Consider the following 448,718-nt stretch of genomic DNA (forward strand, 5'->3'; position numbering starts at 1 on the left):
GCCGGTCGAGATCATGGTGAATGGCCGCCGTATTGCGCGCGGTGAAATAACGGTTCTGGAAGACGACGATACGCGCTTCGGCGTAAAATTGATTGAAGTACTGAGTACGCGAAAAGCCTGATCCCTGTGGGGACGGAGAGGAAAGACCATGATGGACTTCGAGGATTTCGGTAACCCCCTTGCGGGCAAGCCGTTGTCTCAGGCCGACAAGGCGGCCGCGGTGCTTCTTGCCATGGGCAAGGGCGTCGCCGGCAAGCTGCTGAAGTTTTTCACCCAGCACGAACTGCAGATGATCATTTCCTCGGCCCAGACCCTGCGCGTCATTCCTCCCGATGAGCTTGCACAGATCGTAGCCGAGTTCGAGGACCTGTTCACCGAAGGAACGGGTCTGATGGACAATGCCAAGGCGATCGAGAGCATTCTCGAAGAGGGCCTGACCCCTGAAGAGGTGGACAGCCTTCTCGGCCGCCGCGCGGCTTTCCAGGCCTATGAAGCATCGATCTGGGACCGCCTGCAGGAAGCCGAGCCGGAATTCGTCGGCAAATTCCTGCTGCGCGAACATCCGCAGACCATCGCTTATATTCTCTCCATGCTGCCTTCCTCCTTCGGCGCCAAGGTTCTCCTCACCATTCCGGAAGAGCAGCGCGCCGATATCATGAACCGTACCGTCAACATGAAGGAAGTCAGCCCGACGGCTGCCCAGATCATCGAGAAGCGTGTGGTCAATCTCATCAATGAAATCGAGGCCGAGCGCAATGCGGGCGGTTCCACGAAGGTTGCGGATCTGATGAACGAACTGGACAAGCCGCAGGTCGATACGCTGCTCAGCTCTCTCGAGACGCTCAGCAAGGAAGCCGCAAACAAGGTCAAGCCGAAGATCTTCCTCTTCGACGATCTCATGTTCATGCCACAGCGCAGCCGCGTCCTGCTGCTCAACGATGTTTCGGCCGATGTCATGACGATGGCGCTGCGCGGCGCCACGATGGAAATCAAGGAATGTGTGCTCTCCAGCATCAGCCCGCGCCAGCGCCGCATGATCGAATCGGACCTCGCGGTGCCGCAGGCCTCGATCAACACCCGCGAAGTGGCGATTGCCCGCCGCGCGGTGGCGCAGGAGGCGATCCGGCTGGCCAATTCCGGCCAGATCCAGCTGAAGGAAGCCTCTGCGGAGGAGCAACCAGCCGCCGCTTAAGCGGAAGCCGGTTGATAACCCGCCCTTACGGCGGAACCGGCCATTGCGATGGCCGGTCACGGACGCTAGTTTCGGGATGACGGCCTGCCGGGATCGGCGGGCCCTTTTTTTTGATCCCGGGAACGTGCCTTGGCAGACGATCAGGACAAGGACAGTAAAACAGAAGCCCCGACGGAGAAAAAACTCCGCGATGCGGCGGAAAAGGGCAATCTTCCCTTTTCCCGTGAAGTGCCGATCTTTGCCTCCTCACTTGCTTTTTATTGTTACCTGGTCTTCTTCCTGCCCGATGGCGCCGGTCGCCTTGGCGTCACATTGAAGGACCTGTTCGGCCAGCCCGAACAGTGGGACCTCAGCACCCGGCCGGATGCCCTGTCGCTGTTGTATTTTCTCGGCACGTCGATCGCCTATCTGCTCATGCCGGCGATGATCATGTTCATGGTTTTCGGGCTTGCTTCGTCGTTTTTCCAGAACCTGCCGTCGCCGGTGCTTGAGCGGGTGCGTCCGCAATGGTCACGCGTCTCACCGGCGAAGGGCTTCACGCGCATCTACAGCAAGCAGGGTTTTGTGGAATTCGGCAAATCCGTATTCAAGATCATGATCGTCTCGGTCATCATGTTCTTTGCTTTGCGTGGCGATTTTTACAGCCTCATCGATCTGATGTTCTCCGATCCGCAGGTCATTTTCGTCCGGGTGGTCGAGATCGTCAAAAAAATGATGGTCGTTATTCTGCTTTCCACCGCGCTGCTTGCTGCCGTCGACGTTCTGTGGACGCGCCATCACTGGTTCAGCCAGTTGAAAATGACGAAGCATGAGGTGAAGGAAGAATACAAGCAGTCGCAGGGCGACCCCGTGGTCAAATCCCGCCAGCGTTCCATCGCCCGCGACCGTGCCCGCCGCCGGATGATCAACAATGTGCCGCGCGCAACGCTTGTCATCGCCAACCCCACACACTTTGCGGTGGCGCTGCGTTATGTTCGCGAAGAAGGCGACGCACCTGTTGTCGTGGCCAAGGGCCAGGACCTTATCGCATTGAAAATCCGCGAGATTGCGGAAGAAAACAATATCCCCGTTTTTGAGGACCCTCCGCTTGCACGCTCCATGTTTGCGCAAGTCTCGGTAGATAGTGTGATTCCACCAGTCTTTTACAAGGCTGTGGCTGAGCTCGTTCATCGGGTTTACGCCATGAAGTCATCGAAAATACGGGTTCAATAAAACCAATGAAAAAATCCGCCTATTCCGAACAGCGGGAAATGATCGTCGCAGAGGCGATCAACCCGATCGCCACCGAACTTCGATTGTTAGACCCGGCCGACCTGATTTCGCTGCTCAGATTTGAGTGCTACAGCAGTATCGCCGACCTCGTTTCGTCGGCGGCTGAGCTTTATTATCATCCCGGTACGATCAATTTCGGCGCCGGCGGCGAATACAAGCTCGAATGGGAAGGCGCGCCGGAGATCGTCCTCGATCTCGAGCTCAAGCCAAAGGGCGCCACGGTCTATGCGCGATTGACGCTCGCCAACGAACATGCGGCGGTTGAGATCAATCACGTCTCGTTTCAGAACCCTTCCGAAAACCCGGACGAAAACACCGAGTTTCTTCGGAAAAGCCTGACGGCTGCCCGATTCGTGCCAACCCGTCAGGGCGAAGCGGCTTAACCGGATCATCCCTGAATATTGCCGTCATGTCCGTTGCGCCCGCCGAAATCGCGGGCGCAACGGCCTCGTTCCGGTGCGTTTTAACCAGAGCTTGCCTGAAGCCTGCCGGTTTATGCGAAACCCGGCTGTGAAAGGCAGGAACGCCTTGCAAATCAGTCCTGTTGTTTGTTACCTATCGCATTAACGATTTGTTAACGAACAGCAGGTCGCGGTGGTCGGTCCAGGCCATTGCCGATTCGCATGATGCTTCTGCTCGTTGTCGGCACAGCGCCGGATTTTTTCTTAAATTTTGAGTTGGGTGGACCCCATGACCAGCATTTTGACCAATGCGGCGGCGATGGCCGCGCTGCAAACCCTGCGCATGATCGACAAGAGCCTCGAGACAACACAGGCGCGCGTGTCTTCCGGCTACCGTGTCGAGACTGCGGCGGATAACGCGGCCTACTGGTCCATTGCAACGACGATGCGCTCCGACAATAACGCGCTTTCGGCCGTGCAGGACGCTTTGGGTCTGGGAGCCGCCAAGGTCGACACCGCCTACGACGCGCTTGAAAGCACGATCGAGGTCGTCAAGCAGATCAAGGCCAAGCTCGTCGCCGCCTACGGCGTTGGCGCCGACCGCGGCAAGATCCAGGATGAAATCAAGCAGCTTCAGGAACAGCTGAAGAGCATCTCCGAATCGGCCTCCTTCTCGGGCGAAAACTGGCTGCAGGCCAGCATCAGCAACGGTGGCACGCCGCCGGTTGAAGAATCGATCACGAAAAAGGTCGTTGCATCCTTCACCCGCACGGGCGCAGGCAATGTCGGCGTTACCACCGTTGATTATGTGCTCGATGGCAGTACGGTGCTTTTCGACCTCAGTGGTGGAAAGCTCGGGATTCTCGACAAGAACGCCGTTTTCGTCAGCAAGACGGAATATGAAGTCACTCAGACCTCGACGACTGCGGGTAAGGCGACGAACGCCGGTCATGTCGTCGAGAAGCTCAGTGACGCGCAGATCGGCGCGCTGAATGCCGCGACTGCGGATACGAATACGGATCCGAATATCTATAGTGACGGGACCGCCAATTATCTCCGCCTTGCCGAAAACGTATGGGTGAAGGTGACGGCGACAGATCCGTCGAGCGGTGGCACCACTGTTTCTCCCGCCTATCGCGACACCAGCAGCAACGACTGGTTTTACGACCTCAGCGGCGGGACGGCTTCCGCCGATCGTTCCCTCGGGTTTTCCGTATCCACCCTTAATCTCGGCAATCTCGATGTTGTCGCCGCAGCCATGGGCGGTTTTGCCGGTGGCGGCACGACCTATACCGATGCCGACGCCATCGACATGATGATGTCCTTCGTCGACGGGCAGCTTGAGGCGATGACCAGCACGGCTTCCAGCCTGGGTTCGCTGCAGAGCCGCATCAGCATGCAGGATAACTTCGTTTCCAGCCTTATGGATGTTATCGACAAGGGCATCGGCCGTCTTGTCGATGCCGACATGAACGAGGAATCGACCAGGCTCAAAGCGCTGCAGACGCAGCAGCAGCTCGGTATCCAGGCTCTCTCCATCGCCAATGCCAACGCGGAAAATATCCTCCAGCTCTTCAAGTAACGGGTTCGACCGGCGTGGGCGCGCGGGGATGGATGGGCGCAGGCTTGCCGATCATGCCCGCCTTCATCCTCGCACAAGTTTGAACACCTAACGTCGGGTCAGTATGGGGCGGATCGCATGGCGTGATCCGGCCGGGAAACGTGGAAGAGACGGGCAGGGTAGCAAGGATGACGGTGGTGCCGCCAAACGGCTTAGAGCATTTCCAGGAAAAGTGGACCCCGGTTTTCCGTCTGGAAATGCGGCGAGGCTTTTGCGATTCGCGCGGGCAACAAAACATGTCTGGCCCCTTTCTCCTGTTTTGCCGGAGGCAGGCATGAGCGCGTCCATTGCACGGTTTCTCAAGGACTTCGGTGAAGCGCAACCGCAATCGGCGGCGCCGGCCTTCGGCGACCCGTTGGCCGACAACGATTTCCTGTCCGGTTTTGCCGATGGCGCTTCCGCTTTCGACGAATTTGCCCCCGTTGACGTGGAGAGCGAGAAACAGGCGGCCTATGACCGCGGCCGCGAAGACGCCGCCCGCGAGATCACCGAGAAGATGCAGGCGGAGCGGGAAGAACTGATCGCCGCCCATGCGGCCGAGCTGGAGACCCTGCGTTCGGGCCATCTTGAAGAAATTGCGGCGTCCCTGTCCCGTGGTCTGCGCGAGGGTATCGACGCGATCGCGGCCAATCTCAGCGAACAGACAGCCAATATCCTTGCCCCCCTCCTGACGGAAAAGCTGTCGCTCAAGGCGGTTACGGCGCTGGCGGATGTGGTGCGCGCCGCCATGCCGGATGGCGAAGGGGTCACGCTTGTCGTGAAAGGCCCGAAAGATTTGTTCGAGCGACTGAAGACGCAGCCGGGCTTTGAAGAAGAAACGATGAAATTTACCGAGACCACCGATATCGATCTTTCCGTCGAGTTGGGTGAAAGCGTGTTCGTGACGCGCATGTCCGCCTGGGCGTCCAGTCTTCGCAAGGTGATGAAATGAGTGAAGGCGAGAACCACCACCACGGCAAAAACGAGATCATCATCGTCAAGCGCCACAAGGGCGGGCACGATGGCGCCCATGGCGGTGCGTGGAAAATCGCCTATGCCGACTTCATGACGGCGATGATGGCGTTCTTCCTCGTCATGTGGCTGGTCAATGCCGCCAACGAGGAAACCAAGGCCTCGGTCGCCAGCTATTTCAATCCCATCAAGCTGTCAGATGAGAAACCCTCGTCCAAGGGGCTGGAAAAGCCTGTCGATAAGGAAGAGGGCGTCCAGAAGAAAGACCAGTCCAACATCCAGGCGGAAAAGGTCACCAAAGGTTCCGCCGCGGCGACGGGCGAAGACCTGACCTCCCAGACCGGTGAGCAGTCAAATTTCTCTGAAGCGGACTTTTTCGAAAATCCCTATTCCGTGCTGGCCGAAATTGCCCAGCAGGTGGGGCAGCAGGCCAATGTCAGCGCCAAGGGCGAGGGCGGCGCTGCCGATTCCGGCCCGGCGACGGGCGCAAGCGGCGGCGAAGCCTATCGCGATCCCTTCGATCCCGATTTCTGGACCCAGCAGGTGAAAATCACCCGCGCCGATCAGCCGCAGAAACCGGTTGAACAGCAGCAACTCGCCGAGAACAAACAGGAGGATGCGGCCGAAAACGCTCAGGCGGTCGCGCTTAAGTCGTCCGAGACACCGGCCGAAAAGGCGGAAGACGGCAAGCCGATGGAAGTCGCCGCCGTGGTGCCGCAGCAGCGTCCGGATGCCGCAGAGCAGGCAGCGCTTTCTCAGCCCAAGCCGGAGCAGCAAAAGGCCAGCGATGCCGAGTGGGAAAAGGCCGATACCCTGCGCGAGGAAATCGAGAAGCAGATCTCAGGCATTACCGGCAAGCTTTCCGAAGGTCTGGTGGTGACGCCGGCCGAAGGCGGGTTGCTGCTCACCATTTCCGACCAGACGGAAACGCCGATGTTCAATATCGGATCGGCTGTTCCCCGCCGCGAAATGGTTCTGGCCATGGAAAAAATCGGCAAACTGCTTCAGGAGCGGGGCGGCAGCGTGGTGATCCGCGGCCATACCGACGGACGGCAGTTCAAGGGCGAGGCCAATGACAACTGGCGGCTCTCCATGGACCGTGCGCACAGCGCCTATTACATGCTGGTGCGCGGCGGCCTGTCGGAAGAGCGGGTAAAGCAGGTCTCGGGTTTCGCGGACCGCAGATTGCAGGTGCCGGCGGACCCTCTGGCAGATGCCAACCGCCGCATCGAAATTCTGCTTGAGGCCGATCGGGGGTGAGTGTGACGAAAACCTCGAAACGCTGGCTCCTTCTTGCGGCGACGCTTTGCGGTCTCGGCTCCGAGCCGAGCAAGGCGTTTTCGCAGTCGCAAGACAATCTGATGCCCTATGCCATGCTGCGCTCCCTGCAGTTCGTGCAGGATTCGGTGGCCATGGGCGACCATTCCGCCGCTGAAATGCAGCGGTTTCTGCTGCAGACGATCGATGAGCGGCTGAAGAGCGCGCCCTCGGCGATCTTCAAGGATCCGCGCAATGTCGATGCGGCGCTCATCTATGCGATGAGCGGCGGCAACCCGGCGACGCTGGAATTGCTGGTCGCGCGTGATGTGGATGGCAATTTCGATAGCCGCGTTGCCGATATCCTGCGCAAATACCTGTCCGGCAAGGGAACGCTGGTCGCACAGAGCATCGCGGCCATGGTGCCTGAATATCGCGGCAAGCGGATTGGCGCCTATCTGGCGCTGATCGGCGGCAATGTGACGATACCGCGCGATCCGCTGGCTGCACTCGGCTTTTACGACATAGCCCGGCTCGAAGCGCCCGGCACAATCGTTGAGGAGGCGGCACTGCGCCGCTCGCTCGCTATCGCGGTTGAAGACGGCGATGCTGCGCGCGGCGTCGACTATGCGCAGCGTTATGCGCGGCGCTTCCTGCATTCGCCCTATGCCAGCCAGTTTGCCGACCTTCTGGTCTCGCTGGTGGTCAAACGCGCCGATTCCATCGGTGAGGAGGCGATACAGGAAACCTTCGCCATGATGGATACCGAGAGGCAGAAGGAAGCCTATCTGCGCCTTTCTCGCCTCGCGGCGATCAGCGGCAAGGATTCGCTGGCGCGTATGGCGGCGTTGAAGGCGAAGGCGCTGTCTCCGTCGCTGCCGGGTGAGCCCGAAGTCCAGGCAAATCTCTATGAAAGCCTTTCCAACATCGGCACACCAGATGTGGTGAGCGCGATCGAGACAATCGGGCAAATCCCCGAAGCGCAGCTTTCGGATAGGGACAGGGCCCTGCGGGAGGCGGCAAGGGCGATCGCAGAGCAGGTGGTTCGTCCTCCTTCCCTGCAGTCCGGTGTCGGTGCAGACACTGCGGCCACGAAGGATACCGGGCGGAATACGCCCGAAAACGAGGCGACCGGTGCTGATGCAAAGAGCATATGGCGGGTCGAAACCCAGAAGGCTGACGATGAGGGCGATAACGTCCGGCAACTCGTGACGAGCGGCCGTAGCAAGCTCGATGAAATCGACAGCCTGTTGAAGAAAGGCGAGGGGGCACCATGATCGACGCAACCATCAACGCGATAATGAATGCGCCACCATCCGATCCGCGCGCCGGCAGCGCCAGCGTCAGGGACGACGCCAAGGGCGGCAGTTTCGGCGATGCCCTTTCCACGGTCCGGGACGAGCGGCCGCCGCAGGCGCTGCATTCGCGGCATCAGCAGGACAAGAACCCGGCTGAAGAACAGCAGGCACAGGCTGATAGCGAGGCGGAAAAGATGGATGTCCCGGTCAAGCGGCCCGCAACCTTTCTGAATGCGATCGTCAACGAGCATGCCGGCGAAGGTCGTGCCCATGAGACCTTGGCCGAGTTTCAGAACGCCGTGAAAACGGCCCGCACACCCGAGAACGGCAAAACCGGCAAGAAGCTCAAGGACGACACCGACAAGGACGCCGAGACGGTAGCCGATGTGATCGATCCAAAGCTGGCGGAACTGCAGCTGGTTGTGGCCAACGCCGCCGATGTGGCGACAGCCAAGACGCCGCTTGAGGAAATTGCACAGGCGATTGCCGGCAAGACCGACACGGTGAAATCAGACCGGGCTGAACCTGTCCGGGGCAAGGCCGAGCATCTGGTCAAGGACACGCCGACAGGCATTGCACCTGCCGGTAACGAGGCGGGTTCGGCTTCCGAAAACGAAGGCGATGCCTCGGCATTCCGTTTCTCGTCTCCGCGTTCGGGCGCGGCCCGGGCTCTCGATATGAGCACGGTGCAGCGTGAGAGCCGTGTCGAGTTCGATGCACGGGAAAGCACCGGCAAAGCGGCAGATACCATCACGGTCCTCGATTCGCGGCGTTTCATCGGTCTGGCGCCTTCGACCAACGCTTCGGCCCTGACCGGCCTGATCGTCAATGATCCGGAATGGGTGAGCGCCATGCAGCCCGGCTCGTCGCTTTCCAATGCGGCGGCCCAGAGCAGCACCGGCAAGGTCGTGCATACGCTGAAGCTGCACATGACGCCGATCGAGCTCGGATCGGTGACGATGTCGCTGCGTCTTGCCGGTGACGAGCTTGCCGTTCACATGACGGTGGAGAGCGTTGCAGCCTATAAAAAGCTTCAGGACGACAGCAAGAACATCCTTGAGGGTCTCAAGGCGCAGGGTCTGACGGTCGATAACATCACCATCAGCATCGCTTCTTCCGACAAGAGTGACCAAACGGGCACACAGGGCAACAATCAGCAAAATCAGCAGGCGCAGCAGCAGGGCCAGCAGGCCGCCGCCGGGCGCAACCGTGACGAGTCCGGAGCACGGGGCAGTCGGCAAGGCAATGGCGATAATTTGGGGGTGCATAATGAAGGCATGGATGGCGCTCCTGGCTCTGCCCGTTCTTCTGCTGACAATGGCGTCTACCTCTGAAAACGCGTCGGCCTCGGCGACATCAGGCGTCTGTGAAAGAGAGATCCAGTCGGCGGCACGCAAATATGGCGTGCCGGAGGGAATTCTCTATTCGGTGGGCCTGACCGAGACGGGCCGCAAGGGGCGGCTCGACCCCAATGCCATGAATATCGAGGGAAAACCGGTATTTGCGACCTCCACCGAGGAAGCCCTGATGACTTTCGAGGCGGCGAAGCGCAACGGCGCCAAGCTGATCGACCTCGGCTGCATGCAGATAAATCATTATTTCCATGGCGAAAACTTCTCATCCCCGCGGGAAATGTTCGATCCGCGTCGCAATGTGGAATATGCCGCCATGTTCCTTCGCAACCTTCACAACAGGCATGAAACCTGGACCATGGCGGTGGCCCGTTATCATGCCGGCCCGAACAATGATCCGGCGCAGAAGAAATATGTCTGCCGCGTCATCGCCAATCTGGTGGCGACGGGCTACGGGAAATGGACTCCCAACGCGAAAAATTTCTGCGACGGATAACAACCTGAAATTGCTTTCAGGCGCCGCAGGACTCGTATTTTGAAATGTGGCGATAGATTGATCGAAAAAAGGCATTTCAAGCGGTTTTTTCGGAATTTTGAAATTTCTACACAAAAATTTTGTGCCATATATGGTTAATACCCACTATATATAGATCAAATCGGCACAAAATGGTTAATCAATTATTAATAACTATCGATGATTTCCTACAGTTGTCGCTGAATCCCCCGATTCGTACCAATGCCTCATTGGAAAACACCACACTGATTCGGAGGCGGACGAATGATCGTAGTGGTTGATGAGCGCGAGCTCGTTAAAGACGGCTATACATCTCTATTTGGGCGTGAGGGCATTCCCTCGACCGGGTTCGATCCGGTCGAATTCGGGGAATGGGTCTCGACGGCGGCGGAAAGCGATCTGGCGGCTGTGGAAGCCTTCCTGATTGGCCAGGGCGACCGGAGCTTTGCTTTGCCGAAGGCGATCAGGGATCGCACGACGGCGCCTGTCATCGCGGTCAGCGACCAGCCCTCGCTGGAATCGACGCTGGCGCTGTTCGACAGCGGCGTCGACGACGTCGTGCGCAAGCCGGTTCATCCCCGTGAAATCCTTGCACGTGCGGCGGCTATCCGCCGCCGGCTGCAGGTCATCTCGAACTTCACAGATGCGGGGCCGATTCGGGTTTTCTCCGACGGCCGCGACCCCGAAGTGGGTGGCGAGGTATTTCCCTTGCCGCGCCGCGAGCGTCGTATCCTCGAATATTTGATCGCCAATCGTGGACGCCGCGTTTCCAAGGCGCAGATTTTCAATGCCATCTACGGCATCTTTGATGATGACGTCGAAGAAAACGTTGTCGAAAGCCACATCAGCAAGCTGCGCAAGAAGCTGCGCAAGAAGCTTGGCTACGATCCGGTCGATTCCAAGCGGTTCCTCGGCTACAGCATTGATTGGCAATGATTTTCATTGACCCGCGTGGTCTTTTTCAAACGCGGTATTTCCGACAGCTTCACGCAAGCCAAACGCTTTACCTTCTCCCTGAAAGATGACCACGAGGGTTTTTGAATGAGTATTTTCGGCACTATGCGAACCGGTGTGTCCGGCATGAATGCGCAGGCGAACAAGCTGGGGACCGTGGGCGACAACATCGCCAACGCAAGCACCACCGGTTACAAGCGTGCATCCACGTCGTTCTCCTCGCTCGTTCTGCCCTCCTCATCGGGCAGCTACGCCTCGGGCGGCGTACAGTCCAATGTTCGCTACAGCATTTCGGAGCAGGGAAACCTCTCCTACACCACCTCGAGCACCGACCTTGCCATTCAGGGCAACGGCTTCTTCGTGGTTCAGGATGGATCGGGCACGCCTTACCTGACGCGCGCCGGTTCGTTCCAGAAGAATTCGGAAGGGTACCTGGAAAACGCGGCCGGCTTCCAACTGATGGGTTACCCCTATGGTTCCAACCCGCCGGCGGCCGTCGTCAATGGCTTCACGGGTCTTGAAGCCATCAATGTCAATAATTTCGGCCTGACGGCATCGCCCTCCACGCAGGGCAGCTTCCCGGCCAATCTTAACCGTGGCGATACGGCTGTGGCCGCGGCATCGCTTCCGGGCACCAACTCCGCAACTGCGACGTTCGGCAACAAGACCTCGTTGACGGCATTCGATAGCGGCGGTGCGAAGGTACTTTACGATTTCTACTACACCAAGACTGACGACAATACGTGGGAAGTGGCGGTTTACCGCCAGGACCAGTCGACGAATGGCGGATTCCCCTACACGGCAACGCCAATAACTGACCTTGTTCAGGAGAAAGTCGAGCTGACATTCGATCCTGCTACCAACAAGCTCACCCCCACCTCGGATAAATCGATTACGATCAATGACCAGGTCAGCGGCGTGGCGCAGGCGATCAACATCGACCTGTCTGAAATGACGCAGTTCTCGACCAAGTTTACGCCCGGTACTGCAGTTCTCGATGGCAACGGTCCGAGCCAGATCAAGGACGTCGAAATTGGCAAGGACGGCCTGGTAACGGCGGTCTATCAGGATGGCGGTCGCCGCAATATCTACCAGCTGGCATTGGCCACGGTGCCGAGCGTCGACAACCTCAGCCCGCAGAACGGTAACGTCTATCTGCCGAGCAACGAGTCGGGTGTTGTCACCATCGGCTTCGCGCAGACGGGTAGCTTCGGTTACATCCAGAAGGGTGCGCTGGAAGGGTCGAACGTCGATATCGCCAGCGAACTCACCGACATGATTGAATCCCAGCGTATCTATACAGCGAATTCGAAAGTCTTCCAGACTGGATCGGATTTGATGGACGTCCTGATCAATCTGAAGAGATAATACTTCTCACGAGGACAGATGAATGTCGCTCACGTCAGCAATGAATACTGCGCAGTCGATTTTCAATAATACAGGTAAGCAGACGGACGTTACCTCGAAAAACATTGCCAATGTCGGCAATGCGAACTACGTCAAGCGAACCGCCATTCTCGGCACGACCATGGCTGGAGCGAGTATCGTCTCCAACGGTCGTGCCCAGAATGAAAGTCTTCTCAGGCAGACAATCTCCAGCTCTTCTCTTGCTTCCGGCCAGAGCACCGTGCTCAATGGCCTTCAGGAAATGAAGAGCGTTTTCGGCGGCAACGATTACGAGAGTTCGCCGGCCACCTATATGAAGGAACTGCTGAAAAGCCTGGACGCTTACGCGGCCAAGCCGAGCGATGCCGCTCTGGCGGCGACGGCCGTCACCTCGGCCACGGATGTCGCCAGTTCCCTGAACAAGGCTTCGAGCGAATTGCAGGCGATGCGTCTGCGCGCCGACAAGGAAATCTCCCTCCAGGTCGACAAGCTGAACGGGCTGCTCGCGAAGTTCGAGGAAGCCAATAACGAGGTCAAGGCGCAGACGGCGATCGGCGGCGATCCGAGCGACGCTCTCGATCAGCGCGAAGCGCTTCTGAAGGACATTTCCTCCATCATCGGCATCAATGTCGTCAATCGCCCCAACAACGATGTGGCGCTTTATACGACTGACGGTGCGACGCTGTTCGAGATCGTGCCGCGCAGCGTGACCTTCAAGACGCAGCCGGGCTACGATGCGACGACCACGGGCAACGCCATTTATGTCGATGGCGTAGCGCTGAAGGCGGGCAGCGGCAGCAACACAACGGCGGAAGGATCGCTTCAGGGCCTGATGCAGGTTCGTGATGATCTGGCGCCGACGATGCAGAGCCAGCTCGACGAAATCGCGCGCGGCCTCATCACCATGTTTGCGGAAAAGCCCGCGGACCCGACCAGCGGTCTGCCAGACATGCCTGGCCTCTTCACCTATGGTTCGCCGTTGGCGACGACAATTCCGCCGGACGGAACTGTCTCTCCGGGGCTCGCGGCCAGCATTACCGTCAACCCGGCGTTAATTATTTCCAAAGGTGGCAATCCGGAATTGTTGCGTGACGGCGGTATCAACGGTACCGATTACGTGATCAATACCGCAACATCGGGTGGAACCGGTTTCTCCGCCCTGATCCGCAGCTATGTCACTGCTTTTGACGCGCCCATGAATTTTGCCGCGTCGACACGTATCGATACGAATACCAGCATCCTGAAATACGGCACCAACTCGATGGGGTGGCTCGAACAGGAACGTTCCGGCGCGACTTCGGCAAACGAAGCGAAAAGCGCGCTTTATGAGCGCTCCGCCACTTCCTATTCGAACAGCACGGCGGTCAGCCTGGACGAGGAACTGTCACTGCTCATGGATATCGAGCAATCTTACAAGGCCGCGACCAAACTGGTGACGACCGTTGATGAAATGCTCAAGTCCTTGATGGACATGGTGAGGTAAACGATGAAAACGTCATTCATTTCATCGCTGGCGATGCAGAACAGCATGCGCAGCACCATCCTCAAGGCTCAGCTTGAGATGACCAATCTCAATACCGAGCTGACGACGGGCAAGCATGCCGATCTCGGCGTGACGCTGGGCGCCAATACCGCCCGCAGCCTCGATCTCAATCGCGATATCGACCGCATTACCTCGCTGGTCAGCGTCAATTCGATTGCAACGCAACGCCTCAAATCCTCGCAGACGGCGCTGGACGGCATGGCGAAGGCCGCGCAGGAGATTCAGAAGGTTCTGGTCCCCAATACCAGCAGTGAAGCACCGACGCTGTCGACGGTCGCCCAGACCATCTCGAATGCGTTCAACAACTTCACGAGCTTCGCCAATACAGCGGTCAATGGCGAGTATCTGTTCTCCGGCATCAATACGGATGTGAAGCCTGTCGATGACTATTTCGCGGATGGATCTCCGCTGAAGGAAGCCTATGAGACGGAGCTGAACGCATTCATGGCGGCGCAGACGCCGCCGGTGGGTGATTTCGCCAGCCTGTCGAAACCGCAGGTCGAAGCGTTCATGACCCATATCGAAGGCGTGTTCAACGGCACGACCACGGTCACGAACCCGCCGCATAGCAGCCTGACGGCCGGCCAGAACTATGATTTCTGGACGACCTTCGGTTCGAAGGCGAGCGACACCAACATGACGAGCCGCATCAGCCAGAACGAGGTTGTCGAAACGTCGAGCAACAGCAATTCGCAGGGCATGCGTTATTTCGCATTGACCGCGATGACGTCCATGACCTTCCTCGACGCGAAGGTGGACAGCGGCATCCGCGAAATGGTGGCGATGAAGTCGGTGACCAATATCGGCACCGCCATCAACGGTCTGAACCAGCAGCAAAGCCAGCTCGGTCTTTCCGAAAGCCGTGTCTCGAAAGCCAATGATTCGCTGGAGGCCCAGAAGAAGATCATCGAAACGCATCTGCTGGATATTGAGGGGATCGATACCTACGAGGCGAAGACCCGTCTCGATCTGCTGCAGCAGCAGATTGAAATCGCATACAGCCTCACGTCGCGTCTGCAAAAAATGAGTCTGGTAAACTACCTCTGATGAACAGAGGTGGCGGCAGATAAAGGATACATGAATGTACCAGTTTTCCTACGCCGAAATCATGGAGGATGGTGTCGCCAACGCGAAAGATCGCGAGCGGCAGGCGTTGACCAAATCGATCGACCTTCTGGTGGAGGCAAGGGACTCCTCCTCGCAGCGGCCCACGATCGAAGCACTTTTTTACACTCGACGGGTCTGGATCCGCTTCATTGAGGATCTCAAGCAACCCGACAACCAGCTGGCCATGGAACTCAGAGCCAATCTGATCTCCATCGCGATCTGGATTTTGAAAGAGTGCGAACTGATCCGGAAACGTCAGTCGACGAATTTCCAGGGCATAATTGACGTGACAACCATCATCAGGGATGGACTGAAATGAAAAGTACACTTCGAATTTCGCTGAAATCGGGCGAAAAGATTTTCATCAACGGCGCGGTTCTGCGTGTGGATCGCAAGGTGGCGCTTGAATTCCTGAACGATGTCACGTTCCTGCTTGAAAACCACGTTCTGCAGCCCGACCAGGCGACGACGCCGCTCAGACAGCTTTATTTCATCGCGCAGATGATCCTCATCAACCCGGAAGGGCGCGATCAGTCGACCAACATGTTCCGCAAGTCGGTCAGCATGCTGCTGAATTGCTTCCAGCATGACGAGGTTCTGGCGGAACTCAAGCGGATCGACGGGCTGGTTGCGTCAGGCAAGGCTTTCGAAGCGCTCAAGGCTATTCGCGGTCTTTATCCGATCGAGGAAAAAATCCTCAACAATCAGGAAATGACCCCGGCAACGATCGAACAGATTCGCAAGGAGATCGCACCATGGCGGTAGATGCAGTCAATGCGGCAGCGGCAAACCCCTGGGCGAATGCCGGGGCGAGCAGCAGTGACAAGAACGCGGCCTCGCTGAACTATGACAGCTTCCTGAAACTCCTCATCGCCCAGATGAAGAACCAGGATCCGACCAGCCCGATGGATGCGGGTCAGCAGATGTCGCAGCTGGCAAGCTTCTCGCAGGTCGAGCAGACCATCAAGACCAACACCCACCTGAAGAGCATGCTGCAGGCGGAAGCCCTGACGCGCGCGTCCGATCTCGTCGGCAAGACCGTCATGAGCTCCGACGACAAGGTCACCGGCGTGGTCAAGGAAGTGCAGGTCTATTCGGACGGCGTTGTCGCCATCACCGAAGCTGGTGACAAGGTACTGCTGCAGGCCGGCGTGACCTTCTCGAATGGTCCAATCAAGAGTACAGCTGATGGTGGGACCGATTCGAATAAGCCGGCTGGTTCCTGATATTGAAGAGGCGGCATGACGCCGCCTTTCCGGAATAAGGATGCGACGATGAACGAGGCCGATGCGCTTGATATCATGCAGGCGGCAGTCTGGACGGTTCTCGTCGCGGCCGGTCCGGCGGTTCTCGCCGCCATGATCGTCGGTGTCGTCATTGCCTTCATTCAGGCCCTGACCCAGGTTCAGGAAATGACGCTGACCTTCGTTCCCAAGATCGTCACGATCATGCTTGTCCTCGGTGTCGCCGCCCCCTTCGTGGGCGCGCAGATATCGCTCTTTTCCAATCTCGTCTTTTCCCGCATTCAATCTGGCTTCTGACGCCCGTCCGCTATGGATGCCACCTTCGCGCAAGCTTCGGCGGCTAGGGATAGGTTGAAGCATCGGGCCGAATTGCGTTCGCTTTTCGAAAACCGGTGCCGCGGAACCGTGCGGCGGCTTTTCCGTCGCCCTTCTCATGAAGAGACAGGACGATTTTATGGCGCAACCACCAGTCATCTCCTTGCCCAAGGTAAGTCCGAGCATGCGAGACATCGGTTTCGCATTGGGCATTGTGGCGATCCTCTGCGTTCTCTTCCTGCCCATTCCGGTCATTCTGGTGGATATTGGCCTGGCGTTTTCGATTGCGCTTTCGGTGCTCATCCTCATGGTGGCGCTCTGGATTCAGCGGCCGCTGGATTTCTCGTCTTTCCCGACCGTGCTGCTGATCGCGACCATGATCCGCCTGTCGCTGAACATTGCGACGACGCGTGTCATCCTGTCCCACGGCAATGAGGGGCCGACGGCGGCCGGCGGCGTGATTGCGGGCTTCTCCAGCCTCGTCATGTCCGGCGACTTCGTCATCGGTCTCATCGTCTTTCTGATCCTGATCACCGTCAACTTCATCGTCATCACCAAGGGCGCAACGCGTATCGCCGAAGTCGGCGCCCGCTTCACGCTGGACGCCATCCCCGGCAAGCAGATGTCGATCGATGCGGATCTGTCCGCCGGCATCATCGACGAAAAGGAAGCGCAGCGCCGCCGCCGCGAACTGGAGGAGGAAAGCTCCTTCTTCGGTTCGATGGACGGTGCCTCGAAATTCGTGCGCGGCGACGCGATCGCCGGTCTCATCATCACCGCGATCAATATTTTCGGCGGCATCATCATCGGTTATTTCCGCCACGGCATGCCGATCGGCGAAGCGGCCGACGTCTTCGTCAAGCTTTCGGTCGGTGATGGTATCGTCTCGCAGATCCCTGCCCTGATCGTATCGCTCGCCGCCGGCCTTCTGGTATCACGCGGCGGCACCGCCGGCTCGACGGATCAGGCGGTCGTCAATCAGCTGAGCGGTTATCCGCGCGCGCTGATGGTCTCGGCCATGTTGATGGGACTGCTCGCCGTCATTCCGGGCCTTCCCTTCCTGCCCTTCATCTTCCTCGGCGGCATCATGGCCTTCGGCAGCTGGTATATTCCACGCCAGGCGGAAGCCGAAAGCGCGCTGCGGCGTCAGGAAGAGGAGAACAAGGTTCTCCAGACCACCGAGGCGGAAAAGGATTCAGTCAAGCAGGTGCTGAAGACGGCCGAGATCGAATTGGCGCTCGGCAAGCAGGTTTCCACCCGTCTTCTCGGCGCGCATCAGGAGCTGGCTTTCCGCGTCGGCAAGATGCGCAAGAAATTCGCGAGCCAATACGGTTTCGTGGTGCCCGAGATCAAGGTCGCCGACGACATCATGATCCCGGAAAAGGCCTATCAGATCCGCGTCCACGGCACGACCATCGCCTCCAGCAGCCTGCGCGTCGGCGATGTTCTTGTCGTGACGGGTGCAGGGCGCAAGCCGAGCATTCCGGGCGACGAAATCCGCGAACCCGCTTTCGGCATGCCCGCCGTCTCCATCCTCGAAACCTTCACCGAGGATCTGAAGCGCGAAGGTTTCCACCCGATCGACAACGTCTCGGTGGTGCTGACGCATCTGAGCGAAGTCATCCGCAACAACCTGCCGCAGCTCCTGTCCTATAAGGACGTCAAAATCCTCATCGACAGGCTTGATCCCGAATACAAGAAGCTGGCCGACGAGATTTGCTCGTCGCATATGTCCTATTCCGGCCTGCAGGCGGTGCTAAAGCTGCTGCTCGCCGAGCGCGTGTCGATCCGCAACCTGCATCTCATTCTCGAAGCCGTCGCCGAACTCGCGCCGCATGTGCGCAAGACCGAGCAGATCGTCGAACATGTGCGGGTGCGCATGTCGCAGCAGCTCTGCGGCGATCTTGCCGACAATGGCGTGTTGCGTGTCCTGCGTCTCGGCAACAAGTGGGACATGGTTTTCCATCAGGCGCTCAAGCGTGACCAGAAGGGCGAAATCGTCGAATTCGACATCGATCCCCGCCATCTCGAGGAGTTTTCGGAGCAGGCCTCGAAAGTTATCCGTGAATTCATGGATCGCGGCCTGCCCTTTGTCCTTGTAACCTCACCGGAAACGCGGTCCTATGTGCGCATGATTATCGAGCGACTCTTTGCGACCCTGCCGGTTCTCTCGCACGTGGAACTTGCCAAGGGTCTCGAGATCAAGATTCTGGGCGCCATTTCATGATAACCGACCCGCAAGGGACAATTATCGCATTGTTCCTTGCTATTTGCCGTATCGGCGCCTGTTTCATGACCATGCCGGGCTTTTCCAGTTCGCGCATCTCGCCGCAGATTCGCATGCTTCTGTGCGTCGCGGTATCCATGGCGCTTCTGCCGGTGCTATGGGACACGATCTATCCGAAAGTCTCCGGCGCAAGCCAGGGTACGGTCGTCGGCCTCATCTTCACCGAGGTCGTCATCGGTTCGATGTATGGCCTGATCGCGCGGTTCTACACGCTGGGTTTTCAGTTTACCGGCGCGCTCATCGGCGCTTCCATTGGCCTCAGTGCGCCTGGCGGTGCCGATGTCATCGAAGACGTGCAGGAAAACCAGATATCCAACTTCATCACTTTGGGCGGCCTGCTGGTGCTGTTCATATTCGATTTCCATCACATCGTTCTCAAGGCGCTGGTGGATTCCTACACCGCCACACCGGTCGGCGCGCTCATCAGCGGCCAGAAGATGCTGATTACGCTGACCGATACGCTGAGAGCCTCCTTCTCGATCATGCTGCGGCTCGCCAGCCCCTTCGTGATTTACGGCCTGATGTTCAACGTCGCGGTTGGCCTCATCAACAAGCTTGCGCCGCAGATCCCGGTCTTCTTCATATCGACGCCCTTCATTCTCGCGGGCGGCATTTTCATGCTTTATCTGTCGGTCGCGGCCCTCATCCGGCAATTCGTGGATGGTTTCGGCCCGGTCTTCATCGGCTTTTGATCGGGAGAAAACGCCATGGCTTCGGACAAGCGCTCGGCCAAACTCAAACGTCTGGTAACGGTACAGCGGCACATGGAGAAAATGGCCGAGGTGGAGCTGGCCGACACCACCCGCACCCGCACCGAAGTGGCGCAATCCATGGAGAACGTGCTGGAGGCGATGAGTTCCATGGAGCCGGTGCATCAGACATTCTCCAAGCATTATTCGGACCGCTACGGCCGTCTCGTTGTCCAGGACCGCCAGCTTGAAGGCGTCCAGCAATTTCAGGAAAACAAGGTCCTGAAGGAAAAGACCAAGGCCGACAGGCTCGAGGACAGGATGCATATTGCCCGCGATCTAGAAGATCGCGAGGCCGATGATAATGCAATCTATGATTTGTTAGAAATTACGAATGTTTCCCACACACCAGCCTCCAGCAAGGTTGGCGATCCATAATCTGTCCCATTGTTGCATCGCGGGCGTTTTTGAGGATGCCTCCGGCGATGTTTCTTGATTGAGCGGATGTGCCGGCTTTCTGTGCCGCCCATTCGTCAGCTCGGGAGATCTGGACGTGGCGATATCGGTGATAAGTGATCTGGTGATGGATGTGGTTCGCGCTGCGGATCCCCAGGAAGTTCAGGTTGCCCAGGAGAAACTCAAGGCGAACAAGGCGGCTTTTGCCGCGACCAGCCTTGCCGATGCCGGCAAGGGTTTTGGCGCCGCGGTCGACATGCTGGATGGCGCTTCCTCGAAGGCTGGCCTCGGCGACACCAATATCCGCGCGGCCCGCACCGAAATCCCGGAAACCTATCGCAAATATGAAGCCTCGGTACTCCAGACCTTCGTGGCCAACATGCTGCCGAAAGACAGCGAGGAAGTTTACGGCAAGGGTAATGCCGGCGAGATCTGGAAAAGCATGATGGCCGAACAGTTTGCCGACACGATCTCCAGAAATGGCGGCGTCGGCATTGCGGAACAAGCTTACAAGGATGCGCTGCGGAAGGCCGAAAGCAAAGGTATTACCGACGTATCGATGAATGAAAAAGACCATAATGCTGCAATTCGGATGGTGGCGGAGTTCGAGCGGCAGGTCCTCGGTGTTTCCAATGAGAAAACAGACGAGGCTTGAGAATGAAAAACCTTAACGAGGAGACAAGCATGGACCTTATGTCGAACGACCACCGTATCCAATCCGTTCTCGGCCGCCTTGAGATGATCATCGACAATGAGAACGACAATATCGGTAAGGACCCACAGTTCGACTTCAAGGTCTCCAATGCCCACAAGAGCCGTTGCCTTTATGAGCTGACGATGCTGTTCCGCGATACGCCGCGCGAGGAAATCGCCGCTGGCTATATGGAACAGGTCAAGGGCATCAAGTCCAAGCTTGCGACCAATGCCAGCCGCGTCGAGGCGCATCTGAACGCGGTTCGCGCCGTTGCGGACCTCTTGAAGAGCGCGATCCAGGAGGCCGATACGGACGGCACCTATTCGCAGGAACAGTTCATGTACGGCGCTGCCTCCTGATGTTGAAGCTTCTTCTCACCGGCGTCTGGGTTTGCGCCGTCACGCTCGGCGCGGTGTATTTCTCCGTCCAGTTGGCGACGGCGCCCGCGCCGGATGAGGCGGGGGCGAAAAAAGCCAGTCTGCAACTGGTCAAGGGCGAAAGCATCACGATCCCCGTCATCAATGACGGCGGGGTGAACGGCTATTTCCTTAGCCGTATTTCCTTGCGCGTCGACAAGACCAAGATGGCGAAGATCGAGCTGCCGGCAACGCAGCTGATGACCGATGAATTGTTCACGCTGCTCGCGGGTTCTTCCATGGTCAACATTGCCAACATCTCCACCTTCGATCCCGAAGCCTTCAAGCAGCGCATCCGCGAGGGGCTGAACAAGAGGCTCGATGACGAGGTGGTCGAGGATGTGCTGATCGAACAGCTCGATTATCTGTCGAAGGCCGATATTCGCGAGCAGAACGGTAACGGTACGCCCCGCTCGGTCAAGCTCGTCGAGGGCGAGAAGGCCGAAGTCGGAAAAGAAGCGGCTGCGGCGCCAAGTCATTGATGGCCAAGGGGCGAGGGGCTTCGGCCTGCTGCAGGATGCGGAGCATCTTTCTGGTTAATTGTCTCTTGCCGTATCCCCAAGCATTCGAGAGATTGCTTTCAAGCTAAATTCAACCTGCACCTGTATAAACAGACCCATGAACCACCATCCCGCAGGCCATGCTTCGGATCGGTGGCGATGGGTTTGGTATTGGGGGTTGGCAATGAATTTCGCGTCAGGTTTCGCGCGGCCGGGATCGCAACGGAATATCCACGGACTGCGCGTCTGTGATCTCGATTGGAATGGGGCGCTGGAATTGGTCAGCGGCAGGGCTTCAGCCTGTGAAGGGCACACGATGCTGTCCTTTCTTACTCTCGAAAAAGCCAAGCTTTCGCTCAAGGACAATGCCTACCGACAGATTCTGGAAAGCTGCCTGCTTCTGCCGCAGGGCAAGGCAATGAGGGCCGCCGCGCGCAACGAGAATGGCGAGCCTCTGCCTGCCGCCATCGACGGCGTCGCCTTCACCATGGCGCTTCTGACCTATATGGCGGTGCCGAAGCGGATCGGTGTGGCGGGAGATGATGCGGCGCAGATCGGCGAGGTTCTCGCCAAGTTGCGGGCGCACGCGCCCTGGCACGATTTCGTCATGCTGAACCGCGATGCATCGGGCGTTAAGGTGGATGTTCTGCTGGCGGGAATGTTGAAGGAAAACCAGGAGACATGGCTGCACCGCACCGTCAGTCGCGAGAATGCGCGGGTCACCATCGCGGTTGGGCCCCTGTTCAAGGTCCTGTCATCGGAAGTGGCCGGCATGCCGGAAATTTTCCGCAAGCTTCACATGAGCTGGCTCTACAGCCTCTGCGCCGAACCCTGGCACATCGCGCTCGGCAAGAGCTGAGACAACGTCCGCAAGCGCCGCGTTAACCATTTGTTTGCCACGATCCTTTAACCTCTCGTAAGGTTTTGACAGTCGCCCGTGGCGGGCGGCACCGAGGGCGGCAGACGGCTTCAGATGGTTGATGACAATCCGGACATGATGGCGATCCGCCCTGACGAGGATGATGTCGCCGCGCCCGTATCGCAATGGCGCAGACATTGGCTGCGGCTCCTGACGTCTGGGTGCATCGCCGCCGCCACCGTTGCCGGGGCGGCCCTTCCGCTTCTGCTCATCGATTCCGGCTTTCGCGGTTATGTTTCGCAGGCCCGGATCGAGGTCTCCCAGACCGCTTACGATGCCCCCGACGCGGCCCGTTTTCTGGCGATGGCACGCCGCACCCTGCTTTCACCCTCCGGGCTCGACCGTATAACCGCCGATCTCAAGCTGAAGTCCGCCGATATGGTCGGCGTTCGCAATCAGGGTGAGCTTGGCCTGCTTTTCGATCTTCTGACCGGCGCGGATGCGCGTCCGCTGTCCGCGCGTGAGGCGTTGAACGGTGCGGTGGGCCAGGCGATCCGGCTGGAACTGACACCGGATGAAAATACGCTGATCGTGACCGGCAGGGCCGCGACGCCGGAAACCGCCATGCGGCTGACCGACTATCTTTCGATGCGCGTGATCGCGGATGGCAAGGCCGGCACGATGACACCAGCCATGCGCGAGACGGAGAGGGCGCGGACAAGGCTCGATGAGGCGGAAGCCGCACTGAACGGTTTCCAGATGCGTCACGGTGATGCCGTGATGTCCGAGGTGCAGCAACTTGAGCAGCAGCTGCGCGATGTAAACGACAGGCTTGCCGGAATTACCCCGCAGCAACAGTCCATCCAGGCTGATTTGACGGCGGCTTCGGGCCTGAAACCGAATGATGTCTTTGTGAAGCCTCTGCCGGCCGGCGTGGCTTTTTCGGCGCTTGAGGATGTCAGGCAGAAGCATGCGAGCGCCAGCATGGCGCTTGCTGCCGTTTCGGTCGATTATGGCCCGAAACATCCCCGCAGCATCGCCGCCCAGAATGCCGTGGACGCGGCACAGGCACTTGCCGCCCCAGCATTGCGACAGTTGCTCGAAGGCCTGCGGGCGGATGAAAAGCGCATCGTTCAGGAGGTCGCGACCGCCAATGGCGAGCAAAGGAAATACCTAGACCGCCTGAGCGAGCTCGGTGTCGCCTCCGGCGAATTCTCGAGATTACAGGGTGAAGTGGAAACAGCGCGAAATGCCTATCTGGAGGCAAGCGAACGCCGTGACCTGTCCGCATCCGCCACGCCTGCGGTCGAAACACGTTTGACCAAGAAGGCAACACCGGGAGAATTGACCCGCGACCTGACTCAGGCCGCCATGCTGACGGGCGGCGGCGCATTAATTGGCCTGTTGGGCAGTCTCTATCTCCTGAGCTACCGTCGCCATGACGAAGAAGAAGAGGGCGCATTGATCGTCGAAGACGGCGCGCAACTTCCATCCTCCGTCGAGCCGCCGGTCCAGTCTCTGCAGGTTTCGGAATTCGAACCGATCGAGCCGGCTGTGTTTGAAGATCTGCCGGATCTTGCCGCAGAGGGTAACATCGAGCCGGAGGAAGACAGCTTTGCCGATTATTATGGCGAGGCCTTCAATGACGACGACGATATGCCGCTGGACGAGCGTGTGCGGCAGGTCCTGATGGGCAGCCGCACGGTCAGGGCTGCTGATCCGGTATCCTCCGGGCTTCCTCCGCTCCTGGCGGAAGCCCTTGCCGGGCGCTTCGATCATGCTCAGGCCGAAGCCGAGGAACTGATGGAATTGCGACGTCAATTGGCGTTCCTGAGAGAGCGTCTTACCGATTACGCCGATCACCGCGAAGACTACCGCAAAACAGCCTGAAAACGCCGCATTTTAGCTTGCATTCCTGCGAAGGGGGCACCATACGGAGCCTACGTAACCCAGCAGGAGCAGGACGCATGGCAGTTGTGATTGACGGGAAGGCGAAGGCGGCTTCGGTAACGGAGGCGGTCCGCAAATCGGCAGAAGCGCTTGAGGCGGAAAAGGGCGTAAAGCCCGGTCTCGCGGTTGTCATCGTCGGAAATGATCCGGCCAGCCATGCTTACGTGAACTCCAAAAGCAAGATGGCCAAGCAATGCGGTTTCAACTCCATCCAGCACACGCTGCCTGAAGAAACCACGCAGGGTGACCTCCTGAAGCTGGTCGGAGAACTGAACGCCGATGCCTCCATTCACGGCATTCTGGTGCAGCTGCCGCTGCCGAAACACTTTAATTCCGATGAGATCATCCAGTCGATCCTGCCCGAAAAGGATGTCGATGGCCTGAGCGTGTTGAACGCTGGCAAGCTGGCGACGGGCGATCTCGCCACCGGCCTCATCTCCTGCACGCCCGCCGGCGCCATGCTTCTGGTGCGCGGCATTCACGGTGATGATCTCTCCGGCCTCAACGCCGTGGTCATCGGCCGCTCCAACCTGTTCGGCAAGCCCATGGGCCAGCTGCTGCTGAATGCCAACGCTACGGTGACGATGGCGCATTCGCGCACCAAGGATCTCGCCACCGTCTGCAAGACGGCCGATATTCTCGTCGCGGCGGTCGGCCGGGCGGCGATGGTGAAGGGCGACTGGGTGAAATCAGGCGCGACCGTCATCGATGTCGGCATCAACCGCATCCCCGCACCGGAAAAAGGTGAAGGCAAGTCGAAGCTGGTGGGCGATGTCGCCTATGATGAAGCAAGCGCCGTTGCCGCGGCCATCACGCCCGTTCCCGGCGGTGTCGGCCCGATGACAATCGCCATGCTGATGGCCAACACCGTCATCGCCGCCCATCGCGCAGAGGGTTTGACCGCACCGAAGTTCTAAGCGGTTTAAAATGGCCAGCTACGCTTTCGGAGCCGGCCCCGTCGACGCGCGGACCACCAGTTCCGCCTTCCAGAGTTCCTGATGAGGTTCCGTCTGGTTGAGCTTGATCCGGTTGATCAGGCGCTGGCCCACACGCACCCCCGCAGCCCTCAGCGACGAGCGGGTGGTGGTGAGCGGCACAGAAAAATTATCGGGTTTCAGCAGCGGCAGCACGTCGTCATGGGCGATCAGCGAAATATCCTTGCCGGGTTTTAAGCCCCGCTGATTGAGCGAGCGGATCGCGCCGAGCGCGAGCGCGGTACTGGCGCAGAGGATGGCGGTCGGTTTTTCCGGGCGTGACAGCAGCGCCTCCATGCCGAGATAACCTTCCTCGTCGGTCATGCTGCCGTGCCTTACATTTTCCGCATGCAATGCCAGACCATTTGCCGCCATCGCCTTTTCCACCCCGAGACAGCGGCGGAAGGTGAAATCATAACCCGCCGGGCCGTTCAGCAGCCCGATGCGCGTATGGCCGAGTTGGAGGAGAAGCTGGGTCGCATCGCGGAAGGCGCCCTCATTGTCCACGTCGAGATAGGGATAGTCCTCCTCCACGCCGATGGAGCGGCCATGCACGAGGAAGGGCAGGGAGAGCGACTGCATCATGGCGATGCGTGGATCATTGTTCTTCATATAGGCGAGATAGATGCCGTCGACGCTGCCGCTGGCCGCCAGACCCCGCAGCGCTTCGCGCTCCTTTTCCGGCTCCGTCGGCATGATGACGAGATGAAAGCCGCTGCGCGACGCTTCCTCACCGAGGCCGCTCAGGAATTCGCCGAAATGCACATCCGAACGATGATGCTCGCCAATCGGCATCACAAGTCCGATGGAGCCAACCTTGCCTGTCGCCAGCCGTTGCGCCGCTGCATTCGGGCGATATCCCGTCTTTTCGGCAGCCTCCATCACGCGGCGGCGCGTTTCGGCGCTGACTTCCGGATAGCCGTTGAGCGCCCTGCTGATGGTCGTCTGCGAAATGCCCAGCAGTTGCGACAACTGTTTCAGGTTCATGTCTGTCATTCCTCCATGCGCGCGCCCGAGAATACGGCAAAGCCGCTCCTCAATTCCCAAAGCGCTTTAGATTTTTACCAGCCTCCACCGCATTTCTCAATCGAAAAGGATAGCCGCCTTCCTAATTAAATATGACTATTCATAAGGTGCTGCAACGTTTCCGAATAAAGAGCCTCTTGACTCTGTCTTAATGACAATGAGATGAATAGGCAGCCAAAGCGCTTTGATTAGAGAGGACGCTTTGAGCCTTTTATGTGATGGGAGGTAAATCACATGCGGAAGACTCTTTTGGCGACGGCTGCTGTCATGGCATTGCTGTCCGGTGCGGCCTTTGCCGCCGACCTGAAATTTGCACCCGGCGGGGACGCCAAGTTCAACTGGAAAAGCTACGAAGACTTCAAGGCGGCCCATGCCGACCTGAAGGGCCAGACGCTGACGATTTTCGGCCCGTGGCGTGGTGAGGACGAGGCCCTGTTCCAGTCGGTGCTCGCCTATTTCGCTGACGCGACCGGCGTGAATGTCCGTTATTCCTCGTCGGAAAACTACGAGCAGCAGATCGTCATCGATACGCAGGCAGGTTCGCCGCCCAATATCGCCATTTTGCCGCAGCCCGGCCTTCTGGCCGATCTCGCCGCCAAGGGCTTCCTCGTGCCGCTCGGCGATGTGACCGCCAGCTGGGTCAAGGAAAATTACGGTGCGGGCCAGTCCTGGGTCGACCTCGGCAGCTACAAGGGCAAGGACGGCAACAAGGCCTATTTCGCTTTCCCCTTCAAGGCGGATGTTAAGTCGCTCGTCTGGTATGTGCCTGAGAACTTCGAGGAAGCGGGCTATAAGGTGCCCGAGAGCATGGAAGACCTGCTCAAGCTCACGGACCAGATCGTTGCCGATGGCGGCACGCCCTGGTGTATCGGTCTCGGTTCTGGCGGCGCGACCGGCTGGCCGGCAACCGACTGGGTGGAAGACCTGATGCTGCGCACGCAGCCGCTCGATGTCTACCAGAAATGGACGACGAACGAGGTCAAATTCACCGATCCGGCCGTGGTCGAGGCGATCAACGAGTTCGGCAAATTCGCCAAGAACGAAAAATATGTGAGCGGCGGTGTTGCGGCCGTGGCCTCCACCGACTTCCGCGACAGCCCGAAGGGCCTCTTCGACATTCCGCCGAAGTGCTACCTGCACCATCAGGCGTCGTTCATTCCGTCCTTCTTCCCTGAGGGCACCAAGGTGGGGACGGATGCGGATTTCTTCTACATGCCGACCTACGCGTCCAAGCCTGAACTCGGCAAGCCGGTTCTCGGCGCCGGCACGCTCGTCACCATCACCAAGGAAGCACCGGCCGCCAAGGCGTTCGTCGAATTCCTGCAGACCCCGATCGCGCACGAAGTGTGGATGGCGCAGTCCAGCTTCCTGACGCCGTATAAGGGCGTGAATGTCGAGACTTATGCCAACGAGCAGATGAAGCGCCAGGGCGAAATCCTGACGACCGCGACAAGCTTCGGTTTCGACGGTTCCGACCTGATGCCCGGCAAGATCGGCGCCGGCGCATTCTGGACCGGCATGATCGATTTCGTCGGCGGCAAGTCCGCCGATCAGGTCGCTTCCGATATCCAGAAGGCCTGGGACGGCCTGAAGTAACAATCGGCCGAACAGATTCCGGAAAAGTGTTCTGCGGTTTTCCGATCAGGATCTGCGGTAAAAAGGCCCGGCGGCTCGCTGCCGGGCCTTACCAACGGAACGGCCCGACGACCGTATAAATCAGCGCGGCGCGGAGAGGATCAAGGGAGGGAACATGGCTCAACAACTCGTGTCTGCCATCGGCGTCATGGTAGCAGGTGTTTTCGCCTGCGCTGCCTATTACTGGCTATCCGACAAGGCGCTGCAGGCAATCTTTCCCGTCCGCTCGGGAGACGTCATTCATGCCTCCCGCAACCTCAACCGCCGCGCCGCCGTCCGGCCGTGGCTGTTCATCGGCCCGGCGCTGATCCTTCTGCTCGTTTATCTGGTCTATCCCGTTATCGCGACGCTGATCCTGTCCTTTTATGACCGCACAGGCAGCGAATTCGTCGGTCTCGCCAATTATCGCTGGGCGTTTTTTGACGCCGGTTTCCGCCAGTCGATCTTCAACAATATTCTCTGGCTGGCCGTCGTGCCGGCCGCCTGCACCTTCTTCGGCCTCGTCATCGCCGTCATGACCGACCGCATCTGGTGGGGCAATATCGCCAAATCCATCGTCTTCATGCCGATGGCGATCTCTTTCGTCGGTGCCTCCGTCATCTGGAAGTTCATCTATGAATATCGCGCCGAAGGTCAGGTGCAGATCGGCCTTTTGAACGCGGTCGTCGAGTTCTTTGGCGGTAGCCCGGAGGTGTGGATTTCCATGCCGTTCTGGAACAACTTCTTCCTGATGGTCATCCTCATCTGGATTCAGACTGGTTTCGCCATGGTCATCCTGTCGGCGGCGCTGCGGGGCATTCCCGAGGAGACCATTGAGGCGGCGGTCATCGATGGCGCCAATGGCTGGCAGATTTTCTGGAAGATCATGGTTCCGCAAATCTGGGGCACCATCGCCGTTGTCTGGACCACGATCACCATTCTCGTGCTCAAGGTTTTCGACATCGTGCTGACCATGACCAACGGCCAGTGGAACACCATGGTTCTCGCCAATCTCATGTTCGACTGGATGTTCCGTGGTGGCGGCGACAGTGGCCGAAGTGCGGTCATAGCACTCATCATCATGGCGGCCGTGACCCCGATCATGGTCTGGAACATCCGCCAGGCCAACCGCGAGATGGAGGGCCGCTGAGATGAATATCGTAAAACGCCTTCGCCGCGTCGGCCTGCCGCGCCTCATCGTCCACGCCAGCGTCCTCGTCGTCGTGCTTCTCTGGCTTTTGCCCACGCTCGGCATTCTCGTCAGCTCGCTGCGCGACAAGGACCAGATCACCGTATCCGGCTGGTGGACGGCCTTCTCCAGTTCCGAACAGACGGCGGCCGTGCGTCTCGCTGATGCTTCCGTACAGAAGCAGGACGGCAGCCGCTATGTCATATCAGGCAATGTCTTCGAAAACGGCGCCGGCGGAAAGGTCTCCGCCTTCGGCGTGCGCGTGCAGGAGCCGAGAGCCTTCAAAGCTGGCGAGGCGGCCGATATCGGCGATGGCGAGACGCTTCTCGTCAATGCTGATGGCTCCTATGAATACAGCAAGGCTTCGAGCTTCGAGGGTTCCCGTGGCAAGCGTGTCTATATTTCCGTTGGAACGCCGCCGGTCTTCACGCTCGATAATTATCGAACGGTCCTGACCTCGGAAGGCATCGGCCAGTCCTTTGTCAACTCGTTGACGGTGGCCGTGCCTGCGACCGTTATCCCCATTCTCATCGCTGCCTTTGCCGCCTATGGGCTGTCATGGATGAGCTTTTCCGGCCGCAATTTTCTGATTGCGATGGTGGTGGGCCTGATCGTCGTACCATTGCAGATGTCGCTGATACCGCTCCTGAAACTCTACAACGAAATCGGCAATATCTTCGGCGTACCGTCCAAGACCTATGCCGGCATCTGGCTGGCGCACACCGCCTTCGGTCTGCCGCTCGCCATCTACCTGTTGCGCAACTACATTTCCGGCCTGCCGAAAGAGATCATCGAAAGCGCGCGTGTTGATGGCGCGAGCGACTTCGAAATCTTCGTCAAGATCATCCTGCCGCTGTCATTTCCCGCACTCGCCTCCTTCGCCATCTTCCAGTTCCTGTGGACCTGGAACGACCTTCTCGTCGCCATGGTTTTCCTCGGTACGCAGAAGGACGAGCTGGTGCTGACCGGTGCCTTGAACGCGCTGCTCGGTTCGCGCGGCGGCAACTGGGAAATCCTTACTGCCTCGGCCTTCGTCACCATCGTTGTGCCGCTTGGCGTCTTCTTCGCCCTTCAACGTTATCTCGTGCGTGGCCTGCTCGCCGGCTCCGTTAAGGGAGGCTGATAATTCCATGAACGCCCATACCAAACAGGATGAGACTATGACCGCTCCGGTGACTTCCGCTTTGACGCCCAACAAGGATTGGTGGCGCGGCGCTGTGATCTACCAGATTTATCCGCGCTCCTATCAGGATTCCAATGGCGATGGCATCGGCGATCTCAAGGGCATCACCGACCGGCTGGCGCATATTGCCGGTCTCGGTGCCGATGCCATCTGGATTTCGCCCTTCTTTACCTCGCCGATGAAGGACTTCGGTTACGACGTCTCGAACTATGTCGATGTCGATCCGATGTTCGGCACACTGGCCGATTTCGACGGGCTGATCGCGGAAGCCCACCGTCTCGGCGTCCGCGTGATGATCGATCTCGTCATGTCGCATACCTCGGACCAGCATCCATGGTTCGTGGAAAGCCGCGCCAGCCGCAACAATCCGAAATCGGACTGGTATGTCTGGTCGGACAGCAAGCCGGATGGCACGCCGCCCAACAACTGGCTGTCGATCTTCGGCGGCTCCGGCTGGCAGTGGGATCCGACCCGCATGCAATATTACATGCACAACTTCCTGACCTCGCAGCCCGACCTCAACCTGCATAATCCGGAAGTGCAGGAAGAACTGCTGAATGCCACCCGCTTCTGGCTGAAGCGCGGCGTCGATGGTTTCCGCCTCGACACGATCAACTTCTATTTCCATGATCTGGAATTGCGCGACAACCCGGCGCTGGCGCCGGAGCGCCGCAACGCCTCCACGGCACCTGCGGTCAATCCCTACAACTTCCAGGAACACCTCTACGACAAGAACCGCCCCGAAAATATCGCCTTCCTGAAACGCTTCCGTGCCGTGCTGGACGAGTTTCCGGATATCGCCGCTGTCGGCGAAGTGGGCGACAGCCAGCGCGGGCTCGAAATCGTCGGTGAATACACCTCCGGCGACGACAAGATGCAGATGTGCTACGCCTTCGAATTCCTGGCGCCGGATGCGCTCACGCCACAGCGTGTCGCCGATGTGCAGGCGGATTTTGCCAGGGCTGCACCGGAAGGCTGGGCCTGCTGGGCTTTCTCCAATCACGATGTCGTTCGCCATGTCAGCCGCTGGGGCGAGCATGTCGAGGATAAGGATGCTTTCGCCAAGGTGCTCTCGGCGTTGTTGATGACGCAGCGCGGCTCCGTCTGCATCTATGAGGGTGAAGAGCTGGGCCTTACTGAAGCCGATATTGCTTTTGAGGATTTGCAGGACCCCTACGGCATCCAGTTCTGGCCGGAATTTAAGGGCCGCGACGGTTGTCGCACGCCGATGGTATGGGATGCGGGCCATGCGCAGGCCGGCTTCTCGACCTCGGACAAGACCTGGCTGCCCATTCCGGCCGAACACAAGCAGCGCGCCGTCAGCGCCCAGCAGGGCAATGAGGCATCCGTGCTGGAGCACTACCGCCGCTTCCTTTCTTTCCGCAAAAAGCATCCCGCTTTTGCCAAGGGCGGCATCGAATTCCAGCCAGTGGAGGGCGATGTGCTGAGCTACACCCGCACGCTCGGCAACGAAACCGTTCTGTGCCTCTTCAATCTGTCCGCGACGTCAGCAAAGGCGACGTTGCCGGAAGGGAACTGGGAGGTTCTCGAAGGCCACGGCTTTGCAAGCGGTGTGGACGGCAGAAGCGTAGAACTTCCGGCATGGGGCGCTTTCTTCGCCCGTTACGCCTGATAGAGCAGGGAGGAACAACCCATGACAAGTCTCGTTCTCAAGGATATCCGCAAATCATACGGGCAGGTAAAAGTCCTGCACGGCATCGATCTGGAGATCGAACAGGGCGAATTCATCGTTTTCGTCGGGCCGTCCGGCTGCGGGAAATCGACGTTGCTGCGCATGATTGCGGGTCTGGAGGAAATCACCGGCGGCGAAATGTTCATCGACGGCCAGCTGGTCAATGAAATCCCGCCCTCGCGTCGCGGCATTGCCATGGTGTTCCAGTCCTATGCGCTTTATCCGCATATGACTGTTTACGACAACATGGCCTTCGGCATGAAGATCGCCAAGGAAAACAAGCAGGAGATCGACCGCCGCGTCCGCGCCGCTGCCGAAATCCTGCAGCTGACGCAATATCTGGAGCGTTTGCCCAAGGCTCTTTCTGGCGGCCAGCGCCAGCGCGTCGCCATCGGCCGTGCCATTTGCCGCAATCCCAAGGTGTTCCTGTTCGACGAACCCCTGTCGAACCTCGATGCCGCACTTCGCGTTGCAACCCGCATCGAGATCGCCAAGCTCAATGAGCAGATGGCAGACACGACGATGATCTACGTCACCCACGATCAGGTGGAGGCGATGACGCTGGCCGACCGTATCGTCGTTTTGAATGCGGGTCGTGTGGAACAGGTCGGCCCGCCGCTCGAACTTTATGAAAACCCGGCCAACCTTTTCGTGGCGCGCTTCATCGGCTCGCCCGCCATGAACATCATCGCTGGGAAGATTGTCGGGACCGGGGAGCGGACGTCGATCGAACTGGCGGGTGGCAAGACGCTCGCCGTCAATGTTCCGACCCCCGCCACCGAGCGGGGCAAGTCCGCCAGCTTTGGCGTGCGGCCGGAAGATCTGAGCATCGTCACCGGCGATGATTATCTTTTCGAAGGGAAAGTATCGATCGTCGAGGCTCTCGGTGAAGTGACCCTGCTTTATCTCGAAGCACCCAAGGGTCAGGAGCCCATCATCGTCAAGGCGCCGGGCATTGTCTCGGTCGCCAAGGGGCAAACCCTGCGTTTCGCCGCTCCGCAGGAAAAGCTTCACCTCTTTAATGCCGAGGGCAAGACCTACCGCGTCTAATTGCCATCGACCTCAAAAACATCCCCCGGAACGTCCTCGTTCCGGGTTTTTTTGAGCTTTTTACGGCTGTGGAAAAATGTCGGAAATGTCCCGCTTCCGGTCTGTTTAAGCCTGCGCTGATATGAATTGTTAAAGACTATGGCCTAGTCTCGGTCCATTGACTGAGCATGGGAGTCTGGGCGTGCAGAGCGGTACGGGTGTCATCAGGAACCATTACCTGAGCAAGGAAGAATCCTTCATGTATGACCGCGAAAACCGGTTCCGCATGGAAGATACCATGAACGCCGCACGCATCGAATATACCGAAAAGGCCGTGATGCACATGGCGGCGCGCCGTTGCGATGTCATCCGCATCTCCCAGACGGAAGCGGTGCTGGCGCTGCTGACGAAATATAACCTGCCGAACCAGTTCTATCTCGATATTCCCGACGCCCGCATCACCAAGATCGGCTGCGTGATGTTGCGTGTCAACGCCAACAACACGATCCATGTCCGCTTCCTGCGCATGCTGACGCAGAAGGAACTGGACCGCATTTTCGTGTTCAGCACACATCCGGCACACAGGGACCGGAAGCTCGATATCAGGTCGTTCTGAGACCTGATGATCTGCGGCCTTAAGAAAGCCCGCCCAGAGCCGTCTGCTTCAGCTTCACATCGGGCACCTCGGTGAAGGTAAGGTCACCGCGCCCGAAATAGGATTTCTGGTTGGTCGCGGACCAGTCGTTGCAGACCAGCTTGTAGCGCTCTTTCTTCCCGGGCTTTTCCGGCATGGCGTAGAGATAGTCGCCGGTACGTGCGGCGAGCGGAATGTCGCCATCCTGGTTGCATCGTTTGAGGATTTGCTCAAGCGCCTCGCCATCCACTTCCGTCACCATCAGCTTGCCGTCGAAACGCAGCGAAGCGTTGAAATCATAACGGCGAATATCGCCCTCAGGTAGGCCCGCGCCGAAGGAGGTGTGGCCGACGAAACCGACATCTGCGCCGGTTTTTGCGGCGATAAGCTGCGCCACATGGCGGCCCGCCTCGTCGACGGTCATCGCCTTCGCCGATTTGCCGACAACTTCCCGTTCTTCCGCCGTCAGGTGCTTTTCAAGCGTCTGCTCGATCAGGGCCTTGAGGGCAGGGGATGCGAGAGCGCCGCGATCGATGGCGATCGTCTCGATGGCCGCAGCCTTGCCGGGAGCCGCAAAGGTCGCCACCGTCATGGAGGTGCACCATGAGCCGGTGTGGACATAGCGGGTAGCACCCTGTTCATGCACGAAGTTCAGATGGTCATGGCCGCCGACAAGCAGGGTGCTATCCGGCAGCAGCGGCAGGATATCGCGGTCTGCGACGACGCCGGCATGGCTGAGAACGATGTTGATCGCGTCCGGTTTGACGATACCGGGAAGATTGGCCTTGGCCCACTCGACAGGCTGCGGAATGTCGAGCATTTCGCGCGTGGCCTTCGGGTAGGTGTTGATCGCATTGGTGGCGAGACCCGTGAGGATGACCTTCCGCTCGCCAACGCTCATCTCGGCACTTTCGGGCGCATAGGGTTTGCCGCTGCGCTTGTCGATGATGTTGGAAAGCACGGTGATGCCGAGCGCACGGGCGCGGCTGACGAAATTGGCAAGGTCATTGTCGATATCGGGCTCATGATTGCCGATATTGATGACCGTGGGAGCGAGCTTGGCGAGCGCCGTGAGGAAGGTCCATTCGATTTCGCCGGCCGAACGTGTGGCTACCGCGTTGCCGAGCTCAAAAAGGTCGCCATTCAGCAGGATGATGTGGGGCGCCTTGTCGGCAGCGATGCGCATTTCGATGGCCGCAAGAAGCTGGCCGATGCGCTCATAGGCCGAATGCAGGTCGGAGATGACGATTGCACGCAGGGCCACGTCCTGCGCCATGACAGACGTTGCCGCCACCATCAGCGGCAGCATGGCGGTGCCGGCCATAAGCTTCAGCACATCGCGGCGTTTGCTTGAGAAAATCGTCATGTCAGGCCCCATCATCCGAAACTGCGCCGTCGTCCCACGGCTGGCTGGAGAAGGCCCTATAGGGCGATCATCACAGTCGCATGACAAGTCTGACGTTTAAGATGTGGGAAATAAAGTGGTTTCTGGCGGCATCCCGGTGACACCGTAAAGTAGGGTTGAAAGGCGAAAGCCGCATCCGGCCTTCGCCTCCCCGAAATCAATGGAAGAGGACGCTGGCGCCCTGATCGGCCGGGCCGGCATTGCGGCGGAAGGGGGCGAAAAGTTCGCGGCCCATGCCCCATTCATTGCCGGAGAGGTCGGCGCGCGCCGGTTCGCGTTTTGCCAGCTCGGCGGCGGAAACCAGCACCTCGAGCGAGCCGGAAATGGCGTCGAGACGGATGATGTCGCCGTCGCGGATGAGCGAGATCGGCCCGCAATCGGAAGCCTCAGGCGTAACGTGGATGGCCGCCGGCACCTTGCCGGAGGCGCCGGACATGCGCCCATCGGTCACCAGCGCCACCTTGAAGCCGCGATCCTGCAGCACGCCAAGCGGCGGCGTCAGGCGGTGCAGTTCCGGCATGCCGTTGGCCTTCGGGCCCTGGAAGCGGACGACCGCAATGAAGTCGCGGTTGAGCTTGCCATCCTTGAACGCGTCCTGAAGCTCCTGCTGATCGTTAAAGACGATCGCCGGTGCCTCGATGATGTGGCGCTCCGGTTTGACGGCGGAAATCTTGATGACCGATTTGCCGAGATTGCCAGTCAGCATCTTCAGGCCGCCCGTCGGCTGGAACGGTGTTTCGACGCTGGAGAGAACCTTCGGATCATGGCTCTGCTCGGGGGAGGGCTGGCGGACAACTGCGCCCTTCTCATCAAGCATGGCATCCACGGTGTAAGCCTCGAGCCCCTGTCCGAAGACGGTGCGCACATCGTCATGCACGAAGCCCTGTTTCAGAAGCTGCTTGATGAGGAAACCCATGCCGCCGGCGGCGTGGAAATGGTTCACATCGGCAAGACCGTTGGGGTAAACGCGGGCGAGCAGCGGCACGATGTCCGAGAGATCGGAAATATCCTGCCAGGTAAGGATGATGCCGGCGGCGCGCGCCATGGCGATCAGGTGCATGGTGTGGTTGGTGGAACCACCCGTCGCATGCAGGCCAACGACGCCGTTGACGACCGATCTTTCATCGATCATTTCGCCGGCCGGGGTAAATTCATTGCCCTGCGCGGTAATCGCCAGCGCGCGCTTCGTGGCCTCACGCGTCAGCGCATCACGCAGCGGCGTGCCGGGATTGACGAAGGAAGAGCCGGGCATATGGAAACCCATGATCTCCATCAGCATCTGGTTGGAGTTGGCGGTGCCGTAGAAGGTGCAGGTGCCGGGACCGTGATAGGATTTGGATTCCGCTTCCAGCAGCTCGGCGCGGCCGACCTTGCCTTCGGCATAAAGCTGGCGAATGCGCGACTTCTCGTCATTCGGCAGGCCCGATGTCATCGGGCCGGCAGGAACGAAGACGGCGGGCAGGTGACCGAAGGCGAGTGCGGCAATGACGAGGCCGGGCACGATCTTGTCGCAGACGCCGAGATAGACGGCGGCGTCGAACATGTTGTGCGACAGGCCGATGCCGGCCGCCATGGCGATAGCGTCGCGGGAAAACAGCGAAAGCTCCATGCCGGGCTGGCCCTGGGTTACACCGTCGCACATGGCGGGAACCGCGCCCGCCACCTGTGCTATGCCGCCCGCTTCTTTTGCCGCATCGCGGATGATCGCCGGGAAGGTCTCATAGGGCTGATGCGCCGAAAGCATGTCGTTATAGGCGGTGATGATGCCGAGATTGGGAACCCGGTCGCCGGCAAGGATGTCCTTGTCGGCGGGGGAACAGACGGCAAATCCATGCGCGAGATTGCCGCAGGACAGAACGGAACGGTGAACGCCTTTTGAAACCTGCAGCCGCAGCCGCTCGAGATAGGTCTCGCGGTAGGGCTTGGAACGTTCGACGATGCGGGCGGTGATGGCCTGAATGCGGGAATCGGCGGACATGGGCGTTCATCCTGTTCGTTGGTCGACAACCGGCGTTCCGGGAGGTGAGCGGCCGGTTGTCGTGTTTCAGTCTTCATGTCTTCGGGCGCTTGTCGCGGGGCCGCAGAGGCGGCAACCGCGTTGGCTCATGGCGCCCAGTATATATCCACAGGCGTCTCGGCCCGGTTCAGCACGGCGCGGATCGGCATTTCATCCTCATCCTCGCCAGACTGCGCCTTCTCCAGCGTCGCCTTCTTGGCCGCACCTTCGATATGCAGCACGAGGAAATCGGCATCGTGCAGGCTGGAGAAGTTGAAGGTCAACCGCTCCTCTCCCGCATTCTCCGCCGCCATGGTCAGGACGCCGCGCGGTTCATCAAGGTCGAGCGCTTCGTAGAGATTGTCTCCACCGGGGAAGAACGATGCCGTATGGCCATCCGTTCCCATGCCGAGAATGACGACATCGAAGGGATCGCAGATCGCCTCGGTCTTGACGGTCGCAAGCGTCGCCGCATCCTCGGGCGAGGCCGCCGGCTGGAACAGCGGCACGAAATAGGCCGACTTCGCCTTGTCCTGCAGCAGGTTCTCCGCAACGAGACGGTGGTTCGAACGGTCGCTTTCCGGTGGCACGAAACGTTCGTCCACCAGCGTCACGCTGATATTCGGCCAGTCGAGATCGTGTTTGGAAAGCGCCTGAAAGAACAGCTTGGGCGTCGAACCGCCGGATACGGCGATGCTCGCCGTACCGCGATCCTTCGTTGCCGCATCAAGGCGTTTGGCAACCTCCGCCGCAAGCGCGGTTGCCAGTTCGGCGGCGGTGTCGAAGACGTGGATCGTTTCGCTCATCGGTGCGCCCTCAATCGGCATCGTGCCAGGTGCGACCGTCACGCTCGATCAGTGCGATCGAGCCGCTCGGGCCCCAGGTTCCGGCGGTATAACCCTGCACGCCCTGTCCCAGATCTTCCCAGCTCTTGAGAATGGGGTCGATCCAGTCCCACGCGGCCTCGACCTCGTCGCGGCGCATGAACAGCGTCTGGTTGGAGCGGATGGTGTCCATCAACAGCCGCTCATAGGCATCGGGGCTGCGTACGTTGAAGGCTTCGGCAAAGCTCATGTCCAGCGAAACCTGACGCAGGCGCATGCCGCCCGGGCCGGGGTCCTTGATGAGGAGCGACTGCTTGACGCCTTCATCCGGCTGCAGGCGAATGACCAGCTTGTTGGCCTCGATCTTGCCGGCCGCATCGTCGAAGATCGAATGCGGGATCTGCTTGAAGGTGACGACGATTTCCGAAACGCGGGTCGCAAGTCGCTTGCCGGTGCGGATGTAGAAGGGAACGCCGGCCCAGCGCCAGTTGGCGATTTCAGCTTTGATGGCGACAAAGGTTTCGGTGTTGGAAACACCGCCTTCCAGTTCTTCCAGATAACCCTTGACCGGGCCGCCTGCGGAAGCGCCGGCGCGGTACTGTCCGCGCACAGTCAGCTTTTCGACATTGCTGGTGTCGATCGGCTTCAGCGAGCGCAGGACCTTCAGCTTCTCGTCGCGCACCGCCTCCGATTTCATGGAAGCGGGCGGCTCCATGGCGACGAGGCAAAGCAATTGCAGAATGTGGTTCTGCACCATGTCGCGCAACGCGCCGGCCTTGTCGTAATAACCGGCGCGGCCTTCGAGGCCCACCGCTTCGGCAACGGTGATCTGGACGTGGTCGATATGGGCGGAATTCCACAGCGGCTCGTAAAGCGCGTTGGCGAAACGCAGCGCCATCAGGTTCTGCACCGTCTCCTTGCCGAGATAGTGGTCGATACGGAAGATCTGCTCTTCCTTGAAGACGTGGCCGATCGTGTCGTTGAGTTCCTGGGCAGAGGCCAGATCGCGGCCGATCGGCTTTTCAACGACGATGCGGGTCGAGCGGGTGATCAGCTTGTGTTCGCGGATCTTGTCGGCGATGTCGCCGAAAATGCCCGGTGCGACAGCCAGATAGAAGGCGCGCACGCGCTCCTTGCCTTCGTCCAGCAGCTTCTTCAGAACGTCCCAGCCGTTGTTGCCCTTGGCATCAACAGGCACGTAGAAAAGTCTGTTCAGGAACACGGCAACCTGTGCGTCGTCATATTCGCCGGCCTTCAGGTGCTCTTTCAGAGCGTCCTGCGCGAATTTGCGATATTCCTCATGGGTCATGACCGAACGCGACGCACCGATGATGCGGGTCGGCTCCGTGAACTGGCCTTCGACCTGCCGGTGATAAAGCGCCGGCAGAAGCTTGCGCTCGGCAAGATCGCCCGTGCCGCCGAAAACGACACAATCAAAAGGTTCAACAGGAATGATCTGACTGCTCATATCGATTCTCTCGATCTTCAAGGGTTGGGGGCATCAATAATCTAATCGATTTAAAAATGCCAGACTCAGTTATGTGAAATTATGAATTTTGCTTTTGCCGAGGTTTGAAACACTCATGCGATGATCTCGGTCATTCTGCCATGCGCGGGCAGAGCACTGTTTCTAAAGATACCTTTGGCAGGCGGTGGAACCGAAAAGAAGAAAAACACAAGGATAGCGGCAATCCCTCGCCAGAGTTGAAGGCTCTTTCTGGCATCCGTGGTTTCACTGCTTTGCTCGATGCTGTCCAGCAGCATCTGCGCTTCTTCGAGCTGCCGTGCGGCAACGCGAATCTCTATGCCACCAAAAGCCACGGTGTAGTGCCAGAATATCGAGGCGCATTGGGAGGGAATGGCGATCGTCGGAATTCCATAGGCCTGCAGAAACGAGGATGTCACCGCCGTATCAACGAGACCATAGCCCGTCGCGATCGTAACAAGCCTGTCATCCGGTTTTTCCATCGAAACCCCCTATGCATCCTGAAGGATTAAAACCTGTCTCGCAGCGCGTACCAGGAGAGCGCCAGGAAAAGCAGCGGCTCACGCAGCGATGCCCCACCGGGGAAAGACGGCACCTTCAGCCGGGCGAAGGGCTCCAGCATGTCCTTTTTGCCGAGAACCAGATCGGCATAGAGCTTGCCGCAATAATTCGACAGCATCACGCCGTGCCCGGAATAACCGCCGATGGAGGTGACGCCGGGCATGACGTCGCGCACGAAGACCTTGCGCGGCAGGGTAATGCCGACGGAGCCGCCCCAGGAATGGGTGATTTCGACAGCCTTCAGCTCGGGATAAATCTCGGCGATCTGCCGGCGGATATGGCTGGAAATATCGCGTGGCGCATCGGCCGTATAGGCCTCGCGCCCGCCGAACAGCAGCCGGTTGTCGGCCGTCTTGCGGAAATAACGCACCACGAAGCGGGAATCGGCGACGGCTTCCTTGCCGGGGATGATATCAGGATAGGCGTCGAGCGGTGCGGTGGCGCCGATGAAGGAGCGGATCGGCATGATGTGGGCGGCCGTTACCGGTTCCAGATTGCCAATATAGGCATTGGTGGCGATCAGTACCCGCGGCGCGGTGATCGTGCCGAAGGGCGTCTCGATGATGGTCTTGCCGCCCGCCTGCCGGATGGACTTGGCGGGGGTCATCTCATAAATGGCGGCACCTGCCGCTTGCGCCGCCTTCGCCAGCCCGACCAGCAGCTTCAGCGGGTGAATGTGGCCGGTGCCGGTGTCGCGCGTGCCGCCGAAATAATGGGTGGAGCCGACGCGTTTGCGCGCTTCACCACGCTCCATATAGGAAATATGCGGATAGCCGTAGCGATTGTTCATCGCGTCCACGCTTCTGCGATAATCGTCCTCGTAAGCCGCCTTGTGCGCCACATAGAGCTGCCCCGGCAGATATTCCATGTCGATGCCGCGGCTGCTTGCGAAATCGCGCACGTAATTCTTGGCGTCCTCGGCAATGTCGAACAGCAGCTTCGATTGCTCGAAGCCGATCTCGGCCTCCATTTCGTCCGGAAAGGAGCGCTGGCCGGTGCCGAACTGGCCGCCGTTGCGGCCGGAAGCGCCATCGCCAAAACGATGCGCCTCGATGAGGGCGACGGAGACGCCGTTTTCGGCGAGGTTACAGGCGGCCTGAAGGCCGGTATAACCGCCGCCGATGATCGCGACATCAACTTGCTTCGATCCATCGAGGGCAGGATAGTCCGGCCGCTCGCCGACGGTTGCCTGATACCAGGAAATTCCCGGCGCAATCGGGCTTTGCCATGTCATGCTCGTGGTTCCTCACACGTTGAGAAGCAGGAACTCGCGCTCCCAGGGGCTGATGACCTGCATGAAGGTCTCGAACTCCCCGCGTTTCAGGCCCGCATAAAGGCCCACGAATTCATGGCCAAACACCCGCTCGAACTGTTCTTCGCCTTCCAGCAGCGCCACGGCCTCCAGAAGCCCGCGCGGCAGGTCGATGGAGCCTTCATTGGCCGTCTCGGCGGTCGGTTCGGTCGGTTCGATATTGTTGACGATGCCGAGCCAGCCGCAGCCGAGCGAGGCGGCAAGCGCGAGGTAGGGATTGGCGTCCGAACTCGGCAGGCGGTTTTCGACGCGCCGCGCCTGCGGGCCGGAAATCGGCACGCGGAAGGCGGTCGTGCGGTTGTCGTAACCCCAGGCATTGTTGACCGGGCAGGCCATATCAGGCGTCAGGCGGCGATAGGAATTCACATAGGGCGCGAGCATGACAAGCGCGTTCGGAACGTAACGCTGCATGCCGCCGACGAAGGAGAAGAACTCCTTGGAAGGGCCGCCATCCTTGTTCGAGAAAATATTGCGGCCGCTGTCGATTTCCACCACCGACTGGTGAATATGCATGGCCGAACCCGGCTGGCCCTGCATCGGCTTGGCCATGAAGGTAGCGTAGATGCCGTGCTTCAGCGCCGCCTCACGGATGGTGCGCTTGAACAGGAAGACCTGATCGGCAAGCTCGATGGGGTCGCCGTGGCGCAGGTTGATCTCCAGCTGCGCCGGACCTTCCTCGTGGATCAGCGTATCGATCTCGAGGCCCTGCTTTTCCGAGAAGTGATAGATATCGTCGATCAGCTCGTCGAACTCGTTGATGCCGGCGATGGAATAGCTCTGCCCGCCGACAATGGAGCGGCCGGACCGGCCCTTCGGCGGATGCAGCGGATAATCCGGGTCGTCATTCATGGCGACGAGGTAGAATTCGATTTCCGGCGCGACGACCGGCTTCCAGCCCTTTTCCGTATAAAGCGACAGCACGTTCTTCAGCACGTTGCGCGGCGTGTAGGGGACGAAATTGCCTTCCGCATCCACGACGTCGCAGATCACCTGCGCGGTCGGGTCGCTCTCCCACGGCACGACGGAGAGCGTGGAAAGATCAGGCACCAGCTTCAGGTCGCTGTCGCGCGGCTCGTAACGGAAATTCGCGGTCTCATCAGGATATTCGCCTGATATCGTATGGCGGTAGAGCGCGGAGGGCAGGGCAAGCGAGGTGTCGCCCGTGAACTTTGCCGTCGGCATCATCTTGCCGCGCGCAACGCCGGCAAGATCGGGGGTGATGCATTCTATGTCTTCGATACCGCGCGCCCTCAGCCATTGCGCGGCTTCGCGCCAGGAGGAAACGCCACGGGTGGAGGAGAGGTCGAGGGGAGGTGTCTTTGCCATGGTTGCCTGTTTCTTCGGGCGGAGCATGGTTTTCTTCGGGGGCATGTATCACCGGGTCTGTGTTTCGACTGGCGCCATCATAACCGTAGTTTGGCAATTGGCGAGGGGGAAAGCGCCATTGACAAGCGGCGGCACTTCGAAAAGAGGAAAGGAAACGGATCGGATGGAATGATGACAGAGAAATGTGACGTGCTGATTTTGGGGGCGGGCGCCGCCGGCATGATGTGCGCCATCCGCGCCGGCCAGCGCGGCCGCTCCGTCATAATTCTCGACCATGCGAAGGCGCCGGGCGAAAAGATCCGCATCTCCGGCGGCGGCCGCTGCAACTTCACCAATATCCATGCCGGGCCGAAGAATTATCTCTCCGCCAATCCGCATTTCGCCAAATCCGCTCTCGCCCGTTATACGCCGCGCGATTTCATTGCCCTTGTCGAAAAACACCGCATCGCCTGGCATGAAAAGACGCTCGGCCAGCTTTTCTGTGACGACAGCGCCAAGGATATCATCCGCATGCTGCTTGGCGAAATGCAGGCGGTCAATGCGAAGCTGCGGCTCGAAACGTCAGTCTCGGCCGTCACCCATGACGGTGGGCGGTTTCGCGTCACGACATCAGGCGGCGTCATCGAGGCGGAAAGCGTCGTTGTGGCGACGGGCGGTAAGTCGATCCCGAAAATGGGCGCGACCGGTTTCGCCTACCAGATCGCCGAGCAATTCGGCCTCAAGCTCATCGAGACGCGCCCCGGTCTCGTGCCGCTGACGCTCGATCCCGCTTTGCTGGAAAAGCTGAGCCCGCTTGCCGGCGTCGCGGTTCCGGCTGAGGTTTCCCATGGCAAGACCTCGTTTGAGGAAGCGCTGCTCTTCACCCATCGCGGTTTGAGCGGGCCCTCGATCCTGCAAATCTCATCCTACTGGCGCGAGGGTGATGTGGTCAGCCTGAAGCTTGAGCCGCATCGCGATATAGCCGCGCTTCTGAAGCAGGCGAAACAGAAGAACGGTCGGCAGTCACCCCAGACCGCTTTGTCGGAAATCCTGCCGAAGCGTCTTGCCCAGCATGTCGTCGAACAATCCGGCCTCACCGGCCATCTGGCCGATATGTCCGACAAGGTGCTGGCGAAGCTTGCGGGCGAGGTGCAGGACTGGCAGATCAAGCCCGCCGGTTCCGAAGGTTATCGCACGGCGGAAGTCACACTCGGCGGGGTGGATACGACCGGCCTCGATTCCCGCAGCATGGCGGCGAAATCCGTGGCCGGGCTTTATTTCATTGGCGAATGTGTTGATGTGACCGGTTGGCTCGGCGGTTATAATTTCCAGTGGGCCTGGGCCTCTGGTCAGGCGGCAGGCGAATTCGCTTGAGATAGTCTCGGGTTTTTCAAGTGCGGCACTTCTCTCCTCCGTCATACCGGCCTTGAGCCGGTATCCAGTCAGCTCAAGTCCTTGGGCTGAAAAGACTCTCTTGCCGCACAGACGTGCGTCGGCTAGACCCCGGATCTAGTCCGGGGTGACGGTGTGCGGATGCCACCTGTTTGCCAAAATCACTGGCTGAGTTTGTTATCAGCCTTTGCCCTTTTAATAATCTGTTAACGGGCGTGGAGTCATCCTGACCAGATGCCAGCAAAGCCGGATCGCCCTATGATCCCGCTGCACATGAAGTCATGCTGGAGGCTCTTAACAGGGCATGGGTCGGTTGAGTTTTTCGTCAGGAACCCGCGCATGAACAGAACAGCACATCGCCGCCCTCGCGCCATTGCCATCGCCCGCGCCGAAAGCGAGAACCGGCAGCTGGCCTTTCGCTTGAGCCTTATCGCAGCCGGTGCTATGGCAGCCCTGATCGCCCTCTTTTATTGATCGGCGGCTCGTCGTCTTCATCAAGCCGATGACTGTGCGGAAAAACCGCCACGGCCGAGATGCCTCGGCCATATCGGCATAAAATTTCTCTTCCTGCAGAATGGCTTCGCGCCGCGTGCGCGGCTGCTGGTTTTCGATGATGGCCCGTGCTGCAAAAATCGCATGCATGTCGCTCTCCTTCTAATGCGGAGGGGCCATGATGCGCGCCGTTTTTTGATTTATCTGCGCAAGAAAATGCGCTACGTTTTTCATCCATGAAAAACGTCACCTGGGATTCCTACCAGCTTTTCCTCGATGTGTCACGCAGCGGCGGCCTGACCGGGGCCGCGGTGATAACGGGTTTGAGCCCCGCGACCATCGGACGGCGCATGATCGAACTGGAGGAGCGTATCGGCAAGGCTCTGTTTCTGCGCAGCCAGACGGGATACGCCCTGACGGCGGATGGCCGTGCGCTGTTCGACCGGCTTATGGCAATGGAGAATGCAGCCAGGGATATCGAGGGATGGCAGAAGGCGTCGTCCGCCTCATCCGTGGTGCGCATCGCCGTCGGCACCTGGAACGCCTGGCTGCTGACCGGCAACTTCTCCGCCATCTGCACCGACCGCGACGATTTCCGCATCGATCTTTTCATTGCCGAACAGAGGGCGTCTCTGGCGCATCGCGAGAATGACATCGGCATTCGCGCTTTCGAGCCGCAGGAAAAGAACCTCGCCGCCATCAAGACGGGAGAGGTGGCTTATGCGCCCTACAGGCTGCGCAACGCCGCCACTGCCGTCGCCGACCGCTGGCTGGCGGTGGCGGAGGAAAACGCCATTTCAACCTATCTGCGCTGGCCGCATGAGAACCGCCGCAATGATATCGCGGTAACGGTGAACCGGCCGACGGCGCTTCTCGATCTTGTGCTGGCCGGGGCAGGCGTCGCCGTGCTTCCATGCTTCGTGGGCGATGCGGATGCGCGGCTTGCCCGGGAAGGTGACGAGATGGAAACCCTTCGCCACAATCAATGGATCGTCATGAACAATGACGATCGCCACCGCCGCGATATCAGGACGGTGGCGGATCGGATGACCCGTCTGATCAAGGGGCATTCCGATCTTTATGCCGGGCGCAAGAGCCGCCCGGCATAAAAGAAAGGCTGTCGCTTCAGGCGGCGTCACGCCCTTGCGCGACGATGACGGGAATCAGAAGATCTCCCCAGTTGCCGCCGCCGCCATGGTGGCGGGCCGAGCGGACCAGCTCGACGGAAACACCGGCCTCGACGGCTTTCATGACGGCCTGGTTGAGGCGGTGCAGATCATTGGCCAGCATGCGGATGGCGGCCTGCTGATCCTGCGTCATGGCGGAGGACTGCTCCTCGGCGCGTTCCTTGACGTGGGTCTTGATGGGGTTGTGGGCATTCATGGCATTTCTCCTCTCTTTATTGGTTGGGGTTCTTGATCCGGTTTGCAAGCCCTTCCCGTCACCGGGAAGGGCGTTTTTTGAGGTTTATTCGGCCGCGGGGCGGAACTGGTCGTGCTCGGTGGATTCCTTCATGGCTGTCGTCGAAGACGTGCCGCCGGAGATTGCGAGCGACACGGCGTCGAAATAGCCGGTGCCGACTTCGCGCTGGTGTTTGGTGGCGGTGTAACCATTGGCCTCTGCTGCGAATTCCGCTTCCTGAAGCTCGGAATAAGCCGCCATCTGCCGGTCCTTGTAACCGCGCGCCAGTTCGAACATGCCGAAATTCAGCTGGTGGAAACCGGCGAGCGTAATGAACTGGAACTTGTAGCCCATTGCCCCGAGTTCCCGCTGGAACTTGGCAATCGTCGCGTCGTCGAGGTTCTTTTTCCAGTTGAACGACGGCGAGCAATTGTAGGCGAGCTTCTTGCCGGGATGCACCTTGTGCACGCCTTCCGCAAACCTGCGCGCCTGCTCGAGATCCGGCTTTGATGTCTCGCACCAGATCAGGTCGCAATAGGGTGCATAGGCCACCGCGCGGGCAACACAGGGCTCAAGACCGTTCTTGACCTGATAAAAGCCCTCGACGGTGCGGCCGGCATCGTAATCCACGAAGGGACGGTCGCGCTCATCGATATCGGAGGTCAGAAGCTTGGCGGCCTCCGCATCCGTGCGGGCGATGACCAGCGTTGGCACACCCATGACGTCAGCCGCAAGCCGCGCCGCCGTGAGGTTGCGGATATGCGCCGCCGTCGGGATCAGGACCTTGCCGCCGAGATGGCCGCACTTCTTTTCCGATGCCAGCTGGTCTTCATAGTGAACACCCGCCGCACCCGCCTCGATGAAGGCCTTCATGATTTCGAAAGCGTTGAGCGGCCCGCCGAAACCGGCCTCCGCATCGGCAACGATCGGCGCGAACCAGGTATCGACCGAAAGGCCCTTGCCCTCCGCCGTCTCGATCTGGTCGGCGCGCTGCAGGGTGCGGTTGATGCGCTTGGCCAGCTCCGGCGCCGCATTGGCGGGATAAAGCGACTGGTCCGGATACATGGCCGACGCCGTATTGGCATCCGCCGCAACCTGCCAGCCCGAGAGATAGATCGCCTTCAGCCCGGCGCGAACCATCTGCATGGCCTGGTTGCCGGAAAGCGCGCCGAGCGCATTGACGAAATTTTCCTCGTTGATCAGCTTCCACAGCCGGTTCGCGCCCATTTCGGCCAGCGAATGGCGGATTTCGACGGAGCCGCGCAGCCGCTCCACATCCGCGGCGGTGTAAGTGCGCTCGATGCCGTCGAAGCGTCCCTGCGGTGCACCCGGAACAAGTTTGTAAAAATCCGTCATACTTCTCTCTCCCTTGACAAATGCCGTTTCGGAAACGCGCTGCCTTCAACTTTGTGAAGCGCAGTTCGATGTGACTACATTTACATTTTTGGAGATTTGAGCGCCAGAAAAAACATAAAAACAGTGACTTGAAAGAGGTTATCCTGTAGGATGCATGACAGGGTGGAGCTGTAAAATTGTAAATTTTGTAAAAGCTATTCACCCCGAGAGTTTGTAACAGGCTTGTATGAGTCGTCGGGATGGAGAGGCAAGACGGTGTCGGAAAACAAGATTTTTGCAGGCCCGCGCGTGCGCCGCATTCGCAATGGTCTGGGGCTGACGCAGACGGCCATGGCCGAGGCGCTGGCGATTTCGCCGTCCTATCTCAATCTCATCGAGCGCAACCAGCGACCGCTGACCGTGCAGCTGCTTTTGAAGCTCGCCTCTGTCTATAAGGTCGATCTTGATGATCTGCAGGGCGAGAGCGCCGGTTCCGCCGGACAATTGCGTGAAGTCTTCGCCGATCCGCTGCTGGTGGGTGAGGTGCCGTCGCCGCAGGAGCTGATCGAGGTCGCAGATGCGGCGCCCAATGCGGCAAGCGGTGTCCTCAAGCTTTACCGGGCCTACCGGGAACAGGCGCAGCGCCTTTCCGACCTTTCCGATCTTCTGGCGCGGGAAGGGCACGAAACGGCGCTCTCCTCCACCCGCCTGCCGATCGACGAGGTGCGGCATGTCTTTGAAAACCGGTCGGCCTATTTCCACGCCATCGATGCGGCGGCGGAAGAGCTCCATAAACAATTGGCGGCGGGCGATGATCTCGCCTCCGGGCTGAGGGCATGGCTGCAGAAAAACCACGGTATCGTGGTCAGAACCTTGCCTGTACACGCCATGCCGAACCTCAGGAGGCGTTATGACCGCCATTCGATGCGGCTGTTTTTATCCGAGCGCCTGTCGCAGCCGGATCAGCTGAGGGAAATGGCCATGGAGACCTGTCTTCTGGCCCTTCGCGAAGAGATAGGCGCGGAGCTTGACGGGCTTGGTTTGAAAGGGGAGGAGGCAAAGCGCATCGCCCGCTTCGAGCTGGCGCGTTATGCCGCCCATGCCCTGATGATGCCTTATGGCGCATTCCTTGCTGCCGCCCAGCGCGCGAAATACGATCTTGATGTTTTGCGGTCGCGCTTCAACGTGTCGTTCGAGCAGGCCGCCAATCGCCTCGTCAGCCTGCAACGGCCAACGGCTGCGGCAATACCGTTTTTCCTGATGGAGATCGACAATGCCGGCAACCGGTTCCGCCTCGCAGGGGCCGGTGGTTTTCCGAGGGCGCGGTTCGGCGGCCTCTGTCCGCGGCTTAATATCCATGCCGCCTTCGCCCAGCCGGGGCAGGTGCTGGTGGAGGCGGTGGAGATGCCTGACGGTGATGCCTTCCTCACGGTTTCGCGCACACTGGAAGGCCCGCAGGCGGGTTTCGGCGAGAGGGTGCGGCGAACGGCCGTGCTTGTCGGTTGCGATCTCGCTCAGGCGGGAGAGACGGTCTATGGCCCAGCCGCCTCGGGTGCCTCGCCTGTTGCCGTCGGCCCCTCGTGCCGGCTGTGCGAAAGACAGGGCTGTCTGTCGCGCGCCGAAGCGCCACTGACACGGCCGCTGGGGCTGGATGAAATGGTGACCGGCCTTAGTGTTTTCGACTTCCAGTAGGTGTTTCCATCCGCTTTTTTGCGGCCGGAACACATTTGGTTGAAAATGCTGTGCTGCACATTTCCCGCTTGCTCCCTTTTGTTTTCCTTTCTAGTCTCTCCAAAAAAAGGGGATCACGCTTCCACCGTGAGGATGCGTTAACAGGAGACATCATGAAAAACCGTTCTCTCCGTCTGACCTTGGCTCTCACCACCGCGCTCGTTGCAGCAGGCTCGGCAATGGCCCAGGAGAAGGTCGTCCACGTCTATAACTGGTCGGATTATATCGACGAATCGATCCTTACCGATTTCACCAAGGAAACCGGTATCAAGGTCGTCTATGACGTGTTCGACAGCAACGAACTTGTGGAAACCAAGCTTCTGGCCGGCAGCTCCGGTTATGATGTCGTGGTGCCGACCGGCCCCTTCCTTGCCCGCCAGATCAATGCCGGCGTGTTCCAGAAACTCGACAAGTCCAAGTTGCCGAATCTGAAGAACCTGTGGCCCGAGGTCTCCGAGCGTCTGGCGAAATACGACCCCGGCAACGAATATGCCGTGAACTACATGTGGGGCACCACCGGCATCGGTTATAACGTCGCGAAGGTGAAGGCAGCGCTTGGCGATGTTCCCGTCGATAGCTGGGATATTCTCTTCAAGCCGGAAAATGCCGAAAAGTTGAAATCCTGCGGTATCAATATTCTCGATGCGTCGGACGAAACCTTCGCCATCGCCATGAATTATCTCGGCAAGAATCCCGACAGCAAGGAAACGGCCGACCTGGAAGCCGGCGGCGAGGTCTATTCGAAGATCCGTCCTTTCGTGAAGACCTTCAACTCCTCCGCCTATATCGACGAACTCGCGAATGGCGACAGCTGCATCACCATCGGCTGGTCGGGCGACATCCTGCAGGCGAAGAGCCGTGCCGAGGAAGCCAAGAACGGCGTCGAGGTGAACTACATCATCCCGAAGGAAGGCACCTATATGTGGTTCGACAACCTTGCCATCCCCGCGGATGCCAAGAATGTCGAGGAAGCCCACACCTTCATCAACTATCTGATGCGGCCGGAAGTCATCGCCAAGGCGTCCAACTACGTTCAGTACGCCAATGGCAACCTCGCTTCGCAGGCGCTGATGGATGAGTCCGTCGCCAAGAACCCGGCGGTCTATCCCAATGCGGAGACGATGAAGAAGCTCTTCACCATCTCGCCCTACGGACCGAAGGAACAGCGTGTGCTGAACCGCGTCTGGACGCAGATCAAGACCGGCAGCTAAGACCTCCGCTCGCTGGTTGAGGAACGGCCGGCGGGCCTGTTTCTCAAATCCTTTGCCGGCAGGTCCCACGACCTGCCGGTGTCGCCCGCCCCGAAGCATCGTTCGAAAGACCAACGGGATTTGAGGGTGGGTGAATGGCGAAAACTCTGGGGCCGGTCAAACGCAAATTTAGCCCTTGGGACAGTCCCGATGCGGTGCCCTTCATCCGCTTTGAAAACGTCACCAAACGTTTTGGCGATTTCGTCGCCGTCAATAATCTGACGCTCGATATTTACGAGCGCGAGTTCTTCTCGCTGCTTGGTCCCTCCGGCTGCGGCAAGACCACGCTGATGCGCATGCTGGCCGGCTTCGAGGAGCCGACGGAAGGACGCATCCTGCTTCAGGGCAAGGATATTTCCGGCGTGCCGCCCTACAAGCGTCCCACCAACATGATGTTCCAGTCCTATGCGCTTTTCCCGCATATGTCGGTGGAAAAGAACGTCGCTTTCGGTCTGGAGCAGGATGGTCTGCCCAAGGCGGACGTCGCCGCCCGCGTCGAGGAAATGCTGCGCCTCGTCAAGCTCACGGAATTCGCCAAGCGCAAGCCCAGCCAGCTTTCCGGCGGCCAGCGGCAGCGTGTGGCGCTCGCGCGTTCGCTTGCCAAGCGGCCGAAGGTGCTTCTTCTCGATGAGCCTCTCGGCGCGCTCGACAAGAAGCTGCGCGAAGAAACGCAGTTCGAGCTGATGGATATCCAGACCAATCTCGGCCTCACCTTCCTCATCGTCACCCATGACCAGGAAGAGGCGATGACGGTTTCGGACCGGATCGCTGTCATGGACAAAGGCAACGTCGTGCAGGTGGCGACACCGGCCGAGATTTACGAGGCACCGAACAGCCGTTACGTGGCCGACTTCATCGGCGACATCAATATTTTCGACGCGAAGGTCGTCGCCAATGCCTCGGATATCGGCAAGCCCGGCCTGGTGACGCTGGATTGCGAAGGGCTGAAAGTGGCGGTGGAGCAGGAATGTGCTGCCGCGACCGGCAGTGAGGTCGCTTACGCCATCCGCCCGGAAAAGGTTCGCATCTCGCTAGACCAGCCCGCCGACAGCAGCGTCAACTCCGCCTATGGCGAGGTCTGGGATATCGGTTATCTCGGCGACTTCTCGGTCTTCATCGTCAAGCTTGTCGATGGCCGCGTCATCCGTGCAGCGCAGGCGAACGTCTCGCGTCTCGTGGATCGCCCGATCACTTTCGGCGACATGGTGTGGCTGAACTGGAGGCCGGATTCCGGCCTTGTCCTGACGCGCTGAGGGAGGCTTTCATGGCGATCACCACTCCCGAAAACCGGCAAAGCCCCTGGCGCTGGCTGGTTGTCGCGGTTCCCTATTTCTGGCTGCTGCTGTTTTTCGCAGCACCCTTCTTAATCATCTTCAAGATCTCGCTGTCGGATACGGCGATCTCCATGCCGCCCTATACGCCGGTCTTCGAAGGGTTTTCGAAGCTCGGCGAATTCTTTTCGCAGCTGGATTTCGAAAATTACCTGTTCCTGACGGAAGACCCGCTCTACATCGACGCCTATCTGTCGTCGCTGCGCATCGCCTTCATCTCCACCTTCCTGCTGCTGCTGATCGGTTATCCCATGGCGCTGGCGATGGCGCGCGCACCGTCATCCATTCGCCCGACGCTGGTGATGCTGGTGATCCTGCCGTTCTGGACTTCGTTCCTGATCCGCGTTTACGCCTGGATCGGCATTCTGAAGCCCGAAGGCCTGCTGACGGTGCTGTTCCAGTCGATCGGCCTTCTGGGGCCCGACCAGCAGGTCAATATCTTCCGCACCGAGACGGCGATCTTCATCGGCATTGTTTATTCCTATCTGCCCTTCATGGTGCTGCCGCTTTATTCGGCGCTGGAAAAGCTCGACAATACGCTCCTCGAAGCTGCTGCCGATCTTGGTTGCCCGCCATGGAAGGCCTTCTGGAAGATCACGTTTCCGCTCTCCCTGCCGGGCGTCGTAGCCGGGTCGATGATCTGCTTCATCCCGATAACGGGCGAGTTCGTTATCCCCGATCTCCTGGGCGGCGCGCAGACGCTGATGATCGGCAAGACGCTGTGGACGGAATTCTTCGGCAACCGCGACTGGCCTTTGGCATCCGCCGTCGCCGTGCTGCTTCTGCTGTTGCTGGTGGTGCCCATCGCCATCTTCCAGAACCAGCAGAAGAAGGTGGGGTGAGGCCATGAAGCGCGGAAAATTCGACATCACCGTCCTCACCCTCGGTTTTGCCTTTCTTTATATCCCGATCATCATCCTGATCGTTTATTCCTTCAACGCCTCCAAGCTGGTCACCGTCTGGGGCGGCTTTTCGCTGCAATGGTATCGCTCCATGTGGTCGAACCAGGGGCTGATGGATGCTGCCTGGGTGACGCTGCGCGTCGGTATCCTCAGCGCCACCATCGGCACCATCCTCGGCACTCTGGCGGCGCTGTCGCTCACCCGCTTTGCCCGCTTCCCGGGTCGGGTACTGTTTTCCGGCATGATCTATGCGCCGCTCGTCATGCCGGAGGTGATTACCGGCCTGTCGCTGCTGCTGCTCTTCGTGGCGGTCGGGGTGGATCGCGGTTTCTGGACCGTGGTCATTGCGCACACCACCTTCACCATGTGTTACGTGGCGATCGTCGTGCAGTCGCGCCTTTTGACCTTCGACCGCAGTCTGGAGGAGGCGGCGCTCGATCTCGGTTGCCCGCCGGTCAAGACCTTCTTCCGCATCACCCTGCCGCTGATCTTCCCCGCCGTTATCGCCGGCTGGATGCTGGCCTTTACCCTGTCGCTTGATGATCTTGTCATCGCCAGCTTCGCCACCGGCCCCGGTGCGACGACGCTGCCGATCAAGATCTACTCGCAGGTCCGCCTTGGCGTGACACCGGAAATCAACGCCATCTGCACGATCCTCATCGGGCTTGTGACCATCGGCGTTATCGTTGCCTCCATCGCATCCAAACGCACGGAGTTGCAGCGGATGCGGGATGAACACGCCGCCGCTCGACACTGATCAAACGGACCTCTTCGATTTTCTCGCGTTACTGTTGAAATCGCGATTAATTCAGGAACTTTTAATTTAGTTTCGGCGCTTTACGGTCTCAGAATAGGAATTTTCGTCGGTAATTGCTCGATTTTGGTTTTAACCGCTTGTTAATAGGAGTTGGCGGAAAGTAAACCCAACGCAGGGCTGTCAAATTTCTGATGGCCGGGATTGATAATTTCCATATCGCGAGGTTGTCCCCCTTTCTCTCGTTGAAAAAAAGCACAACTAATACAGGCGGTCGCAAGGCCGCCTTTCTTTTTGCCGCGACGGCCGATGCCATTCAGCGATTTTCCGGATGATCCATCGATTTCGAGACCAGCAGCACAGGAACAAGCCCGGCGATAATGATGATGATCGCCGGTACGGCAGCATCCTGCACCTTTGAGCGGGATGCATCCTCATAGACCAGCGTTGCCAGCGTGTTGAAACCGAAAGGCCGGAGCAGGATGGTGGCCGGCAATTCCTTCATGGATTCGATCAGCACCAGAAGAAAAGCAGTCAGCGCGGCCGGCCGCATGTTCGGCAACAGCACCTTGAACAGCGTCTGTGCCCGGTTGCGCCCAAGCGTTCGCGAGGCCATGTCGATATGCGGCGAGAGCTTCTGGAAACCGGCATCGAGCGTGCCTTCCGCCATGGTCATGAAGCGCACGGCATGGGCATAGATGATGGCGAAGGCGGTGCCTGATAGCAGCAAGCCGCTGGAAAAGCCGAAATGGGAACGGATGAACCCGTCGACGCCGTTATCGAGGCTGGCCAGCGGAATGAGCACGCCAATGGCGAGCACGGTTCCCGGCACGCCATATCCCATTGAGCCGAAGCGGGCGGCGACCTTGGAGGTACGCGAGCGCTCGGTGCGGATGGCATAGGAAAACACAAAAGCGGCAATCAGCGTCACGAAGGCGGCGGAAAGCGAGACTTCGAGACTGTGTCCGAGCGCTTTCAGAAGCTTCGGGGAGAACAGCGCATCGAGCCTCTTTGCTGCGTAACCGCCGAGCACGATCACCGGAATGAAGAATCCGCTCGCCACGGGTACGAAGCAGAACAGGCCGGCGCACCAGCGCCGCCAGCCGGTCAGCGCCTTCAGCCGATGGCGCTGCGCCATGCTTGTCGCCTTCGGCGCGCCGAAGCGCTGTTTTTCGCGGGCGTTGCGTTCGATGACGATCAGTGCACCGACGATGATGAGGATGACGGCGGCGATCTGGGTCGCATTGGCAAGATTGCCGCGATTGAGCCAGGTCTCGTAAATGGTGAAGGTCAGCGTCTGGACGCCGAGATATTCGACCGCGCCGATATCGTTCAGCGTCTCCATCAAGACCAGCGACAGGCCGATGGCAATCGCCGGCCGCGCCATCGGCAATTGCACGGAGAAGAACACGTTCAGAGGCTTTGCGCCAAGTGTGCGGGCCGCATCAGCCGCAAAACGTCCCTGCATGGAAAAGGCGGCGCGCGCCGAGAGATAGACATAGGGATAGAGTACCGAGCTCAGAACGATGACAGCACCGCCGAGCGAGCGTATATCCGGAAACCAGTAATCGCGGATGCTGTGATAACCGAAGGCCGCGCGAAGGGCGCTCTGCACCGGGCCGGTAAAGTCGAGAAACTCACCGAACGCATAGGCTGCCAGGTAGGACGGAATGGCAAGCGGCAGGACAAGTGCTGCCGACAATAGCCGCCGCAGCGGAAACTCGAATGTAGTGACGAGCCAGGCGCAGGCAATGCCGAAAAATGCCGTCGTCGCGGCCGTCATCCCCAGCAGCATGAAGGTGCGAAAGCCGGCGCGCGGCAGAACATTGGCGAGAAGATGCTGCCACCCCTCCGTGCTGCCGGTCAGCGCCAGCCAGAAGATCGCCAGAATGGGCATGGCGGCAATGGCTGCGACAATGATGGCCGCAATCGGCAATAGCGAAACGCGTTTTGTCGCGGGAAGGGGAGCCGTCATGGGCATGCGAGCCTGCTGTCTTGCAAAAAGCCTTAACCGGCTGATCCTTCAGCCGGCGGCTTTCGCATTGCTACGCCCGCATGACCTCAGTTGGCAAGAACCCGCTGTGACGGAAAGCTGATTTCCACCAGCGTGCCCTCATTCGGCGTTGAGGTGATGGAGAAATTCGCACGGTTGGCGTCCACCATGGCCTTGGTCAGCGGCAGGCCGAGTCCGGTGCCGTCGCCCCGCACACGTTTGCCGGAAGAGGCCACCTGCCGGAACGGCTTCATGGCCTGCTCCAGTTCTGCGCGCGTCATGCCGATGCCGGTATCGCGGATACGCAGCGACACGCTGCCATTGGCTTCATAGGCTGTGGAAACGACGATCTGGCCGCCTGATGGCGTGAAACGGATGGCGTTCGACAGGATGTTCAGCACGATCTGCTTGATCGAGCGCAGGTCGGCGACGATCTGCGGCACAGATTGCGCAAGGGCCGTGCGGATAATGACACGCTGGTTATTGGCTTGCGGCTGCACCAGCGACACCGCCTCGGCCACCGTCTCGTTCAGCGGCACGGCGATGAAATCCACATCCATCTGCCCGGCCTCGATCTTCGAAATATCGAGGAGATCATTGACGATATCGAGCACATGCCGGCCGGAGCGGCCGATATCATTGGAATATTCCACATAGCGCGAATGGCCGATAGGCCCGAAGCGTTCAGTCGCCATCATGTCGGCAAAGCCGATGATGGCGTTGAGCGGCGTGCGGATTTCATGGCTGACGCGCGCGAGGAAATCGGTCTTGTGGGCATTGGCGGTTTCCGCCGCGCGCTTGGCGTTGCGCAGTTCCTCTTCCGTGCGCTTCCACTGGGTGATGTCACGGATGACAACGCAATAGCCATGCGAGGATTTAAGCCGGCCGATGGTCATGAACAGCGGCAGGAAGCCGCCGGATGCCTCGCGGCCGATCACTTCGCGGCCATCATTCAGCACGCTCGCGACACCGTTATTGGCAAGGCCGGAAAGATAGTCCAGCACGGCGCGCTGGCTCTCATGGGCAAAGAGGGTGACGAAAGGTTTGCCGGCGATTTCGCCATTATCATAATTGAACAGCGCGCTGGCGGAACGGTTGAGCGAGCGGATTTCGCCTTCGTCTCCCAGAAGCACCACGCCATCGGTGGCGGTTTCCAGAATGGAGTGCAGTTCCTCCACTTCGCCCTGCAGGAGGGAGAGGCTGCCTGCTTCCGCATTTTCGATGTCGCCGGCCGCTATGTTTTCGTTGGCGGCCGCAACCGGCGCCTGCTTTTCCTCAAGCGGCACCAGCGACAGCATCAGCGCCTTGGTTTCTTCCCAGCGGATGGATTGTAGCCGCGCCTTGACCGGAATGATGTCGTTTTCGGCGCTGACGACGACCATGCCGCCCTCATTGTCAGGCATCTGTTCCAGATCCTGCCGCTGCAGCAACGCTTCCAGCCCGCCAACATCTTGCAGTTCGGCGAGAGACCCATAGCCCGTCAAGCGCAGGAAATCCGGATTGGCGTGGATCAGCCTGTCGCCGGCATGCACCAGAAGCGCAACCGGCATCTGGTCCAGCGTTTCGGCCGTCAACGCATTTGCGGGGCGAACGGACGGGCTGACCATGGAGGCGGCAATATCGGCAGTCGGCTGCTCGTCAATTGCAGTCTCCTGCTTTTCTTCAGAGCCGCTTTCACCCGCCGCTGCGCGAATAGCCGCGGGCTGCTCGCCACGAACGTAGTCCGCAAAAAGATCGTCTTCATCAGGCGGTTCGGTCGTCTTTTCGTCGGTTTCCGTGTCTGAGGGTGCGCTTTCCGGCGCATCCGCAACGATATCCTGCTGGATATCCTGTCCTGCCGGTTCGGCGGAAATGATCCCCGCATCCGCGTCCGAATTTTCCTCCGAAGCAGAATCCGCAGGCGCCAGGGCCCGGCCGATTTCGCGGAAGGCGGCCTGCTCGCCTGCGGTCAGGCCCTCGCGGGAGCGGGAACGGCGCTCCTCCAGATGGACGACCTTGTCGGAATAGGTTGGCTCCAGCGCCGGCGCTATGACAGGCGCTTCGAATTCCGGCGGGGTATAATCAAGGTGCGGTTCTTCGACAGGGACCGCATCCGATGCGCCGTCTGCCGCATCGAGGTCCGTTGCCGGGGCCTCATCCTCACCGGAATCGCCGCCTTCGTCGTCATCCTCATCGATAAAGGCCAGCAATTCGTGGCTTTCATCCTCGATAGACGGCTGCGGTAGTGCTTCTGCCGGATCGGCCTCTTCGCCATCAAGGAAGGTAAGGCCCGTGGCATGCGGGTCTTCGGTGGCATCGGCAAGCCGCACGATACCGAAACCGCGGAAACCGTCGAATTCGCGTGAGCGCGTATAGGTGGGCAGGGCGGCGAGATCGATCGGCACCATCAGCGATGTGCCTTCCACCGGCCAATAGATCGTCTTGCCCGACCAGGTGTCGCGACGGCCGAGAAGCTCGCGGATCTTGCCGTCGGGATCGAGATTGAACAGGGCCGCGACATCGGCAAAGCCCATGCCTTCCACGGCAGCAGCCTTCGCGCCCACGGCTTCCGCAAACTCATGCGAGATCGAGCTGAAGCGTCCTTCGGCGTCGATTTTCCAGACGAAACGGGAGGCGCGCGCCCCGGCATTGAAAACAAAAGGTTGCGCTTCTGCGCCAGCGCCGAAGTCCGTCTCCTCGGTCTCCGTTGTTATCTCCTCATCCGCCGCAGGAGCAGCTTCTGACGGCGCGGTTTCGACGATTTCATCGTCCGCGGCTGCATTGTCTTCGGCCCGGGCCTCTTCGGCAGGGACGTCGGCGGCGGCGATTGCTCGCTCCGTTAAGGGAGCCTCTGCTTCATCCTCATCAAGTTCGAAAAGATCGGCGATGTCGTCAGTCATCGCCATATCAGCAGCGGCGTCGGCCTCCTGCGCGGAAAGCTCCGCCGGGGTCTCCGCTCCGATTTCCGGCAACGTCAGAAGGCTGTTCTCATCCTGCTGTGCTGCCACTTCCTCTTCGGGATCGGCCGGCAGTTCCTGCACCTCTTCCACATCTTCGATGCCAGCGACGGCATCGAGCACGGAATCGAAGGAGGCGGCTGTTGCGACAGCAGGCGCGGCCTCCGCAACCGGCAAGGCGGGTTCGGTGGCGGTGGGCGTTTCCTGTGGCTTGTCTTCCGCAAAACCATTAACGGGGTCGAGTGTGCCCAGCGCGGTTTCGACCACGAACATCAGGTTCAGTTCGGGCGACGCGGCGATCTGGCCGGTGGCGGCGGGCAGATAGCCCTTGCCGGTTGGCACCGGCCGCTTGACGAGATGGCCGGACTGGCCGGCTGCCATTTTAACCAGCGTCCGCGCCGTGTGCGGCGTAATACCGAGCGACGAAAAGCCGGGCGAGGCGGCGATAATCTCGTTCTCGCCGTTCAGAACCGCCATATGGATATCAGGGTCGTCAAAACCTTCGATCATGCGCTGGGCGCATTCTGCCGTGTCGGGTGCGGCCTGATCGGTAAGGGCCGAAAACAGGATGGCCGGCTGGCCGGGCTCGGCCTCGATGATTTCCGCGCGCGCGGTGACGGCAAGGCTGCGGAAACCCGATGTGATGCGAATGGTAAACGGCAGGCTGTCGCCCGCTTTGGAAAGCCGCGCCGCCGTGGCCGCCAATTGCCGGAAGGTCACGTCCTGTGGCTTCGGGCCCTGTTCCAGAAAATCATAGACCATCGGCGTGCCGAACAGCGCCGCACCCCGGCCATTGGCCCAAAGGGCATTTTTAAGGTCCAGCGAGAACAGCGCCATGGCCGCGCCACGTCCGAAACCTTCACGCACCCGTTCATGTACTGCGATATCGATAAAGGGATACTGGACGGCGGGCATGTCGAAACCTATTCTGGCACTACCGGACCTTGCGGGCTTTCGGCTTCCTCATGAAGCCCAAAACGTAAACCCGCCGAGGCATCACGTTAACAGAATTTTAAATAACTTCACAGCGCTGCCGGGTCCACCATCTGCGGGATGAATCGCCAAATAGAGTTAACATCAACAGGCCGCTGCGGCTTCTCCATGTCAGCCCGGCCCATTGAAAAGAACTTGCCTTTCGACGCCTTTTTTCGCAAAATTCGAAGAGGCACTTGCAAATGGGGGAAACACCTTTTATGTCACCCCCCGTGACGCCGCTTCGGCGTTTCATGTGCGGTTGTAGCTCAGTTGGTTAGAGCGCAGGTTTGTGGCACCTGAGGTCGGTGGTTCGACCCCACTCAACCGTACCATTCCCCTCTCCCGATAAGTCTATATGTCACAGTGACTTACCGGGAGAGGGGAGTATTCTCTTCCGTCGATGCTGTTCATGCCTGCGGATCCCTGCTGAAGCCCTGACGCCGCGCAGGCTGCTTCCGATTTCCGAAAATCCCCAAAACCATTGCGTGACTGTGTCGTTCCCATGCAGCATGGGTAACGCATGAACCCTGGGCCACATGCAGCCCGGCAAAAACCATTTGGCTAAAATCTCTTGCGCTGGTATTGTCCGCCCAACGAAACCTTATGAAAGCCAGCAGCATAGCGTCTACGCTTGTGCGCGGCGAAATGGACAAGACAGTGATCGACCCCGGAAACGGCCCAAAGCCGTCGGAACAAGGGGCGTCGGTGGCGAACAAAGGGAAAGCGAAGCGATCCCGTCGTGGCAAGAAACACAAGCGTGACGGTCAGCCCCGTGACGCTGTTGTGCTGTCGCATGATGTTGCCGCGGATGTTCCGGCCGGTTCCTCCTACGTATCGGCTCTCGAGCCGGATGCCGAGCCGCGCAAGAGAAAGCGCCGCAGGCGCTCCCGCGGCAAGGGTACGTCTCAACAGGCTGCCCCAGCTTCCAGCGCGCAGACGCAGGCTCCAGCCGCAACAGATGCGGCCAATCCATCCTCCGTGCCGCCGGGCGGCGGGCGAAAGTCGCGCCACCGCAAGCGTGGGCATCGCGATCCGCGCGGACGCGATCCACAGGGTCGTCCGCTGGTTCCCACCCATGCGCCGAAACATGTCGGCAAGCAGAATGGCCGGGCCAACGGGGCTGGACAGGAACCGCATCGGCAATCCGAAATATCCGCCCGCCACGCAGGCCGCCAGCACGAGCATGGCCAGGAGCCGCCGGCGGATATGTATGCCGCGCTCGATCTCGGCACCAATAATTGCCGCCTCCTGATTGCGCAGCCGACGCGGCCCGGTCAGTTCCGGGTCGTCGATGCCTTTTCGCGTATCGTCCGGCTGGGTGAGGGGCTGGTGTCGAGTGGGCGGCTGTCCGACGATGCCATGGATCGTGCTGTCGAGGCGCTGAAAGTCTGCTCCGCGAAACTCTCGGGCCGCCCGATCAGGCGCATGCGTCTCATCGCCACCGAGGCCTGCCGCGCTGCGTCGAATGGAGAAGAGTTTCTGGCGCGTGTCACGCGGGAAACGGGACTGAAGCTTGAAATCATCAGCCGCGAGACGGAAGCCCGCCTTGCGGTGTCTGGCTGCGCCTCGCTCGTCGGGCGTGAAGCACGCTCCGTCGTGCTGTTCGATATCGGTGGCGGATCCTCGGAAATCGCCGTTATCAAGGTCGGGGAAAATCGCTCGAACCGGCTCGCCAATCACATCACCCACTGGACCTCGCTGCCGGTTGGCGTCGTCACGCTTTCGGAACGTCACGGCGGTCGCGATGTGACGCCGGATGTCTTTGCCGCCATGGTGCGGGAAGTCGAAGGGTTGCTCGATGCCTTCCATTGCCCGCCTCTGGCACCGCAGATGCATCACGAGGATTTTCACCTGATCGGAACGTCGGGCACGGTGACGACGCTTGCTGGCGTCCATCTCGATCTGCCACGATACGATCGCCGCAAGGTGGATGGCCTCTGGCTTTCCGATGCCGAGGTGACGGCGATGCAGGACAAGCTGCTGGCCTGGGATTTTGCCGGCCGCGCCGCCAATGCCTGCATCGGGCCTGACAGGGCCGATCTGGTTCTGGCCGGCTGCGCCATTCTCGAGGCCATTCGCCGCCGCTGGCCGGCACGGCGTATGCGAGTGGCCGATCGCGGTCTGCGCGAGGGCCTCTTGACGGATATGATGGCGGATGACGGCGCATGGCGGCGTAACCGCATAAGGCGCATGCAGATGACACGGCAGGACAGGACGGAAGGTTTGACATGAGCAAGGCGCCGACAAGCACCAATCGCACCGGCCGAAAGATCGGCCAGAAGGTCAAGAAGACCAAGCTCAAGGCCTCATCGCGCCGTTGGCTTGAACGTCATATCAATGACCCCTATGTGCAGCGCGCCAAGCTTGAAGGCTATCGCGCCCGCGCCGCCTTCAAGCTGCTGGAAATCAACGACAAGCATCAGATATTGAAGGGCGCGACCCGCATCATCGACCTTGGTGCGGCACCAGGAAGCTGGTCGCAGATCGCTTCGAAGGTGACGGATTCCACCGAGGACGATATCCGCGTCGCGGCGATCGATTTTCTCGAAATCGATCCCATTCCCGGCGTGAAGATCCTGCAGCTCGACTTCCTTGATCCGACAGCACCCGAAAAGCTGATGGAGGCCGTTGGCGGCACGCCTGATCTGGTATTGTCGGATATGGCGGCGCCCACCACCGGGCACCAGAAGACCGACCATATCCGTACCATGCATCTGTGTGAAGTCGCTGCCGATTTCGCCGTTCAGGTGCTGGCGGAAGGCGGCCATTTCCTTGCCAAGACCTTCCAGGGCGGCACGGAAAAGCAGCTGCTCGACATGCTGAAGAGGAACTTCAAGCAGGTGTTGCACGTCAAGCCGGCGTCCTCACGCTCGGAATCGGTGGAAATGTTCCTGCTTGCCAAGCACTTCAAGGGCCGCAAGAGCGAGCCGGTTGACGCATCCGAAGCCGACGAGGCGGCGGAAGACTGATTACTCCGCCGGTTGCGAGACCTTGCCGCGGTGGCCGGAGACGGCCGCCCCGGCATTGCCGTCCATGCGGATGATCGGCACGATGGCGAACAGCGATACCAGCGCCACGATGGTGAAGGCGATGTGGAAATCGGCAAGTTGCAGATGCGAGCCTGATATCATGCTGCTGACTTCCAGAATGGAGGCGGCGAAAGCCACGCCCAGCGCCAGGCTGATCTGCTGCAGTACTGACGCCATCGAGGTCGCCTGACTGGCCTGGCTGTCCTCGATATCGGAATAGCTGAGCGCGTTTGACCCCGTGAAAAAGAAGGAACGGGCAAACCCCGCCGTGACAAGGAAGATCATGATCAGCGGATAGGGCGTTTCCGGCGTGAAGAAGCTGTTGGCGAGCGTTGTGAAGGCGCCGACGATGCCGGCCCCAATCAGCGTTGATCGGAAGCCTGTCGCCGCAAAGACCCGCTTGGCCATGAATTTCGTGGTGATCGCACCGATCGCGCCTGCAAAGGTGATCATGCCTGACTGGAACGGGTTCAACCCGAAACCGATCTGCAGCATCAGTGGCATCAGGAAGGGAATGGCGCCCGTGGAAATGCGGAAAACGGTGCCGCCGACGGAAGCCGCCCGGAAGGTCGCGTTCTGGAATATGCGGAAATCCAGAATGGGGGCAGGGTGGCGTGCGGCGTGGCGCATGTAAAGAAAACCGCAGATGAAACCGATGATCGTCGAGGCGATGCCGATGGCGGGCGGCAGGGCCGGAAGGCTGACGACCGACAGACCGAATACGACGCCGGAGGCGGCGATGCCTGAGAGCACGAACCCTTTGCCGTCCATCGGCGGTGGGTTGGTGGTTTCGATTTCCGGCAGGAAGATCGTCGAGAGCCAGATGCCGATGACGCCGATGGGGACGTTGATGAGGAAAATCCAGTGCCATGAAAAATAGGTGGTGATGAAGCCGCCGATGGGCGGGCCGGTCAGCGGTCCCACAAGTCCAGGTATCGTCAGCAGCGCCATGGCGGAGACGAGCTCGCTGCGCTTGGTCGTGCGCAGCAGCACGAGGCGGCCGACGGGCGTCATCATCGCACCGCCCATGCCCTGCAGGAAACGCGAAAGCACGAATTCGAACACCGACGAGGACACCGCGCAGCAGATCGACCCCACGACAAAGACGCCGATGGCGAAACGAAAGATTTTCTTCGCACCGTATTTGTCGGCCATCCAGCCGCTGATGGGAATGAAGATCGCCAGCGCCACCATATAGGCGGTCAGCGCGAGCTTGAGCGTGATCGGCCCAACATTAAGGTCGGCTGCAATCGCCGGAAGCGAGGTGGCGATGACGGTGGAGTCCATCTGCTCCATGAAGAGAGCGACTGCCAGGATGAGGGGAATGATGCGGTTCATGAGGCTGCCTGCGGCTTTCCGCTGCGACAAAGGATATCGCCGTTCCTCCTACGCCTGATGAGCGGGCTTGCCAACACGTTAGTTATCAATTTCTCAAGTTCTGATCAAACCTGCGTGAGGCCGGTTTTCTTGCAACTTTCTCGCTCTATTGTCCGTTGGGTGAGTTCAGTTGGCGATCACGGCCAGTTGGCGATATCGGGAGAAAGATGATGACCCAATCCTTGAGCATGAGCAGACGCGGCCTCATCGGTGCGGCCGGTGCAAGCGTTCTCGGCGCGCCGCTTTTGATGGCGCGCAGCGCAAATGCCCAGACCAACCAGCCGCAGACTTCCATGGAGATCAAACACGCCATGCCGCCGGAAACCAACCGCTTCAAGCTCGGCAATTTCGAAGTGCTCGTGGTGAAGGACGGCTCGCGCGCCGCACCCAATCCCGGCGAGACCTTCGGCACGGATCAGTCTGCGGAAACGGTCGGCAAATTGCTGGAAGACAATTTTCTGCCGAAGGAGCAATTCGTCAATTCCTTCTCGCCGGTTCTCATCAATACAGGCACGGACCTCGTGCTGTTCGACACCGGTTTTGGTGAGGCCGGTCGCGGCGCCGGCAATGGCCGCCTGACCGAGGGCATGGCGGCGGCCGGTTATTCGCCTGAAGATGTAACCGTGGTGGTGCTGACCCATATGCATGGCGACCACATAGGCGGGCTGATGGAAAAGGGGGCGCCTGCGTTCTCCAAGGCGCGTTATGTTTTCGGACAGGCGGAATATGATTTCTGGGCGGACGAGAAGCGTGTCGGCACACCTGCCGAGGGCGGCCATAAGGGTGTTCTGGCCAGCGTCAAGCCGCTGGCGGAAAAGGCGACCTTCATCGGTGATGGTGGCAATGTCGTGTCCGGCATCACCGGCATTGCAGCTTTCGGTCATTCGCCTGGCCATATGATCTTCCGTGTCGAATCGGAAGGCAAGCAGCTGATCCTGACGGCGGACACGGCCAATCATTTCGTCCTGTCACTGCAAAGGCCGGACTGGGAGGTCAAGTTCGACATGGACAAGGCGGCGGCGGCCGCGACCCGCAAGAAAGTCTATGACATGATCGCTACCGACCGGCTGCCCTTCCTTGGGTATCACATGCCTTTTCCGGCTGTCGGTTACGCGGAAAAGCTGGATACGGGTTACCGTTTCGTGCCGAAATCCTATCAGTTCGATATCTGATATCTGCTGCAATGCAGCAACAGAGGGGACCCGGAAGGCAATTCCGGGTTTTTTCTATTCCCTTCCTGTCATGAACGTGTTACCAGCCCTCGCCAACTTCCAAGCAATCCTTGCAGGGCGCCGGGGTGAACTTTTCGTTCCGGAACGGCCACGCATTTTCATTATGAAGGAATTTGGTCATGGCACGCATCATTCAAACACCCACTGGTTTGGACGCTCTCACATTTGACGATGTGTTGCTGCAACCCGGACATTCCGAGGTTATGCCGGGACAGACGAATATCGCCACCCGCATCGCCCGCGATATCGATCTCAACCTTCCAATCCTCTCTTCCGCCATGGACACGGTGACCGAAGGCCGTCTCGCTATCGCCATGGCCCAGGCCGGCGGCATCGGCGTTATCCACCGCAACCTCACCCCCATCGAACAGGCTGAAGAAGTTCGGCAGGTGAAGAAGTTCGAAAGCGGCATGGTCGTCAACCCGGTCACGATAGGCCCGGATGCGACGCTTGCAGAAGCGCAGGCGCTGATGAAGGCGCATGGCATTTCCGGTATTCCGGTGGTTGAAAATGGCGGCTCCGGCGGCCACAAGAACGGCCGCCTCGTCGGCATTCTGACGAATCGCGACGTGCGCTTCGCTTCCGATCCGCAGCAGAAAATCTATGAACTGATGACCCGCGAAAATCTGGTCACGGTCAAGGAAAGCAGCGTCGATCAGCAGGAAGCGCGCCGCCTGCTGCACAAGCATCGCATTGAAAAACTGCTGGTGGTGGATGGAAAAGGCAATTGCGTCGGCCTCATCACCGTCAAGGATATCGAGAAATCGCAGCTTAATCCCAATGCCACCAAGGATGCGCAGGGCCGTCTTCGCGCCGCCGCCGCCATCAGCGTTGGTGCCGATGCCATCGAGCGCGCCGAGCGCCTCATCGATGCTGGTGTCGACCTTCTGGTCGTCGATACCGCACACGGCCATTCGCAGCGCGTGCTCGATGCCGTTTCGGTGGTCAAGAAGATGTCGAACTCGGTTCGCATCATCGCCGGCAATGTCGCGACCGCTGACGGCACCAAGGCGCTGATCGATGCCGGCGCCGATGGCGTCAAGGTCGGTATCGGCCCCGGTTCCATCTGCACCACCCGCATCGTCGCCGGCGTCGGCGTTCCGCAGCTTGCCGCGATCATGTCGTCGGTCGAGGTGGCCAATGCGGCTGACATTCCTGTCATCGCCGATGGCGGCATCAAGTTCTCGGGCGATCTGGCCAAGGCAATCGCCGCCGGCGCTTCCGCCGTCATGATCGGCTCGCTGCTGGCAGGTACGGATGAAAGCCCGGGCGAGGTGTTCCTCTACCAGGGCCGTTCCTTCAAGGCCTATCGCGGCATGGGTTCCGTTGGCGCCATGGCGCGCGGCTCGGCAGACCGTTATTTCCAGGCGGAAGTGCGCGATACGCTGAAGCTCGTTCCCGAGGGCATCGAAGGCCAGGTTCCCTATAAGGGTCCGGTTTCCGGCGTGCTGCACCAGCTGGCTGGTGGCCTCAAGGCCGCCATGGGTTATGTCGGCGGCAGCAACATCAAGGAATTCCAGGAGCGCGCCACCTTCGTTCGCATCTCCAGCGCGGGCCTGCGCGAAAGCCATGCTCATGACGTGACGATCACCCGCGAAAGCCCGAACTATCCCGGCGCGGTTTGATCTTTCGAGCCGAATCCGTAAAAAGATAGGCTAGTTATTTGGCGCTCCCCGATCTCAAGCCGGATCGGGGAGCGTTTTCACGATTGGGGGAGAAAGCATGTCACCAACGACCGCAATGTTCTGGCCGATGATCGCCCATGTCTTTCTCGTCTTCTTGCTTTACGGCCTGCTGATCATCCGGCGCAACAAATACACCTTCAAGGATCGCGAATCGGCGATCAAGCTGCGTGATCACGGCGAGGAGGCGCACGAAAGCCGTTTGGTGAACCGCAATATCGCCAACCAGTTCGAGCTGCCGGTCCTGTTCCACATCGCCTGCCTGCTGCTTTACATCACGGATGCGGATAATGTCGTCACCGTTGTTCTGGCATGGCTGTTCGTGCTCTCGCGCTACGTCCATTCCTATGTCCACGTCACCAGCAATCGCCTTCGTCAGCGCGGGGCATTGTTCGGCATCGGCTTTGCACTGGTCGTCTGCCTGTGGGCGTGGCTCGCCATATGGTTGGCGCTGGAATAAATCAGCACCGTGAGGTTGCCTCATAAGTGAGACAATCCCGCCTGGCAAAATACTCCGATTTGCGATGGGTCAATTCCATGACGCCGCATCCCCGTTAATCTCTGCCTGCCGTCGAGGATTTCAGGCGAGCAGAGATTAGGGAGTATGTCATGGCTAAGACAATGAAGGCGGCGGTTGTCCGCGCATTTGGAAAACCGCTGACCATCGAGGAAGTGGCGATACCGGATCCCGGTCCCGGTGAAATTCTCATCAACTACAAGGCGACGGGCATTTGCCACACCGACCTGCACGCAGCAACGGGCGACTGGCCGGTCAAGCCCAACCCGCCCTTCATTCCCGGCCATGAAGGTGTCGGTTATGTCGCCAAGATCGGCGCAGGCGTCACCGGTATCAAGGAAGGCGACCGCGCCGGCACGCCGTGGCTCTACACCGCCTGCGGATGCTGCATTCCCTGCCGTACTGGCTGGGAGACTCTTTGCCCAAGCCAGAAGAATTCGGGTTATTCTGTCAACGGCAGCTTTGCCGAATATGGCCTTGCCGATCCGAAATTCGTCGGCCGCCTGCCGGACAATCTAGAATTCGGTCCCGCCGCACCCGTGCTCTGCGCCGGTGTCACCGTCTACAAGGGTCTGAAGGAAACCGAAGTCAGGCCCGGTGAGTGGGTGGTCATTTCAGGCATTGGCGGGCTTGGCCACATGGCCGTGCAATATGCGAAGGCGATGGGCATGCATGTCGTTGCTGCCGATATTTTCGACGAAAAGCTGGCGCTTGCGAAAAAACTCGGAGCCGATGTCGTCGTCAATGGCCGTGCGCCTGACGCAGTTGAGCAGGTGCAGAAGGCAACCGGCGGTGTCCACGGCGCGCTGGTGACGGCGGTTTCGCCCAAGGCCATGGAGCAGGCCTACGGTTTCCTGCGCTCAAAGGGCACCATGGCGCTTGTCGGACTGCCGCCGGGCTTTATCTCCATTCCGGTTTTCGACACGGTGCTGAAGCGCATCACGGTGCGCGGCTCCATCGTCGGCACAAGGCAGGATCTGGAGGAGGCGCTGACCTTTGCTGGAGAAGGCAAGGTCGCCGCCCACTTCTCGTGGGACAAGCTCGAAAACATCAACGATATCTTCCACCGCATGGAAGAGGGCAAGATCGACGGCCGTATTGTCGTGGACCTCGCCGCCTGATGTGAAAATGCGGCCGCGGCGCTCACGCAAATGTGTGACGCCGCTTCCGCCCGCATCGTTCCCCGCAGGGCGATCTGCGCTATCCTTCCGCATCCGTGCGTTCAAGGAGGATAGAGCGATGGACAAGCCCAAGATTACGCAGGCCATGATCGACGCTTATGATGAATATACCCATCTCAGCCTCGACCGCCGCAAATTCATGGAAAAGCTCACCGTGCTGGCCGGCTCCGGTGCGGCCGCCGCGGCAATCGCCCCGCTGCTTTCCGCCAACAGCGCCCGTGCGGCAATCGTAGCACCCGATGATGCGGGGATCGTCGCGGAAGAGGTGACATATCCCGGCCCCGCCGGCGAGATGAAGGGTTACCTCGTTACACCGAAATCGGCATCCGGCCCCATCGGCTCGGTCATCGTCATCCATGAGAACCGCGGTCTGAACGACCATATCCGTGACGTGGCCAGACGGGTGGCGCTCGCTGGTTTCCGGGCGCTTGCGGTCGATTTCCTCTCTCCGCAGGGCGGCACGCCCGCTGACGAGGAAAAGGCACGGCAGATGTTCAGCGGCCTCGACATGGATGCGACCGTCGCCAACGCCGAAGCGGGCCGGGTGTGGCTTGCGGCAAGGCAGGGGGCGAATGGCAAGGTCGGCGCGGTCGGTTTCTGCTGGGGCGGCGGGCTGGTCAATCGTTTGGCCACCAAGTCGGCAGGTTTGAATGCCGGCGTCGCCTATTACGGCCAGCAGGCGCCGGCGGCCGATGTGCCTGCCATCAAGGCGCCGCTGCTTTTGCACTATGCGGGTCTCGACGAGCGCATCAATGCCGGCATCGACGCCTACAGGAAGGCGCTGGAGGAAAACGGCAAGACCTTCGAAATCTTCGTTTATGACGGCGTCAACCACGCCTTCAACAATGACACTTCCTCGGCGCGTTACGACAAGGCGGCTGCCGATCTTGCCTGGGGCCGGACGACGGATTTCTTCAAGAAATATCTGGTGTGATGGGGTTTCGAGGTTGCCACTCGGTTCTTATCACCGTTGGCGAAAGGCTCTGGATGTTGTCAATTGACAGTGGATCGAAGGCCTATGCGGCTTCACCCCCTCTGCCCTGCCGGGCATCTCCCCCTCAAGGGGGGAGATCAATCTGCGGCGATGTTTCGTCCATCTTGAAGCTTGAGAATGAAGCGACAAGAGGGCTTCTTGCCGATCTCCCCCCTTGAGGGGGAGATGCCCGGCAGGGCAGAGGGGGGTAAAGCCCGATACCCTCGATCCGCTGATCTAAACGCCACCAGCCCCGCGCTTCAAATGCTCGTCAAGCCTTGGCATTATCTCCACGAAATTGCAGGGCAGGTGGCGATAATCGAGCTGAGCCTTGAGGATGCCGTCCCACGCATCCTTGCACGCCCCCGGAGAGCCGGGCAGCACAAAGATGAAGGTCGCGTTCGCCACGCCGCCGGTCGCGCGTGACTGGATGGTGGCGGTGCCGATCTTGTCATAGGAGATACGGTGAAAGAGGGCGGAAAACCCGTCCATGCGCTTTTCGAACAGCGGTTCCAGCGCTTCTGGCGTCACATCGCGGCCGGTAAAGCCGGTGCCGCCCGTCGTGATGACCACATCCACGCCTTCAGAGAGCGTCCACTCGCGCACGGTGCCGGCAATCGCTTCCTTGTCATCAGGCACGATGGCGCGGGCGGCAAGCCTGTGGCCCGCATCTTCCAGCCTTGCGACGAGCGTATCGCCGGATTTGTCATTCTCCAGCGTGCGGCTGTCCGAAACGGTCAAAACCGCAATGCCCAAGGGGATGAAGGGTCGTTCGCCTGCCATAGCCTAATCCTCAAATGGTCCGAGTCGCCTGAAAGTACCAGCCGGGGCGTTTCTTTCGAAGCGATGTTTGCGCTATCAGGGCCGCTTCAAGGGAATGAAAAATCCCGAAACAGGTTGCACCCGAACCAGACATGCGGACAAGCGCAGCACCTTCCTGCGAGAGTAACCCGGCAATCTCCCCAATTTCCGGAAGCAGCGCCTGTGCTGGTGGTTGCAGATCGTTACGGCTCCGGGCGAGAAAATCCATCCAGCCAATTGTCGCATGGGCGGGCAGGGGCGGATTGGCCTTGTTCCGCAATCGCCGGAAAATCTCCGGTGTAGAGACGGCCTTCAGCGGATTGGCCAGAACCAGGAACAGTTCCGGCAAATTGGTGACCGGTTCAATGTCCTCGCCAATGCCGCGCGCGATCAGGGGTCGGCTCTCAAGGCACATCGGCACATCCGCTCCAAGCTTCAGGGCCATGGAGGAAAGCGCATCCGGTGCCACCCCGGCGCGCCAGTGCCGCAAAAGCCCTCGCAGCGTCGCCGCCGCGTCCGCCGAACCGCCGCCGATGCCCGATGCCACCGGCAGGTTCTTTTCAAGGTGAATGGCGACCGGGCGTGCTGGCTGACCCGTCGACGCAAGTCTATCGCGCAACAAATCTCTGGCGCGGGTGACGAGATTGTCGCCGCCATCCCCGGCGCGCAGAAGATCGCCGAAGGGGCCTGAGATGGAGAAACTATCGGCATCGGCATCGGCGTCGCGGATGCGGATCGTATCGCCGGCTTCGGTGAAGGTCACCAGCGTTTCAAGCAGATGATAACCATCCGCTCTCTGGCCGGTCACATGCAGCGCCAGATTGATCTTGGCCGGGGCCGCCTCGATTGTCTCAGCCGCCCCGGTGATGCCCTGCGTCGGCATATGGCGTCAGGATTTCTTGTCCGGAGCAGGGGCCGCCGGGGCAGGAGGAGCCGGCGGTTGCGGCGCTGCATCCTTCTTGGCGGTATTTTCGGCGTCCTTCTCCACCGGCGGCAGGCCGTTGGCGATCTTTTCCTTCACCTTGGCCTTGTCCACATCATCATTGTCGCCGATCAGCGCGCGGTTCCATTGATAGACCGCCTCGATCTTGCGACCCACGCGCCAATAGGCGTCGCCAAGGTGGTCGTTAATGGTCGGATCGCCGGCCTTGAGCTCGATTGCCCGTTCCAGCTCGGTTACCGCCTCATCGAAAGCGCCGAGGCGATAATGCGCCCAGCCGAGCGAATCGACGATATAGCCGTCATTCGGCCGAAGCTCGACCGCGCGGCTGATCATCTTCATGGCTTCATCGAGATTGATGCCCTTGTCCACCCAGGAATACCCCAGATAGTTCAGAACCTGCGGCTGCTCGGGGTTCAGCTCCAGCGCCCGCTTGAAATTCGGTTCGGCCTTGTCCCATTCCTTCAGCCGCTCATAGGCGATGCCGCGCTGGAAGAAGACCGTCCAGTCGGATTTCTGCGGCACGGAGCCGATCACCTCGATGGCCTTGTCGTAGTTTTCGGCCATTGCCCTGTAGTCCTTGGCATCGGAAAGCACGCTGCCATAGGCGAGATAGGAACGGATGTCCTTCGGATCGGATTCGAGGAGGGATTTGAGATGCTTGCGCGCCTCATCCACCTTGCCCGTCTGCGCAAGCGTCAATCCGAGCTGCAGCTCGGAGATGCGATACATCGGGGAATCTTTCGGCACCTCGCGGTAGAACGCAATGGCGCGGTCAGGCTGTTTCAGGGCTTCAGAAAGGCCGCCGAGAAGGATGAGCGTATCCGGGCTCTTGGGATCGAGCGCGCGCGACGTCTGCAGATAAAGCGTCACTATCTCTTCGGCGCCTTCGCGGTTCAACGCGCCGGCGATGGAGAACATGACGCTGGCCGCACCTTCCACGGCATTGGTGATCTGCTGCTCCGGCTTTTCACCATTTTCGATGGACTGGCGAAGTGCTTTCAGCGGCGCGTAGTTCGGCGCGAAAGTGTCGCCGACCGCAATCGCGTCCAGCGCCTTCTGCTTGTTGCCGGCGGAAGCTTCGAGCCGGGCAAGCGCCATGACCGCCCGCATATAGGTGTCGGAGGCGGTTGCCCCGCCTTCGCGGTCCGTCACCGCTTCGTTCAGGCTCTTGCGGGCGGCTTCAGTATTGCCGGAAACAAGGGCGATGGCCGCCGCATTGTATTTCTGGAAGATCGAAATCCAGCCCGGGCCCTTCATATTGTTGACGAGCGCCAGCGCTTCCTTCGGCTTGCCGGAACCGGCACGCGCCCAGGCGGTCAAAAGCGTATTGACCATGCGGTCGAGATCGTTCGGACCGGTATATTTCAGGATCTTCTCGGCCTTGGCGAATTCCTTGTCCTTGATGGCGTCCAGACCGCGCACGATGGTCGTGACACGCTCCACCGAGGTATCGTCCTTCATCGAATCGGCGATCTTGGCGCCGGCTTCGAAATTGCCGCTCAGAAGTTCGGCGATCATCAGCCGCTGGCGGATTTCCGTATTGGCCGGATCGAATTCAAGCGCCTTCTTGTAGAGCGAAATCGCGGTCGGATAGTCCTGATCGACATCGGCATTGCGCCCGGCGAGGAAGGCGCCGGAGAAGGTATTTACCTTGCCGGGATCGAACGTAACGGCTTTGTCTTCCGGTTTCGCCTTCGTCTCCGCAAAGCCGGGGCTTGCACCCGCGCCGATTGCGAGAGCAGCGGCGAGAGCCGCGCTGCAGAGAAGACGGAGTGCTGGTTTACGCCGCATGAGGGAACCTTTGCCTTTGTGCAGAAGCACGGAAAAATCAGTTTCCATTGTTGGTCACGATAGAATGGCTTTTTTGAAGCAACGCCGCAAGAAATTATGGCCCCGGCCACAATCACACCTTGCGGAGAAGCTGGCCCGGAACCTCGGGCGGATGGTCTTTTCCATCCGCCGTTCGCCCGGCCTCTAGCGTCAGTTCAGACGCTCGATGCAGAAGTCGATCACTTCCAGAAGCGCGTCTTTCCACGGGCTCTGCGGCAGCGGCGCGAGCGCGTCACGGGCAATGGTGCCATAATGCGTGGCGCGGCCGATCGTATCGCCAAGACCGTTATATTTGGTGATCAGGCCAAGCGCCTTTTCGAGGTTCTCGTCGCTGCTTTCGCCTTTTTCAATGGCGGTGCGCCAGAAGGCGCGCTCATCCTGCGTGCCGCGGCGATAGGACAGTATGACCGGCAGCGTGATCTTGCCTTCGCGGAAATCGTCGCCGGTATTCTTGCCGAGATCGGCGGACTTTCCACCGTAATCCAGCACATCGTCGACAAGCTGGAAGGCGAGGCCGAGATTCATGCCGTAGGATTTCAGCGCGCTGCGGGTCGCCTTGTCGGTTTTGGCGACGATGGGGCCGACTTCCGCCGCCGCCGCGAAAAGGGCGGCCGTCTTGGCGCGAATCACCTGCAGATAATCGTCTTCGGTCGTTTCCATGTTCTTGGCGACCGAAAGCTGCAGCACTTCGCCCTCGGCGATGACGGAGGCGGCGGTGGACAGCACGTCGAGCGCATCGAGAGAGCCGACATCCACCATCATGCGAAACGCCTGGCCGAGCAGGAAGTCGCCGACGAGAACGCTCGCCTGGTTGCCCCAGATGGTGCGGGCTGTGGATTTGCCGCGGCGCAGATCGCTCTCATCGACCACATCGTCATGCAGAAGCGTCGCCGTATGCATGAATTCCACGCTGGTGGCGAGCTTGATGTGGTTGTCGCCCTCGTAACCGAACATCGAGGCCGAGGCGAGCGTCAGCATCGGCCTCAGGCGCTTGCCGCCGGAGGAGATGAGATGATTGGCCACTTCGGGTATCATCTGGACATCGGAACCGGCCTTGGAAAGGATAAGCTGGTTCACCCGTTCCATGTCGGGGCGGGTCAGGTCGACAAGCGGCTTGACGGATGCGAGTTTGTTTTTGCTTTCTTCAAGCGGTATGACGACGCCCAAGGGACAGGACTCCAGTTCGAATTTGAATTCGACAATAAAAACTGACGCCTTGCGCGGCAAGGGGCGAATTGCCGCTAGCCATTCAAAAAGATGGGAATTTAGGGCTTATCCATGCGTGAACTGATCCGTACCAACGATGCAGTGCTTCTGTCCTTCGCGGAAAGCCTGATGAAGGATGCCGGCATCCACTGCCTCATTGCCGATCAGGCGATGAGTATTCTGGAGGGATCGCTCGGCCTTTTGCCCCGTCGGTTTCTGGTGGAGGAAGATCGGGCGGACCAGGCCCGCCGCATTCTCATCGATGCCGGGCTGGGCGACGAGTTGCGCAACGAAGAGGCTTGAACGGCGGTGGGCGGCGGCATTTCCGAAACGATCGATGCCTTTCACCGGGGCCGGTTTCACATCATCCAGCCGAAGGGCAGGGGGCACCGGGCCGGAATGGACGCCATGCTTCTGGCGTCACTGGTGGCGGACGATCGCGCCTGCCGGATCGCCGATCTCGGCGCGGGTGCGGGAGCTGCCGGCATGGCAGTTGCGGCGCGGCTCGAAAAGGCCGAGGTGACGCTCTACGAACGCGCGCCGGAAATGGTGCAATTTGCCCATCGCAGTCTCGAATTGCCCGAAAACGCTGCTTTTTCCGCCCGTGTCAGCGTGCGCGAGGCCGATGTGACCCTGCGAGCGAAAGCACGCATTGAGGCGGGATTGCCCGATGACTATTTCCATCACGTCATCATGAACCCGCCCTATAATGACGCAGGCGACCGCCGCACGCCGGATGCCCTGAAGGCCGAGGCCCACGCCATGACGGAGGGTCTGTTTGAAGACTGGATCAGGACCGCGGGTGCGATCATGGTTTCGGGCGGGCAGCTTTCCCTGATTTCAAGGCCGCAATCGGTGGCGGAGATCATCGCCGCCTGCGGCAGCCGTTTCGGCGGCATCGAAATCACCCTCATCCATCCGCGTGCCCGTGAGGACGCGGTGCGCATGCTCGTCACCGCCATCAAGGGTTCGCGTGCGCGGCTGTCCTTCCGCGCACCGCTCATCATGCATGAAAACGGCAGTCACGCCTTCACCCCCTTCGTGGATGACCTGAACAATGGCCGCGCCGCCTATTCGCGTAATGTAAGGGCAATCCGGCCGGCGCCATAAATATCGGGGTTCCGCCAGCCGCAAACCATTGTGTTTTGCGGGGCGATACATACATCCGTGACGAACGGATAAATGCTGCGAGGATTGAATAGTGGGTTTTTTGAAGTATCTGGTGCCGAAACGCTTTCGTAAAAAAGAGCTCGTCATCCCGGTGGTGCGCATGCATGGCGCGATCATGGCCGGCGGCAACCAGTTCCGCCCCGCGCTCAATCTCGCCTCCTACGCCCCCCTTCTGGAGAAGGCCTTCGCCGTCAAGGATGCGCCGGCCGTCGCCATTTCTCTCAACTCGCCCGGCGGTTCGCCGGTGCAGGCAAGGATGATCTATAACCGCATCCGCCAGCTTGCCGAGGAGAAGGAAAAGAAGGTTCTGATCTTCGTGGAGGACGTTGCAGCCTCCGGCGGTTACATGATCGCGCTTGCCGGCGACGAGATCATCGCCGATCCCACCTCCATCGTCGGTTCGATCGGTGTCGTTTCCGGTGGTTTCGGTTTTCCGGAAATGCTGAAGAAGCTCGGCGTGGAGCGCCGTGTCTATACGGCCGGAGAGAACAAGGTCATCCTTGATCCCTTCCAGCCGGAAAAGGAAGGCGATATCGACTACCTGAAGTCGCTTCAGGTCGAAATCCACAATGTTTTCATCGACATGGTCAAGATGCGCCGCGGCTCGAAGCTGAAGGACGATGAGGCGATCTTCTCCGGCCTGTTCTGGACCGGCATGCGTGGTCTCGACCTCGGCCTGATCGACGGGCTGGGCGACATGCGCGAGATTCTGCGCCGCCGTTACGGTGAAAAGGTCAAGCTCCAGCTCGTTAGCGGCGGGCGCTCGCTGTTCGGCAAAAAAGTGCCGGGCGTGAATACGGCCCTCGGCCTCAATGCCGAAAGGCTCGCGGCAGGCGCCGTCTCGGGGCTTGCGGAAGTTGCCGAAGAAAAGGCATTGTGGTCGCGTTTCGGTCTATGATGTCGCGGGAATAGAGCCTTATGGCGCAGATTATTACAATCATTCTTCTGGTGGTGGGATCCGTCATCCTTTACCGCCGCTTCGTCCGCGATGCGGAAAAGCTTTCCGCGAAATCGAAACAGCGCGAGAAGGAACGAGAAACCGGCGCCATTGGCACGCTGATCAAGGACCCGGAAACCGGCGAATACCGCGTGAAGCGCGAGGATGAGACGTAAGGCGGCGTCTCCACGCATAAAACCTTGACCCTTACGCCATGCCGTGGCACCAGTCCGCATCCGAAGTAAGTCAAATGCTTACTTGTCCTCCTAACGCCGCGATGACTGCAATGACCGATGTTCCCGACCACATGAACCCGAAGCGTTCCTTTCAGGCGCTGATCCTGACGCTGCACAATTACTGGGCCGACAAGGGCTGCGCGGTGCTGCAGCCCTACGACATGGAAGTGGGCGCGGGCACGTTTCATCCGGCGACGACCCTGCGTGCGCTTGGGCCCAAGCCGTGGAAGGCCGCTTATGTGCAGCCTTCGCGCCGCCCGTCCGACGGCCGTTACGGCGAAAACCCCAACCGCCTGCAGCACTATTACCAGTATCAGGTCATCCTGAAGCCCAACCCGTCCAATCTGCAGGAACTCTATCTCGGTTCGCTGAAGGCGATCGGCCTCGATCCGCTGCTGCATGACGTGCGCTTTGTCGAAGACGACTGGGAAAGCCCGACGCTCGGCGCCTGGGGTCTCGGTTGGGAATGCTGGTGCGACGGCATGGAAGTGTCGCAGTTCACCTACTTCCAGCAGGTCTGCGGCATCGAATGCTCGCCGGTTGCGGGCGAGCTGACCTATGGTCTGGAACGCCTCGCCATGTATGTTCAGGGCGTCGACAATGTCTACGATCTGAATTTTAACGGCCGCGAGGGTGAAGAGAAGATTTCATATGGCGATGTCTTCCTGCAGGCCGAGCAGGAATATTCCCGCCATAATTTCGAATTTGCCGATACGGCCATGCTGCATCGCCATTTCATCGACGCCGAAAAGGAGTGCCTGGCGCTTCTCGCCGCCGGTGCGCCCGGTGATAACGACAATCAGCGCCTGCATAAATGCGTGTTCCCGGCCTATGACCAGTGCATCAAGGCAAGCCATGTCTTCAACCTTCTGGATGCGCGCGGCGTAATTTCGGTCACGGAACGCCAGAGCTATATCCTGCGCGTGCGCACGCTGGCGAAATCCTGCGGCGAGGCCTTCCTGCTGACGGATGCGGGCGGGCTGAACTGGAACCGGGCTGCCTGATTTTTGGTGGTAAGCTGTTGTCCAAAGTTTTGATGAATTTGAAAGGCCGTTCTTGACGGCCTTTTATTTTGTGTGGATTGGTATGCTGAATATAACGATGGGTTTAACCGTGAATAATATTAGAAATTTCTGTTTTTTATTTGTGCTTACACTCGGATCCATTCTCGGCAACAGCGCGGCTGCGGAAACGACGGACTGGATGAGCGGCAACGATGCCTTTGCCCGCGCCGACAAGCTTCGCTCTTTCGGAATGATCGTCACCCGCATGGATTGCAAGGACAGCGGTCAGCGCTCTCTCGATGTGGGCAGCGCTCTCGTCCGCATGCACTACACGCGCAATACGAAAATGCTCGACTGGGTCATAGACGGCTGGAATCATCTGGAGGGAAACAAGGAGTATTGGGCCGAGCGAGGCTACAGGCTTGCCTCCTATACTCTTTTTGTACGCAAGGTATCCGGTCTGAAATTATATTGTACCGTCTTTTATAAATAACGGGTGCCTGCTTACCGCAGCGTGTCCGTCCCGGCAAAAACGGACAGAATGAGCGAAGCCCCATGACTTTGCGGTAATGAGCGGCTATCGTGCGCGCAACGAAGCTGGGAATCGCAATTCATGTTCATCACGCTGGCAATCATCGCGGCAATCGCGCTTTATGTCGTCTTCATCTATAACGGGCTGGTCAAGGCGCGGCAGATGAAGGAAGAGGCGTGGTCGGGCATCGACGTGCAGCTGAAGCGCCGCGCCGATCTCATCCCCAACCTCATCGAGACCGTGAAGGGTTACGCCGCGCATGAAAAAAGCACCTTCGAGGAGGTGATTGCCATGCGCAACCGGGCGCAGGTCGTGCCGGCTGGCGATGTCGAAGGCCGCGCCCAAGCGGAAGGTATGCTGTCGCAGGCGCTCGGCAAACTCTTTGCGCTCGCCGAAGCCTATCCCGATCTGAAAGCCAACACGAACTTTCTGGAATTGCAGCGCTCGCTGGAAACCATCGAAGGCGAACTTCAGATGTCGCGTCGTTATTACAATGGCGCCGCGCGCGATCTGAACGTCAAGGTGGAAAGCTTCCCGTCCAATCTGGTTGCAGGCCAGTTCGGTTTTGCCAAGGCGCCCTATTTCGAGATCGACAATCCGGCCGACCGCGCCGTGCCGACCGTGAAATTCTGATACGGCCGTTGCCGAAGTTCAGAACCCTCCCGCTCAAATTCCGATAGTCCGGCTCACCGCCGCATTCTTTGACAAGACGACAACCATGATCGAACTGACCATTACACCGCCCGGCCACCCGCTTTCCGGCAAGGTCGAGCCGCCCGGCTCCAAATCCATCACCAACCGCGCGCTTCTGCTGGCTGGCCTCGCCAAGGGCAAAAGCCGCCTGACCGGTGCGCTGAAAAGCGATGACACGCTTTATATGGCCGAAGCCCTGCGCGAGATGGGCGTCAAGGTAACCGAACCGGATGCCACGACCTTTGTGGTGGAAGGCACCGGTGTTTTGCAGCAGCCGGAAAAGCCGCTTTTCCTCGGCAATGCCGGCACCGCCACGCGGTTCCTCACTGCGGCGGCAGCACTTGTGGATGGCGCCGTCATCATCGATGGCGACGAGCACATGCGTAAACGCCCGATCATGCCGCTGGTGGAAGCCCTGCGCTCCCTCGGCGTCGAAGCGGAAGCGCCGACCGGCTGCCCGCCCGTCACCGTCTGCGGCAAGGGCACAGGGTTCCCGAAAGGCAGCGTCACCATCGACGCCAACCTCTCCAGCCAGTATGTGTCGGCACTTCTGATGGCGGCCGCCTGCGGCGACAAGCCTGTCGATATCATCCTCAAGGGTGAGGAAATCGGCGCCAAGGGCTATATCGACCTCACCACATCAGCCATGGAAGCTTTCGGTGCGAAGATTGAGCGGGTCAGCAACGCCATCTGGCGCGTGCATCCGACGGGTTACACGGCAACCGATTTCCACATCGAGCCGGATGCCTCGGCCGCCACCTATCTCTGGGGCGCGGAACTTCTGACCGGCGGTGCCATCGATATCGGCACGCCCGCCGACAAATTCACCCAGCCGGATGCCAAGGCCTATGAGGTCATGGCAAAGTTCCCGCATCTGCCCGCCGAAATCGACGGCTCGCAGATGCAGGACGCTATTCCCACCATCGCGGTTCTGGCCGCCTTCAACGAGACGCCAGTGCGTTTCGTCGGCATCGCCAATCTGCGCGTCAAGGAATGCGACCGCATCCGCGCTGTCTCGCTCGGCCTCAATGAAATCCGCGACGGTCTGGCGCATGAAGAAGGCGACGACCTGATCGTGCATTCCGATCCGGCTCTCGCGGGCCAGACGGTCGATGCTTCCATCGATACCTTTGCCGACCACCGCATCGCCATGAGCTTTGCGCTTGCGGCGCTGAAGATCGGTGGTATCGCCATCCAGAACCCCGCCTGCGTGGGCAAAACCTATCCCGCCTACTGGAAAGCGCTCGCCTCGCTGGGCGTCGACTATACCGAAAAGGAAAGCGCTGCCGAGCCGCAGCACTGAAGCCATTGAGGAGGGACCGCCCGTGAAGACCATCGCCGCAAGACTTCTCGCGCTGCTCGTCTTCCTGGGCGCGGCCTTCCCGGCTTTTGCGGAGGAATTCATCCGCTCCTACCATTCCGTCATCGAGGTGGCGGCGGATGGCAAGCTGGCGGTGACGGAAACCATCACCGCCCGCGCCGAGGGCCGGAACATCAAGCGCGGCATCTTCCGCGATTTCCCGCTTTATGCGTTGGATGCGAACAACCGCCGCACCAAGGTGGATTTCAACGTCGTTTCGGTGGAGCGCGATGGCGCGCCGGAAAACTGGCGCACCGAAAATATCGATGGCGGCATCCGCATCTATACCGGCAGCGCCGACCGCTTTCTGCCGACTGGTGAGCATATCTTCCAGATCACCTATACCACCGCCCGGCAGATCCGTTATTTCAGCGATTATGACGAGCTGACCTGGAACGTCACCGGTAATGGCTGGCAATTCCCCATGGGCGAGATTTCCGCGACCATCACTCTGCCGCAGGGGGTCAAGGCCACGGATACCGCCGTCTTCACCGGCCCGCTTGGCGCCAAGGGCAAGGATGCGCGGATTCTGAACGAAGGCAACGAGGTGTTCTTCGCCTCCACCCGCCCGTTTTCGGTGGGCGAGGGCATGACGGTTGCCGTCAAGCTGCCCAAGGGCGCCATCGCCGCACCTGATACCTCGCAGGAGGCAGGCTGGTGGCTGCGGGATAATCTCGCCATTCTGCTTTCGGGCGGCGGGCTTTTCGCCGTGCTCCTCTATTATCTGAGGGCCTGGTTCGCCGTCGGCCGTGATCCCGCAAAAGGCGTAGTCGTGCCGCGCTGGGATGCGCCGGAGGGGCTTTCCCCGGCTCTGGTCAACTATGTCGATAACCGCGGTTTTTCCGGCGCGGGCTGGACGGCGCTCTCCGCCTCGGCCCTTGATCTTGCGGTGAAGGGTTTTGTCGTTCTGGAAGACCTGAAGAACGCCATCGTCATCAGGCGCACGGAAAAGGCAACCGCTGCCGATCTGCCGACCGGGCAGAAGACGCTGCTTGCCTCCATCGGCGGTGCGGGGGAGACGCTGACCATCGACAAGGCCCATGGTGCGGAGGTCGAAAAGGTCGGAACGCAGTTCCGCGCGGCGATAGAGAAAGAACATCGCGGCAAATATTACCGCAGCAACGCCGGTTACACCGTGTTCGGCATCTTCTTCAGCATCGCCATCATCGTTGCGACGCTGGTGTTCGGCGATCTCGATGAAAGCGCCATTGCCGCCGTTCTGGTCTTCGGCTTTTTCGCATTCTTCTTCAGCATCCTGTCGATCGGCATCGGCCGGCAGTTCTCGCGTGGCGCACCGCTGCGCAAACGCATCGGCGGCATCGTCATGCTGGCCTTTGCCGGTTTTGTGGCCTTTTCCGCCATTGGCGGCATCGCCACGCAAATCCTGCTGGATGTGACACATGACACCAAGTCGCTGGCGCTGGCCGCCATCGGCGGCATCGTACTCACAAATGCGCTTTTCCTGTTCCTGATGGGTGCGCCGACGCCGCTTGGCCGCAAGCTGATGGATGGCATCGAAGGTCTCCGAACCTATCTGACGCTGGCGGAAAAGGACCGGATGAACACCGCTGGCGCCCCCGCCATGTCGCCGCAGCATTTCGAGAAATTGCTGCCCTATGCGGTGGCGCTCGGCGTCGAAAAACCGTGGAGCCGCACTTTCGAGACCTGGCTTGCGACAGCCGCTGCCGGTGCCGTTGCTGCAAGTTATGCGCCCGGCTGGTATTTGGGCGGCAATTACGGCAGCTTTGGCGACAGGATCGGCGGCTTCTCCACCTCCATGGCAAATACCATCGCCTCCACCATTCCCCAGCCCGTCAGTTCCTCCGGTTCCAGCTTTTCCGGCGGTGGCGGTGGTGGTTTCTCCGGCTCGGGCGGCGGCGGCGGTGGCGGCGGCGGCTGGTAACGCCCGCCGGCGGTAATTTAACCGAATGCCTTGGTGACTTTTGCCGCGTTGCTTGCTAAGCCGACCGCAATCGTCCGACAACAGATAAAGTCCTGATCCCATGCCTGATCTTCTGCTTGAACTCCGCTCCGAGGAAATCCCCGCCCGCATGCAGCGCAAGGCGGCTGGCGATCTGAAGAAACTCGTCACCGACGCGCTTGTGGAGAGAGGGCTGACCTATGAGGGTGCGCGCGAATATTGGACGCCGCGCCGTCTGACACTGGATATTCGCGGCCTCAACGCCCGCTCCGCCGATGTGCGCGAGGAAAAGAAGGGGCCGCGCACCGATGCCAATGAAAAGGCCATCGAGGGCTTTCTGCGCGGCGCTGGCCTCAACGATATCTCGGAAGCGCAGGTCGTTTCCGATCCGAAGAAGGGCGATTTCTATATCGCCATCATCAACAAACCCGGCCGCCCGGCGGAAGAGATCATCGCCGAGGTGATGCCCGGCATCATCCGCTCTTTCCCCTGGCCGAAATCCATGCGCTCCGGCCCGGCCTCCATGCCGAAGGGCTCGAGCTATGCTGGCATTGAAGGCAAGGGCTCGGAGAGCCTGCGCTGGGTGCGCCCGCTGCAATCCATCGTCTGCCTGTTCGGCCCCGAACATGACGAAACGCAGGTCATTCCCTTTGTGATCGACGGCATCGTTGCCGGCAACGTCACCTATGGCCACCGTTTCCATGCGCCCGGCCCGATCACCGTGCGCCGTTTCGAGGACTATGTCTCGAGCCTTGAAAAGGCGAAGGTCATTCTCGATGCCGAGCGCCGCAAGGATATCATCCTGCACGACGCCAAGGACCTTGCTTTCGCCAATGGTCTCGACCTGGTGGAAGACGAAGGCCTGCTGGAAGAAGTTTCCGGCCTCGTCGAATGGCCACAGGTGCTGATGGGCACCTTCGAGGAAGACTATCTGCAAATCCCGGCGGAAATCATCCGGCTTACCATCAAGACCAACCAGAAGTGTTTCGTCACCCGCGCGCAGGGTGCGGAAGAGGGGCTTTCCAACCGCTTCATCCTGATCTCGAATATCGAGGCAAGCGATGGCGGTAAGGAAATCATCCATGGCAATGGCAAGGTCGTGCGCGCCCGCCTTTCGGATGCCCGCCATTTCTGGAACCGCGACCAGGGCGATCTGCCCGATCTGGAAACGCTGAAGGAATCGGCTGCGAAGTTCGGCCTCGATCTCAAAAAGCCGCTCGACCAGCGTATGGCCAAGCTCGATGCGCTGAACGTTACCTTCCATGCCAAGCTCGGCACGCAGGGAGAGCGCGTGACGCGTATTCGCGAACTGGCGAAGGCGCTGGCCCCCGTCGTTGGTGCCGATGCTGCTCTGGTGGATCGCGCCGTGGTGCTCGCGAAAGCCGACCTGCGCACCGAAGCCGTCGGCGAATTCCCCGAGCTTCAGGGCCTGATGGGTCGCAAATATGCGGCTTTGCAGGGCGAAAATGAGAGCGTCGCGGCGGCCATCGAAGATCACTACAAGCCGCAGGGTCCCTCCGACCGCCTGCCTGCTGACAAGGTCGCGATCACCGTCGCTCTGGCTGATAAGCTCGACACGCTTGTCGGCTTCTGGGCCATCGATGAAAAACCGACCGGTTCGAAGGACCCCTTTGCGCTGCGCCGTGCGGCGCTCGGCGTCGTGCGCATTCTGCTCGAGAAAAACGTGCGCCTTTCGCTGCTGAGCGTTGCGAAGGATGCGGACCTTCTCTCCTTCTTCCACGACCGCCTGAAAGTCTACCTCCGCGACCTCGGCGCCCGTTACGATCTGATCGACGCGGTGCTGACGCCGGAGTCGGACGATCTGCTGATGATCGCTCGCCGTGTCGAGGCGCTCACCGCCTTCATCACCGGCGAGGACGGCCGCAACCTTCTGGCAGGCGCCAAGCGGGCCACCCAGCTTCTGGCCGCCGAGGAAAAGAAGGGCACCGTGGTGGCCGATGGCGTTTCGGAAGAATTGTTGAAACTCGATGCCGAAAAGGCGCTCTATGCGGCGATCAGGACCGCGTCTGCAGATGCTGCGAAGGCTGTTGCGGGCGAAGATTTCCGCTCGGCCATGCAGGCGCTTTCGACGTTGCGCGCGCCCGTGGACAAGTTCTTCGAGGATGTGCTCGTCAATGACGAGGATGCGGCCATCCGTGCAAACCGTCTGGCGTTGCTGAAGGCCATCCGCGAAGCCACCGGAACGGTTGCGGATTTTTCGAAGATCACGGGGTGAGGGAGCTTGGGGTAGCCGTACATGTCAGTGTGCGCGGCTCACCCCCCTCTGTCCTGCCGGACATCTCCGCCACAAGGGGGAGATCGAATCGTGGCGACCTCTCGACTATCTTTATGTTACGGCTTTGGCGGGGAGTGTCCCACTTGCCGATCTCCCCCCTTGTGGGGGAGATGTCCGGCAGGACAGAGGGGGGTACTTTGAGGCTTGCGCTTTCGCAGGATGACCTACCATTGACCCACACGCCTCCCAAGATTCTCATCAGTGCCTGCCTCCTCGGCCAACCCGTACGCTATGACGGCAAAGGCAAACCCTTCTCTCACCCGGCAATCGAGCGCTGGCAGAGCGAGGGCAGGCTGGTGACAATCTGTCCGGAAATGGCGGGCGGCATGCCCGTGCCGCGCCCGCCGGCGGAAATCGAGAAAGGGGCCTCCGGTCTCGATGTGCTGGAAGGCCGCGCCCGTGTGCTGGAAGTAACCGGCGGCGATGTCACGGCTGAGTTCATCGCCGGTGCGGAAAAGGCGCTCGCCTTCGCCAGGGCCAATGGTTGCACCCACGCGCTTCTGATCGACGGCAGCCCGTCATGCGGGTCGCTTGCGATTTACGATGGTTCGTTTTCTGGCGTTAAACATGCGGGCAATGGTGTGACGGCGGCGCTGCTCGAAAAGGCCGGTATTGCCGTATTTTCACCTGCCGATATTGACCGGCTGGATGCGCTTTCTCGTTGAGACGAGGCCACGCAGACACGGCATGGCTCATTTCCGAACGTGCTGATACTCTCCTCCGTCATTCTCGCCCTTGAGGCGAGATCCATTCCCCGCTGAAGATGTGGGTGGGTCGAGCCCGAGGATGACGCCGAATGTGTGGGGAACATGTTGGAGAGCACGCAAAAATGCCGGGTCTGTGCCCGGCATTTTTGTTTCAATCGCATGAGACCGTTCGTGGTCACCCCGCCATGCGCATCTCGTGCGCCATGCCATGAAGCTGATGGCCGGAGGAGACGCGGAAGCCGCGGATGAGGTTCAGCAGCTCTTCGGTATCCACCGCCAGCGCTTCCGCCGAAGCCGTGGTTTCTTCCGCCATGGCGGCATTGTGCTGGGTGGCAACATCGAGCTGGTTGAGCGAGGAAGAGATCGATCGCAGCGTCGTATCCTGTTCGGCAGCCGAATGGGCAATCTTGCTGACGATCTCGTTGGCGGATTTGATCTGGTCCGAGATGCGCTTCAGGGCATCGCCGGCCTCGCCGACAAGCCGCACGCCATTTTCCACCTGGGCGGAAGAGCGGGCGATCTGGTCCTTGATCTCCTTGGCGGCGGCGGCGGATTTTTGCGCCAGTTCGCGCACTTCCTGCGCCACCACGGCAAAGCCCTTGCCAGCCTCACCGGCACGCGCCGCTTCAACACCGGCATTCAGCGCCAGAAGGTTGGTCTGGAAGGCGATGTCGTCGATCACGCCGATGATGTTCGAAATCTGGTCGGAGGACTGCTCGATACCGCTCATCGCGGTAATCGCTTCTTCCACCACCCGGTCGCTGCGCATGGCTTCGGAGCTGACGGTGGTGACGCGCTTGGCAGCGTCGGCCGCCCCTTCCGCCGTCTGGCGCACCGCAACGGTCAGCTCGTCGAGCGCTGCGGAGGTTTCTTCCAGATTGGCGGCCTGCCGTTCGGTACGCTGTGAAAGCTCGTTTGAAGCCTTGCGGATTTCTTCCTTGGAGCCGCCAATATCGATGCTCTTGGAGTTCACCTTGGCCATGGCGGCATCGAGATGGGTCAGCGCCTCGTTGAAATTGTCGCGCAGCGCCGCGTAACGGCTGCCAAGATCGCCGCAACGCACGGTCAGATCGCCGCCAGCGAGCTTCTCCAGGGACTCGCCGATGGTGGCGACGACGCGTGCCTGCAATTCGGCCTCGTCACGCTGCATGTCGAGATTGTTCTGGCGCTCGGCATTGAGCTGCCGCTGCTGTTCTTCCTCACGGCGCTGCATGGCGTGGCGCTCGCGCACCTTGTCCTGAAGCGAGGCGGTGGCCTTCGCCATCATGCCCACTTCGTTGGTGAGGCCGGTATGGGGAATGGCAAGCGAGACGTTCTCATTGGCCACTTCGCCAAGCGCGCGGTGGATGTCGCCGAGCGGCTTCGAAATGCCACGGATGACGTAGAAAGCGGCGGCAAGCGCCAGCACGAAGATCAGCGCGCCGATCGACAGCGCCTTCATCACATCGCCGCGAACCTGCGCGTTCAGATCATCGATGTAAACGCCGGTCACGACCACCACCTGCCAGGGCTCAAAGGCAAGGGCATAGGAGCTCTTGGCGTAATCATTGCCTTCCATACCGGGCTTCGGGCCGTAGAAATCCGTTTGGCCGCCGCCATTGCGGCCAAGCCGCACCAATTCGTCACGATAGGCGAAACCCTTGCTGTCAGGCTTGCCCTTGAAGCTTTCGCCGACGCGCTTGGCATCGGGGTGGAACTTCATCGTCACGTCGTAGTCGTAACCGAAGAGATAGCCGTCGGGAGTGAAGCGCATGGCGCTGACAGTCGCGTAAGCCTGCTTCATGGCCTCGTCGCGCGAAAGCGTTCCGGCCTTTTCCTTGTCGTGGAAGGATTGCAGGATGGAGATCGCCGATTGCACCTGCGTCCGCAGCATGCCGTAGCGTTCCTCATAGATAGCATCGGTGGCGGATTTCAGCTGGTAAAACGTCGCCACGGCGAAGGCGGCCATCAGGGCCACCACGAGAACGATCAGTTGACGGGAAATGGAAAGGTTCTTCATGGGCGCTCACAAGCGTTTGGAATCGCGCGCCTGAAAATGCCGCGCGGTACCGATGTTTCAGAGAAGGGAGAGGCGCATGATGCGCGATAAAAGGCCAGAAAAGCGCGTGTCCCCGCCGTGGCCTCATCCTGTGCTGCATCGCACTATAAACCCACTTAGCGGCTAAAAATTTGAATAAATATTTAATTAGCGAAGGCTTTATCAGGCCTTATAGGCAGAATACGCGGCGGAGAAAGCAACATTCCCCGCATGGTTGCAGCGTCATTTCGGGAATACAGCGATGACGCGATTATTTGACGTTCGTCATCAAAAACGTCTTCGGCCGGTCAGTTGCCGCGCAATTTGAAATCCGGGAACTGGGGCGCGCCGATCACCGAGGCGCTGGCAGGCTCGGCTGCATTTTCGGTGGAAAGTTCCTTGACGGCTGCCGTGGTCGTCGTCACGTCGATGCCGGCCGGTGTCGAAACCGTCTCAACCGGATGTGCCGCGGGTTCCGACTCGTCATAGGTCGCGATGGCGGTGCTGGAGGTTTCCGTCATCCATGCGGGATTGGTGCTGACGAAGGTGACGGGCGCACCGCCAAGCCAGGCTTCGGTGCGCACCAGGGTGCGCTTGCCGTCGACTTCGCGCATTTCCGTGTGCTGCGTGCCAGGCTCAATGGAGGGAACCGCATAACCCTGCGTTACGGCTTTGCCCTTCACGGGCTGGCAACCCGCGCAATCGCGGCGAACGAAGCTGCCATTGGCCACGTGCACGCCGTTTATATATTCGATCGAAGATGCCATCGCCGACCCGCCGGTCAGCGCGATAACAGCTGTCAGAAAAAGACGATGCATCGAAAACCCCCGAAATGACGGCGCGGCCTCGTGATCGAGGCACAGTGCGCCATTCAATATTCCGGCAAGTATTACCGATGTTTCGTTTCCATCGGGTCAGCAAACTTGGTAAAAATTGAACGAAATATTCGCTCCCAACCCCGTTTTCCTTAAGGATCAGGCCTTTTCGCGCGCGACAGCCTGCCAGCCGATATCGCGGCGGCAAAAGCCGTTTTCCCATTCCACCTTGTCCGCCAGCGCATAGGCTCGGGCCTGCGCTTCCGTCACCGTCTTTCCAAGGGCGGTGACGTTCAGCACGCGTCCACCCGTCGCCACCAGACCGCCGTCCTTCAGTGCGGTTCCGGCGTGGAAGACCTTCGCCTCTTCGCTCGCCTCGGGAATATGGGCGATCGGCGTATTCTTGTCGTAAGCGCCGGGATAACCCTTCGAGGCAAGAACGACAGTCAGCGCTGCGTCGTCGCGCCATTCCGCCTCAACCTTGTCCAGCGTGCCGGTGGCGGTGGCGTAGAGGATCGGCAGCAGATCGCTTTTCAGGCGCATCATCAGCACCTGGCATTCGGGATCGCCGAAACGGACGTTATATTCGATGAGTTCCGGGCCCTTGGCGGTAATCATCAGGCCGGCGAAGAACACGCCGGAGAAGGGATTACCATCCTTGGCCATGCCCGAGATCGTCGGCTCGATGATTTCCTTCATAGTGCGCTCCACCATGGCCGGTGTCATGACGGGGGCGGGAGAATAGGCGCCCATGCCGCCGGTATTCGGGCCGGTATCGCCATCGCCGACACGCTTGTGATCCTGCGCGGTGGCGAGCGCCAGCGCGGTCTTGCCGTCGGAAAGGCAGAAGAAGCTGGCTTCTTCGCCGTCGAGGAAGGCCTCCACCACCACTTCGGCGCCAGCTGCACCGAAAGCGCCGTCGAAACAGTCGTCGATCGCGGTAAGCGCTTCCGCTTCCGTCATAGCCACGGTTACGCCCTTGCCGGCGGCAAGTCCGTCCGCCTTGATGACGATCGGCGCACCCTGTGCACGAACATAGTCCTTGGCCGGTTCGGCGGTCTTGAAACGCTGGTAAGCGCCGGTCGGAATATCGTAGCGCGCACAGAGATCCTTGGTGAAGCCCTTGGAGCCTTCAAGCTGGGCCGCCGCTTTCGACGGTCCGAAGGTGGCGATGCCGGCGGCACGCAGATCATCCGCCAGACCCGCAACCAGCGGCGCTTCCGGGCCGACGACAACGAAGTCGATTGCCTTTTCTTTCGTAAAGGCGATGACGGCCGCATGGTCTTCCACATCAAGCGAAACGAGTGTCGCGTGGTCGGCGATGCCGGGATTGCCGGGGGCGGCATAAAATTCTTCAAGCAAGGGAGACTGGGCGATTTTCCACGCCAGCGCATGTTCGCGTCCGCCGGAACCGATCAACAGAACTTTCATGGTCAATACCCCTGCAAATTCGCCAGTAACCTTGTGTCAGGGGCGTTAAGGGCAGGGGGGCGAAAGGTCAAGGAGAAAGCGCCGCAAATGCCCGTCTTTCCCTTGAAGTCAGCCTTTCCTGTGGAATCGTTCCCGCCTCTTGTTGTCACGCCACAATCAGACATTATGTTCGCCGCTCCAGATGTGACATCAGAGAACCTCATGACCGCAGATAATGCCCGCCTCACCACGCTCATCGCCTCCGAAATCAACGCCCGCCCCGATCAGGTGAAGGCGGCGGTGGCCTTGCTGGACGAGGGCGCGACCGTTCCCTTCATCGCCCGTTACCGCAAGGAAGTGACCGGAGGGCTTGATGACACCCAACTGCGCACGCTTTCGGAACGTCTCGTCTATCTGCGCGAACTCAATGCGCGCCGCGCCTCCATCGTCGATTCCATCACCGGTCAGGGCAAGATGACCGACGAGCTGATGGTCAAGATCATGCAGGCCGGGACCAAGGCGGAGCTGGAAGACCTCTACCTGCCCTATAAGCCGAAGCGCCGCACCCGCGCGGAAATCGCCCGTGAACGCGGTCTCGGCCCGCTTGCGGAAGCCATCTGGGAAAACCGCGCTGCCGATCCGGCGAAATTGGCGGAAGCTTATGTGCAGGGCGAAGTGGCCGATGTGAAGGCGGCGCTTGAGGGCGCGCGCGACATCGTGGCTGAAACCATGACGGAAAATGCCGATCTGCTCGGCCGCCTGCGTGATTACATGCGCCAGAACGCCACCTTCCGCGCCAAGGTCGTGGACGGCAAACAGGCGACGGGCGAAAAATTCTCCGATTATTTCGATCATTTCGAGCGCTGGGCGACGGTGCCCGGCCACCGCGCGCTGGCCATGCTGCGCGGCTGGAACGAAGAAATTCTGACGCTGACGATCGATGTCGATGCGGATGATCCCTCACCGGTAAAGCCCGCGCAGCGCTCCATCGCCGCCGCCTTCGATATCCGCAATGCGGGGCCTGCCGATCAATGGCTGATGGAGGTCGCTGGCTGGACCTGGCGGGTGAAGCTTTCCATGTCGCTGTCGCTCGATCTGATGCGCGAGTTGCGCGAGCGGGCGGAAGAAGAGGCGATCAATGTCTTCGCCCGCAATCTGAAGGACCTGCTGCTGGCAGCCCCCGCCGGCTCCCGCGCCACCATGGGGCTTGATCCCGGCATCCGTACCGGCGTGAAGGTTGCGATCGTGGATGGTACCGGCAAGCTGCTCGACACCACGACGGTCTATCCCTTTCCGCCGAAGAACGATGTGCGCGGTACGCAGGCGGAACTCGCTTTGCTCATTCGCAAACACAATGTCGAGCTGATCGCCATCGGCAACGGCACGGGCAGCCGCGAGACGGAAAAGCTGGTGGCCGATCTTCTGGCGCAGATGCCGGCTTCCGCTTCCGGTGCAAAGCCCACCAAGGTCATCGTCTCGGAAGCGGGCGCATCCGTTTATTCCGCGTCGGAACGTGCGGCAGCGGAGTTCCCCAATCTCGACGTTTCGTTGCGCGGCGCCGTTTCCATCGCCCGCCGTCTTCAGGATCCGCTGGCGGAACTGGTGAAGATCGAGCCAAAATCCATCGGTGTCGGCCAGTACCAGCATGATGTCGATCAGGGCCGTCTCAGCCGCTCACTCGATGCTGTGGTGGAAGATGCGGTGAACGCCGTCGGCGTCGATCTCAACACGGCCTCGTCGCCGCTTCTGGCACGGGTCTCCGGTCTCGGCAGTTCGATTGCCGATGCCATCGTCGCCCATCGCGACCAGACCGGGCCGTTTGCCAGCCGCAAGGAATTGCTGAAGGTGCCGCGCCTCGGCCAGCGCACCTTCGAGCAATGCGCGGGCTTCCTGCGCATCCCGAACGGCAAGGAGCCGCTGGATGCTTCCTCGGTTCACCCGGAGGCCTATGGCGTGGCGAAAAAGATCGTTGCCGCCTGCGGCCGCGATCTGCGTTCGCTGATGGGCGACAGCGCCGCGCTGAAGGCGCTTGATCCGAAGACGTTCATCGACGAGCAATTCGGTCTGCCCACCGTAAAAGACATCATCGCCGAACTGGAAAAGCCCGGCCGCGACCCGCGCCCGAGCTTCAAGACCGCGACCTTTGCCGAAGGTGTGGACGAGATCACCGATCTGAAGCCGGGCATGTTGCTGGAGGGTACGGTCACCAATGTCGCCGCCTTTGGCGCCTTCGTGGATATCGGCGTGCATCAGGACGGACTGGTGCATGTCTCGCAGCTTGCCGATCGTTTCGTGAAAGACCCGCATGAGGTCGTCAAGGCGGGCGACGTCGTCAAGGTGCGAGTCGTGGAAGTGGATGTGAAGCGCAAGCGCATCGGCCTCACCATGCGTAAGGATGGCGGCGAGGCAGCGCCGCAGCCGATGCGTGAAAAGGGCAACGCCAGCGCCATGCGCCACGCGACATCAAAACCGAAAGAGCGCAACGAGGGGTCGCAAACTGGTGGTGCGCTTGCCGCCGCGCTGGCTGAAGCCATGAAGCGGCGCTGACCCTGGGTTGAAATGATTTTTTACCAAAAAGCCTCGCCGTATACCCCGGCGGGGCTTTTTCCTTGATGAAATCGTTCAATTTTTTTGAAATAAGACTATCTTGAAACTTGTGCCGAAAGGAATACGGTCTGCAAAATTGATAAGTGAGACTTAGCAATTGGGGGTGCCATGGCGTCGTCTCTGCATGTTCTTCTCGAAAAGATAATCAAGATCGGTGATCTCACCGTCAACAGCCCGGGCGGCAGCCGCACTTTCGGCAACGGCACGGGAAAAAAGGTGGTTCTGAACTTCACCGATGAAGCCGCCATGCAGGAGATAGCCGCCGATCCGGCGCTGAAGCTCGCTGAAATGTACATGGAGGGCCGGGCGAAGGTCGCAGAAGGCGACATCTACGATTTCCTCGCACTGGTCAAAGGCAACACGCTGAGCGAGGCGCTGTCCTTCGGCATGGTCTGGCGCGGCATGGCGCGCATCATCGCCGCCCGCATCAAGATGCATCTGCCGGTCAATCACAACAAGAGCAATGTCGCCCATCATTATGACCTGAGCGCCAAGCTGTTCGATCTCTTCCTTGATGAGGACTGGCAATATTCCTGCGCCTATTTCAATCCGCCCGGCATCAGCCTTTATGAGGCGCAGGTCGCCAAGAAACGGCATATAGCGGCCAAGCTGATGACCGAGCCGGGCCAGAGCGTGCTGGAAATCGGCTCCGGCTGGGGCGGCATGGCGATGTATATCGCGGAAAGCGCCGGTGCCGACGTGACCGGCATCACGCTCAGCGAGGAACAGCTGCGCGTTTCCCGCGATCGTGCGGCAAAACGGGGCCTTGCCGGTAATGTCCGCTTCGAATTGCAGGATTACCGCTATCTGCCGGCCTCGAAGAAATATGACCGCATCGTTTCCGTCGGCATGTTCGAACATGTCGGGCCGACGCATTATCGCGATTATTTCGACAAGGTGGCGGAGGTGCTGGACGACAGGGGCGTGATGGTGCTGCATTCCATCGGCCAGCCCAGCCCTGCACTGGCGACCAATCCCTTCATCGAAAAATATATTTTCCCCGGTGGGTACATACCCTCGCTTGCCGAGGTGCTGCCGTCGATCCAGAAATCCGGGCTGCTGGTGAAGGATATCGAAATCCTGCCCATGCATTATGCGCATACGCTCAGGCATTGGCGTGAGCGTTTCGTGGCGCGCAAGGCGGAAGCGATAGCGCTTTACGACGAACGTTTCTTCCGCATGTGGGAATTTTATCTGGCGGGGTCGGAAATGGCCTTTACCCACGAAAATTTCCATATCTTCCAGATCCAGCTCGCCAAGGACCGCGATGCCGTTCCGCATAATCGCGACTACATTGCGCAGAACGAGGCGAAGCTGCTGGAGTTCGAGAAGACCCGTGCGCCACTCGAGAAGGTGACGTTCTAAGGTATTTCTCCGTCATGCCGGACCTGATCCGGCATCCAGCCAGCCCAAATCCTTGGGCTGAAAAGAGTCCTCCCGCCGCGCAGACGCGCGTCGGCTGGATTCCGGCTCAGGGCCGGAATGACGGGAAGTAGCCGCCGGTTTGCTTTCCCGCTCTGGTTAATGAAATGGAAAGACAATCCCTCTAATTCTACGGGCACCTTGTCTGTATTGCGTTTCTGGGGTTCTTTCATGTTCAAGCCATCAGCGGCCGCCGCCGCCTGTGTCCTGTCGCTTTTTGCCGTGGGCAATGCCCATGCGGAAGGCTGGTTTTCGGGCGACTGGTATCTGAAGCTCGGTGGTGCGGGTTTCACCGCGCCGAAATATCAGGGCGACAACAAGAATGAATTCGGCTTTTCGCCCATCATTTCGCTTGGCCGTCAGGGGCAGGGCGCGCGTTTTACCTCGCGCAACGACAGCGCCTCGATTTCGCTTCTGGACAATGGCCCGATCAGCATGGGTCTGGCCGGCAAGCTGGTTTCCCCGCGTGACGAGGGCGATTCCGCCGATCTCAAGGGCATGACCCGCATCAAGCGCGGCGGCGAGCTTGGTGGTTTCGCCGAGGCTTATCCGACCGACTGGCTGCGCGTTCGCGGCGAAGTCCGTCAGGGTATCCGCAGCCATAGCGGCGTGGTCGGCGATGTTGCCGTCGATGCCTTCACCGATATCGCCCCCGGTATCCAGATTTCCGCCGGCCCGCGCGCCACGTGGGTGAGCAGCAAGTACAATGAGCGTTATTACGGCGTCAGTGCCGCACAGACGGCCGCCGGTGCGCCATCGCCCTATAGCCCGGGCGGCGGCCTGCATTCCGCCGGCATCGGCGCCGCCATCACCTGGAAGGTCACCGAGAACGCCGAAGTCGGGTCGTTTGCGGAATATCGCCGCCTGACCGGTGATGCCGCCGATAGCTCGCTGGTGCGCGAGCGCGGCTCGAAAAACCAGTTCATCGTCGGTGTTCAGGCAAGCTATAAATTCAATTTTTCGCTGCCCTGAGACAAGAAACCGAATGTCTGAGGTTGATGGCCCGCAGGAAACCGTTGCGGGCCTTGATGTTTCTGCCAATCCGCGTTCGACGCCATCCTCGGGCTTGACCCGAGGATCCATTGATTTCAACGGGTTGTGGATTCTCGGGTCAAGCCCGAGGATGACGTCGGTGAGGTTTTCGCTTTGCCGGTGGCGTGTTGCAATCCGCCAAGAACCGCGCATCTTTGCACTTTGAAATCCATTCCGATTTTCCCGCCGATGCTGTAGAACCATCCCTATGGTTCACCACAGCGATTTGTCAGACCGCGTTTCCGACGCGCCATCCAACAACTGGGTCTATCGGATTTTGCCGAGGTCCCTCTGGCCCTATGCGCAGCTTGCACGATGGGATCGCCCCATCGGCTGGCAATTGTTGATGTGGCCGTGTTTCTGGTCCGCGGCCCTTGCGGCCAATGTGGCGGTGGCAAGCGGCGGCTTTTCCTGGGCGACACTGATCTGGCATCTGGCGCTGTTCTTCATCGGGTCGGTGGCGATGCGCGGTGCGGGCTGCACCTATAATGATCTGGCCGACCACAAGATCGACATGGCTGTGGCGCGCACCCGTTCGCGGCCGCTGCCTTCCGGCCGCGTGAGCCGGATGCAGGCCAAGATCTTCATCGTCCTGCAGGCACTTGCCGGGCTCGTCGTGCTTTTGCAGTTCAACAGTTTCGCAATCGCGACCGGCATATTCTCGCTGGTCTTCGTGGCGATCTATCCCTTCGCCAAGCGTTTCACCAACTGGCCGCAATTTTTCCTCGGCCTTGCCTTTTCCTGGGGCGCGCTGATGGGCTGGGCGGGACAGTTCGGATCGCTCGCCTGGCCGGCTGTCCTGCTTTATGTCGGCTCCATCGCCTGGACGATCGGTTATGATACAATCTACGCCCATCAGGATAAGGAAGATGACACCGCGGTGGGCATCGGTTCGACCGCCCTGCTGTTTGGCGAGAACACACATCGCTGGCTGGTTTTCCTTTATGGCACAGCCCTTGCCATGATGTTCCTGTCGTTCTGGATGGCGGGCGTTAACATCATTGCCTATAGCGGCCTTGCCGCTGCCGCGCTCATGCTGTTCCGCCAGGTCTGGGTGCTCGATATCGATGACGTGGACCAGTGCCTCGTGCTGTTCAAATCCAACAACCGCGTCGGCGTGCTGATTTTCGCAGGCCTGATCCTGCCGCTCCTGCTGGCGTAAGCCGTGAAAATACGGAATGGAAAAAGCCCGGTCGCGTCATCCGCGCCGGGCTTTTTGATTTGTCTGGCTGAAGATTATCAGCTGCGGGCGATGATTTCCTTGCCCTCGATCTTCATGCTCATGCCGAGCGAACCGGTGGAGCGGCGAACGAGGAAGCGGGGACGGCGTTCCGCGAAATAGGAATGGCGGCGGCGCGGACGGGTATTCTGGGTGCGCACCTTGCCGAGATGTTCTTCCAGCGGACGGGCAACGCCATCGGCTTCCACCATCAGCATGGGAATGCGGTAGGCTTCAGACCAGCTGCGCCAGTCGGCGGCGATATCGCAGAGATCGTGAGCGACGAGAAGCGGAACGCAGAGATCCGGATCGTCATGGTGCAGTTCCAGGGTCACCGTCACCTGTCCGTCGCCATGGTCGATGGCGCGGGCGGCAACACCCTTGAAAGCGCGGGCAGGCAGGGCGAAGGACAGAGGCAGGCCGGAAGAGGACAGAACCTTTCGCAGAACGGCGCCCCGTTCATCGAGAGTGACGGCGACATCGGTCGCGCCATTGCCTTTTCCATAGGTGACCTGTTGCGGAAAACGTGCCGGGTCGAGTCTGAGAGTGGCGACGGCCCAGTCGGGCTTCAGAACGGTCTTGGTCATGTTTATTCTACCCTTGTTTTACCTGAGAGCCGGTTTCCGGTCTTCTCATCGGGACTTTTCGTCCTCTGATGTCGGGAGAATATCCGCCGCATGTTCGAGACTGCTTAAAAATCGCGGTTAAGAAAACTTTGCATTCCCAAATGGTTAGCAAAACACACTGTGGCATGGTTTCGCTTAGGTAAAGCAGATCGAGACAATGCGGTTTTTATCCCGATCGGAATTGTGCTCTTTCAAGCTACGGGCAAGGCGCGTCATGCATAGTCATGCCAAGGCTTGCCGTGCGTCCGGATGGGCGCGCGATGGGTGGTTCAAAACCGGAGCTTTTGGTGTCCCCGAGGGGATGCGCTGTGCTCCAGGGGGCATACGGATGGTATCGACTTATCTCAGCTACGACCTCATCAACCGCGATATGAAGGCAAGCATCTCGCGCGTGTCGCAGCAGGGGCTCGTGGAGCGGCAGACGAAATATTACAAGGAAAACATCGGCAATGTGAAAAGCGTCGATGAATTCCTCGATAACTACCAGCTTTATTCCTATGCCATGGATGCCTTCGGTCTGGGCGAGATGACCTATGCCAAGGCCTTCATGAAAAAGGTGCTCGACAGCGACCTGAACGACCAGAACAGCTTCGCCAACAAGCTGACCGACGAGCGTTATCGGGAATTTGCCGCCGCCTTTAATTTCAGCTCTTCGACAAAGACCGTGCAGACAGACGCACAGCTCGACAAGATGATCGGGCTTTATGATACGTCGATCACCAATCTGAACAGCAGCCTTGCGGAAGAGACACGTTATTACAAGGCAATCATCGGCACGGTGACGAATGCCGACCAGCTGCTGCGCAACGACCGCACCCGCGCCTATATCTTCCAGGTCTTCGGCGTCGATGAGAAGACCTATTCTTATGCCCATATCAAGGGATTGATGACGAGCGACGTCAACGATCCCAATAGCTACATCAACCAGAAATACGGCGCGGCCTATAATGACGCGGTCGAAAAACTGACGATGAAGGGTAATATCGAACTGCATGCGCAGGTCACCACCCGGATTACGGCCATCGATACCGAACTTGCGGGCACGGGTCTGACAAACGAAGAGCGCACGAAGCTCGAGTCGGAAAAGGTGACCCGCCAGGACCAGCTGACCCAGCTTGAGGCCGTTTTGCCACCGAAGGATGAGTGGGAGGCGAAGCTTGCGGCGATCAAGGCGGAACAGACGACGCTGTCGAACACCGTCACCCAATATAACAAGATGGCGCAGATCGCTAACGCCTTCGAGTTCAAGAATGACGGCACGGTAACTGCTGGCGGGGCACAGACGGCGGACAATCTGAAAGCCATCACGGACTCCTATATCGGCAGCGCAGCGCGTGTGACGCCGACCGTCGCGACGCTGAACCGCGATTACTTCGAATCGAAGATTGGTTCCATCACGACAGTAGAGGAACTGATGTCGGATGCGCGGCTTGTCAATTACATCAGAACGGCCTTCGACCTGAACGACCTGACCATCGTGCCGGCAACGATCAAGAACATCCTCACAAGCGATCTCAGCGATCCGAACAATTACATCGCGACCATGGGCAAGAACGACAAGCGTTACCTCGCCCTGAAAAACGCGTTCAATTTCCTGCCCGACGGTACGCTCGCGGCCGGCACGACGCCGCAGACGACGACACAGACCGCGACGACCACCAGCGGTTACATGACCCATTACAATGATGCGGACGAGGCAGCTGACGAAAAGGCGCTCACGCTGTTCAAGAGCAGCATTGGCAAGGTCACAAGCGTCAATGATTTCCTCGGAACCAATGCGGTCTATACCTATGCGCTGAAGGCTGTCGGCCTCGATCCCGCCAAGGTGAACATCTCCGATATCCAGAGGGTGCTGACCAGCGACCTGCAGGACAAGAAGAGCTACGTTTATACGCTGAAGGATGATCGGTATGTGAAGCTTGCCGAACTCTTCAACTTCACCAAGGACGGTTCGGTCGGTGCACCCATTCTCGCGCAGTCGGAAATCGAGCTGCAGACCATGTCGGCCGACTACATCAAGAAGAAATCGGCTTTCGGTACAGCTAAGGACAAGGAGGCCGCCACGGCCGAGGCGAAATATTTCTCGGGCGAAATGCAGAAGATCAAGACGCTCAGTGAATTCCTGGCCAATGACCGCCTGACCAAATTCGCGATGGAATCGCTCGGCATTGACCCCACGAGCGTGACGAAAGAACAGCTGCAGAAGATATTCACGTCAAATCTTGATGACAAGGACAGCTACGTCAACAAGGAGATGGATCCGGTCTTCCGCCGCCTCGTCACCGCCTTCAATTTCGACACGGACGGCAAGCTCCTTCATGAAGACCGCAGCCTGATCCAGACCCGGCGCGGACTTTATGAAACGCTCGACAATTATCTGACCCAGACGCTGGAAACGCAGGCGGGCGAAGAAAACGCCGGCGTGCGACTGGCGCTCTATTTCAAGCGCATGGCGGCCGGGACGACATCCTATTATTCGATCCTTGCCGATACCGCGATCCAGAACTTCATCAAGACTACCTTTGGCATTCCCGATGAACTCGGTAATGCCGGCGTCGATACCCAGGTGGCGATGATGAAGAAATATTTCGACATCAAGGATTTTCAGGACCCGGATAAGGTCAAGAAGCTGATCGCCCGTTTCACCATCATGTACGACAATCAGCAGAACGTCGCCGATCCCATCATGACCCTGTTCAATGGCAGCGGCTCGGTGGGTATCAGCGGCGATACGTTGCTGGCGGTCGCGACGCTACGGGCACGATAGCTCGAAAAGAGGAAGGCCGGACATGTCCGGCCTTTGCCATACCCACTATCCCCTCACCACCCCGGCAGCATATGCCCGGCGCGCAGGCGCGGCATCTTGGGGTAGGTCTTCACATCATTGTCCATCTCGTCGGCAACGCTCATCGGCGAGATATTGTCGAGGCAGGCGGTGATGTGGTCGGTAATGGCATTCACCAGCGAAGGCGAGAGACCGGGGCGTTTCATCAGGCCGATCTGCACCGGCGGCAGCGGCGGGAAACCATCGGCGGCGGTCAGAACCTTCATGCCGGTGCGCAGCGCCGATTCCGGCAGTACCGAGACGGCCATGCCCGCCAGCACGGCGGCGGCGACCACGGTGGAAGACCAGCTGGTAAACAGTACCTGATAATCCCGCCCATCGGCATCGAGGGCCGAACAGGCGAGCTGACGCCAGTGGCAGTCGCGCCGGCCCACGGCGAGCGGCACCGGCGCGTCATCCTTCAGCGGATGGTTGGCGGAGGCCACCCAGCAGAGCGGTTCAGTGCGCACCACATCCGAAGAGCGCGCGCGTGGATTATGGGTGACGAGGGCAATATCCAGTTCCCCGCGCGCCATTTTTTCGGCCAGGCTGACCGAGGGTTCGCAGACGATATAGAGCTCGACATTGGGGTGAGTCTTGGCAAAACGCCCGATGATCTCAGGCATGTAGCGGTCGGCATAGTCATCAGGTGTGCCGATGCGCAGCGTCCCTTCCAGCCTGTTGTCGTCGAAGGCGGCGATTGCCTCGTTATTAAGGCGGATGATGCGGCGGGCGTAATTCATCAGCTTTTCGCCCTCCGCCGTCAGGCGGTTGCCGCGCCCGTCCTTGGCGAAAAGCTGTTTGCCGATGCGTTCCTCAAGCCGGCGCATCTGCATGGAGACGGCGGATTGCGTCTTGAAGACGCGATCTGCGGCCTTGGTGAAGCTGCCCGTATCAACGATGGCGATGAAGGTGTGCAGCTGGTCTATGTCGAGAGGTGCGGACATGGATGGTCATCCATCAGAATGATTGATGTCTCACATTAGAAACATTCGTTGGACTGATCAATAGTCTTGCGACATTTTGACACCAAGCAAATCAATATCAACCCCGGGCCGACGAGATGTCGAGCCCTTAACCCGAGGCAGCTTCTCGCGCGTGGTGCGCCGGGAGCGGTGCCGCATCGTGCCGTTACGGAAGGATAAGTGTCATGCGCACGGCAGAACGGAGAATGGAACTGGAACTCGCAACCGGCAGGGAAAGCGATGCGCTTCGTCGCCTCGTTGTCGGTGTTGCTTCGACCGTGAAAACCTTTCTGCAGCGCATCTATAACCGTATCTGCGCCAATGAGCTGACGGAACTCGACGACCGCCTGCTTGCGGATGTCGGTCTGGTGCGATCGGATGTGACGAATGCGCTCAATACCGGCCTTTTCGAGGACCCGACCGCCCATCTGACCCGGGCCGCACAGCTACGCTCGGTCACGCGGTTTGAGGCGCTCTAAGTTTTGTTCGCGCAACTCCGGCAGACCTCCAGCTGCCGGAGTTGCTCCGAGCTGAAAAGTTTTCCCCGCAGGGTGATTTGCCAATAGCCCTGCCTTTGCCCGGTGTCAGGCCCCTCGGCCGCGCCGGGCTTTTTTAATGGCGGTGCAGCTTTAGTGCCAATGCCTCAATATTGATATTCCTCGAAGACCGGCAGCACCGAACCGCCCCAGCGGCCATTATAAAGCGCAAGCAGGTCTTCGGCGAGGGTGGTCTTCTTGGCCAGAACCTCATCCAGCGAGGACAGGAACACGGTCTCATCCTGGCCTTCGCCATTCAGGCGTTTGCGGTTTTTCAGGCCGGTGCGGGAAATGTCGAGCACCTCACGGGCGATGCCGAGGAGTGGCTTGCCGGCGATCTCTGCGGCCAGACCCTTAGCCGGTACGGCGTCGCGTAGCGCAATGACCTCATCGAAACTCCAGCCGGCCGTCAGTGCATCGGCAGCATCAAGCGCTTCCTGATCATAGAGAAGTCCGACCCAGAACGCCGGCAGGGCGCAGATGCGCCTCCACGGGCCGCCATCCGCACCGCGCATTTCGAGGAAGCGCTTCAGGCGCACATCCGGGAACAGGGTGGAAAGATGGTTCGTCCAGTCGCCCATTGTCGGCTGCCACTCGGCGATTTCGCCCTTTAGCGCGCCATTCATGAACTGACGGAAGGTGACATGGGTGCAATCGTGATATTTGCCGTCGCGCACGATGAAATACATCGGCACATCAAGCGCCCATTCCACATAGTCCTTGAAGCCGAAGTCATCTTTGAAGGTGAAGGGCAGCACGCCCGAGCGGCGATTGTCGGTGTCGCGCCAGATATCGCCGCGCCAGGAGAGCAGACCGTTCGGCTTGCCTTCGGTGAAGGGCGAAGAGGCAAAGAGCGCGGTTGCCAGCGACTGCAGCTTCATGGAAACACGCATCTTCTGGCGCATGTCAGCTTCGGAGGAGAAATCGAGATTAACCTGAATGGTGCAGGTGCGGTACATCATGTCGAGACCCTTGGTCCCGACCTTCGGCATATAGCGCGTCATAATCGCGTAACGCGATTTCGGCATATGCGGGGTTTCGTCATAGCTCCACAACGGGCTGCCGCCGATGCCGAGGAAACGAATGCCCATCGGCTCGGCCACTTCGCGCACGGTCGCCAGATGCTGGTTGGATTCCTTGCAGGTCTGATGCAGGTTCTCGAGCGGCGCGCCTGACAGTTCGAACTGGCCGCCCGGCTCGATGGAGATGGCCCCCATGCCGTGCTGTTCGCCAAGGCCGATGATGTTCTCGCCGTCCATGATCGGCTCCCAGCCGAGCTTTTCCTGCATGCCCTTCAAAAGGGCCGAAATGCTGGCTTCGCCGAAATAGGGAACGGGACTGTTATCCTTGCGGAAAAACGCGAATTTTTCGTGTTCGGTGCCGATGCGGAAATCGGCTTCAGCTTTGCAACCGCCTGCCAGATAATCTGTAAGCTCCGTGACGGAGGAGAGGGGTGTCTGGTCGGTCGTGTCGCGTGCCATGGCTTACCTTGTTATGACGTCTCTGTTGCGGCGAGGCATATGATTGGCAGATAGGGCCGGATCGTATCCGGAGGCAAATGAATTTCTTTTAAAGATGCATGAAGCGCAATGGTGCCTCTCAGTTCCAGTCGCCGATAACAGCCTGAATGACTGCAAGTGCGGCGACGGCGGCCGTATCGGCCCTCAGGATTCGCGGCCCGAGCGGAATGGGGGTAACGAAGGAAAGGCCGCGCAGAAGCTCCCGCTCCTCTTCGGAAAATCCGCCTTCCGGGCCGACCAGCAGGGCAATTTTGCGTTCCGTGACGGATTGCAGGATGGGCAACGGATTTTGCCCCGCATCGCCTTCGTCGCAATAGATGATGCGCCGGTCGTGAGGCCAGGACTCGAGCATGTCCTTCAGTTTCACAGGTTCGGCCACGTCGGGCAGGGACAGTATGCCGCACTGCTCGGCGGCCTCGATGGCGTTGGCGCGCAGTTTTTCGGTGTTGTGAATCTTGCCCTGAACATGCTGCGTCATCACCGGTTGCAACAGGCCGGCGCCCATTTCCACCGCCTTCTGCACCACATAATCCATGCGCCCGACTTTCAGCGGTGCGAAAAGATAATGCAGGTCAGGTGCATCCGGCTGCGGACGTGTCTGCTCGAGGGGCACGAGAACGATCTTCTTGCGGCTCGGAAAGGAAAGTCTCGTTTTCCATTCGCCGTCACGCCCGTTGAACAGCAGGATTTCCGCACCGTCGGTCATGCGCAGCACATTGGCGAGATAGTTGAACTGTTCGGTTGTTGCCTCCTGCGCGACGCCTTCGGCAAGATTGGCTTCGATATACAGGCGTTGCATCCGGAAATTAGCGCGCATGGGATTTTTCGGTTTTAGAGAAAGAGGAAGGACATGAGCCAATAGAGCAGCGCTGCAAGCGTTGCACTTAAGGGAACGGTGACCAGCCAGGCGGCGATGATCGTCATGAAGTGGGAGCGCCGGACAAGATAACGGCGGCGCACCTCGGAGGGATTGTCGGCATATTTTTGGGCGCGGCGGATTGTCTGGCCGGCTCCCGCCTGAACGAGCTCCTGCCGCCGCCGTGACGATTGCGTATACCATTCACGGAAGAAGCCAACGCCGAACACCGCGCCGATGGCGGTGTGGGTGGTGCTGACCGGCAGGCCGAAGCGCGAGGCAACGAGGACGGTGAGCGCCGTGGCCACGGAAACGCAAAACGCGCGCATCGGATTGAGCTTGGTGATCTGTTCACCGACGAGGCGGATGAGACGCGGGCCATAAAGAAGAATACCGCAGGAAAGCCCGAAGGCGCCGACCAGCATCACCCACAGCGGTGCGCGGGCGGAGGTGCTCACCGCCTCATCATGCAGGGCGCGCACGATGGCCACGACAGGGCCGATGGCGTTCGAAACGTCATTTGCCCCATGCGCGAAGGACATCAAGGCGGCGGCGAGAACGAGCGGCCATTGGAACAGGATTCGAAGCGACTGGTTGCGGTTCTCCAGCCCTTCCGATTGTTTGTGGATGATCGGCACACAAAGCCGCCACGCCACAAGCCCGGTCACCAGCCCTATGAGGCTGGCATGGCCAAGCGACACATGCATGAGCTGCCGCAATCCGACCCAGATGAGATAGGCCATGAAGACGCCCGCCATCAGGCCGATGAGAACCGGAACCCACAGCCGGGCCGAGCCGATCTTGTCTTCGCGGTAAATGATGAATTCCTTGATGAAAGCAAGGATGGCGACGGCGATGAAGGCGCTGATGAAGGGTGCGAGTACCCATGCGAAGGCGATGCTGCCGAGCGAAAGCCAGTCGACCGCTTTCGCCCCATAGGCGGCCATTCCGGCGCCCGCAACCCCGCCGACCACCGTATGGGTGGTGGAGATCGGCGCTCTTGTCCAGGTCGAGATATTGACGAGAAGGCCGGCGGCGAGAAGCGCCGACAGCATCGCCCAGGAAAAGGCGGTCCTGTCGGGGATGGTCTCGACGTTGATGATGCCGCTGGAAATGGTCTCCACGACATTGCCGCCGGTGATCAATGCCCCGGCGATCTCACAGATGGCGGCGACGATGAGCGCAACGGCAAGCGGCATGGCCTTGGCGCCGACCGCCGGGCCGACATTGTTCGTCACGTCATTCGCGCCGATATTGATGGCCATATAAGCGCCGATGGCGACGGCGGCGATGATGATGACGGCACCCGCAGTGCCCGTGACGAAAGCGCCCGCGAAGACCGCCGCGAGGACAACGAACATGAACCCCGCGCCAAGGCCGGCAAGCTGCTGCGTGACGTGCAGCGTCGCCTCTTCGACACGGGTGAACTTGTCGAGATCCTTGTCGAGCGTCGGCTTCATGTTTGATGGCGGCTTCGTTGCCATTCACACCTCGTTTGCCAGCATTCCCTTTCGTCCGGCAGCGTCGCAGGTTGAAGGCAATTTACAGAAAGACTGTTACATCTCGCACATCTTTCCAAAAGGAAAGACGATAAAAGCCATGTTGGAAAAACAAACTGCACATTGCCACATCAGGGGCGGGCGCGCTATTTCGAATGCGCCATCCGCTTGTCGAAAGCGAGCATAAGCGCCTTCAGTTCCGGCTCGTTGACGCGCTTGCCAGCTTCTTGCGGACTGACCCATTCCAAACGTCTCGATTCCTTCTCGGGAAAGCTTTCCTGCATTTCCGAAACTTCGAGCAGATGCACCTGCACCCTGCATGGCACGTTGACGCCGCTGTTCAGCTTTTTCTCGTAGTCGTAATAACCGAAGGGCGCCTTTTCCACCGTGCCTTTGACACCGGCTTCCTCATAGGCTTCCTGCTCGGCCACCGCATGGGCCTTCTTGTTGGCCATCGGCCAGCCCTTGGGAATGACCCATCGGCCCGTATCCCTGCTGGTCAGCAGCAAGACTTCCGGCCCCGGATTTTTTTTCGACAATCGATAGCACAGCGCCGCATATTGCTGTCGCGGCGGTCTGCGCAACATCAAGCCAACATCTGTCGCCAATCGATTCAAAATCTTCAATCCGAATAAATCCTCTTTGCCGGGTAGTGATAATTGCTAATATAGAGATGCCGCAGATTCCGCCAATCCCCCTTTACCCATAACCCACTACTGTCTTCATGCTGATGAAGCCTTTGGGCGCAGGGGATGTGGTAGATTTGCGAACAAAGTTCTGACCGGGCGGTTCCCCGACCGTACAGCCGATGCGGTAATACTCTCTCTGCCTGCCTTCAAGCCATTCAGAATGCAAAGCCGCTATGAATTGTGGCCGGGGCTGCTTTAATCCGGGGCCATCCCCCAGTGCCGGAGGCCCTCGACCACACCGTCCGCTTCTCTCGCAGCCGCGTGAAAAAAGCGCGTATCCTGATGCGCCAGCGAGACAAGCTCCGGCAGGGCATTGCCGACGATCACGCCGCGAATATTCTTCAACTCGAACATCGCCCGATCATTGCCAGTATCGCCCGCAACCGCTGATTCGTCGAGGCCGATGCGTAATTGTCCACATAACCATGTGAGCGCTGCGCCCTTGTCCGCGGCTTTCGGCAAGATGTCGAGGTCGCGATCGCTGGAGTAGACGAGACGGGCGTCGATATCAGCCGCTACAAGCGCTGCTTCGATCTCCCCGAGCGCGGCGTCATCGGCGTCATGCAGGAACCAGCTCGATTTCAAGCCGTGCTGGTAACGCTCCTCCTGCATCGTCACACCGGGAATTCCGGCCATGACCTCGGTAATCTTCCGCGGGTCGAAACCGGTGCCGAGGGACTGTGTGTAGGCGCTTTCCAGTTCGCTTCGCTTTTTGGCGTGCAGCATCGTGCCGACGCCGCCGATGATGTAGTCCGGCTGCGGCAGCGGCACCTCTTCCAGGAGGGCAAGCTGGTCGTCGATCAGCCTGCCGCTGTTGAAAACGAGGAGGGGACGTTGCGCCTCCGGCAATGAGTGCCAGAAATCGCGAAACCGCCGAGTGGCGTCATTGTCGCCGACAACGGTTCCGTCGAGATCGGTGGAAAAAAGACGAAGCGGTTTCAATCGCCGTCATTCCATGGTTCGGCCCAGTCGGCTTCTTCCAGAACCGGCATCATGGTCCTGCCTTCCACAAGGGCGAGCAACTGCTGGGCAATGCCGGTCCAGGTGAACAGGCTGCGCGCCTTGTGTGCCCCCATGCGGGAAAGCCGCCCGTAAAGCCGCTCGTGCTTGAACGGTTTCATCATGGTGATGCCGAGGTCTTCCTTGTCGAAAGGATCGGCAAACAGCGCATGGCGGCCATAGCTCACGGCCCGGAACAACCCGCCATGGATGGTGACGACAGTTGGCGTGCCGCTCGCCATCGCCTCGATCGCGGTCATGCCGAACGGCTCATAGCGACTGGAAAGCACGAAAAGATCGGCAGCGCGATAGATATCCGGCAGGTCTTCATCCGCGACATAACCGGAAAAGGCCACCTTGTCTTCCAGACCGAGCGCTTTCACCCGCTCCTTCAGCTGGTTGAGGATCGTGGTTTCCTGTTCGTCCATATTCTCACCGCCAACGGCGAGATGCAGACGGGCTTCCGGTTCGCGCTCCGCAAGAACGGAGAAGCCGTCGATCAGCAGATCATAACCCTTGTTGGTGGCAAGCCGCCCAAGGGCCAGAACCGTCTTTCCCTCGAAGCCGAAACGCTGCCGGATCATCTGCCGTGTCGCATCCGAAACCGGGAAGAAACGGTTGTCGTCATAACCCGGCGGGATCATGTGGATGTGCTTGCGTTTTTGCCCGTAATCCTCAATCAGCACGTCGAGCTGCACCGGCGTCGTGGCGATCACCATGTCGCAGCTGCGATAGATGATAAGCTCGTGCTGAATGCGTTCCCTGAAGTTGAATTCCAGTTCGAACGTATCGGCCTTTTCCGGATAGTCGGTCTCCATCTGGCGCTTCTTCCAGATGCCGAGCGAATGCGGCGTGTGCAGATGCGGGACTTTCAGCGCTTCGGAGAGCCGCTGCCCGGCCACGCCGGCATCCCAGTAATGGCTGTTGATGAAAGAATAATTCAGGTCGTTCTTCTTGATGAAACGCAACGCGTTTTCGCACCATTCCATCAGGTGCCGGTGCAGATATTCCTTGGGAATGAAATCGCGTCCGCCGCAGGGAATGCGCACCACACGGACGCGCTCGTCAACCTCGTCGAATTCCGGCTGGTCTTCGAAGCGGCGGGTATAAAGATCGACGGTGTAACCGAGCTGGCCGAGTTTGCGTGCAAGCTCAAGCACATAAACCACCTGCCCCCCGGTATCGGCCGCGCCCAGTGGCGGATGCGCGGCGACATAGCCATGCGTCGATATGAGAGCTATCCGCGGATAGCGTTCAGTTTCGCTCGTGGTTGTCATGGGTCCCATCTTGGTAAATTTTTCCAATTAACCCGATAAAAAGACCGAAGAGCACAAAAGGTTCCATCAAAAATCGAATAAAATGGATGGCGCATTTCGCAAGATGGTGTTTTCAGCCGCTGCGCTGCTGCTGTCGCAAACGGGAAATCCGGTCCCATTCCTGCGCCTGATGCGCCTTGGATGTCGTCTCGACGATGAAGTCGATATGGGCCTCCGCCGCCGCTCTTGCCGCTGCCGGATCGCCGGCGGCGATGGCGTCGTGGATGGCGATATGCTGCCTCAACACCTCGTCATGGGCGCCTGCGACGGTGAAGATGAGATGGCGATTGTAAAAAATGTCGTCGCTCAGAAGCCGGTAGCAGGAGCGTAGCGTGTGCATCAGCACGATATTATGCGCTGCCTCACCAATGGCATTGTGAAACTCCACATCGCCCGAAAGCTCCTCTTCGAAGCGGCCCGCCTCATGCGCCTCACGCATCCTGTCGACGATGGCGGCAAGGTTGCGCCGGTCCGGCTCTGTCGCCCGCTGTGCGGCAAGTTCGGCGGTCATGCCTTCGATATAACGGCGATATTCGAGGAAATCCCGCGTCGCCCGGCTGTGGCGGGTAATCAGTGCGCTCAACGGGTCTGAAAAGACCGCGCCGACGATATCGGCGACATAGGTGCCGCCGCCATGCCTGCTCACGAGAAGGCCGCGGGTCTCAAGCTCTTTCAGTGCTTCCCGCAGGATCGGGCGCGAGACATCGAGCTTCTGCGCCAGTTCCCGTTCGCCCGGCAGCCGGTCGCCATCCCGCAAGATGCCGTCGAGGATCAGTTCCTCGAACCGCAGCACGACCTCCTGCGATGTGCGGCTGTGCTCGATGCGCGCAAAAAGCGTTTCGTCCATCGCAGAAGTCTCCGGCGAGATGCCGCCCCGTATTTGATGCCGGGCAAAGTACCAGCGAAGCGTCGCACTGGTCAAATATTCTATCCAGTTCTCCGCCTGGCCGTGTCATGCCTGCGGCAACACGGCATCTGCCTTTTGAAACTGGCTTTTGTTAAAGCAGCAGCTGGACAGGGTGATGATGGCGGATTTTTCCGCCAGATGGATCAAAACAATTACATCGGCTTCGATTGCGGTGTTTTCATTGTGATCGATGGCTTAGAAATCCGGGACAAGAAGCGGGGACGATATCGCAATGGCCAAGGGTAGATTTGCATTCGCAAGCGCGCCGGAAAGGTCGCTGGCTCTGGGTGAGGTGCATGCGCGGCCGACCGTGCTGCTTGCCCCATCGCGCATCATCATCCAGCTCGCCTTCATGATGGATGGCGGCTCGGCCGTGCATCACTCGGTCATCGCGGAAATGTCGCGCAGCCGTGGTGTCGCACCACCGGAACGAGATGCCCGCCACCATGCAATGCCCTGGGGGCAGGGGACGCTTCGCTGGGAGCGGCATACCGAGTTCTCGACCTGGTTCTGGGATGGCCCCGCACCGGAAAAATTTGGCGGCGAAATCGCGGGCGATCCCTTCGGCGACGGCTTTTCGCCACCCGGCTCGCTAATCTCGGGCGTGCGGCTGGAAATCCGTCCTGAGAACGGTGTCACCTCCCAGGCGGAAGCGATGTTCGAACCGACCAGCCTCTGTCACAGCGATGTGCGCGACGGGCAGGCCGCTATCCTCACCGATTTCCGCCAGGATCGCGATGGGCTGACGCAGATATTGGTGATCGACCGGGGCCTCACCGATTACAGCCGCGGCGCGCTGGTGCAGCGGCTGCTGGATATCGAGACCTACCGCACGCTCGCCATGCTGGGCCTGCCGATGGCGCAGACGCTGTCGCCGGAAATCCGCCGCATCGAGGATGGTCTGACCGGCATCACCCAGCGCATGAAAAACGGTGCGCGCGACGAGGCCGATGCGCTGCTGGCGGAGATGACCCGGCTTGCGGCGGAACTCGAAGCCAATGCCGCGCTCAGCCTCTATCGTTTCGGCGCCAGCCGCGCCTATGACGGCATCGTGCGCGAACGCATCCGGGCGCTGGCGGAAACGCCGGTGCAGGGCCATGAGACCATGGGCAGCTTTCTGGAACGGCGCATGGCGCCCGCCATGCGCACCTGCCAGTCGGTGGAGGAGCGGCAGGCCAACCTGTCGCGCAAGCTCTATCGCGCCACGGCTCTGGTTCGAAGCTGGATCGATGTGGAACTGGAGCGGCAGAACACGGTGTTGCTCAACACCATGAACAAGCGCGCCGCCATGCAGCTTCGCCTGCAGCAGACGGTCGAAGGCCTCTCGGTCGCTGCCATCTCCTATTATGTCGTCGGCCTCATCGGTTATCTCACCAAGGCGATCAGCCATGATGTGCTTCCGGTTGATCCGGCCGTGGTCACCGGTATCTCCGTTCCCTTCGCCGTGCTTGGCGTGTGGTGGGTCGTGCGCCGCATCCGCCGGTCCCATGCAGAGGGCGGGCATTAAGGGGCAACCCAGTCTCCCTCATTACTGTGCCCGTCACAGGAATCCAGCCAACGCGCGTCTGCGCGGCGGAGAGAATCCTTTCAGCCCAAGGACTTGGGCTGGGTGGATCCCTGTGACGAGCACAGGCGTGAGGGAGGAGAGGTGGTGCTGATACGGCCTCGCCGCCTTAGCCTTGTTCCCAGTAGGGTGAAGGCCCATAAAGCCCGGCCAGATAATCGATGAACAGCCGCACCTTCGCGGGTAGGAACTGCCGGCTCGGATAAACCGCCGACAGCGTGACATTGCGCGATCCCTCATAACCGGGCAGCACTTGTACCAGCTTCCCGCTGCGCAATTCATGGCCGATATCCCAGGTGGAACGCAGCGCAATGCCAAGTCCTGATATCACCGCCTCGCGGATCACTTCGCTCGAATTGGTGACCAGCATTCCCTCCGGCCGGATGCTGAGCGCACCGCCCGGCCCCTCCAGTCGCCACACGTCGTTATTGTGCGCCGGCAGGCAGCGGTGTTTCTTCAGATCCTCGATTGTCGCCGGCATGCCGTGGGCCGCCACATAGTCCGCCGAGGCGCAGAGCACGCGGCGCACCGGCGCCAGACGGCGGGCGACGAGGCTGGAGGAGTTGAGATCGGCAATACGGATAGCCAGGTCGTAACCACCCTCGATGATATCGATGAACTCGTCGCTGAGCACCAGATGGACCGAGAGGTCCGGATGCCGCTCCATGAATGTCTTCAGATGCGGCGCGATATGCATGCGCCCGAAGGAGGTGGGTGCGGAAACCTTCAGTGTGCCGTTGACGGTGTTGGCGCGGCCGGAGACGAAATCCTCCGCTTCCTCCAGCCCTTCCAGTACGGCCAGCACTCGCTCGTAAAAGCCCTGTCCCGCTTCGGTCAAAGAAATCTGCCGCGTGGTGCGCTGGAAAAGTCGTGCGCCGAGCTTTTCTTCCAGCCGCTTGATGCGCTTGGAAATGACGGCGGGCGAATAGCCAAGCTCCTTGGCGGCGAGCGACATGCTGCCGGAGGCGGCAACGCTTGCGAAGACTTCCAGATCGCCCAGATTTGTCATAGTTGCCCTTGATTATTTCCAGAATGGAAAAAATCCATATCATTTGATTGCGCCGTTTCAAAGTGGTAAAGAAACAATACCAGTTGGTGAAATGGCATGGAGGAGGGGCGGTGACACAGCCGATAAAGTTTCTGGAGCCGCGCGCGAAGGTGGTCGCAGATCGCGACCGCATCATAGCTGATCTCAAGGATATTCTGCCGGCGGACTGTCTTGTGCACGAGCCGCGCGAACTCGTGCCTTTCGAAACCGATGCCTTTGTCTCTTATCGCCGCCTGCCGCTTGCCGTGGCGCTGCCGAAGACGACCGAGGACGTGGCGGCGGTGATGAAATATTGTCATCGCTACGGCATTCCGGTCGTGCCGCGCGGCGCCGGCACCTCGCTCTCCGGCGGGGCGATCCCGCAGGAGGATGCGGTGGTGATCGGCCTTTCGAAGATGAGCGCGATCCTTGAGCTTGATTTTTACAATCGCACGGCGCGGGTGCAGGCGGGAGTTACCAATCTCTCCATTTCCGATGCGGCCGGCGCTGAAGGCTTCTTTTATGCGCCTGATCCCAGTTCGCAGCTGGCCTGCACCATCGGCGGCAATATCGGCATGAATTCCGGCGGCGCGCATTGCCTGAAATATGGCGTCACCACCAATAATCTGCTCGGCGTGAAAATGGTGCTGGTGGATGGCACTGTTCTCGAATTGGGTGGCAAATATCTCGATGCCAGCGGTTACGACCTGCTCGCCCTCGTCTGCGGCTCGGAAGGCCAGCTCGGCATCGTCACCGAGGCGACGGTACGGCTGATCGCCAAGCCGGAAGGCGCGCGCCCGGTGCTGTTCGGTTTCGAAACCTCGGAAGAAGCGGGTTCATGCGTGGCCGATATCATCGGTGCGGGCATCATCCCTGTTGCCATTGAGTTCATGGACAAGCCGGCCATCGAGATCTGCGAGGCCTTCGCCAAAGCGGGATATCCGCTGGATGTCGGCGCGCTTCTGATCGTGGAGGTCGAAGGCTCCGAGGCGGAAATGGACGCCATGCTTGCCGATATCGTCACCATTGCCCGAAAACATGGCGTGAAGACGGTGAAGGAATGCCAGTCGGCCATGGAGGCTGCGGCGATCTGGAAAGGCCGCAAATCCGCCTTCGGCGCAACGGGCCGCATCGCGGATTATATCTGCATGGATGGCACGGTGCCGCTTTCCCAGCTTTCTTATGTGCTGAAAAAGACGAGCGAGATCACCGACCGTCTCGGCCTGCGCGTCGCAAACGTTTTCCATGCCGGTGATGGCAACATGCATCCGCTCATCCTGTTCAATGCCAATGATCCTGAAGACGCGGCCCGCGCGGAAGAGGCAGGCAATGAAATATTGAAGCTCTGTGTGGATGCGGGTGGCTGTTTGACCGGCGAGCATGGTGTGGGCATCGAAAAACGCGATCTGATGCGCCACCAATATGGTGAGGCCGATCTTGCCCAGCAGATGGCGGTGCGGGCGGCTTTTGACGAGGGTTGGTTGATGAACCCTTCCAAGGTGTTTCCGCTGGAGGGGAGGGGATGATGGGTTTGAGTTTTATGGTCTCTGTGGGTACGGCTCACCCTCCTCTGCCCTGCCGGGCATCTCCCCCTCAAGGGGGGAGATCGGCAAGACGCCCGCGCATCGCTTCATTCGCAGCGTTCGAGAGTGGAGTGAGAGATCGCCTCGATTCGATCTCCCCCCTTGAGGGGGAGATACCCGGCAGGGCAGAGGGGGGTATCCCTTGCGCAAACTTCGCTGTCCCATGCCCGGAGCCCGCAACCCGATGCTGACGCCGTACGCAGAAACCCAGGTCGCCGATATCATCCGCGACCACGCGACCCGAAGAATCCCGTTGAAAATCTTCGGCGGCAATACCCGCTCCGGTTTCGGCAATGCCGTGGCGGCGGAAACCGGGCTGAGCTCCCGCGCAATGGCTGGCATCGTTTCCTACGTCCCCGCCGAAATGGTCATGACCGTCAGGGCCGGCACGCCACTTGCCACCATCGAAGCCGCCCTTGCACAAAACCGGCAGATGATGGCCTTCGAGCCGATGGACCACCGCCCGATCATGGGCACAGAAGGTGAGCCGACCATCGGCGGCGTCTTTGCCGCAAATGTTTCCGGCCCGCGCCGTTATGTGGCGGGTGCCGCCCGCGACAGCCTGCTCGGCATCCGTTTCGTCAATGGCAGCGGCGAGATCATCAAGGCCGGCGGCCGGGTGATGAAGAATGTCACCGGGCTCGACCTGTCGAAGTTCCTTGCCGGATCTTTCGGCACGCTCGGTTTTCTCACGGAGGTGACTTTCCGCGTATTGCCGAAACCGCCTGCGGAAAAAACCGTGGTCGTTTCCGGTCTCGACGATGAGGCGGCGACACGCATCATGGCCGCGGCGATGGCGCTGAGCGTCGAGGTCTCCGGAGCGGCGCATCTGCCGGAAAGCGTGCGTTCCCGCTTCATCGATGGCAACCTGCCGGAAGGTCCGGCGACAATTCTGCGGCTGGAAGGGCTGCCCGCCTCGGTGGAAGCGCGCGCCCGCAAGCTCCTCTCCGTCATGGACCGGGTCGGGCCATGGGCGCTGCTGGAGGGCGAAGAGAGCGGGCTTTTATGGCGGCAGGTGCGTGATGTCGCGCCCTATGCCGGTCAGAATACCAAGCCGCTGTGGAAAGTCTCCGTTGCACCTGCCGCCGGCCACCGACTCGTCGCTGCGCTGCGCATGGAAGCGGGCATCGATGCCTTTTATGACTGGCAGGGTGGTCTTGTCTGGATGCAGATGGAGGCGGACCCGGAGGCCGCTTTGCTGCGCGGCGCTATCAAGGCGCTGGGCGGCGGCCATGCCACGCTGGTGAGGGCAAGCGATGCCGTGCGCGCCACTGTGGCGGCCTTCGAACCGCGCCCGGCGGAGGAGGCCATCCTGTCTGCACGTATCAGGGAAAAACTCGATCCGGCGGGCATCTTTAATCCCGGCAAGATGGCCGTAACGATGCAAAGGGCGGTCTGAACCATGCAAACATCCTTCACGCCGCAGCAACTGGCCGATCCGCATGTGGCGGAATCCGAAAAAATCCTGCGCAAATGCGTGCATTGCGGTTTCTGCACTGCCACCTGTCCCACCTATGTGACACTCGGCAACGAGCTGGACAGCCCGCGCGGCCGCATTTACCTCATCAAGGACATGCTGGAAAACAGCCGCCCGGCCGACCGTGAGGTCGTCACCCATATCGACCGCTGTCTTTCCTGTCTTGCCTGCACCACCACCTGTCCCTCCGGCGTGGATTACATGCATCTGGTTGATCATGCCCGCGCCCATATCGAACAGACGTACAAGCGCCCCTTCATGGATCGGCTGATCCGCAATCTTCTGGTCGCGGTTCTGCCCCATCCCACCCGTTTCCGGCTGGCCTTGCAGCTGGCAAGGCTGGCGCGGCCTTTCGCGGGCCTGCTTGCCAAAGCCCCGGCGCTGAAACCGCTGCAATCCATGCTCGCACTCGCCCCCGCTGCTGTTCCTGCGGCCTCCGCCTCCACCCGTCCGGGAGAAAGACCGGCGGAGGGCGAAAAGCGCGGGCGCGTCGCCATCCTCACCGGTTGCGCCCAGCCGGTGCTCGACCCCGGTATCAATGAGGCAACGCTGCGGCTTCTCGCGCGGCTCGGCATTGAGGTTGTGGTGCCGAAGGGCGAGGGCTGCTGCGGCTCGCTGGTGCATCATATGGGCCGGGAGGAAGAGGCGCTCGCTCAAGCAAGGCGTAATGTCGATGTCTGGACCCGGGAGATGGAAAATGGCGGCCTTGACGCTATCATCATCACCGCGTCGGGTTGCGGCACCACCATCAAGGATTACGGCCACATGCTGCGGCTTGATCCCGCCTATGCGGAAAAAGCCGCGCGGGTTTCGGCGCTGGCGAAGGACATCACCGAATATCTCGCCCGTCTCGATCTGCCGCAAAGGCAGAGCCAGGGCCTGACGGTTGCCTATCATTCCGCCTGCTCCATGCAGCACGGCCAGAAGATAACGCTCGCACCGAAACAGCTGCTGAAGGCGGCGGGTTTCATAGTGCGTGATCCGGCGGAGGGGCATCTGTGCTGCGGCTCAGCAGGGACCTACAACATCCTGCAGCCGGAGATTTCCGGCAAGCTGAAGGCCCGCAAGGTGAAGAACATCGAGGCCACACGGGCGGATGTCATCGCCACCGGCAATATCGGCTGCATCACGCAGATCGGAACCGGCACTGATATGCCGATCCTGCATACGGTGGAACTGCTGGACTGGGCTTATGGCGGGCCGAAACCGGCGAGGCTTTCGGTTTAGTGCGCCGTTTGCCGATAAGGCAGCGATCCGGAATGACGGCGCGTGACGACAGGTCGGGGCCGGTGCGCCTTTCGGAGGCTTCTCCTCATCCCTGTGCTTGTCACAGGGATCCAGCCAGCCCAAGGACTTGGGCTGAAAGGACTCTCCCCGCCGCGCAGACGCGCGCGACGGCTGGATTCCTGTGGCGAGCACAGGAATGAGGGAAGAGGGTGGTTACTCCGATACTAGAACTTATACGCCACGCCGAAATTCACCGCATTGGTGATGATGTCGGTCTTCAACGAGCCGCCATTGTCGATATCGACGTCGACGAAGGAATAGGTGCCCTTATATTCCACGAAGGTCGACCAATTGTCGGTGATGCGGTAGCTGAGGCCGGCCTGCGCCTGCAGGGTTGCGCCGCCGAACTGGTATTCGAAGGTCTTGCCCGAGGGACGATATACTTCCACATGCGGCACGTTGATGCCGACGCCGGCGCCGACGTAAGGGGTGATCGGCAGGGATTCCAGCGGAAAGCGGTAGAGCGCGTTCAGCGTCAAAAGGTTCAGGCCGTCGGTGAATTCGAAATGCGACCAGCCGGAACGGGCAAGCGTCTGGTCGTCGGCATAGACCTTGTCATGGGTGAAATCGAGCGAAATACCGAAATTCCGGAGCTGGCCTTCATCAAACCAGTAGGTGCCGCGCACGCCCCAATAGGGCGGGTTGGAAAAGGACTTGCCTTCCCATCCGGCCCGGAAATCCGGCCCGTCGGAAACCTTCACATCGCTGTGCGGCGCGCTTTGCCAGCCGCCGTAACCGGAAATTTCAAATTCGCCCGCTATTGCGGCAGAGAAGGAAACGCCGCTGCAGAGCAGGGCGCAAACAAATAAAGTATGGCGCGACATGAAGTGAATCCAGATTGATATCAGTAATTCACCAAAGCGTTTTTTGATAACATTTGAATGACAGAAACGAAAAACGGGCGGTCTATTGACCACCCGTTTTAAGGCCGTTCCGTCATCCCCCTGAGAGAGGTCCGGCGCCTGGCGTCCCCCGCCAAGTTTCAATTTCATTGAAGTGAGCCGGATTGTACCGCTGCAAGGCGGCAATTCAAGCGGATACGCCGCCATTCCGGCCCTGCAGCGGCCGGAATGACTGAACCGTTGCCATCATATCACTATGACCCTGGTTCCCACATTCACGCGCTCGTAAAGATCGGTGACATCCTCGTTGCGCATGCGGATGCAGCCGGAGGAATTGTTGCTGCCGATCGTCCAGGGCTGGTTGGTGCCGTGAATGCGGTAAAGAGTCGAGCCGAGATACATGGCGCGCGCGCCCATCGGGTTGGCCGGGCCGCCTTCCATGAAGGCCGGCAGGTAATGTCCCTTGGCCGCCTCGCGGGTGATCATTTCCTTCGGCGGGGTCCAGCTCGGCCACTCCGCTTTGCGGGTCACCTTGTGGGTTCCGGCCCATTCGAAACCGGGCTTGCCGACGCCGACGCCGTAACGCCGGGCCTTGCCATCGGCGAGCACGAGATAGAGGAAGCGGTTCGGCGTATCGATGACGATGGTGCCGGGCTTCTCAGCGGTGTCATAGTTCACGATCTGCGGCAGGAATTGCGGCGCGATCTGGGTGCGCACCGGTGCGTTCGGGCGGACGGCGGCATTCTGCACCCGTGCCGGGCGCTGCGATGTGACGCCGGAGCTGGGTCGCTGCGGCATGGCGGCCGCCTGGCGCTGCTGGAACAGCGGCTGGCGTGCGGCAGGTGCGCGCGGATAGACCACGGGTCGAACATTGCCGCGGCCACCGAGCTGGGTTACCCAAGGGGCAGAAAGGTCCGGGCTGACGACGACGGGCGGACGCTCGCGATAACGCTCATTGGCCATGGCGGCCGGGACGGCGAGGGTGGAAACGAGGCTCAGCGCCAGAAAAACGGACTTCATCGGCATCGGGTGGACTCTCTCTGCGGGATGTCGCAACTATGAATTTGCGGGACTGTTCGTCCGCTTTGCCGGACACGTTCGCACCTCGACGCAAGCGAATCGTAAATGGCTGTTCATTAAAAAGCGCTTGATTAGGGAAAGCTGGATTTAAGGTTAGCGCCCGGTTTTGAAACGTGGTGAATGAGTGGTAAGCGCGCAGGTTCACACCGCTTGCGAGCGGTAGCGAAAGGGATTGTCGGCACAATGAGCGAAGCGGGACTTGAAACGGGCGCGGATGGCCTTGTGCGGTGTTTCTGGCAGCAGGGGCTGGAGGATTACAGCCGTTATCACGACGAGGAATGGGGTTATCCCGTCACCGATGATCGCCGCCTGTTCGAGAAGATCTGTCTGGAAGGTTTTCAGTCCGGCCTTTCCTGGCTGACGGTTCTGCGCAAGCGCGAGGCTTTCCGTCTTGCCTTCGCCAATTTCGAATTCGAAAAGGTGGCTGAGTTCGGCGAGGCCGATATTGAGCGCTGCCTTGCCGACAAGGGCATCATCCGCCATCGCGGCAAGATCGTTTCGACCATCAACAATGCCCGCCGCGCCGTGGCGCTGCGCGACGAATTCGGTTCGCTCGCGCGTTATTTCTGGGGTTTCGAACCCGCCGCCGCAGAAAGGCCGCAAAGGCTCGACTATGCGACGTTAAGGGCCAACCCCACCAGCGCCGCCTCCACTCGTCTTTCCAGGGATCTGAAGAAGCGGGGCTGGACTTTCGTCGGCCCGACGACCGTCTATGCATTCATGCAGGCCATGGGTATGGTCAACGATCATATCGAAGGCTGTCATTGCCGCCAGCCGATAGAGGTCATGCGGCGGGAGTTTGTACGTCCATGAAGGTAACCTCCCTTCTCCTGGCTCTCACCATGGTCGTGACCGCCGTGCCGCATTCCTCCTTCGCCGAAGAAGGCCGCAATGTCGACGGCATCTGGCTGGATGACGGCGAAAGGCTGAAGGAAGTGGCGCTGCCGCCAGCCGGCCCGCTGAAGCTTGACGGCTGGACGCGGCGCGGGCGCGGCGATGTCTATCGCCTGAAAGTAAAGGCCGGGCAGACGGTGAAGATCGAGCTTGCCGCCTCCAGCGAATTCGTCCTGATGGCGGTCTTCGATTTTTCGACGCCGGATGAGGATGCGATCTTCTTCAGCGATTCCGAAGGCAAGGTCGCGACGCTGACGCCGAAGGCGGATACGGAATGGCTGATCCGCCCGACGCTTATTCTGGGATCACCGCGCCGTGGGCTGGGCGCGCACTACACGTTGACCGTCAGCACCGGAAAATAACGGCCCGCCTTTTGCTCAGGCCGCCTGGGTCAGCACAATCAGTCCGAAACTCAGAACACAAAGCAGCACGAGCGACAGGCTGGCGGCGATGATGACCTTGCCGCCGGCATGGCGCAGGCTGCGGATATCGACCGAAAGGCCCAAAGCCGCCATCGACATGATGGTGAGGATGTTGGAGAGCGAGGCAACGGGGCCGATAAGAGCCTCGGGAATAAGGCCGAAGGACCGGGCCATGATCATCAGCACGAAGCCGATGATGAACCATGGAACCATCTGCTGCAGTTTCAGGCGTCCCTTGTCGGACCGGCCGTGGATGACTGACAGGGCGGCGATCACGGGCCCCAGCATCAAAACGCGGATGAGCTTGACGATGGTGCCGGTCTGCACGGCGATCGCGCCGAGCGGGGCGGTGGCCGCCAGCACCTGCGGCACGGCATAGACCGTCAGGCCGGCGAAAATGCCGTATTGGGTGGCATCGAGACCCAAAAGCTGCGGCAGGAACGGCATCAGCAGAACGGCGGCGACACCGAGAACCGCGGTAAAGGCAATCGAGGCGGCAACATCTTCCGGTTTGGCGCCAATGGCGGGTGCTGCGGCAGCAATGGCGGAATTGCCGCAGATGGAGTTGCCGCAGGCAATCAGCGTCGCGAGCTTGGGTGGCAGGCCCAGCATTCGTCCGGCCGCGTAGCTCACGACCAGCGACAGCGCGACGATCAGCGCAATGCCGCCGATCAGCAAGCCGCCCGCGCCTTTGAGGATGGAAAGGCTCAGGGATGCGCCAAGAAGCGCCACCGCGATTTCGAGCAGCGTCTTGGCGCTGAACTTTATACCGGCCGAAGCGACGGCAGGCAGAGACACCAGCGAACGCAGCAGCGTGCCGATCAGAATGGCGAGCACAAGATCGCCAAGCCATGCGTGGCCCGCAAGCCGCACCTGAAAGCGCTCCGCCAGAATGGCGGCGCAGCTGACCGCCGCGCAGATGAGAATTCCCGGCAGAAGCGGGGTAAGCCAGCGAAGCGAAAACTGAAAGGGGTGAGCGAGGGTGCGATGTTGTGCCATGGCCAGACAATGCCGCAGCCGCCTGTTTTATTCTATCAAATAATATGGCATATATTATTCGATAAAATCGAATGAATGATCATGACCTTTGAACAGCTCCGCATCTTCATCGCCGTTGCCGAACGCGAACACCTCACAAGGGCCGCAGAAGCTATCGGTTTGACGGCCTCCGCTGTCAGCTCCGCTATCAAGAATCTCGAAGCTTTTTATAATGTCGAGCTGTTCCATCGCGTCGGCCGCAACATTGAATTGACCGAAAGCGGTCGGGTTTTTCTGGGTGAAGCCAAGGCGACGCTGGCGCGTGTGCGCAATGCGGAATTGATTCTCTCCGAAATGGGCGGGCTGACACGCGGGGAAATCACCGTCTGCGCCAGCCAGACCATTGCAAGCTACTGGCTGCCGCCGATCCTGATGCAGTTCAAGAAACTCTATCCCGGCGTGACCGTGCGGCTCGATATCGGCAATACCAAGACGGTGACACAGGCGGTGCTTGATGGTCTGGCGGAGGTCGGTTTCATCGAAGGCAGGATTGATGAGCCGGCTTTGATGGTGCAGCCCGTCGTCTCCGACAAGCTGCTGGTCGTCACCGGTTCGGCCCACCCCTTTGCCGATGGTCGTTACCTCACCGCGCTCGATATGCTCTATGGCACCTCCTGGGTGCTGCGCGAACAGGGCTCCGGCACCCGCTCCGCCTTCGAGGCGGCCGTGCGGCAGATGGGGGTGGATCCCGCTGAATTGTCCGTCATGCTGGAACTGCCGTCCAATGAGGCGGTGGTGATGGCGGCGCGTTCCGGGGGCGCCGCCACGGCGGTGTCCGCCTCAGTGGCATCCCTGTTCCTGCGGCAAGGGTTGCTCGTCCGCGCCGGCATCGATCTGCCTGCCCGCAACTTCGCTTTGCTGCGTCACAAGGAACGTCACACCAGCCGGGCCGCGATGGAACTGGAGCGCCTCAGCCGGGCGGCGTCGGAGGATTACAAGGCCGGCCTTGCGGGATTGTAGCAGAGTGGCGAGTGGCACCGTTGGCATGGGAAGGCCGCCGCCTGCTTCTTCTCCCCGCCGGGGAGAAGTCCGCGGCAGCGGGATGAGGGGGCGACGGTCGAAATATTCGGAGAGCTTGCCCCCTCATCCGACCCTTCGGGCCACCTTCTCCCCGGCGGGGAGAAGAAAAGGGGAGCGCCGCAACCGGCGTTCCCCATTCGTCAGCATCAATCACTTGCCTTTGGACTCCAGCCAGGCCTTCATCATGGCGATCTCGCCTTCCTGCGCCTTGATCACCTCTTCAGCCAGCTTGCGGATTTCCGGATTCTTGCCGTATTCTAGCTGGACCTTGGCCATATCGATCGCGCCCTGATGATGCGGGATCATGCCGCGAACGAAATCGACATCGGCATCGCCGCTGTAATCGATGGCCATATCGCCATGCATTTTCTTGCTGGCTTCCATGAAGGCCTTGGTGGAAGCGCTGTCGCTCGCGGTGCCTTTTGACATGCTGTGCCCGGCATGGCCGCCCGCCTCCTGTGCAAAAACGGGCATGGCGAGAGAGGCTGCGAAAGCGACGGCGAGCGTCATGGTCTTGATAGACATGGATTATCCTTCCTGTGTCTGACGGATTTTTCGATGGTGGTCTGAAAAAATCTGCGGTCAGGCGCGGGGAGGCGGCAGCGGCGGGGCGAAAGCCTTGCCGTCGAAGGCAATGCCGCGTTGCGGCTTCGGATAGGCAAACGTCATGCGTCCGCTATCGGCGAAGATGGTTCGTGGAACCACGATCAGGCACGCGGCGCAGGAACCGGGATGGGCGGCATTGTCACCATGCGGACAGCAACCGCCCGTTTCCGCTTTATGGGCCGCATTCTCCGCGTGTTTTTGAGAGCCGTGGTCCCGATCATCTGCATGATGCGAATGGGCATCGTCGTGTTTCATCGGCGATTGTGAGGAAGCCGCCATGCCCGTCGGCATGCTCATCGCCATCTGCGCCGGCATTGCGCCGTAATGCAGGCAGGCAAGGAAAATCAATGTGCGGACCACCTGGGACATGGCGTGAATTTACCGCGGAAATTATGGAATAAGCATGACGATCAGGTGAGTTCGCGCGCAATGACGTGATGCACGATGCGGTAATCCCTGCTTTCCTCGCCAAACGGGGCAAGCGGCCATTCCCATGCGGCGGCGGGCGCAGGAAGCTCGATGCCATGCAGCAGGTCTTCGTGCTGGTGCAGATTACCATCCTTGCCGATGACGTCGAAGGAGGTGTCGGTTATCAGGCAGGCCTTGCAGGGCAGGCCAGCCAGCGCTTCCAGATGGGTGTGAATGAGCTTCGGCAGAAGATCGTCCGGGGCATCTGCGATCTTTTCCCGCTCCAGCCGGTGGCGCGCACCGGTGCCGATCTGTGACAGGAGATTGGCCGATACCACGAGATCGAGATAGGGCACCCGCCGCAGGAAATCGAGCGGTTCGGCCGGCCGGCCGGCGAGAACATCGTCAAAACCGGAAAGATCGCGACTGGCGATGCGGACATTCTTTTTGGCATTGAGGCGCAGCTTTGCCTGCACGCTGGCGAGATGCACCAGATCGACCAGCACGACGGTATCGAACATCGCCACCAGCGCATCATAGGGCACATCGCGCAACAGGCCCGAGCCCAGCACCACCGCCGTTCGCCGCTGCTTCAGCTTTCCGGCCGATTGCAGCACGAATTGCCGGCTGTTGTTTTCATGCTCTGCCCAGGCGTTGGCGCAGCGGTTGGCGCGCGCCCAGAGGTTGACGGAATAGCGTATATGCGGCCGGAATTCTTTCGGCGTGACCGCGCGTGTGGCGGCATATTGCAGGGCTTCGAGGATCATGAATGCCTATCGGTAGATTTCACGGCGATGGCCGATTTCGACCACCAGCACGACGAGCTTGTGATCCTGTATATCGCAGATGATGCGGTAATCGCCCACCCGGTAGCGCCAGAAATTTCCGAGTTCGGAGCCTTGAAGGGCGGCGCCGGTCCTTCGAGGGTTGCCATCTCTGGCAATGCGGTCCGTCAGAAAAGAAACGATGCGATTGGCATCGCTTTTCGTCAAAGCGCCCAGTTGCTTGACGGCAGCGCGCTGAAACTCAATTTTCCAGATCAAGATCACGCATCACTTCTTCCAGAGTATAGGTGCGTTCTTTATTGGCGATGCGCTGCCGCGTCGCCTCCTCCGCAAGATAAAGATCTTCCATATCCTCGATATGTTTCTCGATCGCCTCGCGGATGTAATAGGCGGATGTGCGGCCGGTGCGCTCGGAAAGCGCCTTCAGCCGCTCATAGGTCTCATCAGGCAGGCGGATGGCCGTCTGTTTGCTCATGGGTCGCGTCCTTCCCGATCCGAATTGGGATACATGTATCCCATATAGCACCGCCTGGCTGCGTGAGCCAGCAAAACCGGAGCCTTTGCGGCTTGCCGCACCGGGCTTCATCCTCTAATACACCGGCATAATTTCAGGAAAATATCGGATCGGCCCCATGAGCGAAAAAGCAAAAAAGCCTCAGAAACTGAAAGCCCGCCTGCCGCGCGGCTTCGTGGATCGAACGGCTGCCGATATTCATGCCGTGAATGAGATGATCGAGAAGATCCGCAAGGTCTATGAGCTCTACGGCTTCGATCCGGTGGAAACCCCGCTGTTCGAATATACCGATGCGCTCGGCAAATTCCTGCCCGATAGCGACCGTCCGAACGAAGGCGTGTTTTCGCTGCAGGATGACGACGATCAGTGGATGAGCCTGCGCTACGATCTGACCGCGCCGCTCGCCCGTCATGTCGCGGAAAACTTCAACGAAATCCAGCTGCCATACCGCACCTATCGCGCTGGCTACGTGTTCCGCAATGAAAAGCCCGGCCCCGGCCGCTTCCGGCAGTTCATGCAGTTCGATGCCGATACGGTGGGCGCCGCCGGCGTGCAGGCCGATGCCGAAATGTGCATGATGATGGCCGATACGCTGGAAGCGCTCGGAATCAAGCGCGGCGATTACGTCATTCGCGTCAACAACCGCAAGGTGCTTGATGGCGTCATGGAAGCCATCGGCCTCGGCGGCGAGGAAAATGCCGGCCGTCGTCTGAATGTGCTGCGCGCCATCGACAAGCTCGACAAGTTCGGTCCTGAAGGGGTGAGGTTGCTGCTCGGTCCCGGTCGCAAGGACGAGTCCGGTGATTTCACCAAGGGCGCGGGCCTTGGCGAGGAGCAGATCGAAAAGGTCCTGTTTTTCGTCGGCATCAAGGACTATACGGCAAGCGCCGATGATCTGGCGAAACTGGTTGCGGGCACCTCGAAAGGCGCGGAAGGCGTTGATGAACTGAACATCATCGGCGCTCTGGTCTCCGGTGTCGGTTACGATGCGACGCGCATCAAGATCGACCCCTCCGTCGTTCGCGGCCTCGAATATTATACCGGCCCGGTCTATGAGGCCGAGCTGTCCTTCGATGTCACCAATGAAAAGGGCGAAAAGGTCGTGTTCGGCTCGGTCGGCGGCGGCGGGCGTTATGACGGTCTCGTCTCGCGCTTCATGGGCCAGCCGGTTCCGGCCACGGGCTTCTCCATCGGTGTTTCGCGCCTGATGACGGCGTTGAAGAACCTCGGCAAGCTCGGCCAGGTCAAGCCGCTCGCACCGGTTCTGATCACCGTCATGGATGGCGATGTGGAAAGCATGGGCCGTTACCAGCGCTTCACGCAGGCGCTGCGCTCCGAGGGCATCCGTGCTGAAATGTACCAGGGCAACTGGAAGAAATTCGGCAACCAGCTGAAATATGCCGACCGTCTCGGCTCCCCCATCGCCATCATCCAGGGCGGTGACGAGCGTGCCGAAGGCGTGGTCCAGATCAAGGATCTGATCGAAGGCAAGCGCCTCTCCGGCGAAATCGAGGACAATGCCAGCTGGCGCGAGGCGCGCGTGGCGCAGGTCAGCGTGCCGGAGGCCGAACTGGTGGCGAAGGTCCGCGAGATTCTGGAGCATCAGGCAGAGGACGTTCGCCGCGCCGCCGAAGGGCGCTGAAGCCATGGCGATCCTTGCGCTCGACCATGTTCAGCTGGCGATGCCGGCGGGCCGCGAAGATGAGGCGCGTGCCTTTTATGGCGGCCTGCTTGGCTTTGCGGAGCAGGTCAAACCCGCTAATCTGGCCGCGCGTGGCGGATGCTGGTTTACCTGCGGCCCGATAAAGCTGCATCTTGGCGTTGAGCAGGATTTCCGGCCGGCGCGGAAAGCCCATCCGGCCTTTCTGGTCGATGATCTGGTGATCTTGCGAAAAACACTTGAAACTGCGGGCTGCCATGTGATTGAGGATGAGCCGTTTGAAGGATATCACCGGTTTTATGTCCATGATCCCTTCGGAAACCGTATCGAATTGATGCAACCGCTCGAACCGTGACGAAAAGTACCGTTTCATGCCCCTGATCGACATGCCGGAATTTTCCGGAGAGCTACTGGAAGAATTCGCCGCGCGCCGCACGAGCCGGGTGAACACGCCCGTCATCCAGCCCGCCGAACCGTTTCTGGATATGGCCGGCGAGGATTTGCGCCGCCGTATCTTCATGACGGAGAGCGAGACGGGGACGAGTCTTTGCCTTCGCCCCGAATTTACCATCCCGGTTTGCCTGCGCCATATCGAGACGGCGACCGGCACGCCGAAGCGTTATTCCTATCTCGGCGAGGTCTTCCGCCAGCGCCGTGAGGGTGCGAACGAGTTTTATCAGGCCGGTATCGAAGACCTTGGCGATACCGATATTGCCGCTGCCGATGCCCGTGCCGTCATCGATGCGACCGGTATTCTGCAGCGCCTGCTGCCGGGCCGGGCGCTTGCCGTCACGCTGGGTGATCAGCAGGTGTTCGAGGCGGTGGTTGCCGCCCTTGGACTGCCGCTCGGTTGGCAGAAGCGGCTGGTGCAGGCCTTTGGCGATATGGCGCAGCTCGACGCGCTGCTGGAAAGCCTCGTGCATCCCAAGCCGATGACCGGTCTTGATGCCCGGGTCGCGGGCCTGCTGGCGACTGGCGACGAGGCGGTGCTGGTCGATTATCTCGATACGGTGATGCAAGAGACCGGCTATTCCACCAATGCCAGCCGTTCGCCGCAGGAAATCGCCCGCCGTCTGCGGGAGAAACTGGCGCTTGCGGCCACCCGCCTGCCGGATGATAGCTTCGCGCTGCTCAAGCAGTTTCTGGCCCTGAAAGCGCCCCTGCCGCAGGCTTCGCAGGTTCTGGCTGATTTTGCCGCAAAGGCGAAGCTGAAACTTGACGGCGCGCTTTCCGCTTTCGACAAACGTGTCGCAGCCCTTGCCAATGCCGGTGTCGATCTTGAGACCGTCACCTATGGCGCGGCCTTCGGCCGTCCGCTCGATTATTATACCGGCCTTGTTTTCGAGGTGGTGGAAGCGGGTGGAGACAGCGTTCTGGCCGGTGGCGGCCGTTTCGACCGGCTGCTGACGCTGCTCGGCGCACAGGAAAAAATACCGGCTGTGGGTTTTTCGCTCTGGCTGGATCGCATCGAAGCGGTGCGGGGGAGCGACAAGCCATGATCACCATCGCATTGCCCTCCAAGGGCCGTATGAAGGAAGACGCTTCCGCCGTTCTGGAACGCGCCGGATTGAAGGTCGCGGCAGTCGGCAACGACCGCTCCTATCGCGGCCGTATCGAAGGACGGGACGATATCGAGATCGCCTATCTGTCGGCCTCCGAGATCGCCCGCGAGATCGGCGCGGGCACGGTGGATTTCGGCGTGACGGGTGAGGACCTTGTGCGCGAGGGACTGACCAATGCCGATGCGCAGGTGGAATTCTGCGCCCGCCTCGGTTTCGGTCATGCCGACGTCGTGGTCGCCGTGCCGGAAATCTGGCTGGATGTGGACAGCATGGCCGATCTCGGCGATGTCGCTTCGGAATTCCGCGCCCGTCATGGCCGCAGGCTGGCGATCGCCACCAAATACTGGCGGCTGACGCAGCAGTTCTTTTCGCGCCAGCACGGCATCCAGCTTTACCGTATCGTTGAAAGCCTTGGCGCGACCGAGGGTGCGCCGGCGGCGGGGCAGGCGGATATCATCGTCGATATCACCTCAACCGGTTCGACGCTGAAAGCCAATCATCTGAAAATCCTCTCCGACGGCATCATTGTCCGTTCGGAGGCCTGTTTTGTCCGCGCCCGTAAGCCGGAGCACGATGGCGATGCAAGGGTTGAGGAGATCGCGTCGCGCATAAGAGCGGCGGTCTGACGCCAGACAAAAAAAGCCGCCGGAGCGATCCGGCGGCTTTTTTGTTGGTCGATCTATCTGGCTCAGGCGTGGGCCACAGCCGCGCCGCGCTTTGCGTCGACGGAGTAGGCGCCAGCGCCGAAGGCGGCAAGCAGGATGTAAGCGCCGGCAAGCGTGATGTTCTTCACCATCATGATGCCGTTCAGCGTGTTGATCCAGCCAAGAGCCGGCTCAGGCCAGCCGGGAACGGCAACGGTGCCGCTGTGGAAAACCAGACCGGTGAAGACGCAGAAGACGGCAAGCGCCCAGGCGGCGATTTTGGTCTGGAAGCCGGCGAGAATGGCAAGACCGGCAACGAGTTCGAACAGGCCTGCGACATAGGCAAGCGCGGTTGCGGCGGGCAGGCCGGCGCCGGTGATCATGCCGGCCGTGCCAGCCGGATCGACGAGCTTGCTGAAGCCCGAAGTGATGAAGATGAAGGAAAGCAGAATGCGGGCGATAAGAACGAGAACGTTCTGGCTGCTGGACATGGATATCTCCGGTAATTGATCGGCGTGTTGCCGGTTGATCTGCAGGGCAATGTCTGGAGACATCAATGTCGGAAAATCACTCATCCATAAAGATGAACAACAGAAGACAAATTGTCTTCATTTTGTGAACGGTGGATGGCATCGCTGCAAAAAGCCTTAGGCGGCGAAGCGAATATCCTCAAGACGCGGAAACAGGAAAAGCCCTGATATGCGCCCTTGCTGGCCGTCTTCGAAGCCGGAAGATTCACCCATGCAGATGACCGGCTGCCGCATTGCCGGCAAGATGGAGAGGCCGGTTGAAAAACAGAAACGTGAGGGCGCCGTGGAAACCTGCTCGAAAAGTTCCAGCACGCGGGCGTGGTCAGCGCGGTCGTAACAGCGGACAAGGCTCAGCAACCCGCACTCGCCCGGCGGCAGGCCGTGCATGAATGATGCGTGTTCGCCGAGCCGGATGACGCCGCTCGAAAGATCGCTGCTCCACTCCTCCGAAATGAAGAAATGCGACATGGTCCGGGGATCGGGCGTGGTCGTCACCGCCGTTGGCAGAGCATCGTTGCGTCTTGATATTTCAAACAAATCGCGCCCCCGCATGAACACGTGCCAGCGCCGCCATTTCTAGCGCCACTGCCAGGTTGAACCTTTACCGCCACCCGCAGTCGAACGTGTTTGCCAAGCATCGAAACCCCTTCAATGCTCGCCGCCCAGTCGCGGAACCCTTACGGGGGCTGACTTATAGTTTATTTTCCCCTACCTACAACAACCAGTCAGTGAGAAAATCAAAAATATTATGTATTTCTTCTTCAAAATCGCGAGATTTGCGAAAAAGCACAACTAAATAGCGCACTTATAAGCCGGTCCGAGTGGAAATCAGGCCCGTATGGGGTGGTGATTCGCTCATGGCGCTGCCGCATTATTGCATGGGATGGCAAAAAATAGCCGGATAAAATCACGGCTGTTCCAAAACGGGACAATATTTGAGCGCTTCCGCTTTCGGCCTTCAGAATTATGCAACCGGTTGATTTTATGAGGCATCTCTCGCAAGAGAGACGACGTCCTCCTCGGCCTCGTGCCGAGGATCTAATCACGTCGCGGGAAATCAATCGGTTGCAGATCCCCGGGACAGGCCCAAAGATGACGCCCCTTTCGTCAAACGTGCAGGGACGGCAAAGAAAAAGGGCGGTCCGAAGACCGCCCTTTCTTATTCCAGTGACAGGACTGATTAGAAGTCCATGCCGCCCATGCCGCCGCCGGGCATCTGCGGCATTGCCGATTCCTTCTTCGGAAGCTCGGCGATCATGGCTTCGGTGGTGATCAGCAGCGAAGCAACCGAAGCTGCGTTCTGCAGAGCCGTACGTACAACCTTGACCGGGTCGACGATGCCGAGCTGGATCAGGTCGCCATATTCGCCGGTCTGGGCGTTGTAGCCGTAGTTGTCTTCGTTCTTGTCGAGGATCTTGCCGACAACGATGGAAGCTTCGTCACCTGCGTTTTCTGCGATCTGGCGAACCAGAGACTGCAGAGCCTTACGCACGATGTTGATGCCGGCTTCCTGGTCGTCGTTTGCACCCTTGACGGTGATCTTCGTGGAAGAACGCAGCAGGGCAACGCCGCCGCCCGGTACGATACCTTCCTGAACAGCAGCGCGCGTCGCGTTGAGAGCGTCGTCGATGCGGTCCTTCTTTTCCTTCACTTCAACTTCCGTCGAACCGCCAACGCGGATCACGGCAACGCCGCCAGCGAGCTTGGCAAGACGTTCCTGCAGCTTTTCGCGGTCGTAGTCGGAAGTGGTTTCTTCGATCTGCGCCTTGATCTGGGCAACGCGGCCTTCGATGTCGGACTTCTGGCCTGCGCCGTCAACGATCGTGGTGTTTTCCTTGGAGATCGAAACCTTCTTCGACTTGCCGAGCATGTCGAGGGTAACGCTTTCGAGCTTGATGCCGAGGTCTTCGGAAATGACGGTGCCACCGGTCAGGATGGCGATGTCTTCCAGCATGGCCTTGCGGCGGTCGCCGAAGCCCGGAGCCTTGACGGCAGCGATCTTGAGGCCGCCACGCAGCTTGTTGACGACGAGCGTTGCAAGAGCTTCGCCTTCTACGTCTTCAGCGATGATGACGAGCGGCTTGCCGGTCTGAACGACAGCTTCGAGAACCGGCAGCATAGCCTGGAGGTTCGAAAGCTTCTTTTCGTGCAGAAGGATGTATGCGTCTTCGAGGTCAGCAACCATCTTTTCCGGGTTGGTCACGAAGTAAGGCGACAGGTAGCCGCGGTCGAACTGCATGCCTTCGACGACTTCGAGTTCGGTTTCAGCGGTCTTGGCTTCTTCAACGGTGATGACGCCTTCGTTGCCGACGCGCTGCATTGCTTCAGCAATGTCGAGACCGATCTGACGCTCGCCGTTTGCAGAGATCGTGCCGACCTGTGCAACTTCTTCCGAAGTGTTGATCTTCTTGGCCTTGGCCTGAAGGTCCTTGACGACTTCAGCAACGGCCAGATCGATACCGCGCTTGAGGTCCATCGGGTTCATGCCGGCAGCAACTGCCTTTGCACCTTCGCGAACGATGGCCTGGGCCAGAACCGTTGCGGTGGTGGTGCCGTCACCGGCGATGTCGTTGGTCTTGGAGGCAACTTCGCGAACGAGCTGTGCGCCCATGTTCTCGAACTTGTCTTCGAGTTCGATTTCCTTGGCGACCGAAACGCCGTCCTTGGTGATGCGCGGAGCGCCGAAGGACTTGTCGATAACGACGTTACGACCCTTCGGGCCGAGGGTTACCTTCACTGCATCAGCGAGAATGTCGACGCCCTTGAGCATCTTTTCGCGCGCTGAGCGGCCGAATTTGACTTCTTTGGCTGCCATTTTCAAAACTCCTGGTTTCGAACGGCCGGAATGGATCCGGCTTGAAATTTAAGGAAACGATGGGTTCGGCGAAATCAGCCGATGATACCCATGATGTCGGCTTCCTTCATGATCAGAAGGTCTTCGCCGTCGAGCTTGACTTCGGTGCCCGACCACTTGCCGAACAGGACGCGATCGCCAACCTTGACGTCGAGAGCGACGACCTTGCCGGCCTCATCGCGAGCGCCGGAACCGACGGCGACGATTTCGCCTTCCTGCGGCTTTTCCTTGGCGGTATCGGGAATGATGATGCCGCCCTTGGTCTTTGCTTCGGATTCAACGCGACGAACCACGACGCGATCGTGAAGCGGGCGGAAATTGGTGCTTGTCATTGCCTAATCCCTCGATCAAATGACTGCGCGAGCTTTTGGAGCTCGCCTGATGGGTGTTAGCACTCTCCTTTATCGAGTGCCAGCGGAACCGAGATAAGGAGGGCGTCTGCCGGAGTCAAGAACGCCCTGTCTGAAAAATTTCATGGCTTATGGTTATCAGCGTTCCATGACAGAAATTTCCCATGTGCGGATGCGCGCCATGACGACATTCTTTTCGCGCGATGCGCGTCGCATCCATCTACGGGACATTTGTGTTCATGCTGCGTCAGGCGGGGCCGAAGACCGGTCACTCACCGCTTTTTTCCTTGCCATCGGCGTCCCGCTTTGCGATGTGACGCACACCCTCTTCTCGCATCCGGAAAGCATCTCATGGCCCACCGCATTCTCACTCTCGGCGAAATCACTGATGGGTTCGACGTTATTCTTTCGGATGTCTGGGGTGTGCTGCACAATGGGGTCAGCGCCTTTCCGGATGCGGCGGTTGCGCTGCGGGAAGCGCGCAAGGCTGGCAAGACGGTGGTGCTCATCACCAATTCGCCGCGTCCCGCCCCCGGCGTCATCGCCCAGCTTCGCGTTCTCGGCGTGCCTGATGAGGCCTATGACCGTATCATCACCTCGGGCGACGTTACCCGTGGTCTGATCGCGGAAGGCCCAAAAAAGGTCTTCCTGCTCGGCCCGGAGCGGGACATGCCGCTGCTGGAAGGTCTCGATGTCGAATGTGTCGGCGAGGCGGAAACGGAATCCGTGGTCTGCACCGGCTTCTTCGACGACGAGACGGAGACGCCCGAAGACTATACCGAAATGCTCAAGGGCTTCATTGCCCGCAAGGTGCCGATGATCTGCGCCAACCCCGATCTGGTGGTGGAACGCGGCGAGCGCATCATTCCCTGCGCCGGCGCCATGGCCGCCTATTACGAACAGCTCGGCGGCGAAGTCCGCATTGCCGGCAAGCCGCATGCGCCGATCTATGAAGCCTGCTTAGCTGCGGCCAGGGAAGTGCGCGGCGCCTTCGCCAAGGATCGCGTGCTCGCCATCGGTGACGGCATGCCGACGGATGTGAAGGGCGCGATTGCGAGCGGTCTCAACCTTCTCTATATCAGCGGCGGCATTCACGCTGCCGAATATACGCTGAACGGCCAGACGGACGAGGCGCTTCTCAACGCCTATCTCAAGGGGCAGGGTGCTGCTCCCGGCTGGTGGATGCCCCGTCTCGCCTGAGGATATCTCGCCTGAGGAATAGCTGGCGCAGGAATGGATCGATTGCCATGACCGTCTTTCACCGCAATGAAAAAAAGGAGCCGCTGCCGGAAGCTCTTCGTGGCGGCGTCATCGCCATCGGCAATTTCGACGGCGTGCATCGCGGCCACCGGGCTGTGCTGGATCGTGCTCTGGAACTGGCGGAAGCCCGTGGCGTTCCCGCGCTGGTGCTGACCTTCGAGCCGCATCCCCGTTCCGTCTTCCGTCCCGACACGCCGGTGTTTCGCCTCACGCCCGCGCCTTTGAAGGCGCGTATCCTTGAGGCCATCGGTTTCCGCTCCGTCATCGAATATCCCTTCGACCGGGAATTTTCGCAGCGCTCGGCGGAGGAATTCGTTCAATCCATCCTGGTCGACTGGCTTCATGCCAGCGCCGTCGTCACCGGCTTCGATTTCCATTTCGGCAAGGGCCGGGAAGGTGGCCCGGCATTCCTGATGGAGGCCGGCAAACGCCATGGTTTTGACGTGACGCTGGTGGATGCCTTCCGCGACGAGGGTGCGGATGTCGTCTCCTCCAGCCGTATCCGCTCGCTTCTGTGCGAGGGTGATGTGGCGGGCGCCGCAGGCCTGCTCGGATACCGCTTCACGGTGGAAAGCGAGGTCATTGGCGGCCAGAAGCTGGGGCGCACGCTGGGTTATCCTACCGCCAACATGGCGCTCGCCCCGGAAACGGAACTGAAGGCCGGCATCTATGCCGTGCGGTTCCGTCGCCCCGATGGTTCTATCCACGATGGCGTGGCAAGCTTCGGTTATCGTCCGACCGTCACAGAAAACGGCGCGGCGCTGCTCGAAACATTCGTCTTCGATTTCTCCGGCGATCTCTACGGCGAGGTCTGTTCGGTCTCCTTCTTCGGGCACCTGCGCGATGAACTGAAATTCGATGGCCTCGATCCGCTCGTCGCCCAGATCAGGCGCGATGAAGAAGAGGCGAGAGCGATGTTATCGGGCGTGCGCCCGCTCAGCGCGTTGGATGCGAAGATTGCGTTTTGATCTGATGAGACCTGTCAGCCCATATTCCGGGCTATATTGCCGTCGCTTTTCTCTTCCTTTTTGCCGGAAAACCGCATAAACAACCGGCCATGTCCCAATACCGGTTGAAGTTTACAGTTCAGATTGGCCGAATTATTGGCCCGGCCTTCCGCCCGCTCTGACGAGCCGGAAGGTCCGGGATTTTGGCGCTTGTCATGGCATTTGTCATGGCGCTTTCCGTATTTGCCCCTCTTTGAAATTGAGACGGCGCGACCGACACGGCGCGCAACAACGGTACGATTATGAGCGACACCGCAGAAAAACTGGACTACTCCTCCACCCTCTATCTGCCGCAGACGGATTTTCCGATGCGCGCTGGCCTGCCGCAGAAGGAACCGGAAACGGTGAAGCGCTGGCAGGAGATGGGCCTCTACAAGCGCCTGCGCGCCTCCGCCGCCGGCCGCGAGAAATTCGTGCTGCATGACGGCCCGCCCTATGCCAACGGCAACATCCACATCGGCCATGCACTGAACAAGATCCTGAAGGACGTCATCACCCGCTCGTTCCAGATGCGCGGCTACGACGCCAATTACGTTCCGGGCTGGGATTGCCACGGCCTGCCGATCGAATGGAAGATCGAGGAAGCCTATCGCGCCAGGGGCAAGAACAAGGACGAGGTTCCGGTCAACGAATTCCGTAAGGAATGCCGTGACTTCGCGGCCGGCTGGATCAAGGTCCAGTCGGAAGAGTTCAAGCGTCTCGGCATCGAGGGTGACTTCGAAAACCCCTACACGACGATGAACTTCCACGCCGAAGCCCGCATCGCCGGCGAACTCCTGAAGATCGCCAAGAGCGGCCAGCTCTATCGCGGCTCCAAGCCGATCATGTGGTCGGTCGTCGAGCGCACGGCGCTGGCGGAAGCCGAAGTCGAATATGCCGATGTCGAGAGCGACATGATCTGGGTGAAATTCCCGGTGAAGGACGCTGCGCCCGCTCTTTCCGGCGTCTCCGTCGTCATCTGGACGACCACGCCGTGGACCATCCCCGGCAACCGCGCCATCGCGTTTTCTTCGCGGGTCGAATATGGCCTTTTCGAAGTCGAAAGCGCACAGAATGATTTCGGCCCGCAGCCGGGTGAAAAGCTGATCTTCGCCAAGAAGCTGGCCGATGAGGCCGCCGCCAAGGCGAAGCTGACCTTCAAGCTCGTTCGCGACGTGACAACCGAAGAACTGGCCGCCATCACCTGCGCCCATCCTTTGGCGGCGCTCGGTTACGATTTCCCGGTTCCGCTTCTCGAAGGTGATCACGTCACCGACGATGCCGGTACGGGCTTCGTGCACACCGCGCCGAGCCACGGTCGTGAGGACTTTGACGTCTGGACCGCGCATCAGCGCGAGCTGGAAGCGCGCGGCGTCTCGTCGGCCATCCCATTCCCGGTCGGTGACGATGGTTTCTACACCGAAGACGCTCCCGGTTTCGGCCCGTCCGCCGAAGGCGGCGCTGCCCGCGTCATGGACGATAACGGCAAGAAGGGCGACGCCAACGACCGCGTCATCAAGGCGCTGATCGCTGCCAATAACCTCTTTGCCCGTGGCCGTCTGAAGCACAGCTATCCGCATAGCTGGCGCTCCAAGAAGCCGGTCATCTTCCGCAACACGCCGCAATGGTTCGTCTATATGGACAAGGAACTGGGCGACGGCACGACGCTGCGTTCGCGCTCCTTGAACGCCATCGATCAGACCCGCTTCGTTCCGGCCTCCGGCCAGAACCGCCTGCGCGCCATGATCGAAGGCCGTCCCGACTGGGTTCTGTCGCGCCAGCGCAGCTGGGGCGTGCCGATCGCCGTTTTCGCAGACGAGCATGGTGAGGTTCTGGTCGACGAGGCCGTCAACGCCCGTATCATCGAGGCTTTCGAAGCTGAAGGTGCGGATGCCTGGTTTGCCAAAGGCGCCAAGGAACGTTTCCTCGGCAATGACCACGACCACGCCAAATGGCAGCAGGTCATGGACATCCTCGATGTGTGGTTCGACAGCGGTTGCACCCACACCTTCACGCTTGAAGACCGCCCGGACATGAAGTGGCCGGCGGATGTCTATCTCGAAGGTTCCGACCAGCATCGCGGCTGGTTCCATTCGTCGCTGCTCGAAAGCTGCGCGACGCGCGGCCGCGCGCCCTATAACGCCGTTGTCACCCATGGTTTCACCATGGATGAGAAGGGCGAGAAGATGTCCAAGTCCAAGGGCAACGTCGTCTCGCCGCAGGAAGTCATGAAGGACGCCGGCGCCGATATCCTGCGCCTGTGGGTCATGACGACGGATTACTGGGAAGACCAGCGTCTCGGCAAGGCCATCATCCAGACCAATGTCGATGCCTATCGCAAGCTGCGCAACACCATCCGCTGGATGCTCGGTACGCTCGCCCATTATAAGGGCGAAGAGATCGCCTATGACGATCTGCCGGAGCTGGAAAAGCTGGTGCTGCATCGCCTGTCCGATCTGGATAAGGTCGTGCGCGAGGGTTATGACGGCTTCGAGTTCAAGAAGATCGCCCGCGCGCTGGTGGATTTCGCCAATGTCGAGCTTTCGGCCTTCTATTTCGATATCCGCAAGGACACGCTTTATTGCGACGCGCCGTCGTCGCTGAAGCGCCGGGCATCGCTGTCGGTCATCGCCAAGCTGTTCGATTGCCTTGTTTCCTGGCTCGCGCCCATGCTGCCCTTCACCACCGAAGAAGCGTGGCTATCGCGTTATCCGGATGCGGAATCGGTGCATCTTGCCCAATTCCCGGAAATCCCGGCGGAATGGAAGAACGACGCGCTGGAAGCGAAGTGGGAGAAAATCCGCAAGGTCCGCACGGTCGTGACAGGCGCGCTGGAAGTCGAACGCCGCGAAAAGCGTATCGGCTCCTCGCTCGAAGCCGCGCCCGTCGTGCACATTGCCGACGCCGATCTTCTGGCGGCGCTGAAGGGGCAGGATTTCGCCGAAATCTGCATCACCTCGGCCATCTCGGTGGTTGGTGACGAAGGCCCCGCCGATGGCTTCCGCCTGCCGGAAGTGGCAAAGGTTGTGGTCGAGCAGAAGCTGGCGGAGGGCGTAAAATGCGCTCGCTCCTGGCGCATCACCACCGATGTCGGTTCCGATCCGGACTATCCGGAGGTTTCCGCCCGCGATGCGGCCGCGCTGCGCGAGCTTGCAGCCCTGGCATAATGAAAATGGCCGGATGAATTGCGCTTTGCCTCTTCATCCGGTACACCTGCCTGAAAATGGCCGGATTTGCACGGCAATGCGGGCTGCCGCCTGCCGAAAGACGATGTCTGGCGCAGTGGGACGGACGGCTGGAAGGGTTTCGATGAAGACGATGCAGGGTAATGCGCAGGGTTTGGGCATGTTTCGCACGGTTGTTGGCATCACGGCGATAGGCGTGTTGCTCGGCGCCTGCACGAGCCCGACCTACGGTACGGGCAAGACGGCGGCTGAACAGCTTGTCGACGATCTTGGCAACGCGACCTCGATCACCGGTGACCAGAGCAAGCGCAACCTGAAATACAGCCCCCGCCCGGGTCTCGTCGTTCCCGCCCAGACCCGTGCCGAACAGCTGGCCACGCCGCAGCAGAACATGGCAAGCCGCGAAAACAACCCGCAATGGGTGGAATCGCCGGAAGAAACCCGCGAACGTCTGCGCGACGAGGCGGATGCCAACAAGAACAACCCGCATTACCGCTCGCCGTTGCTCGCCGGTAACGGCACTGCCGGCCAGATGACCGAAAGCCAGAAATGGGAAGCCTTCCGCAAGGCGAAGGCCGAAGCCCAGGGCGGCTCGGTCGTCAACGCCCAGCGCAAGTTCCTCACCGACCCGCCGGCGGAATATCGCAGCGTCCCGCAGGATCAGTTGACCGATCTCGGCGAGCCTGAGCAGAAGAAAGAAAAGCGCCGCAAGAAAGAAGCGGCAGTCGCCGGCACCGGCAAGAGCTGGTGGAACCCCTTCCAGTAAAAACGAATGGCTGATGGCCTGCGGGAAAGCATGAGCCTCCCGCCGGCCGCTCAATCGTCGAGGCGTTTCTCGCGAAAGAATTGCCGCAGGATGTCGGCACTTTCGCTTTCCGCCAGCCCGGAATAGACATCCGGCGCGTGGTGGCAGGTCGGCTGGCTGAAGAAGCGCACGCCATTATGCACCGCGCCGCCCTTCGGGTCTTCCGCACCGTAATAGAGCCGGCGGATACGGGCGAATGAAATCGCCGCAGCACACATGGTGCAGGGCTCCAGTGTCACGTAGAGATCAGCGCCGGGCAGGCGTTCCTGCTCCAGCGCTTCGCAGGCCATGCGGATCACGGCGATTTCGGCGTGCGCCGTCACATCATTCAATTCACGGGTGCGGTTGCCGGAACGGGCGATGACGCGGCCGTCCAGAACCAGTACGGCGCCGATCGGAACCTCCTGCCGCTCGCCGGCGGCACGGGCTTCCGCCAGCGCCAGTTCCATGAAATGCGTCCTTTCGGCCATTGCGTTTCAATTTCCTCTTAACCCTTGTGCTTGGACCTGATAGGACAGCCCAAACAACAGGCAAACAGCAAATGACTTTTAAAGACAAGCCGAAGCGTGACGGCGGCAAGACAATTAGCCGCGACAAGAAGCCGAAAGGCCCCGGCAAGCCCGCCGCAGAGCGCGAAAAGAAACCGACCGAGGCAAAGGCCGCCCCGGCGCCGGAAACCGTTGGCGGCTCCAAGCCCGAGCGCATTTCCAAGATCATGGCGCGCGCAGGTGTGGCCTCGCGCCGCGATGTCGAACGCATGATCATGGAAGGCCGCGTGTCGCTGAACGGCGTCAAGCTGGATACACCGGTGGTCAACGCCACGCTGTCGGACAAGATCGAAGTCGACGGCATGCCGATTCGCGGTGCCGAGCGCACGCGCCTGTGGCTCTATCACAAGCCCGCCGGTCTGGTGACGACCAACTCCGACCCGGAAGGCCGCCCGACCGTTTTCGACAATCTGCCGAGCGAACTGCCGCGCGTTCTGTCCATCGGCCGCCTCGATATCAATACCGAAGGCCTGCTGCTGCTCACCAATGATGGCGGTCTTTCCCGCGTGCTGGAACTGCCGACCACCGGCTGGCTGCGCCGTTACCGCGTGCGCGCCCATGGCGAGGTCGATCAGGCAGCGCTCGACAAGCTGAAGGAAGGCATTGCCGTCGATGGCGTGCTTTATGGCGCAATCGACGCGACGCTCGACCGTACCCAGGGTCACAACGTCTGGATCAGCATGGGCCTGCGTGAAGGCAAGAACCGCGAGATCAAGAACGTGCTCGGCGCACTCGGCCTCGAGGTCAACCGCCTGATCCGCGTTTCCTACGGTCCGTTCCAGCTCGGCGATCTCGCCGAAGGCAAGGTGCTGGAAGTGCGCGGCCGCATGCTGCGCGACCAGCTCGGACCGCGTCTGATCGAACAGGCCGGCGCCAATTTTGACGCGCCGATCTATAATGCGCCCGTTGAAGACGAGGAAGACAACACGCCGAAGCGGGCGGTGAAGTCCGAATGGGCAAAGAGCGATGCGCCGGAAGGCAAGCCGCGTTTCGACAAGGCTGCCGGCAAGCCGGAAGACCGTCGCGAAAAGGCGCTCGGACGGCTGGATACCAAGCGCGGCGACAAGCCGGCTGGCAAGTTCGGCTCCAAGCCCGCCGGGAAATTTGGCGCAAAGGGCCGCAGCGAGGATGATGGCGACTACCGCCGCCCACGCCAGCCCGCCGGCACCAGCCGCACGGCCAATGTCTGGATGGCACCCGGTGCAAGGCCCACCCGTGATGGCAAGGAGCGCAAGTCTTCCGCCCGCGCGGAAGCCGAAAACCTCTTCAAGAAGCCTTCCGCCCAGGACGAGGCGCGCCGCAACGTTGTGCGGCATGCGGATGCCGAGGGCGAGTGGATCCGCTCAGATTCCCCCCGCGAAGAAGAAGGTGGCCGCGGACGCGGCGACCGTCCGCGCGGCGAAAAGAGCTTCGGTGACCGCCCGGCGCGCGGCGGCAAACCTTTCGGCGACCGGCCGTTCCGTGACAAGCCGCGTGAAGAGGGTGATCGTCCGCGCAGTGACCGTCCACGCGGCGAAAAGAGTTTCGGTGATCGCACCGCCCGCGGTGAAAAACCTTTCGGTGACCGTCCGTTCCGCGACAGGCCCCGTGAAGACGGTGAGCGCCCACGCGGCGAGCGCCCGGCGGGAGACAAGCCTCGTGGCGGCAAGCCGGGCGGTAAACCCGGATTCGGCAAACCGTCCTTCGGAAAATCGGGCGAGCGTGGCGAACGTTCGGGTTTCTCAGGCAAGAGCAAAGGCCCCGGTGGTCCCGGCGGCGGCAAGCCGGGCGGCAAAGGCCCGGGTGGCAAACCTTCTGGAGGCAGGGGAATGACACGTAATGCGGATCGTAGGCGGTGAGTTCCGCGGCCGGACACTGGCCGCGCCGAAATCGAATTCCATTCGTCCGACCATCGACAGGACGCGGGAAAGCCTCTTCAACATTTTAAGCCACGCCTATCCGGAAAGTCTGGACGGCACGCGCGTTCTGGACGTTTTTGCCGGAACGGGCGCGGTTGGTCTGGAGGCGCTTTCGCGCGGCTGTCGTGTGGCGCTCTTCGTCGAAAACGGCGTCGAGGGCAGGGGGCTGCTCTGGGAAAATATCGATGCGCTGGGTCTGCATGGCCGCGCCCGCATTTTGCGGCGTGACGCCACCAAGCTCGGTGGTGTCAATAATATCGAGCCCTTCGATCTTCTCTTCGCCGACCCGCCCTATGGCCATGGCCATGGTGAGAAGGCTTTCTCGGCAGCCCATGGCGGCGGCTGGCTGACACCTGGCGCGCTCGCCATTCTGGAAGAGCGCGGCGATGTGGCGGTAAAGGTCGATCCGGTATTCAAGCCGCTCGAAAGCCGCATCTTCGGCGACACGAAAATGCATTTCTACCGCTACGAGCCCTAGAACCTTTCCAGGAAAAGTGGAGCCCGGTTTTCCGCCGGGAAATCCGACAGAACAAAGAGTTGGAGTGTTTTCGCGATTTAAAGAAAAGCGAAAACGCTCTGATAGGAACACCTCCCGTCACGCCACGGTCTTGTCTTCTTTGCCGAATAGGCAGAGTCTTTGCCGCGGAAAGAATTTGGGTGTGCGCATGGAGCAGGGTGTAAACGAAAGCGTCACGATCGTCCGCGCCGGGGAAGAGGTTCTCCAAGGTGACAGCACGGGTGGCCACGAGCCGACATTCGGACTGGCGCTCGGCGGCGGCGGGGCGCGGGGCATCTGCCACATCAACGTCATCGAGGCGCTGGACGAACTCGGCATCCGGCCGGTGGCGATTTCCGGTTCTTCCATCGGCTCCATCATCGGCGCGGGCATGGCAGCCGGCATGACCGGCCGCGAAATCCGCGAATACACGCTTGAACTCATGGGACGAAAGGGCTCGGTCGCCAACCGGCTCTGGAGCCTCGGCCCGGCATCGATGCGACACGCGGTGGACGGTTTTCGCCTTGGGCAGTTCAACCTCGAACTCATTCTGCACGCGCTGATGCCGCAGGCTCTGCCGAAGGATTTCTCGGAGCTTGCCATTCCGCTCAAAGTGATAACCACAGACTATTACGCGCAGACCGAAGTGGTGGTGGAACGCGGGGAGATCATCCAGGCGCTGGCGGCGTCCGCCGCCATTCCGGCACTGTTCATGCCCGTTCGTATCGATGGCCGCATCATGATCGATGGCGGCATCTTCAACCCCGTGCCCTATGAACATCTGCTGGATCGGGCCGATATCGTCATCGGCGTCGATGTCGTCGGCGGCCCCGAAGGCGACGGCACCACCATGCCGAACCGGCTGGACAGCCTGTTCGGCGCCAGCCAGCTGATGATGCAGGCGGCAATCGCCCTGAAACTGAGGTTACGCCCGCCGCATATTTTCCTGCGCCCGCCGGTGCACCGTTTCGGCGTGCTGGATTTCCTGAAGTCCGAGGAGGTGCTGAACGCGTCGGCTAGCATCAAGGACGACCTGAAACGGCAGATCGACATGCAGGTGGAGCTGTTTCATCGCGGGCAGGGTGTGGAGGCTTGAGCGGTACGTCCTGGATATTCGCTGGGAAACAAATGGCGCTCTTCCAGCCATCGCCTTTGAATCACAGCGAAACTTCCGTCTCGCTCTCCTCCGAACCCTCTTCCTCCTCCCACTTTTCCGCCTTGGTCTTCGGCTTCATCAGCGGTTCCGGCTTCACCTCGCGCACCGGCTTGTTGTGCAGCATCTGCCGGCCGGCGGCGAGGCCTTCGACGGCCTGAAGCTCCAGCCGCTGCTCGTCGCGTTCGCGAATATCGTCGGCAATCGCCAACGCCCTTTCGCCATCCATGTCGAGTCCCTCCAGAATGCGCCTGCCGAACAGCAGGCCGGATTCCAGCGTTTCGCGGATTTCATATTCCACGCCTCTTTTCCTGAGGTCGAGGGAATGCACGCGGTCATAAGAGCGGGCATAGATGCGCACGCTTGGAAATTCTGACTGGATCATGTCGATGATACGGTCGGTGACCTCCTTTTTATGGGTGCAGACCGCCACGAGATCGGCCCGCTCTATGCCTGCGGCGATCAGCACGTCCTTGCGGGTGCCGTCACCGAAAAAGATGCGAAAGCCGAACCGGGCGGCCTGACGCACGCGGTCGGCGGAACTGTCGATGACGGTCACGTCGCGCCCGCCGGCGAGAAGGATCTGCGAGGCAATCTGGCCGAAGCGGGAAAAGCCGATCATCAGCACATCCGCGCCCGCCCCGTCGAAATCCTCTTCCAGCTTGTCCTCTTCCGCATCCTCCGCCGTCAGCCGCCGCGAAATCACGGCCAGAAGCGGCGTCAGCGCCATGGAAAGCGTGACAACGGCAACGAGGATCGAGGCGGTTGCCTGCGGAAACAGCCCGGAGGCCGCCGCCGTGGTGAAAAGCACGAAACCGAATTCGCCGCCCTGCGCCAGAAGCAGCGCAATCCGGCTCGATGCATAACGCGAGGAGCCCGCGATGCGGCAGAGGCCATAGATCAGGGCAGCCTTCACCGCCATCATCGCCGGCACGGCGATCAGGATGAGGACGATGTGCTCATAAACGATATGGATGTGCAGTGACATGCCGACGGCCATGAAGAACAGCGCCAGAAACAGCCCGCGAAACGGCTCGATATCGGCCTCCAGCTCATGGCGATAGGAAGATTCCGACAGCATCAGCCCCGCCAGCAGCGCACCCATGCCCATGGAAAGCCCGACCATCTCCATGATGGCGGCAGCACCGATGACGACAAAAAGGGCGGCCGCGATCATCACTTCACGCGCACCCGTGCGGGCGATGATCTGGAACATCGGCGTGAGCAGGTAACGCCCGGCCAGCACCATGCCCGCCACCGCAACGACGGAGGCGATGAGATCGGACACCATCGAATCCGTCGGCACATCCGGGCGGTTGGAAAGAATGGTGACGAGGGCAAGAAGCGGCACGATGGCAAGGTCCTGAAACAGCAGGATAGAGAAGGACCGGTTGCCATGCCGCGTATTCATGTCGCCGTCATCGGCAAGGATTTGCAGCGCAAAGGCGGTGGAGGAAAGCGCAAGACCGAAACCCGCAACCACGCTTCCCCGCCAGTCGATCAGCCCCGCCCACCATGCAATGGCCGCCAGCACGCTGCCGGTCACCAGCACCTGAGCCAACCCCAGGCCTAAAATATCGCGCCGCATCTGCCAGATGCGTGAAGGCTTGAGCTCAAGGCCGATGATGAAGAGCAGGAAAACGACGCCCAGTTCCGAGACGTTGAAGATGTCCTTCGCATCCGTGACCAGATGCAGGAACGGGCCGATGATGATGCCGGCGACCAGATAACCGAGCACGGTGCCAAGCCCGAGCTTGCGGAAAACGGAGGCCGCGATGACTGCGCCGGCCAGAAGCAGCAATGGTTCGGAAAAGAGAGCGTCGTGCTCGGTCATGCGGGCGGACTTTCGAATAGGGTGGCGACAAAACCGTCCGAATGGAGAAAGCGGCGTTTCGCCCTTGATGCGGGGTTGCTGGCACAATAAATGGAACAGGAATGAAAGGCCAACTCATGTCCTCAGAAATAGATTCTTCCAAACTTCTCGATCGTGCCAGCGAACTTGTCGATCTTGCCCGTGCCGCCGGCGCGGATGAGGCGGATGCCGTTGTCGTCCGCTCCCGCTCGCAGTCGGTCGGCGTGCGGCTGGGCAAGGTGGAAAGCACCGAATCCTCCGAAAGCGACGATTTTTCCCTGCGCGTCTTCGTTGGCCGCCGGGTGGCGAGCGTTTCGGCCAATCCCGGCTTCGACCTGAAGACGCTGGCGGAACGGGCCGTCGCCATGGCCAAGGTCTCGCCGGAAGATCCCTTTGCCTGCCTGGCGGACAAGGAGCGGCTTGCGACGTCCTATGACGATCTTGAGCTTTTCGATGCGACTGAGGTCTCGGCCGATCAGCTGCGTGAGGCAGCCCTTGCTTCTGAAGAAGCAGCACTCGGCGTCAAGGGCGTCAGCAATTCCTCCGGTGCGGGTGCATCAAGTGGCATGGGCGGTCTCGTCCTCGCTACGTCACACGGTTTTTCCGGCAGCTATATGGGCAGCCGCTTCAGTCGCTCCGTCAGCGTCATCGCCGGCGAAGGCACGAAGATGGAGCGCGACTACGATTTCGACAGCCGCCTTTATTATGCCGATCTGGATGCGGCCGAAGAGATCGGCCGCCGCGCCGGTGAAAAAGTCGTGCGGCGTGTCGGCCCGCGCCAGGTCGATACCGGCAGCAACATCACTGTGGTTTTCGATCCACGCATCGCCCGCGGCTTCGTCGGTGCGATTGCCGGCGCGATCAACGGCGCTTCGGTTGCCCGCAAGACCAGCTTCCTGCGCGATAAAATGGGTCAGCAGGTTCTGAAAAAGGGCCTTTATCTCACCGATGACCCGCAGATCGTGCGCGGCCCGTCCTCGCGTCCCTTCGATGGCGAGGGTGTCAGGGGCGAGAAGATGACGATGATCGAGGACGGTGTTTTGAAGCACTGGTTCCTTTCCACTTCGGCGGCGCGGGAACTTGGCCTTGAAACCAACGGGCGCGGCGTGCGCGGCGGCACGGCGGTTTCGCCGGCTTCTACCAATCTCGCGCTGGAGCCGGGCGATCTCTCGCCGGAGGACTTGCTGAGGCAGGTCGGAACCGGCTTTTACGTCACCGAGCTGATCGGCCACGGCGCCAATATGATCACGGGTGAGTATAGCTGCGGCGCCAGCGGTTTCTGGATCGAGAATGGCGAAAAGACCTTCGCGGTTTCCGAGGTCACCATTGCCTCGAACCTGAAGGACATGTTCATGCGGGTCACACCGGCCAATGATATCGATCGTAAATACGGCGTCGCGGCCCCGACGCTCGCCATTGAAGGCATGACGATCGCGGGCAAGTGAGGCGGCCTGCGGGTTGTTTTCGCCGGCCCTTTATGTGCAAGTGCGAAGAGAAAAACGGGTGCGCCGTTTGAGGCGCGCGGAAAAGACGGCAAAATGAACGATATGGCTGAGGCCCGCTGGGCCTCCGATCTGAGGCTGGTCCTTAAAGCCGCCCGCAAGGCGGGCGAGACGGCCCTCGGTTTCTTCCGCAAGGATCCCGAGGTCTGGTGGAAAAATGGCGGGCTTTCGCCGGTCAGCGCGGCCGATTACGCCGCCAATGAAATCCTCGAAAACATCCTGCGCTCCGCCCGGCCGGACTATGGCTGGCTTTCCGAAGAGACGGATGACGATACCGACAGGCTTTCCCGCTCCACCGTCTTCGTCGTCGACCCTATTGACGGTACCCGCGCCTTCATCGGCGGCCGGGATACATGGTGCGTCAGCGTCGCGGTGGTGCATGAAGGCCGACCGGTGGTCGCGGCTCTTGTCGCTCCGGCGCTTGCGGAGGAGTTTACCGCATTTGAAGGTGGTGAAGCTCTGAAGAACGGGTCACCCGTTTTTGCCGCGCGCGAAAATGCCGGCATCTTCCATCTGGCAGCGCCCGAAGACGTGATCACGCATCTGCCGGAAGAGGTGCGCTGCACCGTCAAACGCATTCCGCACGTGCCCTCGCTCGCCTACCGGCTGGCCATGGTGGCGGATGGCCGCATCGACGGAACGCTGGTCAAGGCCAACTCGCATGAGTGGGATCTGGCCGCCGCCGACCTCATTCTGGAGAAGGCCGGCGGTCGTCTGGTCGGGCTAGATGGAAAACCTCTGATGTATAATCGCCGGCAGGTTAACCACCCCGCATTGTGCGCTGCAGCAGATTATGCGCTGCCTGCACTTTTGAAAGCGTTTTCACATCTGTCTGACAGTTGACGTTTGCCGGGAAATCCCGCAGATGAAGGCCTCTCTCAGCGTTTAAGAAAGAGACTAAGAAATGACGGAATCTGGCAAACCGAAACAGCTGCTGCACCTCGTCTTCGGCGGCGAACTTGAAAACCTTCAGGATGTTCAGTTCCGGGATTTGAACGCGCTCGATATCGTCGGCATCTATCCGGACTATGCTTCCGCGCTCACCGCATGGAAGTCCAAGGCGCAAATGACTGTTGATAACGCCCATATGCGTTATTTTATCGTGCATATGCACCGTCTTCTCAATCCGGGCGATAAAATTTGAGTCCTTTTGCCCTTGCGTTGTAATACTATTGGGTGAAGGCGAGCTTTCCCGTGATTCCTGCGCGAGCGGCGCAGGCCGGGAATGCCGGAGCGAGAAAATGTGATCGCGCTTTCGTTTCCGATGACAAAAAATGACGCAATTTGAGAAGAAGTAGGCGGCGATAACAACCAGAACAGGGGCAGGGCATTGCGCGGAATGATCAAGGGCAGAATGTCATGAGCAGCCGTCTCGCACGTTTCGCTCTTTCCGGTTACCGCATTGCCGGTATCGCCGCGTACCCGTTCGCCAAGCCCTATCTTTCCTATCGGGCCGCGAAGGGCAAGGAAGACAAGCGCCGCCGGCTCGAACGTTTCGGTTATGCGAGCGCCGAGCGCCCGCGCGGGCCGCTCGTCTGGTTCCACGCCGCAAGTGTCGGTGAAACCCTTGCCCTCATCCCGTTGATCCGTGAAATCCGCAAGCGCGATATCTTCGTGCTTCTGACCACCGGCACGGTCACGTCTGCCGAGCTGACCCGCACGCGGCTCGGCGATGACGTGATCCACCAATATGTGCCGCTCGACATCAAGATCGCGGTCAATCGCTTCCTCACCTACTGGGCGCCGGATGCCGCCATCACAGCGGAATCGGAAATCTGGCCGGTAACGATGATGGAGCTGGAGCGCCGGCACATTCCGCAGATCCGTGTCAATGCGCGTCTCTCCGACCGTTCCTTTGACCGCTGGAAAGCCCGGCATGATATTGCGGAATCGCTGTTTTCAAAGCTGGCGCTGGTGGTTGCGCAGTCCGATCTCGATGCCGAACGTTTCCGCGATCTCGGCTCCTGGCCGGTGGTGATTTCGGGCAACCTCAAGGGTGACACGGACCCGCCGCCCTGCGACGAGGCGCTTCTGGAGCACTATCGCAAGCAGGTCGGCAATCGCAAGACATGGGCCGCCATCTCCACTTTCGACGGCGAGGAGAAGGCTGCCGCCACCGTGCATGCGGCGATCAAGTCCCGCAATGGCCAGTTGACCATCATCGTGCCGCGCCATCCCGAGCGCGGGGATGATGTGGAAGCCATGCTGAAGGGCATGGGGCTCACCGTCGCGCGCCGCAGCCGCAATGACGTGATAACGCCGGAAACCGATATTTTCCTTGGCGATTCCATCGGCGAAATGGGGCTTTACCTGCGGCTGACCGAACTTGCCTTTGTTGGCCGCTCGCTGACGGCCGAAGGCGGGCAGAACCCGCTCGAGCCTGCGATGCTCGGCTGTGCCGTCCTGTCAGGAGCGCATGTGCAGAATTTCCGCGAGGCCTATCAGAAACTGATCCGCGCCGGCGGCGGGCGTATCATCCGCGATGTCGAGATGCTGGCCAAGGCGGTGCATTACCTCCTGGTCAATGACAATGAGCGTTACAAGATGATCGATGCGGGCAACCGGGTCATTCAGGATATGCGCGGCGCGCTGTCCTCCACCGTCAAGGCGCTGGAGCCCTATATCAACCCGCTCACCGTTTCCGCCAAGCTGCAACCACGGAGCGCCATCGGCTCATGGTAGCGGATATCGAACTCAACGCGGCGCAATCGATCGCCGCAGTCCTTTTCGACAAGGACGGAACGCTTTTAGGTTATGACGCCAGCTGGGGACCGGTGAACCGCGAACTTGCGACCATCGCGGCCAAGGGCGATCCCGTTCTCGCCGACCGGCTTCTCTCCGCCTGCGGCATGGACCCCGTTACCGGTCATGTGGTGCCGGACAGCCTCCTGGCCGCCGGCAACACGGCGGAAATCGCCGCCGGTCTGGTCGCCGCCGGCTCTCCCTGCGATGTCGGGGAACTGACTGCCCGCCTTGACCGGCTGTTCACCGAAGCGGCGGATAAATCCGTGCCGGTGACCGATCTCAAGGCATTTTTCGCAAGGCTGAAGGCGCGCGGCTACAAGCTCGGCATTGCCTCCAGCGACAATGAAAACTCCATTCGACAGACGGCCATCCGCTTCGGTTTCGAAAACGACGTCGATTTCGTCGCGGGATATGACAGCGGTTACGGCACCAAGCCGCAGCCCGGCATGGTTCTGGGATTTTGCGAGGCGATCGGCTTCCCGCCGGAACGCGTGGCCGTTGTCGGCGACAATAACCACGATCTGCACATGGCGAAAAATGCCGGAGCCGGTCTGCGCATCGCCGTTCTGACGGGAACAGGCTCGCGCGAAAGCCTGGGTGCGGATGCTGATTATTGTTTCGAGGACATTACCGCTCTCGAAGCGCTTTTGCCGGAACGGGCTCTCTGAACCCGGTTAGATTTCCGCCGGGCCCGGCATGGCCCGTGGAACCGCCTATTCCATTTTTGCAATTTACGGTTTTTTCTGGCAAACAACCTCCCTGACATGTGACAAGCGAACGGAATGCCGTGGGCGACGCGGCCGGGAGCGGGAATAGATGGTTTCTGAAGCGCCGCCGTTCTGGTGGCAGAAAGCGGGCTGGCAGGCGTGGCTCCTGTCACCTTTCTCGCTTCTTTACGGGAAGGTTGCCGGCCGGCGGATGCGGACAGCGAAACGGGCAAGCGTTCCCGTTCCGGTCATCTGCGTCGGCAACTTCACCGTGGGCGGCGCTGGCAAGACGCCGACGGCGATGGCAATTGCGAGAGCCGCCGTCGCAAAAGGCCTGAAACCCGGATTCCTCAGCCGCGGTTATGGCGGCACGCTTGACGTTACCACCCTTGTCGATCCCGGACAGCACCGCTCCGCCGATGTCGGCGATGAACCCCTGCTCCTGGCGCGCGAGGCGATCACGGTCATTTCCCGCAAGCGGGTGGAAGGTGCGCACCGGCTGGTGAAGGAAGGCGTCGATCTCATCATCATGGATGATGGTTTCCAGAGCGCGCGCCTGACGCTGGATTATGCGCTTGTTGTCATCGATACGGTGCGCGGCATCGGCAACGGCCATCTCGTGCCGGGCGGTCCGGTAAGAGCGCCGCTTGCCGAACAGATGCGGCATATGACCGGGCTCCTGAAGGTCGGCAAAGGCCATGCGGCCGATGCGCTGGTCAGGCAGGCGGCAAAGGCTGCCAAACCCGTCTTCGTTGCGGCGATCACGCCGCAGGAGCCGCAGGACTTCAGGGGAAGGCGCGTGCTGGCCTATGCGGGCATTGCCGACCCGGCCAAATTCTTCAGAACCGTCGAGGCGCTCGGCGGCGAAATCGTGCTGCAGCGCTCTTTCCCGGATCATCACCACTTCAGCGACGACGAGATCGCCGATCTTCTGCAGGACGCCGGCAAACAAAATTTGCAGCTGGTGACGACGGCCAAGGATGCGGTGCGGCTCAACGGCCACCACGGCCGGGCGGAAGAATTATTGTGGAACAGCCTGGTGATCGAAATCGACATGGTGTTCGACGACCCCAATGCCGCCGCGACGATTATCGATACGGCGGTGAGAAACTGCCGCGCGCGTTTGCTGCGGGAAAATGCACGGACGTCGATTTAGAGTACCGAAGAATATAAACCGCCGTGCACCCACTTCTCCTCATTCCTGTGCTTGTCACAGGAATCCAGTCGACGCGCGTCCGCGCGGCGGGAAGAGCCTTGTCAGCCCAAGGACTTGGGCTGGCTGGATCCCTGTGACGAGCACAGGGATGAGGGTGGAGAGTTGAGCAGTCTCAGCGTGAAAAGAAGCGTTCTCACGCATGGCTCTTTATGGGCGTGCTTCCGCGCCCTTATCAGGCGGGCAAATTACCAGCCTTCTTTTCGGCCTCCAGCGAAGCCGCCGCATCCACATAGGCTTCCTGCCTCGCCACGCTCCAGTAGCGCAGCTCATCAACCGGGATTGTCTTGCCTGTCATGGCGCAGATGACATGCGAGCCGGTCTGGACGATGCGGAAGTCACCGTCGAGATATTCGATGACGGCGAGGCGGTTGCCGCCTCCTTCAAATCTGTTCATCCGTTTTCGTCTCCTGCTCTGTCCTGTCAGGGCACCCAGTCCGAAACGGCGTAGCGTTTTCCTGAACAATCCGGATGCTCCAGTATCCTGAATTTATATAGCCCGGCGCGGCGCAAGGCCAGCCCCGCCTGCTTGCGGCTGGATGAAGGTGTCAGCTGCGGCCGAAGAGCCGTTCTATATCGGAAAGTTTCAGTTCGATATAGGTCGGTCGGCCATGATTGCATTGACCGGAACCCGGCGTGTTTTCCATCTGCCGTAGAAGCGCGTTCATCTCTTCCGGCCGCATACGCCGGCCGGAACGCACCGAGCCGTGGCAGGCCATGGTGGCCGCGACATATTCCAGCTTGTTGGCAAGCGTGGAGGCGGCGTCCCATTCGGCGATCTCGTCGGCAAGCTGACGCACCAGCCCCTGCACATTGACCTCACCCAGCATGGCAGGCGTTTCCCGGACGGCGACCGCGCCCGGCCCGAAACGTTCGATGACGAGCCCCAGCGCATCGAACCCGGCGGAGTGATCCATCAGCCGGTCGCAATCCTCTTCCGGCAAATCGATGATTTCAGGGATGAGCAGCACCTGCGACGGCGGACGCCGGGAATGCAGTGCATTGCGCATTTCCTCAAACACCAGCCGCTCATGCGCGGCATGCTGGTCGACGATGACAAGGCCGTTTTCCGTCTGGGCGATGATGTAGTTCTCGTGCAGCTGCGCCCGCGCAGCGCCGAGCGGGTAAAGCACAGGTTCCGGCGAGGGGCTCGCGGCGGTCTCGTAAATCTCCCGAGGCTCGGCCCGCGCCGTCGGCATGGTGATGTCGGAAAAGCGCGATTGCACCGCCTCGGCAAATTGCATGTCCCCGGAAACCGCAAGCGGCCGCGACGGTGAGGTGGCGGCGGACCACGGCGCGGGGGCTGCCATGGAAGGCGAGGGCCTGAGGCCGGACGGGCTATAGCCGGGGCGGAACGCATTCATCATCTGGCTCGCGCCCGTCGTCGCGGCCCTGTCGCCGTCGCGCGTCAGCGCCTGGCGGATCGCGCCGACGATCAGCCCGCGAATGAGGCCGGGATCACGAAAACGCACGTCGGATTTCGCCGGATGCACGTTCACATCCACAAAGGCGGGGTCAAGCGTGATGGACAGCACCGCGACCGGATATCGCCCATGCGGCACGGTTTCGGCATAAGCGCCGCGAATGGCGGATAAAAGCAGCTTGTCCTGCACCGGGCGGCCGTTGACGAAGACATATTGATGCGCCGAGTTGCCGCGATTGAAGGTCGGAACACCGGCAAAACCGGTCAGCGTCACATCCTCGCGCCCGGCATCGATCTCGATGGCGTTGTCCTTGAACTCGGCGCCCAGAATCTGCGCCATGCGGGCCAGATGATCGTCGCCGGTCGAAGGAATTTCGAGCGTCGAACGGTCGGTGCCTGATAGCACGAAACGGATATGCGGGAAGGCGATCGCCATACGCTTGACGACTTCGGTAATCGCGGCCGCCTCGGCCCGTTCCGTCTTCAGGAATTTCAGCCGCGCGGGGGTGGCGAAAAACAGGTCGCGCACCTCGACGATTGTACCGGCATTCGAGGCGGCGGGCCGGACATCGGAAACCTTGCCGCCGGTAACGGAAATCACCGAACCCTGTTCAGCGCCCTGTTGGCGGCTGGTAATCGTCAGCTTGGCGACCGAGCCGATGGAGGGCAGCGCCTCGCCACGAAACCCGAGCGTGCGGATATCATCCAGCGTATCGGAAATTTTCGAGGTGCAGTGACGCCTGACCGCAAGCTCCAGATCGGCAGGTGACATGCCGGAACCGTTATCGGTAATCCGCACCAGCCCCTTGCCGCCGCCCGCCGTGGCGATCTCGATCCTGGTCGCGCCAGCGTCGATGGCGTTTTCCACCAGTTCCTTCGTGGCGCTGGAGGGTCTCTCGATGACCTCGCCGGCGGCGATCTGGTTGATAAGGGTTTCTGAAAGCTGCTTGATGGCCATGATCGTCATTTTCGCGGATTCGCTACGGCTTCGAAAGCAAAAAACTCGGGCTGTGGAAATTTGCACATGTTTTACGGTCCCTTGGGCATTTGATCATTTCGGTCAACATGGCGTTAAGCGTTAATCCGCCTTTAATCGGCCTTGATTATGGTGAGGCGGCTTGAAATGACCGCAGGAACGGGGCCGCCTTCGCCGGGCGGCGTGTGACGTCGACTATGGGTGAGCGTCATCTTCCCCTCAAGACTGCTTCAAGTTGCAAACCCTGATGTCTCTTTTTCGGAATTTTTCGTTTCATCCCGGCATTTGCCCTGGACGATTCCACTAGAAACATAAGCCTGACCCCTGAAAAACAGGCGGGAGTTTGCAGTTGAGTGATTTGGCGTCCTCTGGCGCGGGCGTTCATACGGTGATGCTTGATGCCCTTTGCGACGCGCTTGGCGCGGCGATCGTCGTTTACGACCGTAATGATCACATTATTTTTGCAAGCCGGAAACTCCTCAGCTTTTTTCCGCTGGAAGAGGCCGTTATCGGCCCGGGCGCGCGGCTGCGCGACTACCTGAGCGCGCTATATGATTGTTATCTGCTCGAGGCGGAAAGCCTCTCCGCCAATGCCCGCCCGCTCGGCCGGGAGGAATGGATCGGCGAGCGGCTGGCGCTGCACTGGAAGGAAAGATCGGAAAAAACCGAACGGCTGAAGGGAGAGCGCTTCCTGCGCTTCGTCATGAACCGCCTGCCGTCCGGCCTCGGCATCAGCGTGGTTGCCGATATTTCCGAACAGAAGAAACGCGAAGAGCAATGGCGCATCGACCTTGAGCGCGTACAGCTCGTTGAGGAAATTCTCGACAATCTGCCATTTCCCGTCTTCGTCAAGGATCGGAACATGGCCTATGTCGCCCTCAACAAATCCGCCAGCGCCCTGGTCGAAACCAGTCCCGAGAGCATTCTCGGCCGTACCGTTTTCGATCTCCACTCGCGCAAGGTCGCCGGACGGATCGATGCCGCCGATCGTATAGTGCTGGATAGCGGTACGCCGGCTGTCATTCCCGAAAGGGTGCGACGCCTGAATGGCGAAGAGGTGCTGACAATCACCCGCAAGCAGCGTGTGGGCCGGCCCGGCCGATATTTCCTGGTGACGACGATGGAGGACGTGACCGCTCTTGCCACCATCGATGCCAATGGCACGCCCGTCATCCCCTCGCTCGAACATGTTCCTTTCGTGGCCTCCATCTATGGCAGGGACGAGGAAACGGACAATCGCGGCGGGGTTTTAAAGAGCAAGGCGGTGTTGGTCGTCTCTGAAAACGGGCGCTTTGCGGAAGCCGCCGGTCGTCTTCTGACCGCGGGCGGCATGGACCATGCGGCGGTGACGAGCGAGGACGAGCAGCGCGCATTCATCGATGTCGCGGCTTCCGCCGGTGTGAGCATCGATGTGGTCGTTGTCGACGCCCAGATGAGCGTCGCTTGCCTCGATATTGCCGCCGCGCATGATCTGCCCGTCGTCACCATCGAGGAGGAGGAAATAGATGCTTCCCTGCTGCATTATCTTGCCGCTGGGTTGAAATCCTCCCCAAATGAGAAAACCGCTGACGAGGACTGGGAGATCATGACGGAGGATCTGCCCGAAATACTCAAGACCGGCGGCGTCTGCGAGATACTTCTCGTCGAGGATAACAGGGTCAACCAGATCGTCTTCTCGCAGATACTCGAAGGTCTGGGGCTTTCCTGGCGGCTCGCCACCTCGGGCGAGGAAGCCTTGCGTCTCTTTGTGGAACAACCGCCTTCCGCCGTCCTGCTCGACACGACGCTGGGCGATATCGACGGCTTCGAGGTCGCCCGCCGCATGCGCGGCCTGGGCGGCGAGAAACATATTCCCATCGTCGGCGTCATCACCCACGCATTCGAGGGCGATCTCGACAAGTGCCGGGCCTCCGGCATGGACGACATGCTGCTGAAACCCGTCAGTCCTGACATGGTCGAGGCGGTTTTCCTGCGGCTTTTCGGCAAGGACGCCCTGCGGCTGCAGGCCTGAAATTGCCATTGCCGGGAGGCTATGGCTTTTTTAATACTTGCCCTGCATTGTGAGCGCGGTCGACACAGGATTCACGAGATGCAGGAATGAAACGGGCAGAGCCGCAATCGTTGCAGGTCAGCCAGAACGAGTTGCAGGCGATGGCCTACAGCGACCCGCTGACGGGGCTGGGCAACCGCTACCGTTTGCGGGACAAGATCCGGATGCTTGCCAGCGAGCGCTCCAGCGATCCCGCCCCCTTCACGGTCGGCATTGCCAATATAGACGGCTTCAAACCCATCAACGATCTTTTCGGCGTGCAGGCGGGCGATGAAATCCTCTGCCAGGTCGCGCACCGGCTGAAGGCCTGCATTCCCGATGGCGCGGTCGTGACGCGCCATGACGGTGACGAATTCGCCTTCGTGCTGCCGCTGGTGTTCGAGCGTACTGGCGCCGAGCGTATCGGCAACATGATCAAGGACGTGCTTTCTGCCCCTTATGATCTCGGCGACCGCAACGTCCGGCTTTCCTCCTCCTTCGGTTTCGCCATCTATCCCTTCGCCGGCGATGAATTCGAGGATTTGCTGAAAAGCGCCGAGACGGCGCTCTATCGCTCCAAGAGACGTGGCCGCGGCCAGATCACGGTTTATTCGCGCGAGATCGCGCAGGAGATGAAGCGCGCCACGCAGCTGGAACAGGCGCTCAGAAACGCCATCATTACAGATGCCATCGATGTGCATTTCCAGCCCATCGTCAGGCTGGAAGAGGCGAAGGTCATCGGTTTCGAGGCGCTGGCCCGCTGGAACGATCCAGACCTCGGTTTCGTATCGCCCGCGGTTTTTGTGCCGCTCGCCGAAGAGCGCGGTTTCATCGATGCGCTGTCGGAAGCCCTGCTCAGAAAGGCGGCGGAAGCGGCTCTGTTCTGGCCGCGTGAACTCTTCCTGTCCTTCAACCTCTCTTCCGCGCAATTGATGGACCCAAGCACGGCGGACAATATTCTGTCCATTCTCTCGCGTGTCGGCCTCGATCCGCATCGGCTGGAACTTGAGATCACCGAAACGGCTGTCATGACATCAGCCGATACCGCGCAACGCATCATCAGCGAATTGCAGAGCGCCGGCGTTCGCATTTCGCTTGATGATTTCGGCACCGGCCAGTCTAGCCTTGGCCGCCTGCGGGATTTCACCTTCGACAAGGTAAAGATCGACCGCGCCTTCGTGTCACGCATCAGCAGCGATCGTCCTTCCGAACATATCATCAAGGCCATCGTCGCCATGTGCGAAGGGCTCGATCTCGAAGTTGTGGCCGAGGGGATAGAAGAGCGGGCGGAAGAAGAAAAGCTGCGCGCGCTCGGTTGCGCCATGGGGCAGGGCTATTTCTACGGCCGCCCCGCCGATGCCGCCGCGACCCAGCGGTATCTGCACGAGAATTACCGCGAGATATTGTCGGATATTTCCTGAGAACGGAATGGCCTTGGACGAGGCGGTGGGGACTTCCCCAACGGCCCTCATTCCTGTGCTTGTCACAGGAATCCAGCCGACGCGCGTCTGCGTGGCGAAGAGAGTCCTTTCAGCCCAAGGACTTGGGCTGGCTAGATTCCTGTGACAAGCACAGGAATGAGGAGAGTGCGGTGCGTGCCGCGCCTTAGAGCCTGTAAAGCGGCTCAAACCGGCCCTTGACCTCAACCCCCAGCTCGAACGTCAACCCATGCTGCGGATTGGCGGCAATGGCGTCGTCGTCTAGATGTTCGCGCGCCGAGGTGACAAGAAGGCGCGACGCGTCGGGGCCGATGAAGGCCGGGCAGGTCGTCTGTTTGCCGGGCACCTCATATCGGGCGATGTGATTGCCGTCCGTATCGTAACGATCGACCGCACCCTCACCCCAGCGGGCGTTCCAGATATGCCCTTCGGCATCGCAGACGGATCCGTCCACGCCGCCTTTGATACCGGTGGAATCGATGAAGACTTCCGCCTTGCCGGAGGGCAGGCCGGTCCCGGCATCAAGCGGCACCCGCATCAGTTTGTTCACCTTGGTATCGACGTAATATCCCGTCGCGCCATCGGGTGAGAAGCAGATCGAATTCGGAATGCTGATCTCGCCAAACAGCTTCGTCACGGTGCCTTTGGAAACATGATAGATGCTGCCCGCGCCCGTCTCCGCCTTACGACCCATGGTGCCGATCCACAGCGCGCCGGAGGGGTGCATGCGCCCGTCATTGGAGCGGTTGCCGGGCAAATCCTTTTCCAGCTCCGCATGCAGCGTCAGCACGCCTGTTGCCGTGTCTCGCAGGAAAAGTCCGTCATCGGAGGCGATCAGCTGTTTGCTGTCGCTGACCTTGGCGAGCGCACTGCCCATGAAGGGCAGGGCATGCACGGTCTTGCGGCCGGAGGCGAGATGCAGCTCATGCAGTTCGCGCTCGAGAATATTGAACCACCAGGCGGTACCGGTCGCAGGGTCGAAGGTCGGGCCTTCGCCGAGTAGCATCGGCGTCTCGTCCAGAACACGTCCGGCAAAGGGAAAAACAGTCGCCAAGCTCTTATCCTCCGATGGCTGCATCATAGGCTGAAAGTGTGACAGTGGCGCGTTCGCGCACCTCCGCCGCCGTCATGCCCGGCTTGTAAAGGCTGGTGCCAAGCCCGAAAGCCGTAATGCCGGCATTGGTGTATTCCGCGAAGTTCCTGTCCGAGACGCCGCCGACGGCGGCGATGACCAGATCCTTCGGCAGGATGGTCCGGATCGCATTGATACCCGCGGGGCCGATGATGCTGGCGGGAAAGAACTTCAGCCCGGTCGCCCCGGCCTTTGCGGCCACCAGCGCCTCGGTGGGGGTGAGAACGCCCGGCATCGTCACCATGCCCTTGACGCGGGCGGCGACGATAACGTCGGCATCGGCATTGGGGCTGACCATCAGCTTGCCGCCGGCCGCATCCAGCGATTCCACCTCTTCCACGCTAAGCACGGTGCCGGCGCCGATCAGGCAATCGGCGGGCGCCATCTTTGCGGCGATCTCGATCGAGCGGAACGGATCGGGCGAATTGAGCGGGATTTCGATGGCGCGGAAGCCGGTCTCGATCAACGCGCCGACAACGCCTTCGGTTTCCTCGGGCTTCAGACCGCGCAGGATGGCGATCAGCGGATATTTGATGGAAGGGAAGGGAATACGCATGATGTCTCTTTATCCTATGGCCAGATGGCATTTGCAGCGGCGAGCAATCCGCGCCGCACGGCCTCGTCGGCGTCGATGACCGTATATTGAATCTCGAGGGCTGCGAAGGCATCCTCGTAAAGCGCGCCGAGCGCACCGGAGCCGATCAGCACCACGGGCGTCTCCCGCCGTGCCGTCGAATGCGCACCGGCGATTTCCAGCCCGATCATGATGCCGGAGAGCTTGGCCTTGGCGTCGGTCGCGGTAAGCCCGTGCAGCAATTGCCCGGAGCGCAGGGTGAAAAGGCGATTGGTCGCAAGCGCGGGATGGGCGTAAATATCGCGCACGGCCGCCGTGAAAGCTTCATGCTCGCCGGTAAAGGCTTCGGCCTCTGCCACCGCATGGGAAAGGATCGTCTGCTTCGAGATGACTTCGAAGAGTTCGCCGGTCATGAAAGTGGCAAAACCCGTCACGCCGCCATCCTTGACGGTCACCCATTTGGAATGGGTGCCGGGCATGCAGACGAGTTTTTCACCGGCGTCCGAAGAAGCGAGAGCGCCAAGCAATTGCGTTTCTTCGCCGCGCATCACGTCGGGCGCGTTTTTATCCCGCTGCGCCAGTCCCGGCAGAATGCGCACATCCCGCACCTGGCCCGGCACGCGAACCGCGCCATCGAGAACCGCCGAAAGCGATGCCGGCACGTCGATATAACCCGCTTCGACCCAGCCCTGCCGCGCTCCCGCCATGCCGCAGACGAGAACCGGCAGATCTTCCGGTGCGCCGATAGCGTCGAGATGCGATTGCAGCACCTCGGCAAAACCGGTCCGCATGGCGGTGGTCATGCCTTCCGTGCTTCTGCGCTCCGCCAGCACCGCGCCCGATCGGCTCATGAGCCAGAGCCGGAAACTGGTTGTACCCCAGTCGACGGCGATGAAAGCGGGTTCAGACATTATAGAAGGCCTCCGTCTACGATTATGGATTGCGCCGTGATGGCGCTCGATGCCGATGATGCGAGAAACAGGCACGGACCCGCCAGGTCGGCGGCGACGAGCGTGCGCTTCAGACATTGCCGCGCCGTGGTGGCGGTAATGCCCTCATCCGTCAGCCATAGTTCCTTCTGCCGCTCCGTCACGATCATGCCGGGCAGCAGCGTGTTGACGCGGATGTTTTCCGGGCCCAGCCGGCCGGCGAGGCTTTTCGTCAGCCCGATAATGCCGGCCTTGGCCGCCGCATAGGATGGCAGCTCGCCCATGTTGAGCAGAAACGAGATGGACGAAAAATTGACGATAGAGGCGCCCTTCGCCTGCCGGAGATAGGGCAGGGCTGCCTGAACCGAGAAGAACATCTGCTTGAGATTGACCGCCTGATTGGCGTCCCAATAGGCTTCGGTCACCGTTTCTATGTCGTGGCGGTCGTCCCAGGCGGCATTGTTGACGAGTACCTTAATACCGCCGGTGGCCAAGGCCGCCGCCTCCACCGTCTTTCCGATCGCCGCGATATTGCGAAGGTCGGTTTTGAAGAAGTGGACCGGATGCTGCGCCGTTGTCGCAAGCCGCTTTACGAGCGCCAGGCTTGGCTCCTCGGCGATGTCGATGAACGAAACCCTCGCTCCCTGCATCGCGAAGGCTTCCACCAGCGATGCCCCGATGCCGGAACCGCCGCCGGTGACGAGCACGCCCGCATCCTTGAGGTCCGGAAATTGGGCTTGCGTCATCGGCATCATCTCATCCATTGAAAGGCTTGATTGTTCCATTATTTGGAACTAGATTTTACTAAATGGAATTATTCTCTTGGCGTCACGCTTATGTCAAGACAGATGACGGTGGATGTTGCCATGGCCGATAATAAAAAGCCCAATGGGCAAAAGCCTGATGCGGTTCCGATGGTGCAACGGAAAACCGGGAGTGACACGGGCACGCTCGGCAAGGCCGTCTCGCTGCTGGAGTTGATCGCCTTTGCCGACAAGCCGATGCGCTTTACCGATGTGGTCGAAGCCTGCGGTCAGCCGCGCGGCTCGGTTCACCGCCAGCTCGCCCATCTCGTCGCCGAGGGCCTTATCGATCACGCTGCCGATCAGACCTATGCCGTGGGGCTGAGACTGCTGCAACTGGCAGCGAAAGCCTGGAGCGGCAATGACCTGCGCAGCGTCGCGGCCCCGCATCTGGCAGCGTTGCAGGAGGTGACGCAGGAGTCCGTGCATCTCGCCGTGTTGAACGGCAGGCAGGTGACCTATCTCGACAAGATGGAGGGGCAGCACACATTGCGCATGCATTCGCAGGTCGGCAAAACCTCACCGGTCTATTGCACGGGGGTGGGCAAGGCGGCGCTGTCGCTGCTCGCCGGTGATGAACTGGCGGCGCTGACTGCGGAACTCGATTTTCATCGCTTCACGGAAAACACGATCACGACGACGGACGCGCTGATGGCTGACGTGGCGACCATTCGCGACAATGGCTACGGTTTCGACCTTCAGGAGCACGAGATCGGGATTCATTGCGTTGCCGCACCGGTCCGGGCGCCCGGGCGCAATTTTCGCGCGGCGATTTCCGTCACCGGTCCGGCCTATCGTGTGGATGTGGAACAGCTTCGCAAATGGGCCCCTCTGGTGCGCGAGACCGCCGATAGAATTTCCGATGATCTGGCCTGCAGATTATCCCCGGTTGCGGATGGTTGAGGAAAGCACGGGGCGTTAGCCGGTGGATTTTCCCTTATGGAAAGCGCGGGGACGCGTCCATTCATGTGCATTTGATATTATTTTCGACTATTCTGAATTAAGTTTTCAACTTTTGTTTGCATGAATCGTTTTGGTGAGTAACATCCGCAACAATTTCCGGGCAAAGGCGGGCCTTTGCGGCGGCATTTTCTCATTCTCGAAGAACAGCTTTGATGCAGAAAACAGAGACGGCCGCCGTTCAGTCGATTGGTGTTGATTGCGTTCGCGAGATCGCTGATCTCAACACGCAATTCGATATATTCCGGTTTCTGAAGCGGCTGACGGAGGCCTGGGAATTCAGGGCTTTCATGGTGCTCGACCTGTCCTCGGAAGTGGCGAGCGAACTGTCGCAATATACTGTTATCACCAGCTGGCCGGCCGAGCTTTTGCAGCGCTACGATGAAGAGGGCATGCTGCAGACCAGCCGGGTGATGGCCCAGTTGAAAAAATCGACCGTCCCCTTTTCCGTCTCGATGGATTTTCTGGTCAGAGGCGACGGAGAAATCGCCAAGAAAACCGTGATCAACCTTTTCGAACGTTTCGAGATGATCAATTCGGTGTGGTTTCCCGTTCATGACATCACCATGCGACGCGGCGCGGTCTCGTTTTCCGGCAACAAGACGGCTCTGCCCGCCAGCCGGCTTGCCGAGCTTTTCTACATTTCCAGCCATGTCTTTGCCCGGCTATCTGAAATACGAAGCCTCGATTTGAGGGTTCCCGAAACATTGAGCGAGCGGGAGATCGACTGTCTGAACTGGACCGCCGCCGGCAAGACCAGCGCTGAAATTGCTGAAATCATGATGCTGTCGGAACACACCATCAATCATTACCTGAACCGCGCAACGAAAAAACTCGACACGGTCAACCGCACCCAGGCTGTCGCCAAAGCGCTGCGGGTCGGCCTGATAAAATAGCGAAACCGTAATTTTATCATTGTGATAAAGCGCTTCCTGGGCGATCCTCCTTTCGAATCACCGGAAAGGAGAAATCGTTTGCCGGAACGGCATAGGGTAAAAGCAGGATTTTCTCCGACTATCGACTGCGCCGTGCTGATAGCCGCTGCCGAAAAAGGCTTTGCTGCCGATGAGGGCATAGAACTCGAACTTTTCCGAAAACAGTCCGCGCGCGCCGTGCTTGCGGCGCTTGGCGAGGATGGCGTTCATGTCGCGCATCTGCCCGCTCCGGTTCCTGTTGGTTCCGCTGTTGGCCTGGATGATCTGCCGGGCGATATTGTCGGCGTCTTCACACTTTCCCTTGGCGGATCGGCAACGACCGTTTCGCACGGATTTTATGACGAACTTTACCGCGAAGGCCTGAAGCTGCCGGATCCGGCGGCTTTTGGGCGGGCCATGGCCCGCGTCTGCGCCGCGCGCCGGGCAGCAGGTGAAAACCCGCCGGTCTTTGCGGTTGAGGATATTGTCTCCACGCCATTTTATGCCCTGCGTTATCTACTCGGAAGCTGCGGCGTGCTGCTCGGCCGGGACATGGAAATTGTCGAAGCCCTGCCGAAGGCGATGCCGGCTCTGCTGGAAAGCGGCAAGGTCGATGCGCTCTGTACCGCCGAACCGGCGGGCAGCGCCGTGGTGCTGGGCGGCGCCGGCCGTATCGTCACCACGGGCGCGCTGATCTGGCACAATGCGCCTGAAAAGATACTGGCCGTGAAGACGCGCTGGGCAGAGGAAAACGCCGCCCTTCTGGAAGGGCTGCTGCGGGCGCTTTATCGCGCCGGCGAATGGTGCGCCAATGCCGCCAACATAGAAGAACTGGCCGGCATCCTCGCCGCGCCTCAATATCTGGATGAGAACGGCGAATTCCTGCTGCCGGCGCTGACGGGCTATATTTCCACCTCGCAGCGGGACATGCAGCGCTTTCAGGAGTTTTTCGTGACGAGCGCCAAGGCCGCCAATTTCCCTTGGCAGAGCCAGGCCCTGTGGTTCTTCAGCCAGATGTTGCGCTGGGGCGAGGTTTCCGCCGATTACCGGCTCGATGCCGCCGTGGTGGAGGCCGCCCGCAACGCCTACCGGCCGGATATTTTCCGCAAGGCCATGAAGCCGCTTTTCGTGCCGGTGCCGGGTGCCAATCTGAAACTCGAAGGCACGTTGCGCGAGCCTGTTCATGTCGGCGCGTCGCGCACGGGTCTGGTGCTCGGGCCCGACTGTTTTTTCGACGGCCATGTTTTCGATCCGGAAACGCTGGCGATGGACGACGAAATCTGAAACGGCAGCGTTAAATCGTCGCGAATGCCTGACTGGCGCGCTTTGGCATTGGCGAAGCGCTCCGGCTTGTCTATGGATGGCACGCAATACCCCGGTCGGACGATATAGCGGAGCAGGAATATGGCAGAGGTCAGCAAGAGCCAGGTGGAAAAGGCGCTGGAAGCGGTGATCTATCCCGGCAGCGGTAAGAGCATCATCGCACTCGGCATGGTCTCGGAAATCTTCATCGCCGATGCGAAGGCCTATTTTTCGATCACAGTACCGGCCGACAAGGCTGCGGAGATGGAGCCGCTGCGGCTTTCCGCGGAACAGGCGGCCAAAGGCGTTGAGGGCATCGTCGGCGCCGTCGTCGCGCTGACGGCCGATCGCAAGCCCGGCCAGCAGCAACCGGCGCCGGCGCGCCCCGCTGCGGCACCCGGCCGGCCGGCCACACAGCCCGGCTCGTCAAAGGTGGGCGTACCGGGCGTGCGGGCCATCATCGCCGTGGCCTCGGGCAAGGGCGGGGTGGGCAAGTCCACCACCGCGGTCAATCTGGCGCTCGGTCTCCAGTCGCTCGGCCTCAAGGTCGGCATGCTCGATGCCGATATTTACGGCCCTTCGCTGCCGCGATTGCTGAAAATTTCCGGCCGTCCGCAGCAGCAGGAAGACCGCATCATCCTTCCCATGGAAAATTATGGACTGAAGGTCATGTCCATGGGCTTTCTGGTGGATGAGGAAGCGGCGATGATCTGGCGCGGGCCGATGGTGCAGTCGGCATTGATGCAGATGCTGCGCGAAGTTGCCTGGGGCGAACTGGATGTGCTGGTGCTGGACATGCCGCCCGGCACGGGCGATGCGCAGCTCACGATCGCCCAGCAGGTGCCGCTTGCCGGCGCGGTCATCGTCTCCACGCCGCAGGATCTGGCGCTGATCGATGCGCGCAAGGGCATCACCATGTTCCGCAAGGTGGAGGTGCCGCTGCTCGGCGTCATCGAGAATATGAGCTATTTCATCGCGCCCGATACCGGTGCGCGCTACGATATTTTCGGCCATGGCGGCGCGAAGGCGGAAGCGGAACGGATCGGCGTGCCTTTCCTCGGCGAAGTGCCGCTCACCATCTCCATCCGCGAAATGTCGGATGCCGGAACGCCTGTTGTCGCCGCCGAGCCTGATGGCCCGCAGGCTGCGATCTACCGCGATATCGCGCAAAAAGTCTGGGCGCGCATTGGTGCGAGCGAGCAAAAAGCCGCGCCGAGGATCGTTTTCGAATAACGCGTCAATTACAGGCGCAAAACGGGCAGCAGTCTGCCCGTTTTGAATAGTCCTTTGAAAACAGATGATTAACCGGAAGCGTCGGGCAGCATGTCAGGATTTGAACTCCAGAGATGCTTCGCCTGCAATGCTGTCGCGAAAAAATATTGCTTGATTGCATCTCGCTTTGGGCGCATACGCCTGCGCCGTTTGGCTCTTGGTCCATCGGGCTGGCGAGATTGTGAAATCCCGCCTGGTCCGGCGCTCCCTGAAGTGTCGTCCAAAGGTTTGCCGACGGCAAACAGGATATGTTAAGCAGCATTGCGGCAAGCCCGCGATGTGGAGCGGAGAAGCGGATTGATAAAAGCCTATCGCGCCAATTGCGAGGCGATCAGCCTGTCGGCAGTCGACGGCTCCGGACCGATTCCCGACGACATCGTCTGGATCGATCTCGTCAATCCAGACAGGGCGGAAGAGCAGCATGTGGAAAAGCTGCTGGGCGTGGAACTGCCGACGCGCGAAGACCTGAAAGATATCGAGCCTTCCAGTCGTCTCTATATGGAAGACGCCAATGTCTTCATGACCGCGTCTCTGGTGTGGAAGGCGGATTCGGATGATCCGCGCCTCACCGATGTCGCCTTCGTTCTGGTTGGCAAGCGTCTGGTGACAATCCGTTATGCCGAGCCGAAATCATTCCACCTTTTCATTGCCGCCATTACCCGCGCGCCGCACGAAATGCGCAGCGGCACGGCGCTGCTTTTGAAACTGCTCGAAACAATCGTCGACCGCACGGCGGAAATTCTCGAAAACTCGGTCGCCGGCATCGATAATCTCGCCGCCGACATTCTCGGCAGCCAGGCCCGTTCCAAACGCAAGGCGCCGCGCTATCTCGAAGACCGCCTGACCAATATCGCCGCCTATCACCGGCTGATCTCGAAGGTCCGCGTCAGCCTCGCATCGCTGGCGCGGCTGCAGACCTTCCTCTCCACCAGCGATCAGGCTCGCGAGGACAAGGGAGCGAGGGAACAGGGCAAGTCGATCGGGCGCGATATTCAGTCGCTGAACGAACATGCCTCCTTCGTTTCCGGCAATCTGACCTTCCTGCTTGACGCCTCGCTCGGCATCATCAACATCGAGCAGAACGGCATCATCAAGATATTCTCGATTGCCTCGGTGGTGTTTTTGCCGCCCACGCTGGTGGCCTCGGTTTACGGAATGAACTTTCAACTCATGCCGGAGTTGAACTGGACGTTCGGTTATCCCCTGGCGCTTGTTATCATGCTGATGTCCGCAATCATCCCGTTTCTCTTTTTTCGTTGGAAGGGCTGGCTCTGAGGAGCCAGGATCATCATGTCCCAGATCGTTGACAAGGACGTTGCCGAGAAACCGGATGCCGATGACGAGCACAAGAACAAGGGGCTTTACGCCGCGATCCTTGGTTCGATCGGCGTCGTCTATGGCGATATCGGCACCAGCCCGCTCTATGCCTTTCGCGAAGCCCTGCGGCCCATCGCCTATGACGGGGTGACGCAGGAAGAAGTCATCGGCCTGACATCGCTGATGATCTGGTCTTTGACGATCATCGTCACCTTCAAATACATCACGCTGCTGCTGCGCGCCGACAATGACGGCGAAGGCGGCACGCTTTCGCTGCTGGCGCTGCTGATGAAGACGGCGGGCACCCATCGCGGCGTGCTCATCGTGCTCGGCCTCATCGGTGCTGCCCTGTTTCTCGGCGATGCGATGATCACCCCGGCACTATCGGTGCTTTCGGCGGTGGAAGGCCTGAAACTCGTCACGCCGGAGATGGACGAGTTCATCATTCCGATTTCCGTCGGCATCCTCATTGGCCTCTTCGCCATTCAGTCTCACGGCACGGGCACGGTGGCGAAGTTCTTCGGGCCGATCACCGCGGTCTGGTTCATCGTCATGGGGCTTGCTGGCCTCATCCATATTGCCGACGATTTCAGCATTCTCTTTGCCTTCAACCCGTGGCATGCGGTCGAGTTTCTGGCGAATGAAGGTTTTTACGGCATCGTCGTGCTGGGCGCGGTCTTCCTGACGATAACAGGGGCGGAAGCGCTTTACGCCGATCTCGGCCATTTCGGTCGCCGTCCCATCCAGTGGGCGTGGTTCTGTCTGGTTTTCCCGGCATTGACGCTGAACTATCTCGGTCAGGGGGCGCTGGTGCTGAAAGACCCGGCGGCGATGTCCAATCCCTTCTATCTGATGTTCCCGCAATGGGCGATCCTGCCGGCCGTCATTCTGGCAACTGCCGCCACCATCATCGCCAGCCAGGCGGTCATAACAGGTGCGTTTTCGCTCGTGCGTCAGGCGATCCATCTCGGCTACCTGCCACGCATGGAGATACTCTTCACCTCGGAAACCAATACGGGGCAGATCTACCTGCCCGCCGTCAACACCATCCTGCTGTTCGGCGTCGTCGCGCTGGTACTCACCTTCAAGAGTTCGGATGCGCTGGCCACCGCCTACGGTATTTCCGTGACGGGCGCGATGGTCGTCACCAGCCTGATGTTCTTCGAATTCGTGCGCAAGCGCTGGCAATGGTCGGTCTGGCTGGCAATCGCCGTGCTGGCCCCGCTTCTGGCGCTGGAACTGATCTTCCTTGGCGCGAATCTGCTCAAGATTCACGATGGCGGCTACGTGCCGGTGCTCTTGGCAATTGCCTTCACCGTCATCATGACCACCTGGCAGCGCGGCTCGAAAATCCTCTTCGCCAAGACCCGCCGCGGTGATGTGCCGTTGAAGGCTTTCGTCGCTTCGGTGGAAAAGGAAAGCGCCCATGCGCCGGTGCGTGTGCCCGGCACCGCGATTTTCTTGACCGGCGATCCGGAGGCCGCGCCGGCGGCACTGCTGCACAATCTCAAGCATAACCACGTTCTGCACGACAAGAACGTCATCCTGACGATCCGCACCGAAGACCAGCCGCGCGTTCACCCCGAGGATCGTTATACGCTGACGAAACTGAGTGATCGTTTTGCCGTGGTCGAACTGCATTTCGGCTTCATGGAAACGCAGAACGTCACCCAGGCGCTCGGCTATCTGCGCCGTACCGGCTACAAGTTCGACATCATGTCCACCTCGTTTTATCTCGGCCGCCGCAAGCTGGTGCCGGATCCGAAATCGGGCATGCCGGGCTGGCAGAACCGCCTGTTCATCGCGCTTGCCGAAACGGCCGCCGATCCCTCGGACTACTTCCGCTTGCCCGCCAACCGCGTGGTGGAACTCGGCTCGCACGTCGTCGTCTGACGACGGGAGCATGCCTCTCGGCAATCTGAGATGCTCCTTCCTTCCGTCATTCCGGCTCAAGACCGGAATGACGGCGGTGGGGATGCCGTGCATGAAGCTGTGTCCGATACTATGGAATCTAAAGCAGCGCGACGCGCATTAGAATATGTTCACACATTAACGTGAAACCGCGTCCGTGCCCGGCGTTAACCAAGCATCAAGGTTAATAAGAGATTCTCGAACACCTGTAGCAAATATGGTTGTCGGTGTTCGGAGTGCTGGTTTTGCGTTCGAAAAGAGTAATGCGTCGTCGGTCCCCCGTGTCCCTTCAGGGGTGGGTGTCAAAATGGACCTCGCCCGTCGTCTTCGGCCTTGCCGCCTGGCTCGTTTTTCCATCCCTCGCTGCGCGTGCCGATCTGGCCTCGCTTCTGGCCGGGCTGGACAAGGGCGGGGAGCAATGGCGCATGGTGCTGACGGCATCTCCGGCAGGCTCCGTTCATAATGCCTCGCTGACTTTCGATGATGCCGCAGGGGAGGCCGCATTGCATGGCGGCGGCATGACCCTGCCCAATGGCAGCAAGGTCGCCTTTGTCACCAACAAGAAGGGTGAGGCAACGACGCCGGACAGCGAGCGCGTCAACCGCGCCGCCAAGAAGGGCCGCATCGTCGCAACCGAAATCATGCAGCCGCCCAAGGCCTTCACCGCCGGTTCCGTCCTGCAGCGCACCAGCATGCTGGATATCGAGCCGCTGAAGCGCAAGGACCGCACGGCTTTCGTCAAGCCGAAGCGCGGCAAGGACGTGGAACTCGCCTCCTTCTATTTCCGCCGTGAGGAAAAGAAGGCGGACAAAAGCGTCTCACCGATGCTGGCCGAACTCATCACCAACAGGACGCCGGATATTCTTGCCACGGCTTACGCGCCGGCCGAGCCGGATTTCGCACGCGAGTCGCCCTTCGACGCCATTCTCAAAAAGCCCGAGGCCGGTCGTTTCGTGCCGCAAATCAGCCAGGACGATCACGCCTGGGCAGCCACCCCGCTGCCGGCCGCCGTGTTTTCCGCAGCCGAACAGCAATGCCTGGCTTCAGGCATCTATTTCGAGGCGCGCGGAGAATCGGTGAAGGGACAGGCAGCCGTGGCACAGGTCATCCTCAACCGCGTGCGCAACCCCGCTTATCCGAAAACCATCTGCGGCGTCGTTTATCAGAACAAGGACTGGCGCAACCGCTGCCAGTTTTCTTTCGCCTGCGACAATATCAAGGACCGGGTGAACTCCGAACGCCACTGGAAGATGGCGCGCGAAGTGGCCATGGCCACCACCGCCGGCAAAATCTGGTTGAACGAAGTGGGCTCCGCTACCCATTATCACGCCGTTTATGTGCGTCCCGCCTGGGGCAAGTCCATGAAGAAGGTCGGCAGGATCGGCTTGCACGTCTTTTACCGTACCTATGGTGGCGGCTGGAGCTGATACCACCGCCGATTTGTCGCATTTTGCGTGTCAAAAATGCCGATTCCCTGGGGAAACATCGCCGCTAAACCGCGATTTGATGTCAAGCTGTTGTTTTTGCATGATTAATTTGTGCCAAAACAACCGCTCGCAGTGCCTTGACTAGAGAAGCCCCTAAAACTATGTTGCGCGCGACTTCAGAGCGGGCTGGAACAGGCTTAATCCGTCACCGTTTACAACTCCAAAGGGTTCTGGCATGGCTGGAACGGAGAAAATGGGTGGGATTTTAAGATGACTGGCAACCGTGACGATAGTCTGGACGAGCGCCGCAAGCGCCTTGCCGAAGAGCTGGCAAAGGTGAAGGCGGAGGATGAGGCGGAAGTGAGGGCGGAGACCAACGCTGCGGAAAACCGGAAAGGTTTTGCGATGGCGGTTAAGCTCTCATCGGAGTTCATTTCGGCCATCGTGGTCGGCGCTATGCTGGGTTATCTTCTGGACTATTTTGTCGGCACGACGCCGTGGGGGATGATCGTTCTTCTTCTTCTCGGTTTCTGCGCAGGCGTATTGAATGTGTTGCGCTCGACCGGCGCGGTGGCCAAGCCGCCGCTGCTGGAAAAGGCGGACAGACAGGACGAGGGTGGAAAAGACGGCGTTTAAGCTGTTTTTTCTTGCAGTTGAGATGCCGCGACAGGCGGCGACAGGTAAAGAGGGCAGCCGGTGGCAAACGATCCGACCCATCAGTTCTTGGTGCAGCCGATCATTCCGATCGAAATTGGCGGCGTCGATTTTTCCTTCACCAATGCGTCGCTTTTCATGGTCGCGACCGTGGCTGCCGCTTCCGGTTTCCTTTATTTTGCAACGTCGAACCGCGGTCTGATCCCGACCCGCATGCAGTCCGTTGCTGAAATGTCCTACGAGTTCATCGCCTCCATGCTGCGCGAAGGCGCCGGCAAGAAGGGCATGGTGTTCTTCCCATTCGTGTTCTCGCTGTTCATGTTCGTGCTGACGGCAAACCTGCTTGGCATGTTCCCGTATTTCTTCACGGTCACCAGCCAGATCATCGTCACCTTCGCGCTTGCCTGCCTCGTCATCGGCACGGTCATCGTTTACGGTTTTTACAAGCACGGCCTGCACTTCTTCGGCATTTTCGCCCCCTCGGGCGTGCCGAAGGCGCTTTTGCCGCTTGTCGCGTCAATTGAAATGATTTCGTTCCTGTCGCGCCCGATCAGCCTTTCCGTTCGTCTTTTCGCGAACATGCTGGCCGGCCACATCACGCTCAAGGTTTTCGCAGGCTTCGTTGCCTCCATGGGTGCGCTCGGCGCGCTCGGCATCGGTGGCGCAGTTCTGCCTCTCATCATGACGGTCGCCATGACCGCTCTCGAATTTCTCGTTGCCTTCCTGCAGGCTTATGTCTTCGCGGTACTGACTTGCATGTACCTGAACGACGCCGTGCATGGTGGTCACTGAGAAGTAAAGTCGCTGGCCCCGGCAACGGGTGTCAAAAACAGCCGCAACAACCAATATCTCAAGGAGTCTCACATGGAAGCGGAAGCAGCAAAGTACATCGGCGCAGGTCTCGCATGCCTCGGCATGGCTGGTACGTCCCTCGCACTCGGCCGTATCTTCGGTGATTACCTGTCCGGCGCACTGCGCAACCCCTCTGCTGCCGACAGCCAGTTCGGCCGTCTGGTATTCGGCTTTGCCGTTACGGAAGCTCTGGGCATCTTCTCGCTGCTCGTTGCTCTCCTTCTCCTGTTCGCTGTTTAATATCAGCATTAGGTCTGGATCACGGCCCGCAACATAGCGTGCCGTGATCCTTCGCATTTGCAGTCCCCCTGGAGGTGAGCATGTTCGTGACCGAGGCTTATGCCCAGTCAGCACCGACCGTAGGTGAAACGCATACGGAAACTCCGGCTGTCGGCCAGCCGCAACCGGAAGCCACGCACACGGAAACCGGTGTGGCGCACGGCGCTGAACACGGTGCTTCCGGCGTATTCCCGCCGTTCGACCAGTCTACTTATGCATCGCAGGTTCTCTGGCTGGCGATTACGTTCGGCCTTTTCTACCTGCTCATGCAGAAGGTCATCGTTCCGCGCGTCGGCGGCATTCTCGAAAACCGTCATGGACGCATCGCACAGGATCTCGATGAAGCGGCACGCCTGAAAAGCGAAGCCGACGCTGCCGTCGAAACCTATGAAAAAGAACTCGCGGCAGCCCGCGCCAAGGCAAGCTCTATCGGCGCCGCGGCACGTGACTCCGCTAAAGCGAAGGCCGATGCCGACCGCGCCGCCATCGAGGCCGGACTTGCTGAAAAGCTTGCCGCCGCCGAAAAGCGCATCGCTGGTATCAAGGAACAGGCTTTCGCCGATGTCGGCGCCATTGCTGAGGAAACCGCGACCGCGATCGTTGACCAGCTGGTCGGCACTAAGGTCAAGGATACCGACGTCAAGGCCGCCATTGCAGCCGCTTCGACTGTGAAGGGAGCCTGATATGGCGTTTGATGCATCATTTTTCGCTCTCGTCGGTCTTGTTCTCTTTTTCGTCCTGATCGCCTATCTCAAGGTTCCGGGCATGCTCTCCAAGTCTCTGGACGAGCGCGCGCAGAACATTCAGGACGAGCTGGCCGAAGCCAAGCGCCTGCGCGAAGAGGCCCAGCACCTGCTGGCCGAATATCAGCGCAAGCGCAAGGAAGCCGAAGCTGAAGCCGCCGGCATCGTTGCTGCCGCCGAGCGTGAAGCCGCAGCGCTCACCGAAGAAGCCAAGCAGAAGACGGAAGAATTCGTCGCCCGCCGTACGGCTCTTTCGGAACAGAAGATCAAGCAGGCCGAAGAAGACGCCATCGGCGCCGTCCGCGCCGCCGCAGTCGATATTGCCATTGCCGCTTCCGAGAAGCTGCTGGCCGAAAAGACCACGGCTGCCACTAAGGCCAAGCTTTTCACCGCCACGATTGGCGAAGTGAAGTCCAAGCTGAACTGAGATTTATCTCGGACTGATAAGAACCCCTCCGGCGAGAGCTGCGAGGGGTTTTTTGTTGTCAAATCCGGTTGGAGTTATAGCGCCAAAGGTGGGTGATCGACCCGCTTTGGCCAAAGTCTTCTTAATGGTGGATATCGGATTGCTCTTCCGCTTTGCACCAACAGCGGACATGCTGTGCATTTTCTGACGCAACCAACTTATCGTCGGGAAGGCTTATTCGATAGCGAGGCACAGAAGCGCCATTTGCTGGTGTGGTCCGATAGGACGCCCGGTCACCTGCTTGACATATTCCAATTCCGGTGCGAATTTTTACCTATGGGGTAGCGATCGCCCCATGAGGCCACGGCCGAAGAATCGCGTCCTTTGAACCCGAAAAAACGGAGGGACGCGCGATGCCGTCATTTCTTGAAATCACACCCGAAAAGCTCAATCGCATTATCGGCACGCCCAACGCGCCGACGATTATCGACGTCCGCACTGACGAGGACTTTGCTGCTGATCCCCGCCTCATACCGGGAGCGATTCGGCGCGATTACCGCCAAGTGATGGACTGGGCCGAAGGGCTTACCGGGCCATTGGTCGTCCTCTGTCAGAAAGGCCAGAAGCTCGGTCACGGTGTTGCCGCTCACCTTCGTGCGGTTGGCAGTGCCGCCGAGGTTCTCGAAGGCGGCTTCGAAGCCTGGCGTGCGTCGAAAGCGGCCCTAGTCCCCGACGATAGGCTGCCGCCCCGCGACAGCCGTGGCCGGACGGTCTGGGTAACCCGCTCGCGTCCGAAAATCGACCGCATCGCCTGCCCGTGGCTGATCCGGCGCTTCGTCGATCCTTCGGCGGTCTTCCTGTTTGTAGCGGCGGCGGAAGTATCAGCGGTCGCCGATCGCTTCAACGCCACGCCCTTCGACATTGAAGAGGTTTACTGGAGCCACCGTGGCGAGCTTTGCACCTTCGACGTCATGGTCGAGGAATTCGGCCTTGCGACGGAACCCATGCTCCGCCTCGCGACAATCGTCCGGGGAGCAGATACGTCCAGACCCGACCTCGCCCCCGAAGTGCCGGGACTGCTTGCCGCCTCACTCGGCTTATCCCGGATGTTCAACGACGACCTCGAACAACTCGCGGCCGGCATGACGCTCTACGATGCGTTTTACAGATGGTGCCGTGATGCAACCGAGGAGACCCACAACTGGCCCAACCCGAGGAAGGTATGAGACCATGACCGACCTTGCAAAGACCAGTGTCCGCCTGGATGCGGGCGAAGACGACATCGTTCCGCTTTCCGAAGCCGTGAAGGTATGGGCGCGCGTGGCAGCGCTCAGCTTCGGCGGCCCAGCAGGCCAGATAGCAGTGATGCACCGCATCGTCGTTGACGAGAAGCGCTGGGTGGGTGAGCACCGTTTCCTGCATGCCCTCAACTACTGCATGCTGCTGCCGGGGCCGGAGGCTCACCAGCTTGCCATCTATATCGGCTGGCTGCTGAACAAGACCAGGGGCGGCATGATCGCCGGCCTGCTGTTCGTCCTGCCGGGGTTTCTATCCATCCTGGCGCTCAGTTACATCTACGTTATCTTCGGCGACGTCACCGCGATCGAGGGCATGTTCTTCGGGCTGAAATGCGCGGTCCTCGCCGTTGTCGTTCAGGCGGTCTTTCGGATCGGCAGCAGGGCGCTGAAAAACAATGTGATGGTCGCCATGGCGGCCGCCGCCTTCGTCGCGATCTTCTTCCTTCACGTGCCCTTTCCACTGATCATCCTCGCGGCCGCAATCATCGGCTGCTTCGGGGGGCGGACAGGGCTTCACGCTTTCAAGGCAAACGGCGGACACAAGTCGGGATCGGGCAAGATACTCGAAGACAGGGATTCCATCCTCGGCGAGGACATTCCCCTTCACGCCAGGCCCAACCTTGCCTGGTCGCTCAAAACCTCTGGCACTCTTGCAGCGCTCTGGCTCATTCCCGTCGCGACGCTGATCCTGGTGCTCGGTTGGGACAATGTGTTCTCGAAGATGGGTCTGTTCTTTAGCCAGATGGCCGTCGTCACCTTCGGCGGCGCCTATGCCGTGCTCGCCTACGTCGCTCAGGCTGCGGTGGAAAACTATGGATGGCTTCGTCCGGGAGAAATGCTTGATGGTCTCGGTATGGCCGAGACGACGCCCGGTCCTCTCATTATGGTAACGCAGTTCGTCGGCTTTCTCGCGGGCTATCGCGATCCGGGGGCGTTGTCGCCGCTGGCGGCGGCAACTCTCGGAGCGATCCTGACGACCTGGGTAACTTTCCTGCCGAGTTTCCTTTGGATATTCGCTGGTGCGCCCTTCATCGAGAAGATGCGCGGTAACGCGGCGCTTGGCGGGGCGATGTCGGCCATCACTGCGGCCGTCGTCGGGGTGATCCTCAACCTGGCGGTCTGGTTTGGACTTCACGTGCTGTTCGAGGAAGTCCGACCCGTGGCCCTCGGCCCGCTGGCATTGGATGTCCCAGTCTTCTCATCACTCCTGCTGCCGTCGCTCGCCCTGACATTGCTCGCGGCATTCGCCATTTTCCGGCTCAAGCTGTCTGTGATAGTCACGCTGGCCCTGTCTGCAGCGCTTGGGATTGCCTGGCGGTCGATAGTTTGAAACCCGGAGTCCGCTTTGGCCTATCGCGGAAGTGATTGCCGGACCTTCATTCACGATCAGTCCCGCTTCAGCGGCCGAAAGCTCATCCTGTGCAACGGGCAGGGGCCGTGGCTTTCGATGGCGCGCAGGTGGGCGGGCGTACCGTAGCCGGCATGGCCTTCGAAGCCGTAGGATGTGTGCACCACACCGGCGCGTTCCATCATCCGGTCGCGCGTCACCTTGGCGATGATCGAGGCTGCGGCGATGGAGAGGGAGCGGGAATCGCCCTTGATGACGGCCTTTGCCTCGCAGGTGATACCCGGCGGCCGGTCGCGGCCGTCGGCCAGCACGAGGGCAGGGGAGATTTCGAGACCGAGCACGGCGCGGCGCATGGCGTCCAGGCTGGCGCGCAGGATATTCATGCTGTCGATCAGGCTGGGGCCGGAGGAGGCGACGGATACGATCGAGGTTTCCATGATCTGTACAAACAGGCTTTCCCGCTTCTGCTTGGTCAGCTTCTTGGAATCGTCCATCCCCTTGGGAATATTGTCCGGATCAAGAATGACGGCTGCCGCAACCACGGGTCCGGCCAAAGGCCCCCGGCCTGCCTCATCCGTGCCGGCGACGGGCCAGAGGCCCTTCTTTTTCGCCTCCAGCTCGAAGGAGAAGTCAGGGCCGGTTTCGGCAAGATCAAAAAGGGCAGGAGAATCGGGTGTGGCCGTGCGTTTCATGCGGCGAAACTGGCACACACACCCGATCTCCTGCAAGCCCCCGGAAGCGGGCGATGACAGGCATGGTGAGCCGGGGTCAAGGGGCGTGGCTCACCGTGCCCCGAAGGTCATCATGACCTTTGATCCTCCAACGGGGCGGCGGAGGAAAAACGATCGCACGCGAGGCGGCGGCTCCGGGGGCGATGTCCGGCGGGCCAGGGAAAACCCGTCGGGCATTTCGTCGAGAGCAACAAGATGAGAAGGTTGCTCCCTATCGTTTTGAATTTCGTTTAATATAGGCTCACAGAGCCTCCGATTGTTGGCGAATTATCCTTCATGCTCGACGTCATCCTCGGGCTTGACCCGAGGATCCATTATCGCGCTCGGTTTATATCCTCGGGTCAAGCCCGAGGATAACGTCGAGTTCAGTTCGGGCATCCATCACCTCAGTCACTTTCAGCGTTTACTTCTCAAAGCAGCGACAATTGCACGCCTGCACCGCCCGGCGGCACGAAGAGATCGTCACGCAGGTGGATGCCGCGGCGGATGAGGCCAAGCCGCTTCGTGGCCATCTCGAAGCGCCTGCCGATCTGCCAGGCATAGGGGCCGGCGCCCTTCATGCGTTTTCCGAATTCCGCGTCATAATCCTTGCCGTCACGCATGGAGCGCACCAGCGACATGACATGGCGGTAACGGTCCGGATAGTTGCGCAGCAGCCAGTCGCGGAATAGCGGGCTCACCTCCAGCGGCAGGCGCAAAAGCACATAAGACGCTTCAGTGGCGCCGGCGGCCTTGCCAGCCTCGAGAATGCGCTCGATTTCATGATCGTTGAGTGCCGGAATGACAGGCGCCATCATCACGGCCACGGGAATGCCGGCCTCGGTCAGCGCCTTCACCGCGTCCAGCCGCTTCTCCGGCGTGGCGGCGCGCGGCTCCATGTTGCGCGCGAGCTTGCGGTCCAGCGTCGTCACGGAAATGCCGACCTTGGCGAGACCCTTTTTGGCCATGGGCGCCAGAATGTCGATATCCCGCTTGATCAGCGCCGATTTGGTGACGATGGCGACGGGATGATCGGCTTTGGCCAGCACTTCCAGTATCTGCCGCATGATGCGCCATTCGCGCTCAATCGGCTGATAAGGGTCGGTATTGGTGCCAATGGCGATCACCCTTGGCTTGTAGCCCGGTTTCGCCAGTTCCCTTTCCAGCAGCTTTGCCGCATCCGGCTTGGCGAAGAGCTTCGATTCGAAATCCAGACCGGCCGAAAGTCCCATATAGCTGTGTGTCGGCCTTGCGAAACAATAGATACAGCCATGTTCGCAGCCGCGATAGGGATTTATGGAGCGGTCGAACGGGATGTCGGGCGATTCATTGCGGGTGATGATGCTGCGTGGCTTCTCCACCTGCACCTCGGTGCGGAACTCCGGCATGTCCTCGAGCGTCTGCCAGCCATCGTCGAAAACCTCGTGCTGCAAGGTCTCGAAACGTCCATCCGGATTGAGCCCGGCGCCACGGCCGCGACGGCGGTCGATCTCGATGCGCAGGCCAGATGCATCGGCCAGCGCATTGGCAATGTCAGGCATATGGCTCGGCTGGAAGGCAGCCTGCCCCGAAAGCGTATGGTTTCTCATCTGGATGCTCCCAGGACGTCGCACGCCTTTCGAGGCACGCTCAACGCCCTAAACCGTTTCCGTCCGGACGGGCTTTTATCGCCTTCCGAATGATTAAATTCCTACATCAGGAATGAGAACATTACAAGAACAAAATTGCAGATTCAGCTCGCGCATCAGACAGGGGCGTGACCGCGATATGCCTGACCGCATGCGGAGGCCGTGTGACGTTCGGCATAAGCAGCCACGGATTTTACCGCGATCAGCACAGTGGCAATTTATTGTGCGATGCGTTAGAGCTATGCAGATGTTGACAGTCATAATGGAATGCCGGGATCACGAACCGGAGCTTGCGCATACACTGTCTGCGCTTGTCACCGGGGCCGTGGAAGGGCTTGTGAGTGATGTTGTGATTCTTGATCACGGTTCGCGCGATGGGTCGTCGCGCGTCGCCGATGCCGCCGGTTGCCGTTTTTATGGGCAATGGGACATCGAGGATGTCGTGAAGTCCGCGCGCGGCGGCTGGCTGCTTCTGATCGAGCCCGGCGCGCGCCCGCAGGCGGGCTGGATCGACGAGATTCTCGAATATGTGGCGATCTGCGCACAGCCGGCCCGCTTCTCGCCCTCGCGCTATCACCGGCGCAATGTCTTCAGCCGCGTGCTGCGCCGTATTCCGCCATTGGAACACGGATATCTTCTGCCAAAGAAGCATGCCCTGTCGATCGCCAGATCGGGCATGAGCCTGACGCAATTTGTCGGCGCGCAGAAACCGCGCCGGCTGAATGCGGAAATAGTGCCCGCCTGGGCGCTGCGGGCTTCGGCTTAACGAGCGCGTCTTACCCGACCAGAACCTTGTCGGGGTTCATGATGCCGGCGGGGTCGAAAGCATGCTTGATGCGTCGCATCAGCTCCATTTCGATGCCGGGGCGAATGGCGGCCAGTTCATCGCGCTTCAATTGCCCTATGCCGTGTTCGGCCGAAATGGAACCGCCGAGCGACAGCACGATGCCATGCACGATCTCGTTCATATCCCGCCAGCGGCCGAGGAATTCGGCCTTGTCGGCACCGACAGGCTGGGAAATATTGTAATGGATATTGCCGTCACCCAGATGGCCGAAGGCACAGACGCGCGCGCCCGGGATGGCGGCGAGAACCGCCTTTTCCGCCGTCGCCATGAATTCCGGTATTTTTGAAACCGGAACGGAAACATCGTGCTTGATCGACCCGCCTTCGGGCTTCTGCGCATCCGACATGCTCTCGCGCATATGCCAGAGCGCCTGTCGCTGCGCCTCCGATGCGGCGATCACGGCGTCCTGAACCAGCCCGGCCTCAAAACCGCGCTCCAGCAGCGATTGCATCATCGTATCAGCCGTTTCCGCCGAATCGGAGGTGGAGATATCGATGAGCGCGTACCAGTCGTGCGGTTGCTCCAGGGGATCGCGCACGCCGGGAATATGTCTGGCGGTGAATTCGACGCCGATTCGCGGCACGAGTTCGAAGCCGGTCAGCGCCGTGCCGCAGAGGTTGGTGGCCATTTCAAACAGCTTCAGCGCATCTTCGGTGGAGGTCAGCCCCGCAAAGGCCACCTGATGGCCGAGCGGCTTCGGGAAGAGCTTCAACACCGCGCCGGTGACGACGCCAAGCGTGCCTTCCGAGCCGATGAAGAGATCACGCAGATCATAACCGGTGTTGTCCTTCTTCAGCCGGCGCAGCCCGTTCCAGATTTCGCCTGTCGGCAGCACCACTTCGAGCCCGAGGCACAGCTGGCGCATATTGCCATAGGCCAGAACCGCCGTGCCGCCGGCATTGGTGGCGAGATTGCCGCCGATGCGGCAGGACCCTTGAGAGCCGAGCGACAGCGGGAACATGCGCTCCACCGTGTCGGCGGCCTTGTGGATGTCGTCGAGAATGCAGCCGGCATCGGCGACGATGATATTGGCGACCGGATCGATATCGCGGATGCGGTTCATGCGTTCCAGCGACAGGATGATGTCGGTGCCATCGGCACGCGGCGTCTGGCCGCCCACAAGGCCGGTATTGCCGGTCTGCGGCACGATGGCAGTGCCGGTCTCGCTGGCGAGCTGCAGAATGGCCGAGACCTCTTCGACCGACCCCGGCTTGAGCAGCAACGGCGAGGCGCCGCGATAAAGGCCGCGATTCTCCACCAGACGCGGCGCCATTTCCGCCGGGTCGCGCACCGCGTTCTTTTCGCCGACAATGGCGGCAAAGCGGTCAAGGATGTCGGAGGAGGGAATGGCGGTGGTCGTCATGGGCGGCGTCTCGCTGTCTTTTGAAACATGGGCGAAAGGATTGGGTGCCGTCAGCCTCGCGGCGCGGCGGCGCGGGAAAGGCGGTCGTTGATTGCCTCTCCGAGACCATGGGTGGGAATGGCGGTGATGGCGATGGTGTCCGCACCGCTCGCATCGGCGGCTTTCAGATAATCGAACAGATTGGCGGCGGCCTCGGCAAGATCGCCGGTGGGGCTAAGGTCGAGAACGGTGCGCGCGGCCTCTTCGCCTGATATGGCGATGCCGCCGAAGCGGATCAGCGCTTCGCCCGGCAGAACCGTTGTGGCGCCGAGACGCACGGCAGCACCCGGTGCATAATGCGAGGCCAGCATTCCCGGCGCCTCAATGGCGGCGGAAGCTTTTTTCGGACGTTCGAGGCTTTTGCCCGCAACACGTTCTATGTCCTCGGTGACGATGCCGCCGGGACGAAGCAGCCGCACCCGGCCGTCCTCTTCCACCTTGACGATGGTGGATTCCACACCGACGGACGCGGCCCCGCCATCGAGAATGAGATTGATCTTTTGGCCGAGATCCGCCTCCACATGGGCGGCACTTGTCGGGCTGATCTTGCCGGAACTATTGGCGCTGGGGGCGGCGAGCGGCCTGCCGAAGCGGCGGATCAGATCACCGGCAAAACCCTGGGGCACACGAATGCCGACGGTATCGAGTCCGGCTGTCGCCAGCGAATGAATATCGCTTGCCGGGTTCAGCGGTAGCACCAGTGTCAGCGGGCCGGGCCAGAAGGCCTCCGCGAGTTTCCGCGATATGGGATCGAAGACGGCGTAACGTTCGGCCATGGCGATATCGGCCATGTGGCAGATCAAGGGGTTGAACTGCGGCCGGCCCTTCGTCTCGTAAATGCGGGTAATCGCCGCCGGGTTGGTGGCGTCGGCGGCAAGGCCGTAGACCGTTTCCGTGGGCAGGGCGATGGGCTGGCCGGCGGCAAGCTCGGTTGCTGCTGCCTGCAGGGCTGTTTCCCGCTCGTTGTCTATATTGATATGACGCGCCATGATGCTGCCTTTCAGGGCGGTCAATAGCGTATTTCAGGGCGGAGTGGGAAGCGCTAATGCATGTCGTCCGAAAGTGGTCCGCGGTTTCGGGATAACGAAATGCATAAAACAAATAAAGATAAAGCGCCGGGGCGCTCTATCGCTTCTATATCGCCTTGATGATCTTGCGCATCTCCTCGGACCGCGCGCCAAGCATGAGCACGTTTTTCAGCGCTACGCGCGGATCATGGGTCTGGAACAGCAGGCCGCCGCGATGGATGGAGGTGTCGACGGCGATTTCCTGGTCCGGAAGCGCGCTGATGGCGACGGCGAAATACATCCGCGAATAACGCGCATCGATATTTTCGAAGAAGTTCCCGGCCCCGCTCAGTTCGGCGAAGAAATTCGCGAAATAGAAGGACCAGAGCACATGGCGCTCGGCATCGAAGCTCGTTTTCGCCGCCGTGACATGACAATAGCCGAGATGCGGCCTGTCATTGAGCAGATGGTGAAAAACCATCTTCGGGAAACGGATGGACTGGTGAAAGGCGTTGAGACGGTTGTGGGTGGCATCAGCGGCGGCTTCCAGCTTTCGCCCGGTCAGCGCAGCCACTTCATCATGACTGTAATAGACGCGTTCCCTCGGCAGCCAGCGCTCTTCATAACGGCTGATGCGCCCCGTCCGCAGGAAATCCGAATGCGCGGTCTTCGATCTTATCGGTGTGACCGAATGCCTGCTCGCATCGAAATAGCGTATGCGTGTCGCCTTCTCCACCGGAAGCGCCCTCGTTGCTGTCGATCCGGCAAGATAGTTTAGGGCGCGTTAATACTCCGTTGCGTCGCGCCTCCCGTTTTTTAACGGGTGGGGAGTAAAGCGCGCGACATCATGCGTCATATTGCGACGTGATTTCCGACATTGAATAGCTGTCGGATTTCCCAGCGGAATGGGCTGCGACGGCGAATTGCGCATGTCGCAATTTGTCGCCAATGCGGAAGCCGATGTCGCTGTTTGTGCTGCCGCAAATGACCGCCGGTGTTTAGATGAGTACATGCTTCCGCAACCCCGCAAATGGTGTCGGGCAGGGCGGTTTGATCGAGGATTTGGCCATGGAATTGCGTGATACCGTATTGCGCCAGCTGAAAAACCGCCGCGAAGGCTTCAGCCTGGAACAGCCCTTCTACACGGACCCGGATTATTTCAAGCTGGATATGGAAACGATCTGGTATCGCGACTGGCTGTTTGTCGGCCATGATTGCGAAGTGCAGAAGTCCGGCAGCTATTTCACCGTTCAGGTCGGCGCCTATTCTGTCGTCATCGTTCGCGGTCGCGATGGGCAGATCCGCGCCTTCCACAATTCCTGTCGCCACCGCGGCTCCCGCGTCTGCACCACGCAGAAGGGCCAGTCGGCGCGCCTTGTCTGTCCTTACCACCAGTGGACCTACGATCTCGACGGCAAGCTGCTCTTCGCACGTCACATGGGTGAAGAGTTCGACAAGGGCGATTTCGGCCTGAAGCCTGTCGCCTGCGAAACCGTCGCCGGTTACGTCTTCATCTGCCTTGCCGATCAGCCGGCGGATTTCGAGCCCATGCGCAAGGAAGTCGAGAGCTACATGGCTCCGCACCGCATCTGGGAAGCGAAGGTCGCGCATGAAAGCACGATCATCGAAAAGGGCAACTGGAAGCTCGTCTGGGAAAACAACCGCGAGTGCTACCATTGCGCCGCCAACCACCCGGAACTCTGCCGCACCTATCCCGAAAACCCGAGCGTGACGGGAACGGATGGCGGTGCCAGCGACCCCGAAATCGGCGGCCACTGGGCGCGCTGCGAGGCCGCCGGCCTGCCGAGCCGCTTCAAGATCGACCCGAAGGGCCAGTTCCGCGTCGCCCGCATGCCGCTGATCGGTGAAGCGGAAAGCTACACCATGTCTGGCAAGCGCGCCGTGCGCCGGCCGCTTTCGGAGGATGTCAGCATCAGCCATATCGGCGCGCTGCTCCTGTTCCATTACCCGACGACCTGGAATCATTTCCTCGGCGACCACACCATTTCCTTCCGCGTGCTGCCGCTCAGCGCCACGGAAACCATGGTCACCACCAAATGGCTGGTGCACAAGGATGCGGTCGAAGGTGTGGATTACGATCTCGAAGATCTCACCCATGTCTGGAACGAAACCAACGACCAGGACCGCCGCATCGTCGAGGAAAATGCCTTCGGCATTCGCTCGCCCGCCTATGAGCCCGGCCCCTATTCCATGGAGGATGAGGGCGGCGTGATGCAGTTCGTCAACTGGTATTCCGATTTCATGGTCGACCGGCTCTCCGGCGATAAGGCCCGGCTCTCTGCTGTAGCGTGATGCGAAGATGAATATGGTTGTGACCTACAAGCACATAGACGAGATGAAGCCGTGGAGCGACAAGCTCCAGCTGCTGGAATGCATTTCAGTGACGCCCGAGACCTCGGATGTCATGACGTTTCTGTTCCGCTCCGAGGACCAGAACTGGTTCCGTTATCTGCCGGGCCAGTTCGTCACGCTGGAATTGCCCGTGGGTGCGGAGCCGCTCTACCGCACCTACACCTTGTCCTCCAGCCCGTCGCGACCCTATGCGCTGTCGGTCACGGTCAAAGCGCAGGCCGCCAGCATCGGCACGCGCTGGATGTTCGACAATCTCAAGCCCGGCATGAAAATCCGGGCGCTCGGGCCGCTCGGCGACTTTTCCTACGTCAAGCATCCCGGCGACAAATATCTCTTCATTTCGGCAGGCTCCGGCGTCACGCCGATGATGTCGATGGTGCGCGACATGAGTGACCGCGCGCCGCAGAGCGACATTGCCTTCGTCAATTGTTCGCGCACACCCGGCGATATCGTCTTCCGTCACGAACTGGAATATCTCGCCCGTTTCATGCCGAACCTGTCGCTCGGCTTCATTGTCGAGAAATGCGGTCGCACCGACCTGTGGTCTGGCCTGAAAGGCATGGTCGACAAGGCCAAGATCGCGCTTCTGGCGCCAGATTTCATGGAGCGCACCGTCTTCTGTTGCGGGCCGGAGCCGTTCATGGCCGCCGTCCGCTCGATGCTCGACGCATCCGGCTTCGATATGAGTCGCTACCATCAGGAAAGCTTCGCGCCGGCTGCCCCGGTCACCGTTGGTGAAAACGTCCTCACCGGTGCGGATGGCGAGGCACTGTCGATGGTGGGTTTCACCCTTTCCGGCAAGGAAATGCCCTGCCAGCCCGGCCAGACGGTTCTGATGACGGCGCGTGCCGCCGGCGTCCGTATCGGCGCTGCCTGCGAATCCGGCATCTGCGGCACCTGCCGGGTGCTGAAGCTTTCGGGTGAGGTGGAGATGAACCACAATGGCGGCATTCTCGATGAGGAAATCGAGGAAGGCTATATTCTTGCCTGCTGCTCGCGGCCTCTGACTGACGTGAAGGTCGAAGCCTGACACGAGCAGGCGTTTCATCTCATTCGTCTTTCACCGGATAGTTGTCTTGGAACTAAATTTCTCTAAACTCGTTTGCACGTCATCGAATTCTTTTCGGGCGTAGAACGGGGCTGTCCCATATCTCCGACAAGAGCGAGTGGGTGAAAAGGCGTGGTCCAACGCGCTGAAGCAAACGGAGGAAGATCATGATGAATTTCCGGACAACGAGTGTCGCCACGGCGATAGTCGTGTTCCTCACCAGCTTTACGCCATCGCAGGCGTTCCAGGCGCCCGTGCCGATGCCGAAGCCGGCGATCACGGCCGACAATAATGTTGTGCCGGTGCAGTACCGCGAATGGGACCGCAGAGGCGACCGCAGGTACGGCGACCGCATGTATCGCCCGCGCCCGCCGCGTGATGGATATTACAATGGTCACCGCGGTTATCGCGATCGCCGTCCGGGCTACCGTTATCACAACGGTTACTGGTTCCCGCTTGCAGCCTTTGCCGCAGGCGCGATCATCGGCGGCGCCATGTCGCAGCCGCGCCCGGCCTATGGCGGCAGCCATGTCGAATGGTGCCAGAACCGCTGGCGCTCGTATCGCGCTTACGACAACAGCTACCAGCCAAATAGCGGTCCGCGCCGCATATGCGTATCGCCTTACAGCCGCTGATAGTGGTTTTCGAAAGCCCGGATTTTGATCCGGGCTTTTGCTTTCAGGCGGCCGGGCCGGGTAACCGAAGCGTGAATGGATCGTTAATGCTGGGTTCAGACGAAAACGCCTAGCCTGCAACCGGTAATGTTCCGGCCAGAACCGACAAACTGGCTGAGTAAGAAGAAAAAGGTGTTATTATTCACGTCCAACGGCCTGTCGACCGTCGTGAATGGAGGAAGTCAGATGAGAGACTATATGAAGAATATCTTGGCTGTCGGTCTTTCTGCGATCGTGGTAGCAGGAGCGATTGTTCCGGCAGAAGCAGCGATGCCACTACCAATGGCGCCGAAGAGTGTCGAGACGGTGGGCAACGACGCCAGCAAGAATATCGTGAATGTGCAGTACTGGCGCGACCGTCGCGACTGGGATGGCGGACGTCGAGGCTGGTATGGCGGCCATCGCGGCTATCGTGATTACCGCCCGGGTTATCGTCATCATGACGGTTACTGGTTCCCGCTCGCAGCCTTTGCGACGGGTGCGATCATCGGCGGCGCGCTGTCGCAGCCGCGTGAAGTCTACCGTCCGGTTCCCGAATATCGTCCGCGTCCGGTCTATCGCGAATATCGTCCGGTCCGCCGTGGCGGTATGAGCCAGGCGCATGTGAACTGGTGCTATGGCCGCTATCGTTCCTACGATGCCTATAGCAACACGTTCCAGCCTTACCATGGCCCGCGTCAGCCCTGCTATTCGCCTTACAGCTGATAGAATGTCAGGCTGAAATTGACAGAGCCGTCCGGTTACGACCGGGCGGCTTTTTACGTTACAGGATTCGTGCGCGCTTCAGCACGAACCAGGCGAGTGCAACCGAAATCACGATGAAGATGCTGGCCGACAGCGTGCCGCCGGTGCCGACGGTAAACGGCAGTTCATCCGTATTCATGCCGAAGAAACCGGTCACCAGCGATGGCGGCAGCAGGAATGCCGTCATCAGCGACAGGATATAAAGGTGCCGGTTGGTTTCGGACGAGAGTTTGGAATCGATTTCTTCGTGCAGCAGCCTTGCACGCTCCTGCAGGGCATAGACGTCATGATCGACAGCCTCAAGGCGGCCCATCAGGCGTGAGGCGACATCCTCGAAACCGTCAGGCATTTCGTCATCATCGGCGGCCGAAGCCCGCCGCATCAGCGTCAGCACGGTGCGCAGGTGCCGGTGCAGGCGAACCACCGTGCGGCGCAGCGGGGCGAGCCGCCGCCGTTCGTCGCGTGTCTCGCTGTCATAGACCAGATCCTCGATGGCGTTCAGTTCCTCCGTCGTCTCCATCACCAGATTGATGAGCGAGCGCTGGAATTCGGCGACGAGGCCTTCGAACACATGTGACGGTGTGAGATAGCGGTTGGAATTCTTGTCGACCGCCGCCTTCAGCCGGTCCACCGAATGCAGCGGCTGCAGGCGGGTGGTGATGATGAAGCGGTCACTTACCGCAAAATGCAGCCAGCCGAAATCGCGCGTTTCCTTGTCGAATTCCCGCTGGAAATCGACAAGCGTGCCATAGAGCGATTTTTCATCGACCACGATGGACGGATGTGTCTCATGGGTGGTGAGGCTTGCGCGCGCTGCCGGATCGAGACCGTCGATGGTTTCGAGAAAACCCGCCACGCGCTGATCGGCGAGATTGAGATGCAGCCAGAAGAAGCCTTCGCACTCGGCCATTTCGTGAAAGCCGGCATCGGGTGCAAGCCGGCGGCACGGGGCCGTGCCGGGGTGGAATTGATAGGCCCAGACAAGGCCCGGAATAACTGGCGTTATGAGATCCATCGTGGCAGTCCTGACCGGCTGGATGGGAGGAGGGAGGCGCCCGTCGTTCCGGTGTGGGAGCAGCGGCGTCGTCGGGCGACTTTCAGCGCATGCTGAGCAAATTCATATGACAGTTTTATAACAATCCCGTCGAAATGACGGGAATTTTCAAATTGACGTTTACGTAAAAATCATTTAGCCCGAAGCCAGTAGCAAGATGCCAGAGCTTCGGGAGGAGGCAGCATGTATAGCGCGCCGGTGGATGATATCGCCTTTACACTCAAACATGTAGCGGGTCTTGGAGACGCGCTTTCAAAGGGTGTGCTTGGCGATCTCGGTGAAGACCTCGTGGATGCCATCCTGCAGGAAGCTGGCCGTTTCGCCACCGAACAGGTCGCACCGCTCGCCGATATTGGCGACCGTCAGGGCGCGAAGCTCGCCGACGGCAAGGTGACGACGCCTGACGGTTGGGCCGATCTTTACCGCCGCTGGGCGGAAGCGGGCTGGAACAGCCTGACCGCGCCGGAGGAGTTCGGCGGCCAGAACCTGCCGCATATGCTGAATGTCGCTGCACTCGAAATGTGGAATTCCGGCTCCATGGCCTTCGCGCTGGCGCCGACGCTGACCATGGGCGCGGTGGAAGCCATCGTCGCCCACGGCAGCAATGATCTCAAGCGCATCTATCTGCCGAAACTCGTTTCCGGTGAATGGACCGGCACCATGAACCTGACCGAGCCGCATGCGGGTTCGGATCTCGGGGTTCTGAAGACCCGGGCGGAGCGCAATGGTGACGGCACCTACCGCATCTTCGGCCAGAAGATTTTCATCACCTGGGGCGAACACGACGCGGCTGACAACATCATCCACCTCGTTCTCGCCCGCCTTCCGGATGCACCGGCCGGCACGCGCGGCATCTCGCTGTTCCTCGTTCCGAAATTCCTGCCTGATGAAAACGGTGCGCCGGGTGGCCGCAATGACCTTTTCTGCCATTCGCTGGAGCACAAGCTCGGCATTCATGGTTCGCCCACCTGCACGATGATCTTCGGCGATGGCAAATTCGGAGATGAAAAGGGCGCTCTCGGCTGGCTGGTCGGCGAAGAGAACAAGGGTCTCGCCTGCATGTTCACCATGATGAACAACGCCCGCCTTGCCGTCGGCATGCAGGGCGTGGCGATCTGCGAAGCGGCGACCCAGAAGGCGATCGAATACGCCAGGGAGCGCACGCAGGGCAAGGCGCCCGGCTGGCAGGGCTCCGGCATGAGCCCGATTATCGAACACCCTGATGTCGCCAGAACGCTTCTGACGATGAAGGCGCTGACTCAAGGGTCGCGGGCGATTTCCTTCAGCTGCGCGCATGCCATCGATATGGCGCATGCGAGCGAAGACGCCCGGCAGCGCGCTCACTGGCAGGAGCGCGCTGCCCTTCTGACCCCGATCGCAAAATCCTTCTCCACCGATGCCGGTGTGGATGTCGCCTCCATGGGCATTCAGGTGCATGGCGGCATGGGCTTCATCGAGGAAACCGGCGCGGCGCGTTATCTGCGTGATGCCCGCATCGCGCCGATCTACGAAGGCACAAACGGCATTCAGGCCATCGATCTGGTGCTGCGCAAACTGCCGCTCTCCGAGGGCGCGCAGGTGCGCGGTTTCATCGCAGAACTGCGCGAGATCGCCGCCCGGACAGCCGCATCGAGCCGCGATGATCTCGGTGAGACGGCCCCTTATCTTGAAGCCAGCCTCAACGATCTGGAAACGGCGACCGACTGGCTGCTGGACCGCATCAAGGCGGGCGAAACCGAAACGGCACTCGCCGGCGCGACACCCTATCAGCGCCTCTTCGGTCTGGCGCTGACAGGCGCCTATCTCGCCAAGGGCGCATTGGTCTCTGTCGATGATGGCAGGGGTGGGCATCGCGCCGCACTTTGCCGCTTCGCAGCGGAAAACCTGCTGGCGGAAACGGCGGCGCTGAAGGATCGCGTTATATCAGGCGCGGCAAGCCTTGCTGCCGCCCGCACCGTACTGGCTTGAGGAGGCTCAGATGTCGAACGATCATATTCTCGTCGAGCGGGTGGGTCATGCGCCGGAGGTTCTGACCATCCGCTTCAACCGGCCAGACAAGAAAAACGCCATCACCGATGCCATGTATCTGCGCATGGCCGAGGCCCTGCATGCCGCCAACGCGGATTCGGACATCCGCGTCGTTGCGTTTCTCGGTACGGAAGGCTGCTTTTCCGCCGGTAACGACATGGCCGATTTTCTCGCCTTCGCCATGTCGGGCGGTAAGGGCAAACTCGCCGCATTGGAACTTCTGAAAGCGCTCGTCGCCTTCGACAAGCCAATGGTATCAGGCGTGGACGGGCTCGCCATCGGCATCGGCACGACGCTGAACCTGCATTGCGACCTGACGGTCGCTTCCAGCCGTAGCCTGTTCAAGACGCCCTTCGTGGATCTGGCGCTGGTGCCGGAAGCGGCCTCCAGCCTGCTTGTGCCGAAGCTTATGGGCCACCAGCGCGCCTTTGCGCTGCTTGCCATGGGCGAGGGTTTTTCCGCCGAGCAGGCATTGCAGGCCGGGATGATCTGGAAAGTCGTCGCCCCCGAACATGTCGAAACCGAAACGCTGGCGCTTGCCACCCGCCTTGCCGCCAAACCTCAGCAGGCGCTGAAGATCGCCCGCGATCTGGTTCGCGGCAACCCGGCCGATATTCTCGCCCGCATCGAAGAGGAAGGCCGCCATTTCATCGCGCAGCTGCAAAGTGCGGAAGCGCGAGCCGCCTTCGAGGCATTCATGCGTCGTTAAGTGTGCGGGCAGGAATTCCTTGCGGTTAAGCAACCGGGCAATATGGCTTGGGTTAGATAACGCAACGTCATTGTCCGAAGGCCACCCACATGCGTCACTTCGTTTTCGCCCTGACTGTCTTCCTATCCGCCGCGACGATTGCCGAAGCGGCGGCGATAACACGCGCTCCAGCGGCTTCCACCAACGACGTCATTCTGGCGCAGTCCACGGACGACGATAGCCCGAACTTCTATTCCGGCAATAACCGCGACCGCCAGCGCCGCGCGCGTTTCGTCTGCGTCATCACCCCGCCGGACAGCGCCAACCGCCGCCGGCCCTATATCTGCCCGCTGGAACGGGGCCGTGTGGGCGGTGCCTGCCGCTGCTCGGGCGTGGTCGGCAACGGCACGGTCGATACGGCCTGGTAAGACTCCCAGGCTTCCTCTCCATCCTCATTCCTGTGACAAGCACAGGAATGAGGGCCGTTGGGATTGCGGGCATATGAATCGTTGCGTCAGCTTCGCTGAGCGGCTCTGCGCCCGGATTGCTTATTTCTCCAGCGTCGCCACCGCTTCCACATGCGGTGACCACAGGAACTGGTCAACCGGCGTGACGCGGGTGATGCGATAGCCGCCCTCGGTCAGGATGGCGAGATCGCGCGCAAGCGTCAGCGGGTTGCAGCTCACGGCAACGATCTTCTTCACCGTGCTGCGGGCCAGTTCCTTGCACTGGAATTCCGCACCGGCGCGCGGTGGATCGAATACGACAGCATCGTAATTCTTCAATTCGCTTGTCATCAGCGGCCGGCGGAAGAGATCGCGTTTCTCGACGCTGACCGGCTTCAGGCCCTGCGTGTTGCGGGCGGCGAAATCCAGTGCCTTCAACGGCTTGTCTTCCGCTTCCACCGCATGAACTCTGCCGACGCGCGCAAGCCGCAGCGCAAAGGTGCCGGAACCGCAGAACAGATCGGCAATGCGTTTGGATTTGCCGATATGGGCAAGCACCAGCTCGGCCATGGCGTCTTCCGCCTGCTTCGTCGCCTGCGTGAAACCGCCGGCCGGTGGTGAAACCGGAACACCGCCGAATTCGATGATCGGCTTTTGCGGTTCGATCAGGATTTCACCCGCAAGCGAGACGCGGGCGATGCCGCGCATGGCAAGCACCGTTTCCGTCAGCGTGCGCCGCTGCTTGTCGCTGACCGACTTGATGCCATCGACAGAAATATCGAGACCGGAGAGCGTTTCGAGAACGGTGATGCGGAACGGTTCGGCATTCGCCACCATGGAAAGACCGATGGCGCGGATGGCGTCCAGCCGCGAGACGATGCCCGGCGAGGTGACGGGACATTCCTCGATGGCGACGATGTGATGGCTGTTTGCCTGGCTGAAGCCGAGCAGCAGGCCCTTTTCCGTCTTGCGGGCGGCGAACACCGCGCGGCGGCGTTCGCCGGGGCGACAGATGACAAGATCGTCCACATCAGGCGTCAGGCCCTTCGATTTCAGCGCCGAAACCACCAGCTCCCGCTTGTAGGCATGGTAAGGCTGATCGGAAAGATGCTGCAGCGAACAGCCGCCGCAGGTGCCGTTCTTGCCATCGGGACCGAAGTGGCGGCAGGCGGGTTCACGGCGCTGCGCCGAGGCTTCCGTTATCGACATGACGGTGCCGTGATCCTTGACCTTGGCGATGGCGACCGTTTCACCGGGCAGCGCGAAGGGCACATAGACCGGGCCGTCGGGACAGTGCGCGATGCCGTCGCCCTGCGCGCCGAGGCTCTTGATGGTGACGGTCTGTGTACTCATGGCTTTTCGCCTCCGAGAAGAAATTCGATATTGCCGTCACCGCCGGAAATCGGCGAGGGAATGAGGCCAAGGCTTTTCCAGCCCATGTCCTCCGTCAGCCAGCGTTCCAGTTCGGCGGCCACGGCAGGCGCGGTTTCCGGCTCCTTCAAAAGCCCGGCCTTGCTGATGGCGTCGCGGCCCGCCTCGAATTGCGGCTTCACCAGCAGGACAGCCAGAGCGCCCGATCCAGCAAGCTCAAGTGCCGGGGCAAGTGCGAGCTTCAGCGAAATGAAGGACACGTCGGAGACGATGAAACCGATGGCCCGGTCATCGATATCCTCTGCCGTCAGGTAGCGCGCATTCAGCCCTTCCAGATTGGTCACACGCGGATCGTTCTCGATCCTTGGATGCATCTGCCCGTGCCCGACATCGATGGCGGTGACGTGTTTAGCACCACGATGAAGCAGCACCTCGGTAAAACCACCAGTCGAAGCGCCGACATCAAGACAGTCATGGCCCTTCGGGTCGAGCCGGAAATGATCGAGCGCGGCTGTCAGCTTGAGGGCGGCGCGGGAGACGTAAGCCTGCGCGGGATCGCTGATGGCGATCTCGGCATTGCCGGCGACGGTCTGGCTCGGTTTGGTGACGGTCTTGCCGTTGACGCTCACGGTGCCGCGCGCAATCGCGTCGCGTGCACGCGAGCGGCTGGCAAAGTGGCCGAGCGACACAAGAAGCTGGTCAAGCCGTTCATTTTCAGATGTTTTGGACATGGTTCCGTGTCAATGACCGCCAAACTCCGCCGATGCAAGCGATTTATCGCCGGGACGGGCCGGCAATGCCCGCTGCTGGCCATAATGGCGATGTTGCACCGCAAAGTCAGAATGTTCGATTAATCCAATATAAAGGCTTGTATAGCACTTTGTGCGCAAGGCCCGTGCGGCCACCGGAACCTGCCATGACGGCGTCTCCTCCCATCCACAAAATTGCGACCGTTGCAGCGCAGACGCTTGCTTCGAGGCATCAGGTCGCCGAGAGAGTTTGCGATGTCGCTGAAAAATCTCCCCATTAACCTGAAGCTCATAGCCACCTTCTGCGCCCTGATGAGTGTGTGTCTGCTCGCGTCTGCGGTCGTATTCTGGCAGACGCTGGGGAGCGAGCGTGTCACGATCGAAAACAACCGCACCAAGGATATCATCCAGGCAGTGGATGGCGCGACGGCCGCCATGCTGGAACAGGCCGTCAACCAGCGCGGCTTCCTGCTGTTCCGCAGCGACAGCACCTATAATGATGTGTTCGCCCAGCGCGACCTGATGCTGAAGAAGCTCGATGAAGCCCGCACGCTGGCCGTCGGCCGCCCGGACATCCTGAAATCCATCGACGACATGCAGAAATCCGCCACCGTGTTCTTCAAGGAACTGGCGGAACCGCAGATCGCTGCGCGAAAGACGACGGAAGCGCCGATTTCCGAAATCATCGAGATCGGCCGCAATCAGGCGAAGGGCCAGCTCGATGGCTTCCGCACCTCCGCCGCCAAGATCAAGGAACAGCTGAACGGCCTGTCCACCGCTTACGCGGCGGAACAGCAGGCAGCGGCATTGAACCTTAAATATGCGCTTCTGGGTGGCGGCGCGGTTGCCGGTCTTCTGGCCGTTGCCCTCATCTGGGCTCTGTCGCGCTCCATTGTCACGCCGATCGTTGGCATGACAGCGGCCATGAGCCGTCTCGCCGATGGCGATCTGGCGACGGAAGTGCCTGCCACGGATCGTGGCGACGAAGTCGGCAAGATGGCGAAGGCCGTTCTCGTCTTCAAGGAAGCCGGGCTGGAAAAATCCCGCCTTGCCGGCGAGACCGAGCGCATGCGCTCCGCCACCGAGACCGAACGCCGCCGCAACGAGGAGGAAAAGGCGCGGGACGAAGCCGCCAGCGCCTTCGCCAGCGCCGAGCTTGGCAAGGGCCTTGCCGCTCTTGCTGATGGCGATCTTTCCTATCGCATTGAAACGCCTTTTGTGCCTGCCATCGATCCGGTGCGCCTCAATTTCAACAGCGCTGTCGACAAGCTGCAGCAGGCGCTCAAAACCGTTGGCGAGAACGCTGCCGCCATCAATTCCGGCGCTTCGGAAATGCTCTCCGCTGCCGACGATCTGTCGCGCCGCACCGAGCAGCAGGCTGCCTCCATCGAGGAAACCGCTGCAGCCCTGGAAGAAGTCACCACCACCGTGCGCGATAGCGCCCGCGGTGCGGAAGATGCCGGCAATCTGGTCCAGCGCGCCCGCGCCGGTGCGGAAAAGTCCGGCGTCGTGGTCCGCAGGGCGGTTGCCGCCATGCGCGAAATCGAGAAGTCCTCAGGCGAAATCGGCAACATCATCGGTGTCATCGACGATATCGCCTTCCAGACCAACCTGCTGGCGCTGAACGCCGGTGTGGAAGCCGCTCGTGCTGGTGATGCCGGCAAGGGTTTTGCGGTGGTTGCGCAGGAAGTCCGTGAGCTTGCCCAGCGTTCTGCCAATGCCGCCAAGGAAATCAAGACGCTGATCGGCGCTTCCAGCCAGCAGGTGGAAAACGGCGTCAATCTTGTCGATGAAACCGGCAAGGCGCTGGAACTCATCGTGGCGGAAGTCGAAGAGATCAATGCCCATGTCAGCGCCATCGTCGTTGCTTCCCGCGAACAGGCAACCGGCCTGCAGGAAATCAACACGGCCGTGAACACCATGGATCAGGGCACGCAGCAGAATGCCGCCATGGTGGAACAGCAGACCGCCGCCAGCCATTCGCTGGCCCGCGAAGCGGAAGCGCTGAACAGCCTGCTCGGCCAGTTCAGGATGGGTGGCGCGCGCGCTGCCGTTGCGAGCGCCGGCGGCTATTCCGCGCCGCGCCAGTCTTCGGCAAAGCCTGCCTTCCAGTCAGCACCGGCCGCGCCGGTTCGCAAGGCTCCGGTAAAATCGGCCTCCACAACCGCAAGGCCCGTCGCTTCGCCGGCCCGTGCCCTCGGCCAGAGCCTCGCCCGCGCCTTCGGTGGCGCTGCCGAAGCACCGGCCGCGAAGGATCAGGACTGGACGGAGTTCTGAGCCTGGCTTTCAGAGTGAACCTATGAATTGGGGGCCGAAAGGCCCCCTTTTTGCATCGGCGTTTTCAGGCGGGTAACGCCGCTTATGTGCCCTGTAGCCGGAACATCCGCGTAAAGAACAGCTCATCCGACAGGCGGTGAAGCAGGGCGGCAATGACGGCGGTTGCGGCAACAGCGAAAACGAGGCGTCCGGCCAGAACGCCATAGACATCGGCGCCCAGCGACATCACCACGAGCGTGTCTTCAATCACGCTATGGGCAAAACCCATGAACACACAGGACAGAAATACCTGACGCGGTGATATCGTCCCCGATTGCGCCTCGCGAATCAGGAAGCCGGCGCCGTAGGAAATTCCCAGGAACAGTCCGATGGCGGTGAGATGTTCGGCCTCGCCGCGAATGCCCGCAACACGCAGCAGGGGCGAAAGCGCTTTCATCATCAGCGCCAGGAGGCCGGTGAGCCTGAGGATTTCAAGGCAAAAGGAAAGGGCAAGCAGGATGACGAGCATCCAGACCATGGTTTCACCGAGACCGAGGAAATAGGCGGTCCATTCAGGCGTGGCGCCCATCGCAATCCAGGCAGGGTTTACCGGGCCTGACAACCATCCCGTCGCTTCCAGAAGCTGGTGCAGGAGAAAGGCATAGAGCAATCCGCCGCCGACGCGCAGCGCCGTGGTGACAATCATGCCCGGTCCCGCCTTTTCAATGATCTTCTGTTCGATGGGCAGGCCATGGGCGAACAGGATGAGCGCCGAAAAAACGGTGATATCAGCAACGGTGAGCGACGACGCGGGTACAAGTGTGAAGATGAGCGGCACCGCACCCCATATGCCGACCAGCATCGCGGTCAGCCAGGCAAGACCGAGTTCCGGCGGCAGGCCGATGAGGTTCATGACCGGCGCAAAGGCAGGCGCCACCGCCTCGATCGCGCCCATCCTCGACAATAGCTCGGTCAGAATGGCGATTGGAACCGTGATCCGCACAAGCACCCAGTAGATTGCTAGCGTTTCCCGCGTTTTTTGCCAGACGGGCAGGAAAAGTGACATGTGAAGGCTCCCTGAAGATTGTTCCCATTCACTAATCCCGGCCCGTTCGCATTTGTGGTCAAAGATTGCAGTTTCATGCAATTTTATTGCAAATGTGTCAGCCGGCGATATGCTGCCGGCATGGACAGGATTGACAGGAAACTTCTGAATCTCTTGCAGGGCGACGCCTCGCGTACCAATGTGGATATGGCCGATGAGGTCGGGCTGTCACCGTCCAGTTGCCTGCGCCGCCTGCAGCGGCTGCGCAAGTCGGGCGTGATCGATCGCATTGTGGCGATCCTTAATCCCGCAAAGGCGGGGCGGGTGATCAAGGCTCTGGTGACGGTGGAGCTGAAATTGCACGGCGAGCAGCATATGCGGCGCTTTCTGGATATTGCGAGCGCCGAAGAGGCCGTGTCGCAGGCCTATGCCGTCACCGGCGCATCCGATGTCGTGCTGATGCTGCGCCTGCGGGATATGGAAGAGTTCGATGCCCTGTGCGACCGGTTGTTCCGCGACCAGCACAATGTGGCGCGCTTTTTCACCATGGTCGTCATCAAGACGGCGAAAGAAGAAACGGCCATCAGGCTTTGAAACTGATGGCATTGCATCAGGGGCAAGCGTTTAATCATCCCCTTCAACCCAAAGAAAGCAGCGTCTGGCTTTCGGGAAGGCAGTTTTCAGATGGCGCCTCGCGTCAAGTTAAGACTTCTGGATGGCGCCTATGGGGTGGCCCGGCTCCATGCCGATGCATCCATTCCAGCCTGGGCCGATGGCGCAGGTTTTCTCAGCATCAGCCGGACCGATGACGAGCTTTCCGTTGTCTGCCGCCAGGAGCGAATCCCTGATGATGTTCAGTCCGATATCGGTTGGAACTGTCTCAAACTTCAGGGTCCGTTCGCCTTTGATGAGACGGGCATCGTCCTTTCGGTGATCGAACCGCTATCGACCAACGACATAGGGATATTCGTGGTTTCGACTTTCGATGGCGATCACCTGCTGGTGAAATCGAAAGACCTGGAGAAAACGTCCGAGCTACTGGCAGATGCAGGACACTCGCTCGTCTAAGATCTGCGAGCGTGATCCGCCCGCATGGGGAGCCATACGGAAATATCGCGCGGGGCGTCCAGAAGATCGGGCAGGGCATCGTGCCATGCCTGCCGATAGGGCCGGTGAATCTGAACGTCGGTGACATCCTGATGGTCGCTCCAGGTCTCATGCAGCAGGAAGCGGTTCTCGTTTTCACCATCCCGGTGCAGGGTTGCGTTCACGAAGGTCTTTTCGTGCCGCATGGCATCAAGCAGCGCATTCAGTAATTCGAGAAAGCGGTCGCGCTGGCCGGGACGGACCTGAAATCCGATGAGATAGGTGGTGTGCACGGGTGTTACTCCTTGGCGCCTTGCATCAGTGCTTCGCGGGTTGCCGCGTCGGCGGGGTAAAAACACTCCAGCACGAGTTCGGCCAGTGTGACGTCTGTCGCCGTTCCGAAAACCGTGGTGGTTGAAATGAAGCTCAATATGCTGCCCGAAGAGGGATCACGGAGCTGGAGCGGTATGGCCAGAGGATCGGCTCCGGCATGGGACGAGGCCTTTGGCGCGGGATAGGCCGCGAGCTCCGCATGCAGCCGAGAAAGCACCTCGTCTCCCGTTTCCTCGACCTGACGGCGCAGGCGTTCCAGCAGGTGATGACGCCACTCGGCGAGATTGACGATGCGCGAACTCAAACCCTGCGGATGCAGGCTCAGCCTCAAGGCGTTAAGCGGCGGGCGAAGCAGTTCCTCGGAAACACCGGCCAGAAGCGATGTGATCGCCCCATTGGCGAGAACGACGTTCCAGTGCCGGTCGACGGCAAGGGCGGGGAAGGGCATATGCCCATGCACCACGGTTTCGACGGCCTGCCGGGCCGCCGTCATATCAGGCGCATCCATCGGCCGTTCGGAATGGATAGGCGCATAACCCGCTGCCAGCATCAGCCGGTTGGCGGCGCGGGCGGGCATCGAAAGCTGCTCCGCCAGTTTCGCGAGCATGTCGCGGCTGGGGGATGATCGCCCACTTTCCACAAAGCTCAGATGGCGCGCCGATATTTCCGCCTCAATCGCCAGATCGAGCTGGCTCAACCTGCGGCGGGCACGCCATTCCTTCAGCACTTGGCCGACATGTTCTCGATGATGCGTCATGCCCCGCAGCCTAGCAGAAGATATCGGCAATGCGATTACCTCCGAGGTAATTGTTCCGCTTCCCGACACCCGTCATGTTTGGGCCGTCAACCACAAGGAGCGCAATCATGACGCAGCATCTCGCAATCGCCGAAACCTATCTCGCGGTCTGGAACGAGGAGGACAATGAACGCCGCAGGCATCTCGTCGGTCAGGCGTGGTCGGAAAATACGCGTTACGTCGATCCGCTGATGCAGGGCGAGGGGCAGCAGGGAATTGCCGCGATGATCGAGGCGGCGCGGCAGAAATTTCCGGGATATCGTTTCGTTCTTGCCGGCACTCCGGATGGCCACGGCGACTTCACCCGTTTCTCATGGCGTCTCATTTCGCCTGACGGGGACGATGTGGCCGGCGGTACCGATGTCGTCAGCCGTGATGCCGAGGGGAGGATCGAAAACGTCGTCGGTTTTCTCGATGGCGCGGCATCCTGAGGCAGAGGCGGGATAGTCCCGCCTCCCGTCCCGGCAATCTTGTCAGCCGGCGAAACCGACGCCGGCCTGACGCTGGCCGAGCGCATTGAACACGGTGGACACGATGCCGGCCCGGTCGAGGCCGGCATTGGCATACATGGTCTCGGGCTTGGCCTGCTCCACCCACTGGTCGGGCAGGGTCAGCGTCCGGACCTTGGGGCCGTGGTCGAGCAATCCGGCGCTTGCCATGAAATGCAGCACATGCGCGCCAAAACCGCCGACTGAGCCTTCCTCGATCGTCACCAGCACTTCGTGATGGGCCGCAAGCTGGCGGATGAGATCGAGATCGAGCGGCTTGGCAAAGCGCGCATCGGCAACGGTCGTCGAAAGTCCGGCGGCATCAAGATCTTCGGCGGCTGCAAGGCATTCCGCAAGCCGGGTACCGAAGGAGAGCAGCGCAACCTTGGTGCCTTCCTTGATGATGCGGCCCTTGCCGATCTCAAGGATTTCACCGCGTGCAGGCATCTCGACGCCCACACCTTCGCCGCGCGGGTAACGGAAGGAAATCGGGCCTTCATCATAGGCCGCTGCCGTGCGTACCATATGTTTCAGTTCGGCCTCGTCGGCCGCCGCCATCACCACCATACCGGGCAGGGTGGCGAGGAAAGTGGTGTCGAAGGAGCCGGCATGGGTCGGTCCGTCAGCGCCGACGAACCCGGCGCGGTCGATCGGGAAACGTACGGGCAGGCTCTGGATCGCCACGTCATGCACCAGCTGGTCGTAACCACGCTGCAGGAAGGTGGAATAAAGCGCGCAGAACGGCTTGTAGCCGTCAGCCGCAAGCCCCGCCGCGAAGGTGACAGCGTGCTGTTCGGCAATTCCGACATCGAAGGTGCGGGACGGGAAAAGCTCGGCCATCTTGTCGAGGCCGGTACCATTCGGCATGGCGGCGGTGACGCCGATGATCTTGTCGTCGAGGGTCGCTTCCTGGATCAGCGCTTCGGCAAAGACGCTGGTATAGCTCGGCGCATTCGGCTTGGCTTTCGCCTGCGCGCCGGTGATGACATCGAACTTGTTGACGCCGTGATATTTGTCCGCAGCCGCTTCCGCCGGCGCATAACCCTTGCCTTTCTGCGTCACCACATGGATGAGGACAGGGCCTTTCTGGTTGTCGCGCACATTGCGCAGAACAGGCAGCAGGTGGTCGAAGGAATGGCCGTCGATCGGGCCGATGTGATAGAAGCCGAGCTCCTCGAACAGCGTGCCACCGGTCACGTAGCCGCGCGCATGGGTCACGGCGCGGGTAATGGCGCGGTCGATGGTCTTGCCGAGATAGGCGGTCAGTTTCTTGCCGAAATCACGGAAACCCATATAGGTGCGCCCGGAGGCGAGACGGGCGAGATAAGCGCTCATCGCGCCGGTCGGCGGCGCAATCGACATGTCGTTGTCGTTGAGGATGACGATCAGCCGCGCGTCGAGCGCGCCTGCATTGTTGAGCGCCTCGAACGCCATGCCGGCAGACATGGAACCGTCGCCGATGACGGCGATGACCTTGCGGTCGCTTTCGTCGAGACCCGCTGCCACCGCCATGCCGAGACCGGCGGAAATGGAGGTGGAGGAATGGCCGGCGCCGAAATCGTCATATTCGCTTTCGGCCCGCCGGGTGAAACCGGAAAGGCCGCCTTCCTGGCGCAGCGTGCGGATGCGCTCGCGACGGCCGGTCAGGATTTTGTGCGGGTAACATTGGTGGCCGACGTCGAAGATCAGCCGGTCCTCGGGCGTGTTGAAGACCTTGTGGATGGCAATCGTCAATTCCACCACGCCAAGGCCGGCACCCAGATGGCCACCGGTCTTCGACACGGCGTCAATCATCTCGTCGCGCAGTTCCCGTGCCAGTTCCGGCAGGTCGCGATCGTCGATCTCCTTGAGATCGGAGGGAAAATTCACCCGGTCGAGCAATGGGGTCTGGGGCATTCCGGTCAATCGTTCGGCCTTTTCTCGTGGTCAGCAGGGGGCGCCAGAGCGTCTTTCATAGGGAAAGCCGACGGTCCATTCCTGCATGTCGTACACTTCTATAGAATTTCAACCTTCCGGCAAAGGGACAAACTCTTCTTCGTCGCCGGGAACGATATCGAAGCGTCCGGTTCTCCACTCCTGTTTGGCCTGTTCTATGCGTTCTTTTGATGACGAAACGAAGTTCCACCAGATGTAGCGGCGCTGATTGAGCGCCGCCCCGCCAAAGATCATGATGTGACAGCCATTGCTGCCGGCCTGAAGCGTGATGTCGTCACCCGGCCGGAAGACGAGCAACTGGTCGGCGGCGAAGATATCGCCTGCCACATCGAGCGAACCGGAGAGAATATAGATCGCCCGTTCCTCATGATCGGCGGAAAAGGGAAATTTCACTCCCGGCTCCAGCGTCAGATCGACATAAAGTGTATCGGTAAAGGCCGAAACGGGGGAGGTAAGGCCCTCGAATTCGCCGATCACCACCCTACCGGAAGCGCCCTTGATATCGATCAGCGGCATGTCTTCCTTGGCGGTATGGGCAAAGGCCGGGGCGATTTCTTCCATATGGTCGGGCAGGGCAAGCCAGGTCTGCAGGCCGGACATGGAAAGCGGATGGCCGCGCAGGTTTTCCGGCGTGCGTTCCGAATGCACGATGCCGCGCCCGGCGGTCATCAGGTTAATGTCTCCGGGGCGAATGACGAGTTCGGTGCCGAGACTGTCGCGATGCTTGATTTCGCCGTCGAACAGATAGGTGACGGTGGAAAGCCCGATATGCGGATGCGGCTTGACGTCCAGCGCCTCACCAGCCTTCAGGATCGCCGGTCCCATGCGGTCGAAAAAAATGAAGGGGCCGACGAGACGACGCTGTCGGGTCGGCAAGGCGCGGCGCACCGCAAAGCCGCCAATATCGCTGGTGCGCGGAATGATGAGGTTCTCGATGGCGTCGCAGGCAAAGGCATCACCCGCGACGGGATCGTTACCGGGAAAAAAGGACATCGCAAGCTCCTCGTATCGTTACACGAAAGCTTAGCACGAACGGAACGGGGTGGGAGCGCCGTAATGGTGAACGCAGCGTCACACCGTTCAACAGGACGTGTTTACTCGCCGTCGAGAGGCTCGACGCCCTGCGGTTTTCCGGCGCGATCGAGACGGATTTTCTCGATTCGCTTTTCCGCAGCGTTCAACAGCGTTTCGCAGTGCTTCTTCAGGGCTTCGCCACGCTCGTAGATGGCGATGGATTCGTCCAGCGCCACGTCTCCGCGCTCCAGGCGTGCGACAATGCTTTCCAGCTCGGCGACGGCTTTTTCGAAGGAATAACCGCTGACATCGGCTGTGTTGGCATTTTCCGTCATTTTCAACCCTTCATCATTCTCAATATGTGCATGGCTGCCGATTCCGCCAGCCCTTCCAGATCATAACCGCCTTCAAGCAGGCTGACGACCCGGTTCGATGCGTATTTATCGGCCATTTCCAGAAGCCGGCCCGTCGCCCAGTCGAAATCCTCACCCACCAGATTGATCTGCGCCAGCGGATCGCGGTGATGCGCGTCGAAACCGGCGGAGATGAGGATGAGGTCAGGCGAAAAATCGGCAATGGCCGGCAGGACGCGGGATTTGAACGCCTCGCGAAAATATTCGCTGCCGGTATTGGGCGAAAGCGGGGCGTTGACGACGTTGTTCTTCACGCCGGTTTCGTTTTTGTCGCCGCTCCACGGATAAAGCGGCATCTGGTGGGTGGAACAGAACAGCACTGATGTGTCGTTCCAGAAAATATCCTGCGTACCGTTGCCGTGATGCACGTCCCAGTCGATGATGGCGACGCGCTCTGCCCCGTGCGCCTTCTGCGCATGGCGGGCGGCAATTGCCACATTGTTGAAAAGACAGAAACCCATGGCCTTGGCTGTTTCGGCGTGGTGGCCGGGCGGGCGGGCCGCGACGAAGACATTGTCGGCAGCGCCGGTAAACACGTCGTCCACCGCCGCCATGGCCGCACCGATGCCGGTCAGCGCCGCCTGCAGGCTTTTGCGTGATACATAAGTGTCGGCCTCGACGCGGTTGATCTCGCCATCCTCTTCAGGGATCTGCCGCATGACGGCAAGCAGGTGCTCCTCCGGATGCGCCAGCAACACCGCGTCTTCATTGGCCTGAGGCGCTTCTTTGCGGATCAGGCGCTCGAAATTCGGATGTTCGAGCGCGATGTTCAGAGATCGCAGGCGATCCGGCCGCTCGGGGTGGCCTTCGGGCGTGATATGCTCCAGGAAGATCGGATGTTCGTATAAACGCGTCGCCATTCTTTTCCTCCCGAAGAAAGTGTGTTCAGGCGCGCTGCGGCAGAAGCGGATAACCCGCCATCACGGCGCGGCCGGCCAGCGCCGCAAGCACGGCCTTCAGCGCATCGCCCGGAATGAAGGCGAGCGAACCCATGAAGGCCTTTTCGAAACCAAGACCGACGACCAGCGCCAGATAGGTGATGCCGAAAGCATAAAGCACGATCACGCCGCCGATCAGGCTGGCGATGAAAAAGCCGATGCCCTGTGTAAGGGCAGACTGGCTGCGATTGACGAGTTTTTCCGAGAGCGTGCCGGTGACGAAAACCGCCGCGATCCAGCCGATCAGGAAGCCCGTCGTCGGCGTGGTGAAGATGGAAAGGCCGCCGCGTCCGCCCGAAAGCACCGGCAGGCCGATGGCGGCAATCAGGATTGTCAGGAGAACCGCGAGCGTACCGCGCTTTGCGCCGAGGACGACGCCTGCCAGCATGACGCCGAGCGACTGCGCGGTGATCGGCACCGGAATGAAACCGAGCGTGATCGGCGGCAGAAGCCCGAGTGCGATGATGATGGCGGAAAACAGCGAAATCAGCACAAGGTCGCGGGTCGTCATGACGCTCAAAACTCCGGATGGTTATCTGGCCGCAAGCTTTGGCCTCTGAAACCGCGCGCGTCAATGGCGTCGGCGATGGCATCGGCATCCTTCAACGTCATAATGACGAGCGGCACGATGATGGTGGCCATGCGCACCGGCAGGCCGCGCGCCCGGTGCGCATCGCGCACCGCATGGTAGCGGTTGACGATCTCAGGCACGAACCGCACCACCAGACCGACGGCAAGTCCGATATCGGCGGCCTTGACCAGCCCCAGCCGTTCCAGGGGGGCCGCGGCACGCGTAATCTCGTCCATGAATTGCGAAATGCTGACGGTGATGGTGACGGCGGTGGCAAGCAGCGCCAGCGCCGTCAGCCGCAGAAGATTGACACTCGCATCATGGGCTGGAAGCAGGAGATAGCTGAAACCGGCGACGAGGAAGATGGTCAGCATCACCGGCCGCAGCCGAAGGCCGATCTCGTGGAAGGGCAGGCGTGTCTCTCGCAGGATGGCGGCGGCGAGAACCACGGCGCATCCCAGAAGCGGCAGATCGCGGGTGAGGAACAGCGCGATGCTGAAGCCCATAAGCGTCAGGAGCTTGACGCGCGGCGAGACGCGGTAGAGCCAGCCGGTGCCTTCGACGTGCAGCGATTTCATCGCGATGCCACCTCCAGATAATGCGCAACCGCCTCTTCGGGGCCGGCATCGGCAACCAGCGCGCCTTCATGGAAAACCAGCACGCGGTCGAAGCCTGCAACCAGCGACAGGTCATGGGTGATGACAACAAGCGCCTGCGACAGCGCTGCCATGGTTTTTTCAACGATAGTACGGTTTTTCAGATCGAGCTGGTTGGTCGGTTCATCGAGAATGAGGATTTGCGGATCGGTGACCAGAAGGGCGGCGAGCGCTGCAAGCTGCAGTTCTCCGCCGGAAAGCTCATGCGCACGCCGCTCTTCCAGATGGGGAATGCCGAGCCGCGCAAGAACGGCCTTCACCCGGTTCTCGGTTTCCGCCCTGCCGATGCCGAGCCGCTTGAGGCCGAAGGCGACATCGTCGCGCACGATCGGCAGGATGATCTGGTTCTGCGGATTCTGGAAGATGAAGCCGACCGTCTGCAAGACCGCTTTGGCGTCGCTCACGGTGTCGAGACCGTTCACCGAAACCTTGCCCGCACTCGGCTTGTTCAGCCCGTTGATCAGCCGGGCAAAGGTGGTCTTGCCGGAACCATTGAGGCCGATCACGCCGATGCGCCGTTCCGTCAATGTCACAGACAGCGGCTGCAGGGCCTGCCGGCCCTCGAAAGCGACACCGGCGGCATCGAAACGGATTTCCAAGCTTGCATCCTCGCGCTCGTTTTCCGGTTCTATACCCCGTCATCAACAGAAGTGAAACAAGGAACAAAAAAAGAACATTGCAATCCTGAGAAAGCCGTCATACCTTTTGCGCCATGACGATCAAGGTTTCGAACGAAGCGGCAAGGCGGATTTTTCTGGCGCGGCAGGGGCTTTGCTCCCCGCCCGGCAAGGCGCTTTCCAAGGATGGCCTGCTGCAGCTCATCACCGATATCGGTTTTGTGCAGGTGGACAGCATCGGCACCGTGGAGCGCGCCCACCACCAGATTATCTTCTCACGCAACCAGACCTACAGGCGTGACCATCTGACCACGCTGCTGGAAAAGGACCGCGCGCTTTTCGAGCACTGGACGCATGACGCTTCCATCGTACCGACGGAGTTTTACCCCTATTGGAAACACCGCTTCCGCCGCCGCGAGCCGATCATTCAGGAGCGCTGGCGCAAATGGCATGGAGAGGGCTTCGATGCCGCTTTCGGCGAAACGCTGGAGCGCATCGCCGCCACCGGCCCGGTTCTGGCGCGGGAGCTGAAGGAGGAGGGGCATCAGTCCGGCGGCTGGTGGAACTGGCATCCCTCCAAGACGGCGCTCGAATATTTATGGCACACCGGCAAGCTCGCCATATCCGGCCGCGTGAATTTCCAGAAGGTCTATGATCTCGCCGAGCGTGTCATTCCCGGCGAGCACCACGAAACCGAGGTGGAGCACGCCGAATTTGTCGACTGGGCCTGCCGCGAAGCGCTGAAGCGGCTGGGTTTCGCCACCCATGGCGAAATCGCCGCCTTTTTCGATCTCGTCACCCCGCAGGAGGCGAGGGACTGGGTCAAGAGCCATCGCGATGAACTCTGCGAGGTTTCGCTTCTCTCCAGCGACGGAGACACCGCCCGCCCGTCTTTTGCCTTTGCCGATTTCACCGCCGACCTGACGGATGTACCGGAACCCTCCGCCCGCGTCCGTGTCCTCAGCCCCTTCGATCCGCTGTTGCGCGACCGAAACCGCACGGAACGGCTGTTCGGCTTTTATTACCGCATCGAGGTCTTCGTGCCCGAGCCGAAACGGCAATATGGCTATTATGTCTTCCCGCTTCTGGAGGGCGACCGGATGATCGGCCGCATCGACATGAAGGCGGATCGCAAGCGCGGCACGCTGGATGTGCGCCGCCTGTGGCTGGAGCCTGGCGTGCGCGCCTCAGCAGGACGGCTTGAAAAGCTCGACGCGGAACTATCGCGGCTTGCGAAGTTTACCGGGGTTGAGAGCGTGAATTATCTGGAGGGCTGGCGGGAGGACAAATGAAGGTGTCTTTTCGCGGTGCCTGAATGTAGTGGCGAGCGCCGCCACACTCGACGTCATCCTCGCCCTTGAGGCGAGGATCCACAAGCCGCGGAGACAATGGCTTCCGGGATCATGACTTCACGTGTCCGGAACATCTCAAGCGTGTCACGTCGGGAACTGCGGGATGGATCCTCGGCACAAAGCCGAGGATGACGCCGAACGGGCGAAGAGCGCGCCAAGCCGAAGCGCTCTCGCGAAGCCCCTAAATCACCCGATATCCGTCGCCGAAATTTTGATGCCAAAGCCTTCCAGGCCGACATAATGACGCTCGCGTGTCGTCATCAGCTTGATCGAGCTGATGCCGAGGTCTTTGAGGATCTGCGCACCGAGACCGATTTCCAGCCATTCGTTTTCACGTGAGCGGGCCTGCGCATGCGCCTCGTCGGGATCACGCGCCTTGCGACGGCCGGCCACCTGGCCGACGCCGACGGAGCCCTCACGCAGATAGACGATGACGCCGCGGCCTTCCTCGGCAATCTTCTGCATATAGTGCTGCACCGGCTGGCGGTCGCCGAACACGTCGTCGGCGACATTTTCCGGGTGCAGGCGAACGGGAATGTCGACACCGTCTCTGATATCGCCGAAAATCACCGCCATATGCTGCATCCGGTCCCAGGGCAGGGAATAGGTTTGCGCCTTGGCCGGTCCGAACGGCGTTTCGATGGTGAAGGAGGATTCCATCTCCACCAGCGTTTCCTTGCGCTGGCGATAGGCGATGAGGTCGGCGACGGAAACCTGCTTCAGCTTGTGTTTTTCCGCAAAGGCGGTGACCTGCGGTCCGCGCGTCACGGTGCCGTCATCATTGACGAGTTCGCAGATGACACCGATGGGCGGCAGGCCCGCAAGCTTGCAGAGATCGACCGCCGCTTCGGTATGGCCGGAGCGCATCAGGACGCCACCTTCACGGGCAATCAGCGGGAAGATGTGGCCCGGCCGGGTAAAATCGGCAGCCCCGACATTGGGATTGGCGAGATTGCGCACGGTTAGCGTCCGGTCATCGGCGGAAATGCCCGTCGTGGTGCCGTGCTTGAAATCGACGCTGACGGTGAAGGCCGTCGTGTGCGCGCTATCATTTTCCGCCACCATGGCGTTGAGGTTCAGCCGCTTGGCTTCTTCGCGCGGCATGGGCGCGCAGACGATGCCGGAGGTGTGGCGCACGATGAAAGCCATCTTTTCCGCCGTGCAATGCACCGCCGAAATGATCAGATCGCCTTCATTCTCTCGGTCGTCATCATCGGTCACGACGACGATTTCGCCTGCTTCGAAAGCGCGAATGGCGTCGACAACGCGTTTTTGGTCATAGGCCATGGCGGTCCCCCTTATTTCAGCCGGCCGGTCTGGCCGCGGTCTCGCAGATAATGGTCGGCAACGGTGCAGGCGATCATCGCTTCGCCGATCGGCACGGCGCGGATGCCGACGCAGGGGTCATGGCGCCCCTTGGTGCGCACATCGACATTATTGCCGTCGGTATCGATGGACAGGCGCTCCGTCAGAATGGAGGAGGTGGGCTTGATGGCGAAGCGCGCGATGACAGGTTCACCGGTCGCGATGCCGCCCAGAATGCCGCCGGCATGGTTGGAGAGGAAGATCGGCTTGCCGTCATTGCCCATGCGCATCTCATCGGCATTTTCCTCGCCGGAAAGCTCGGCGGAGGCGAAACCTTCGCCGATCTCCACACCCTTGACGGCGTTGATCGACATCAGGTTTGAGGCGATATCCTGGTCGAGTTTGGCATAAATGGGGGCGCCAATACCGGCCGGAACACCCTCCGCCACCACTTCGATAACGGCGCCGATGGAGGAGCCGGCCTTGCGGATACCGTCAAGATATTCTTCCCATACTGGCACCATGGCCGCATCCGGGCAGAAGAACGGGTTCTGGTCGACCTGATCCCAATCCCAGTTGTCGCGGTTGATCTTGTGCTTGCCGATCTGCACCAGCGCGCCACGCACATTGAGGCTCGGCACCACCTTGCGGGCGATCGCACCGGCGGCGACACGCGCCGCCGTCTCGCGTGCCGAGGAACGTCCGCCGCCGCGATAGTCGCGAATGCCGTATTTCAGATCATAGGTGAAATCCGCATGGCCGGGGCGGAAACGTTTGGCGATCTCGCCGTAATCCTTGGAACGCTGGTCGGTATTTTCGATCAGCATGGAGATCGGCGTGCCGGTGGTTATCATCGTCTCGCCGTCCTCATCCAGCATCACGCCGGAGAGAACCTTGACGATGTCATCTTCGCGCCGCTGGGTCACGAAGCGGCTCTGGCCGGGTTTGCGCTTGTCCATCCAGTGCTGCACCTCGGCAAGGGTGAAGCGGATGCCGGGCGGGCAGCCATCCACCACGCAGCCAAGTGCCGGCCCATGGCTTTCTCCCCAGGTGGTAACACGGAAAAGATGACCGAAACTGTTATGCGACATAGTTCTCAAAACCGGAAAACAGGGCGCCTGTGGACAGCGCCGTTTGAAACAAGCGGATTTGTCTTAGTGGAAAATCCGGGCAAGGCAAAAGCCTTTCTTTCACGGCAAGCCCGATAAGGAGGTGACGCACCGTCCACAGCGGCGCGGCCGGGGCCGGAACGGCGTGTTTCATCAATAAATGGATCGTATCGCCTGATTGATTCGCGGGAAGACGAGGTTTTTCCGGGATGACGAAAATGTAAAAGCGCCGTCGTTTTCCACGCTAATCCCGAGTTTTCCAATATTGCCGGGAAATGCGGTGTAAAAATCACTAACGGCTTGAACGCGATCCCAAATCCGTTCATCAATTGGGCCGAAAATGTCATGGTTGCGGGCAATTTCCGCCACATTCGAAAGGCAATTCTTCATGCATGTAAGGTTTTCACGCAAATCCACGAAAGCTAGATCGATGCGTATGATGATTGCCGCCCTTCTGGCCGCCACCAACCTTTTGATGCCCATCAACAGCTTCGCGCAGAGCGTCGATGTGGAAGGCACGATCAGCAAGATCGATGCGAATGGGCTGAGCATTACGCTCAACGACGGCAAGACCTATCGCGTACCGGAAGAGTTCAATTTCGAAGGTCTGAAAGCGGGCGTGAAGGTCGTGGTTTTCTACACGGAAGTGGATGGCAAACGCGTGGTCGACGATCTTCAGGTCGTTGAGTAAGGCTGCGGTTGCGGCTTTGCCTGTGACGGGGCGAACCTCTGTAAACTTGTTCGGGAAGCACCAACATTTCCGTCATGCCGGACTTGATCCGGCATCCAGCCGACGCGTGTCTGCGCGGCGGGATGAATCTTTTCAGCCCAAGGACTTGGGCTGGCTGGATTCCGGCTCAGGGCCGGAATGACGGGAGAGGGGGTGACCCATGCCCCTCACGAAATCCACTCCGCACTGTTCCTGTTGATCTCGACCTTCAAAATCCGGTCCTGCGGAATCTGCGTTCGCGACGCCTCATCCTTGTCCATGCCTGATACCAGCCGGAAGATCGAGCGGATCACGCCGCCATGGCAGACGCAGATCGTCGGAACCTCAACGGAGGAAAGCCATGCGCCGATGCGCCAGGAGAGGATTTCGTAACTTTCGGCATCCTGGCCGGGGGGAATGAAATCCCACTTGTTGGCCTTGCGCGCCTTCACCCGGTCCGGGAATTCTTTTTTCAGCTCCGGCAGGGTCTGTCCCTCCCAGTCGCCGAAGGAAACTTCGATCAGGCGATCGTCGGTGCGATAGGCGAGCGGATCGAGGCCCATCGCCGCGCGCATCAGTTCCATGGTTTCGCGTGTGCGCCCGAGCGGGCTTGCCACATAATCGAAGTCCGTGGCCTGTTCTCCCAGCAGATGCGCAAGGAGTTTGCCGTTACCGACCGCCTGCTGGCGGCCGAAATCGTTGAGCGGAATGTCTTTCTGGCCCTGAAGCCGGCGTATCGCATTCCAGTCCGTTTGTCCGTGCCGGATCACATAGACGAGCAAGGCGATACCCCGTTTTCAAACTTCGCAGGCTTAGTCCTTCACCACCGAAATGTCAGGCGCATCCACGGCCTTCATGCCGATGGTGTGGTAACCGGAATCGACATGGTGGATTTCGCCGGTCACGCCGGTGGAAAGGTCGGACAGCAGGTAAAGCGCCGACTTGCCGACTTCCTCGATGGAAACGGTGCGCTTCAGCGGCGCATTATATTCGTTCCACTTCAGAATATAACGGAAGTCGCCGATGCCGGAAGCCGCAAGCGTCTTGATCGGGCCGGCGGAAACGGCGTTGACGCGGATGCCGCGGTTGCCGAGGTCGACGGCGAGATAACGCACGCTGGCCTCGAGAGCAGCCTTGGCCACGCCCATCACGTTGTAATTCGGCATGACCTTCTCGGCGCCGTAATAGGTCAGCGTGATGATCGAGCCGCCGTCATTCATGATCGGTTCCGCGCGCTTGGCCACAGCCGCCAGCGAGAAGACGGAAATGTCCATGGTGCGGTTGAAGTTGTCGCGGCTGGTGTCGAGGTAACGGCCGGTCAGCTCATCCTTGTCGGAAAAGGCGATGGCGTGCACGACGAAGTCGATCTTGCCCCAGTGCTTTTCCAGCCCGGCAAAAACCGCATCGATCGTCTCGAGATCGGTCACGTCACAGTGCCCGGCCATGAAGGCGCCAAGTTCCTGCGCCAGCGGCTCGACGCGCTTCTTCAATGCGTCGCCCTGCCAGGTGAGTGCGATTTCCGCGCCTGCGTCTGCGCAAGCCTTGGCAATGCCCCAAGCGATGGAACGATTATTGGCGACACCCATGATGAGGCCGCGTTTGCCAGCCATAAGACCGGATGCCTGAGCCATTTTGTGCTCCCTAATACTTTTGATCGGTCCTGCCTATGGCATAGGCTGCAATCCTGTTCAAGATTGCCAAAGATCATCAACTGTTAGGGAACGTAACAAAGGGTGCGTTGTCCCGGCTATTCGCAAAACTTTCACAAATAAAGGCCTTCGCGCATGTGCCGCATCAGGTCGGTCACTTTCTCATCCGGCTTTTCGAGCAGGACGATGCGCAATTCGATGACGAGATCGCCCTGTCCACCCTTGCCGTCGGCAAGGCCCTTGCCGGCGAGGCGCAGCACGCGGTCCGAACCGGACCAGGCAGGAATGGTGATGTTTTCCTCGCCGAGCGGAGTCGCGACTTTCGTTTCACAACCCAGAACCGCGTCGCTGAGCGATATCGGCAGCGTTGTGTGAATATCGAAACCACGAAGGGAAAACGCGTCCTCACGTGCGGTCAGCAATGTCACGGCAAGGTCGCCGCGGGCCGTGTTGGGAAGCTTCAGCCCCTGTCCCTTCAGCCGCACCACATGCCCGTCCGTCATGCCGGCTTCGAGCTGGAAGCGAACGTCGCGTTCGTCGGCAAGCGGCACGGTAATCCACCTGTGCTCCAGCAGATCGGCGACCGTGACGGTGGCTTCCGCGGTAATATCAGGCGCCTTTTCGGGGGCCGGCTGCGGGGTGCGGAACCGGCGCACGAGAGCATTGAAGAGATTGACGGCAAGTGAGGCGGGCGCGGTCCGGTCATCGCCAGCGCCGGGCGTGGTCTCGCCGGCCGCAGGCATATCGCCTTTTGCGGCGCTCGCGGCAGCCTTTGCCGCTTCCGCAGCCTGCTGCACCTTGGGATCGTTCTGCGCCTCGGCGCCAAAAATCCGCTCGACGATGTCTTCGGCGGTTTCCGCCTTGCCGTCGGTTTTCTGGCCGGTCTGCGCCCGGTTGCGGGCATCGGCGCGGGCCAGTTCTTCCATCAGCTTTTCGGCCGCCTTGGCGCGCTCTGCGGCCTCGCGCGCGGCTTCCCGCTGCTGCATGATGGTTTCGCCGCGCTGCTTCTTTTCGGCGGCCCTGCGGGCCTGATCGTAGAGATCGCGCTTTTTGGGATCTTTGAGGAGATCATAGGCCTGGCCGATCTCGGCGAATCGCGCCGAGGCATCGGGATCGTCGCGATTGGCGTCCGGATGGACGGTTTTCGCCTTCGTGCGCCAGGCGGCCTTGATTTCCTCGTGGCGGGCGTCACGTTTTACGCCGAGGATCGAATATGGATCGCGCATGCGAAACACCAGTTACGTTGGCTCAGGCGCTGCCGCCCTTCATGGCGCAATCCTGAAACTAACCCCTCCGAAAAGGGCTGCCCGCGATCATTCGCCTGCACGCCCTCGGTTTAATCAACGTCGACTGTTGCAATAAGTTGCTAATCACTCCTTTACGGAGGAAGCGCGCCGCACGCAGGCCGGCTCTATTCCCTGTGGCAGGGTAAACAGATTATTTCTGTTCGAAGCGGGTCAGCAGCCATTCGCCGGTTTCCGACAGGCAGGCCTGTCCGGCATAGCTCGCAACACCCTCGAAGGAGTGACGCGTCGTTTTGAAAGCGCGGCAGACGAAACCGCTCGATTTGTCTTCGTGAATGGCGGTGACGACACCGGCGCTGCCGGTGGCCGCATTGGCCCAGGGCAGCGGCTGGTCGGCGAGCTTGGCGAGATCGGCCGAGGTTACCGCATTGCGGATCGTCGCATCGTCCGTCTGCGGCGCATTGTTCGGCTGGTTGGGAACGGAGGCCGTGGAAAGCGAGCGGTCGACCTTGTCGCCGCCGAACAGATCGAGGCTGACGCAGCCGCTCAGCACCACGAGCATTGACACGACAGCGGAAACTTCCGCTACCGACGAAAGGAGGCCCTTTGTTCGACTGTTCGACTTTGCTATGACGGTCACCATCTTTCACCAGAGATCATCTCTGGGGTCCAAATCAGCTCGGGAGCATTTTAGTCAATATGTCGGAAACGGGGTTAACATCCAGTGACTTCACGGAAGAAAATGAACCGTTCACGCTTTTTGCCGAATGGCTGAAGGACGCAACGGCTTCCGAAATCAACGATCCGAACGCGGTTGCGCTTGCCACCGTGGACGAAAATGGCCTGCCGAATGTGCGCATGGTGCTGCTGAAAGGCGTCGACGATCGCGGCTTTGTTTTCTACACGAATTTTGAAAGCCAGAAGGGACAGGAGATCCTTGGCCAGAAAAAAGCGGCCATGTGTTTCCACTGGAAAAGTCTCCGCCGGCAGGTGCGCCTGCGCGGCGAGGTGGAGATCGTGAGCGACGAGGAAGCGGATGCCTATTACGCCTCGCGCCCGCGCGGCAGCCGCATCGGCGCCTGGGCTTCCAAGCAGTCTCGGCCGCTGGAGGGCCGTTTCGCGCTGGAGAAGGCGGTCGCCGAATATACCGCCAGATATGCCATCGGCGAGATTCCGCGCCCGTCCCATTGGTCCGGTTTCCGCATTCGTCCGCTCAGCATCGAATTCTGGCACGACCGCAAGTTCCGCCTGCACGACCGCATCGAATTCCGTCGCGAGACGCCTGACGGTGCATGGTCCAAGGTCCGCATGTATCCGTAATCGCCTTCGGGGCAGGCCATCGCGGCCTGCCTATTTCAGCAGCGAATCAAACAGCGGCAGGCCGATGATCGCGGAAATGGCGATCAGCCCATAGCAGATGCGCCGGAACGACGCTTCGTCCGCAAGCCCGTGCAGTCGCGCGCCGGCATAAAGACCCGCGCCGTAAAAAGGCAATGCCAGCAGGAAAAACACGAAGACATCGACGGTAAACAGGCCACTGACGAAATAGCTGGCGATGGAAAACACCGTCGAAACCGCGAAATAAAGAATGACATTGGCGTGCACGAAAGCGCCTTTCAGCGCTCCGCCCAGCCAATAGGCGACGACGGGCGGACCGCCCAGTTGCGCAGCGCCCGAAAACAGCCCGGCCAGAAGTCCGGTAAAGAGGGTGAGCGGCGTTTTCGGCCGGCCGCTGTAACGCCAGCCGGACACCAGAAATAAGAGCAGCACCACGACCACGCCGGAGATGAGCCAGCGTAGGGTCAAGGGATCCCCCTTTGAAAGCAGCAGGGTGCCGACCGGTATGCCGACAAAGGCGCCTGCCGCCATGATGAAGACCTCGCGCCGGTCCGCCATGCGAAAGGCGGGCGGTATCATGCCGAGCGTCAGGACGCCGTCCACCACCAGCAGTACCGCCGAGGCGACGCGCGGCCCGACGATGGCGCTGGCAAGCGGGATGAAAATCAGCGCTGCGCCGAAGCCGGAAAAGCCGCGGGCGAGACCGGCGAGAAACGCCGCACCCGCAAACATCGCCAGCAGCGTCGGACTATGGGCGGTGATGAGGGATGAGAAAAAATCGAGGTGGGACATGGGCGATGGCACGGTTGTTCGAATATCTTTTTTCTATCTCGCTTGCACGCACAGGTCGCGGAAATTTCCGTTCATGGCTGCATGACGCCCTGACGGGTCGACGCCGTCAAAGAATCGTGATTAGAGTTGTAGCGCATGAACAAAGGATGAACAAATGTTTGCTGACATGATGCCTCGGTTTGAAGAGGCCTCGCAAAAATATGCCGCTGAAAACGGAATATTCCGCGACCCGGACTGGTACATGCTGAAGCTTCAGGAAGAGGTTGGCGAGGTCACACAGGCCTGGAACCGGCTGACAGGACGGGGGCGCATTAAGGGCAGGAGCAAAGAGGAGATGAAGCGGGATCTGGCCGACGAAACCGCCGATCTCCTCGGCCATGTGCTGTTGCTGGCCCATTATAACGGTCTCGATATTGAAGGAGCGATCGAGCGTAAGTGGCGTTTCAGGCCAGGGGCCTGACGAACCGTCGAACGGCGGCTTGATCCTTGCGGTATCGCGCCTCTAGTGGGGTGCGACTAGGAGAAGGCGATGATAAAGAACAGGATCGCAAGAGCGGCAGCCACAGGCGTCATCACCAGCCGCTCGGGGCGGCTTTTCGACATTGCGTTCAATCCAACGCTCACCGCGAGATAACAGGCGATGATCCAGATGCCGGGTTCGATCCAGCCGGATGGCAAGACGTCGACATAGCCCGTCTTTTGCAGCGGAAAGGACGCGAAAAAGGCATAAATGAGCGGCGAAGCCGCGCTGGCAATTCTTTGTCGGACAGGCAATATCCGGTGCGTGCCGCCCCAGGCAAGGCGTCCGAAAGGCGCGCCGGCTGCAAGCGCAATCTGGAATAAGGACAGAATCAGCAGGATCAGCGTCGCGAGCGACAGGGCAACAGGCGGCATGATCACCCCGGTTATGGATGCGCCGACAAAGGCGCTCGGCCAATAGCGGCGTTTGAGCCTGCATGCGCCTCATCATGACGCCAAATGGCTAAGGACATGTGACGGCTCCGCGCTTTCAGCCCGCTCTTCATCTCGCTCAGGCCCGTGCCTTTTGCAGAAGGCTTGCCACGGCGTGAAGGTCGCTCGAAACGGCTATGCACTTCTCCCGCATTTCCTCGGTCGGCGGCGCGACATCGGGCACCATGATCGTCAACATGCCCGCCGATGTGGCTGAGCGTACGCCTGAATAGGAATCCTCCAGCGCAAGGCAGCGGCCCGGATCGAGCGAAAGACGCCGGGCTGCGGTCAGATAGGGCATGGGCGCGGGTTTGGGTTCGGTATAGTCGCCGCGTGCGACGACGGTATCGAAACGTCTGAGAAGATCGTGGGGGCCGAGATGGCGCGTCACCGAATCGTGCCGCGACGAGGTGGCGATGGCGCGGCGGATATCGAGCCGGTCGAGAAGATCGAGAATGTCGATGACGCCCGGTTTCAGCGCCACGCCATCAGCCATCATCACACCAAGGTGCCGGAGCCAGGCGTCGCGGAAGCTGTCGATCGGAAAATCCGCGCCATAATCGGCAAAGATGGTGCCGGTAATGACATCCCACGGGCTGCCGCACACCTTCTGGTAGGTTTCGACCTTCATGCCATGGCCGCCTTCATCCGAGGCCGCCAGAAATGAATCGCGATAAAGCCTCTCGCTCTCGATCAGCAATCCGTCCATGTCGAACACCACGGCCTGCGGAAGAAAGGGCAACATGGCTTAACCGAACCGGAAAGGGCGTTCGCCGAGGCTCTCGAAAGGGCGGATCAGGTAACCATCGGGATCGGCGACGATGAATTGCCGGTTGCCCACTTCGACCGTGCCGCGCCTGTACCATTTTTCCTCCAGCGGCATCACGAGGTCGATCGAGGATCGCTCCAGCCGGAAAAGAATGGGTTGCAGGGAGGGAACGGCGAGCTGCAGGTTCATGCCGCGGCCGAGCGGAAATTCAAGCGCGGCATTATCCGTCACGAATGTCCGGGTTGCGCCGATCTGGTCGATCATCAGCTGGGCATCCCCCAGCGCCAGATAGGTAAAGCCCTCTTCGGGGCGCTCATAGACCACATGAAAACCGATCAGGTCGCAATAAAAGGCGCGGCTTTTCTGCCAGTCGCTGACGGCGATTTCAGGAACGAGGGCATTTCGTATGATGGTCATGGTCTCCTTTGCCGCGCAGGCCCGGGATGGGAGATGGCCTGCGGCACGGGCTGATCTTACCGTCTTCCCGGCTGCACGCCAGAGGAAACCTCATCATGGCAGCCATGTGTGAGGCTGCGGGCTGAGATTGTCGCGGCAGGCTCAGCCTCCGGTGTCCCGCAATTTTCCTCCAGTCATTCCTGTGCCGTCACAGGAATCCAGCCAACCCACGTTCCTGGGCGTGAGATTTACGCCTTCGTACCGCCGACGGTGATCTGATCCATGCGCAGATGCGGCTGGCCGACGCCGACAGGCACCCATTGTCCGGCCTTGCCGCAATTGCCGATGCCGGTGTCGAGTTTGGAATCATTGCCGATCATCGAAACACGCTTCATCGCGTCCGGTCCGTTGCCGATCAGCATCGCGCCCTTCACCGGCGCGCCGATCCTGCCGTTCTCGATGAGATAGGCCTCGGTGCAGCCGAACACGAATTTGCCCGAGGTGATGTCCACCTGACCGCCGCCGAAGGAAACGGCATAGATACCCTTTTTGACCGAGGCTATGATCTCTTCCGGCGTCTTGTCGCCTGATAGCATGTAGGTATTGGTCATGCGCGGCATCGGCACATAGGCATAACCCTGCCGGCGGCCGTTGCCGGTGGGCGTCGCACCCATGAGCCGGGCGTTCTGCCGGTCCTGCATGTAGCCGACCAGCCTGCCGTTCTCGATCAGCACATTATATCCCGATGGGGTGCCTTCGTCATCGATCGTCAACGAGCCGCGGCGGCTGTCGATGGTGCCGTCATCCACCACGGTCACACCGGGGGCGGCGACCATTTCGCCCATCAGGTCGGCAAAGGCGGAGGTCTTCTTGCGGTTGAAGTCGCCCTCGAGGCCATGGCCCACCGCCTCATGCAGCATCACGCCCGGCCAGCCGGAGCCAAGCACCACATCCATGGTGCCAGCCGGCGCATCGATGGCGGTGAGATTGACGAGCGCCTGACGCAGCGCCTCATCCGCACCGCGCTGCCAGTTTTCCGTGGTGATGAAATCGCCGAAGCCGACACGGCCGCCAATGCCGTAGGAGCCGCTTTCCTGCCGGTCGCCTTCGCCCGCCACAACGGAGATGTTGATGCGGGTCATCGGCCTGATATCGCTGACGCGATGTCCGTCGGCGCGCAGGATGTCCACCACCTGCCAGCTCGCGGAAATCGTCGCCGTCACCTGCCGGACATTCGGGTCCTTGTCGCGCAGATAGGCGTCGATATCGGTGAGAAGTTTCACCTTCTCCTCGAAACTCGGGCTGCCGATCGGGTTCTCGTCGCCATAGAGCTTCTTGTTGGTGCGATGCGGTGCTGCGGCATAAGAACCGGAATAACCTCTGGTAACCGCACCCACCGCATCCGAAGCGCGTTTCAGTGCGCTTTGCGAAAGCTCGCCCGCATGGGCATAGCCCACCGTTTCACCGGCAACGGCGCGCAGGCCAAAACCCTGATCGGTGTTAAAGGAGCCGCCCTTCAGCCGGCCATTGTCGAAGGTCAGCGATTCGGCCTGGGCATGTTCGATGAAGAGTTCGCCATCGTCAGCGCCGGCGAGCGCCTCGCCGACGAGCTTGCGCAATTGCGTTTCGTCGCAATCGAAGAGTTTTACAAGATCGTCGGTCATGGGAGGCTCCAGTCATTATCGTTCATGACCGATTTAGGCACTGGAGCCGACGGACGCAAGGCTGTCCCGTAATGTCAGGCTTCAGGGAAGCGCGTCGTAGCCCTCGGCAAAGCCGGAAAGCTCGATCGGAATACCCACGCGATCCTGATCAACGGCTTCGCGCAGCGCAAAAACCGCATTCTTGCCGGCGCGCAGAACCTTCAAGAGCTCGTCGTCAATATCCACTTCCACGTAGCAGCCTTCGGAGAAGCAGCGGGTGAAATAGGCGCGGCCGATATTATTATTGTCGATATAGAGCTCCATGCCATCCTTCAAAAGCACGCCGAGCGGCGCGAGGATGCGCAGGATGCGCGACTTGCGGTCGGCGGTTTTCAGCACCACCACCGAAAGGCCGACTTCCGGGCGGTCATCGGCAATCACGTTCTGCATGAGGGCGCATTGTTCTTCGGATGCACCCGCCGGCTTGTCGCAGATGACAGACCATGCGCCATGCGTCGACTTCGGCGTGCCGGGCGGCTGCTGTTGCGCCAGCGCTGCGGCAGCGGGGGCGATGATGGCAAGACCGGCGGCGGCAAGAAAAGTGCGCGCGAGCGGGGAAAGACGCATGGATACCTCTGGGATTCGAATCAGTGCGGCTATTTTGACGCCATAATCCGGAAAAAAAAGCCTCAGGGCTTCAATTCCAGCGGAGTTGGGCGGAAATAGGACCTGACCGCCTGTATGGGCGTCTGATTTGCCCGGCACGTCATTCGTTATCCGGCGGTGGAACCGACTGGAAGTCGGGGCTTTGTCGCATTTGGGCTGTTCGAAATCGCGTTCGGCGGGGCGGCTCAGACACAGGGTGCGGGAAAGTCGCCTGTGGATTGACCAATGGCAAAATTGGGGCATATCCGTGTCCCGACGCATATTGCGGCAGAGGACAAACTGTGGTTTGAAGTTAGTACCATTAGCATGGATTCTGCGTCTGTGATTGATCTAGATCAGACGCGTGAGGGAGAGGGTACCGTGAGGAATAGGATTTACGCAGCACTGGCGGGGATGACCTGTCTGCTCACGGCTGTCGGCGCCCACGCCGATCAGCCGGTGCATTGGCAAATGGGCATGCAGGAGGCCGCCACGCCGATCATGCACGAAATACGCTGGTTTGAACAATATACACTGTGGTTCATTGTTCCGGTTACGCTTTTCGTTCTTGCGCTGCTCATCATCGTTGCCTTGAAATTCCGCGCCGCGAAAAATCCGGTGGCTTCCAAGACCAGCCATAACACGGCGATCGAGGTTGTCTGGACGCTGGCGCCGGTTCTCATTCTCCTGTTCCTCGCTTTCCCCTCGTTCAATCTTCTGAACGCGCAGCTGACGCAGCCGGAAAACCCGGACCTGACGCTGAAGGCGACCGCCACGCAATGGCTGTGGAGCTATGAATATGCCGCCGCAGAGGGCGCCGAGCCGCTCTCCTTCGACAGCTATCTGCTGAAAGAGCAGGATCGCGCTGCTGCGGGCAAGGAGGACAAGGCCCGCTATCCGCGTCTTCTTGCGGTAGACAATGAAATGGTCGTTCCTGTCGGCAAGACCGTTCGCCTTCTGGTGACGGCGGCTCCGACGGATGTCATCCACGCCTTCGCCATGCCTGCTTTCGGCGTCAAGATCGACGCCGTTCCGGGCCGCCTCAACGAAACATGGTTCAAGCCGGAGAAGGAAGGCCTCTATTATGGCCAATGTTCCGAGCTTTGCGGCAAGGACCACGCCTTCATGCCGATCGCCATTCGGGTGGTTTCCGAACAGCAGTACAACGCCTGGCACGCCGCCGCCGCTTCAGACCTGAACGGCGCGAACCGGGCGCTGATGGCCTCCGTCGACGGCGCTCTGCGCACCGTTGACGTTGCCGCCAACGAAGCCAACTGAGACCTGGAGTGACGACAATGGCTGGACCTTCCGCACACGACGATCATCACTCGCATGGTCAATCCGCACATGACGATCATTCGCATGATGCGCATCATTCCCATACGCCGGGCTTTTTCGCCCGCTGGTTCCTGTCCACCAACCATAAGGACATCGGCACGCTCTACCTGATCTTCGCCATCATGGCGGGTATCATCGGCGGCGGTCTGTCGGTCGTCATGCGCATGGAGCTGCAGGAGCCGGGCATTCAGATCTTCCACGGTCTGGCCTCCATGGTTTACGGCTTCGAGGGCGACGCTGCCATCGACGGCGGCAAGCACATGTTCAACGTGTTCACGACAGCGCACGCGCTCATCATGATCTTCTTCATGGTCATGCCGGCGATGATCGGCGGTTTCGCCAACTGGATGATCCCGATCATGATCGGCGCTCCTGACATGGCTTTCCCGCGCCTCAACAATATTTCCTTCTGGCTGATCGTCCCGGCCTTCATCCTGCTGCTCCTGTCGCTCTTCGTCGAAGGCCCGGCGGGCGCTTATGGTGTCGGCGGCGGCTGGACCATGTATCCGCCGCTATCGACCAGCGGCATGCCCGGACCGGCGGTGGATCTTGCGATCTTCTCGCTGCACGTTGCCGGCGCATCCTCGATCCTCGGCGCGATCAACTTCATCACCACCATCCTGAACATGCGCGCTCCGGGCATGACGCTGCACAAGATGCCGCTGTTTGCCTGGTCGGTTCTGGTCACCGCATTCCTGCTGCTGCTTTCCCTGCCGGTTCTGGCGGGCGGCATCACCATGCTTCTGACCGATCGCAACTTCGGCACGGCATTCTTCTCGCCGGAAGGCGGCGGTGATCCGATCCTCTACCAGCACCTGTTCTGGTTCTTCGGTCACCCGGAAGTGTACATCCTGATCCTGCCCGGCTTCGGCATCATCAGCCACATCGTGTCCACCTTCTCCAAGAAGCCAGTCTTCGGTTACCTCGGCATGGCTTACGCCATGGTCGCCATCGGCGCCGTCGGCTTCATCGTCTGGGCCCACCACATGTATACGGTCGGCCTGTCGCTCGAAGCGCAGCGTTATTTCGTCTTCGCCACCATGGTCATCGCGGTGCCGACGGGTATCAAGATCTTCTCGTGGATCGCGACCATGTGGGGCGGTTCGCTGACCTTCTCGACCCCGATGGTCTGGGCGATCGGCTTCATCTTCCTGTTCACCGTCGGTGGCGTCACCGGCGTGCAGCTCGCCAATGCCGGTCTCGACCGTTCGCTGCACGACACCTATTACGTCGTCGCCCACTTCCACTACGTGCTGTCGCTCGGTGCGGTCTTCGCGATCTTCGCCGGCTGGTATTACTGGTTCCCGAAGATCACCGGCTACATGTACAGCGAGTTCATCGGCAAGCTGCATTTCTGGGTCATGTTCGTCGGCGTGAACCTGATCTTCTTCCCGCAGCACTTCCTTGGTCTCGCTGGCATGCCGCGCCGCTACATCGATTATCCCGATGCCTATGCCGGCTGGAACCTGGTGTCTTCTTACGGTTCCTATATCTCGGCCGTTGCCGTGGGTATCTTCCTCTTCGGCGTCTGGGAAGCCTTCGCCAAGAAGCGGATCGCCGGCAACAATCCCTGGGGTGAGGGTGCGACCACGCTCGAATGGCAGCTGTCTTCGCCGCCGCCTTACCACCAGTGGGAACAGCTGCCGCGCATTCGCTGATGCGCGGCCCCGGAAGGCGCGGGCAGGACTCGCAAATTCCGGACGCTCAAAAACAAGGGACGGTACGGCCTTGGTCAGCGCCGTTTCCTTGAGGCGGGAATGCCCGTTGCCGCGTGACATTTTGTCCAAGCGAAGCATATCGTCCGACATGATATATGCCCCGGACGTGATAAATGCCAAGTCTGGCCTTTATGAATGAGCAGCGCAGACGAATGGCGGGATGGGCGCGGTCACAGGGCCGGGCAAATGGTATCGGTTCTTCCGGATGCCGCCCATGCCGGAACGTTCGGACCAATGAATTGACGCATCGCGCATGCCGGAAATCACATTCGTTTTCGGGCCGGTGCAGGGGATGTCGCGACAGGCGGCGCCTGAAGGAAAACAGGACAGGAAATGAGCATTATCGACAATCGCGACATGCTGGGCGTGAAGGGCTCCGAACTTTCGGAAGCCGGCGCGCGCGATTATTTCGAGTTGCTGAAGCCGCGCGTCATGTCGCTCGTCGTCTTCACGGCCTTTGCGGGCCTGGTGCTGGCGCCGGGCGAAATAAACCCGGTGCTCGGCATCATCGCCATTCTCTGCATCGCCGTCGGCGCCGGCGCGTCCGGCGCGCTCAACATGTGGTACGATGCCGATATCGACGCCGTGATGAGCCGCACCGCAAAGCGGCCGATCCCGTCGGGCCGTATCGCGCCGCGCGAGGCCTTGGCCTTCGGTTTGACGCTGTCGGCCTTTTCGGTGGTCATTCTCGGTCTTGCGGTCAACTGGTTCTCGGCCGGACTGCTTGCCTTCACCATCTTCTTTTACGCCGTCGTCTATACGATGTGGCTGAAGCGCTCGACGCCGCAGAACATCGTCATCGGCGGTGCCGCTGGCGCTTTCCCGCCCATGCTCGGCTGGGCCTGCGTCACCGGCGGCGTTTCGCTTGACAGCATCATCCTGTTCCTCATCATCTTCCTGTGGACACCGGCGCATTTCTGGGCGCTGGCGCTCTTCAAGATGCGTGATTACGGTGCCGTCGGCATTCCGATGATGCCGAATGTGGCGGGCGAACGCTCTACCAAGAACCAGATGATCGTTTATGCGGTGCTGACCGCGGCTGCGGCTGTTGCGCCTTATTTCACGGGTCTGGCGAGCGCCGGTTACGGCATTTTCGCAGCCGTGCTGAGCGCAATCTTCGTCTACTGTTCGTTCGATGTCCGGCGCATGCCTGAGGGCGACGAGAAAATGCTGCCGGCCAAGAAGATGTTCGCCTATTCGGTGCTTTATCTCTTCGCCATCTTCTCCGGCCTTCTGGCCGATCATTTCGCGCCGGCCCTCAATGCCGTCATGTCGGGAGTCCTGTGATGGAAACGGTGGAACTGAGCGCGGCTCAGAAAAAATCGAGACGCGGGCGCAACATTGCGCTCGGCGTTTTGCTCGCCGGCCTGGTGGTGCTGTTCTACGTCATCACCATCATCAAGATCGGCTCGCACTGACGGGCTGATTGAGGGGAGAGGAGGAGGAGATGGCAAATATGGAAACGCAGGCGGCAGCGACCGGCAGGCAGAAGGTGAGCAATCGCTCCATTCTCGTGCTCTGTCTGGTGTTTTTCTGCGCCATGATCGGCATGGCCTATGCCGCCGTACCGCTCTACACCCTGTTCTGCCGGGTCACCGGTTATAACGGCACGACCCAGCGCGTCGAGCAATATTCCGACGTCATTCTCGACAAGACCATCAACGTCACCTTTGACGCGAATACGTCGAACGGCCTCAACTGGGATTTCCAGCCGGTCGACAGGAAGGTCACGCCGAAGATCGGCGAAACGGTGCAGGTCACCTTCAAGGCGACGAACCGTTCACCCGTGGCGACCACGGGCACGGCGGTCTTCAACGTCACGCCGATGGAGGCAGGGGCCTATTTCAACAAGGTGGAGTGTTTCTGCTTCACCGAAACGACGCTGCAGCCGGGTGAAACGCTGGAAATGCCGGTGGTATTTTTTGTCGATCCTGACATCGCCACGGCGCGTGAGACCAAGAGCATTCATACTTTAACGCTGTCCTATACGTTTTATCCGGCCAAAACCGAAAAACCGGTTGCGTCCTTGCCGGTAAAAACTGAATCTGGCGAAAGCAAATTGTGAGAGGAGATCCGGCCTTTTGTTTAAGGCCGGATCAGGGAAGAGATACCAGGGGATTGTCGCAATGGCAGATACGCATCAGAAGAACCACGATTACCACATCATCGATCCAAGCCCCTGGCCGCTTCTGGCCTCGATCGGCGCCTTCATCCTGACATTTGGCGGCGTCTGCTACATGCGTTACCTGTCGGGCGGCTCCTTCAAGCTGTTCGGTGCGGAACTCGCCAATCCCTGGCTTTTCTATATCGGTCTCGTTATCGTGCTCTACACCATGTATGCGTGGTGGGCGGATACGATCAAGGAAGCCAATGAGGGCAGCCACACCCGCGTCGTTTCGCTGCACCTGCGTTACGGCATGATCATGTTCATCGCCTCAGAAGTGATGTTCTTCGTCGCGTGGTTCTGGGCCTATTTCGATGCCAGCCTCTTCCCGCACGAGGCCATTCAGGCGTCCCGCCTCGAATATACCGGCGGGCAATGGCCGCCAAAGGGCATCGAGGTCATCGATCCCTGGCATCTGCCGCTCTACAACACCGTCATCCTGCTTCTGTCGGGCACCTGCGTCACCTGGGCCCACCATTCCCTGCTGAACAATGACCGCAAGGGCCTGATCACCGGTCTGGTGCTCACCGTTGCGCTCGGCATCCTGTTCTCCACCGTGCAGGTTTACGAATACATGCATGCGCCGTTCGACTTCAAGAATTCGATCTATGGCGCGACCTTCTTCATGGCCACCGGTTTCCACGGTTTCCACGTCTTCGTCGGCACGGTCTTCCTGCTTGTCTGCCTGTTCCGCGCCATTGCCGGCGGTTTCACGCCCAAGCAGCATTTCGGTTTCGAAGCGGCCGCCTGGTACTGGCATTTCGTTGACGTCGTCTGGCTGTTCCTGTTCTTCGCCATCTATATCTGGGGTGGCTGGGGCGCGCCGGTGCACGGCTGATCGCACCGATAATGGAGGGGCGGCAATCGCCGCCCTGATGTCCAGGGCGAGTTTCCCGCACGCCCGGCGCCATTCTCGGGTTCGACCCGAGAATTCAGATCGGTGGTGTGCAAATCCTCGGGTCACGCCCGGGGATGACGGAGGAGGGAGCCTCCGTCGACACTTCACGGGCAGCGGTTGCTGCCCTCGTGCCTGAGCCCCTCTCCAGAGGGGTGGTTTGCAGGCGGAAGCGGGAGGTCATATGTCAGAACCCGGAAACGGCAATTTCGCGCCGGTAGATCCCATCAAGGTCGGGCTCAAAGGCTGCTGCCCGCGTTGCGGCAACGGCAGGCTGTTCGATGGTTTTCTGACCATAAAGCCCACCTGCAGCGCCTGCGGGCTGGATTACGGTTTTGCCGATGCGGGCGATGGCCCGGCCGTCTTTGTCATGCTGATCGTCGGTTTTCTGGTCGTCGGGCTGGCGCTCTGGGTCGATCAGCGTTTTGCGCCGCCCGTCTGGGTGCATGTCATGCTGTGGTTGCCGTTTACGGTAATTGTCTCCCTGGTGCTGCTGCGCAAACTGAAGGGGATCATGATTGCGCTGCAATACAAGAACAATGCAAGCGAAGGCAGGCTTGATCGTGAATGACGTTTCCCACATGAAGGCCGCGGAAAGGCGCGTCTGGTTCGCCGCGCCGCTGGTGCTGCTGGCGCTTGCCATCCTTCTCGGGCTTGGCACCTGGCAGGTGAAGCGGCTCTACTGGAAAGAGGCGTTGATGGCCGATATCGAGGAGCGGCGGAGTGCAAATCCGGTGACGCTTGCCGATATCGAGGCGATCGCAAAAAGCGGCGGCGATATCGAATATCGCAGGGTCAGCCTTTCCGGCACCTTCGATCATGCCCATGAGCGGCATTTCTTCGCCACCCATCAGGGCCGGACCGGTTATTACATCTATACGCCGCTGACGCTTGCGGACGGCCGCATTCTCTTCGTCAATCGCGGCTTCGTGCCTTTCGAGATGAAAGAGCCCGCCAAACGGCCCGACGGGCAGGTAACCGGCGAAGTGACAATAACGGGGCTGGCGCGCGCGCCGCTCGTGGCAAAGCCATCATCGCTGCTGCCTGACAATGATATCGCCAAGAATATCTTCTACTGGAAAGATCTGGCGGCCATGGCTTCCAGCGCCGAAATTCCGTCCGAGCGGTTGGTCAATCTCTTCGTGGATGCCGATGCCACGCCCAATCCGGGTGGCTGGCCTGAAGGCGGCGTGACGCTGATAGATTTGCCCAACAATCACCTGCAATATGCGATAACGTGGTATGGCTTGGCGGCGGCCCTTGTCATCGTCGCCGGTTTTGCCTATTTCCGGAACGGCAAGGCGCAGGGTGAATAAAGCGCGCCTCGTCCGGTAGGGCAGTTTATCGGGCAAGACCACGGTGCTGGCCAAGGAGCTGGCCAAGGAGCTGGAATGAACATCGCCGTTTCCAAACCCCCTTTGACGATAAGGCTGTGCGGACCGCGCGGCTTTTGCGCGGGCGTGGATCGGGCGATCCAGATCGTCGTGCTGGCGCTGAAAGCCTATGGCGCGCCGGTCTATGTCCGTCACGAAATCGTGCATAACCGCTATGTGGTGGAGGGGCTGGAAGCCAAGGGTGCGGTCTTCGTCGAGGAGCTGCACGAAATCCCCACCGAGCATCGCGAGCAGCCGGTGGTTTTCTCCGCCCATGGCGTGCCGAAATCAGTGCCTGAGGACGCACAGGCTCGTAACCTGTTTTATCTCGATGCCACTTGCCCTCTGGTCTCCAAGGTCCACAAGCAGGCCATGCGCCACCAGCGGCTTGGCCGCCATGTGGTGCTGATCGGCCATGCCGGCCATCCCGAGGTCATCGGCACCATGGGCCAGCTTCCCGAAGGTACGGTCTCGCTGATCGAGACGGTGGAGGATGCCGGCCGTTATGAACCGCTGGACCGTGAAAATCTCGGCTTCGTCACTCAGACGACATTGTCGGTTGATGACACGGCAGGCGTTATCGCCAGGCTGCAGGAACGTTTCCCGGCCATTCAGGCGCCCGCCGCCGACAGCATCTGTTACGCAACCACCAATCGTCAGGATGCGGTGAAGCAGGCAGCCCCCGGCTGCGACCTCTTCATTGTCGTCGGTGCGCCCAATTCCTCCAATTCCAAGCGGCTGGTGGAAGTGGCGCTGCGCGCCGGCGCCAAGCGCTCCGTGCTGGTGCAGCGGGCCTCGGAAATCGACTGGGATGAAATCGGCGATATCAGCACCGTCGGCCTCTCGGCCGGTGCTTCCGCACCTGAGGTTATCGTTGACGAGATCATCGAGGCCTTCAAGGCGCGCTTCGACACCACGCTCGATCTTGCCGTAACGGTTGAGGAAACGGAACATTTCCTTGTCAATCGCGAGCTGCGCAGCATCGAGCTGACGACGGATGATATGGCCTTCGTCAACGGCAATGCCAGCAATGCGCTGCCGCCGAAAACCGCCGCCGGCATTTAAAGCTGGATGATGCTGACTGTGGGCGGTTTCCGTCTCACAGGCGTCATCCATCGAGATTTCCACTCTATCCTTCATCAAGAGATTTGAAATTGGCAGTTTATACTGATATCACCGAAGATGATCTGAGGAATTTCCTCACGCAGTACGACGTCGGCAGCCTCACCTCTTACAAGGGCATTGCCGAGGGCGTCGAAAACTCCAATTTCCTGCTGCACACCACCAAGGACCCGCTGATCCTGACGCTTTATGAAAAGCGCGTGGAGAAAAACGATCTGCCCTTCTTCCTCGGCCTCATGCAGCATCTGGCAGCCAAGGGCCTGTCCTGCCCCTTGCCGCTGCCGCGCAAGGATGGCGAGTTGCTGGGAGAACTGTCTGGCCGGCCGGCGGCGCTGATTTCCTTTCTTGAAGGCATGTGGCTGAGAAAGCCGGAGGCGAAACATTGCCGGGAAGTCGGCAAGGCACTCGCCGCCATGCATCTGGCCGGTGAAGGCTTCGAGATCAAGCGGCCGAATGCGCTCTCCGTCGAAGGCTGGAAGGTGCTTTGGGACAAGTCCGAAGCGCGCGCCGACGAGGTGGAGAAGGGCCTGAAAGACGAGATTCGCCCTGAGATCGATTATCTCGCCGCCCATTGGCCGAAAGATCTGCCGGCCGGCGTCATCCATGCCGATCTGTTTCAGGACAATGTGTTTTTCCTCGGCGACGAACTTTCCGGCCTGATCGACTTTTATTTCGCCTGCAACGACCTGCTCGCTTATGACGTCTCGATCTGCCTCAATGCCTGGTGCTTCGAAAAGGACGGCGCCTATAACGTCACCAAGGGCAAGGCGCTGCTGGAAGGCTACCAGTCGGTGCGTCCGCTGAGCGAAGCGGAGCTGGAAGCGCTGCCGCTTCTGGCGCGCGGTTCGGCGCTGCGTTTCTTCCTGACGCGCCTTTACGACTGGCTGACGACGCCCGAGGGTGCACTGGTGGTGAAGAAGGATCCGCTGGAATATCTGCGCAAGCTGCGGTTCCACCGCTCCATCGCCAATGTCGCCGAATATGGGTTGGCTGGCGAATGAAACATGTCGATATTTTCACCGATGGCGCCTGCTCCGGCAATCCCGGTCCGGGCGGATGGGGTGCCGTGCTGCGCTATGGCGAGGTGGAGAAGGAACTCTGCGGCGGCGAGGCTGAGACCACCAATAACCGCATGGAATTGATGGCGGCGATTTCGGCGCTCAATGCGCTGAAAAGCCCCTGCGAGGTCGATCTTTATACCGACAGCGCCTATGTCAAGGACGGCATCACCAAGTGGATTTTCGGCTGGAAAAAGAAGGGCTGGAAGACGGCCGATAACAAGCCAGTGAAGAATGTCGAGCTGTGGCAGGCGCTGGAAGCGGCGCAGGAACGCCACAAGGTCACCCTGCACTGGGTCAAGGGCCATGCCGGCCATCCTGAAAACGAGCGCGCCGACGAACTGGCGCGAAAGGGCATGGAGCCCTTCAAATGGCGGTAATGGAAGCCTGCTCTATCTTGGGTCGGCGAAAATAGAACCGACTTGATCTCGGACCCCATTATCCGGGGTTGTGAAAACCGAAACCCGACCTATCTTGTCGTCAAGGGGGTGCTCCAGTGGCGCCCAACGGAGGAGAGAAATCCGGATGATCCTGCATTGTGTATTTTTACGCTTCAAGGCCGCAACGGCGTCTTCTGAAAAACAGGCAATATTCGAGGCGATCGCTGCCCTGAAAGATGTCATCCCCGGCATCATTGATGTGAAATACGGCCAGAATGTTTCGCCTGAGGGGCTGAATGGCGGTTTTGTCGACGGTTTCATCGTGACGCTGGAAAGCCCCGAAGCCCGCGACGACTATCTCGCCCATCCGCAGCACATGGAAGTGGGGGAGCGTCTCGTGTCGCTCACCGATGGCGGTCTCGCCGGGCTTCTGGTGTTCGATATGAATGTTTGAGAGGGCGGCCGAGCCGCCCTTTATTCTTCAATGCGAATGCCTGTCGTGAGATCGTATCACTAAGTGTGCCGTCACCCCGGACTTGATCCGGGGTCCAGTGCGATCAAGTCCTTGATCGCGAAAGACTCTTCTCACGGCGCAGACGCGCCGTGGCTGGATGCCGGATCAAGTCCGGCATGACGGAAAGTTGGAGCCTTTACATTTACAAGGAGAGACCAAGCTCGCCCTCAAAGCTGCTCGATCATCGCCGCAGCGGCAGAGACCGTTGCCTGACCGGGGTTCTCTTCAACGTTGAGCGACTTCACCACGCCGTCTTCCACCAGCATCGAATAACGCTTGGAGCGCACGCCAAGGCCGCCGCCGGACAGATCGGCATCGAGGCCGAGCGCCTTGGTGAAGGACGCATCCCAGTCGGCGAGGAAATGAATCTTGCCCTGACCGCCTGACGATTGCGCCCATGCGCCCATGACGTGCCAGTCATTGACGGCGACGACGGCGATATCGTCCACGCCCTTGGAAAGAATGGCGTCACGGTTTTCGAGATAACCCGGCAGGTGGTTCAGCGAGCAGGTGGGGGTGAAAGCGCCGGGAACGGCAAAGAGAACCACCTTCTTGCCGCCGAAAAGCGCGTCCGTGGTGGTTTCCACCGGGCCGTCGGCCGTCTTTTCCTTGAAGGTTGCGGAAGGCAGTTTTTCGCCGATCTTGATGGTCATGTCCGTGCTCCTGTAGCCGTTCGGTTCGCGCGACTATAGAGCACGGAAATGAAAGCTGTCATGCGGTTTTCGAGATAAATTCCGCCGCAAAACGCCGCTCACGGCTTCGGGAAATTCAGCATGGTCTCCATGGCCCGGTCGCCTGACTTGACCAGAATGGGCCAGCTGTTGCCCTGCACCTGATAGGTTTTCGGCAGGCCCTTGATGTTCATGTAGAAGGAGAGCTTGCGCTTGTCGCGCACCAGGTTCTGCGGCTCGTAATAGGCAAAACCGGAGGGACCCGCGATGAATATTTCGGTCTCCTTGGGTGCGTTTTCCGGAAGCTGCAGCTGCACGCCGAGCATGGTCTTGTCGGGCGTGATGTGGAAATCGATCACCTTGAAATCGTCGGACGCCGCCTCGGGCAACGTTTCGCGCGCCTCTTCGAGAAGGCGGCGTTCCTCGCTGTCATCATCACCCGCATTGCCGCGGTCTATGGAGAACTTCGCCTCGAAGGGAATGCAGATATTCTGGCACACGCCGATGAAGGCGGTGAGGTCTATCTTCCCGCTCGCTGCCGGGTCGGCGGCTTTCAGCTGAAAGGGAAGGCTGACGGCGTGGTCATAGCCGATATCGGTGATGTCGCCGTTTTCGATCAGCTTCGGAACCGGATAGGCCATGGTGGTAAGCGCCACGCCGCTTGCCGGATCGGGCGTTATCTGCGGCGGTATGCCTGCTTCGCCCGGTTCGCGCCAATAGGTGATCCAGCCGTCCTTCGGCTCGATCTGCAACACGCCGCGCACCACGCCGTCCGCATCCATGGCAAGGCTTGCCACGCGCATCAGGCCGCCCTCGCTTCTGGCCCAGTCGGTAATTTCGGCCTGGGCGGCTTGCATGCCGCCGAGGAGGGCGGCAAATGCGGCCGCGAGACGAAGATGTGAAAATCGAAAGAATATCCTGACGCTCATGCTTCCCGTCTAACCCAACATCGCCCGACGGACCAGTTACGAATTCGTGCGGTTCATCATTTTCGGTTGATTGATCGGGCGCGATGCCGCATCCTGTCCTCTGTCGAAGTGCGAACGCCGTTTTCCGTTGAGCGACGGAATTCGGTCTGCTGGAGGCGCCGGTGAGCTTTTCAACCCTGATGGACAAACGCGAACGTGGCTTTCTCGATGGCCAGTTCCTCATCGCGATGCCGGGGCTGGACGACGGCAATTTTGCCCGTTCGGTGATCTATATCTGCGCCCACTCGGATGCCGGGGCCATGGGCTTCATCATCAACCGGCCGCAGCAGATCACGTTTACGGATATTCTGCTGCATCTGAAGCTGGTGGATAGCAACGACGCCATCATGCTGCCCAACCGTACCCGCGAATTTCCGATCCAGTGCGGCGGCCCGGTGGAATCCGGCCGCGGTTTCGTGCTGCATTCGGATGACTATTTAAGCGAATCCAGCATTCCGGTCAGCGATGACATTTCGCTCACCGCAACGCTTGATATCGTCCGCGCCATTTCCAACGGCCGCGGCCCGCAAAGGGCGACCATGATGCTCGGTTATGCCGGCTGGGGTCCGGGCCAGCTGGAAAACGAGATCGCCAATAATGGCTGGCTGAATTGCCCCGCTGCGGAAGAGCTGATCTTCGACCGTGGACTGGACAATAAATACGAGCGGGCGCTGGCCCTGATGGGCGTCGATGCGCGCATGCTCTCCACGGATGCCGGGCACGCCTGAGCCCCAGCAGAATTCCTGCCCCTTTCGGCTGGAACCAAATCCTGACCCCTGACGTTACCCACCCGGAAAGCCGGACAGACAGTACGGCTAAACTAGGGAGCAGTAATATGGGTAGCACATCTGACAAGATCGCCGGTAAAGCCAACGAAGTTGCTGGCAAGGTGAAGAAGAACGTCGGCGAAGCGACGGGCAATAATGAATTGCGCGCCAAGGGTGCGGCCCAGGAAACCAAGGGCAAGGTTCAGAGCTCCGTCGGCAAGGCGAAGGATGCCGTCAAGGGCGCTGTAGACCGCATGTAATCCTGCATGAAACATTGCGCCTCTCCCACGATACGGCGCATGGAGCGCATGTGTTATCGCACATGCGCTCTTGTCATGTGAGGGCCATGACGACCCGGCCGTTACGCCTCCGCCTTCACATTTTATCTCTGCTTTTCTTTCACCCGTCCCATCGCAAGGGTTTCGTCCATGAAGCTTTTTTCCTGCGCATCCTGCGGCCAGCCTGTCCATTTCGACAATCGCTTCTGCGTCTCCTGCGGCCATCGCCTGGCTTTCGTGCCGGAACGGCTTTCCATGGAAGCGCTGGCGCCTGCGGGTGAACCGAACTGGCAGATCGTGGCCGAGCCGGAAAAGCAGGTGCGGTTTTGCGCCAATGAGGTGAATGATATCTGCAACTGGTCTGTGCCGGCGGAAAGCGCCAATGCCTTTTGCCCGGCCTGCAGCCACAATCGCCTGGTGCCTGATATGGCGACAGAGCAGGGGATTGAACAATGGCACCGCATCAGCCAAGCGCAGCGGCATCTGTTTTATTCGATCCTGCGGCTTGGCCTGCCGCATCCCAATCGTGACGCTGACCCCGCCGGCGGTCTTGTCTTCGACTTTCTGGTGGATGAGGTGGCCCCTGACGGTTCCGTCATCCCCGCGATGACAGGTCACGATGAGGGCCTGATCGCCATCCGCGCGGCCGAGGCCGACGATGCGACTCGCGAACAGGTGCGCGCCAATATGAATGAGCCATACCGCACCATGCTTGGCCATTTCCGCCACGAGGTCGGGCACTTCATCTGGAACAAGCTGGTGCGGGACGAAAACCGGCTGGAGGCCTGCCGCGCCGTCTTCGGTGACGAGCGCGAGGATTATGGCACCGCCCTGCAACGCAATTACGATGGCGGGCCGCGCCCCGACTGGCAGGAGAATTTCATCAGCTCCTATGCCTCGGTCCACCCCTGGGAGGATTTCGCCGAATGTTTCGCCCATTATCTGCATATCGTCGATACACTGGAGACGGCCCGTGCCTTCGGTGTGGCGATCGATCCTGACGGCCATGAGGAAATGGCGGCGGAGGTGACGTTCGATCCCTACAAGGCCCGCAGCGCCGCACAGCTGGTGAAAGCCTGGATCCCGCTCAGCGTCGCCATCAATTCCATCCAGCGTAGCATGGGGGAGGCGGACCTTTATCCCTTCGTGCTGACGCCGCCGGTGGTGGCGAAGATGGAGTTCATTCACGACCTCCTGCATGGGAAGGTAGCGGCGGATGCGCAGCCGGTGATGATGGTTCAGTAAATATTCGGCGTGCAGGTTGAAAATCCGAGACGTTCCGGGGAGCATTAACCCTCTCCGTCATCATCCTCGGGACAAGCCCGAGGATGACGCCGCACTAGAGGGGAGGCATCACTGCACTCCGTCTCTTTACGAGGCCCGCTTCGTTGGCTGGAACCGCTCCCGCAGAAGCTTCAGCGCCGCATCGCCGGAGACCGGCGTGCCGAACAGGAAGCTCTGGCCGAAATGGCAGTTCATGCGGGCCAGTTCGGCCGCATCTTCAGGCGTTTCGATGCCTTCCGCCACCACCTGCATGTCGAGTGCGCGCGCCATGGCGATGACGGAGCGCAGCAGAACGTTGCGCTTGTCGCTGGTATTGGCCACCAGCGCCTTGTCGAGCTTGATCGTGTCGAAGGGGAAGCGGGTGAGGTAGGCGAGTGACGAATAGCCGGTGCCGAAATCATCCATGGCGAGGCTGAGGCCGGTTTCCTTGAGCTTGGAAAGCACCAGCCGCGCCTGTTCCGGGTTTTCCATGACAACCGATTCCGTCAGCTCCAGCTTCAGCTGCTGCGGATTGCAGCGCGTGCGGGTCAGCATGCCGCGCACATCGTTGTACAATTCGTTGTTCAGCAATTGCGCGCTGGAAATATTGACGGAGATGAAGATCGGCATCTTTTCGATGGCGTGCTGCCAGTCCATCAGATCGGTCGCAGCCCGTTCCAGGGCGAACATGCCGAGAGGCTCGATCAGGCCGGAGGCCTCCGCAATCGGAATGAATTCGCTCGGAGGGATATTGCCGCGCTTGGGGTGCTCCCAGCGCATCAGCGCCTCAAAACCGGCCAGTTCGCCATCGTCAAGCTTGACGATCGGCTGGTAGGCCAGCGACAACTCCTTGCGCTCGATGGCGCGGCGAAGATCGCTTTCCATCTGCAGGCGGTCGGTGCCCGAGGTGCGGAAGGCAGGGCGGAACGGCTCGACGCGGTTGCCGCCGGCCCGCTTGGCGCGATACATGGCGAGTTCCGCATCGCTGAGCAGTCCGGCCGCACTTTCCTGCTGGTCGATCCATGAGACGAGGCCGATGGAGGCGGTGAGGATGATTTCGCGATTGGCGAAATTGATCGGCACCATGATCGCCTTGTTCACCGCATCGGCGAAATCTGCCACACGCTGCGGATCGCGCTCGGAGGTGAGGATAAGGCCGAATTCATCACCACCGAGACGCGCCAGGGTATCCTGGGGTTTCAGCAGGCGGCGCAGACGCCGTGTCAGCGCGATGAGGATATTATCACCCGCGGCAATGCCGAGCGTATCGTTGACCAGCTTGTAACGGTCGATATCGATCGCCATCACGGTCGGGCGCACGCCCTCGCTGTCGGGCGACAGGTTGAGGATCGATTGCAGGCGGTCGAGAAATACCTGCCGGTTCGGAAGCCCGGTCAGATTGTCGTTCATCGCATCCTGCAGCAACCGTTCCACCGAATTCTTTTGCTCGGTAATATCGGTGATGGTGCCGACGCAGCGGATGATTTCGCCGTTGGAGCCGAGAACCGGACGGGCGCGGATTTGCAGCCAGTGGAAATGCCCGTCTTCGGCGCGAATGCGGAATTCGTGGTTGAGGCGGCCCTTGCGATGGTCGAGCAGCACGTCGAGCGTCGCCTTGAACCGGTCGCGATCGTCAGGATGCAGGCGCGGCAGCCAGTTGCGCGCAGCGCCGTGCATGGCGCCGGGTTCCAGCCCCAGCCGGTTGGAAATATCGGGCGTGGTGACGATGCGGTCGCGCGTTACATCCCAATCCCAGACCGTATCACCGCTGCCCGTCAGCGCCAGCGATTGACGCTCGAGGTCGGAGAACAGGCCCTGCTGATAGGCGCTGCCGGCAAAGGCGTGCTGGATGACGGTAAAGCCGATCAGAAGCACGATCAGCACCAGCCCGCCGCCGAGTGCGGGCTGCACGATGTCGTTGTCCAGCTGCCCCGTCACCGTCAGCCAGCTGCCGAACAGCCAGACGAGGATGAGCGCCCAGGAGGGAACGAGCAGGATCGCCCGGTCGTAACGGTTGAAACCGAGATAGATGATGAGCGCGATGCCGGCCGTTGCGGTGAGCGCGAAGGACACGCGCGCGATGCCTGATGCGACCGACGGATCATAGATCGCCACGCCGAACAGCAGCGCCAGACCCACCACCCAGGCAAAGGTCGCATAACCCAGATGCGCATGCCAGCGATTGAGATTGAGATAGGTGAAGAGGAAGACCACGAAGCTGGAGGCGAGCGCCACTTCCGCGCCCGCCCTCCATATTCGCTGATCGCTTGAGGTGACGGTTATGAGCTTTTCAAGGAAGCCGAAATCGACGCAGATATAGGCAAGCACCGCCCAGGCAAGTGCGGCCGAGGCCGGCAGGACGGAGGTTCCCTTGACCACGAAGAGAATGGTCAAGAGCACGGCGAGCAGGCCGGCAATGCCGAGCACGATGCCGCGATAGAGCGTAAACGCGTTGATCGTGTCCTTGTAGGCCTCCGGCTCCCACAGATAAAGTTGCGGCAGCTGCGGCGTGGAAAGCTCGGCGACGAAGGTGATGACGGAGCCGGGGTTGAGCGTGATGCGGAAGACGTCGGCATCCGGGCTCGGCTGCCGGTCAAGCGCGAAGCCTTCACTCGGCGTAATCGCCATGATGCGCTGCGAGCCGAGATCGGGCCAGAACAGCTTGGAATTGACGAGGCGGAAATGCGGCGCGACGATCACGCGCTCCAGCTGCTCTTCGGAGACATTGGCGAGCGCAAAGACCGCCCAGTCGCCCTGATGATCGGTGGAACTGGCGCGCACCTCGATACGGCGGCGGATGCCGTCGGGGCCCGGCGCGGTCGAGACCTGAAAGGCTTCGCCCTGATTGGCGTAGATATCGGTGGTGGCCGTCAGGTCGAGCGCCGTGTCGTCACGGGAAATCTTTACCGGCTCAAAAGCAAAGGAATGGGAAGCAAAAAGCAGGAACAGCAGGAAAAACGGCGCAGCCAGCGCGATTGCCGCCAGACGTTTCGCAAGGCACGGCGCAGAGTGATTGTAGGTCATGTATCGTACTTCGTTCCGCCGGAGCTTTGCTTGTCGGCAAGAAGGGAAAACATCATATGATCCCGCCATTGGCCATTGATTTTCAGATATTCCCGCAAGAGACCTTCCCGCTGGAACCCGGCGTTTTCGAGAAGCCGGATGCTTTTGAAGTTTTCCGGAATACAGGCTGCCTCGATACGGTGCAACTGAAGTCCGTTAAAGATGTATGGTATTACCAATTTTAATGCGGCAGACATATGGCCTTGCGCGGCGTGGCGCTCGCCGATCCAGTATCCGATCATGCAGCTTTGCGCCGCACCCCGGCGGATGTATCCGATGGTGATACCGCCTACCAGGAGCGTCTCTTTTTCAAACAGCAGGAAGGAGACGGCGGTGCCGGAGGAAAACTCCTGGCCATTGCGCACCACGCGCATGCGGAAGGCGCCCTCCGTCAGTTCGTCCGGGCGCCAGGTCGGCTCCCAGGGCTGAAGAAACTGTCGGCTTTCCGAACGCAGCACATGCCATTGCTTGAAATCGCCGTAGCGCGGCAGTCTGAGAAGGTGATTGGCGCTGCGCAGTTCGGGCGTGTCGCTATGTCGGGAAAGAAAACGCAGCATTCACGATCCCTGTGCGGCAGACATCGCCATCCGCAAGCGGGATGGCGAAAAAGGTGAGCGGACTTCGCCTTTAAATCCCGCCCTCATATCGGTTTATCCGTTCGCCTTTATCCTTGCGGGCTGCTGCGCGGAAAGCGCGGCAGTGATGTCGGAAAGAGGCGGCAGATGTTCGAGCGGGCCAATCGCAGACAATGTCGGAACTGTATCGAAAAACAGCCGTCCTGCAAGATCGGTCAGGCGCGCGCGGGTGATGTCGCCCAGCCGCTCCATCATTTCCTCATTTGGGATGGGCCGGCCGTAAAGCATCATCTGCCGGGCGATCTGTCCGGCGCGGGCGGCCGGGCTTTCCTGGCCCATCAGCAATTGGGCGCGGATCTGCGCGCGAGCACGGTCGATTTCCTCCTGATGGATGACCTGCGAGGACTTGCGCAGCTCCTCGACAATGACGGGCACCAGTTCCGGCAGGTCGTTGCCGCCAGTGGCCGCATGCACGCCGAAGATGCCGGTATCGGAAAAACCCCAGTGAAAGGCATAGACCGAATAGCACAGGCCGCGATATTCGCGCACTTCCTGGAACAGGCGGGAAGACATGCCGCCGCCCAGGATATTGGCGAGGATCTGCGAGCAATAGAAGTCGCGGGCGTGATAGGCCTTGCCCTCGAAGCCGAGAAGCACCTGCGCGTCCATGAGGTCGCGGGTCTCGCGGATTTCGCCGCCGGTATAGATTGCCTTTTCCATAACCGGTGTTGCCACCGGCAGCTGCGGCAGTGAGGCGAAACGTTCTTCCACCTGCTTCACGAAGCTTTCGTGGTCGACAGCACCGGCCGCCACGACGAAAATGCGGTCCGTCGTGTAGTTGCGGGCGAGATAATGCCTGATCTGGCCTGTCGTGAAGGATTGAACGGTTTCCGGCGTGCCGAGGATCGGGCGGCCGATGGTCTGGTCGCGATAGGCGACACCGGAGAAATTGTCGAAGATCACGTCGTCGGGCGTATCTGTGGCTGCACCGATCTCCTGCAGGATGACGTTTTTCTCCCGCTCCAGCTCGTCTTCGTCGAACAGCGATTCCGTCAGGATGTCGGCAAGGATATCGACGGCGAGGGGGACGTGGTCTTTCAGGACGCGGGCGTAGTAGGAGGTTGTTTCCGTCGATGTCGCGGCGTTGACTTCACCGCCGACATTTTCGATCTCTTCGGCGATCTGGCGGGCGGTGCGGCGCGCCGTACCCTTGAAAGCCATATGTTCGAGAAGATGGGCGATGCCGTGTTCGGCAGTCGTCTCGTTGCGGGATCCGGATTTGATCCACACCCCAAGAGCAACGCTTTCGAGATGCGGCATTTTTTCCGTGACAACGGTCAACCCGGACGAAAGCCGGGTCACATTAACTCTCATACTCAACGTCTTTCCGCGTCTCTATTTGCCGGCGCGTGCATGGCTGCCGATGAAGGTTTCCACGGCTTTCAGCTCTGCATCCAGAATGTCGAAACGCTCCTCCCGGTTCATAATGTCAGCTAACCATACTGGAAGCGCAGGCTCGATTGCGCAAGCGGATTTTACAGCGGCCGGGAATTTAGCCGGGTGAGCGGTCGACAGGACAACCATCGGGCTTCCCGCTTTTTCGTGCTTTTCCGCCACGAAAACACCGGTCGCCGTATGCGGATCGATGAGGTAGCCGGTTTTCTCAAGCGTGTCGCGGATCGTCGCCGCCACCTGCTTTTCGGTGGCGCGGCCGGCGCGGAAATCCTTCTTGATGAATTTCAGGGCATGGGGCGGAATTTCAAATGCGCCGGACTGCTTCAGCCCGTCCATCGATGCCTTCACTGCGGCGGAATCACGGCCATAGGCTTCAAACAGCAGCCGCTCGAAATTCGAGGAAATCTGGATGTCCATCGAAGGCGAGGTGGTGGGCTTGACGCCGCGCATCTCGTAACGGCCGGTCTTCAGCGTGCGCGCCAGAATGTCGTTGTCATTGGTGGCGATGACAAGCTTGTCGATCGGCAGACCCATCTTCTTGGCGACGTAACCCGCGAAAATATCACCGAAATTGCCTGTTGGGACGGTGAAGGAAACCTTCCTGTCGGGACCGCCGAGCGAAAGCGATGCGGTGAAGTAATAAACCACCTGCGCCATGATGCGCGCCCAGTTGATGGAATTGACGCCGGAAAGCTTCACGCCGTCACGGAACTTCACGTCGTTGAACATTTCTTTGACCAGCGTCTGGCAATCGTCGAAATTGCCATTGATCGCCAGCGCATGCACGTTGGAGGCGGTGGAGGTCGTCATCTGGCGCTGCTGCACCGGGGAGACCTTGCCGTTCGGGAAAAGGATGAAAATGTCGGTGCGCTCACGCCCGGCAAAGGCGTCGATTGCCGCACCGCCCGTGTCGCCTGATGTGGCGCCGACAATGGTCGCGCGCTCGCCGCGTTCGGAAAGCGTATAATCCATCAGGCGGGCGAGAAGCTGCATCGCCACATCCTTGAAGGCGAGCGTGGTGCCGTGGAAAAGCTCCAGCACGAAGGTGTTCGGGCCGGTCTGCGTCAGCGGCACGACGGCCGGATGGCGGAAGGTCGCATAGGCGTCGTCGATCATCGCCCTGAACTTGTCGGCCGGAATTTCACCGCCGGTGAAACGATAGAGAACCTCGAAGGCGACATCCTGATAGGACTTGCCGCGCAGGTTGCGGATTTCCTTCTTCGACATGGAAGGCCATTTGCGCGGAACATAAAGCCCGCCGTCACGGCCAAGGCCCGCCAGAAGCGCGTCGCAAAAACCAAGCGAAGGGGCCGCACCCCTGGTCGATACATATTCCACGAGATAGTCCCTTATCCGTTACCGATTGATCGGCATCTTTTCCGCAGCGTCTTACCGGAATGAGGCGGTTGGGCAGCTAATGAAGGGCTTTTTTGAAAATTCAAGCAAAACCGAACATGCCAATCGATTTTTTCCGGCGTCGCTGCTATAGACCATCGCCAACCTGCGTGAAAGGTCAATAAACAGCGTCTCCGGTTCTGTTCCGGGACAATGGAGAGGGAATTAGAAGAGTGTCAGGGAATTTCTTGCGTTTGTCCGCCGCGATGTCGCTTCTCGCCGTTGTTGCAGGATGCAATTCCTCCAACCCGTCGGACTCGCTTGCCGTCAACCCGCCGGCCGCGCAGGCCAATGCGGTCACCCCGGTGGTGCAGGCCAACTGCCCGACGGTCACGGTTCTAGACGCCAACGCCGTGCACCGCGTCTATGCCGGCGGCGCCAAGGATGACCCGCAGAAACTCGCCTATCAGGTCTCGCTGTCAGACACGACGCGCTCCTGCACCGCCAATGAGTCGACGCTGACGGTGAACGTGCTGGCCCAGGGCCGCCTGGTTCCCGGCCCGATGGCCAAGCCCGGTCGCGTCACCGTGCCGATCCGCGTGACGGTGAAGGACGGCGACGGCGAGATTTTCGGCGAAACGACCAACTTCGCCATCGATCTGCCCGCAGGCGGGGCCGGCACCCAGTTCATCTTCAACAACGACCATGTCGCCATCCCCAACGGACCGGGCGGCGCGCCGCGGTCTGTCAGTGTTTATATCGGCTTTGCCGAGCAGGGCGCGAAGGCCAAGACCAAGCGCCGGTGATCTGACGGGCGAAATGTAAAAACCGGAGGCTGCTCTGCCGTCTCCGGTTTCTTGTTGCATGGCAACGAGTTCAAATGCCTGCGGCCTTCCGCAAAGCATCATTGATGCGGCTCTGCCACCCTTTGCCACCCTCGCGGAAACGTTCCACGACATCCTCATCAAGGCGCAACGTTACCTGTTTCTTAGGCTTATCTACCGGTGGGCGGCCACGCGTCTTTCTGTATTCATCAATTGCTTCGAAAAAAGCAGGTGGCAAAACGTCTCGGGCGGGGCGCGCATTTTCGAGTTCTTGATCCGTCATTTCCGGGAAATCAACGGCGTTCCAGTCCGCTTCGGTGTAGCCGCGTCCGGGTTTGAATTTTTTTAGTTTTGCAGCTTTGGCCATGGCAACCTCCTTCTTTCCTTGGAACTCGCCCTTCGGAAACTGATAATGGATATCGCTTCTGTTCCGACAGTCGCAAAAACGATAGCCATCGTTCCGTCCCGAAAATATCCGATCGCTTTGAAGCGCGAATTTCCCGGTCCGGTCAGGCTTTTCTCGATGATGGCGTTCTCCCAGTCGAAGCCATCAATATCCGCGAAGTCGAAGCCGTGCTTCTCGATATTGGCGAGCCGCTTGGACTCGTCCCATATGATTTTCATGAATTAATGTAGCTACATTTATTAAAATATCAATGCTGCCACTCAGATCACGAAAGAAGTCCCATCACAACTTAAAAAGCGCCTTCCCACTCCGCCATTGCCGCAATCACGGCCGGCAGGTCCTGCATGCGCGAAATCACCGTTTCGGCACCCGCATCCGTCAGCCGGTCGGCGTGGCTCGGATAGGTGTGGGATGCGCCAGTGAAGCCCACGACCCGCATGCCGGCCGCTCTTGCGCCATGGATGCCGTGCACGGAATCCTCGACCACGACCACGCGGTCAGGGGAAACGCCGAACTGGGCCGCGCCATGCAGGAAGATATCCGGTTTCGGCTTCACGCGGTCGGCCCCGAGGTCCTTGGCGGAATAGATATGCGGCGCGAAATAGGGCTTGAGGCCCACCTTCGTCAGCATCATGTCGAGGCGGTGGCTGGAGGAGTTCGAGCAGATGCAGCGGGGCGTGGTCAGGCGGGACAGTGCGAATTTCACGCCCTCGATGATCTTCACGTCGCGTTCCAGACGCATGTCGAGCAGCTTTTCGGACTTGTCGAGCAGCGAGGCGGAGAGCGGAATGCTGGCTTCGCTTTCCACCTGTAGAAGAATGTTCTTCCAGGTCATGCCGGCGAAACGCTCGCCCATTTCCTCGACGGAGATCGGATAACCGGCCTCGGTCAAAAGGCGGGATTCCACCTGCGCCGCGATGATTTCGGAATCGACCAGAACGCCGTCGCAGTCGAAAATAATGAGGTCGAAGCCGCTCATGGGCGCTCCCTGTATCGGATTTGCTGGAAGAAAATGATGCCGGGCTTTTAGACCATGTCTGCGCCAAGCTCAACCGGTTCACCCGCAAGGGTCGGTCCCATCAGGCTCATGGCTGGCAGGGATGCGGCAAGTGAGCGGGTTTCGAATATTCGGCGTTGCGCCATGTGATGGCGCAAAAACCGCTACACACGGCCGCGCCATATGCGTTATGGGATGTTATGCCCAAGACAGTGAAAAACGCGCCCGAAGACACCATTGCAGCACGCATCAGCCGCACGCTTGCCGACCGCATCGTTCGCGGGGAGCTGTCGCCGGGCGAACGCCTGAGGCAGGATCACATCGCAGCCGAATTCGGTGCGTCGCATGTGCCGGTGCGCGAGGCGTTCCGCCGGCTGGAGGCGCAGGGGCTGGCGGCCAGCATCCCGCGCCGGGGTGTCCGGGTGGCGGATTTCGGCCTTGACGATGTGCGCGAAGTGGCGGAAATGCGCGCCGCCCTTGAAGTTCTGGCGCTGCGCCACGCCATTCCAAACATGACGCCTGCCATTCTCGATCAGGCGGAGGCCGCAACGCTCGAAGGCGATAGCGCCGTCGATGTGCAGCATTGGGAGGAGGCCAATCGCCGCTTCCATCGCCTCATCACCGCGCCTTGCAACATGCCGCGCCTGATGGAGGCGATCGACGGCCTGCATGCGGCGAGCGCCCGCTTCCTGTTTTCCGCCTGGCGGGCCGGCTGGGAGCGCCGCACCGATACCGACCACCGGGCGATCATCGATGCGCTGCGCGGCGGCCGCGCCGAGGAGGCGGTGCGTATTCTGGACGGACATGTGCAATGGATCGGCCGCAAGGCGATCCGCACCTCGTCCGGCTCGGTGCGCGACGCCTTCGCCATCGTCGGATAGGGTGGGCCCTTGACCGTCCGTCTCCGGCCCCACCACCTTCTCTGCATGCTCACCTATGTGGGCAAGGGTTATACATCAGGCTTCGTTGAAAATTACGACCGCGTCGCCACCCGGCTGAATGCCGGCGAGGAAGATATCGAGCTGGTGGATGGCCCGGACGATATTTGCGAGGGCCTGCTCTGTGAAAGCCATGCCCACTGTTTCAACGAAGGCGTGGTGCAGCGGGATGAGATGGCCCGCCTTTCGGTCTCGGCGCTTTTGGGCGAGACGCTGACCGCCGGCAAGCGGCTGCAGGCGACACCGGACTTTCTCGTAAAGATGCGTCTGGCTTTTGCCGCCGGCGAGATCAGGCAGGCCTGTCGCGGCTGCCAGTGGATAAGGCTGTGCGACCGTATCGCGGCGTCAGGCTTTGCGGGTGTGAAAATCGGCGAACCGTTACCAACCGTGGCGAAGGATGCGGCGCGTTTTTCCAAGCATCCGATGCTCAGGCCCAAATATGGGTCGTCTGGCCGGAAACACTGATGACGTTTTCTGCATCCTCATTCCTGTGCTTGTCACAGGAATCCAGCCAGCCCAAGTCTTTGGGCTGAAAGAACTCTTCCGTCGCGCAGACGCGCGTCGGCTGAATCCCTGTGACAAGCACAGGGATGAGGGAGGGAGGCAGGCGGAATGAGGAGAGGGGCCGCGCCGTGCCGATTACTCTGGCACACTCGTCTCGGTTCTCTCGGCGGCCTTGACCGTCGCCTTGATCTCCTTTGGCTCGCGGCCGGATTTCTTGTCGTAGCTCACCTTCACCGAATATTCGCCGGGATGCAGGGTTTCCTGATGCTGCGTGCCGTAACGGCCGGAAATTTCCTTCTGCGTGCCCTGAATATCCCTGGTCGTTTCGACGATATCGATCCGTTCGGCACCGGGGGCCTTGATTGCGAGAACACCCGCATCGAGATCGATTGTAATTTCGGTTCGTTTTCCGGCCGTCACGGTGAATGGCTGTTCCACCGTCACCTTGCCGAGACGGGCACGCATGACGAAATCACCGGCGGGCATTTCCATCATCTTGCCGGTGCCGTAAATGCCGTTGATCGTCTCACGCGTGCCATCCAGCGTTTCCTTGGCTGACATGGCTTCGAAACGGATATCATCCGTTTCCACCGCCCTGCCGCCTTCCGCATAAACGGCCTTGGCGATCACCACGCCGCTCGGAATGACCAGCTCGTGGCTGATCTTCTCGCCTGCCTTGATGGCCAGTTTCTCCTCAGCCCGCGCCGGGCCGATGCGGCCGGTGAGGAGGACTTCGCCCGCGGGCACGAAGACAGTGTTCTGGCCGTAGACGCTATCCTTGAAATCATCCCTGGTGATTTCGGTTTTCGCCTGTGTTTCCACATCGCCGCCGGGGCTGCGTTTCGGCACGACCGTCAATTCCGCCGCATCGAAATTCACCTTCGGCCTCGCAACGTTTCCATCCTTTACCTCGAAGGGCACTTCGCGGGTCACATTGCCCAGCGCCGCCACGCCGACATATTTGCCCGCCGGCAGCTTCGCCTCGAAGGTGGCGTCATAGGAGCCGCCGGCATTGTCGTCGGTGCGCCCGCCGGCGCGGTCGGCCTTGTAGAAATCCCACCGCACCCGGTCGCTGTTGCCGAGCGAGGGGCCGCCATCGAACAAAACCGCGTCGGTGATGACGTTATATTGCGGGGCCGGCTGCTGCGCCTGCGACGGCGCCGGCAGCGCCGTTGCGAAAAGCGCGGCGCAAACGACATTCATGGAAAAAGAAGCCATTTTCATCACGGACCCCATTGCGGATTACCCCCTGCCAGAATGGCTCTTCCTGCCGCGCCCATATGCGGCGACAGGAGAACCCGTTGTGCACAACGTTTTTGCCGGACTTCGGGTTCCCCGCCGTCCGCCGCAAATCGCGCCTGCGCGCCGCAACAGCCATTTATTTCGCATTTTCCGTGACTTGTTCAGGCTTTGATAACCATCTTCGGTAACCATAAGCATCAGTAGAGAGTAAGCGTATGGAGCGAGTACCAATGGCAGCAGTTTTTCCGCTGGCCGATTTTCGGCGTGCCGGTTTTGATCGTGCGGGCGAGAGTGACGCCTGGAAAGACAGCATCATCAAAGGTGATTGTGTCGCTGCCTTGGATGCCCTCCCGAGCCAGTCGGTGGATGCGATTTTCGCCGACCCGCCCTATAACCTCCAGCTTGGCGGCACGCTGCATCGTCCCGATCAGTCGCTGGTCGATGCCGTCGATGACGAGTGGGATCAGTTCGCCTCCTTCGAGGCCTATGACGCCTTCACCCGCGCCTGGCTGCTCGCCTGCCGTCGCGTGCTGAAACCGAACGGCACCATCTGGGTCATCGGCTCCTACCACAACATCTTCCGCGTCGGCTCGATGCTCCAGAACCTCGATTTCTGGATCCTCAACGATATCGTCTGGCGCAAGACCAACCCCATGCCCAATTTCAAGGGCCGCCGGTTCCAGAACGCCCATGAGACCATGATCTGGGCCAGCCGCGATCCGAAAGCCAAGAACTACACCTTCAACTACGATGCGCTGAAGGCCTCCAATGACGACGTGCAGATGCGCTCCGACTGGCTGTTCCCGATCTGCAGCGGCCATGAGCGCCTGAAGGGTGACGACGGCAAGAAGGTGCATCCGACCCAGAAGCCGGAAGCCCTGCTGGCGCGCATCATCGTGGCCTCCACCAAGCCGGGTGATATCGTGCTCGACCCGTTCTTCGGTTCCGGCACCACGGGTGCCGTTGCAAAACGCCTCGGCCGTCACTTCGTCGGCATTGAGCGCGAACAGGATTACATCGACGCGGCATCGGCCCGCATCGCCGCCGTCGAGCCGCTCGGCAAGGCGGAACTGACTGTCATGACCGGCAAGAAGGCCGAGCCGCGCGTTGCCTTCAACACGCTGGTGGAAAGCGGTCTCGTCCGTCCCGGCCAGGTGCTGACCGATGCCAAGCGCCGTTATAGCGCCATTATTCGTGCGGATGGTACGATTGCATCCGGCGGGACCGCCGGCTCCATTCACCGCCTCGGCGCGAAGGTGCAGGGTCTCGACGCATGCAACGGATGGACGTTCTGGCACTTCGAGGACGGCGACGCGCTGAAGCCGATCGACGATCTCCGGACAATCATCCGCAGTGAACTGGCAAAGGCTGAATAGTCAAAGGTCCCAAAGACCGAAGGCAACGATCCACCGCCCGACCTTGTCAGCATATGTCTCCGTCCGGTTTAGTACCTTCAGTCCCGGATGGAGAACGACCAACGCCCGGCACTTCGGTGCCGGGCGTTGGTATTTTCGAGTATCTTATTTTAGCTAGACAAGTTTCGCGCAAGAGACGAGCAATACTGTCTCAAATCAGAGCAGTGGTTGTGAAAATCCAGTCAGGACAAATCACAAAAAACATTGCGTCCGATGCCGCTTGCGGCAGGACTGGCGCAGGCCGGAGACCGCCATTTCCGCCTGCGCCAATTTCTTTTCCCGATATGTTTTGACAAACTTTGCCAAATTCTTCACTCTCCCATCAAAGGGAGATGAATATGGCGACCATGAACATATCGCTGCCTGCACCCATGAAAGAATGGGTTGAGGCCCAATCCAGGACAGGCCGTTATTCGAATGCGAGCGACTACGTGCGAGACCTGATCCGCAAGGATCAGGAGCGAGGCGAAAAAATCGCGGCGATGCAGCATTTTGTGGATGAGGGATTGCAGAGCGGTGCCGGGCATCGCTCGCAACAGGCCTTGTTCGCCGAGGCTGAAGCTCGTTCCATGAAACGCAAGATCGGTTGATCGTGGGCTTTCGCCTGTCTCTGCTCGCGGAAGAAGACGTCATTCGAATAGCCGAAGAAGGCATCGCGATATTCGGGCTGGCGCAGGCGCAAAAATATCACCGGGAACTCTATGAGATATTTGAGCTGATATCTCTCAACCCACGCATGGCACGCGAGCGGCACGAGTTGTTACCGCCGCTGCGTATCCATCGGTTCAGGACACACCTGGTTGTTTATGGCGTGGGAGCGGACGATGATGTCTTGATCGTCCGCGTCCGTCACGCACATGAGGACTGGGTCAACGAGTCGTAGCAGGCGGGGCACGCACGTCACCATTTTGCACGGCAGCTCGCTTACGCTTCCACCCCATAGGCCCGCAAATCCTGCCTCAGCTTTTCCGCGCCGGTGAAGTGCACGGCCTGCCAGCCGGCTGCTTTCGCGCCTTCGACATTGGCGAGTGTATCGTCGATGAAGATGCTTGCGGCGGGGTTGAGGCCGAATTCTTTGGCGTGCAGATCGTAGATTGCCACATCAGGCTTCAACAGCTTCACATCACCGGAAACGGTGACGCCGCGCGGCAAAGTGAGGAAGGGGAACATTTTCTGCGCCTCGCGGAAGGTGTCGGAGGCGAAGTTGGTCAGCATCGTCACGTCGTGGCCGCCGTCGATCAGGGCAACCATGATCGCGACGCTGTCATCGTAGGAATGCGAGACCATTTCGTGCCAGAACTTGCGGAAGGCGCGAATGTGTTCTTCCCGCTCGGGGAAGCGTTCCATCAGCAGCGCCTCGGCATCCTCCCAGCGGCGGCCGCGATCCTGTTCGAGGTTCCAGTCATGGGTGCAGACATTCTCGAAGAACCATTGGCGCTCGTCGGCATCGGGAATGAGACGGCTATAGGGAATATGCGGATCGTAATGGATCAGCACCTTGCCGATGTCGAATACGATATGCTCAATCTTGGTCATCGAAATTTCCTGCGTTCATCGAATGCGGATGGAATAGCTTGGGCGATGACTTTTTTCATCACCGTTGGCAGCGCCTGCGCGTCAAGATTTGTAACCGGCTCCCACCATCCGTCATCCGGGCGGGTTTGAAGGCCGTCCGGCGCCTGCGCGCGATAGACGGTGAGCCGCAGTTCGAAATGGGTGAAGACATGCACGATGACGCCCGCCGCCTGCCAGCCGGCGGCAAAGGGCGCATGGCTCGCCTCCGTGCCGCCATCCATGCGCGCGGTCCACGCCGTTGTCGGCACCTCGGTCATGCCGCCGAGAAGCCCGCTTTCGATGCGCCGCCGGAGCAGGATTTCGCCGCTCGCATTCACCGCGACGAAGGCGGCCCCGAGCCGCACCGGCTTTGCCTTCTTTGCGGCCTTGACCGGAAACCGCTCCGGCTCGTCATGGGCAAGCGCAAGACAGTGGCCGTTGAACGGACAGAGCGCGCAGGCCGGCCGTTTCGGCGTGCAGATCGTCGCGCCAAGGTCCATCATCGCCTGGGCAAAATCGCCGGGTCGATCAGGGGGCGTAAGCTCAGCCACCTTCGCTTTCATCGCCAGTTTGGAGCCGGGCAGGGGAGCATCGATGGCGAAAAGGCGGGAGATGACGCGCTCGACATTGCCGTCCATGACAGCCGCCTGCCGGTTAAACGCGATGGCAGCGACAGCCGCGGAGGTATAATCGCCGATGCCGGGAAGCTTCTTCAGGCCTTCTTCCGTATCCGGAAAGACGCCGCCATGTTCATTCGCCACGGCTTCCGCGCATTTTTTAAGGTTGCGGGCGCGGGCATAATAACCGAGCCCGGCCCAGGCCGCCATGACATCCTCGACCGGTGCCGCCGCCAGATCGCTGATGCTTGGCCAGGCGGCGAGGAATTTCAGGAAATAGGGTTTTACCGCCTGCACCGTCGTCTGCTGCAGCATGACCTCGGACAGCCAGACATGATAGGGATCGGCGCGGTTTCCCTGTCTCGCCTTGGCGGGAGACGTGCGCCAGGGGAGCTCGCGATGGTGCCGGTCATACCATGCGAGAAGTTGTTCCGCTGTCGGACGTGATATTTGTTGCCGCGTATGTGTGTTCATCGCCACTGAACATAGACACGGTACGGCAATCTGCAACAGGAGACCCGTTGCTGTGACGTGGAAAACCGTGTCCGGTGACGAACGCCCGACATCGAAACCCATGATCCGATTTTGGAGGAAGAGCCCCATGCCGAATGCGCTGCTGGATAATGTACCCCAACCGCTGCTTTATGTTATCGGCGTTCTGTTGGCCCTGTGCCTGATTGGAAGCCTGCTGAATCATATTGGCCGGCTGTGTTTCGGGCGGCAGAACAGCGTGGCGTTTGTGGTTTCCCGCCTCATCGGCGAAGTCCGTGAACTGGAGAAGATGAGAGGCAAGCCCTCGCGCCGCTTTCGAATTATCGAATCCGGTTTCTGGGCAATTTTCTGCCATGGCCTGTGGATATACCTCTCCGTCGTCCTGACCTGCATGTTGGTGATTGCCGTTATCTCGGATAAGCCGGGAGTACCACATCTGAAGTTTTTGGCTGGGGCTTATTTCCTCTTTGGATGTTTGGTGGCGGGAGTGATACGCTTGGGCGCCTGCCGGGACTGGCGACGATTCCGCGCATTGTTGCGCGGAGAAGAAGATGACGATGGCGCGACCGCTTGAGGTCGCTTGGCCTCTGTCGAGGAGAGTATGAAGAAACCCGCAGATTCATTCCGCAAAGGCGTCGTGCAGATCGCCGAAGTCGCCAATGGTATCATGGACCCCGTGTTATCGAAACGGGCGGGTATCAACACCGCGCTGCTCGGTTCCTGGGACGAGATCGCCGGTGAGGATTTTGCCGATTGCACGCGGCCGGAAAAGATCACCTGGCCGCGCCGCGACGAGGGCCCGGATCGCGGCGGTTATCAGCCGGGCGTGCTCACCATCGCCTGCGAAGGCGCGCGCGCTTTGTTCCTCACCCATGCGCAGGGCGAACTTATTGCCCGCATCAACGGCTTTTTCGGCTTTCCGGCGGTGCGCCAGATCAGGATCGTACAGAAACCGGTCTCCCAAACCATTCACCGTCGGGGCAAACCGCAGCCCCTGCGCGGCGATGCGGCAAAACGTCTCGACGACATGATGGAGGGTATCGAGAGTGAGGCGCTGCGCAAGGCGGTGGAGAGGCTCGGCACGGCGGTCTTGCAGAAGAAGCCGAGGGGCCGGGCGATTTGATCGGTCCGGTTGTCCTTGACTGGTCACAATTCTTTGACAAGAAGAGTCCAAAACCCCGCTTGTGGTGAACGGGCCGTCGCTATATCGGAATCAACGGACAATAGAGTCTATTACCAACAGGTGCTTTCATGCATTTTCCCGAACTGACCATTTCCCGTCGCAGCCTTCTCGGCGGCGTTGCCCTTGCTGCCGTTGCCACGGCCCTGCCGTTTGCCTTCATGCCCGGTATCGCCGAGGCGCAGGAATTGCCTGAATCCACCGGTGACGTGGATATGGCTGCGGTGATGAAGCCCGGCCCGCTGCCGGAAGCCGCACTCGGCGATGCCAACGCACCCGTCAAGATCGTCGAATATATGTCGATGACCTGCCCGCACTGCGCCAACTTCCACAACAAGACCTTCGAAGAGATCAAGAAGAAGTACATCGATACCGGCAAGGTCTATTTCGTGCTGCGCGAATTCCCGTTCGATCCGCGCGCCGCTGCCGCCTTCATGCTGGCGCGCTGCGCACCGGAAGGACAGTATTTCCCCTTCGTTTCCATGCTGTTCAAGCAGCAGCAGAGCTGGGCTGTCGCGCAGGATGCACGCGCCGCCCTGCTGCAAATGTCGAAAATGGCCGGTTTCTCACAGGAGTCTTTCGAGGCCTGCTTGACGAACCAGAAACTTCTGGATGATGTGAACGCAACGATGCAACGCGGTGCGACGGAATTCGGCGTCAACTCCACGCCGACTTTCATCATCAACGGCAAGAAATACGCAGGAGACATGTCGGTTGAATCCATGTCGGCTGTCATCGACAAGCTGCTCTGATCGCCGAAGCCTTAAAGGAACGGGCGGCGGATATTTCCGTTCGCCCGTTTTTTATTGCCGTTTTTCTGTCTGGAGCATGGCGGCATGAAGTTTAACAAGCTCCGCGTCGTCGGTTTCAAGTCCTTCGTCGAACCCTCCGAATTCATCATCGAGCCGGGCCTGACCGGCGTTGTCGGTCCCAACGGCTGCGGCAAGTCCAATCTGGTGGAGGCGCTTCGTTGGGTGATGGGCGAAAACTCCTACAAAAACATGCGCGCATCCGGCATGGATGATGTCATTTTCTCCGGTTCCGGCAACCGCCCGGCCCGCAACACCGCCGAAGTCGGCCTCTATCTCGACAATTCCGACCGTACCGCGCCTGCCGCCTTCAACGATGCCGATGAAATTCAGGTGACGCGCCGCATCGAGCGCGAAAACGGCTCGGTCTACCGCATCAATGGCAAGGAGGCGCGCGCCAAGGACGTGCAGCTTTTGTTTGCTGATGCCTCCACCGGCGCGCGCTCGCCCTCCATGGTGGGGCAGGGGCGTATCGGCGAACTCATCAACGCCAAACCACAGGCCCGCCGCCAGCTTCTGGAAGAGGCGGCCGGCATCTCCGGCCTGCATTCGCGCCGCCACGAGGCCGAGCTTCGCCTGCGCGCCGCCGAGACCAATCTGGAGCGGCTGGAGGATGTTACCGCCCAGCTGGAAAGCCAGATCGAAAGCCTGAAACGGCAGGCGCGGCAGGCCAACCGCTTCAAGATGCTGTCAGCGGATATCCGCGCCCGCGAAGCGACCCTGTTGCATATTCGCTGGGTAGAGGCGAAGGAAGCCGAGGGCGAGGCGGAAAGCGCGCTTAATCAGGCGACCAACATCGTCGCCGAAAAGGCTCAAGGCCAGATGGAAGCGGCCAAGCAGCAAGGCATCGCCAGCCTGAAGCTGCCGGAACTGCGCGAAGATGAAGCGCGGGTGGCCGCCGCCCTGCAACGCCTGCAGATTGCCCGCACCCAGCTGGATGACGAGGCGAACCGCCTGCTGCGCCGCCGCGACGAGCTGGCGCGCCGTCTCTCGCAGCTTGGCGAGGATATCGTCCGCGAGGAACGTCTTGTTTCGGACAATGCGCAAATCCTTGCACGGCTCGATGAGGAAGAGGCCGAACTCCTCGAAATCCTCTCCGATTCCGGCCGCCATGCCGAGGAGATGCGCGAAGCTTTCGAAACCGCCGCTATCAAACTGGCGGAAAGCGAAGCCGTCTTTACCGCAATCACCGCCGAGCGGGCCGAAGCGTCCGCCGCCCGTCAGCAATTGGAGCGGACGATCCGCGATCTTTCCGATCGTAAGCTGAGGCTGGAACGGCAGTCGCAGGAGGCCTCCGCCGAGATCGAGGCCATCGATGAAAAACTCTCCGGCCTTCCCGATCCTTCGGAACGGCGGGAAGCTGTCGAGGCGGCAGAGATTGCGGTCGAGGATGCCCTGATCGTCGCTGACGAAGCCGAGGCCGCTGTCGCCGAGGCGCGTTCCGCCGAAGCGCTGGCGCGCGGGCCTCTGGAAACGGCGAAAAACCGGCTGAACGCGCTCGATACGGAAGCACGCACCATCACCAAAATCCTTGCCTCCAGCGCCGCCGCCAATGGCAGCTTCACGCCGGTGGCGGAAGAAATGACGGTGGAGCGTGGCTTTGAAGCGGCGTTGGGTGCCGCCCTCGGCGACGATCTCGAAAGCCCGCTTGATGCCGCCGCCCCCGCCTATTGGGCCGGCAATGGCGACGGGGCGGGTGATCCCGCCTTGCCGCAGGGCGTGACGCCGCTGCTCGACTACGCCCAGGCGCCAGCGGCTCTCCGGCGCGCGCTTGCACAGATCGGCGTCGTCTCCGGCACGGCGGAAGCCCAGAGACTACTGCCATCACTCAAGGTCGGCCAGCGGCTGGTGACGCGCGAAGGCGCGCTGTTCCGCTGGGACGGCCATATCGCCAGCGCCGATGCGCCGGGTGCTGCAGCACTTCGCCTGTCGCAGAAGAACCGTCTCGCGGAAATCGAAGCCGAACTGGATGAGGCCCGCTCCATTCTGGAAGAGGCCGAAGACCAGCTTGCCGCCAGAACCGAGGACATAAGAAGCAGCGAGTTGCGGCTTTCGGAAGTGCGTGACGGAAGCCGGCTTGCGACCCGCCAGCTTGCCGAGGCGCGCGAGGCGCTGACATCAGCCGAAAGGGCTTCCGGCGATCTTCTGCGCCGCCGGGATATCGTCTCGGAAGCGCTGAACCAGATCGGCGCGCAGATCGACGAGATCGCCGTTCAGGAAGAAAACGCCCGCATCGAAATGGAGGACGCGCCTGATCTTTCCGTGCTCGATCTCCGCCTGCGCGAAAGCCAGCTGGAAGTCGCGACCGACCGCGGCCTTCTGGCGGAAGCCCGTGCCCGCCACGAAGGCGTGAGCCGCGAGGCGGAAAGCCGTCAGCGCAGAATTCAGGCGATAGGGCAGGAGCGTTCCACCTGGCAGTCGCGTGCGGCAAGCGCCGCCGACCATATCGCCACGCTGCGCGAGCGCGAGGAAGAGGCGCGCGAGGAAATCGCCGAGCTGGACATAGCGCCCGAGGAATTCGACGAGAAACGCCGCAACCTCCTCAACGAATTGCAGAAGACGGAAGACGCCCGCCGCGAGGCTGCCGATCGGCTCGCCGAGGCGGAAAACCTGCAGCGCGCCGCCGACCGGGTGGCTGCAACGGCGCTTTCGGAACTGGCCGAAGCCCGCGAAAAGCGTGGCCGTGCCGAGGAGCGGCTGGTCTCCGCCCGCGAGAAGCGGCAGGAAACCGAACACCGCATCCGTGAAACGCTGAATACCGAGCCGCATATGGCGTTTCGCCTGACGGGCCTTGGTCCTGACCAGCCGAAGCCTGACATTCGTGATGTCGAACGCGATCTCGACCGGCTAAAGATCGAACGCGAGCGGCTGGGCGCCGTCAACCTGCGCGCCGAGGAAGAGCAGGCCGAGCTCTCGGCCAAGCTTGCGGCGCTGATCAAGGAACGGGACGACATCATCGATGCCGTTCGCAAGCTGCGCGCCGGCATCCAGAACCTCAACCGAGAAGGCCGCGAACGGCTGATCGCCGCCTTCGATGTGGTCAATTCGCAGTTCCAGCGGCTGTTCACCCATCTTTTCGGCGGCGGCACGGCGGAATTGCAGCTGATCGAATCCGATGATCCGCTGGAAGCGGGGCTGGAAATCCTCGCCCGTCCGCCCGGCAAGAAACCGCAGACCATGACGCTACTGTCAGGCGGCGAACAGGCGCTGACGGCGATGGCGCTGATCTTCGCGGTCTTCCTCACCAATCCCGCGCCCATCTGCGTGCTGGACGAAGTGGATGCGCCGCTCGACGACCACAATGTCGAGCGTTACTGCAACCTGATGGACGAGATGGTGGCTTCCACGGAAACCCGCTTCGTCATCATCACCCACAATCCCATCACCATGGCGCGCATGAACCGCCTGTTCGGCGTCACCATGGCCGAACAGGGCGTGTCCCAACTGGTGTCTGTTGATTTGCAGACCGCCGAACAGCTGCGCGAAGCCGTCTGAGGCGGCTTTTCCGGGAGCCAGTCCCGACTTTTGCTCAATGTGAATTTATCTTGCCGTATCACCCATTCGGGTGAGCGACATCACGCGGCATTTTGATATGTTTTCCCCAAGAGCCAAAGGGTTCTCTCCAGACCCCACCATCCGGTTTCCTGTACCGGATGGAATGCCTTGCGAGGCCGCTGCCGTGGCCTCGCAAGGCTTTCTTTTCCGGGTTCATAGAGTGAGATGGCTGTATGGCTGGTAATCGTTTCCGGATGCAAACCTCCTCCGTCATACCGGCCTTGAGCCGGTATCCAGTCAGCCCAAGTCCTTGGGCTGAAAAGACTCCTCCCGTCGCGCAGACGCGCGTCGGCTGGATTCCGGCTCAGGGCCGGAATGACGGAAGGAGGAGACGCAGCGAATCCCTGTAAACACTTGGCCTGCTGCAACTGCCAATGGCGCAGTTTGCGAATTTCTCCACGCATGATGCATGGAGGCCTACCATCACTCACCCCGGCACCAGCCGCAGCCGCGTGCCCCAGGGGTCGATCGCTTCCACGACATTGTTCTCCATCTCCACCAGCACGTAACCGGCGGCCCGCAGCCGCGTTTTTTGCGCCTCGAGATCGGCGGGATTGCGAATGGTGAGAGAAAACCAGTCGAGGCCGGTTTCCATGGCGTTGCGTTCCTTCGCGCCGCGGCTGTTCCATGTATTCACCGCCAGATGATGGTGATAGCCGCCGGAAGAGAGGAAAGACGCGTCCGAGCGCGCATCCTGCGTCGGTCGCAGGCCGATGGCCTCTTCGTAGAAGGCGCGGGCGGTGGCGATTTCGCCGACCCGCAGGTGAACGTGTCCGATGCGCATCCCCGCTGGGGCTGTCTCATAATCGCTTCTTTTGGTGTCGGTCAGCTTCACGAGGTCATCAATATCGAGCTGTTCAGTGCCCATTTTCACCACGCTGCCGCTCCAGACCCAGGTGTCCTTCGGCCGGTCGCTATAAACCTCGATGCCGTTGCCTTCGGGATCGTTGAGATAGATCGCCTCACTGACATTGTGATCGGCAAAACCTGACAGCGGCACCTGCTTCAGCGCCGCATGCACCAGCCAGCGCGCCAGATCCTTGCGGGAGGGCATCAGATAGGCGATGTGGAACAGGCCGGCGGAGGTGGGGCTTTCGAAATCCGCGGCCGGCTTGTGGACGAGATCGAGCAGCGGAACAGTGCCAACGCCGAGCGTCACGCCTCTGGCCGTGCGTTCCACCTCGTTCATGCCGAGAACCGAACGGTAATAATCGATCATTGGATCGAGTTCGCGCACCCGAATTGCGGCCTGGCCGATATGCATCGGCGTCGTCAGCGCAAAGGGAAGGGCAGAGGCGGCCCCTGTGACGGGTACTGCGCCTTCGGCTCTGAGCGCCCCGGCAAGCGCGCTGGCGGCGCAGGAAATTCCGGCAAATTTAAGCGTATGGCGGCGGGTAAATTGCATGAATAATCTCTTTGTCGGCGATTTGAATGGCTTAGGCAACACTCCGTTTCAGCGCACTACACGAATGCGTCAATCATGGCGTTATTCGGCCTTTGCGGCAATTCTGGCGCGCAATTTGCCGCAATTATGCTGCACTGCGATGTAAACTGCACGTTGCGGCGTTCCCAACATGCCGGCAATGCTGTAGATGATAGAAAAATGACAACGCTTCTGGGTGGAGAGCGTGGAATGAAAAAATGGGTTTATACCTTCGGCAACGGTGCTGCCGAAGGCAGGGCAGGTGACGTTGCGATATTGGGCGGCAAGGGCGCGAACCTTGCCGAAATGGCAAGTCTCGGCCTTCCCGTCCCCCCCGGCCTCACCATCATAACCGATGCCTGCGCCCTTTATCACAAGAATGGCCACGATCTTCCCGAGGACCTGAAGCTGCAGGTCATGGTCGGCCTGCACGGCATGGAAACCGTGACCGGCAAGACCTTCGGCGGCAGCCAGTCGCCGCTGCTCATCTCCGTCCGTTCCGGCGCGCGCGCTTCCATGCCCGGCATGATGGATACGGTTCTCAATCTCGGTCTCAACGACCGCACCGTCGAGGCGCTGGGCCATGATGCGGGCGACGCCCGTTTTGCCTGGGACAGCTACCGCCGCTTCATCCAGATGTATGGCGATGTCGTCATGGGCCTCGACCATGAGCTGTTCGAGGAAATTCTCGAAGACGAAAAAGGCCGCCTCGGCCATGAATATGATACGGACATGTCGGCGGTCGAATGGCAGCACGTCGTTTCGCTCTACAAAAAGCTGATCGAGGATGAGCTGGGCGAAGCCTTCCCGCAGGACTGTCACGTCCAGCTATGGGGCGCGATCGGCGCGGTTTTCGCCAGCTGGACCAACCACCGCGCCGTGACCTACCGGCACCTGCACAATATTCCGGGCGACTGGGGCACGGCCGTCAACGTTCAGGCCATGGTCTTCGGCAATCTCGGCTCGTCCTCGGCAACGGGCGTTGCCTTCACCCGCAACCCTTCGACGGGCGAGGCGGAGCTTTACGGCGAATTCCTCGTCAATGCTCAAGGGGAGGACGTGGTGGCGGGCATCCGCACGCCGCAATCCATCACCGAAGCCGCACGTCTTGCCTCCGGCTCCGACAAGCCTTCGATGGAAAAGCTGATGCCGGAGGCTTTCGGCGAATTCCTGGCGATCTGCAAGCGGCTGGAAAACCACTATCGCGACATGCAGGATCTGGAATTCACCATCGAGCGCGGCAAGCTCTGGATGCTGCAGACCCGTTCCGGCAAGCGTACCACCCGTGCCGCCATGAAGATCGCCGTCGATATGGTCGAAGAAGGGTCGATCTCGCAGGAGGAAGCCGTCTGCCGCATCGAGCCCTCATCGCTCGACCAGCTGCTTCACCCCACCATCGATCCCGGCACGTCCCGCCCCATCATTGGCTCCGGCCTGCCGGCCTCGCCGGGGGCGGCGACGGGTGAGATCGTCTTCACCGCGGAAGAGGCGGTTGCAGCGGAGGCGGAAGGTCGCCGCGTCATTCTGGTGCGCATCGAAACCAGCCCGGAAGATATTCACGGCATGCACGCCGCCGAAGGCATTCTGACGACGCGCGGCGGCATGACCAGCCACGCCGCCGTGGTGGCGCGCGGCATGGGCATTCCCTGCGTCACCGGCGCCGGCTCCATGCGCGTCGACATGCGCAACAAGGTGCTGATCGGCGTCGGCTGCATGCTGAAACGCGGCGATGTCATCACCATCGACGGTTCGTCAGGCCGGGTGCTGAAGGGCGAGGTGCCGATGACGCAGCCGGAACTCTCAGGTGATTTCGGCAAGCTGATGCAATGGGCCGATGGCCTGCGCCGCATGACGGTGCGCACCAATGCCGATACGCCGGCTGACGCCCGCGCCGCCCGCGCCTTTGGCGCTGAGGGTATTGGGCTGTGCCGCACCGAACATATGTTCTTCGAGGGCGACCGCATCCATGTGATGCGTGAGATGATCCTTGCGGAAAGTGAAAAGGGCAGGCGGGCAGCGCTCGACCAGCTTTTGCCGATGCAGCGTTCGGATTTCACCGAACTGTTCCAGATCATGCACGGCTTGCCGGTGACGATCCGCCTGCTCGATCCGCCGCTGCACGAATTCCTGCCGAAAACCGATGGCGAGATCGTCGAGGTGGCCGCCGCCATGGGCATGCCGCAGACGGTGTTCCGCCAGCGGCTGGATGCGCTGCACGAATTCAACCCCATGCTCGGCCATCGCGGTTGCCGTCTGGCGATTTCTTATCCCGAAATTGCGGAAATGCAGGCGCGTGCGATTTTCGAAGCGGCCGTTGCGGCGGCGCGCATCACCGGGGCTCCTGTTGTGCCAGAGATCATGGTGCCGCTGGTCGGTCTTCGCTCGGAACTGGATTACGTCAAGGCCGTCATCGACACGGTGGCGGCCGAGGTGGCGGAAGAGACCGGCATGACGCTGGAATATCTGACCGGCACGATGATCGAGCTGCCGCGTGCGGCCCTGCGCGCCCATGTCATTGCGGAAGCCGCGGAGTTCTTCTCTTTCGGCACCAACGACCTGACGCAGACCACCTTCGGCATTTCCCGCGATGACGCGGCGCGCTTCATCAATACCTATCAGCGCAAAGGCATCATCGAACGAGACCCGTTCATCTCGCTCGATTTCGACGGTGTGGGCGAACTGATCCGCATTGCCGCCGAACGCGGCCGCCAGACGCGGCCGGAGCTGAAGCTAGGCATTTGCGGTGAACATGGCGGCGACCCGGCCTCGATCCATTTCTGCGAGGATGCGGATCTTGACTACGTCTCCTGCTCGCCTTTCCGCGTACCCATCGCGCGCCTTGCGGCGGCGCAGGCGACGCTGGCCGCAAGGTCGAAGCAGGGGGAAACCCCAAGCAATGTCGCCTTCATTCCCGTCAGGGGTTCTGTTGGACGATGATGCGCCGCTCCACCACCACCGGCCGGTAGAACATGTCGCGGTTCATCTGCGCCTGCCAGGCGCGGTTGTCGGCGCGGCGGTCCATTTCCAGATCGAGAAGGCAGCCTGCCATCGGGTCCGTGCCGGGGCGGAACCCATACCCCCGGCATGTCGCCTCATCCCGCGCCCGGCGCTCTTCCGGCGTCAGCGTCTGGCAAGCGGTGAGCACCAGCATAGTGGCAAGCGCACCGAAGACGATGGAAACGCGCATTTTGTTTCTCCCTTAACATGACAGCCGTACGGCACTTTTATTGCCGCGATTGATACGCCTGTTTTGATATGGGGAAAAGCCGCGTTGGGGTGGAAAGTTGCATCAATCCGCCATGGGGAAAGGCCCCGCAAGCGGCGATAGCCGGATCGGCTCAGACAGGGCAGCGCGACGTTGCAAAACCTGTTCAGGAAACGCGCAAGAAAGACGGCGGGAACAAACCCTGTTGAATAAGCCAGTCACCGACCAGAACCGTGAGGATGGCGATGAGGACAATACCACCGATAAATGCGAAGAGGCCGAGCGTGGCGTGCGTCCACCGGCGGGTTTGATAGAGATAGATCGCAAGCCCGATGGGTGCGAGCAGAATGGTCGCGAGTTTGGCGGCAGAACTGCGCCGAAGGTCCCGCTTTTCGGCATCCTCTATCTGCCACCAGGCAAACAGCGTGATGATGCCGACCATCTGCACCAGATCATTTGCGGTAAAGGAACTTGGAGGTCCGGCAGGCCAGACGGCCGCGTCGATGAGAAGCCCGAGGGATATGAAGGCGAGCAGGCCGACATAGATCCAGTTACGTTTCACCATGCACAGGTTCCGCCGAAAGATGCGTTGTTGTCTGTGCCGTTATCGCTATCGATCGAACCATCTCCGTCAACCCCAAACTCTCATGGAGCAACGGACATGGCCCTCGTTGGGGCGTCTCCGTTTTACCGGAAACGCCCCATGATGATCGCAGTCAGGCCGCCACGACTTCCCGGTCATCGAGTGCATCGATGTCCTTGGCGTTGTTATAGACGGCCTCGTTGAGGATGCCCTCGCGCTTGGCGACGATGGTGGGCACCAGCGCCTGACCGGCGACGTTGACCGCCGTGCGGCCCATGTCGAGGATAGGGTCGATGGCGAGCAGCAGCCCCACACCTTCCAGCGGCAGGCCGAGGGTGGAGAGTGTCAGCGTCAGCATCACCACAGCACCTGTCAGACCCGCCGTTGCGGCAGAGCCGAGCACCGAGACGAAGACGATCAGCACATATTCCTGAATGCCGAGCGGCACCTGGAAGAACTGCGCAATGAAGATCGCCGAAATCGCCGGATAGATCGCAGCGCAGCCGTCCATCTTGGTGGTGGCGCCGAGCGGCACGGAGAAGGCGGCATATTCGCGCGGCACGCCGAGGCTCTTTTCCGTCACGGTTTCGGTGACGGGAAGCGTGCCGATGGAGGAGCGCGAAACGAAGGCGAGCTGGATGGCCGGCCATGCGCCAGCAAAGAAGCGAGACGGCTTCAGGCCATGGGCGATCAGCAGGGCCGGATAGACCACGAACAGCACCAGCGCCAGACCGATATAGACGGCGGCCGCATACCAGCCGAGCTGCGAAAGCGTCGTCCAGCCATATTGGTCAACCGCACGGCCAAGCAGGCCGATGGTTCCGATGGGGGTGAGGCGGATGACCCACCACAGGATTTTGCGCACGATGGCAAGCAGCGACTGGTTGAAGGCGAGGAACGGCTCCGCCGCCTTGCCCGCTTTCAGCGCGGCAACGCCGAAGGCGATCGACACCACGAGAAGCTGCAGCACGTTGAAGTTCAGCGAGGTGCTGCCGGCGCCGTTGTTGATTTTGGTCGAGGCTTCGAGGCCGAAGACGTTGGCCGGGACGAGGCCCTTCAGGAAGTCGAGCCAGGAGCCGGTTGAGGAGGGTGCCGCCGCTGCCGTATTGGCAATCGCCGTATTGACGCCCGGCTGGATGACGAGGCCGAGCACGATGCCGATGACCACGGCAATCAGCGCGGTGATGGCAAACCACAAAAGCGTCTGCCAGACGAGCTTTGCCGCATTGGAGAGGTTCTTGAGATTGGCGATGGAGGCGACGATGGCCGTGAAGATCAGCGGCGGAACGAGAGCGCGCAAAAGCTGTACGAAAATGCTGCCGATGGTCTGCAGCGTCACCGAAAGCCAGTTCGGACTGCCGGCGGCATCGGGACCGATGTTGCGCGCGACGAGCCCGAGCAGCAGGCCGATGACCATGGCGATCAGAACCTGAAAGCCGAAATTGCGATAAAAGGGTTTAGGCCCGGAGGGGCCGGCGGACGTCGTTGCCTGTGACATGACATGTCTCTTTATTGTGCAAGAAAACGAGAATGTTGCACTTTTTACACGCATTCTCGAGGGAGATCGCCGAGGATACGCCGATTTCCTCAGCAATTAAGGGATGAACGTGCGTATTTGTTGCGTTGTCGGGGAATTATTCTCGCAAATGGCGAATTCTCAGAAAAATGTTTCGCCCCATCGCGCTTCCGTTCCCGGCCCCTGACGTGAGGTTTTCGCATTTTGGCTTGCGGATCAAACCCGTCCTTTGTTTTCCTCGCCGTAAATCCGGTCTATGACATCATATGCAGGTGATTCCCTGCCAGAATTCGGGTGCAACGCTTTTTAGCCAATGCGATCTAACGGATATCCGCTTTCATGACTGTGCGTTTCGTCCGGCCTTTTTCGGTTGCAGCCTATCTTTCCCGGTATCTGGGCCTTGCGGCGCTTGTGCTGTTTCTCATCGCCGCCGGCATCCATCGTTTCGGGCCGCTGACGACGCCTGATCTCACCGGTCTGCTCGTCATTGCCGCCGGCATCGCTCTTGCGGCCGTACTTCTGGCGCTGATCGGCCTAGAGCGGCTGTGGACCAAGGGTGCGCGCGGCGGCCTTTCGGCGCTGGCGGCGTTGCTTCTTTCTGCCCTGCCGCTCGGCGTGGTCGGTTATGGCTCCTATCTTTATTGGCAGCAGCCGAAGATTTACGACATTTCCACCGACCTGAGCGATGTGCCGGAATGGCTGGTGACGCCCACGGCCAATCAGCAATGGCTGGTGCGGCCCGCTGTCATCACCAAGGCCGACCGCGATGCGCAGATGGAGGCCTATGCCAGCCTCGCCGGCCGCCGTTATGAAGGCGCGATCGACCGCATCTATGCCGCCGCCAAGAAAATGGCCGCCGCCCAGACTATTCGCATCACCCACACGAAGGGGGTGATCGGGGCGGAAGATGCGCCCTCTGCCGGCATTCCCGAGCAGGACAGGACGCAGCCCGCGGAAGAGGGGCCAGTGGAAGACCTGCCCTCCATCGTGCCGGTGCCCATGGCCCGCCCGACTGACGCGCCGCAGCCCACCTTCTTTAATGGCAGCGGTGTTGTGCTGATGCAGGGTGAAACCCGCACCCGCATCTGGGGCCTGCGTTTCGATATCCTCATCCGCCTGAAAGAAGAGGCGGAAACCACCATCGTCGATGTCCGCGTCGCTTCCCGCTACGGCCCGCACGATCTCGGCATGGGGGCGGCGATTGCGGAAGCCTATCTTGATGCGCTGGATGCGGAGATGCAGGGGCTGAACGACAACTGAGGCTATTTGTCTTGTCGTGGCACCCGCTCGTTCCCCGTCGAACGGGCGGCGAGCGACGAAAGCATCGTGAGAATTCGCGCGTCAAAACCTCATCACGCCGGAAAATATTCGCCCAGCAGCGAAGGCGCACCATCTGTCCGCACTTCGCCCTTTTCGATCAGGTCCTCTATATGCGCCAGTACGGAAAGGGCGGCCGCGCCGTGCAGGCGCTTGTCGGTGCTGGCATAGATCACCTTCACCATATCGGCGATCAGCCGGTCGCCTTCGCGGATGCGCTTCAGAACCGCCTTTTCCCGCATACGTCGATGAGCGCGTAGCCCGCGCATGAAGGCCGAGGGATCGGTGACCGGGCCGCCGTGGCCGGGCAGGAACAGCCGGTCGTCGCGGGTGAGCAGCCTCTCCAGCGAGGCCATGTAATCGCTCATCGCCCCGTCAGGAGGTGCGACGATGGTGGTAGCCCAAGCCATCACATGATCGGCGGAAAAGACGATGCCACTGCCCTCAAGCGCGAAGGCGGTGTGGTTGGCCGTGTGCCCCGGTGTATGCAGCGCGGTCAGCGTCCAGCCGTCGCCGGAAAGGCTCTGCCCATCGCCAAGCGCGATATCGGGCACAAAAGCCGTATCGGAACTTTCAGCAAAGGGATTGGTCTCGCCCACATGCAGCGGCCGGGCGGCGCGATGCGGACCTTCCGCCACCGTCAGCGCGCCGGTTGCCGCCTTCAGTCGCCGGGCGAGCGGCGAGTGATCACGATGGGTGTGGCTGACGAAGATATGGGTGACCTCGCGGCCATCAAGCGCCGCCATCAGCGCCTGAAAATGCGCCTCATCCTCCGGGCCGGGATCGATGACGGCAACGGAGCGGTCGCCGACGATGTAGCTGTTGGTGCCGTGAAAGGTGAAGGCGGAAGGATTGTTGACGGTGATGCGCTGGATGAGCGGGGCGACAGGAACCGCCTCGCCATAGGCCGGCCTGAAATCGAGATCGAATGCCGGGTCCGCCATCGAGACCTCCTGAAAAATGCCATGCCAGCTTGAGCCACGGCCTCAACCGCGCCGCTGCCCAAGCCCTAACATGCGAACTTCGCCACGGCACCCAAAAAGCTTGGGTTTTGTGAAAAAATTGGTCGCCGGGTCATTGCCGGGCCGGGCAGGCTTTGATAATCAGGCCCGGTTCGGGCAGCGGCGTTTCGCTTCACTGCCCTGTTGGGGCGTCGCCAAGCGGTAAGGCACCGGTTTTTGGTACCGGCATTCCCAGGTTCGAATCCTGGCGCCCCAGCCATCTATTCCAAGTCAGAACAACGTTCGCAGGTCCCGGCGACCATCGATCACGCGAACGATTTCCACGGAATATATTTCGCCGCCATCGGTATCCGGTACGGTTTCGTAGAGAACGACATAAGGTGTCTCGACGAGCATACGGGCGGGCGGAAAAATTTCCGGATGACGCTCGCCAAGGTGAGGATGGTCGACCAAGCGCTCCGCTTTGGCGCGGAACCGAGCGAAATATCGCTCTGCGGCAAGAGGCTGTGATTTGCCGATGTCGATATAGATTTTCTTCACATCGCTACGTGCGCGGGGCGTCCAGACAAGCTTAGTGGTCACGATTTTTCAACGAGGCCAGTTCTGCACGCGCTTCATTGAGCGCCTCGTTGAAATCCACTTCGGTTGAACCGCCACTGGCTTTGCCCTCAGCCCACAATGCGCGCAGCTTGGCGATGTCGTCGCGTCGCTGAATCCATTTTGCCGACCAGTCTCGCATCGCTTCACGGATGACTTCGCTGCTGCTGGCATAAGCACCGCTTTCCACGGCGTCACGCAAGATTTCGGCGTGCTGGGGCGTCATCGAAACGCTGATCTTTTCAACGTTGGCCATGTCATTTCTCCATGGATGTTGGTAGGAATTATTACCACCAACCGGTTTTTGGCGCGAGATATTTTTTCGACGCCCTAGTGGCAATGCACCGGAGGATGCTAGTGCGGGTGGAGAAGCCATCTTCAACAAAAACGCCGCGCATCCGGAGACACGCGGCGTCCAATCCTAAATCGCACCTAAGCCTTAGAGCGCGATATCCGGCACCTTCTTCACCGGCGCACTCGCAGGCGCCGCACCGGCGCCCTTCAGCGCCTCAAGGTCGATCTGCGGCGGCGTCGGCAGCTGCAGGTGTTCGGCGGTGTAAGCCCATTCCTGCTGCACCTTTTCCGGGTCGTCATTGAGCTTGGTGCCGTAGCTCGGCACGATCTGGCGAAGCTTCGTCTGCCATTCCGGCGTTGCCACCTTGTCCTTGAAGACCTTTTCGAGAACGCTGAGCATGATCGGTGCTGCGGTGGAAGCGCCCGGCGAAGCGCCGAGCAGGCCGGCGATGCTGCCATCCCCTGCGGCGACGACTTCGGTGCCGAGCCTCAGCACGCCGCCCTTTTCTTCGTCGCGTTTGATGATCTGCACGCGCTGGCCGGCCTGCCACAGGCGCCATTCGCCCTGCTTGGCATTCGGGAAATATTCCTTCAGCGCGGCAAAACGGTCGTCATCCGACATCATCAGCTGGCCGGCGAGATACTCCACCAGCGGATATTCGTCGATGCCCACCCGCACCATCGGCCAGGCATTGCTTGTGGTGACCGAGGAGACGAGGTCGAAATAGGAGCCTTCCTTCAGGAACTTGGTGGAGAAGGTGGCGAAAGGTCCGAACAGGATAACGCGCTTGCCACCCAGCACACGGGTATCGAGATGCGGCACCGACATGGGCGGCGAGCCGACCGAAGCCTTGCCATAGGCCTTGGCCAGATGCTGCATCGTCACGTCAGGGTTTTCGTTGATGAGGAACGAGCCGCCCACCGGGAAACCGGCATAATCGTCCGCTTCGGGAATGCCGGACATCTGCAACAGATGCAGCGCACCGCCGCCAGCGCCGATGAATACGAATTTCGCGTCCACCACCTGTTCGGCGTCGGTCTTGGTGTTGGTATAGGTCACGCGCCAGCTGCCATCGGCATTGCGCTGAATGTCGGAAACCTCGCTATTGACCTGAAGGTCGAAATTCTGGTCGCTCTGCAGATGCGATACGAACTGGCGGGTGATTTCGCCGAATTCCATGTCGGTGCCGAGCGGCGACCAGGTCGCGCCGATCTTCTGGGAAGGATCGCGGCCTTCCATCATCAGCGGCACCCACTTCTTGATCTGCTCGGGATCGGTGGAGAATTCCATACCGGCGAAAAGCGGGCTGGCTTTGAGAGCCTGATAACGCTTTTCCAGATAGGCGACGTTCTCGTCACCCCAGACGAAGCTCATATGCGGCGTGTGGTTGATGAAGGAGCGCGGGTTCTTCAAGACGCCGTTGCGCACCTGCCAGGCCCAGAACTGCCGGGAAATCTGGAAGGATTCGTTGATGTTGACGGCCTGGGTGATCTTGATGTTGCCGTTGTCGTCTTCCGGCGTGTAGTTGAGCTCGGCAAGCGCGGAGTGGCCGGTGCCGGCATTGTTCCAGCCGTTCGAGCTTTCAAGCGCCACGCCGTCCAGCCGTTCCAGCATCTGCATCGACCAGGTGGGCTCCAGTTCGCGCAGCCAAACACCGAGCGTCGCGCTCATGATGCCGCCGCCGATCAAAAGCACATCGACCTTCTTGGCGGCCGTATTGGCGAGAAGCGGAGAAGAGGGCAGCGCCGCTGCGGCAATTCCGGCGAGCGCACCGCCCAGAACCTGTCGGCGGTTCAGCGGAAATGCATTGGAGAGATCAGTGAGCTGGGATTTGTCTTGATCGATGGGAGTCACGGCCATACCTGATTCTTGTTTTGTGTTAAAAACATTCCTCCCGATCGCCCCGTTACAGCAAAGCGCAAATCGGCACAACCCGGACTCATTCACTCCAGTTCAAGCGTTTTTGCAGGGATCTGGCCGGGACATATGGTCGCGCCGGCGGATTTTGCACATTTGCGGATCGTCATTTTTAGGGCGGTGAAGATTAGGCGATGCTTTCAAACGGTTGAAAGGGTTCTCTGCGCCCGATATCGCAAAAAGCCCGCCCGGCTGCGCCTTGCCGGCCATCACGGCTGGCGCAATGCCGCTGCGGGCCGATTTTTTTCAGAAAAATGACAAAAAATCCCGAAAAAGTGAAAAGGCCCGCCGGTTCGGGCGGGCCTTGGCGCGTTCGGTTTGTGGCCGAAGATCAGTTTGCGGCGAGGAATTCCGCGCAATAGCTCGGGCCGTTGACGCCGGGGCGGTCGGAGACGGTGCGCACGGCGGTGATCTTGTAGTCGCTGGAAACGACGAGCTGCACGGTGCAGGAGAGCGACGCGGTGCGGGCCGGCGAGATCTGACGACCCTTCTTGCCATCCTTGCCCTCTTCGAACCTGGCCGGAATGGTGGCCTTCTTGTAGCCGCCACGCCAGTTATAGACGGTGGAGCTGCCGGTTTCCGTGTCGCTCAGCGGCGGGCCGAATTTTGCGAAGAAAATACCTGCGGACTGGCCGACCCAGCGAGTCTCAACGGGGCTCTTCTGGGTGAAAGAAGGAGTGGAGCCGCCCGTGGAGGTGGTGCAGGCCGAGAGCGCAATGGCAAACGCTGCGAGCGTTACGCTGCGAGATAGCATGGTGAAATGTCCTTTGTGCCGTGTCCGGCTTCCCGCCGGTCATTCCGTTCCCCTAGCAGATTTGGCGACGGGGGGCAGGGGAGGTGGGCGGCTTGACGAAAATTTCCTGCCACAATTGCTTTTTTGTAACGTTTTGAGGGCTTCCAGCCGGTGCCGCAGGCGCTTGGCAGGGCTGTTTCAACGGATGGGAAAAACTTGTCATAAAAAATGCAATAAGCCGCTTGTCGAATGCCGGAGGCTGGTCTATAGAAGCGCCGCTGGTCACGGAGTGTAGCGCAGTCTGGTAGCGCACGTCGTTCGGGACGACGGGGTCGGAGGTTCGAATCCTCTCACTCCGACCAGCTTGAAGCCCAATAGATACAGCGGCTTGCAACTCATCCCGATACTTCCTGAAAATCTCCAGATCAAAGCCTCGCGCCGAAACCGGACCTGTTAAATCAGAACCGGTTGGAATGCATTCGTCGCTCGTGCCTGAAAAATCAGGGTGCAGGTGCGGATTGAGGCCCTCAAATTCCAGTTCTTCCACTGGTGTGAAACCGCACCCCTGCTGCACCGGCCGCCGAACAAAAGAGGCCCGTCGCTCCGCCAAGCGCCAGGCCTCAATGTCGCGGCCTTGTTTCAGGGGACGCGCGACACGGACCGTCTTAGAAGCGTCAATTCTCGTCCACAATCCAAGAAGTTATCCATGAAGGTCACAAGCCCTGAAATCCGGGGCCATCGACATGATCAACTTATCGCGATCAAAAAAGAGGCCCGCTGTTTTTTCAAACAACGAGCCTCTGTTGGGCCGCTTGGCGGAGCGACCGCACGCAAATTCGCTTTTTGCGCATGAACGTCGAATGAACAAACGGGTTTCTGTGCGGACGAGAAACAACCCGTAAAAATCAGGATAGCAACATGGATCGGAAAGCCGCCTCAGCCGTTATCTAACCATACAACAATGGAGGATAACATGCTGAAGGGTATTGCACTGTGGGCTATGGGCGTTCCGGTCGTGGTGATTATTCTGCTTTATATCTTCGTGTTTTAAGCTGATCCCAAGTCTTTTACACGGAAGAACCTCTCAAACTAAAAAGGCGACCGTTCTGACGGTCGCCTTTTTGTTTGTCCATGCCCGTGCCTGTCAGCTGAGGTCGCCGATCAGCCGCGAGGCTGTGGCAGCGTCCGTGCGGCGGATGTCGATTTCGTCGCGGTGCCTTGCCAGGAGTTCGCTCGCCAGCAGCTTTTCCGCGAGATCGGCGGGCAGCGAGAGAATCACGCGGTCACCCTGTTCTTCCGTCGCGCCGACGCTCCGCTTGCCGGCAATCATACCGCCCGCCACCGTGTTGTTGGTGTCGGGGTCGATCAGGATGAACGAGCCGGTTGAGCGGTTCTGCTCGTAGGCATCGAAGATCGCCGTCTCGTCGAAGGAAAGCCGCACCTTGCCGATGGCGTTCATCGGCAGCGAGGTCTCATGCGCCTGCCATTCGCCTTCCTTGAGGTTGAGCTGGCTGACGGGCTGGACGCTGACACGCTGGCGGCGGCTGCCGCTTTTCAGCCAGTAGCGCTTGCCCGCTTCGATGCCGCCCGGCTGCAACGCTACGATCTGCGCGTCGAAGGCAAGGCCCGTCTGCGGCTGCGCCTCGATGGAGACGATCATGTCGCCGCGCGAGACGTCCACCTGACGGTCGAGCACGAGCGTGACGGCGTCACCGGCGACGGCCGCATTGCGCACCAGATCGAAAGTCACGATCTGCTTGACGTTCGCGACCATGCCTGACGGCAGGATGACGACGCTGTCGCCCGGCTTCACCGAGCCGCCGGCAACCGTGCCCTGATAACCGCGGAAGCTCTCGCCGGGGCGCGACACGCGCTGTACGGGCAGACGGAAGCCGCCCGACTGCGCGGAGCGAACGGTTGCAAGTTCCAGCGTTTCCACCAGCGTCGGGCCTTCATACCAGGGCATGGCGGCCTTGCCTGACAGAACGACATTTTCGCCCTTCAGCGCTGACATCGGTATTGCCGTGATCTGCTTGATGCCGAGGTTGGAGGCGAACTCGCGGAATTCGTGGGCGATCAGCTCGAAACCGGCCTTGTCGTAATGTGTCAGGTCGATCTTGTTGACGGCCAGCACGAACTGCCGGATGCCCATCAGCGCCGCAATGGTGGCGTGGCGGCGTGTCTGTTCCAGAATGCCGGTGCGCGCATCGACCAGCAGCACGGCGAGATCGGCCGTGGAAGCGCCGGTTGCCATGTTGCGGGTATATTGCTCGTGGCCGGGCGTATCTGCCACGATGAAGGCGCGCCGGTCGGTGGCGAAATAACGATAGGCGACATCGATGGTGATGCCCTGTTCGCGCTCCGCCTGAAGACCGTCCAGCAGCAGCGCGAAATCGGGCAGGCCGAGATCGTTCTGCTTGCCGCTGTCGCGGTGCAGGGTGGCGGCCTGATCTTCCTTGACGGCCTTGGTGTCCCAGAGAAGACGGCCGATCAGGGTCGACTTGCCGTCATCAACGCTGCCGCAGGTGATGAGCCGCAGCGGGCGCGTATCGCGCGCCGCCTTCGAATGTTCTGCAAAGGGCAGGATGGTAGCGGAAGAGGAGGGGGTGTTGGCGGCGGCAGTGCTCATCAGAAATACCCCTCGCGCTTCTTTTTCTCCATGGAACCGGACTGGTCGCGGTCGATCGCGCGGCCCTGCCGTTCGGAAACCGTGGCGATTTCCAGCTCGGCGATAACCTCCTGAAGCGTTGCGGCTTCGGAACGGATCGCGCCGGTCAGCGGGAAGCAGCCGAGCGTGCGGAAGCGGATCGAGCCGTGCTGGACCTCTTCGCCGGGCAGCAGTTCAAGGCGCTCATCCTCGGCCAGGATCATCATGCCGTCGCGCTCGATGTAAGGACGCTGGGCAGCGTAATAGAGCGGCACCAGCGGAATGTTTTCCGCTTCGATGTAACGCCAGATATCGACCTCGGTCCAGTTGGAGAGCGGGAAGGCGCGCACGCTTTCGCCCTTGCGGACCATACCGTTATAGATGTTCCACAGTTCCGGGCGCTGGTTGCGCGGGTCCCATTTGTGGTCGGGTGTGCGGAAGGAATAGATGCGCTCCTTGGCGCGGCTTGCTTCCTCATCGCGGCGTGCGCCGCCGAAGGCGGCATCGAACTGGCCGGCATCGAGCGCCTGACGCAGCGCTTCAGTCTTCATGATGTCGGTGTAGAGCGCCGATCCGTGGGAGAAGGGCGTCACATTTTCCGTCTCGCCGCGCGGGTTGGTGTAGGAGATCAGGTCGAGATCGTATTCCTTGACGATATTGTCGCGGAATTCGATCATTTCCTTGAACTTCCAGCCCGTATTGACGTGCAGCAGCGGGAAGGGGATGCGGCCGGGGAAGAAGGCCTTGCGCGCCAGGTGCAGCAGCACGGAACTATCCTTGCCGATGGAATACAGCATCACGGGATTGTCGAATTCGGCGGCAACTTCGCGGAAGATGTGAATGGCTTCGTTTTCAAGCGCCTTCAGATGGGGATCGAGCGGCGGCTTGGATGCGACAGTATTCTTGCTGTCCGTCTCGTGGACTGCGTTGGACATTGTGAACTCCGGAAAATGTACTGAATGATTATCGTTGCGGGATGGCGGAAACGGCGGATGTCTGCTCCTCACCGGCGACGTGAAGACCGCATTCGCGCTTCTCGTCGTTTTCCCACCACCATCGACCGGCGCGCTCAGGCTCGCCGGGCTTGATGGCGCGTGTACACGGCTCGCAGCCGATGGAGGGGTAACCACGCGCATGCAACGGATTGACGGGAATGTTTTCAGACGCGACATAGGCCTGGATCTGGTCGATGTCCCAGTCCGCCAGAGCATTGATCTTGATGAGATTGCGCTCGGCGTCGAACTCGGCGAAAGGCGTCGTCGCACGGTTGCCCGACTGGCCGCGCCTGAGACCGGTGATCCAGAAGGCTGCGCCATCAAGCGCCTTGCCAAGCGGGATCAGCTTTCTGACATGACAGCAGGCGTGACGGGCCTCGATGCTTTCGTAAAAGCCATTGAGACCGTATTTGGCGGCATAGGCGTCGATATCGTCCTGTTCGGGCCGGAAGCGACGGATTTCAATGCCGAAACGTTCCTCGGTTTCATCGATGAGATCGACGGTTTCCTTAAACAGACGGCCGGTTTCCAGCGTCACGACATCGATCGGCAACCGGTGCGTACCGATGGCGGCGGTGATGACCTGATCTTCGATGCCGAGGCTGGTGGTGAAGACCGCACGGCCGCCAAGACCGGCGATGAAGGAAAGTCGTCCCGCAAGATCGAGCCCGGCAAGCGTGGCGTCTAGGGATGCGGTATCGGCAGAGGCATTTGCTGAATTGATCGTCATTGTCACGTCCGGGATTTCCATGGCCGATTATTGTTGAAATCCGGCCTCCGGAACAGAAATGACAGTCTTTGTGCGCTGCACTTGAGAGCAAAAATGCCTCACGTGCACGGAGTATGAGCAAAAGATGCCCGTTCACCTTCTTTGCAGCTTGGATTTGAATTGTGACAACTTCTGCGCTAAGCCGGAATTGCCGGGTTCCCGGGCTTGTGGTCTACTGGTTTTACGATGATTTCGCAGAAGGCAAAATATGCGCTGAGGGCGCTCCTTTCGCTGGCCAAGGCCGACGGCGGCTGTCCTGTGCAGATTTCCGATATTGCTCGTGAACAGGCCATTCCGAAAAAGTTTCTGGAACAGATCCTTCTCGAAATGAAGAAGGAACGCATTGTCGAAAGCAGGCGTGGCAAGCAGGGCGGTTATCTGCTGGCGCGCCCGGCCTCGGACATCACCTTCGGCGAGGTGCTGCGCCTGATCGACGGGCCGCTTGCCCCCTTGCCCTGCCTGTCGCAGACCGCCTATCGCCGCTGCGAGGATTGCGATGGCGAGAAGCAGTGCGAAATCCGCCACGTCTTTGCCCGCGTGGCCGATGCCACCCGCAACATCCTTTTCAACACCACTGTTGCCGATGCCGTGGCCGGTGTTGAAGTGCCCGAGCTTTTGACGGCTTAGCCATCGGCGCAATAGGTGTGCAGTACGGTCCCTCCACCCTCATTCCTGTGCTTGTCACAGGAAACCAGTCGATGCGCGTCTGCGCGGCGAAAAGACTCTTCTCAGCCCAAGGACTTGGGCTGGCTGGATTCCTGTGACAAGCACAGGAATGAGGGTGGGAGGGGTGCGTCGCGACCGCCGGGAGCTTGAGCCTGCCATGCCGATGGACTGGTGGACGTTGCATGCCCCCCCATCCCCTCATACCGCTCAGACGAAAAAATCGTCTAAAACCCCATAATATTTTTCGCTATCGCGGCAAAAAATCGTCAAAAATGTGAAATGCTTTTGCATTCAGAAAAGTTTTACACGACGCTTGTTGCGCCTTTCGCTTATGCTGCGCTGTATTTGTTGCCCGGGGAAACGCTCTCGGGAAACACTTTTTCGATCGTATTCGGCCTCATTGACCAACTCTACTCAACCGGTAGAGTTAAGCCATCGCAATCAGGAGGGAATACCGATGTCCAAGCTTCTGTCCGGTTTGAGCGTTGTTGCGCTTAGCCTTTCACTGGCACTTGGCGGCGCTGGCTCGGCCGCCGCGCAGACCAAGCTGCTCAACGTGTCCTACGACCCGACCCGTGAACTCTACAAGGATTTCAACGAAGCCTTCGCCAAGAAGTGGAAAGCGGATACGGGTGAGGACGTCACCATCCAGCAGTCGCATGGTGGTTCCGGCAAGCAGGCGCGCTCGGTTATCGACGGCCTTGAGGCCGACGTGGTGACGTTGGCGCTGCAGAGCGATATCGACGCCATCGTCCAGAACTCCGGCAAGATCAACAAGGACTGGCGCACCCGCCTGCCGCATAATTCCTCGCCTTATACCTCGACCATCGTGTTCCTGGTGCGCAAGGGAAACCCCAAAGGCATCCATAACTGGGGCGATCTGGTGAAGGGCGACATCCAGATCGTCACGCCGAACCCGAAGACCTCGGGCGGCGCCCGCTGGAACTATCTCGCAGCCTGGGCTTGGGCCAATGAGGAATTCAAGGGCGACAAGGACAAGATAAAGGCCTATGTCGGCGAGCTCTACAAGCGCGCTCCCGTTCTCGATACCGGCGCCCGCGGCTCCACCGTAACCTTTGCACAGCGCCAGATCGGTGACGTGCTGCTGGCCTGGGAAAACGAAGCCTATCTTGCCGGCCAGGAATTCGGTGCTGACGCATTCGATATCGTCGTGCCGCCGATCTCGATCCTTGCCGAACCGCCGGTCGCCGTGGTTGACGCCAATGTCGACGCCAAGGGAACACGCAAGGCAGCGGAAGCCTATCTGCAATATCTCTATTCCGACGAGGGCCAGAATATTGCGGCGAAACACTTCTACCGTCCGTCCAACCCCGCCGTGGTCTCCAAGGATCTGCTGAAGCAGCTGCCCGACATCAAGCTCGTCACCATTGACGACCCGCAGTTTGGCGGTTGGGCCAAGGCGCAGCCGGAACATTTCGGTGACGGCGGCATCTTCGACCAGATTTACAAGCCCGCAAAGTAAGCGGATGATGGGCTGAGGAGAAACAGCCCGCCCGCAAGGGACGTTGAAAAACAGCAGCTGGATCGACCGGACACCGTGCCGGTCGATCCTTTATAATAAACGCCGGGGAACACCGGCTCCCAGAGAGCATTTCCAGGAAAAGTGGACCCCGGTTTTCTCTCCGGAAATGCGCCAAAACAAAGATTATCCGGAGCCTTGATGAGCAATAATACATCCGGAAACAGGTGGAAATGGCGGCAGTCGAGCGTCATACCGGGCTTCGGCCTGACGCTTGGTTACACAGTGACCTATCTGTTTCTCATCATTCTTATTCCGCTGGGCGGCCTTATCTGGTCCACGGCGAAACTGGGTTTTTCAGATTTCATTGCGATTGCCACCGATAGCCGCACGCTGAATGCACTGCGCGTCAGCTTCGGTACGGCGTTTCTGGCGGCACTGGTCAACGCGGTTTTCGGCGTCATCGTCGCCTGGGTCCTGACCCGTTACCGTTTTCCCGGCCGCCGATTTGTCGATGCCATCGTCGATCTGCCCTTTGCCCTGCCGACGGCAGTGGCCGGTATCGCGCTCACCACGCTTTATGCCAATCGCGGCTGGGTCGGTTCGCTGTTCGAACCCTTCGGCATCAAGATCGCCTTTACGCCGACCGGCATCGTCATTGCGCTGATCTTCATCGGCCTGCCTTTCGTGGTCCGCACCGTGCAGCCGGTCATGGAAGAGATCGACCGTCAGGTGGAGGAAGTGGCGGCCACGCTTGGCGCCAACCGTTTCCAGACCATTACCCGCGTTCTGCTGCCGAGCCTCACGCCCGCGATCCTTACGGGTTTTGCGCTCGCCTTCGCGCGCGGTGTCGGGGAATATGGTTCGGTCATCTTCATCGCCGGCAATATTCCTTACGTGTCGGAAATCGCGCCGCTCCTCATCGTCATCCGGCTGGAGGAGTTCAATTATGCGGCCGCGACCGGCATCGCCACCATCATGCTGATCATCTCGTTTGCCATGCTGTTCCTCATCAATCTCATTCAGGCCTGGAGCCGCAAGAGGTACGGTTATGTCTGAGACCGCTCCCCGCACGTCCCCCCGGCCGTTCCGCGACCCCGCCAGCGAGAGTTTTCCCGCCCGGCTGGCATTGATCGCGATAGCCTTTGTGTTCCTCGCTGCATTTCTGGTCCTGCCGCTGATATCGGTATTCTTCGAAGCCTTCCGCAAGGGCGCGGAAAGCTTCTGGGAGGCGATCGTCGAACCGGATGCGCTCTCCGCCATCCGCCTGACACTGCTCGTCGCCGCCATTTCGGTGCCGCTCAACCTGATCTTCGGGGTTGCCGCCGCCTGGGCGATTGCGAAATTCGAATTCAAGGGCAAGGCGTTCCTGATCACGCTCATCGACCTGCCGTTTTCGATCTCGCCGGTCATATCGGGCCTTGTCTATGTCATCCTGTTTTCCTCGCACAGCGTGCTGGGGCCATGGCTGAAGAGTTACGGCATCGAAATCCTCTTTGCGGTGCCGGGCATCGTGCTGGCCACCATCTTCGTCACCTTTCCTTTCGTCGCGCGCGAATTGATCCCGCTGATGCAGGAGCAGGGCAATGGCGACGAGGAGGCGGCGATTTCGCTCGGCGCAACCGGCTGGCAGACCTTCTGGTATGTCACGCTGCCGAACATGAAATGGGGCCTGCTCTACGGGGTGCTGCTCTGCAACGCCCGCGCCATGGGCGAGTTCGGCGCCGTCTCGGTGGTATCGGGCCATATTCGCGGCGAGACCAACACCATGCCGCTGCATGTCGAGATACTCTATAATGAGTACAATATGGGTGCGGCCTTTGCGGTGGCGACGCTGCTGGCTGGTCTGGCGCTCGTGACGCTCGTTCTCAAAACCATTCTCGAAATACGCTTTGGCGCGGGCAACGCAGCCGGCAAGCATTGAAAGGCATATTCATGGAAGTGAAAGTTTCCGGCATCACCAAGCAGTTCGATCGCTTTCCCGCACTGAACGACGTGTCGCTCGATATTCGTTCCGGCGAGCTGATCGCTCTGCTCGGTCCCTCCGGTTCCGGCAAGACGACGCTGCTGCGTCTCATCGCCGGCCTGGAGCAGCCGACCAAAGGCCACATCTTCTTCGGTGACGAGGACGCCTCGCACCGCACGGTGCAGGAGCGCAATGTCGGTTTCGTCTTTCAGCATTATGCGCTGTTCCGCCATATGACGGTGGCGGAGAACATCGCCTTCGGCCTGAAGGTGCGTCCCTCCGCCAAGCGCCCGCCGAAAGCGGAAATCCGCAGGCGCGTGTCCGAGCTTCTCGACATGGTGCATCTCTCCGGTCTCGAAAAACGTTACCCCACCCAGCTTTCCGGCGGCCAGCGCCAGCGCGTGGCGCTTGCCCGCGCTGTCGCCATCGAGCCGAAGGTTCTGCTTCTCGATGAGCCCTTCGGCGCGCTCGATGCCAAGGTTCGCAAGGAGCTGCGCCGCTGGCTGCGTGAATTCCACGACCGCACCGGCCACACCACCGTTTTCGTGACCCACGATCAGGAAGAGGCGCTGGAACTGGCCGACCGCGTCGTCGTCATGAGCCAGGGCAAGATCGAACAGGTGGGCACGGCGGACGATGTTTATGACACGCCCAATTCCCCCTTCGTCTTCTCCTTCATCGGCGAATCCTCCAGCCTGCCGATAACGATCCGCGACGGCCATGTACTGTTTCAGGGAGAGAGCATCGGCATCGATGAGAGCGGCACGGGCGAGGGTGAGCTTTTCTTCCGTCCGGAAGATGTGGTGCTGACGCAGGAGAAGGACGCGCTTTACGGCAAGGTCACCACCTGTCGCCGCCTCGCCGGCACCCGCATCGCCGAAATCGACATCGCCAATAACGGCCACGAGCCCTATCACCTCGAAATCGAGGTGCCGCTCAACGCCGCCGTGGCCGTGGGCGCGGAACTGCGCTTCCGTCCGACGCGGTGGAAGGTGTTCGGGAAGAAGTAGGGGAGGTATCGCGGAGGCAGTTGACGGTTTGTTGCGACCTGCAGTTCCTCCGTCATACCGGCCTTGAGCCGGTATCCAGCCAGCCCAAGTCCTTGGGCTGAAATGACTCTTCCCCGCCGCGCAGACGCGCGTCGACTGGATTCCGGCTCAAGGCCGGAATGACGGGGAGAGTGAGGCTACCGCGAACGCCATCAAATGCCGCTTTTGCCGCGTTAGTTCACGCCCGGATTTCCACGCTGACCCGTCTCAATCCAGAAACGGAAAAGGGCCGCCGAAGCGACCCTTCCATGAGCTTGGTCCTGTTTACAGACCCGGGACTGTTTCTCAACGTTCCGAAGGCAAGATGTCTTACGCCGAGGGCTGCCCCGTCGAAAACACACCCTTTCCATTGCCTGCACCAGAGACCGAAATCTCATTAGACATTGGATCACCTCCTTCCGATACGTTGAACATAACTAGAAGGTAGTACGATTCGTCAGTAATGCAAGAGGGGTTACTTATAACGGGCGCCCGGGCATTACGACACCCGCATCACGATCTTGCCGATATGATTGCTGCTCTCCATCAGCCGGTGCGCTTCCACAACCTCGTCCAGCGTGAAGACCCGGTTGATAACAGGCGCGACCTGACCGCGCTCGATGAGCGGCCAGACCTCTGCGATAAGGTCGTCGCGGATGGCGCGTTTTTCGTCCGCCGTGCGGGGACGCATGGTGGAGCCGGTGACGGTGAGGCGTTTGACCATGATCGGGGTTAGATTGACCTTCTCGGCCATGGCACCACCCAGAAAGGCGATGATCGACAGGCAGCCATCCTTGGCGAGTGCCGCAAGGTTCTTTTCGAAATAGGCTGCGCCGATCATGTCGAGAACGACATCGACGCCCTTGCCGCCGGTTTCGGATTTAACGATCTCGGCGAAATCCTCCTCGCGGTAATTGATCGCGCGCTTGGCGCCGAGCTTCACGCAGGCCTCGCATTTTTCCGCCGAGCCCGCCGTGGCATAGACTTCGGCGCCAAAGGCTTTCGCAAGCTGGATGGCAGTCGTGCCGATACCGCTGGTGCCGCCGTGGATGAGCACGCTTTCCCCTTCGGTAAGGCCTGCCATCTGGAAGAGATTGGCCCAGACAGTGAAGAAGGTTTCCGGCAATGCGGCCGCTTTGACGGCGTCGTAACCTTTGGGGAAGGGCAGGGCCTGCCCGGCGGGCACGGTGCAATATTCGGCATAAGCGCCGCCATTGGCGAGCGCGCAGACCTTGTCGCCCAGCGCGAATTCATCGACGCCTTCACCGAGAGCGACCACCTCGCCGGCGATTTCGAGGCCGAGGAACGGGCTTGCATCCTTCGGCGGCGGATAGGTGCCCTGCCGCTGCGCGACATCGGGGCGGTTGACGCCCGCCGCCTCGACCTTCACCAGAATCTCGCCTTTTGCGGGATTCGGCAAAGGCGCTTGCGAAAGGCGCATCACCTCCGGGCCACCATGGGAGGGAAGGTCGATGAAGCGCATTTTTTCGGGCAGGGTCATAGTGTCGGGCATGGCCAGGGGCAACTCCTCACTTGTCGGCGTCACCTGAAGATGTAGGTCAGATGCGCCGTCGAGGGAAGGTGGCCCTTTGCCGCTGATGTCAATTTGTCTCGCCGAACACCCGGACGACGAAGCCGCTTTCATTTTCCTTCGCAGCGGCCTTCACACCCGCGATCTCGCTGCCGATACGCTCGGGATTGGCGATGATCAGCCCCTTCGGCAAGGTTAGGACGCCGATCGAGCAGCGCAGCAGCGCGAAGTCACGCTCGTTGCCGTGGCGGTCCTGGCCTTTCATGCAGCCGGCGGCGCGGTCTTCGTCCGAATAGAGTTCGGCGACATCGTCGTGAAAATCGCTGAGCAGCCGCTCTAGGATTTCCGTCAGTTCTCCTACCGACCAGTCACGCACGCCGATGAAGAAGTCGTCGCCGCCGATATGGCCGAGGAAACAATCACCGGCAAAAAAGTAGCGGCGCATCAGAGCCGAAAACAGGGTGATGGCGTGGTCGCCGGCATTGAAGCCGTATTTGTCGTTGAAGGGTTTGAAATTATCGAAGTCGCAATAGCAGAAGAAGCGCGCCTCGTCGCCGTCGCTGCAGCGGTCGGCAATGAAGCCGCCAATCGCGCGGTTGCCGGGCAGCGCCGTCAGCGGGTTCTGGTCCTGCGCCATCTTCAGCTGTTTTTCGTTGATGACCTTGATGAGCGAGGCGGCGGAGACGATGCCGGCGTAACGCATGTTTTCGGTGAGGATGATGCAGGCGCTGCCACCCATGCTGGCGAACATGTTCATCAGCTGGTCGGCATCCGCATCGAGGCCGACGATCGGCGCGGGATCGACGAAATGGGAAATGGTGCGCTCATAGATCTTGTTCTTGAGCAGGTCGCGGCCGAAGGGCCGATAGATATATTCCTTGAGGTGATATTCGTTGATGACGCCGCGCGGTTCGCCATTGGCGTTAAGAACCGGGAAGAAGGCCTGCTGCGGATTTCTGCGGAACAGTTCGAAGACGCTGTCGACGCTGTCATGCTCGAAGACGGTGGGAAGGCGCTCTATTTCCCGGCGGATGAGAATTTCATCCAGTGTCTGGCTGCTGCGTCGCGCCACGCCGATGCGGTTGATGTGGGGAAAGCTTTCAGGCAATTCGCTGGTGAAGACCGTTGGCCTGGCGATCAGCCAGCCCTGCACCAGATCGACGCCGAATTCGCGGCAGGTCAGAAATTCCGCTTCGGTCTCGATGCCTTCCGCAATGACCCGGACGCCGAGAACATGGGCGATGTTGACGATGTTGCGCACAAGGTGCTGCTTGCGCGGCAATTGGTCGACGCCGGTGATGAAATGCCGGTCGATCTTCAGGTAATCCAGCGGGAAGTCGCAGAGCAGCTTCATCTCGCCGTGACCGGCGCCGAAATCGTCAATCGCCAGCTTGAAACCTTCCTTGCGCATGCGGGCGATCAGCGCCGTGAACTCCGGCACGCTGGTATTGTCGAAACGTTCGGAAAGTTCAAAGCAGATGGAGGAGGCCGGAATGCCCGCCCGCGCCAGATGGCCGACGAGCTTGTCCAGAATGGCGTCGCCATGCGGGATCAGCCGTACATCGAGATTGAGGAACAGGGTGGCGGAGGAAAAATCGGGCAGGGTGGAGAATTTTGCGAGCGCCCGGCTTGCCAGCATCTGCTCGAAGGCCTTCAGCTCGCCATCTGCAGCAGCCTGGTCGAGAAGCGCCAGCGGATTGGAAAAACCGAGCCGATCATGGCCGCGCATCAGCGATTCATAACCGAAGATCGTGCCCGTCGTCGCCTCGACAATCGGCTGGAACGCCGTTTCGAGCACCAGCTTGGCCATGGGAAACATGTGCCCGGAGGCAAAACGCCTGATGACATCGTTCTCCAGCGTGACGGCCTGCATTTTATTCTCCGCTGTTGCCGGTCCCCATGTGGCTAACGTAAGGGGAGCCTGTCTCTTTTGCGGCGAACAATCGCAGATTACAGGTCAACAAAAGCTTTCACGACTGTGAAGCTTTGATGAACGTTTTGTTACAACCCCATAAGCATGTAGGCCTATGAGCATGTGGGGTTGTTGCGCCGGGCCTCATGCGCGGCGGACGTGCCCGGTGTGAGCGGCGTAGAGATCCGCGACGTTCATGCGCTCCCGGTCTGCCTCGACAGACTCTGCGGACTCGGTGCCGACGCCATGTTCAGCGGAGGCCGCCCATAGTCTCAGCGCTGCCCTGACGACCTCGCTGCCGGATGCGTAAGCGCCGCAATTCACGGCCTCGCGCATTCTTGCTGCCTGTTCCGGGGAAATCGATACTGTTACCATTGGCATGATATCACTCCCTTCTTTAAACGCTGCGATCGGTCCTTCGATGTCCGGTTTGCGGATCGGGCGCCGTCGTGGTCTAGGCGGGCGTTTTTATCGTCTTTCGTCTGGCGCCGCTTCCAGCGAAATTTGTATCATCAGCGATATTAGCACGAAACGCGTTCCATTCCCAATTCGCAGTATATCACGGTTTAGTTTTTCCCCCGTGAACCGGGCAGCAGCATGGGGTTCGCCACACCGGCCGATGCCTGCGAAACTATCACTGTCCGGCCAAGGAAAATATGATCCATCGCAAATCAGCGACATAAAATGGCGCGTTTTTTATTGATTGATTGATCAATCAAGAATAATTTGCCATCCGTCAAGGAGACCCCTATGCCCAAGATCGGAATGGAGCCTTTGCGCCGCAAGGCGCTTGTGGATGCGGCGCTTCGCACCATAGGCCACCATGGTTCGCTGAATGTGACAATGTCTGATATCGCCCGGGAAGCGGGCGTGTCGGCAGCGCTCGCGCATCATTATTTCGGCAGCAAGCAGCAGCTTCTTCTGGAAACCATCCGCAGCCTGCTGCGTGACCTCAGGCGCGATGCCGTGGCGGCGCTGACACGCGCTTCCGGCCCGCGCGAAAGGCTGAGCGCCATCGTGCATGTCTCCTTTCAGAGCGACCAGTTCACGCCCGAAACCGTGGCGGCATGGCTCGCCTTTTATGTCGAGGCGCAGCGTTCGGAGGAAACGCGCCGCCTGCTGGTGCTTTATTCCCGCCGCCTGCGCTCCAATCTCATGGCCAGCCTCAACCGGCTTTGTCCGCCCGACGATGCCGCGCGCATCGCGGAAGGGGCGGCGGCTCTGATCGACGGGCTTTATATCAGGCACAGCCTGCGTTCCGCCCCGCTCGGCCTCGCCTCCGCGCCGGCGCTGGTCGAGGATTATTTCGACATGCAGCTTAAATCTTTTCCCGATGGACAGCGCCCGAAGCCGTCCATCCGCGTTCTCAAGGAGACTTCGACATGACCATCGCCACGCCGCTCAAGGCGCAGCCGAAAGCCTCGCATTTCATCGACGGGGACTATGTCGAGGATAATACCGGCACACCGTTCGAGAGCATCTTCCCGGCCACCGGCGAAGTGATCGCAAGGCTGCATGCGGCGACACCTGCCATCGTCGAGCGCGCCATCGCCTCGGCCAAACGCGCGCAGAAGGAATGGGCGGCGATGAGCCCGATGGCGCGCGGCCGCATCCTCAAACGCGCCGCCGATATCATGCGCGAACGCAACGATGCGCTTTCCACGCTGGAGACACTGGATACGGGCAAGCCCATTCAGGAAACCATCGTCGCCGATCCGACATCCGGCGCGGATGCCTTCGAATTTTTCGGCGGTATCGCGCCGTCTGCATTGAACGGCGATTACATCCCGCTCGGAGGCGATTTCGCCTATACCAAGCGTGTGCCGCTCGGCGTCTGCGTCGGCATCGGCGCCTGGAACTATCCGCAGCAGATCGCCTGCTGGAAGGCCGCGCCCGCGCTGGTCGCCGGCAATGCCATGGTCTTCAAGCCCTCGGAAAACACGCCGCTCGGCGCGTTGAAGATTGCCGAAATCCTCATCGAAGCCGGCTTGCCAAAGGGCCTGTTCAATGTCATCCAGGGCGACCGCGACACCGGCCCGCTTCTGGTCAACCACCCCGAAGTGGCCAAGGTCTCGCTCACCGGCTCCGTGCCGACCGGCCGCAAGGTGGCCGCCGCCGCCGCCGGGCATCTGAAGCATGTGACCATGGAACTCGGCGGCAAGTCGCCGATGATTGTCTTCGACGATGCCGATATCGAAAGCGCCGTCGGCGGCGCGATGCTTGGCAATTTTTATTCCTCGGGTCAGGTCTGCTCGAACGGCACGCGCGTTTTCGTGCAGAAAAAGGCGAAGGAGCGTTTCCTCGACAACCTGAAAAGCCGCACTGAGGCGATGATCCTCGGCGATCCCCTCGATTACGCCACCCATCTCGGCCCGCTGGTCTCCAAGGCCCAGCAGGAGAAGGTTCTTTCCTATATCGAAAAGGGCAAGGCGGAAGGCGCGACGCTCATCACCGGCGGCGGCATTCCCAACAATGTCTCGGGCGAGGGCGCTTATGTGCAACCGACCGTGTTCGCCGATGTGACCGACGATATGACCATCGCCCGCGAGGAAATCTTCGGGCCGGTCATGTGCGTGCTGGATTTCGACGATGAGGACGAGGTTATCGCCCGCGCCAACGCAACCGAATTCGGGCTGGCCGGCGGCGTCTTCACCGCCGATCTCGCCCGCGCCCACCGTGTGGTGGATCAGCTGGAGGCGGGCACGCTGTGGATCAATACCTATAATCTCTGCCCGGTGGAAATACCCTTCGGCGGCTCCAAGCAGTCCGGGTTCGGGCGGGAGAATTCGGCGGCGGCGCTGGAGCATTATAGCGAGCTGAAGACGGTTTATGTGAGCACGGGGAAGGTGGACGCGCCTTATTAAGGCAGCGTTGCGGATTGGGGCTTACCCCCCTCTGTCCGGCAGGACGAGCCGTATCACTTCACCCTCGAAATTTGAGAAGGGCGAAACCTGGCCTCAGATCGATCTCCCCCCTTGAGGGGGAGATGTCCGGCAGGACAGAGGGGGGTAACCCCACCCGCACATGAGCCGTTGAGAGAGAGCACAAATCATGCAGGCAGATTACGTCATCGTCGGTTCGGGCTCCGCAGGCTCCGCCATCGCCTATCGCCTGTCGGAAGACGGTCGTTATTCTGTCATCGTCATCGAGGCAGGCGGTTCCGATTTCGGCCCCTTTATCCAGATGCCCGCCGCACTCGCGTGGCCGATGAGCATGAAGCGCTACAATTGGGGTTATCTCTCCGAGCCCGAACCCAATCTCGACAACCGTCGTATCACCGCCCCGCGCGGCAAGGTAATCGGCGGCTCGTCCTCCATCAACGGCCTCGTTTACGTGCGCGGCCACGCGGAGGATTTCAACCGCTGGGAAGAGCTTGGCGCGCATGGCTGGGCCTATGCGGATGTGCTGCCTTACTTCAAGCGCATGGAGCACAGCCATGGCGGCGAGGAAGGCTGGCGCGGCACGGATGGGCCGCTGCATGTGCAGCGTGGCCCCGTCAGCAATCCGCTGTTCCACGCCTTCATTCAGGCGGGCGCGCAGGCGGGCTTTGAACTGACGGACGATTATAACGGCTCCAAGCAGGAGGGTTTCGGCCTGATGGAGCAGACCATCCACAATGGCCGCCGCTGGTCCGCCGCCAATGCCTATCTGAAGCCGGCGCTGAAGCGCGGCAACGTCACGCTGGTCAATGGTTTCGCCCGCAAGATCGTCATCGAGAACGGCCGCGCCGTGGGTGTCGAGATCGAACGCAAGGGCGTGGTGGAAACCATCACGGCCAATCGCGAGGTCATCCTTTCGGCCTCCTCGTTCAACTCGCCGAAACTGCTGATGCTTTCGGGCGTCGGTCCTGCTGCCCATCTGAAAGACATGGGCATCGAAGTGAAGGCGGATCGTCCGGGCGTCGGCGCAAATCTTCAGGACCATATGGAGTTTTATTTCCAGCAGGTCTCCACCAAGCCGGTCTCGCTTTATTCCTGGCTTCCATGGTTCTGGCAGGGCGTTGCGGGCGCGCAATGGCTGCTGTCAAAAGGCGGGCTTGGCGCCTCCAACCAGTTCGAGGCCTGCGCCTTCCTGCGTTCCGCACCCGGTCTGAAACAGCCCGATATCCAGTATCATTTCCTGCCCGTGGCCATTTCCTATGACGGCAAGGCGGCCGCAAAAAGCCACGGCTTTCAGGTGCATGTGGGCTACAACCTGTCCAAATCGCGCGGCAACGTCACCCTGCGCTCCGCCGATCCGCATGACGACCCGGTCATCCGCTTCAACTATATGAGCCATCAGGAAGACTGGGAAAAATTCCGCCATTGCGTGCGCCTGACGCGCGAAATCTTCAGCCAGAAAGCCTTTGACGATTTTCGCGGGCCGGAAATCCAGCCGGGTGAAAATGTCGGGACGGATGAGGAAATTGACGCCTTTTTGCGGGAGCATCTGGAAAGCGCCTATCACCCCTGCGGCACCTGCCGGATGGGCGACAAGGACGACCCGATGGCCGTCGTCGATCCCGAATGCCGGGTCATCGGAGTGGAGGGCCTGAGGGTTGCCGACAGCTCGATCTTCCCGCATGTGACCTATGGCAACCTGAACGGCCCGTCGATCATGACCGGCGAAAAGGCGGCGGACCACATTCTCGGCAAGACCCCGCTGCCGCGTTCCAATCAGGAACCATGGGTGAACCCGCGCGCGGCCGTCAGCGACCGGTGAGGATCAATGGTAGTCGTCCTCGCGCTGGTGGCGAACGGCGGCGATGGTGACGGTTTCCGGGCCGTCGATACGGAACAACACGATATAGCCGGACGAGCCGAAAGGGACGAGTAATTCACGCATCAGGCCATTTTCTTGAGATGCTTTGCGGCAGCTGAAAGGAAAATCGGTCAGAAGCTGCAAGCCCGTTCTGATCGCGTGGATCGCCTTTTCTGCCACATCGATGTCATAGGCGATCAGAAAGTCGTAGATTCGGTCGAAATCACCGAACGCTTCTTCGGTGTAGCGAAGCGAATATGTCATTTTCGCTTCGCTGCTTTCGCGGCATCCAGCTTTCTTTGCATCATCGAAAGAACGTCATCGGTGGTGTAATAAACCCCCGTACGTTCCGCCTCTTCGAGTGATGCTAACCCGCGCGCAATGAATTCCGCCTGCGACTTGCGGATTTCAACCTGCCTGCGCACAGAGTCTTCAATAAAGGACGAAAGTGTCTCGCCGTCCTTTAGCACGCTTTCGGCTGCTTCGCGGAAATCCGCCGTCACCCGCAGCGAAGGGATCGTTGCCGTTTTCATGGGTTGCCTCCTTTGCGTTGCAATTGCGATGCGGAGATTGAGTTAATTACTAGATGGAGTCAAATTAAAATGGGTGGAAACGTCGGGAGGGCAGCCATGTCATACATCCGGACCGGCCACCCCGAAATAACCAAGCCCCGGTATCTTCACACCGGGCCGGCCAAAATCGATGCCGGCGACCAGGCCGAGAAAATTGACCTCAAAACCGCTGCGGGCACCTGCCGAAATACCGAACAACCCGCCCAGCGAAACGCTCGCATCCTTCCAGTCGTCGGCGATGTGGTAAAACGCACCGTCCGGCAGGTAGTCGCGCCCCACCGCGTCCGGCGGCAGCACGACGCCCAGTTCCGGCACGCTGCGCAGCACATGGGCGACGAAGGTGTTGGAGTTGGGGCCGGGATAGATGCGATAGCCGCCCGGCCGACCATAGGGGTAATCGGCAATCGCCTTTTCGATTTTCGGGATCAGCTTTTCCGCTTCCGCGCCGTGAATGGCCACCACCTGGCGCGGCATGTTGGAATACCAGTAGGCGTCCGCTGCATAACCATTATGGCGGATCGGCGTGCCCCAGCCCACCTTGTCGTAACGGTCATAGGTCGCAGCACCGGGCTTTTTCAGCACGACCCAGGCATGGCTGGCGACGGACCCCTTGAAGCCGCCGGTCATGGCGGAAAAGACGTAGACCGCGGCTTCTCCATCGCTCGACGCCACCGGCAGCATGCCGGAGGACGACCATCTTGCGGCGTTCCAGCCGCGCGGATGGTCCTTCATGGCCCATAGCCCCGCCGATGCCAGTGCCGGCAGCAGATAGATAATGGCAATCGCCAGCAGCAGACGTTTTGCAAATTTCACTGACAGCCCCGTGCATCGAAAAATCAATTGCGGTATCAACGACATAAAATCAGAATTTTTTGAGGCTGAGAGAATGAACAATTCCGTTACCGTCGAAGTCACCAGGGGCAATCTCGTCGAAAGCCGCCATCAGGGTCTTGTCGTGGTGGTGGATGGTGATGGCGGCGTGCTGTTTTCGTCTGGTGATATCGAGCGCGGCATCTTCCCGCGTTCCGCCTGCAAGGCCATGCAGGCGCTGCCGCTGGTGGAAAGTGGTGCTGCGGATGCCTATGGTTTCGGTAACCGCGAACTCGCATTCGCCTGTTCGTCCCATTCCGGCGAGGACGCGCATGTGGAACTCGCCGCTTCGATGCTTGCGAAGGCGGGCAGGGATGTGGATACGCTGGAATGTGGCGCACACTGGTCTTCGGACCAGAAAACCATCATCCATCAGGCTCGCACACTGGAAAAGCCGACAGCGCTGCATAATAATTGCTCCGGCAAACATTCCGGTTTCATCTGCGCCTGTTGCCACACCGGCACCGATCCCAGGGGCTATGTCGGTTACGATCACCCGCTGCAGCGGGAAATCCGCGCCACGATGGAAAGCCTGACGGGTGCTGCTCTCGGCCAGGACAATTGCGGCGTGGATGGCTGCTCCATCCCCACCTATGCCGTACCGCTCAAAGGGCTGGCGCATGGTTTTGCGAAGATGGCGACGGGCAGGGGGCTGGAAGCGGGTCGTGCGACAGCGTCGCGCCGTCTCATCGAGGCCTGCATGGCGGAACCCTTTTATGTGGCGGGCACCGGCCGCGCCTGCACGAGGCTGATGCAGATCGCGCCCGGCAAGATCTTTGCCAAGACCGGCGCTGAAGGCGTTTTCGTCGCCGCCCTGCCGGAAAAGGGTATCGCCATGGCGGTGAAATGCGAAGACGGTACGACACGCGCGGCCGAAGCCGTGGTATCCGCACTGCTCGCCCGCTATTTCGATGAAGGCAGCGCCGAGCAGCAGGCGCTGAGCAGCATGGCGAACCGGCAGATGCGCAACTGGAACGGCATCCACGTCGGCGATGTCAGAGTCGTCGGGCTCTAAATAACCTTTGACGCGGCCGGTTGCCGGCACGATGATGACGTGCCCTGTATGTGACGGCCATCCCATGGCCGCCGCGGGCCGGCGTCCGCATGAGGAAGAAACGGGCGCTTCATTGCTTTGGAGGTCGCATATCCATGTTCACACTGTTCTTCTCCCCCGGTTCCTGCTCCCGCGCCAGCCATATCGTGCTTGAGGAATCCGGCCTGCCTTACAAGGCCCATCGCGTCAATTTCGCGGAGGGCGAGCAACGCTCCGAGGCATTTTTAAAGATCAATCCCAAGGGCCGCGTGCCGGCGCTGGCCACCGCAAGCGGCGTGCTGACGGAGACGCCCGCCATTCTCGCCTTTATCGCCCAGATGGCGCCTGAAAAGAAGCTCGCGCCGCTCGATGATCCCTTCGAATTCGCGTTGATGCAGTCCTTCAACGCCTTCATTTCTTCGACCGTGCATGTCGCCCATGCGCATGGCCGGCGCGGCAGCCGCTGGGCGAATGAGGATAGCTCGCTGGCCGATATGAAGGCGAAAGTGCCGCAGACCATGGGCGAGTGCTTCGAACTGATCGAGCACGGCATGCTGCACGGCCCATGGGTTCTTGGTACGGCCTATTCGGTTGCCGATCCCTATCTTTTCGTCATGTCCGGCTGGCTGGAAAGCGATGGCGTGGATATTGCCCGTTTCCCGAAGGTGCATGACCACTTCCGCCGCATGAACGACCGCCCGGCGGTGCAGCGGGCGCTTGCGGGGGAGAGGGGCTGAGAGGCCCCAGCTCGGTCTTGTGGTTGCTCCCTCATTTCTGTGACAAGCACAGGAATGAGGGCAGAGAGACACGCTGGCGGAGTGTTCTCCCGCTCAGGCCGCCTCGGCCGCGCGGGTATCCCACATCGTCTTGAACGCCGTGCGGGTCTGGCAGCGGTCCAGCCAGGCTTTCAGCGCCGGATGGGCATCGAACAGCGGCTTGTGGCCCTGTGCGTAACGAACGATTTCCGCGGCGTTGAGATCGGCCACGGTGAAACGGTCGCCCACCAGGTATTCGTGGCTGGAAAGGTGCTGCTCCAGCACCCGGAAGGGACGCTTCAGCAGGCGGGCGGCGACATCGATCACCGCCTTGCCGCTATCGCTTTCCGACAGGCCTTCGGCGATCGCGGAGGAAATCTTCAGCGAATTGGTTTCGATTTCGGTCGCGGCAAAGAAGGACCATTGCAGCATCGCCGCATCTTCCTTCAAATCGACCGGCGCAAGCGGTCCGCCATATTTGCGGGCGAGATAGAGGTTGATGGCCATGGATTCGTAAAGCACCATGCCGTCATCCTCGATGCAGGGAATGGTGCCCATCGGGTTGACGGCCAGAAAATCCGGGGACAGCGTGTTGAGCGGCGCATCCGCAGCCAGCGGATCGGCAAGACGGCGGGCCTGTATGACCGGCACATGTTTGAATTCTATGCCAAGTTCCCCTGCCAGCCACAATGTGCGCGTGGCGCGGGAACGGTAGACACCGTAAATCGTCAACATCGAAATTACCCCTTCAACCTGTCAGATGGCGGCACGTTACGGTCTAGCCCTTTTAAAGTGAAGCTGCGGATCGCAGGGTCAACTATGATTTTTTCTGATCCGTCAGGAGGTCCGTGTCCGGCGACAGCCGGCATTCGAAACGGTCGATGAACCGCTCGAACAGGCGGGCGAAAGTCTCCACATCCTCCGCCGGCCAGCCATCCATCACGTCCTCGATGACGCTCATCTTGGTCCGGCGCATTTCCTGCAAAAGACTGGTGCCGATCGGCGTGATCTCGACGATGCTGCGGCGGCCGTCTTCCTGGGAAACGCCGCGTTTCAGCAGGCCGCGCCCCACCATATCCGCCACCACACGGCTGCCGCGCGAGGGATCGATGCGCATGCCCTCGGCAATCGCACCCACGGTAACGTCGCCTTCCGCCCGGCGCAGAATGTCGAGCACGTCGATATGGGAAAGTTCCAGACCCGGAGCGAGCTTGGCAAGCGCCATGCGGCCGATGATGCGGCGGCCGATCATGATGCGCATGCGCGTCATCGTATTGCCGATCCGCTTGATGTCCTCAGGCAGATCCTCGTTCCGGTTTTCCTCAGTCGCCACGCTTCATCGTCCCTTTCGATGCAATTTCCCGATCACATTTAGCGGCATTAGCATAGATGTCAAAAACTTGCCATTGACATATATATGCTGATAGCACACAAATTGCCGCAGTAAAACCGCCGTAAGCCAACGAGATTTTTCATGGATATGTCCACCGCCCCCGTGGCGCCGCTTGTGTCGGATCATCGGCGCAGGCTCATCGTCTTTCTGTTTCTGATGCTGGCCATGTTCATGGCGACCCTCGACAACCAGATCGTATCGACAGCACTGCCCACCATCGTCGGTGAATTCGGCGCGCTGGAGCGTTTCGGCTGGATCGGCTCGGCCTATCTTCTGGCGACCAGCGCGGTCATGCCGGTTTATGGCAAGCTCGGTGATCTGTTCGGTCGCAAATATGTGATGATCGCAGCGGTCGTCATCTTCACGCTTGGCTCACTCGCCTGCGGGCTGGCCTGGTCGATGGATTCGCTGATCGCGGCCCGCGTGCTGCAGGGGCTTGGCGGCGGCGGCATCATGGTATCGATCTTTTCCGTCAATGCGGATCTGTTCGAACCGCGCGAGCGCGCCCGTTACCAGAGCTATTCCAGCCTCACCATCATGGCGTCTGGCAGTGTCGGCCCGATCCTCGGCGGCACGATGAGCGACCTGTTCGGCTGGCGGTCGATCTTCCTTATCAACCTGCCGCTCGGCATTATCGTCATTGCAGGTCTGGCGCTGATGCTGCCCTATCGCCGTCCGGCCCGCCAGCCGAAGATCGATTATCTCGGCGCGGTCCTCTTGGCGGCCACCATTGCCAGCGTGGTCTTCTGGGCAGACAGCAGCGAATTGTTCGGCTCGCTGATCGCAGGCCCCAGTCTCGGCATCATCGCTTTCGCCGTCATCGCCGCTTTCCTCTGGGTGCAGGTGGAACGCCGCGCGCCGGAACCCGTCGTGCCGCTCAGGCTCTTCAAGGACAGCACCTTTCCGCTCTTGATGATCGTTTCGCTGACCAGCGGCGGCATCGGTATCGGCATGGTCAATTATTACGCCCTGTTCCTGCAGACCACGACCGGCCTTTCGCCTTCCCATGCCGGCCTGTTCTTCATCGCCGTCACCGGCGGCATCGTCATGGGTTCGCTTTCAGCCGGGCGGCTGATTTCGATCACCGGCGTCTACAAGCCCTTCTCGGTGGCGGGTCTCACCATCAACCTCATCGCCATGCTGCTCTTCACGCAGATGCATGCAGGAACGCCGCTTCCCCTGATCGCCGCGTTGATGCTGGTGCAGGGTTTCGCCGTTGGCCTCGGCCAGCAGGCGCCGATCATCGGCGTGCAGAATTCCGCGCCCAAGGCGGATATAGGTGCGGCGAGCGGCGCGGTGACGCTGACCCGCATGGGCGGCGCGGCCATCGCCATCTCGGTCTATGGCGCCATCGTATCATCGAGCCTCAGGGGCGTGGCCGTCGATATTCCCGGTGTCGGCAAGATCGAGGAGCTGACGCCGAAAATCCTCTCCGAACTTCCCGCCGCCTCACAGGCCGCAGTCGCCTCGCTTTATTCGGATGCCTTCACTCCACTCTTTTTCGCAGCGGCCGCCACCGCCGCCATCGGCCTTGCGGCGGCGCTGATGCTGAAGCCGGTGCGGTTGCCAGCAGCGGTGCAGGCAAAGCCGGCGGAAGAGGCGGCGGAGTAGCATAGCGAAGTTAACCGATGGTCGTTGAACGCCGTCTCACGCGGCGTTCAATGACTTTTCAACGGCCAGCCGAAAGCCCAGCGCATGCAGGACCTTCTGCACGGTTTCATAGCGAAGCTTCGAACCGGGCCTAAGCGCCTTATAGAGGCTTTCGCGGCCGAGACCCGAAGCATCCGCAATGTGCGACATTCCGCGAGCCTTGGCGACCGCGCCAAGGGCGGCCCCGGCTCAAAGCCGAAATGACGCACGCAAAACAAAAACACCGCCACTGGAAATTTAACGCCCGTTTCGCGTTATTCTCGCAGCACTTTACATTCGCGCGGGCGGCCCTATCTCAATGAATATGAAGCCGGAACAGCTGTTGAACTCCACGCCCAAGGGTCTTTATTGCCCGGCGGGCGATTTTTATGTCGATCCCGTCCGCCCGGTGGCGCGGGCGCTCATCACCCATGGCCATTCCGATCACGCCCGCGCCGGTCATGGCGCGGTGCTGGCCACGCGCCAGACGCTCGATATCATGCGCATCCGTTATGGCGAGGACTTCTGCGGCAAAGAGCAGGCGGTCGCTTTCGGTGAAACGGTGGATGTCAATGGCGTGACGGTGGGTTTCCATCCGGCGGGCCATGTTCTCGGCTCCGCACAGATCTCCGTGGAAATGAACGGCCTGCGCATCGTCGCGTCTGGCGATTACAAGCGCGGCATCGACCCTACCTGCGCGCCCTTCGAAACGGTGCCATGCGATGTCTTCATCACAGAGGCCACCTTCGGCCTGCCGGTGTTCCATCATCCGCTGCCGCGGGTGGAAATCGGCAAGCTGCTCACCTCCATCAAACAATTTCCCGAACGCACCCATCTGGTCGGGGCTTATTCGCTGGGCAAGGCGCAGCGCGTCATTCGGCTACTCCGCGACAACGGTTATTCCGATCCCATCTATATTCACGGCGCGCTGGCCAGACTTTGCGATTATTATGTCTCTGAGGGTATCGATCTCGGCGATCTGCGCCCCGCGACGCTCGAAAAAAGCGATCCTTCCGCCTTCAAGGGCGCGATTGTCGTCGGTCCGCCCTCGGCGTTTCAGGAACGCTGGGCGCGCCGTTTCAACGAGCCGCTGATTGCATTTGCGTCCGGCTGGATGATGGTGCGGCAGAGGGCGAAGCAGGGCGGTGTGGAGCTGCCGCTGGTTATATCAGACCATTGCGACTGGCCGGAACTTCTGGAGACGATCAAGGAAATTTCCCCGCAAGCCGTCTGGGTCACCCATGGCCGTGAGGAGGCGCTGGTGCGCTGGTGCGAATTGCAGGGCATTGCCGCCAAGCCGCTGCATCTTGTCGGTTACGAGGATGAGGGGGATTGAGATGAAAGCCTTCGCCACCCTTCTCGATCGCCTCGTTCTCACCCCGTCGCGCAACGGTAAGCTGAAGCTGCTGACCGATTATTTCCGCGATACGCCCGATCCCGACCGGGGTTACGGGTTGGCGGCAATTGCCGGTACGCTCGACCTCAAAAGCGTCAAACCGGCCCTGCTGCGTGAGCTGGTGCTGGAGCGGATGGATGAAGTGCTGTTCCGCTATTCCTATGATTATGTGGGCGATCTGGCCGAGACCATATCGCTGGTCTGGGGCAATATCGGCGGCGCTGATGACGCCGAGGCTCAGGACCCGCGTCTCGGCGAAGTCGTCACACTGATGAATTCACTCGGCCGCACGGAGGTGCGCGGCGCGGTGCGCGATCTGCTCGACCGGCTCGATACGTCCTCGCGTTTCGCTTTCCTCAAACTTGCAACCGGCAGCCTGCGCATCGGCGTTTCGGCGCGGCTGGCGCGTCAGGCGCTGGCGGATTTTGCGGGGAAAGACATCACCGAGATCGAGACCCTCTGGCACGGTCTGACGCCGCCCTATACGTCGCTTTTTGCGTGGCTTGAGGGCAAGTCGGACCGGCCGGTGCTGGCGACACCAGCCATCTTCCACTCGGTGATGCTGGCGACGCCGGTGGCCGATGGCGACCTCGATGCGCTGGACCCTGCCGACTATGCCGCGGAATGGAAATGGGACGGCATTCGCGTGCAGCTGTCCCGCGCCGGTGGGACACGAAAACTCTATTCCCGTTCCGGCGACGATATTTCCGGGGCCTTTCCCGATGTTCTGGAGGCGATCGATTTCGAAGGCGTGATGGATGGCGAGTTGCTGATCGGCGGCACGGCGCGGTCCAACAATCTCACCCGCACCTTTTCCGACCTGCAGCAGCGGCTGAACCGCAAGACGGTGACGGCAAAGATGCTGGACGACTATCCCGCCTTCATCCGCGCCTATGATCTGCTGTTTGATGGCGAGAGTGATATCCGCGCGCAGACCTATCTGGAGCGCCGCGGCAGGCTGTCCGATATCGTCGAGCATGCCCCGCATGACCGTTTCGACCTTTCGCCGCTGATCGGCTTTTCCAGCTGGACGGAGCTCGACACACTGCGTGCCGCGCCGCCCGATCCTGTCATCGAGGGTGTGATGATCAAGCGCCGCGACAGCACCTATCAGGCTGGCCGCGCCAAGGGGCCGTGGTTCAAGTGGAAACGCGATCCCTATAATATCGACGCTGTCATGATGTATGCCCAGCGCGGCCACGGCAAAAGGTCGAGCTATTATTCCGATTTCACCTTCGGTGTCTGGGCGGAAGGCGAGGATGGCGAACAGCTCGTGCCCGTCGGAAAGGCCTATTTCGGCTTCACCGATGCGGAGCTGGAGGTGCTGGACAAGTTCGTCCGTGACAACACCGTCGAGCGCTTCGGCCCGGTGCGGGCGGTGCGCGCCACGCCGGATTTCGGTTTCGTGCTTGAAGTGGCCTTCGAAGGCATCAACCGCTCCACCCGCCACAAATCCGGCGTCGCCATGCGCTTCCCCCGCATTGCCCGGCTGCGAGCCGACAAGCTGCCCGCGGAAGCAGACAGGCTTTCGACGCTGGTGGCGATGATCGATGGTGTGGAGGGGTAGGGGGCTGCGCCGCTTCCCTCATTCCCGTGACTAGTGCAGGAGCAAGGAAAGTGTTTTGTCCAGAAATTGCCATGATGGCTGCGAATACATTGTTGTCATTCGCGAATCCGTGATTGGACAGCCTCCCGCCGCAGTGTTGAACTGCTGTTACAACCATCCTCGTCAGGTGAACATATGGCAGACAAACGCTTTCTTTCCTCACCCTTCGGACAGGAAGAGAGCGGCCCGATCTCGCCGGGCATGACGCGGCGCAGAGTGCTGGCCGGCGCCATGGGGCTGTCAGCGGCGGTTATCCTGCCGCCCGCCGTGAAAGCGGGCATTCCCACACCCGAAGTTCTGCCGCTGGAAAGGCAGGATTATGCGGAGGCCCGCCGACGTTTCCACACGCATCTGCTGCGCAAGATGGCCGCGCCGGAAAAATCCTCGGTGCTTGGCACGCCGCCCGGGGCGGAGCGTGTCACCTATCCCGGCGGGCCGGATGGTTCCATCGAACTGGTCGCCTGGCTCTCCCATTATCAGCCGTCAAAAACGCTGAAACCCGCTGTGCTTTTCCTCCACGGCGGCAACGCCACCGGTGATGGCCACTGGGCGCTGATGAAGCCCTATTGGGAAGCGGGCTTCGTTGTGCTGCTTCCGTCCTTTCGCGGCGAAAACGGCCAGAATGGCAATTATTCCGGCTTCTACGACGAAACGGCGGATGCGCTGGCGGCGGCGGCCTATCTGGAAAATCTTCCCGGCATCGACAGAAAGCGGTTTTTCATCGCCGGCCATTCCAATGGCGGCACGCTGACGCTTCTTGCCGCCATGAGCCGCAAATTCCGCGCCGCCGCGCCCATATCCGCCGGTGTCAATTCATGGCGTTATTTCAACCGCTATAGCGACGAGATCTGTTTCGACGAAACCGACGAGCGCGAATTCATCATGCGCTCTTCCGTCTGTTTCGGCCCCAGCCTCAAATGCCCGGCGCTGCTTTTACGCGGCACGGAGGAACGGCCCTTCGATGCCGATCACCAGCTTTTTGTGGACCGCGCCCTGACATCCGGCTTCAAGGTCGATAAAAAACTGCTGCCCGGCAGCCATAATGGCGTGGTTCCGGGCGCGGTGGAAGAAAGCATCCGCTTTTTCAATGGTTTCGTCTAAACGCGATATTGCGCGGCTGCTTGCCGGCGCATGGCGTCCTAGTTTTTGACGATGGACGTCTTGGCCTGCTCGGCCCACCATGCGCCGTCTTTTTTGTCGGCATATTGCGCGCGTTTGTTGGTGAATTGCCCCTGCGTGCACATTTCGCGGTAATTGCGAACCGGCAGCCCGAGTTCCTTGACGACGGCGTGCACCACCGTCGGACCCGTCATGTCATAGACGCTGACGAGCGTTCCCTCTTCGATATTCTGGGCAATACGATCGGCCATCAGCCTCAGCGCCGGGTGACCGGGTTTCGATGCCATGAAGTAATTTGTGATTTCGCCATTTTTCATGGCGATGAAAACGGCGTCTTCATCCGCGCCGATCACATCTTCCGGGCGGGCCGCAAAGTTGGAATCGATATCCAGATAGATGCCGCCTTCCTGCAGAAGAACCAGAATACGCCAGAAATCCGCCTTGGCGGCGCCGACCTGCAATCGACGGAAGGCATCGGCATAACGTCCGGGAAAATGCCGGTCGATATAGGCCTGGCACGCCTCGTCATCATGGTAGCGATATTCGAATTCCGGCGTCAGCCAGCGGTTGAACAGGAAATTCGCATAGATCGGCGTCGTTACCCGGTTGGAATAATTCGTCTGCCAGATGATGCGCGGAATGGCTTTTTCCGATTTCGGGCTGCGTCTGGCAGGCTGATACTCCGGAAGCGTCTTTCTTCTGCCGGGGCGGATGAAGAGATCGATGGAGAAAATAACCTTGACGATGTTGCCGCCGATCTTGATCGCGCGGTACGCAATGCGGTTATAGCCAGTTTTAGCCAAGTTCAGCGCTCCTGCGCGTGGAATCGTTTGTCACGCGCGTGGAAAACGGCGGCACGCGGTATTTATTGGACGCAATTAGTTTGTCAATACGCTGAAAATGAGACCGGCCGAGCCCGGATTAACGAGGCTCGGCCGGTTTGGGAGGGGCTGCAATCAGGCTTTGTTGCGGTTGAAATATCCAAGCAGCCGCATGGCGTTTGCGGTGACCAGAACCGTAGCGCCCGTATCGGCGAAAACGGCGAGCCACAGGCCGGAAAGGCCGGTGACGGTCGTCACCAGAAACACTGCCTTCAGGCCGAGCGCGATCGTCACGTTCTGGCGGATATTGCTCATGGTGGCGCGCGACAGGCCGATGAGGCGGGCGGCATCGCCGACATTGTTGCGCATCAGCGCCGCATCCGCCGCTTCCATCGCCACATCCGTGCCCGAGCCGATGGCGACACCGACGCTGGCCGCCGCAAGGGCCGGCGCATCATTGATGCCGTCACCCACCATCACCACGGTCTTCTTTTCGGCAAGCTTGCGAATTTCCTCGACCTTGTTCTGCGGCAGGAGTTCGCCGCGCGCCTCAAGGCCCAGCTTGTTGCCGATGGCCTTTGCCGTGCGGGCATTGTCACCCGACAGCATCAGCGAGGAAATGCCCATCTCCTTCAGCGCTTTCACACCTTCGGCCGCATCCTTGCGCGGCTCGTCACGCATGGCGAAGAGGCCGCTTGCCGCCCCGCCGACTATCACGACGGCCACCGTCTTGCCTTCGCTCTCCAGTGTGGAGATGCGGTCGGCCAGTTCCTTGGAGACGGTGCCGACTTCGGTTGCAAAGCGCGGCGCGCCGATGAACAGGTCTTTTCCGCCGACATTGCCCTGCATGCCGCGACCGGAAATCGCCTTGATGTTGGAGCCTGGCAGGGGCTTTACGCCGAGCTTTTCGGCATGATTGACGATGGCGCGGGCGAGCGGATGGCTCGATTCATGCTCGATGGTCGCGGCCGCCGCGATCAGGCCGGCCTCGTTGCCGTCAAGCGCCACAACGTCAGTCACGACGGGTTCGCCAAGCGTCAGCGTGCCGGTCTTGTCGAAAGCGACGGTTTCGGTGCGCGCCAGCATTTCGATGACCGCGCCGCCCTTCACCAGCATGCCGTGGCGTGCCGCAGCCGAAAGGCTGGAGGCTATGGCCGCGGGAACCGAAATGACCAGCGCGCAGGGGCAACCGATCAGCAGCAGGGCGAGACCGCGATAAATCCACGTATCCCAGTCACCGAGGCCGGCGAGCGGCGGCACGATGATGGTGAGCACGGAGATCGCCACGATCAGCGGCATATAATAACGCGAGAAGCTCTGGATGAAGCGCTCGGTCGGGGCACGCGCATCCTGCGCTTCTTCGACAAGCGTGATGATGCGGGCAATGGTATTGTCTTCCGGCGCGCGGTCGACGCGGATGCGCAGCGAGCCGTCATGGTTGATGGAACCGGCAAAAACGCGTGCGCCCTTTTCCTTGGCGACGGGAATGCTCTCTCCGGTCATCGGCGATTCGTCGACGCTGGACTGGCCTTCCATGACAACGCCATCGGCGGCGATACGGTCGCCGGGACGCGCCACGACCACCTGGCCGATGCGCACCTGATCGGCGGCAACCTGCCGAAGCGCACCGTTTTCTTCCACCAGCGCCGTCTTCGGCAAGAGCGAACCGAGCGCCTTGATGCCAGAGCGCGCACGTGCGGCGGCAAAGCCTTCCAGCAATTCGCCGACGGAGAAGAGCAGCACGACAATGGCCGCCTCTTCCGCCTCGCCGATGATGATCGCGCCAATGGCGGCAATGGTCATCAGCATCTCGATGGTGAAGACCGCGCCGAAACGGGCGGCATTGAAGGCGTTCTTCGCGATCGGGAAAAGCGTGACCAGCGTGGCGATGATGAAGGCATAACCGCCCCATGCGGGGAAGGTCAGTTCCGCAGCATAGGCAATGGCGACCAGAATGGTGCCGGTGAAGGTGTTGCGCGCCTTTGCTGTGCGCCACCAGACACCTTTTTCATCCGCGCCATGGGCATGGCCCACTTCCGCGCCCTGCGCTGAAGCCGCCGGGGCGGAACCATGCGAATGGCCCGCATGGTCGTGGCCGGAATGATCGTGACCAGAATGGTCATGCTTGGAGTGGTCATGGTCCCCATGGTCATGATCATGCCCGCTGCAGGACGCGTGATCGTGTCCGGAATGGTCATGATCTGAATGGTCGTGGTGATGCCCGCCGCACGACCCGCGGTCATGGTCGTGATCCGCCACTTTTTCACGCGCGGACTTTTCCTGCGGCAGCAGGGCCGGTTTAAATCCGAGCTTGCGCAGCGTGTCCTCGATTTTTTCGACCGGGGTTTTGTTCTCGGCCAGCGAAAGGTTCAGCCGTTCGCGGGCAACCGAGACCTTGACGTCGCCAACGCCGGGCAGGCGGGAAAGCGCGGTTTCGATCTTCGCGGCGCAGCTGCCGCAATCCATGCCGCCGACCGAAAAAGTCAGCGCATTGTTCTTTTCAGCGGCCGTTTCGGCCTCGTCATGGTGGTGACCGCCGCAGGAGGAATGGTCGTGATGATCGGCCTCGACCTTTGCCTGGGAAGCCTTTTCGCGCGGCAGCAAAGCGGGTCTGAAGCCAAGCTTGCGCAGCGTGTCCTCGATTTTTTCGACCGAGGTTTTCTCTTCCGCCACGGAGAGGTTCAGCCTTTCACGGGCAACCGACACCTTGACGTCGGCAACGCCGGGGAGGCGGGAAAGTGCGGTTTCAATCTTCGCCGCGCAGCTGCCGCAATCCATCCCGCCGACCGTGAAGGTCAGTTCCTCCGATTCCCCGTTCAAACTGCCGCGTGTCGAAATATTCATGGTTTCGCTCCTGAATTCCAGTCGACAGTCAATCTGGCACCTCTAGCAACTAGAGCTTCAAGAGGAAAAATGCAGTTTTTCGATTTTTTTTGAAAAGCCGACGCCAGCTTCGCGCCAGCCGCACGGTTCATCATGACGGTAGATTGGATTCCATGAAGCGGTTCAGATGATAGCACTCCTTTTGAAAAATGGTCGCCGGGCGGCCTCTCTGGTCGGGCTTGCGCTGCTGCCTCTGATGAGCGGCTGCCTTTTCGTGACGGATACGACCCGGATGGACCCTGACGTCTTCGTCAGGGAAACGGCGCCGGTGTTCAACTTCAATTCCGTCAGCTCCAATCGCCAGCCGGAACTGCCGCCGCAGCCGGGCCAGCTTTCGACGCGCCCGCCGGATCTGTTCAGAACCCGCTTCCATCAGGAATACGGCCCGCCGGTGCGCGGGCAGGGGCTCAATGCGCCGCAGGTGCAGGGTTTTAACGCGCAGCAGCCGCAGGGCCAGACGATGGCCTATGGCCTGCCTGTCTCCAATCCGCTGCATCGGGTCATGTATGGCCCTATCCGCGACGAGGACCGCTCGCTGCCCGCCATTCCCTATGGTCGCATCGATTCGCGTTATCTCCGGCAGGAAGTCAGTTACCAGACGGCGGAAGCGCCGGGCACCATCGTCGTCGATACCAGGCAGCATTTCCTTTACCTCGTGCAGTCCGGCGGCAAGGCGATCCGTTACGGTGTTGGCCTCGGGCGTGACGGTTATGCCTGGTCGGGCCGCGGCAAGATCCAGTGGAAGGCGAAATGGCCGCGCTGGACGCCGCCCGATGAAATGGTCAAGCGCCAGCCGGAACTCGCCTCCATCTCCGCCGCCAATGGCGGCATGACGCCTGGTCTCAACAACCCGCTCGGTGCGCGCGCGCTTTATATTTTCAAGGACGGCAAGGACACGCTTTACCGCGTGCATGGCACGCCGGACTGGCAGTCCGTCGGCAAGGCAACGTCCTCCGGCTGCGTGCGCATGCTCAATCAGGATGTGATCGATCTTTACGAACGCGTGCCGCAAGGGGCGCAGATTGTGGTTATCTGAACACGTTCTAAAAGAAAGAGATATGGGACCCATTCCGCCAGCACCTTGTGACTGGCTTTTAGCGGTCGGTTAACTATTTTCGCAATACGCATGACACGGAACAAATGACGTACAACGGCGATATAGCCGTTCGAAATGTGGGACAAACCGGCCTTATGACAAGCACCGACACAGATCTTTCCAGACGCACCTTCCTTTCCCTTCTTGGCCTCTCCTCCGCTTCGCTTCTCGCAGGCTGCGCCTCATCGGGCACGGGAGACGCCATCCGCCAGCAGGCGAGCGCCATCGGCACCGATTTCCGGCAGATGTTTTCGCCGGGCGTCAGCGATGCGGAACTGGCCGTCATGTACGGCTCGGTTGAGGATGGCGGTTACGTCATTCCCGCCGTACCCTATCAGAAAATCGACCGGCGTTATTACCGCCAGCGGGTTGTCGATCCGACCGGCGAGCGCCCGGGCACCGTTGTCGTCGATACACGCTCGCGCTTCCTTTATGTCGTGGAGCAGGGCGGCAGCGCCATGCGTTACGGCGTCGGCATCGGCCGCGATGGTTTCGCCTGGTCGGGCGAGGGCGTCATCCAGTGGCGTCAGAAATGGCCGAAATGGACCCCGCCGGATGAGATGGTCGCCCGCCAGCCGGAACTGGTCAAATATTCTTCCAAGAATGGCGGCATGCCGCCGGGCCTGAAGAACCCGCTTGGCGCGCGCGCCCTTTATATCTTCCAGAACGGCAAGGACACGCTTTACCGTCTGCACGGCTCGCCGGAATGGAATTCCATCGGCAAGGCAGTCTCTTCCGGTTGCGTGCGCCTGATGAACCAGGACGTCATCGACCTCTATGACCGCGTGCCGCAGAAGGCCCGTGTGGTGGTCTGGCAATAAGCCGAAAACGCTTCGAATAAAAAGGCGGCCCTGTGCCGCCTTTTTCTTTTTTGGGTTAGGGCCGGGTTAGGCTGTCCTTCAGCGCATTCACCCGGTCGCGAATCTGCACCAGTTCCTCCAGCCCGCAGCCCGTGGCGCTGCCGATCGCCGCCATGATCTTCACGCCCTCTTTTTTGAGGTTCGCGCCCTTGGGCGTCAGGGCCACCAGCACCTGCCGCTCATCCACGGTGCCGCGCTTGCGGGTAATCAGCCCGGCATGTTCCAGCCTTTTCAGCAATGGCGACAGCGTGCCGGAATCAAGACCCAGCATTTCGCCAAGCGCCTTGACGGTGGACGTCTCCTTTTCCCATAGCGCCATCATGACCAGATATTGCGGATAGGTCAGCCCGATCGGGTCGAGCAGCGGCTTATAGGCGCGTGTGAAGGCGTGTGCCGCGCCATAAAGGGCAAAACATATCTGCTGGTCCAGCCTCAACAGGCTTTCCATCTTCTTCTCGTCGCCCTCTGCGTCCATTTTCGTGCTCCAAAATCAACCGGGGAGGGAACAATCAGCCCCCGCTTTCGGTTCCTGCCGCATGGATGCGCGGCGAAATTTCGTGAAAATTATCGCAAAAAACGATTTCGTATTCAATGTGCAAAATTATATTGCGCACAATTCAATTGTTCGCTATAAGAACTCAACACCAACCCGAAGGAGTAAATGTCATGCCCATTCTTTACACGACCAAAGCATCTGCCACCGGTGGCCGCGCCGGCAACGCCAAGTCGGAAGACGGCGTTCTCGACGTTACGCTGACCGTTCCGAAGGAACTGGGCGGCGATGGCGCCCGTGGCACCAATCCGGAACAGCTTTTCGCAGCCGGTTATTCCGCCTGCTTCCTGGGCGCGCTGAAATTTGTCGCCGGCAAGGAAAAGGTAAAGATTCCTGAAGACACGACTGTGACGGCAACCGTCGGTATCGGCCCGCGCGAAGATGGCGGCGGTTTCGGCATCGAAGTGTCGCTGAAGGCAAATATTCCGGGCGTCGAGCGCGAAGTCGCTGAAAAGCTGGTTGCTGCCGCTCACATCGTCTGCCCCTACAGCCACGCCATGCGCACCTCCACGGAAGTGCCGGTCTCGGTGGCCTGATCCAATCCGCGTAAGCTATTCCATGTAAGCAATGAGGCCGGGTTCATCCCGGCCTTCTTGTTTGTGGAAAGAAATATGCTATATTCTTTCCAAGGAAAGGATGTGCGCCATGAATATTCACGCCAAGACCGCCATGGATCCTGCTTCGCAGGGCAGGGTCGTCACCAAGGCCGTTATGACCGCTGCCGAGCGGCTGGGTCTGAATGCTGCCCGCACGGCGGATATTCTCGGTGTTTCCGCGCCGACGGTGTCACGCATGAAGCGGCTCGATTTCCTGCTGGAGCCGGGCGCCAAGTCCTTCGAGCTTGCGGTGTTGCTGATCCGGGTCTTTCGCTCGTTGGATGCGATTACGGGGGGCGATGAGGCGGTGGCCAAAAACTGGCTGCGCAATCACAATACGGCGCTTGATGCCGTGCCTGCCGAGAGGCTCACCACCATTACCGGATTGATCGATGTCCTCTCCTATCTGGACGCCCGACGCGCTCCTGTCTGAAAAACGCGCCGCATCGGGAAAATACTGGCGGCTGGTGGAAGCGCAGCATCAGGTTTCCACCATGAAACTGGTGGATACGGTGGAGGAGCAATCGCTGCTGGAAGATATTCTGGAGGCGAGCAAGCGGCCGTTTCCGCCGGAATGCGCCGGTTTCGATTATCTTCTTGCGACGCCCTTCCGTTATGGCGCCGCCTATCCGCACGGCTCGCGGTTCCGCCGGGCGGGCTTTACCGAGGGCGTTTATTACGCCGCCGCGAAGGTGGAAACGGCGCTTGCCGAAATGGCCTTCTACCGGCTGCTGTTTTATGCGGAATCCCCCCGCACGCCGCTGCCCGCCAATCCCGCTGATTACTCCGCCTTTGCCGCCCGTATCGCTACCGATGCGGCGCTGGATTTGACGAAACCGGAACTGAGCCGGGACGAGGCGCTGTGGACCGATCTGCAAAATTACGAGCCATGCCAGGCGCTGGCCGAGCAGGCGCGTCTGGCGAAGATCGAGGCGATCCTGTATCGCTCGGTGCGCGATCCCCAGAGCGGCCTCAACATCGCGATCCTGTCGCCAAAGGCCTTTGCCGAAAAAATGCCGGTGGAACGGATGAGCTGGCGCATTCGCCTGTCGAAAACCGGGGTGCAGGCGCTGTGCGAATTTCCCATGCGCAGAACGGGGTTTGCGGTCTCGGATTTCGCCGGTGATCCACGCCTCGCCAGCCTTTTGGGCTGACGGGCGTTTTGCTTTTTTCACCTCGGCCCCTGTGAGGACCATCAAGCCGAAGCGAAAAACGCTTCGGGATCGTCGACTTCCACCAGCCTGCGCTTGTCGATCAGCCAGAAACGGGTTCCGACCGCCCGCACGAAACTTCTGTCGTGCGAGACGAACACGCAGCTGGCCTCACGGCTGATGATTTCCGCCTCCAGCGCTTCCTGCCCGTCTATATCAAGATGGTTGGTGGGCTCGTCCAGCAGGTAGAAATTCGGCTCCGCCAACCGCAGCGCCAGCATGGCAAGCCGCGCCTTCTGCCCGCCGGAAAGCGTTGCGATGCGGCGTTTCTGCATTTCCATGTCGATGCCGGCGCCGGCGAGCAGGCCGTGGATGCGCTGGTCGCCAATGTCAAAGCGACGGGTCATGAACGCCGCCGGCGTGCTGTCGTCGTCGATTTCGGCAAGTGACTGATCGACATATCCGGCCACCAGCGAGGGCGTGGCCTTGATGCCTTCCTGTATCTGGCCCGCACCCGAGACCGCGGCCTGCAGAAGCGACATCAGCCGCGTCTTGCCGACGCCGTTGCGGCCGAGAATGACAATGCGGTCACCCTGGCGGACAAATTGCCGGCCGGTGCGAAACAGCAATGTTCCGTCCGGCGTCGAAACGGGGACATCTTCCAGCGTCACCAGAACCTTGGCATGGGTGCCGCGATTGGCGAGCTGGATCTTGCCGGCGGAACGCTCGGCATAGGCGGGCCGCGCCTTCTCCTCCAGCTTTTCGGCGCGCTGGCGCAATTGCTTGGTCTTGACGGTCAGAAGATCGCTGCCGGAATTGATGCCGATGTTGTTGAGCTTGGCGGCCTGCCGGCGCAATTGCTGCGCGGTTTTCATGTCGCGCTGGAAACGCCGCTCATCGGCGGCATCCTCCTCTTCCAGTGCTAGCCGCGCATGGCCGTAGGGCAACCGGAACAGCGCCGAATTTTCCGGCCGCAGGAACAGCGTGGTCTTCGTGACATTGTCGAGAAAGGCGCGATCATGGCTGACGATGATAACTGCGGTATCGCGCGGCAACTCACCGAGCCAGTTCTCCAGCACATTGATTTTTTCAAGGTCGAGATGGTTGGTCGGCTCGTCGAGCAGCAGGACGTCAGGCTCGGTGATCCATGCCCGCGCCAGCATGGCCAGCCTCTGCCAGCCGCCGCTCAGCTCTTTCAGGCGGCGCTCGCGGAACGGCTCCGGCACCAGCATCGCGTCGAAAATAATGTCGGCGCGCCAGCTTTCGCTGTCGATCGTTTCCGCCGGAAGGGCGGAAAGCACGGCGTCCCGCATCGTCTTTTCCATCAGCGGGGAGGGCAGGTGCTGGTGGACGATGGACTGCGTCAGTCCGCGCAGCCGGGTGATATCGCCACTGGTCGCGTCCAGCTCACCGGCAAGGCAATTGAGCAGGGTGGATTTGCCGCAGCCATTGGCGGCGACGATGCCGATGCGGTCTCCCGCATTCACGGTGAGGCTGAGATTGGAAAAAAGCGGCTTTCCCAGAATGATTCCGAGGTTTCGAAGCGTGATGATGGTCATAATTTGTCTCTGGCGAAACGGACCCGCGACGAACCGTGGTCTGCGGCAATGCAGTACGGGGTTTCGGTTCGGGATGATCCGTCGTGAAAACATGCGCAACGGCAGACAAGCTGCATTCTGCGCGGCCTTTTGGGCAAACCAGAGTTTTGGTGTTCCGGTCAGCCCTGCAAACGCGTCTGCAGGGCAAAAAGGTGGCAGAGCTGACGATTGCGCCAGAAGCAGGAAATATCCATGCGAAGCCTCCTTTCTTGAAACGGGTTGAACCGCTCCACCATTAACAGCGGTGGTTGTTCGAGGCAATGGTTTTTGGAGTAGGACGCCGTGCGGGAGAATGCGGCAGGCCCGCACTCTCCCGTTTCAATCAGCTCTCGACCTTGAGCGGCTTTTATTGCTTCGCGACACGCGCGCGCAGCTCTTCGACATGGGCGGCGATTTCAGGCGTCACCACATCGCCGAAATCCTCCATTTCGAACATCGGGCGGATTTCGATCTCGCTGCGCTCCAGCATCGGGTTCGGGCAGCGTTTCACCCATTCCACGGCTTCGTCCATATCCTTCACATTCCAGATCCAGAAACCGGCGACCAGCTCGTTGGTGTGCGGGAAGGGGCCATTGACGACGGTGCGGCTGTCGCCGTCAAAAATGACTCTCTTGCCCTTGGACGAGGGGTGCAGGCCGTCGCCGGATTGCATGATGCCGGCATTGACCAGTTCCTCGTTGAATTTCCCCATTGCCTCCATCAGCTCAGTCGTGGGCATGACGCCATCTTCGCTGCTCTTGGTGGCTTTTACAAAAACGATAACACGCATGATCTTTCCTCCTTGATCGCGTTGTCCGTATAGTCTCGCTCCCCGGCACGACGGCCGGATGACATTCTCGCCGACAAAAGTGGCGCTATGCCGGCTTCCCGTCAGCCGAGATCGATAAGATCGCGGCGCAGGCGGTCGGGGTCGCCGCTGCCGATGCGGGCCTCGATTTCGGCATGGGTCTGTTGCCAGATGGGGAAGGCGGCGGTGAGCACGGCCATGCCTGCGGCCGTCAGCCGCAGCCGCTTGCCGCGCTTGTCCTTCGGGTCCTGTTCGATGCTGACCAGCCCGCGCCGTTCCAAAGGCTTCAGCGCCGCCGTCAGCGTCGTGCGGTCCATGGCCAGAAGATTGGCGACCGGCCCCATCGGCGGCGGCTCCGGCCGGTTGAGCGACATCAGCAGCGAAAATTGCCCATTGGTGATGCCGACCGGCTTCAGCGCATTGTCGAAAAGCCGCGCCAAAGCCCGCGCCGCACGCTGCGCATGCAGGCAGAGACAGGCGTCCCGCACGAAAAGAGTTGTCGAAAAAGGAATCACGCTGGCGTTTGACATGGGATAAATATGTTGATATCAACCTAATTAGTCAAGCGGAACTTGATGCTCCGCAGACTGTTAATTGCCTTTCAGCACAGAAATAGGCGGTGCCCTCCGTAAAAGCGGAGCGGTGCCGTGGTGAAAGACGGATCCAAGGAGGAAAGATCATGTCTCATCCCGTCGTTTCGAAGGAGGAGTGGCTTGCGGCCCGCCGCGATCTGCTGGTGAAGGAAAAGGAACTGACCCGAGCCCGTGACAGGCTGAACGAAGCCCGGCGCTCGCTGCCCTGGGAAGAGGTGACGAAGGACTACATCTTCGACGCGCCTTCCGGCCCCAAATCGCTACAGGAACTGTTCGGCACCTGCAGCCAGCTGATCGTCTACCACTTCATGCTGGCGCCGGACTGGGAGGAGGGCTGTGTCGGCTGCTCTTTCTTTGCCGATCACGTCGATGGTGCGCTGATCCACCTCAAACATGGCGATGCGGGTTTCGTCGCGGTGTCGCGCGCGCCGCTTGAAAAGATCGAAAGCTACAGAAACCGCATGGGCTGGAAATTCCCGTGGGTTTCAGCCGAAGGCAGCGATTTCAACTATGATTATCAGGCCTCGTTCCGCGACGAGGATATGACCAAAGGCGAAATCACTTATAATTACCGTGACATGGCGCCCTATGGCGACCTGAAGGACCTGCACGGCATCAGCGTTTTCGCCAAGGGCGATGACGGCAAGATCTACCACACCTATTCCACTTACGCCCGCGGCGCGGAACAGACGCTCGGCACGCTGATGCTGCTCGATCTGGTGCCAAAAGGCCGTAACGAAGAGGAGGTAATGGATTGGGTGCGCCGCCACGACCAGTATGAGGACGCACCGAAGGCGGCAGCCTGCTGCCACTGAAAACTGACGGACGAGGAGGAAACGAAAATGGAAATGGAAATGGAAATCGCCAAGCCGCAGAAGGAACATGAATTCCTGAAGAGGATCGTCGGAGACTGGGTCATGACCTCCAGTTCCGGTCATGAGGACTACAATGCCGACGACCCGTCGCAGCAATTCACCGAGACCGTCCGCTCCGTCGGCGGTTTGTGGATCATCGGCAACGGCACCGGCAAGATGCCTGACGGCACGGATATGACAGCCGTGATCACGGTCGGTTTTGATCCGGCCAAAGGCAATTTCGTCGGCACCTGGGTGGGGTCGATGATGACCAATCTCTGGGTCTACAAGGGCTGGCTGGAAGAGGACGGCAAGACCCTGACGCTGGAAGCGGAAGGCCCCGCCTTCGACGGTTCCGGCAGCACCGCTACCTATCATGACGTGCTGGTGCTGCATGATGATAATCACCGCAGCTTTTCCGGCAGCGTCAAGCAGCCGGACGGCACATTCAAGACCTTCATGACATCGGAATTCCGACGCAAGGCCTGAAGCCCCGCCGGAATTTCACCTGAGCACCAGCGCCGCCGCGTCCTGCGGCGGGCAATGGCCGACACTCACCCGCCAAAACCTCCATAGGAGACGACAATGTCCGATACACATGGAAAATTCATCTGGGTCGAGCTGATGACGCCCGACATGGAAGCGGCAGCCCGCTTTTATGGTCATGTCGTCGGCTGGCAGACCAAGGATTTCGGCTCGCCGGAAATGCCCTATCTGGTGCTGGAGGCCGATGGCAAAGGCATGGGCGGCGTCATGGAACTGACCGACGAGCACAAGGGCCAGGGCATTCCCCCGAACTGGACCGCCTATGTCGATGTCGACGATGTGGACGCCACGGCGAAACAATTCGCCGAAAAGGGCGGCGCGATCAGACGCCCCCCGCAGGATATTCCCGAAATCGGCCGCTTTGCCGTGGTCGCCGATCCCTTTGGTGCGGTGCTCTGTATCATGACGCCGCTGCCGATGGAAACCGGCGGTTTTCCCGAGGATATGCAGGAAAAGCAGGGCCATGTCGGCTGGCATGAACTCTTCACCGATAATGTTGATGAGGCCATGGCCTTTTACGGCGATGTATTCGGCTGGACCAAGGACCATGATTTCGACATGGGCGACATGGCCCCGTACCGCATCTTCGCCTACAAGGGCAAAGCCGTCGGCGGCATAATGAAACGCATGCCGCAGGTCCCTGTCTGTCATTGGGGTTATTACTTCAATGTGGATGGCATCGATGAAGCCATCACCCGCGTCAGCACCGGCGGCGGCAAGGTCGTCAACGGCCCGATGGAGGTTCCCGGCGGAAGCTGGATCGTCAATTGCGTCGACCCGCAGGGCGCCTATTTCTCGCTGGTTTCGCAGAAGAAATAGTCCTGTTTTCTGATGATCTGCCGGAGCCCGCTCCGGCAGATTACCGCTCTCTCGACAGGCGGACGTGATCGATAAAGGCGCGCAGCTTCGGCGCAAGGTTACGACGGCTGGGGTAATAGAGATAAAATCCCGCAAAGGTCGGGGAATGGTCCTCCAGCATGGAAACGAGTTGCCCGCTCTCCAGATAGGGGCGGAACGTTTCTTCCATGCCGAAGGTGATGCCCGCGCCGGCGCAGGCCAGCTTGATCATCAGCTGCATGTCGTTGGTGGTGAAATCAGGCTCCACCGCCACCGCAAATTCGCGGCCGTTTTCGGAAAATTCCCACCTGTATGGCGCCACACCCGGACGGGGTCGCCAGCCGATACACCTGTGATGGATCAATTCGCGGGGCTGCACTGGCAGACCGAAGCGGTCCCGATAGCCAGGGGAGCAGACGGCGAGCTGCCGCTGCGGAGCGGAAACCGGAACGGCAATCATGTCCTGCGCGATCAGTTCTCCAAGACGCACGCCGGCATCGTAATGTTCGGCGACGATATCGAATTCCTCGTCCGTCACGACGATATCAAGCTGCACCTCGGGATGCATGTCCGCAAAGCTTGCAAGCAAAGGGCCGGATAAAAATCGCTCGGCTATCGAGGAAACCGCAAGGCGCAGCTGCCCGCGCACGGCGCCGCTCAGGGAAGATGCAGCATTGGCTGCCTGGACGAGATTGCCGATGGATGGCGAGACGTCCGCATAAAGCTGCTGCCCCGCTTCCGTCAGGCTGACGCTGCGCGTCGTGCGCTGTACCAGCGCTATTCCCATTGTCTCTTCAAGCTTGCGGATGGTCTGGCTCACGGCGGACCGGGTTATGCCGAGCCTGTCCGCGACAGCCCGGAAGTTGCGCTCGTCGGCAACCATGCAGAATGTGGAAAGCGCGTTGAGATCGATGTTCATTGGTTAGAAATTCTATCCATTGAGGTTATGATTGAGGCGGTTATCACGACAATGCCCAAGCTTTATCTTGTCCGCAACGGTCGCTTTCAGAAAAAGCGGGCCGTAACACCAAGGAGAAAGCCATGACATTGAACAAAGTCGTTCTCATCACAGGTGCATCGAGCGGGATCGGTGAGGGTATCGCAAGGGAACTGGCGGCCGCCGGGGCGAGGCTGGTGCTGGGCGCGCGCCGCATGGACCGCTTGCAGGTGCTGGCCGAAGAATTGCGCGGGAAGGGTGCCGAGGTCGTCGCCCATCCGCTTGATGTTACGGACAGACAGAGCGTCGAGGCTTTTGCGGAGGCCGGACGCAAGGCTTTCGGGCAGGTCGACGTCATCGTCAACAATGCCGGTATCATGCCGCTATCGCTGATGTCGTCGCTCAAGGTCGATGAATGGGACCGGATGATCGACGTCAACATCAAGGGCGTGCTTTATGGCGTCGCCGCCGTTCTGCCCGAGATGACCGCCCGCGCATCCGGCCATATCATCAACATCGCTTCCATCGGTGCGCTCGCCGTTTCACCCACGGCGGCCGTTTATTGCGCGACGAAATTTGCGGTGCGGGCGATTTCGGACGGGCTGCGGCAGGAAAACCGCGACCTGCGCGTCACCTGCATTCACCCCGGCGTGGTGGAAAGCGAACTTGCCCACACCATCACCGATCCGGCCGCTGCGGAGCTGATGCAGACCTATCGGGCCATCGCCTTGAAACCCGACGCCATCGGCCGCGCGGTGCGCTACGCCATCGAGCAGCCTGATGATGTCGACGTCAATGAAATCGTCATCCGACCCATCGCTGCCTGAGGAGGCCAACATGAAAGCGATTTTTCCAACCGTGCTTGCGATTACCATGCTTGCTGGAAGTGCCGCCGCCATCGCCAATCCGCAGCGTCTGGATGACAGGCTGCGGCGTGGTGACGACGTCATCCGCAGCCTCAACAATGGTCGGCCCCAGGCCAATCTGGAACGTTTGCGGCAGGAGTTTCCTTTCCTCGCTGAAGCGACCGAAGGTTACGCCCTGGGGGAGGTGTGGTCGCGGCCGGGACTGGATAACCGGACCCGCCAGCTGGCCGCCGTTGCGGTCATGGCGGCCCTTGGCGAGCGGGATCTGATGAAGGTCCACGCCGGTTATGCACTCAATGTGGGCGCAACCGACGAGGAACTGAAGGAAATGATCTATCTGATCACGGTTCCCGCAGGTTTTCCCAAAGCCATCGCCGCATCCCGGACGCTGGCTGAGCTGTTCGAGGAGCGCCGCGATAACGCCGCATCGGGAGGGCAAAGGCAATGAACATTGTTTCGACATCCGTCGCGCTTCTGCTCGCAACGGCGTCCGCCGATACGGGTTCCCGCAAAACGAGTAACGCCATGGACGTGAACATGACCGAAACGGCTCAAATCCAGAACCACCCTTATATCGGCATGTGGGTCACCGGTGATGGCCATGTTCGTCAGGAGCTTTTGCCTGATGGTCGTTATGACGAGGCGCGGGGCAACCGCAAAAGCGCCTATCAGGGGCGATATGAGGTGAAGGGAAACCATATCGACTATTGGGACGATACCGGTTTTACGGCCGACGGCGAATTCGTCGACGACATTCTCTATCACGGCGGCATGATCTTCTATCGCCAGAAGTAACCGCTGTGCCAATCAAGCGCCGCCCGCCCCATCGGGAGCGGGCGGCGTGCTTGTTTCTATCGCTTCAAACTACCCAAAATCCCGCGCACGATGGCGCGGCCGACGGATGTGGCGACCGAACGGGCGGCACTTTTCATCGCCGCCTCGATTACCGTTTCGCGCTGGTAACCCGTGCGGCGGGCGCCACCATTGCGCGAGCCGGTGGATGCCGGTGCGGCTTCTTCATCGCCGAAGCCGGGCAGACGCCAGCGGCCGGAAGCGCTTTCGGACTGGCTGGAGGCGTTTTCCTCCTCCGCGCGCCTGGCGGCTTCCGCGTCCGCTGCCTTCTGGGCACGGGCAGCGAGAATTTCGAAGGCCGATTCCCGGTCGATATCCTTGTCATATTGGCCGGCGACGGGGCTGACATCGATCAGCGACCTGCGCTCCGCATCCGTCAGCGGTCCGACACGGCCGGAAGGCGGGCGCACGAGGGTGCGCTCGACGATGGAGGGCGCGCCCTTGTCATGCAGGGTCGAGATCAGCGCCTCACCGGTGCCGAGCGTGGTGATGGTGTCGGCGGTGTTGAAGGCCGGGTTCTGGCGGAAGGTGTCGGCCGCCGTGCGCACCGCTTTCTGCTCGCGCGGCGTATAGGCGCGAAGCGCATGCTGCACGCGGTTGCCGAGCTGGGCAAGAACGGTTTCCGGCACGTCGAGCGGGTTCTGCGTCACGAAATAGACGCCGACGCCCTTGGAGCGGATAAGGCGCACGACCTGTTCCACGCGTTCCACCAACACCCGTGGCGCATCGTTGAAGAGCAGATGCGCCTCATCGAAGAAGAACACCAGGCGCGGCTTTTCCGGGTCGCCCACCTCAGGCAGTTCTTCGAAGAGTTCCGAGAGCATCCAGAGCAGGAAGGTGGCGTAAAGGCGCGGGTTCATCATCAGCCGGTCGGCGGCGAGAACCGAAATGGTGCCGCGCCCGTCCGTGCCCACGCGCATGATGTCGGCGATCTTCAGCGCCGGTTCGCCAAAGAAATTGGCCGCGCCCTGCTGTTCGAGAACCAGCAGCCCGCGCTGCAGCGAACCGACCGAGGACTTGGAAATCAGGCCGAACTGGTTGGAAAGCTCCGATGCGTTTTCGCCCATATAGTTCAGAAGCGATTGCAGGTCTTTGAGATCGAGCAGCGGCAGCCCGCCCTGATCGGCGATCTTGAAGGCGATGTTGAGCACACCTTCCTGCGCTTCCGAGGCATCCATCAGCCGGGCAAGCAGCAGCGGCCCCATTTCGGCGATGGTGGCGCGCACGCGATGGCCTTTTTCGCCGTAGAGATCCCAGAAGATGACGGAGGATTTACCGTAGGAAAAATCGGTGAAGCCGATCTGTTCGACGCGTTTCTGCACCCAGTCCTTGGCTTCGCCTTCCGCCGCGATGCCGGAAAGGTCGCCCTTGATATCGGCGCAGAAAACCGGCACGCCGGCCTTGGAGAAACCTTCGGCAAGAACCTGCAACGTCACGGTCTTGCCCGTTCCCGTCGCGCCGGTGATGAGGCCGTGGCGGTTGCCGAATTTCAGTTCCAGATATTCGCCCTTGTTCAGGCTGTCGTCCGGATTGCGGCTGGTCCCGATATAGAGCTGTCCGTCCTGCAACATCGACCATTTTCTCCTGCGGCTGATGCATGACCCTTAAAATCGCGCCGGATTTTGTAAAAGTCATGTCCGAATTAAAAGCGTAGCTGGCATGCGGTGACCGTTCCTCGCGAAAGCGGCCTTTTCATAGTTTGGTTGTGATGATCTTATAAGGACAGTTTCAAGGCGCAACAACTGCTTGATGCCGATGAGGAAAAACCGCTTGATGAAAGTTGCCGCACCTGTTCGTGGCCGCTTGAATGCAGCATGAGATTGTTTTACGTTGACGTTAACGTCAGTTATTCGATGTTGGCGTCGTTTTTCAACAGGAGGCAAGAATGAACGAAGTCGTGGATCAGATCGCCGTAAAGGCGGGGATCGACCCTGAACTGGCTGAAAAGGCCGTTGGCATGATTCTCGGTTTTCTCCAGCGCGAGGCCGCAGACGGCCCGATCGCGCGGATGATCGAAGCCATTCCCGGCGCCAGCGATCTGGTGGCGCAGTATAATGGCGAGGGTGCCGGCGGCGGCGGCGGTCTGCTCGGCGGCCTGATGAGCGCCATCGGCGGCGGCGGCATCATGGGTCTCGGCCAGCAGCTGATGAGTCAGGGCCTCGGCATGAGCGAGATTTCCACGCTCGCCAAGGAAACCATCTCCGTTGCCCGCCAGCATGCGGGCGATGAGGTTGTCGATCAGGTGATCGCCTCGGTTCCGGGTCTCAGCCAGTTCGCCTGAGGCGAAGCTACTCCATCGCGGGGCGCGGCGGCTGTTCATTGAACAGGCGGCGCGCCTCTTCTATTTCGGCATGGTGCGTTTCCGCCCATATCCAAACGCCGCAAAAGGCGCTGCCCAGCGTGCGGCCGAGGTTCGTCAGAGCATAATCCACATGCGGCGGAATGACGGGGTGCACGGTGCGGCGCACCAGCCCGTCGCTTTCCATCTGCCGCAGTGTTTTCGTCAACATCTTCTGGCTGATGTTGCCCACCAGCCTGCCGATCTGCGTGAAGCGCAGCGTGCCGTGCTCTTCCAGCACTTCCAGAATGAGCATCGTCCATTTGTCGGCCACTTTCGCAATGATGTCCTGAACCAGCGCCTCTATCGCCGGATCGGTATCCGTGGGCGGCGGAATCTTGCGCCGGTTCTCGATGGCCGGGTCGGCCGCGTGCCGTTTCATCTAACACTCTCCATCGGGTAAGTATAAATCTTTTGGGTGCCTACTTTCGATTGGAGAGTATCATAGCTAACTTCCTTTCAGCCAACAAGCAAAGGATGTTCCAATGAAAATCACGGGCAATACCATTCTCATCACCGGCGGTGGTTCGGGCATCGGCCGGGCGCTGGCGGAAGCGTTTCATCAGGCAGGCAACAGGGTCATCATTTCCGGCCGCCGCCAGGCTGTGCTCGACGAGGTGACGGCCGCCAACCCGGGCATGGCCTCGATAGTGATGGATGCGGCGGACGCCGTGGGCATTCGCGCATTTGCCGACGCGCTGGTGAAGGCCCATCCGACCCTCAACGCCGTCATCAACAATGCCGGCATCATGCGGCCGGAAGACATTGCCGCCGCACCGGATTATCTCGATACGGCCGAAGAAACCATCGCCACCAATCTCCTCGCGCCCATCCGCCTGACGGCTGCGCTTCTGCCGCATTTCCTAAAGCAGCCCGCCGCCACGGTGCTGACTGTCTCGTCGGGCCTCGCCTTCGTGCCCATGGTGCTGACCCCCACCTACAGCGCCACCAAATCCGCCATCCATGCCTATTCGGTTGCGCTGCGCGAGCAGCTGAAGGAGACACCGGTGGAAGTCATCGAAATCGTACCGCCCTATGTGCAGACGACGCTGATGGGCGAGGGGCAGGCGAGCGACGAAAGGGCGATGCCGCTCGACGCCTTCATTTCCGAGGTTATGGATATTCTTGAAAATCGTCCGGACGAGAATGAAGTGGTGGTGGAACGCTGCAAGCCGCTGCGTTTTGCCGCGCAGAACGGCAATTTCGATCAGGTCTTTGCGATGATCAACCATATGCATCCGTAAGCGGCAGCGTCTGTCGCATGGGGACACCCTGTGATAGCGTCGCGTTCTTTTCTGCGGAGCGCGCGCTTTCATGGGCCAAGGCCAGTTCCTGATGCCGAAAACCAGCATGCCCGGCGTCGTCGCCGTGGTGGCGGACAGCGATCGTTCTTTCCCGCGCCACATGCATGATCAGTTTGGCATCGGCCTCATCGAACGCGGCGCGCAGAAATCGCTCTCCGGTCGTGGCATGGTGGAGGCCGGCGCCGGCCATGTCATCACCGTCAATCCGGGCGAGGTGCATGACGGCATTCCGCTCGGGGCGGGCGGTCGCGCCTGGCGGATGCTTTATCTCGACATCGATATCGTCCGCGACGCCATTGCCGATGTCTGCGAGAAGGATCGAGGTTCTTTCGAATTCGCCTATCCCGTTGATGCAAGGCCTTTGGCTGATCGGTTCTGCGCTGTCTTTTCGGCGATGACCGCAAGGCAGCGGCCGGGCGAGACCCTGCATGGCGACGAGGCCCTGCTGATGCTTTTGGCGGATGCCATGGAGGTGGCTGCCAAACCGCGCGAAACTACCGCACTCGACAGCATAAAACGGGCGAAAAGCAGCATCGATGACGATCCCGCCCGGCCGTTCCGCCTCGCCGATCTGGCGAGCGAGGCCGGCATGAGCCAGTTCCGTTTCCTGCGGGCTTTCGCCAAGGCGACAGGCCTGACGCCGCACAGCTATCTTCTCCAGCGGCGCGTGCATCTGGCCCGGCATGCGCTGGCCAGCGGTACGCCGCCTGCCGAGGCGGCCTTTGCCGCCGGTTTTACCGACCAGAGCCATCTGAACCGGTTTTTCGTGCGGCAATTCGGCGTGACGCCGGCGGTTTATCGGGCGGCGTTTTCGTAGATGCTTTCTCCACCCTCATTCCTGTGACAAGCACAGGAATGAGGGAGAGTGGGTTGGCCCAGCCCCACAGCCCGCTGTTACCGCGCGAGCCTCCGAGCATCAGCTCTGCAATTTCGTCCAAGACACCCACCCCACGCGCCATCATGCTCCTGTCCTCCACCCACAGGACATACCCGCACCATGACACCCGAATTCCTCATCACATCCTTCATCGTCGCCGCTTCTCCGGGAACCGGCGTGGTCTACACGCTGGCCGCCGGTCTCTCGCAGGGAGCGAGGGCGAGCGTGATTGCGGCCTTCGGCTGCACGCTCGGCATCGTGCCGCATCTGCTCGCCGCCATCACCGGCCTTGCCGCCATTCTGCACACCAGCGCGCTGGCCTTCGGCATCGTCAAATATCTGGGGGTCGCCTACCTCATCTACATGGCGTGGAATACGCTGCGGGAAGACGGTGCGCTGAAGATCGATGATGCCGGGGAGCCGCAGAAGGCCGCCCGCGTCATCGGCGAGGCGATCCTCATCAATCTCCTGAACCCGAAACTGTCGATCTTCTTTTTCGCCTTCCTGCCGCAGTTCATCGCGCCGGATGAGGTTTTGCCGACTTGGCGCATGATCGATCTCGGGCTGATCTTCATGGCCATGACGTTTCTGGTCTTTGCGCTTTACGGCTGTTTTGCCGCCTCGGTCCGGCGGCAGGTGATGTCACGCCCGGCGGTTCTCGCCTGGCTGCGGCGCAGCTTCGCCGCCGCCTTTGTGGCGCTGGGTGCGAAGCTGGCCCTGACCGAGCGATGAAACCGAACCGGACTGCCCCGCCGGCTTAGTCGTCCCAATCGGGTGCGAGGTGGCCGGGGCTGACGATGCGGCCGTTCGGTTTGGCCAGCGCGTGGATGGCCTGCATTTCCTCTTCCGTCAGCGCGAAATCGAAAATGTCGAAATTCTCCTTGAGGCGGCTTTCAGTCGCCGTCTTGGAAAGCGCCACGATATCCGGCTGCTGCACGGCCCAGCGCAGGGTCACCTGCGCGGCGGTCTTGCCATGCTTTGCGCCGATGTCCTGCAGCAGGGGATCGTTCGGCACCCTGCCATCGGCCATCAGATAATAGGCCGTCACCGACATCCCGTGTTTGCGCGCGGCCGAAATCACCTTCGTCTGGTCGAGATAGGGGTGATATTCGATCTGGTTGGTGGCAAGCGGCGTGTCGGAAAGTTTCACTGCTTCTTCGGTCAGCGCCACGTTGAAGTTGGAAATGCCGATATTGCGCACCTTTCCGGCCTTGCGCACCGCGTTCAGCGCGCCCATGCGCTCGGCAAGCGGCACATCGCTCTTCGGCCAGTGCAGCAGCAGGAGATCAACATAGTCAGTCTTCAGTTTTGCAAGGCTTTCATCGACGGAGGCGAGAAAATCGTCGTGACGAAAGCGATCCACCCAGACCTTGGTGGTGAGAAATATATCGTGGCGGGAAATGCCTGACTGAGCGAGGACCTCGCCGACGGCACCCTCGTTCTTGTAGATCTGCGCGGTATCGACATGGCGGAAACCGAGTTTCAGCGCCTCCGGCAGAATGCGCCTGACATCGTCTTCCGGAATGCGGAAGGTGCCGAAACCGAGGGCGGGAATATTCGCGCCATTGGCGTTGACGTGATACATGGATGTCTCTCCTGTTTGCTGAAAACATGGTCGGCGGCAGATGCCGGGCGGGGAAGCCGTCTTTCATTAACTGGTGTCCGCGCGATCGGTTTCAACCCGGCGGCGACGATATCACATCAGCACATAATCCACCGGGCGCGGGTCGGCCGGCAGATCGGTCTCGCCCATCGCCTCGCGCAGATTGATCTCGATGGTGGTGGCAAGCGCATTGATCGGCAGGGCATTGAGGCCGGTGCCGAATGGGTCTTCCAGCTCATCGGACAACGCGTCGAGACCGAAAAACGTATAGGCGATCAGCGTGCTGGTAAAAGGCGTGGCCCAGCCGAGCAGATCCGTGAAACCGAACGGCAGCAACAGGCAGAAGAGATGCGCGGTGCGGTGAAGCAGCAGCGAATAACCGAAGGGAACCGGCGTCTGGCGGATGCGCTCGCACGAAGCCTGCGAGGCCCCCATCTGCTGCACGGTGGCATCCAGCATCTGCAGCTGGATATCGCTGATCTGCCCCTTGCCATGAGCGGAGACGACAGCGCCGGATATTTCGCGCAGCAGCATGTCCGGTTTGTTGCGGCTGCGGGCATAGATCTCCGAAAGGTCATCCGGAATGAGGTTGGCGGCAGTGGCGGTCGCATCCCCGGGGCGCAGGTGCGAGACCAGCGCGTGGCAGAAGGCGATTACAAGATCGGTGATCCGCCTGCGGGTTACGGGATCGGCTACATCCTGCCGGCTTTCCAGCATGGTGGTCTGGCGCGAAAGCGTGCGGGCGACGGTGATCAGCGCGCCCCATTGCTTGCGGGCTTCCCACCAGCGGTCGTAACAGGCATTGGCGCGAAAGCCGAGGAAGACCGAAAGCGCGATGCCGAGCAGCGAAAAGGGCGCGCCGTTCAACGCCTGCACCAGATCCGGCCGGTCCTTGTGCGCCCAGACAACCAGCGTCGACAGCAGGAACACCGCAAGCACCTGCGGAAAGATGCGGACGATGATGGAACCGCGCACGATGAGGAAAAGCTGCAGCAGGTTCGGTTTTGGACGAACGATCATGGCGGAAACTCGAAATGCCTGTGGCGGGTGAGGGGGCGTGAATATCCCTGACCATATCTACATGATGGCGGCGCGGCCTTGTCCACCCTTTTTTGCATGGTTGCACCAGGCGGCTGGCGGCGTTACGCGTCTATCGCCGGGATCGTCAACAGTACGATCCGACTATGCGGGTGGAAGGAAATGTCGCGTGTCGCGCTCACAACGGCTTCTTGATCTCTTGCAGATCCTGCGCTCCCACCGCATGCCGGTCAGCGGTACGGCCCTTGCCGCGCAGACCGGCGTCAGCCTGCGCACGCTTTACCGCGATATAGCAACGCTTCAGGCGCAGGGTGCTGACATCGAGGGCGAAGCGGGGGTGGGTTATGTGCTGCGACCCGGTTTCCTGTTGCCGCCGCTGATGTTTTCGCAGCAGGAGATCGAGGCGCTGGTGCTCGGCTCGCGCTGGGTGGCGGGCCGCGCCGATGCCGGGCTGGCCGAGGCCGCCCGCGCCGCACTCGTCAAGATCGGCGCCGTGCTTCCCGATGCCCTGCGCGAGGAACTCGATAATTCCACCCTGCTTGTCGGGCCGGGGCAGGGCCTCGCCGCCATCCATGTCGATCTGGCGGCCATTCGCGATACGATCCGCAAGGAAAGCAAGGTCGTCATCACCTATCGCGATGAAAAGGGAGACGTGACGGAGCGGGTGATCTGGCCCTTCGCACTCGCTTTTTTCGATCTGGTGCGGGTGGTGCTGGGCTGGTGCGAGACGCGGCAGGACTACCGCAGTTTCCGGGCCGACCGCATCGAAGATTTCCGTCCTCTCGACAGCCGTTATCCGCGCCGCCGCCAGTCCCTGCTGAAAGAATGGCGCGAAAGGGAAAAACAGCGGCGGCGGCATCATGCTGACAAAAACTGACAGCAGCGAGGTCTAGAAACTGTTCATCCGCAACACAGGAGAACAGCCATGACCCACCCCGATTTCACCATCCTCTACGTCGATAACCCGCCAGCCAGCACCGAATTTTACAAGGCTCTGCTGGGTGCGGAGCCGGTGGAATCCTCACCGACATTCTCGCTGTTCGTGCTTCAAAACGGCATGAAGCTCGGCCTGTGGTCGCAGCATACCGTGGAGCCGAAGGCATCTGTCGCGGGCGGCGGTGGTGAGCTCGCCTTCCGTGTCGAAAACGACGCACAGGTGGATGAGACTTTCGCCAGCTGGAAGGCAAGAGGCGTCGCCATGCTGCAGCAGCCCGCCAAAATGGAGTTTGGCTACACCTTTACCGCTGCCGACCCCGACAACCACCGCCTCCGGGTCTATGCCTTTGCAGGTTAAACATTGGCGTTTAGGCCGGTTGGCAAGATAAGCCAGGGGCCGTCCACGCTTTCTGCATTCCGCGCTCTCCTCATCCCTGTGCTTGTCACAGGGATCCAGCCGACGCGCGTCTGCGCGGCGGGAAGGGTCCTTTCAGCCCAAGGACTTGGGCTGACTGGATTCCTGTGGCAAACACAGGAATGAGGGCGGTGGGGAGGCGTCCACGTGCGACAATCTCACGTCGCATTTTATGCCTTATTTCTTCACCGCCACCACGAAGAGGCGTGGAAAACGCAGCAGCAACCGGCCGTCCGCCATCGGCGGATAGGCCTCCTTGATGCGCCGCGTGTAGTCGGCGAGGAAGGCTTCGCGGTTTTCCTCGCCGGCGGCGGCGAGATAGGGGCGCAGGCCCGTGCCCTTGACCCATTCGACGATGCTTTCCGCATCCTTCATCGGATGATTATAGACGGTGTGCCACACATCCACCCGCGCGGATTTCGGCGTCAGCGCATCGAAATAGTCAGAAGGTGCGGGCAGGGGTTTGCGGCGCAGCCTGCCATCTGCAAAGCTGTCCTTCCAGGCGCCGTTCGCGCCGGTCTCCTCCATGGCGCGATGCGTCGGCTCCTGCAGATTGTCAGGCATCTGCACGGCCAGAACGCCGCCGCTTTCCAGCTGGTCCATCAGTTGCGAAAGAACGACGAGATGATCCGGCACCCACTGAAAAACGGCATTGGCGTAAAGCAGGTCTGCCTTCTGCGCCGGCTTCCATTTTGCAAGGTCGGCCTTGCCGAAGCGGGTGGTCGGCAGCCGGTCCGCCGCCTTTTCCAGCATGTCGTCGTCGCTGTCGATGCCGGTAATGACGTTGACGCCGTAACGGTCAGTCAGAAGCTCGGTGGAATTGCCGGGGCCACAGCCAAGGTCATAGCCATTCAGCACCCGCTCCAGCGGCACATGGGCCAGGAGATCCCGGGCGGGGCGTGTCCGTTCGTCTTCGAATTTCAGATATTGGTGGGCGGACCATGCCATGGTTTTCCTCCTGCGGACTGCCGTCAGATCGTCAGCATCGCATGGGTGAAATCGCCCCGCCATCATCGGATCGATGAATTATTGTGATGAATCTATTCATCAACCTTTTGTTTCACCTCATAAAACATCTTTGTCGGGCCGTCGCTTTGTTATTTTCCATCAAAATCAGAAATCGCGGCAATTAAAACTTGACCTCGTCAGGGGAGAGGCATTCACTCCGGCCGATTTCCGCCACATGCCAGGCTGAGCGCGCGTAGCGTTCCTCATCCGGAAATGCATCAGAACAAAAAGACGGAGCGTTTTCGTTTAACGGAAACGCTTGAGACAGGAGACCATCATGAGCGTCGATACCGCACCCCGATCAACCACCTGGACCTATGTTGACGGTCAATGGCTGCCCGGCAATCCGCCGCTCATCGGCCCGACCTCGCACGCCATGTGGCTGGCGTCGACGGTGTTTGACGGCGCGCGCTGGTTTGATGGCGTCGCTCCCGATCTCGATCTGCACTGCCAGCGCGTCAACCGCTCTGCCGCCAATATGGGCATGAAGCCGACGATGACGGCGGAGGAGATCGAGGCGCTGGCGCTGGAAGGCGTCAACAGGTTCGACGGCAAGATGGCGATCTATATCAAACCGATGTACTGGGCCGAACACGGCATGCCCGGCAGCGTTGTCGCGCCGGATGCCAGTTCCACCCGTTTTGCGCTGTGCCTTTTCGAAGCGCCGATGGATGCCGGCAAGCCGCTGACGCTCACCGTCTCGCCGCTGCGCCGTCCTTCGCCGGAAACCGCGATGACCGACGCAAAGGCCGGCAGCCTTTACCCCAATAGCGGCCGCGCCATTCTGGAAGCCCGCTCGCGCGGCTTCGACAATGCCCTGATGCGCGACATGAACGGCAATGTCGCCGAGTCCGCTTCGGCCAACATCTTCATGGTCAAGGACGGCGTCGTCTTCACCCCGGTTCCGAACCGCACCTTCCTGGCCGGCATCACCCGTTCGCGGGTGATCGGCCTTCTGCGTCAGGCCGGTTTCGATGTCCGTGAGGCGACCCTGTCGGTCGAGGATTTCCGCGAGGCCGATGAAATCTTCTGCTCGGGCAATTATTCCAAGGTTTCGCCTGTCGTGAAGCTGGATGATCGCGAGTTGCAGGCAGGCCCGGTCGCCCGCAAGGCGCTCGATCTTTACATGGACTGGGCGCGTCTCGGCGCAGACGTCTGAGATCGGCAATCATCTCGTAAAGAGGCCACGGCGGGCATTCGGCCTGCCGTGGCCATTGCTTTTCTGCGGTGCAATATTTTCCCCAAAAAGACGGGGGGAATTTAATCCAATTTTAGACAAACGACCTGTAGTTTGCGGCATCTTCACCTCCGGCTAACGAGGGCCGCCAGATGTCTTTCAGCATTCGTAATATACTTGTGGGATTTTTCCTTACCATCAGCCTTGCGCTGGCCGGTTTGGTCGGCAACGAATTGTGGCGCTCGGTCAATCGCGCAGGCACCTTTTCCGAGGTCGCGCAACTCGCCTCGCTCGACAAGCTTCTTTTCAATGCGCTTTTGAATTTCCGCAGTGAACGTGGCGATAGCGCCACGGCGTTGACACTCGATCCGTCAAAGTCGGCCGGCAGCATCGCCAGCGTGCAGGCGGCACGCCAGAAGGTGGATGCCGCCATGACGGCATTCCTCACACAGTCTTCATCGCTCGAAAACACGCAGCTGCAAGCGCCGCTCAAGCGTGTGAAAGATGTTTACGCGCAGTTCGTCGAGCTCAGAAAAAAGGTTGACGCCAATGTTTCGCAGCCGCTCGACCGGCGCGAAAGCGGGCTCGACAAGACGGTCATGACGCTCGGCGGCGATTTCCTCGCCTCGCTTGAAGCCGGTTCGACGGCACTTGAAGGCACTGTCCGCTCCCTCGATCAGGGTCAGACCGGTTTGATCCAGCTGCGCTCCTATGGCTGGTCCGCCCGCGCACTTGGCGGCAGCGCCACCGTCATTCTCAACGGCGCCGTCGCCCAGAACCGGCCGCTCACCGCGCAGGAAATGCAGCAGCTCGGCGCAGCTGATGCCGGTGCGGCTTTCGCGTGGAAAGCGACCGGCGATCTGGTCGCGCATGAATCGACGCCGCAGTCGCTCAAGGACATCTACGCCACCGCGGACAAGACCTATTTCAAGGGTGATTTCAGCACCCAGCGCACCAAGCTCATCGACGACCTGAACAACGGCCGCACGCCTGCCTTCACCATGGATAGCTGGCGCACCACCGTCACCGAAAATCTCGGCACGATTGCGAAAATCGCGTCCGCCGCCATGGATGTTCTGGATGCCAATGCCGAAAAGGCAAAACAGGGTGCCTTTATCGATGCGATGATCTATCTCGCCGTCTTCGTCGTCACGCTGGCGCTCTGTATTCTCTCGCTTGCTGTCATCGTCGGCCGCGTCACCCGGCCGATCAGCCGCCTGACCAACGCGATGATGGAGCTTTCGGGTGGTAATCTTGCAATCGATGTCGCCGGCGCAAAGCGCTCCGACGAGATCGGCGAGATGGCCCGCGCCGTGGAAATCTTCCGCGAGGCGGCAATCCGCAACAAGCAGCTGGAGGCGGAAGCCGTCGCCAACCGCGAGCGGGCCGAGCGGGACCGTATCGAGCTGCAGCAGCGTGCCGAGGCTGAGGCCGAAGAACGGCTCAATCAGGCCACGGGTTCGCTAGCGGGCGGCCTTCGCCGTCTTGCTTCCGGCGACATGGTCTGCGAGATCGCCACGCCGTTCGCTCCGCAATTCGAGGCGCTGCGCCACGATTTCAACAGCTCCGTGCATCAGCTGCGCGAAGCGCTCACAAGCGTCGGCCAGTCCGTACAGACAGTGAACGGCGGCGCGCATGAGGTGTCATCGGCATCCGACGATCTTTCCCGCCGCACCGAGCAGCAGGCCGCTTCTCTGGAAGAGACCGCCGCCGCGCTGGAAGAGATCACCGCCAATGTTTCCGCCACCTCCAAGCGAGCAGGCGAGGCGCGCGACACGGTGCGTGAAGCACGGTCAAAGGCCGATCTTTCCGGCAAGGTGGTGCGCGATGCCGTTTCCGCCATGGAGCGCATCGAGCATTCCTCGCGCCAGATCGGCCAGATCATCGGCGTCATCGACGAAATCGCCTTCCAGACCAACCTTCTGGCGCTGAATGCGGGCGTCGAGGCGGCGCGGGCGGGCGATGCGGGCAAGGGTTTTGCCGTCGTCGCACAGGAAGTGCGCGAACTGGCGCAGCGCTCCGCCAATGCCGCCAAGGAAATCAAGCAGCTCATCAACACATCTGCCGTTGCGGTGGGTGAGGGCGTGAAGCTGGTCGCCGACACCGGCGTCGGGCTTTCCGAAATCGAGCAGCTGGTGCTTTCCGTCAACACCCATATGGACGCCATCGCCACTGCGGCGCAGGAACAGTCGGCTGGCCTTTCCGAGGTCAACACCGCCGTCAACCACATGGATCAGGCCACGCAGCAGAACGCCGCCATGGTCGAGGAAATGAACGCGGCCGGTGCGGGTCTCGCGCAGGAATGCGCCAACCTCCACGCCCTGCTTGCGCAATTCCAGCTCGGCCAGCAGACCTCCGCATTGCGGGAAACGGCACGGCACATGCAGCGGGCCGCAAGCCCCGCCCGCGCGCCTGCCGCACCCGTCGCGGCACCTTCCAGGGCCCGCCCGGTCGCTGCCTCACGCGGCAATGCGGCGCTGGCCGTGAAGGGCGACGACTGGACGGAGTTCTGAGGAAGAGATTGCCTTTGACAAAACCCGCGCTACCGGGTTCCGTCACCCCGGACCTGATCCGGGGTCCAGCGCGATCAAGTCCTTGATCGCGTAAGACTCTTCTCACGGCGCAGACGCGCCGTGGCTGGATGCTGGATCTGGTCAGGCATGACGGAGGAGAGGTGTGGTCCTTTTCGTTAACAGCCGAGCCCGCGCCCGAAACCGGCGCGGGCTTTATCGTTTCTGCAAGCTCGGCAGCGCAGCGGCAAGCGCCCGCAGCGGCGCGGTCATATGTTTGTCTCGCCGCATCGCCAGCGCGATCCGGCGCTCCAGCGGCGGCTCCAGCGAGCGCCATTCAAGCCCCGACGTTGCGCTTTCATGCTCCATCGCCATGCGCGGCACGATGGCGAGGCCAAGGCCCGCACCCGCGAGCTTCTTGATGGCCTCGACGCTGCCCAGTTCCATGGCGGGCTGCACGGTGCGGCCGCTCGCCGAAAACCATTGATCCACCAGCCTGCGCGTATTGCCGCCCTCGTAAAGCAGCAGCGGCCGCGTCGAAAGCGTTTCGGCGTTCAGTACCGTTCTGTCGGTGACGGCGCCATGCGGGAAAACTGCAACCAGTTCATCGAGATGGATGTCGCTGATATCGAGGCTGCGGCCACTGGCGGGCAGGGCCACCACCGCCGCATCGATCGTATTGGCCTCCAGAAGCCGCAAAATATCGTGCGTATTGCCGGTCTGCACGACGATTTCGATACCCGGCATGGCCTGACGGATTTTGGCCAGCACGGGCGGCAGCAGATAGATGCAGGCAGTTGCGCCCGTGCCGATGCGCAGGCGTCCCGTCACCCCGCTGCGATGAGGTGCTACGGTATCGATCGCATGCGCCACTTCTTCCGCAATCCGCCTTGCATGGATGAGAAAATCCCGGCCCGCCGCCGTCGGCTGCGCGCGCCTGCCGACCCTTTCGATCAGCCGCACGCCGAGCTGCTTTTCCAAGAGCCTGATATGCAGGCTGATGGCCGGCTGTGTCATCCCCGCCTTGTCGGCGGCGGCGGAAAAGCTGCCGAGATCGGCGACATCCATGAAGCTGCGCACCTGCCGCAGATCGAGGTCCATCATCAAAGAAAACCTTATCGTTTGTATAAGACAGATAATCTTTATTTTGACTGCGCCGCAATGCACAATGGGGCCGTGAATGACCACAGGACGAGATAATGACCCTTCTCACAGTATCCAGTTGCACCATCCGCCCTTGCGAAGAAGCGGATATTCCAGCCATTACCGAAATTTACCGGGATGCCGTGCTGAACGGCCGCGCCAGCTTCGAGATCGATCCGCCGGGCGTGGATATGATGCTTGAGCGCCGTCGCCTGTTGGTGGAGGGCAATTATTCCTATCTCGTCGCCGAAATCGACGGAAAGATAGCCGGATATGCCTATGCCGGGGCCTATCGTCCGCGCCCGGCCTATGGCGCGGCGGTTGAGAATTCCGTTTATGTCGATCCGGCCATGAAGGGCATGGGGATTGGCCGCAAACTACTCGATGCGCTGATTGAGGATGCGACCTCGCGCGGCTTCCGGCAGATGCTCGCCGTCATCGGCGATAGCGGCAACGCCGCCTCGATCGGCCTGCACCGTGCGGCCGGTTTCGAGCATGTCGGCACGTTCAAATCCATTGGCTGGAAACACGGCCAGTGGCTGGATACCGTCCTGATGCAGCGCGCGCTGGGCGAGGGCGACACAACGCCCCGTTTTTGATCAGCTGGAGCATTTCCTGAAAATCTGGAGCCCGGTTTTCCGTCTGGAAATGCGACAAAACAAAAAGTTTGAGCGGGATGGCGAAAACTGTGAGCGGTTTTCGCCATCCCGCTGTTTTTATATGATTTAGGGCTTGGTGGAGCCGGGAATTTCCACCTTCAGCGTATCCCCGGCAAGCTCGCTGCCCAGTTCCACCGCCTTGGTCTTCTTGTCGTAGACGCAGATATGGCTGACCGTCGCATCCGCGCCCTTGGCCTTGCCGGTCAGGATGGCGAGGCCGTAATTTTCGCTGCCGACGGGATCGACCACCGCCTTGGCGTCCTCGATCATGTCCTTGGCTCCGGCAAGGCAGGCCGTCTGCACATCCGCCACGAATTCTTTCCAGGTATCGTCCGAGGATGCGGCGGCGGGGAGTGCCAGCGATGACAGGGCGGTGAAGAGGAGGATGGAGCGGATCAAGGAGCGGGAGTTGGGGCGGGTCATGGAATTTCCTTCCTGCAATCTCGGCAAAACCGAACCGATAGGGTGGAAAACGGTACGCCAGGGTTGTGAAACAAATGTGGTGGTGGCCGGCGCGAGACGAATTTTCTCTTTTGGCGGAACATTTTGATATTTCACAGGTTGCCCAAACAGAGCTTCGCTCCTATGGTCCGCTCACACGGTTTCTAGGAGCGGTAACCCGCTGCAAAAAGGAGTAAAAACCATGGCCTTTGAACTTCCTGAACTCCCCTACGACTACGACGCGCTTGCACCCTACATGTCGCGCGAGACGCTCGAGTTCCATCACGACAAGCACCACAAGGCATATGTCGACAACGGCAACAAGCTGGCGGCGGAAGCAGGTCTTTCTGACCTGTCGCTCGAAGAAGTCGTGAAGAAGTCCTTTGGCACCAATGCCGGTCTCTTCAACAATGCTGCCCAGCATTACAACCACGTCCATTTCTGGAAGTGGCTGAAGAAGGACGGCGGCGGCAACAAGCTGCCGGGCAAGCTCGAACAGGCATTTGCCTCCGATCTCGGCGGTTACGACAAGTTCAAGGCTGATTTCATCGCTGCCGGCACCACGCAGTTCGGCTCCGGCTGGGCATGGGTTTCCGTCAAGAACGGCAAGCTCGAAATCTCCAAGACCCCGAACGGCGAAAACCCGCTGGTTCACGGTGCAGAGCCGATCCTCGGCGTCGACGTCTGGGAACACTCCTACTACATCGACTACCGCAACCTGCGTCCGAAGTACCTCGAAGCCTTCGTCGATAACCTCATCAACTGGGACTACGTCCTGGAGCGTTACGAAGCCGCCGCCAAGTAAGGCTTGCGGAACGGAATTTTCGAACACCCGGCCCTCGCGCCGGGTGTTCTGCTTTTGGGATGTCGTTCTCTGTCACAAGCCTGTCATCCGCCGGGTTTATCGCGGCGCATCATGACTGAAAAAACCACGCCTCTCTTCTCCTTCGGCATTGTCGCCGATCCCCAATATGCCGATGCCGATCCGCGCCCCGAGATGGGCCGATATTACGCTGAAAGCCCGAAAAAGCTCGCAGACGCGATCGACGCCTTCAACCGCGAAGATCTGGCCTTCGTGGTGACGCTGGGCGATATCATCGACCGCGGCTTTGAAAATTTCGATGCGATCCTTGCCGTTTACGACAAGCTTCGCCACCGGTCGGTCCTGCTGCCGGGCAATCACGATTTCGCCGTCGCCGCTGAGCATTTGCCCGATATCCATAACCGCCTCGGCATGTCCGCCCCCTGGCATGATTTTTCCATCGGTGACGTCCGCTTCGTCGTGCTTGACGGCAACGAAGTCAGCCTTTTCGCCCCGCCGCCCGGCGATCCGCGTCGCGCGCTTGCTGCAGAGCGGCTGAAGCGTCTGGCGGATGCGGGCGCAATCAATGCGCAGGACTGGAACGCTTCGCTCAGCGATGAACAGTTCGAATGGCTGCAGACGGTTCTGCAAAAGGCGGATGCGGCAGGCGAAAAAGTGATCGTTCTCTGCCACTACCCTGTCTATCCGGAAAACGCCCACAACATGTGGGACGCGCCGCGCATCCTCGAGCTTCTCGGCGCGCATCCTTCGGTCGTCGCGTGGTTCAACGGCCATAATCACGAGGGCAATTACGGCGTGCTGGGCCATACCCACTTCGTGAATTTCAAGGGCATGGTGGATACGCCCGACCAGAACACGTTTGCCATCGCCGATGTTTTTGCCGACCGAATCGCCATTCGCGGTTTCGGGCGCGAGGAGGACCGGGTGCTGGGGTATTTGCTGCAAAACGCTGCCGTGCTTTGAGGCCAGACTCCCCTCCGCCGCGCAAACGCGTGTCGACTGGATTCCTGTGACGAGCACAGGAATGAGGGTGGAGAGGGGTGCTCCGGCTCCGACAGAGAACAAAGGCTGCGAGCTGCACTATCTCGTGCTCGTCGCACAACGCCAGCTTAATCTGTCGCGCGTTCCGGAGTTCTGTTTCCCGGCTGGTTGCTCTGCCAGCCGCTCATCCACAATTGCCGCAGCTTCTCGCCTTCGAGCTTGAAGAAGCTGCCCGTGGTGTCGCAGCTCAGCACCCGGTCCGAGCGGAAATTGCGGATCGCCTGCCGTAGTTCGCACCAGGCGACGATATTCACCGTTTCGGAATAATAGATCACCGCAATCGGCCCAATCCGTCGTTGCGTTTCCGCGCCGGCTTCATCGCGATAGGTGATTTCCAGTTTCTCCTCGTCGCGCACCGCGCGCCTGACCGTGGCAAGATCGACGCCTGCTGGCGCCGGCGCGATGCTGCCCCAGGCGTGCAGGGCATTAGCGGAGAGGGTTTTCGACAGGGGGTCGGGCAGGGAGGCGGCGATCTTGTCGCTGACCTGCCTGGCCGCCTGCCGCAATTCGGCATCGCCGGTGCGGGCGACCATGGCGAGCGCCAGCACGATCGCCTCCGTCTCTTCTATGGAAAACATCAGCGGCGGCAGGTTGAAGCCGGGACGCAGGATATAACCGACGCCGCGTTCCCCTTCGATCGGCACGCGCATGGTCTGAAGCGCTGCTATGTCGCGATAGACCGAGCGCACCGTCACCTCCAGCGCCTCGGCAATCGTCTGCGCGGTGACCGGCCTGCGCGCCACCCGCAGGATCTGGATGATCTCGAACAGTCTCGACGCCTTGCGCATTGCCGTTTTTCCCGGTTGCTTCGCCACGCAACTGACACAACGCTGTCAGTTGGCCTTTCCTATAAACGGAGAAACACATTGAGAAACATCGGCTTTCCCGAATGTGCCATGAACCGTTTTGGGAGATACTGACATGAGTTACGCCGAAAATCTCTGGCTTTTCTTTCTGGTCCTGTTCGGCATCATCATTCTGCCGGGCATGGACATGCTGTTTGTGCTGGCAAGCGCGCTGACGGGCGGCAAAAGAACCGGCCTTTCCGCCGCAAGCGGCATGAGCGCCGGCGGCATCGTGCATTCGCTTTACGGCGCGTTGGGCGTCGGCATGCTCGCCGCCTGGATGCCGTCGCTGTTTCTGCCGCTTCTGGTCTTTGGCGCCGCCTATATGATCTGGATCGGCATCGGCCTGATGCGCAGCGCGATTGTCGTGAACGGCGACGAGGCGCAGGCGAGCGCTTCGGTCAGAAAAGCCTTCTGGCGGGCGGTGCTGACCTGCCTTTCCAATCCGAAGGCCTATCTGTTCATGATGGCGATCTATCCGCAATTTCTCAAACCCGCCTATGGCCCAATCTGGATGCAGGGGCTGGTGATGGGCGCGATGGTGGCGGTGACGCAGTTCACCGTCTATGGCGCGTTGGCGCTGACGGCGGATAAAAGCCGGGCATGGCTTGTTTCCTCGCCCGCCGCGACGATCTTCATCGGTCGCGCCGCCGGTTTCATGCTGATTGCCGCAGCGCTTCTCACGCTCTGGGAGGCCTTGTCTTAGGCTTCTGTTTTCACGATGGAATTCACCGCAATGTGACTTCTTTTCGCCATCCGGAAAGGGCATCCTCGCGCCGTTCCATCTAGCGCCCGGTGTCCCAGCCGGAATCAAGGAGAGTGTGCATGAAACTGAAAACCATCACGGCGGCCATGCTTTTCGGCTGTCTTTGCGCCGGAGCGGTCTACGCTGCCGGCGAAGTCGAAAAACGTGAAGGCATGATGAAGCAGATCGGCGGCGCCATGGGTTCGCTCGCCGCTATCTCCAAGGGCGAGAAGCCCTTTGATGCTGATACCGTCAAGGCCGCCGTGACGACCATCGGCACCAATGCCAAGGCCTTCCCGGACCAATTCCCCGCCGGCACCGAGACCGGCAGCGCGGCTGCTCCCGCCATCTGGGAAAATTTCGAGGACTTCAAGGCCAAGGCCGCCAAGCTCGGCACGGATGCGGACATCGTTCTCGCCAATCTCCCCGGCGATCAGGCGGGCGTTGCCACCGCCATGAAGACGCTCGGCGCCGATTGCGGCACCTGCCACCAGACCTATCGTCTGAAGAAATAATCGAATGATTCTGGAAACGCCGCTTCCCGGCGGCGTTTTCTCACGCTCGAAAGGCATCTGACCGGGTCAGGTGAGAATGGGGAGAGGGGTATGTCCTCCATCTGGACGAAACTCGCTGGCGGGGCCGTGGTCGCGGCGATTGCGGGCTACGGCATATTCGCCTGGGTCACCGCGCCGGAACGTCAGGCGCCAAGCCATTGGGTCAGCCTTGGCGAACCGGATCTGGCCAATGGCGAAACGCTGTTCTGGGCGGGCGGCTGTGCAAGCTGTCATGCCGCACCCGATGCGAAGGGTGAGGCGCTGTTGACGCTTGCGGGCGGGCAGGCGCTGAAAAGCCCCTTCGGCACCTTTCATGTGCCCAATATTTCTTCCGATCCGCAGCATGGTATCGGCGGCTGGACGCTGGCGGAATTCGGCGATGCGATGACGCGTGGTGTGGGCAGGAACGGCGAGCACCTTTACCCGTCCTTTCCCTACGCCTCCTATGCCCGCATGACGCAGAAGGACATCAACGATCTCTTCGGTTATCTGAAAGCCCTGCCGGCCAGCCAGAACGATGCGCCGGATCATGAGCTACCGTTCCCCTTCAACCTGCGCATGGCGCTGGGCGGCTGGAAATTCCTTTATTTCGACCCCTCCGCACCGCCGCGGGTCGAGCTTGCCAATGCCAATGCCGAATTGCTGCGCGGTCAATATCTGGTGGAAGGGCCGGGCCATTGCGGCGAGTGCCATACGCCGCGCAATGCGCTCGGCGGTTTCCTTGCCGATAAGTGGCTGGCCGGCGGCCCCAATCCGGAAGGCGAAGGCCGCATTCCTGACATCACCCCCGGCTCGCAAAGCATCGGAAGCTGGGCCAAGGCCGATATTGCCAGCTATCTGGAAACCGGCTTCACCCCGGAATTCGACAGCGTCGGCGGTTCCATGGTCAAGGTGCAGCAGAACATGGCGCATCTGACGGCGGATGACCGCGATGCGATCGCCGCCTATCTGAAGGCCATTCCGGCGCGGTAGGGTGCCCCTGGGCGCATGCGCGCCCATTGACTCCCGCCGCCACCCATCGGATAACAATCCTGTGATGGTTCCTTCCGGGCGTTCCGGAAGGTGAAAAGGGAACACGATAGGGAGAAATCCTCATTCGTGGCTGCCCCCGCAACTGTGAGCGGAGAGCCTGAAACGAAGTGCCACTGGCAAGCCATTTTCCGGGAACCGAGGTTTCCAGGGAGGGCGATGCCGGGAAGGTGTTTCAGGTTTTGACCCGTAAGCCAGGAGACCTGCCATCACGGAAATGTCCATGCCGGCGGGGTGTCCGGAAGAGCGGAATTTCAGGGTGGCGAGATCAATGCCTCCCTGTGTCAGTCTCGTATCCCCGTGGTGAAGTGTATCGCATGCGGTCTTGCGGCTCCCGCCGTTCGGCCGTGTCTAAAGGCGCGGGGTCGCGCCGGGAGAGGGGTCACCATGTCCATCCAGCAGAATACGGCCAATTCAGCCGTTTCCGCAAAAACGGGCAGCTTCGCGCAATCGCTGACGGCGATCGTGCTTGGCCTGTTCGTTGTCGGTTTTGTCGGCTTTTCCCATGTGGAAGCCGTTCACAATGCCGCGCATGACACGCGTCATGCCAATGCCTTCCCCTGCCATTGAGGGGAAACGGCATGTCATCTTTTCGCAATATCGTCTTTACCGCCGTTCTCGTCGGCATTCTCGGCGGCTTTGCCGTGTCTGCCATGCAGGCTTTCGGCACCACGCCGCTCATCCTTCAGGCGGAAACCTATGAGAGCGCCGGTGGCGAGGCGCCTCACAGCCATGATGCGACGGCGCCCGGTGCTGCGGTTCCCGCCCATGAGCACAATGACGAGGCCTGGGCTCCGGCCGATGGCTTCGAGCGCACCGCCTATACCGTTGCCGCCAATGTCCTGACCGCCATCGGTTATGCGCTTGTTCTGACCGGCCTTATTTCGCTGCGTGGCACGAATGGCGGCTGGCGCGAAGGCCTTCTCTGGGGCGTTGCCGGTTTTACCGCCGTCATGCTGGCCCCGATGATCGGCCTGCCGCCGGAACTGCCGGGCAGCCCGGCCGCCGCACTTGAGGCGCGGCAGATCTGGTGGCTCTCCACGGTTGCCGCAACCGCGGGCGGCATTGCGCTGATCGCATTCCGCCGCGAACCCTGGGCCATCGTTCTGGCGCTGGTGTTGATCGTCGCGCCGCATGTGGTGGGCGCACCCCTGCCGCCGGAAGGTGAACATGCGCTGGCGCCGCTGCCGCTGGAGCGTCAGTTCATCGTCGCCGCCACCATCACGAGCTTCGTTTTCTGGGCTTTGCTCGGAACATTGAGCGCGTTTTTCCTGAAGCGCTTCCAGCAGGCGTAAATCCATGCAGGACGCAGCGGAATGGAGTGAGGAACTCGATGCGCTGCGTTTTGCCGTTCCCGGTCACGGCGCTTTCTGCGCCGTGCACCGCCTTGCCTTCAAGGCGGTGCTGGGGCCGAGCCCTACAGAAGAGGCGGCTCTTGCCTTTTTCCACGACCATGAGGCCGCCTTTGTGGCGGCGGCACTTGCCAAGATAAAACGTGCAAATTCACCTGCCGGCCGTAGCCTGCATTTGAACAGCCGCGATATTCGCCGGGCGATTGCCGGGGAGGGCGGCGATCACGCAGCACGTGTTTGCCGGGTGCTGGATCAGCGATAATCATCGCTGTTCTCACCTCCGTCATCCCGGCCTCGAGCCGGGATCCAGCCAGCCCAAGTCCTTGGGCTGAGAGGAGTCTTTCCGCCGCGCAGACGCGCGTCGGCTGGATTCCGGCCCAAGGCGGGAATGACGGGGAGTAGAGGGAGTGCAAACAACCGAGACGGCTGCGCCTCAGCGATGCTCCGCCGCAAAAACCTGAAGTTCCGCCTCGGCTTCCGGACCAAAGAGGCCGAGGTGTTTCAGGATTTCCACCGCAAAACTCACCGGCGCGCTGCCGGCGGCCGTGATGATGCCGCGATCGCTGACTGCTTTCGGCTGGTCGCGATAAAGCGCCTCGCCGCTATAGACGGCATAGGCCTTGTGCGATGCCAGCGAATTGCCGGTATGGGCGACATCGTTCAGAACGCCCGTGCCGCCGAGCGCGCTCGCCGCCGCACAGATGCCGGCCACCAGCCGGTCCCTGTCGCGAAACCGGTGCACCAGCCCGCCAAGATCGACAGCCGTTCCCTTTTCCCAGCTGAGACCGCCGGGAATGACAAGCGCATCGATGCCAACAGGATCAAGCGCGTCATAGGATGTGTCAGGCGTTACATTCAGCCCGCCCATGGACGTTACCGGCCGGCCATCAGGCGTGGCATAGATGATTTCGACGCCGAGATAGCCGCGCGCTGCGGCAGCAAGCAGCGCCGGTTCCCAGTCAGCAAAATCCTGCGCGAGCGCAATGGCGATCCGTGTCATGGTCGTCTCCGTTGATGCCAATCAGGCAATTGACTGCATGTAGCGCATGCCGGTAACCGGCCGGGGCGCGAAATCCATGTTTTCGTAGAAGCGATGCGCCGCGACATTGCCTGTTGTGGCGCTGACGGAAAGATAGTCGCAGCCGAGACGCTTGGCGATATCGCGGGCGCGGGAAACCAGATGCTGGCCGGTGCCATGGCCGCGATGGCCGTCACGCACGAAGAGATGATGCAGCTCAAGCCCGCGCCGGCCTTCCTGCGCCCTGTAGAGCGGCAGAAGCAGGGCGTAACCGATCAGCGCGCCATCGGCTTCGGCCACGAGGCCATGCACCCAGGGCAGCGGGCCGAACAGGTCGCGTTCCAGTTTCGCCGGCGTGATCGCCGCCGCATCGCCGTGGTAGGAGGCAAGCAGCGTGATCATCTCGTTGAGTTCGGGCAAGTCCGTCTTGCGTGCGCCACGAATGATGACGACGGGCGGTCTTTCCAGTGTAAGGGAGCTATCTTCGGTCATTTTTTCGGTCCTTTGGTCTTATCGGTGCCGTCAGGACGCTTGAGAAACAACAAAGCCGCCTGACGGCGGCTTGTTGACAACATGATCTGTCGAGCCGCCCTTAGAGGTAGGCCCAAAAGTACGAGCAGGAGATGGGTGCGCGTTCGTTGATCATGGGAAATGCAATGCGCCCGAATCCGTAGTCTGTCAAGCCCGGTTTTCCGATCAATGTTCGCCCTCGCACATGTCATGATTGGAAAGCGCGCGGATGACGTAACAATCCTCGATCGAATGGCCGTGGCAGTGGGAGACGATGCGCTCCAGCTCGTGCTCCAGCTTCTTGAGGCTGGCGATCTTTTCTCGCACATGGGCGAGATGTTCGGCAGCGATGCGGTCCGCGCCCTCGCATGGCATCTGCCGGTGCTGGCTAAGCGCGATCAGTTCGCGGATGGCGTCGATGTTCAGCCCGAGATCCCGCGCATGGCGGATGAAGGCCAGCCGGTCGAGGTCGGCCTTTTCGTAACGGCGCTGATTGCCCTCCGAACGGTCGGCCTCGCGGATGAGGCCCATCTGCTCGTAATAGCGGATCGTCGGCACCTTGACGCCGGTACGTTTGGACAATTCACCGATGGACAGCATGACTTTCTCCATATCTCGGGCAAAGACGGGAGAACGGGGTGGCTTCGCCGTTCAGGGTCGATGCTCTAGTCTCTAGAGATATTGCTTTTCAGCCCGCCATTCAATGGGTCTCAGGCGGCGTCATCCACGCCAAGCGCCTGGGCGAGCGCTTTGAGGACATCGTTCTCGATGCCGGATGCGGCTTCTGGCTGTGCCGATGCGGCCATGTCCAGGGCGGGCGTTGTCGTGGAGGTGCCGCTGTCGAGATTCCAGAGTGCTGTGGCGAGGCCGAAGGAAGCACTGGCGGCGGCCGGCGCGATGGCCGTGGCAGCGGTTTCGACGCTTGAAATGGTGCGATGCGCGGCGCGGGTCAGCTCCAGCAGGGCTTCGGTGGTGGAATGGGTTTCCTTGCCTCTCGCCGGCTCAAGGCTCCGGAGCGGAGTGGGATGATAGCTGCTGATGGTTGCTGCGATAGTCGTCATGACTGAGTCCCCTAAGTTTCATGGGGAGATTTTTTAAGGGTCGAAACATTCGCGAAGATTGCGTCAAGCGGGGCTTGAACGGAAAATCTCGCTCATATAGTATACCCCCCTATACTATATGAGGTCCCCATGTCCCATACGATCCGCAACAAGGAGAAGCTTCTCGCCCGCATCCGCCGCCTGAAAGGGCAGATGGAAGCGGTGGAGCGTGCGCTTGATGATGCCAAGCCCTGCGGCGAGGTGCTGCAATTGCTCGCTTCGGTGCGGGGCGCACTTTCCGGACTGACGGGGGAGGTGATGCAGGAGCATCTGCATGAGCATGTGGTGCATGCCGAAAACGAAGACGAACGGGCCCGGGCGGCGGAAGAGCTGGCCCAGGTGCTGAAGACCTACATCCGGTGAAATCGAATGGGCCAGCAGATCAGGCAGGCCAGTAGCAAACAGGATTGAGCGACATGATGACGACATCCGAACACCGCGCAGCAGCCGGTCATGACCATGTTTTCCTCGGCCAGAACCATGAGCGCAATGAGAGGCGCGTCTGGATGGTCATTGCGCTGACTGCGGCCATGATGGTGGCGGAAATCGTTGCCGGCCACTGGTACGGCTCCATGGCGCTGACGGCGGATGGCTGGCACATGTCCACCCATGCGGGCGCGATGCTGATTTCGGCCTTGGCTTATCTTTATGCCCGTCGTGAGGCGCGCAACCCGCGCTTCACCTTCGGCACCGGCAAGTTCGGCGATCTCGCGGGTTTTGCCAGCGCGATCGTGCTGGCGGTGGTGGCGCTGCTGATTGCCGTGGAAAGCGCTATGCGCCTATTCAATCCCGTCGAAATCGATTTCAACCAGGCTATTCTCGTCGCCATCATCGGCCTTGCCGTCAATCTTCTCAGCGCCGTGCTGCTGAAGGATGATCATCACCACGATTATGGGCATGGGCATGGACACGCCCACGGCTCGCATGCCCATCACGGCCATGGCAGCCACGCCCATCATGATCATGGCTCGCATGCCGGCCACCATGCTGACCCCGGCGCAAAGGGCGGCAGGGACAATAATCTGCGCGCGGCCTATCTGCATGTGCTGGCGGATGCGCTGACCTCGGTTCTCGCCATCGTCGCGCTGCTGCTTGGCAAATGGAACGGATGGTCGTTCCTTGATCCGGCCATGGGTATCGTAGGCGGTCTGGTCATTGCCCGCTGGTCATGGGGGCTGATCCGTTCCACGGCGACGACCCTGCTTGATGCGCTGCCGCCGGCGGAGGATTTACCGCAGGAAATCCGTGAAAGCGTGGAGACGGAAGAGGATCGCATCACCGACCTGCATGTCTGGCAGGTGGGGCCGGGGCATCACGCCGCCATCGTGGCGATCCATTCGCAGGCGCCGAAGGCGCCGGCTTTCTACAAGCAGAAACTTGCCGCCATACATGAACTGTCCCATGTGACGGTGGAAGTGAGCCCGGCAAGGGCCTGATTGGAACCGGTTATTCGGTATATTCCGAATAGGCGCTGCGCACCCATTCCGCCTGTGCTTCCGCCTTGTCCTCGGCGGAAGCCGCGGCCGTATCCTGATAAGCGGGCGCGCTGCCATTGCCGACAGCCCACAGCACATTGGCCAGCGACTGGGAAAGAATGGTGCTGGAAACGGTCGGGTTGCCGGGGCTGCGTTTGACGGCCTGTTCTTCAACCGCATTCTGCGCGCCGCCGGCTTTTTCAAGCTCGCGAACACGCCCCTGGTAATTATATCCGCCGATATTGCTTTCAATCTGCATGTCGGTGATTCCGCGTTCAAAAGTTAACGAATAGTTAACGGCGGGGACTTGTCCGAAACTTGCGCTTGCTGCGCTGCAGCGATCGCCGAGGGTTGACAGCCGGCGAAGTAGTGCTTCGTTTTTGCATGACTGAAGGCGGTACCCTGATTTCGCACGGCGGCGAGGGAGAGCATGTGGGCGCTGGCACTTGGACGCTGACACCTGGGCTCAAGGTTGGCACTGAAATACGCCTTGCCGCACACTCCACGTCATCCTCGCCCTTGAGGCGAGGATTCATAACCGGGGACTTACTGGCGCAAAATGGATCCTCGCCTCAAGGGCGAGGATGACGTGGAGTGTGCGGCAAGGCTAGTCAGCTCCCGGAATGCCGGATCAAGCCGTTTCTTTCTCCACCGGAACAACCGTTTCCCCAGGCTTCTCCGGCTCCTCCGCCGCTTCCACCTTAACCTCCGCCTCCTGCGGCGCGGGCGTCACCATCGCGGCCACCAGCGTGTCGAGACCGATGCTGCCGACGGGCTTGCCGTCCTCGTCCACCACATGGGCGGTCGTTTCGTTGGCTTCCGACATGTCGCGGGCGATTGTTTCCAGCGTCGCGTTTTCCGGCACGGCCATGCCTTCGGGGCGGCTTTCGAGCGGTTCCATGACAGCGGTTGCCTGCAGCACACGGCTGCGATTGACGTCACGCACGAAGTCGGTGACGTAACCATCTGCCGGTGAGAGGATGATGCTCTGGCCGTCGCCCTGCTGCACCACTTCGCCGTCTTTGAGAATGGCGATGTGGTCACCGAGTCTCAGCGCCTCGTCGAGATCGTGGGTGATGAACACCACGGTCTTCTTCAACTCCTGCTGCAGATCGAGCAGCATGGTCTGCATATCGACACGGATCAGCGGATCAAGCGCCGAATAGGCCTCGTCCATCAGCAGAATATCGGCGTCATTGGCAAGCGCGCGGGCAAGGCCCACACGCTGCTGCATGCCGCCGGAAAGCTGGTTCGGATAATAATCCTCATACCCCTCCAGGCCGACACGATTCAGCCAATAACGGCCTTTCTCCTCGCTCTCCTTGCGCGGCACGCCCTGAATATCGAGGCCGTAAACGCTGTTTTCCAGCACGGTGCGATGCGGCAGAAGGCCGAATTTCTGGAATACCATCGCCGTTTTGTGGCGGCGGAATTGCCGCAGCGCCGAGGCGCTCATGCCGCAGATATCCTCGCCGTCATAGAGAACTTCACCCGCCGTCGGGTCGATCAGCCGGTTGATGTGGCGGATCAGCGTCGACTTGCCGGAGCCGGAAAGCCCCATGACGACGGTGATCTTGCCGCCCGGCATGGTGATGTTGATGTTGTTGAGGCCGAGGACGTGGTTGTGTCTGTCGTTCAGCTCGACCTTGTCCATGCCTGATCGCACAGCTTGGAGGTATTTCTCGGGATGCCTGCCGAAGATCTTGTAAAGATTCCTGATTTCGATGCTTTTAGCCATGGGAAACCTCGCGGTATTTCTGCAGGCGTTTGCCGAAAGCCTGGCTCGCCCGGTCGAACATGATGGCGATGGCGACCAGAGCGAAACCGTTCAGGAAGCCCACCGTGAAGAACTGGTTGTTGATGGCCTGCAGCACGTTCTTGCCGAGCCCGCCGACACCGACCATGGAGGCGACGACGACCATGGCGAGCGCCATCATGATGGTCTGGTTGATGCCGGTCATGATGGTCGGCAGCGCCAGCGGCAGCTGCACGTTGAACAGCTTCTGGCCATTGGAGGAGCCGAAGGCGTCGGCCGCCTCAAGCACTTCCCGGTCAACGAGCCGAATGCCGAGGCTGGTGAGGCGGATGACGGGCGGAATGGCGTAGATCACCACTGCGATCAGGCCCGGAACCTTGCCGATGCCGAAAATCACCACCACGGGGATGAGATATACGAAGCTCGGCAGGGTCTGCATCACGTCGAGCACGGGATTGATGAGGCGTTGCAGGCGTTCCGAACGTCCCATCAGGATGCCGAGCGGCAGGCCGATGACGATGGCGATCAGCGTGGCGATGGCGACGATGGAGAGCGTCGTCATGGCGTCGCGCCAGAGGCCGACGGCGCCGATCATCAGCAGGGAGATGGCGGTGCCGCCAGTGATCTTGAAGCTGCGCCCGGCCAGATGCACGATGGCCAGAATGACCAGCATCGTGATGATCCACGGCGTCTGGATGAACAGCCGCTCCGAGGCATTGAGGAAGAGTTGCAGGGGATGCACGACGACGTCGATCGCATCGCCATAATTGCGCACGATGTCGCGAAAACCGTCATCGATGGTTTTGCGCGCCACACGCATCGTGGAGTTGTCGATGGCCGGGAACTTGCAGAGCATGTCCGGCAGATAGTTACAGAGGGCCATTATTGTTGTTTTCCCTTTGGGTTGGGGGGGTGGGCGGCGGGCGGCGGCTGGGGCACCCCCCTCTGTCCTGCCGGACATCTCCCCCACAAGGGGGGAGATCGACCTGCGGTAAGGTCTCGCCCATGACACACGTTGCGGATTTGGGAGAAGGGTGCGCCCAGCCGATCTCCCTCCTTGTGGGGGAGATGTCCGGCAGGACAGAGGGGGGTAAAGCCACGGATAAAAACCGAAGCTTCCCCCCATCAACCAATCACATCGAAGCCTTGATCTTCTCCGCCACCTCGGCCGGAACCCACTTCGTCCAGATGTCCTCATGGTTTTCGAGGAAATACTCCGCGCCGTCCTCGTTGGTGCCCTGATTTTCATCCATCCAGGCAAGGATCTCGGCGACCGTTTTGTTGTCCCAGTTGCGGGCCTTGATGTAGTCCATCGTCACCCCGGCCTTGCCTTCGAAGTCCTTGGTGATGACCGTAAAGACATCCGCCACCGGATAGGCATTGACCTTGGGATCGGCACAATCGACCTTCGCCGTGCATTCGTCGAAATGGGCGCGGTCGAGTTCGACGCCGTCGTCCAGCTTCACCATCTCGTATTTGCCGAGAATGGCGGTGGGCGACCAGTAATAGCCGAGCCAGCCCTGCTTCTTTTCAAAAGCGTTGGCGATAGAGCCGTCAAGACCGGCGGCCGAACCGGTGTCGACCAGCGTGAAGCCCTTTTTGTCGCCTTCGCGCGCCTTGTAGAGATTGGCGGTCGTCACCTGGCAGTTCCAGCCGGATGGGCAATTGTGCACGGCGCCTTTGCTGGCGTCTTCCGGGGCGGGGAATAGTTCGGGGTGCTTTAGCGCGTCTTCGACGGTCTTGATGTCGGGGTGTGCGTCGGCGATGAATTTCGGGATCCACCAGCCTTCGATGCCGCCTTCGCTCAGGATTTTCGACGCTTCGATCATGCGGCCGTCCTTGACGGCGGCGCTGAGCGGTTCGCGCACGGCGTTCACCCATAATTCGGGGGCCATGTCCGGCTGGCCCTTTTCGTTCATGGAAGCGAAGGTCGGCATGGTGTCGCCGGTGACGACATTGACCGTGCAGTCATAGCCGTTTTCCATAATGAACTTGTCGACATAAGCCGCGACACCCGCGGATGCCCAGTTCATTTCGGCGATGGTGATGCTGCCGCAGCTATCGGCGGCCTTGGCGGAATGTGCTGCACCGGCAGCGATGGTAAAGCCCGTTACGAGAATGGTCGAGGCCAGGAGTTTCTTCATAGGAGACCTCCAAGTCTGATGCAGTGTTTTCAGTTGGCAAAGCGGGAGCACTGCAAAGCCCGGATTGCCAAGGGCGAACTGACATGGCGCGTGGAAAAGCCGAAAAAATACGGCGAGAAGAATATCCGCAGAACACGCTGCGGCATTGCCGCAAGAAAAGCGGCGAAAAGGCGCATGAATATGTCAACGACCGGCATAATACGGCCAAAAAGTGATATTGCAACGCGAAATGACGCATCGCAGCCATGCATTCGATTTTTGGAACATTTCCCTATTTCGAATAATACATGATAGTTATTCTGATTTAAGTTGGATATATTGTTGGTTGCAATAACTAGAAATAAAAATCCAATGATGTGACAAGTGAAATTTAAAGAAAAGATACAATCGATATTTTCTAGAATAAATGTTCGAAAAGATGATTTTTGTGGGTATTTTTATCTCTCATGGGTCGGGCGGCGACGGAATCGCCGCCCGTTTTAATGTCAGGCCGTCACACGGCGTCCTTGCCGGCCACCTTCAGGGCGAAGGCGTATTCGAAGGCGATTTCTTCAAGCCGCTGGAAACGGCCCGATTTCCCGCCATGGCCGGCCGCCATGTTGGTCTTCAGCAGGATGGGCGCTTCTCCCGTTGTCCTTTCGCGCAGCTTCGCCACCCATTTGGTCGGCTCCCAATAGGTCACGCGCGGATCGGTAAGGCCGGAAAGCGCGAGGATCGGCGGATAGGCCTTGGCGCCGACATTGTCATAGGGGCTGTAGGCGGCGATCCAGCCGTATTCCTCTTCCGATTCCAGCGGATTGCCCCATTCCGGCCATTCCGGCGGGGTCAGGGGCAGTGTGTCATCGAGCATGGTCGTCAGCACGTCCACGAAGGGAACGGCGGCGATGATGCCGGCGAATTTCTCCGGCGCCATATTGGCGACAGCCCCCATGAGCATGCCGCCGGCCGAGCCGCCTTCGGCGATGATGCCCTCATAGGAGGTGAAACCTTCCTGAACCAGATGGTCAGCCGCGGCGATGAAATCCTTGAAGGTGTTCTGCTTGGCTTCCATCTTGCCGGTTTCGTACCACTCGAAACCCTTGTCCTTGCCGCCGCGAATATGGGCGATGGCATAGATGAAACCACGGTCGGCCAAAGACAGCGTGGTGGTGGAGAAGGAGGCGGGAATGGTGATGCCGTAAGCGCCGTAGCCATAAAGCAGGCAGGGGGCGGAACCGTCGAGCGCCACATCCTTGCGATAGAGCAGGGAGACCGGCACCAGTTCGCCATCATGCGCAGGCGCCATGATGCGGCGGGTGATGTAGTCATCCGGATTGTGGCCTGATGGTACTTCCTGCGTCTTCAGAAGCGTGCGCTCACGCGTCACCATGTCGTAATCGAACAGTTGGCTCGGCGTCGTCATCGAGGAGTAGGAGAAACGGATGACGTCGGTGTCATATTCCGCCGCGCCATGCAGGCCGAGCGAATAGGCCTCTTCGGCAAAGGCGATGGAATGTTCCTCGCCGGACCTCCGGTCACGGATGACGATGCGCGGCAGGCCGTCGCGGCGTTCCAGCCAGATCAGATGGCGGGCATAGGCGTCGACGGAGAGGATCAGGCGGCCCGGCTCATGCGGAACCACCTCTTTCCAGTTTTCCTTGCCGGGTGCGGTGACCGGCGCTTCCACGATGCGGAAATCCTTGGCGTCGCCGTCATTGGTGAGGATGAAGAAGACATCACCGCCTTCGCACATCGAATATTCGATACCCTCTTCGCGCTCCGCCACGATAGCAGGCTCAGCCATCAGGTCCCTGGTGGAGAGAATGCGGTATTCGCTGGTCTCGTGGTCGTGAATGTCGATGAAGATGAAATCGTCGAGCACCGACGCGCCGACGCCCATGAAGAAGCCGGGATCCTTTTCCTCATAAACCAGCCGGTCGGCCGATTGCGGCTCGCCGATGATATGGTGGAAAACCTTCGAAGGACGGTGGTTTTCGTCCTGCAGCGTATAGAAAAAGCTCTTGCCATCGGGCGCCCATGCGCCGCCGCCGCCGGTGTTTTCCACGACGTCGGCAAGGTCCTCGCCGCTTTCGAGATTGCGGATGCGCAGGGTGAAATATTCCGAACCCTTGTCGTCATACCCCCAGATGCCGTGACTGTGATCGGAGGACTGGTCGAGACCGGCAAGACGGAAATAATCCTTGCCTTCCGCTTCTTTGTCGCCGTTCAACAGCACATGTTTTTCGCCGCCATCACGCGGGGTGCGGAAATAATGCGGCTGCTCACCGCCGGTCACGAACAGCGTGCCATAGGCGTAAGGCCCGTCATTAACAGGAACGGAGGAATCATCCTGCTTGATGCGGCCCTTCATTTCCTCGAACAGCTTTTCCTGAAGCGCCTTGGTGTCGCCCATGGCCGCTTCCATATAGGCGTTTTCCGCCTCCAGATGGGCGCGAATGGCCGGGTCGAGCAGGGTGGGGTCCTTGAACATGGCCTGCCAGTTATCGGCCCGGAACCATGCGTAATCGTCGGTGCGGGTTATGCCGTGATGCGTATCCTGGACGGGCCGTTTTTCGGCGGTCGGGGCAATGGGCAGGTTCTTGAAAATCGGCAAGGGAAACTCGCTTTCCTGTAAAAATTCTTGGGCGGCACCAAGATGTAGAGTGCGGCTTGCGGCCGATCAAGTTTCAAATCTCCACAGGCGGAATGCGGCTCGGGCACAATTTCGTCAGCTTTCGATCACATTTTGGCAATATCCGGCAAATCGGCGATGATGCGCGTCGGCCGTCCGGCCTGCCGCGATCGACAAGAACAAACGAAAAAACTGACAGGACCCCATGCGAAAGCTTCTTCCCGCTGCCCTCTCTGCCTTTTTCCTCAGCCTGCAGGCCTTCACCCCCGCTTTCGCGATCGACGCCAGCGTCATGCGGCAGCTGAATGCGCTGGCCCCCGAAGAACGCCTGGAGCAGCGCTGCGATATCGAGGCGATGGAGAGGATAGCGACAGAGCAAAAGGGCATGCGGCCGGACAAGGTCATCGCCTATACGTTCGGCGACCCGGAAGTGGGCAAGAACTCCATCAAGGCGCCGGGTGCGGTCTTCAGAAGCGCGGGCGAATGGTACAAGCTCAAATACAAGTGCCAGCTGAAGAGCGACAGCCTCAGCATCCAGTCCTTCGACTACCGTGTGGGGGACAAGATTCCCGAAGAGCAGTGGAAGAAGTTGTATCTTTATGACTGAGCACGGAATTTTTCGATTTCAGGCCAGCGTTTAGCCGCCGCTTTTGTTGCGGCCGCGCGGTCGGCTCTGTAACCCTGACTTCCGATCGAAGTGAGGGGCATAGACATGACGAGACGATTCAAGGGACTTTCGGCTTTTCCGATTACGCCGGCCGATGAAGCGGGGCGGGTCGATGTTGAAGCCTTCTCGGCCCTGATCGAGCGGCTGGATACGGCCGCGGTCGATTCCATCGGCATTCTCGGCAGCACCGGCATCTACATGTATCTCACGCGGGAACAGAGACGTCGCGCCATCGAGGCCGCCGCCGCCATCCTTAAGGGCAGGCGCATATTGATGGCGGGTGTCGGCGCTTTGCGCACCGATGAGGCCGTTGCGCTTGCCAGGGATGCGGAAGTCGCCGGCGCCGGTGCGCTGCTGCTGGCACCCGTGTCCTACACGCCGCTGACGCAGGAAGAGGCCTATCACCATTTCGCCGCCGTGGCTGGCGCGACGGCCCTGCCGCTCGCCATCTACAACAACCCGACGACCACCCGGTTTGCCTTCAGCGACGAGCTTCTGGTGCGGCTCGCCTATATCCCGAATATCCGCGCCATCAAGATGCCGCTGCCGGCCGATTCCGATTATGCCGGCGAGCTCGCGCGGCTGCGCCCCAAGCTGTCGGAGGATTTCGCCATTGGTTACAGCGGCGACTGGGGCTGTGCCGACGCCACACTTGCCGGCGGCGACACATGGTACAGCGTCGTTGCCGGCCTGCTGCCGGTTCCGGCCCTGCGGCTAATACGGGCGGCTCAGGCCGGCAATGCGGAAGAGGCGAAACGGATCGATGCGGCCTTCCAGCCGCTCTGGGCGCTGTTCAGGGAATTCGGCAGCATCCGCGTTGTTTACGCCGCCGCCAATATCCTATCGCTGACGGTGAGTGAACCGCCGCGGCCGATCCTGCCGCTCACCAGCGCGGAACGCCAGCGGGTGGAAGAGGCGCTGGAAGCCCTGTCCGTGCTGGAAACCGCGCCATAATTCGGGCGCTTTGCAGGCGGATTGCCACCTCTTCACACTCCGGAATATAAAATGCTGCGTCGCCTCTTCATTGCCGCCCTGTTTCTCTCCGCCTCTTCAGCCGCTTTTGCGGGAACCGGCCTTGTCGAGCCGTCGCTGAAAATGACGCCGCAGCATGACGGCAGGGTGCGGGTGGCGATGACGCTGGATGCCTGCATGGGCAAGACCGATCACCGCATCCTCGATACGCTGGTGCGCGAGCGCATTCCCGCGACGATCTTCGTCACCGCCCGCTGGCTGAAACATAACAGCGAGGCGCTGGCCACGCTCATGGCGCATCCGGATCTGTTCGAGATCGAAAATCACGGCGAAAACCATGTGCCGGCGGTGGACAAGCCCGTTTCCATCTACGGCATTGCCGCCGCCGGTTCGCAAGCCGCGGTCGAGCAGGAAGTGGAGGGTGGCCGTCAGGCGATCGTCGCCGCTACCGGCATCCAGCCGCAATGGTTCCGGGGGGCGACGGCCAAATACACAGGCTCGTCCATGGCCACCATCAACCGGCTTGGCATGCGGGTGGCGGGTTATTCCGTGAATGGCGATGGCGGCTCGCTGCTGGGTGCGGCCACGACGGCGAAACACATCGCTTCCGCCAAGGACGGCGATGTCATCATCTCCCATATCAACCAGCCCACCCATGAAGCGGGTGAGGGCGTGGTGAAAGGCCTTCTGGCGCTGAAGGCGCGCGGCGTGATTTTCACAAGGCTGGACGACCCGTCCTTCGCGCCGCCGGGGAATTGAAGGGGAAGCTCCTTCCTCATTCCTGTGACGAGCACAGGAAAGAGGGAGATGAGCCACATCCACGCCCGTTTTTCGGCGGCATGCCGCTTAAATTTGCGCTAGCATCCTCCCCATGATGCTGTTCAAACGCCCCGACACCGAAACCCTGTATTCAGCCCTTGTGAACAAGGACCCCGCCTATGAGGGCGTGGCCTATGTCTGCGTGACCTCGACGAAGATCTTCTGTCGTTTCACCTGCACGGCGCGCAAACCGAAGATCGAGAACTGCCGGTTCCGCGAGACCATCGCCGAATGCCTGGAGGCGGGTTTCCGCCCCTGCAAACGCTGCAAGCCGATGTTGTCCTACGGCACCGCCGATGAGACCGTCACCTCGCTGCTGACGGCGCTGGAAAACGAACCGGCGCGGCGCTGGCGCGAGGAGGATGTGGTGGCGCTCGGCCATGATCCTTCCACCGTGCGCCGCACTTTCAAGCGCCGTTTCGGCATGAGCTTCCTGGAAATCGCGAGATTGCGCCGGCTGGGCGATGCGGCGGAGAGCATTGCTTCCGGCGAAGCGGTGATCGGTGCGCAGATCGATGCCGGTTACGATTCCGGCAGCGGTTTCCGCGCCGCCATCAACCAGTTCTTCGGCGCTTCACCCATGGCCATGAAGGGCAAGGGCTTCCTGAAGGGCGACTGGATCGATACGCCGATCGGCCCGATGCTCGTCGTCGCCGACGATCATGCCCTGCATCTCCTCGAATTTGCCGACCGGCCGGCGCTTCCCGCCGAGCTGAAGCGGCTGAAGACGCGCACCGGCGCGGATATGGTGCTGGGCCGTACGGCGGTGACCGGCCAGATTGAAGCGGAACTCAAGGCTTATTTCGCCGGGCATTCTGCCGCCTTCGAGACAAGGCTTGCTGGCCACGGCACGCCCTTCGAGCGCGATGTCTGGCGCAGCCTGCGGGAAATTCCGGCGGGGGAGATCGTCAGCTATTCCTCGCTTGCAACCACCATGGAAAGGCCGTCTGCCGTGCGCGCGGTGGCCCGCGCCAATGGCGCCAACCAGATCGCAATCGTCGTCCCGTGCCATCGGGTGCTGGGCGCGGATGGCAGCCTGACCGGTTATGGCGGCGGGCTGTGGCGCAAGAAGTGGCTGATCGAGCACGAGCGCCGCATGGCAACCCGCGAAGGTATGCCGCTCGCTTCCTGAGCGGCCCTGATGCGCCTTTCGGAAAAGGCTAGGCAGGCAAGTTTGGCACAACCCGGCGCGAGGGGAATAGCTCCCGCGTCACCGTCATCGCGATCAGCGACAGCGGCAGGGCGAGCATGGCGCCGGCCGCCCCCCACATCCACGTCCAGAAGATGATCATCACGAAGACGAGGAAGGGGTTGATCTCCATGTTGCGGCCAACGACCGCCGGAAAGGCGAGGTTTTCCATCAGCAGGTGAATGGTGAAGAAGATCGCCGCCGGCAGAAGCGCCAGGACGATGTTGTCATGGGTGATGATGCCTGCCACCGTCAGCGAAATCGTCATGGCGGTGATGCCGAGAAACGGCACGAAGCTGGAGAGGAAGGCAAACAGCCCCCAGAGCAGCGGCATGGCCAGCCCGCCAAAATAGGCGATGACCACCATCGTCACCCCAAGCCCGGCATAGATCAGCGCCGCCGTGGCGAAATAGGTGCCGAGCACCTCTTCCACCGAGCCGATGATGCGGATGGTGCGAAGCCGCTGGTGGCGGGCCGGAAAGGCCATGATGATCGCCTTGCGCAGCCGCAGCCGGCTATAGAGAAACATCAGCAGCGCAGCGAGGAAGATCAGGCCCTGAATGACCGCGGGGGTGATGTTGGAGCCGAGCACGGAGATGATCTCGCCGCTGCGCGAAATCAGCGATTCCATCGACATTGACCCCATGCTGAAACTGGCCGCCGAAATATTCAGCCATCGCAGGCTTTGCAGATAGGGCAGGAAACGATCGATGCTGCGTTCAATCAGCGCCGGGCCTTCGGAAGCGAGGAGCGAGAGCGGCTCGGTCAGCGAATTGATGACGAAAAACATCACCGCCGCCACGAGGCTCGACAGGATAAGCGCAACGCCGAAACCGGGAATGCCGTAGGAGCCGAGTTTTTCAGCGGCGATGCCGAGGATCATGCCGACTACGATGGCCATCACCACCGGAATGAGGATGAGCGACAATTCGTGGATGACCGCCATCAGCATGATGAGGAAGATGCCGATCACCGACCAGGCGACGACCACATCCAGCGCTTCGCGGCCAAGCGGCTGCTGGCTGCGCGCATCGTCACGGCGTGGGGCGGAAGCCGGTACTTCCAGCGGGTCCGCTCTTGTTGCCGGAATGGTTCCGGCGGTGGCGCCGGCGTTTGCCCCGGTGCTGACCAAGCTGCCGGTCTTCTCCGGCCTGGCATTTTCATTCATCGAACTGTCCCCCAATAAGGTGACAAACGTTCGAAAAATGTGGCGGTTCCGGGGCGGCAGAAATTTCTGCCGCCCCTTTTTGCTTTAGGCGGAAAGCTTTAGCCCAATTCCCCAGGGATCTCTGAGGACGATGCCGTCGCTTTGCCTTTCGGTGGCGATTTCCAGCCGGTCGAGTGCGGCAACAGCCGTGTCGAGCGCGGCCTGTTCGTTGAATTTCAGCGAATAGCCGGAAAGGCCGGTCATATTGTCCTTGCGGGCCGCAGCGCCGCGGCTGTTCCAGATATTGGCGGCCACATGGTGGTGATAGGCCCCGGAGCCGAAGAAACTCGCACCCGGATACCGCGCCATGATCTTCAGCCCCAGCACACCCTGATAAAACTCATCCGCCTGCGGAATATTGCCGACCTGCAGATGGATATGGCCGATGGCGGTTCCCTCCGCCGCACCGGTGAATGCGGTCTTCGGCGCGCTGTCATAAAGCGCCTGAAGGTTGAGGCCGAGCGTGGCCATCTCAACCGTGCCATCAGGCTGGTAGGTCCATTCATCCGGCGAACGGTCGCGATAGACCTCGATGCCGTTGCCTTCCGGGTCGGCGAGATAGATCGCCTCGCTCACCAGATGGTCGGATGCGCCCTGAAACTGGATATTGTTATGGGCGGCATGCGCCAGCCAATGGGCCAGGTCGTTCCGGCTCGGCATCAGGAAGGCCGTGTGGAACAGGCCTGCCGCATTGCGCGGCGCGCGTTCCGCCGTGCTGGAGGTGGAAAGTGTCAGAAGCGGCTGGCCGCCGATACCAAGCACTTCGCCGCTCGGGTTCTTTTCAAGAACGGAAAGACCGATGATCTTCTGGTAGAAATCCGAAACGCGCGGCAGATCGTGAACGACGAGATGCGCCTGGCCGACATAGGCCGGCCGCGTCAGGGCGAATTGTTTGATTTCACTCATCATGATCTCCATATTGAATCCGAAGCGCCCCGGGGCGGATCGGTCGCCGAAACTATCGGCCGACGCCGCTTTGCGGCGTTTGTCGAAGGCGAATATGGGCTGGTTTCGTCGTTCAGCAAAGATCACCGTCTGGCGATTGACTGTCCACTATTCGTTGACAATGCCCCGTTCGGGCCCGGCTCCGGCTTTGACTTCGATCAAGGTGAAGGCTGCGCGGGCGGGGAAATATAAGTCTAGCCCGACACGCCAAACGGCGGATCAAGCCAAAGGAGACAGCCATGTACAAGAAGATCATCGTACCGGTAGACCTCAGCGCCACCGACAAGGGGGAAAAGATTCTCGAAAAGGCCAAGGCGCTGCTGGATCCGGACGGCGAGATCGTTCTCATCAACGTTGTCGAGGAACTGCCGGGCTATATGGCGATCGATCTGCCTGTCGACCTGATCGAAAACGCCATCAAGGACGCCAAGACCAAGCTTTCGGACCTCAAGACCAGGGCCGGTTTCAAGGGCAGCCAGGAAATCAGAAGCGGCGCACCCGCGCGCGAGATCATCGCCGCCGCCGAGGAACATAAGGCTGACCTCATCATCATCGCATCGCACACGCCTGATTTCAGCAATTATTTCATCGGCGCCACCGCCGACCGCGTCGTGCGCCACGCCAAATGCTCGGTGCTGGTGGATCGATAAAAGCTTGACGTTTTTGGGTTGCGGGCGGGTTTTCCGCCCGCACCGGCTGGAGGAAAATACCATGAATGTCGAAACTTACGAGAAAATCCTGCGTGACCGCCAGCGCGAGCTTTATCGCCGCCTGCACAAGATCGAGGCTGATTTCGAAGAGCCTCGCAATCCCGATGACGAGGATCGCGCCAGCGAACGCAGCAATGACGAGGTGCTGGACGAGCTGGGGCAGGTGGGGCAGGACGAGCTGCGCGCCATCGACGCCGCACTCGACCGCATCGCGAGCGGCACCTTCGGCACCTGCGTCAAATGCGGCAAGAAGATTTCGGAGGATCGGCTGAAGGCGGTGCCCTATACGCCGTTTTGTCAGGAATGCGCTGCGGCGTTGTGAAATATTTTTGTGGTGACATGTTGCGTCCGCCCTTTCTCACCCTCATCCCTGTGCTTGTCACAGGGATCCAGCCAGACCAAGTCCTTGGGCTGAGAAGAGTCCTTTCGCCGCGAAGACGCGCGTCGGCTGGATTCCTGTGAAAGCACAGGAATGAGGGAAACGGCGGACCTCTCTTTTCGCGACAGTCTCGAACGCAATTTGATTGCCGTTAACCGGCCGCTGTCTTGTTCCTGTCTAATATTGGCTCCATGCTTTGATGAAAGCACGCAGACGGGAATGGACCATGAGCGAGATGTGGCGGTTCGGGCGCCAGTATGATTTTCACGAGATTGTCGCCGATGGCATCGTCCATGGGGTCGGCATCGTGTTTGCGCTTATCGGCGCGACGGCGCTGATTTTTTACGCGATGGCGTGGGGCAGCCTCAGCGCGGTCGCCGCCGCGTGGATTTACGGTCTCGGCCTTGTCGCCTGTCTTTCCGTCTCCTTCACCTATAATATCTGGCCGCACTCCAGGGTGAAATGGTTCCTGCGCCGGCTGGATCATTCGGCGATCTTCATCCTCATCGCCGCCACCTATACGCCCTTTCTGATGCGCGGTATCGACGATCCGCTGATTGCCGTCATGCTGGGGTTGATCTGGCTTGCGGCACTCTGCGGCATCCTGCTCAAATGCCTGTTTCCCGGCCGTTACGACCGGGTCGCCATCGGCCTATATCTCGCCATGGGCTGGAGCGGCATCATGGTGGTCGAGCCCCTGTCGACACATCTTTCGCCGGTCACGCTCTGGCTCATCGTTGCCGGCGGCGTCATCTATTCGCTCGGCGTCATCTTCCATGTCTGGGAAAAGTTGCGGTTCCAGAATGCCATCTGGCATGGTTTCGTGGTTTCCGCCGCCGCGGTTCACTATTTCGCCGTGGTCACCTCGTTCAGCCTCGTTCCGCTGGCATCCTGAAGCCCACGTTTTCGACAGGCGAGCGAGGCGCTGGACATTGCGCCACCTCATCGCTTAAGGGTCGTGGGGATCGCGTCAGGCAGTGACGCTTTCGGGAACGACGAGGGCGAAAGATAAAATGACGGTGGAACTGCGCGATGCGACCGTGGACGATCTCTCCGGCATCATGGAGATTTATAACGACGCGGTGCTGAATACGACGGCGATCTGGAATGACGTGCTGGTCGATCTGGAAAACCGCAAGGAATGGTTCGCCGCCCGCAAGTCACGCGGCTTTCCCGTCATCGTCGCCATCCTCGACGGCAAGGTCGCAGGCTACGCTTCCTACGGTGACTGGCGCGCTTTCGACGGTTATCGCCATACCCGCGAACATTCGGTCTATGTGCAAAAGGATGCGCGCGGCCACGGCATCGGCAAAAAGCTGATGCAGGCGTTGATCGATCATGCCGCGGGCAACGACGTGCATGTGCTGATCGCCGCCATCGAGGCGGAAAACATCGCCTCCATCCGCCTGCATGAAAGCCTTGGTTTCAGGGTCGTCGGCCGGTTTTCGGAAGTCGGCATCAAGTTCGGTCGCTGGCTGGACCTGACCTGCATGGAGCTGAAATTAGGCTAGCAGGCTAGGCGGTTTCCCTTCAGGCCGGACGCCGGGCGAAGGCGAGCATGACACCAAAGGCCATCATCATGGAACCGCTGATCTGGTTGACGCGCTTCAAGGCGCGCGCATTGCGCATGAGACCGGACAGTCGTGAACCGACAAAGGCATAAACGGCAATCGCCACCACCTCGAGCAGCAGGAAAATCACGCAAAGCGTGGCGAAACTCTGCCAATAGGCGTCCTGCTGGATGAATTGCGGGAAAAAGGCCGTGAAGATCAAAATAGCCTTGGGGTTGCCGGAGGCGACGAAAAACTCCTGCCGCAGATAGGTTTTGAGAACATTGCCGTTGCCCGAGGATACGTCAGGGGCGGTAACCTCAGCCTTTGAGCGGATGAGTTTGAAGCCGATCCACAGCAGATAGACAACACCGATCCATTTGATCAGCGAGAACATCATCTCGGAGGCCATCAAAAGTGCGCCGAGGCCCAGTGCTGCAATCGCGATCATGCCCGCGAAAGCGACCAGCCTGCCGCTTGCCGCCATTACCGCCGTCGCTATGCCGTAGCGCGCACCCACTGTCATTGACAGCAGATTATTCGGCCCGAAAGCCATGTTCAGGGCAAAACAGGCGGGAATGAAAATGAGGATGGTTTCGAGTGTCATGGCGGTGATCCGGAAGGAATGAGACGGCGATGATCTCACTCTCCGGTCCGGCTGTCGAGACAGCCTTTTCAGGGTGAAAGGCCGGCAAGGGCAGCCGGCCTTTCACCCTGAGCTTTATCAGACCGGCTCGAACACCATCGAATGGCCATTGATGCAATAACGCAGGCCGGTGGGCGGCGGGCCGTCCGGGAAGACGTGGCCGAGGTGGCCGCCACAATTGGCGCAGCGGATTTCGGTGCGCACCATGCCGTGGCTCGCGTCGCGATGTTCCGTCACGGCGCCCGGCTTCACCGGCTCGAAATAGCTCGGCCAGCCGCAGCCGGCATCGAATTTCGTGTCGGAGAGGAACAGCGGCTCGTCACAGGCCGCACAGCGGTAGAGGCCTTTCTGGAATGTATCCCAATAGGGACCGGTGAAGGCGCGCTCGGTGCCGTGTTCGCGCAGGATGCGATATTGCTCCGGCGTCAGCTGCTCACGCCACTCGGCATCGGTCTTGGTCAATTTGGGGGATGTCAGATCGCTCATGGAATGATCCTTTCTGTTCCCGCCTCAAATAATCATCACTGAGGCGGATTGAAAGGGGATGGGCGTCATAACGCGTTCGTTATGGGCCGGGCGTACCGATTTGGGTTGAGATGCCGGTGTCTATGCCTTAACTGAAAAGCCGATTTGAAAGAAGAACGCCATTCAGTGGCGCGCAGGGATGGGGGACATCCCGGGAGATGTGAATGACATCAGATGTCACGCCGCTGACATTCCTGTCGCTGTTTCTGCCGTTTCTGGCAGCGCTTGCCGCGCCGGCCCTGGTGAAAAGGTTCGGTCACAATGCGGCATGGGTTCTGGCGATCGCGCCGGCTCTCGCCTTCGTGCATTTTGCGCTGATGCTGCCCGAGATCGCGGCAGGCGGCGTGGTGACCGGCGGTTATGCCTGGGTGCCGAGCTTCAATCTCAGCTTCTCCTGGTTCATCGACGGCCTGTCGCTCACCTTTGCGCTGCTCATCACCGGCATCGGGCTGCTGATCGTGCTTTATGCGGGCGGTTATATGAAAGGCCATCCGCAGCAGGGCCGTTTCCTGTCCTTCCTGCTTCTGTTCATGGGAGCGATGCTCGGCGTCGTCGTTTCCGACAGCCTGCTGATGTTGTTCGTCTTCTGGGAACTCACCTCGATCACCTCCTTCCTGCTGATCGGCTTCGACCATGAGCGCGCAGCCTCGCGACGCGCCGCGCTGCAGGCGCTGGTGGTGACGGGCGGTGGCGGCCTTCTGCTGCTCGCCGGGCTAATTTTCATCTGGGATATAAGCGGCATCACGCAACTGTCGATGTTGGTGCGCGGCGGCGATATATTGCGTGACAGCCCGTTTTATCTGGCCGCGCTGCTTCTGGTTCTCGGCGGCGCCTTTACCAAATCGGCGCAGTTTCCCTTCCATTTCTGGCTGCCCAACGCCATGGAAGCGCCAACGCCAGTCTCCGCCTATCTGCATTCGGCAACCATGGTGAAGGCCGGCGTCTATCTGCTGATGCGGCTCAATCCGGTGCTCGGTGATACCGCCGCCTGGCAGATCCTGCTGCCCTTCTTCGGCGGGCTGACCATGCTCACCGGCGCGTTGCTCGCCGTGCGCCAGACCGATCTCAAGCTGATGCTTGCCTATACGACGGTGTCGTCGCTCGGCCTGCTGGTCATGCTGACGGGTTTTGGCTCTGACCATGCCATAGAGGCGGCCGTGCTTTATCTGGTGGCGCATTCGCTGTTCAAGGGCGCGCTCTTCATGGTCGCCGGCATCATCGACCATGAGACCGGCACCCGCGACATAACGAAGCTCGGCGGCTTGCGAAAAGCCATGCCCATCACCTTTGTGGCAGCGCTGGCGGCTGCGATTTCCATGGCCGGCCTGCCGCCCTTTTTCGGTTTTCTCGCCAAGGAAGAGATTTATTATGCGCTGGCGCATGGCAATCCGCGCGCCGTGCTGTTCACCGGCATCGCCATCCTCGGCAACGGGCTGATGTTCGCCGTCGCCTTTGCCGTGGGGCTGAAACCCTTCCTCGGCAAGCCGGTGAAAACGCCGAAACACGCGCATGAAGGTCCGCTGCTGCTCTGGCTCGGTCCGGCGCTGCTGGCTCTGAAGGGGCTGACGATCGCTCTCTTTTCCGGCATTGCGCATTTCTACATTTCGACACCCATGGCGAGCGCCATCGCCGGCGAGGTGCGCCCGGTGGAAATCTCGCTCATTCCCCATATGGGCGTGCCGCTCGGCCTGTCGCTGCTCACCATCGCGCTCGGTATCGTCCTCTATACGCAGCTTTCCGCTGTCCGCAGCCTGATGGCCCGCACCTTCACGGCGCTGGGGGCCGGACCTGACAGGGGCTTTGACGTCTTCATCGAAATGCTGGTGAAAGTCTCGTTCCACATCACTCGGCTCATCCAGCCCGGCCGGCTGGAGTTCTACGTCACCGCCACCTTCGCCGTCATCGCCGCCGTGCTGCTGGTGCCGCTGTTCCTCTATGGCGAATTGCCGTCCATGCCGTCATGGCCGCGTGACATGCCGGTCCATGAGCTGACCTTCATCGCCATCGCCGTGGCGGGCCTTGTCGCTGTCCTGACGGCGTCGAGCCGGCTGACTGCGATCATCGCGCTCGGCATTCAGGGCTTTGCGGTGGCGGTCATCTTCCTGCTGTTCGGCGCGCCTGACCTGTCATTCACGCAATTCATGGTCGAGACGCTGTCGGTGGTCATCCTGACGCTGGTGATGACGCGGCTTCGCCTGTCACCGTCAGACCATCGCGGCCTTGGCCAGAAGCTTCTCGACAGCACCATCGCCATTGCCTGCGGAACCGGCTTTGCCCTGTTCCTGATGCGCGCGACGCAGGCGAGCTTCGACAACCGCCTGACGGACTTCTACAACACCTATTCCAAGGTCATCGCCCACGGCGCCAATGTGGTTAACGTCATCATCGTTGACTTCCGCGGCACGGATACGCTCGGCGAAATCGCTGTCGTGATGATAACGGGTCTTGCCATTCTCGCGCTGATCCGCATCCGTCCGGCCGCCGCGGTCAAGGGACCGGCCAAAACCGCGAAGAAGAAAGGAGCGCGGGCATGAACACGCTCATTCTGCGCACCGTCACTCCTGTCGTCACCAGCCTCATGGTGCTGTTTTCCATCTTCGTGCTGCTGCGCGGCCATAACGAGCCGGGCGGCGGTTTCATCGGCGGATTGATCGCGGTCTCGGCGCTGGCGATCTACGGCATCGCTTATGGCGTCACGGCAGTCAGGCGCGCCATCATGTTTCATCCCCTGTCGATTGCCGGGGCGGGGCTGCTGCTATCCATGCTTTCCGGCCTCGTCTCGATGGCCGCCGGCGTGCCGTTCATGACCGGGCTCTGGGTCTATCCGAGCCTGTTCGGTGTCGAAATGCCGCTCTCCACCGTCATGTCCTTCGATATCGGTGTCTATCTCGTGGTGGTCGGCGCCATCACCTCCATTGCGCTGGCGCTGGAAGAAAGGGAAAGCGACTGATGGAAGCGGTCTTCTCGATTCTCGTCGGCATCTTCTTTTCGGTGGCGATCTATCTCATGCTGTCGCGCCACAGCATCCGCATGCTGCTCGGCATCGCCATTCTCGGCAATGCGGTGAACCTCCTGCTGTTCACCGCCGGCCGGCTGACGCGCGAGGTGCCGCCGATCATTCCGCCCGGCATGGACACGCTGCCCGCAGGGGCGGCCAATCCTTTGCCGCAGGCGCTCATTCTCACGGCAATCGTCATTTCCTTTTCCTTCTTCTGTTTCCTTCTGGTGCTGACCTGGCGTGCGTTTCAGGAACTGCAGACCGACGACACGGACGAGATGCGCACCGCAGAACCCGCAGGCGAGCCCTTGCCGCCGCTCGGTTATTGAGCGACGAGGCTGAGACAACATGGCATCCACCACCACAACAGCAGTCACTGATCTCTCGGCAGCGCTCGTCACGACGCCTGTGCCTCTTGCCGACTGGCTGATCATTCTCCCCATCGCGCTCTGCATCGGCGCAGGCGCGGTGCTGATGATGATGCGCCACGCCATCCGCCATCACGCGACCGTTGCCATCGCGGCGCTGTTCCTGCTGGTCCTGCTGGATGCAGCACTTTTGTGGAAGGTCGCCACTGAAGGCCCGTTCACCATGGTGATGGGCCGCTGGCTGCCGCCCTTCGGCATCGCCTTTACCGCCGACCTGACGGGGGCGCTGCTGTCGCTTGCGGCCGCCATCGTCGCACTTGCGGGCGCCATCCATGCCGGTGCGGATATCGACGCCAGCGGCAGGCGATACGGTTTTTATCCTTTCCTGCTGCTGTTGATGGCCGGCGTCACCGGCGCGTTCCTGACCGGCGACATCTTCAATCTCTATGTCTGGTTCGAAGTGCTGCTGATCTCGTCCTTCGGCTTGATCGTGCTCGGTTCGACGCGCGAGCAGATCGACGGCGCGCTGAAATACGCCATTCTGAACCTCATCGGCACGACGCTGTTTTTGATCACGGTCGGATATCTCTACGCCATCTTCGGCACGCTCAACATGGCCGATATCGCGCAGAAGGCGACGGCTCTGCGGGAGACCGCGCCGCTGATGACGCTTGCGAGCCTCTTTACACTCGCCTTCGCCATGAAGGCCGCGGCCTTCCCGGTGAACTTCTGGCTGCCGGCCTCCTATCACACGCCGCGCATCGTCGTTTCCGCGCTTTTCGGCGGATTGCTCACCAAGGTCGGCATCTATTCACTGCTGCGCGTCATGGTCATGCTGTTCCCGGTCGAGCGGGAAGAACTCAGCATCGTCATCGCCATCTCCGCGGCGCTCACCATGGTGCTTGGGGCCATGGGCGCGCTCGCCCAGAACGATATCCGCCGCATGCTCGGTTACATCGTCATATCAGGCATCGGCTACATGATGGCCGGTATCGCCATCGGCACCCCATCCGGTGTCACAGGCGCCATTTTCTACGCGCTGCATTCCATGGTGCTGATGACGGCGCTTTATCTCGCCGCCGGCCATGCCGCCCGCCTCGGCGGCAGCTTCAGCCTCACCTCACTCAGGGGGCTTTACCGGCAGGCTCCGTGGTTTTCGGCGCTGGCGCTCGCCCTGTTTTTCGCCGGTTCCGGCCTGCCGCCCTTTTTCGGCTTCTGGCCGAAGGCGGTGCTGGTCAAGTCGGCGATCGATATCGGCGCCTGGTGGCTCGCCGGCGCCATCCTCGCCTCCGGCTTCATCGCCACGATCGCCTTCGGGCGGATCTTCCTTTTGTGTTTCTGGCGTCCCGCTGCGGCATCCCCCGGTCAGCCTTCCTTCCCGCAGGCGTCGCCGTCGGCGGCTCCGTCTTTCGCGCCGCTGGTGGGGCTGACCTTGCTCGTGGTGTTCTTCGGCCTGTTTCCGGAAAGCCTGCTCAATCTCAGCCAGCAGGCGGCCGCAGGCCTCGGCAACCCGCAGGCCTATATCCAGTCGGTCTTTTCCGAAGGAGGCAAACCATGAGCCTCTATCTCGTGCAACTGCTGTTCGTTGCCGTATGGCTCGCCGTGACGGGCAGCGTCACCCTGGCGAACATCATCTTCGCCCTGATCGTTTCGACACTGGCGCTCGGCCTCATCCGCCACCAGCTTCCGGGCGGGCGTAACCACTGGCTGCGGCTTACCCGCGTCTTGTCGCTGGTGCTGCTGTTCTTCAAGGAGCTGGCGCTCTCGGCCTGGAAGGTCGCCGTGCTGGTGACGCGGCCCAAGCTCGACGTGCAGCCCGGCATTTTCGCCTATCCGCTGACGGTGACGACGGACTTCGAGATCACACTGCTCGCCAACCTCATCACGCTCACCCCCGGCACGCTCTCCGTCGATGTTTCCGCGGACAGGAAAACGCTTTACGTGCACGCGATCGACTGCAGCGATATCGAAGCCACGAAAAACGACATCAGAAATGGCTTCGAAAGAAAGATCATGGAGGCGTTTCAGATATGACGCCAGAACAGACAGTTTCATTTGCAACTATACTTGCATCGGTTGTTCTGTCGGCCGCCTTTTTGCTGACAGTATATCGCGTCGTCGTCGGCCCCACCTTGCCGGACCGCATCGTCGCGCTCGACATGCTGGTGGGCATCGCCATCGGCTTTATCGCTGTTATCGCCATCCGCACCGGCTTCAATCTTTACGTCGATATCGCCATTGCGCTTGGTCTGGTCGGGTTTCTGGCAACGGTGGCCTTTGCCCGCTTCGTCCTGTCGCGCGGCCCGGACGGCCGACGCAGGCCGACGGCGGTTCTCGATGGTGAGAGGGCATCTGAAGCCATTGAAAAAACGTTGGAAACAGGTGCCGACGGCAAAAAAGGAAAGGGCAGGCGATGATGGCTTGGATCGTGGCTATTCTCGTTGCGGCGCTGACGATCTCAGGCGCCATTTTCTCGCTGATCGCGGCAATCGGGCTCAATAGACTGCCAGATGTCTATACACGCATGCATGCAGCTTCCAAGGCGGGAACGGTGGGCTCCGGCCTGCTGCTTCTCGCGGTCGGCATTCATTCCATGGAAATCCCGACGCTGGCGCGGGCGCTGGCCGGCTTTTTCTTTTTTGTCCTCACCGCGCCGGTCTCTGCACATCTTCTTGCCATGGCCGCTCACAAGGCAGGTTATCCGCTTGCCGTTAAATCGGTAGTTGATGACATCAAGAAAATTTGAAGTTGAAAATCCCCCTAATAAATGGGGGTCTTCATTTTCAATTACTACTAGGCATAGTATTTTATTACCCGTAATTTTTTGTATTCCAATTAGACTGTTTTGAACTGAAAAATTGACACTAGGAATTTGACTTTTGCTGTTTTGCTGTTATCCAAATTAAGTGTAAAGTTGCTAATCGCGATTTGCATCTAGCCTCTTCATAGTCGGCATAGGCATTTTATTAATGTCTAATCTATGGCCCGTCGGACCATTGCTGCCCATGTCGCGGGCCATAAGTTGAATCTCGGACCAATTCGTTTCCGGTTTTCGCTCGAAATCTAGGGGTAGGTTTCATGTTGGTTTCAACAAGGCGAAGGTGGGGCACCGGGTAACTTCACATCGCTCGATGCGGCGTTCGCCCGCTTCAGGGGATTAATAAACAGGAGATACTTAAATGACGGAAACTGCATACGGTAACGCCCAGGATCTGCTGGTCGAACTGACTGCGGATATTGTGGCTGCCTATGTTAGCAACCACGTCGTTCCGGTAACTGAGCTTCCCGGCCTTATTTCGGATGTTCACACGGCACTTAGCGGAACATCGGCACCGGCATCGGTGGCGGTCAATGTTGAAAAGCAGAAGCCAGCCGTCTCTGTCCGCAAGTCGGTTCAGGACGATCATATCGTCTGTTTGGAATGCGGCGGCTCGTTCAAGTCGCTCAAGCGGCATCTTACGACGCATCACAGCATGACGCCGGAAGAATATCGCGAAAAATGGGACCTGCCGGTCGATTATCCGATGGTTGCGCCCGCCTATGCCGAAGCCCGTTCGCGGCTCGCCAAGGAAATGGGTCTCGGCCAGCGCCGCAAGGCCAGCCGCTGATTGTAACGACGGGTCGGCGGGGCTTGTTCTTCCCTCGCCACTCAACCCGCTGCCGCACCTTCTCCCCACCCGGGAGAAGGCGGCAAGGCGAACTTGCCCGCTCCCTATGCTGCTCTGAAGCTTTTTCTACCTTCACATGAATGTTCAGCCGGTCCGCAGACCGGCTTTTTTATTGTCGCGTGCAATTTCCGTTGAGGAAAAAAATCCTTTATTGTGTTCGTCATTTCTGCAAATATATAGCCATATCAACCGCATATTCTTCCCCGCAAAATTTACGCTTCCCCATGGCTGTTCTCAGGTGTATGAATTAATTCCTATTCGTAGAGGAGTTGCATATGCCGTCGGATACTGTGTTTCTGTCTGCCGCCGCGCGGCCTTGCGTGCGGGTCGGTAATCGTCCTTTTCGTCACTGGCCGTCTGCGGCCGGGCGGGATGAGATTCCCCGTCTTTGCCGTCTGGTACGACAGCTCACCGGTGAGATGGTGCAATTGACGGGTGACCAAACGCTGGTGCGCCGCGACATCAGGCGCACGGAGTGCCATATTCGCCAGATCGCCATGTATGTGTGCCATGTACAGCTCGGCATTCCCATGTCTGATATCGGGCCCTGCTTCGGCCGGGACAGGACGACGGTGGGCCATGCCTGCCAGGTGGTCGAGGACCGGCGTGACGAACCGGCATTCGATGAGTTCGTCGCCACGCTCGAGCGGCTCACCGGCAGTATTTTCAACGTGATGAAAGGGGGCCGGGATGAATGAGGTGAAACGCGTCCCGGCTGCCTCTTCAAATCCTCACCTCCTGCGCTTGCTGCGTTGCATCGCTGCGGGCGCGGCCGAGATTTCGCTGGAGGGCGGCGATATTGTCGTGCACCGGGCGCGGGCAGGGCATCCCCCGCTGCGGTTTCCGGCGGCGACGGTGCAGCTTGCCGTTTCTTCCGGACTGGCGGAACAGCGGGAAAACACCCTTTTCGCCGCGCCGCCGCTCGCCTCTTATCTGAAACGCGCAATGGCAAAAGACCGCGATGAGGTTTTTCAGGAACAGCATCGGGATATGCAGACTGTTGTTGTGGATGTCGATGACGCGAAGCAACCGGCCCGTCGCAACCTCAACACCTCACCGCTGACCAGCCTTTCAAGGCTGAAGGAGCGGGATGGCGCGGTGTTTTTCCCGGCGGATGCTTTGGCGGCAGGCGAGCGCCTCGCCGCCGATTTTCATCGCGGTCACCTCAATCCGAAGGTGACGGCGACATGGGAGCCGAGAGTAGCCAGCCGCACCAAGGGGGAGGCGGGGGGCGCGCTCGATCTCACCGAGGCGGCAATGGCGGCAAGGGCGCGGTTTTCCCGCGCGGCGGATGCGATGGGGCCCGAACTGTCGGGCGTCGCCATCGATGTCTGCTGCTTCGAAAAGGGTCTGGAGACGGTGGAGCGGGAGAGGCAATGGCCGGCGCGCTCGGCAAAACTGCTGCTGCGCGCCGCACTGCTGGCGCTTGCCCGCCATTATGCGCCGCCAGCCGTTCGGGCCCGTGGCAACAATCACCATTGGGGCGATGCGGATTATCGCCCCTCGATGGCGCCAGGGATGACGGCGGGATGAGCGCTCAGGCGGCCAGCAGCCGTGCTTCCTCGCGGATGCGCTTGATCATCGAGCGCAGGCCGTTGGCGCGCTGCGACGACAGATGTTCCACCAGCCCGATCTTGTCGAACACCTCGATGGCGTCGAGATCGGCGATGTCGGAGGCTTTTTTGCCGGAATAGACGGCGAGCACGATGGCGACGAGGCCGCGCACGATATGCGCATCCGAATCGCCCTCGAAGGTCAGCAGAGGGTCTTCCGCGCCGTCGCTATGGCTGACGAGCCAGACCTGGCTGGCGCAGCCATGCACCTTGTTTTCGGCCGTGCGCTTGTCCTCCGGCAGGTCGGGCAGCGCTTTGCCGAGTTCGATGACATAACGATAGCGGTCCTCCCAGTCGTCGAGGAAAGCGAAATCGTCAAGGATCGTTTCGAGAGAGGCCATTTGCGCGCCGTATCATCCGTTATTGCAGGTCTTTGCTAGGATATATGCGAAGTGCGGCCGATTTTGAACCATGGGCCGCGAAAAAGCCCACGGAAAACAGGTTTCCGTGGGCAAGTTTGGCAGGCAGTCGGCGGACGGAAATCTCCATCCGCAAAAAAAGGCGCGGCGCGGTGCTTGCAAGATCAGGGGTTGGCAAGATCAGGGAGCAGGGCGCTTCTGCGGCAGGGGAATGACGGTGCCGGTCTTCAGCATGTCGGTATTGCCGGGAAATTCGACGCTGACGACAGGAGCGTCAGCCAGCTTTTCGATCTCTGCTGCGACTTCAGCGGCGGGAGCGGATTTTTCACCGGAGGCAAGCTGCTTGTCCAGCAGTTCATAGGCGACCTTCGCGCCTTCCTTTGCCCGTTCACCGAGCGCATGGAAGGTTTCGGCGCCCTTGACGCAGACATCGGGCTTTTCGATGCAGATGGCGCTGACATAACGATAGGCTTCACCGGCTGCCGAAACGGCGCTGGGAAGATCAAATGCCGAAGGTTCCTTGGTCGGATCGTTGCTGCTGCCGAAATAGGACAGCGCCACCAGCACCAGTGAAAACCAGAATGTTCCTTTGATCAGAAACCACATTGTCAGACTACCCTGCCAGATGATCTTTGTTTTCTAAAGCCCCGCCCGGTTCCGGGTCATCGGCCTTTGTCCCGTTTTTCGGGCTTGTGAAGAAGCTACACGCGACCGGCGAACAGCCGATTGCAAAAAGCGACGCAATTTAATTCAAATTGTATCTATTCTCCTCGTATCGGGACGCCCGCCATCAATTCATTCGCATTTTAACAGTCCATGTTAAGCATAATTGCGACAGAGGCCGCGCGTTCCGGGCGAAAGCTGTGGCCCGCCTTGCCACAAAAGTTAACATGATGGCAAAAATGAAGCGAAATCCGTCGCTTACCCGTCATTAACCATGATTGGCAAAGCTTGGAATAAATGCCCCGTAATGGGACTGCGACGCCTTTGACAGGCCTTTGACGCCATTCTTTTTATCCATTCCTTAAGCCGCCGCCTTCTATTGTCGGAGCCGTTAGAACCGCCTCAGGGATTCGGTGTTGGTATTGCGTAATATGAGAGAAAAAGCGGTCGCATTGGTCGACCATGCCGCAGGCAGATGGCTTGCGCGCATGGAAGAGGACGCCGAAAGGCGCGCCGGAACCGTTGCGCGCCTGCGCCGGCTGATTGCCTTCAGCACTGTTGGTCTTTTCGTGGTGCCCGCCCTCTTCAGCCTCGTCATCAGCCCCGCCATCGCGCTGCCCATCGGCGCCGCTCTGGTGCTGGCGCTGTTTCTGGCCGCCGCAGCGCTGCTGATCGCCTTTTCCCGTCCCGCGCGCGGCGCGTCCTCCTTTTCCGCCTCGTCTGGCGATAACGACCTGATCGCCGCTACGCAGGTGCCGGGCCTCGTGCTCATGATCGGTGATACCGGCTTCGTCGAACACGTCTCCGGCCGCGATCTCGCGACCTTCCCGGCCGATCTACAGGCCAGCCAGGGCCATGCCCTCGTTGAATATGTCTATGTCTCCGACCGTATCGAGCTGATGCAGGCCTTCGACCTGCTGCGGCAGGGCGAGGACAGGGCAACCGCCGAACTCCGCTTCGAGACCGGTGCAAAGTCGCGTCAGGCGCAGTTCATGCATGCGCGTATCGAGATGACGGCGATCCGCAGCGCCAGCGGCCGGCTGCGCCGCATCGTCGCCCAGCTTTCCGATGTTACCGAGATGGAACGCCTGCGCCGTGACGTCGCCCGCAAGGCGGCGGAGGCGGAATCGGCCAATGACGCCAAGTCGCGTTTCCTTGCCGCCGTCAGCCACGAGCTGCGCACGCCGCTCAATGCCGTCCTCGGTTTTTCCGATATTCTCGCCGGCGAATATTTCGGCCGGCTGGAGAACGATCGCCAGCGGGAATATGTCGGCCTCATCCGCCAGTCCGGCGCCCATCTCCTGTCGGTCGTCAACACGATGCTTGACATGAGCAAGCTGGAAGCCGGCCGTTACGAGCTGATGATGGAAAGCTTCCCGATTGCCGAGACCATCTCGTCCTGCGAAGCCATGCTCGGCCTGCAGGCGAAGGAAAAAGGCCTGACTTTGACCAGCCGCATCCAGCGCGGCATTGGCGAAATCTCGGCCGATCAGCGCGCCATCCGGCAGGTTCTCATCAATCTCGCCGGCAACGCCATAAAATTCACCGATGCGGGTGGTGTGGTGTCGATCGACGCCGCGCGTGAGGGCGCGATGCTGAAGCTGACGGTGAGCGATACCGGCATCGGCATCGCTTCCGACAAGATTGAACTCCTGGGCCAGCCCTTCATGCAGGTTCAGAATGAATATACCCGTCGCTATGAGGGCACGGGTCTGGGATTGTCCCTGGTCAAGGGGCTTGTGGCACTGCATGGCGGCACTTTCGCCATTACCAGCAAGCCCGGCGAGGGAACGGTCGTAACGATCACTTTGCCTGCCGACGGTTCCGGCATGGCGGGTGAGGGCGAAGGTACCGAAGCCGAAAGCATGGTGGAATTTCCGCCGCGCATCCGGCAGCTCGGTGACATGGCCGCAATGATGAAAAAGGATGGTGATGATGGCCCCGCGAAAGCGAAAATCGCCTAAGAAAACAACGGCCCAGATTGGCGCCGGGATTGTTTCCTTGGTGGTTTCGGCCATCGGGCGCGAAATCCTGCGCCATCCGAAAATGGTCGGCAGCTGCGGCGCCTTCGCGGTCGTTTTCGGTTTTGTCGCCGCCAATGCGCTCTGGTATCAGCCGGGCGTGCACCCGTCGCCCTTCCTGCGCACGCGCGATGCGGAAAACCCGAACGGCATTGCCGGTTATCGCCCGGCCGAGCCGCTCGGCACGCACGGCAACGTCACCACCTTTCGCATAGAACGACCGGCAGAGACGGAAACGGCGCAACAGCCAGCGGCCGAAACGCCGGCGCAACCCGCCGCCGAAAGCCAGAAGCCGCAGCAGATCGTTGCCGATATTCAGGCCGAACTGAAGAAACGTGGGCTTTACGAAGGCGAGGCGGACGGCCGCATGGGTCCACGCACCGCCGCCGCCATCATGTTCTTCGAAGAAACGCTCGGCATGGAGCAGACCGGCGAGCCGACGACCCGCGTGCTGGCGGCACTCCGGATCGATGGCGCAACGGTTGCCGCGATCCCCAGGGATCGGCCTGCCGATAGCACCGGCGGCGTCGAGATCGACCCCGTCGCCGCCGCCATCCGCAAGGCGGAAGCGCCGCGCCCGAAGGCCGAACCGGCCTCCCTCAACAGTTCGGCCAATGCCGCCAAGCCGGCAAACCGCGAGCTGATCGCCAGGATCCAGCAGGGGCTGATCAATATCGCCTATGCCGATGTGAAGGTGGACGGCGTTGCCGGCCAGCAGACCCGCAATGCCATCCGCGCGTTTGAGAAACATTACCGCCTGCCGGAAACCGGCGAGCCGAGCGAGGTTGTGCTGAAGAAGCTGAAGTCGATCGGGGCGCTTTGAGGTTTTGACAGCAGCCGAGGGTGCGTGGGGCTTTACCCCCCTCTGCCCTGCCGGGCATCTCCCCCACAAGGAGGGAGATCGTCTGCGGAAAGCGTTCGCCCATCTCAAGGTTTGAGAATGAAGCAGTAAAAGGGCCTCTTGCCGATCTCCCCCCTTGTGGGGGAGATGCCCGGCAGGGCAGAGGGGGGTAAAGCCCCACGCACCTCAAGCAGCGCAAAAAATCGAAAGCACCCCATGCGCCTCAAATCCGAAATGTTCGTCTCAGCCCTTATCCGCCGCGTCTTCGCCGCCGGCGGATTTGCCGCCGTCGAAAAGAAGGGGGCGGAGGAGGCGGGGGCGATCTTTGTTCGCCAGCGTCTGCGCGATGGCCGTGAAAACCTCTATGGGCCCGCGCCGCAAAGTTTCGCCGATGATGAGGAAATCCGTGCCGAGCGCCGTTTCGAAACGCGTCTTGCGGGTGCGGATGGCGAGGAAAGTGCCGCTCTTCTGGAAAGGGAACGGCGTTTCGACAGCGACCTTTGGGTGGTGGAGATCGAAACCGACGAGATCGGAACTCTGCTGACGCTGGTGGATCAGCCCAAGGCCTAGAGGCAGGAAAAGCAGACCCCGTTTTTCCGTCCGCGAAGGGCCTCGCGTCGCAAAAGACGCAAGGCCAGGCCTTGCTTACCCTTGCGTGCCAGTTCTCTGCACAGCCGGTGCGCTGCGGCTCGGCCGCTCGCGGCCATGCGTATAGCTGTCGGCACGCCGCCAGCTTTCCAGCCGCTCTTCGCATTCCACGATGTCGAGGCGGTCGAGCAGGGCTTCGGCGCGGCTCATGTCGCCTTCGGCGGCGGCAAGATGCGGATAGAAGCATTGCAGCACGAAGGCCGCCTCGGAAAATTCCATGCCAAGACCGGTGAGCGTCGTCGCCAGCTGCGCGCCTGATATATCGAGCATGATGCGCTCCGACAGCCAGTAGCTGGAGGACAGCGAATCCGCCAGCGCCACCGCGAATTGCCGGGCGTTGCGCTCGCGGGCGAAACGCACCAGCAGCGCCTCCTGCACTTCGCTCAGGCGGCGAAGACCGAGGACGTCGCTTTCCGGGCGGTTGAGGTGATGCGCCATCTGCTTGATCCGCTGGCGCATTTCTTCTTCGAGTGCGGAAGCGGCGGCGATGTTGTCAGTCTTTTCTTCCGCTTTCGGTTCTTCGGGGCTTGCCGCCACCTGCGGTTCGGCGGCAGTCGTTTCCTCTTCCGGCCGTTTCAGATCTTCCGCGTGGCGCAGACCCACAAGCGCGTCGATGACGGTGGGGGAGAGATCCTCGCGCCGGACGATGGCGCGCGCATGCGCCGCGCCTTGCGTGCGGGCGATGGTGATCAGCGTGTCGTCATCGAGGCATTTCGAGGAGATGAGAAAGGGCGCTGCAAGCGAAATCGGCTGGCAGGCGATGAAGAAGGCGACGGCTGACGGCACGCTCGGATGCTGCGAGAGTGCGGCGATCGCCTCCCGCTTGGCTTCATCGGTGGAGGCGTTGAAAAGCGGCATGAAAAGTTCGGCGAACTGCCGAAGGTCCGTTTTTGACGGATGCGAAACAGTCTCGAAATTCGTCACGGTGGCCATCAGCACCACATCTTTCTTCCTCACGGCTCTTGGCCTCTCAAGTTCTCGAAACCGGTCGGTCAACGCACTACCCAACAAACGCAAACACAATATCGGTTCAAATTAGAGCAAATGCGTTGACGTCCTGTTAACTATGGGGGGTAGCAAGAGGGAATCTGCCTCTATCAACAAGGAAATTTTAAAACCTTCACAACGGACGAAATGCCGTGGAACTTTACCGCATGGCCTTTGTTTTCAAGGGGTGTGGCGCCGGGAGGAATAAGTGACGGCCCGGCAATTAGGGTTAACGGATCATTAACCTCTGTCTGTTTGTAATTTCATGGGCAGTATTAGGATTCCATGTTATTCTTATCGACGGAATAAATGCAAAAATGGCATGCGAAGCCTGAATCTGCGCACGATCCCCTTATAAGAATCTTTTTGGATTTTTGGATCGTGCGAAAACCAGTCTGTGGGCTGGCCTATGCGCAATGTGATGGTGATGAAATTCCCGACGCAAGATGAGGCTTGCGCGGTTCCCATGGGCAACATTGACAATCATGTCCCGAAGAGGAGATGAGCATGGCAGAGATTATTCCAATCAGCGACGCCCGACGAAGCCTGCGTCCCGCCGGCGTTGTCGGAAAGCTGATCGGCCCGGCGAAGGTCGTGCTGTTTACCGGCGTGCGTTATGAAAAACGTGATACCGAGCCGACCGGCAAAGTCGCGCGCAAGGGCAAATCCGCAGTGGAAACCGCCCTCAAATCCTGATTGCCGATGATGTCGGACGCTATTTCCACGGCGTCGGCTGGCATTTCGCCTCGTTCAGGAACCGTTCCGCCTCTTCGCCGAAACTCGGCTGCGGCACCATGGTCCGCAAAACCACATATCCTTCCGTCTGATCCGATTCCGCCAGAATGGCCTGCGAAAGCGAGGGCGGCTGCGCCTTGCGGATGGCGGCTATCTGCACCGCATCAGCCACCAGAATATCCATCACCCCGGCGGCGGATGTGCGGTCATTCATGCTGAACACCTCATTCGAGGCCTTGTCGTAAACCGCGACCGACCAGAAGGGTACCGCACCGACGGCGGTCAAGCGGATCGGCTGTTCCTCGATGTTAAAGGTGCAGACGGCCACCCGCATGAAGGGATCGCCGCTACCAAGCGTCTTTTTCTCCGTCGTCTCCTCGAGAAGATGAAACAGATGCGGTTTTCCTTCCGCAACCGCGCGCGTATTGGCGTCGCGATTGCTGAAATGCGGGATCGCGAGAAGGATGATGACGTGCAGCACGGCTGCGCCGACGAGACCGGTGAGGATGGCGAGCAGGACCCTAAGCATTGCCACACCCCAGCTTGCGGATTTGCGGCATGGATATGTCGATCAGGCCGGAACTGCCGGCAACCGGTGTGTCGAGCAGGGTCATGACGAGCTTGAAGGTCTGGCCCTGCGGTACCGACAGCCAGTTATAGGTCTGGGCGTCAGGGGCGATGGTGATGTCGATGCCGCCATCGGCGCTGCGCAGAAGCGTGCGGGAATTCAGCGCGAAGGGCCGCCCGGCATCTTCAGCGAGAACATTTCCCTGCTGGTCGGCGGTGTAAATCGTCCAGAAACGGGCGGGCGGCACGGCGCCGGCCAGCCGGTACCGGCACTCGCCGCTCAGGCGTTGTCCATCGCTGTCGACGGAGGCGGTGAAGGCCAGCCCCTCGGCCGTTCCGTAAAGCAGCTTGCCGGCATCGGCGCGGTGCGATTTGGCGTAAGGGTCGGCCTCGATCGTCTGCGCTTCGGGAAAGGCATCCCACGAGCCGATGCGGATCGATCCAAAGCCGGATGTCGCCTCAAGTGCTGCGAGTGTTGCGGCAATACCGCCGCCAAAGGCGATCAGAAGGGCGATGCCGACAAGGAATGGAACTCGGAACACGCTGTTTTCCCGTTTTGAACAGGTCGAGGACTATCACTGATTCCCCGTTTGGAAAATGGCGCGGCCTGTTTAGTCCTCGTGAAAGTGACTGGAGCGCGAAATTCCTTGCCTATGCGCCCATGACGAGCTTGAAGGCGATGGCCCACATGGTAACGGCGATGATGCCTTCGAGAATACGCCATGCGGAGGGTTTTTCGAAAATCGGCCGCAGCCAGCGCGCGCCATAACCCAGCGAAAAGAAGAATACCAGCGAGCCGGTGGCCGCGCCCGCCGCAAAGGTTTTCTCAAAGCCGGGGAACTGCGTGGAAATGGTGCCGAGCAGCACGACGGTATCGAGATAGACATGCGGATTGAGGAAGGTCAGCGCCAGACAGATGGCGAGCGTCTGCCACAGGCTCGCCTCCTGCCGCTCGGTCACCGACAGCGTCTCGGAGGAACGCAGCGCCGAATGCAGGCTTTTTGCGCCATACCAGATGAGGAAGGCGGCCCCCGCATAACGCATGATGGGATCGAGCGCCGGCATGATGGCGCTGATCCGCTGAAAACCAAACACGCCGATGGTGATGAGCAGCGCATCTGATATCGCGCAGGTGGCGCAGACGGCAAACACATGCGAACGCGCCAGACCCTGCTTCAGAACGAAGGCATTCTGCGCGCCGATGGCGACGATGAGGCTGAGGCCCATGGTAAGACCGGTGAAGAAGATCTGGATGTCCATGCGCGCCGCGGCCCCTGCTTCTGTCCATGTGGAAATGGCCGAAGGCGTTGCTTTCGGACCGAGTACTTGGATATTTGGGCGGAATGGTTTAATCCAGTTAAATAAACTCAATCCAGATAAGTTAAACTAATTCACTGTAACGCTATTCCACGGACGGGTCTCATGAGTGGTTTCCTCACCTCCACCCTAATTCCTGTGCTTGTCACAGGTCAAAACCAGCCTTCACATCGAGTATCGTAATGCTCGACTACCCTGCCATGCGCGCCGTGGCGCTCGTTGCCCAGACCGGCAGTTTCGAAAAGGCGGCGCAGGTGCTGTGTGTCACGCCTTCGGCCGTCTCACAGCGCATCAAGCAGCTGGAGGAGCGGTTGGGCGTGGTGCTGATCGTGCGCGGTAACCCCTGCGTCGCGACGGAGAAGGGTGAGTGGCTCTGCCGGCACATGGATCATGTCGGCATGCTGGAAAGCGAATTGTTCCGCCAGCTTCCGACGCTCGCAGAGACGGGTGCGGCGGCGGAGCGTGTGACGCTCAATATCGCCACCAATGCCGACAGCCTCGGCACATGGTTTCTGGATGCGGTTTCAAGATTCACCGGCGGCAGCGATTATCTCGTCAACATCGCAGTGGACGATCAGGATCATACGGTGGAATGGCTGCGCGCGGGCAGGGTGCTTGCCGCCGTGACCGCCCACGCCAAGCCGGTGCAGGGCTGTCGGGTAACGCCGCTCGGCGTGCTCCGCTATCACGCCACCGCCAGCCCGGATTTCATGGCCCGCCATTTCGCGGATGGCGTGACGCCCGTAACACTTGGCCGGGCGCCGGGGCTGACCTTTAACCAGAAGGACCGGCTGCAGGCGAGCTGGATCAGGGAGGCGCTGGGCGAGGATGTCTCCTATCCCACCCACTGGCTGCCTTCGACGGACGGTTTCGTGAAGGCAAGCCTTGCCGGCATGGGCTGGGGGCTCAATCCCGTGCAGCTTGTGGGGGAGCATCTTGAGGCGGGGAGGCTGGTGGAGGTCGTTCCCGGCACGCCGCTTGATATTCCGCTTTACTGGCAGGTCAATCGTTTGGCCGCCGACCGTTTGGGTGCGCTGACATCACATATGGTGGAAACGGCGAGGGCGGTGTTGTTGCGGTGAGATGGCTGACGCCGGATTTGGAGAGAGGGGAGCCGTAGAGTGAGTGGCTTACCCCCCTCTGCCCTGCCGGGCATCTCCCCCTCAAGGGGGGAGATCGATATGCGGCGAGGTCTCGCCCATCTCAACGTTAGCGAATGAAGTGGTGGTAGCGCCGCTCGCCGATCTCCCCCCTTGAGGGGGAGATGCCCGGCAGGGCAGAGGGGGGAAGCCGCACGCTCCGCCAGAAATCCTGGCCGGTTGCCCGCAACCTCACCGCCGCGCCGCATCCTCCGCGCCGTCACGCAAAGACGCATCCGCCACCTTCTGCGTCGTCACACTCAAGGCCGAAGCATCCTTCATCTTCTTGGCGATGGAGCGAATGACGCGGGTGGCCTCGGCAGAGAGCGAGCGTGGGCGGGTGAGGGCCGGCAGGGCCGGGGTGCTGGTGGCTGCGGCTGCCACTTCCGCCGAAGGCTGCGGGCGAGCGCCTGTCGGCAACGGGTTCTGGATGCCGGGGATCGGGCGCAGCTCCATGCCCTGATGGGCGTAATCCATCAGCCGTTTGAAGGCCATGGCGGGCAGCGCGCCGCCGGTCATGTTGTTCATCGGTGTGAATTCGTCATTCCCGAACCAGACGGCGGTCGTATAATTGCCGGTGAAACCCACATACCAGGCGTCGCGGTAAGCCTGCGAGGTGCCGGTCTTGCCGCCGGAGACGATGCCATTGTCAAGCGCGCCGCGGCGGGCCGTGCCCATGACGGGAATGGTCACCAGCATCTGGTTCATTTTGGAATTGGCGTCTTCGGAGAGCACGCGCTTGGCAGGCGGCTCGTTGTGGCTGAAATCGTAGAGAACATTGCCCTCGTAATCCAGCACCTGCTCGATGCCGTGGCGGCGTGACTGCATGCCATCGGCCGGGAACACGGCATAGGCGGTGGCCTGGTCGAGAACGGTCACTTCCGAAGTGCCGAGCGGAATGGTTTTGTCGCTGCGAAGCGGTGTGGCCACGCCCATGGCCTTGGCCGTGTCGACGATGACCTGCGTGCCGAGCACATCCTTGGCGAGCCGGACCGGCACGGTATTGTAGGATTTGGCAAGCGCCATCTGCAGCGTCACCTTGCCGGCATAGGAGCGGCCATAATTCTGCGGCGACCAGCCGCGCCAGGTCACCGGCGCATCGGAAATCAGCGTCTCCGGCTTCATGCCCTTTTCCATGGCGGCCGAGTAGGTATAGACCTTGAAGGAGGAGCCGGGCTGGCGCAGCGCCGCCGTGGCGCGGTTGAACTGGCTTTCGCCATAATCACGCCCGCCGACCATGGCGCGCACGCCGCCGCCGTTTTCGATCATCACCATCGCGCCCTGCTTGACGCGGTAACCTTCGCCATATTCGCGCAGGCCCATTTCCATCGCCTGTTCGGCCGCCTGCTGCAGGCCGGTATCGATGGTGGTGCGCACGACCACCGTATGGTCCTTGAATTTACCTTCGGCGGCCAGCCGCTGCACTTCGTCGAAAGCCCAGTCGAGGAAATAATCCGGCGCCTTCACATCGGCGCGGTCGATGACGGTGGCCGGATTGCGCCGCGCGCCGATCACCTGGCCCTCGGTCATCAATCCGCTCTGTACGAGGTTGGAAAGCACGGTGTTGGCGCGGGCACGCGCGGCGGGCAGGTTGACGTGCGGCGCATATTTGGCCGGTGCCTTGAACAGGCCGGCCAGAATGGCAGATTCGGCCAGTGTCACATCGGTCAGGTTCTTGCCGAAATAAAACTGTGCCGCCGCCGCCGCCCCGAAAGTGCCGCCGCCCATATAGGCGCGGTCGAGATAAAGGCTGAGGATTTCCTTCTTCGACATGTTGGTCTCGAGCCACAGCGCGAGGAAGGCTTCCTTGATCTTGCGCTCCAGCGAGCGTTCATTGGTGAGGAACAGGTTCTTGGCGAGCTGCTGCGTCAGCGTCGAGCCGCCCTGCACCACGCCGCCGGCGCGGGCGTTTTCGCTCATGGCGCGGGCAAGGCCGATGAAGTCGATGCCGAAATGGTCGAAGAAACGCCGGTCTTCGGTCGCCAGTACCGCCTTGATGAAATGGTCAGGCATCTGGTCGATCGGGACGGAATCTTCATGAATGATACCGCGATGGCCGATGGTGTTGCCGTAACGATCAAGGAAAGTGACGGCGAAATCGCCGCGGTAACGCCAGTCCTTCTTGGTTTCCTCGAAGGCGGGCATCGCGAGCGCCAGAAGCACGACGCAACCCGCCGTTCCGAAGGTCAGCGCGTCGCAGGTGAGGTTGACGAGAAGCTTCTTCCAGCCGCGCACATGCAATTTGCGCGAGGCGATGGTGACGTCTTCCCAGAAATCCACCAGCCTTGCCGCAGCCGTCCACAGGCCGGAGTCGATGAAGCTATCGATCCGGAGCAGGATGTGCCGTTTTTTACGGCCGTTCTTATCGTCTTTTTCTTCCTGCACGTGCCGATGTGTTCCTGTTCAACGCAACGCGATCGTCGATATTCTGCGGTTCAACCCATTCCCGACGCAAAACCGTGGCATGGTTATGTCGGAATTGCTTGACGTGGCGGCAGTTCGCGGGCCAATGACCCCTCTGCCGCCTGCCAATATGCTAAAATATCGTACAAACCAGCCCTTGGCGATACGATATAAAGGATTAGGGACCGGTTAAACACTCCTGTCCAAGTGATCAAAATGAAACGGAAATGTTAACGATGAATGACGCGCCGTTCTGGAAAACCAAATCGCTGACCGAGATGACCGGTGAGGAATGGGAAAGCCTGTGCGACGGCTGTGGCCTCTGCTGTCTCAACAAGCTGGAGGACTGGGACACCGGCGAAGTGGCGTTCACCTCGGTTCGCTGTGTGCTGCTCGATGGCGAGAGCTGTCGATGCTCCGACTACGAAAACCGCCGCGCCACCGTGCCGGACTGTATCCAGCTGGACCTCAAGAAGGTCCATGAGATCGGCTGGCTGCCGCCCACCTGCGCCTATGCGCTGGTGCGTGATGGCAAGGATCTCTACTGGTGGCACTATCTTGTTTCCGGCGATACGGAAACGGTGCATGAGGCGGGCATTTCCGCACGCGGCCGCACGGTCAGCGAGGCCGATGTGGATGTTGACGACTTCGAGGATTATGTGGTCGACTGGCCGCTGACGGTCGGCGAGAGGGCGGGCGAAAAGGAGCGGATGTGACGGAAAACGTCGATTTTCGTTTTGGTCCTATTCCTGCCCCATCAGTCTCCTAAAGGCATGTCGTCCGAAAGCGTGTCACGGTTTCGGGATCGACTTGTCTGAAATCAAAGACAGCTTCCGGCCATTCCGGCAAATGATCCGCAAAGCGGACGAGGGACATCAAAACGCATGCGCTACCGGCTGCCCGCCATCGTTCTTTCATGCCTTGCCCTTCCGGGGCTCCTGCCGTTTTCCGCTGATGCCCAGCAACAGCCCCAGGCCTTCGAATGCACGCTCGTCACCTCAATCGAGACCGGCGCGATCATCAACCAGCAGGGCGCCTGCGACCAGCGCGTGGCGCCGGCTTCCACCTTCAAGGTGCCGCTGGCGCTGATCGGTTACGATGCCGGCATTCTTCAGGATGAAAAGACGCCCGCCTGGGACTGGAAACCCGGCACGGAGGCGCGCGCCTCCGACCGCAAGACGGTCGATCCCTCGATATGGGAACAGGATTCGGTCCTGTGGTATTCGCGTGAAATCACCCGTCGCCTTGGACCGGATAAATTCGCCGCCTATGTGAAGCGTCTCGGTTACGGCAATGCCGATGTTTCCGGTGAGCCGGGCAAGAATAACGGCCTGACCCATTCCTGGCTCGGATCGTCGCTGACGGTTTCGCCGGTGGAGCAGGTCGGCTTCCTCCGCCGCCTCCTGGCCGGCAATCTGCCGGTCTCGCGTGATGCGCAGGCGAAGACAAGGGCAATCGTTCCGGTCTTTGATGCGCCGGAAAGCTGGGCCGTGCATGGCAAGACCGGCACCGGCTACATGCGTGACGAAAAGGGCAACCCCGACCGCAACCGTCCCTTCGGCTGGTTTGTCGGCTGGGCGGAGCGCGAAGGCCAGCACATCGTCTTCGCAAGGCTGCGCGTTTCCGACAAACCGTCCGACGAGCCGCTCGGCCCCGCCGTGCGCGATGCCTTCCTGCGCGATATTCCGCGGCTGGCCGTGCACCGGTAGCGAGATCGTATCTTTCAGATCGCGTCTTTACCTGAAAAGCTCGGCGTGCGTTCCTGCGCGGGTGAAGATGAGAAGGTTCTGCTTCTCATCAAGTTTGTAGATCAACAGAAAGTCCCCGCCGACATGGCATTCGCGATGATCGTGCCATTCTCCGGTCAATTCATGGTCACGAAACTGCGCCGGTAATGGCGCTTCGTTGGCAATGAGAAGGAGCATGATCTCCTTCAGTTTCACCATGTCATAACGCCCCGAATTGTTCAGCCGTTGCCAGTCCTTGATAAATTGCCTGGTGAAATCCGAACTGCGCGGCAGCACCGTTCGCTTCGATGCCGCCTCTTTTCCGTGACCTTTCTTATCCGTCACCGCTTGTTACCATCAAGGGCGTCAAACAAGGCTTGCGCCGTGCCGAAACGATTGCGCCTGGCAGCCGCGATGGCGCGCGCTTCTTCAATCGCGGCGAGCGTTTCAGCGTTCGGTTGCGTCAGTTCTATCGGCAGTGCTTTTTCTCGGGCAATGCGCGTCAGCATCATTCGCATGACGTCGGAAACAGTCAGTCCCAGACTGTCGAGCACGGCAGTCGCGTCGTCCTTGAGTGCCTGATCGATGCGCGCTCTCACATAAGCATTTGCGGTCATGATCAATCTCCTTTTTAGAGATTTTTTTTGTAGCTCAAATGAGCATCAAATTCAACGCGTGTATTGCCGCCCCCTCCATACTCTTTCTTGCCGAGCGGGCGGCGGCGATAAGCGTGGCTGCGCTCACGATTGTGTGTTCAACAAAAACCTTTCCCTTCCCTTGACCTTCCCATCATGGGAATCTCTACATAGGGTCTCGAAAGGGGATTTCCCATGAACGAGACAGTCAAACACGCCCATCGAAATGAACCGGTTTCCATTCCCGTGGAGGGCATGACCTGCGCTTCCTGCGTGCGGCGGGTGGAAACGGCTGCCGCCAAGGTGCCCGGTGTCGTGTCGAGTTCCGTGAACTTCGCCACGAAGAAGCTTACCGTCGAGCCCGCCGAGGGTTTTTCGGCGCGCACGCTTGGCGCCGCCATCAAGAAGGTCGGTTATGATATCGCGCCGGAGCGGCAGGAATTTACGGTGGAAGGCTTGCAGGACGAGGCGCAGGCCGGGCGGCTGAAGGCCGTTCTGGAAGCGGTCGCCACCACAATCGCCGTCAAGGTAGACGCGGCTTCAGGCAAGGTCTCGGTGGAAACGATCGGCGGCCGGCGCGAACGGGACGCATTGGTGGAAACGGCAAAGCTTGCCGGGTTCGCGCTGAAGACACCGAAACCGCACGATCATTCCGCCCATCACAATCATAACCAGCACCAGGGACATCATGAGGGCCATGGTCAGATGGCGGGCGAAACCGGCGGCCATGACCATATGCAGCATGCGGGTGAGGAGGGCGCGCTGAAACGCGACCTGACGATTGCCGCGATCCTGACCGCGCCGCTTTTCGTGCTGGAAATGGGCGGCCATCTCTATGAGCCGATGCATCACTGGCTGATGGGTCTCATCGAGACGCAGAACCTCTATTACATCTATTTCGTGCTGGCGACGGCGGTGATCTTTGGGCCGGGCCTGCGCTTTCTCAAGACCGGTTTTCCCGCTTTGCTGCGCGGTGCGCCGGAAATGAATTCTCTTGTGGCGCTGGGCGTGACGGCGGCCTACGCCTATTCCGTCGTGGCGACCTTCGCGCCCGATCTACTGCCGGAAGAGGCGCAATTCGTCTATTATGAAGCGGCAACCGTCATCGTCACACTGATCCTGACCGGGCGGCTTCTCGAAGCCCGCGCCAGCGGCCGCACGGGAGACGCCATCCGCAAGCTGATGAGCCTGCAGGCGAAGACCGCCCGTGTGGAGCGCGACGGCGCCACCATCGATATTTCCCCCGATGATCTGGTGGCCGGCGATATCGTCGTCATCCGTCCCGGCGAAAGGCTGGCGGTGGATGGCGAAGTCGTCGAAGGCTCGTCCTATGTCGATGAATCGATGATTTCAGGCGAGCCGGTGCCGGTGGAAAAAACCATCGGCGCAACGGTCGTCGGCGGCACCATCAACAAGACTGGCGCCTTCAAGTTCAAGGCGACCAAGGTGGGCGCGGATACCATGCTGTCGCAGATCATCCGCATGGTGGAGGAGGCTCAAGGGTCCAAGCTGCCAATCCAGCTGCTGGTGGACCGCGTCACTGCGCTCTTCGTGCCCGTTGTTATCGCCATTGCGGTGCTGACCTTCATCGTCTGGGCGATATTCGGCCCGGAACCCGCCTATACATTCGCTCTGGTCAATGCGGTCGCGGTGCTCATCATCGCCTGCCCCTGCGCCATGGGTCTCGCCACGCCCACCTCTATCATGGTTGGCACCGGCCGGGCGGCGGAGCTGGGCGTGCTGTTCCGCAAGGGACAGGCCCTGCAGGAGCTGCGTTCGGCTGAAATCGTCGTGGTCGACAAGACCGGCACTGTGACCAAGGGCCGCCCGGAACTGACGGACCTCGTGGTGGCGGAAGGGTTTGCCGACAACGAGGTTCTGGCGCTCGTCGCCGCCGTCGAGGGCCGCTCGGAGCATCCGATTGCCGAAGCCATCGTCCGGGCTGCGGAAGAAAAGAATGTGGGGACCCCTGCAGGACTCGAACCTGCGACCATCGAAAACTTCGAAAGCGTGACGGGTTACGGCATCGCCGCCACCGTCAATGGCCGCAGGGTCGAGGTCGGCGCGGATCGCTTCATGGCGAAACTCGGCCATTCCGTCGATATCTTCGCGGATGCGGCGGCAAGGCTGGGTGACGAGGGCAAGACGCCGCTTTATGCCGCCATCGACGGCAGGCTGGCGGCTGCGATTGCCGTCGCCGATCCGCTGAAACCATCGAGTGTCGCCGCCATCAGGGCGCTGCAGGCGATGGGCATCGAAGTGGCCATGGTGACGGGCGATAATGCCCGCACGGCGAACGCAATCGCCAGGCAGGTCGGCATTTCCCGCGTGGTGGCCGAAGTGCTGCCCGAGGGCAAGGTGAAGGCGATCCACGAGATGCGCGCAGGCGGCAAGGTGCTCGCCTTCGTCGGCGACGGCATCAATGACGCGCCGGCGCTGGCCGAGGCCGATATCGGCATCGCCGTCGGTACGGGAACGGATGTCGCCATCGAAAGCGCCGATGTGGTGCTGGTCGGCGGTGATCTCATGGGCGCCGTCAACGCCATAGAGATGAGCCGGGCGACCATCCGCAACATCAAGGAAAACCTGTTCTGGGCCTTCGGTTATAACGTGGCGCTGATACCGGTCGCGGCGGGCGTGCTTTATCCGGCCTTCGGCATCACCTTGTCGCCGATGATCGGCGCGGGTGCGATGGCGCTGTCCAGCGTCTTCGTCCTCGCCAATGCGCTGAGATTGAAACGGGCGAAGGTGGTCCATCGGGAGGTGACGTCATGAATATCGGCCAGGCATCGGAAGCATCGGGCGTTTCCGCCAAGATGATCCGTTATTATGAGCAGATCGGCCTCATCACGCCGGCCGCCCGCACCGGCAATAATTACCGGGTTTATGGCGAGCAGGATGTGCACAATCTGCGCTTCATCAAGCGGGCGCGCACGCTCGGTTTCTCGCTGGAGGAGACCGAGACGCTGCTGAAACTCTGGCAGGACAAAAGCCGTGAGAGTTCGGCGGTGAAGGAAATTGCGCTCGTCCACATCGCTGATCTCGAACAGAAGATCGCCGAGATGAAGAGCATGGTGAAGACGCTGTCCCATCTCGCCCATTGCTGCGGCGGCGACCACCGGCCCGACTGCCCCATCCTCGATGATCTCGCCGGCGCTGAGAAGAACGACGCCAGGCCTGTGCGAACCCACTGAACTTTATGACAACCGGCGCGAAAATATCGCTACCGGCCAGAAGGAGAAAACCATGGGTGCAACCACCTTCCTCATTCCAGACATGACCTGCGGCCATTGCGAAAAGACGCTGCGCGGCGCTCTCACTGAGGTGCTTCCCGATGCCGCCGTCAGCATCGATCTTTCCGCCCACCGGCTCACGGTAACGGGCGACGCCGCAACTGCGGAAGCGGCGATCCGCGAAGCCGGTTATTCCCCGGAAAGGGCGGGTTGAAGCATCTCGTTGCTGGAATGAACAGGAAAGATGTGCTACTGAGTAGCATGATCTGTCCTGTCGAGGGAGTGCCACAATGTCCGTCAAGGCGTCAGTTTCCATCTCCGATCAACAGGACAGCTTCGCGCGCAGGCTGGTGGAGGAAGGGCGTTACGCCAGCCTCAGTGCCGTCGTCCAGCGTGGGCTGGAACTGCTTCGGCAGGAGACCGAGTTGAGGGACGCCGAGCTTGCTGCGCTTCGCGACCTGCTGGCAGATCGTAAGCAGGACGACTTCGTCTCCGTTGAGGAAGGTAAACAAAGAACAGCAGCCATGATAGCGGCCAGAAAGGCCGGCTATGGCCTATAAGGTCCTGCGTTCAACACAGACAGATCAAGACCTCGGCCTCATTCTCGACCATCTCATCCAGTCCTATCTCGACCTCGGCGACGCCTTGCCAGCAGCTTTCACGCGCGCTGTACGACGCGTGGGGTCGATTGAAGCGGATATGGAAGCGCTTCATAAAGCGCCCTTCCAGGGAACATTGTTGCCCGAAATATTACCCGGCCTTCGCCGGGTAACGAAAAATCAGGCTGTCTTTTATTTCGATATCGATGAGGGTGAAAAGACCGTGCGTATTCTCGCGGTCTTTTTCGGCGGGCAGGATCATCTACGCTATATGCTCACGCGCCTCGTGTCCGGTCGCACCGTCAGTCTTCCCTAAACCTCGTCGAAAGCCCCGCCTTCCCGCGAGGTATTGCGGTTGATCACCCGTTCCTCCGCATCGTCGGGCAGGGCCTCGTCGCTTTCCTGATAGGGATCGTCCTCGCTCTCGGCCTCTTCTTCCTCGATTTCCTGTTCGATGGATTGCGGAATCTCTCCCTTGGCGGGAAGGGCGTCGATGTCGAGATCGAGCAGATCCTCGTCCATGGCGTCTTCGTTAAGGGGCAGGATTTTCTTGCGGTCCATGACGGTATCCTTTCTGTCGGTTCTTCGGCAAACGAGCGGGCGCGCGGAGGGTTCCTGCCGTGCGGGATTCCTTCAAAACAAATGACGTGAAAAAGGCGTCTTGACCTCAATGGCGCTTGAGGTTCTAGTTTGCCGGCCGTACCCGAAAAAATGGAAAGGATACGGCTTTGTCGAGTATCGAAATGGCGGAGAAAAACGGCTGGGGCGAATTGCTGAGCGGGGCGAATCTCTCGCTACTGACCGTCATCTCCTCCGGTATCGGCCTGCACGCTTTTAATCAGTTCGCTGTCGTGACGGCCTTGCCCGTGGCCGTGAACGAAATCGGCGGCGCGGGTTTTTACAGCTGGGCCTATAGTCTTTATTTCGTCGGTTCCGTGGCGGGCGGCGTGACTGCGGTGCTGTTTCGCGAACGTTTTGGCGCGCGCGCCGTCCTGCTTCTGTGCTGCCTGATCTTTTCCTTCGGTTCGGTTCTCTCGGCAATTGCAGGTGACTTTTTGTGGGTCGTCGTCGGCCGGGCCTTGCAGGGACTGGCAGACGGGCTGATCGTCGCCGTGTGCTACAGTCTCATTCCCGCCGGTTTCCGCTCCGGCCTGTTGCCGAAGGTCTTCGCCATCGAGGCGGCGATCTGGGCGGTCGCCTCCTTCATCGGCCCGCTGACCGGCGGTTTTGCCACCGAACACATCTCCTGGCGCGCCACCTTCCTGCTGTCGGCGCCGCTGATCCTGCTGCTTCTGGCCTATACCACCATTGCCGTCTCCGCCGAGCGGCCGGTGGCGGCGACGCGCAAACCGCTGGTGCCGCTGGTTTTCTGCCTTGTCGGCGCATTGGCCTTTTCCGCTCCTTCCGCCTTCGAGGATGCGAGCCTGCGGGCGATTTCCCTGCTGGCGGGGGCGGCGCTGTTGTGGGCGTCGCTGCGGGCGGGCACCCGGCCTTCCGTCGGACTGTTCCCGAAGAATTCCTTCCGGCTGAAGACGGTGCTCGGCAGCGGTTTCTGGGTGCTGTTCCTGATGTCCTATGCCCATGCGCTGGGCAGCGTCTATCTCGCTTATGTCGCCATCAATCTCTGGCAGCATGAGCCCACCTTTGCCGGTTTCATCGTGGTGACGATGCCGCTTGCCTGGAGCTTCGTGGCAATGCTGATCGGCAGCCTGCGCTCTAGCCGCCTGCGGGAACTGTGCCTGCATTACGGTCCCTACCAGATGGTGCCGGGCTGCGCCCTGCTGGGGCTGGGGCTGGCGACCGGCAACTGGGGAGAAATGCTGCTCGGGCAAATCCTGATCGGATCGGCCTTCGGCATGTCCTGGGCCGGTATCAGCCAGGCGGCAATGGAAGCAGCGCCGGAAGAGGAACGCAAGATGACGGGTGCGCTTTTGCCGACGGTCGCGACGCTCGGCTCTGCGGCCGGTGCTGGCGCAAGCGGCACTGTCGCCGCCGCCAGCGATCTCGTGGCGCAGATCGAGCGTGCGGATGTGACGATGCCGATGGTTTATCTTTATGGGCTGGGTGTGGTCGTATCGCTGCTGGCGATCATGACCGCCAGCGGGTTGCGGGGTGAAAGGCGCTAGAGCATTTCCAAAAAAAGTGGAACCGGGTTTTCCGTCCGGAAATGCGACCCAACAAAGTGAAAGGCCCTTCGCGGCCTTGATCAGGACTGGGTGGCGGCGATGGTGATCGCCGCCAGATAAACGACGAAGGACATGATGGCGATTGCGCCGATAATGATGATGATGCCCTTGCCGGCGCGTTTCTTCTCTGCCTTGTTTTCATTGGCTTCGGTTGGAAACAGGATCGGATCGCTGGTGTCGCGGATTTTGGTCATGCCGTTTCTCCTTTCGGCGGATTGGGCGGTTTCGGTCTATCAACCGCCCAATCCGTTAAAAGGTTCCTCACGGTTTCAGCGCCCAGCTGGTGGCATGCACCACCGCGCCGGGGGCGGCCTTCAGCAGCGCCGAGCGCACGGGTTCGAAACCTTCGATGCGCTTGGTGCCCACATATCGCCCGCGATTGGCGAAGACCTCAATCGAGCCATAATCGAGAAAGATGCGGATGCGGGATGCCTTGGCTCCCCTGGCGATATAATGCGGTGAGGGGCCGTCGCGCCCGTCCTCATGGCAGATCCACAGCCCCGTTTCATCGGAAACGACGCCAAGCTTGACGGTGGGATGATCGAGCACCAGTTCGAAGGGCGCGCCGGGTGAGGCAAGCTCGAACAATATTTCCACCGCCCCGTTGATGAAGGTGACGCGTTCGCCGGCGGCAAGCCGCGTGCGGTCGAGAATATGGCTGCGCAGACTTTCCGCCGCGCCGATGGGCGGGGTCAGAAGCTCGCCATTCACATAATGAATCCGGCGCGGCAGCGTCATGGAGGTGGGGAAATCGATCTCCGGATTGGCATCCGCCCAGTTTGCCAGCCAGCCCATGCCGATGATGCTGTCGCCATCGAGAAAGGCCTGGAAGGCGTAGTTGTCGGTGCCGAAATCCAGTTCCTGCCCGGATTCCTTGGTGAAGGCCTTGCCGTCAAACCAGCCGACATCGGCCATGGTCAGGTTCTTGCGGCCGGTCTCCGGGTCCTCCGAATGCATCAGCCCGTAAATTAGCACCCAGCGGGTGGAGCGGGCATTGACCGGGCCATCGAGTGGCAGCAGGCAGGGGCATTCGATGGCCGTTGTCTTGTAGCGTGTTTCCACCCACAGTTTGCCGACATAGGTCCAGCCCGATGCCGCCGTGGGGTCGAGCGTTTCGTAGAGCAGAATGACGCCGCCGCCATCGCTCTGGCTGCCAAGCACCATTTTCCACAGGCCATCCGGGCCACGAAAGACGTAAGGGTCGCGGAAATCCGGTGTCAGCCCCTGTCCGTCCGGCCGGGTGCCGAGAATGACCTCGGCCTGCCCAGCCATGATGAGATCGGACGAGGTGGCGGTCAGCTGTATCTGCTGCTCGGGAATGCGGTCCTGCACCTGCTCGGTGAAGAAGACGCGGATGCCGGTGCCTTCCACCAGCGGAATCGTCGAGCCGGAATAGGCGCCGCCGCGCTTGTCCGGCCGCGTCGTCAGATCCTCTGAAGGGAAGAGGAAGATCGGCAGGTGCCGCCAGCGAAGGTAATCGGAGGAGACGGCATGGCCCCAATGCATGGTGTTCCAGCGCAGCCCGTGAGAATAATGCTGATAAAACAGATGCGGGCGGCCCTCAAAGCGGCCAAAGCCGTTCGGGTCGTTCATCCAGCCAAAGGGCGGACGGAAGTGATAGCTGCCGGGAAGTTCGGGTGCGGCATTATCAGGCTTGGTATGGACAACGGTGATGCCGGTTTCGAGCACATCGGACGCGGTGAACCAGTAGATGACGGAAACGGCTGTCGTGACGGTGTCGTAACTCAGTTCCACATGGCCGCCGCCAAACACCTGATAGATTCGAAAACCGAACTCTTCCGTGTTGACGCTTGAAACTTCAGCGAATTTTCCATTCTGATTGGAAAAGGAGACGGCGCCGGGCTCGGCATCTTTTTTCGCCTTCAGCCAGACATGGAAGGTGGCGTTGACAGGCAGTTCGGTGTGGAGGGTGCGGATGGCGCTTTCCGGTTCGGCTGCGGCTTCAACAACGGTCATTGCTTTTCCTTTCCGTTCGGCATTCTGCTGGTCAAGCATAGGAACGATGATGGCGCGGGAAAGTTCATTGCGCAAAATTGAATGAAGCCATGGACGAGGCGCGGCATTTATCGCTCGCATCCGTCGCCTTCCAGCCCCATATAGGGGCAAAGCAGGGAGTTTATCCGTGATGAAATTCGACAATTCCTATGCCCGCCTGCCGGAACGCTTCAGCGCCGCCGTGCTGCCGACGCCGGTGAAGGCGCCGCGCCTCATCGCTTTCAATCGCGGGCTGGCCGACGAACTCCTTCTCGATGTGGCCGGCCTTGATGATGAAAGGCTGGCGGCGATCTTTTCCGGCAATGTCGTGCCGCAGGGGGCCGAGCCGCTGGCCATGGCCTATGCCGGCCACCAGTTCGGCGGCTTCGTGCCGCAGCTGGGCGATGGCCGCGCCATTCTGCTCGGTGAAGTGATCGACAGTAACGGCAAACGCCGCGATATCCAGCTCAAGGGCTCCGGCCCGACGCCGTTTTCACGCAGGGGAGACGGCCGTGCGGCCCTTGGCCCGGTGCTGCGCGAATATATCGTTTCGGAAGCGATGTTTGCACTTGGCATCCCCGCCACGCGGGCGCTGGCGGCTGTCCTCTCCGGCGAAAGGGTGCAGCGCGAAGTCGGCCTGCCGGGCGGTGTCTTCACCCGCGTGGCGGCAAGCCATATCCGTGTCGGCACGTTCCAGTTCTTCGCCGCGCGTGAGGATGACGAGGCGATCAAAAACCTCGCGGACTACGTGATCGACCGTCATTATCCCGAGGCGAAAGACGCCGAAAATCCTTACCTCGCCCTGCTGCGCGGCATCGCCGGGAGGCAATGCGAACTCATCGCTCGCTGGATGATGGTGGGTTTCATCCATGGCGTGATGAATACCGACAATATGGCGGTGTCAGGCGAAACCATCGATTTCGGCCCCTGCGCTTTCCTCGATGAATATCACCCCAACAAGGTCTTTTCCTCCATCGATGCGCAGGGCCGTTACGCCTTCAACAATCAGCCGGGCATCGCGCAATGGAACATCGCAAGGCTGGCGGAATGCCTGCTGCCGCTGCTCGATCCGCAAGTGGAAAAAGCCGCCGAACTCGCCAATGCCGTTCTCGCCAATTTCGCCGCCGCCTTTCCCCAACGCTGGCTTACCGGCATGCGCGAAAAGCTTGGCCTGACGACCGAGGAAGAGGGCGACATGGATCTGGTGCAGGCGCTGCTGGCGCTGATGCAGGCATCGGAAGCGGATTATACGCTGACCTTCCGGCGTCTTTCCCATGCGGCCAATAGCGACGCCGAGCCATTCCGCGGCATGTTCATCGATATCGCGGGGGCGGACGAATTTCTCACCCGTTGGCGGGAAAGAGCCGGTCGTGAGGGGATTTCCGATTCCGAAAGGTCAGGCGCAATGCTCTCTGCCAATCCGGCCATCATCCCGCGCAACCATCGTATCGAGGAACTGATCGAAGCGGCGGTGGAAGAGGATGACTTCGAGCCCTTCCACGCCATGCTGAAGGCGATTGCGACGCCCTTCGAGGAGCGGCCGGATAATTTCGTCTATATGCAGCCGCCGATGAGCCATGAGCGGGTGTTCAGGACGTTTTGCGGGACGTAATGGATTCGTCACCTTCGCCGTCATGCCGGACTTGATCCGGCATCCAGCCGCCGCGCGTCTGCGCGGCGAGAAGGGTTTTTCAGCCCAGGGACTTGGGCTGGCTGGATACCGGCTCGAGGCCGGTATGACGGAGGAATGGGAGGAGATATTTTTTCGCCCGGTTTATATTTCTCACCCAACCCGCGCCAGCGGCTCATGCGAGCCATAATACCGGCCAAACCGGTTTTCGAGGAACTTCGGCAGCGCCACTTCCTCCTGTCGAACGAAGCCCTTCTGCGGCAGGGCGCCTTCCGCGAGCAGGTCGAGAACCGTGCAGATGCCGGCGGCGGTAGTGATCTGGATGGCGCTCATCATGCGGCCGGAAACCGGGCCGGCATAGACCTTGTTGGCATAGGTTTCCTGCAGGAAGCGGCCGTTGCGGGTGCCGCAGACGGTGACGAAGACGATGACCACATCCTGCATGGTGCCGGGCAGGGCGTTTTCGAACAGGTCCTTCAGCACATCGCGACGGTTGCGCAGGTTGAGGTCATTCAGAAGCGCCTTCATGATCGCCACATGGCCGGGATAACGGATGGTGCGGTAATTCATGGTCCGCACCTTGCCTTCCAGCGTCGCGCAGAGCGTGCCGAGGCCGCCCGAGGTGTTGAACGCCTCGTAGGTGACGCCGTCGAGCGAGAATTCCTCGCGCTCCTCAAGGGCGGGAACGGCGGTGAGGCGGCCTTCGACGATCGCTTCGCAGGGCTCGATATATTCGTTGATCAGCCCGTCCGTGCTCCAGGTGAGGTTGTAGTTGAGCGCATTGGACGGATATTGCGGCAGAGCGCCGACGCGCATGCGCACGCTGTCCAGCTTGTCGAACTTGGCGGCGAGATCGGCAGCGACGATGGAGATGAAGCCGGGGGCGAGGCCGCATTGCGGAATGAGCGCGGTTTCGGCCGTTTCCGCCAGCGCCTTGACCTTGCGGGTGGATTCCACGTCTTCGGTGAGATCGAGATAATGCGTGCCGACGGCAACGGCCGCTTCGGCAATACCCGCCGTCAGGTGGAAGGGGGCGGCGGAGAGCACGGCGAATTTGCCTTTTAGCAGTGCTTCCAGAGCGGGACGGTCGGTAATGTCGACGATTTCGGTGTCGACCCGTTCATGCGCCGGCACATTGGCCAGCTGATCGGCTGAACGATCGGCAACCGTGATGCGATAATCGCCGGTGGCGGCCAGCATCCAGGCGATTGCCGAACCGATATTGCCCGCGCCGATGACGACAATGTTTTTCATGTTTTTGTTCCCCGCAGTAAATTCGCATGTCTGCGCACCGGATGCGCTTTAAAGACAGAATGCCAACTTTTTTTGACGATTCGCAGCTTCACTATGTGCGGATAGATAGTTAATATTGAGCAATTAGACGACAGGATTGGTCACTATGACGATTGCCGACAAGGACCGGGCGCTGCTCGGCCTGCTTTCCGAAAATGCCCGCATGCCGGTGGCAGAGCTGGCGCGCAAACTCGGCCTTTCGCGCACCACGGTGCAGGCCCGCATCGAGCGGCTGGAGGCGGACGGGGTGATTGCCGGTTATGGTGTGAGGCTTTCGGAAAGCTATCTTTCGGGGCTGGTGCGCGCCCATGTGCTGATCACCATCGCACCGAAGGCGCTGCCCGGCGTCACGGCGGCGCTTGCCGCCATCAAGGAGGTGACGACGCTGCATTCGGTGAGCGGCACGTTTGATCTGATCGCGATTTTGGCGGCCCCTTCGATCCTCGACCTCGACCGGTTGATCGACAGGATCGGCTCGCTTGACGGCGTGGAGCGGACGTTGTCGTCGATCATTCTTTCGACGCGGATTTCGCGGTAGGGATTTTGGGGAGTGCGACAGGCGCAAAGCCCGGTGGGTGCGCGCGATACTTTCTTCTTCCCTCATCCCTGTGACAAGCACAGGGATGAGGGGCGCATGGGTATGCCGCGCCTCGATTTAAACCGCCGCCCGCTCATCATAAGCCCTCTGCGCCGCCATCACCGCGTCGATATTGCCCTCCGCCCAATGGGCAAGTGCCGCCACCGTGTCGGTTAGCGTCCGCCCCAGCGGCGTCAGCGAATATTCGACCGTCACCGGCACAGTCGGAAAGACCTGCCTCGAAATCAGCCCGTCGCGTTCGAGCTTCTTGAGCGTTTGCGACAGGACCTTTTGCGAAATGCCCTTGATCTCCCGGCGCAGCAGGTTGAAGCGCACCGCCTCCACCCGCAGCCGGTCGAGGATCAGCAGCGCCCATTTGTCGGCGATCCTGTCCAGCACCATGCGGGTGGGGCAGCGGTCTTCATAGACGTCATAGATACGTTCCATGGGTTTGTTCCGTCGTTTCAGGGCTATGCCGGTTTCCGCGAGGATACCAGATAACCGAAAAGTGCTCTCTTTTCATGATTTCGAAAACGCAGTACCTGTGTTTTCGAAACATGGTTTCCATTAGATACTACGGAGATTTGAGATGGCAGGCAAGATACTCGTAATCGGTTCCACCGGCACTATCGGCACGCCGCTGGTGAAAGCGCTTCTTTCCAAGGGCGAAAGCGTTAAGGCGGCCTCGCGTAGCGGCAACGCCACGGGCGGCGCGGAAGGTGTGCGTTTCGATTATACCGACGCATCGACTTATGCGGATGCCTTCGATGGCGTTGACCGTCTGTTCCTCATCCTGGCTGGCGGTCGTCTGGATGCCATCGACGCGCTGACGCCCGTTGTCGAGGAGGCCGCGCGCCGCAAGGTGAAGATCGTGTTCCTCAGCGTCCTCGGCGTCGATGCCGATGATTCCATTCCCTATCGCCAGATCGAGCTGAAGATCATCGCTTCGGGCACGCCTCACGTCATCCTGCGCCCCAACTGGTTCGCCGATAATTTCCACAGCTACTGGAAGGCGGGCATCGACCATGGCCAGATCGCCGTTCCGGCGGGCGAGGGTAAGTCGAGCTTTATCGATGTTCGCGATATCGCCGACAGCGCCGCCGCCGCGCTGACCTCTGACGCCTTCAATGGCAAGGCTTTCAACCTGACGGGTCCGAAAGCCCTGGGTTACGGCGAAGCGGCCGCGCTGATTTCGCAGGCGATCGGCAAGCCGGTTTCTTACGCTGCCGTTTCGGATGAGGTCTTCATCGGCATTCTCACCGGCGCGGGCGTGCCGCAGGACTACGCCTCGTTTCTCGCCTCGATCTTTTATCCCGTGCGCGAAGGCTGGACGGCCGTGGTGACTGGCGATGTCGAAACGTTGACCGGCCATGCGCCGCGTTCACTGGAGACCTATATCGCCGACAATCTGGACCGGCTGAAGGGCTGAGGCTCCAAGCGAGCCCGCCGCGTTCACGCCGGATCGGTGGAACCGCGGCGGGCTTTGAAGAGCATCTTCAGCCGCTGAATCTCGTCCGCGTTCCAGCCCTGTGGCTCGGTCACCTCCGTCCATGCATCGATATAATGTTCCGGCGCATAGACATGGCCGTAACCGATCGGTGCGGTGGTGGCGGCGGCGACATCGAGACCGAGCTGCAGCAGGGTCACCACCGGGAACCAGCGGAAGGATGTGGAAACGTCAGGCCCGTGATGCACCATCCATTGCGGCCGCCGGTAAAGTGAGGCGGCCTCGAAGAAGGTTATGGGGTCGCTGGCATATTGCAGATAGACGATCCGCATCGGCCCCCATTCCGCATCGGGCATATGGGCTGTCGTATATTGGTTGGCGAAGCGGATGACGGAGGAATCGCGGAAACGCGGCAGCCATTCCGGCGTGCCCTTCACCCGGCCATTGGTGGCCATGCGCCATGTCGGGCTGGAAAAGGGCGGACCGCTCCACAACGCGCCCTGGAAGGGGTCTGCCAGCACATCGTAGAGATCGGAAGATTTCTGCGAATTGAGCGAACCGAGGCTGAGGCCATGCAGGTAAAGCTTCGGCCGCGTTTCCTTCGGCAGCGTGGTCCAGTAGCCGTAGACGGCCTCGAACAAAGCGCGTGCCGTCTCGACACCGTAATCCGGCTCCGTCAGCAAGGCGATCCAGCTGGAAAGATAGGAATATTGCACGGCGACGCTGGCGATATCGCCGTCATGCAGATATTCGACCGTATCGAGTGCTTCCGGATCGATCCAGCCGGTGCCGGTGGGAATGACCACCACAAGCACCTTGCGTTCGAAACCGCCGACCCGTTTCAATTCCTCCAGCGCTAAGGCCGCTCTTTCTTCCGGCGTCGAAGCCGAGTTGAGGCCCGCATAGACCCTGAGCGGTTCCTTTGCCGGGCGATGGGTGAAGGCGGATATGTCTGCGCCATCAGGGCCTTCGGCGACGAATTCGCGGCCGCGTCGGCCGAGCGATTCCCACGCCATCAGCGAGGCGCTGCTGCCGGTCTTGAGCGGATCGGAAGGGCGCGGCACGTCAGGCTCGATCAGCGCATCCACCTGTTTCAGCGAAGAATCCGCAAATCTGAGACCGATATCGAAGATCAGCCCGTTCAGCAGCATCCATGAGAGGACGATTGCTGCCGCGATGCCGAGCACATTGGCAAGTCTGCGCGGCAGGAAATGACCGCTGCGCGCCGCAAAGAACCGGCGGATAAGCTGGAAAAGCCGGCCTGCGCCGATAAGGATGGCGGCGACCAGCACGGCAAGGCCGCCGGTCTTGGTGGGGTGGGCGCTGGGCAGCGGATCGAGCTCCATCAGAACGCGGATGGAATTCTGCCAGTCCTTCGCCTGCCATAAAAACGCGATTGCGGTGATGGCGGCGGCGAGCGCGATGAGAAAGCGAATGCCGCGCATATTGTGGCGCGAGGGCTCGGGCAGTTCGAGATAGGCCCAGACGGCATGCAGGGCGACACCGATCATATAACCGATGGCAAAGGAAAAGCCGCACAGCACACCCTGCATCAGCCAGGTTCGCGGCAGGAGCGACGGGGTAAGTGAGGCGCAGAACAGAATAGCGCCAAAGACGATGCCGGTTGCCGAAAGGCCCGCAAACAACCGCCCAACCCATTGTTTCACCAACTTGACTCGCCCCTTCTGCTCACCATCTGGCATCGAGTGTAATATGTGGCGGACGAGGGTGCAAATCCTGTGGTGAGGACAAAAATCACGATGATAGGAAAATAATCCTTTACAGCGTGACGGTGGTTTGATAGTGTTTGGCTACAGTCGGAGATTTGCGGCTGGGTCGCGGTTGGTTCAGAAATATAAGAGCGCTGGATTTTACGAATAACAAGGCTTTGCTCTCTTCCCTCATTCCTGTGCTAGCCCAAGTCCTTGGGCTGAAAAGCCTCCCTCCGCCGCGCGGACGCGCGTCGACTGGATTCCTGTGACAAGCACAGGAATGAGGGCTGTGTGAGGCACCACCCGCAAATGAACCGCGTCGCATGCCCATGTTCATCTCCATTTCCCTCCCAGGCCAATCCGATGACAAATGCTCATAATTGCGACCCGGCGCTCTACGGAGCCTGGCCGGACAGGCCTGCTTATGCGGATGAGGCCGCGCCTGAGATCAAATCGCGGGCAGACAGGCTGGCCGCCGAAGATGCGGCGCGCAACGGCAGTCTGCGGCAATTGCTGAACGAGCTGACGGAGGAGATGCGCGATCAAGTCTGCATGTATCGCAATCTTCGGCAATCGGGCGAGGCGGGGCTTTTGCCTGATGCCGACGACACGGAAGGCAAGCAGGCCCGTGCCGATGTGAAAGTTGCAACGGATCAGCTGTCGCTCATCGTCCGCACTCTGGAGCGGATCGACGCGCTGCAACGGGTGCTGGCGGAAGAGCGGCAAGCGCTGATGGGCGAGGATGAAAACGATACGCAGGATTATGAGGCGGCGGTGGCGCATTTCCTCAAACGCATCGACGAGCTGGCCGAGCAGAAATGCCGCGAGAGGCTGGAGGCGATGGCAGCGTCCGGCACTCCGGTGGGGTCTGATTGAGGCATGGCGGACGTTTTGACCGAAGCGCGCCTTCAGGCGCAGGTCTTCAACCTCCTGCGCGACTGGCGCTTCATCGGCAACCTGCCGCAGCAGCCGCCGGAAGGCGACTGGCGGACATGGCTGCTGATCGGCGGGCGTGGCTCCGGCAAGACCCGCGCCGGGGCGGAATGGGTGCATCATGTCGCCTCCGCCGGCAAGCAGTCGGATTTGCGCATCGCGCTTGTTGCCGAGACGCTGGGCGACGCCCGCGAGGTGATGATCGACGGCATTTCCGGCATCTGCCGCATCGCCCGCCGCCATCGCCCCGCCTTCGAGGTGTCGCGCCGGCGGCTGCTCTGGCCGAATGGCGCGATGGCGCAGGTGTTTTCCTCGGAAGACCCGGAAAGCCTGCGTGGCCCGCAATTCCACATGGCCTGGGCGGATGAGCTCGGCAAATGGAAATATCCGCAGGAAACCTGGGACATGCTGCAATTCGGCCTGCGTCTGGGTGAGGTCCCCCGGCAACTCGTGACCACCACGCCGCGGCCGATTCCGCTGCTGAAGGCGCTTCTCGCCGACCCCTCGACACGGGTGGCGCGGATGCCGACGGCGATGAATGCGCGGAATCTCTCGCCCGGTTTTCTGAAAGCCATGCAGGACCGTTACGGCGGCACGCGGCTGGGGCGTCAGGAAATCGGCGGCGAATTGATCGATGAGCGCGAGGGCGCGCTGTGGAAACGCGCCGATCTGGAAGCGATCATCGATGCGGGACATGAACCGCTTGCGCGCATCGTCGTGGCGGTAGATCCGCCCGCAGGTGCCGGTGAACATTCCTGCTGCGGCATTGTCGTGGCGGGGCTCGGCATATCCGGGCGTCTTACGGTGCTGGCAGATTGTTCGGTGGAGGGTGAAACGCCGGCCGGCTGGGCCCGCGCCGTGGTCGCCGCCTTTCGCGGCCACGAGGCGGACCGGGTCGTTGCAGAAGTCAATCAGGGCGGAGAGATGGTTCGGGCCATGCTGCAGAGCGTGGACGCCAACCTGCCGCTGACACTGGTGCGGGCAAGCCGCGGCAAGTTCACCCGCGCCGAACCGGTTGCGGCACTCTACGAGCAGGGCAGGGTGTGCCACGCCGCACGGTTTGAAAAGCTCGAAGACCAGATGACGGATTTCGGGCCGGATGGTCTTTCTTCAGGACGCTCGCCCGACCGGCTGGATGCGCTCGTCTGGGCGATCACGGCGTTGACGACCATGGTGGTGAGTGAACCGAAGGTGCGGGGGATGTGAGGTCAGCAACGATTGGCTCCCGTGAATGAGAGCCAATTACCGGTCGAGCGGATGCCGCCTGTTTCTTCTCCCCGGCGGGGAGAAGAAAAGCGGGGTACCGTCAACGCCCGAGTTCAGGCGTCTGGCGGATATTACTTCTTCGGGGATTGTGCCGGCTTCGGCTGGGAGCCGGTTTCGCGCATCTGGCGCCACTCGTTTTCGAGCCGGTCATAAACGGTCTGGGGGATTGTCGCTGTCATGGCATTCCTCCTTGAATGGTTAACGCTGCAGGATTGCGCGGTGAATGGAGTTAGCGCGCTAAGGTTCCGGAATTCAAGGAATTTTTTACCCCAAAACCACGGGGCGCGGATTAAAATCGATTAAGGTTTTTTCAAATCGATTTAGTTCCGGCGACTGTCATGTGGAAAAACCCGGCGTCGTATCGCCCATCATTTTCAGGAGCAGTCATGGCCTATGACGAGGCGCGATTCTTCGCGTCGGCGCGGATTTCTATTTTTCGCGGTCGCCTGCGCACCGCCCAGCTTGCCGGCACGAAAACGATGCTGGCAGGGTTCGAAAAGGCGATGCCGGGCGGCGATCCGCGCTGGCTCGCCTATATGCTGGCGACGGCCTTTCACGAGACGGCAGCGACCATGCAGCCCGTGCGCGAAACCCTGGCGGCAAGCGACGCGGAAGCGATGACAAGGCTCGACCGCGCCTTTGCGGCGGGCAGGTTGCCCATGGTGCGCAAGCCCTATTGGCGGCCGGACACCGAGGGTAAGAGCTGGCTGGGGCGCGGCTTCGTGCAGCTGACGCATCGGCGCAATTACGAGGCCATGTCGGCGCTGACTGGCGTTGACCTTCTGGAGCGGCCGGAGCGGGCCATGGAGGCGGAGGTGGCCACCACGATCCTGATTCACGGCATGTCGGGCGGCGGCTTCACCGGCCGCAGGCTCTCAGATTTCTTCAGCGACAGGCGCGAGGATTGGGATGGTGCCCGGGCCATCATCAATGGCAGCGACAGGGCGCGGCTTGTAGGCGGTTACGGGCGCGCATTTCATCACGCGCTTGTCGCTGCCCGGATTGAACCCGGGCGGGCCAGATGATAACCCGTTACCCGGTACCGAAAAGGCCGCCTTTTTAAGTTTGCATGACAGGTGACACCGTGATCCGCCATATCGTCTTTTTCACCGTTCCCGAGGAAAACCGCGACGCCGTGCGCAAGGGGCTTTCCGGCCTCACCGCGATACCGCATTCGCTGAAACTGGAAATCGGCGAGAACGTGAAGAAGGACCAATGGGGCAACTCGGTCGATTTCATCGTCTATGGCGAGTTCGAAAACGAGGCGGCGCTGGCGGCTTACAAGGCCGATCCCGCCTATGATCTTTCGACCCGCACGGTAAAGCCGTTGCGCGAGACCCGCGTTGCCGCAGATTTCGACAGCGATACGGCGGTGAAAGCGCCGATCCGGTAACGTCCGCTTCCGCCTGCGAAGGTGGCGCGCATCCGCACGTAGTCTACTGATAACGGGCGCAAACCTTTCCTTTGTCGTGGGGCTGAGGCCCCATCTCCCTCATTCCTGTGCTTGTCACAGGAATCCAGTCGGCGCCTCTGCGCGACGAGAGGACTCTTTTCAGCCCAAAGACTTGGGCTGGCTGGATCCCTGCGACGAGCACAGGGATGAGGGCCGACCAGAGGTCTGAGCGGCCATCAAAACAAGGACAACTCCATGCGATTTCCCTTTTCCCTGCCGCGCAAGCGCCCGGCGGATGGCAGAGCCGTGCCTGAAAGCCGGAAAATGGCTGATGGCTTCATGGCGGTGGCGGTGCAGGGCGGGCAGGCCTTCTGGTCCGGCCGGTCCTATGCCGCACTTGCCCGCGAAGGTTTCATGAAAAACCCGGTGGTGCACCGCGCCGCCCGCATGGTGGCGGAAACATCCGCCTCGGTCAGCTGGCTGCTCTATGATGGCGAAGAGGAACTGGCCGATCATCCGCTGCTGGCGCTGCTTTTAAAACCGAGCGCCCATATGGGCGGGCCGGATTTTTTCGAGGCGCTTTATGGCCACCTCATGCTGGCCGGAAATGCCTATATCGAGCCGTTAACGGTGGGTGGGCAGTTGCGTGAACTGCATCTGTTGCGGCCCGACCGGGTGAGCATCGTCGAAGGATCGGACGGCTGGCCGGTGGCCTTTGATTACCGTGCCGAGGGCCGGGCATCCCGGCGCATCGCCGCCGAGCGCGACGGGCTAGGGCTGTTGCACCTGAAACTCTTTCACCCGCTGGATGACCGGGCGGGTTTTGCGCCGCTCGCTTCCGCAGGGGCCGCGCTTGATCTGCACAATGCCGCAAGCCAGTGGAACAAACGCCTGCTCGATAATTCCGCCCGGCCTTCCGGGGCGCTGGTCTACCAGCCGAAGGAGGGCGGCAATCTCTCCACCGAGCAATATGAGCGGCTGAAGCGTGAGCTGGAGGAAGGTTATCAGGGGGCGATGAATGCCGGCCGTCCGCTGTTGCTGGAAGGCGGGCTGGACTGGAAGGCCATGGGTCTTTCGCCGCGCGACATGGATTTTCTGGAGGCCCGCAACGGCGCGGCGCGCGATATCGCGCTTTCGCTCGGCGTGCCGCCGATGCTCATCGGCATTCCCGGCGACAATACCTATGCCAATTACCAGGAGGCGAACCGCGCCTTTTATCGTCTGACCGTCCTGCCGCTCGTTTATCGCACGGCGGCGAGGCTCTGCGGCTGGCTTTCTCCGGTCTTCGGCTTGGGGTTGAGGCTAGAACCTGATCTCGACCGGATTGCCGGGCTTGCCGGCGAGCGGGATGCGCTCTGGGCACGCATCGGCGCGGCATCATTCCTGAGCGACGAAGAAAAGCGCGAAGCCGTCGGTTATTGATCACCGACCCGGCGGATCGAAGCCCCGGCCTCGTGTTCAATCATTTTCTGAAGAAGCGGAATCTCCCTGTGAGGTCTTCCGCCCAAGCGATTCCGAAGACTCACAAAATCACCCGGCGCAGGCGCGCAAAAAACGCCTGCGTGCGACGCGGCGCGTCCGCCCGATAACAACATCCTAGAACGGAATGATTACCCATGTCTGAATTCGCCAATGAGGCCGGCATCTGGGCCGCCCGCATCACCGGCGCCGTGGCGGGCGCGGGTGTATCGCTCGTTTACCTCCTGCCGAAAAGCAAACGCGAGGCCGCGAGCCGTTTCATCACCGGCGTGTCCTGCGGCATGATCTTCGGCGGGCCGATCGGCCTGTGGATCGTGCAGCAACTCGATATTGCCGGCGCGCTTTCGGGCCGGGAAATCATGGTGGCGGGGTCCGCCGCCGCCAGCATGGGGGCCTGGTGGGGGCTGGGCGTGCTGGTGCGTATCGCCGACCGTTACAGCGCCCGCCCGCGCGCCTGACACTTCCTTCACATCGCAGGAGTTTTCCATGCACGTTTATCGCGGGCCGCGTCCCGCCACGCGCAAATTCGCCAATCTGGAGCTGCGCGGCATTACCAGCGACGGCACCTTTTCCGGTTATGCCAGCGTCTTCGGCGAGGTCGATCTCGGTCAGGATGTCATCGAGCGCGGGGCTTTCCGCCGCTCCATCGAAGAGCGGGGCGCGGCCGGTATCCGCATGCTCTATCAGCACGACCCTGCCGAGCCGATCGGTGCCTGGCGCACCATCCGCGAGGATGAGCGCGGTCTTTATGTGGAGGGCGTTCTCGCACCCGGCGTCGCCCGCTCCCGCGAGGTGCATTCGCTGATGAAGACCGGCGCGCTGGACGGGCTGTCGATCGGCTTTCGCACCGTACGTTCGAGTAAAGAGGGGCGTTCCAGTAAGGATGGGCGCTCCGGCAAGGCGGCGGGCTCAGGCGTCCGGCGCATTCTGGAGGCCGATCTCTGGGAAATTTCGGTCGTGACCTTCCCGATGCTGCCGTCCGCGCGGGTTTCCGACGTCAAGCACGCCCGCTTCTTCCGCGACCGCGAGACCGAACTGGTGCGCAACATGCGTCGCGCTGCCCGCTCGCTGTTCGACACGGCATTCAAACGCTGACTTCCGGACAATCACCCACAAGGAAACGACATGACAGAACAGATGACGAAACCGGCCCCGATGACTGTTGCACCGCAGGTGAAGGCCGTGCCCGATACGGTGACGGCCGCCTTCGATGAGTTCATGGAGGCCTTCGAGGCCTTCCGCGAAACCAACGACCAGCGGCTTGCCGATATCGAGCGCAAGATGGGGGCAGATGTCGTGACCCGCGACAAGCTCGACCGTATCGACAGGGCGCTCGACGACAACCGCCGGATCGTGGACGATCTGGCGCTGAAAAAGGCGCGCCCCGCGCTTGGCCGCAAGGACGCGCTTTCCCACGATGCCGAGGAGCACAAGGCCGCTTTCGAGGCCTATATCCGCCGCGGTGAGGAAGGCGCGCTGCGCGATCTGGAGGCCAAGGCTTTTGCCGGTTCGACCGGGGCCGATGGCGGCTTCCTGCTGCCGAGTGAGACGGATGGCGAGATCGGTCGGCGCATGACGGCGATTTCGCCGATCCGCGCACTGGCAACCGTGCGGCAGGTTTCCGCCGCCGTGCTGAAAAAACCCTTCTCGCCCGGCGGCATGACGACCGGCTGGGTCTCCGAAACGGCGGCACGACCGCAGACGGCAACGCCGCAGCTTGCCGAGCTTTCCTTTCCAACGATGGAGCTTTACGCCATGCCGGCGGCCACGCAGGGCCTGCTGGATGATGCCGCCGTCGATATCGAGGCCTGGATTGCTTCCGAGGTGGACATCGCTTTCGCCGAACAGGAGGCCGCCGCTTTCATCGCCGGCGATGGCGCCAGCAAGCCCAAGGGTTTCCTCTCCTATACCACCGTCGCCAATGATAGCTGGAGCTGGGGTAACATCGGTTATGTCGCGACCGGCGTTTCGGCCGGCTTTGCTTCCGCCGGGCCGATGGATGTGCTGCTCGATGCCGTCTATGCGCTGAAGGCCGGCCACCGCCAGAACGGCACCTTCCTGATGAACCGCAAGACGCAAGGGGCGCTGCGCCGCTTCAAGGATACGAGCGGCGCCTATCTGTGGCACCCGCCCGCCGCCGCCGGCCAGCCGGCCTCGCTGATGGGCTTCCCGGTGACGGAGGCGGAAGACATGCCGAATGTGGCGGCCAACAGCTTTGCCATCGCCTTTGGCGATTTCCGCGCCGGCTATCTCGTCGTTGATCGTACCGGCGTGCGCATCCTGCGCGATCCCTATTCGGCCAAACCCTATGTGCTGTTCTACACCACCAAGCGTGTGGGCGGCGGCGTGCAGAATTTCGAGGCGATCAAGCTGGTGAAATTCGGGGTGAATTGACCGCCGACCTTGCGGCCCTTTCTTCTCCCCGCCGGGGAGAAGATGCCCGAAGGGCAGATGAGGGGGCAACATTGCGGAATATCTCTACCGTCGCCCCCTCATCCCGCTGCCGCGGACTTCTCCCCCTCGGGGAGAAGAGATTCGTTGCACCCGCTCGCTTATCCAGCCTGTAATTGCCGTCATCCCGGAGACCCCATGACCTACGCCCTCATTCATCCGCCGCAGGCGGAGCCGCTGACGCTTGCCGAGGTCAAGGCGCATCTGCGCCTCGACAGCGGCGACGAGGACGCGCTTCTTGCCGCGCTCATCCGCACCGCCCGCGAGCATCTGGAACGCACGAGCGGGCTTTGCCTCCTCCGTCAGACCTGGCGGCTTTATCTCGACCGGTGGCCGCAGACGGGCGTGATTCTGATTGGCAGGACACCGGTGCAAGCCATCGAAACGATTCTGGTTTTTGACGGAGAGGGGCGCTCGGCAGACATCACCGCCGGGGAGAAATTGCTCGACGGTGCGGCGCGGCCGGCGAGGCTGTGGCTGCGCGATCCGCCGGCTCCCGGCCGGGCGATGAACGGCATCGAGATCGATTTCATTGCCGGTTACGGCGAAGCGGGAACGGATGTGCCCGACACGCTGAAACGCGCCATGCTGATGCATGTGGCACAGATGTTCGCCTTTCGCGGTGCTGTCGCCCCGGAAAACCAGCCCGCGGCCGTTCCCGCCGGCTACGAGCGGCTGGTTGCGCCCTTCTGCCGTCTGGGGCTTTGAGACATGAACCTTGTTTTTCTCGATCCCGGCAAGCTGACGGCGCGGCTGGAACTGGACGTGCGGACCGAAACGCCGGACGGGCAGGGTGGTGCTGCGGAAAGCTGGAATTTCCTGCGGTCGCTCTGGGCTGCGATCGAACCCGTTTCGGAGGCATCCCATGAACGGGCCTCGGCCGAGGGCGTGACGATCACCCACCGCGTCTGGCTGGCTTACCGCGCTGACATCATTGCTGGCATGCGCTTTCGCAAGGGCCGCCGCATTCTGGCGATCCGGGCGGTGATGGACCCGGATGAGACATGTCGCTTCATCGTCTGCCGTTGCGAGGAGGAAAGCCGATGAGCGCCGCAAACCCGCTTCTGCAGGCGATTTTCGCGCGACTGACCGGCGATGCGGTGCTGACGGCGCTCATCCCCGGCGGCATCGTCGACCGGCTTCTGCCGCGCGCGGTTCTGCCTTGCATCGTTATCGATGATCTCGAAAGCAGGGATTATTCGACCGCCACGGAAAAGGCCGAGGAACATTTCCTGTCGCTGCAGATATGGAGCGATGCCAATGGCCGCAAGGGTGCGGGAGAGATCACCGCTCGTGTCATGAGCCTGCTCGATGATGCGGCGCTGCCGATTGCCGGGGTCTCTCTCGTCAATCTGCATCTTCTCTCCAGCCGCTCGCGGCGCGAGGCGAAGACCCGGAATTTCATCATCGAGATGCGTTTCAGGGCGGTGACGGAGTAGTGCCGTTTCAGGCGTTCTGCCTGCGCACGGTTTTCCACAGGACGATCAGGAGCACAAACGAAATGGCGATCAGCACGGCGGCGACGCCAAGCATGGCCGCCACCCCGCCGCGATCCAGCGCCAGCGTGAAAATAACAGGTGCAACGGCAATGGCGAGGTTCTGCGGCAGGGAGATACGCGCGGCCTGCAGCCCATATTCCTCCGGGGAAAATACCGCCAGCGGCAGCACGGCCCGGCTGACGGTGAGCACACCGGCGCCGAAACCGAAAAAAATGATGAAACCGATGAAAGCCGGCATGGCCGGGGCAAAGCCAAGCAACAGCAGCAGCGACACGAGCAGAAGACAGAAGCCGATCATGGCGGTGAGGAAGGGGCTGCCGCGTTTCCCAAGCAGGAAATCCAGCCCGCGCGCCGTAATTGCCAGCAGGCTGCGCGCCGATGCCAGCTGGACGGCAAGTGATTGCGTTGCGCCCGCCTGAACGAGCAGCAGCGGCAGGAGCGGCGACAGGCCGAAGGTCGTAAAGGCGCTGATCGTCGTCATGGCCGCCAGAAGCAGAAAAGCCCGGCGTGTATCGACTGGCGTGGACGAAAGGGCGTCGGCTTTCTGCCGCGTTGCTTCCTTGCGGGGCGGACGGTCGGGAAGGATGAAGAAATAGAGCGGCAGAAGCACGAAGAGCTGCAGACAGGCATAGAGCAGAAGTGTGCCGCGCCAGCCGAGATGTTGTTCCGCCAGCGCGGTGACGGGCAGGAAAACCGCGCCCGAAAGCCCGGTGAACAGCATCAGAAGCGTCAGCAACCGGCCGCTTTCCGCACCCACACGCTCCACCACGGCGGTATGGGCCGCCGTCGTCAACCCGCAGGTTGCGGCCAGACCCATTACGGCCCAGCCGAAAAGATAGCTTGTGACACCGCCCGAAAAGGCGAGCACGGCAAAGCCGGCGGCAAAGAGTACTGAGCCGGCCACCAGCACGGGCGCCGCGCCGCGACGGACGAGCATTCTTCCCAGCAGCGGGCCGCAAAGCGCGCTGATCAGCATCATGATGGTGAGGCCGGCAAAAACGATCTCGTTGCCGATCGCCAGCTCGCCGCCGATCCGTGGCGCCAGAATGGCCAACATGTCGAAACCGCTGCCCCAGCTGATGATCTGCCCAAGCGCCAGCACGCCGATAAGGCGCACGCGGGACGTCATGGAGGCGGCGTCGGACATGGTGAGATCGCGGGGTGCGAGGTGCGGGAAACCATTTGGTAGCAGGCCCGCCGCACCCCCGCAACCGCAATTTAAATGAAAGGAAACAACATGGTGGCGCAGAAGGGCAAGGACCTGCTGCTGAAGATCGACAATGCCAGTGTCTTTGCGACCGTGGCGGGGCTCAGAACAAAACGGCTGGCCTTCAATGCGCAGGCGGTCGACGTGACGGATGCCGAAAGCGCCGGGCGCTGGCGCGAGCTTCTCGCCGGCGCGGGCGTGCAGCGGGCATCGCTCACGGCCTCCGGCATCTTCAAGGACCAGGCGAGCGATGCGCTGGTGCGCGGCGCATTTTTTGCGGGCAGCATTCCCGGCTGGCAGATCGTCATTCCCGATTTCGGCGCCATTGCCGGCCCCTTCCAGATCGTCGCGCTCGAATATTCCGGCCGCCACGATGGCGAAGTGCAATTCGAGATCGCGCTGGAATCGGCCGGTCTTCTCACATTCGGAGTGCTATGATGCCTGAGCGTTTGCGTTACGGGCGGGCGAACCGCCATCGCGGCGAGATAGAAGCGCTGATAGACGGTGAAAGGCGCATCCTGTGCCTGACGCTCGGGGCTCTTGCCGAACTCGAAACCGCCTTTGAAGCCGATGACCTCACCGCGCTCGCCCAACGTTTCGCGAGCGGGCGCATGAAGGCGGCGGACATGATCCGGGTGATCGGCGCGGGCCTACGTGGCGCGGGCAACGTCGTTTCCGACGAGGATGTGGCCGCCGCCACGGTGGAAGGAGGCATTGCCGGCCACGCCGCGATCGTCGCCGATCTTCTGACCGCGACTTTCGGCGGGTTGAAAGGCGAGACGCCACCGGACCCTTGAGTGCCGCAGCAGGCGAGGCGACGCCGCGCCCATTCCCCTGGGACGCGGTGATCCATACCGGCCTCTTCCTGCTGCGGCTTTCCTCCGAAACCTTCTGGATGATGACCCCGAGGGAATTTTTCGCGATGACGGGCGGCAACGCCGCTTCGCGCGGCCCTGACCGTCAGGCCATGGAGGGGATGATGCGGCAGTTTCCGGATGGGTGAGTTGATCTCAAAAACGAATGGCATTTCAAAATTTTGCGGCTCCGGTTTGAATCAGAAAGGCAAGCGCGATGACGGGCGAAAGATCGATTGCGGAGAACCGGGAAGAGGCGGAGGCGCTCTCCGAGGTGATGGGTGATCTCGAGCAGCGTTCCGAGCGGTTCGGTGCGGCCCTGACCTCGGCCCTGCAGGCGGCGGCGACGGGTGGCAAGGGGCTGGACGATGTGTTGCGCGGGCTTGGCCAACGGCTGTCCGGCATCGCGCTTTCGGCCGGGCTGAAACCGCTGGAGAGCATGATTGGCGATGCCGTCGGCGGGTTGTTGAACGGCGGCGGTTCGCTGTTCGCCTTTGCCGATGGCGGGGTGCCGGGGCGCAGCATTACGCCTTTTGCCGATGGCGGGGTGGTCTCCAGCCCCGCTTTTTTTCCGATGGGCGGCGGGCTTGGCCTGATGGGCGAGGCGGGGGCGGAAGCGATTTTGCCGCTGAAGCGCGGTTCGGATGGCGCCCTCGGTGTTGCCGCACCTGCGGGCGGCGGCGGGGCGCAGATCGTTTTTAACGTGACGGCGACGGATGCTGCGAGCTTCCGCAAAAGCGAAGGCCAGATCGCCGCCATGCTGGCGCGCAGCGTCGGGCGCGGCCAGCGCGGATTGTGACGCGCGCTCACTTTCCCAGACCATTGAAAAGAATCCAGGAACAACGACATGGCGGCATTTCATGAAGTGCGCTTTCCGCTGCGGCTCGCGCTCGGCGTCAGCGGCGGGCCGGTGAGGCGGACGGATATCGTCAACCTGTCCAATGGCCGGGAGAGTCGCAACCAGCGCTGGAGGAACGCCAGACGCAGCTATGACGCCGGATCCGGCATCCGCTCCGTCGCCGATCTCTATGAGGTGCTCGCCTTTTTCGAGGCGCGGCGCGGTGAGCTTTACGGCTTTCGTTTTCGCGATCCCGTGGATTTCAAATCCTGCCCGCCCGGAGAGACACCCGCTGCGATCGATCAGAGGATTGGTACCGGCGATGGGGTGACGGCGGGTTTTCAGTTGCTGAAGACCTATGCCGATGCCGGCGGCTCCTTCACGCGGCGGATCGATAAACCCGCGGAGGGTTCGGTCATTGTTTCGGTCGAGGGGGTGAAGGCGGAAGCGGCCGCTATCTCGGTCGATCACGCCACCGGCATTGTGACCTTCCGGGCGGGGCGCGTGCCGCCCGCCGGCGCTGCAATCCGTGCCGGTTTTGAATTCGACGTGCCGGTTCGTTTCGCGATCGACCGTATCGACGTAAACCTGACCGCTTTCGAGGCGGGCCGCATTCCCTCCATTCCACTGATGGAAATCCTGCCATGAAAACCATTCCCGCCGCCCTTGCCGAGCATCTCAAGGGAGATGCGACGACCACATGCCATTGCTGGAAGGTGACACTGAAGGATGGCGTCACGATTGGTTTTACCGATCATGATGAGATGATCGTGTTCGGCGGCACCTCCTACCTTGCCGCCAGCGGCTTTGCGGCCAGCGACAGCGACAGCGAAACGGGGCTGGGCGCGAGTGCCGGGGAGGTGGCGGGCGGTTTTTCGAGCGAGGCGATTGCGGAAGACGATCTGGCCGCCGGGCGTTTCGATGGTGCGAGGGTGGAGCTTTTCCTCGTCAACTGGCAGGCGCCTGACCAGCATATGCTGCTGAACATGCGCGAGATTGGCGAGGTGACACGGGCTGGCGGGGCGTTTCGCGCCGAGCTGCGCAGCCTTGCCCATCGCCTCGGCCAGCCGCAGGGCAGGGTCTATGGGCGTCGCTGCGATGCCGCACTCGGGGACAGGCGTTGCGGTGTCGATCTCGAGCCGTTTACCGGCCATGGCAACGTTGTGGCGGTGGATGCCTCGGGCGGCCTGCTCGTGTCAGGGCTCGATGCCTTTGCCGATGGTTTTTTCAGCCGGGGAAAGCTCCGCTTTCTGGCCGGCCTGCTGGCGGCCAAGAGTTTCGACCTCGATGGCCACGAGCGGCGTGACGGCGGCGTGCATCTGTCCTTCTGGCTGCCGCCGGAACAGCTGCCTTCGCCGGGGGACACGTTTTCTGTCACCGCCGGCTGCGACAAGAGTTTCACCACTTGCCGGGCGAAATTCACCAATCATCTGAATTTCCGGGGCTTCCCGCATCTGCCGGGGGCGGATTTCGCCTATTCCTATGCGAGCGGCGGTGAGAGCCATGACGGTGGGGCGCTGTTTTCATGAGCGACACCGGCGAAAGAGTGCTGGCGCTCGCCGGAGGCTGGATCGGCACGCCCTATCGGCATCAGGCCTCGTTGAAGGGTGTCGGCTGCGATTGCCTCGGCCTCATTCGCGGCATCTGGCGCGGCGTTTACGGCCACGAACCGGAATTGCCGCCGCCCTATGCGCCCGATTGGGCTGAACGCGGCGGCGAGGACCGGTTGATGGCGGCGGCGGAACGCCATTTTCTGGCGGTTCCGCGCATGGAAGAGGCAAGGTCGGGAGACTTGCTGCTGTTTCGCTGGCGGGCCGATGCGGCGGCCAAACATCTCGGCATTCTGGCCGGGTCACAGCATTTCATCCATGCCTATGAACAGGCGGCGGTGGTGCGTTCGGCGCTGGTGCCGGGCTGGAGGCGGCGCATCGCCGGTATCTTCCGTTTTCCCGATCCCTGAGTTTTTCGAGGCGAGCATGGCGACAATCGTTTTTCAGGCGGCGGGTGCGGCGCTCGGCGGCATTTTCGGTCCTTTGGGCGCAATGATCGGCCGGGCGGCCGGGGCGCTGGCGGGCAATGCCATCGACCGCACGCTGCTTTCGAACGGGCGGACGGTAACGGGCGCGCGTCTTTCGACGGCGCGCATTCCGGGGGCGGATGAGGGGGCGGCGATCAGCCGGCTTTATGGCACCGCAAGGATCGGCGGCACGCTGATCTGGGCGACGCGTTTTGAAGAAAGCATCGAGGTGGAGCGCCGCGGCGGCAAGGGCAACCGTGGCCCGAAGGTCGAAACCTTTCGCAATTTTGCCAATGTCGCCATCGGCCTGTGCGAAGGTGAGGCGGCCATGGTGCGGCGTGTCTGGGCCGATGGGCGGGAGTTGGACCTGAGCGCCATCGAGATGCGTTTTTATCCCGGCAGCGAGACGCAATTGCCCGATCCGTTGATCGAGGCGAAGCAGGGGGCGGGCAATGCGCCGGCCTTTCGCGGACTGGCCTATGTCGTGTTCGAACGTCTGCCGCTCGATACTTATGGCAACCGCATTCCGCTGATGCAGTTCGAAGTGGTGCGGCCTGTCGGACGGCTGGAAAAAGCCATCCGCGCCATCACCGTCATCCCCGGCGCAACGGAGCATGGTTACGCCACCGTGCAGGTTTCCGAACGAACGGGCATCGGCCAAAGCCGCATCATGAACCGCAATGGTTTGACCGCCGCGACGGATTGGCAGGCGGCAATCGACGAATTGCAGGCGCTCTGCCCCAATCTTGAGAGCGTGGCGCTGGTGGTGAGCTGGTTCGGTACGGATATGCGGGTGGGTGAATGCCGCATTCTGCCCGGCGTGGAGGTGGACGGCCGGGATGGGGAAACGATGCCATGGTCCGTCGCCGGCCTTTCGCGCGGCGAGGCGCATCTCGTCAGCCATCACGGGGGCGGCCCGGCCTATGGCGGTACACCCAACGACGAAAGCGTGTTGCAGGCCATCGCCGATCTCAAGGCGCGGGGTTTGCGAGTGTGCCTTTATCCCTTCGTGATGATGGATGTTCCCGTCGTTAACGGTCTTGCAGACCCCTATGGCAAAAGCGAGCAGGACGCTTATGCCTGGCGCGGGCGCATCACCTGCTTTCCCGCACCCGGCAGGGCCGGTTCTGCGGATCGCAGCGCTGGCGCACGGACGCAGGTTTCCGCCTTCTGCAATCGCCATGAAGGTTACCGGCGCATGGTGCTGCATTATGCGGCGCTGGCGGCTCGGGCGGGCGGGGTGGATGCCTTCCTGATCGGCTCGGAACTGCGCGGGCTGACGGCGCTGAGAGACGAGAATGATGCCTTTCCCTTTGTCGAGGAACTGGTGCGGTTGGCGGGCGACGTGCGGGCCGTGATGGGACCGGCGGTGAAGCTGACCTATGCGGCGGACTGGAGCGAATATTTCGGCCACCAGCCGGCAGATGGTTCGGGCGACGTGTTCTTCCACCTCGACCCGCTCTGGGCGAGCCCTGATATCGATGCTGTTGGTATCGACAATTACATGCCGCTCTCCGACTGGCGTGACGAGGATGCCGCGAACGGCAGTCCCGATGGCATGACCGGCCCGGATGATGCCGCCGCATTCCGTTATGCCATCACGGCAGGTGAGGGCTTCGACTGGTATTATTTCAGTGACGCAGACCGCGCAGCACGGCGGCGCACGCCGATTACGGACGGGCTGAAGGGCAAGCCTTGGGTGTTCCGCTACAAGGATATCAGGAACTGGTGGGGCAACCTCCATCACGACCGGGTGCGGGGAGTGGAGAAATCCACGCCGACCGCATGGGTGCCGGGCTCGAAGCCGATCTGGTTCACCGAACTCGGCTGCCCGGCGGTGGACAAGAGCGCGACACGCCCCAATGTCTTTCCCGATCCGAAATCGGCGGAAAACGCCTTCCCCTATTTCTCCCGCCGAAGCCGCGCCGACAGCCAGCAGCGGCGGTTTCTCGAGGCGCATCTCGACCATTGGCGTGAGGCCGCAGCGATGGTCGATGCAGACAGGGTCTATCTGTGGACCTGGGATGCACGGCCTTTTCCCGCCTTTCCGCAGAATGGCGCGGCATGGAGCGATGGGGCGAACTGGCGCACTGGCCACTGGCTGAATGGCCGGCTGGGAACGGCCACACTCGCCGATACCATCGCCGCCATCCTCACCGATCACGGCTTTTCCGCCTTCGACGTGTCCGCCGTCAGCGGTGATCTGACCGGTTATGTGCAGGGCGACGTGACCTCGGCCCGCAACCTCCTGGAGCCGCTGATGGCGGCTTTCCAGGTGGATGTGGCGGAAGATGGCGGAACCCTGCGCTTCCGCTCCCGTAACACGGCGGTTTTGCCGGTCCGCGATATTGCCGTGCTGGCCGATCTGGAGGACGAGCCGCTCTGGTCGGAAAGTCGCGGCCATGACAGCGATTTTGCGGCAGAGGCCGTGCTGACGTCTTTCAACCCGGCGCTGGATTACGAGCAGGGGAGTGCAAGGTCCCGCCGCATCGACAATGCCGGTAGCCGGATCATGCGGCTTGATCTCAACGCCGCCCTGCCTTCGGAAACGGCGGAAGCGGCGGTCGAGGCGCTGTTGCGCGACAACCGGCAGGCGCGGCGCAGCCTGCGCTTTGCCCTGCCGCCTTCTGAAATCACCCTCGAACCCGGCGATTGCATCCGCCTGCCGGAAGGCGCCTTTCCGCAAGCGCCTTCCGGGCGGTTTCTGGTGAGCCGCATTGAGGACGGCGCGGTGCGGCAGATGGAGGCGCGGGCCTTTTCCGCCGCCTTTTCGGTTTTCGCTGGTGGTGCGGAGGAACAGCGCAGCAACGCCGCAAGCGGTGCGGAAGGGTTCGCGCCCGAGGTACTGTTTCTCGATCTTCCCTGCCATGACGGCACCGCGCCGGAGGATTCGGCGCGGATTGCCGCCCTCGCAAAGCCCTGGCGGCCCATCATCATTTCCGCGTCGCCGGGCAGGGAAGGTTACCGGCAGCGCGTTCTGCTTGACCGGCCGGCGATGATCGGCGCGCTGGCAATGCCGCTGATATCAGGCCCTCCCGGCCGTTTCGACCGGAAAAACACCATCCTCGTCGATCTGCCCTTCGGTGAAGTGTCGTCGGCCGCGGAGCTTTCGGTGCTGAACGGCGAGAACCGTCTCGCCATCAAGGCCGCAAACGGCGTGTGGGAAATCGTCGCTTTCGCAAAGGCCGAAGAAATCGCACCCTCACGTTGGCGGCTTTCCTCTCTCCTGCGGGGACTGGCCGGCACGGAAGACGCACTGGCCGCAGGCGCGCCAAAGGGTGCGCCGGTGGTGGTTCTGGATCAGGCGGTGCAGCCGCTGGGTCTTGCCGCGAGCGAGCGCGGACGACGCCTGAGCTGGATCGCGGAAGCTGCGGGAATGGCGGGCGCAATGAGCGGGCCTTTTGCCTTCGAGGGAGGCTTGCGGGCGCTGACGCCGCTCGCGCCGGTCCATCTTTCCGCCGAACGGCGCGGGGATGGCGTGCTGTTCAGGTGGAAACGTCGGGGCCGGGTGGAGGCCGACGGCTGGGATGCGAGCGAGATCCCGCTGGACGAGCCCTTCGAGCTTTATCGCGTCGAGGTGCTGGACGGCGAGACGGTGCGGCGCGTGGCGGAGGTTTCAGAACCCGTGTGGTTTTACCCCGCCGCAGACGAACTCACAGATTTCCCGGCCTTGCGGGATCACATTTCCGTGCGTGTCCGCCAGCTCGGCCGCGCGGTGCCCTCGGGCGTGGCGGCCAAGGCCGTTCTGCCGATCTGACATGTGTCTGAAAAACAACGCAAAGGATGAGATTATGGACAGTACCAAAGCGTGGTATCAATCGCGCACGATCTGGGGTGCTCTGGTCGCGGTTTTCGCACCGCTTTTCAGCATTGCCGGCCTTGAGCTGCCCGCCGGTCTGCAAGGCGAACTTGCGGACGAGCTGGTGACGGTTGCGGGCGGAATTGGCGGCCTGATCGCACTTTACGGCCGCCTTTCGGCGACCAGCGCCATTCGCTGACAGCACATGCGAAGACGCCGCTCCCGCGTTACGCCCTTGCGGCGGGGGCGGCATTCATTTGCCATTCAGACGCTTTGCGCTACATATTCGGTCACAATACGGTTCGAGACGCACCCGGTTTTTTGGAAGTTTGTGCAATGGCATCACCTCTCATCATCGCGACGCTTGCAGCCGGGCTTTCCGGTTTCACGGCGCCCGAGGCTGATCTGCAGGGCCATTACATACTGGCAGCGAGCGACTGCGGCGCAGCCGTTGCCCGCGTCGTGCGCGAAACCGGTGGTCAGCTGCTTTCGGTCTATCCTTCCGGCGATGGTCAGTCCTGCGTCGTCACCGTTCTCGTCCAGGGTAATGGCGAGCGCCCGCGCAAGGTGACGATGCGCGTGCCGATGTAGCTTGCCCGCATCGCCGAAATATCGGAAAACAATCCGAAACATTTAGCATGACCGACCCCGCGCGCGGGCCGGGACGGAAGGAAAGGGCTGATAATGCGTATTCTCGTTGTTGAGGACGATGCCAATCTCAATCGGCAGCTGACCGACGCGCTGAAAGAAGCCGGTTATGTTGTCGATCAGGCATTTGACGGCGAGGAAGGGCATTATCTCGGCGATACCGAGCCCTATGACGCGATCGTTCTCGATATCGGCCTGCCGCAGCTGGATGGCATTACCGTCGTCGAAAAATGGCGTGCGGCCGGCAAGGCCATGCCTGTTCTCATCCTCACCGCCCGCGACCGCTGGAGCGACAAGGTCGCCGGCATTGACGCCGGAGCCGATGACTACGTCACCAAGCCTTTCCATGTCGAAGAGGTTCTCGCCCGTGTGCGCGCTCTCATCCGCCGCGCCGCCGGCCATGCCTCCTCCGAACTCGTCTGCGGCCCGGTCCGGCTCGACACCAAATCCTCCAAGGCGACCGTCAACGGTACGACGCTGAAGCTCACCTCGCATGAGTTCCGGCTGTTGTCCTATCTCATGCATCACATGGGCGAGGTCGTGTCGCGCACGGAGCTGGTCGAACATATGTACGATCAGGATTTCGACCGCGATTCCAATACGATCGAGGTATTTGTCGGACGTTTGCGCAAGAAGCTCGGGGTTGATCTGATCGAGACGATCCGTGGTCTCGGTTACCGGATGCAAGCACCGGCAGATGCGAAGTAATTCTCTCACCGCCCGCGTTCTGCTGCTCGCCTCGCTATGGTCGGCGCTGGCGCTGGTGGTGATCGCCGTCGTCATCTCGACGCTTTACCGGCAGGGGGTGGAGCGCAGCTTCACCGATCTTCTCAGGGCGCAGCTTTACAACGTCATCAATTCCGTGACGATTTCCAACGAGAATACGCTGGCCGGCAGCCCGCAGCTTGGCGACCTGCGTTTTTCGCAGCCCGATACCGGCTGGTACTGGGTTGTCGAGCCGCTCGGCAATTTCCAGACCGCGCCGCTGGTTTCCTCGTCGCTCGGCGTCTCCACCTTGCCGGTGCCGAGCATTCTCGATGCGCCCTTCGACAACCGCTATGAGCGCTTTTATGCCGTGACCGACGAGGCCGGCAATCAGGTGCGTGTGGCGGAAACCGAAGTCGTGCTGGATGGCGAGGGGCGTGCCGCGCGTTTCCGCGTTTCCGGCAATCTGAATGTCGTGGAAGACGATGTACGGGATTTCTCCAACAGCCTCTATCTGGCGCTCGCCGTTTTCGGTGTGGGCAGTCTGGTCGTCAATGGTCTCGCCATTCTCTACAGTCTGCGGCCGCTCGATCAGGCTCGCGTCGCGCTTGGCAAGATCAGGGGCGGGGAGGCGGAAAGCCTAGAAGGTGAATTCCCGCGCGAAATCCAGCCGCTGGCCAATGAGGTCAACGCGCTCATCGACAGCAACCGCCGCCTCGTGGAGCGCGCCCGCATGCAGGTGGGCAACCTCGCGCATTCGCTGAAGACGCCGATCGCCGTTCTTCTCAACGAGGCGCGCACGCTGGACCCGCAGCATGGCGATCTGGTGCGGGCGCAGGCCGATGCCATGCAGGCGCAGGTGCAATCCTATCTCTCCCGCGCCCGCATCGCCGCCCAGCGCGGTTCTATCCTCGCCCGCGTGGAAGCGGAACCGGCACTGGAACGGCTGGTGCGCGTCATGCGTCGCCTGAACCCCGACAAGCAGTTTGTCCTGAATTTCGAGCAGGCCGGCGCCGTGCTCGGCATGGAGCAGCAGGATCTGGAGGAGGTTGTCGGCAATCTTCTGGAGAATGCCGTGCGTTTTGCGCAGACGCGCGTGGTCATCACGCTTGCGACCGGCACGCACCCATCGTCCGACGCCGAAATCGCCCGTCGCTCCTGGGTGGAGCTGACTGTCGAGGATGACGGGCCGGGGCTGGAGCCGGGACAGATCAGCGAAGCGATGAAGCGCGGCAGGCGGCTGGACGAGAGCCGGCCGGGCACGGGTCTCGGATTGTCGATCGTTTCCGAGGTGGTGTCAGAGTACCATGGCCGCTTTTCGCTGTCGCGCAGCGCCATCGGCGGCCTTAAAGCCGATCTGATTTTGCCGGGCCTTTCGAAAGAGCTTGCGTGAGGCAAGAAAAAAGGCAAGAAATTCAATGCCGGTATATTAGGTGCAATGCGGTAGGAAAGAGGACAGGGTTTGGTTGACGTGTATGATGGCTGCCGCTCCGTGACAATGCGTTCGCTGGTGTCACGCCCGGCACTTCTCTCGATCCTGTGCGTATCGATGCTGAGCGCCTGCACCACCACAGGCATCCGCCCGGCGGGCGGCGGCCTGTTTGGCCGCTCTGCGCAGCCCTCGACGCCCTTTCTTGCCAATCTGGAAGGCGGCATTGTCGGGCGAAGCGGCGTTGAGCTTGACAGGGGTGACCAGACCAAGGCGCTGGAAGCCGAATATAAGGCGCTGGAAACAGCCCCGGTCGGCACGCCTGTCACCTGGACGGGCGATGACGCCAAGGGCCAGGTGGTCGCCAATGCGCCCTATCAGGTCGGCAATCAGAATTGCCGGCAATATTCGCATACCTTGACGGTCGACGGACGGGAAACCAGGGCGCGCGGTGCAGCCTGCCGCAATGCCGATGGAAGCTGGTCGCCGCTGACGTAACCAGTTTGACGTAAATCAAGGTCACGGGCCTTTTGCGATGACAAGAAGAGGCATAGCGGTGCAGCCGGGAGATGGCCTGCGGTGCGGCGTGATGTCTCAAATTCGCGTCATCCCCGCGCTTCATGTTTCCATGTGCCGCGCATTCGAGTAATTGAGCCTTATGTTCTGGATTGTCGTTGCGATATTGACGGCGGCTGTTGCCATCGTCCTGATGTACCCGCTGATGCGGAAGACCGAGGCGCCCGAGACGCGCCGCGACGGTGAGGTTGCCGTTTATCGCGACCAGCTGGCCGAGCTGGACCGCGAACGCGCCGCCGGCCTGATCGGGCAAACCGAAGCGGATTATGCCCGCGCCGAAATCGGCCGCCGGCTTCTCGCTGCCGCCGAGACGGAAGAGCAGCCCGGCAGAGAGGCGCGTCCGCTGCGGCACAATCTCGCCGCCAGCCTCATCACCATTCTCTTGCCCGCACTCGGCCTCTGTCTTTACATCTGGAACGGCAGTCCGGAGGTGCCGGACATGCCGCTCGAGGCACGTCTTGAAAAGCCCGGTAACGACATGAACCTGCTGGTCGCACGGGCCGAAAGGCATCTGGCGCAGAACCCGGATGACGGCGCGGGCTGGGACATTCTCGCGCCGATCTATTTCAAGACATTGCGGCTTGGCGATGCCGAGCTTGCCTATCGCAATGCGCTTCGTATTCTGGGCCCGAGCGCCGAACGATTGACGGGCCTTGGCGAAACGCTGGTTGCCGGCAATGACGGCATCGTCATAGAGGCCGCGCGCGATGCGTTTGCGCAGGCCGAACAGTTGAAACCCGGCAATCCGCGCGCCCGCTTCTATCTGGCGCTTTCGCTGGAGCAGGCGGGCAAGGCGGAGGAAGCACGCGCGGCCTTTGCAGCGCTGGCGGCCGATGCGCCGGCCGGCGCGCCGTGGCTGCCGCTGGTTCAAGAGCATATCGCCCGCACCGGCGGCGCGGCGAACCCTGCCGCGCCCGGCCCGAACGCTGAGGATATGGCGGCGGCCAACGACATGACGGCTTCCGACCGGCAGGCGATGATCGAAGGCATGGTGTCGAGCCTCGATGCCAAGCTCAAGGAAAACCCCGCCGATTTTGAAGGCTGGATGCGGCTTGTACGCGCCTATTCGGTGCTGAAGAACGAAGCCAAGGCCGGAGAGGCCCTGCGGGCGGGGCTGAAGGCTTTCCCGCCGGAGGGTGAACAGGGCAGGCAGCTTCTGGCGCTGGCGAAGGAGCTGGGCGTTTCCGCCGGGCCGATCCGTACGAACGGGCAACAGGATGCTGCGCCGCAGGGAGTGACGCAATGACCCGCAAACAGAAACGTCTCGCGATCATCGGCGGCGGCATGAGCTTCATCGTTGCAGCCGTGCTGCTCGTCATGTTCGCCTTTGGCCAGTCGATTGCCTATTTTTACATGCCGGCCGATCTGGAGAAGACGCCCGTCAACCCCGGCACCCGCATCCGCCTTGGCGGGCTGGTGGCGGAAGGCTCGATCAAGCGCGGCGAGGGCCGCACGGTGAGCTTTACGGTGACGGATGGCGAGGCCAATGTGCCGGTCAGCTATACCGGCATTCTGCCCGATCTCTTTCGCGAAGGGCAGGGCGTGGTGACCGAAGGCATGTTCGACGCCGCGACCCACGGCTTCGTGGCCGACAGCGTGCTGGCCAAGCACGATGAGAACTACATGCCGAAGGAAGTGGCAGACCGGCTGAAGGACAAGGGCCTGTGGCAACATGGCGGAGAGGGTGAGGAACCCGCCGCCGCGACGCCGTCGGCCAGTGCGACTTCGCCCGACAAGACCGGAGCAACCAAATGATCAACGAGATCGGCCATTACGTTCTGGTGCTGGCGCTTGGGGTGGGGCTGATCGTTTCCACGCTGCCGGTTATCGGCGCGCGCCGCAACGACCGGGCGCTGATGGATGTCGCCTCGCTCGGCTCGGTCATGATGTTCCTGCTCGTTGGTTTTTCCTTTGCGGCGCTGACGCGGGCCTATGCCGTCTCGGATTTTTCCGTGCGCAACGTCTGGGAAAACTCCCATTCGCTGATGCCGATGATCTACAAGCTGACTGGCGTGTGGGGCAACCATGAAGGCTCCATGCTGCTGTGGCTGCTCATTCTGGTGTTTTTCAGCGCGCTCGTCGCCGCCTTCGGCCGCAACCTGCCGGAAACGCTCAAAGCCAATGTTCTTGCGGTGCAGGCATGGATTTCGGTCGCCTTCCTGCTGTTCATCCTGCTCACCTCCAATCCCTTCCTGCGGCTGGAGCCGGTGCCGGCCGAGGGGCAGGACCTCAACCCGATTCTTCAGGATTTCGGCCTCGCGATCCATCCACCGCTGCTTTATCTCGGTTATGTCGGCTTTTCCGTCTGCTTTTCCTTTGCGGTTGCCGCGTTGCTGGAGGGGCGCATCGATGCTGCCTGGGCGCGATGGGTGCGGCCGTGGACACTTGCCGCATGGACCTTCCTGACCGCCGGCATTTCGATGGGTTCCTACTGGGCCTATTATGAACTCGGCTGGGGCGGCTGGTGGTTCTGGGATCCGGTGGAAAACGCCTCCTTCATGCCCTGGCTTGCCGGAACCGCGCTGCTTCATTCGGCGCTTGTCATGGAAAAGCGCGAGGCGCTGAAAATCTGGACCGTACTTCTGGCGATCATGACTTTTTCGCTGTCGCTGCTCGGTACCTTCCTTGTCCGCTCCGGCGTTTTGACCTCCGTGCATGCCTTCGCCACCGATCCGAGCCGCGGTATCTTCATTCTTGGCATTCTGACGGTCTTCATCGGCGGCGCCTTCGCGCTCTTTGCATGGCGCGCTCCCTCGCTGAAGGCCGGGGGGCTGTTTGCGCCGATTTCGCGTGAGGGATCGCTGGTTCTCAACAACCTCATCCTCACGGTGTCCACGGCAACCGTTCTGATCGGCACGCTTTACCCGCTCATTCTCGAAACCTTGACGGGCGAAAAAATCTCGGTCGGCGCGCCTTTCTTCAACCTCACCTTCGGCCTCCTGATGATCCCGATCCTGATCGTCACGCCCTTTGGCCCGATGCTCGCCTGGAAGCGCGGCGATCTGCTCGGCGCATTCCAGCGGCTTTATGTGGCCGCGGCGCTTGCGGCTCTCGCGGGTCTGACGCTCTGGTACATCGAAAATGGCGGTCCGGTGCTGGCCGCACTCGGCATCGCTGCGGGCTTCTGGCTGATCTTCGGGGCGCTTGCCGATCTCTGGTATCGCGCCAATTTCGGCAAGCTGGCCTTCGGCATCGCATTTCGCCGCCTCAAAGGCCTGCCGCGTTCGGCCTTCGGCACGGCGCTGGCGCATATGGGGCTCGGCATCACCGTGCTCGGCATCGTCATCGTCACCACTTTCGAGACGGAAACGGTGCTGGAGATGAAAGAGGGCATGGTGGCGGAGGCGGGCGGCTACAGCCTCACCTTCGACGGTATCCGCCACGCCGTCGGTCCGAATTTCACCGAGGATCGCGGCCATTTCACCATCCGCAAGGCGGGTGTCGAAGTGGCCGATGTGTGGTCCTCCAAGCGGCTCTATACCGCGCGGCGCATGCCGACGACGGAAGCGGGTATCCTGACCTTCGGCCTCAGCCAGCTTTATGTCTCGCTCGGCGATCCCATGACCGATGGCGGCATGGTGGTGCGCATCTGGTGGAAACCCTTCATCCTGTGCATCTGGGGCGGCACGCTGTTCATGATGGCGGGCGGTTTCATCTCGCTCTCGGACAGGCGTTTGCGGGTCGGTGCGCCGAATCGCAAGGCGAAGCCGGTGCGGGCTGCAATGCCGGAGGCGGCGGAATGAGGGAGTTTGTGGTAGCGCTCGGGCTTCTTCTCACCCTCATCTTCGCTGCGGCCTCTCCAGCCTTCGCGTTCAACCCCAACGAAGTCCTCAAAGACCCGGTGCTGGAACAGCGCGCCCGGAACCTGACGTCTCAGCTCCGCTGCATGGTCTGCCAGAACCAGTCGATCGACGACAGCAATGCCGAACTGGCGCGCGATCTGCGGGTCCTGGTGCGCGAGCGGCTGGTTCAAGGCGACAGCGACAAGGCTGTCATTGACTACGTCGTGTCGCGCTACGGCGAGTTCGTGCTCCTGAAACCGCGCCTCAGCCTTCGCACCGTGCTTCTGTGGGGCGCGCCCATTGGTCTCACCCTTGCCGGGATTTTCGCCGTCTTCGTGTTTTCCCGCCGCCGCGCAAGCCAGGAACAGCCACAGAAGCTGAGCGCGGACGAAGAAGAGCGAATCCGCAATCTCATTGAAAAATAACCGGTTTCCATTTCAGTCCCCGGTTCTTTTTCAACATTACGGATTTTTCATTCGTCAGACACTTCGCCGTAAGGTGTCGCCTCCTATATCTTCATCATCCACCGCTTCTCCCCCGGTCAAACGGGGCCTAGTCTGAATGAAGAAAGAAGGTACACCATGTCTCATTCGCAAAACGGCCATTCCTCGCTGAAGACGGCCTCGCTGAAGACGGCTCTGAAGGCCACGACCGTTGGCGGCCTTGCGGCGCTGATGCTTTCCACCGGCATCGCCGCCCCGATCCTCCACTCGTTCGCCGCTCCCGTCGAGGTGAATGCGCCGCAGGTTCCAAGCTTCGCCAACGTGGTCGATGCGGTATCGCCCGCCGTCGTCTCCGTTCGCGTACAGTCGAACGTGCAGCCCGCTTCCGATGACTCCAGCAATTTCTCTTTCAATTTTGGCGGCCGTGGCCTCGACCAGCTGCCTGATGACCATCCGCTGAAGCGCTTCTTCAAGGAATTCGGTGGTCCGAACCAGGATCGCTCCGAACGTGGTCCGAATCGCCACCGTGACGGCAAGGGTCCGCTTCGTCCCGTCGCTCAGGGCTCCGGCTTCTTCATCTCCGAAGACGGTTACATCGTCACCAACAACCATGTCGTCGATGACGGCTCCGCCTATACGATCGTCATGAACGACGGTACCGAACTCGAGGCCAAGCTCGTCGGCCGTGATCCGCGCACCGATCTTGCGCTCCTGAAGGTCGATGTGAACCGCAAGTTCACCTATGTGAAGTTTGCCGATGACAGCAAGATCCGCGTCGGTGACTGGGTCGTCGCCGTCGGTAACCCCTTCGGCCTCGGCGGCACGGTGACATCAGGCATTATTTCGGCCCGCGGCCGCGATATCGGCTCCGGCCCCTATGATGATTACCTGCAGATCGACGCCGCCGTGAACCGTGGCAACTCGGGTGGCCCGGCCTTCAACCTCAATGGCGAAGTGGTCGGCATCAATACCGCCATCTTCTCGCCGTCGGGCGGCAATGTCGGCATCGCCTTCGCCATTCCGGCATCCGTCGCCAAGGACGTGATTGCCGATCTGCAGAAGGACGGCAAGGTCGAACGCGGCTGGCTCGGCGTGCAGATCCAGCCGGTCAGCAAGGATATCGCCGAATCGCTTGGCCTCGCTGAAGCAAGCGGCGCGCTCGTCGTTTCGCCGCAGTCCGGCTCGCCGGGCGACAAGGCCGGCATCAAGCAGGGTGACATCATCACCGCCGTCAATGGCGAGCCCGTCAAGGATGCCCGCGACCTGTCGCGCCGCATCGGTGGCATGGCGCCCAACGCCAAGGTTGAAATCTCGCTGTGGCGCGGTGGCAAGTCGCAGTCGGTCACAGTGACGCTGGGTGATCTTACAAGCGACGACGCCTCCAAGGCGACGCCGACCCAGAACGACGACAAGGGCGACCAGTCTTCCAGCGAGAAGGTGCTGTCCAGCCTCGGCCTGACGGTTTCTCCCGCCGATGACGGCAATGGCCTTGCCATCACCGATGTCGACCCCGACAGCGATGCCGCTGCCCGTGGCCTGAAGACGGGTGAGAAGATCACCTCGGTCAACAACCAGCAGGTCGCTTCCGCCGCCGATATCGAGAAGATTCTCGAGCAGGCCAAGAAGGACGGACGCTCCAAGGCGCTGTTCCAGATCCAGACGGATGATGGCAGCCGCTTCATCGCTCTGGATATCGACCAGGGTTGATACGCTGAAACGCGATGCCGGCTTCTTTTGGGACCCGGCATCGCATCTCGCTCTTGAGACGGGGCGGTTGAGTATGGCAGGGCGCTATGGCCCTTTTCTTCTCCCCGCCGGGGAGAAGAAACAAGCGGCACCCGCCTGATCCATAGGCGATTGTTCCGCCTGGAAGCGCGACGGTGCTTAAGGCCCGATCTTCGGAGGAAATTCCATGGAAAACAAGGTTCAGGAAGTCTCTCCCGCATCTGTTTCCGGTTGTGCGGAAAAGGGCGAGGGCGCTATTGTCCCGCACATGAAGATTCTAGTCATTGAAGACGACCTAGAGGCTGCGGCCTATATGACCAAGGCGTTCCGCGAAGTAGGGATCGTCGCCGATCACGCGAGCGACGGTGAGAGCGGCCTGTTCATGGGCTGCGAGAATGCCTATGACGTGATGGTGATCGACCGCATGCTGCCGCGCCGCGACGGGCTTTCCGTCATCAGCGAGCTGCGCCGCCGCGGTATCGAGACGCCGGTTCTGATCCTTTCCGCGCTGGGGCAGGTGGATGACCGCGTGACCGGCCTGCGCGCCGGCGGCGATGATTATCTGCCGAAGCCTTACGCCTTTTCCGAATTGCTCGCCCGCATCGAGGTGCTGGGCCGCCGCAAGGGCAAGCCCGAGCAGGACATGATCTACCGGGTCGGCGATCTCGAACTCGACCGGCTGTCACATGATGTGCGCCGCAACGGCAAGGAAATCCTGCTGCAGCCGCGCGAATTCCGCCTGCTGGAATATCTGATGAAGAATGCCGGCCAGGTGGTGACCCGCACCATGCTTCTCGAAAATGTCTGGGACTATCACTTCGATCCGCAGACCAATGTCATCGACGTGCATGTTTCCCGCCTGCGCTCGAAGATCGAGAAGGACTTCGAGAAGCCGCTTCTGAAGACCATCCGCGGCGCCGGTTACATGATGAAGGACGAGGGCTGATTGGCGAAGATGGCCCGCCTCAGAATAGTGTTCCGGTCGACGGCGGTGCGCCTTTCGGCGCTCTATATCCTGCTGTTCGCGCTCTGCGCCGCCTTCCTCGTCTTTTATGTCACCGCCCTTTCCGAAAGGCTGCTGAACCAGCAGACGCGTGATGCGGTGCTGCAGGAAGTCTCGGATGTGCAGCGGATATATAATCGCGGCGGCATCAACCCGCTTCTCAGGATGATGGAGCGCCGCGCCCGCCAGCCGGGTGCGAGCCTTTATGTCATCGCCGGGCCGAATGGTGAAATCCTTGCCGGCAACGTTGCCTCCGTTCAGCCCGGTGTCTTCGACAAGGAGGGCTGGACGGGCTTCCCGTTCCGCTACGAGCGTTATTCCGAAAGCGGCGACAGCGTGCAGCATCTCGCCACCGCCAATATCTTCATGCTGGACAACGGCCTGCGCATCCTGATCGGCCGCGATCTCGGCGAGCCGACCAAGTTCCGGGCGCTGGTGCGCAATGCGCTGATGGTGGCGCTCGCCATCATGGGCGGCGGCGCGCTGCTCATCTGGTTCGGTATCGGCCGCAATGCGTTGAAACGCATCGACCGCATGTCTGCGGCGACCAAGAAGATCATGGCCGGCGACCTTTCCCAGCGTCTGCCGCAGGGCCGATCCGGCGATGAATTCGACCGCCTGTCCGGCTCGCTGAACGCCATGCTCGGCCGCATCGAGAAGCTGAATGAAGGCCTGCGGCAGGTCTCCGACAATATCGCCCACGACCTGAAGACGCCGCTGACGCGGCTGCGCAACAAGGCGGCCGCCGCCCTTGACGACAATGACGAGACGAAACGGCGCGCGGCCCTTGAAGGCATCATCGCCGAGTCAGACCAGCTTATCCGCACCTTCAACGCGCTCTTGATGATTTCCCGCGTCGAGGCCGGTTCGATCGCCGCGGAAATGACCGATGTCGACGTCTCGGCGATTGCCGCCGACAGCGCCGAACTTTACGAGCCTGTAGCCGAGGATGCCGGGCTTGCTCTGGAAGCCGAAATAGAGGCTGACCTTTCGGTAAAGGGCAACCGCGAACTGATCGGCCAGGCGCTCTCCAACCTCATCGACAACGCCATGAAATATGCCTGCGAGGGCGAAGGTGACAAGAAACTCGTCGTCCGTCTGGCAAGAGAGCCGGAGGCCATCGTGCTCTCTGTCGCCGATAGCGGTCCCGGCGTTCCCGCCGACAAGCGCGGCGAGGTGTTGAAACGTTTCGTCAGGCTGGATGAAAGCCGCTCCAAACCGGGAACCGGGCTCGGCCTGTCGCTGGTGGAGGCCGTCATGGAACTGCATGGCGGATCGCTGGTGCTATCGGACACGGATGCCTCGAATGCTGCCTGCCCGGGGCTGACGGTTTCGATGGTGTTTCCCATCCCCAAGGCGTAAGCATCGTTGACTGATGGTGCCAGTGGGTTTCCGCACCGGTGAGTTTCGGCGAATGAGCGGGATTTTTCGGGAAATGACTGTTTTTCAAGATTATATTGAAAGATAATCTGGAGAATGGTTCGGTTGATTGACGCAATGGCTCTGTTCGGAAATCGCGTGCGATGGACGAAAGGATGTGGTGACGGGTGGCAGCTACGGTTCCCTTGGCCGACGACGGGCATGGCCCGATCATTCTGTTCGATGCGGAATGTGTCTTGTGTTCCGTGAATGCGCAATTCGTGCTGCGGCATGACAGGGCCGGATATTTCCGTCTGGCCTCCATGCAGAGCGAGATCGGTGCTGAAATTTACCGTCGTTACGATATGGACCCGAAAGATCCCGTCAGCATGCTGGTCGTGGATGACGGCAGGGTGCGGCAGGACAGCGATGCTGTTCTGAGCATATATGAGGCGCTGGGCATGCCCTGGCGGCTGGTTACCGTATTGCGCATCATTCCCGCATTTCTGCGCGATCCCGTTTATCGCTTTGTCGCCCGCAATCGCTACCGCTGGTTCGGAAAGCATGAAGAGTGCTGGGTGGTGCCGCCGGAATACAGCGACAGGATTCTTTGAACATGGCGGCCCAGTGAAACGCCTTGCGGCGTTTCACTGGATGAGGAGGCGTGAGGGCAGGGACGCCTTTCCTCATGGGGACGGGCGGGGGATGGACGTGTATTTCTCCCGCGCGGCTTAGAACGTGTAGGCCACGCCGATCATGGCGAAGGGCTGGATATCCTTTTTCACCACCGGGCTGTCCCTGGCGTCGCCCAGCAGGAAGCCGACGCCGCCGGTGCCGGTGATCATCCAGTTCTCCGTCATGAGATATGAAACCGAGGCGCTGGCGTCGATGCGCTTGAAGCCTGCCTTGGCGTCATAACGTCGCAGGCCGGAGCGGGCGGATTGGGCAGACGTGACACCGAAATAGGATTTCATGTGGTTGTCATCCGCCCAGGTGGCGGAGAGATCCGCACCGAAGATGAACTGGTCGACTTTGTGCGAGACGCTTGCGCCGACAGTGGCGGTCAGGCCTTCGCTGCCGCCGATGGTCTTGTCCACCTTGGCGTAGATTTCAAAGGGGTCGACGCCATAGGCGATGACGCCGCCGATCACGCCGCCGGCCTTGATGTCGCCCAGCCCGCGAAGGTTCTTCTTGTCATCCTTTTCCTTGCGGCCCGCTTCCCAGCCACCCTTGACGCCAAGCCGGAAGCCGTTCTGGTTCAGAAGATTGACGGTAACGCCGCTGAAATCGATGCTCAGCGTTTCCCCATACTGGACGGAAACCAGCGGGACGGCGCCCACTTCCAGCTTGTCCGAACCTTCATATTTCGGGGCATAGGCCGCACCTGCGCCGAGCGTGATCTTCCACTCGCTGGAACTGCTGTAGCGGGCATTGTCGAAATTGCCCTGCGGATCGGCCAACCTGTCCGATTTGCCGATATCGGCGGCGAAGGCCGGTGTGCAGATCGCCTGCGCGGCGGGCAGCGTCGTCAGGCAAAGGGCCATCGCGCGCAGGTTCTTTTGCCATTTCACTGTAAAAATCTGTTTCATGATCATATCCGTTGCAGCATCGAGCGTTGGAAAACCGGGGAGTCGGGTTTCGTTGAGGATGACGCTACGCGGGCACAATTGCGGAGACATTACGCGGTGCGGCGCTTTGGAAAACATCGCCACCGGCGGTTTTCTGATCGCAAAGCGGCCCGCATTTGTTACAACGCCACATGCATGCGCCGGGAGGCTTCGCAAAAGGTGCGGCGGCAGGGACGTTTAGGATGCGGTGCATCCGGTCCTGAAAGCCGGGCACGGTCGAAGAGCGGCGAGGGATAGTCGGAAGAGGGAGAGAGACAGTGACGAAACGGGAAACCGCCGAAAGGCGGCTGAGCGAGGTTCTGCCGGGGATGATCCGCCCCTATACGCAGACGGAACTGAAATCCGTTCTTTCGACGCTGAAGGATATCGGCAAGGGCGAGCCGGCGGTGGCCGCGCTGCTTGCCGGGGAAAGCGCGCTCAAAGACTTTATCGCTGCGGCTTTCACGCTGTCTCCCTATCTGCGCGACATGGCGTCGGCGGATGAAGGGCTTTTGTCGCTGGCGATTTCGAAACCGCTTGAGCCGTTGCTGACCGGTCTCGTCCGCGAGGCGCGCGATTGCTGGAAGCCCGGGAACGAGGGCGGTATACCGAGCGAAAACGAGGTGATGTCGCGGCTGAGAGTAGCCAAGCGGCGGCTCTCTTTCATCGCCGCACTCGCCGATCTCGCCCGCATCTTCACCGCGCGCGATACGACCCGCTGGCTGAGCGACATGGCGGATGCATCGCTCTCCGCCGCCATCGATCACCTGCTGCTGTCGGCCCATGAGAGCGGCAAGCTGAAACTGAAGGATGTCGCAGCCCCCAGCGAAGGATCGGGCCTCATCGTGCTCGGCATGGGCAAGCTCGGTGCGCGCGAACTCAACTATTCCTCCGACATCGACGCCGTGGTGTTCTTCGAACCCTCAGCCGGCATCATGGACGATCCCTATGATGCGACGGAGAATTTCGGACGCATGATGCGCCGTCTGGTGCGCATCATGCAGGAGCGCACCGCCGATGGTTATGTCTTCCGCACCGATCTCCGGCTGCGGCCCGACCCCGGCTCGACGCCGCTCGCCATTCCCGTGGAAGCGGCGCTGCTTTATTACGAGGGCAGGGGGCAGAACTGGGAACGCGCCGCCTATATCAAGGCGCGGCCGGTGGCCGGCGACATGAAGGCGGGCGAGAACTTCCTGCGCGAGCTGACGCCTTTCATCTTCCGCAAATATCTCGATTACGCGGCGATTGCCGATATCCACTCCATCAAGCGGCAGATCCACGCCCATAAGGGCCATGGCGCGATTGCGGTGAAGGGTCATAATGTCAAGCTCGGGCGCGGCGGCATCCGCGAGATCGAGTTCTTCGCCCAGACGCAGCAGCTGATCGCTGGCGGCCGCATGCCGGCGCTACGTGTACGGGCAACGCAGGAGGCGCTTGCCGCACTGACCGAGGCGAAATGGATCGACGCAGAAACGCGCGACAGCCTGACCGACGCCTACTGGTTCCTGCGTGAGGTGGAGCATCGCATCCAGATGGTGCGCGATGAACAGACCCATGTGTTGCCCGACACCGAAGCCGAATTGAAGCGCATTGCCTTCATGCTCGGCTTTGACGACACCAAGGCTTTTTCGGAAAAGCTGGAAGAAGTGCTGCGGCTGGTGGAGCGGCGTTATTCCGCGCTGTTTGAGCAGGAAACGAAACTCTCCGGCGAGGCTGGCAATCTGGTCTTCACCGGCCAGAAGGACGATCCTGATACGCTGAAAACACTCTCCGCCCTCGGCTTCGAGCGGCCGGAGGATATCTCCCGCGTCATCCGCACCTGGCACAATGGCCGTTACCGGGCCACCCAATCGGTCGAGGCGCGCGAGCGGTTGACGGAGCTGACGCCGGACCTGCTGCGCGCCTTCGGTGAAAGCAAGCGGGCGGATGAGGCGCTCCTGCGTTTCGATAATTTCCTTTCCGGCCTGCCGGCCGGCATCCAGCTGTTTTCGCTGCTCGGCAACAATCCGGCGCTGCTCGACCTGCTGGTGACCATCATGTCATCAGCACCGCGCCTTGCCGAAATCATCGCCGCCCGCCCGCATGTCTTTGACGGCATGCTGGACCCGGCGCTGATGAGCGACATCCCGACACGCGATTATCTCGCCCACCGCATGGGCAATTTCCTCTCCAACGCCCGCCATTACGAGGATATTCTCGACCGGCTGCGCATCTTTGCCGCCGAACAGCGCTTCCTGATCGGTGTCAGGCTTCTGACCGGCGCAATCCGCGGCGAAGTCGCCGCCCGCGCTTTCACCCACCTGGCCGATCTGGTGATCGAGGCGGCGCTGAATGCGGTTCTGGCGGAGATGGAAGCGGCGCATGGGCTCTATCCCGGTGGCCGTGTCGCCGTCATGGGCATGGGCAAGCTTGGCTCCTTCGAGCTGACGGCTGGTTCGGATGTCGATCTCATCCTGCTTTACGATTATGACGATGCCGCCCATGAATCCACCGGTGCAAAGCCGCTCGATGTGGTGCGCTATTTCACTCGCGTTACCCAACGGCTGATTGCTGCCTTATCGGCCCCGACGGCGGAAGGCGTGCTTTACGAGGTCGACATGAGGCTTCGCCCTTCCGGCAACAAGGGGCCGGTGGCGACGCGCATCTCCGCTTTCGAGAAATACCAGCGCGAGGAAGCCTGGACCTGGGAACACATGGCGCTCTACCGCGCCCGCCTGATCTGCGGCGATGCCTCGCTGATGGAAGATGCGCGCCGCATCATCGCTTCCATCCTTTCGCAAAAGCGCGATGCGGCCAAGGTTTCCGTCGACGTGCTGGACATGCGCAACCTCATCGAGCAGGAAAAACCGCCGGAAAACAACTGGGACTTCAAGCTCATCAACGGTGGCCTGATCGACCTCGAATTCATCGCCCAATATCTGGCGCTGGTTGGGCCGGTGAAAGGGCTTGCTGCGCACGAACCGGGTCGCAATACGGCCGAGGCGTTTCAGGCGCTCGCCGCGCCTGTCATGGAGCCGCAGGCTTTCGATGACTGCATGGCGGCAATGGGGCTTTATACCGAAATCTCGCAGATCGTGCGGCTGTGCATTGATGGGACGTTCAATCCGAAAGAGGCGCCGGCGGGCCTGATCGACCTCGTGTGCCGGGCGGGGGATTGCCCGGATATCTCAACGCTTGAGGGAGAGGTGAAGCGGCTGGCGAAAGCAGTGCGCAAGGCGTTTGTGGCGGTGGTGAAGAATGGTAATTAGTGAATCGGATCATCGAAAGAAGAAGCTGAGCATGAAGGTGTATTTCTATATACTACCTGCAATATTATTGTTCTTTTTTTCACCTCTTATTTTAAATATATCGGCGGATATCATTGCATACGCGTATGGATGCCAAATCCATCTCGACGAGATTAAGTGTTCCGCAGGAGACGCCTCCGTCCCCATTGTAGCTGCTTTTGCACTAGATATCTGCTTATTGGCACTGCGATTGTTGTTCTTTGTGCCCCTGATCGCGGCGATGTTTTTCTTCATCTGGCTATTGCTAATATTGCGATATGCCCTGCTAAGAATTGAGACCAAAAGTAAATGATGGAAGAGCCAATTTCCCTATAATTTAGGCCTTTGTCGGTTGGGCGCGAACATCGTCCAACGCTCAATGCACCGTCCCACACCCCCCCGCCGTATGCGGAATAATGATCGTCACCACCGTGCCGCGACCCTCACATGAGCGTATCTTCATCGTCCCGCCATGCAGCTTCACCAGTGAGCGGGAAATCGCCAGCCCAAGCCCGGAACCGCCCTGGCTCTTGGCATATTGGCTCTGCACCTGCTCGAAAGGCTGGCCGATCTTGTTGAGCGCCTGCGCGGGGATGCCGATGCCGGTATCGGCGATGGTGAGGATCATCGCGGCCTCATGCACATGGGTGCGCAGCGCGATGCGGCCGCCGTCGCCGGTGAATTTGACCGCGTTGGAGAGCAGGTTGAGCATGATCTGCTTCATGGCGCGGCGGTCGCCCTGCATGGTCAGCCCGGCGCAGACCTTCTGCTGCACGGTGATGTTCTTCTGCTGGGCCTGAATGGCGGTCAGCCGCAGCGTCTCCTCGATCAGCGGCGCAAGATCGATCGTCTCGCGGTTGATGCGCATATGGCCCGCTTCAATCTTCGACATGTCGAGAATATCGTTGATGACGTTGAGCAGGTGTTTGCCGCTGTCATGGATATCGCGGGCATATTCGGAATATTTCGGCGAGCCGACCGGCCCGAACATCTCGTTTTGCAAGATTTCGGAAAAGCCGAGGATGGCGTTGAGCGGCGTGCGCAGCTCGTGGCTCATATTGGCGAGGAATTCGGATTTCGCCCGGTTGGCGGCCTGCGCACGCTCTTTTTCGGCGAGATAATTGGCGTTGGCGTCGGAAAGTTCCGTCTTCTGCCGTTCCAGCTTGTGCTGCGAGGCGGAGAGATCGCCGATCGTTGCCATCAGCCGGCGTTCGGAATCGCGCAGCCGTTCCTGATGGCGCTTCAGAAGGGTGATATCGGTGCCGACGGAGACGAGGCCGCCGTCACGGGTGCGGCGCTCGTTGATCTGCAGCCAGCGGTCATCGGCAAGCTGCACTTCCATGGTGCGCGACAGGCCGGATTGGTCCGGATCGGCAACGCGGCGTTCAACCACGGGCCGGGCGGCTGCGGCATGAACCGTGCTTTTTTCCGTGCCGGCCACCAGCACGCTGTCAGGCAGGCCATAGGCCTTCTGGTAATGGGTGTTGCACATCACGAGGCGATCGTTCTTGTCCCACAGCACGAAGGCTTCCGAGGTGGATTCGATGGCGTCGGCAAGGCGCTGGTCCGCCTCGGCATAACGTTGGGCGAGGCGGTGCTGTTCGGTGACATCCATGGCGATGCCGATGACGCGCGGGCCGTTATTGGTGCGGATGACCTGGGCGCGGGCGCGCAGCCAGACATAATGACCCTTGGAATGGCGCATGCGGAAAATCTGGTCGATCTGGCGCAGGTTGCCGCAGCCGACGGCGCGGGCAAGCTCGTAGAGATTGCCGTCTTCAGAATGCATCATGCGGGCCGCATCGGAAAAGGAGAGCGGTGCTGCCTTCGGCGGAAGCCCAAGAATTTCGTAAAGCGAACCGGACCAGAACATGCGACGGCTGGAAAGATCGAAATCCCAGAGGCCGCAGCGCCCGCGTGACAGCGCCGTTTCCACCCGCAGGTTGGATTCGGCGAAGATGTCGTCGGCGTCGCGGGCGCGCTTCACCTGCATATAATAGGCGTAGAGCACGACGAGCAGGATGGAGGAGATGCCGGCGAACAGCGTCACGTTCATGGCGATTTCGCTACGCCAGAAGGAGCGGATCGGCTGCAGCGAGCGCGCCGCGATCACCATGGCGCCATCATCACCGAAGGGGATCATCGTCGCATAATGCTGCTGGCCATCGATGTTGGTCTCGATGGTGCCGGGCGAGCCGGGGAAACGCTGCACGATGGCGATTTCGGGAAGCAGGGCGGGCAGCGAGGTGCCGATATAAAGCATCGCCTCCTTGCCGGCGCCCGCGAAGATGCGGCCATTGCTGCCTGACAGCAGTACCATGGTGCCATCGGCAAGGCTGCCCGACGGCAATGCGGCGACAAGGCTCGCCTCGGCGCGGGTCCGGTCCTGCCCGGTGAAAACGATACCGTTGTTAATAAGGGCCGCTTTCGCCGTCAGCGCCGTCAGCGCAGTGGAGTGGCGGGCGGCCTCTTCCATGCGGCTGTATTCGGCAACGATGCCAAGCATGCGCGAGGCAGCGACAACAACGAGGAAGGCGAGAATGAGAATGGGGATCAGACGTTTCAGCAGGGTTTCGACCTGCGGCGCCGGGCGGTCGGAGCCATTCATCAAACCCATCAGGTCGCTGGAAAGCCTTTCGCCCCAGGCCGCAAGATCAGAAAATTTGGCATACGGCCGCTCATCGCCCGCAGTCGCCCGCCGCACGTTCGTCATTGTCCCGCCTTTTAGATGTCCCCAGTGATTCGAAGCGCCGCCGCTCGAATATCTCTAATGAATCAAATGCGATTCGCCGTGTCCAGAGGCAAAAGTTAAAAGAATTTTAACCCCTTGAACCGACTCCGTATTTTTTCGGGACAATCTGTTGCCGCTTCGGGAAAAGCGGGATTCATGAAGAAAAACAGTGAGCCGGCACTTCAATTCCGGCGGTTTCGAGATGCCGCGTGGAACGGGTTTCAGCCTCCATCGAAGGCATCGAGAGCAGGGCCAAGAGCGCTGATCACGCCATTGCCGGCGGCGGGAAGACCGGTCAGCACCGCGCTGATGATATCCTCCCGGCTGGCGCCGTGCGCCTTGGCTTCCGTTACATGAAAAGCGATGCCGCTTTCCAGACGCAGGGCGGCCAGAATACCGATATAGATCAGGCTCTGCGTCTTCACATCGAGTGTGGAGGCCGCGCCCAGGCCCTGCACGGCTTGAAGCCATGCTGCCTTGTGAGCCGGGGCGTCGGTCATGAAGCGTTGAAACGAGGCGCTGGTTCTGGACATGTCCGTCATCTGAAGTTCCCATCTGATCCCGAGCCAACGTCGGCCCTTCGCACACAAAGATGCTGCGCAATGCGCGACGCCGCCTTGATGGAAATCAAGACGGCGTCGCGGCATGGATCAGAATGGTGAAGCTTCGGCCGACGATCAGCCCTTGAGGATACGCCCGACGATGTCGCTTACATCCGTCGACAGGTCCTTCGCCTCGGCAATGGTTGAAAGCGCGGCTTTCGCATGTTCGGCACGGCTTGCCTCCAGCGATCGCCAGGAGCGCATGGAGGTCAAAATGCGGGCGGCCAGCTGCGGATTGCGCTTGTCGATGGCGATGATCTGTTCCGCAAGGAAACGATAGGCCGCGCCATCGGCTCGGTGGAAGCCGGTGGGGTTGGAGAAGGCAAGCGTGCCGACCAGCGAGCGCACCCGGTTCGGATTGGTGGCGATGAAATGTTTCGATTTCATCAGCCCCTTGATACGCTCCAGCGCGCCTTCGCCCGGAATGGCTGCCTGCAGCGAGAACCATTTGTCGAGAACGAGTGCATTGTCGGCAAAGCGTTTTTCGAAGGCGGCAAGCGCTTCCTTTGTTTCCGTGCTTTCCGGGAAACGCTGGGTCAGGACACTGAGCGCATGGGCGAGATCGGTCATATTGGTGGCGTCGGCAAAGGCCTTCGCCGCCCGCTCCGGTGTTCCCTCGGCAAAGGCGAGGAAGCTCAGGGCGCCATTGCGCAGTGAACGGCGTCCGGCGCTGTCGGCGTCGGGGCTGTAAGCCTCGACATCGGCAGCACTATCGGCAAGCCGCCGCAGCGTTTCTAGGCCGGACGTGGCAATCGCCTTGATCGTGGCATTGCGCGCCTTGTGGATGGCATCGGGATCGGTGTTGCCGCCGAGTTCGCGGGCGATATCCGTTTCGCTCGGCAAGGCCAGCGCCTGCGCCCGGAATGCCGGCTCAAGCGCGTCGTTGCCGATGATTTCGATGAGCGTGGCGGAGAGAGCCGCATCCGTCTGTGTTTCTTCGCCCTTCTGCACCGCCTTGGTGGCGGCAATCAGCGCCGGCAGGGCGAGATCGGTCAGCGCCTGGAAACGGGCGAACATGTCAGTCTCATGCCGGGCGATCTGCACCAGATCGGCCGCATTCTGCTCGAAATCCAGATTGATCGGTGCCGAGAAGCTGCGGTTGATAGACAGCACCGGCCTCGACGAGATGCCGGTAAAGGAGAAGGTCTGGTTGCGTTCGGTCAGATGCAGCACGCCATTGCGATACTCGCCGCCTTCGACGGCCTGCGGTTCGGCGATCTGGCCATTGTCGAGGATCAGCGCCAGCGACAGCGGAATATGGCGCGGCTGCTTCACCGGCTGGCCGGGCGTCGGCGCCACGGTCTGTTCCAGCGTCAGTCTGAAGGTGGCATTGCCCGCATCATAAGCCGATGAGACGGAGACGAGCGGTGTGCCCGCTTCCGTGTACCAGAGCGAAAATTGCGAGAGGTCGCGGCCGCTCGCATCGGCGAAGCTCTTGACGAAATCCTCGACGGTTGCGGCTTCGCCGTCATGGCGCTCGAAATAGAGGTCCATGCCCTTCTTGAAATCATCAGCGCCGAGGATCGTGGCGATCATCCTCGTGACTTCGGCACCTTTTTCATAAACGGTCGTTGTGTAGAAATTGTTGATTTCGCGATAGGTATCCGGGCGCGGTGGGTGCGCCAGCGGGCCGGAATCCTCGGGAAACTGCTCCGATTTCAGGTGGCGCACATCGGCGATGCGCTTGACCGGCCGCGAGCGCATGTCGGCGGAAAATTCCTGATCGCGATAGACCGTCAGGCCTTCTTTCAGGCAGAGCTGGAACCAGTCGCGGCAGGTAATGCGGTTGCCCGTCCAGTTGTGGAAATATTCATGGGCGATGATACGCTCGATATTGGCGTAGTCAGCATCGGAGGCGGTTTCCGGGTCGGCCAGTACGAATTTGTCGTTGAAGACGTTGAGACCCTTGTTCTCCATCGCGCCCATGTTGAAGTCGGACACGGCGACGATCATGAAGATATCGAGGTCGTATTCGCGGCCGAAGCGCTCTTCGTCCCATGTCATGGAACGCTTCAGCGCATCCATGGCGTAGGCCGCGCGCGGCTCCTTGCCGTGCTCGACATAAATCTTCAACGCCACCTCGCGGCCGGACATGGTGGTGAAGGTATCTTCCACCACGCCGAGATCGCCGGCGACAAGCGCGAAGAGATAGCTGGGTTTCGGATGCGGATCGAACCAGGCTGCGAAGTGACGGCCTTCATCGTAATTGCCGCCGCCGAGGAAATTGCCGTTCGAGAGCAGCAGCGGATTGCCTTCCTTCGCCGCGATGATCGTCACCGTATAGGGCGCCAGAACATCCGGCCGGTCGGGGAAATAGGTGATACGGCGGAAACCTTCCGCCTCGCATTGCGTGCAATAAACGCCATTGGTGCGGTAAAGCCCCATCAGCTGCGTATTGATCTGCGGATTGATGTAATTGGTGACGCAGATCTCGAAGGGAGATTCGGTCGGCAAATCGCGGATGGTCAGGCTGTCGGGCGTCGCCTCATATTGGCCGGCGGGAAGCTCCACCTGGTCGAGCAGCAGGCCGGAGAGCTTCAGCTCGTCGCCATCGAGAACGAGCGGCGCCTGCCGCTCAGCGCCTTCGCGCCGGTGAAAGATCAAACGGGCTTCGACCTTGGTATTCTTGGGGTCGAGTTCGAAGGTGAGATCCACCCGCTCCAGAACGAAATCGGTGGGGCGGTAATCTGCCAGGTGAACGATCTGGCCCGTGTCTGTTCGCATGACTGTCCCTGAATAACTTGGCGTGGTCTTCCCGGCATCATGTCGCCATAAGTCCCGGATGTAAAATGGGTAGAGTATTCGTCACGTTCATGTGCGCGTCGGAGGACGTTCTGTCCCGCGATGGAAAGCTTTGCCGGCCATGCAGACAATCCTCCCGCCGCCGGACCCGTGGACCATGGCAGCAAATGTTGAACGATTGCTGAAATTATATTTTATTTTCTTCAAATTTTAGCACGCGTCGCTTTTCGTCTGCGATCGTTCCCTGAGCCCATGATAACGAACCCCAGCCAGATCAACGGAATTCATGAGTGAATAACATTTTTTGTTGTAAAGCCCCGGAAGAATGCTCTAGCCTTGGGACATCCACTTCCCCTGCGTCGTCCTCTCCCGCATGAAAATCTCCCGATGGCGTGTTTGCGCAGCCGATATGAGTAACTGCCAATGAACGCCGAACCGATGAATCCCTTTCGCGGGATTAGCATGAAGCTGATTTCGGTCGGCTTTTTTCTTGTCATGCAGACCTGCATCAAGGCCGCAGGTGACGTGCCGGCCGGCCAGATCACCTTCTTCCGTTCCGCCTTCGCCATCATCCCGATCGTCGTTTATCTCGCCTGGCTGCATGCGCTGGCGAGCGCGCTGCACACCAACAATCTCCTCGGCCATTTCAAGCGCGGTTTTCTGGGCATCCTCTCGATGGCCTGCGGTTTTTATGGGCTGACCATGCTGCCGCTGCCGGAATTCATCGCCATCGGTTATGCCTCGCCGCTTCTCGCCGTCGTTTTCGCCGCCTTCATCCTGCATGAAAAGGTGCGCATCTATCGCTGGAGTGCGGTGTTTGTCGGCATGATGGGCGTGCTGGTGATTCTGTGGCCGAAGATGACGCTTCTGAGTGAGGGCGGCTTTGCCGCGGGTGAGGGGCTTGGGGCCATTGCCGTGCTATGCGGCGCGGCGCTGGGCGGGCTCGCCATGATCCAGGTGCGGCAGCTGGTGGAGACGGAAAAGACGCCCACCATCGTGCTCTATTTTTCACTCACCGCCACTTTGTTATCGCTCATCAGCGTGCCCTTCGGCTGGAATTCGCTGAGCCTGACGCAGGCGATGCTCTTGATCACCAGCGGCATCTGCGGCGGCGTCGCGCAAATCTTCCTGACGGAGAGTTACCGCCATGCCGAAGTCTCCGTTATCGCGCCCTTCGAATACAGCTCCATCGTCTTCGGCATCGCGGTGTCCTACATTCTGTTCGGTGATATTCCGACGGTGACGATGCTGATCGGTACGGCGATCGTGATCCTCGCCGGTATCTTCATCATTTTCCGCGAGCATCAGCTGGGATTGGCGAGACGGGCGGCGCGCAAGGCTTCGACGCCGCAGGGGTGAGGGATGTTTCCTCGGCCGCTATACACTGGCCGTTTTGTGTGTCCGTCATTCCGGCCATGAGCCGGAATCCAGTCGACACGCGTCTGCGTGTTGGAAAGACTCCTTTCAGCCCAAGGACTTGGGCTGGCTGGATGCCGGATCGGGTCCGGCATGACGGAGGTCTATAATCGTGAAAACACGCAAAAGCAAAAGGCGCCTTCCCGAAGAAAGACGCCAGCGCGCAATCATATCTATGGGCCAGTGCTAGACTGGCCTGAGTGCTTCTCAGCGCTCGCGGAAATCCGCGAAGACTGCCGAGGGACGCGTCACGCGGACCTGCTGCATGGCAGCGCGTGCGGTCATCTGTTCGTTTGCGGCTGCGCCGAAACGATGGTAGCCCTGACTGGAGCGAGGGCCGAGGCCCGCCAGGCGGAGCGTTTCAAAGCCGGAATGTACCGGACGGAAGCGAGTGGTCATTGCCTTGGTTCCTTAAACCGAATTCCTCCCAAGACATGATCGCTATATCGCAGCGCAGCATGGATTCGGCAAGCCGGCCAAATGCGCCGCTGTTATGCGTAATGCGCATGGCTTTTTTCATAATTCATTTACATTGAGTAGGAATGAGGCAGTCAGCCCTCGGTGATCTTTGCCTGAAAAGCCAATAAATCCTGCCATGCCAAGGACTTACTCGCTGGCGCGTTCAACAGTTCCTGCGGATGCAGGCTGGCCAAGGCAGGCAAAACCAGGTGTCCGGCTGCGACATCACGCCACTGTCCACGCAGCGTATGGATGGTGCCGGTGCCGCCAAAGAAGAAACGTGCGGTGAAGTTGCCAAGAAGCAACAGGTGTTTCGGCTCGGCAAGCGCGATCTGTCGCTCGATGAAGGGGCGGCAGATATCCATCTCGGCCTGCGTCGGCGGGCGGTTGCCCGGCGGCCGCCAGGGCACGACATTGCCGAGCATGATGGTGCTGCGCTCAAGCCCGATGGCCGCCAGCATGCGGTCGAGCAAAAGCCCGGTCTTGCCGGCGAAGGGAAGGCCCTCGCGGTCGTCATCCGCGTCAGGCATCGGGCCGATGACCATGATGGCGGAGGCGGCATCACCTGCGGTGAAAATCGTATTGCGCGCGCTGTTCTTGAGGTTGCAGCCGCTGAAACCCTCAAGTGCGGTTTTCAGCTCGGCAAGCGATCTCGCGCTTTCCGCCGCAAAACGCGCCGCCGCCACGGCCTGCTCGTCGGGCATGGCGACATTCTGCTGAAGAGCGGGCGCGGCTGGCGCGCCACGCGCCGGGGCGCTGCGCGTTGCCGCCTGCCGCTGAGGTGCGTCGGCACGGCGATCCGCCGGCCTTTCAGTCTGGCGTGCCGATGTCACCGCATCCTGTGCCGGCGCGGATCGGGCAGGGCGGGCGGCGGCGAATTCAGCGAAACGGTCGACCGGGGTCTCTTCCAGCATCCAGTCCACGCCCGCATCCGCATGGAAATGCAGGAGGGCGGCGAGTTCGGCCGGGGAGAGGTCGTGAGCGGCGATCATGGGCGGAAATTACCCCATGTTCCCCGCCCGGGGAACCCGTAAATCACGCTGTCCAGCGCTGAATGTCGCCGCTTTCGCCGATCATGGCGAGACCATGGGCAATCGAGAGCAGTTCGCCGCCGCTTTCGATACGGTCGGCGTCGAAACGGCGGGTGAAAAGCTCGCGCACCGCCGGCACGAAGGAGGTGCCGCCGGTCAGGAACACCTTGTCGATCGCCTCGGGCGCAACCTTCGTCTTTTCCAGAACCTCGTCGAGCGCTTCTTCGATCTTGGCAAGGTCGTCAGCGATCCAGTTGTTGAAATCGCTGCGCTTCACCATCTTGCGGCCGGCCTTGCCGAGCGGTGAGAAGTTGAACTCCGCTTCTTCCGCCGAGGAGAGCGCCATCTTGGTGGCGGAAATCGCCTGATAAAGCGGGTAGCCCTCGTCGTGGTCGACCAGATCGATGAAGAGTTCGAGTTTTTCCGGCTCCAGCGCCGAGCGCACCAGCGATTTCAGCGCGGTGAATTCCTTCGAGGTCTTGAAGATCGACAGCTGGTTCCAGCGGCCGAAATTCACGTAATAACCCGAGGGCACGTCCAGCACCTTGTCGAAGCTTTTGAACTTGCTGCCCTTGCCGATCTCGGGCGAGACCAGATTGTCGATCATGCGGAAGTCGAAATGGTCGCCTGCCACGCCGACGCCGGAATGGCCGATGGGGGTGGCGGAAAGCTTGCCGGCATGGGTTTCGAAACGGATCAGCGAATAGTCCGTGGTGCCGCCGCCGAAATCCGCCACCAGCACATTGGCGTCCTTCTTCAGGCTCTGGGCGAAATAATAGGCCGCCGCCACCGGCTCATAGACATAATGGATATCAGGGAAACCTGCCCGGGTGAGCGCCTCGTTGTAACGGGCAAGCGCCAGCGTCTCATCCGGATTGCTGCCGGCGAAACGCACCGGCCGGCCGGCGATGACGGTGGAAACGTCACCTGGCCATTCCTCACCCGCATAGGTCTTCAGCTTGCGCAGGAACACGTCCATCAGATCCTCGAAGCTCTGGCGCTTGGCGAAGATCAGCGTGCCCTGAAACAGCGGCGAGGCCGCAAATGTCTTGATCGACTGCAGGAAACGGCAGTCGCCGGCATTGTCGATGAACTGGCGGATGGCGGCATGGCCCGCTTCCACATGCAGGGCGGCCGCACCCAGGCCGGCATCCTTCATGAAGGAGAGCGCGGTGCGCATGCTGTCATCCGTGCCTGCGCTGCTGGTGAAGCGCATGGAACGGCTTTCGCCGCCGCCGTCGGAAAGAGCCATGACCGTGTTGGTCGTGCCGAAATCGAGGCCGAGAGCCCGCTTTTGCGTCATCGCCATATCCTTGTTGCCGATAGAAAAACCCGCCCGGCCTGAAAGGCGGCCCAGCGCGAAAATAAGGGATGCCTTTGGCACCCCGATGTCAGAGGAGGGCGGTTGATTGCACAGGGCCGACGGAATGGCAAGCACCCGCACCCGGGTTTATTGTGAAATTTGCATGAAGTAATCGCCATGGGTGGAAGGCCGCCCTGCCGCCCGCATTAAATATTTTTTCGCATAAAGCGAGTATAAGGCTGAAATATAGCGTTAAAGAGCAGATTTATTTTTGTATTTGTTGTGTTTGCAGACGGAGCCCCGATGTCCCGAAAGCCGGCCCGTTCCACCCTCGAAGACGTGTCGCCGGCGCGAAACGCCCGCGTTCGCGGCGATGCGGACAGCTTCAACCGCCATCTCATGGACCTGATGGAGGCGTCGCAGCAGGGTTATGCGCTTTTCGACGGCGGCGATGAACTGCGTTTCGCCAACACGGCATTCCGCACCGCGCTCGGCCTCGGCCCGGACGAGTTTCCGACATGGGTTGATCTCATGCGCAGCGGTTACCGCAACTCCGCCGGCACGGCCATCGAGACCTCCGATTTCGAACTGTGGCTACGCTCCGCGAGAACGAGGCGCGGCAAGCTGCCCTTCCGCACCATCGAGACCGGCCTCAATGACGGGCGCTGGATGCTGACGACCGAGACGACGCTGCCGGGTGGCTGGATGTTGTGCGTCGTCACCGATATTTCCGAACTCGGCGTTGAACTGCGCGATCTTCGCCAGGAGCGGGACAGGGCGTTGAAATCCGCCCTGAGCGACGAGCTGACCGGTCTCGGCAACCGCCGCTACGTCATGGATATTCTCAATCACCGGCTCGGCCCCAACAAGGCCGAGGCGCTTGCCGTCATCATCATTGATATAGACCACTTCAAGTCGGTGAACGACCGCTTTGGCCATGCCTGCGGCGATCTGGTTCTGAAAGACTTCGCCGCCCGGCTTTCCGCTGCGGTCGCCCGCGACGATCTGGTCGGGCGGATCGGCGGCGAGGAGTTCCTGCTCGTTTTCGGCGGTTCGCGCATGTTGAGCGCGGAGATCATCATGCAGAAACTGCTGTTGTCTTTGACCGCGGCATCGCCGCTGAGCGACGTGCCGGATTTCCGCTATAGCTGCTCGGCTGGCATTGCCTTTGCAAATCCGGGCGAGAGCGCGAGCGATGTCCTGCGCCGCGCCGACACGGCGCTTTACGAAGCCAAGAATACCGGCCGGAACCGCTACGTGATTTACGGAGCGGCCTCCTGACGGATTCGTATCTATTCGGCCTTAGTTCGACTTCGCCGCGCCGCCATCTACTCTCAGCATCGTGCCGGTGATGTAGCTTGCCGGAACCGAGCAGAGGAAAGCGCCTGCGGCGGCGAATTCCTCCACCGTGCCGAGGCGGCCGGCCGGGATGCTCTTGACGGAGGCCTCGCGGATTTCCTCGACGCTCTTGCCGAGACGCTTGGCGTTGGCGCCGTCAAGCTCATCGATGCGGTCGGTATGGATACGGCCGGGCAGGAGCAGGTTGGAGGTGATGCCGAAGGAGGCCACTTCGGAGGACAGCGTCTTGCTCCAGCCGACCAGCGCGCCGCGCAGCGTGTTGGAAAGCGCAAGATTGGCGATCGGCTCAAACACGCCTGACGAGGCGACGGTGAGGATGCGGCCGAAACCCTGCTCCTTCATGTCAGGCAGAAGCGCATTGGTGAGCGTGATGACGCGCAGCACCATGGACTGGAAGAAGGTATCGAGCTTTTCGACCGTCATCTCCTGCGCAAGGCCCGGGGTCGGACCGCCGGTATTGTTGACGAGAATATCGATGCCGCCGAGCTTGTCCTTGACCGCCTGAACCATGGCGACGACGAAATTGTCATCGGCAAGATCGCCCCAGACCCAGTCGGCCTTGCCCTTGCCGAGCGCATTGATCGCCTTGCAGTTTGCCTCCAGCTTATCGCCGCTTCTGCCGACGAGAAGGACATGCGCGCCTTCTTTCGCCAGCGCCGTCGCAATGCCCAGCCCAAGGCCGCGAGAGGAGGCGAGAACGAGGGCGCGTTTGCCGGAAATGCCGAAATCCATGGGTTTTATCCTGTCTTGTGAGTGCGCTATGTGCTGTTTATAGAGCATTTCCAGGAAAAGTGGACCCCGGTTTTCCGTCCGGAAATGCGACAAAACAAAGAGTTAGAGCGTTTTCGCGATTCGAAGAATGGCGAAAATCCTCTATGAAGGTGGCGCCCGGTTTTGAAGGAAAAATACACGTCATGACAGAACAATCCCTGCTGAAATTCTCCATTGCCGTCACGGTTCTCCTGGCGCTCTTCGGTATCGGCGCGGGCCTGTTCTCCGGCTCCTTCGCGGTGGTTTTCGATGGTGTCTATGCGCTGACCGACGCTTTCATGACGGTGCTGGCGCTGCTGGTCGCGCGGCTGATCGCCGCCTCCGCAGCGCCAAGGCCGGGCGGCCGGCTGGTGGAGCGTTTCACCATGGGTTTCTGGCACCTGGAGCCGATGGTGCTCGGCCTCAACGGCACGCTGTTGATGGGTGCTGCGATCTATGCGCTCATCAATGCCATCGACAGCCTGATGGATGGCGGCAGGTCGATCGAGTTCGACTACGCGATCATCGTCACCTTCCTCAGCTTTGCCGTCTCGCTCGCCATGGCGTGGTTCGTCAAAAGGCAGAACCGCCGGCTGAAATCCGCCTTCGTGGCGCTGGATGCCAAAAGCTGGTTGATGAGCGCGCTTTTGAGCATCGCGCTCTTTATCGCCTTCGCCGTGGGTTACGGGCTGACGGGAACGTCGCAGGCATGGCTTTCGCCCTATATCGACCCGGCCGTGCTGGCGCTGGTCTGCCTCGTCATCATCCCCATGCCGCTCGGCAATGTGAAGCAGGCGCTGGCCGACATCCTTCTGGTGACCCCGCTGGAATTCAAGCAGCATGTGGACAGGGTGGCCGCCGAGACGGTGGAAAAATTCGGCTTCGCTTCGCACTATTCCTATGTCGCCCGCGTCGGCCGCGGCCGTCAGATCGAACTCTTCTTCATCGTGCCGAAGAACTGGCCGGCCCGGCGTCTGGAGGAATGGGATGCGATCCGCGACGAGATCGGCGAAGCGCTGGGCGGCGAGGGCAGTGACCGCTGGTTGACGATCGTGTTTACGACGGATGAGGAGTGGGCGGTTTGATGTTGGAGAGTGATCTTAGCTAATCGGCTTGTGGCCCAAAGCGGTCATTGCAGCACTGATCTGGACAGGCCTGATGGGGATGGAGAGCGGATTGGCAGGTTTCAGTCTGACAGAGCAGAAGTGGTCTTCCAGTGTCGCTCAAGCCGGAGTTTTGCACCAAACTCTTGCTACAGAAATTCCTTAGAAGTCAGCAGTGGCGATTTTGTCGCGAACTTGGGAGTCTGCGATAAGAATGGCTCCATCTTAGCGGGGCTATTTCACGCGCGCTTGATGTTGGCGGCCACCAATTGCCTGAAGTCGTCGATCTGTGCTGGCGTCAGGACGCGCTTAGGCAGCATGTTGAACACGCGCGCCCCCTGGTAGAGGAGGATCACCTTGCTGTCTTCGGTCCATTTGAGATAGTCGTTCCAAGGAACATTCCAGTCGCCCTGCTGTGCCTTGCTCCTAAAGCCTTCCTCAGACCATGTAACCGTGATCGGGTGCTGAAGGGTTTTCTGGTCTGCGTAGGCCTTGCGGGCAAACACGGCAGCGCCGAAAAAATATTGGTAGAGCGGTATTGCGATCACAACCACCACGCAGATGTAGAAGAGCGACATGAAAGGCGCATCGGGGAATCGCAGCGCCAACGTGAAGAGCGAGGCAAGCAGCAAAGCAACGAAGATCAGCCAGCAAACGAGCGGCCAGCCTGAGGTTGAATATTTCAGTATGAACAGCTTGTTGGCAGCAACATAGTCGTCGGCGGTCAAAGTGAAGGTGACGCTGCGGTTCATATCTCTCATTGTCTCCCTGGTGAGATACCACACCTGTCGCATAATTCCCGAAACCTGCGACACGTTTTGCTGTCGTACTATGTCCGGGTTGCAGCATCGCAATCAAGCCAGTGAACGTCTTCAATGGGGGCGACAGCGGACAATCATCGATACGTAAAGGTATGTCCGCTTGCGGCGCAAACGGAAACGCCGCCATTGATGAAGCGAGCCGAATGGGCGTTTCAGCCACGGTAAACGCGAGAGCGGCACAAATGCCGACTACCCTTGACGCCTACACTCCCAGCTTCTATTTTAAATCTTACGTGAACGTAAAAGTAATAAACCAATCATCAGGTTGTCTGACAATTGACTGGCGTGCGACATGTTTTGCCGCTATAGAAGCTCGACAAAGGCGTCCTGCTTTGCGAAGACAGACGCTGGTAAATGCGGTGTCGCGGATGGCTTTTTGTCCGGCGCAGGCGATGCGCCGAGGATGCCGGTAAGCGGATATAACAACAGCCGGATGGGACCGGCGATGTGAGAGGACAAGATGACGGAAGCGATGGAACTGCCCGAACGCGAAGCGATGGAATTCGACGTTGTGATCGTTGGCGCGGGTCCTGCGGGTCTCGCCGCCGCGATCCGCCTGAAGCAGGTGGAGCCCGAGCTCTCGGTCGTCGTTCTGGAAAAAGGCGCGGAAGTCGGTGCGCACATCCTCTCGGGCGCGGTGGTCGATCCCATCGGCATCGACCGTCTTCTGCCCGGCTGGCGCGAAGAGGAGGGGCATCCCTTCAAGACCGAGGTCAAGGACGACCAGTTCATGTTCTTAGGCCCGGCCGGCTCCATCCGCCTGCCGAATTTCATGATGCCGCCCCTGATGAACAATCATGGCAACTACATCGTCTCGCTCGGGCTGGTCTGTCGATGGCTGGCGGAAAAAGCGGAAGGGCTCGGCGTCGAGATCTATCCGGGCTTTGCCGCCACGGAAGTGCTCTATAATGACGAAGGCGCCGTCATCGGCGTCGCCACCGGCGATATGGGCATCGAGAAGAACGGCGAGCCTGGTCCCGCCTTCACCCGCGGTATGGAGCTGCACGGCAAATATGTGCTTGTTGGAGAGGGCGTGCGCGGTTCGCTCGCCAAGGAGCTGATTTCCAAATTCGACCTCTCGAAAGATCGCGAGCCACAGAAATTCGGCATCGGCATCAAGGAGCTCTGGCAGGTCAAGCCGGAACACCACAAACAGGGCCTCGTGCAGCATTCCTTCGGCTGGCCGCTCGGTTTCAAGACCGGTGGCGGCTCGTTCCTGTATCATCTGGAGGACAATCTCGTCGCCGTCGGCTTCGTGGTGCATCTCAATTACAAGAACCCCTATCTTTATCCTTTCGAGGAATTCCAGCGCTTCAAGACGCATCCGGCCATCCGCGACACCTTCGAGGGCGGCAAGCGCATTTCCTATGGTGCGCGCGCAATTACCGAAGGTGGCTACCAGTCGGTGCCGAAGCTCACCTTCCCGGGCGGCGCGCTGATCGGCTGTTCCGCCGGTTTCGTCAACGTGCCGCGCATCAAGGGCAGCCACAATGCGGTGCTGTCGGGCATGCTGGCTGCGGAGAAGATCGCCGTGGCGATTGCCGCCGGCCGCGCCCATGATGAGGTGGCCGAGATCGAGGCCGAATGGCGCGAAGGCGATATCGGCAAGGACCTGAAGCGGGTCCGCAACGTCAAGCCGCTGTGGTCGAAATTCGGCACGCTCGTCGGTGTCGGCCTTGGCGGTCTCGACATGTGGACCAACCAGCTGTTCGGCTTTTCCTTCTTCGGCACGCTGAAGCACGGCAAGACGGATGCGCAGAGCCTCGAGCCCGCTTCGAAGCACAAGCCGATCGCCTATCCGAAGCCTGATGGCGTTCTGACCTTCGACCGCCTGTCCTCGGTGTTCCTGTCCTCCACCAACCATGAGGAAGACCAGCCGGTCCACCTTCAGGTGAAGGACATGGAGCTGCAGAAGCGCTCCGAACACGACGTCTTTGCCGGCCCCTCCACGCGTTATTGTCCGGCCGGTGTTTATGAGTGGGTGGAGAAGGACGGCCAGGAGGTCTACGTCATCAACGCGCAGAACTGCGTGCACTGCAAGACCTGCGATATCAAGGACCCCAACCAGAACATCAACTGGGTGCCGCCGCAGGGTGGCGAAGGGCCGGTTTACGCCAATATGTGATGGTGGGTCCGAACCGTCTGGATCGTTGACGTCGTTTAGCGACGCCGTGGCGTTTGAACGCCGTCACCCCGGATTTGATTCGGGGGCCGGCGCGATCAAGTCTTTGATCGTAAAAGACTCTCCTCACGGCGCAGACGCGCCGTGACTGGATGCCGAATCTAGTCCGGCATGACGAAAGAGCAGCGTTCATGGCCCGTCCCCCGTCAGTATTTGTGGATTGCTCTTCGATTTCTTACATATAGGATGTTGGGGTGTTGCATGGTCGCGTGGCCCGTGGATTGTGGTTCAGCGATGCGGTAACGCCTTGAACGTGCGTGCATATGGTCCTAGGTGCCGTCGCAAGACGACAGGGAGTGAAAGAATGTCCGGCTTTCAAAGGCTGAATATCGTGCGGAAGACAGGGTGCGTTGCCGGTGTGGCGGCGCTTGCGATGATTGCCGTTTCTTTCAGCGGCGGCCCGCTGGTGGCCGCAAGCTGCCGTACCGATGCCATGGCCGGCATCGACTGGCGCGAATGCAACAAGCGCCTTCTGATGCTGGGCGGCAGCAATCTCGATTCGGCGATGCTCTACGGCACGGATTTCACCTATACGGATCTGCGCGGTTCTTCGCTGAAGGGCGCCAATCTCGAAAAGGCCAAGCTCATCCGTACGGCCCTTGGCGAGGCGAACCTTCAGGGCGCCAATCTGACCAAGGTGGAAGCTTATCGCAGCGATTTTTCCGCCGCCGACGCCACCAATGCCAAATTCGTCAATGCCGAAATGCAGCGGACCAAATTCGAAAACACCAAGCTGGACGGCACGGATTTCACCAAGGCTGAACTCGGCCGTGCTGACTTTGAGGGGGCGACGCTGAACGGCTCGAAATTCTCGCTCACCAACCTGTCACGCGCCCGTTTCGGCGGCGCGAAGCTTGGCGGCCCGGTGGATTTCACAAGCGCCTTCCTGCTCCTGACCCGGATTGAAGGGGTCGATCTTTCCACGGCCACCGGCCTCGACCAGAAACAGATCGATATTGCCTGCGGTGACGCCAAGACCAAATTACCGAACGGCCTCACCGCGCCGGCCTCCTGGCCGTGCCCGGAAGACCCGGACGACGACTGACAGGAATGGCCGCGCGGTTTTGCGCACGGCCCAAATACATCCGTAAGCGGAGAGAAGCGCCCGCGATGCGGACGCCTCGTTGCTGATCAGAAGCCCGAAAGCACGATCTTGCCCTTGGCCTTGTTGCTTTCGATCAGCGCATGCGCCTTGATGAGATTTGCGGCAGTGATGGTGCCGAAAACCTCGGTCAGCGTCGTCTTGATCTTGCCGGCATCGACAAGCTCGGCCACGTGGTTGAGCAGCCGGTGCTGCTCGATCATGTCAGGCGTCTGGAAGACGGCGCGGGCGAACATCATTTCCCAATGGATCGATACGCATTTGCGCTTGAAGGCCATGACGTCGAAACCGCCGGCCGGATCGTCGATCAGCGCGAAACGGCCCTGCGGCGCGATGGTCGCCACACTGTCGGCGGCATGAATGTCGCTATGGGTGGTGGAGAAGACGAAGCCCGGCGCACCGAGCCCGAGCGCTTCCACCTGCGGCGCGATCGGCTTGCTGTGATCGATGACGTGATGCGCGCCGAGTTCTTTCACCCAGGCAATCGTTTCCGGCCGCGAAGCGGTGGCGATGACGGTGAGGTCGGTCAGCGCCCGCAGAAGCTGGACGGCGATGGAGCCGACCCCGCCCGCGCCGCCGATGACCAGAACGGCGTTGGCCGCGCCCGGAACCGGTTCCTTCACCCGCAGCCGGTCGAACAGCGTCTCATAAGCGGTGATCGCGGTCAGCGGCAGGGCGGCCGCTTCCTCGAAATTCAGTGATTTGGGCTTTGTGCCGACAATGCGCTCATCGACGAGATGGAATTCGCTGTTGGAGCCGGGGCGGTTGATGACACCGGCGTAGAATACCTCGTCGCCGGGCTTGAACAGCGAGACCTTGTCGCCGACGGCCTTCACCACGCCGGCAGCATCGAAGCCGAGCACGCGCGGTTCGCCGTTTTCCGGCGTCTGGTTGCGGCGCACCTTGGTGTCGACGGGGTTTACCGAAACGGCCTTCACTTCCACCAGAATGTCGTGCCCTTTCGCTTCCGGCTGGGGCAGGTCGATATCGACGAGGGCGTCTTTCGCCGTGATGGGCTGGCTGGTCCTGTAACCGATGGCGCGCATGAACAGTCTCCTTTGCTTGTTTGCGTGCCTCTTACTTGATACATATGAACGCTGATCGCAAGAATGCACATTTTGTGATGATACATACAAAAAGGATACTGTGATGTCGCGACCGCGCGCCAAGCTCACCGGCAACTTTCCCGGCTGCCCGGTGGAATCGACCCTGAGTTTTCTCGACGGCAAATGGAAGGGCGTGATCCTTTATCACCTCATCAATGAGGGCACGCTGCGCTTCAACGAGCTGCGCCGCCATATTCCCAGCGTCACCCAGCGCATGCTGACCAAGCAGCTGCGGGAACTGGAGGAAGCGGGCCTGATTTCGCGCACCGTCTTCCCGGTGGTGCCGCCGCGGGTGGATTATGCGCTGACGCCGCTTGGCGAGACGATGCGGCCGGTCATCTCGGCGCTGAAAAGCTGGGGGGACGCCCATGTCGTCTGCAAGAACGGCGCGAAATACACCCAGCTTCCGCAGGCTGCGGAGAAGGCGGCCTGAGAGAAATCACGGGTAAAAGCACGTCCCGTGAGGGCCATTTTTCATGGTGCGATGCAACACGGATTTGCCCCGATTGATGCATAATGCTGCAAACTCGATTCGCAGCAGGGACATCAAAGCACATGAGCATGGGTTGGATGGAGGCCGGATTTCTCGGCCTTTTGCAAGGACTTACGGAGTTTCTTCCGATTTCTTCAAGCGCGCATCTGAGGATTGCCGGGGAGTTCCTGCACTCCGGCGCGGATCCCGGGGCCGCCTTCACCGCAATTACCCAGATCGGCACGGAAATGGCGGTGCTGGTCTATTTCTGGTCCGATATCATGCGGATTGCAGCTGCCTGGCTGCGGCAGAACCTGCGCCTTGGCGAATATAACAAGGCTGATGCCCGGCTGGGCTGGCTGATCATCGTCGGTTCGGTGCCGATCGTGTTTCTGGGCCTGTTCTTCAAGGATGCCATCGAACATTCGCTGCGCAACCTCTATATCACCGCTGTGATGTTGATCGTCTTTGGCATCGTTCTCGGTCTTGCCGACAGGATCGGGGAGAAGCGTTACAAGCTCAACCAGCTGATCTGGCGCGATGGCATCCTGTTCGGTTTCGCGCAGGCCATGGCGCTCATCCCCGGTGTTTCGCGTTCGGGCGGCACCATCAGCGCCGGCCTGCTTCTGGGCTACACCCGCGAGGCGGCGGCGCGTTATTCCTTCCTGCTCGCCGTTCCCGCCGTCTTCGGCTCCGGCTTCTACCAGCTCTTCAAGAGCATCGGTGAGGACAATCCGGTCGGCTGGGGGCAGACCGGGCTTGCGACCCTCATCGCCTTCGTGGTCGGTTACGCCGTGATCGTGGTTTTCCTCAAGCTGGTCTCGACCAAGAGCTACATGCCCTTTGTCTGGTACCGCGTGGTCATCGGTTTCATCCTGCTCGCCCTACTGGGAACGGGCGTCATCAATGCCGGCGGCTGAGGGCAGGGCTTCTCGCTTTTTCCCATCGCAAATGAAAAGGCCCGCTCTTTCGAACGGGCCTTTTGTCTTTAGAGCAATGTGCCGCTGAGGATCGCCAGCGCCACCGAGAAGTAGATGATAAGGCCGGTGACATCCACCAGCGTGGCGACGAAGGGGGCAGAGGCGCTGGCGGGGTCGAGCCGCAGGCGCTGCAGGATGAAGGGCAGCATGGAACCGGCCAGCGAACCGAAGGTGACGATGCCGACAAGCGCCGCGAAAACGGTTGCACCGACCAGCAGCCAGTGTTCGCCGTAATCGTAGAAACCTGCCTGCTGCCAGACCGTCAGACGCAGGAAGCCGATGGCGCCCAGAATGCAGCCGAGGGTCAGGCCCGTCGGGATTTCGCGCAGCAGCACGCGCCACCAGTCCGAAAGCTTCAGTTCGCCGAGCGCCAGCGCCCGGATGATGAGCGAGGTGGCCTGCGAACCGGAGTTGCCGCCTGACGACATGATGAGCGGAATGAACAGCGTCAGCACCACGGCCTTTTCCAGTTCGCCCTCGAAATGCTGCATGGCGCTGGCCGTCAGCATTTCACCGAGGAACAGGGCTGCGAGCCAGCCGGCGCGCTTGCGGATCATGTCCGGAAAACCGATCGTCATATAGGGCTTGCCGAGCGCCTCCATACCACCGAATTTGTGGGCGTCTTCCGTGGTGTCGGCGATCATGGTGTCGATCACGTCGTCAACGGTGACGATGCCGAGGATATGCGAATGATCATCGACAACGGGAAGGGCCAGAAGGTCGTGCTTGCGGATCAGCCGGGCGACATCCTCCTGCGACATCAGGGGGCTCGCATAGGCAATGCCCTCCTTCGAAGCGACGGAGAGGATGGAAGCGCCCGGTTCGCCGGTCAGCAGACGACGCAGCGTCACCACCGTGGAGAGTGTCCCGTCCTGCGCCAGCACATAGATGGCATAGACCGTTTCACGCGACCGCTCGACGACGCGGATGTGCGAAAGGGTCTGTTCCACCGTCCAGCTGTCGGGCACGCTGACGAATTCCGTGGTCATGATGGAGCCGGCGGTGCGCGGCGGATAGCCCATCAGATGCTGGATGGAGAGCGCCGTGGTGCGGTCCAGCCGGGCAAACAGCTTGGCGCGGGGCTCTTCTTCCATTTCCGCCATGACGTCGGCGACGCGGTCGTCGGACATGAGGTTGACGAAACGGGCGGCCTGTTCGAGCGGAATGCCGGCAATGATGGCGGCTGCGTCATGCAGTTCCGGCCGGTCGAGAATGGCAACGGCCTTTGCCTGCGGCATGGCAAGCAGGGCAGCTACGGCTGCGTCGGTATCAAGCGTGTTGAGGTGCTCGACACGTTCTGCGATGGTGGTGGAACCGGCATTTCCGCTGCGGAGAAGACGTGCGGCCTTGCTGGCTCTCTGGGAGAGAGTGTGGAAGTTCATGATTGCTCACCTTTCCGTCGATTCGCCGATTACGGCGAACGCGGTGGTGAGCCGACAGAGGTCGGATCAGTTCCCGTTCGCCGCTTTCGGCAAAGGCAATCGACTACTACTGTCGCTAGACATCTAATGATGCTCCGTTGAAATCCGCACAGTTCCGGGTCACGGCCCGTGCGTAACGCCGTGTTGCGCCTGAAACGAAAAAGAGTCAAGCGGGCCTATTGTGAAATTTCCGTAAGGTTCCGGGCGGGTCCCGGAAAGGGCATTCAAGCGGTTAAAAAACCGGCATTCAGCCGGCTTTTGCGCGCCGCTCGACGGTGACGGAAACGAGGAAAACGCCAAGCCCGAGAAGGGAAAGAACCGCACCGACATAACCCGTCGAGGCGTAACCGAAACCCATGGCGATGACGAGGCCGCCAAGCCAGGCGCCAAGCGCGTTGGCGATGTTGAAGGCGGAATGGTTGGAGGCGGCAGCCAGCGTCTGCGCATCCTGCGCCACATCCATCAGCCGGGTCTGCACGGCCGGGCAGGCTGCGAAACCGCAGCCGATCAGGAAGACGCAGAGGCAGAGCATGAATGGATTGTCCGCCGTCATGCCAAACACGGTCATGACAAGCACGTTGAAGGCCAGCATGCCGCCAATCGTGCCGTTGAGCGAGATATCCGCCAGCCGCGAGCCGACGACATTGCCGACATTCATGCCGATGCCGAACAGCGCCAGCACCATGGAAACGGTGGAAACCGGCATCATCGCCACATCGGTGGTGGTCTTGGCGATATAGCTGAACACAGAGAACATGCCGCCGAAACCGACGGCGGCGATGGCAAGCGTCAGCCACACCTGCACGCGCCGGAAAGCGCCAAGTTCGCGCCACACGCTGGCGCCTTCTTCCACCCTGTCACGCGGCTGGAACAGCCAGAGAAGGGCGACCGTCAACAGCCCGATGCCGCCGACCAGCATGAAGGCTGCCCGCCAGGACAGAAGCTGGCCAAAGAAGGTGGCAAGCGGGGTGCCGAGCAGGGTGGCGATGGTGAGGCCGAGCATCACGCGGCCAACGGCGCGGGCGCGCTTGTGGATGGGCGCCATGGAGGCCGCCACCAGCGCCGCAACGCCGAAATAAGCGCCATGCGGCAGGCCGGTGATGAAGCGCAGGACGGTGAAGCTCAGGAAATCAGGTGCAAGGGCGCTCAGGATATTGCCGACCGCAAAAAGCCCCATCAGGCCGAGAAGCAGGGTACGACGCGTTATGCGCGCGGCAAGCACCGCAATGATCGGCGCGCCGATGACGACGCCGAGCGCATAGGCGGTGATGACGTAACCCGCCTGCGGAACGGTGACGCCATAGGTGGTGGCAACGTCAGGCAAAAGGCCCATGATGGCGAATTCACCGGTGCCGATGCCGAAGCCGCCGGCGGCAAGCGCCAGTTCGATAAGTGCGATGGCAAGCGGGGAGAGGGCCACGGCTGGCGCTGCCGTGTAAACGGTTTCATTCTCCGCGCCAGGGCGGGCTTCGGAAATATTCGACTGGCTCATCGTGACCTGAAAAACGGGAAGGGCCCACAGAAAAAAGGGCAAGACCGTATGGGAGCGGTCTGCCCTGACTGGAGATGCGCGGTCATGAAAATGACCTTAAGTGATCCCTAACATGAAATGATGCGTTGCGGTAGAGCGATTCTCGGCAAAAGAGCATCTTCACGCGATGGTGTTCGGAACTCTATATGACGACAGGCATTTACGCGCGGCTGCGTTACTGGATCGGGTTGGAAACATGAAGCTCATTGCAATTTTCAATCGCGACGGCGGCACTTTTCGTACCACTGACATGGAAGCCTATTGCGAACACGCCCGCGACGTTTTCACCCGTGCCGGCCACACGATCGATTGCCGTCTGGTCTCCGGAAAAGATATCGTCGAGGAAATGGAACGCGCCGCCGATGAACCGGGCATTGAAGCCATCATTGCCGGCGGCGGCGACGGCACGATTTCCGCAGCAGCGGCCATCGCCTGGAAGCACGGCATCGCGCTCGGCATCGTTCCGGCCGGCACCATGAACCTCTTCGCCCGCTCGCTGAAGCTGCCGCTCGATATTCGCCAGGCGCTGGAAACGCTGGCGAGTGGCGAGATTGCCAGTGTCGACATCGCCAGCGCCAATGGCCGCCTCTTCGTCCACCAGTTTTCCGCAGGTCTGCATTCGCGCATGGTGCGCTACCGCAACAATCTCGCTTTCGCCTCCCGTCTTGGCAAGATCAAGGCGAGCATCCGCGCCGCCATCAACGTCATCCTCAATCCGCCGGTGTTCGAGGTGCAATATACCGTCAATGGCAGGACGCAGCATCGCAAGGTCTCGGCCATTTCCGTCTCCAACAACGAGTTCGGCCAGAGCTCACTGATGGTGGCGGATAATGTCTCGGGCGGCCATCTCGGCTTTTATCTTGCCGATCCGCTGCGTCCCTCCGGCGTTGCGAAACTCGCTTTCGACATTCTGCGCGGCAGGCTGAAGGAAAACGCCGCCGTCACCGCCATGACCGTGACGGATGTGGAACTGCATTTCCCCAAGAAGCGCCATGACCTGCGATGTGTCATCGATGGCGAGTTGCTGCCGATGGAGCGGGATGTGGCGTTGAAAGTTCATGCGGGCGAATTGAAGGTGCTGGTGGGGCGGGCGTTTTTCGCATAGTGCAACCGCCTGTGAATTGGGCGATTACCCCTTGTTTCTTCTCCCCGAGGGGGAGAAGTCCGCGGCAGCGGGATGAGGGGGCGAGGTCTCCGAAGTCCGGCAACGGTACCCCCTCATCCGACCCTTCGGGCCACCTTCTCCGCGGCGGGAAGAAGAAACTAGCGGCAACCGCTCGTTCCATTCGCTCCCCCTAAAAAACGCCAGCCTTGCCAAATCGAATCCGCCCGGCCATGTTCGGCGGGCGCGGTGGCGTGAGCGCCGTTGCCTTTATGGGAGTGCGATCTGTCATGAATGAAATCTCCAAGCCGCTGTCCAACCTCGCCGCCATCGATGCCGCCCATCACCTTCATCCCTTTTCCGATATGGGCAAGCTGAATGCCGCCGGCACTCGCATCATCGAGCGCGCGGAAGGGGTTTTCATCTATGACAGCACCGGCAAGAAATATCTCGACGCCTTTGCCGGCCTCTGGTGCGTGAATATCGGATATGGCCGCCGCGAGATCGCCGATGTCGTGCAGCGCCAGATGAACGAGCTGCCCTATTACAACGCGTTTTTCGGCACCACCACGCCGCCGGCGACACTTCTGGCGCAGAAAATCGCCTCCCGCGCCGGACCTGACATGAACCATGTGTTCTTCACCAATTCCGGATCGGAAGCGACCGATACCTGGTTACGCATGGCGCGGGTCTACTGGAAGGCGCTCGGCCATCCGACGAAGACCAAGGTGATTGCAAGGCGCAATGGCTATCACGGCTCGACGGTTGCCGGTGCCTCGCTCGGCGGCATGAAATGGATGCACGAGCAGGGTAACCTGCCGATCGAGGGTATCGCCCATATCTGCCAGCCCTATTGGTACGCCGAGGGTGGCGATCTTTCACCTGCCGAATTCGGCCTGAAGGTCGCCCGGGAACTCGAAGCGAAGATCGACGAGCTCGGTGAGGAAAACGTTGCCGCTTTTGTGGCCGAACCCATTCAGGGTGCAGGTGGAGTGATTGTGCCGCCGGAGACCTATTGGCCGGAAATCGCACGCATCTGCAAGGCGCGCAACATTCTCCTCGTCTCCGATGAGGTGATCTGTGGTTTCGGCCGTCTCGGCTCCTGGTTCGGCTATCAGCATTTTGGCGTGGAGCCGGATTTCGCGCCCGTCGCCAAGGGCCTGTCATCAGGTTATCTGCCGATAGGCGGCGTCATCGTCTCGGATCGGGTGGCGGCAGTGATGTTGTCTGAGGTCGGTGACTTCAATCATGGTTTCACCTATTCCGGCCACCCCGTCTGCGCCGCCGCAGCGCTTGAAAATCTCCGCATCATCGAGACCGAAGGGCTGGTGGAGCGGGTGCGCGACGATATCGGCCCCTATTTTTCGCAAGGCTGGAAAAGCCTTGAGGACCACGAACTGGTGGGCGAGGCTGTCAATGTCGGCCTGATGGGCGGCTTGCAGATAACGGCCGACAAGGCGACACGCAAACGTTTTGCGAAGCCCGACGATATCGGAACCGCGGTGCGCAACCATTGCCTGGCAAACGGCCTCGTCATGCGCGCCACGGGAGACCGCATGCTGGCCTCGCCGGCGCTGACAATCAGCCGTTCGGAAGTGGATGAGATCATCGAGACGCTGCGCAAGGGGCTCGACCACCTGCGTGATACGATAAGGGAGGAGTAATTACATGGCAGGACAGGAACATCATTACGCCGTTCAGGTGAAATGGACGGGCAATCGCGGCAAGGGGACGTCCGGCTACCGCGACTATGAACGCGACTATACGATTTCCACCTCGGGAAAAGCCGATATCGCCGGCTCCTCCGACCCTGCCTTCCGCGGCGATGCCTCCCGTTGGAACCCGGAAGACCTGCTCGTCGCCTCACTCTCGGCCTGCCACAAGCTCTGGTACCTGCATTTCTGCTCCGTCAACGGCATCATCGTCGAAGACTATGTCGACAATGCCGAAGGCACGCTGTTGATGGAAAAGGACGGCGCCGGACAATTCAGCGAGGTGGTGCTGAAGCCGGTGATCACCATTTCGAAGGGGGATCCCACGAGAGCCGACGAATTGCACCATGACGCGCATGAGAAATGTTTTATCGCCAGATCGGTGAATTTCCCCGTGCGTGTGGAGGGGACGGTGAAGGTGGTTTAAAGGCACACGTCGCCTTCATTCAGTCTGTGTGGGCAGACTGTTAAAGCATCCCTCACACTCGACGTCATCCTCGGGCTTGCCCCGAGGATCCATTGCCGCGTGTGATGGTGGATCTTCGGGTCAAGCCCGAGGATGACGACGGAGAGGTTTCCAGGCCTTCGTCACTGCCCGCTAGACGTCGTCCTTGCCCGAGCCATCTCGGATTTCATCAAGATTGCCTTCCCAGCCAATCCCCCGCAGTTCCTCAAGCGCACGTCTCTGCCAGTGTACCCGGACGAATTCTCTCAGAGCCCGTCCAACCGTCGCCTCGACGGTGGACAATCCGGTGATTTCCATGGCCTCGGCCATCAAGTCGTCATCAAGGTCGATAGTCACACGCATCGCACGGCCTCAAGGTGTATGAACAGACATCACCACCTTGAGGGCGAAGATGTGCGATCTTACTGAAACGCCGTCTCGTAAAAGCTTCGAAGCTTGCGCGAATGCAGCGTTTCCGTCGGCATTGCCGCAAGCTTCTGCACAGCGCGAATGCCGATCTGCAGATGCTGGGCGACCTGTGTGCGGTAAAACTCCGTCGCCATGCCCGGTAGTTTCAATTCCCCATGCAGCGGCTTGTCGGAGACGCAGAGCAGGGTGCCGTAGGGCACGCGGAAGCGGAAACCGTTCGCCGCGATGGTGGCCGATTCCATGTCGAGCGCGATGGCGCGCGATTGCGACAGGCGCTTGACGGGGCCGGCCTGATCGCGAAGCTCCCAGTTGCGGTTGTCGATCGTGGCGACGGTGCCGGTGCGCATGATGCGCTTCAGCTCGAAGCCCTCGTAACCGGTGACTTCCGCGACTGCCCCTTCCAGCGCCAGCTGCACTTCGGCAAGCGCGGGGATCGGCACCCAGACCGGCAGGTCGTCGTCAAGCACATGGTCCTCGCGCACATAGGCATGCGCCAGAACATAATCGCCAAGCCGCTGGCTGTTGCGCAGGCCGGCGCAATGGCCGACCATCAGCCAGGCATGCGGGCGCAGCACGGCGATATGGTCAGTGATCGTCTTGGCATTGGAGGGACCGACGCCGATATTGACGAGCGTGATGCCGGCATGGCCCTTTTTCTTCAGGTGATAGGCGGGCATCTGCGGCAGGCGGCCGAGAACGGCGTCCGTTTCCGGCTTGTCGGAGCCAGCGGGGGTGATGATGTTGCCCGGCTCCACGAAGGCCGTGTAGCCTTCGCCGCCATTCTTCATCATCTGCCGCGCCCATGCGGCGAATTCATCGATATAGAACTGGTAGTTGGTGAACAGCACGAAGTTCTGGAAATGGCTGGCGCTGGTTGCCGTATAATGGCTAAGGCGGGCCAGCGAATAATCGATGCGCTGTGCGGTAAAGGGTGCGAGCGGCGCGGGTTCGCCGGGTACCTGATCATATTCGCCATTGGCGATGAGATCGTCGGTATTGTTGAGATCGGGCGTATCGAAAAGATCGCGCAATGGCACGTCGGAGAGCGAGGATGCCGCCGCCGCTTCGACATAAGCGCCTTCGCCGAAGGCG

The 448,718-nt window shown here is 60.6% G+C and carries 443 protein-coding genes, 3 tRNA genes, 1 pseudogene and 1 riboswitch (2 of these 448 running past the window's edge); of the genes and pseudogenes, 274 read left to right on the top strand and 173 right to left on the bottom strand.

All coding sequences use genetic code 11. The features are described from left to right. The 27 genes from fliN to QRN60_RS02360 all read left to right on the top strand — a co-directional run. Window positions 1–121 carry the 3' end of a flagellar motor switch protein FliN gene (fliN, locus tag QRN60_RS02230; protein WP_003503403.1) on the top strand. It extends 419 nt beyond the left edge of the window, so the window shows 121 of its 540 coding nt (coding positions 420–540); its start codon lies off the left edge, out of view; its stop codon occupies window positions 119–121. Between the two features lie 27 nt (window positions 122–148). Then, entirely contained in the window at window positions 149–1,192 is a 1,044-nt protein-coding gene (gene fliG / locus QRN60_RS02235; protein WP_003503398.1) for a flagellar motor switch protein FliG, read from the top strand. A 129-nt stretch (window positions 1,193–1,321) separates the two neighbouring features. After that, window positions 1,322–2,404, top strand: coding sequence for a flagellar biosynthesis protein FlhB (gene flhB, locus QRN60_RS02240; protein ID WP_003503396.1), 1,083 nt, complete (start codon window positions 1,322–1,324; stop codon window positions 2,402–2,404). A gap of 5 nt (window positions 2,405–2,409) precedes the next feature. Next, complete coding sequence (locus QRN60_RS02245) at window positions 2,410–2,847, top strand: BspJ family T4SS effector nucleomodulin (RefSeq protein ID WP_003503394.1); 438 nt, start codon at window positions 2,410–2,412, stop codon at window positions 2,845–2,847. A 307-nt stretch (window positions 2,848–3,154) separates the two neighbouring features. After that, window positions 3,155–4,447, top strand: a complete 1,293-nt coding sequence (locus QRN60_RS02250; RefSeq protein WP_020812076.1) for a flagellin N-terminal helical domain-containing protein — start codon at window positions 3,155–3,157, stop codon at window positions 4,445–4,447. Between the two features lie 313 nt (window positions 4,448–4,760). Further along, complete coding sequence (locus QRN60_RS02255; protein WP_111794229.1) at window positions 4,761–5,417, top strand: hypothetical protein; 657 nt, start codon at window positions 4,761–4,763, stop codon at window positions 5,415–5,417. Further along, window positions 5,414–6,697: a MotB family protein gene (locus tag QRN60_RS02260; RefSeq protein ID WP_003503388.1), complete on the top strand. Its 1,284-nt coding sequence runs from the start codon at window positions 5,414–5,416 to the stop codon at window positions 6,695–6,697. Before QRN60_RS02255 ends, QRN60_RS02260 begins: the two co-directional genes overlap by 4 nt. After that, entirely contained in the window at window positions 6,694–7,971 is a 1,278-nt protein-coding gene (gene motC / locus QRN60_RS02265) for a chemotaxis protein MotC (protein ID WP_129564611.1), read from the top strand. Before QRN60_RS02260 ends, motC begins: the two co-directional genes overlap by 4 nt. After that, complete coding sequence (gene fliK, locus QRN60_RS02270; protein WP_112293045.1) at window positions 7,968–9,326, top strand: flagellar hook-length control protein FliK; 1,359 nt, start codon at window positions 7,968–7,970, stop codon at window positions 9,324–9,326. The genes motC and fliK overlap by 4 nt, the downstream gene beginning before the upstream one ends. Beyond that, a complete protein-coding gene (locus QRN60_RS02275; protein WP_003503383.1) occupies window positions 9,274–9,840 on the top strand; it encodes a lytic transglycosylase domain-containing protein in 567 nt (188 codons plus the stop codon). Before fliK ends, QRN60_RS02275 begins: the two co-directional genes overlap by 53 nt. Window positions 9,841–10,122: 282 nt before the next feature. Beyond that, a complete protein-coding gene (locus QRN60_RS02280; RefSeq protein ID WP_003503381.1) occupies window positions 10,123–10,794 on the top strand; it encodes a response regulator transcription factor in 672 nt (223 codons plus the stop codon). Window positions 10,795–10,899: 105 nt separating this feature from the next. Then, window positions 10,900–12,180, top strand: a complete 1,281-nt coding sequence (locus QRN60_RS02285) for a flagellar hook protein FlgE (RefSeq protein WP_003503378.1) — start codon at window positions 10,900–10,902, stop codon at window positions 12,178–12,180. A 22-nt stretch (window positions 12,181–12,202) separates the two neighbouring features. Next, window positions 12,203–13,681 carry a flagellar hook-associated protein FlgK gene (gene flgK / locus QRN60_RS02290; protein WP_003503368.1) on the top strand — a complete coding sequence of 493 codons (1,479 nt, stop codon included), beginning with the start codon at window positions 12,203–12,205 and terminating at the stop codon, window positions 13,679–13,681. A 3-nt stretch (window positions 13,682–13,684) separates the two neighbouring features. Continuing rightward, window positions 13,685–14,788, top strand: a complete 1,104-nt coding sequence (locus QRN60_RS02295) for a flagellar hook-associated family protein (RefSeq protein WP_020010439.1) — start codon at window positions 13,685–13,687, stop codon at window positions 14,786–14,788. Between the two features lie 34 nt (window positions 14,789–14,822). After that, a complete protein-coding gene (gene flaF / locus QRN60_RS02300; protein ID WP_003503365.1) occupies window positions 14,823–15,167 on the top strand; it encodes a flagellar biosynthesis regulator FlaF in 345 nt (114 codons plus the stop codon). Further along, window positions 15,164–15,613, top strand: a complete 450-nt coding sequence (gene flbT, locus QRN60_RS02305; RefSeq protein ID WP_003503362.1) for a flagellar biosynthesis repressor FlbT — start codon at window positions 15,164–15,166, stop codon at window positions 15,611–15,613. Before flaF ends, flbT begins: the two co-directional genes overlap by 4 nt. Continuing rightward, window positions 15,604–16,074 (top strand): flagellar hook assembly protein FlgD, encoded by a 471-nt coding sequence (gene flgD / locus QRN60_RS02310; protein WP_003503359.1) that lies wholly within the window; start codon window positions 15,604–15,606, stop codon window positions 16,072–16,074. The genes flbT and flgD overlap by 10 nt, the downstream gene beginning before the upstream one ends. 48 nt (window positions 16,075–16,122) lie before the next feature. After that, window positions 16,123–16,389: a flagellar biosynthesis protein FliQ gene (fliQ, locus tag QRN60_RS02315; protein ID WP_003503352.1), complete on the top strand. Its 267-nt coding sequence runs from the start codon at window positions 16,123–16,125 to the stop codon at window positions 16,387–16,389. A 157-nt stretch (window positions 16,390–16,546) separates the two neighbouring features. After that, a complete protein-coding gene (flhA, locus tag QRN60_RS02320) occupies window positions 16,547–18,634 on the top strand; it encodes a flagellar biosynthesis protein FlhA (protein ID WP_003503351.1) in 2,088 nt (695 codons plus the stop codon). Further along, on the top strand, window positions 18,631–19,386 hold the full coding sequence (gene fliR / locus QRN60_RS02325) for a flagellar biosynthetic protein FliR (RefSeq protein ID WP_003503350.1): 756 nt from the start codon (window positions 18,631–18,633) through the stop codon (window positions 19,384–19,386). The genes flhA and fliR overlap by 4 nt, the downstream gene beginning before the upstream one ends. 15 nt (window positions 19,387–19,401) lie before the next feature. Then, window positions 19,402–19,821 (top strand): hypothetical protein, encoded by a 420-nt coding sequence (locus QRN60_RS02330; protein WP_003503349.1) that lies wholly within the window; start codon window positions 19,402–19,404, stop codon window positions 19,819–19,821. A gap of 115 nt (window positions 19,822–19,936) precedes the next feature. Continuing rightward, entirely contained in the window at window positions 19,937–20,494 is a 558-nt protein-coding gene (locus tag QRN60_RS02335) for a rod-binding protein (RefSeq protein ID WP_003503348.1), read from the top strand. Between the two features lie 29 nt (window positions 20,495–20,523). Further along, window positions 20,524–20,892 (top strand): hypothetical protein, encoded by a 369-nt coding sequence (locus QRN60_RS02340; RefSeq protein WP_003503347.1) that lies wholly within the window; start codon window positions 20,524–20,526, stop codon window positions 20,890–20,892. Then, on the top strand, window positions 20,892–21,431 hold the full coding sequence (locus tag QRN60_RS02345) for a flagellar basal body-associated FliL family protein (RefSeq protein WP_003503346.1): 540 nt from the start codon (window positions 20,892–20,894) through the stop codon (window positions 21,429–21,431). Before QRN60_RS02340 ends, QRN60_RS02345 begins: the two co-directional genes overlap by 1 nt. A 202-nt stretch (window positions 21,432–21,633) precedes the next feature. Beyond that, complete coding sequence (locus QRN60_RS02350; RefSeq protein ID WP_129564610.1) at window positions 21,634–22,308, top strand: WecB/TagA/CpsF family glycosyltransferase; 675 nt, start codon at window positions 21,634–21,636, stop codon at window positions 22,306–22,308. Between the two features lie 114 nt (window positions 22,309–22,422). After that, the gene (locus QRN60_RS02355) at window positions 22,423–24,198 is read left to right on the top strand and encodes a GumC domain-containing protein (protein ID WP_129564609.1); all 1,776 of its coding nucleotides are present in this window, start codon (window positions 22,423–22,425) and stop codon (window positions 24,196–24,198) included. A 77-nt stretch (window positions 24,199–24,275) separates the two neighbouring features. Continuing rightward, window positions 24,276–25,175: a bifunctional methylenetetrahydrofolate dehydrogenase/methenyltetrahydrofolate cyclohydrolase gene (locus QRN60_RS02360; RefSeq protein WP_111791858.1), complete on the top strand. Its 900-nt coding sequence runs from the start codon at window positions 24,276–24,278 to the stop codon at window positions 25,173–25,175. A gap of 18 nt (window positions 25,176–25,193) precedes the next feature. On the opposite strand, the gene QRN60_RS02365 is transcribed toward QRN60_RS02360, so the two are convergent. Further along, window positions 25,194–26,219: a LacI family DNA-binding transcriptional regulator gene (locus tag QRN60_RS02365; RefSeq protein ID WP_003503341.1), complete on the bottom strand. Its 1,026-nt coding sequence runs from the start codon at window positions 26,217–26,219 to the stop codon at window positions 25,194–25,196. Window positions 26,220–26,492: 273 nt separating this feature from the next. Here QRN60_RS02365 and QRN60_RS02370 point away from each other — a divergent pair, with 273 nt between their 5' ends. The 6 genes from QRN60_RS02370 to QRN60_RS02395 all read left to right on the top strand — a co-directional run bounded on the left by QRN60_RS02370 (window position 26,493) and on the right by QRN60_RS02395 (window position 33,582). Then, window positions 26,493–27,854, top strand: a complete 1,362-nt coding sequence (locus QRN60_RS02370) for an ABC transporter substrate-binding protein (protein WP_099085654.1) — start codon at window positions 26,493–26,495, stop codon at window positions 27,852–27,854. A gap of 154 nt (window positions 27,855–28,008) precedes the next feature. Then, window positions 28,009–29,022 carry a carbohydrate ABC transporter permease gene (locus tag QRN60_RS02375; protein WP_111791857.1) on the top strand — a complete coding sequence of 338 codons (1,014 nt, stop codon included), beginning with the start codon at window positions 28,009–28,011 and terminating at the stop codon, window positions 29,020–29,022. Between the two features lies 1 nt (window position 29,023). After that, a complete protein-coding gene (locus QRN60_RS02380) occupies window positions 29,024–30,184 on the top strand; it encodes a carbohydrate ABC transporter permease (RefSeq protein ID WP_129564608.1) in 1,161 nt (386 codons plus the stop codon). Window positions 30,185–30,221: 37 nt separating this feature from the next. Further along, window positions 30,222–31,877: a beta-galactosidase BglA gene (gene bglA, locus QRN60_RS02385; protein ID WP_111833813.1), complete on the top strand. Its 1,656-nt coding sequence runs from the start codon at window positions 30,222–30,224 to the stop codon at window positions 31,875–31,877. 21 nt (window positions 31,878–31,898) lie between these two features. Then, window positions 31,899–32,987, top strand: coding sequence for an ABC transporter ATP-binding protein (locus QRN60_RS02390; RefSeq protein ID WP_129564607.1), 1,089 nt, complete (start codon window positions 31,899–31,901; stop codon window positions 32,985–32,987). A 238-nt stretch (window positions 32,988–33,225) separates the two neighbouring features. After that, entirely contained in the window at window positions 33,226–33,582 is a 357-nt protein-coding gene (locus tag QRN60_RS02395; protein WP_034501163.1) for a hypothetical protein, read from the top strand. A gap of 19 nt (window positions 33,583–33,601) precedes the next feature. Here QRN60_RS02395 and QRN60_RS02400 read toward each other — a convergent pair whose 3' ends face one another. The 7 genes from QRN60_RS02400 to QRN60_RS02430 all read right to left on the bottom strand — a co-directional run bounded on the left by QRN60_RS02400 (window position 33,602) and on the right by QRN60_RS02430 (window position 42,555). Further along, window positions 33,602–34,966 (bottom strand): metallophosphoesterase, encoded by a 1,365-nt coding sequence (locus QRN60_RS02400; protein ID WP_129564606.1) that lies wholly within the window; start codon window positions 34,964–34,966, stop codon window positions 33,602–33,604. Window positions 34,967–35,162: 196 nt separating this feature from the next. Next, window positions 35,163–36,983, bottom strand: coding sequence for a phosphogluconate dehydratase (gene edd, locus QRN60_RS02405; RefSeq protein ID WP_020813061.1), 1,821 nt, complete (start codon window positions 36,981–36,983; stop codon window positions 35,163–35,165). Between the two features lie 125 nt (window positions 36,984–37,108). Beyond that, the gene (gene pgl / locus QRN60_RS02410; RefSeq protein ID WP_099086156.1) at window positions 37,109–37,807 is read right to left on the bottom strand and encodes a 6-phosphogluconolactonase; all 699 of its coding nucleotides are present in this window, start codon (window positions 37,805–37,807) and stop codon (window positions 37,109–37,111) included. A gap of 10 nt (window positions 37,808–37,817) precedes the next feature. Then, on the bottom strand, window positions 37,818–39,293 hold the full coding sequence (zwf, locus tag QRN60_RS02415; protein WP_003503322.1) for a glucose-6-phosphate dehydrogenase: 1,476 nt from the start codon (window positions 39,291–39,293) through the stop codon (window positions 37,818–37,820). A gap of 113 nt (window positions 39,294–39,406) precedes the next feature. Next, window positions 39,407–39,793 (bottom strand): hypothetical protein, encoded by a 387-nt coding sequence (locus QRN60_RS02420; RefSeq protein ID WP_003503320.1) that lies wholly within the window; start codon window positions 39,791–39,793, stop codon window positions 39,407–39,409. A gap of 26 nt (window positions 39,794–39,819) precedes the next feature. Beyond that, window positions 39,820–41,106, bottom strand: a complete 1,287-nt coding sequence (locus QRN60_RS02425) for an NAD(P)/FAD-dependent oxidoreductase (RefSeq protein ID WP_129564605.1) — start codon at window positions 41,104–41,106, stop codon at window positions 39,820–39,822. Window positions 41,107–41,118: 12 nt separating this feature from the next. Then, the gene (locus tag QRN60_RS02430) at window positions 41,119–42,555 is read right to left on the bottom strand and encodes a glutamine synthetase family protein (protein ID WP_020010462.1); all 1,437 of its coding nucleotides are present in this window, start codon (window positions 42,553–42,555) and stop codon (window positions 41,119–41,121) included. Window positions 42,556–42,678: 123 nt separating this feature from the next. On the opposite strand from QRN60_RS02430, the gene QRN60_RS02435 reads away from it, so the two are divergent. Then, window positions 42,679–43,863: a BaiN/RdsA family NAD(P)/FAD-dependent oxidoreductase gene (locus tag QRN60_RS02435; protein ID WP_060726033.1), complete on the top strand. Its 1,185-nt coding sequence runs from the start codon at window positions 42,679–42,681 to the stop codon at window positions 43,861–43,863. A gap of 312 nt (window positions 43,864–44,175) precedes the next feature. Here the strand turns inward: QRN60_RS02435 and QRN60_RS02440 are convergent, their stop codons facing one another. After that, window positions 44,176–44,523, bottom strand: a complete 348-nt coding sequence (locus QRN60_RS02440) for a hypothetical protein (protein WP_099085648.1) — start codon at window positions 44,521–44,523, stop codon at window positions 44,176–44,178. A gap of 86 nt (window positions 44,524–44,609) precedes the next feature. Between QRN60_RS02440 and QRN60_RS02445 the strand changes: the two genes are divergently transcribed. Further along, a complete protein-coding gene (locus QRN60_RS02445; protein WP_060722914.1) occupies window positions 44,610–45,482 on the top strand; it encodes a LysR family transcriptional regulator in 873 nt (290 codons plus the stop codon). 16 nt (window positions 45,483–45,498) lie between these two features. Here QRN60_RS02445 and QRN60_RS02450 read toward each other — a convergent pair whose 3' ends face one another. Together QRN60_RS02450 and aceA are read right to left on the bottom strand one after the other, a co-directional pair. Then, entirely contained in the window at window positions 45,499–45,756 is a 258-nt protein-coding gene (locus QRN60_RS02450; RefSeq protein ID WP_004432604.1) for an SMc00767 family acetate metabolism repressor, read from the bottom strand. 84 nt (window positions 45,757–45,840) lie between these two features. Then, on the bottom strand, window positions 45,841–47,130 hold the full coding sequence (gene aceA / locus QRN60_RS02455) for an isocitrate lyase (protein ID WP_112293054.1): 1,290 nt from the start codon (window positions 47,128–47,130) through the stop codon (window positions 45,841–45,843). Between the two features lie 255 nt (window positions 47,131–47,385). On the opposite strand from aceA, the gene QRN60_RS02460 reads away from it, so the two are divergent. From QRN60_RS02460 to QRN60_RS02480, 5 genes are all read left to right on the top strand, one after another. Beyond that, window positions 47,386–48,801, top strand: coding sequence for a helix-turn-helix domain-containing protein (locus tag QRN60_RS02460; protein ID WP_003503301.1), 1,416 nt, complete (start codon window positions 47,386–47,388; stop codon window positions 48,799–48,801). A 152-nt stretch (window positions 48,802–48,953) separates the two neighbouring features. Beyond that, window positions 48,954–50,051: a polyamine ABC transporter substrate-binding protein gene (locus tag QRN60_RS02465; RefSeq protein WP_003503300.1), complete on the top strand. Its 1,098-nt coding sequence runs from the start codon at window positions 48,954–48,956 to the stop codon at window positions 50,049–50,051. Between the two features lie 134 nt (window positions 50,052–50,185). Further along, window positions 50,186–51,343, top strand: coding sequence for an ABC transporter ATP-binding protein (locus QRN60_RS02470; RefSeq protein WP_129564604.1), 1,158 nt, complete (start codon window positions 50,186–50,188; stop codon window positions 51,341–51,343). Between the two features lie 11 nt (window positions 51,344–51,354). Next, window positions 51,355–52,263: an ABC transporter permease subunit gene (locus QRN60_RS02475; protein WP_003503296.1), complete on the top strand. Its 909-nt coding sequence runs from the start codon at window positions 51,355–51,357 to the stop codon at window positions 52,261–52,263. Between the two features lie 4 nt (window positions 52,264–52,267). After that, window positions 52,268–53,080, top strand: coding sequence for an ABC transporter permease (locus QRN60_RS02480; RefSeq protein WP_020010469.1), 813 nt, complete (start codon window positions 52,268–52,270; stop codon window positions 53,078–53,080). Between the two features lie 313 nt (window positions 53,081–53,393). Here QRN60_RS02480 and QRN60_RS02485 read toward each other — a convergent pair whose 3' ends face one another. Together QRN60_RS02485 and QRN60_RS02490 are read right to left on the bottom strand one after the other, a co-directional pair. Beyond that, a complete protein-coding gene (locus QRN60_RS02485) occupies window positions 53,394–55,058 on the bottom strand; it encodes an ABC transporter permease (RefSeq protein ID WP_162692777.1) in 1,665 nt (554 codons plus the stop codon). An 80-nt stretch (window positions 55,059–55,138) separates the two neighbouring features. Next, entirely contained in the window at window positions 55,139–58,921 is a 3,783-nt protein-coding gene (locus tag QRN60_RS02490) for an ATP-binding protein (RefSeq protein WP_129565311.1), read from the bottom strand. A gap of 315 nt (window positions 58,922–59,236) precedes the next feature. On the opposite strand from QRN60_RS02490, the gene QRN60_RS02495 reads away from it, so the two are divergent. The 3 genes from QRN60_RS02495 to QRN60_RS02505 all read left to right on the top strand — a co-directional run bounded on the left by QRN60_RS02495 (window position 59,237) and on the right by QRN60_RS02505 (window position 61,950). Then, window positions 59,237–59,313 (top strand) — tRNA-His (locus tag QRN60_RS02495). A gap of 271 nt (window positions 59,314–59,584) precedes the next feature. Next, the gene (locus QRN60_RS02500; protein ID WP_031234391.1) at window positions 59,585–61,213 is read left to right on the top strand and encodes a Ppx/GppA phosphatase family protein; all 1,629 of its coding nucleotides are present in this window, start codon (window positions 59,585–59,587) and stop codon (window positions 61,211–61,213) included. Then, complete coding sequence (locus tag QRN60_RS02505; protein ID WP_113082713.1) at window positions 61,210–61,950, top strand: RlmE family RNA methyltransferase; 741 nt, start codon at window positions 61,210–61,212, stop codon at window positions 61,948–61,950. The genes QRN60_RS02500 and QRN60_RS02505 overlap by 4 nt, the downstream gene beginning before the upstream one ends. Here the strand turns inward: QRN60_RS02505 and QRN60_RS02510 are convergent, their stop codons facing one another. Then, window positions 61,951–63,348: an MDR family MFS transporter gene (locus tag QRN60_RS02510; RefSeq protein ID WP_087743372.1), complete on the bottom strand. Its 1,398-nt coding sequence runs from the start codon at window positions 63,346–63,348 to the stop codon at window positions 61,951–61,953. Window positions 63,349–63,557: 209 nt separating this feature from the next. Between QRN60_RS02510 and QRN60_RS02515 the strand changes: the two genes are divergently transcribed. From QRN60_RS02515 to QRN60_RS02535, 5 genes are all read left to right on the top strand, one after another. After that, window positions 63,558–64,559 carry an MBL fold metallo-hydrolase gene (locus tag QRN60_RS02515; protein WP_162686890.1) on the top strand — a complete coding sequence of 334 codons (1,002 nt, stop codon included), beginning with the start codon at window positions 63,558–63,560 and terminating at the stop codon, window positions 64,557–64,559. Window positions 64,560–64,738: 179 nt separating this feature from the next. Next, window positions 64,739–66,244 (top strand): IMP dehydrogenase, encoded by a 1,506-nt coding sequence (gene guaB / locus QRN60_RS02520; protein WP_020812622.1) that lies wholly within the window; start codon window positions 64,739–64,741, stop codon window positions 66,242–66,244. A 115-nt stretch (window positions 66,245–66,359) separates the two neighbouring features. Then, the gene (locus QRN60_RS02525) at window positions 66,360–66,761 is read left to right on the top strand and encodes an MAPEG family protein (RefSeq protein ID WP_003503274.1); all 402 of its coding nucleotides are present in this window, start codon (window positions 66,360–66,362) and stop codon (window positions 66,759–66,761) included. Between the two features lie 149 nt (window positions 66,762–66,910). Beyond that, on the top strand, window positions 66,911–67,939 hold the full coding sequence (gene adhP, locus QRN60_RS02530; RefSeq protein WP_111793007.1) for an alcohol dehydrogenase AdhP: 1,029 nt from the start codon (window positions 66,911–66,913) through the stop codon (window positions 67,937–67,939). 118 nt (window positions 67,940–68,057) lie between these two features. Continuing rightward, window positions 68,058–68,933 carry a dienelactone hydrolase family protein gene (locus tag QRN60_RS02535; protein WP_112293057.1) on the top strand — a complete coding sequence of 292 codons (876 nt, stop codon included), beginning with the start codon at window positions 68,058–68,060 and terminating at the stop codon, window positions 68,931–68,933. A gap of 276 nt (window positions 68,934–69,209) precedes the next feature. On the opposite strand, the gene moaB is transcribed toward QRN60_RS02535, so the two are convergent. The 4 genes from moaB to QRN60_RS02555 all read right to left on the bottom strand — a co-directional run bounded on the left by moaB (window position 69,210) and on the right by QRN60_RS02555 (window position 73,713). Then, entirely contained in the window at window positions 69,210–69,755 is a 546-nt protein-coding gene (moaB, locus tag QRN60_RS02540) for a molybdenum cofactor biosynthesis protein B (protein ID WP_060722926.1), read from the bottom strand. 10 nt (window positions 69,756–69,765) lie between these two features. Continuing rightward, a complete protein-coding gene (locus tag QRN60_RS02545; RefSeq protein ID WP_111793235.1) occupies window positions 69,766–70,656 on the bottom strand; it encodes a 4-(cytidine 5'-diphospho)-2-C-methyl-D-erythritol kinase in 891 nt (296 codons plus the stop codon). Window positions 70,657–70,662: 6 nt separating this feature from the next. After that, window positions 70,663–72,507 (bottom strand): tetratricopeptide repeat protein, encoded by a 1,845-nt coding sequence (locus tag QRN60_RS02550; RefSeq protein WP_087744258.1) that lies wholly within the window; start codon window positions 72,505–72,507, stop codon window positions 70,663–70,665. 189 nt (window positions 72,508–72,696) lie between these two features. After that, window positions 72,697–73,713 (bottom strand): polyprenyl synthetase family protein, encoded by a 1,017-nt coding sequence (locus QRN60_RS02555; RefSeq protein WP_003503263.1) that lies wholly within the window; start codon window positions 73,711–73,713, stop codon window positions 72,697–72,699. A gap of 111 nt (window positions 73,714–73,824) precedes the next feature. Here QRN60_RS02555 and QRN60_RS02560 point away from each other — a divergent pair, with 111 nt between their 5' ends. The 11 genes from QRN60_RS02560 (at window position 73,825) to QRN60_RS02610 (ending at window position 84,566) form a co-directional block, all read left to right on the top strand. Further along, a complete protein-coding gene (locus QRN60_RS02560) occupies window positions 73,825–74,055 on the top strand; it encodes a putative signal transducing protein (RefSeq protein ID WP_003503261.1) in 231 nt (76 codons plus the stop codon). A 6-nt stretch (window positions 74,056–74,061) separates the two neighbouring features. Then, complete coding sequence (locus tag QRN60_RS02565) at window positions 74,062–74,862, top strand: tRNA1(Val) (adenine(37)-N6)-methyltransferase (protein ID WP_111833698.1); 801 nt, start codon at window positions 74,062–74,064, stop codon at window positions 74,860–74,862. Between the two features lie 88 nt (window positions 74,863–74,950). Then, the gene (locus tag QRN60_RS02570; protein ID WP_035212555.1) at window positions 74,951–75,820 is read left to right on the top strand and encodes a S49 family peptidase; all 870 of its coding nucleotides are present in this window, start codon (window positions 74,951–74,953) and stop codon (window positions 75,818–75,820) included. A gap of 20 nt (window positions 75,821–75,840) precedes the next feature. Next, on the top strand, window positions 75,841–76,035 hold the full coding sequence (locus QRN60_RS02575) for an NfeD family protein (RefSeq protein ID WP_020813590.1): 195 nt from the start codon (window positions 75,841–75,843) through the stop codon (window positions 76,033–76,035). Window positions 76,036–76,136: 101 nt separating this feature from the next. After that, a complete protein-coding gene (locus QRN60_RS02580) occupies window positions 76,137–77,099 on the top strand; it encodes a glycine--tRNA ligase subunit alpha (protein WP_020813591.1) in 963 nt (320 codons plus the stop codon). 52 nt (window positions 77,100–77,151) lie between these two features. Beyond that, window positions 77,152–77,592: a hypothetical protein gene (locus tag QRN60_RS02585; protein ID WP_111821087.1), complete on the top strand. Its 441-nt coding sequence runs from the start codon at window positions 77,152–77,154 to the stop codon at window positions 77,590–77,592. 120 nt (window positions 77,593–77,712) lie between these two features. After that, the gene (locus QRN60_RS02590; RefSeq protein ID WP_129564602.1) at window positions 77,713–78,264 is read left to right on the top strand and encodes a LemA family protein; all 552 of its coding nucleotides are present in this window, start codon (window positions 77,713–77,715) and stop codon (window positions 78,262–78,264) included. 85 nt (window positions 78,265–78,349) lie between these two features. Beyond that, on the top strand, window positions 78,350–79,627 hold the full coding sequence (locus QRN60_RS02595) for a 3-phosphoshikimate 1-carboxyvinyltransferase (protein ID WP_003503247.1): 1,278 nt from the start codon (window positions 78,350–78,352) through the stop codon (window positions 79,625–79,627). A gap of 22 nt (window positions 79,628–79,649) precedes the next feature. Then, complete coding sequence (locus QRN60_RS02600) at window positions 79,650–81,587, top strand: DUF2207 domain-containing protein (RefSeq protein ID WP_129565310.1); 1,938 nt, start codon at window positions 79,650–79,652, stop codon at window positions 81,585–81,587. Between the two features lie 100 nt (window positions 81,588–81,687). Beyond that, on the top strand, window positions 81,688–83,841 hold the full coding sequence (glyS, locus tag QRN60_RS02605; RefSeq protein WP_129564600.1) for a glycine--tRNA ligase subunit beta: 2,154 nt from the start codon (window positions 81,688–81,690) through the stop codon (window positions 83,839–83,841). 230 nt (window positions 83,842–84,071) lie between these two features. Continuing rightward, window positions 84,072–84,566: a 2-thiouracil desulfurase family protein gene (locus QRN60_RS02610; protein WP_003503242.1), complete on the top strand. Its 495-nt coding sequence runs from the start codon at window positions 84,072–84,074 to the stop codon at window positions 84,564–84,566. Between the two features lie 217 nt (window positions 84,567–84,783). Here the strand turns inward: QRN60_RS02610 and QRN60_RS02615 are convergent, their stop codons facing one another. The 3 genes from QRN60_RS02615 to purD form a co-directional block, all read right to left on the bottom strand. Beyond that, entirely contained in the window at window positions 84,784–86,607 is a 1,824-nt protein-coding gene (locus tag QRN60_RS02615) for a methyl-accepting chemotaxis protein (RefSeq protein ID WP_003503241.1), read from the bottom strand. 326 nt (window positions 86,608–86,933) lie between these two features. Beyond that, a complete protein-coding gene (locus QRN60_RS02620; RefSeq protein ID WP_003503240.1) occupies window positions 86,934–87,443 on the bottom strand; it encodes a plant virulence effector HPE1-like domain-containing protein in 510 nt (169 codons plus the stop codon). A gap of 156 nt (window positions 87,444–87,599) precedes the next feature. Beyond that, the gene (gene purD, locus QRN60_RS02625; protein WP_129564598.1) at window positions 87,600–88,871 is read right to left on the bottom strand and encodes a phosphoribosylamine--glycine ligase; all 1,272 of its coding nucleotides are present in this window, start codon (window positions 88,869–88,871) and stop codon (window positions 87,600–87,602) included. A 201-nt stretch (window positions 88,872–89,072) separates the two neighbouring features. Here purD and QRN60_RS02630 point away from each other — a divergent pair, with 201 nt between their 5' ends. The 4 genes from QRN60_RS02630 (at window position 89,073) to ubiA (ending at window position 95,073) form a co-directional block, all read left to right on the top strand. Next, window positions 89,073–91,397, top strand: coding sequence for a Tex family protein (locus QRN60_RS02630; RefSeq protein WP_129564597.1), 2,325 nt, complete (start codon window positions 89,073–89,075; stop codon window positions 91,395–91,397). 168 nt (window positions 91,398–91,565) lie between these two features. Then, window positions 91,566–92,822, top strand: a complete 1,257-nt coding sequence (locus QRN60_RS02635; protein WP_060722936.1) for a cyclopropane fatty acid synthase — start codon at window positions 91,566–91,568, stop codon at window positions 92,820–92,822. Between the two features lie 228 nt (window positions 92,823–93,050). Continuing rightward, window positions 93,051–93,851 (top strand): MipA/OmpV family protein, encoded by an 801-nt coding sequence (locus tag QRN60_RS02640; RefSeq protein ID WP_129564596.1) that lies wholly within the window; start codon window positions 93,051–93,053, stop codon window positions 93,849–93,851. Between the two features lie 268 nt (window positions 93,852–94,119). After that, window positions 94,120–95,073 carry a 4-hydroxybenzoate octaprenyltransferase gene (gene ubiA, locus QRN60_RS02645; RefSeq protein ID WP_112592073.1) on the top strand — a complete coding sequence of 318 codons (954 nt, stop codon included), beginning with the start codon at window positions 94,120–94,122 and terminating at the stop codon, window positions 95,071–95,073. Window positions 95,074–95,150: 77 nt separating this feature from the next. Here the strand turns inward: ubiA and QRN60_RS02650 are convergent, their stop codons facing one another. Beyond that, a complete protein-coding gene (locus tag QRN60_RS02650; protein WP_003503226.1) occupies window positions 95,151–95,717 on the bottom strand; it encodes a DUF6101 family protein in 567 nt (188 codons plus the stop codon). Between the two features lie 367 nt (window positions 95,718–96,084). On the opposite strand from QRN60_RS02650, the gene QRN60_RS02655 reads away from it, so the two are divergent. Further along, entirely contained in the window at window positions 96,085–98,523 is a 2,439-nt protein-coding gene (locus tag QRN60_RS02655; protein ID WP_129564595.1) for a DUF1217 domain-containing protein, read from the top strand. A 53-nt stretch (window positions 98,524–98,576) separates the two neighbouring features. Here the strand turns inward: QRN60_RS02655 and QRN60_RS02660 are convergent, their stop codons facing one another. Next, on the bottom strand, window positions 98,577–99,527 hold the full coding sequence (locus QRN60_RS02660) for a LysR substrate-binding domain-containing protein (protein WP_020010502.1): 951 nt from the start codon (window positions 99,525–99,527) through the stop codon (window positions 98,577–98,579). Window positions 99,528–99,730: 203 nt separating this feature from the next. Between QRN60_RS02660 and QRN60_RS02665 the strand changes: the two genes are divergently transcribed. After that, window positions 99,731–100,024: a YjiS-like domain-containing protein gene (locus QRN60_RS02665; RefSeq protein ID WP_035212551.1), complete on the top strand. Its 294-nt coding sequence runs from the start codon at window positions 99,731–99,733 to the stop codon at window positions 100,022–100,024. Window positions 100,025–100,188: 164 nt separating this feature from the next. Here the strand turns inward: QRN60_RS02665 and QRN60_RS02670 are convergent, their stop codons facing one another. From QRN60_RS02670 to QRN60_RS02700, 7 genes are all read right to left on the bottom strand, one after another. Further along, window positions 100,189–101,562: a glutamate--cysteine ligase gene (locus QRN60_RS02670; RefSeq protein WP_080865855.1), complete on the bottom strand. Its 1,374-nt coding sequence runs from the start codon at window positions 101,560–101,562 to the stop codon at window positions 100,189–100,191. Between the two features lie 118 nt (window positions 101,563–101,680). Continuing rightward, window positions 101,681–102,418 carry a 16S rRNA (uracil(1498)-N(3))-methyltransferase gene (locus QRN60_RS02675; RefSeq protein WP_165000558.1) on the bottom strand — a complete coding sequence of 246 codons (738 nt, stop codon included), beginning with the start codon at window positions 102,416–102,418 and terminating at the stop codon, window positions 101,681–101,683. Window positions 102,419–102,432: 14 nt separating this feature from the next. Continuing rightward, on the bottom strand, window positions 102,433–103,941 hold the full coding sequence (locus tag QRN60_RS02680; protein WP_060726040.1) for an inorganic phosphate transporter: 1,509 nt from the start codon (window positions 103,939–103,941) through the stop codon (window positions 102,433–102,435). A 161-nt stretch (window positions 103,942–104,102) separates the two neighbouring features. Beyond that, the gene (locus QRN60_RS02685; RefSeq protein WP_035212549.1) at window positions 104,103–104,543 is read right to left on the bottom strand and encodes an NUDIX hydrolase; all 441 of its coding nucleotides are present in this window, start codon (window positions 104,541–104,543) and stop codon (window positions 104,103–104,105) included. 297 nt (window positions 104,544–104,840) lie between these two features. After that, window positions 104,841–105,587: an HAD family hydrolase gene (locus QRN60_RS02690; RefSeq protein ID WP_129564594.1), complete on the bottom strand. Its 747-nt coding sequence runs from the start codon at window positions 105,585–105,587 to the stop codon at window positions 104,841–104,843. Next, a complete protein-coding gene (locus tag QRN60_RS02695; RefSeq protein WP_162690364.1) occupies window positions 105,584–106,930 on the bottom strand; it encodes a glycosyltransferase family 4 protein in 1,347 nt (448 codons plus the stop codon). The genes QRN60_RS02690 and QRN60_RS02695 overlap by 4 nt, the downstream gene beginning before the upstream one ends. A 103-nt stretch (window positions 106,931–107,033) precedes the next feature. Then, window positions 107,034–107,807: a FadR/GntR family transcriptional regulator gene (locus tag QRN60_RS02700; protein WP_020010510.1), complete on the bottom strand. Its 774-nt coding sequence runs from the start codon at window positions 107,805–107,807 to the stop codon at window positions 107,034–107,036. Window positions 107,808–107,843: 36 nt separating this feature from the next. Between QRN60_RS02700 and QRN60_RS02705 the strand changes: the two genes are divergently transcribed. After that, window positions 107,844–108,113, top strand: a complete 270-nt coding sequence (locus QRN60_RS02705; protein WP_080865866.1) for a hypothetical protein — start codon at window positions 107,844–107,846, stop codon at window positions 108,111–108,113. Then, window positions 108,100–109,374 (top strand): DUF3422 family protein, encoded by a 1,275-nt coding sequence (locus QRN60_RS02710; protein WP_003503204.1) that lies wholly within the window; start codon window positions 108,100–108,102, stop codon window positions 109,372–109,374. Before QRN60_RS02705 ends, QRN60_RS02710 begins: the two co-directional genes overlap by 14 nt. Before the next feature lie 166 nt (window positions 109,375–109,540). On the opposite strand, the gene QRN60_RS02715 is transcribed toward QRN60_RS02710, so the two are convergent. Then, window positions 109,541–110,440, bottom strand: coding sequence for a LysR family transcriptional regulator (locus QRN60_RS02715; RefSeq protein ID WP_003503202.1), 900 nt, complete (start codon window positions 110,438–110,440; stop codon window positions 109,541–109,543). Window positions 110,441–110,550: 110 nt separating this feature from the next. Here QRN60_RS02715 and QRN60_RS02720 point away from each other — a divergent pair, with 110 nt between their 5' ends. The 3 genes from QRN60_RS02720 to glcF all read left to right on the top strand — a co-directional run bounded on the left by QRN60_RS02720 (window position 110,551) and on the right by glcF (window position 114,745). Further along, window positions 110,551–111,984, top strand: coding sequence for an FAD-linked oxidase C-terminal domain-containing protein (locus QRN60_RS02720; protein WP_111794375.1), 1,434 nt, complete (start codon window positions 110,551–110,553; stop codon window positions 111,982–111,984). Between the two features lie 241 nt (window positions 111,985–112,225). Continuing rightward, window positions 112,226–113,440, top strand: a complete 1,215-nt coding sequence (gene glcE / locus QRN60_RS02725) for a glycolate oxidase subunit GlcE (RefSeq protein WP_111794396.1) — start codon at window positions 112,226–112,228, stop codon at window positions 113,438–113,440. 3 nt (window positions 113,441–113,443) lie between these two features. Beyond that, entirely contained in the window at window positions 113,444–114,745 is a 1,302-nt protein-coding gene (gene glcF / locus QRN60_RS02730; protein ID WP_112295385.1) for a glycolate oxidase subunit GlcF, read from the top strand. Window positions 114,746–114,969: 224 nt separating this feature from the next. On the opposite strand, the gene QRN60_RS02735 is transcribed toward glcF, so the two are convergent. Both QRN60_RS02735 and QRN60_RS02740 read right to left on the bottom strand, forming a co-directional pair. Then, entirely contained in the window at window positions 114,970–115,629 is a 660-nt protein-coding gene (locus QRN60_RS02735; RefSeq protein WP_003503198.1) for an outer membrane beta-barrel protein, read from the bottom strand. 264 nt (window positions 115,630–115,893) lie between these two features. Continuing rightward, window positions 115,894–116,673: a L,D-transpeptidase gene (locus tag QRN60_RS02740; RefSeq protein ID WP_003503197.1), complete on the bottom strand. Its 780-nt coding sequence runs from the start codon at window positions 116,671–116,673 to the stop codon at window positions 115,894–115,896. A 237-nt stretch (window positions 116,674–116,910) separates the two neighbouring features. On the opposite strand from QRN60_RS02740, the gene QRN60_RS02745 reads away from it, so the two are divergent. Together QRN60_RS02745 and QRN60_RS02750 are read left to right on the top strand one after the other, a co-directional pair. Continuing rightward, entirely contained in the window at window positions 116,911–117,540 is a 630-nt protein-coding gene (locus QRN60_RS02745; protein WP_003503196.1) for a DNA-3-methyladenine glycosylase I, read from the top strand. After that, window positions 117,537–117,983, top strand: coding sequence for a hypothetical protein (locus tag QRN60_RS02750; protein WP_060726047.1), 447 nt, complete (start codon window positions 117,537–117,539; stop codon window positions 117,981–117,983). The genes QRN60_RS02745 and QRN60_RS02750 overlap by 4 nt, the downstream gene beginning before the upstream one ends. A 15-nt stretch (window positions 117,984–117,998) precedes the next feature. On the opposite strand, the gene QRN60_RS02755 is transcribed toward QRN60_RS02750, so the two are convergent. Then, entirely contained in the window at window positions 117,999–119,042 is a 1,044-nt protein-coding gene (locus QRN60_RS02755) for a YeiH family protein (RefSeq protein WP_065694890.1), read from the bottom strand. Window positions 119,043–119,123: 81 nt separating this feature from the next. On the opposite strand from QRN60_RS02755, the gene QRN60_RS02760 reads away from it, so the two are divergent. Further along, window positions 119,124–120,041, top strand: a complete 918-nt coding sequence (locus tag QRN60_RS02760; RefSeq protein ID WP_026363679.1) for a LysR substrate-binding domain-containing protein — start codon at window positions 119,124–119,126, stop codon at window positions 120,039–120,041. Between the two features lie 210 nt (window positions 120,042–120,251). On the opposite strand, the gene copM is transcribed toward QRN60_RS02760, so the two are convergent. From copM to relB, 5 genes are read right to left on the bottom strand one after another with little or no spacing between them, the layout of a single operon-like run. Then, complete coding sequence (copM, locus tag QRN60_RS02765) at window positions 120,252–120,626, bottom strand: CopM family metallochaperone (RefSeq protein WP_129564593.1); 375 nt, start codon at window positions 120,624–120,626, stop codon at window positions 120,252–120,254. 57 nt (window positions 120,627–120,683) lie between these two features. Then, a complete protein-coding gene (locus QRN60_RS02770) occupies window positions 120,684–121,076 on the bottom strand; it encodes a hypothetical protein (RefSeq protein ID WP_284764896.1) in 393 nt (130 codons plus the stop codon). A 41-nt stretch (window positions 121,077–121,117) separates the two neighbouring features. Further along, the gene (locus tag QRN60_RS02775) at window positions 121,118–121,882 is read right to left on the bottom strand and encodes a hypothetical protein (protein WP_003503190.1); all 765 of its coding nucleotides are present in this window, start codon (window positions 121,880–121,882) and stop codon (window positions 121,118–121,120) included. 6 nt (window positions 121,883–121,888) lie between these two features. Continuing rightward, on the bottom strand, window positions 121,889–122,158 hold the full coding sequence (locus tag QRN60_RS02780) for a type II toxin-antitoxin system RelE family toxin (protein ID WP_003503189.1): 270 nt from the start codon (window positions 122,156–122,158) through the stop codon (window positions 121,889–121,891). Further along, window positions 122,142–122,375: a type II toxin-antitoxin system RelB family antitoxin gene (gene relB / locus QRN60_RS02785; RefSeq protein ID WP_003503188.1), complete on the bottom strand. Its 234-nt coding sequence runs from the start codon at window positions 122,373–122,375 to the stop codon at window positions 122,142–122,144. The genes QRN60_RS02780 and relB overlap by 17 nt, the downstream gene beginning before the upstream one ends. Window positions 122,376–122,532: 157 nt before the next feature. Between relB and hisS the strand changes: the two genes are divergently transcribed. From hisS to hisG, 4 genes are read left to right on the top strand one after another with little or no spacing between them, the layout of a single operon-like run. After that, window positions 122,533–124,056, top strand: coding sequence for a histidine--tRNA ligase (gene hisS / locus QRN60_RS02790; RefSeq protein WP_129564591.1), 1,524 nt, complete (start codon window positions 122,533–122,535; stop codon window positions 124,054–124,056). Window positions 124,057–124,060: 4 nt separating this feature from the next. Beyond that, window positions 124,061–124,429 carry a VOC family protein gene (locus tag QRN60_RS02795; protein WP_111833685.1) on the top strand — a complete coding sequence of 123 codons (369 nt, stop codon included), beginning with the start codon at window positions 124,061–124,063 and terminating at the stop codon, window positions 124,427–124,429. 16 nt (window positions 124,430–124,445) lie between these two features. Continuing rightward, entirely contained in the window at window positions 124,446–125,573 is a 1,128-nt protein-coding gene (locus QRN60_RS02800; protein ID WP_111781269.1) for an ATP phosphoribosyltransferase regulatory subunit, read from the top strand. Beyond that, complete coding sequence (gene hisG / locus QRN60_RS02805; protein WP_003503184.1) at window positions 125,570–126,262, top strand: ATP phosphoribosyltransferase; 693 nt, start codon at window positions 125,570–125,572, stop codon at window positions 126,260–126,262. Before QRN60_RS02800 ends, hisG begins: the two co-directional genes overlap by 4 nt. 62 nt (window positions 126,263–126,324) lie before the next feature. Here hisG and QRN60_RS02810 read toward each other — a convergent pair whose 3' ends face one another. The 4 genes from QRN60_RS02810 to groES all read right to left on the bottom strand — a co-directional run bounded on the left by QRN60_RS02810 (window position 126,325) and on the right by groES (window position 129,996). Further along, entirely contained in the window at window positions 126,325–126,771 is a 447-nt protein-coding gene (locus QRN60_RS02810) for a DoxX family protein (RefSeq protein WP_003503183.1), read from the bottom strand. A gap of 156 nt (window positions 126,772–126,927) precedes the next feature. Next, complete coding sequence (locus tag QRN60_RS02815; RefSeq protein ID WP_003503182.1) at window positions 126,928–127,362, bottom strand: hypothetical protein; 435 nt, start codon at window positions 127,360–127,362, stop codon at window positions 126,928–126,930. Window positions 127,363–127,990: 628 nt separating this feature from the next. Then, window positions 127,991–129,625 carry a chaperonin GroEL gene (groL, locus tag QRN60_RS02820; RefSeq protein WP_003503181.1) on the bottom strand — a complete coding sequence of 545 codons (1,635 nt, stop codon included), beginning with the start codon at window positions 129,623–129,625 and terminating at the stop codon, window positions 127,991–127,993. Between the two features lie 74 nt (window positions 129,626–129,699). Then, window positions 129,700–129,996, bottom strand: a complete 297-nt coding sequence (gene groES / locus QRN60_RS02825; protein WP_003494080.1) for a co-chaperone GroES — start codon at window positions 129,994–129,996, stop codon at window positions 129,700–129,702. A 369-nt stretch (window positions 129,997–130,365) separates the two neighbouring features. Between groES and QRN60_RS02830 the strand changes: the two genes are divergently transcribed. The 4 genes from QRN60_RS02830 to QRN60_RS02845 all read left to right on the top strand — a co-directional run bounded on the left by QRN60_RS02830 (window position 130,366) and on the right by QRN60_RS02845 (window position 136,211). Next, on the top strand, window positions 130,366–131,214 hold the full coding sequence (locus QRN60_RS02830) for a TIGR01459 family HAD-type hydrolase (protein ID WP_031234240.1): 849 nt from the start codon (window positions 130,366–130,368) through the stop codon (window positions 131,212–131,214). A gap of 47 nt (window positions 131,215–131,261) precedes the next feature. Further along, complete coding sequence (locus QRN60_RS02835) at window positions 131,262–132,242, top strand: bifunctional riboflavin kinase/FAD synthetase (protein ID WP_060726054.1); 981 nt, start codon at window positions 131,262–131,264, stop codon at window positions 132,240–132,242. 281 nt (window positions 132,243–132,523) lie between these two features. Beyond that, the gene (ileS, locus tag QRN60_RS02840; RefSeq protein ID WP_129564590.1) at window positions 132,524–135,427 is read left to right on the top strand and encodes an isoleucine--tRNA ligase; all 2,904 of its coding nucleotides are present in this window, start codon (window positions 132,524–132,526) and stop codon (window positions 135,425–135,427) included. Between the two features lie 142 nt (window positions 135,428–135,569). After that, window positions 135,570–136,211 (top strand): hypothetical protein, encoded by a 642-nt coding sequence (locus tag QRN60_RS02845; protein WP_020811949.1) that lies wholly within the window; start codon window positions 135,570–135,572, stop codon window positions 136,209–136,211. A gap of 50 nt (window positions 136,212–136,261) precedes the next feature. Here the strand turns inward: QRN60_RS02845 and QRN60_RS02850 are convergent, their stop codons facing one another. Next, window positions 136,262–136,720: a nucleoside deaminase gene (locus QRN60_RS02850; RefSeq protein WP_003503170.1), complete on the bottom strand. Its 459-nt coding sequence runs from the start codon at window positions 136,718–136,720 to the stop codon at window positions 136,262–136,264. 71 nt (window positions 136,721–136,791) lie between these two features. Between QRN60_RS02850 and QRN60_RS02855 the strand changes: the two genes are divergently transcribed. From QRN60_RS02855 to QRN60_RS02865, 3 genes are all read left to right on the top strand, one after another. Then, window positions 136,792–138,636: a pseudouridine synthase gene (locus QRN60_RS02855; RefSeq protein ID WP_129564589.1), complete on the top strand. Its 1,845-nt coding sequence runs from the start codon at window positions 136,792–136,794 to the stop codon at window positions 138,634–138,636. Beyond that, window positions 138,617–139,174 (top strand): 16S rRNA (guanine(966)-N(2))-methyltransferase RsmD, encoded by a 558-nt coding sequence (rsmD, locus tag QRN60_RS02860; RefSeq protein WP_003503166.1) that lies wholly within the window; start codon window positions 138,617–138,619, stop codon window positions 139,172–139,174. Before QRN60_RS02855 ends, rsmD begins: the two co-directional genes overlap by 20 nt. Window positions 139,175–139,361: 187 nt before the next feature. After that, a complete protein-coding gene (locus QRN60_RS02865) occupies window positions 139,362–140,288 on the top strand; it encodes a patatin-like phospholipase family protein (protein WP_060722958.1) in 927 nt (308 codons plus the stop codon). Window positions 140,289–140,349: 61 nt separating this feature from the next. On the opposite strand, the gene QRN60_RS02870 is transcribed toward QRN60_RS02865, so the two are convergent. Then, entirely contained in the window at window positions 140,350–142,179 is a 1,830-nt protein-coding gene (locus QRN60_RS02870) for a monovalent cation:proton antiporter-2 (CPA2) family protein (protein ID WP_060722959.1), read from the bottom strand. A 116-nt stretch (window positions 142,180–142,295) separates the two neighbouring features. Between QRN60_RS02870 and QRN60_RS02875 the strand changes: the two genes are divergently transcribed. The 6 genes from QRN60_RS02875 to lpxK all read left to right on the top strand — a co-directional run bounded on the left by QRN60_RS02875 (window position 142,296) and on the right by lpxK (window position 148,307). Further along, the gene (locus tag QRN60_RS02875) at window positions 142,296–143,642 is read left to right on the top strand and encodes a TldD/PmbA family protein (protein WP_129564588.1); all 1,347 of its coding nucleotides are present in this window, start codon (window positions 142,296–142,298) and stop codon (window positions 143,640–143,642) included. A 93-nt stretch (window positions 143,643–143,735) separates the two neighbouring features. Next, window positions 143,736–144,542 (top strand): 3'(2'),5'-bisphosphate nucleotidase CysQ, encoded by an 807-nt coding sequence (locus tag QRN60_RS02880; protein WP_112592121.1) that lies wholly within the window; start codon window positions 143,736–143,738, stop codon window positions 144,540–144,542. Window positions 144,543–144,603: 61 nt separating this feature from the next. Continuing rightward, window positions 144,604–144,843 (top strand): DUF4170 domain-containing protein, encoded by a 240-nt coding sequence (locus tag QRN60_RS02885; RefSeq protein ID WP_129564587.1) that lies wholly within the window; start codon window positions 144,604–144,606, stop codon window positions 144,841–144,843. Window positions 144,844–145,058: 215 nt separating this feature from the next. Further along, complete coding sequence (gene waaA, locus QRN60_RS02890; protein ID WP_020010543.1) at window positions 145,059–146,381, top strand: lipid IV(A) 3-deoxy-D-manno-octulosonic acid transferase; 1,323 nt, start codon at window positions 145,059–145,061, stop codon at window positions 146,379–146,381. Then, window positions 146,375–147,112: an HAD family hydrolase gene (locus QRN60_RS02895; protein ID WP_129564586.1), complete on the top strand. Its 738-nt coding sequence runs from the start codon at window positions 146,375–146,377 to the stop codon at window positions 147,110–147,112. Before waaA ends, QRN60_RS02895 begins: the two co-directional genes overlap by 7 nt. A 148-nt stretch (window positions 147,113–147,260) precedes the next feature. Then, window positions 147,261–148,307 (top strand): tetraacyldisaccharide 4'-kinase, encoded by a 1,047-nt coding sequence (lpxK, locus tag QRN60_RS02900; RefSeq protein ID WP_129564585.1) that lies wholly within the window; start codon window positions 147,261–147,263, stop codon window positions 148,305–148,307. 232 nt (window positions 148,308–148,539) lie between these two features. Here lpxK and QRN60_RS02905 read toward each other — a convergent pair whose 3' ends face one another. After that, the gene (locus QRN60_RS02905; RefSeq protein ID WP_003503147.1) at window positions 148,540–148,761 is read right to left on the bottom strand and encodes a DUF2093 domain-containing protein; all 222 of its coding nucleotides are present in this window, start codon (window positions 148,759–148,761) and stop codon (window positions 148,540–148,542) included. A 151-nt stretch (window positions 148,762–148,912) separates the two neighbouring features. After that, a complete protein-coding gene (mutL, locus tag QRN60_RS02910; RefSeq protein ID WP_003503145.1) occupies window positions 148,913–150,745 on the bottom strand; it encodes a DNA mismatch repair endonuclease MutL in 1,833 nt (610 codons plus the stop codon). A gap of 409 nt (window positions 150,746–151,154) precedes the next feature. Here mutL and QRN60_RS02915 point away from each other — a divergent pair, with 409 nt between their 5' ends. Both QRN60_RS02915 and QRN60_RS02920 read left to right on the top strand, forming a co-directional pair. Continuing rightward, a complete protein-coding gene (locus tag QRN60_RS02915) occupies window positions 151,155–152,774 on the top strand; it encodes a response regulator (protein ID WP_162709101.1) in 1,620 nt (539 codons plus the stop codon). Between the two features lie 86 nt (window positions 152,775–152,860). Further along, window positions 152,861–154,213: a putative bifunctional diguanylate cyclase/phosphodiesterase gene (locus tag QRN60_RS02920; RefSeq protein ID WP_003503140.1), complete on the top strand. Its 1,353-nt coding sequence runs from the start codon at window positions 152,861–152,863 to the stop codon at window positions 154,211–154,213. A gap of 184 nt (window positions 154,214–154,397) precedes the next feature. Here QRN60_RS02920 and QRN60_RS02925 read toward each other — a convergent pair whose 3' ends face one another. From QRN60_RS02925 to QRN60_RS02940, 4 genes are read right to left on the bottom strand one after another with little or no spacing between them, the layout of a single operon-like run. Next, the gene (locus QRN60_RS02925; protein ID WP_060726057.1) at window positions 154,398–155,285 is read right to left on the bottom strand and encodes an SMP-30/gluconolactonase/LRE family protein; all 888 of its coding nucleotides are present in this window, start codon (window positions 155,283–155,285) and stop codon (window positions 154,398–154,400) included. A 4-nt stretch (window positions 155,286–155,289) separates the two neighbouring features. After that, window positions 155,290–155,919 (bottom strand): 2-dehydro-3-deoxy-6-phosphogalactonate aldolase, encoded by a 630-nt coding sequence (locus tag QRN60_RS02930; RefSeq protein WP_003503136.1) that lies wholly within the window; start codon window positions 155,917–155,919, stop codon window positions 155,290–155,292. A gap of 14 nt (window positions 155,920–155,933) precedes the next feature. Continuing rightward, window positions 155,934–156,848, bottom strand: a complete 915-nt coding sequence (locus QRN60_RS02935; protein ID WP_129564584.1) for a 2-dehydro-3-deoxygalactonokinase — start codon at window positions 156,846–156,848, stop codon at window positions 155,934–155,936. Further along, entirely contained in the window at window positions 156,848–157,630 is a 783-nt protein-coding gene (locus QRN60_RS02940) for an SDR family NAD(P)-dependent oxidoreductase (RefSeq protein ID WP_165000559.1), read from the bottom strand. The genes QRN60_RS02935 and QRN60_RS02940 overlap by 1 nt, the downstream gene beginning before the upstream one ends. A gap of 72 nt (window positions 157,631–157,702) precedes the next feature. Between QRN60_RS02940 and QRN60_RS02945 the strand changes: the two genes are divergently transcribed. The 14 genes from QRN60_RS02945 (at window position 157,703) to chrA (ending at window position 172,334) form a co-directional block, all read left to right on the top strand. Next, window positions 157,703–158,572 (top strand): IclR family transcriptional regulator, encoded by an 870-nt coding sequence (locus QRN60_RS02945; RefSeq protein WP_060726059.1) that lies wholly within the window; start codon window positions 157,703–157,705, stop codon window positions 158,570–158,572. A 212-nt stretch (window positions 158,573–158,784) separates the two neighbouring features. Beyond that, window positions 158,785–159,525, top strand: coding sequence for a helix-turn-helix transcriptional regulator (locus QRN60_RS02950; RefSeq protein ID WP_060722968.1), 741 nt, complete (start codon window positions 158,785–158,787; stop codon window positions 159,523–159,525). Window positions 159,526–159,603: 78 nt separating this feature from the next. Next, window positions 159,604–160,827, top strand: a complete 1,224-nt coding sequence (locus QRN60_RS02955) for a CmpA/NrtA family ABC transporter substrate-binding protein (RefSeq protein WP_129564583.1) — start codon at window positions 159,604–159,606, stop codon at window positions 160,825–160,827. Window positions 160,828–160,947: 120 nt separating this feature from the next. Next, window positions 160,948–162,078, top strand: a complete 1,131-nt coding sequence (locus tag QRN60_RS02960; protein WP_060722970.1) for an Mrp/NBP35 family ATP-binding protein — start codon at window positions 160,948–160,950, stop codon at window positions 162,076–162,078. Window positions 162,079–162,414: 336 nt separating this feature from the next. After that, on the top strand, window positions 162,415–163,392 hold the full coding sequence (locus QRN60_RS02965) for a magnesium transporter CorA family protein (RefSeq protein WP_060722971.1): 978 nt from the start codon (window positions 162,415–162,417) through the stop codon (window positions 163,390–163,392). Between the two features lie 15 nt (window positions 163,393–163,407). After that, window positions 163,408–165,327 carry a potassium transporter Kup gene (locus QRN60_RS02970; RefSeq protein ID WP_003503124.1) on the top strand — a complete coding sequence of 640 codons (1,920 nt, stop codon included), beginning with the start codon at window positions 163,408–163,410 and terminating at the stop codon, window positions 165,325–165,327. Window positions 165,328–165,608: 281 nt separating this feature from the next. Next, entirely contained in the window at window positions 165,609–166,772 is a 1,164-nt protein-coding gene (locus QRN60_RS02975) for a cell wall hydrolase (protein ID WP_060726062.1), read from the top strand. A gap of 270 nt (window positions 166,773–167,042) precedes the next feature. Next, window positions 167,043–167,408, top strand: a complete 366-nt coding sequence (locus tag QRN60_RS02980) for an AtpZ/AtpI family protein (RefSeq protein WP_003503122.1) — start codon at window positions 167,043–167,045, stop codon at window positions 167,406–167,408. Window positions 167,409–167,468: 60 nt separating this feature from the next. After that, window positions 167,469–168,218 (top strand): F0F1 ATP synthase subunit A, encoded by a 750-nt coding sequence (locus tag QRN60_RS02985; protein WP_003503121.1) that lies wholly within the window; start codon window positions 167,469–167,471, stop codon window positions 168,216–168,218. A gap of 72 nt (window positions 168,219–168,290) precedes the next feature. Then, window positions 168,291–168,518 carry a F0F1 ATP synthase subunit C gene (locus QRN60_RS02990; protein ID WP_003494147.1) on the top strand — a complete coding sequence of 76 codons (228 nt, stop codon included), beginning with the start codon at window positions 168,291–168,293 and terminating at the stop codon, window positions 168,516–168,518. Between the two features lie 80 nt (window positions 168,519–168,598). After that, window positions 168,599–169,240: a F0F1 ATP synthase subunit B gene (locus tag QRN60_RS02995; RefSeq protein WP_003503119.1), complete on the top strand. Its 642-nt coding sequence runs from the start codon at window positions 168,599–168,601 to the stop codon at window positions 169,238–169,240. A 1-nt stretch (window position 169,241) separates the two neighbouring features. Next, on the top strand, window positions 169,242–169,727 hold the full coding sequence (locus tag QRN60_RS03000) for a F0F1 ATP synthase subunit B (protein WP_020010562.1): 486 nt from the start codon (window positions 169,242–169,244) through the stop codon (window positions 169,725–169,727). 392 nt (window positions 169,728–170,119) lie between these two features. Then, window positions 170,120–170,932: a chromate resistance protein ChrB domain-containing protein gene (locus QRN60_RS03005; RefSeq protein WP_020010563.1), complete on the top strand. Its 813-nt coding sequence runs from the start codon at window positions 170,120–170,122 to the stop codon at window positions 170,930–170,932. Window positions 170,933–170,936: 4 nt separating this feature from the next. Next, window positions 170,937–172,334 (top strand): chromate efflux transporter, encoded by a 1,398-nt coding sequence (gene chrA, locus QRN60_RS03010; RefSeq protein WP_020811587.1) that lies wholly within the window; start codon window positions 170,937–170,939, stop codon window positions 172,332–172,334. 56 nt (window positions 172,335–172,390) lie between these two features. On the opposite strand, the gene rnhB is transcribed toward chrA, so the two are convergent. Both rnhB and QRN60_RS03020 read right to left on the bottom strand, forming a co-directional pair. Continuing rightward, window positions 172,391–173,044 carry a ribonuclease HII gene (rnhB, locus tag QRN60_RS03015; protein ID WP_129564684.1) on the bottom strand — a complete coding sequence of 218 codons (654 nt, stop codon included), beginning with the start codon at window positions 173,042–173,044 and terminating at the stop codon, window positions 172,391–172,393. A gap of 449 nt (window positions 173,045–173,493) precedes the next feature. Further along, window positions 173,494–174,651, bottom strand: coding sequence for a PA0069 family radical SAM protein (locus tag QRN60_RS03020; RefSeq protein ID WP_003503108.1), 1,158 nt, complete (start codon window positions 174,649–174,651; stop codon window positions 173,494–173,496). Window positions 174,652–174,937: 286 nt separating this feature from the next. On the opposite strand from QRN60_RS03020, the gene QRN60_RS03025 reads away from it, so the two are divergent. Next, window positions 174,938–175,456 (top strand): glycosyltransferase family protein, encoded by a 519-nt coding sequence (locus tag QRN60_RS03025; protein WP_060726391.1) that lies wholly within the window; start codon window positions 174,938–174,940, stop codon window positions 175,454–175,456. 10 nt (window positions 175,457–175,466) lie between these two features. Here QRN60_RS03025 and QRN60_RS03030 read toward each other — a convergent pair whose 3' ends face one another. The 3 genes from QRN60_RS03030 to QRN60_RS03040 form a co-directional block, all read right to left on the bottom strand. After that, window positions 175,467–176,900, bottom strand: a complete 1,434-nt coding sequence (locus QRN60_RS03030) for an FAD-binding oxidoreductase (protein ID WP_129564582.1) — start codon at window positions 176,898–176,900, stop codon at window positions 175,467–175,469. Window positions 176,901–176,950: 50 nt separating this feature from the next. Continuing rightward, window positions 176,951–177,928, bottom strand: coding sequence for an L-threonylcarbamoyladenylate synthase (locus QRN60_RS03035; protein WP_129564581.1), 978 nt, complete (start codon window positions 177,926–177,928; stop codon window positions 176,951–176,953). Window positions 177,929–178,073: 145 nt separating this feature from the next. Next, window positions 178,074–178,682: a DUF6656 family protein gene (locus QRN60_RS03040; RefSeq protein WP_111784591.1), complete on the bottom strand. Its 609-nt coding sequence runs from the start codon at window positions 178,680–178,682 to the stop codon at window positions 178,074–178,076. A 332-nt stretch (window positions 178,683–179,014) separates the two neighbouring features. Between QRN60_RS03040 and QRN60_RS03045 the strand changes: the two genes are divergently transcribed. From QRN60_RS03045 to QRN60_RS03060, 4 genes are all read left to right on the top strand, one after another. Beyond that, the gene (locus QRN60_RS03045; protein ID WP_003503099.1) at window positions 179,015–180,259 is read left to right on the top strand and encodes an aromatic ring-hydroxylating oxygenase subunit alpha; all 1,245 of its coding nucleotides are present in this window, start codon (window positions 179,015–179,017) and stop codon (window positions 180,257–180,259) included. A gap of 7 nt (window positions 180,260–180,266) precedes the next feature. Beyond that, complete coding sequence (locus QRN60_RS03050) at window positions 180,267–181,349, top strand: FAD-binding oxidoreductase (protein WP_020010572.1); 1,083 nt, start codon at window positions 180,267–180,269, stop codon at window positions 181,347–181,349. A gap of 185 nt (window positions 181,350–181,534) precedes the next feature. Further along, on the top strand, window positions 181,535–182,002 hold the full coding sequence (locus tag QRN60_RS03055; RefSeq protein ID WP_003503095.1) for a BA14K family protein: 468 nt from the start codon (window positions 181,535–181,537) through the stop codon (window positions 182,000–182,002). A gap of 225 nt (window positions 182,003–182,227) precedes the next feature. Further along, window positions 182,228–182,746, top strand: a complete 519-nt coding sequence (locus QRN60_RS03060; protein ID WP_003503093.1) for a BA14K family protein — start codon at window positions 182,228–182,230, stop codon at window positions 182,744–182,746. Between the two features lie 58 nt (window positions 182,747–182,804). On the opposite strand, the gene QRN60_RS03065 is transcribed toward QRN60_RS03060, so the two are convergent. Continuing rightward, entirely contained in the window at window positions 182,805–183,800 is a 996-nt protein-coding gene (locus QRN60_RS03065; protein ID WP_035212536.1) for a transporter, read from the bottom strand. A 222-nt stretch (window positions 183,801–184,022) separates the two neighbouring features. Here QRN60_RS03065 and QRN60_RS03070 point away from each other — a divergent pair, with 222 nt between their 5' ends. The 3 genes from QRN60_RS03070 (at window position 184,023) to QRN60_RS03080 (ending at window position 186,983) form a co-directional block, all read left to right on the top strand. Further along, window positions 184,023–185,807: an acyl-CoA dehydrogenase family protein gene (locus tag QRN60_RS03070; protein WP_129564580.1), complete on the top strand. Its 1,785-nt coding sequence runs from the start codon at window positions 184,023–184,025 to the stop codon at window positions 185,805–185,807. 10 nt (window positions 185,808–185,817) lie between these two features. Continuing rightward, window positions 185,818–186,576 carry a crotonase/enoyl-CoA hydratase family protein gene (locus QRN60_RS03075; protein WP_099085609.1) on the top strand — a complete coding sequence of 253 codons (759 nt, stop codon included), beginning with the start codon at window positions 185,818–185,820 and terminating at the stop codon, window positions 186,574–186,576. 89 nt (window positions 186,577–186,665) lie between these two features. Next, on the top strand, window positions 186,666–186,983 hold the full coding sequence (locus QRN60_RS03080) for a hypothetical protein (protein WP_003503086.1): 318 nt from the start codon (window positions 186,666–186,668) through the stop codon (window positions 186,981–186,983). Window positions 186,984–187,103: 120 nt separating this feature from the next. Here the strand turns inward: QRN60_RS03080 and QRN60_RS03085 are convergent, their stop codons facing one another. Both QRN60_RS03085 and QRN60_RS03090 read right to left on the bottom strand, forming a co-directional pair. Further along, window positions 187,104–188,354, bottom strand: a complete 1,251-nt coding sequence (locus QRN60_RS03085) for a class I SAM-dependent RNA methyltransferase (RefSeq protein ID WP_129564579.1) — start codon at window positions 188,352–188,354, stop codon at window positions 187,104–187,106. Beyond that, on the bottom strand, window positions 188,351–189,103 hold the full coding sequence (locus QRN60_RS03090; RefSeq protein WP_003503077.1) for a TlyA family RNA methyltransferase: 753 nt from the start codon (window positions 189,101–189,103) through the stop codon (window positions 188,351–188,353). The genes QRN60_RS03085 and QRN60_RS03090 overlap by 4 nt, the downstream gene beginning before the upstream one ends. A 273-nt stretch (window positions 189,104–189,376) precedes the next feature. On the opposite strand from QRN60_RS03090, the gene QRN60_RS03095 reads away from it, so the two are divergent. After that, window positions 189,377–191,398 carry a methyl-accepting chemotaxis protein gene (locus QRN60_RS03095; protein ID WP_003503074.1) on the top strand — a complete coding sequence of 674 codons (2,022 nt, stop codon included), beginning with the start codon at window positions 189,377–189,379 and terminating at the stop codon, window positions 191,396–191,398. An 82-nt stretch (window positions 191,399–191,480) separates the two neighbouring features. Here QRN60_RS03095 and QRN60_RS03100 read toward each other — a convergent pair whose 3' ends face one another. Then, window positions 191,481–192,443, bottom strand: a complete 963-nt coding sequence (locus QRN60_RS03100) for a nucleoside recognition domain-containing protein (RefSeq protein ID WP_129564578.1) — start codon at window positions 192,441–192,443, stop codon at window positions 191,481–191,483. Between the two features lie 120 nt (window positions 192,444–192,563). Between QRN60_RS03100 and QRN60_RS03105 the strand changes: the two genes are divergently transcribed. Together QRN60_RS03105 and QRN60_RS03110 are read left to right on the top strand one after the other, a co-directional pair. Next, complete coding sequence (locus QRN60_RS03105) at window positions 192,564–193,016, top strand: Lrp/AsnC family transcriptional regulator (RefSeq protein ID WP_060726071.1); 453 nt, start codon at window positions 192,564–192,566, stop codon at window positions 193,014–193,016. A gap of 90 nt (window positions 193,017–193,106) precedes the next feature. Further along, window positions 193,107–193,490, top strand: coding sequence for an ACT domain-containing protein (locus tag QRN60_RS03110; protein WP_060726072.1), 384 nt, complete (start codon window positions 193,107–193,109; stop codon window positions 193,488–193,490). Here QRN60_RS03110 and QRN60_RS03115 read toward each other — a convergent pair. Both QRN60_RS03115 and QRN60_RS03120 read right to left on the bottom strand, forming a co-directional pair. Next, window positions 193,487–193,801, bottom strand: coding sequence for a putative quinol monooxygenase (locus QRN60_RS03115; protein WP_129564577.1), 315 nt, complete (start codon window positions 193,799–193,801; stop codon window positions 193,487–193,489). The two genes, QRN60_RS03110 and QRN60_RS03115, sit on opposite strands and share 4 nt — an antisense overlap. 5 nt (window positions 193,802–193,806) lie before the next feature. Continuing rightward, entirely contained in the window at window positions 193,807–194,598 is a 792-nt protein-coding gene (locus QRN60_RS03120) for a helix-turn-helix domain-containing protein (protein ID WP_060726073.1), read from the bottom strand. A 107-nt stretch (window positions 194,599–194,705) separates the two neighbouring features. On the opposite strand from QRN60_RS03120, the gene QRN60_RS03125 reads away from it, so the two are divergent. Further along, window positions 194,706–195,068, top strand: a complete 363-nt coding sequence (locus tag QRN60_RS03125; RefSeq protein ID WP_003503064.1) for a nuclear transport factor 2 family protein — start codon at window positions 194,706–194,708, stop codon at window positions 195,066–195,068. A 42-nt stretch (window positions 195,069–195,110) separates the two neighbouring features. Here QRN60_RS03125 and dxs read toward each other — a convergent pair whose 3' ends face one another. The 7 genes from dxs to QRN60_RS03160 all read right to left on the bottom strand — a co-directional run bounded on the left by dxs (window position 195,111) and on the right by QRN60_RS03160 (window position 201,251). Continuing rightward, the gene (gene dxs, locus QRN60_RS03130; RefSeq protein WP_003503063.1) at window positions 195,111–197,030 is read right to left on the bottom strand and encodes a 1-deoxy-D-xylulose-5-phosphate synthase; all 1,920 of its coding nucleotides are present in this window, start codon (window positions 197,028–197,030) and stop codon (window positions 195,111–195,113) included. Between the two features lie 99 nt (window positions 197,031–197,129). Beyond that, the gene (locus QRN60_RS03135) at window positions 197,130–198,053 is read right to left on the bottom strand and encodes a pirin family protein (protein WP_003503061.1); all 924 of its coding nucleotides are present in this window, start codon (window positions 198,051–198,053) and stop codon (window positions 197,130–197,132) included. Window positions 198,054–198,154: 101 nt separating this feature from the next. Next, entirely contained in the window at window positions 198,155–198,409 is a 255-nt protein-coding gene (locus QRN60_RS03140) for an exodeoxyribonuclease VII small subunit (protein ID WP_003503059.1), read from the bottom strand. A gap of 2 nt (window positions 198,410–198,411) precedes the next feature. Continuing rightward, the gene (locus tag QRN60_RS03145) at window positions 198,412–199,347 is read right to left on the bottom strand and encodes a histone deacetylase family protein (protein WP_060722985.1); all 936 of its coding nucleotides are present in this window, start codon (window positions 199,345–199,347) and stop codon (window positions 198,412–198,414) included. Window positions 199,348–199,372: 25 nt separating this feature from the next. Continuing rightward, entirely contained in the window at window positions 199,373–199,936 is a 564-nt protein-coding gene (locus QRN60_RS03150; RefSeq protein WP_003503057.1) for a biotin transporter BioY, read from the bottom strand. Window positions 199,937–199,941: 5 nt separating this feature from the next. Continuing rightward, entirely contained in the window at window positions 199,942–200,574 is a 633-nt protein-coding gene (locus tag QRN60_RS03155) for an energy-coupling factor transporter transmembrane component T family protein (protein WP_080864302.1), read from the bottom strand. Next, window positions 200,571–201,251 (bottom strand): energy-coupling factor ABC transporter ATP-binding protein, encoded by a 681-nt coding sequence (locus QRN60_RS03160; protein WP_080865927.1) that lies wholly within the window; start codon window positions 201,249–201,251, stop codon window positions 200,571–200,573. Before QRN60_RS03160 ends, QRN60_RS03155 begins: the two co-directional genes overlap by 4 nt. Before the next feature lie 113 nt (window positions 201,252–201,364). On the opposite strand from QRN60_RS03160, the gene QRN60_RS03165 reads away from it, so the two are divergent. Beyond that, a complete protein-coding gene (locus QRN60_RS03165) occupies window positions 201,365–202,561 on the top strand; it encodes a winged helix-turn-helix domain-containing protein (RefSeq protein ID WP_060722987.1) in 1,197 nt (398 codons plus the stop codon). A gap of 246 nt (window positions 202,562–202,807) precedes the next feature. On the opposite strand, the gene ribB is transcribed toward QRN60_RS03165, so the two are convergent. Genes ribB through QRN60_RS03180 form a run of 3 tightly spaced genes read right to left on the bottom strand, consistent with a single transcriptional unit; the run spans window position 202,808 to window position 205,382 of the window. After that, window positions 202,808–203,908, bottom strand: coding sequence for a 3,4-dihydroxy-2-butanone-4-phosphate synthase (gene ribB, locus QRN60_RS03170; protein WP_065694894.1), 1,101 nt, complete (start codon window positions 203,906–203,908; stop codon window positions 202,808–202,810). An 11-nt stretch (window positions 203,909–203,919) separates the two neighbouring features. Next, entirely contained in the window at window positions 203,920–205,017 is a 1,098-nt protein-coding gene (gene aroC, locus QRN60_RS03175; RefSeq protein ID WP_080864301.1) for a chorismate synthase, read from the bottom strand. 5 nt (window positions 205,018–205,022) lie between these two features. Beyond that, entirely contained in the window at window positions 205,023–205,382 is a 360-nt protein-coding gene (locus tag QRN60_RS03180; protein ID WP_162266764.1) for a hypothetical protein, read from the bottom strand. A gap of 83 nt (window positions 205,383–205,465) precedes the next feature. Between QRN60_RS03180 and QRN60_RS03185 the strand changes: the two genes are divergently transcribed. Continuing rightward, window positions 205,466–205,726: a DUF1344 domain-containing protein gene (locus QRN60_RS03185; protein ID WP_003509170.1), complete on the top strand. Its 261-nt coding sequence runs from the start codon at window positions 205,466–205,468 to the stop codon at window positions 205,724–205,726. A 206-nt stretch (window positions 205,727–205,932) separates the two neighbouring features. Here the strand turns inward: QRN60_RS03185 and QRN60_RS03190 are convergent, their stop codons facing one another. From QRN60_RS03190 to QRN60_RS03205, 4 genes are all read right to left on the bottom strand, one after another. Further along, window positions 205,933–206,526 (bottom strand): histidine phosphatase family protein, encoded by a 594-nt coding sequence (locus QRN60_RS03190; RefSeq protein WP_060722990.1) that lies wholly within the window; start codon window positions 206,524–206,526, stop codon window positions 205,933–205,935. 30 nt (window positions 206,527–206,556) lie between these two features. Then, window positions 206,557–207,375 (bottom strand): enoyl-ACP reductase FabI, encoded by an 819-nt coding sequence (fabI, locus tag QRN60_RS03195; RefSeq protein WP_003509163.1) that lies wholly within the window; start codon window positions 207,373–207,375, stop codon window positions 206,557–206,559. A gap of 131 nt (window positions 207,376–207,506) precedes the next feature. Further along, window positions 207,507–208,619, bottom strand: a complete 1,113-nt coding sequence (locus tag QRN60_RS03200) for a DnaJ C-terminal domain-containing protein (protein ID WP_129564575.1) — start codon at window positions 208,617–208,619, stop codon at window positions 207,507–207,509. Between the two features lie 211 nt (window positions 208,620–208,830). Further along, the gene (locus QRN60_RS03205) at window positions 208,831–209,280 is read right to left on the bottom strand and encodes an RT0821/Lpp0805 family surface protein (RefSeq protein ID WP_035213424.1); all 450 of its coding nucleotides are present in this window, start codon (window positions 209,278–209,280) and stop codon (window positions 208,831–208,833) included. A gap of 56 nt (window positions 209,281–209,336) precedes the next feature. On the opposite strand from QRN60_RS03205, the gene pdxH reads away from it, so the two are divergent. After that, window positions 209,337–209,957: a pyridoxamine 5'-phosphate oxidase gene (pdxH, locus tag QRN60_RS03210; RefSeq protein ID WP_107675191.1), complete on the top strand. Its 621-nt coding sequence runs from the start codon at window positions 209,337–209,339 to the stop codon at window positions 209,955–209,957. A 30-nt stretch (window positions 209,958–209,987) separates the two neighbouring features. Here the strand turns inward: pdxH and QRN60_RS03215 are convergent, their stop codons facing one another. Then, window positions 209,988–210,767 (bottom strand): sulfite exporter TauE/SafE family protein, encoded by a 780-nt coding sequence (locus QRN60_RS03215; RefSeq protein ID WP_165000560.1) that lies wholly within the window; start codon window positions 210,765–210,767, stop codon window positions 209,988–209,990. A gap of 154 nt (window positions 210,768–210,921) precedes the next feature. Here QRN60_RS03215 and QRN60_RS03220 point away from each other — a divergent pair, with 154 nt between their 5' ends. Next, window positions 210,922–211,227, top strand: coding sequence for a pyrophosphohydrolase domain-containing protein (locus QRN60_RS03220; RefSeq protein WP_060722994.1), 306 nt, complete (start codon window positions 210,922–210,924; stop codon window positions 211,225–211,227). Window positions 211,228–211,283: 56 nt separating this feature from the next. Here QRN60_RS03220 and QRN60_RS03225 read toward each other — a convergent pair whose 3' ends face one another. From QRN60_RS03225 to QRN60_RS03245, 5 genes are all read right to left on the bottom strand, one after another. Beyond that, a complete protein-coding gene (locus QRN60_RS03225; protein WP_060722995.1) occupies window positions 211,284–211,661 on the bottom strand; it encodes a hypothetical protein in 378 nt (125 codons plus the stop codon). 136 nt (window positions 211,662–211,797) lie between these two features. After that, on the bottom strand, window positions 211,798–212,463 hold the full coding sequence (locus QRN60_RS03230) for an HAD family hydrolase (protein WP_060722996.1): 666 nt from the start codon (window positions 212,461–212,463) through the stop codon (window positions 211,798–211,800). 3 nt (window positions 212,464–212,466) lie between these two features. After that, window positions 212,467–212,904 carry a bleomycin resistance protein gene (locus QRN60_RS03235; RefSeq protein ID WP_060726084.1) on the bottom strand — a complete coding sequence of 146 codons (438 nt, stop codon included), beginning with the start codon at window positions 212,902–212,904 and terminating at the stop codon, window positions 212,467–212,469. 227 nt (window positions 212,905–213,131) lie between these two features. Then, the gene (gene tldD, locus QRN60_RS03240; protein WP_129564574.1) at window positions 213,132–214,547 is read right to left on the bottom strand and encodes a metalloprotease TldD; all 1,416 of its coding nucleotides are present in this window, start codon (window positions 214,545–214,547) and stop codon (window positions 213,132–213,134) included. Window positions 214,548–214,628: 81 nt separating this feature from the next. Continuing rightward, a complete protein-coding gene (locus QRN60_RS03245; RefSeq protein WP_003521101.1) occupies window positions 214,629–215,153 on the bottom strand; it encodes an invasion associated locus B family protein in 525 nt (174 codons plus the stop codon). Between the two features lie 432 nt (window positions 215,154–215,585). Between QRN60_RS03245 and coxB the strand changes: the two genes are divergently transcribed. The 12 genes from coxB to QRN60_RS03305 all read left to right on the top strand — a co-directional run bounded on the left by coxB (window position 215,586) and on the right by QRN60_RS03305 (window position 225,673). Further along, window positions 215,586–216,449 (top strand): cytochrome c oxidase subunit II, encoded by an 864-nt coding sequence (gene coxB / locus QRN60_RS03250; RefSeq protein WP_236773485.1) that lies wholly within the window; start codon window positions 215,586–215,588, stop codon window positions 216,447–216,449. A 17-nt stretch (window positions 216,450–216,466) separates the two neighbouring features. Then, window positions 216,467–218,167, top strand: coding sequence for a cytochrome c oxidase subunit I (gene ctaD, locus QRN60_RS03255; RefSeq protein ID WP_003509141.1), 1,701 nt, complete (start codon window positions 216,467–216,469; stop codon window positions 218,165–218,167). A gap of 393 nt (window positions 218,168–218,560) precedes the next feature. Beyond that, entirely contained in the window at window positions 218,561–219,514 is a 954-nt protein-coding gene (gene cyoE / locus QRN60_RS03260) for a heme o synthase (protein WP_099085600.1), read from the top strand. After that, window positions 219,514–219,645: a cytochrome c oxidase system small membrane protein gene (locus tag QRN60_RS03265; RefSeq protein ID WP_003509137.1), complete on the top strand. Its 132-nt coding sequence runs from the start codon at window positions 219,514–219,516 to the stop codon at window positions 219,643–219,645. The genes cyoE and QRN60_RS03265 overlap by 1 nt, the downstream gene beginning before the upstream one ends. Window positions 219,646–219,674: 29 nt before the next feature. After that, on the top strand, window positions 219,675–220,292 hold the full coding sequence (locus QRN60_RS03270) for a cytochrome c oxidase assembly protein (RefSeq protein WP_020010612.1): 618 nt from the start codon (window positions 219,675–219,677) through the stop codon (window positions 220,290–220,292). A gap of 61 nt (window positions 220,293–220,353) precedes the next feature. Next, window positions 220,354–221,229 (top strand): cytochrome c oxidase subunit 3, encoded by an 876-nt coding sequence (locus QRN60_RS03275; protein ID WP_129564572.1) that lies wholly within the window; start codon window positions 220,354–220,356, stop codon window positions 221,227–221,229. Between the two features lie 241 nt (window positions 221,230–221,470). Further along, entirely contained in the window at window positions 221,471–221,857 is a 387-nt protein-coding gene (locus QRN60_RS03280) for a DUF983 domain-containing protein (protein WP_060726087.1), read from the top strand. Window positions 221,858–221,867: 10 nt separating this feature from the next. Further along, the gene (locus QRN60_RS03285) at window positions 221,868–222,602 is read left to right on the top strand and encodes an SURF1 family protein (protein WP_080866537.1); all 735 of its coding nucleotides are present in this window, start codon (window positions 221,868–221,870) and stop codon (window positions 222,600–222,602) included. 75 nt (window positions 222,603–222,677) lie between these two features. Continuing rightward, window positions 222,678–223,724 carry a 4-hydroxy-3-methylbut-2-enyl diphosphate reductase gene (ispH, locus tag QRN60_RS03290; protein WP_003509126.1) on the top strand — a complete coding sequence of 349 codons (1,047 nt, stop codon included), beginning with the start codon at window positions 222,678–222,680 and terminating at the stop codon, window positions 223,722–223,724. Between the two features lie 89 nt (window positions 223,725–223,813). Beyond that, window positions 223,814–224,782 carry a homoserine kinase gene (locus QRN60_RS03295; RefSeq protein WP_060726395.1) on the top strand — a complete coding sequence of 323 codons (969 nt, stop codon included), beginning with the start codon at window positions 223,814–223,816 and terminating at the stop codon, window positions 224,780–224,782. Beyond that, window positions 224,779–225,219 carry a ribonuclease HI gene (rnhA, locus tag QRN60_RS03300; RefSeq protein ID WP_087743488.1) on the top strand — a complete coding sequence of 147 codons (441 nt, stop codon included), beginning with the start codon at window positions 224,779–224,781 and terminating at the stop codon, window positions 225,217–225,219. Before QRN60_RS03295 ends, rnhA begins: the two co-directional genes overlap by 4 nt. A 145-nt stretch (window positions 225,220–225,364) precedes the next feature. Then, the gene (locus QRN60_RS03305; protein ID WP_003494265.1) at window positions 225,365–225,673 is read left to right on the top strand and encodes a Dabb family protein; all 309 of its coding nucleotides are present in this window, start codon (window positions 225,365–225,367) and stop codon (window positions 225,671–225,673) included. A 227-nt stretch (window positions 225,674–225,900) separates the two neighbouring features. Here QRN60_RS03305 and QRN60_RS03310 read toward each other — a convergent pair whose 3' ends face one another. Both QRN60_RS03310 and QRN60_RS03315 read right to left on the bottom strand, forming a co-directional pair. Continuing rightward, window positions 225,901–226,386 carry a peroxiredoxin gene (locus QRN60_RS03310; RefSeq protein WP_003509120.1) on the bottom strand — a complete coding sequence of 162 codons (486 nt, stop codon included), beginning with the start codon at window positions 226,384–226,386 and terminating at the stop codon, window positions 225,901–225,903. A 98-nt stretch (window positions 226,387–226,484) separates the two neighbouring features. After that, window positions 226,485–227,333: a protein-disulfide reductase DsbD domain-containing protein gene (locus tag QRN60_RS03315; RefSeq protein WP_003509118.1), complete on the bottom strand. Its 849-nt coding sequence runs from the start codon at window positions 227,331–227,333 to the stop codon at window positions 226,485–226,487. Between the two features lie 161 nt (window positions 227,334–227,494). Here QRN60_RS03315 and QRN60_RS03320 point away from each other — a divergent pair, with 161 nt between their 5' ends. The 3 genes from QRN60_RS03320 to QRN60_RS03330 all read left to right on the top strand — a co-directional run bounded on the left by QRN60_RS03320 (window position 227,495) and on the right by QRN60_RS03330 (window position 229,662). Further along, complete coding sequence (locus QRN60_RS03320; protein WP_003521117.1) at window positions 227,495–228,100, top strand: YqgE/AlgH family protein; 606 nt, start codon at window positions 227,495–227,497, stop codon at window positions 228,098–228,100. Window positions 228,101–228,207: 107 nt separating this feature from the next. Next, a complete protein-coding gene (locus tag QRN60_RS03325) occupies window positions 228,208–228,399 on the top strand; it encodes a CsbD family protein (protein WP_129564571.1) in 192 nt (63 codons plus the stop codon). 168 nt (window positions 228,400–228,567) lie between these two features. Further along, entirely contained in the window at window positions 228,568–229,662 is a 1,095-nt protein-coding gene (locus QRN60_RS03330; RefSeq protein WP_129564570.1) for a zinc-binding metallopeptidase family protein, read from the top strand. Window positions 229,663–229,788: 126 nt separating this feature from the next. Here the strand turns inward: QRN60_RS03330 and QRN60_RS03335 are convergent, their stop codons facing one another. The 4 genes from QRN60_RS03335 to thrC all read right to left on the bottom strand — a co-directional run bounded on the left by QRN60_RS03335 (window position 229,789) and on the right by thrC (window position 236,111). Beyond that, the gene (locus QRN60_RS03335; protein ID WP_020010620.1) at window positions 229,789–232,704 is read right to left on the bottom strand and encodes an EAL domain-containing protein; all 2,916 of its coding nucleotides are present in this window, start codon (window positions 232,702–232,704) and stop codon (window positions 229,789–229,791) included. After that, window positions 232,701–233,300 carry a GNAT family N-acetyltransferase gene (locus QRN60_RS03340; RefSeq protein ID WP_003509108.1) on the bottom strand — a complete coding sequence of 200 codons (600 nt, stop codon included), beginning with the start codon at window positions 233,298–233,300 and terminating at the stop codon, window positions 232,701–232,703. The genes QRN60_RS03335 and QRN60_RS03340 overlap by 4 nt, the downstream gene beginning before the upstream one ends. A 93-nt stretch (window positions 233,301–233,393) precedes the next feature. After that, window positions 233,394–234,692, bottom strand: a complete 1,299-nt coding sequence (locus tag QRN60_RS03345; RefSeq protein WP_129564682.1) for a M16 family metallopeptidase — start codon at window positions 234,690–234,692, stop codon at window positions 233,394–233,396. Between the two features lie 21 nt (window positions 234,693–234,713). Next, window positions 234,714–236,111 carry a threonine synthase gene (thrC, locus tag QRN60_RS03350; protein WP_111784582.1) on the bottom strand — a complete coding sequence of 466 codons (1,398 nt, stop codon included), beginning with the start codon at window positions 236,109–236,111 and terminating at the stop codon, window positions 234,714–234,716. Window positions 236,112–236,374: 263 nt separating this feature from the next. On the opposite strand from thrC, the gene QRN60_RS03355 reads away from it, so the two are divergent. Then, window positions 236,375–236,914, top strand: coding sequence for a hypothetical protein (locus QRN60_RS03355; RefSeq protein ID WP_003509103.1), 540 nt, complete (start codon window positions 236,375–236,377; stop codon window positions 236,912–236,914). Window positions 236,915–236,984: 70 nt separating this feature from the next. Here QRN60_RS03355 and QRN60_RS03360 read toward each other — a convergent pair whose 3' ends face one another. The 3 genes from QRN60_RS03360 to QRN60_RS03370 form a co-directional block, all read right to left on the bottom strand. Continuing rightward, a complete protein-coding gene (locus QRN60_RS03360) occupies window positions 236,985–237,299 on the bottom strand; it encodes a BrnA antitoxin family protein (RefSeq protein WP_003509102.1) in 315 nt (104 codons plus the stop codon). Continuing rightward, the gene (locus QRN60_RS03365) at window positions 237,278–237,556 is read right to left on the bottom strand and encodes a BrnT family toxin (RefSeq protein ID WP_113076169.1); all 279 of its coding nucleotides are present in this window, start codon (window positions 237,554–237,556) and stop codon (window positions 237,278–237,280) included. The genes QRN60_RS03360 and QRN60_RS03365 overlap by 22 nt, the downstream gene beginning before the upstream one ends. Window positions 237,557–237,627: 71 nt before the next feature. Then, a complete protein-coding gene (locus QRN60_RS03370; protein WP_003509098.1) occupies window positions 237,628–238,317 on the bottom strand; it encodes an HAD family hydrolase in 690 nt (229 codons plus the stop codon). 218 nt (window positions 238,318–238,535) lie between these two features. On the opposite strand from QRN60_RS03370, the gene QRN60_RS03375 reads away from it, so the two are divergent. Next, on the top strand, window positions 238,536–239,216 hold the full coding sequence (locus QRN60_RS03375) for a GntR family transcriptional regulator (RefSeq protein ID WP_003509096.1): 681 nt from the start codon (window positions 238,536–238,538) through the stop codon (window positions 239,214–239,216). Window positions 239,217–239,261: 45 nt separating this feature from the next. Beyond that, window positions 239,262–239,738 (top strand): DUF1284 domain-containing protein, encoded by a 477-nt coding sequence (locus QRN60_RS03380; protein WP_107675263.1) that lies wholly within the window; start codon window positions 239,262–239,264, stop codon window positions 239,736–239,738. A gap of 174 nt (window positions 239,739–239,912) precedes the next feature. On the opposite strand, the gene QRN60_RS03385 is transcribed toward QRN60_RS03380, so the two are convergent. Beyond that, the gene (locus QRN60_RS03385) at window positions 239,913–241,013 is read right to left on the bottom strand and encodes a hypothetical protein (RefSeq protein WP_087743497.1); all 1,101 of its coding nucleotides are present in this window, start codon (window positions 241,011–241,013) and stop codon (window positions 239,913–239,915) included. Between QRN60_RS03385 and QRN60_RS03390 the strand changes: the two genes are divergently transcribed. From QRN60_RS03390 to QRN60_RS03405, 4 genes are all read left to right on the top strand, one after another. Then, the gene (locus QRN60_RS03390; RefSeq protein WP_003509088.1) at window positions 240,979–241,191 is read left to right on the top strand and encodes a hypothetical protein; all 213 of its coding nucleotides are present in this window, start codon (window positions 240,979–240,981) and stop codon (window positions 241,189–241,191) included. The genes QRN60_RS03385 and QRN60_RS03390 overlap by 35 nt on opposite strands. A gap of 58 nt (window positions 241,192–241,249) precedes the next feature. Beyond that, window positions 241,250–242,395, top strand: coding sequence for a site-specific DNA-methyltransferase (locus tag QRN60_RS03395; protein WP_284764920.1), 1,146 nt, complete (start codon window positions 241,250–241,252; stop codon window positions 242,393–242,395). Between the two features lie 377 nt (window positions 242,396–242,772). Further along, window positions 242,773–243,024 carry a type II toxin-antitoxin system ParD family antitoxin gene (locus QRN60_RS03400; RefSeq protein ID WP_003509084.1) on the top strand — a complete coding sequence of 84 codons (252 nt, stop codon included), beginning with the start codon at window positions 242,773–242,775 and terminating at the stop codon, window positions 243,022–243,024. A 2-nt stretch (window positions 243,025–243,026) separates the two neighbouring features. Continuing rightward, window positions 243,027–243,317, top strand: a complete 291-nt coding sequence (locus QRN60_RS03405) for a type II toxin-antitoxin system RelE/ParE family toxin (protein WP_173992172.1) — start codon at window positions 243,027–243,029, stop codon at window positions 243,315–243,317. 41 nt (window positions 243,318–243,358) lie between these two features. On the opposite strand, the gene QRN60_RS03410 is transcribed toward QRN60_RS03405, so the two are convergent. Together QRN60_RS03410 and mutY are read right to left on the bottom strand one after the other, a co-directional pair. Next, window positions 243,359–243,970 carry an HAD family hydrolase gene (locus tag QRN60_RS03410; protein WP_087743505.1) on the bottom strand — a complete coding sequence of 204 codons (612 nt, stop codon included), beginning with the start codon at window positions 243,968–243,970 and terminating at the stop codon, window positions 243,359–243,361. After that, window positions 243,967–245,079, bottom strand: a complete 1,113-nt coding sequence (gene mutY / locus QRN60_RS03415; RefSeq protein ID WP_099085591.1) for an A/G-specific adenine glycosylase — start codon at window positions 245,077–245,079, stop codon at window positions 243,967–243,969. The genes QRN60_RS03410 and mutY overlap by 4 nt, the downstream gene beginning before the upstream one ends. A 127-nt stretch (window positions 245,080–245,206) precedes the next feature. On the opposite strand from mutY, the gene QRN60_RS03420 reads away from it, so the two are divergent. From QRN60_RS03420 to QRN60_RS03435, 4 genes are all read left to right on the top strand, one after another. Next, window positions 245,207–245,671 carry a hypothetical protein gene (locus tag QRN60_RS03420; protein WP_284764922.1) on the top strand — a complete coding sequence of 155 codons (465 nt, stop codon included), beginning with the start codon at window positions 245,207–245,209 and terminating at the stop codon, window positions 245,669–245,671. 27 nt (window positions 245,672–245,698) lie between these two features. Next, window positions 245,699–246,220, top strand: a complete 522-nt coding sequence (locus tag QRN60_RS03425; protein ID WP_003509079.1) for a DUF721 domain-containing protein — start codon at window positions 245,699–245,701, stop codon at window positions 246,218–246,220. A 128-nt stretch (window positions 246,221–246,348) separates the two neighbouring features. Next, window positions 246,349–247,029: a DsbA family protein gene (locus tag QRN60_RS03430; RefSeq protein ID WP_003509078.1), complete on the top strand. Its 681-nt coding sequence runs from the start codon at window positions 246,349–246,351 to the stop codon at window positions 247,027–247,029. A gap of 84 nt (window positions 247,030–247,113) precedes the next feature. Beyond that, on the top strand, window positions 247,114–250,581 hold the full coding sequence (locus QRN60_RS03435; RefSeq protein ID WP_111791265.1) for a chromosome segregation SMC family protein: 3,468 nt from the start codon (window positions 247,114–247,116) through the stop codon (window positions 250,579–250,581). Window positions 250,582–251,068: 487 nt separating this feature from the next. On the opposite strand, the gene QRN60_RS03440 is transcribed toward QRN60_RS03435, so the two are convergent. Then, window positions 251,069–252,046 (bottom strand): VOC family protein, encoded by a 978-nt coding sequence (locus tag QRN60_RS03440; RefSeq protein WP_111833662.1) that lies wholly within the window; start codon window positions 252,044–252,046, stop codon window positions 251,069–251,071. A gap of 228 nt (window positions 252,047–252,274) precedes the next feature. On the opposite strand from QRN60_RS03440, the gene ppdK reads away from it, so the two are divergent. Further along, a complete protein-coding gene (gene ppdK, locus QRN60_RS03445; RefSeq protein WP_129564569.1) occupies window positions 252,275–255,001 on the top strand; it encodes a pyruvate, phosphate dikinase in 2,727 nt (908 codons plus the stop codon). Here ppdK and QRN60_RS03450 read toward each other — a convergent pair. From QRN60_RS03450 to QRN60_RS03460, 3 genes are all read right to left on the bottom strand, one after another. After that, entirely contained in the window at window positions 254,979–255,251 is a 273-nt protein-coding gene (locus QRN60_RS03450; RefSeq protein ID WP_003509074.1) for a hypothetical protein, read from the bottom strand. The genes ppdK and QRN60_RS03450 overlap by 23 nt on opposite strands. A 184-nt stretch (window positions 255,252–255,435) precedes the next feature. Beyond that, on the bottom strand, window positions 255,436–255,834 hold the full coding sequence (locus tag QRN60_RS03455; protein WP_020812863.1) for a hypothetical protein: 399 nt from the start codon (window positions 255,832–255,834) through the stop codon (window positions 255,436–255,438). A gap of 151 nt (window positions 255,835–255,985) precedes the next feature. Continuing rightward, complete coding sequence (locus QRN60_RS03460; RefSeq protein WP_003509070.1) at window positions 255,986–257,350, bottom strand: dicarboxylate/amino acid:cation symporter; 1,365 nt, start codon at window positions 257,348–257,350, stop codon at window positions 255,986–255,988. Window positions 257,351–257,707: 357 nt separating this feature from the next. Between QRN60_RS03460 and QRN60_RS03465 the strand changes: the two genes are divergently transcribed. Further along, window positions 257,708–258,628, top strand: a complete 921-nt coding sequence (locus QRN60_RS03465) for a DUF1499 domain-containing protein (RefSeq protein ID WP_111833659.1) — start codon at window positions 257,708–257,710, stop codon at window positions 258,626–258,628. 92 nt (window positions 258,629–258,720) lie between these two features. Here QRN60_RS03465 and QRN60_RS03470 read toward each other — a convergent pair whose 3' ends face one another. Further along, complete coding sequence (locus QRN60_RS03470) at window positions 258,721–259,629, bottom strand: MBL fold metallo-hydrolase (protein ID WP_111833658.1); 909 nt, start codon at window positions 259,627–259,629, stop codon at window positions 258,721–258,723. Window positions 259,630–259,831: 202 nt separating this feature from the next. Here QRN60_RS03470 and QRN60_RS03475 point away from each other — a divergent pair. Continuing rightward, window positions 259,832–259,906, top strand: a tRNA-Gln gene (locus tag QRN60_RS03475). An 11-nt stretch (window positions 259,907–259,917) separates the two neighbouring features. Here the strand turns inward: QRN60_RS03475 and QRN60_RS03480 are convergent. The 4 genes from QRN60_RS03480 to QRN60_RS03495 all read right to left on the bottom strand — a co-directional run bounded on the left by QRN60_RS03480 (window position 259,918) and on the right by QRN60_RS03495 (window position 263,210). Continuing rightward, window positions 259,918–260,229, bottom strand: a complete 312-nt coding sequence (locus QRN60_RS03480; RefSeq protein WP_129564568.1) for a type II toxin-antitoxin system RelE/ParE family toxin — start codon at window positions 260,227–260,229, stop codon at window positions 259,918–259,920. Next, window positions 260,219–260,500 (bottom strand): ribbon-helix-helix domain-containing protein, encoded by a 282-nt coding sequence (locus QRN60_RS03485; RefSeq protein WP_111792553.1) that lies wholly within the window; start codon window positions 260,498–260,500, stop codon window positions 260,219–260,221. Before QRN60_RS03485 ends, QRN60_RS03480 begins: the two co-directional genes overlap by 11 nt. Before the next feature lie 183 nt (window positions 260,501–260,683). Beyond that, window positions 260,684–262,399 carry a malate dehydrogenase (quinone) gene (gene mqo / locus QRN60_RS03490; protein ID WP_162695454.1) on the bottom strand — a complete coding sequence of 572 codons (1,716 nt, stop codon included), beginning with the start codon at window positions 262,397–262,399 and terminating at the stop codon, window positions 260,684–260,686. 388 nt (window positions 262,400–262,787) lie between these two features. Beyond that, on the bottom strand, window positions 262,788–263,210 hold the full coding sequence (locus QRN60_RS03495; protein ID WP_003509022.1) for a hypothetical protein: 423 nt from the start codon (window positions 263,208–263,210) through the stop codon (window positions 262,788–262,790). Between the two features lie 264 nt (window positions 263,211–263,474). Here QRN60_RS03495 and QRN60_RS03500 point away from each other — a divergent pair. Continuing rightward, a tRNA-Pro gene (locus QRN60_RS03500) sits at window positions 263,475–263,551 on the top strand. A gap of 782 nt (window positions 263,552–264,333) precedes the next feature. Here QRN60_RS03500 and cysN read toward each other — a convergent pair. The 3 genes from cysN to QRN60_RS03515 are packed head-to-tail and all read right to left on the bottom strand — an operon-like array spanning window position 264,334 to window position 267,582. Then, window positions 264,334–265,818 carry a sulfate adenylyltransferase subunit CysN gene (gene cysN, locus QRN60_RS03505; protein ID WP_129564567.1) on the bottom strand — a complete coding sequence of 495 codons (1,485 nt, stop codon included), beginning with the start codon at window positions 265,816–265,818 and terminating at the stop codon, window positions 264,334–264,336. Further along, on the bottom strand, window positions 265,818–266,771 hold the full coding sequence (cysD, locus tag QRN60_RS03510; RefSeq protein WP_099085586.1) for a sulfate adenylyltransferase subunit CysD: 954 nt from the start codon (window positions 266,769–266,771) through the stop codon (window positions 265,818–265,820). Before cysD ends, cysN begins: the two co-directional genes overlap by 1 nt. Window positions 266,772–266,799: 28 nt before the next feature. Further along, window positions 266,800–267,582 (bottom strand): phosphoadenylyl-sulfate reductase, encoded by a 783-nt coding sequence (locus QRN60_RS03515; protein ID WP_165000561.1) that lies wholly within the window; start codon window positions 267,580–267,582, stop codon window positions 266,800–266,802. Between the two features lie 204 nt (window positions 267,583–267,786). On the opposite strand from QRN60_RS03515, the gene QRN60_RS03520 reads away from it, so the two are divergent. The 5 genes from QRN60_RS03520 (at window position 267,787) to QRN60_RS03540 (ending at window position 272,722) form a co-directional block, all read left to right on the top strand. Further along, complete coding sequence (locus QRN60_RS03520) at window positions 267,787–268,227, top strand: RrF2 family transcriptional regulator (protein ID WP_003509013.1); 441 nt, start codon at window positions 267,787–267,789, stop codon at window positions 268,225–268,227. Window positions 268,228–268,723: 496 nt separating this feature from the next. Then, complete coding sequence (locus tag QRN60_RS03525) at window positions 268,724–269,749, top strand: sulfate ABC transporter substrate-binding protein (RefSeq protein ID WP_003509002.1); 1,026 nt, start codon at window positions 268,724–268,726, stop codon at window positions 269,747–269,749. A 198-nt stretch (window positions 269,750–269,947) separates the two neighbouring features. Further along, on the top strand, window positions 269,948–270,805 hold the full coding sequence (gene cysT / locus QRN60_RS03530; RefSeq protein WP_003509001.1) for a sulfate ABC transporter permease subunit CysT: 858 nt from the start codon (window positions 269,948–269,950) through the stop codon (window positions 270,803–270,805). After that, the gene (cysW, locus tag QRN60_RS03535; protein ID WP_020811680.1) at window positions 270,798–271,670 is read left to right on the top strand and encodes a sulfate ABC transporter permease subunit CysW; all 873 of its coding nucleotides are present in this window, start codon (window positions 270,798–270,800) and stop codon (window positions 271,668–271,670) included. Before cysT ends, cysW begins: the two co-directional genes overlap by 8 nt. An 11-nt stretch (window positions 271,671–271,681) precedes the next feature. Next, a complete protein-coding gene (locus QRN60_RS03540; RefSeq protein ID WP_003508997.1) occupies window positions 271,682–272,722 on the top strand; it encodes a sulfate/molybdate ABC transporter ATP-binding protein in 1,041 nt (346 codons plus the stop codon). Window positions 272,723–273,239: 517 nt separating this feature from the next. Here the strand turns inward: QRN60_RS03540 and QRN60_RS03545 are convergent. The 3 genes from QRN60_RS03545 to QRN60_RS03555 all read right to left on the bottom strand — a co-directional run bounded on the left by QRN60_RS03545 (window position 273,240) and on the right by QRN60_RS03555 (window position 276,564). After that, entirely contained in the window at window positions 273,240–274,253 is a 1,014-nt protein-coding gene (locus tag QRN60_RS03545; protein ID WP_165000562.1) for an NAD(P)H-quinone oxidoreductase, read from the bottom strand. A gap of 88 nt (window positions 274,254–274,341) precedes the next feature. Further along, entirely contained in the window at window positions 274,342–276,144 is a 1,803-nt protein-coding gene (locus tag QRN60_RS03550; RefSeq protein WP_107675219.1) for a GGDEF domain-containing protein, read from the bottom strand. Between the two features lie 183 nt (window positions 276,145–276,327). Next, window positions 276,328–276,564: a ribbon-helix-helix domain-containing protein gene (locus tag QRN60_RS03555; RefSeq protein ID WP_003508994.1), complete on the bottom strand. Its 237-nt coding sequence runs from the start codon at window positions 276,562–276,564 to the stop codon at window positions 276,328–276,330. A gap of 369 nt (window positions 276,565–276,933) precedes the next feature. Here QRN60_RS03555 and betI point away from each other — a divergent pair, with 369 nt between their 5' ends. The 3 genes from betI (at window position 276,934) to betA (ending at window position 280,884) form a co-directional block, all read left to right on the top strand. Then, the gene (gene betI, locus QRN60_RS03560; protein ID WP_003508993.1) at window positions 276,934–277,569 is read left to right on the top strand and encodes a transcriptional regulator BetI; all 636 of its coding nucleotides are present in this window, start codon (window positions 276,934–276,936) and stop codon (window positions 277,567–277,569) included. Next, the gene (gene betB / locus QRN60_RS03565) at window positions 277,566–279,047 is read left to right on the top strand and encodes a betaine-aldehyde dehydrogenase (protein WP_099085583.1); all 1,482 of its coding nucleotides are present in this window, start codon (window positions 277,566–277,568) and stop codon (window positions 279,045–279,047) included. The genes betI and betB overlap by 4 nt, the downstream gene beginning before the upstream one ends. Before the next feature lie 187 nt (window positions 279,048–279,234). Further along, entirely contained in the window at window positions 279,235–280,884 is a 1,650-nt protein-coding gene (gene betA / locus QRN60_RS03570; protein WP_129564565.1) for a choline dehydrogenase, read from the top strand. A 3-nt stretch (window positions 280,885–280,887) separates the two neighbouring features. Here betA and QRN60_RS03575 read toward each other — a convergent pair whose 3' ends face one another. From QRN60_RS03575 to QRN60_RS03585, 3 genes are all read right to left on the bottom strand, one after another. Then, window positions 280,888–281,187, bottom strand: coding sequence for a type II toxin-antitoxin system RelE/ParE family toxin (locus QRN60_RS03575; RefSeq protein ID WP_003508988.1), 300 nt, complete (start codon window positions 281,185–281,187; stop codon window positions 280,888–280,890). Continuing rightward, complete coding sequence (locus QRN60_RS03580) at window positions 281,184–281,456, bottom strand: YlcI/YnfO family protein (protein WP_003508986.1); 273 nt, start codon at window positions 281,454–281,456, stop codon at window positions 281,184–281,186. Before QRN60_RS03580 ends, QRN60_RS03575 begins: the two co-directional genes overlap by 4 nt. 99 nt (window positions 281,457–281,555) lie before the next feature. Next, the gene (locus tag QRN60_RS03585) at window positions 281,556–282,308 is read right to left on the bottom strand and encodes a DUF3750 domain-containing protein (protein ID WP_003508984.1); all 753 of its coding nucleotides are present in this window, start codon (window positions 282,306–282,308) and stop codon (window positions 281,556–281,558) included. Window positions 282,309–282,381: 73 nt separating this feature from the next. Here QRN60_RS03585 and QRN60_RS03590 point away from each other — a divergent pair, with 73 nt between their 5' ends. Both QRN60_RS03590 and QRN60_RS03595 read left to right on the top strand, forming a co-directional pair. Then, window positions 282,382–283,380 carry an asparaginase gene (locus QRN60_RS03590; RefSeq protein ID WP_060723902.1) on the top strand — a complete coding sequence of 333 codons (999 nt, stop codon included), beginning with the start codon at window positions 282,382–282,384 and terminating at the stop codon, window positions 283,378–283,380. Window positions 283,381–283,514: 134 nt separating this feature from the next. Beyond that, entirely contained in the window at window positions 283,515–284,135 is a 621-nt protein-coding gene (locus QRN60_RS03595) for a glutathione S-transferase family protein (protein ID WP_078051121.1), read from the top strand. A gap of 93 nt (window positions 284,136–284,228) precedes the next feature. On the opposite strand, the gene QRN60_RS03600 is transcribed toward QRN60_RS03595, so the two are convergent. Then, complete coding sequence (locus QRN60_RS03600) at window positions 284,229–284,888, bottom strand: glutathione S-transferase family protein (RefSeq protein ID WP_003508979.1); 660 nt, start codon at window positions 284,886–284,888, stop codon at window positions 284,229–284,231. Window positions 284,889–284,970: 82 nt separating this feature from the next. Then, complete coding sequence (locus QRN60_RS03605; protein WP_284764935.1) at window positions 284,971–285,486, bottom strand: MarR family winged helix-turn-helix transcriptional regulator; 516 nt, start codon at window positions 285,484–285,486, stop codon at window positions 284,971–284,973. A gap of 141 nt (window positions 285,487–285,627) precedes the next feature. Here QRN60_RS03605 and QRN60_RS03610 point away from each other — a divergent pair, with 141 nt between their 5' ends. Next, the gene (locus tag QRN60_RS03610; RefSeq protein WP_031234516.1) at window positions 285,628–287,157 is read left to right on the top strand and encodes an MDR family MFS transporter; all 1,530 of its coding nucleotides are present in this window, start codon (window positions 285,628–285,630) and stop codon (window positions 287,155–287,157) included. Window positions 287,158–287,193: 36 nt separating this feature from the next. Here the strand turns inward: QRN60_RS03610 and QRN60_RS03615 are convergent. Next, a pseudogene (locus QRN60_RS03615) lies at window positions 287,194–287,379 on the bottom strand (addiction module antidote protein); the annotation flags it as partial. A gap of 115 nt (window positions 287,380–287,494) precedes the next feature. Here QRN60_RS03615 and QRN60_RS03620 point away from each other — a divergent pair. The 3 genes from QRN60_RS03620 to QRN60_RS03630 all read left to right on the top strand — a co-directional run bounded on the left by QRN60_RS03620 (window position 287,495) and on the right by QRN60_RS03630 (window position 291,278). Continuing rightward, a complete protein-coding gene (locus tag QRN60_RS03620) occupies window positions 287,495–288,511 on the top strand; it encodes a ligase-associated DNA damage response exonuclease (RefSeq protein ID WP_162687216.1) in 1,017 nt (338 codons plus the stop codon). A gap of 1 nt (window position 288,512) precedes the next feature. Next, window positions 288,513–290,138 (top strand): cisplatin damage response ATP-dependent DNA ligase, encoded by a 1,626-nt coding sequence (locus QRN60_RS03625; protein WP_003508971.1) that lies wholly within the window; start codon window positions 288,513–288,515, stop codon window positions 290,136–290,138. Window positions 290,139–290,312: 174 nt separating this feature from the next. Further along, a complete protein-coding gene (locus tag QRN60_RS03630) occupies window positions 290,313–291,278 on the top strand; it encodes an alpha/beta hydrolase family protein (RefSeq protein ID WP_003508964.1) in 966 nt (321 codons plus the stop codon). 38 nt (window positions 291,279–291,316) lie between these two features. Here QRN60_RS03630 and QRN60_RS03635 read toward each other — a convergent pair whose 3' ends face one another. Together QRN60_RS03635 and QRN60_RS03640 are read right to left on the bottom strand one after the other, a co-directional pair. After that, window positions 291,317–292,099, bottom strand: coding sequence for a glycosyltransferase family 32 protein (locus tag QRN60_RS03635; protein WP_003508963.1), 783 nt, complete (start codon window positions 292,097–292,099; stop codon window positions 291,317–291,319). A 153-nt stretch (window positions 292,100–292,252) separates the two neighbouring features. Continuing rightward, window positions 292,253–294,961, bottom strand: coding sequence for a heavy metal translocating P-type ATPase (locus QRN60_RS03640; protein ID WP_129564563.1), 2,709 nt, complete (start codon window positions 294,959–294,961; stop codon window positions 292,253–292,255). 166 nt (window positions 294,962–295,127) lie between these two features. On the opposite strand from QRN60_RS03640, the gene QRN60_RS03645 reads away from it, so the two are divergent. Both QRN60_RS03645 and QRN60_RS03650 read left to right on the top strand, forming a co-directional pair. Then, on the top strand, window positions 295,128–296,036 hold the full coding sequence (locus tag QRN60_RS03645; protein ID WP_060723910.1) for a L,D-transpeptidase: 909 nt from the start codon (window positions 295,128–295,130) through the stop codon (window positions 296,034–296,036). 155 nt (window positions 296,037–296,191) lie between these two features. Beyond that, complete coding sequence (locus QRN60_RS03650; RefSeq protein WP_020009597.1) at window positions 296,192–296,917, top strand: L,D-transpeptidase; 726 nt, start codon at window positions 296,192–296,194, stop codon at window positions 296,915–296,917. A gap of 55 nt (window positions 296,918–296,972) precedes the next feature. Here QRN60_RS03650 and QRN60_RS03655 read toward each other — a convergent pair whose 3' ends face one another. Then, window positions 296,973–297,431: a MarR family winged helix-turn-helix transcriptional regulator gene (locus QRN60_RS03655; protein ID WP_003509380.1), complete on the bottom strand. Its 459-nt coding sequence runs from the start codon at window positions 297,429–297,431 to the stop codon at window positions 296,973–296,975. A gap of 191 nt (window positions 297,432–297,622) precedes the next feature. Here QRN60_RS03655 and QRN60_RS03660 point away from each other — a divergent pair, with 191 nt between their 5' ends. From QRN60_RS03660 to QRN60_RS03670, 3 genes are all read left to right on the top strand, one after another. After that, complete coding sequence (locus tag QRN60_RS03660; protein ID WP_003509379.1) at window positions 297,623–298,045, top strand: organic hydroperoxide resistance protein; 423 nt, start codon at window positions 297,623–297,625, stop codon at window positions 298,043–298,045. A gap of 109 nt (window positions 298,046–298,154) precedes the next feature. After that, entirely contained in the window at window positions 298,155–298,538 is a 384-nt protein-coding gene (locus QRN60_RS03665) for an MbcA/ParS/Xre antitoxin family protein (RefSeq protein WP_020813092.1), read from the top strand. Then, entirely contained in the window at window positions 298,498–299,259 is a 762-nt protein-coding gene (locus QRN60_RS03670) for an RES family NAD+ phosphorylase (RefSeq protein ID WP_165000563.1), read from the top strand. The genes QRN60_RS03665 and QRN60_RS03670 overlap by 41 nt, the downstream gene beginning before the upstream one ends. A gap of 41 nt (window positions 299,260–299,300) precedes the next feature. On the opposite strand, the gene QRN60_RS03675 is transcribed toward QRN60_RS03670, so the two are convergent. The 3 genes from QRN60_RS03675 to QRN60_RS03685 all read right to left on the bottom strand — a co-directional run bounded on the left by QRN60_RS03675 (window position 299,301) and on the right by QRN60_RS03685 (window position 302,171). Continuing rightward, the gene (locus QRN60_RS03675; protein WP_087743532.1) at window positions 299,301–300,815 is read right to left on the bottom strand and encodes an ABC-F family ATP-binding cassette domain-containing protein; all 1,515 of its coding nucleotides are present in this window, start codon (window positions 300,813–300,815) and stop codon (window positions 299,301–299,303) included. Between the two features lie 385 nt (window positions 300,816–301,200). Then, window positions 301,201–301,623 (bottom strand): YciI family protein, encoded by a 423-nt coding sequence (locus QRN60_RS03680; protein ID WP_060723914.1) that lies wholly within the window; start codon window positions 301,621–301,623, stop codon window positions 301,201–301,203. A gap of 101 nt (window positions 301,624–301,724) precedes the next feature. Beyond that, entirely contained in the window at window positions 301,725–302,171 is a 447-nt protein-coding gene (locus QRN60_RS03685; protein ID WP_003509368.1) for a MarR family winged helix-turn-helix transcriptional regulator, read from the bottom strand. Between the two features lie 149 nt (window positions 302,172–302,320). On the opposite strand from QRN60_RS03685, the gene QRN60_RS03690 reads away from it, so the two are divergent. The 3 genes from QRN60_RS03690 to QRN60_RS03700 all read left to right on the top strand — a co-directional run bounded on the left by QRN60_RS03690 (window position 302,321) and on the right by QRN60_RS03700 (window position 304,453). After that, window positions 302,321–303,049 carry a DUF899 domain-containing protein gene (locus tag QRN60_RS03690; protein WP_003509366.1) on the top strand — a complete coding sequence of 243 codons (729 nt, stop codon included), beginning with the start codon at window positions 302,321–302,323 and terminating at the stop codon, window positions 303,047–303,049. A 33-nt stretch (window positions 303,050–303,082) separates the two neighbouring features. Beyond that, window positions 303,083–303,577: a DUF1579 domain-containing protein gene (locus QRN60_RS03695; protein WP_020813088.1), complete on the top strand. Its 495-nt coding sequence runs from the start codon at window positions 303,083–303,085 to the stop codon at window positions 303,575–303,577. Between the two features lie 96 nt (window positions 303,578–303,673). Next, complete coding sequence (locus tag QRN60_RS03700) at window positions 303,674–304,453, top strand: VOC family protein (RefSeq protein ID WP_129564562.1); 780 nt, start codon at window positions 303,674–303,676, stop codon at window positions 304,451–304,453. A 40-nt stretch (window positions 304,454–304,493) separates the two neighbouring features. Here the strand turns inward: QRN60_RS03700 and QRN60_RS03705 are convergent, their stop codons facing one another. Further along, the gene (locus QRN60_RS03705; RefSeq protein ID WP_129564561.1) at window positions 304,494–305,390 is read right to left on the bottom strand and encodes a LysR family transcriptional regulator; all 897 of its coding nucleotides are present in this window, start codon (window positions 305,388–305,390) and stop codon (window positions 304,494–304,496) included. Window positions 305,391–305,512: 122 nt separating this feature from the next. Here QRN60_RS03705 and QRN60_RS03710 point away from each other — a divergent pair, with 122 nt between their 5' ends. From QRN60_RS03710 to QRN60_RS03720, 3 genes are read left to right on the top strand one after another with little or no spacing between them, the layout of a single operon-like run. After that, window positions 305,513–306,235, top strand: coding sequence for an SDR family oxidoreductase (locus QRN60_RS03710; protein WP_003509357.1), 723 nt, complete (start codon window positions 305,513–305,515; stop codon window positions 306,233–306,235). A 10-nt stretch (window positions 306,236–306,245) separates the two neighbouring features. Beyond that, window positions 306,246–306,722, top strand: coding sequence for a carboxymuconolactone decarboxylase family protein (locus QRN60_RS03715; RefSeq protein ID WP_003509356.1), 477 nt, complete (start codon window positions 306,246–306,248; stop codon window positions 306,720–306,722). Beyond that, window positions 306,719–307,069: an Atu4866 domain-containing protein gene (locus QRN60_RS03720; protein WP_020813085.1), complete on the top strand. Its 351-nt coding sequence runs from the start codon at window positions 306,719–306,721 to the stop codon at window positions 307,067–307,069. Before QRN60_RS03715 ends, QRN60_RS03720 begins: the two co-directional genes overlap by 4 nt. A gap of 56 nt (window positions 307,070–307,125) precedes the next feature. Here the strand turns inward: QRN60_RS03720 and QRN60_RS03725 are convergent, their stop codons facing one another. After that, a complete protein-coding gene (locus tag QRN60_RS03725; RefSeq protein WP_080865981.1) occupies window positions 307,126–308,697 on the bottom strand; it encodes a helicase HerA-like C-terminal domain-containing protein in 1,572 nt (523 codons plus the stop codon). Between the two features lie 314 nt (window positions 308,698–309,011). Between QRN60_RS03725 and QRN60_RS03730 the strand changes: the two genes are divergently transcribed. After that, the gene (locus QRN60_RS03730) at window positions 309,012–309,407 is read left to right on the top strand and encodes a hypothetical protein (RefSeq protein ID WP_003509338.1); all 396 of its coding nucleotides are present in this window, start codon (window positions 309,012–309,014) and stop codon (window positions 309,405–309,407) included. 7 nt (window positions 309,408–309,414) lie between these two features. Here QRN60_RS03730 and QRN60_RS03735 read toward each other — a convergent pair whose 3' ends face one another. After that, complete coding sequence (locus tag QRN60_RS03735) at window positions 309,415–309,846, bottom strand: winged helix-turn-helix transcriptional regulator (RefSeq protein ID WP_020813083.1); 432 nt, start codon at window positions 309,844–309,846, stop codon at window positions 309,415–309,417. Window positions 309,847–309,949: 103 nt separating this feature from the next. Here QRN60_RS03735 and QRN60_RS03740 point away from each other — a divergent pair, with 103 nt between their 5' ends. The 3 genes from QRN60_RS03740 to QRN60_RS03750 all read left to right on the top strand — a co-directional run bounded on the left by QRN60_RS03740 (window position 309,950) and on the right by QRN60_RS03750 (window position 312,377). After that, on the top strand, window positions 309,950–310,708 hold the full coding sequence (locus tag QRN60_RS03740) for an SDR family oxidoreductase (protein ID WP_112978102.1): 759 nt from the start codon (window positions 309,950–309,952) through the stop codon (window positions 310,706–310,708). Window positions 310,709–310,778: 70 nt separating this feature from the next. Further along, a complete protein-coding gene (locus QRN60_RS03745) occupies window positions 310,779–311,585 on the top strand; it encodes an AraC family transcriptional regulator (protein ID WP_020813081.1) in 807 nt (268 codons plus the stop codon). A gap of 180 nt (window positions 311,586–311,765) precedes the next feature. Continuing rightward, window positions 311,766–312,377, top strand: coding sequence for a LysE family translocator (locus tag QRN60_RS03750; RefSeq protein ID WP_099085570.1), 612 nt, complete (start codon window positions 311,766–311,768; stop codon window positions 312,375–312,377). Window positions 312,378–312,402: 25 nt separating this feature from the next. On the opposite strand, the gene QRN60_RS03755 is transcribed toward QRN60_RS03750, so the two are convergent. Further along, a complete protein-coding gene (locus tag QRN60_RS03755; protein ID WP_060723922.1) occupies window positions 312,403–313,230 on the bottom strand; it encodes an aldo/keto reductase in 828 nt (275 codons plus the stop codon). 111 nt (window positions 313,231–313,341) lie between these two features. After that, complete coding sequence (locus QRN60_RS03760; protein ID WP_107675243.1) at window positions 313,342–314,268, bottom strand: bestrophin family protein; 927 nt, start codon at window positions 314,266–314,268, stop codon at window positions 313,342–313,344. 187 nt (window positions 314,269–314,455) lie between these two features. Here QRN60_RS03760 and QRN60_RS03765 point away from each other — a divergent pair, with 187 nt between their 5' ends. Then, entirely contained in the window at window positions 314,456–315,163 is a 708-nt protein-coding gene (locus tag QRN60_RS03765; RefSeq protein WP_087743546.1) for a helix-turn-helix transcriptional regulator, read from the top strand. Between the two features lie 48 nt (window positions 315,164–315,211). Continuing rightward, complete coding sequence (locus QRN60_RS03770; protein WP_129564560.1) at window positions 315,212–315,580, top strand: VOC family protein; 369 nt, start codon at window positions 315,212–315,214, stop codon at window positions 315,578–315,580. A 234-nt stretch (window positions 315,581–315,814) separates the two neighbouring features. On the opposite strand, the gene tam is transcribed toward QRN60_RS03770, so the two are convergent. Further along, on the bottom strand, window positions 315,815–316,585 hold the full coding sequence (tam, locus tag QRN60_RS03775; RefSeq protein ID WP_080865985.1) for a trans-aconitate 2-methyltransferase: 771 nt from the start codon (window positions 316,583–316,585) through the stop codon (window positions 315,815–315,817). Window positions 316,586–316,922: 337 nt separating this feature from the next. Here tam and QRN60_RS03780 point away from each other — a divergent pair, with 337 nt between their 5' ends. Both QRN60_RS03780 and QRN60_RS03785 read left to right on the top strand, forming a co-directional pair. Further along, a complete protein-coding gene (locus tag QRN60_RS03780) occupies window positions 316,923–317,804 on the top strand; it encodes a branched-chain amino acid aminotransferase (RefSeq protein ID WP_003509326.1) in 882 nt (293 codons plus the stop codon). 170 nt (window positions 317,805–317,974) lie between these two features. Continuing rightward, a complete protein-coding gene (locus QRN60_RS03785; RefSeq protein ID WP_060723924.1) occupies window positions 317,975–320,335 on the top strand; it encodes a methyl-accepting chemotaxis protein in 2,361 nt (786 codons plus the stop codon). A 213-nt stretch (window positions 320,336–320,548) separates the two neighbouring features. On the opposite strand, the gene QRN60_RS03790 is transcribed toward QRN60_RS03785, so the two are convergent. Next, window positions 320,549–321,436, bottom strand: a complete 888-nt coding sequence (locus QRN60_RS03790) for a LysR family transcriptional regulator (protein ID WP_003509324.1) — start codon at window positions 321,434–321,436, stop codon at window positions 320,549–320,551. A gap of 95 nt (window positions 321,437–321,531) precedes the next feature. On the opposite strand from QRN60_RS03790, the gene QRN60_RS03795 reads away from it, so the two are divergent. Further along, entirely contained in the window at window positions 321,532–322,074 is a 543-nt protein-coding gene (locus QRN60_RS03795; RefSeq protein WP_087743555.1) for a GNAT family N-acetyltransferase, read from the top strand. Between the two features lie 126 nt (window positions 322,075–322,200). Here QRN60_RS03795 and QRN60_RS03800 read toward each other — a convergent pair whose 3' ends face one another. Continuing rightward, a complete protein-coding gene (locus QRN60_RS03800; protein WP_174014696.1) occupies window positions 322,201–322,557 on the bottom strand; it encodes a hypothetical protein in 357 nt (118 codons plus the stop codon). A gap of 220 nt (window positions 322,558–322,777) precedes the next feature. Here QRN60_RS03800 and QRN60_RS03805 point away from each other — a divergent pair, with 220 nt between their 5' ends. Both QRN60_RS03805 and QRN60_RS03810 read left to right on the top strand, forming a co-directional pair. Continuing rightward, window positions 322,778–323,380, top strand: a complete 603-nt coding sequence (locus QRN60_RS03805; protein WP_003509319.1) for a superoxide dismutase — start codon at window positions 322,778–322,780, stop codon at window positions 323,378–323,380. A gap of 111 nt (window positions 323,381–323,491) precedes the next feature. Next, window positions 323,492–324,361: a metallophosphoesterase gene (locus QRN60_RS03810; protein WP_060723927.1), complete on the top strand. Its 870-nt coding sequence runs from the start codon at window positions 323,492–323,494 to the stop codon at window positions 324,359–324,361. Window positions 324,362–324,507: 146 nt separating this feature from the next. Here QRN60_RS03810 and QRN60_RS03815 read toward each other — a convergent pair whose 3' ends face one another. After that, a complete protein-coding gene (locus tag QRN60_RS03815) occupies window positions 324,508–325,227 on the bottom strand; it encodes a helix-turn-helix transcriptional regulator (protein ID WP_060723928.1) in 720 nt (239 codons plus the stop codon). A 133-nt stretch (window positions 325,228–325,360) separates the two neighbouring features. Here QRN60_RS03815 and QRN60_RS03820 point away from each other — a divergent pair, with 133 nt between their 5' ends. From QRN60_RS03820 to QRN60_RS03845, 6 genes are all read left to right on the top strand, one after another. Then, the gene (locus tag QRN60_RS03820; RefSeq protein ID WP_003522261.1) at window positions 325,361–325,990 is read left to right on the top strand and encodes a LysE family translocator; all 630 of its coding nucleotides are present in this window, start codon (window positions 325,361–325,363) and stop codon (window positions 325,988–325,990) included. A 119-nt stretch (window positions 325,991–326,109) separates the two neighbouring features. After that, window positions 326,110–326,544, top strand: a complete 435-nt coding sequence (locus tag QRN60_RS03825; RefSeq protein ID WP_165000645.1) for a c-type cytochrome — start codon at window positions 326,110–326,112, stop codon at window positions 326,542–326,544. Window positions 326,545–326,634: 90 nt separating this feature from the next. Beyond that, on the top strand, window positions 326,635–327,555 hold the full coding sequence (locus tag QRN60_RS03830) for a c-type cytochrome (protein WP_099085563.1): 921 nt from the start codon (window positions 326,635–326,637) through the stop codon (window positions 327,553–327,555). A gap of 48 nt (window positions 327,556–327,603) precedes the next feature. Then, a riboswitch (cobalamin riboswitch) is annotated at window positions 327,604–327,837 on the top strand. Window positions 327,838–327,999: 162 nt separating this feature from the next. After that, window positions 328,000–328,182, top strand: coding sequence for a CbtB domain-containing protein (locus QRN60_RS03835; RefSeq protein ID WP_003509308.1), 183 nt, complete (start codon window positions 328,000–328,002; stop codon window positions 328,180–328,182). An 11-nt stretch (window positions 328,183–328,193) separates the two neighbouring features. Beyond that, on the top strand, window positions 328,194–328,907 hold the full coding sequence (locus QRN60_RS03840; protein WP_111834902.1) for a CbtA family protein: 714 nt from the start codon (window positions 328,194–328,196) through the stop codon (window positions 328,905–328,907). A gap of 4 nt (window positions 328,908–328,911) precedes the next feature. Then, complete coding sequence (locus QRN60_RS03845; RefSeq protein ID WP_111780990.1) at window positions 328,912–329,226, top strand: hypothetical protein; 315 nt, start codon at window positions 328,912–328,914, stop codon at window positions 329,224–329,226. Between the two features lie 171 nt (window positions 329,227–329,397). On the opposite strand, the gene QRN60_RS03850 is transcribed toward QRN60_RS03845, so the two are convergent. From QRN60_RS03850 to QRN60_RS03865, 4 genes are all read right to left on the bottom strand, one after another. Beyond that, window positions 329,398–329,964 carry a type 1 glutamine amidotransferase family protein gene (locus QRN60_RS03850; protein ID WP_003509305.1) on the bottom strand — a complete coding sequence of 189 codons (567 nt, stop codon included), beginning with the start codon at window positions 329,962–329,964 and terminating at the stop codon, window positions 329,398–329,400. A 21-nt stretch (window positions 329,965–329,985) separates the two neighbouring features. Further along, window positions 329,986–330,474 (bottom strand): GNAT family N-acetyltransferase, encoded by a 489-nt coding sequence (locus QRN60_RS03855; RefSeq protein WP_003509304.1) that lies wholly within the window; start codon window positions 330,472–330,474, stop codon window positions 329,986–329,988. A gap of 204 nt (window positions 330,475–330,678) precedes the next feature. Next, entirely contained in the window at window positions 330,679–331,092 is a 414-nt protein-coding gene (locus tag QRN60_RS03860; RefSeq protein WP_003509303.1) for a MerR family transcriptional regulator, read from the bottom strand. A gap of 110 nt (window positions 331,093–331,202) precedes the next feature. After that, on the bottom strand, window positions 331,203–331,553 hold the full coding sequence (locus QRN60_RS03865) for a hypothetical protein (protein WP_080865991.1): 351 nt from the start codon (window positions 331,551–331,553) through the stop codon (window positions 331,203–331,205). Window positions 331,554–331,682: 129 nt separating this feature from the next. Between QRN60_RS03865 and dmeR the strand changes: the two genes are divergently transcribed. Together dmeR and dmeF are read left to right on the top strand one after the other, a co-directional pair. Beyond that, entirely contained in the window at window positions 331,683–331,955 is a 273-nt protein-coding gene (gene dmeR, locus QRN60_RS03870; protein WP_003509296.1) for a Ni(II)/Co(II)-sensing transcriptional repressor DmeR, read from the top strand. 53 nt (window positions 331,956–332,008) lie between these two features. Continuing rightward, a complete protein-coding gene (gene dmeF / locus QRN60_RS03875) occupies window positions 332,009–333,028 on the top strand; it encodes a CDF family Co(II)/Ni(II) efflux transporter DmeF (RefSeq protein WP_129564557.1) in 1,020 nt (339 codons plus the stop codon). Window positions 333,029–333,038: 10 nt separating this feature from the next. Here dmeF and QRN60_RS03880 read toward each other — a convergent pair whose 3' ends face one another. The 4 genes from QRN60_RS03880 to QRN60_RS03895 all read right to left on the bottom strand — a co-directional run bounded on the left by QRN60_RS03880 (window position 333,039) and on the right by QRN60_RS03895 (window position 336,967). Next, on the bottom strand, window positions 333,039–333,326 hold the full coding sequence (locus QRN60_RS03880; protein ID WP_111780987.1) for a hypothetical protein: 288 nt from the start codon (window positions 333,324–333,326) through the stop codon (window positions 333,039–333,041). Window positions 333,327–333,698: 372 nt separating this feature from the next. Continuing rightward, a complete protein-coding gene (locus tag QRN60_RS03885) occupies window positions 333,699–334,805 on the bottom strand; it encodes a quaternary amine ABC transporter ATP-binding protein (RefSeq protein WP_129564556.1) in 1,107 nt (368 codons plus the stop codon). Beyond that, window positions 334,798–335,706 (bottom strand): ABC transporter permease, encoded by a 909-nt coding sequence (locus QRN60_RS03890; protein WP_174069511.1) that lies wholly within the window; start codon window positions 335,704–335,706, stop codon window positions 334,798–334,800. Before QRN60_RS03890 ends, QRN60_RS03885 begins: the two co-directional genes overlap by 8 nt. 250 nt (window positions 335,707–335,956) lie before the next feature. After that, entirely contained in the window at window positions 335,957–336,967 is a 1,011-nt protein-coding gene (locus QRN60_RS03895; protein ID WP_111784557.1) for an ABC transporter substrate-binding protein, read from the bottom strand. Window positions 336,968–337,050: 83 nt separating this feature from the next. Between QRN60_RS03895 and QRN60_RS03900 the strand changes: the two genes are divergently transcribed. Beyond that, entirely contained in the window at window positions 337,051–337,182 is a 132-nt protein-coding gene (locus tag QRN60_RS03900) for a hypothetical protein (RefSeq protein ID WP_284764952.1), read from the top strand. Between the two features lie 278 nt (window positions 337,183–337,460). Here QRN60_RS03900 and QRN60_RS03905 read toward each other — a convergent pair whose 3' ends face one another. Continuing rightward, window positions 337,461–339,560 carry a S9 family peptidase gene (locus tag QRN60_RS03905; RefSeq protein ID WP_129564553.1) on the bottom strand — a complete coding sequence of 700 codons (2,100 nt, stop codon included), beginning with the start codon at window positions 339,558–339,560 and terminating at the stop codon, window positions 337,461–337,463. A gap of 223 nt (window positions 339,561–339,783) precedes the next feature. Between QRN60_RS03905 and QRN60_RS03910 the strand changes: the two genes are divergently transcribed. From QRN60_RS03910 to QRN60_RS03925, 4 genes are all read left to right on the top strand, one after another. After that, window positions 339,784–340,185 carry a DUF930 domain-containing protein gene (locus QRN60_RS03910; protein ID WP_003509289.1) on the top strand — a complete coding sequence of 134 codons (402 nt, stop codon included), beginning with the start codon at window positions 339,784–339,786 and terminating at the stop codon, window positions 340,183–340,185. Window positions 340,186–340,290: 105 nt separating this feature from the next. Beyond that, a complete protein-coding gene (locus tag QRN60_RS03915) occupies window positions 340,291–341,199 on the top strand; it encodes a dihydrodipicolinate synthase family protein (RefSeq protein ID WP_129564552.1) in 909 nt (302 codons plus the stop codon). Between the two features lie 51 nt (window positions 341,200–341,250). Further along, window positions 341,251–341,976, top strand: coding sequence for a polysaccharide deacetylase family protein (locus QRN60_RS03920; protein ID WP_129564551.1), 726 nt, complete (start codon window positions 341,251–341,253; stop codon window positions 341,974–341,976). Window positions 341,977–342,088: 112 nt separating this feature from the next. Then, on the top strand, window positions 342,089–343,168 hold the full coding sequence (locus QRN60_RS03925; protein WP_065694908.1) for a bifunctional transcriptional activator/DNA repair enzyme AdaA: 1,080 nt from the start codon (window positions 342,089–342,091) through the stop codon (window positions 343,166–343,168). Window positions 343,169–343,196: 28 nt separating this feature from the next. On the opposite strand, the gene QRN60_RS03930 is transcribed toward QRN60_RS03925, so the two are convergent. Beyond that, window positions 343,197–344,393 (bottom strand): AI-2E family transporter, encoded by a 1,197-nt coding sequence (locus QRN60_RS03930; RefSeq protein ID WP_003509280.1) that lies wholly within the window; start codon window positions 344,391–344,393, stop codon window positions 343,197–343,199. Window positions 344,394–344,477: 84 nt separating this feature from the next. Then, window positions 344,478–345,338: a VOC family protein gene (locus tag QRN60_RS03935; protein WP_031234474.1), complete on the bottom strand. Its 861-nt coding sequence runs from the start codon at window positions 345,336–345,338 to the stop codon at window positions 344,478–344,480. Between the two features lie 278 nt (window positions 345,339–345,616). Here QRN60_RS03935 and QRN60_RS03940 point away from each other — a divergent pair, with 278 nt between their 5' ends. The 4 genes from QRN60_RS03940 (at window position 345,617) to QRN60_RS03955 (ending at window position 347,977) form a co-directional block, all read left to right on the top strand. Further along, window positions 345,617–346,027: a universal stress protein gene (locus QRN60_RS03940; RefSeq protein WP_003509277.1), complete on the top strand. Its 411-nt coding sequence runs from the start codon at window positions 345,617–345,619 to the stop codon at window positions 346,025–346,027. Window positions 346,028–346,088: 61 nt separating this feature from the next. Further along, the gene (locus QRN60_RS03945) at window positions 346,089–346,409 is read left to right on the top strand and encodes a TraR/DksA family transcriptional regulator (protein ID WP_003509276.1); all 321 of its coding nucleotides are present in this window, start codon (window positions 346,089–346,091) and stop codon (window positions 346,407–346,409) included. Window positions 346,410–346,692: 283 nt separating this feature from the next. Next, window positions 346,693–347,361, top strand: coding sequence for a PAQR family membrane homeostasis protein TrhA (trhA, locus tag QRN60_RS03950; RefSeq protein WP_129564550.1), 669 nt, complete (start codon window positions 346,693–346,695; stop codon window positions 347,359–347,361). 118 nt (window positions 347,362–347,479) lie between these two features. Beyond that, the gene (locus QRN60_RS03955; RefSeq protein ID WP_003509274.1) at window positions 347,480–347,977 is read left to right on the top strand and encodes a GNAT family N-acetyltransferase; all 498 of its coding nucleotides are present in this window, start codon (window positions 347,480–347,482) and stop codon (window positions 347,975–347,977) included. A gap of 19 nt (window positions 347,978–347,996) precedes the next feature. On the opposite strand, the gene QRN60_RS03960 is transcribed toward QRN60_RS03955, so the two are convergent. Then, window positions 347,997–348,623 carry a LysE family translocator gene (locus QRN60_RS03960; RefSeq protein WP_129564549.1) on the bottom strand — a complete coding sequence of 209 codons (627 nt, stop codon included), beginning with the start codon at window positions 348,621–348,623 and terminating at the stop codon, window positions 347,997–347,999. Between the two features lie 117 nt (window positions 348,624–348,740). Then, window positions 348,741–349,148: a peptide-methionine (R)-S-oxide reductase MsrB gene (msrB, locus tag QRN60_RS03965; protein WP_003509266.1), complete on the bottom strand. Its 408-nt coding sequence runs from the start codon at window positions 349,146–349,148 to the stop codon at window positions 348,741–348,743. A 203-nt stretch (window positions 349,149–349,351) separates the two neighbouring features. Here msrB and QRN60_RS03970 point away from each other — a divergent pair, with 203 nt between their 5' ends. The 10 genes from QRN60_RS03970 (at window position 349,352) to QRN60_RS04015 (ending at window position 357,754) form a co-directional block, all read left to right on the top strand. Continuing rightward, window positions 349,352–351,721, top strand: a complete 2,370-nt coding sequence (locus QRN60_RS03970; protein ID WP_129564548.1) for a putative monovalent cation/H+ antiporter subunit A — start codon at window positions 349,352–349,354, stop codon at window positions 351,719–351,721. Next, entirely contained in the window at window positions 351,718–352,137 is a 420-nt protein-coding gene (locus QRN60_RS03975) for a Na(+)/H(+) antiporter subunit B (RefSeq protein ID WP_003509264.1), read from the top strand. The genes QRN60_RS03970 and QRN60_RS03975 overlap by 4 nt, the downstream gene beginning before the upstream one ends. Continuing rightward, window positions 352,137–352,514 (top strand): Na+/H+ antiporter subunit C, encoded by a 378-nt coding sequence (locus tag QRN60_RS03980; protein ID WP_003509263.1) that lies wholly within the window; start codon window positions 352,137–352,139, stop codon window positions 352,512–352,514. The genes QRN60_RS03975 and QRN60_RS03980 overlap by 1 nt, the downstream gene beginning before the upstream one ends. Before the next feature lie 19 nt (window positions 352,515–352,533). Continuing rightward, complete coding sequence (locus QRN60_RS03985) at window positions 352,534–354,111, top strand: Na+/H+ antiporter subunit D (RefSeq protein WP_129564547.1); 1,578 nt, start codon at window positions 352,534–352,536, stop codon at window positions 354,109–354,111. Beyond that, window positions 354,108–354,587, top strand: coding sequence for a Na+/H+ antiporter subunit E (locus QRN60_RS03990; RefSeq protein WP_020812977.1), 480 nt, complete (start codon window positions 354,108–354,110; stop codon window positions 354,585–354,587). Before QRN60_RS03985 ends, QRN60_RS03990 begins: the two co-directional genes overlap by 4 nt. Then, window positions 354,584–354,970, top strand: coding sequence for a cation:proton antiporter (locus tag QRN60_RS03995; RefSeq protein ID WP_087743588.1), 387 nt, complete (start codon window positions 354,584–354,586; stop codon window positions 354,968–354,970). Before QRN60_RS03990 ends, QRN60_RS03995 begins: the two co-directional genes overlap by 4 nt. Then, a complete protein-coding gene (gene mnhG, locus QRN60_RS04000; protein ID WP_020812975.1) occupies window positions 354,967–355,299 on the top strand; it encodes a monovalent cation/H(+) antiporter subunit G in 333 nt (110 codons plus the stop codon). The genes QRN60_RS03995 and mnhG overlap by 4 nt, the downstream gene beginning before the upstream one ends. A 433-nt stretch (window positions 355,300–355,732) precedes the next feature. Beyond that, window positions 355,733–356,161 carry a MucR family transcriptional regulator Ros gene (ros, locus tag QRN60_RS04005; protein WP_003509257.1) on the top strand — a complete coding sequence of 143 codons (429 nt, stop codon included), beginning with the start codon at window positions 355,733–355,735 and terminating at the stop codon, window positions 356,159–356,161. 335 nt (window positions 356,162–356,496) lie between these two features. After that, on the top strand, window positions 356,497–356,919 hold the full coding sequence (locus QRN60_RS04010; RefSeq protein ID WP_087743591.1) for a helix-turn-helix domain-containing protein: 423 nt from the start codon (window positions 356,497–356,499) through the stop codon (window positions 356,917–356,919). After that, window positions 356,912–357,754 carry a DUF6456 domain-containing protein gene (locus QRN60_RS04015; RefSeq protein ID WP_129564546.1) on the top strand — a complete coding sequence of 281 codons (843 nt, stop codon included), beginning with the start codon at window positions 356,912–356,914 and terminating at the stop codon, window positions 357,752–357,754. The genes QRN60_RS04010 and QRN60_RS04015 overlap by 8 nt, the downstream gene beginning before the upstream one ends. A gap of 4 nt (window positions 357,755–357,758) precedes the next feature. Here QRN60_RS04015 and QRN60_RS04020 read toward each other — a convergent pair whose 3' ends face one another. After that, window positions 357,759–358,175, bottom strand: coding sequence for a SufE family protein (locus QRN60_RS04020; protein ID WP_003509253.1), 417 nt, complete (start codon window positions 358,173–358,175; stop codon window positions 357,759–357,761). Window positions 358,176–358,373: 198 nt separating this feature from the next. Continuing rightward, a complete protein-coding gene (locus QRN60_RS04025) occupies window positions 358,374–358,799 on the bottom strand; it encodes a DUF5330 domain-containing protein (protein ID WP_003509252.1) in 426 nt (141 codons plus the stop codon). A gap of 488 nt (window positions 358,800–359,287) precedes the next feature. On the opposite strand from QRN60_RS04025, the gene QRN60_RS04030 reads away from it, so the two are divergent. The 3 genes from QRN60_RS04030 (at window position 359,288) to QRN60_RS04040 (ending at window position 362,288) form a co-directional block, all read left to right on the top strand. Continuing rightward, complete coding sequence (locus QRN60_RS04030; protein ID WP_003509250.1) at window positions 359,288–360,820, top strand: sensor histidine kinase; 1,533 nt, start codon at window positions 359,288–359,290, stop codon at window positions 360,818–360,820. Continuing rightward, entirely contained in the window at window positions 360,792–361,700 is a 909-nt protein-coding gene (locus tag QRN60_RS04035; protein ID WP_031233927.1) for a peptidoglycan-binding domain-containing protein, read from the top strand. The genes QRN60_RS04030 and QRN60_RS04035 overlap by 29 nt, the downstream gene beginning before the upstream one ends. A 234-nt stretch (window positions 361,701–361,934) precedes the next feature. Then, on the top strand, window positions 361,935–362,288 hold the full coding sequence (locus tag QRN60_RS04040; protein ID WP_003509247.1) for a DUF1491 family protein: 354 nt from the start codon (window positions 361,935–361,937) through the stop codon (window positions 362,286–362,288). 75 nt (window positions 362,289–362,363) lie between these two features. Here the strand turns inward: QRN60_RS04040 and QRN60_RS04045 are convergent, their stop codons facing one another. Then, the gene (locus QRN60_RS04045) at window positions 362,364–363,299 is read right to left on the bottom strand and encodes a DUF2336 domain-containing protein (protein WP_031233926.1); all 936 of its coding nucleotides are present in this window, start codon (window positions 363,297–363,299) and stop codon (window positions 362,364–362,366) included. 561 nt (window positions 363,300–363,860) lie between these two features. On the opposite strand from QRN60_RS04045, the gene QRN60_RS04050 reads away from it, so the two are divergent. Beyond that, window positions 363,861–364,049: a hypothetical protein gene (locus tag QRN60_RS04050; protein ID WP_003509245.1), complete on the top strand. Its 189-nt coding sequence runs from the start codon at window positions 363,861–363,863 to the stop codon at window positions 364,047–364,049. 19 nt (window positions 364,050–364,068) lie between these two features. Here the strand turns inward: QRN60_RS04050 and QRN60_RS04055 are convergent, their stop codons facing one another. The 3 genes from QRN60_RS04055 to QRN60_RS04065 all read right to left on the bottom strand — a co-directional run bounded on the left by QRN60_RS04055 (window position 364,069) and on the right by QRN60_RS04065 (window position 365,915). Beyond that, complete coding sequence (locus QRN60_RS04055; RefSeq protein WP_003509243.1) at window positions 364,069–364,617, bottom strand: DUF1254 domain-containing protein; 549 nt, start codon at window positions 364,615–364,617, stop codon at window positions 364,069–364,071. After that, window positions 364,610–365,197 (bottom strand): DUF1214 domain-containing protein, encoded by a 588-nt coding sequence (locus QRN60_RS04060; protein ID WP_003509240.1) that lies wholly within the window; start codon window positions 365,195–365,197, stop codon window positions 364,610–364,612. Before QRN60_RS04060 ends, QRN60_RS04055 begins: the two co-directional genes overlap by 8 nt. Before the next feature lie 109 nt (window positions 365,198–365,306). After that, window positions 365,307–365,915 carry a LysE/ArgO family amino acid transporter gene (locus QRN60_RS04065; protein WP_087743601.1) on the bottom strand — a complete coding sequence of 203 codons (609 nt, stop codon included), beginning with the start codon at window positions 365,913–365,915 and terminating at the stop codon, window positions 365,307–365,309. Between the two features lie 239 nt (window positions 365,916–366,154). Here QRN60_RS04065 and QRN60_RS04070 point away from each other — a divergent pair, with 239 nt between their 5' ends. Then, window positions 366,155–367,054, top strand: coding sequence for a LysR family transcriptional regulator ArgP (locus tag QRN60_RS04070; protein WP_129564544.1), 900 nt, complete (start codon window positions 366,155–366,157; stop codon window positions 367,052–367,054). A 249-nt stretch (window positions 367,055–367,303) separates the two neighbouring features. Here the strand turns inward: QRN60_RS04070 and QRN60_RS04075 are convergent, their stop codons facing one another. Continuing rightward, complete coding sequence (locus QRN60_RS04075; protein WP_003509229.1) at window positions 367,304–369,496, bottom strand: transglycosylase domain-containing protein; 2,193 nt, start codon at window positions 369,494–369,496, stop codon at window positions 367,304–367,306. 254 nt (window positions 369,497–369,750) lie between these two features. Between QRN60_RS04075 and QRN60_RS04080 the strand changes: the two genes are divergently transcribed. Together QRN60_RS04080 and blaOXA are read left to right on the top strand one after the other, a co-directional pair. Beyond that, entirely contained in the window at window positions 369,751–370,230 is a 480-nt protein-coding gene (locus tag QRN60_RS04080; RefSeq protein ID WP_003509227.1) for a YcgN family cysteine cluster protein, read from the top strand. A gap of 168 nt (window positions 370,231–370,398) precedes the next feature. Continuing rightward, window positions 370,399–371,223: a class D beta-lactamase gene (gene blaOXA / locus QRN60_RS04085; RefSeq protein ID WP_003509224.1), complete on the top strand. Its 825-nt coding sequence runs from the start codon at window positions 370,399–370,401 to the stop codon at window positions 371,221–371,223. 27 nt (window positions 371,224–371,250) lie between these two features. On the opposite strand, the gene QRN60_RS04090 is transcribed toward blaOXA, so the two are convergent. After that, window positions 371,251–371,586 carry a type II toxin-antitoxin system YafQ family toxin gene (locus tag QRN60_RS04090; protein ID WP_031234113.1) on the bottom strand — a complete coding sequence of 112 codons (336 nt, stop codon included), beginning with the start codon at window positions 371,584–371,586 and terminating at the stop codon, window positions 371,251–371,253. After that, the gene (locus QRN60_RS04095) at window positions 371,583–371,858 is read right to left on the bottom strand and encodes a type II toxin-antitoxin system RelB/DinJ family antitoxin (protein WP_020811442.1); all 276 of its coding nucleotides are present in this window, start codon (window positions 371,856–371,858) and stop codon (window positions 371,583–371,585) included. The genes QRN60_RS04090 and QRN60_RS04095 overlap by 4 nt, the downstream gene beginning before the upstream one ends. Before the next feature lie 213 nt (window positions 371,859–372,071). On the opposite strand from QRN60_RS04095, the gene QRN60_RS04100 reads away from it, so the two are divergent. The 5 genes from QRN60_RS04100 to QRN60_RS04120 all read left to right on the top strand — a co-directional run bounded on the left by QRN60_RS04100 (window position 372,072) and on the right by QRN60_RS04120 (window position 376,024). After that, window positions 372,072–374,651 (top strand): heavy metal translocating P-type ATPase, encoded by a 2,580-nt coding sequence (locus tag QRN60_RS04100; RefSeq protein WP_162690374.1) that lies wholly within the window; start codon window positions 372,072–372,074, stop codon window positions 374,649–374,651. Continuing rightward, window positions 374,648–375,070, top strand: a complete 423-nt coding sequence (cueR, locus tag QRN60_RS04105) for a Cu(I)-responsive transcriptional regulator (protein ID WP_003509219.1) — start codon at window positions 374,648–374,650, stop codon at window positions 375,068–375,070. The genes QRN60_RS04100 and cueR overlap by 4 nt, the downstream gene beginning before the upstream one ends. Before the next feature lie 52 nt (window positions 375,071–375,122). Next, on the top strand, window positions 375,123–375,323 hold the full coding sequence (locus tag QRN60_RS04110) for a heavy-metal-associated domain-containing protein (protein WP_060723954.1): 201 nt from the start codon (window positions 375,123–375,125) through the stop codon (window positions 375,321–375,323). A 76-nt stretch (window positions 375,324–375,399) separates the two neighbouring features. Then, on the top strand, window positions 375,400–375,669 hold the full coding sequence (locus QRN60_RS04115) for a ribbon-helix-helix domain-containing protein (protein WP_003509217.1): 270 nt from the start codon (window positions 375,400–375,402) through the stop codon (window positions 375,667–375,669). Then, window positions 375,659–376,024: a hypothetical protein gene (locus QRN60_RS04120; protein ID WP_060726102.1), complete on the top strand. Its 366-nt coding sequence runs from the start codon at window positions 375,659–375,661 to the stop codon at window positions 376,022–376,024. Before QRN60_RS04115 ends, QRN60_RS04120 begins: the two co-directional genes overlap by 11 nt. On the opposite strand, the gene QRN60_RS04125 is transcribed toward QRN60_RS04120, so the two are convergent. Then, on the bottom strand, window positions 376,021–376,269 hold the full coding sequence (locus QRN60_RS04125) for a hypothetical protein (RefSeq protein WP_165000578.1): 249 nt from the start codon (window positions 376,267–376,269) through the stop codon (window positions 376,021–376,023). The two genes, QRN60_RS04120 and QRN60_RS04125, sit on opposite strands and share 4 nt — an antisense overlap. A 176-nt stretch (window positions 376,270–376,445) precedes the next feature. Here QRN60_RS04125 and QRN60_RS04130 point away from each other — a divergent pair, with 176 nt between their 5' ends. Beyond that, the gene (locus tag QRN60_RS04130; protein ID WP_284160360.1) at window positions 376,446–377,834 is read left to right on the top strand and encodes an MFS transporter; all 1,389 of its coding nucleotides are present in this window, start codon (window positions 376,446–376,448) and stop codon (window positions 377,832–377,834) included. 80 nt (window positions 377,835–377,914) lie between these two features. Here the strand turns inward: QRN60_RS04130 and QRN60_RS04135 are convergent, their stop codons facing one another. Together QRN60_RS04135 and QRN60_RS04140 are read right to left on the bottom strand one after the other, a co-directional pair. Then, complete coding sequence (locus QRN60_RS04135; RefSeq protein ID WP_020009686.1) at window positions 377,915–378,088, bottom strand: hypothetical protein; 174 nt, start codon at window positions 378,086–378,088, stop codon at window positions 377,915–377,917. A 67-nt stretch (window positions 378,089–378,155) separates the two neighbouring features. Beyond that, the gene (locus tag QRN60_RS04140; protein WP_107675294.1) at window positions 378,156–379,871 is read right to left on the bottom strand and encodes a glycoside hydrolase family 32 protein; all 1,716 of its coding nucleotides are present in this window, start codon (window positions 379,869–379,871) and stop codon (window positions 378,156–378,158) included. Between the two features lie 169 nt (window positions 379,872–380,040). Between QRN60_RS04140 and QRN60_RS04145 the strand changes: the two genes are divergently transcribed. Beyond that, window positions 380,041–381,501, top strand: a complete 1,461-nt coding sequence (locus tag QRN60_RS04145; RefSeq protein WP_129564678.1) for a protein adenylyltransferase SelO — start codon at window positions 380,041–380,043, stop codon at window positions 381,499–381,501. Window positions 381,502–381,672: 171 nt separating this feature from the next. Here QRN60_RS04145 and QRN60_RS04150 read toward each other — a convergent pair whose 3' ends face one another. Continuing rightward, entirely contained in the window at window positions 381,673–382,773 is a 1,101-nt protein-coding gene (locus QRN60_RS04150) for a saccharopine dehydrogenase family protein (protein WP_112934529.1), read from the bottom strand. A gap of 145 nt (window positions 382,774–382,918) precedes the next feature. On the opposite strand from QRN60_RS04150, the gene QRN60_RS04155 reads away from it, so the two are divergent. Further along, window positions 382,919–383,350 carry an Lrp/AsnC family transcriptional regulator gene (locus QRN60_RS04155; RefSeq protein WP_129564543.1) on the top strand — a complete coding sequence of 144 codons (432 nt, stop codon included), beginning with the start codon at window positions 382,919–382,921 and terminating at the stop codon, window positions 383,348–383,350. Between the two features lie 117 nt (window positions 383,351–383,467). On the opposite strand, the gene QRN60_RS04160 is transcribed toward QRN60_RS04155, so the two are convergent. Continuing rightward, on the bottom strand, window positions 383,468–383,836 hold the full coding sequence (locus tag QRN60_RS04160; protein WP_112978028.1) for a winged helix-turn-helix transcriptional regulator: 369 nt from the start codon (window positions 383,834–383,836) through the stop codon (window positions 383,468–383,470). Between the two features lie 142 nt (window positions 383,837–383,978). On the opposite strand from QRN60_RS04160, the gene QRN60_RS04165 reads away from it, so the two are divergent. Further along, window positions 383,979–384,818, top strand: coding sequence for an SDR family oxidoreductase (locus QRN60_RS04165; RefSeq protein WP_060726107.1), 840 nt, complete (start codon window positions 383,979–383,981; stop codon window positions 384,816–384,818). Between the two features lie 23 nt (window positions 384,819–384,841). Here QRN60_RS04165 and QRN60_RS04170 read toward each other — a convergent pair whose 3' ends face one another. After that, window positions 384,842–386,482, bottom strand: a complete 1,641-nt coding sequence (locus QRN60_RS04170) for an alpha/beta hydrolase (RefSeq protein WP_165000582.1) — start codon at window positions 386,480–386,482, stop codon at window positions 384,842–384,844. Window positions 386,483–386,911: 429 nt separating this feature from the next. On the opposite strand from QRN60_RS04170, the gene QRN60_RS04175 reads away from it, so the two are divergent. From QRN60_RS04175 to QRN60_RS04225, 11 genes are all read left to right on the top strand, one after another. Then, the gene (locus tag QRN60_RS04175) at window positions 386,912–387,424 is read left to right on the top strand and encodes a hypothetical protein (protein ID WP_129564541.1); all 513 of its coding nucleotides are present in this window, start codon (window positions 386,912–386,914) and stop codon (window positions 387,422–387,424) included. A 3-nt stretch (window positions 387,425–387,427) separates the two neighbouring features. Beyond that, window positions 387,428–388,687 carry a DNA-packaging protein gene (locus QRN60_RS04180; protein WP_060723963.1) on the top strand — a complete coding sequence of 420 codons (1,260 nt, stop codon included), beginning with the start codon at window positions 387,428–387,430 and terminating at the stop codon, window positions 388,685–388,687. Between the two features lie 446 nt (window positions 388,688–389,133). Next, entirely contained in the window at window positions 389,134–389,772 is a 639-nt protein-coding gene (locus QRN60_RS04185; RefSeq protein ID WP_060723964.1) for a lysozyme family protein, read from the top strand. 59 nt (window positions 389,773–389,831) lie between these two features. After that, window positions 389,832–390,140: a Dabb family protein gene (locus tag QRN60_RS04190; RefSeq protein WP_031233658.1), complete on the top strand. Its 309-nt coding sequence runs from the start codon at window positions 389,832–389,834 to the stop codon at window positions 390,138–390,140. A 255-nt stretch (window positions 390,141–390,395) separates the two neighbouring features. Further along, complete coding sequence (locus QRN60_RS04195; protein WP_129564540.1) at window positions 390,396–391,562, top strand: phage portal protein; 1,167 nt, start codon at window positions 390,396–390,398, stop codon at window positions 391,560–391,562. Between the two features lie 194 nt (window positions 391,563–391,756). Continuing rightward, window positions 391,757–392,077 (top strand): DUF6107 family protein, encoded by a 321-nt coding sequence (locus QRN60_RS04200; protein WP_003509186.1) that lies wholly within the window; start codon window positions 391,757–391,759, stop codon window positions 392,075–392,077. A 28-nt stretch (window positions 392,078–392,105) separates the two neighbouring features. Further along, on the top strand, window positions 392,106–392,714 hold the full coding sequence (locus QRN60_RS04205; RefSeq protein ID WP_099085546.1) for an HK97 family phage prohead protease: 609 nt from the start codon (window positions 392,106–392,108) through the stop codon (window positions 392,712–392,714). Window positions 392,715–392,744: 30 nt separating this feature from the next. Beyond that, a complete protein-coding gene (locus tag QRN60_RS04210; protein ID WP_129564539.1) occupies window positions 392,745–394,013 on the top strand; it encodes a phage major capsid protein in 1,269 nt (422 codons plus the stop codon). A gap of 195 nt (window positions 394,014–394,208) precedes the next feature. Next, window positions 394,209–394,778: a head-tail connector protein gene (locus QRN60_RS04215; RefSeq protein WP_060723968.1), complete on the top strand. Its 570-nt coding sequence runs from the start codon at window positions 394,209–394,211 to the stop codon at window positions 394,776–394,778. Between the two features lie 3 nt (window positions 394,779–394,781). Beyond that, a complete protein-coding gene (locus QRN60_RS04220; protein WP_003509836.1) occupies window positions 394,782–395,117 on the top strand; it encodes a phage head closure protein in 336 nt (111 codons plus the stop codon). Then, window positions 395,114–395,509: a DUF3168 domain-containing protein gene (locus QRN60_RS04225; RefSeq protein WP_003509835.1), complete on the top strand. Its 396-nt coding sequence runs from the start codon at window positions 395,114–395,116 to the stop codon at window positions 395,507–395,509. The genes QRN60_RS04220 and QRN60_RS04225 overlap by 4 nt, the downstream gene beginning before the upstream one ends. 7 nt (window positions 395,510–395,516) lie before the next feature. Here QRN60_RS04225 and QRN60_RS04230 read toward each other — a convergent pair whose 3' ends face one another. After that, window positions 395,517–396,716, bottom strand: a complete 1,200-nt coding sequence (locus QRN60_RS04230; RefSeq protein ID WP_165000577.1) for an MFS transporter — start codon at window positions 396,714–396,716, stop codon at window positions 395,517–395,519. A gap of 90 nt (window positions 396,717–396,806) precedes the next feature. Between QRN60_RS04230 and QRN60_RS04235 the strand changes: the two genes are divergently transcribed. The 21 genes from QRN60_RS04235 to QRN60_RS04335 all read left to right on the top strand — a co-directional run bounded on the left by QRN60_RS04235 (window position 396,807) and on the right by QRN60_RS04335 (window position 416,568). Then, complete coding sequence (locus tag QRN60_RS04235) at window positions 396,807–397,214, top strand: phage major tail protein, TP901-1 family (protein ID WP_129564538.1); 408 nt, start codon at window positions 396,807–396,809, stop codon at window positions 397,212–397,214. Then, on the top strand, window positions 397,214–397,573 hold the full coding sequence (locus QRN60_RS04240) for a gene transfer agent family protein (RefSeq protein ID WP_112294115.1): 360 nt from the start codon (window positions 397,214–397,216) through the stop codon (window positions 397,571–397,573). Before QRN60_RS04235 ends, QRN60_RS04240 begins: the two co-directional genes overlap by 1 nt. Then, window positions 397,570–397,779, top strand: a complete 210-nt coding sequence (locus QRN60_RS04245; RefSeq protein WP_099085542.1) for a rcc01693 family protein — start codon at window positions 397,570–397,572, stop codon at window positions 397,777–397,779. The genes QRN60_RS04240 and QRN60_RS04245 overlap by 4 nt, the downstream gene beginning before the upstream one ends. A gap of 68 nt (window positions 397,780–397,847) precedes the next feature. Continuing rightward, entirely contained in the window at window positions 397,848–398,429 is a 582-nt protein-coding gene (locus tag QRN60_RS04250; RefSeq protein WP_099085541.1) for a phage tail tape measure protein, read from the top strand. A 48-nt stretch (window positions 398,430–398,477) separates the two neighbouring features. After that, window positions 398,478–399,116, top strand: coding sequence for a TIGR02217 family protein (locus tag QRN60_RS04255; RefSeq protein WP_087743631.1), 639 nt, complete (start codon window positions 398,478–398,480; stop codon window positions 399,114–399,116). Next, complete coding sequence (locus QRN60_RS04260; RefSeq protein ID WP_129564537.1) at window positions 399,113–399,997, top strand: phage/gene transfer agent baseplate hub protein; 885 nt, start codon at window positions 399,113–399,115, stop codon at window positions 399,995–399,997. Before QRN60_RS04255 ends, QRN60_RS04260 begins: the two co-directional genes overlap by 4 nt. Next, window positions 399,994–400,428 carry a C40 family peptidase gene (locus QRN60_RS04265; RefSeq protein WP_060723973.1) on the top strand — a complete coding sequence of 145 codons (435 nt, stop codon included), beginning with the start codon at window positions 399,994–399,996 and terminating at the stop codon, window positions 400,426–400,428. Before QRN60_RS04260 ends, QRN60_RS04265 begins: the two co-directional genes overlap by 4 nt. A gap of 16 nt (window positions 400,429–400,444) precedes the next feature. Next, on the top strand, window positions 400,445–404,242 hold the full coding sequence (locus tag QRN60_RS04270; RefSeq protein ID WP_129564536.1) for a baseplate multidomain protein megatron: 3,798 nt from the start codon (window positions 400,445–400,447) through the stop codon (window positions 404,240–404,242). Window positions 404,243–404,276: 34 nt separating this feature from the next. After that, entirely contained in the window at window positions 404,277–404,483 is a 207-nt protein-coding gene (locus tag QRN60_RS04275; RefSeq protein ID WP_060724183.1) for a hypothetical protein, read from the top strand. Window positions 404,484–404,620: 137 nt separating this feature from the next. After that, window positions 404,621–404,875, top strand: coding sequence for a hypothetical protein (locus QRN60_RS04280; protein ID WP_003497070.1), 255 nt, complete (start codon window positions 404,621–404,623; stop codon window positions 404,873–404,875). Window positions 404,876–404,968: 93 nt separating this feature from the next. Then, a complete protein-coding gene (locus tag QRN60_RS04285) occupies window positions 404,969–405,640 on the top strand; it encodes a response regulator transcription factor (protein WP_003509815.1) in 672 nt (223 codons plus the stop codon). Then, complete coding sequence (locus QRN60_RS04290; protein WP_129564535.1) at window positions 405,630–407,030, top strand: ATP-binding protein; 1,401 nt, start codon at window positions 405,630–405,632, stop codon at window positions 407,028–407,030. The genes QRN60_RS04285 and QRN60_RS04290 overlap by 11 nt, the downstream gene beginning before the upstream one ends. 105 nt (window positions 407,031–407,135) lie before the next feature. Next, window positions 407,136–407,564: an RT0821/Lpp0805 family surface protein gene (locus tag QRN60_RS04295; RefSeq protein ID WP_129564676.1), complete on the top strand. Its 429-nt coding sequence runs from the start codon at window positions 407,136–407,138 to the stop codon at window positions 407,562–407,564. 160 nt (window positions 407,565–407,724) lie between these two features. After that, the gene (gene ccmI, locus QRN60_RS04300; protein ID WP_162690760.1) at window positions 407,725–408,888 is read left to right on the top strand and encodes a c-type cytochrome biogenesis protein CcmI; all 1,164 of its coding nucleotides are present in this window, start codon (window positions 407,725–407,727) and stop codon (window positions 408,886–408,888) included. Continuing rightward, complete coding sequence (gene ccmE, locus QRN60_RS04305) at window positions 408,885–409,397, top strand: cytochrome c maturation protein CcmE (protein WP_020809581.1); 513 nt, start codon at window positions 408,885–408,887, stop codon at window positions 409,395–409,397. The genes ccmI and ccmE overlap by 4 nt, the downstream gene beginning before the upstream one ends. Continuing rightward, window positions 409,394–411,385 (top strand): heme lyase CcmF/NrfE family subunit, encoded by a 1,992-nt coding sequence (locus QRN60_RS04310; RefSeq protein ID WP_003509804.1) that lies wholly within the window; start codon window positions 409,394–409,396, stop codon window positions 411,383–411,385. Before ccmE ends, QRN60_RS04310 begins: the two co-directional genes overlap by 4 nt. Continuing rightward, window positions 411,382–411,849, top strand: a complete 468-nt coding sequence (locus QRN60_RS04315; protein WP_111792459.1) for a cytochrome c-type biogenesis protein — start codon at window positions 411,382–411,384, stop codon at window positions 411,847–411,849. The genes QRN60_RS04310 and QRN60_RS04315 overlap by 4 nt, the downstream gene beginning before the upstream one ends. Window positions 411,850–412,005: 156 nt before the next feature. After that, on the top strand, window positions 412,006–413,574 hold the full coding sequence (locus tag QRN60_RS04320; protein WP_020809582.1) for a Do family serine endopeptidase: 1,569 nt from the start codon (window positions 412,006–412,008) through the stop codon (window positions 413,572–413,574). Window positions 413,575–413,779: 205 nt separating this feature from the next. Next, window positions 413,780–414,538 (top strand): response regulator transcription factor, encoded by a 759-nt coding sequence (locus QRN60_RS04325; protein WP_020009721.1) that lies wholly within the window; start codon window positions 413,780–413,782, stop codon window positions 414,536–414,538. Between the two features lie 9 nt (window positions 414,539–414,547). After that, window positions 414,548–415,957, top strand: coding sequence for a sensor histidine kinase (locus QRN60_RS04330; protein WP_112346068.1), 1,410 nt, complete (start codon window positions 414,548–414,550; stop codon window positions 415,955–415,957). A gap of 185 nt (window positions 415,958–416,142) precedes the next feature. Beyond that, window positions 416,143–416,568, top strand: a complete 426-nt coding sequence (locus tag QRN60_RS04335; RefSeq protein WP_129564534.1) for a thiol-disulfide oxidoreductase DCC family protein — start codon at window positions 416,143–416,145, stop codon at window positions 416,566–416,568. Between the two features lie 117 nt (window positions 416,569–416,685). On the opposite strand, the gene QRN60_RS04340 is transcribed toward QRN60_RS04335, so the two are convergent. Beyond that, the gene (locus QRN60_RS04340; RefSeq protein ID WP_165000576.1) at window positions 416,686–417,549 is read right to left on the bottom strand and encodes a MipA/OmpV family protein; all 864 of its coding nucleotides are present in this window, start codon (window positions 417,547–417,549) and stop codon (window positions 416,686–416,688) included. Window positions 417,550–417,839: 290 nt separating this feature from the next. Here QRN60_RS04340 and QRN60_RS04345 point away from each other — a divergent pair, with 290 nt between their 5' ends. Further along, a complete protein-coding gene (locus tag QRN60_RS04345; RefSeq protein WP_129564533.1) occupies window positions 417,840–420,809 on the top strand; it encodes a bifunctional [glutamine synthetase] adenylyltransferase/[glutamine synthetase]-adenylyl-L-tyrosine phosphorylase in 2,970 nt (989 codons plus the stop codon). 394 nt (window positions 420,810–421,203) lie between these two features. Here the strand turns inward: QRN60_RS04345 and QRN60_RS04350 are convergent, their stop codons facing one another. The 3 genes from QRN60_RS04350 to pepN all read right to left on the bottom strand — a co-directional run bounded on the left by QRN60_RS04350 (window position 421,204) and on the right by pepN (window position 426,884). Then, window positions 421,204–423,540: a PAS domain-containing sensor histidine kinase gene (locus tag QRN60_RS04350; protein ID WP_060723978.1), complete on the bottom strand. Its 2,337-nt coding sequence runs from the start codon at window positions 423,538–423,540 to the stop codon at window positions 421,204–421,206. 239 nt (window positions 423,541–423,779) lie between these two features. Then, a complete protein-coding gene (locus tag QRN60_RS04355; protein WP_003509790.1) occupies window positions 423,780–424,100 on the bottom strand; it encodes a carboxymuconolactone decarboxylase family protein in 321 nt (106 codons plus the stop codon). Window positions 424,101–424,235: 135 nt separating this feature from the next. Further along, entirely contained in the window at window positions 424,236–426,884 is a 2,649-nt protein-coding gene (pepN, locus tag QRN60_RS04360; RefSeq protein ID WP_113076215.1) for an aminopeptidase N, read from the bottom strand. Window positions 426,885–427,325: 441 nt separating this feature from the next. On the opposite strand from pepN, the gene QRN60_RS04365 reads away from it, so the two are divergent. After that, entirely contained in the window at window positions 427,326–428,261 is a 936-nt protein-coding gene (locus QRN60_RS04365) for a DMT family transporter (protein ID WP_003509786.1), read from the top strand. A gap of 264 nt (window positions 428,262–428,525) precedes the next feature. Here the strand turns inward: QRN60_RS04365 and QRN60_RS04370 are convergent, their stop codons facing one another. The 3 genes from QRN60_RS04370 to QRN60_RS04380 all read right to left on the bottom strand — a co-directional run bounded on the left by QRN60_RS04370 (window position 428,526) and on the right by QRN60_RS04380 (window position 431,111). After that, a complete protein-coding gene (locus QRN60_RS04370) occupies window positions 428,526–428,717 on the bottom strand; it encodes a hypothetical protein (protein ID WP_003509784.1) in 192 nt (63 codons plus the stop codon). 152 nt (window positions 428,718–428,869) lie between these two features. After that, window positions 428,870–429,769: a uracil-DNA glycosylase gene (locus QRN60_RS04375; protein WP_129564532.1), complete on the bottom strand. Its 900-nt coding sequence runs from the start codon at window positions 429,767–429,769 to the stop codon at window positions 428,870–428,872. A gap of 43 nt (window positions 429,770–429,812) precedes the next feature. Continuing rightward, window positions 429,813–431,111 carry an Hsp70 family protein gene (locus QRN60_RS04380; protein ID WP_035213543.1) on the bottom strand — a complete coding sequence of 433 codons (1,299 nt, stop codon included), beginning with the start codon at window positions 431,109–431,111 and terminating at the stop codon, window positions 429,813–429,815. 303 nt (window positions 431,112–431,414) lie between these two features. On the opposite strand from QRN60_RS04380, the gene QRN60_RS04385 reads away from it, so the two are divergent. Continuing rightward, complete coding sequence (locus tag QRN60_RS04385; RefSeq protein ID WP_162695512.1) at window positions 431,415–432,392, top strand: GGDEF domain-containing protein; 978 nt, start codon at window positions 431,415–431,417, stop codon at window positions 432,390–432,392. Between the two features lie 21 nt (window positions 432,393–432,413). Here the strand turns inward: QRN60_RS04385 and QRN60_RS04390 are convergent, their stop codons facing one another. Then, window positions 432,414–433,202, bottom strand: coding sequence for an SDR family oxidoreductase (locus tag QRN60_RS04390; RefSeq protein ID WP_111792465.1), 789 nt, complete (start codon window positions 433,200–433,202; stop codon window positions 432,414–432,416). A gap of 182 nt (window positions 433,203–433,384) precedes the next feature. On the opposite strand from QRN60_RS04390, the gene QRN60_RS04395 reads away from it, so the two are divergent. After that, complete coding sequence (locus QRN60_RS04395; protein ID WP_087744291.1) at window positions 433,385–434,305, top strand: cation diffusion facilitator family transporter; 921 nt, start codon at window positions 433,385–433,387, stop codon at window positions 434,303–434,305. 257 nt (window positions 434,306–434,562) lie between these two features. Here the strand turns inward: QRN60_RS04395 and QRN60_RS04400 are convergent, their stop codons facing one another. Next, a complete protein-coding gene (locus QRN60_RS04400) occupies window positions 434,563–435,075 on the bottom strand; it encodes a YcxB family protein (protein WP_003509772.1) in 513 nt (170 codons plus the stop codon). Window positions 435,076–435,604: 529 nt separating this feature from the next. Here QRN60_RS04400 and QRN60_RS04405 point away from each other — a divergent pair. Then, the gene (locus tag QRN60_RS04405; protein WP_111780946.1) at window positions 435,605–437,269 is read left to right on the top strand and encodes an electron transfer flavoprotein-ubiquinone oxidoreductase; all 1,665 of its coding nucleotides are present in this window, start codon (window positions 435,605–435,607) and stop codon (window positions 437,267–437,269) included. 361 nt (window positions 437,270–437,630) lie between these two features. Next, window positions 437,631–438,371, top strand: a complete 741-nt coding sequence (locus tag QRN60_RS04410) for a pentapeptide repeat-containing protein (RefSeq protein WP_020809597.1) — start codon at window positions 437,631–437,633, stop codon at window positions 438,369–438,371. 86 nt (window positions 438,372–438,457) lie between these two features. Here the strand turns inward: QRN60_RS04410 and QRN60_RS04415 are convergent, their stop codons facing one another. Further along, window positions 438,458–439,474, bottom strand: a complete 1,017-nt coding sequence (locus QRN60_RS04415) for a zinc-binding alcohol dehydrogenase family protein (protein ID WP_111793956.1) — start codon at window positions 439,472–439,474, stop codon at window positions 438,458–438,460. A 103-nt stretch (window positions 439,475–439,577) separates the two neighbouring features. Between QRN60_RS04415 and QRN60_RS04420 the strand changes: the two genes are divergently transcribed. Together QRN60_RS04420 and QRN60_RS04425 are read left to right on the top strand one after the other, a co-directional pair. Next, window positions 439,578–439,967, top strand: coding sequence for a winged helix-turn-helix transcriptional regulator (locus QRN60_RS04420; protein WP_003509998.1), 390 nt, complete (start codon window positions 439,578–439,580; stop codon window positions 439,965–439,967). 122 nt (window positions 439,968–440,089) lie between these two features. Beyond that, window positions 440,090–440,926, top strand: a complete 837-nt coding sequence (locus QRN60_RS04425; RefSeq protein WP_129564531.1) for an undecaprenyl-diphosphate phosphatase — start codon at window positions 440,090–440,092, stop codon at window positions 440,924–440,926. 68 nt (window positions 440,927–440,994) lie between these two features. On the opposite strand, the gene mgtE is transcribed toward QRN60_RS04425, so the two are convergent. Together mgtE and QRN60_RS04435 are read right to left on the bottom strand one after the other, a co-directional pair. Further along, window positions 440,995–442,368, bottom strand: coding sequence for a magnesium transporter (gene mgtE / locus QRN60_RS04430; protein WP_020809600.1), 1,374 nt, complete (start codon window positions 442,366–442,368; stop codon window positions 440,995–440,997). Window positions 442,369–442,654: 286 nt separating this feature from the next. Beyond that, window positions 442,655–443,899 carry an MFS transporter gene (locus QRN60_RS04435; RefSeq protein ID WP_080866556.1) on the bottom strand — a complete coding sequence of 415 codons (1,245 nt, stop codon included), beginning with the start codon at window positions 443,897–443,899 and terminating at the stop codon, window positions 442,655–442,657. Window positions 443,900–444,134: 235 nt separating this feature from the next. Here QRN60_RS04435 and QRN60_RS04440 point away from each other — a divergent pair, with 235 nt between their 5' ends. The 3 genes from QRN60_RS04440 to QRN60_RS04450 all read left to right on the top strand — a co-directional run bounded on the left by QRN60_RS04440 (window position 444,135) and on the right by QRN60_RS04450 (window position 447,179). Further along, window positions 444,135–445,043: a diacylglycerol/lipid kinase family protein gene (locus QRN60_RS04440; protein ID WP_003509989.1), complete on the top strand. Its 909-nt coding sequence runs from the start codon at window positions 444,135–444,137 to the stop codon at window positions 445,041–445,043. Between the two features lie 287 nt (window positions 445,044–445,330). Continuing rightward, window positions 445,331–446,704: an aspartate aminotransferase family protein gene (locus QRN60_RS04445; protein WP_165000575.1), complete on the top strand. Its 1,374-nt coding sequence runs from the start codon at window positions 445,331–445,333 to the stop codon at window positions 446,702–446,704. Window positions 446,705–446,708: 4 nt separating this feature from the next. Beyond that, window positions 446,709–447,179 (top strand): OsmC family protein, encoded by a 471-nt coding sequence (locus QRN60_RS04450; RefSeq protein WP_003509984.1) that lies wholly within the window; start codon window positions 446,709–446,711, stop codon window positions 447,177–447,179. A gap of 171 nt (window positions 447,180–447,350) precedes the next feature. On the opposite strand, the gene QRN60_RS04455 is transcribed toward QRN60_RS04450, so the two are convergent. Beyond that, window positions 447,351–447,560 carry a type II toxin-antitoxin system VapB family antitoxin gene (locus QRN60_RS04455; protein ID WP_003509983.1) on the bottom strand — a complete coding sequence of 70 codons (210 nt, stop codon included), beginning with the start codon at window positions 447,558–447,560 and terminating at the stop codon, window positions 447,351–447,353. Between the two features lie 59 nt (window positions 447,561–447,619). Continuing rightward, on the bottom strand, window positions 447,620–448,718 hold the 3' portion of the coding sequence (gene amn, locus QRN60_RS04460; protein ID WP_003509981.1) for an AMP nucleosidase. Its footprint extends 407 nt past the window's final position; the window shows 1,099 of its 1,506 coding nt (coding positions 408–1,506); its start codon lies off the right edge, out of view; its stop codon occupies window positions 447,620–447,622.

This window comes from Agrobacterium sp. CFBP2214 (assembly GCF_030209895.1).
Lineage (GTDB): Bacteria > Pseudomonadota > Alphaproteobacteria > Rhizobiales > Rhizobiaceae > Agrobacterium > Agrobacterium radiobacter.

Excerpts from the sequence above, each read along its gene's own strand:
- fliG (WP_003503398.1), top strand. The coding sequence starts at position 149 with ATGATGGACTTCGAGGATTTCGGTAACCCCCTTGCGGGCAAGCCGTTG.
- QRN60_RS02245 (WP_003503394.1), top strand. The coding sequence starts at position 2,410 with ATGAAAAAATCCGCCTATTCCGAACAGCGGGAAATGATCGTCGCAGAG.
- QRN60_RS02250 (WP_020812076.1), top strand. The coding sequence starts at position 3,155 with ATGACCAGCATTTTGACCAATGCGGCGGCGATGGCCGCGCTGCAAACC.
- QRN60_RS02255 (WP_111794229.1), top strand. The coding sequence starts at position 4,761 with ATGAGCGCGTCCATTGCACGGTTTCTCAAGGACTTCGGTGAAGCGCAA.
- QRN60_RS02260 (WP_003503388.1), top strand. The coding sequence starts at position 5,414 with ATGAGTGAAGGCGAGAACCACCACCACGGCAAAAACGAGATCATCATC.
- fliK (WP_112293045.1), top strand. The coding sequence starts at position 7,968 with ATGATCGACGCAACCATCAACGCGATAATGAATGCGCCACCATCCGAT.
- QRN60_RS02275 (WP_003503383.1), top strand. The coding sequence starts at position 9,274 with ATGGCGCTCCTGGCTCTGCCCGTTCTTCTGCTGACAATGGCGTCTACC.
- QRN60_RS02280 (WP_003503381.1), top strand. The coding sequence starts at position 10,123 with ATGATCGTAGTGGTTGATGAGCGCGAGCTCGTTAAAGACGGCTATACA.
- QRN60_RS02285 (WP_003503378.1), top strand. The coding sequence starts at position 10,900 with ATGAGTATTTTCGGCACTATGCGAACCGGTGTGTCCGGCATGAATGCG.
- flgK (WP_003503368.1), top strand. The coding sequence starts at position 12,203 with ATGTCGCTCACGTCAGCAATGAATACTGCGCAGTCGATTTTCAATAAT.
- QRN60_RS02295 (WP_020010439.1), top strand. The coding sequence starts at position 13,685 with ATGAAAACGTCATTCATTTCATCGCTGGCGATGCAGAACAGCATGCGC.
- flaF (WP_003503365.1), top strand. The coding sequence starts at position 14,823 with ATGTACCAGTTTTCCTACGCCGAAATCATGGAGGATGGTGTCGCCAAC.
- flbT (WP_003503362.1), top strand. The coding sequence starts at position 15,164 with ATGAAAAGTACACTTCGAATTTCGCTGAAATCGGGCGAAAAGATTTTC.
- flgD (WP_003503359.1), top strand. The coding sequence starts at position 15,604 with ATGGCGGTAGATGCAGTCAATGCGGCAGCGGCAAACCCCTGGGCGAAT.
- fliQ (WP_003503352.1), top strand. The coding sequence starts at position 16,123 with ATGAACGAGGCCGATGCGCTTGATATCATGCAGGCGGCAGTCTGGACG.
- flhA (WP_003503351.1), top strand. The coding sequence starts at position 16,547 with ATGGCGCAACCACCAGTCATCTCCTTGCCCAAGGTAAGTCCGAGCATG.
- fliR (WP_003503350.1), top strand. The coding sequence starts at position 18,631 with ATGATAACCGACCCGCAAGGGACAATTATCGCATTGTTCCTTGCTATT.
- QRN60_RS02330 (WP_003503349.1), top strand. The coding sequence starts at position 19,402 with ATGGCTTCGGACAAGCGCTCGGCCAAACTCAAACGTCTGGTAACGGTA.
- QRN60_RS02340 (WP_003503347.1), top strand. The coding sequence starts at position 20,524 with ATGGACCTTATGTCGAACGACCACCGTATCCAATCCGTTCTCGGCCGC.
- QRN60_RS02345 (WP_003503346.1), top strand. The coding sequence starts at position 20,892 with ATGTTGAAGCTTCTTCTCACCGGCGTCTGGGTTTGCGCCGTCACGCTC.
- QRN60_RS02350 (WP_129564610.1), top strand. The coding sequence starts at position 21,634 with ATGAATTTCGCGTCAGGTTTCGCGCGGCCGGGATCGCAACGGAATATC.
- QRN60_RS02355 (WP_129564609.1), top strand. The coding sequence starts at position 22,423 with ATGGTTGATGACAATCCGGACATGATGGCGATCCGCCCTGACGAGGAT.
- QRN60_RS02360 (WP_111791858.1), top strand. The coding sequence starts at position 24,276 with ATGGCAGTTGTGATTGACGGGAAGGCGAAGGCGGCTTCGGTAACGGAG.
- QRN60_RS02365 (WP_003503341.1), bottom strand. The coding sequence starts at position 26,219 with ATGAACCTGAAACAGTTGTCGCAACTGCTGGGCATTTCGCAGACGACC.
- QRN60_RS02370 (WP_099085654.1), top strand. The coding sequence starts at position 26,493 with ATGCGGAAGACTCTTTTGGCGACGGCTGCTGTCATGGCATTGCTGTCC.
- QRN60_RS02375 (WP_111791857.1), top strand. The coding sequence starts at position 28,009 with ATGGCTCAACAACTCGTGTCTGCCATCGGCGTCATGGTAGCAGGTGTT.
- QRN60_RS02380 (WP_129564608.1), top strand. The coding sequence starts at position 29,024 with ATGAATATCGTAAAACGCCTTCGCCGCGTCGGCCTGCCGCGCCTCATC.
- bglA (WP_111833813.1), top strand. The coding sequence starts at position 30,222 with ATGACCGCTCCGGTGACTTCCGCTTTGACGCCCAACAAGGATTGGTGG.
- QRN60_RS02390 (WP_129564607.1), top strand. The coding sequence starts at position 31,899 with ATGACAAGTCTCGTTCTCAAGGATATCCGCAAATCATACGGGCAGGTA.
- QRN60_RS02395 (WP_034501163.1), top strand. The coding sequence starts at position 33,226 with ATGTATGACCGCGAAAACCGGTTCCGCATGGAAGATACCATGAACGCC.
- QRN60_RS02400 (WP_129564606.1), bottom strand. The coding sequence starts at position 34,966 with ATGACGATTTTCTCAAGCAAACGCCGCGATGTGCTGAAGCTTATGGCC.
- edd (WP_020813061.1), bottom strand. The coding sequence starts at position 36,983 with ATGTCCGCCGATTCCCGCATTCAGGCCATCACCGCCCGCATCGTCGAA.
- pgl (WP_099086156.1), bottom strand. The coding sequence starts at position 37,807 with ATGAGCGAAACGATCCACGTCTTCGACACCGCCGCCGAACTGGCAACC.
- zwf (WP_003503322.1), bottom strand. The coding sequence starts at position 39,293 with ATGAGCAGTCAGATCATTCCTGTTGAACCTTTTGATTGTGTCGTTTTC.
- QRN60_RS02420 (WP_003503320.1), bottom strand. The coding sequence starts at position 39,793 with ATGGAAAAACCGGATGACAGGCTTGTTACGATCGCGACGGGCTATGGT.
- QRN60_RS02425 (WP_129564605.1), bottom strand. The coding sequence starts at position 41,106 with ATGACATGGCAAAGCCCGATTGCGCCGGGAATTTCCTGGTATCAGGCA.
- QRN60_RS02430 (WP_020010462.1), bottom strand. The coding sequence starts at position 42,555 with ATGCCCCCGAAGAAAACCATGCTCCGCCCGAAGAAACAGGCAACCATG.
- QRN60_RS02435 (WP_060726033.1), top strand. The coding sequence starts at position 42,679 with ATGATGACAGAGAAATGTGACGTGCTGATTTTGGGGGCGGGCGCCGCC.
- QRN60_RS02440 (WP_099085648.1), bottom strand. The coding sequence starts at position 44,523 with ATGCATGCGATTTTTGCAGCACGGGCCATCATCGAAAACCAGCAGCCG.
- QRN60_RS02445 (WP_060722914.1), top strand. The coding sequence starts at position 44,610 with ATGAAAAACGTCACCTGGGATTCCTACCAGCTTTTCCTCGATGTGTCA.
- QRN60_RS02450 (WP_004432604.1), bottom strand. The coding sequence starts at position 45,756 with ATGAATGCCCACAACCCCATCAAGACCCACGTCAAGGAACGCGCCGAG.
- aceA (WP_112293054.1), bottom strand. The coding sequence starts at position 47,130 with ATGACGGATTTTTACAAACTTGTTCCGGGTGCACCGCAGGGACGCTTC.
- QRN60_RS02465 (WP_003503300.1), top strand. The coding sequence starts at position 48,954 with ATGAAAAACCGTTCTCTCCGTCTGACCTTGGCTCTCACCACCGCGCTC.
- QRN60_RS02470 (WP_129564604.1), top strand. The coding sequence starts at position 50,186 with ATGGCGAAAACTCTGGGGCCGGTCAAACGCAAATTTAGCCCTTGGGAC.
- QRN60_RS02475 (WP_003503296.1), top strand. The coding sequence starts at position 51,355 with ATGGCGATCACCACTCCCGAAAACCGGCAAAGCCCCTGGCGCTGGCTG.
- QRN60_RS02480 (WP_020010469.1), top strand. The coding sequence starts at position 52,268 with ATGAAGCGCGGAAAATTCGACATCACCGTCCTCACCCTCGGTTTTGCC.
- QRN60_RS02485 (WP_162692777.1), bottom strand. The coding sequence starts at position 55,058 with ATGCCCATGACGGCTCCCCTTCCCGCGACAAAACGCGTTTCGCTATTG.
- QRN60_RS02490 (WP_129565311.1), bottom strand. The coding sequence starts at position 58,921 with ATGCCCGCCGTCCAGTATCCCTTTATCGATATCGCAGTACATGAACGG.
- QRN60_RS02500 (WP_031234391.1), top strand. The coding sequence starts at position 59,585 with ATGAAAGCCAGCAGCATAGCGTCTACGCTTGTGCGCGGCGAAATGGAC.
- QRN60_RS02505 (WP_113082713.1), top strand. The coding sequence starts at position 61,210 with ATGAGCAAGGCGCCGACAAGCACCAATCGCACCGGCCGAAAGATCGGC.
- QRN60_RS02510 (WP_087743372.1), bottom strand. The coding sequence starts at position 63,348 with ATGAACCGCATCATTCCCCTCATCCTGGCAGTCGCTCTCTTCATGGAG.
- QRN60_RS02515 (WP_162686890.1), top strand. The coding sequence starts at position 63,558 with ATGACCCAATCCTTGAGCATGAGCAGACGCGGCCTCATCGGTGCGGCC.
- guaB (WP_020812622.1), top strand. The coding sequence starts at position 64,739 with ATGGCACGCATCATTCAAACACCCACTGGTTTGGACGCTCTCACATTT.
- QRN60_RS02525 (WP_003503274.1), top strand. The coding sequence starts at position 66,360 with ATGTTCTGGCCGATGATCGCCCATGTCTTTCTCGTCTTCTTGCTTTAC.
- adhP (WP_111793007.1), top strand. The coding sequence starts at position 66,911 with ATGGCTAAGACAATGAAGGCGGCGGTTGTCCGCGCATTTGGAAAACCG.
- QRN60_RS02535 (WP_112293057.1), top strand. The coding sequence starts at position 68,058 with ATGGACAAGCCCAAGATTACGCAGGCCATGATCGACGCTTATGATGAA.
- moaB (WP_060722926.1), bottom strand. The coding sequence starts at position 69,755 with ATGGCAGGCGAACGACCCTTCATCCCCTTGGGCATTGCGGTTTTGACC.
- QRN60_RS02545 (WP_111793235.1), bottom strand. The coding sequence starts at position 70,656 with ATGCCGACGCAGGGCATCACCGGGGCGGCTGAGACAATCGAGGCGGCC.
- QRN60_RS02550 (WP_087744258.1), bottom strand. The coding sequence starts at position 72,507 with ATGCGGCGTAAACCAGCACTCCGTCTTCTCTGCAGCGCGGCTCTCGCC.
- QRN60_RS02560 (WP_003503261.1), top strand. The coding sequence starts at position 73,825 with ATGCGTGAACTGATCCGTACCAACGATGCAGTGCTTCTGTCCTTCGCG.
- QRN60_RS02575 (WP_020813590.1), top strand. The coding sequence starts at position 75,841 with ATGGCGCAGATTATTACAATCATTCTTCTGGTGGTGGGATCCGTCATC.
- QRN60_RS02580 (WP_020813591.1), top strand. The coding sequence starts at position 76,137 with ATGACTGCAATGACCGATGTTCCCGACCACATGAACCCGAAGCGTTCC.
- QRN60_RS02590 (WP_129564602.1), top strand. The coding sequence starts at position 77,713 with ATGTTCATCACGCTGGCAATCATCGCGGCAATCGCGCTTTATGTCGTC.
- QRN60_RS02595 (WP_003503247.1), top strand. The coding sequence starts at position 78,350 with ATGATCGAACTGACCATTACACCGCCCGGCCACCCGCTTTCCGGCAAG.
- glyS (WP_129564600.1), top strand. The coding sequence starts at position 81,688 with ATGCCTGATCTTCTGCTTGAACTCCGCTCCGAGGAAATCCCCGCCCGC.
- QRN60_RS02615 (WP_003503241.1), bottom strand. The coding sequence starts at position 86,607 with ATGAAGAACCTTTCCATTTCCCGTCAACTGATCGTTCTCGTGGTGGCC.
- QRN60_RS02620 (WP_003503240.1), bottom strand. The coding sequence starts at position 87,443 with ATGCATCGTCTTTTTCTGACAGCTGTTATCGCGCTGACCGGCGGGTCG.
- purD (WP_129564598.1), bottom strand. The coding sequence starts at position 88,871 with ATGAAAGTTCTGTTGATCGGTTCCGGCGGACGCGAACATGCGCTGGCG.
- QRN60_RS02630 (WP_129564597.1), top strand. The coding sequence starts at position 89,073 with ATGACCGCAGATAATGCCCGCCTCACCACGCTCATCGCCTCCGAAATC.
- QRN60_RS02635 (WP_060722936.1), top strand. The coding sequence starts at position 91,566 with ATGGCGTCGTCTCTGCATGTTCTTCTCGAAAAGATAATCAAGATCGGT.
- QRN60_RS02640 (WP_129564596.1), top strand. The coding sequence starts at position 93,051 with ATGTTCAAGCCATCAGCGGCCGCCGCCGCCTGTGTCCTGTCGCTTTTT.
- ubiA (WP_112592073.1), top strand. The coding sequence starts at position 94,120 with ATGGTTCACCACAGCGATTTGTCAGACCGCGTTTCCGACGCGCCATCC.
- QRN60_RS02650 (WP_003503226.1), bottom strand. The coding sequence starts at position 95,717 with ATGACCAAGACCGTTCTGAAGCCCGACTGGGCCGTCGCCACTCTCAGA.
- QRN60_RS02655 (WP_129564595.1), top strand. The coding sequence starts at position 96,085 with ATGGTATCGACTTATCTCAGCTACGACCTCATCAACCGCGATATGAAG.
- QRN60_RS02660 (WP_020010502.1), bottom strand. The coding sequence starts at position 99,527 with ATGTCCGCACCTCTCGACATAGACCAGCTGCACACCTTCATCGCCATC.
- QRN60_RS02665 (WP_035212551.1), top strand. The coding sequence starts at position 99,731 with ATGCGCACGGCAGAACGGAGAATGGAACTGGAACTCGCAACCGGCAGG.
- QRN60_RS02670 (WP_080865855.1), bottom strand. The coding sequence starts at position 101,562 with ATGGCACGCGACACGACCGACCAGACACCCCTCTCCTCCGTCACGGAG.
- QRN60_RS02675 (WP_165000558.1), bottom strand. The coding sequence starts at position 102,418 with ATGCGCGCTAATTTCCGGATGCAACGCCTGTATATCGAAGCCAATCTT.
- QRN60_RS02680 (WP_060726040.1), bottom strand. The coding sequence starts at position 103,941 with ATGGCAACGAAGCCGCCATCAAACATGAAGCCGACGCTCGACAAGGAT.
- QRN60_RS02685 (WP_035212549.1), bottom strand. The coding sequence starts at position 104,543 with ATGTTGCGCAGACCGCCGCGACAGCAATATGCGGCGCTGTGCTATCGA.
- QRN60_RS02695 (WP_162690364.1), bottom strand. The coding sequence starts at position 106,930 with ATGGGACCCATGACAACCACGAGCGAAACTGAACGCTATCCGCGGATA.
- QRN60_RS02700 (WP_020010510.1), bottom strand. The coding sequence starts at position 107,807 with ATGGACGAAACGCTTTTTGCGCGCATCGAGCACAGCCGCACATCGCAG.
- QRN60_RS02705 (WP_080865866.1), top strand. The coding sequence starts at position 107,844 with ATGCCGGGCAAAGTACCAGCGAAGCGTCGCACTGGTCAAATATTCTAT.
- QRN60_RS02710 (WP_003503204.1), top strand. The coding sequence starts at position 108,100 with ATGGCCAAGGGTAGATTTGCATTCGCAAGCGCGCCGGAAAGGTCGCTG.
- QRN60_RS02715 (WP_003503202.1), bottom strand. The coding sequence starts at position 110,440 with ATGACAAATCTGGGCGATCTGGAAGTCTTCGCAAGCGTTGCCGCCTCC.
- glcE (WP_111794396.1), top strand. The coding sequence starts at position 112,226 with ATGCTGACGCCGTACGCAGAAACCCAGGTCGCCGATATCATCCGCGAC.
- glcF (WP_112295385.1), top strand. The coding sequence starts at position 113,444 with ATGCAAACATCCTTCACGCCGCAGCAACTGGCCGATCCGCATGTGGCG.
- QRN60_RS02735 (WP_003503198.1), bottom strand. The coding sequence starts at position 115,629 with ATGTCGCGCCATACTTTATTTGTTTGCGCCCTGCTCTGCAGCGGCGTT.
- QRN60_RS02740 (WP_003503197.1), bottom strand. The coding sequence starts at position 116,673 with ATGCCGATGAAGTCCGTTTTTCTGGCGCTGAGCCTCGTTTCCACCCTC.
- QRN60_RS02745 (WP_003503196.1), top strand. The coding sequence starts at position 116,911 with ATGAGCGAAGCGGGACTTGAAACGGGCGCGGATGGCCTTGTGCGGTGT.
- QRN60_RS02750 (WP_060726047.1), top strand. The coding sequence starts at position 117,537 with ATGAAGGTAACCTCCCTTCTCCTGGCTCTCACCATGGTCGTGACCGCC.
- QRN60_RS02755 (WP_065694890.1), bottom strand. The coding sequence starts at position 119,042 with ATGGCACAACATCGCACCCTCGCTCACCCCTTTCAGTTTTCGCTTCGC.
- QRN60_RS02760 (WP_026363679.1), top strand. The coding sequence starts at position 119,124 with ATGACCTTTGAACAGCTCCGCATCTTCATCGCCGTTGCCGAACGCGAA.
- copM (WP_129564593.1), bottom strand. The coding sequence starts at position 120,626 with ATGTCTATCAAGACCATGACGCTCGCCGTCGCTTTCGCAGCCTCTCTC.
- QRN60_RS02770 (WP_284764896.1), bottom strand. The coding sequence starts at position 121,076 with ATGTCCCAGGTGGTCCGCACATTGATTTTCCTTGCCTGCCTGCATTAC.
- QRN60_RS02775 (WP_003503190.1), bottom strand. The coding sequence starts at position 121,882 with ATGATCCTCGAAGCCCTGCAATATGCCGCCACACGCGCGGTCACGCCG.
- relB (WP_003503188.1), bottom strand. The coding sequence starts at position 122,375 with ATGAGCAAACAGACGGCCATCCGCCTGCCTGATGAGACCTATGAGCGG.
- hisS (WP_129564591.1), top strand. The coding sequence starts at position 122,533 with ATGAGCGAAAAAGCAAAAAAGCCTCAGAAACTGAAAGCCCGCCTGCCG.
- QRN60_RS02795 (WP_111833685.1), top strand. The coding sequence starts at position 124,061 with ATGGCGATCCTTGCGCTCGACCATGTTCAGCTGGCGATGCCGGCGGGC.
- QRN60_RS02800 (WP_111781269.1), top strand. The coding sequence starts at position 124,446 with ATGCCCCTGATCGACATGCCGGAATTTTCCGGAGAGCTACTGGAAGAA.
- hisG (WP_003503184.1), top strand. The coding sequence starts at position 125,570 with ATGATCACCATCGCATTGCCCTCCAAGGGCCGTATGAAGGAAGACGCT.
- QRN60_RS02810 (WP_003503183.1), bottom strand. The coding sequence starts at position 126,771 with ATGTCCAGCAGCCAGAACGTTCTCGTTCTTATCGCCCGCATTCTGCTT.
- QRN60_RS02815 (WP_003503182.1), bottom strand. The coding sequence starts at position 127,362 with ATGCGGGGGCGCGATTTGTTTGAAATATCAAGACGCAACGATGCTCTG.
- groL (WP_003503181.1), bottom strand. The coding sequence starts at position 129,625 with ATGGCAGCCAAAGAAGTCAAATTCGGCCGCTCAGCGCGCGAAAAGATG.
- groES (WP_003494080.1), bottom strand. The coding sequence starts at position 129,996 with ATGACAAGCACCAATTTCCGCCCGCTTCACGATCGCGTCGTGGTTCGT.
- QRN60_RS02830 (WP_031234240.1), top strand. The coding sequence starts at position 130,366 with ATGGCCCACCGCATTCTCACTCTCGGCGAAATCACTGATGGGTTCGAC.
- QRN60_RS02835 (WP_060726054.1), top strand. The coding sequence starts at position 131,262 with ATGACCGTCTTTCACCGCAATGAAAAAAAGGAGCCGCTGCCGGAAGCT.
- ileS (WP_129564590.1), top strand. The coding sequence starts at position 132,524 with ATGAGCGACACCGCAGAAAAACTGGACTACTCCTCCACCCTCTATCTG.
- QRN60_RS02845 (WP_020811949.1), top strand. The coding sequence starts at position 135,570 with ATGAAGACGATGCAGGGTAATGCGCAGGGTTTGGGCATGTTTCGCACG.
- QRN60_RS02850 (WP_003503170.1), bottom strand. The coding sequence starts at position 136,720 with ATGGCCGAAAGGACGCATTTCATGGAACTGGCGCTGGCGGAAGCCCGT.
- QRN60_RS02855 (WP_129564589.1), top strand. The coding sequence starts at position 136,792 with ATGACTTTTAAAGACAAGCCGAAGCGTGACGGCGGCAAGACAATTAGC.
- rsmD (WP_003503166.1), top strand. The coding sequence starts at position 138,617 with ATGCGGATCGTAGGCGGTGAGTTCCGCGGCCGGACACTGGCCGCGCCG.
- QRN60_RS02865 (WP_060722958.1), top strand. The coding sequence starts at position 139,362 with ATGGAGCAGGGTGTAAACGAAAGCGTCACGATCGTCCGCGCCGGGGAA.
- QRN60_RS02870 (WP_060722959.1), bottom strand. The coding sequence starts at position 142,179 with ATGACCGAGCACGACGCTCTCTTTTCCGAACCATTGCTGCTTCTGGCC.
- QRN60_RS02875 (WP_129564588.1), top strand. The coding sequence starts at position 142,296 with ATGTCCTCAGAAATAGATTCTTCCAAACTTCTCGATCGTGCCAGCGAA.
- QRN60_RS02880 (WP_112592121.1), top strand. The coding sequence starts at position 143,736 with ATGAACGATATGGCTGAGGCCCGCTGGGCCTCCGATCTGAGGCTGGTC.
- QRN60_RS02885 (WP_129564587.1), top strand. The coding sequence starts at position 144,604 with ATGACGGAATCTGGCAAACCGAAACAGCTGCTGCACCTCGTCTTCGGC.
- waaA (WP_020010543.1), top strand. The coding sequence starts at position 145,059 with ATGAGCAGCCGTCTCGCACGTTTCGCTCTTTCCGGTTACCGCATTGCC.
- QRN60_RS02895 (WP_129564586.1), top strand. The coding sequence starts at position 146,375 with ATGGTAGCGGATATCGAACTCAACGCGGCGCAATCGATCGCCGCAGTC.
- lpxK (WP_129564585.1), top strand. The coding sequence starts at position 147,261 with ATGGTTTCTGAAGCGCCGCCGTTCTGGTGGCAGAAAGCGGGCTGGCAG.
- QRN60_RS02905 (WP_003503147.1), bottom strand. The coding sequence starts at position 148,761 with ATGAACAGATTTGAAGGAGGCGGCAACCGCCTCGCCGTCATCGAATAT.
- mutL (WP_003503145.1), bottom strand. The coding sequence starts at position 150,745 with ATGGCCATCAAGCAGCTTTCAGAAACCCTTATCAACCAGATCGCCGCC.
- QRN60_RS02915 (WP_162709101.1), top strand. The coding sequence starts at position 151,155 with ATGCTTGATGCCCTTTGCGACGCGCTTGGCGCGGCGATCGTCGTTTAC.
- QRN60_RS02920 (WP_003503140.1), top strand. The coding sequence starts at position 152,861 with ATGAAACGGGCAGAGCCGCAATCGTTGCAGGTCAGCCAGAACGAGTTG.
- QRN60_RS02930 (WP_003503136.1), bottom strand. The coding sequence starts at position 155,919 with ATGCGTATTCCCTTCCCTTCCATCAAATATCCGCTGATCGCCATCCTG.
- QRN60_RS02935 (WP_129564584.1), bottom strand. The coding sequence starts at position 156,848 with ATGTCTGAACCCGCTTTCATCGCCGTCGACTGGGGTACAACCAGTTTC.
- QRN60_RS02940 (WP_165000559.1), bottom strand. The coding sequence starts at position 157,630 with ATGGATGAGATGATGCCGATGACGCAAGCCCAATTTCCGGACCTCAAG.
- QRN60_RS02945 (WP_060726059.1), top strand. The coding sequence starts at position 157,703 with ATGTCAAGACAGATGACGGTGGATGTTGCCATGGCCGATAATAAAAAG.
- QRN60_RS02950 (WP_060722968.1), top strand. The coding sequence starts at position 158,785 with ATGCAGAAAACAGAGACGGCCGCCGTTCAGTCGATTGGTGTTGATTGC.
- QRN60_RS02960 (WP_060722970.1), top strand. The coding sequence starts at position 160,948 with ATGGCAGAGGTCAGCAAGAGCCAGGTGGAAAAGGCGCTGGAAGCGGTG.
- QRN60_RS02970 (WP_003503124.1), top strand. The coding sequence starts at position 163,408 with ATGTCCCAGATCGTTGACAAGGACGTTGCCGAGAAACCGGATGCCGAT.
- QRN60_RS02975 (WP_060726062.1), top strand. The coding sequence starts at position 165,609 with ATGCGTCGTCGGTCCCCCGTGTCCCTTCAGGGGTGGGTGTCAAAATGG.
- QRN60_RS02980 (WP_003503122.1), top strand. The coding sequence starts at position 167,043 with ATGACTGGCAACCGTGACGATAGTCTGGACGAGCGCCGCAAGCGCCTT.
- QRN60_RS02990 (WP_003494147.1), top strand. The coding sequence starts at position 168,291 with ATGGAAGCGGAAGCAGCAAAGTACATCGGCGCAGGTCTCGCATGCCTC.
- QRN60_RS02995 (WP_003503119.1), top strand. The coding sequence starts at position 168,599 with ATGTTCGTGACCGAGGCTTATGCCCAGTCAGCACCGACCGTAGGTGAA.
- QRN60_RS03000 (WP_020010562.1), top strand. The coding sequence starts at position 169,242 with ATGGCGTTTGATGCATCATTTTTCGCTCTCGTCGGTCTTGTTCTCTTT.
- QRN60_RS03005 (WP_020010563.1), top strand. The coding sequence starts at position 170,120 with ATGCCGTCATTTCTTGAAATCACACCCGAAAAGCTCAATCGCATTATC.
- chrA (WP_020811587.1), top strand. The coding sequence starts at position 170,937 with ATGACCGACCTTGCAAAGACCAGTGTCCGCCTGGATGCGGGCGAAGAC.
- rnhB (WP_129564684.1), bottom strand. The coding sequence starts at position 173,044 with ATGAAACGCACGGCCACACCCGATTCTCCTGCCCTTTTTGATCTTGCC.
- QRN60_RS03020 (WP_003503108.1), bottom strand. The coding sequence starts at position 174,651 with ATGAGAAACCATACGCTTTCGGGGCAGGCTGCCTTCCAGCCGAGCCAT.
- QRN60_RS03025 (WP_060726391.1), top strand. The coding sequence starts at position 174,938 with ATGTTGACAGTCATAATGGAATGCCGGGATCACGAACCGGAGCTTGCG.
- QRN60_RS03030 (WP_129564582.1), bottom strand. The coding sequence starts at position 176,900 with ATGACGACCACCGCCATTCCCTCCTCCGACATCCTTGACCGCTTTGCC.
- QRN60_RS03035 (WP_129564581.1), bottom strand. The coding sequence starts at position 177,928 with ATGGCGCGTCATATCAATATAGACAACGAGCGGGAAACAGCCCTGCAG.
- QRN60_RS03045 (WP_003503099.1), top strand. The coding sequence starts at position 179,015 with ATGGAATTGCGTGATACCGTATTGCGCCAGCTGAAAAACCGCCGCGAA.
- QRN60_RS03050 (WP_020010572.1), top strand. The coding sequence starts at position 180,267 with ATGAATATGGTTGTGACCTACAAGCACATAGACGAGATGAAGCCGTGG.
- QRN60_RS03055 (WP_003503095.1), top strand. The coding sequence starts at position 181,535 with ATGATGAATTTCCGGACAACGAGTGTCGCCACGGCGATAGTCGTGTTC.
- QRN60_RS03060 (WP_003503093.1), top strand. The coding sequence starts at position 182,228 with ATGAGAGACTATATGAAGAATATCTTGGCTGTCGGTCTTTCTGCGATC.
- QRN60_RS03065 (WP_035212536.1), bottom strand. The coding sequence starts at position 183,800 with ATGGATCTCATAACGCCAGTTATTCCGGGCCTTGTCTGGGCCTATCAA.
- QRN60_RS03070 (WP_129564580.1), top strand. The coding sequence starts at position 184,023 with ATGTATAGCGCGCCGGTGGATGATATCGCCTTTACACTCAAACATGTA.
- QRN60_RS03075 (WP_099085609.1), top strand. The coding sequence starts at position 185,818 with ATGTCGAACGATCATATTCTCGTCGAGCGGGTGGGTCATGCGCCGGAG.
- QRN60_RS03080 (WP_003503086.1), top strand. The coding sequence starts at position 186,666 with ATGCGTCACTTCGTTTTCGCCCTGACTGTCTTCCTATCCGCCGCGACG.
- QRN60_RS03085 (WP_129564579.1), bottom strand. The coding sequence starts at position 188,354 with ATGAGTACACAGACCGTCACCATCAAGAGCCTCGGCGCGCAGGGCGAC.
- QRN60_RS03090 (WP_003503077.1), bottom strand. The coding sequence starts at position 189,103 with ATGTCCAAAACATCTGAAAATGAACGGCTTGACCAGCTTCTTGTGTCG.
- QRN60_RS03095 (WP_003503074.1), top strand. The coding sequence starts at position 189,377 with ATGTCGCTGAAAAATCTCCCCATTAACCTGAAGCTCATAGCCACCTTC.
- QRN60_RS03100 (WP_129564578.1), bottom strand. The coding sequence starts at position 192,443 with ATGTCACTTTTCCTGCCCGTCTGGCAAAAAACGCGGGAAACGCTAGCA.
- QRN60_RS03105 (WP_060726071.1), top strand. The coding sequence starts at position 192,564 with ATGGACAGGATTGACAGGAAACTTCTGAATCTCTTGCAGGGCGACGCC.
- QRN60_RS03110 (WP_060726072.1), top strand. The coding sequence starts at position 193,107 with ATGGCGCCTCGCGTCAAGTTAAGACTTCTGGATGGCGCCTATGGGGTG.
- QRN60_RS03120 (WP_060726073.1), bottom strand. The coding sequence starts at position 194,598 with ATGACGCATCATCGAGAACATGTCGGCCAAGTGCTGAAGGAATGGCGT.
- QRN60_RS03125 (WP_003503064.1), top strand. The coding sequence starts at position 194,706 with ATGACGCAGCATCTCGCAATCGCCGAAACCTATCTCGCGGTCTGGAAC.
- QRN60_RS03135 (WP_003503061.1), bottom strand. The coding sequence starts at position 198,053 with ATGTCCTTTTTTCCCGGTAACGATCCCGTCGCGGGTGATGCCTTTGCC.
- QRN60_RS03140 (WP_003503059.1), bottom strand. The coding sequence starts at position 198,409 with ATGACGGAAAATGCCAACACAGCCGATGTCAGCGGTTATTCCTTCGAA.
- QRN60_RS03145 (WP_060722985.1), bottom strand. The coding sequence starts at position 199,347 with ATGGCGACGCGTTTATACGAACATCCGATCTTCCTGGAGCATATCACG.
- QRN60_RS03150 (WP_003503057.1), bottom strand. The coding sequence starts at position 199,936 with ATGACGACCCGCGACCTTGTGCTGATTTCGCTGTTTTCCGCCATCATC.
- QRN60_RS03155 (WP_080864302.1), bottom strand. The coding sequence starts at position 200,574 with ATGAAATCGCTGCACGTCGAAGGCACCGGCTGGCTCTACCGCGTCTCG.
- QRN60_RS03165 (WP_060722987.1), top strand. The coding sequence starts at position 201,365 with ATGACGATCAAGGTTTCGAACGAAGCGGCAAGGCGGATTTTTCTGGCG.
- ribB (WP_065694894.1), bottom strand. The coding sequence starts at position 203,908 with ATGGCCTATGACCAAAAACGCGTTGTCGACGCCATTCGCGCTTTCGAA.
- aroC (WP_080864301.1), bottom strand. The coding sequence starts at position 205,017 with ATGTCGCATAACAGTTTCGGTCATCTTTTCCGTGTTACCACCTGGGGA.
- QRN60_RS03180 (WP_162266764.1), bottom strand. The coding sequence starts at position 205,382 with ATGACATTTTCGGCCCAATTGATGAACGGATTTGGGATCGCGTTCAAG.
- QRN60_RS03185 (WP_003509170.1), top strand. The coding sequence starts at position 205,466 with ATGCGTATGATGATTGCCGCCCTTCTGGCCGCCACCAACCTTTTGATG.
- fabI (WP_003509163.1), bottom strand. The coding sequence starts at position 207,375 with ATGGCTCAGGCATCCGGTCTTATGGCTGGCAAACGCGGCCTCATCATG.
- QRN60_RS03200 (WP_129564575.1), bottom strand. The coding sequence starts at position 208,619 with ATGCGCGATCCATATTCGATCCTCGGCGTAAAACGTGACGCCCGCCAC.
- QRN60_RS03205 (WP_035213424.1), bottom strand. The coding sequence starts at position 209,280 with ATGGTGACCGTCATAGCAAAGTCGAACAGTCGAACAAAGGGCCTCCTT.
- pdxH (WP_107675191.1), top strand. The coding sequence starts at position 209,337 with ATGTCGGAAACGGGGTTAACATCCAGTGACTTCACGGAAGAAAATGAA.
- QRN60_RS03215 (WP_165000560.1), bottom strand. The coding sequence starts at position 210,767 with ATGTCCCACCTCGATTTTTTCTCATCCCTCATCACCGCCCATAGTCCG.
- QRN60_RS03220 (WP_060722994.1), top strand. The coding sequence starts at position 210,922 with ATGTTTGCTGACATGATGCCTCGGTTTGAAGAGGCCTCGCAAAAATAT.
- QRN60_RS03225 (WP_060722995.1), bottom strand. The coding sequence starts at position 211,661 with ATGCCGCCTGTTGCCCTGTCGCTCGCGACGCTGATCCTGCTGATTCTG.
- QRN60_RS03230 (WP_060722996.1), bottom strand. The coding sequence starts at position 212,463 with ATGTTGCCCTTTCTTCCGCAGGCCGTGGTGTTCGACATGGACGGATTG.
- QRN60_RS03235 (WP_060726084.1), bottom strand. The coding sequence starts at position 212,904 with ATGACCATCATACGAAATGCCCTCGTTCCTGAAATCGCCGTCAGCGAC.
- tldD (WP_129564574.1), bottom strand. The coding sequence starts at position 214,547 with ATGACCGACGATCTTGTAAAACTCTTCGATTGCGACGAAACGCAATTG.
- QRN60_RS03245 (WP_003521101.1), bottom strand. The coding sequence starts at position 215,153 with ATGCGTCTTTCCCCGCTCGCGCGCACTTTTCTTGCCGCCGCCGGTCTT.
- coxB (WP_236773485.1), top strand. The coding sequence starts at position 215,586 with ATGACCTGTCTGCTCACGGCTGTCGGCGCCCACGCCGATCAGCCGGTG.
- ctaD (WP_003509141.1), top strand. The coding sequence starts at position 216,467 with ATGGCTGGACCTTCCGCACACGACGATCATCACTCGCATGGTCAATCC.
- cyoE (WP_099085600.1), top strand. The coding sequence starts at position 218,561 with ATGAGCATTATCGACAATCGCGACATGCTGGGCGTGAAGGGCTCCGAA.
- QRN60_RS03265 (WP_003509137.1), top strand. The coding sequence starts at position 219,514 with ATGGAAACGGTGGAACTGAGCGCGGCTCAGAAAAAATCGAGACGCGGG.
- QRN60_RS03270 (WP_020010612.1), top strand. The coding sequence starts at position 219,675 with ATGGCAAATATGGAAACGCAGGCGGCAGCGACCGGCAGGCAGAAGGTG.
- QRN60_RS03275 (WP_129564572.1), top strand. The coding sequence starts at position 220,354 with ATGGCAGATACGCATCAGAAGAACCACGATTACCACATCATCGATCCA.
- QRN60_RS03280 (WP_060726087.1), top strand. The coding sequence starts at position 221,471 with ATGTCAGAACCCGGAAACGGCAATTTCGCGCCGGTAGATCCCATCAAG.
- QRN60_RS03285 (WP_080866537.1), top strand. The coding sequence starts at position 221,868 with ATGAAGGCCGCGGAAAGGCGCGTCTGGTTCGCCGCGCCGCTGGTGCTG.
- ispH (WP_003509126.1), top strand. The coding sequence starts at position 222,678 with ATGAACATCGCCGTTTCCAAACCCCCTTTGACGATAAGGCTGTGCGGA.
- rnhA (WP_087743488.1), top strand. The coding sequence starts at position 224,779 with ATGAAACATGTCGATATTTTCACCGATGGCGCCTGCTCCGGCAATCCC.
- QRN60_RS03305 (WP_003494265.1), top strand. The coding sequence starts at position 225,365 with ATGATCCTGCATTGTGTATTTTTACGCTTCAAGGCCGCAACGGCGTCT.
- QRN60_RS03310 (WP_003509120.1), bottom strand. The coding sequence starts at position 226,386 with ATGACCATCAAGATCGGCGAAAAACTGCCTTCCGCAACCTTCAAGGAA.
- QRN60_RS03315 (WP_003509118.1), bottom strand. The coding sequence starts at position 227,333 with ATGAGCGTCAGGATATTCTTTCGATTTTCACATCTTCGTCTCGCGGCC.
- QRN60_RS03325 (WP_129564571.1), top strand. The coding sequence starts at position 228,208 with ATGGGTAGCACATCTGACAAGATCGCCGGTAAAGCCAACGAAGTTGCT.
- QRN60_RS03330 (WP_129564570.1), top strand. The coding sequence starts at position 228,568 with ATGAAGCTTTTTTCCTGCGCATCCTGCGGCCAGCCTGTCCATTTCGAC.
- QRN60_RS03335 (WP_020010620.1), bottom strand. The coding sequence starts at position 232,704 with ATGACCTACAATCACTCTGCGCCGTGCCTTGCGAAACGTCTGGCGGCA.
- QRN60_RS03340 (WP_003509108.1), bottom strand. The coding sequence starts at position 233,300 with ATGCTGCGTTTTCTTTCCCGACATAGCGACACGCCCGAACTGCGCAGC.
- QRN60_RS03345 (WP_129564682.1), bottom strand. The coding sequence starts at position 234,692 with ATGAGAGTTAATGTGACCCGGCTTTCGTCCGGGTTGACCGTTGTCACG.
- QRN60_RS03355 (WP_003509103.1), top strand. The coding sequence starts at position 236,375 with ATGTCGCTTCTCGCCGTTGTTGCAGGATGCAATTCCTCCAACCCGTCG.
- QRN60_RS03360 (WP_003509102.1), bottom strand. The coding sequence starts at position 237,299 with ATGGCCAAAGCTGCAAAACTAAAAAAATTCAAACCCGGACGCGGCTAC.
- QRN60_RS03365 (WP_113076169.1), bottom strand. The coding sequence starts at position 237,556 with ATGAAAATCATATGGGACGAGTCCAAGCGGCTCGCCAATATCGAGAAG.
- QRN60_RS03370 (WP_003509098.1), bottom strand. The coding sequence starts at position 238,317 with ATGAGCGGCTTCGACCTCATTATTTTCGACTGCGACGGCGTTCTGGTC.
- QRN60_RS03375 (WP_003509096.1), top strand. The coding sequence starts at position 238,536 with ATGCCCAAGACAGTGAAAAACGCGCCCGAAGACACCATTGCAGCACGC.
- QRN60_RS03380 (WP_107675263.1), top strand. The coding sequence starts at position 239,262 with ATGCTCACCTATGTGGGCAAGGGTTATACATCAGGCTTCGTTGAAAAT.
- QRN60_RS03390 (WP_003509088.1), top strand. The coding sequence starts at position 240,979 with ATGGAAAAAGAAGCCATTTTCATCACGGACCCCATTGCGGATTACCCC.
- QRN60_RS03385 (WP_087743497.1), bottom strand. The coding sequence starts at position 241,013 with ATGGGGTCCGTGATGAAAATGGCTTCTTTTTCCATGAATGTCGTTTGC.
- QRN60_RS03395 (WP_284764920.1), top strand. The coding sequence starts at position 241,250 with ATGGCAGCAGTTTTTCCGCTGGCCGATTTTCGGCGTGCCGGTTTTGAT.
- QRN60_RS03400 (WP_003509084.1), top strand. The coding sequence starts at position 242,773 with ATGGCGACCATGAACATATCGCTGCCTGCACCCATGAAAGAATGGGTT.
- QRN60_RS03410 (WP_087743505.1), bottom strand. The coding sequence starts at position 243,970 with ATGACCAAGATTGAGCATATCGTATTCGACATCGGCAAGGTGCTGATC.
- mutY (WP_099085591.1), bottom strand. The coding sequence starts at position 245,079 with ATGAACACACATACGCGGCAACAAATATCACGTCCGACAGCGGAACAA.
- QRN60_RS03420 (WP_284764922.1), top strand. The coding sequence starts at position 245,207 with ATGCCGAATGCGCTGCTGGATAATGTACCCCAACCGCTGCTTTATGTT.
- QRN60_RS03425 (WP_003509079.1), top strand. The coding sequence starts at position 245,699 with ATGAAGAAACCCGCAGATTCATTCCGCAAAGGCGTCGTGCAGATCGCC.
- QRN60_RS03430 (WP_003509078.1), top strand. The coding sequence starts at position 246,349 with ATGCATTTTCCCGAACTGACCATTTCCCGTCGCAGCCTTCTCGGCGGC.
- QRN60_RS03435 (WP_111791265.1), top strand. The coding sequence starts at position 247,114 with ATGAAGTTTAACAAGCTCCGCGTCGTCGGTTTCAAGTCCTTCGTCGAA.
- QRN60_RS03440 (WP_111833662.1), bottom strand. The coding sequence starts at position 252,046 with ATGCAATTTACCCGCCGCCATACGCTTAAATTTGCCGGAATTTCCTGC.
- ppdK (WP_129564569.1), top strand. The coding sequence starts at position 252,275 with ATGAAAAAATGGGTTTATACCTTCGGCAACGGTGCTGCCGAAGGCAGG.
- QRN60_RS03450 (WP_003509074.1), bottom strand. The coding sequence starts at position 255,251 with ATGCGCGTTTCCATCGTCTTCGGTGCGCTTGCCACTATGCTGGTGCTC.
- QRN60_RS03455 (WP_020812863.1), bottom strand. The coding sequence starts at position 255,834 with ATGGTGAAACGTAACTGGATCTATGTCGGCCTGCTCGCCTTCATATCC.
- QRN60_RS03460 (WP_003509070.1), bottom strand. The coding sequence starts at position 257,350 with ATGTCACAGGCAACGACGTCCGCCGGCCCCTCCGGGCCTAAACCCTTT.
- QRN60_RS03465 (WP_111833659.1), top strand. The coding sequence starts at position 257,708 with ATGACTGTGCGTTTCGTCCGGCCTTTTTCGGTTGCAGCCTATCTTTCC.
- QRN60_RS03470 (WP_111833658.1), bottom strand. The coding sequence starts at position 259,629 with ATGGCGGACCCGGCATTCGATCTCGATTTCAGGCCGGCCTATGGCGAG.
- QRN60_RS03485 (WP_111792553.1), bottom strand. The coding sequence starts at position 260,500 with ATGGCCAACGTTGAAAAGATCAGCGTTTCGATGACGCCCCAGCACGCC.
- mqo (WP_162695454.1), bottom strand. The coding sequence starts at position 262,399 with ATGGCCGTGACTCCCATCGATCAAGACAAATCCCAGCTCACTGATCTC.
- QRN60_RS03495 (WP_003509022.1), bottom strand. The coding sequence starts at position 263,210 with ATGCTATCTCGCAGCGTAACGCTCGCAGCGTTTGCCATTGCGCTCTCG.
- cysN (WP_129564567.1), bottom strand. The coding sequence starts at position 265,818 with ATGAGCACTGCCGCCGCCAACACCCCCTCCTCTTCCGCTACCATCCTG.
- cysD (WP_099085586.1), bottom strand. The coding sequence starts at position 266,771 with ATGTCCAACGCAGTCCACGAGACGGACAGCAAGAATACTGTCGCATCC.
- QRN60_RS03515 (WP_165000561.1), bottom strand. The coding sequence starts at position 267,582 with ATGGAAATCCCGGACGTGACAATGACGATCAATTCAGCAAATGCCTCT.
- QRN60_RS03520 (WP_003509013.1), top strand. The coding sequence starts at position 267,787 with ATGATTTCGCAGAAGGCAAAATATGCGCTGAGGGCGCTCCTTTCGCTG.
- QRN60_RS03525 (WP_003509002.1), top strand. The coding sequence starts at position 268,724 with ATGTCCAAGCTTCTGTCCGGTTTGAGCGTTGTTGCGCTTAGCCTTTCA.
- cysT (WP_003509001.1), top strand. The coding sequence starts at position 269,948 with ATGAGCAATAATACATCCGGAAACAGGTGGAAATGGCGGCAGTCGAGC.
- cysW (WP_020811680.1), top strand. The coding sequence starts at position 270,798 with ATGTCTGAGACCGCTCCCCGCACGTCCCCCCGGCCGTTCCGCGACCCC.
- QRN60_RS03540 (WP_003508997.1), top strand. The coding sequence starts at position 271,682 with ATGGAAGTGAAAGTTTCCGGCATCACCAAGCAGTTCGATCGCTTTCCC.
- QRN60_RS03545 (WP_165000562.1), bottom strand. The coding sequence starts at position 274,253 with ATGCCCGACACTATGACCCTGCCCGAAAAAATGCGCTTCATCGACCTT.
- QRN60_RS03550 (WP_107675219.1), bottom strand. The coding sequence starts at position 276,144 with ATGCAGGCCGTCACGCTGGAGAACGATGTCATCAGGCGTTTTGCCTCC.
- QRN60_RS03555 (WP_003508994.1), bottom strand. The coding sequence starts at position 276,564 with ATGCCAATGGTAACAGTATCGATTTCCCCGGAACAGGCAGCAAGAATG.
- betI (WP_003508993.1), top strand. The coding sequence starts at position 276,934 with ATGCCCAAGATCGGAATGGAGCCTTTGCGCCGCAAGGCGCTTGTGGAT.
- betB (WP_099085583.1), top strand. The coding sequence starts at position 277,566 with ATGACCATCGCCACGCCGCTCAAGGCGCAGCCGAAAGCCTCGCATTTC.
- betA (WP_129564565.1), top strand. The coding sequence starts at position 279,235 with ATGCAGGCAGATTACGTCATCGTCGGTTCGGGCTCCGCAGGCTCCGCC.
- QRN60_RS03575 (WP_003508988.1), bottom strand. The coding sequence starts at position 281,187 with ATGACATATTCGCTTCGCTACACCGAAGAAGCGTTCGGTGATTTCGAC.
- QRN60_RS03580 (WP_003508986.1), bottom strand. The coding sequence starts at position 281,456 with ATGAAAACGGCAACGATCCCTTCGCTGCGGGTGACGGCGGATTTCCGC.
- QRN60_RS03590 (WP_060723902.1), top strand. The coding sequence starts at position 282,382 with ATGAACAATTCCGTTACCGTCGAAGTCACCAGGGGCAATCTCGTCGAA.
- QRN60_RS03595 (WP_078051121.1), top strand. The coding sequence starts at position 283,515 with ATGTTCACACTGTTCTTCTCCCCCGGTTCCTGCTCCCGCGCCAGCCAT.
- QRN60_RS03600 (WP_003508979.1), bottom strand. The coding sequence starts at position 284,888 with ATGTTGACGATTTACGGTGTCTACCGTTCCCGCGCCACGCGCACATTG.
- QRN60_RS03610 (WP_031234516.1), top strand. The coding sequence starts at position 285,628 with ATGGATATGTCCACCGCCCCCGTGGCGCCGCTTGTGTCGGATCATCGG.
- QRN60_RS03620 (WP_162687216.1), top strand. The coding sequence starts at position 287,495 with ATGAATATGAAGCCGGAACAGCTGTTGAACTCCACGCCCAAGGGTCTT.
- QRN60_RS03625 (WP_003508971.1), top strand. The coding sequence starts at position 288,513 with ATGAAAGCCTTCGCCACCCTTCTCGATCGCCTCGTTCTCACCCCGTCG.
- QRN60_RS03630 (WP_003508964.1), top strand. The coding sequence starts at position 290,313 with ATGGCAGACAAACGCTTTCTTTCCTCACCCTTCGGACAGGAAGAGAGC.
- QRN60_RS03640 (WP_129564563.1), bottom strand. The coding sequence starts at position 294,961 with ATGAATATTTCGACACGCGGCAGTTTGAACGGGGAATCGGAGGAACTG.
- QRN60_RS03645 (WP_060723910.1), top strand. The coding sequence starts at position 295,128 with ATGATAGCACTCCTTTTGAAAAATGGTCGCCGGGCGGCCTCTCTGGTC.
- QRN60_RS03650 (WP_020009597.1), top strand. The coding sequence starts at position 296,192 with ATGACAAGCACCGACACAGATCTTTCCAGACGCACCTTCCTTTCCCTT.
- QRN60_RS03655 (WP_003509380.1), bottom strand. The coding sequence starts at position 297,431 with ATGGACGCAGAGGGCGACGAGAAGAAGATGGAAAGCCTGTTGAGGCTG.
- QRN60_RS03660 (WP_003509379.1), top strand. The coding sequence starts at position 297,623 with ATGCCCATTCTTTACACGACCAAAGCATCTGCCACCGGTGGCCGCGCC.
- QRN60_RS03665 (WP_020813092.1), top strand. The coding sequence starts at position 298,155 with ATGAATATTCACGCCAAGACCGCCATGGATCCTGCTTCGCAGGGCAGG.
- QRN60_RS03670 (WP_165000563.1), top strand. The coding sequence starts at position 298,498 with ATGTCCTCTCCTATCTGGACGCCCGACGCGCTCCTGTCTGAAAAACGC.
- QRN60_RS03675 (WP_087743532.1), bottom strand. The coding sequence starts at position 300,815 with ATGACCATCATCACGCTTCGAAACCTCGGAATCATTCTGGGAAAGCCG.
- QRN60_RS03680 (WP_060723914.1), bottom strand. The coding sequence starts at position 301,623 with ATGCGTGTTATCGTTTTTGTAAAAGCCACCAAGAGCAGCGAAGATGGC.
- QRN60_RS03685 (WP_003509368.1), bottom strand. The coding sequence starts at position 302,171 with ATGTCAAACGCCAGCGTGATTCCTTTTTCGACAACTCTTTTCGTGCGG.
- QRN60_RS03690 (WP_003509366.1), top strand. The coding sequence starts at position 302,321 with ATGTCTCATCCCGTCGTTTCGAAGGAGGAGTGGCTTGCGGCCCGCCGC.
- QRN60_RS03695 (WP_020813088.1), top strand. The coding sequence starts at position 303,083 with ATGGAAATGGAAATCGCCAAGCCGCAGAAGGAACATGAATTCCTGAAG.
- QRN60_RS03700 (WP_129564562.1), top strand. The coding sequence starts at position 303,674 with ATGTCCGATACACATGGAAAATTCATCTGGGTCGAGCTGATGACGCCC.
- QRN60_RS03705 (WP_129564561.1), bottom strand. The coding sequence starts at position 305,390 with ATGAACATCGATCTCAACGCGCTTTCCACATTCTGCATGGTTGCCGAC.
- QRN60_RS03710 (WP_003509357.1), top strand. The coding sequence starts at position 305,513 with ATGACATTGAACAAAGTCGTTCTCATCACAGGTGCATCGAGCGGGATC.
- QRN60_RS03715 (WP_003509356.1), top strand. The coding sequence starts at position 306,246 with ATGAAAGCGATTTTTCCAACCGTGCTTGCGATTACCATGCTTGCTGGA.
- QRN60_RS03720 (WP_020813085.1), top strand. The coding sequence starts at position 306,719 with ATGAACATTGTTTCGACATCCGTCGCGCTTCTGCTCGCAACGGCGTCC.
- QRN60_RS03725 (WP_080865981.1), bottom strand. The coding sequence starts at position 308,697 with ATGTTGCAGGACGGACAGCTCTATATCGGGACCAGCCGCAATCCGGAC.
- QRN60_RS03730 (WP_003509338.1), top strand. The coding sequence starts at position 309,012 with ATGAACGAAGTCGTGGATCAGATCGCCGTAAAGGCGGGGATCGACCCT.
- QRN60_RS03735 (WP_020813083.1), bottom strand. The coding sequence starts at position 309,846 with ATGAAACGGCACGCGGCCGACCCGGCCATCGAGAACCGGCGCAAGATT.
- QRN60_RS03740 (WP_112978102.1), top strand. The coding sequence starts at position 309,950 with ATGAAAATCACGGGCAATACCATTCTCATCACCGGCGGTGGTTCGGGC.
- QRN60_RS03745 (WP_020813081.1), top strand. The coding sequence starts at position 310,779 with ATGGGCCAAGGCCAGTTCCTGATGCCGAAAACCAGCATGCCCGGCGTC.
- QRN60_RS03750 (WP_099085570.1), top strand. The coding sequence starts at position 311,766 with ATGACACCCGAATTCCTCATCACATCCTTCATCGTCGCCGCTTCTCCG.
- QRN60_RS03755 (WP_060723922.1), bottom strand. The coding sequence starts at position 313,230 with ATGTATCACGTCAACGCCAATGGCGCGAATATTCCCGCCCTCGGTTTC.
- QRN60_RS03760 (WP_107675243.1), bottom strand. The coding sequence starts at position 314,268 with ATGATCGTTCGTCCAAAACCGAACCTGCTGCAGCTTTTCCTCATCGTG.
- QRN60_RS03770 (WP_129564560.1), top strand. The coding sequence starts at position 315,212 with ATGACCCACCCCGATTTCACCATCCTCTACGTCGATAACCCGCCAGCC.
- tam (WP_080865985.1), bottom strand. The coding sequence starts at position 316,585 with ATGGCATGGTCCGCCCACCAATATCTGAAATTCGAAGACGAACGGACA.
- QRN60_RS03780 (WP_003509326.1), top strand. The coding sequence starts at position 316,923 with ATGAGCGTCGATACCGCACCCCGATCAACCACCTGGACCTATGTTGAC.
- QRN60_RS03785 (WP_060723924.1), top strand. The coding sequence starts at position 317,975 with ATGTCTTTCAGCATTCGTAATATACTTGTGGGATTTTTCCTTACCATC.
- QRN60_RS03790 (WP_003509324.1), bottom strand. The coding sequence starts at position 321,436 with ATGATGGACCTCGATCTGCGGCAGGTGCGCAGCTTCATGGATGTCGCC.
- QRN60_RS03795 (WP_087743555.1), top strand. The coding sequence starts at position 321,532 with ATGACCCTTCTCACAGTATCCAGTTGCACCATCCGCCCTTGCGAAGAA.
- QRN60_RS03800 (WP_174014696.1), bottom strand. The coding sequence starts at position 322,557 with ATGACCCGCCCCAACTCCCGCTCCTTGATCCGCTCCATCCTCCTCTTC.
- QRN60_RS03805 (WP_003509319.1), top strand. The coding sequence starts at position 322,778 with ATGGCCTTTGAACTTCCTGAACTCCCCTACGACTACGACGCGCTTGCA.
- QRN60_RS03810 (WP_060723927.1), top strand. The coding sequence starts at position 323,492 with ATGACTGAAAAAACCACGCCTCTCTTCTCCTTCGGCATTGTCGCCGAT.
- QRN60_RS03815 (WP_060723928.1), bottom strand. The coding sequence starts at position 325,227 with ATGCGCAAGGCGTCGAGACTGTTCGAGATCATCCAGATCCTGCGGGTG.
- QRN60_RS03820 (WP_003522261.1), top strand. The coding sequence starts at position 325,361 with ATGAGTTACGCCGAAAATCTCTGGCTTTTCTTTCTGGTCCTGTTCGGC.
- QRN60_RS03825 (WP_165000645.1), top strand. The coding sequence starts at position 326,110 with ATGAAACTGAAAACCATCACGGCGGCCATGCTTTTCGGCTGTCTTTGC.
- QRN60_RS03830 (WP_099085563.1), top strand. The coding sequence starts at position 326,635 with ATGTCCTCCATCTGGACGAAACTCGCTGGCGGGGCCGTGGTCGCGGCG.
- QRN60_RS03835 (WP_003509308.1), top strand. The coding sequence starts at position 328,000 with ATGTCCATCCAGCAGAATACGGCCAATTCAGCCGTTTCCGCAAAAACG.
- QRN60_RS03840 (WP_111834902.1), top strand. The coding sequence starts at position 328,194 with ATGTCATCTTTTCGCAATATCGTCTTTACCGCCGTTCTCGTCGGCATT.
- QRN60_RS03845 (WP_111780990.1), top strand. The coding sequence starts at position 328,912 with ATGCAGGACGCAGCGGAATGGAGTGAGGAACTCGATGCGCTGCGTTTT.
- QRN60_RS03850 (WP_003509305.1), bottom strand. The coding sequence starts at position 329,964 with ATGACACGGATCGCCATTGCGCTCGCGCAGGATTTTGCTGACTGGGAA.
- QRN60_RS03855 (WP_003509304.1), bottom strand. The coding sequence starts at position 330,474 with ATGACCGAAGATAGCTCCCTTACACTGGAAAGACCGCCCGTCGTCATC.
- QRN60_RS03860 (WP_003509303.1), bottom strand. The coding sequence starts at position 331,092 with ATGCTGTCCATCGGTGAATTGTCCAAACGTACCGGCGTCAAGGTGCCG.
- QRN60_RS03865 (WP_080865991.1), bottom strand. The coding sequence starts at position 331,553 with ATGACGACTATCGCAGCAACCATCAGCAGCTATCATCCCACTCCGCTC.
- dmeR (WP_003509296.1), top strand. The coding sequence starts at position 331,683 with ATGTCCCATACGATCCGCAACAAGGAGAAGCTTCTCGCCCGCATCCGC.
- dmeF (WP_129564557.1), top strand. The coding sequence starts at position 332,009 with ATGATGACGACATCCGAACACCGCGCAGCAGCCGGTCATGACCATGTT.
- QRN60_RS03880 (WP_111780987.1), bottom strand. The coding sequence starts at position 333,326 with ATGCAGATTGAAAGCAATATCGGCGGATATAATTACCAGGGGCGTGTT.
- QRN60_RS03885 (WP_129564556.1), bottom strand. The coding sequence starts at position 334,805 with ATGGCTAAAAGCATCGAAATCAGGAATCTTTACAAGATCTTCGGCAGG.
- QRN60_RS03890 (WP_174069511.1), bottom strand. The coding sequence starts at position 335,706 with ATGGCCCTCTGTAACTATCTGCCGGACATGCTCTGCAAGTTCCCGGCC.
- QRN60_RS03895 (WP_111784557.1), bottom strand. The coding sequence starts at position 336,967 with ATGAAGAAACTCCTGGCCTCGACCATTCTCGTAACGGGCTTTACCATC.
- QRN60_RS03900 (WP_284764952.1), top strand. The coding sequence starts at position 337,051 with ATGGCGCGTGGAAAAGCCGAAAAAATACGGCGAGAAGAATATCCGCAG.
- QRN60_RS03910 (WP_003509289.1), top strand. The coding sequence starts at position 339,784 with ATGCGAAAGCTTCTTCCCGCTGCCCTCTCTGCCTTTTTCCTCAGCCTG.
- QRN60_RS03915 (WP_129564552.1), top strand. The coding sequence starts at position 340,291 with ATGACGAGACGATTCAAGGGACTTTCGGCTTTTCCGATTACGCCGGCC.
- QRN60_RS03920 (WP_129564551.1), top strand. The coding sequence starts at position 341,251 with ATGCTGCGTCGCCTCTTCATTGCCGCCCTGTTTCTCTCCGCCTCTTCA.
- QRN60_RS03925 (WP_065694908.1), top strand. The coding sequence starts at position 342,089 with ATGATGCTGTTCAAACGCCCCGACACCGAAACCCTGTATTCAGCCCTT.
- QRN60_RS03930 (WP_003509280.1), bottom strand. The coding sequence starts at position 344,393 with ATGAATGAAAATGCCAGGCCGGAGAAGACCGGCAGCTTGGTCAGCACC.
- QRN60_RS03935 (WP_031234474.1), bottom strand. The coding sequence starts at position 345,338 with ATGAGTGAAATCAAACAATTCGCCCTGACGCGGCCGGCCTATGTCGGC.
- QRN60_RS03940 (WP_003509277.1), top strand. The coding sequence starts at position 345,617 with ATGTACAAGAAGATCATCGTACCGGTAGACCTCAGCGCCACCGACAAG.
- QRN60_RS03945 (WP_003509276.1), top strand. The coding sequence starts at position 346,089 with ATGAATGTCGAAACTTACGAGAAAATCCTGCGTGACCGCCAGCGCGAG.
- trhA (WP_129564550.1), top strand. The coding sequence starts at position 346,693 with ATGAGCGAGATGTGGCGGTTCGGGCGCCAGTATGATTTTCACGAGATT.
- QRN60_RS03955 (WP_003509274.1), top strand. The coding sequence starts at position 347,480 with ATGACGGTGGAACTGCGCGATGCGACCGTGGACGATCTCTCCGGCATC.
- QRN60_RS03960 (WP_129564549.1), bottom strand. The coding sequence starts at position 348,623 with ATGACACTCGAAACCATCCTCATTTTCATTCCCGCCTGTTTTGCCCTG.
- msrB (WP_003509266.1), bottom strand. The coding sequence starts at position 349,148 with ATGAGCGATCTGACATCCCCCAAATTGACCAAGACCGATGCCGAGTGG.
- QRN60_RS03970 (WP_129564548.1), top strand. The coding sequence starts at position 349,352 with ATGACATCAGATGTCACGCCGCTGACATTCCTGTCGCTGTTTCTGCCG.
- QRN60_RS03975 (WP_003509264.1), top strand. The coding sequence starts at position 351,718 with ATGAACACGCTCATTCTGCGCACCGTCACTCCTGTCGTCACCAGCCTC.
- QRN60_RS03980 (WP_003509263.1), top strand. The coding sequence starts at position 352,137 with ATGGAAGCGGTCTTCTCGATTCTCGTCGGCATCTTCTTTTCGGTGGCG.
- QRN60_RS03985 (WP_129564547.1), top strand. The coding sequence starts at position 352,534 with ATGGCATCCACCACCACAACAGCAGTCACTGATCTCTCGGCAGCGCTC.
- QRN60_RS03990 (WP_020812977.1), top strand. The coding sequence starts at position 354,108 with ATGAGCCTCTATCTCGTGCAACTGCTGTTCGTTGCCGTATGGCTCGCC.
- QRN60_RS03995 (WP_087743588.1), top strand. The coding sequence starts at position 354,584 with ATGACGCCAGAACAGACAGTTTCATTTGCAACTATACTTGCATCGGTT.
- mnhG (WP_020812975.1), top strand. The coding sequence starts at position 354,967 with ATGATGGCTTGGATCGTGGCTATTCTCGTTGCGGCGCTGACGATCTCA.
- ros (WP_003509257.1), top strand. The coding sequence starts at position 355,733 with ATGACGGAAACTGCATACGGTAACGCCCAGGATCTGCTGGTCGAACTG.
- QRN60_RS04010 (WP_087743591.1), top strand. The coding sequence starts at position 356,497 with ATGCCGTCGGATACTGTGTTTCTGTCTGCCGCCGCGCGGCCTTGCGTG.
- QRN60_RS04015 (WP_129564546.1), top strand. The coding sequence starts at position 356,912 with ATGAATGAGGTGAAACGCGTCCCGGCTGCCTCTTCAAATCCTCACCTC.
- QRN60_RS04020 (WP_003509253.1), bottom strand. The coding sequence starts at position 358,175 with ATGGCCTCTCTCGAAACGATCCTTGACGATTTCGCTTTCCTCGACGAC.
- QRN60_RS04025 (WP_003509252.1), bottom strand. The coding sequence starts at position 358,799 with ATGTGGTTTCTGATCAAAGGAACATTCTGGTTTTCACTGGTGCTGGTG.
- QRN60_RS04030 (WP_003509250.1), top strand. The coding sequence starts at position 359,288 with ATGAGAGAAAAAGCGGTCGCATTGGTCGACCATGCCGCAGGCAGATGG.
- QRN60_RS04035 (WP_031233927.1), top strand. The coding sequence starts at position 360,792 with ATGGCCCCGCGAAAGCGAAAATCGCCTAAGAAAACAACGGCCCAGATT.
- QRN60_RS04040 (WP_003509247.1), top strand. The coding sequence starts at position 361,935 with ATGCGCCTCAAATCCGAAATGTTCGTCTCAGCCCTTATCCGCCGCGTC.
- QRN60_RS04045 (WP_031233926.1), bottom strand. The coding sequence starts at position 363,299 with ATGGCCACCGTGACGAATTTCGAGACTGTTTCGCATCCGTCAAAAACG.
- QRN60_RS04050 (WP_003509245.1), top strand. The coding sequence starts at position 363,861 with ATGGCAGAGATTATTCCAATCAGCGACGCCCGACGAAGCCTGCGTCCC.
- QRN60_RS04055 (WP_003509243.1), bottom strand. The coding sequence starts at position 364,617 with ATGCTTAGGGTCCTGCTCGCCATCCTCACCGGTCTCGTCGGCGCAGCC.
- QRN60_RS04065 (WP_087743601.1), bottom strand. The coding sequence starts at position 365,915 with ATGGACATCCAGATCTTCTTCACCGGTCTTACCATGGGCCTCAGCCTC.
- QRN60_RS04070 (WP_129564544.1), top strand. The coding sequence starts at position 366,155 with ATGCTCGACTACCCTGCCATGCGCGCCGTGGCGCTCGTTGCCCAGACC.
- QRN60_RS04080 (WP_003509227.1), top strand. The coding sequence starts at position 369,751 with ATGAATGACGCGCCGTTCTGGAAAACCAAATCGCTGACCGAGATGACC.
- blaOXA (WP_003509224.1), top strand. The coding sequence starts at position 370,399 with ATGCGCTACCGGCTGCCCGCCATCGTTCTTTCATGCCTTGCCCTTCCG.
- QRN60_RS04095 (WP_020811442.1), bottom strand. The coding sequence starts at position 371,858 with ATGACCGCAAATGCTTATGTGAGAGCGCGCATCGATCAGGCACTCAAG.
- QRN60_RS04100 (WP_162690374.1), top strand. The coding sequence starts at position 372,072 with ATGAACGAGACAGTCAAACACGCCCATCGAAATGAACCGGTTTCCATT.
- cueR (WP_003509219.1), top strand. The coding sequence starts at position 374,648 with ATGAATATCGGCCAGGCATCGGAAGCATCGGGCGTTTCCGCCAAGATG.
- QRN60_RS04110 (WP_060723954.1), top strand. The coding sequence starts at position 375,123 with ATGGGTGCAACCACCTTCCTCATTCCAGACATGACCTGCGGCCATTGC.
- QRN60_RS04115 (WP_003509217.1), top strand. The coding sequence starts at position 375,400 with ATGTCCGTCAAGGCGTCAGTTTCCATCTCCGATCAACAGGACAGCTTC.
- QRN60_RS04120 (WP_060726102.1), top strand. The coding sequence starts at position 375,659 with ATGGCCTATAAGGTCCTGCGTTCAACACAGACAGATCAAGACCTCGGC.
- QRN60_RS04125 (WP_165000578.1), bottom strand. The coding sequence starts at position 376,269 with ATGGACCGCAAGAAAATCCTGCCCCTTAACGAAGACGCCATGGACGAG.
- QRN60_RS04135 (WP_020009686.1), bottom strand. The coding sequence starts at position 378,088 with ATGACCAAAATCCGCGACACCAGCGATCCGATCCTGTTTCCAACCGAA.
- QRN60_RS04140 (WP_107675294.1), bottom strand. The coding sequence starts at position 379,871 with ATGACCGTTGTTGAAGCCGCAGCCGAACCGGAAAGCGCCATCCGCACC.
- QRN60_RS04145 (WP_129564678.1), top strand. The coding sequence starts at position 380,041 with ATGAAATTCGACAATTCCTATGCCCGCCTGCCGGAACGCTTCAGCGCC.
- QRN60_RS04150 (WP_112934529.1), bottom strand. The coding sequence starts at position 382,773 with ATGAAAAACATTGTCGTCATCGGCGCGGGCAATATCGGTTCGGCAATC.
- QRN60_RS04155 (WP_129564543.1), top strand. The coding sequence starts at position 382,919 with ATGACGATTGCCGACAAGGACCGGGCGCTGCTCGGCCTGCTTTCCGAA.
- QRN60_RS04160 (WP_112978028.1), bottom strand. The coding sequence starts at position 383,836 with ATGGAACGTATCTATGACGTCTATGAAGACCGCTGCCCCACCCGCATG.
- QRN60_RS04165 (WP_060726107.1), top strand. The coding sequence starts at position 383,979 with ATGGCAGGCAAGATACTCGTAATCGGTTCCACCGGCACTATCGGCACG.
- QRN60_RS04175 (WP_129564541.1), top strand. The coding sequence starts at position 386,912 with ATGACAAATGCTCATAATTGCGACCCGGCGCTCTACGGAGCCTGGCCG.
- QRN60_RS04180 (WP_060723963.1), top strand. The coding sequence starts at position 387,428 with ATGGCGGACGTTTTGACCGAAGCGCGCCTTCAGGCGCAGGTCTTCAAC.
- QRN60_RS04185 (WP_060723964.1), top strand. The coding sequence starts at position 389,134 with ATGGCCTATGACGAGGCGCGATTCTTCGCGTCGGCGCGGATTTCTATT.
- QRN60_RS04195 (WP_129564540.1), top strand. The coding sequence starts at position 390,396 with ATGCGATTTCCCTTTTCCCTGCCGCGCAAGCGCCCGGCGGATGGCAGA.
- QRN60_RS04200 (WP_003509186.1), top strand. The coding sequence starts at position 391,757 with ATGTCTGAATTCGCCAATGAGGCCGGCATCTGGGCCGCCCGCATCACC.
- QRN60_RS04205 (WP_099085546.1), top strand. The coding sequence starts at position 392,106 with ATGCACGTTTATCGCGGGCCGCGTCCCGCCACGCGCAAATTCGCCAAT.
- QRN60_RS04210 (WP_129564539.1), top strand. The coding sequence starts at position 392,745 with ATGACAGAACAGATGACGAAACCGGCCCCGATGACTGTTGCACCGCAG.
- QRN60_RS04215 (WP_060723968.1), top strand. The coding sequence starts at position 394,209 with ATGACCTACGCCCTCATTCATCCGCCGCAGGCGGAGCCGCTGACGCTT.
- QRN60_RS04220 (WP_003509836.1), top strand. The coding sequence starts at position 394,782 with ATGAACCTTGTTTTTCTCGATCCCGGCAAGCTGACGGCGCGGCTGGAA.
- QRN60_RS04225 (WP_003509835.1), top strand. The coding sequence starts at position 395,114 with ATGAGCGCCGCAAACCCGCTTCTGCAGGCGATTTTCGCGCGACTGACC.
- QRN60_RS04230 (WP_165000577.1), bottom strand. The coding sequence starts at position 396,716 with ATGTCCGACGCCGCCTCCATGACGTCCCGCGTGCGCCTTATCGGCGTG.
- QRN60_RS04235 (WP_129564538.1), top strand. The coding sequence starts at position 396,807 with ATGGTGGCGCAGAAGGGCAAGGACCTGCTGCTGAAGATCGACAATGCC.
- QRN60_RS04240 (WP_112294115.1), top strand. The coding sequence starts at position 397,214 with ATGCCTGAGCGTTTGCGTTACGGGCGGGCGAACCGCCATCGCGGCGAG.
- QRN60_RS04250 (WP_099085541.1), top strand. The coding sequence starts at position 397,848 with ATGACGGGCGAAAGATCGATTGCGGAGAACCGGGAAGAGGCGGAGGCG.
- QRN60_RS04255 (WP_087743631.1), top strand. The coding sequence starts at position 398,478 with ATGGCGGCATTTCATGAAGTGCGCTTTCCGCTGCGGCTCGCGCTCGGC.
- QRN60_RS04260 (WP_129564537.1), top strand. The coding sequence starts at position 399,113 with ATGAAAACCATTCCCGCCGCCCTTGCCGAGCATCTCAAGGGAGATGCG.
- QRN60_RS04265 (WP_060723973.1), top strand. The coding sequence starts at position 399,994 with ATGAGCGACACCGGCGAAAGAGTGCTGGCGCTCGCCGGAGGCTGGATC.
- QRN60_RS04270 (WP_129564536.1), top strand. The coding sequence starts at position 400,445 with ATGGCGACAATCGTTTTTCAGGCGGCGGGTGCGGCGCTCGGCGGCATT.
- QRN60_RS04275 (WP_060724183.1), top strand. The coding sequence starts at position 404,277 with ATGGACAGTACCAAAGCGTGGTATCAATCGCGCACGATCTGGGGTGCT.
- QRN60_RS04280 (WP_003497070.1), top strand. The coding sequence starts at position 404,621 with ATGGCATCACCTCTCATCATCGCGACGCTTGCAGCCGGGCTTTCCGGT.
- QRN60_RS04285 (WP_003509815.1), top strand. The coding sequence starts at position 404,969 with ATGCGTATTCTCGTTGTTGAGGACGATGCCAATCTCAATCGGCAGCTG.
- QRN60_RS04290 (WP_129564535.1), top strand. The coding sequence starts at position 405,630 with ATGCGAAGTAATTCTCTCACCGCCCGCGTTCTGCTGCTCGCCTCGCTA.
- QRN60_RS04295 (WP_129564676.1), top strand. The coding sequence starts at position 407,136 with ATGCGTTCGCTGGTGTCACGCCCGGCACTTCTCTCGATCCTGTGCGTA.
- ccmI (WP_162690760.1), top strand. The coding sequence starts at position 407,725 with ATGTTCTGGATTGTCGTTGCGATATTGACGGCGGCTGTTGCCATCGTC.
- ccmE (WP_020809581.1), top strand. The coding sequence starts at position 408,885 with ATGACCCGCAAACAGAAACGTCTCGCGATCATCGGCGGCGGCATGAGC.
- QRN60_RS04310 (WP_003509804.1), top strand. The coding sequence starts at position 409,394 with ATGATCAACGAGATCGGCCATTACGTTCTGGTGCTGGCGCTTGGGGTG.
- QRN60_RS04315 (WP_111792459.1), top strand. The coding sequence starts at position 411,382 with ATGAGGGAGTTTGTGGTAGCGCTCGGGCTTCTTCTCACCCTCATCTTC.
- QRN60_RS04320 (WP_020809582.1), top strand. The coding sequence starts at position 412,006 with ATGTCTCATTCGCAAAACGGCCATTCCTCGCTGAAGACGGCCTCGCTG.
- QRN60_RS04325 (WP_020009721.1), top strand. The coding sequence starts at position 413,780 with ATGGAAAACAAGGTTCAGGAAGTCTCTCCCGCATCTGTTTCCGGTTGT.
- QRN60_RS04330 (WP_112346068.1), top strand. The coding sequence starts at position 414,548 with ATGGCCCGCCTCAGAATAGTGTTCCGGTCGACGGCGGTGCGCCTTTCG.
- QRN60_RS04340 (WP_165000576.1), bottom strand. The coding sequence starts at position 417,549 with ATGATCATGAAACAGATTTTTACAGTGAAATGGCAAAAGAACCTGCGC.
- QRN60_RS04350 (WP_060723978.1), bottom strand. The coding sequence starts at position 423,540 with ATGACGAACGTGCGGCGGGCGACTGCGGGCGATGAGCGGCCGTATGCC.
- QRN60_RS04355 (WP_003509790.1), bottom strand. The coding sequence starts at position 424,100 with ATGACGGACATGTCCAGAACCAGCGCCTCGTTTCAACGCTTCATGACC.
- pepN (WP_113076215.1), bottom strand. The coding sequence starts at position 426,884 with ATGCGAACAGACACGGGCCAGATCGTTCACCTGGCAGATTACCGCCCC.
- QRN60_RS04365 (WP_003509786.1), top strand. The coding sequence starts at position 427,326 with ATGAACGCCGAACCGATGAATCCCTTTCGCGGGATTAGCATGAAGCTG.
- QRN60_RS04370 (WP_003509784.1), bottom strand. The coding sequence starts at position 428,717 with ATGACCACTCGCTTCCGTCCGGTACATTCCGGCTTTGAAACGCTCCGC.
- QRN60_RS04375 (WP_129564532.1), bottom strand. The coding sequence starts at position 429,769 with ATGATCGCCGCTCACGACCTCTCCCCGGCCGAACTCGCCGCCCTCCTG.
- QRN60_RS04380 (WP_035213543.1), bottom strand. The coding sequence starts at position 431,111 with ATGACGCAAAAGCGGGCTCTCGGCCTCGATTTCGGCACGACCAACACG.
- QRN60_RS04385 (WP_162695512.1), top strand. The coding sequence starts at position 431,415 with ATGTCCCGAAAGCCGGCCCGTTCCACCCTCGAAGACGTGTCGCCGGCG.
- QRN60_RS04390 (WP_111792465.1), bottom strand. The coding sequence starts at position 433,202 with ATGGATTTCGGCATTTCCGGCAAACGCGCCCTCGTTCTCGCCTCCTCT.
- QRN60_RS04395 (WP_087744291.1), top strand. The coding sequence starts at position 433,385 with ATGACAGAACAATCCCTGCTGAAATTCTCCATTGCCGTCACGGTTCTC.
- QRN60_RS04400 (WP_003509772.1), bottom strand. The coding sequence starts at position 435,075 with ATGAACCGCAGCGTCACCTTCACTTTGACCGCCGACGACTATGTTGCT.
- QRN60_RS04405 (WP_111780946.1), top strand. The coding sequence starts at position 435,605 with ATGACGGAAGCGATGGAACTGCCCGAACGCGAAGCGATGGAATTCGAC.
- QRN60_RS04410 (WP_020809597.1), top strand. The coding sequence starts at position 437,631 with ATGTCCGGCTTTCAAAGGCTGAATATCGTGCGGAAGACAGGGTGCGTT.
- QRN60_RS04415 (WP_111793956.1), bottom strand. The coding sequence starts at position 439,474 with ATGCGCGCCATCGGTTACAGGACCAGCCAGCCCATCACGGCGAAAGAC.
- QRN60_RS04420 (WP_003509998.1), top strand. The coding sequence starts at position 439,578 with ATGTCGCGACCGCGCGCCAAGCTCACCGGCAACTTTCCCGGCTGCCCG.
- QRN60_RS04425 (WP_129564531.1), top strand. The coding sequence starts at position 440,090 with ATGAGCATGGGTTGGATGGAGGCCGGATTTCTCGGCCTTTTGCAAGGA.
- mgtE (WP_020809600.1), bottom strand. The coding sequence starts at position 442,368 with ATGAACTTCCACACTCTCTCCCAGAGAGCCAGCAAGGCCGCACGTCTT.
- QRN60_RS04435 (WP_080866556.1), bottom strand. The coding sequence starts at position 443,899 with ATGAGCCAGTCGAATATTTCCGAAGCCCGCCCTGGCGCGGAGAATGAA.
- QRN60_RS04440 (WP_003509989.1), top strand. The coding sequence starts at position 444,135 with ATGAAGCTCATTGCAATTTTCAATCGCGACGGCGGCACTTTTCGTACC.
- QRN60_RS04445 (WP_165000575.1), top strand. The coding sequence starts at position 445,331 with ATGAATGAAATCTCCAAGCCGCTGTCCAACCTCGCCGCCATCGATGCC.
- QRN60_RS04450 (WP_003509984.1), top strand. The coding sequence starts at position 446,709 with ATGGCAGGACAGGAACATCATTACGCCGTTCAGGTGAAATGGACGGGC.
- QRN60_RS04455 (WP_003509983.1), bottom strand. The coding sequence starts at position 447,560 with ATGCGTGTGACTATCGACCTTGATGACGACTTGATGGCCGAGGCCATG.